This is a genomic window from Ensifer sp. GW823-FHT05D09, assembly GCF_058795755.1.
Genome location: NZ_JBXAIA010000001.1, coordinates 1 through 446438, shown reverse-complemented (window position 1 = coordinate 446438; position 446438 = coordinate 1). Strand labels below are relative to the sequence as shown.

Sequence of the window (446438 nt, the reverse complement as noted above, 5' to 3'; positions counted from 1 at the left end):
AGGTTGAAGAGTACCTGGCCCAAGAGTACGCTGTCGCCGCGCATCAACGGCAGTTCCGGCGCGATGCTGGTCTCGATCTCGCGGTCCGGAAAATACTTGCGCGCCCGATCAACGGCAGCGCGCACCGCATCGGCGACATCCACCCAATCGCGCTTGGCATTGACCGTGCCCGCTTCGATGCGGGTCATGTCGAGCAGATTGGCGACGAAACGGGTGAGCCGGCCACCCTCTTCCTCGATCGATTGCAAGAGGTCGTCGCGGCTTTCCGGCGGCATGCGGTCGCCGAGCTGGCGCAGGCTGGTGACCGCGCCGGTGATGGTGGCAAGCGGCGTGCGCAGATCGTGCGAGATCGACGACAGAAGGGCGGCGCGAAACCGCTCGCCTTCCAGCTTGGCGGCGTGATCCAGGCTCTCGCGCGACAGGCGCGCCCGGTCGATCGCGATCGCCGTCTGGTCGAGGATGGCAGCGAGCGCCCGCTCCTCGTTGATCTCCAGCGGCTTGCCGGCCTGCGCGAAACCGCAGACGCCAACGACGCCGTGCGGGCTCGTCAGCGGCCGGAAATGGAACGGGCTGTTCGGTAGCGTACCGGTGCCGTTTCCGGCCGCCTCCTTCTTGTCCATGGCCCAACGTGCGGCCATGGTGTCGGTGACATCAAGCTCGGTATCTGGCGGCCAGGCGGCCTTCAGGCGCAGGTCTCCCTCCTCCGGCAGCAGCACCGCGACATTGCGCTTCAGCGTCGTCTGCATCTGGGTGACTGCTGCCCAGAGCACATCGTCGACATTGGCTGTGCCCGAGAGCTTGCGAGAGAAATCATAGAGCGCCTGCGTTGCCGCTGCTCGGCGCCGGGCGGATTTTGCCTGTTCGCGCACCCGGGAGGCGAGGCTGCCGGCAAGGGCTGCGGCAACCAGGAAAATGAACAGCGCGAAGACTTCGTGCGGCTCCGCCACGGTGAAGGTGCCGACCGGGTTGATGAAGAAGAAGTTGTAGGCAAGCACCGAAAGAAGGGCTGCCGCGATTGCCGAGACGTGGCCGGCATAGGTTGCCGATGCCAGCACCGCCAGGAGGAACAGCAGCGAAATGTTCGGCAGGATAATGAAACGCTCGATGAGCACGCCGAGCGCTGTTGCCGCTGCCACGGTGGCGGCGGCAATGGCAAGTGCCCGCCCAAAACCCTCGGGCATTTTCCGTTTGCCGGTGACGTTTCGCTTCGCGCGCGGCTGTTCCTTGTCGGTCACGAGATGAATGCCGACACCGGTGATGCGCTCGGCCAGTGCATCGGGAAGCGATTGCCGGAAGAGACGCATCGGGAAAGGCTGGCGCTTCGTGCCGATGACGATCTGCGTCGCGTGCTCACGGCGCGCAAGCTTGAGGATCTCTTCGACGAAATCGTTGCCGACGATGCGGCGGGTCTCCGCACCGAGCTGTTCGGCAAGACGGAAGGTCTCGTCGAGCCTTTTCGCCGCCTCGCCGTCGCCGCTTTCACGGTCGGCCCGCTCGATGAAGACGACGATCCAGGGTGCGTTCAGCCCGGAAGCCAGGCGGCTGGCAGTGCGCACCACCTTTTCCGACAGCGGATCGGGGCCGATGCAGACCAACAGGCGCTCGCCGCTGGCCCAAGGCCCTTCGATGGCGTTCTGCTTGAGATAGTCGACCATCTGGTCATCGACCCGGTCGGCGGTGCGCCTGAGCGCCAGCTCGCGCAGCGCCGTCAGATTGCCGAGGCGGAAGAAGCGCTCGGTGGCGCGCTTGGCGCTGTCGGGTAGGTAGACCTTACCTTGGTTCAGCCGTTCGATGAGTTCGGCCGGCGGCAGATCGACCAGCAACACGTCGTCGGCACGGCTGAGAACCGTGTCGGGTACGCGCTCGCGCACCGCAACACCGGTGATCTGGGCGACGACATCGGACAGGCTTTCCAGATGCTGGATGTTGAGCGCCGTCCAGACGTCGATGCCGGCGGCAATCAGCTCTTCCACATCCTGAAAGCGCTTGGGATGGCGGCTGGCCTCCGGATTGCTATGCGCCAGTTCGTCGACGACGATGATCTTCGGGCGGCGGGCGAGCGCAGCGTCGAGGTCGAATTCAGAAAGCACGCGGCCGCGATGGTTCACATCGCGGCGCGGCAGTATCTCCAGTCCTTCGACGAGCGCAGCGGTCTCGCCGCGCCCATGGGTCTCCACCAGACCGATAACGATGTCGACGCCGTCGGACTTCAGCCGACGCGCGCGCGTCAGCATGGTATAGGTCTTGCCCACGCCTGGGGCTGCGCCGAGGAAAACCGTCAGCTTTCCCCTTCGCCCCTGCCCGGCCAGCGCCAGCAGGGCATCCGGGTCGGGGCGGCTTTTCGATTCGCGATCGGTTTCAGGCATTCAAGATCTCTGGTGGCATCTCAGGCTTCGCACTCAGCTTCTCCGGGCATCCAGAGCAAGGTTGAGTTCTAGCACATTGATGCGCGGCTCGCCTATGATCCCGAACAGACGACCTTCCGTTGCCTGTTCCACCAACGTCGCCACATCGGCTTCCGCGACGCCGCGCGCCTTGGCAACACGCGACACCTGCTCGCGGGCGAAGGTCGGCGAAATATGCGGATCGAGGCCGGAGCCCGACGCCGTGCCGCCATCGGCGGCAATCTCGCCTGTTACACCGCTGGCGCGCAGCTTCTCGACATCGGCGGCCACCCGCTCCTTCAGCTTGGCCGAGGTCGGGCCGAGGTTGGAGCCGGTCGAGCCGGCGGCATTGTAGGGTTCGGGCCCAGTCGCGGAGGGGCGCGGCCAAAAATATTTGTCGGCGGCGAAATTCTGCCCGATCAGATCGGAGCCGACGACGGTGCCGTCGATGCGGATCAGGCTGCCATTGGCCTGCGCCGGCATCAAGGCCTGGGCGACGCCGGTGATGGCGAAGGGATAGGCAAGGCCGGTGATCGCGGTCAACAGCAGGGCCATGACGATTGCGGGGCGAAGTTGGTTCAACATGATTACACCAGATTGAGAGCGGAGACGACGACGTCGACGAGCTTGATGCCGGCAAAGGGCAGGATCAGGCCGCCGAGGCCGTAGACCAGCAGGTTGCGGCGCAGGAGTGCTGCGGCACCCACAGGGCGGTACTTGACGCCCTTCAGCGCCAGCGGGATGAGCGCGACAATGATCAAGGCGTTGAAGATCACCGCCGACAGGATCGCCGACTGAGGCGATGTCAGGCCCATGATGTTGAGGGCCGCCAGCGCCGGATAGGTGGTGATGAACAGCGCCGGGATGATGGCGAAGTATTTCGCCACGTCGTTGGCGATCGAGAAGGTCGTCAGCGAGCCGCGCGTCATCAGCAGTTGCTTGCCGATCTCGACGATCTCGATCAGCTTCGTCGGGCTCGAATCGAGGTCGACCATGTTGGCCGCCTCGCGCGCCGCCTGCGTGCCGGTCTGCATCGCCACCCCGACATCGGCCTGGGCAAGCGCCGGCGCGTCATTGGTGCCGTCGCCGCACATGGCGATCAGGCGACCGCCCTGCTGCTCCTTGCGGATGTAACCGAGCTTGTCTTCCGGTGTCGCTTCGGCGAGGAAGTCGTCGACGCCGGCTTCCGACGCGATCGCCGCTGCTGTGACCGGGTTGTCGCCGGTCACCATGACGGTGCGGATGCCCATGTCGCGAAGGGCTGCGAAACGCTCCTTGATGCCGGGTTTGACCACGTCCTTGAGGTGGATGACGCCGAGCAGGCGGTTACCGTCGGCAACGGCCAGCGGCGTGCCGCCGGTGCGCGCAACCTGATCGACGGCACGACGGAATTCGGCCGGCACATTCTCGTCGCGAACGCCTGCAAACTTCAGGATCGAATCGACAGCCCCCTTGCGCAATCGGCGGCCGGCGAAGTCGACGCCCGACAGGCGCGTTTCGGCCGCAAAGGGCACGACAGCATCGATTGCCAATGTCCCTGACTGAACGGAGCCGCCACCGACGGCCAGAGCCACGACCTCACGGTTCGCCTGCTTACCAGAAACGGGCAGAGTGACAGATGGCGTCTGGCGGCCAAATTCACCGGTTGCCAACGCAGCAATCGAGCGGCCTTCCGGCGTCTCGTCGGCGAGGCTTGCGAGCAGCGCCGCATCGGCAAGCTCGGCATCCGTGACGCCCGGGACCGGCATGAAATTGGCGGCCATGCGGTTGCCGAAGGTGATGGTGCCGGTCTTGTCGAGCAGCAGCGTGTCGACGTCACCGGCCGCCTCAACGGCGCGGCCTGATGTGGCGATGACGTTGAAGCGCACCAGCCGGTCCATGCCCGCAATGCCGATGGCCGACAGGAGGCCGCCGATGGTGGTCGGGATCAGGGTGACGAGCAGGGCCGAAAGAACCGTGACCGACAGCACCGTGCCGGAATATCCTGCCAGGCCCCAAAGCGTCACGACGGCAACGAGGAAGACCAGCGTCAGGCCGGACAGCAGGATCGACAGCGCGATCTCGTTCGGGGTTTTCTGGCGCTGCGCGCCTTCGATGAGCGCGATCATGCGGTCGACGAAGGTGTCGCCCGGCGCTGTGCCGATGCGCACCTTGATCCAGTCGGACAGCATCTGGGTGCCGCCGGTGACGGCAGAGCGGTCGCCACCGGATTCACGGATCACAGGTGCGGATTCACCGGTGATCGCACTTTCGTTGACCGAGGCGACGCCCTCGACGACGTCGCCGTCGCCGGGGATCAATTCGCCGGCTTCGACGAGCACGAGGTCGCCGACCTTCAGCGATGTGGCGGCGATGGTCTGGGTTTCACGACCTTCCGCCGTGACCAGCTTGCGGGCCATCAACTCGGACTTGGTGCGACGCAGGCTGTCGGCCTGCGCCTTGCCGCGCCCTTCGGCGACGGCCTCGGCGAAGGTGGCAAACAGCACCGTGAACCACAGCCAGGCGGCAATTTGCCCTGAGAACAGCGGGCTTCCGGTCCCGGTCGCCAGATCGCGGATGAAGAAGACCGTGACCATGGCGGCCACCACCTCGGTGACGAAGATCACCGGATTGCGGATGAGCTGGCGCGGGTCGAGCTTGGTGAATGCGGCCTTGAAGGCCGGCAGGATAATCGCCGGATCGAGTAAGCTCGGGGCGACGGGTTTCGAAGACATGGTCTGTTCCTTCAGAAGGTCTGGCCCGAGAGCATTGCGAATTGCTCGACGATGGGACCGAGCGCGAGGGCCGGGAAATATTGCAAGCCCCCGAGGATGAGGATGATGCCGATGAGCAGGCCAACGAAGAGCGGCGTGTGCGTCGGGAAGGTTCCCGTGGAAGCTGGAACGCGGGTCTTGGCGGCGATCGAGCCGGCAATCGCCAGAACCGGGATCGCATAGGCGAAGCGGCCCAGCAGCATCGCAAAGCCGAGCGTGGTGTTGTACCAGGGCGTGTTGGCCGAGAGGCCGCCGAAGGCGGAGCCGTTGTTGCCGGTGGCCGAGGTGTAGGCGTAAAGGATCTCCGACAGACCATGCGGACCTGACGTGCCGATACTGGCGACGGCCGAGGGCATGACAGCCGAGATCGCGGTGAAGCCGAGGATCGAGGCCGGCAGGATGAGGATCGCCAGCATAGCGTATTTCATCTCGCGCCCCTCGATCTTCTTGCCGAGCAGTTCGGGCGTGCGCCCGACCATCAGGCCGGCGACGAAGACGGCGAGGATCGCGAAGACGACCATGCCGTAAAGGCCGGAGCCGACACCGCCTGGCAGCACTTCGCCAAGCTGGATCAGGAGCATTGGAACGAGACCGCCGATGCCAGTGAAGGAGCCGTGCATGCCGTTGACCGCACCGGTCGAAATGCCCGTGGTAACGCCGGCATAGGCTGCCGACATCGCCTGTCCGAAGCGGACTTCCTTGCCTTCCATATTGCCGAGCGAGGCTTCGAGGCCGAGACCGTGCAGGATCGGGTTGCCGTAGCTTTCCGCCCAGTAGATGACGCCGATGCCGGCGATCAGAAGGGTCGCCATGGCGGCGATGAAGGCCCAGCCCTGGCGGCGGTCACCGACCATCTGGCCGAAGGTGTAGACCAATGCCGAGGTGATCGACAGCATTGCGAAGATCGACAGGTAGTTGCTGAGCGCACTCGGATTTTCGAACGGATGCGCCGCATTGGCGTTGAAGAATCCGCCGCCATTGGTGCCGAGCTGCTTGATCGCCTCCTGGCTTGCGACCGGGCCGAGCGCGATCGTCTGCTGTACGCCCTCGAGCGTGGTGGCGCTGACGGAACCATTGAAGGTTTGCGGCATGCCCATCGCCACGAAGGCGAGTGCAACGACGACGGCCAGCGGCAGGAGGACGTAGAGCGTCGAACGGGTCAGATCGACCCAGAAATTGCCGAGCGTCGCCGCACCGGAACGGGCAAAGGCACGGGTCACGGCAAGCGCGATGGCAATGCCGGTCGCTGCAGAGACGAAGTTCTGCACCGTGAGGCCAGCCATCTGGCTGAAATGGCTCATGGTGGTCTCGCCGCCATAGGACTGCCAGTTGGTGTTGGTCAGGAAGCTGACCGCCGTGTTGAAGGCGAGGTCCGCCGGCACGTCGGCAAAGCCTTGAGGGTTCACCGGCAGGGAACCCTGGAAGCGCAGGATGGCGTAGAGAAGCACGAATCCAGCGGCGCTGAAGGCGAGCATCGACAGCGTATAGGCGAGCCAGCCTTGCTCCTTCTTCGCATCAACGCCGGCCGCCAGATAGAGCCCGCGCTCGACGGGTCCAAGCACCGGAGAGAGGAAGTTGCGCTCGCCGGCGAAAACCCGGGCCATGTAGAGGCCAAGCGGCTTGATCGCAAGCAAGACGGCGAGAAAGAGGAGGCCGATCTGCAGCCACCCGATAATAGACATGAGGAATTCTCCACGAAAGACGACCGGACGGTACGAAGTCTCGACCCCGTACAAAGCCTCGACCGGGGTACGAAGTCTCGACCCGGGTACGAGTTTCGACCTGGGGTCAGAACCGTTCCGGCCGAACGAGAGTCACGATGAGATAGACCGCCAGTGCGGCCGCGACGGAGATGCCAACGAAGGCTTCGAACATCGATGCCTCCTAGAGCCGGCTGAGCGTGCGCGCATAGAGCGCAAACACGACAAGGCCGCCGATGCCGGCGGCGAGAAAAAGTAGATCGGACATGTGCATTCTCCGGGACTGATTATGGCCGGATGATGCACCCTCGGCGGGTCAATTATCGATTGGGATGGTTTTGCGCGGGCATAAGGAAAAGATAAGGACACTGCCGCCGCCCAAAGGCGGCTGGCAGATCGGCACCATCAGCCCTTGATGATCGGGCTGACCGTCGGTGCGGCTTCGCTGGTCACTTCGCGCATCCACTCGCGCCAGATGGCAACAAGCAGCGCCATCAGCACCGGGCCGACGAACAGGCCGAGAAAGCCCATAGTCTTCACCCCGCCGACAAGGCCGAAAAAGGTCGGCAGGAAGGGCAGCTTGATCGGGCCGCCGACGAGGCGCGGACGCAAGGTCTTGTCGACGATGAAGAGTTCCGTCGTGCCCCAGGCAAACAGCGCGATGCCGTGAACCGGCGAACCGCTGGCAACGAGATAGACGGAAACCAGCGTGAAGCAGAGCGGCGCACCGCCGGGGATCAGCGCCATCAGGCCGGTGATGATGCCGAGCGTGACCGGTGAGGGAACGCCCGCCAACCAATAGGCGACGCCAAGCACGATGCCCTCGCCGATGGCGATGATGCCCATGCCTGTTACCGTCGAGCTGATCGTCAGCGGCACCACGCGCGACAGCCGCTCCCAGCGCATCGGGAAGATGCGCTCGCCAAGATGGTCGAGCTGCTTGGAGAAGGAATGTCCGTCGCGATAGACGAAGAACAGCGTGATCAGCATGAAGAGCAGTGTCAGGAAGGCGTGAAACGCCGAAGCGCCGATGACCAGCACGCCGCGATAGATGTTGCCGATGTTGGAACCGCTGACGAGCTGAACCAGTTCGCCGAGCGCACCGGGATGGCCGACATATTTCACCCATTGTTCGCCGAGCCAGACGCCGGCAACCGGGATCGTCGTCAGCCAGACGGGCACGCCCGCGCCGTTGGCATTGGTTTCAACGGCCCAGACCAGCCAGTCGCGCACTTCGTCGACCGCGTAGACGGCAGCAACCGAGATCGGCACGACGATGAAGGCCACGACGCTGATGATGGCTATGGTCGCTGCGAACGTGCGATTGCCGCCGACAGCAGCCAGCAGGCGGCGATAGATCGGCCAGCTGGCAAAGCCGATGACGACGGCGGCCAGAACCGGAACGACGAAACCGTTGAAGAAATAGACGCCGGCGAGAAGCACGAAGACGAGCATCCAGCGCGCCGCCGTGATCGGTCCAACAAGTGCGGAGCGCGACGTCGCCGGATACCCGAAGAGCCGCGGCTCTGCGGGAAGGTTTTCTCGTTCGCGATTGCCCAGTTGCACCAACATTCCTCCGTCTTCAAACGACTTTACAGCAAACCCGAGGCCTTGCCAGCCTTCGGCTGCCCCATGCCCCCGGTTTACGGTAGTTTCAGGGCCACGACCGAGGCTAGCGGCGGGACATGACAGAAAAATTTAGCGGCGCGCAAGCTCCAAGGCCTTATTTGATCGCGGCGGTCATTCTGCCGCACGCATCGTGGCGCGCTTGATCGTCTCGGCGCGGTCGACGAAAACCGAGGCGAGGAAGATGCCGAAACCGGCAACGCCCATGACGCCGCCGACGAGGCCAGTCGAGGTCCAGCCGTAGCCTGCGGCAATCGACCAGCCGCCAAGCCAAGCGCCAAGCGCATTGGCAAGGTTGAAGGCCGAATGGCTGAGCGCTGCGGCAAGCGTCTGCGCCTCGCCCGACACGTCCATCAACCGGGTCTGCACACCCGGCACGACGGCAAAGCCGCCGCCGATGAAGAGCACGTTGACGATGGCGATCCACGGGTTGCCCATGGTGAAATAGAACAGCACATAGGCGAAGATGTTGAAGGCGAGCGCGATGCCGATCGCCGGCAGCAGCGCCCAGTCGGCAAGCCGCGAACCGACGATGTTGCCGAGGATCATGCCGGCGCCGAACACTGACAGCATGATCGGCACATTGGCGACGGAAACGCCTGCGACTTCTGTCAGTGCAGGGGCGATGTAGCTGAAGACGGCGAACATGCCGCCGCAGCCGATCGCGCAGATGCCGAGCATCAGCCAGACCTGCAATTTGCCCAAGGCGCCGAGTTCACGCAGCGGCGTGGCCTGCGGATTGCCCTTGTCGCGCGGCACGTAAGACCAGGTCAGCGCAATGGTCAGAAGGCTGATGGCGCCGACGATGGCAAAGGCCGAGCGCCAGCCGAGCGCCTGACCGAACCAGGCGACCAGCGGCGTTCCGAACAGGGTGGCGATCGTCAGGCCCATCATCACCCGCCCGACGGCCCTCGCCCGCTGGTTGGGTGCGGCAAGCCCGGCGGCGACCAGCGCCGCCACGCCGAAATAAGCGCCGTGCGGAAGACCGGCAAAGAAGCGCGCGGCAACCAGCGTGTAGAAATCCGGCGCGATGGCACTGGCGAAGTTGCCGATCGCAAACAGAAGCATCAGCACGAGAAGCACCCGGAAACGCGAAAACCGCGCCGCAAGCACAGCAATCAGCGGCGCGCCAACGACCACACCGAGCGCATAGGCACTGATCACGGCGCCGGCCTTCGGCACCGAAACGCCGACGTCATCGGCCACCTGCGGCAGCAGGCCCATGATGGCGAATTCTCCGGTGCCGATCCCGAACCCACCGACGGCGAGCGCAATCTCGGCAACGGAAATGCGGCTCCGGCGAGGATCGACGGCGGAAGAATAGGCTTCGTCACACATGAGCAATACCTGTGTCGCCCGCTCTCTGGGAGCGGAACAAATCTGTGGGTGCTGGCAGCAGATATCGGATGGAGTCCGATGGGGGTATGCTGCAATGCAATACAGGCTTTGACCCCTGATAGCAAAGGCTTTGCGGCACTCATCATACTTTTTCGTGCGCGCGAAGCAGGCCGGTTAACCGTTAGCTGAGTTGACGTTTACGTCAAAGTTATATAATTCCGAATCTCGGCTTGAAGAGGTGTCGCAAAAGCATCATCTTCATCGGCAAGAGAAGACCGGGAGGGTTTCTTCTCTGGCCGCAAGCAAGGCCAGCCTGTGGCGACCAGAGGGAGAGAGGTCATGGCGGAACTCAACACGCAACCAACAGGCACCAGCCCAGAGAAAATCTGGCTGAAGTCCTATCCGCCGGGTATCGCTGCCGAGATCGGCCCACTGCCCTACAGATCGATCGGCGATTTCTTCGACCATGCCGTCGCGCGCTATTCGCGCCGCTTCGCCTTTACCTGCATGGGCAAGTCGCTGACCTTCTCCGAACTCAATTCCGAATCCGCCAAGATCGGCGCCTGGCTGCAGGCCCGTGGGCTGTCGAAGGGCGACCGCGTCGCGGTGATGATGCCGAACATCCTGCAAAACCCCGTCATCGTCTACGGTATCCTCAGGGCAGGCTTCACGGTCGTCAACGTCAACCCGCTCTACACGCCGCGCGAGCTGGAGCATCAACTCGTCGATTCCGGCGCCAAGGCGATCTTCGTTCTCGAAAACTTCGCCCATACCGTCCAGCAGGTTGCGGCCAAGACCAGCGTCAAGCATGTGGTGGTCGCCACGATGGGCGACATGCTCGGCTTCAAGGGCGTGATCGTCAATCTGGTCGTGCGCCGGGTGAAGAAGCTGGTGCCCGCCTGGTCGATCCCCGGCCATCACTCCTTCAGGTCCGTGCTCGCCGAAGGCGGTCGTCGGAAGCTGACCAAGCCCAATGTCGCTCCTGGTGACGTCGCTTTCCTGCAATATACCGGCGGCACCACAGGCGTTTCCAAGGGCGCGACGCTCACCCATTCCAACCTGTTGTCGAACATGGCGCAGATGGAAATCTGGTTCGACACGGCGTTCCGTTCGCGCCCGCGTCCCGACAATCTCGTCTTCATGTGCGCGCTGCCGCTCTATCATATCTTCGCGCTGACGGTGAACTCGCTGATGGGCCTTGCCACCGGCGGCAACAACATCCTGATCCCCAACCCGCGCGATATTCCAGGCTTCGTCGCGGAACTCGGCAAGTACAAGACCAACATCTTCCCGGGGCTCAACACGCTGTTCAACGCGCTGATGAACAACGCCGAATTCCAGAAGCTCGATTTCTCGTCGCTGATGCTGACCTTCGGTGGCGGCATGGCGATCCAGAGACCTGTTGCCGAACGTTGGCAGAAGATGACGGGATGCCCGATCGCCGAAGGTTACGGCCTTTCCGAGACATCGCCGGTCGCCACCGCCAACCTTCTCGACTCGACCGAATTTACCGGCACGATCGGCTATCCGATCCCCTCGACCGAGATCGAGATCCGCGACGACCAGGGCAACACCTTGCCGATCGGGGACGTCGGCGAAATCTGCATTCGCGGACCGCAGGTCATGGCCGGTTACTGGCAGCGCCCGGACGAGACCGCCAAGGCGATCTCGCCTGACGGCTTCTTCCGCTCCGGCGATATCGGCTTCATCAACGCCGTCGGCCTCGTCAAGATCGTCGACCGGAAGAAGGACATGATCCTGGTTTCGGGCTTCAACGTCTTCCCGAACGAGGTCGAGGAAGTGGCGATGACGCACCCCGGCATTCTCGAATGCGCGGCAATCGGCATTGCCGACGAACATTCGGGAGAGGCGGTCAAGCTGTTCGTGGTCCGCAAGGATCCGGCCCTGACCGAAGAGGACGTCAAGAAGCACTGCGCAGCCAATCTCACCAACTACAAGCGGCCGCGCTTCGTCGAGTTCCGCACCGAGTTGCCGAAAACCAATGTCGGCAAGATCCTGCGCAAGGACCTCCGGGGCTAAGGGCCGCCCCGACTTAAAACGATTTAAAAAATCCTGAAAACCGCCACTCCGGCGGTTTTGCGGGCTTGATTCGGACAATGCAAAGCGAATAGCTACGCAGGCGAATGTCCGACACAAGGAGCCCCGCGATGAAAGCGCTTGTCGATCAACTCAAAGCAACCGCCGCGCAGACCAATGCGACCGATATCCGCGCCGCCTTCGCGAGCGATGCCGAACGCTTCTCGCGCTTCAGCACCTCACTCGACGATCTGCTGCTCGACTATTCGAAATGCGCGGTGAACGAACAGGTACTCGACGGCCTCGAAGCGCTGGCGAAAGCCGCCAAGGTCGAAGAGAAGCGCGACGCGATGTTCCGAGGCGATATCATCAACATCACCGAAGAGCGCGCTGTGCTTCACACGGCGCTGCGCAACCGCGGCAATCACCCTGTGCTCGTCGACGGCAAGGACGTGATGCCCGACGTCAACGGCGTGCTCGAAACCATGGGCGCATTTGCCGACGGCATCCGTTCCGGCGCGCTCAAGGGGGCGACCGGCAAGAAGATTACTGACGTCGTCAATATCGGCATCGGCGGCTCCGACCTCGGACCTGTCATGGCGACGCTGGCGCTCGCACCCTTCCATGACGGCCCGCGCCTGCATTTCGTTTCCAACATCGATGGCGCGCATATCGCCGACACGCTGAAGCTCGTTGAACCGGAAACGACGCTCTTCATCATCGCCTCCAAGACGTTTACGACCATCGAAACGATGACCAATGCGGCAACGGCCCGCGCCTTCATCGCCGACAAGCTCGGCGAAGCAGCCGTCGGCCATCACTTCGCTGCCGTCTCGACGGCACTCGACAAGGTCGCGGCCTTCGGCATCGACCAGGCGCGCGTCTTCGGCTTCTGGGACTGGGTCGGTGGCCGCTATTCGATCTGGTCGGCGATCGGCCTGCCGCTGATGATTGCCATCGGCAAGGAGAATTTCGGCCGCTTCCTCGATGGCGGCCAAGCCATCGACGAGCATTTCCGCACCGCGCCGATCCGTGAGAACCTGCCGATGCTGCTCGGCCTCCTCGGCTTCTACAACCGCAACGTCCTCGGCTACCCCTCGCGCGCGATCCTGCCTTACGACCAGCGCCTGTCGCGCTTTCCGGCCTACCTGCAGCAGCTCGACATGGAATCGAACGGCAAGGCCGTCACGCTCGACAGCAAGCCGGTCGAATTTTCGACCGGCCCGGTCGTCTGGGGTGAGCCCGGCACCAATGGCCAGCACGCCTTCTACCAGCTGATCCACCAGGGCACGGATGTCATCCCGGCCGAGTTCATGATCGCCGCCAACGGTCACGAGAAGACCCTGCGCCACCAGCACGAGCTGCTGATCGCCAATTGCCTTGCGCAGTCCGAAGCCCTGATGAAGGGCCGCACGCTTGCCGAGGCGAAGGGGCAGCTGACCTCCAAGGGCATGGCGGACGCCAAGGCGGATAAGATTGCGCCGCATCGCGTCTTCGCCGGCAACCGCCCGTCGCTGACGCTGGTCTACGACCAGCTCGATCCCTTCGCGCTCGGTCGGCTGATCGCCCTTTACGAACACCGCGTCTTCGTCGAAGGCGCGCTGTTCAACATCAACTCCTTCGATCAGTGGGGCGTGGAGCTCGGCAAGGAACTGGCAACGGGTCTTCTGCCGGTGGTCGAAGGCAAGGTAAGTGCCGAAGGGCACGATTCGTCGACCGCGGGTCTCGTCGCCGTGCTGCTGAAGGCGGCACGCTGAAAAACCACGGCCAGGGTGCGCTCGGCGTAACCTGGCCGCCTAGGCCGCGCAGGTCGGCAATGCCCTGATACCGGCTTTGTGGAGCGTATCCATCAGATCCAGACCCGAGACGAGCTGGAAATAGCTTTCTTCGGCACGCGTGCGGATCCAGGCATCGACACTCACCTTCTGGCCAACGGGAAAGGCACCAGTCCAGCAACCGCCGGAAAAACCTACCGACAGGCTGCCGCGTCCCTTTTCCTCATTGCCTTTCGTCGCCGCGATCCTCTCCTGCATATCGCGCAGGCGCTCCGCATCGGCTGACGTCAAGGTCAGGACATAGAGCGTCTGGCCCTTCTGCATCCGCTCGGTAAGCGCTGGCGGACCCGCATTGCCGGACTGGATTTGCAGCGCAAAACGGCGTGCGTCGAGAGGAGCCCCATCCGCCTTCCACGAAATCCCGAGCGTCGCGTCACCCCGCCTGAGCGAAAGTGCTTCCGGCACCAAAAGTGCGACGCGCAGCTCTGCCGGATCGGATGTGAGCGGGTCGACATCAGAGAGTTTTTCAAACGCGCCGACATTGAGCGCCGCGCAGGCGGCAAGGACGTTGAGCGACAGGAAAAGGCATGGATTCATCAAAAAACGGAAAGTCATAGCCGCACCAAAATCACAATTGACGCGAATTAATTATCGTTTTACAATAAAAAAACAAGTGAGCCGATAAGGAATTTTTTAATGACCGGATCCCCCGAGAGATTGCGCAAGCTCAGCCGCATCATGAAACTGATGGTCGTTCTGTGCGGCGCTTTGTTCTGTTCGGCCGTCGTCTACGGGCACTGGCAGATCTTCTTCGATAGGGCCGGCTTCGAACAGGGCGTTCGCGATGTCATTTTCCCGAAGGTTACGGCCATCACGCTCTCCTATCGTGCGATCGCGACCGTCATGTTTCTCACCGCCTTGAACAATGCGCTTGCTATCGCTGGGCTCGCCTTTGCCTGGCAGTTGTTCGATGGTTTCGAGCGCGGTGAAATTCTCTCCAGCCGCAATGGGGTGCTCTTGAAACGGATCGGCATCATCACGATCATCGGCTCATTGTGCATGATCATCAGCAACGCAATCGGTATCATGGCCGTCACCTACGACAATCCAGCCGCGACCGGGCACTCCGTCTTCATCGACATCAATGGCGGAACGGTGATCATCATGCTGATGGCCGGATTGCTCCTTGTGCTGGGCCACGTCATGGTCATCGCATCAGGGATCGAAGCCGAGAACAGGAGCTTCGTCTAGAGTATGCCGATTGTCGTGAACCTCGACGTCATGCTGGCGAAACGCAAGGTGCGCTCGCGCGACCTGGCGGAGCAGGTCGGCATCACCGAGCAGAACATATCCCTTTTGAAATCCGGCAAGGTCAAGGGCGTGCGCTTCGACACGTTGGAGAAGATCTGCGCCGTTCTTGAGTGCCAGCCCGGCGACATTCTCGAATATCGCCCCGAAGAAAAGGATTGAGGTAAGTGCGGGCTCTTCTCAGAGCCCGATTTCGTGTTTCCAAGGCGGATTGGCGCCGGCGCGCGAAACGGTGACGGCGGCCGCCTTGGCGCCGAGAGCCAGGGCGTCGCGGACGGCGCTTTCGGAGAGATTGGCGACGGCATCCTTGGTCAGGAGGCCGCTCAGCTTCAGCGAGGCGAGCACGCCGGCATCGAAGGTATCGCCGGCACCGACGGTGTCGACGACCGTGACGCGCTCGCCGGCGACTTCGACCTTGTGGCGCGTCGTGTAACCGACGGCGCCGTCGGCGCCCTTGGTGATCAAAACCAGCTTCGGACCGCGCGTCAGCCATTCGGCAGCGAGATCGTCATGGCTGCCGCCCATGCCGAACCAGTCGAGATCCTCGTCGGAGAACTTGATGATGTCGGACATCGCCGCCATGCGGTTCATCCGGGCAAGATGGGCTTCCCGGTCCTTGATGAAACCCGGCCGGATGTTCGGATCGAAGGAAATCACCCGCTTTTCGTGTTCCCGCGTCATCAGCGCCTCGTAGGTCGAGCCGCAGGGCTCGGGGATCAGGCTGATCGCGCCGAAATGCAGCGCCTCGCAAAAGTCGCCGAGTGCGGGCAGATGATCTCTAGTGATCATGCGCCCGGCGGTGTTCTCGTCGAAGAAGGCATAGGTGGCATGACCGTTGACGAGCTTGACGAAAGCAAGCGTCGTGTGCAGCGACAGGGTCGCGCAGGGGCCGAAGTCGACATTCGCCGCCTTCAGCGTTTCGCGCAGGATATCGCCGAACATGTCGTCGGAAAGGCCGGTAAAGAAGCCGGTGGAAATGCCGAGCCGGCCGAGCGCGATTGCCGTGTTGAAAATCGCCCCGCCGGCATAAGGTGCGAACGCACTCTCGCCCGCGCCCGTATCCCGCGGCAGCATGTCGATCAGCGCTTCACCACAACATACGATCATCGGCTCTTCCTCCACGGTAGAATTTCAGTCTAAAAAACAGAACATCTGGAATTGTGAGGCCCCGGCATGACAGGGGCCTCACCAGACTTTATGCCAGAGCGCTGACGCCGCCGTTGCGGCCCGACCAGGCCAGCGGGTCATTCAGGAAGGCCTCGACTTCGCCCAGGGTCTTGTCGTCGAAAAGCGCCTGCTCGCGGGCAACAGCCAGCACGTTGCGCCATGTGGCGATCCAGTGCAGGTCGACGCCCTTGCTCTTCATCTCGCCGACAGCTTCCGGGAAGATGTCGTAGTAGAAGAGCGCGATGCCGTGGTCGACGATGCCACCGGCCGCACGGATGGCGTCGATGAACTTGAACATCGAGCCGCCTGCCGTCGTCAGGTCCTCGATGACGAGAACGCGGGCGCCTTCCGGCATGTGACCTTCGATCTGGGCGTTGCGGCCGTGGCCCTTCGGCGCCTTGCGCACATAGATCATCGGCAGGCCCAGGCGTTCGGCCAGCATGGCGGCAAAGGGAATGCCCGCCGTCTCGCCACCAGCCACGACATCGAACTGCTCGAAGCCCGCCTCGCGCAGAATCGATGCGGCAGCAAAATCCATCACCGCCGAGCGGATGCGCGGATAGGAAATCAGCTTGCGGCAGTCGATATAGACGGGGCTCGCCATGCCGGACGACAGCTTGTAGGGCTTGTCGGCGCTGAAATGCACCGCCTTGATCTCCCAGAGCATCTTTGCGACCAGCTCGGCCATCACGCCCTTGTCGGTGAACGCGTTGGAAAACATCAAACTCTCCTTCAAATACTTCAGGTGATCAGACGACGGCCCAGTGCAGCGGGAACATCGGATCAAAAACGGTGACGGGACCGGCGCCGGTCTCGATCTTGGCGGGATAGCTGACGGCGTCCGCCTGCTTCCTGAGGGTAATCGTCTCGTCATTGGCAGGCAGGCCGTACCAGGCCGGGCCGTTCAGCGAAGCGAAGGCTTCGAGTTTGTCGAGTGCTGCTTCCTCCTCGAACACATGGGCAAGGCAGCTCATGGTGTTTATCGAGGTGTAGATACCGGCGCAGCCGCAGGCGCATTCCTTCAGCGGATCCACATGCGGCGCCGAGTCGGTGCCGAGGAAGAAGCGGGCATCGCCCGAGGTCGCTGCCGCGCGCAAAGCCAGGCGATGGTTTTCGCGCTTGGCGACCGGCAGGCAGTAGTAATGCGGCTTGATGCCGCCGACCAGAATGGCGTTGCGGTTGATGATCAGGTGATGGGTGGTAATCGAGCCGGCGAGGTTGGCCTTCGACGCCTTGATGTAGTCGATCCCATCCTTGGTGGTGACGTGCTCCATCGTCACTTTCAGTTCCGGCAGGCGCGTACGCAACGGGTCGAGTACCGTTTCGATGAACACCGCCTCGCGGTCGAAGATGTCGACGTCCGATGCCGTGACTTCGCCATGGACGCAGAGCGGCAGGCCGATCTTCGCCATGCGCTCCAGCACCGGCATAGCCTCGTCGATGTTGCGAACGCCGCTGTGCGAATTGGTCGTGGCGCCTGCCGGGTAAAGCTTGACTGCCTTGACGAGGCCGCTCTTGTGGCCGGCCTCGACATCGTCGGGGTTGGTCCCCGCCGTGAGGTAAAGGGTCATCAACGGCTCGAAGCGGTCGCCGGCCGGAATGGCGGCGACGATCCGCTCGCGATAGGCCGCGGCATCGGCCGATGTGATGACCGGCGGCACGAGATTGGGCATGATGATCGCGCGGGCGAAATGGCGGCTGGTATCGGCAATGACACCTTTCAGCATGTCGCCGTCGCGCAGGTGAAGGTGCCAATCATCCGGCCGGCGGATAACGAGGTCTTGCATGGTCAGCGTTCTCCTAACTCAGAGCAGGATGGCGGAAACCGCTTGCGCTCTTCCTCATCAAGCCCTCGTGCTCGCGCCCGATCCGCGCGCGCGGCTTTGCGAGCCGGCAGGTGCGGGTGGGGGGCGGTTACTCATGTGGTGAAACCGCGTCTCGATATCACCAATGCGCCCGCAAACACAATCGGCAATCCGGACATCGCTCAGAAATCCGCAAGCACGAGATCGGCCGGCCGCTGATGACCGACAACGCGATGGGCGTTCGGGATGTCGTTGCCGAGTGCCTTCCGGCGCGCCGCTTCCTCGTCATAGCCATGATCCCGCCAGCGCTTCAGCAAGCGCCGCTCGAGTTCCTCGATGCCGGGATTGATGAAAATGGAGACGTCGAAGGCGCCGTCGAGTTTCGTCCATGGCGCCTCGTCGAGCAGCAGATAATTGCCCTCGACGAGAATGAGGCGGGTATCGGCCGCCACCACCCGGGCCGAGGCGATCGCCAGTTCGCGCGAGCGGTCGAAGACCGGCACCAACACCTCGCCGTCATTGGCCCTGACGGCCGCAATCGTCGCCAGAAACGACCTGACGTCGAAGGTTTCGGGCGCGCCCTTGCGGGCAAGCAGGCCCTTCTCTTCCAGCACGGCATTGTCCATGTGAAAGCCGTCCATCGGCAGCACTGTCGCCTTTTCTCCCGCAGCCACCAGCGCTTCGGCAAGCGCATCGGACAAGGTCGATTTTCCGGCACCGGGCGGGCCGGCGATCGCCACGATGAAACGGGCAGCACCTGCCGCCCGTTCCAGAAGCTGGTCAACCAACGGCGCAACTGTCATGCGGCGAGCGCCTCGCGCGGTGGCTCCTTAGCGCCAGTCATGAAGGCGACAGCATCCGACATCGAATGCTCCTTCGGATTGATGACGCAGAGGCGTTTGCCAAGCCTGTGGATGTGGATGCGGTCGGCGACCTCGAACACATGCGGCATGTTGTGCGAGATCAGCACGATCGGCAGGCCGCGCGAGCGCACGTCGAGGATCAGTTCCAGCACGCGCCGGCTTTCCTTGACGCCGAGCGCTGCCGTCGGCTCGTCCATGATCACCACCTTGGAGCCGAAGGCCGCAGCACGCGCCACGGCCACGCCCTGGCGCTGGCCGCCCGAGAGGGTTTCCACCGCCTGGTTGATGTTCTGGATCGTCATCAGGCCAAGCTCGGAGAGCTTTGCCCGCGCCCGCTTCTCCATCTCCGCCCGGTCGAGCGTGCGGAACAGCTTACCCATGATGCCGGGTTTGCGGATCTCGCGACCGAGGAACATGTTGTCGGCGATCGACAGCGCCGGCGATAGCGCCAGGTTCTGGTAAACCGTTTCGATGCCGGCGGAGCGCGCCTCCATCGGTGAGCGGAAGTTGATCAGCTGGCCTTCGAGCCGGATCTCGCCCTCATCGGGCGTGATGGCGCCCGAGATCGCTTTGATCATCGAGGACTTGCCGGCGCCGTTGTCGCCGATGACGGCAAGAATTTCGCCCGGGTAGAGGTCGAAATCGGCATGGTCGAGAGCCGTAACCCGGCCATAGCGCTTGACCAGGCCGCGTGCGGTGAGAAGGGGTTCCTGAGCCATCAGCCTGCTACCTTTCTGATCCACTGGTCGATTGCAACGGCGGTAATGATCAAGACGCCGGTCAAGAAGACTTTCCATTGCGGATCGGCGCCCAGCATGTTGAGGCCCATCGAGACCACGCCGACGATCATCGCGCCGATCAGGGTTCCAAGGATCGACCCACGTCCGCCGAAGAGCGAGATGCCGCCGATCACGGCCGCGGTGATGGCCTGCAAATTGTAGTCGGTGACCGCTGCCGACGGCGAGATCGAGCCGTTGCGGCCGATCGAGACCCAGGCGGCAAGTGCTGCAATCAGGCCGGCGAGCGTATAGGCGCTGAGCAGCACGCGACTGGTGCGGATACCGGAAAGCTTGGCCGCTTCCGGGTCGTCGCCGACCGCATAGAGATGCCGCCCCCAAGCGGTGTGATTGAGCGCGTACCAGAGGCCGAGAACCAGGACGACCATCATGACCACGCCGAGGGTGAAGACGGCGGAGCCGATCTTGAAGCTGACGCCGAAGACGTGAAGCATCTGGGTGACAGCCGTCACGTCGGCCTCGCGGATCGTCGCATTGGCCGAATAGATGAAGTTCGTCGCCATGATGATGTACCAGGTGCCGAGCGTCACGATGAACGGCGGAAGCTTGACCCTGGAAACGAGGAAACCGTTGAGGAAGCCGCAGGCACCGCCAACGAGGAATCCGAGAAAGATCGCGATCGGCGCCGGAAGGCCGTAGGTCACGGCGCTGTTGCCCATGATGACAGCGGAAAGCACCATGATCACGCCGATCGAAAGGTCGATGCCGGCCGTCAGGATGACCAATGTCTGCGCAGCCCCAAGGATGCCGACAATGGCGATCTGCTGCAAAATCAGCGTCAGCGTATAGGACGAGAAGAACTTTCCGCCGATCGCCAGACCGAAGATTAGGATCGCTGCAACGAGCACGATGAACGGCACGGCCGCCGGCGTCGAATGCAGGAAATGCTGGATCCTCTGGATCGGCGTCTTGTCATGCGTGTCGAACGACGCGACCTGCGTCGAACTGTTGACCAGGACTTTTTCGAATTCCTGGGATGGCTGTGCGGCTGCGTTGGGCTCGCCCATGGACCTTCCTCCGGTGAACCCCACTCCCAAGGGGTTGCGATGCAATCTGGTGCACAGCCCGCCCACCAGTGGCGGGCATCAGCACTCACTCTAGAGCACCCTGTCTTCAAGTGGAATCACGTGAGGGCAGAAAGGTGCTCCAGAACTAAAGTGCAAGAGCGTCCTTTGTGCGTTCATAGGAACGCACGGCGCTCTAGAAGCTGCGCGGTTTTCGCCGCCTTGTCAAAGACATCGGCGCTTATGCGAAGGGCGGCCGGGGCCGCCCTTCCGTTGTTCAGCCATGCGTTCTAAGAGTTGAGGCGATTAGCCCCAGCACTTGTCCGTGCCGACCTTGGTGTCGATCGATTCGACGCCGGCAGCCGGCTTGTCGGTGACCAGCGAAACGCCGGTGTCGAAGAAGTCCTTGCCTTCGGTCGGCTTCGGCTTTTCGCCGGTGTCGGCAAACTTCTTGATCGCCTCGATGCCAAGCGCTGCCATCATCAGCGGATACTGCTGCGAGGTCGCGCCGATGACGCCTTCTGCGACCGACCTGACGCCGGGGCAACCGCCGTCGACCGACACGATCAGCACGTCCTTCTCCTTGCCGACGGCTTTCAGCGCCTGATAGGCGCCGACGGCTGCCGGCTCGTTGATGGTGTGGATCACGTTGATATCAGGGTCTTTCTGCAGAAGGTTTTCCATCGCCTTACGGCCACCTTCTTCGTTGCCGTTGGTGACGTCGTGGCCGACGATGCGGGCATCGTCTTCATCGCCGATCTTGGCCGGGTCCTTCGGGTCGATGCCGAAGCCGATCATGAAGCCCTGGTCGCGCAGGACGTCGACGGTCGGCTGCGACGGCGTCAGATCGAGGAAGCCGACCTTGGCGGTCTTGGCGCCCTCGCCCATCGTGGCGGCGGCCCACTGGCCGATCAGCTTGCCGGCAAGCAGGTTGTCGGTGGCGAAGGTCGCGTCGGCAGCGGTTGCCGGATCAAGCGGCGTGTCGAGCGCGATGACCAGAAGACCGGCTTCCTGCGCCTTCTTCACCTGATCGACGATCGCCTTGGTGTCGGAAGCGGCGATCAGGATACCCTTGGCGCCATCGGCGATGCAGGATTCGATTGCAGCCACCTGGCTGTCATGGTCGCCGTCGATCTTGCCGGCGTAGGACTTCAGCGTGACGCCGAGTTCCTGGGCCTTGGCGGCAGCGCCTTCCTTCATCTTGACGAAGAAGGGATTGGTATCTGTCTTGGTAATCAGGCAGGCGCTGACATCGGCGGCCTGTGCCGGGGCGGCGAAAACGACGCCGAGCGACAGCACGCCGAACGCGGCGGAGAGAACAGTCTTCTTCATGTAATCCTCCCAAGGATGAAAAACGCGCCGGCGGACCGGCAGGGGCCTCGCCGCCGCAGCATTTCTCCTCCGCTGCAACAGGCGCTTCCGGATCAAAAACAAACACTAAATTTCGAGGGTGTCAATAAATAAATCAAATTGAATTATTATTTCGATGTGTCATTCTTGGGATAACGCCGGTCCGGAGCCATCCGGGCCGACACGCAAATTGACAGGCCCGCCCAGAGCGGAAACAACAGACCCGCGCCAAGCGGGCACTAATGCCAACGGGAGGAGACGGTGGCATGTCATTGACAGACGGCCCCGACAGGGGACCGATGCAACCTGAAGTGATCGACCCCAGCGGCGGGGCGAACCAGACACGCGTGCGCGCCTATAACGAACGGCTGGTGATGTCGCTGGTGCGTCGTCACGGCGAGCTCTCGAAGGCAGACATCGCCCGGCGCTCCGGCCTTTCGGCGCAGACGGTCTCCGTAATCATGCGCGCCCTCGAAAGCGATGGCTTGCTGGTGCGCGGCGAACCGGTGCGCGGCCGCGTCGGCCAGCCCTCGACGCCGATGCGGCTCAACCCGGATGCGGTTTTCTCCTTCGGCGTGAAGATCGGCCGGCGCAGTGCGGACCTGGTGCTGATGGATTTCGTCGGCAACATCCGCCTGCACCTGCACCAGATCCACGCCTATCCCCTGCCCGGCGACCTCGTCGACTTCATCATCGGCGGCATCGAGAAGCTCGAGCAGCAACTGAGGCCGGACGAGCGCAAGCGGATCGCCGGCATCGGCATCGCCACACCTTTCGAGCTCTGGAACTGGGCGGAAGAAGTGGGCGCACCGCGGGAACAGATGAACCGGTGGCGCGATATCGACCTGCAGGCGATCGTTGCGCAACGCACCCGTCACCCGGTGTTTCTGCAGAATGACGGAACCAGCGCCTGCGGCGCCGAACTCGCCTTCGGCGTCGGCGCCAGCTATCCCGACTTCGTCTATTTCTACATCGGCTCGTTCATCGGCGGCGGCGTCGTCATCAATTCCGCGCTGTTTTCCGGCCGGACAGGCGCCGCCGGTGCCGTCGGTCCGCTGCCGGTGTCGGGCAAAGACGGCAAGACCGTCCAGCTCCTGAAGATCGCTTCGGTGTTCGTGCTCGAAAACCTCTTGCGCGATCGCGGCATCGACCCAAAGCCGCTCTGGTACTCCGCCGACGACTGGATCGATTTCGGCGAACCGCTGACCGTGTGGATCGACGACAGCGCCGCGGCCCTTGCCCAGGCCGTCGTCTCCGCCGTCTCGATCGTCGATTTCTCCGCCGTCGTCATCGACGGCGGTTTCCCGCCCTGGGTGCGCGCGCGATTGCTGACCGCGACGCGCAAGGCTCTGCACGAGCTCGATCTTCAGGGCGTGACCATTCCCGAACTGGTCGAGGGTTTGGTCGGCAGCCATGCGCGCGCCATCGGCGGCGCCAGCCTGCCGTTGTTCTCCCGCTACCTGCTCGACACCAATGTCCTCTTCAAGGAGCTCAGCTGATGCTGAAAGGCATAGACCCGATCCTCAGCCCCGAATTGCTGGCGACGCTTCGAGCCATGGGCCACGGCGACGAGATCGCGCTGGTCGATGGCAATTATCCCGGCCAGGAACATGCCCGCCGGCTGGTTCGGCTGGACGGCCACGGGCTGATCCCGGTGCTCGACGCCATTTTGAGCGTCATGCCGATCGACGATTTCGTGCCGGCCGCGATTTTCCGTGCCACGGTCAAGCACGACCGGGACGCGCTCGATCCGGTGCACCGGGAGATCATCGATTGCTGCGGCAAGCATGAACCCGCACGAACGGTTGTTCCCCTGCTCGGCCCCGAATTCTATCCCCGGGTGCAGGCAGCTCACACGGTGGTGCAGACCAGCGAGCCGCGGCTTTACGGCAATGTCATCCTGCGCAAGGGCGTGATCTATCCGTAACTTCGCAAGACGAACAAAAAACCCGCCGGCGGAACCGGCGGGTTTTTTGTTTGAAGTCTGAAATGTCTCAGGCGCGACGTGCGTCGATCGACAGTGCGCCCGGGCCGAAGGCTGCAAGCACCAGGAAACCACCGGCGACCGAGATGTTCTTCATCATCATCAGGCCGTTGAAGACGGTCAGCAGACCGTTTGCTTCCGGGGGGAAGGTCGGGATGTTGATCGCACCGCTGTGGAAGACGAAAGCGGTGACAAGCGTGAACGCCGCCAGCAGGTAAGCCGCGATCTTGGTCTGGAAGCCGACAAGAACGGCGAGACCCGCAACCAATTCGAAGATACCGGCGAGATAGGCGAGCACTGTCGGCGCAGGCCAGCCGGCATTGGCGATCATTCCGGCGGTGCCGGCGGGATCTGTCAGTTTGCCGAAACCGGCGGTGATGAACATGATCGAAAGAAGAATGCGCCCGATGAGGACGACGACATTCTGAGACATGCGAGGCTCCTGTGAGAAACGAGTGTTGGCAGCAGAAGTATCAGCATTTTCAAATTCATCTAGCCGCACGACCGGCGACAGATCGTTCACAACCTAGAGACAACCGGGAATTATCGTCAACCGACATTTGCGTCGCGCTACGATCTGTGCAGTCCTTTTCGCCGCCAGGGACACTGGTCAGGCCCGGAACGTTCTTTTCTGTTGCAAGGACGGGTCGTGTGGGCGAAGAATTTCAGGCGCGGCAGGGGACGCCGCTCGGGGGCATCTCATGAACGAAATCAACAGGAGCCCGGCCTTCTGGCGCTCATTCGCGATCTTCGAAGGGTTCGACAAGAAGTCCATCGAGGATCTTGCCGAGATCGCCACCTATCGCAAGTGGCCGGCGGGCACGGTGATCTTCCAGCGCGGCGACGAAGGCAACTATATGATCGTTGTCGTATCGGGCCGCATCAAGCTGTCGCTGATCACGCCTCAGGGCCGCGAACTGATGCTGCGCCAGCACGAAGCCGGAGCGATCTTCGGCGAGATGGCGGTGCTCGACGGCCAGACGCGGTCGGCCGATGCCACGGCGCAAACGGCTGCGGAAGGCTATGTGATCGGCAAGAAGGCGTTTCTCGACATGGTGACCACCCGGCCGGCCGCAGCCGAATCCGTCGTCCGCTTTCTCTGCGCCCAGCTGCGCGACACCACCGAGCGGCTGGAAACCATCGCGCTCTACGACCTCAATGCCCGCGTCGCCCGGTTCTTCCTGGCCACGCTCCGGCAGATCCACGGCAACGAACTTCCCGAAAGCGCCAACCTCAGGCTGACCATGAGCCAGACGGATATCGCCGGCGTGCTTGGCGCCAGCCGGCCCAAGGTCAACCGGGCCATCCTGTGGCTCGAGGAAAGCGGCGCGATCAAACGGATGGATGGCATCATCGCCTGCAAGGTCGGCAAGCTCTTGAGCATCGCCGATCCGGAAGAGGATTAGGCGACATGACCGCTCAATCTCGCCGGCGCTTTCGCTTCACACCGCTCGCCGGCGGGATCCTGACGAGCCTGGTCGTCGCACTGGCACTCTATTTCTATGCGGAACCGGTATTCGAAACGCAGCGGGAACTGTTCTTCGACAGCCTCACCCAATGGGTGCCCTCACCCCAGTCGCCTGACATCGTCGTCGTCGACATTGACCGCGCAGCCTATCAAAGCAGGCCGGGCGGCGATTGGGACAGGGCGGCAACGGCCGAGCTTCTGTCCGCACTGTCCGACGCCGGCGCCAAGGTCGTCGCCGTCGACTTCGTCTTCAGTTCCGATTGCGCGGCAGACTTGCCGGGCCACGGGCCGCTTTCGCAAGCGCTTTCGAAGGTACCCGTCGTCCTCGGCTTTCTCATTGCCGACACGCTGCAGGAGCGCCCGCGCCCCGTTCCGCCACTGGCGTTGAGCCGCCCTTTCGCAGCCCCCGAACTCTGGTTCCTTGACGGCGCGGAGACCTCCTGTCCCGGCTTCATGGACCGTGCCAAGGCGGCCGCCGCATCGTTTCTGGTCGGCGATGAAGACGCCCGCATCCGGCGAGTGCAAGCGTTCGCAGTCCTGGGCGAGGAAGCCTTTCCAACGCTTGGCATCGAAGCGACCCGGCTGATGGTCGGCGCCGGAACGCCGATCCTGGGCGGCGACCCGGCCTGGCTGCGCCTCGACCATCAAGTGGTGACACTCGACGATACCGGTAGCCTGCGCTTCGTGGCGAGCGATCCCGAGAGGATTGCCGCGCGGACGATTTCCGCGGCCGACATCCTGGCAAGGACGGCAGGCAAGGACAGGCTTTCGGGAAAACTCGTCTTTGTCGGCAGCAGCCTGCCCAATCTCGGCGGCCTCAGGCCCAGCGCCTCGATGCCCCTCGAGCCCTCGGTGCAGATCCACGCCGATATTGCCAACGCCATCGCCACCGGCTTCATTCCACGGCGCGACGCACGGCTCCCCGTCATCGAAGCCCTGTTCTCGCTTGCCGCCGGAATTGCATCCGCCTACGGCGCGGCAAGGCTCAGACCGATGACCTCGGCAGCGCTCGGCATCATCGCGGTTGCCGCGGTCGTCGCGGCAACGATGGCCATCTACCGGACCAGCGGCTGGCTGGTGGATGCCGTCAGCATTTCCGCCGCACTTGCCGCGGTGCTGGCGGTGACGAGCACGCTGCAATTTGCCCATATTCGGCGGGCGGAGGCGACGGCGCGGGAGAAATTCTCGCAATATCTGCCGCAATCCGTCGTCGCGCGCTACATCGACAATCCGGGTGCTGCGCGGGTTGCGGGCGAGGAACGGGCGGTGACAGCGCTCTTCACCGACATCGAGAGCTTTTCGACGCTGTCGCAGAAGCTCGGTCCGCGCGACCTGATCGCCTTGCTCGACATCTATTTCACCGAGGTCAACGGACTGGTGGCGCACTATGGCGGCATGGTCGACAAGGTGGTCGGCGATGCCGTGCACGCCTTCTTCAACGCGCCGGAGGATCTCGCCGATCATGTCGACAAGGCGATCGAATGCGCCAAGGCGATCCACGCGCTGACCGAGGAAATGCGGCGGCGGCCGCAGTTTGCCATGAGGGATTTCGGCCGCACGCGCATCGGCATCGAGACAGGCCAGGCGGTCGTTGGCGAAGTCGGCGCCGGTGGCAAGCTCGACTACACCGCCCATGGAGACGCCATCAACCTTGCGGCGCGACTGCAGGAGGCCAACAAGTTTCTGGGCACGGCCATCTGCGTCGGCCCGGCGGCCGCGGCGCAAAGCAAGCAGCACCTTCGCTCGCTCGGCAGCCATGAGATCCGCGGCTTTGCCCCGATGGAGCTCTTCACCGTCGCCGATCCCGAACAGGTCTAGCGTGCCAGTCGCCGCGCAAGGGGCAGGAAATCTGACGGAAGACAGAGGGCAGATTTAGAGCGTCGTGGCGTTGCCGCCTCGCCGCATTCCGCTTGCGGTGCCTGACGAACTGCTACAGCCCGACGCTGGCATAGGCTTCGCGGATCCGCGCCTGTCCCCAGTTGACCGGGGCGCTGGGCGCGTCGCCTCGCTGTTTGAACTCGACGCCCTGCCCGGCGGCGACAATCTGCGTGACACCGCCCGCCGCAACCGCGACGCTGCCGTGCTCGACGAAAACGGCAAAGGCGACCTTGCTCGGGCCGCAGAAGAACTTGGTGCCGCGAACGCCGATCATGCCGAAGGCGGTCCTGACGGCAACATCGACCTTGGGCAGCCCCTCGGGGCGATCGAACACCATTCGGCCGGTGCCGAGTTCCAGTGTCCCGCCCTGGCCGGCGATAAAACGATCGATCAGCAGATCGGTCTCAGCACCCAGCAGAACGCGGGTGTCGGCACCCAGCGCCAGAGTGGCGAAACTCTCGGCCTGCGTGCGGACATGGTCGTTGTCGAAAAGCTGTGCTCCGACGGCCAGAGCGTCTTCCTGCTCTGCCTGCCGGCGACGAACATCGCCACGGATTTCCGTCGCGTTGCCGATCACGGGGCTCGCCCTCGTCGTTGCGACGCCGCCGCCCAAGGCGGCCAGCAACAGGCCGCCAACCACGACGCGCCTCTTCACCAGCACCTGCCGCATCGGCTCCCGGTCCTTCATGGTCCACCTTCCTTTTCGATGTGGTCGTGCCTTCGAGCGTCAGACTATCCCAGAGGATATCCCCGATATCAGGGGAAACAAGCCGCAGCCGTTTGGTGGTCTGCCCGACAGTGTCCGTCATTTCGCCAGAGCCCTCACAATCCGGCTGTTCCCGCCGGAACAGGCAGGTGGAACCCGTCGCGCTAGTTTCACCTCACGAGACGGGAGAGCATCATGGAAAACCAGCGCAAAACAGGCATTCGCATCGTCAACGCCGTGCTTCTTGCCATTGTCAGCGTCGTGGCACTGGCAGCGATCGCGCTCCCCTCTGCGCGTGCGGCCGATCTCTCGGCCGCCGACATCTGCGACCGTGAAGCGGGCAGCATCTTCGACCTGCAGCGCAATCAGGCCTACCCGGCCGTTGCCACCGAAGACCTGAAGATCGGTATCGCCCTTTCGGCCTGCCGCGAGGCCTATAACCAGCATGCCGGTGGCCGCACCGCGTTCCAGCTGGCGCGCGTTCTCGACAAGGCCGGTCAGAAGACCCAGTCGCACCATATTCTCGGCGAAGCGGCAGACCATGGTCATGCGCTGGCCATGACCAACTATGCGGTGCTTGTCGGCGAACAGGGCGATACCAAAACCGAATTCGCGCTCAACCAGAAGGCCGCGGCTGCCGGCAACATCCTGGCCGCCTACAATCTCGGCGTCGCCTATCGCGACGGCATGGGCACCGCGGCAAACGGCAGACTTGCGATCGAATGGTTCGAGCGGGCGACACTTGCAGGCGATGGCGTCGCGGCGTTCAACCTCGCGGTGATCCTGGATGAAGGCAAGCTGGTACCAGAAGACAATACCAAGGCGGCCCGGTTCTATCGTCTCGCCGTCGAGCGCGGCAATGTCGACGCCATGGTCAACCTCGGCCTGATGCTGGAAACCGGCGAAGGTGTTGTAAGGGATCTGCCCGCAGCCCGCGCCGTCTTCCGCAAGGCGGCAGCCGAAGGCGACGCCTATGCGGAGCGCAAGGTCGCCGAACTGAGTGGCGCCAGCGATTTCGAGACGGCCATGCTCGACAAGACGAGCCGCATCAAGTGATGTTTGCGGGGCGACCTGCAAGGGTCGGCCCGCAAAGCCTACTGCCCGCAAGCGCTCTTGGGTGCCTCCCCCTGAAAATCCTGCCTCGCCTACGAAAATGCGCGAATTTTGCGGGTCCGTATCGCGCTATGTCGGCCGGCTGGCGAGCAAATGCTCTCCGTTCAGCGGCCATCGGCCAGCGATGAGCGTCCAGCAAATCCGACCCAAAGATGCAGCTTGACGGCCAGCCGGGCGCACGACAGCTTGGACGGGAAGACACCCCCGCCCCTGGAAATGCGATGACGAAGCTGATTATCTTTACCGATCTGCACATGGTGCCAGAAGGCACGACCATCATCGGCATCGACCCCTATCAACGACTGGCCAACGGTATCGCCCATGTGAACCGCTACCATGGGGATGCCGATCGGGTGATCTTCACCGGCGACCTCGCCCACCACGGCGATCGTGTTTCCTACGAGCGATTGAAGACCCTTGTCGATCAATTGGGCCCACCCGCGGCGATCATGGTCGGCAACCACGACCGGCGCGATGTGTTCCTGGACGTCTTTACCGACGCTGTGACGGACGACGATGGCTTCGTGCAACAGGTGATCGACTTTGACGACTGCCGGGCGATCCTGCTCGACACGCTGTTTGCGCCGCCCTACGACTACCCCAACAGCCATGCCGGCCTGTTGTGCCAGAAGCGCCTTGCCTGGCTCGACCGGCAATTGGCTGATGCCGGCGACAGGCCAGTGCTGATCTTCATGCATCATCCGCCACATGCGACCGGCTTTACCGGCATGGACATGATCCGCCTGGTCAACGAGGTGGAATTCTATGCGCTGGCGAAGAAGCACGGCAACGTGCGCCACATCTTCGCCGGCCACGTGCATCGCACGATCGGTGGCTCTTGCCGCGGCATACCCTTCTCCGTTTTCAAGAGCCCTGTGCACCAGCAGCCGATGCCGTTCGATGCGCCGGATCCCTCGCTCTCGGTCGATGAACCCGCCGCGTACGGCATTGCCGTGGTGACGAGGGACGGCGTGCTGGTTCACACCGAAGATTATGAAATCGCCTGCAGGGACGCCGCCATCGCCTGAGGGGCATTTCGGCCAGCCGGCCTTCATGCTAGGTTGGCCCATGACCCAATTGACCGCGACCGATGAAACCCTCGACTGTCAGAGCTGCGGCGCCTGTTGCGCCTATTCCTCCGACTGGCCGCGTTTCTCGATGGAGACGGATGAGGAACTCGATCTGATACCGGAGGAATATGTCGCCGCCGATCTCGGCGGCATGCGCTGCGAGGACGACCGTTGCACAGCGCTCGGCGGCAAGCTCGGCGTTCACGTCGCCTGCAAGATCTACGCGGTGAGGCCGATCGTCTGTCGCACCTGCATGCCCGGTGACGACGAGTGTCTGATGGCGCGTGAACGGCACTTCGGGAAAGCCGCCTAAGACTTCGTATCATCCGGCACCCGAGCGGACATTCCGCATTCCCATCGGTTTTGGGACACGCGACTAGTGAAACATTCCGAGATTCACGAAATTTGCCGGATGGATGTTCGGCGAAACGACGCGTATTTTCTGCCCACGATACCCAGGGCGCATTGCGCCTTGTCACCGCCTTCCAAAGGACAGCGTTCGATGAGCCAGAACCAGCTTCACAAATCCAGCCCAAAGGCCGATCAGGCCCCGGCACCCTTTGCCGATTTCGCGCCGCCGATCCGTGCGCAGAGCACGCTGCGCCAGGCGATTACCGCCGCCTATCGCCGTCCTGAAACCGAAGCCCTGCCATCGCTCGTCGAGGCCGCGACGCTTCCGGTCGAGACACAGAAGGCGGCCGCACGGACGGCCCGCAAGCTGATCGAAGCGCTGCGCGCAAAGCACAAGGGTTCCGGCGTCGAAGGTCTGGTGCACGAATACTCGCTGTCGAGCCAGGAAGGCGTGGCGCTGATGTGCCTGGCCGAAGCGCTTCTGCGCATTCCCGACAAAGCAACGCGCGACGCGCTGATCCGTGACAAGATCGCCGACGGCGACTGGAAGTCGCATCTGGGCGGCGGTCGCTCGCTGTTCGTCAACGCCGCAACCTGGGGTCTCGTCGTCACCGGCAAGCTGACGTCGACCGTCAACGACCGTAGCCTTTCGGCAGCCCTTACGCGCCTGATCGCTCGCTGCGGCGAACCGGTGATCCGCCGCGGCGTCGACATGGCGATGCGCATGATGGGCGAACAGTTCGTCACCGGCGAAACCATCGACGAGGCGCTGCGTCGCTCGCGCGCGCTCGAGCAGAAGGGCTTCCGCTACTCCTACGACATGCTGGGCGAGGCCGCGACCACGGCCGAAGACGCCGAGCGCTATTACAAGGACTACGAAACGGCGATCCACGCCATCGGCAAAGCTTCGGCCGGACGCGGCATCTATGAGGGCCCCGGCATCTCCATCAAGCTTTCGGCGCTGCATCCGCGCTATGTGCGCGCGCAATCCGCCCGCGTCATGGAAGAGCTGCTGCCGAAGGTGAAGGCGCTCGCCGTCATCGCCAAGAAATATGACATCGGCCTCAACATCGACGCCGAGGAAGCCGACCGGCTGGAGCTCTCGCTCGACCTGCTCGAAGAGCTTTGCCTCGACAAGGACCTTAGCGGCTGGGAAGGCATGGGCTTCGTGGTCCAGGCCTATGGCAAGCGCTGCCCCTTCGTGCTCGACTTCATCATCGACCTTGCCCGCCGTTCGGGTCGCCGCGTCATGGTTCGCCTGGTCAAGGGCGCCTATTGGGACGCCGAGATCAAGCGCGCCCAGCTCGACGGCCTGGAAGACTTCCCGGTCTACACCCGCAAGATCTACACCGACGTTTCCTACATCGCCTGCGCCCGCAAGCTGCTGGCGGCAACGGACGTGATCTTCCCGCAGTTTGCCACCCACAACGCCCAGTCGCTCGCCACCATCTACGAATTGGCCGGCAAGGACTTCCAGGTCGGCAAATACGAGTTCCAGTGCCTGCATGGCATGGGCGAGCCGCTCTATGACGAAGTCGTCGGCAAGAACAATCTCGACCGGCCGTGCCGCATCTATGCGCCTGTCGGCACCCACGAGACGCTGCTTGCCTATCTGGTGCGCCGCCTGCTCGAAAACGGCGCCAACTCCTCCTTCGTCAACCGCATCGCCGACCCGAAGGTCTCGATCGACGAACTGGTCGCTGATCCCGTCGATATCGTGCGCGCCATGCCGGTCGTCGGCGCGACGCATGCGCAGATCGCCCTGCCCGTCGGTCTCTTCGGCGACGCCCGCCCGAACTCCAGCGGACTCGACCTTTCCAACGAGACCTCGCTCGCTTCGCTGAGCGAAGCGCTGAAGGCCAGCGCTGCCATCGACTGGCGCGCCGAACCGCTGCTGGCAACAGGCCCCGCATCTGGCGAGACCCGTCCGGTTCTCAACCCGGGCGACCACCGCGATACCGTCGGCACTGTTACCGAGACATCGGAAGCAGACGCCCGGCAGGCTGCGACCTATGCCTCGAAGACAGCTGCAAGCTGGTCGGCGGTTTCGCCGGCAGACCGTGCGGCCATGCTCGTACGGGCGGCCGACATCATGCAGGCCCGCATGCCGACGCTGCTCGGCCTGATCGTGCGCGAAGCCGGCAAGTCGCTGCCGAACGCCATTGCCGAAGTGCGCGAAGCGATCGACTTCCTGCGCTACTATGCCGAACAGACCCGCCGCACGCTCGGCCCGGCCCACAAGGCGCTTGGGCCCATCGTCTGCATCAGCCCCTGGAACTTCCCGCTGGCGATTTTTGCCGGGCAGATTGCAGCAGCCCTCGTCGCCGGCAACCCGGTGCTGGCAAAGCCGGCCGAGGAAACGCCGCTGATCGCCGCCGAAGGCGTGCGTATCCTGCACGAAGCCGGCATTCCCGCCGACGCGCTGCAGCTGCTGCCCGGCGACGGCCGCATCGGCGCAGCCCTGGTTGCAGCTCCTGAAATCGCCGGCGTGATGTTCACCGGCTCGACCGAAGTCGCACGCCTGATCCAGGCGCAGCTTGCCGACCGTCTGTCGCCGTCGGGCCGGCCGATCCCGCTGATCGCCGAAACCGGTGGCCAGAATGCCATGATCGTCGACAGCTCGGCGCTCGCCGAGCAGGTCGTCGGCGACGTGATCGCCTCGGCCTTCGACAGCGCCGGCCAGCGTTGCTCGGCCCTGCGCGTGCTGTGCCTGCAGGAAGATGTCGCCGACCGCATTCTGGCAATGCTGAAGGGCGCGCTGCACGAACTGAAGATCGGCCGCACGGACAAGCTTTCCGTCGACGTCGGCCCTGTCATCACCGCAGAAGCCCAAGGGATCATCGAAAAGCACATCGAGACGATGCGCGGCATGGGCCGCAAGGTCGAGCAGATCGGCCTCGCATCCGAAACCGACCTCGGTACCTTCGTGCCGCCGACAATCGTCGAGCTCGAAAAGCTTGCCGACCTCAAGCGCGAAGTCTTCGGCCCGGTCCTGCACGTCATCCGCTACCGCCGCGACGATCTCGACCGGTTGATCGACGATATCAACGCGACCGGCTACGGCCTGACCTTCGGCCTGCACACCCGCCTCGACGAAACCATTGCCCACGTTACGTCGCGGGTGAAGGCCGGCAACCTCTACGTCAACCGCAACGTCATCGGCGCCGTGGTCGGCGTGCAGCCCTTCGGCGGCCGTGGCCTTTCCGGCACCGGCCCGAAGGCCGGCGGCCCGCTCTACCTCGGCCGCCTGGTTGCGACCGCCCCGGTGCCGCCGCAGCATAGCTCGGTGCACACCGATCCGGCACTGCTCGACTTTGCCAAGTGGCTCGACGGCAAGGGCGCCAAGGCCGAAGCGGAAGCTGCCCGCACCGCCGGCAGCAACTCGGCCCTCGGCCTTATCTCCGAGCTTCCGGGGCCGGTTGGCGAGCGCAACCTCTATGCGCTTCATCCGCGCGGCCGCGTGCTTTTGGTGCCGGCGACCGAAACCGGCCTCTATCGCCAGCTCGGCGCGGCGCTTGCGACCGGCAACACCGTCGTTATCGACGCGGCTTCCGGCTTGCAGTCTTCACTGAAGGGCCTGCCGGCCAGTGTTTCCACCCGGCTGTCCTGGTCGAAGGAGTGGTCTGCCGATGGTCCATTCGCCGGGGCACTGGTCGAAGGCGACGGCGAGCGCGTCCGTCAGGTCAGCAAGGTGATTGCCGGCCTGCCGGGTCCGCTGGTCCTGGTCCAGGCTGCCTCAACCAACGAGATCGTCCGCAACCCCGACGCCTATTGCCTCAACTGGCTGCTCGAAGAGGTCTCCACCTCGATCAACACGGCCGCTGCCGGCGGCAACGCCAGCCTGATGGCGATCGGCTGATCAAAACCGGGTCCACGAGACAAGACTGCCTCTCCCGAACGCGGGAGAGGCGATGAAGGGGCTGGGGTCAACCCGGTGGCGATGGCCCTCCCCTCTCCTCCTCATCTCTGTGCTTGTCACAGAGATCCAGCTGCGCCGTGTCGGCGGCGCGAAAGAACCTTTCAACGCGACACCGCAAACCGAATCTTCTCACGGCGCAGACGCGCCGTGACTGGATTCCTGTGACAAGCACAGCAATGAGGGCTGGTGAGGCTGATGTGCATGCCTGCGTCCGGTTGAAGCCGAACCACGGTGGCGCCAATCCGCACAATCCGTTATCAGCGTTATCCAAACGGAAGCAGCGGATGTTCACCCTCAAGCGCACGGAAACCTCGACGCAGGAAATCAAGAAGAGCCGGTTTGTGGCAATCTGCGCCCCCGTGCCCGACGAGCAGGCGGCAAAGGCTTTCCTCGCTCAGCATTCCGACCCGATGGCCAATCATAATTGCTGGGCCTGGCGCATCGGCCAGGCGTACCGCTTCAACGACGACGGCGAGCCGAGCGGCACCGCAGGCAAGCCGATCCTCGCGGCAATCGACGGTCAGGCACTCGATCACGTCGTTGTCGTGGTCACCCGCTGGTTCGGCGGTATCCTGCTTGGCAGCGGCGGCCTGATCCGCGCCTATGGCGGCACCGCTGCGCTCTGCCTGCGGGCAGCCGAGAAGATCGAGATGATCGAGACGATGCGCGCCACCATTGCCTGCGACTTTGGCGATCTGGCGCTGATCAAGGCGCGCCTGCTCGCCCGCGACGTGACGCTCGCCGGCGAAAGCTTCACCGACAGGGGGCCGGTGATGACGGTCGATATGCGCAAGGACGAGGCGGACGACATTCTAGCCATGGTCACCGATCTCAGCCGCGGCCGTGCCGTGATCTCGACCGACGATTGAGCGGCTTCCCTTCATCCGCGAAATCATCATAAAAACGACCGACAAACTCGATAATATTCAATCCCGTAACGGGTTCGCCAAGGAGATGATCAGCATGAAAACGAGAGTTCTGGGCAAGACAGGTGCGACGATTTCTGAAATCGGCTTCGGCGCCTGGCAGATCGGCGGCTCCTGGGGCGATGTCAGCGAAGCGGACGGCAAGCGCGCGCTGAACGCGGCCCTCGACAGCGGCGTCACCTTCGTCGATACCGCCGACGTCTATGGCGACGGCCGCTCCGAAAAGATCATCGCCGCCGTCCTGAAGGAACGTGGCGGCGAAAAGCCGTTCGTCGCCACCAAGGCAGGGCGCCGGTTGAACCCGCACGCGACAGAAGGCTACACCGGCGCCAACATCGAGGCGTTCATCGACCGCAGCTTGAGCAATCTCGGTGTCGAGACGCTGGATCTCGTGCAGCTCCACTGCCCGCCGACCGAGGTCTACTACCGTCCGGATCTGTTCGGCGCGCTCGACCAGCTGATCACCAAGGGCAAGATCCGCCACTATGGTGTCTCGGTCGAGAAGGTCGAGGAAGCGCTGAAGGCGATCGAGTATCCGGGTGTCGCCACCGTCCAGATCATCTACAACATCTTCCGCCAGCGGCCTCAGGACCTGTTCTTCGCCGAGGCGAAGAAGAAGAAGAATGTCGGTGTCATCGTCCGCGTGCCGCTCGCCTCCGGGCTGCTGTCGGGCAAGATCAGCCGTGACACGGACTTTGCCGCCGACGATCACCGCAACTTCAACCGCCACGGCGAAGCCTTCGACGTCGGCGAGACCTTTGCCGGCGTGCCCTTTGACGCGGCACTGGACGCCGTCGAGCAGTTGCGCCCGCTGGTGCCCGCAGGCGTGCCGATGGCACAGTTCGCGCTACGCTGGATCCTGGAGCAGGAGGCGGTCTCCGTCGTCATCCCCGGCGCCCGCAACGAGGCGCAGGCACAGTCCAATGCGGCTGCAAGCGCACTGCCTGCCATCGACGAGAAAACCAAGGCCGCCATCGCTGCGCTTTACGAGCGGCAGGTCAAGGTTCATGTTCATCATCGCTGGTAGAATGCACCGCGGCCGCCAATGGGCATGACCGGCGGCAATTGACACGGCCGTGGCGGGCACACAGACGCGCCAGGGCGAAAGTAGGGACCATGACCGACCCTTTCACGCTGCAACGCTTCGTCGACGCCCAGAGCCGCATTTACGCGGCGGCGCTCGACGAACTGCGGCGCGGCCGCAAGGAGACACACTGGATGTGGTTCGTCTTCCCCCAGCTTGCCGGCCTCGGACACTCGCCCATGGCCCAACGCTATTCCATTTCAGGCCTTCCGGAGGCTCGCGCCTACCTCGCCCAGTCGATCCTCGGGCCAAGGCTCATCGATTGCACCGAGACCGTCAACGGCATTACCGGGCGTTCAGCACTCGACATCTTCTCCAGCCCTGACGACATGAAGTTTCGCTCGTCGATGACCCTGTTTTCGAAGGCCTCAGCCGCCGGCAGCGTCTTCGATCAGGCACTTGAGCTTTACTTCGCGGGGGAAATGGATCGGCGGACGCTCGACTTGCTCGGCCAGCCTTCGGCATGAGTGCGTACAAGCGCAACGGGCTTCGGGCCCGCGCATCCCGTCAGACGCCGTGTGCGGCGCTCGCCAGGAAGAACAGGATCACGAAAGCGCAGACAGATAGCCCGGCAACAATCACCAGCAGCTCTTTCATCATGTAACGATACATCGGGCACCTCCTTTCCATTCCGCCGTCGCACGACAAACCCAATGCGCGACGGGTACGGCAACGCTCCACCCGCTGCATGATTTTTTCTTCCAATCGAAACCGATCTGAAGACTCACGCAGCCGCGATGCGTCACCCTCTATATGGGAATCGCACGCGGCGGTTTTGACACGCCGACTTCAAAAAATTGTGAGGTCGCTTCCCTTTTCCGGTCGCTGCAAGCGCCTCCGGATCGTATCCGCCCGCCCTTTGCTTAGGCGCGACGCAATCGACTTTTATAAATCACATTATACTAATATATATAGGATTGTCACAGGCGTTTTTGCCCGCCGGCCGAAAGACGTATCGCGCTCAAGTGGACTAGCTTGGAGAGGTAAACGGAATGGAATGTTGGCAGAACCCCGGGCGCAAACGCGCCGCCACCGCACCTTGCGGTGCTATCACTTGAACTGCTAAGTTATTGAGAAGAATGGCGCACCCGAAGAGATTCGAACTCCTGACCCCCAGATTCGTAGTCTGGTGCTCTATCCAGCTGAGCTACGGGTGCGTCTCGAAGCGGCGAACCGCTTGCGTGAGCGGTTCTCTAAAGAGTCCTTTCGGGGATTGCAAGCGCCGTTCGGCAAAAAAGTTTCATTTTTACGACGGCGAGGTTTCAAGCTGTGGATTTTCACGGCGAAATCGGCGCGCGATCTCACCCGCAAACCCCTTCAATGGCGGGCTTTGGAGCGAAATGCGTCGAGTGGAACCGGGCGATCCGGCAGTTCGATGCGAAACAGCGTTCCCGGCGTCGGCTTTTCCACAAGGGCGATGGTGCCACCATGGGCGAGCACCAATTCGCGGGCAATCGCCAGCCCGAGACCCGTGCCGCCGGAGCGCGCCGAGCCGCGAAAAGCGGCAAAAAGGTTCTCGCGGGCCTTTGGCGGCATACCCGGGCCGGTATCATCGACGGAAATGGTGACGACGCTGCCCATGCGCATCGCCGAAACACTGATCACACGCGGCCGACCATCCTCGGCCTCGTGATTCGTTAGCGCCTGGACGGCGTTGCGGCAGATATTGTGCACCACGCGGAACAATTGCTCGCTGTCGGCATCGACCTCGAGGTCGTCCTGCACCTGGATCTGGAACTCGATGCCGGATTGCGGGTCGATCGAAAGCAGCTCGGCGACATCGGAGACCAGCGGCTTCAAGGCGACGAAGCGGCGATGCGGCTCGGCCTCGGTGGTGCGCCCGTAGGAGAGCACTTCGCGGGTATAGCCGACGGCGCGGTCGATCGCCCGCAGCAGTGTCGGCGCAAAGCGCTTGACGACGGGATCGTCGACATCGGCGAGACGGTCGGAGATCAGCTGCGCCGACGACAGGATGTTGCGCATGTCGTGGTTGATCTTCGACACGGCGAGACCGAGTTCAGCGAGGCTCTTCTGTTGCTTCAGCGTCTTCTGCAGCTCGCGCTGCATGCTGGCCAGATGCTGGCCGGCCACCGCCAGTTCGTCACGTCCCTCCGGCGGAACGAGCACGCGCGCCGGATTGGACGGGTCGTCTGAGAATTCCTGCATGCTCGCCGTCATCCGGCGGATCGGCACGATCAGCATCCGGTTGATGGCAAGAAAGATCAAGGTCGCCGTGATCAGCGAGATGATGATCGACAGGAAGAAGACATTGCGGGAATAGACCAGCATCGCCTTGTGCAGGCTGGCATCCGCCATGACGAGCTCGATCACCGCGTCGCTTTCGCCGAGCGGCCCGTAGACGCGCACCACGCGGTTGCCGCCGAACAGGAGCGTATCGAAGGCATCGTGGATTGCCGCAAAGGCGGTAAAATTGGCCGTGTCGTATTCGCCGTCGATCTCCGATGGCATGTCAGCGGCGGCGATCATCCGCGAGGCGTCCTTGCGGCGAATGACGATTGCCTTGGTCCCCGTCGCCATCAACGTGTCGTCCTGGACGTTGCGCGGCAGCTCGACATTCTGCAGGCCGTCGACGACGACGGCGGCGGCGGCAACCGTGTTCAGCCGATCCTGAAGCCAGCGAATGCGCATGTTGGCAACCGAGGGCACGAAGATGAGCACCTCCGCCAGCATGACGAAAACGATCGTCAAAAGCAGCAGCTTGCCCGAGAGCCCACGGAAGAAACCCGCGGCAGCCCGCGGCGCTTCCCTCCCCGTCGTCGGCTGCGGCTCTTCGCTCATCGTTCCGAAAATTCCCTGTCCGTCAGCCGAAAACCCGCAAGGCCCTGATGGCGGACCGCACGACGGCATTCTTCGCCAGGGGCGCATAATAGGAGATGACCGCCTGTTTTCCAATCTCGGAAAGGGTCGGATAGGGTGCGACATAGCCGCGGATCTGCTTGAGCGTCATGGCATTCGCGACCGCAAGCGACCACATGTTGATCAACTCTCCCGCGCCGGGGGCGGCAATGCCGACGCCGAGGATGCGTCCACGGCGGCCGACGATAATCTTGATCAGGCCGGCTTCGGCCCCGTCTGTGCGGGCGCGATCGCTCAGGGCGAGGTCGGTCCTGATGATCCCGACGGCGCCGAATTCCTCCCGCGCCTTGGTCTCGCTCCATCCGACCTCGGCGATCTCAGGATCGGCGTAGGTGACCTTCGGTACGATCGCGCGGTCTTCCCGCGCCGGCAATCGGAACAGCATCTGCTGCAGCACGAGCCGAGCATGGTAGCTCGCCACATGGGTGAACTGCAGCCCGCCGGCAGCATCGCCGATCGCATAGACGCGGCGATTGCTGGTGCGAAGGTTCGACCCGACCTCTATGCCCTTGGCGTCGTGGTCTATACCGGCTGCAGACAAGCCGAGCGATGCATGGTTCGGGCGACGGCCTGCGGCGAGCAGGAGATCGCTGCCTTCGACCTGGAAAGCGCCAGTGCCATTCTCGCATCGCAGAACGATCCGCCCGCCGCTTTGCACGGCCTCCAGGATCGTCGTTGCCTCGTGCAGGACCACGCCTTCGCTGCGAAGCGCGGCAATCGCGATCGCGGCCAGTTCCGGATCGGCACCCGATAGCGCCCGTCGGCTTTCGATCACGGTGACTTCGGCACCGAGGCGGCGATAGGCCTGCGCCATCTCGATGCCAACGGGACCTGCACCGACAACGATCAGATGAGCCGGCAACCGGGTCAGATCGAACAGCGTTTCGTTGGTCAGGAACGCCACTTTGTCGAGGCCCGGAACATCAGGGATCGCGGGAGACGAACCGGTCGCGATCACGAACCGCCGGGCGCGGATGAGGTGGTCGCCCGCTGCAACGGTGTTTTCATCGACGAATCGGGCGGAGGATTGCAGCACTTCGACGCCGAGGCCGGTAAAGCGCTCGACGCTGTCGTGCGGGGCGATGCTGGCGATGACCTCGTGGATGCGAGCATGAAGGTGTTCATAGTCGACGACGGGCTCGCTTGCCGTCAGGCCGAACCGGCCGGCCATGCGGATCGCCTGGGCGTGCCTGGCAGCGGCAATCAGCGTCTTCGACGGCACGCACCCGTGGTTCAGGCAATCGCCGCCCATCATGCCCCGCTCGATCAGGACCACCGGAACGCCGAAGGCGGCGGCACCAGCCGCCACGGAAAGTCCGGCGGCACCGCCACCGATCACGCAGATATCCGGATTGATGACCTTCGCCACGCCAGCCCCATGCCCTTCAAACAGCCTTGCGGCGCGACCATACCCGCTTGAAGGCGAGTGGCAATGCCGCAATGAGCGCAAGCGCCACGAGCGCCAGGGTCAGCTTCGGCGTTGCAAAATCCGACAGGGACAGCTCGCGACCGGCGGCGGCCGAGCGCGCGATCACCTCATCGAGCCCACCGCCGAGCCAGGCATAGGCGAAGGTGGCGGGGATGATGCCGATCAAGGTCGCCATGGCGAACGTCCGCAATCTCACCTCGAAGAACGCCGGCGCAATATTGACGATGAAGAAGGGAAAGATCGGCGCCAGCCGCAGCACGAGAAGGTAGACAAACGCATTGCGGCAGAACCCGTCGGCAAAGCGTGCGAGGAATGGCCCGGCTCGTCGGCGCAAGAGATCGCCGAACATGCTGCGTGCCGCCACAAACAGGAGGCAGGAGCCGAGCGTCGCGGCGGCCACGGCAAGGAGCCCGCCGCCGGCACAGCCGAAGAGAAAGCCGGCAAAGATCGTCAGGACCGAAGCAGCCGGGATCGAAAACACGACGATCGCGATGTAGACGAGGAAAAACAGACCGGCCGCCTGGGCAGGATAGGCTTCGACATAGAGACGCAACGCCTCGCGGTGATGGACGAGTGCGCCCAGCGACAAATAGCGCTGCAGACCGAACGCGTAGGCGGCAAAACCGCCGGCGACGAGAAGCATCAACAGTACCAGTCGCCACGCAATCCTGCCACGGTCCTCGGACGTACCCTCGTCAAGCGCCTGTGGTGGCGTTGGAGGAGTATCCCCGGCTCTGTTGGTGGCGCTTCGGTACATGTGATTTCGTTTCTTGGAAAACTCTGTCCTTGCAGTATCGGCAATCCGCGCCGGCGACCAATAACGAATGGTCGCGTCGCAAAACGTCAGCGTGAACGGGCCGGCAAGACAACTCACGTTGCCGTGAGACGAAAGCTGTTGCGTCAACGGCAGTACCAGGATCGCTGTTTATCCACGAAAAACGCCCGCGGAGGCGTCAACCGTCCGCGGGCGTCGATGGCTGCGATCCGTCAAACCGGACGGATCAGAATTCTTCCCAGTTGTCCCTGGCGACAGCGGCCGAGGATCCGCCGCTGAAGGCGCGGGCGACGTTGCCCATCATCCGACGTGCGGGCGATTCCACCGGACGGCTGGTTTCCCGCGCCGGTGCGATCGTGCGCGCGGCCTGGTTCCCGTCGAGCTTGAAGTAGGCGATCAGGCTCGCCAGGTTGTTGGCCTCCGCCGACAGCTTGTGGGTCGCGGCATTGGCCTCTTCCACCATGGCGGCGTTCTGCTGGGTGACCTGGTCCATCTGGTTGACGGCGGTGCTGACTTCGCCAAGGCCGGTCGACTGTTCGCGCGCGGCCGTGGCGATCGAGTGGATATGGTCGTTGATCTTGAGGACGCGCTCCTCGATCTCGCCAAGCGCCGAGCCGGTCTCCTGCACCAGCCGGACGCCGGTTGCGACTTCCGAGCCGGACTTCGAGATCAGAGCCTTGATGTCCTTGGCCGCACTTGCCGCACGCTGGGCAAGCTCACGGACTTCCTGGGCGACGACGGCAAAGCCCTTGCCGGCATCACCGGCACGCGCTGCTTCCACGCCAGCGTTCAGCGCCAGCAGGTTGGTCTGGAAGGCGATCTCGTCGATGACGTTGGTGATCTGACCGATCTCGCTCGATGCCTGCTCGATGCGGCCCATGGCCTCGACCGCATTGCGCACGACGGCGGCGGATTCGGCAGCGCTCTCCTTGGCTTCGTTGACCATCACGGTCGCTTCCTGCGCCCGCTCGGTCGAACTGCGCACTGCCACGGTGATCTCGTCGAGTGCCGCCGAGGTCTCTTCAAGGGCCGCCGCCTGCTGTTCGGTGCGCTTCGACAGGTCATCGGCGGCAGAGCGAAGCTCGGACGAGTTGCCGTTGATCGAGTCCGTGGTGACACGCACTTCGCGCAGCGTCTTCTGCAGCGTCGACAGCGTCTCGTTGACGTTCTTCTGCAGTTCGGCAAAGGCGCCCTGGAACTGGCCGTTCATGCTCTGGGTCAGGTCGCCGCCGGCAAGGCTGGCGATGACGCGGCGCGTTTCGGCGATGCCGGCATCGACGCTGCCGACGAGCTCGTTGACGCTCGACGCAAAGCGGTTGAGATCGTCGTTCTCGTAGTCCTTGCCGATCCGCTTGGTGAAGTCACCGGCGGCGGCGGCCGAGACGACGACGCCAATGCTGGTCTGCAGGTCGGCGCTCTTTTCGCGCAGCGCCGCTTCCTGGGCGTTGAGATCGCGAACGGCAAGGCCGTTCTGCTTGAAGATCTGCACGGCCGCAGCCATTTCGCCGATTTCGTCCTTGCGGTCGGCAAAGGGCACGTCGGCGGAGAGGTCGCCACCGGCGAGCTGCTTCATCTTGCCCGTCAGGTCGAGGATCGGCCGGCTCAGATGGTTGGTGCCGATATAGAAGGCGGTGCCGATACCGACGGCAAGCCCGAGCCCGGCGATGCCGAGAATGATGACGATGACAGAACGCTCGAACGAGGCGATGTCGGCCTGGACGGTCTGAAGCGTTGCGAGGTTCGCTTCGACGACGGCGTCGATCTCGGCCTGGAAGGCCTTGCGGTTGGCGCGGTTGGCGTCGTTGTTGCCCTGTTCGTTGGCCGCCTGCGGCGAAACTTCCTGGCTAAGACGCGCGGTTTCGACGCGGAACGCCTTGAATTCCTCGGCGCGCTTGGTCAGCGCATCGAACGAGCCGAGCTTGTCGGCCGGCACGAGCGGGCGCCATTCCTTGAACAGCACATCGATCTTTTCGAGATTCTTCAGAATGCCCTCGGCAAAGGGCTTTGCCTTTTCGGTGGTCGGCGCTGCGTAAATTCCGCGCGCTTCCATCACGACGCCGGTTACCAGTCGATTGAGGTGCTCGCCGTTGAAGGCACGCTCTGAGGCGTTCTGATACTGATGGAACCGGCTGTTGTATTGAGAAACGACCAACAGTGACATGCCGGTCACCGCGATCGCCAGGAGGCTCATGACCCCAACGATCAGATTGATCTTACCGCGTATTTTCATCCCTGCCTCCACGACACCGCGAGACTTGCCCGGTTATCGGAAGGTCGCGGCTATTGCACCGCGGCCACGCTAAAACATCCATGGTTAATAAAGATCATCGTGGACAGCAGGCATTCTAGGGAGGGCGTGTTAGCTCTCTGTTTACCAACGTGAGATAGCGCGCCGCGGTGCATGCGCGCGAAATCGAGGTCGCGCCGACACCGGGCTATGATCACTTTTGCCTGTTGGACGGGCCCGCGCGATTGACTTTCCGGGAAAATTGCCTTTATAAGCCGCCCACGTCCGGCCAAGCCTGCCTGCCCGACAGGCGGAGCTATGTCCTGAACGTAAACGCTCCTTGCTACATGCAAACCCAAGAAGGGCCGCACACCGCGGTATTAAATAAATGAAGCGTACTTACCAACCGTCCAAGCTTGTTCGCAAGCGCCGTCACGGCTTCCGCGCACGCATGTCCACCGCTGGTGGCCAGAAGGTCCTCGCAGCCCGCCGGGCTCGTGGCCGCAAGCGTCTTTCGGCTTAAGCCGAAGTTGCCCGAAACCAGTGTCCGGGCACATGACGTCAGATAAAGACAAAACGACTGTCGGGCGGCTGAAAAGCCGTCCGCAGTTTTTGGCCGTTCGGGCAGGAGAAAGCCGTAGAGGCCCGCTGTTTCTCCTCGAAGTGCTCGACCGCAACGATCCGGAGGGCGAAGCCCGCGTCGGCTTCACCGTCACCAAGAAACACGGCAATGCCGTCGAGCGAAACCGGATGCGCCGACGCCTGAAAGAGGCGGTGCGGCTTTCCGCCGGGTTTGCAATGAAACCCGGACACGACTATGTGATTGTCGCCCGACGCGATCTCCTGAATGCCCCCTTCGACGCCTTGACCCGGGGGCTTGGCGAGCGCATCGAAAACAAGCCGAAACAGAAGCGGCCGCCGGCCGGTTCCAGGAAACAATGATGGAAAAAAACCGCAACTATTTCGTGGCGATTGGCCTGTCCGTGCTGATCCTCGTCGCCTGGCAGTTCCTTTACGTCAATCCGAAGATTGAAAAGGAACGCATCGCTGCGGAAGCGCTGCAGGCCCAACAGGCTCAGCAGGCCCAATCGCAGCCGAGTACAACGGCGCAACAGCCGGCGACCGGACAGGCCCTGCCTGGTGGCACAGTTCCCGGCACCGGCGAAAACCGCGACCAGGCGCTGGCAAAGTCGGCCCGCGTTGCGATCGACACGCCTGCGGTTTCCGGTTCCATCAACCTGACTGGCGCGCGCTTCGACGATCTCAAGCTCAAGGCCTACCACGAGACCGTCAGCAAGCAGAGCCCGATCATCACCCTGTTCAGCCCGGCCGAGACCACCGACGGTTACTTCACCGAAATCGGTTATGTCGGCGACGCGGCAAGCGGCAGCGTGCCCGGTCCGCAGACCGTCTGGACGCTTTCGGGCGGCGACAAGCTGACGCCCGCAACGCCGGTGACGCTCACCTACACCAACGAGAAGGGCATCACCTTCAACCGCACGATCTCGATCGACGACCGCTACATGTTCCAGGTGGTCGACAGCATCAAGAATGCTACGGCTGAACCTGTATCGCTGTCGTCCTACGGCCGCGTGACGCGCTTCAACAAGCCGACGACACCGAGCGTCTACGTTCTGCATGAAGGCTTCATCGGCTACATCGGCGAGCATGGCCTGCAGGAAGTCGGCTATTCCAAGATCGAGGACGACAAGGCGATCGAGCCCGGCAAGGCGACCGGCGGCTGGCTCGGCATCACCGACAAATATTGGGCCGCAGCGGTCATTCCGCCGCAGGCAACCCCTTTCGAGACCCGCTTCTCGCACTTCACCGACGGTCGCGCCCGCTTCCAGAGCGACTACAAGAGCGACGCAATCACCATTGCCCCCGGCCAGTCCTCGGAACTCAAGAACCTCGTTTTTGCCGGCGCCAAGGAAGTTCCCGTCGTCGACAATTATGAGGCCGCCTATTCGATCCCCAACTTCGACAAGCTGATCGACTGGGGTTGGTTCTACTTCATCACCAAGCCGATGTTCAAAATGATGGATTACTTCTATCGTTTGATCGGCAATTTCGGCATCGCCATCCTGATCACGACGATCGTGGTCAAGCTCCTGTTCTTCCCGCTCGCCAATAAGCAGTACGCTTCGATGGCGAACATGAAGAAGGTTCAGCCGAAGATGGAAGAGCTGAAGAAGAAGTTCGGCGACGACCGCATGGGCCTGCAGCAGGCAATGATGCAGCTCTACAAGGAAGAGAAGATCAATCCGCTTGCAGGCTGCTGGCCGATCCTGATCCAGATTCCGGTGTTCTTCGCGCTCTACAAGGTGATCTACATCACCATCGAAATGCGCCACGCACCGTTCTTCGGCTGGATCCACGACCTCTCCGCGCCGGACCCGACGACGATCTTCAACCTCTTCGGCCTCTTGCCGTTCGACGCACCGTCGTTCCTGCACCTCGGCGTCTGGCCGATCATCATGGGCATCACCATGTTCGTGCAGATGCGCATGAACCCGACACCGCCCGATCCGACCCAGGCGATGCTGTTCACCTGGATGCCCGTGGTCTTCACCTTCATGCTGGCCTCCTTCCCGGCCGGTCTGGTCATCTACTGGGCCTGGAACAACACGCTTTCGGTGGCGCAGCAGTCGATCATCATGAAGCGCCAGGGCGTGAAGATCGAGCTGTTCGACAATCTGAAGAACCTGTTCTCGAAGAAACCCAAGCCGGCGGAATAACGCCGGCAGACAGAGCGCTTGCAAGGCCCCGGATCGAAAGGTCCGGGGCTTTTTCGTTGGTACTTATCCCTGTTTGCGACGAGCCTTTGTCGCGGATACCTGAGCCTGCGCGCACATCGTGCTTTATTCTCCGACCATCGCCATCCGGATCCTGACGATGTCGCAGTCGACCCTCCGCCCAGCGACGACGCCAGTGCAAAGCCGTACAGGCGGCGTTTTGCTCGTGCTCGGCTCAGCCATTGTCTGGAGCTTCGGCGGCACGCTGGCGCGGTTCCTCGATATCACCGACGGCTGGACGATTGTCTTCTGGCGCTCGACCTTCGCGGCCCTTTTCCTGGTTGGCTTCATGCTGGTGCGCGATGGCGCCGCCAACATGGCGCGGCTGTTTCGCGAGATGGGCTGGCCGGGCATTGCGGTCGGTTGCTGTTTTGCGATCGCCTCGACCAGCTTCATACTGGCGCTCGCCTACACCACGGTCGCCAACATCGTGCTCATCCAGGCCGGCGTACCGCTGATCGCAGCCCTCATCGGCTGGCTGCTTTTCCGCGAACGTATTTCGACCACCACCTGGGCGGCAATCGCCGCGGTGATCGCCGGCGTCGTCGTGATGGTATCGGATTCGATTGGCGGCGGCGTCTCGCCGGTCGGCAATGCACTGGCGCTGCTGATTGCCTTCGCCTTTGCCTCGGCCACTGTGATCACCCGCCGCTACGCCCATGTCCGCATGGCACCGGCCGCTTGCTTCGGCACCATCGTCGCTGGCACAATTGCGGCGACGCAGGCTTCCGGCTTTGCCGTCACCACGATCGACCTTGCCATCCTTGTAGCCTTCGGCGCTCTCAACTTCGGCCTTGGCCTAGCACTGTTCGTCACTGGCGCACGGCTCATCCCCTCGGCGCTTGCCGCCCTGCTCGGCACGCTCGAAACCGTGCTGGCACCGCTCTGGGTCGCCGCGATCCACGGCGAGATCCCGCGCACCAACACCATCGTCGGCGGACTGATCGTCCTTGCGGCCCTCCTGGTTTACCTGACGGTTGAGCTCCTGCGCGAGCAAATCCGGCCCGTTCGGTAGCCGCAGCCCGCCGAAAGCTTGACATCGCCGGCCAAAACCGTGAAGCCAAGTCCAATCTCGACGAAGGAACCGACATCGATGGCCGACACAAAGACAAAAGACGACAAGCCGCTGTTCGGCCGGCCGTGGATTTTCATTCGCGGCGTCCCGGCGATGAAGTTCCTGCCGCCGGAAGGCCCGACCGAAATCGCCTTTGCCGGCCGTTCCAATGTCGGCAAGTCGTCGCTGATCAATGCGCTGGTCGGCCAGAAGGGTTTGGCGCGTACCTCCAACACCCCCGGACGCACCCAGGAACTCAACTACTTCGTGCCGGATGGCTTTTCCGGCGAGGCGGGTGACTTGCCGCCGATGGCGCTGGTGGACATGCCCGGCTACGGCTATGCCCAGGCGCCGAAGGAACAGGTGGATGCCTGGACCAAGCTGGTGTTCGACTACCTGCGCGGTCGCGCGACGCTGAAGCGCGTCTATGTGCTGATCGATTCCCGCCACGGCATCAAGAAGAACGACGAGGACGTGCTGTCACTGCTCGACAAGGCGGCTGTGTCCTACCAGATCATCCTGACCAAGACGGACAAGATCAAGGCCGCCGGCGTGCCGCGGCTAATTGCCGAAACGCTCGAGAAGATCAAGAAGCATCCTGCCGCCTTTCCCGAGGTTCTCTCCACCTCGTCAGAAAAGGGTGAGGGCATCGACGAGCTGCGCGCGACGATCGAGCTCGCACTTTCGCGCTGATAGCGGAAACCTCCGACAAGTCTTTGATCTCCGTCACTACCCTGACATGCAAACCGCTCTATCTCTGCCGTGCGGTCGCGCGTTTCCTTGCGCGATGGCGTCAAGGATAGGAGAGACACATGTCCGATTTGATCGTTGTGGGATTCGATACGCCTGACGAAGCCGACAAGGTTCTCGTCAAGCTCGCCGGCCTCAAGAAGGAATATCTGATCGACCTCGAGGACGCCGTCGTCGTCGTGCGCGACGCGGAAGGCAAGGTTCACCTGAAACAGAGCCTCAACCTGACCGCGATCGGGGCGACATCCGGCCTCCTGTCCGGCTCGATATGGGGCGGGCTCGTCGGGCTCTTGTTCCTCAATCCGCTCGCCGGCTTTGCCATCGGCGGCGCGCTTGGCGCCGGCGCCGGCGCGCTCTCCGGCTCGCTCACCGACTATGGCATCGACGATGACTTCATCAAATCGCTCGGCAACACCATTCCGAACAACTCGTCGGCGCTGTTCATCCTGGTGCGCAAGGTCCAACCGGAAAAGGTTCTCGCGGAATTCTCGGGCCTGCGCGGCCGTGTGCTGAAAACATCGTTGTCGCCCGAGCAGGAGCAGAAGCTCCAGGCGGCTCTCTCCGACGCCCAGACGCCTTCGCCGCAAGCCGGAACGTTCTGAGGCGCTTCGGCCGTGTGATCTTTCCTGCGGGCGACAGTAGTAACCCGCAGGAACAGCCCGCTAGGCGCTTGCCGGCACGAATGTCAGCGCGAAACCATTGATGCAATGGCGCATGCCTGTCGGCGGCGGGCCATCGTCGAAGACGTGACCGAGATGCCCGCCGCAGCGATGGCAGTGACATTCCGTGCGTGTCATGAACAGCGACTTGTCTTCGCGAGTTGCCACGCCACCGGGCAGGGATTGCCAAAAACTCGGCCAACCGGTGCCGCTGTCATACTTGGCTTCGGATGAGTAGACCGGGAGCGCGCAACCGGCGCATTGAAATATGCCCTTGCGCTTCTCGTTATTGTGCGCGCTGGTAAACGGCCGCTCGGTGTCCTCGTGGCGCAGGATCCGGTACTGCTCGTCGGTCAGGATTGCCCGCCATTCGGCGTCGGTCTTGGTGACCGCGAAGGTTTCGCCAGAGGCCGCACGCGCCGGTAGCGGAAACCCTTTCGCCGCCGCGATCGCGATCACGCTCAGCGTTCCGCCGAAAATCAGAAAGTTCCGCCGGTTCACAATCGAACCCTCCGTTTCATGCCCCTGACGCTGCCGTGTCGAAGATAACCATCGTCCGGTCAGGCGGCAAAACAAGACCGATCAAAGCGCCGTGATGGCGCCCAGTTGAAAAGGCCACCGATCGCAAGCGATCGGTGGCAGGAGCGCCGGTGCCACGGATGAGACCACCGGCGACGGATCGCCTGCGAATGTCTGCCGCGGCGATCCGGAGGAAGAGAGACCTCAGCCCTTGGGCAGGAGCACCTTGTCAATCACATGGATCACGCCATTCGACTGCTTGACGTCGGCGATGGTGACCGTGGCCGTACCGCCCGCCTCGTCGGTGAGCGTGATCTTGCCGCCGTCATCCTTGGCCTTGAGAACGCAACCGCCGACCGTCTTGACATCGTGTTCGCCGCCATCGTCCTTGACCATCTTGGCGATGGCCGAAGACATCGCGTCGGCGGAGACGACATGGCAGGTGAGCACCTTCGCCAGCTTGTCCTTGTTTTCCGGCTTCAAGAGCGTGTCGACCGTGCCGGCAGGCAGGGCGTCGAAAGCCTCGTTCGTCGGCGCAAAGACCGTGAACGGGCCCTTGCCCTCAAGGGTTTCGACCAGTCCGGCGGCCTTGACCGCGGCGACCAGGGTCGTGTGATCCTTCGAGTTGACAGCGTTTTCGACGATATTCTTGTCCGCATACATCGCAGCGCCACCGACCATCGGGTTCTCGGCCTGGGCGATTGCAGCACTTGCCGTCAGTATGGCGATCGTAGCGAACGAACGGAGTCCAGAGGTGAACATCGTAGTCTTCCTTCCTGTTGAACCTGTCAGGGAGGCGACGAACAAGCCGCCTCGTTGAAACTGCCATTCCCTCCTCGGGAACATGACAAGCAACGGAAGCCTTCGAAAAAGAGTTTCAGGAATTTTTCAGATTGCCGGTCGTCCGGGCGAAAACGCGTCCTGATCGCGGCACAGGCGCACGAAGAACAGCACGTGCTCAGTCAGAGGTCGCGCGCCTTGCCGAGCGCGATGATCGGCCCGGTGGCCGAACCAGTCGGCGAGCCGCCAAGCGGCTCGATGCTGACGGCAAGGACCGAGCCGCGCGAGAACTTCTCGCGCATCGCCGGGGCGATGATGATTTCGCCCTCGCCGGTCTGAGGCAGAACGCCAAGCGAAAGGGCCGGGTTGTCGCCGTTGATAAGCCAGAGCTCCAGCGATTTCTCCTCGGCCTGTCGCGTAGCAACGGGCGTCACCCGGAGGTGGCCCGTATCCCGATCGAAACGGGCAACGAGATCGACAGAGATGCCTTTGCCGGCCATCTCGGCGACAAGCGGACGGCCGCCCGATGGCAGCGCAAACAATCCGGCCAGCGAGGCGCCCAGGATGCCGGCAACAGCCAGCGAAGCGAGTGCCAGCCCGCGCCAGAGCGCCAGCGATTGCCAGATACTTGGGCGCACCGGGGCCCCGACCGGCGATCCGGTTTCGAACAGCCGGCGCTCGATCGCGGCAAAGGCCCGGGCGGGCGGCGCGACGGGATCATAGGCTTCGTCGAAGGTCGACAGGTTGTTCTGCCAGCGCGTGACCATGGCGGCAAAGTTGCGGTCGGAGGCAAGGCGAGCCTCGACCTTGCGGCGGTCGTCGGCGGACAGCACGCCCAGCACATATTCCCCGGCGATCACCTCGTCGCGGCGGAAGTCTCCCTTGTCTGGGGTGGACGCTGTCATCGCTCCATGCACTCTCTCAACTTCAACAGGCTGCGCCTCAGCCAGGTTCGCATCGTGTTCAGCGGCACAGCATACACTTCGGCCAGCTCCTGATAACTCAGACCTTCGACATAGGCGCGCCGCACGGCATTTGCCCTGTCGGACTCGAGCTCCTCCATGCACGCATCGATCCGCCTGCCCTCCGCTCTCACCACTGCCGATTTTTCCGGATCGGCAGCAGGATCAGCCAAATCATAGGCTTCGTCAATCGCGTTGGCGATGGGTTTGCGTGCCCGGATCAGGTCGATGGCGCGGTTGCGCGCAATCGCTGCCAACCAGGACATCGGCGTTGACTGGCCCGGAGAAAAACGGTCGGCATGCTGCCATATTCTGACGTAGACTTCCTGCAGCGTTTCTTCCGCTTCACCTCTGTCTCTCAGGATACGCAGACAAATGGCGAAAAGTTTCGGGCTGGTCAGCCGGTAAAGCTCGGCAAAGGCCGCGCGATCCCTGAGCGAAACACGGCCGAGCAGTCTGGAAATTTCCTCGTCGATCATTGCCTACCCGACCCGATGCATTCTTGAGACAGGACATAGGGCACAAATCGCCATCCGCCAGCGTGCATCGTCATTGCTGTTTTATGTTGCTCCCCGATCATTCCATCGACGGGAAACATGCGTTAAACAGCAGCCGGTATTTTTCGAGGGTCCGCCATGTCCGCCAATGAAAGTGAAATCCAGGCACGCCTGCTCACCCAGGCCCTGCCCTACATGCAGCGCTACGAGAACAAGACGATCGTCGTCAAATATGGCGGCCATGCCATGGGCAATGCCGAGCTCGGCCGCGCCTTTGCCAGCGACATCGCGCTGTTGAAGCAGTCGGGCGTCAACCCGATCGTCGTGCACGGCGGCGGCCCGCAGATCGGCGCCATGCTGACCAAGATGGGCATCGAATCGAAGTTCGAAGGCGGCCTGCGCGTCACCGACGAGAAGACCGTCGAGATCGTCGAGATGGTTCTCGCCGGCTCGATCAACAAGGAGATCGTCGCCCTCATCAACCAGACCGGCGAATGGGCGATCGGCCTTTGCGGCAAGGACGGCAACATGGTCTTCGCCGAAAAGGCGCGCAAGACCATCAAGGACCCGGATAGCAACATCGAACGTGTGCTCGATCTGGGCTTCGTCGGCGAAGTGGTCGAGGTCGACCGCACGCTGATCGATCTGCTGGCCCGCTCGGAAATGATCCCGGTGATCGCCCCGGTGGCGCCCGGCCGCGACGGACACACCTACAATATCAACGCCGACACCTTTGCCGGTGCGATCGCCGGCGCGCTCAACGCCACGCGCCTGCTGTTCCTAACCGACGTTCCCGGCGTGCTCGACAAGGACGGAAAGCTGATCAAGGAACTTTCGGTGGCGCAGGCGCGCGCCCTGATCGCCGACGGCACCATTTCCGGCGGCATGATCCCCAAGGTCGAGACCTGCATCGAAGCCATCAAGGCCGGCGTCCAGGGCGTCGTCATCCTCAACGGCAAGACGGCCCATTCGGTGCTGCTCGAAATCTTCACCGAGCGCGGCGCCGGCACGCTGATCGTTCCCTGATCGGCGCGACCCAGGACGTATGAAAAAGCGGGACACGACCTTCGGGCCGTGTCCCGCTTTCATTTTTCGCCTGGCTCAGGCCTGATAGACGGCCTGAGCGTCCTGTTTCAACTTTTCCATCATCGCCCGATAGGGGAACGGCCCGTAGCTGACACGGGCGACGCCGGCGCCCGCCAGCGTCTTCAGATCCGGTGCGCCGGGCCGCATCATCACATTGACCGGCAGGCTCGAGGCGGCACAGACCTTGGCGATCAGGTCCGCGTCGACCAGCCACGGCACGAAGAAGCCGTTGGCGCCCGCTTCGGCAAAGGCCCTTCCACGCGCAATCGCCTCATCGACGAGGCCGGCGTGCTCAGCCGCATCGCTTGCCTGCAGAAACAGGTCGGTGCGGGCATTGATGAAGAACGGCACGCCGCGGCGGTCCGCCATTTCGCGGATCGCACGGATGCGGGCCGCCTGCTTCTCGATCGCATGCACGCCTGACCTGCCGACCACCTGATCCTCGAAATTGATGCCGATGGCGCCGGCGTCGATCAGCCGCGAGACATTGGCCGCCCCCGTTTCCGGATCGTCGGAATAGGCACCCTCGAAATCCACCGTCACCGGCAGTTCCGTCGAGCCGACGATCAGCCGGGCTATATCGGTCAGCAGCGCCAGCGGCACCTTCTCGCCATCGCCGAAGCCATGGGCGGCGGCAATCGACCAGCTGCCGGTCGCAAGCGCCCTCGCTCCGGCCTCGGCGACCGCCTTGGCGCTGCCGGCGTCCCAGATGTTGTAGAGCACCACCGGCTCGCCCTTTTTATGCAGGGCGGCAAAGGCGAGCGCCTTTTCATTCTGGTTCATTGCGTTTCCTCCACGAACGGGCTGACAGGTTTCGCTTTCGCCTCGTGCCGCAACAGCCACTGTTTCCGCCAGAGCCCACCGCCGTAACCCGTGAGCGAACCGTCTGCGCCAAGGCAGCGGTGGCAGGGTATGACGATGGCGATCCGGTTGGATCCGTTGGCACTGGCCACGGCACGCGCGGACTGGATCGTAGCGACCTCGCGGGCAATGTCACCATAGGACCGCGTCCCACCGGCGGGAATTTTGACAAGCTTCTCCCAGACGTTGCGCTCGAAAGGCGTACCGCCGGGCGCAAGCGGCGTTTGGAATGCGCCCATATCGCCCGCAAAATAGGCCTTCAACTCGCCTTCAATCCTTTCGATCGGCGCCGTCCTGCCGGGGACAATCGCCGAGCGTGTCGCGCGCTTCAGCGCCGCGAGTTCAGTCGGCAATGCTTTGCGATCGTGGAACTCGAGCAGATGCAGATGTGTGGCGTCGCCGATCGCGACCATGGGGCCGATCGGCGTCTCGAGCCAATCGAAGGAGAGCAGCTCCCGCCCGAAAGCGGCGGCCGGCGCGTCGCCAAGCAATCGCTGGAAGGCGGCACGAAAGCCGCTCGGCGATTCGTAGCCGGCTTCGAGCTGGGCGTCGATCACGCGCCCTCCGTCGGCGAGTTGGCGGGCAGCAAGCCCCAGGCGGCGATACCGCGCCAGATCGAGAAAGGTGATGCCGAGATTGCGTTTGAACGCCCGTCGGACAGTCGACGGATCGAGCCCGCGTCGCACGATATCATCCTCGCTCCAGCGCCGCTCAGGTGCTGCCTCCAGCGCCTGCAGCAGCTCTTGCACCAGCGGATCCTTGGCGCCGAAGGTGGCGAGCGGCCGGCAGCGCTGGCAGGGACGGAACCCCGTCTCCAGGCAGGTGCCGATCGAGCCCACGAAAATGGTGTTTTCCCGCTTCGGCTTGCGGGCTGGGCAGGACAGGCGGCAGAAGACGCCTGTTGTCTTGACGCAGACGAAGGCTGAACCTTCGTACTCGGTGCTTCGCGCCATCAGGGCGTCGTAGAGCGTTTCATCTGAAGGAAGATCGAACAACATGGCGTGGTTCTACCACGACCGCAGGGCGAAGAGACGCCGGTTTTCGGGCGTCTATTTTTTCAGATCAGCACGTTGTCAGATCAGGACGAGCGTCACCACGCCGAGCACGATCAGCAGGCACCCGAGAAGTTCGAGACGATTGATCCACTCGCGGAAGATGAAGAAGGACGAGGCGAATGTGAATAGCATCTCGACCTGCGCCACCACCTTGACGATCGCCGCCTGCTGCAAGGTCATCGCCATGAACCAGCCGAACGAGGCGGAGGCGCCGACGAAGCCGACGACGAAGGCCGGCTTCCAGGCGGCGGCGATGAGCTTCAGTTCGCCCGGCTCGCGCACCACGATCCAGATGAGCATGACAATCGTCTGCAGCAGGATGACGAAGCCGAGCGTGAAACTCGCCTGCATCATGTAATCGGGCGCCGGCAGGCTGGGCGCCAGCGCCAGAGAAGCCGAACGATAGGCGACGGCCGAAAGCCCGAAGAACGTTCCCGAGAGAAGGCCGATGCCGGCGGTGCGGCTGAAAACCGACGTGACCAGCGAGCGTGGGCTGAGTGTTGTGCGCGCGACCGAGATCAGCATCACGCCGACGACCGAGATGGCGATCGCCACCAGCGTGCCCTGGCTCGCATGCTCTCCGAGGAAGATGAGGCCAAAGAGAGCGGCCTGTGCCGGCTCGGTGCGCGAATAGGCGGTGCCGACCGCAAAGTTGCGGAAGGAGAACAGATGGACGAGCAGGAAGGTCGCCGCGATCTGCGCAAGCCCGCCGATCACCGCCCAGAGGAAGAAGGTGCCGTTCGGCACCGACAGCGGACGGCCCACCACCTGCCAGAGCACGAAGAGATAAAGAAGCGCAAAAGGCAGACCGAAACCGAAGCGCACGAAGGTCGCGCCGGTCGTGCCCATCACGCCCTTCAGGTGTTTCTGCATGGCGGAGCGGACATTCTGAAGGAAGGCCGCAGCGACGGTGATGAGTACCCAGGTTTCCATGGCTGCGAGCTAGCATGCCGATCCTGAGATTGCCAAGAACTCCGTACAGCCAAGGCGAATTATACCAGCGCAGGTCGATATCAGTCCGGCTTTTCCTGAACGTCCGCCAGTTCGCCGGCCCGCCGGAGGACGAGCGGCGGGCCTTCTTCTTCGAAGACCTTCACGCTCTGGTCGTAGGTCGGCGCGATCGTGCCGAGCAGGCGATCCCAGAAGGAGAAATAGTTGCCGTAGTTGTACCGGAAGCTGGAATGATGCTGGTCATGGAACGTGGTGCACAACAGGGGCGACGGATAGCGCGCCGTCGACGCGGCGAAATACTCAAAGCCGCAGTGACCGATCATGCCGTTGAAATGTTCGAACAATCGGTGCCCGATGAGGATTGCCGGCGGGAACGGAACGATGAAAACGATGACGGCCGAATAACTCTGCAAGAGGAAGTTGTCGATGACATCTTCCGAATAGGTGCTCCAGATCGTTGGCGCGACGCTTTTGTGATGAAGGGCGTGCAGCGGGAAGAGCCACCTGGTGTGCAGCAGGCGATGCATGAAATAGAACCAGGTATCGTAGAGGAACATGCAGAGCACGAAGAGCGGTACCGCTGCCCACCAGCGCAGCGCCCAGGGCGCCGGCGCCCAGCCTTTCTGCTGCACGTAGAGGCCGATGGTCAGCGGCAGGCAGGCGCTGAACATCGACGCCAGGCTCTGGCGGATCTCCGCCTTGCGGCGCCTGTCGGAGCCGCGTCCCTTCTGGATCTTGCGCTCCGGATTGCGCGCGTTGAACCAGCTCAGACCGTAGCCTAAAGCGAAATAGGTGACGACGGTCGTTGCGTAAAACCCGAACAGAAACAGCAGATAGAACACTTCGTCCGACATGTGCATCTGCCGTCCCGCGTGAAGAACCGCCCCGCACGAAAGATGCCATGCCGTTTTGGCAATTCAAAGTGGAAATGTTTTCACCTGAAGGACAACCCGTGCCGCGACTTTGCATTTTGTCGTTTGCCGCCCATCACCGCCATGTCATAAGGCAGTCATGAAAAAGCTCGACCGCCTGCCGACCCACGACGATTTCTCCCATGTCACCGACTGGGTGTTCGACCTGGACAACACGCTCTATCCGCACCACGTCAATCTGTTCTCGCAGATCGACCGCAACATGACGGCCTATGTTGCCGCGCTTTTGTCGCTGGAGCCGGCGGATGCGAAGAAGTTGCAGAAGGACTATTACCGCGATCACGGCACGACGCTCAAAGGCCTGATGATCCACCACGGGATCGACCCGAACGAGTTCCTCGAAAAGGCCCACGCGATCGACTACAGCATCGTGCCACCGGACCCGACGCTGGGCGACGCCATCAAGGCGCTGCCGGGACGCAAGTTCATCTTCACCAACGGCAGCGTCGCGCATGCGGAGATGACCGCGCAGGCGCTCGGCATCCTCGATCACTTCAACGATATCTTCGATATCGTCGCTGCCGATTTCGTGCCGAAGCCGGCGGGCGAAACCTATGACAAGTTCATGAGCCTGCACCGGGTCGACACCCGCAACGCGGCGATGTTCGAGGACCTGCCGCGCAACCTGCTCGTCCCCAAGACGCTGGGAATGAAGACGGTTCTCTTGGTGCCGCGCAACTTCGAATACGAGTTCGCCGAATCCTGGGAGCAGTCCAACGACCAGGACGAGCAGATCGACTACGTCACCGAGGATCTCGCCGGCTTCCTCAAGCGCGTGATCGCCGACCTCTGACGCCGACACAATTTGGCCAGGGAAAAACCCGTTTCCCGCCAAAGACTTAAATTACCAAAGTTTAACTGGTGCGCATCGTCCAGCTGCCTATCATTCGCTCAGGGATACCCCTAGCGAAAGGAAGCATAATGCGTAACAGAGCCCTGATCCTTGGTGTGACCGCCCTTGCCATAGCCGTCACGGGAGTGGCTGCGCCGTCATTCGCCGCCAGAGACAAGATGACGCCCGAACAGCGCGCCGAGCGCATGATCAAGCGACTGGACACCAACAGTGATTCCAAGGTTTCACTCGATGAGTTTCAGGCGCGCATGACCACGAACTTCAAGACTTTCGACACCAATGGCGATGGCCAGATCAGCGCCGACGAGATGAAGGCGAAGCGCCAGGCGTTCCGCGACGCCCGCCAGGCGTGGCACGAAGCCAAGGGCAAGGACGGCAAGGAGCGCGACGCAGCCCTTGCCCAACTTAGGGAAGCCCGGCCCGCGATGGTGCCCGGCATGCGGCCGAAGGCCTTCAAGCGCGTCGATACCGACGGCAACGGCTCTCTAAGCGCTGCCGAGGTCGCAAGTGCTTCCGAGAAGATGTTCAAGCGTCGCGACAAGAATGGCGATGGAGTCATCGACGCGGCCGACTTCAGCAAGAAGGTCTAAGCCAGCAAAATCAAACCCGGATGACGACACTCTCCCTCCCCCCGGTGGAGCGTGTCGTCTGCGTGGCGCCTCCCCCTGGCATCGGACACGATCGCAAGGGGGAGGCGTGAATTTCAGATCCCGATACGACAACGCCGCGCGCCAGATATGGCGCGCGGCGTTGTCTATCCGCCAAACGAGCATTGCACCCGAACAAGCAGAGCTCTCTAGCGCCTGCCGTTTGCCATCGGCACGGTTTTGGAATCGACGGTCTGATAGAAGCTGGAGATGATCTCCCAGGCTTCATCGGCGGTATCGACGAAGCGCAGCAGGTCAACATCGTTCGGTGCGATCGTGCCGAATTCGGCGAGCGCCTCGAAATTGATGATGGTGCGCCAGAATTTCTCGCCGAAGAGGATCAGCGGGACCAGAGCCATACGTCCGGTCTGCATCAGCGTCATTGTCTCGAACAACTCGTCGAGCGTTCCGAATCCGCCCGGGAAGACCACCACTGCCTTTGCGCGCAGCAGGAAATGCATCTTGCGGATCGCGAAATAGTGGAAGTTGAACGACAGCTCCGGCGTCACGAAGCGGTTCGGCGCCTGCTCGTGCGGCAAGACGATGTTGAGACCGATCGACGGAGCACCGACATCGTCGGCGCCACGGTTGCCCGCCTCCATCACACCCGGCCCGCCGCCGGTGACGACCACGTACTCCTTGTGGTGCAGCTTGGCTGAATGCTCCGAGCAAAGCCGCGCGAACTTGCGCGCCTCGTCGTAGTAGACCGAGGCTGCCTCGAGGTTCTTGCGCTGCGTTTCGTTCTTGGCCGCCCAGGCGTCACCGCCGGGCTCGGGGATGCGGGCGCCACCGAACATCACGACGGTCGAGTTGATGCCGTGTTCCTCCAGCATCATTTCGGTCTTCAAGAGTTCGAGCTGCAAACGCACCGGGCGCAGCTCCTCGCGGCAAAGAAAATCATCGTCGATATAGGCGAGGCGATAGGCTGGCGAAGCCGATTGGGGCGTCAGCGGAACCGTCTGCGCCCGTTGCCGGCTCTGCGAGCTATCCGCCAGCGGATCCCAAACCCCATCCTTACGGCGCAGGTTGCGCTTCTTCATGCGTGCCATGCTATCGTCTTTCCCGTCGCGTTCCGGACAATCGGCATCTCGGGCGGACGCGTCCTATCCTGTTTCATCGGTCATGAATGCCCCTGATGCCGGAGTCGTCCGAGCTTGCCAAGCCCTGCCGGGACGGTCGCGCCGAAAAGCGGTTCAACTTTTCCGGAACGGCCTCGGGCGCCACGTGGCTCCAGCCGGCTAGGAACACCCTTAGCCGCAGATCGTGTTGCTGCTTAATTTTGTCCTTAAATCGATTCCGATTTGCGGAATTATGCAGTAGAGCTTTGCCAGGATAACCGCCGAACTTTAAGGAATTCCGATGACGAACCACGACCTGACCTCCCTGTCGCAGACGATCGACACCGCTTTTGACGACCGCGATTCCGTCAACACGGGAACGCGCGGCGCGGTGCGCGATGCCGTGGAGACGGCACTGAACCTGCTCGACAGCGGCAAAGTGCGGGTGGCAGAGCGCGGCGCCGACGGAAATTGGACCGTCAATCAATGGCTGAAGAAGGCGGTGCTGCTCTCCTTCCGTCTCAACCCGATGGAGATCGTGCGGGGCGGCCCGGGAGAATCCGTCTGGTGGGACAAGGTCGCCTCCAAGTTCGACGGCTGGAGCGTCAACGAATTCGAAAAGGCCGGCTTCCGCGCCGTGCCGAACTGCGTCGTGCGCCGCTCGGCCTATATCGCCCCGAACGCGATCCTGATGCCGTCCTTTGTCAACCTCGGCGCCTATGTCGGTGAAGGCACGATGGTCGATACCTGGGCAACGGTCGGTTCCTGCGCCCAGATCGGCAAGCACGTGCATCTCTCCGGCGGCGTCGGCATCGGCGGCGTGCTGGAACCGATGCAGGCTGGTCCGACTATCATCGAGGACAACTGCTTCATCGGTGCCCGCTCCGAGGTCGTGGAAGGCTGCATCGTGCGCGAAGGCTCGGTTCTCGGCATGGGCGTCTTCATCGGCAAGTCGACGAAGATCGTCGACCGCGCCACCGGCGAAGTGACCTATGGCGAAGTGCCGCCCTACTCCGTCGTCGTCGCCGGCTCGATGCCGTCGGGCTCGACCATGGGCAATGGCCAGCCGGCCCCGAACCTTTACTGCGCCGTCATCGTCAAGCGCGTCGACGAGAAGACCCGCTCCAAGACCGGCATCAACGAACTGCTTCGAGACTGATCAGATGACACCGGAGGGGCGGCAGCCGAACATGATCTGGCTGTTCTTCAGCCCCTCCGGCCGCATCACCCGCCTGCCCTTTTTCCTGTCTTGGCTCTTCTGGCTTCTGATCGGCGGTTTTGTCGTCGCGCAGATGTTCGCCAACGAAAATCACAACACAGCGCTGGCCCTCTGGACGCTGGCGCTGATCGTGTCCGGCCTCGCTTCCACGCTGTCGATCGCCATGCTGGCCATCAAGCGGCTGCACGACATCGGTTATCCCGGACCGCTCGCGCTTTGCCTGTTCATCCCGGTGTTGAGCCCCGTCGTTTTCATCGCGCTCTGCCTCTGGCCGGGCGTCAACGGGCCGAACGAATTCGGTCGGCGCAGCGACGAACCCGGCGCCTGAGCGGCGCACTGTACATTTAAGGCCCGAACGGGTATGTAGCGCGCCATGAACAGGCCGGCGACAAGATGCTGGCCGCGGCAATCGGCGCCTGATGACGACCTGATCCAAGGTCTTGTTCGTTTACCGGCGCGAAAACCGAAATCCGAAAGACGAGAGATGACAGAATTCGAAGGGATCGCGCCTGCGATCGCCGAGGCGTTGGCAAAACGCGGTTACAACGAGTTGACGCCGGTTCAAAAGGCGATGCGCGATCCCGAGCTTGCGGGCAAGGATGCGCTGGTATCGGCCCAGACCGGCTCCGGCAAGACCGTCGCCTTCGGCCTGGCGCTGGCCCCGACCCTGCTCGGCAACGAGCGTCGCTTCAGCGCCCCCGGCGCGCCGCTGGCGCTGGTGATCGCACCGACGCGCGAACTGGCGCTGCAGGTCAAGCGCGAACTCGAATGGCTCTATGAACAGACCGGCGCGACGATCACGTCGTGCGTCGGCGGCATGGACATGCGCACCGAGAAGCGCGCGCTGGAGCGCGGCGCCCACATCGTCGTCGGCACCCCCGGCCGCCTTTGTGACCACATCCGCCGCAACTCGCTCGACATCTCGTCGCTCAGCGCCGTCGTGCTCGACGAGGCCGACGAGATGCTTGACCTCGGCTTCCGCGAAGACCTCGAATTCATCCTCGAGGAATCGCCGGACGATCGCCGCACCCTGATGTTCTCGGCAACCGTGCCGCGCTCGATCGCTACGCTTGCCAAGAACTATCAGCGCGACGCCGTTCGCATCAGCACTGCTTCGGAACAGAAGCAGCACGTCGACATCGAATACCGCGCGCTGACCGTCGCATCGAACGACCGCGAAAACGCGATCATCAACGTCCTGCGCTACTATGAAGCCAAGAACGCGATCGTCTTCTGCTCGACCCGTGCAGCAGTCAACCATCTGACCGCCCGCTTCAACAACCGCGGCTTCTCGGTCGTGGCGCTGTCGGGCGAGCTCAGCCAGAACGAACGCACCCATGCGCTGCAGGCCATGCGCGACGGTCGCGCCCGCGTCTGCATCGCCACCGACGTTGCCGCCCGCGGCATCGACCTGCCCGGCCTGGAGCTGGTCATCCACGCCGACCTGCCGACCAATCCGGATACGCTCCTGCACCGCAGCGGCCGCACCGGCCGTGCCGGCCAGAAGGGCGTCAGCGCCCTGATCGTGCCGGTGAGCCAGCGCCGCAAGGCCGAGCGCCTGCTCGAAAACGCCCGCATCACCGCCAACTGGGCCCGTCCGCCGTCGGCCGACGAAGTCAGCCGCCGCGACGACGAGCGCCTGCTTGCCGACACCAGCTTTGCCGAGCCGATCCGCGAAGACGAAGAAGAAATCGTGCGCGCCCTGATCGAGCTTCATGGTGCCGAACAGATGGCTGCCGCCTTCGTGCGCCAGTTCCGCTCGGGTCGCTCCGCGCCTGAAGATCTGATCGAGGTTGCCGTCGGCGACAGCCGCGCCAAGCCGCGCCGCGACGAGAAGTCCGCGCCGCGCGAAGACTATGACGCGCCGCGCGCCGACTTCAGCGACGGCAGCTGGTTTTCGCTCTCGGTCGGCCGCAAGCAGAGCGCCGAGCCGCGCTGGCTGATCCCGATGCTGTGCCGTCACGGCAAGCTGACCAAGCGCGACATCGGCGCGATCCGCATGCAGCAGGACGAAACCTTCGTCGAGATGACGGCCGACGGCGCCGAGCGCTTCCTGTCGTCGATCGGCAAGGAAGGCATGCTGGAGAAGGGTATCCGGGTTAAGACGCTTCCCGGCGCGCCTGATATGTCGCAACAGCGCCAGGAGAAGCCGAGCTTCTCGAAGGACAAGCCGAACTTCTCCAAGGACAAGCCCGCCTATTCCAAGGACAAGCCGGCCTTTGCCAAGAAGCGCCCCTATTCCGACGATGCGGCGCGCAGCGACGGCGACTTCAAGCCGAAGCGCAAGTTCGACAAGAAGCCGGCCTACGCCGCCGCCCCGGCCCACACCGACGACAAGCCGCCGGAAAACCGCGAGGCCTGGACCAAGAAGAAGCCCAAGCCGAACGCCGGCAAGGACGGCGGCTTCAAGCCGAAGCCCAAGGGCAACAACGCCAAGAACCGCCAGAGCTAAGTTCGGTCCAGGCACACCGCCATAACCAATCAAAAAGCGCCGCGATCCGATCGCGGCGCTTTTTCGTCTCGGCTATCGAGGCTGACCGCGTCAGGCTTCGAGGAAGCGAAGGCCGGCGACGGCGACGATGATCATGGCGATGCAGGTGATCCGCATCCAGGAGACGGGGTCGCCGAACAGCACGATGCCGAGCACGGTGATGCCGACCGAGCCTATGCCGGTCCAGGCGGCATAGGCGGTGCCGGCCGGCAGGTCGCGCATGGCGATCGTCAGCAGGTAGACGCTGCCGAGGGCCGCGGCGATGCCGATGACGCTCGGCACCAGTTTCGTCCAGCCCTCCGCATATTTGAGCGCCAGGCCCATGATGATTTCAATCAGGCTCGCCGCTATCAGGATGATCCATGCCATTGCCGTCTCCATCGAAATTTCCATCTGGAGACCAATCTGGTAGGATAGGCACCGAAGAGCAATTACGCACCTTTTGGTAACTATGAAAATGTCGACAGACCTGCCGCAAGCACACGCTGCCTCCGTTCCTGACGTCTTCGACCCGACCTGCTCGTCTCGCCACGCTCTGGAGCTGATCGCCGGTAAGTGGCAGATGTTGATCATCTCGGCGCTCGAAGAAGGGCCGATGCGCAACGCCGCACTGATGCGCCGCCTCGGCGACATCTCGCAGAAGATGTTGACCCAGACGCTGAAGGAGCTGGAACGCAACGGCCTCGTCATGCGCGAGGACAAGAAGACCGTGCCACCGCACGTGGAATATAGCCTGAGCCCTGTCGGCCGTTCGCTCAGCGAAACCCTGCTGGTGCTTGATCGCTGGGCCGAGACGCATTTCGGCACGCTCGATGCGGCGCGTGAACGTTATGACGCGGAACGCGCCAAATAGGTCTATTCGCCGTCGAGCTGCGACTGGGCGATGACTTTCACCACCCAGTCGGCAAAGACGCGCAGCCGGCTGCTCAGGTGTCGGTTGGGCGGGTAGACCAGATAGATCGGCATCGAATCGATTTGCCAGTCGGTCAGAACCGGCCGCATGGCGCCGCTCTGCAGATCGTCGCGCACCATGAAGCGGGGCGCCTGGATGACGCCGAGGCCGGCGCGGGCGGCGGCAAGATAGGTGGTCGATTCGTTGGCGGCAACCGCATAACGGCCGTGAACCTCGATCTCCTCGGCGCCGCGCTTGAAATAGAACGGCATCTGCTGACCGGTCTGCGGGCGAAAATAGCCGACGACATAACAATTCTTCGAAAGGTCGGACGGATGTTGCGGCGTCGAGCAGCGGTCGAGATAGTCGGGCGCCGCACAGGCGATGAAGCTCATGTCGGTGATGCGACGGGCAATCAGCGACTGGTCGGTCAGGGTGCCGACGCGAATGGCGCAGTCGACATTCTCGGCAACGTAATCGACAGTGCGGTCCGAGACGCCGAGGTCGATCTGGATGTCGGGATAACGCTTGTGGAATTCCGGCAGGGCCGGGATGACGATGAGGTTGGCGATGGCGCTGGCCATCTCCACGCGCAGCCGCCCTTTCGGCAAGGTCTGGGCGCTCGACAGGCTGCCGTCGAGCTCGTCGAGATCGGTGACGAGCCGGGCGGCGCGTTCATAATAAAGCGCGCCATCCGGCGTGACGAGAACCCGACGGGTCGTTCGGTTGAGCAATTTGGTGCGCAGATGCGCTTCCAACCCCTGGATCAAATTGGTGACGGTTGCCTTGGGCATATTGAGCGATGCGGAAGCCCGTGTGAAATTGCCGGTTTCGACAACGCGGAGAAACGCGCGCATGGCCGTGAGCTGGTCCATTTTCAATAGCCGTGATTGTTCGAGATAATGAATAGTGTAGTCGGATTGAACTGACTATTCCAGACAGAAGACAATGTTATTCTCCCATCATGGCGGGTTGTCGCCTCATGTGGGATGACCCCGTGGCAAAGGCAAGAGAGATGGGTGAACGCTTTAAACTGGAGACGATGCAGACGGGCCAAGGCGCGTGCCCGGCGCGTGTCTATAGTGGCGAAACGCTGCTCAATCCACCGCCGGTCGTTCTGCACCTGCATGGCGGCTCCTTCGTCGGCAGTTCGATCGCCGCCGGCGAGCGCGTCGCCAAGGCGCTTGCGGCGGCTGGCGCCGTCGTTATCTCGCCGGAATATTCCTCGGCCTGCCTCAATCCCTTTCCGGCAGCACTCGACGTCACCTATTCGATGCTGTCCTCGATGCGGGCGCGTTGCCCGCAATTCGCGCACAAGAAGTCGATGCTGTTCATCGCCGGCGAAGAAGCCGGCGGCAACATTGCCGCCGGCGTGGCGCTGATGGCCCGCGACCAGTTCCTGACCGACCTCAAGGGGCAAATCCTGCTGTCGCCGATGCTCGACCCTTGCCTGGCGACCGCGTCATTTCGCAAATACTGTCCCGAGACCTCGGTGCAATCGATCGCCGACGGCTGGCAACGCTATCTCGGCGAATGCGGTGGCTTCACGCACCCTTACGCTGCGCCCGCGCACTGTACGCGGCTCGCCGGTCTGGTGCCCGCTTTGATCCTGACCAGCGAGGAATGCCCGATGCGCGACGAGACCGCGGCCTATGCGGAGCGCCTGCGCCAGGCGGGTGTGAGCGTTCAATCCCAAATTCTTCCCGGCCGGGCCGGGTGGATACCGCAAAATACCGTGAACGCCGAAACCTGGGCCGCCCAGGAAGAAACGATTACCGGCATTTTTTCCCGCTTCTTTCAACAGGCAGGGGCAAAGCCGGCGGAAATGACGATGCGTTAGCAACGGACGACAGGGCCGCCGGCCCTCCCCTTCGCTGACGACAGCAGCAAAAGCGCCGGCTCCCAACCGGCAAGGAGAGAAAAATGACATCGACAGTGACCCGCCGGGCCCTCTGGGGCGCCGGCCTGAGCATCCTATTGTCTACCGCTGGCGCAGCCGCCGTTCTTCTTGGCCTGCCGCAGCATTTCGAGGCGGACGCCGCAACTGAAACGGCAGCGGCCCCGCCGCCGGCCGTACCGGTTTCGGTCGCCAAGGCCCAATCGCGCCGCATCACCACCTGGGAGGATTTTTCCGGGCGGCTTGAAGCGATCGAACGCGTCGAGATCCGCCCCCGCGTCGGCGGCGCCATTCTGGAAAGCCACTTCCGCGAGGGCGCCCTGGTGAAGAAGGGCGACCTGCTGCTGACCATCGATCCCGAGCCCTACGCGGCGGCCGTCGACCGCGCCGCAGCCCAAGTCTCGGCGGCTGAAGCCCGCGTCGCCCTTGCCAAGACCGAACTTGACCGCGGGCGCAAGCTCGTCACCACCAGCGCGATCCCGCAGAGCGGCGTCGACCAGCGCCTCAGCGCCTTCGACGAGGCGCAGGCAAGCGTGCGCTCGGCCAAGGCGGCGTTGCGCACGGCCGAACTTGACCTCCAGTACACCGAGGTCAGGGCACCGATCTCCGGCCGCGTCGGTCGGCTGGAAGTGACCGCCGGCAACCTCGTTGCCGCCGGCTCCGCCTCGCCAGTCCTGACGACGCTTGTTTCGGTCGACCCGATCTATGCAAGCTTCAGCGCCAGTGAAGAAGTGGTGACGACCGCACTCGCCCGGCTCCAGGCCTCGGCCGGCGGCAACGCCATCGAGCGCATCCCGGTGCAGGTCGGCACCGCTGCCGACGAGGGCACGCCGATCTCGGGCCATATCCAGCTCATCAACAACGAGGTGGACGCGGCAACCGGCACGATCCGCGTTCGCGCAGCACTCGAGAATGCCGACGGGCGTCTGATCCCCGGCCAGTTCGTCCGCATCCGCATCGGCGAACCGGAGCCCGAGGAAAAGCTTGTCATCAGCGATCGCGCCATCGGCTCCGACCAGGACAAGAAGTTCGTCTTTGTCGTCGGCGCCGACAACAAGGTCGAGTACCGCCAGGTGATACTCGGCCCGAACTCCGACGGGCTGCGTATCGTCGAAAGTGGCCTGAAGACCGGCGAAAACATCGTCGTCAACGGCCTGCAGCGGGTGCGCCCGGGCGTGCTCGTGGCACCGCAGCAGGTGGAAGAAACGACGGCGTCGATCGCCACCAAGTAGGACATGACGGCATCCGCCTCGGCTATGGCCGACGCGGATCTGGCCGCCCAGACATCACTCTGCAAACCCGGCGCGTGGCGAGAGGTCTTGCCGCGACCGCTGGAGGTTTGCCTGAACTCGTCCCAAGGGGGATACGTCAATGAATTTCTCACGCTTCTTCGTCGACCGCCCGGTCTTCGCGGGCGTTCTTTCGGTCCTGATTTTCGTGGGCGGCCTGCTCGGCATGACCGGCCTGCCGATTTCCGAATATCCCGAAGTCGTTCCGCCGCAGATCGTCGTGCGGGCGCAATATCCCGGTGCCAACCCGGCTGTCATCGCCGAAACCGTAGCAACTCCGCTCGAAGAACAGATCAACGGCGTCGAAGGCATGCTCTACATGCAGAGCCAGGCGACGGCCGACGGCCTGATGACGCTCACCGTCACCTTCGAGCTCGGCACCGACCCGGACCAGGCGCAACAGCTGATCCAGAACCGCGTTTCGCAGGCCGAGCCGCGACTGCCGGAGGAAGTGCGCCGTCTCGGCGTTACCACCGTCAAGAGCTCACCGGACCTGACGCTGGTGGTGCATCTGCTCTCGCCCAACGGCCAGTACGACATCAACTACCTGCGCAATTACGGCGTTCTCAACGTCAAGGACCGGCTTGCCCGGATCGACGGCGTCGGCCAGGTGCAGATCTTCGGTGGTGGCGACTATTCGATGCGCGTCTGGATCGACCCGCAGAAGGCGGCCGAACGCGGCCTGGCGGCGAGCGACATCGCCAACGCCATCCGGGCGCAGAACGTCCAGGCGGCTGCCGGCGTCATTGGCGCCTCTCCTTCGGTTCCCGGCCTCGACCTCCAGCTTTCCGTCAACGCACAAGGGCGCCTGCAGACGCCTGAGGACTTTGCCAACATCGTCGTCAAGTCGGGCACCGGCGGCGAGGTGACGCGCCTCGGCGATGTCGCCCGTGTCGAAATGGGTGCTGCCGACTACTCGCTGCGCTCGTTGCTCGACAACAAGGCCGCTGTCGGCATGGGCGTCTTCCAGGCGCCGGGCTCGAACGCGATCCAGATTTCGGAAAACGTCCACAAGGCGATGGCCGAGCTGAAGCTAACCATGCCGGAAGGCGTCGACTATGAGATCGTCTACGACACCACCCAGTTCGTACGCGCCTCGATCGAGTCGGTCATCCATACCCTGCTCGAAGCGATCGCTCTCGTCGTCATCGTCGTCATCGTCTTCCTGCAGACCTGGCGCGCCTCGATCATCCCGCTCGTCGCCGTTCCCGTCTCGATCGTCGGCACCTTCGCGGTGATGTACGTGTTCGGCTTCTCGATCAATGCGCTCAGCCTCTTCGGCCTGGTGCTGGCGATCGGCATCGTCGTCGACGACGCCATCGTCGTGGTCGAAAACGTCGAGCGCAACATTGAGCAGGGCCTTTCGCCTGTTCAAGCGACCTACCGCGCGATGCAGGAAGTGTCCGGGCCGATCATCGCGATCGCACTGGTGCTCGTCGCCGTGTTCGTGCCGCTGGCCTTCATCACCGGCCTGACCGGGCAGTTCTATCGCCAGTTCGCGCTGACCATCGCCATTTCGACGGTGATCTCCGCCATCAACTCGCTGACGCTCTCGCCGGCGCTCGCGGCCCTCCTGCTGCGGGATCACCACGCTCCGAAGGATTGGCTGACCCGCGCCATGGACAAGGTGTTCGGCTGGTTCTTCCGCGGCTTCAACCGCTTCTTCGGTCGGAGCTCCGAGGCCTATGGCCGCGGCGTCGGCCGCATCCTGTCGCGCAAGTCGCTGATCATGGTCGTCTACGTCCTGCTGCTCGGCGTCACATTCGTGCTGTTCCGTGCTGTTCCCGGCGGCTTCGTGCCGGCGCAGGACAAGCAATACCTGATCGGTTTTGCGCAATTGCCTGACGCAGCCACGCTCGACCGCTCGGAAGACGTCATCCGCCGCATGAGCGATATCGCCCTCAAGCATCCCGGCGTCGAAAACGCCATCGCCTTCCCGGGTCTCTCGATCAACGGTTTCACCAACTCGTCGAACTCCGGCATCGTCTTCGTGGCGCTGAAGCCGTTCGAGGAGCGCAAGACGCCTGAGCTTTCCGGCGGAGCGATCGCCATGCAGCTGAACCAGGAGTTCGGCGCGATCCAGGATGCCTTTATCGCCATGTTCCCGCCACCGCCCGTCCAGGGTCTCGGCACCACCGGCGGCTTCAAGCTCCAGATCGAGGACAAGAACGGTCTTGGCTACCAGGCTCTCGACGAGGCGACCAAGGCGTTCCTCGCAAAGGCCTACCAGACGCCCGAGCTGGCTGGGATCTACTCGAGCTTCCAGATCAACGTGCCGCAGCTCTATGCCGATCTTGACCGCGTCAAGGCGCGCCAGCTTGGCGTCGAGGTAACCGATGTGTTCGAGACGCTGCAGATCTATCTGGGCTCGCTCTACGTCAACGACTTCAATGCCTTTGGCCGCACCTACAGCGTTCGCGTCCAGGCCGATGCCAACTATCGCAGCCACGCCGACGACATCGGCAAACTGAAGGTGCGGTCGCAGTCGGGCGAGATGATCCCGCTGTCGGCGCTCCTGAAGGTCGAGCAGACGGTCGGCGCCGAGCGGGCGATCCGCTACAACGGCTTCCTGTCGGCCGACATCAACGGCGGCCCGGCACCGGGCTTCTCCTCGGGCCAGGCCCAGGCGGCAATCGAGAAGATCGCTGCCGAAACCCTGCCGCCCGGCATCGCGTTCGAGTGGACGGACCTCACCTACCAGCAGATCCTTGCCGGCAATTCGGGCATGCTCGTCTTCCCGCTGGCGCTGCTCCTGGTCTATCTGGTGCTTGCCGCCCAGTATGAGAGCCTGACGCTGCCGATCGCGATCATCCTGATCGTGCCGATGGGCATCATGGCGGCCCTTGCCGGCGTCTGGCTGACGGGAGGCGACAACAACGTCTTCACCCAGATCGGCCTGATCGTGCTCGTCGGGCTATCGGCCAAGAACGCCATCCTGATCGTCGAGTTCGCCCGCGAACTGGAACTGTCGGGCAGCACCGCAGTCCAGGCGGCGATCGAGGCGAGCCGGTTGCGTCTGCGGCCGATCCTGATGACCTCGATGGCCTTCATCATGGGTGTCGTGCCCCTGGTGATCTCCACCGGCGCCGGTGCTGAAATGCGCTCGGCCATGGGTGTCGCGGTCTTTGCCGGTATGATCGGTGTCACCGCCTTCGGGATCTTCATGACCCCGGTGTTCTACGTGCTGATCCGCAAGCTTACCGGCGAGCGGCCCTTGAAGCACGCCGGCGCCCATATCGAAGCACCGCATCTGGCACCCGCAGAATAGGACCTTCGACCTTCCACGGTTCATGCGGGCCGGCCCCATCCCGGCCCGCTGACGCTGCGGCGCTGCATCTCCGCCCCCGATGCAGCGCCGCGTTGCATCCTGCGTGACAGCCGCGCAACGATCGGATAAACCAGCAGCCTCAATCCCATTGGCCTTAGCGCCACGCAGACGGCATATCGCTACATGACCTCGACCGATCCGATCGCCAATCTCGCTACCCTCATCCGTTGCCCCTCCGTTACCCCCGCCGAAGGCGGCGCGCTCTCAGCGCTCGAAGCCATGCTGGCGCCGCTCGGCTTTGCCGTCGACCGCGTCATGGCGACGGAGGCCGGCACACCCGATATCGAGAACCTCTATGCCCGGCTCGGCGATGATGGCCCGCACCTGATGTTTGCCGGCCATACCGACGTGGTGCCGGTGGGCGACGAAAATGCCTGGACCCACGGTCCGTTCTCGGCCGACATCGCCGGCGGCGAAATGTATGGCCGCGGCGCCGTCGACATGAAGGGCGGCATCGCCTGCTTCGTCGCAGCCGTCGCCCGCCACATCGAAAAGCACGGGCCCCCGAAGGGCTCGATCTCCTTCCTCATCACCGGCGACGAGGAAGGCCCTGCTATCAACGGCACGACGAAACTTCTCGACTGGGCGGCCGCCAAGGGCGAACGCTGGGATGCCTGCCTGGTCGGCGAGCCGACCAACCCGGATCGTCTCGGCGACATGATCAAGATCGGCCGGCGCGGCTCCCTTTCCGGACGGATCACCGTCAACGGCGTTCAGGGTCACGCGGCCTATCCGCATCTCGCCGACAGCCCGGTGCGCGGCATCCTGCAGTTGACCCAGGCGCTGATGGACCCGCCCTTCGACAACGGCACGGAAAACTTCCAGCCGTCGAACCTGGAAGTGACGACGATCGACGTCGGCAACGGAGCCGTCAACGTCATCCCGGCAAAGGCGAGTGCGGCCTTCAACATCCGCTTCAACGACACCTGGACCGCCGACAGCCTGATGGCGGAGATCATCGCCCGGCTCGACCGTGCGGCGGCCGACGGCGCATTGCGACCGGGTCGCGATCCGGTCCGCTACGAGCTCACCTGGAACGAACGGCCGAGCCACGTTTTCCTGACGCGCAACAATGCGCTGATCTCATCTCTGTCGGGCGCCGTCGAAACGGTCACCGGCCAGCAGCCGAAGCTTTCGACCACTGGCGGCACCTCGGACGCGCGGTTCATCAAGGACTATTGCCCCGTCGTCGAATTCGGCCTCGTCGGCCAGACCATGCACATGGTCGACGAGCGCGTCGCCGTCGCCGATCTCGAAACGCTGACGCAAATCTACGAAACCTTCATCTTCAGCTGGTTCGGCCATGCCGCTGCTTGAGGAGGTTCTCGCCTATATCAAGGGGCTCTGGCTGCTGATCCAGGGCAATGGCGAAGGGTTCCGCTGGCTCGATTTCAGCGAGAGCGGCCTCTGGCGCTCATTTGCGGCGATGCTCTGGTGCCTGCCGGCGATCGCCGTCACCTGGGCGTCCTGGCGGCTTTATTACCTCTCTGCGATGCCGTCGGGAACCACGGTCGGCTTCAGCTTCGTCTTCAAGCTTCTGGTCGTCGATCTCGTCAGCTGGCTGCTGCCACTGGTGCTGATTTTCATGCTGGCCCGCCCGCTCGGTTTTACCACCGCTGTCGTGCCGATCATTGTCACCACCAACTGGCTGTCCGTACCGCTATCCTACGCGATGGCGGTGCCGGCGGCGATCCGCCTCGTCATTCCCGGCAGCGAGGGGCTGACCAGCCTGATCTGGCTGGTGCTGCTCTTCGTCAGCATCGGTGTGCTCTTCCGGCTGATGCGCATCATCACCGGAAACCAGACCCTGCTGGCCACGGCACTGACGGCACTCTTCCTGCTGCCGTCGATGATGATGGGTGAATTTCTGCAGCGGTTTTTCGGCCTGATCCCGAGCTGACAAACAGCACGCCAACCTCGACGTCCGCGCGCCGTTTGCGCGCGCCGGTCTCTTTCTCAGTAGTCGACCTGCATGAAATAAAGCCCGTCAGGCGGCGCCACCGGGCCGCAGGCCTTCCGGTCGCGCGCCTCAAGCGCCGCCTGCAGGTCGTCCGGCGTCCATTTTCCCTCACCCACCAGCTTCAGCGAGCCGGCAAAGGAGCGGATCTGATTGTGCAGGAAGCTTTGCGCGGTCGCGCGAATTTCGATCAGCTCGCCGGAGCGGGTCACGTCCAGCCGGTCAAGCGTGCGCATCGGACTTGTCGCCTGACAATGGACCGAGCGGAAGGTGGTGAAGTCGTGATGGCCGACAAGCCGCTGCGCGCCCTCATGCATCGCCTCGTGATCGAGCGGCTTCGTCACCCACCAGGCGCGTTTTGCCTCCAGCGCCAGCCGCGACGGCCGGCAGATGATGCGGTAGAGGTAGTGGCGGCGCAGCGCCGAAAACCGCGCGTCGAAGGCGTCCGTCACCTCCTGGGCATCGAGGATCGAGACACCCTCGCCGGCCATGCCGAGATGGGCGTTCAGCGCATTGCGCAGCGTGTGCGGTTTCCACTGGCGCGTCAGGTCCGCATGCGCCACCTGGCCAACGGCATGCACGCCGGAATCGGTGCGCCCGGCACCGCGGATCGAGACGGTTTCACCGGTCAGGGACAGGATCGCCTTTTCGATCGCGCCCTGGACGGAGGCGCCGTTATCCTGCCGCTGCCAGCCGACATAATCAGAGCCGTCATACTCGACGGTCAGCCGAAAACGCGGCATCAGCCGACCCTCGTGCCGGCGACGACGGGTGTGCCGCGCAGGAAGTCGGCGAGATCAAGCGCCTTGCCGCCGGCCCGCTGCAGCCGCGTCGGCCGCACGGCCCCTTCGCCGCAGGCAATGGTCAGGCTGTCGTCGATAACGGTGCCGGCGGGCCCTTCGCCCGCCACACGCTCGGAATTCAGAACCTTGACGCGCTCCGGCTTGCCGGCGATCCCCAGCTCGAACCAGGCGCCCGGAAAGGGCGACAGACCGCGAATGTGGTCGTGCACTTGGCGTGCGCTCTTGCTGAAATCGATGCGGGTCTCGGCCTTGCTGATCTTTTGGGCGTAGACAACACCTTCTTCCGCCTGCTCGGTCAGCGGCAGATCGTCGGCCTCAAGCTTGCCGATCGCCTCCTTCATCAAGGTGGCGCCGACCTGCATCAGCTTGTCGTGCAACTCGCCCGCGGTCATCGCCTCACCGATCTGCACGGCCTTGGTGAGCGCGACCGGACCGGTATCGAGCCCCTTGTCCATCTTCATCACCATCATGCCGGTCTCATGGTCTCCGGCCATGATGGCGCGCTGGATCGGAGCCGCACCGCGCCAGCGCGGAAGCAGGGAGGCGTGGCCATTGTAGCAGCCGAGCCGCGTTCCGGTCAGGATCGCTTCGGGCAGGAGCAGGCCATAGGCAACGACGACGGCGACATCCGCATCGAACTCGCGGAAGGTCTGGCGGTCGGCCTCGTCCTTGAAATTGACAGGCGTCAGTACGGGAATGCCGAGCAGTTCGGCTGCCTGGTGTACGGGCGACTTCTGCAGATCGAGCCCGCGGCGGCCGCCGGGCCTGGGAGGCTGGGTATAGACGGCGACGATCTCGTGACCGGCGCCGGCAAGTGCTGCTAGCGTCGGCACGGAAAATTCCGGCGTTCCCATGAAGATGATGCGAAGCGACAAGGCGCGTACTCCGACCGTTTGAAATCAGGTCCCTTCAAACGGGTTTACGCGCCTCAAATCAAGCCCTTCAATGACAAAGCGCTGCTGCAGCGCTTTGCTCGAGGATCAGATCGCCTTGGCGCCGCGGGTCTTTGCGGCCTTGGTGAACCGGCGGATCACCATGTCGCGCTTGAGCTTGGAGATGTGGTCGATGAACAGCACGCCGTTCAGATGATCGATCTCGTGCTGCAGGCAGGTCGCAAGCAGGCCATCGGCCTTGACGATCTGTTCCTTGCCGTCACGATCAAGATGCTTGACGGTCACCTCGGCCGGACGCTCGACTTCTGCGTAGTAGTCCGGAATGGAGAGGCAGCCTTCCTCATAGACCGAATACTCGTCGGACGAAGCGACAATCTCGGGGTTGATGAAGACGTGCGGGGTCTTCTCGTCGCCTTCCTTGGAGACGTCGAGCACCAGCATGCGCTTTGCCACGCCGATCTGGATGGCAGCAAGGCCGATGCCGGGGGCGTCATACATGGTCTCGAGCATGTCGTCGGCCAGGCGACGGATGTCGGCGTCGATGGTTTCGATCGGGGTCGAGACCTGACGCAGGACAGGATCGGGGAGGATGATGAGTGGCTTGATCGTCATATCGCTCCCATAACCGATCTTTCCTTGCCGGTGCAAGAAAATTGGCGCGCACTCTTGAGTGCTCAGTGCGAATGCCCGGATCTCGTTAACCGCTCGGCGCAAATGTTCTTGTTTTGATCTGGTCTTCAAAAGAGAATCTGTTAGGCTCGCCGCATGGAACCTGCGCCCATTTCTTTCGATCAGCCCGTCTTTCTCGTCGGCACCGTGCCGGTCACCGTCGTTCACTTCGGCATGCTTTTGGCCGTGCTGGCCGTCGGCTTCGTGCTGATGTCCGTTTCGCGGCGGCGTCGGGCAGGTGACGACGAGCGTCACGAACAGATGGCCATGCTTCTGGCGGCACAAGCGGAAATGCAGGGTCGCATTGCCGCCATGGCCGACGTTTTCGGCACCCGCCAGGCGGAACTAAACCAGACGCTGAGCCAGCGCATCGACGGCATGACCCACAGGATCGGCACCTCGATCAGCGAGCAGACCAAGGCAACGCACGAAAACCTGCGGCGATTGCAGGAGCGGCTTGCCGTCATCGACACCGCCCAGAACAACATCCAGTCGCTGGCGAAGGACATGGCCGGGCTGCAGGCGATCCTTACGAACAAGCAGACGCGCGGCGCCTTCGGCCAGTCACGCATGGAAACGATCGTCGCCGACGGCCTGCCGATGGGGGCCTTTGCCTTCCAGACGACGCTTTCCAACGGTGCCCGCCCGGATTGCACCATCCGCATGCCCAACGACCAGCCGCCGCTGGTGATCGACGCGAAATTTCCGCTCGAAGCCTGGAACGGCATGCGCGACGCGGCCACCCCGGAGCGGCGCCAGCAGATGGTGCAGCTCTTCCGCCGCGACATGGAGGTGCATGTCCGCGATATCGCCAGCAAATACCTGATCCCCGGTGAGACGCAGGAGACGGCTTTCCTCTTCGTTCCCTCCGAATCGATCTTCGCCGAGATCCACGAGCACTTCGAAGCGATCGTCCAGAAAGCGCACCGGCAGCGCATCGTCATCGTCTCGCCATCGCTGCTGCTGTTGTCGATCCAGGTTATCCAGTCGATCCTGCGGGACGCCCGCATGCGCGAGCAGGCGCATCTCATCCAGGGCGAGGTCGCGCGACTGATGGAGGACCTGACGCGCCTCGATGAACGGGTTCGCAAATTGCAGGGCCACTTTGCCATGAGCCAGAAGGATGTCGAGGAGATCCTGATCTCTTCGGGCAAGCTTGCGCGCCGCGGTGCCAAGATCGAGGCGCTGGAGCTTCAGGCCGATGGCGCCGGTCGGCCGGACGACGAACCACGTCATGCGGTCGACAATCGCGTCGGGCAATTGCGCCTCAGGGTGGTTGACGAGGACTGACGGTCTCGGGCACTCTCCGGCCAAAATCAGCAAATCGACGGGACATCTTCACATGATCACTGTTTTTGGGTCTATCAACATGGACCTGATCGCCACGACCGCGCGCCTGCCGAAGCCGGGTGAAACCGTTGCCGGCTCGGGCTTTTCGACAGCGGCCGGCGGCAAGGGCGCTAACCAGGCGCTGGCCGCCCGCCGCGCCGGCGCCATCGTCCACATGGCCGGCGCCGTCGGCTCGGACAGCTTTGCCGATGGCGCGCTCGAACTGCTGAAGGAAGCTGGCGCCGACCTGTCGTTGACCAAAACGGTGGACGAGCCGACAGGCACGGCCCACATTCTCGTCGGCGGTGACGGCGAGAATGTCATCGTCGTCGTCGCCAGCGCCAACGCGACCGTCAACGAAGCCGATGCCGTTGCCGCCGTCGACGGCATGCACGCTGGCGACACCTTGATGCTGCAGCTGGAAATCCCGGCCGCATCGGTGGAAAAGGCGCTCGCCGAGGCACGACGCAAAGGCATTCGCTCGGTCATCAACATCGCGCCCCTAACCCCGGAAGCGGCCCGCCTCGGTCGACTGGCCGATATCGTCATCGCCAACGAAACGGAGTTCGAACTTCTGGCCGGCAAGACCGGCATCGGAAGCACTGAACGGGAAGAGGCGATGAAGACGCTGCACGCCGAAACCGGTCACACCGTTATTGTCACGCTGGGTGCCGAAGGCGTCGTCGCCGTGCACGAGGGCGAGGTCCATCGCGCCCGTGGCCTGAAGATCGATCCGGTCGACACCGTCGGCGCCGGCGACACGTTCTGCGGTTATCTCGCCGCAAGCCTCGACGAGAAGCTCGCCTTTCCCGACGCGCTCCGTCGTGCCGCCGTTGCCGGATCGCTCGCCTGCCTCAAGCGTGGCGCCCAGCCCTCGATCCCGCTTGCCTCCGAGGTGGAACCGCGCATCTGAGGACGCCACTTCCATCTTGACGTGCGGCGCGATCACTCGCCGACCGCACGTCAAGCGTCCGTTTCCCCAAAGCATGGCGCAAAAGTGTGCCGCGGTTTTGCGATAACGACAGGCGCAGAAACAAGAACATAAAGCGCGCCAAGCGTATCTGAAAGATCGCGACGCGCTTTAGTGGACCCGGTCAAGAATGGTTGCGCAGTCTTGGCCGACTTGAATTACCACGCGTCGTGAGGAAACTGTTTCGCACGACGCATGCACACTGTCTCTATCGAGCGGAGCGCCCGTGCATAATGCGCGATCCGCAGCACCAGAAGCGCTTGAAACCACCGCATTATCGGCCTTTGCGCAATCCGGACAGCCTATGTCGCGGAGGCGAAACTCTGGACGCAGATTCTCCATGAGCGGGGCATGAATTAGCCATCGCGTTGGCCCTATCTTAAGATTTGCTCGTCTATTCAAGACCCTGAGAAAGCCATTTCCCCTGGGGAATGGGCAGCCTCCAATATGCCGGTCGGCATCTGGCGCTCCATGATGGAGTTTCACCCACATTGTGAAATGCGTTCGCCGCAGGTTTGCGCCTGCGGACCTCCCAGCACGTGAGGATTTCATGTTCAAGTTCCAAGCCAAATCGCTGGCGACCAAGCTGATCGCGGTGACAGGCGGCACGATCGCGCTCGTGTTGCTCGCCTCGAACTTCGTTCTCATCTCCCAGACACAGGACCGCGTCGAAACGCTGGTGCTCGATCAGGCAAGCGGCGAGGCAAAAGCCATTGCCTCTGATATCGCCGGCGGCATCGGCGAGCTTGCAAGCGCGTCGCGTTCGATGGCCGGCATTCTTGGCCGCGCCCATGCGGAAAAATCGATGGAACGCGCCGGTGTGATCAACATCCTCAGGGCCAATGTCGAGCAGAACCCCTTTGCCTTCGGCAGCTGGTTTGCCGAAGAGCCCAAGGCCTTCGACGGCCGCAAGGAGGAAATCGCCGACAACAAGGAGCTGGGCGCCAACAAGGAAGGCATCTTCGCTCCCTATTGGTCGAAAAATCGCAACAACGAGATCCAGTTCTCGACCTTCGGCGCGGACTACAATGCGGAATGGTACAGCCTTGCGGCAAAGAGCGGCAAGGGCGCGATCACGCCGCCCTACACCGCGCAGGACACTGACGTGCCCACCGCGATGAGCTCGATCGCTTACCCCGTCATGTCCAACGGCAAGCTGATCGGCGTCTCCGGCGTCGACATTTCGCTTGCATCGCTGGCCGACGGCCTTTCCAAGCTGAAGCCGTTTGATACCGGCCGCGTCTACCTGCTTTCTGAATCCGGCAAGTGGCTGGTGGCCCCGATTCCGGACCTGCTGCTCAAGGAATATGACGGCGAAGGCAACGAGATCGTCAAGAAGGCGCTGGCCTCCGGCGCGTCGGGCGTCATCAAGAACCTGTCCTATGACGGCAACGAACCGTTCGATCGCGTCGTCTATCCCTTTGCCCTATCCGGCGTGAACACCAGCTGGATCGTGCTCGTCGACGTACCGCGCAGCGCGATCAACGCTCCGGTCCGCGACCAGACCTACATGATGATCATCGGCGGCCTCGTCGTCCTCGCCGCTGTGCTTTTCGGCCTTTACTTCGCTGTCCGTGGCTTCGTTCAGAAGCCGCTTGCAGTCCTCGTCAAGGATGTCCGCAACCTCAGCAACGGCGACTACGGCAATTCGATCACCGGCCAGGACCGCTCCGACGAGACCGGTCAGGTCGCAAAGGCGCTCGAAGGCTTCCGCCACCAGCTGGCCGATACCAAGCGTCTTGAGGGCGAAGCCCGCCACGAACGTGAGCAGGCCGAGCATGAGCGCAGCCGTTCCGAGACGGAGCGAGCCTCGTCCAGCGCCCTTCAGCGCGACATCGTCGCCCGCCTCGGCAAGGGTCTGTCCCACCTCTCCTCCGGCGATCTCGCCTTCCGCATCACCGACGAATTCCCCGGTGAATATGCCCAGCTGAAGCGCGACTTCAACGCGACGATGGATAGCCTCGAAGAGACGATCCGCACCGTCAACCACTCGGTCGTCAACATCGGCAACGGCACCAGCGAGATCAGCAGTGCCGCCAACGACCTGTCGCACCGCACCGAACAGCAGGCGGCAAGCCTCGAAGAGACGGCAGCAGCCCTCGACGAGCTGACCTCGCAGGTCAACGCCAGCGCCGAAAACGCCAAGGTCGCCGCAAAGTCGGTGGACGTCGCCAGCAGCGATGCCGGGCAGTCCGGCGAAGTCGTGCAGAAGGCGATCGCCGCGATGAAGGGCATCGAGCAGTCGTCGCACGAGGTCAGCCGCATCATCGGCGTCATCGACGAGATCGCCTTCCAGACCAACCTGCTGGCGCTCAACGCCGGCGTCGAAGCAGCCCGCGCCGGCGATGCCGGCAAGGGTTTTGCCGTCGTCGCCCAGGAAGTCCGCGAACTGGCTCAGCGCTCGGCAAACGCCGCCAAGGAGATCAAGACGCTGATCAACACCTCGGCCGGCCAGGTGCGCGAAGGCGTTGACCTCGTCGGTCGTGCCGGTGGAGCGCTTGAAAAGATCGCCGAACAGGTGGTGCAGATCAACGGCCTGATCCGCCAGATCTCGAGCTCTGCTTCCGAGCAGGCCGTCGGCCTCAAGGAAATCAACTCGGCCGTCAACCAGATGGACCAGGTGACCCAGCAGAACGCCGCCATGGTGGAAGAAACCACCGCCGCCGGCATGGCACTGAACGAAGAAGCACGCGCGCTCAGCACGCTGGTCGCCCGCTTCCGCGTTGCACAACGCTCGGGAACCACGGCACAGCCGAGCTCGGCGGAGATGCTGCGTGGCACGGCCGAGCGCATGCGCACGGCGGAACGCCCGGCACCGGCTCCTGCCCCTGCCCCTGCCCGCGAAGCCCGTCCGACCTCAAGCCCGGCGCGTGCCGGCTACACACCATCGACACAGCGCGTGCTGACACAGACCTCCGGCGCCAATGCGCTCGCCCAGGACAATTGGGAAGAGTTCTGATCCAGACCCATGAAATGCAAACGGCGCCTCTCGGGGCGCCGTTTTCATTTGTAGTCCTGGCTTGCAACGATCAGATGCGTGCCAGTCGCTCCGTCAACAGATCGAAGAAGCCCTGGTCATCGATGTGGCGCATGACCTTGGCATTGTGTTTGCGGCCCGTCACCTGCCACCAGTCGACCACGGTCATGCCCGTCGTCAGCGGCGACTGAACCTCGATCTCGACATTGCAGTCACGCCCGGTGAAAAGCTCCGGCCTCAGGAGATAAGCGATCACGGTCGGGTCGTGCAGCGGGCCGCCATCGGTGCCGTATTTCTCGATATCGAACCGCTCGAAGAACTCCAGCATCTCGGCCATGGCGAAGGCCGGTGCGCTACCAATCTCGCGGATCTTTGCCACGCGCGCCTTGTGCGTCAGCACGCGGTGGGTCACGTCGAGCGGCATCATGACGATCGGAATGCCCGACCGGAAGACGATGTCGGCGGCTTCCGGGTCGACATAGATGTTGAATTCGGCCGCCGGCGTGATGTTGCCACCCTCAAAGAAGCCACCGCCCATCATCACCAGTTCGCGCACCTTCGGCGCGATGTCGGGCGCCTTCTGAAGCGCGAGCGCGACGTTGGTCAGCGGACCGAGCGTGCAGAGCGTGACCGTACCCGGCGCCTCGGCACGCAGCGTCTCGATGATGAAATCGACGCCATGCTGCGCCTCGAGCGCCATCGTCGGCTCGTCGAGCGCAGGGCCGTCGAGGCCGGTCTTGCCGTGCACGTGTTCGGCAGTCACCAGCGGCCGGGCGATCGGCCGGTCGGCACCGGAAAAGACCTTGACCTCGGTCCTGTTGCACAGTTCGCAGATGATGCGGGCATTGCGCGCCGTCATTGCCAGGGGAACATTGCCGGCTACGGTCGTGATCCCCAGGAGGTCGATCTCTTCCGGACTGCCGAAAGCGAGCATGATGGCGGCGGCATCGTCCTGCCCGGGATCAGTGTCTATGATTATTTTTCTCGGCACAGGCACGCTTGTGTTCCTCCTTGGGATTCTCGCGCTGCGGACTATGATTTGCGTGCACGCCGGAGGCAAGCGGCTTGCGCTCATTGCGCACAGCTACCATATTAAGGGAAGGATGCTGCTTGGCAGGTCCGGTTAATGGTCGCTTGATCTTACAAGGACTTGGGAATGAGCCGAATTACGCCTTTCACGAGCCCACTGCTGCTGGGTTTCGACACGATGGAAAAGACCCTCGAGCGTATTGCCAAGGGAAATGACGGGTATCCCCCCTACAATATCGAACGCATCCGCGGCGACGATTCGGTCGACGCGCCAGAGCGTTTGCGCATTACCCTTGCTGTCGCCGGTTTTTCCGAAGACGATCTCGACGTCACAACCGAAGAAAACCAACTCGTCATTCGTGGCCGCCAGGTCGATACCGGCGATCGCGAATACCTGCACCGCGGCATTGCCGCCCGGCAGTTTCAACGCACATTCGTGCTTGCCGACGGCATGAAGGTTCTCGGCGCCGAATTGCGCAACGGCCTGCTTTCGGTCGATCTCGTTCGTCCGGAACCGGTGCGTATGGTAAAGAAAATTAACATTTCAGTCCCAGAGTAGGATAACCGGCGGGATTTTCCCCTGGCCGGCGACCACGGAGTACCACCATGGGACTGAAAGCCATCACCTCGTCATTGTCCATGAACGACCTCGCACATCTCGGCGAGGGCGAAGTCGGCTATATCAGAAAGATGCGGTCGGAAGAGGTTTCCCGTTGCTTCCCGGAAGCACCGGAAATGGGACCGGGCATCGATCTGTGGGCCCTGTTCGGTGCCGACGGCACACCGATCCTTTTGACCGACAACCGCTCCAGCACCTTCTACAAGGCGGCTGAGGACGAATTGCGGACTGTCAGCCTGCATTGACCGTCAACCGCGGCGACGCTTCGCCATGGGAATGCAAAAGCGCCGCGCGTCAGGTCTGACGCGCAACGGACGCTTTCAGGTTGCGGCATGATTTCTGAGAGAAGCCGTCGCTTACACGCGGCGGAACGTCAGATAGGCGGAACTCCGCCCTTCCCTGCGTGCCTTGGCCTCGTAGCGCGTGCTCGGCCAGCCATCGAACGGCGTCAACCAGTCCGAAGCCTGCTCCGCCGTCCATTCGAAGGCGGCATGGTCGCGGCAATGCAGCAGCGTCCAGTTGACGTAGGTATCGATATCGGACGCAAAGCAGAAGTGACCGCCCGGCTTCAACACGCGGGCGAAGCGGTCGAGATTGACGGCTGAGACGAAACGCCGCTTCCAGTGTTTGCGCTTGGGCCATGGATCCGGATAGAGCAGGTCGATCTGGTCGACACAGGCCTCCGGCATCCAGTCCAGCACCTGCGTGGCGTCGTCATTGTAGAGACGAATGTTGGAGACACCCTTCTCCTCGATCTGCCCGATCAACTTCGCCATGGAATTGACGAAAGGCTCGACACCGATGAAACCGGTCGAGGGGTTTTCCGCCGCACGGTGGATGAGATGCTCGCCGCCGCCAAAGCCGATCTCCAACCGAATGCGATCGATCGGCTCGGGAAAGAGCGACTTCATGTCCTGCGGCGCGGCCGCACCGAGATCGAGCTTCAGTTTCGGCAGGATGGTTTCGAGATGGGCCGCCTGGCGCTCGCGCAAGGGCTTGCCCTTGCGGCGTCCGAAGAAGGCTTCCGTAGCGCGGCTGCGGCGCGGTTCAGTCATGACAATCTTCCTTCAACGAGCAAGGCGGACACCCCTTTCGGGGGCATCCGCCTTTCAGCTTTAGCGGCCGGACGTTCTGTGTCCGGCAAATGTCGAAGCGTCAAGCCCCGATGGCTTCCTTGAGCGGCTTGACCAGATCAAGCTTCTCCCAGGAGAACGAGCCGTCACGGCCGGCCTTGCGCCCAAAGTGGCCATAGGCCGCAGTCTTGGCGTAGATCGGCTTGTTGAGATCGAGGTGGCGACGGATGCCGGTCGGCGACAGATCCATCGTCTTGCGGATCGCATCTTCCACCTGGTCCTCGGAGACCTTGCCAGTGCCGTGCAGGTCGACATAGACCGAGAGCGGCTGGGCAACGCCGATGGCGTAGGACAGCTGGATCGTGCAGCGATCGGAAAGACCGGCAGCAACGACGTTCTTGGCAAGATAGCGGGCTGCATAGGCAGCCGAACGGTCGACCTTGGTCGTGTCCTTGCCCGAGAAGGCGCCGCCGCCATGCGGAGCGGCACCACCATAGGTGTCGACGATGATCTTGCGGCCGGTCAGGCCGGCGTCACCATCCGGGCCGCCGATGACGAACTTGCCGGTCGGGTTGATGTACCAGGTGCAATCGGCGGCGATCTTCAGATCGTCGAGCGCTTCGCGGATGTAGGGCTCGACGACCGCACGAACCTTGGCCGAATCCCAGCTCTCGTCGAGATGCTGGGTGGACAGAACGATCGAGACGACTTCCGCCGGCTTGCCGTCGACGTAGCGGACGGTGACCTGGCTCTTGGCATCAGGGCCAAGCTTTGCGACTTCGCCGTCGCCCTTCTTGCGGGCTGCGGCGAGCAGATGCAGGATGCGGTGCGAATAATACAGCGGCGCCGGCATCAGTTCCGAGGTTTCGCGGCAGGCGTAACCGAACATGATGCCCTGGTCGCCGGCACCTTCTTCGCCCTGCTTGTCAGACGCGTTGTCGACGCCTTGAGCAATATGTGCGGACTGGAAGTGGAGGAGAACGTCGATTTTCGCCGTCTTCCAGTGGAAACCGTCCTGCTCGTAGCCGATGTCGCGGATCGCCTTGCGTGCGGCAGACTTGAACTTCGAGGGGTTGATGACGTCGTTGCCGTTCTTGTCCTTCTTCAGAAGGCTCGGCGGCAGACGGACTTCGCCGGCGATCACGACGCGGTTCGTCGTTGCCAGCGTTTCGCAGGCAATGCGTACGCCCCAGGGATCGACACCGGTCTTGGCAGCTTCACGGTAGACCAGATCGACGATCTCGTCGGAGATACGGTCACATACTTTGTCCGGATGGCCTTCGGCCACGGATTCACTCGTGAACAGGTAGTTTGAACGCATGCGGGAATTCCCCTCAAGAAGATAAAGCGCTGGCATCGTGTTAGTGGTTTTACGCCCGAAAAACAAGCGAACAACGACATAAATATATCTTTATATCGACAACGGCGCCAATCACTTCGAATATCAGAGGGAAACGGCGGGCAAGAAAAAAGCGGCACTAATGGCCGCTTTGTTTTCCAATTCCGATGGGTTTTGGGACTATTCGCTCTCTGCTTCCGCAGCCAGCGCCTTGACGAGATCGACGAGCTTGCGACGCACCTTGGGATCGGTGATCTTGACGAAAGCACGATTGAGCTGAAGCCCTTCCGAGGAAGAGAGGAAGTCGACGACGTAGTTCGAGCTCGAGGCTTCGGCCAGGCCGGAAGCGCTGGTGTTTTCACCGGGAGCATCTTCGAAGAAGAAGGAAACAGGGACATTCAGGATGCCGGAAATGTTCTGCAACCGGCTGGCACCAACGCGGTTCGTGCCTTTTTCATACTTCTGGATCTGCTGAAACGTGATGCCCAGGCTTTCGCCCAGCTTTTCCTGGCTCATGCCAAGCATCGTGCGGCGAAGACGAATCCGGCTACCGACGTGGATGTCGATCGGGTTCGGCTTCTTCTTGTTTTCCATCATATCTGCGTTCCTAAACACGCTGTTTCAATCATCCACGGACTGACATGAGGACACCGCACACCGCTGCAACCGCAACGGTGAAGACAAAAGTGTCGCCACAGCATAAACCGATGGTGCGGACCACTATGCAATTTTAGGGGTTTTAGGTCAATTCTTCCTAATATTAAAACTAACACGCGAGAAGACTGCAACCAACAGGAGGAAGATTGCGCACAACCCGAAAATTCGGCTACGTATGACCTCATTCGTGGGCGTAGGAAGCCTTCCCGGCAGAATTGTGTCGACCACTCCCCTATAATTGTAGGCTAATCCTACCACTAAAACCCCACGTGCATCAACAATTGCTGATATACCATTATTGGCTGCACGGATAAGGGGTATTCCTGATTCCACTGCACGCAACTGTGCCTGATGGAAGTGCTGGCGCGGGCCCGGCGTGTCGCCGAACCAGGCGTCATTGGTGATGTTGAGCAGTGCGTCGGCGCCGCGCGCATCCGCGCCGATCTCACCGGGGAAGATCGCCTCGTAGCAGATGAGCGGGTAGAAGGTGCGCCCACCCGGCAGGGTCAACAGGGAGCGGGTCTTGGAGGCCGAGAAGCCGCCCGGCATGGCGGCTGCAACCGAGCTTAAGCCCCAGGATGTCAGCAGATCTTCGAACGGAAGGTATTCGCCAAAGGGAACGAGGTGCACCTTGTCGGCGGCGCCGATGATCTGACCACGCCCGTCGATGACGTAGATCGAGTTGTAATAGCGTGGCGGCAGGCCGGCGCCTGCGTCTTCCGCGCGCACCGCGCCGGCAATGAGGATCTGCTGGTCATCGAGGACTTCGGCAATGCGTGCGAGCGCATCGGGGCTGTCGGTGAGGACGAACGGGATCGAGGTTTCCGGCCAGACGACGATGTCGGGCTTCCTGGCGCCGCCTTCGGCGGGCACTGCGGTCAAGGCGAGATGTTCCTCGAAGATCGCGCCGCGCTCGCTATCATCGAGCTTCTTTGCCTGATCGATCACCGGCTGGACGAGACGAACGGCAAGCGGCTGGTCCGGCCCGGCCGGCGCCGGCAGCGCAAGCCGATAAAATCCGAAGCCGATATGGGCGGCACAGAGTGCGACGGCAAGGCTGAGACCAATCCGGCCGCCCTTGCCCGTCCCGGCAAGGGCCGGGGCCGCGAAGACGAATACCGCCAGCATGTTGATGGTCGCGAGGCTGACCACGCTGGCCGACTGCATCATCAATGGCATCGGCATCGCCGCATAGCCGATGGCGTTCCAGGGAAAGCCGGTAAAGATGAATGAGCGCAACCATTCGGCCAGGCCGAAGCCCAATGCCAACGCCGCGATCCTCCCCACGCCATCCGACCACAGGATGCGGGCAATCAGGGTTGCGAGTGCGTAGAACACGGCAAGGCAGGCCGGAAGGCCGACCACCGCGAGCGGCAGCGCCCAGGCGAAGCTGTCCGCCTCCACCAGCAGCGCGTTCCCAAGCCACCACAGCCCTCCGAGGAAGTAGCCGAAGCCGAAGGCCCAGCCGATCGACATTGCCGGCCAAAGCCGGCGGATCAAACCGCCATCCGGGTGACCGGTCGCGCCGTCGAGCAGCCAGACCAGGATCGGAAAGGACAGAAAAGCGGCAGCAAAGATGCCGAACGGCGGCTGTGTCAGAACAGCCAGCAGCCCCGCGACAAATGCCAGAAATAGCCGGGGCGCGCCCGACAGAAGCATGATCCTGCCAGCCAGTCTTTCCATGCAGCCTCCTGTTGGCGCAGGCCGCAGAACACGGACGCTACGCGGGAAGAACAACCGAATCAGTTGCCGGCAGTGTTCCAAAAAAGTGGCTGCTTGTCCCCTTTGCAGCACCAGGCTTCGAATTTGATGCGCAAACGGGACATCACCGGTCGATGACCGGTTGCCGTTCCCAGCGAAGTTCGAGATCGAGAGCTTCGCGGGGAATGCAGTTTGTGAAGAAGGCTATTGTTCGCTGGCCGAGGCTTGCTGCGGCTCGGTGCCGTTGCCGCGATTGGCGGACAGCTGCTCCTGAGACAACTCGCCTTCGGGGCGCACCACGCGGCGACGGGCCGGCGGACGCTTGCGCATGATGCGCACGCGCTTGACGCGTCGAGGATCGGCATCAAGGATCTGGAACTCGAAGCCCGGCAGTGCCTGCACCACCTCGCCCCGGACCGGAATGCGCCCAAGCGACGCGAAGATCAGGCCGCCGAGCGTATCGACATCTTCAAGCTGTTCGCGCACGTCGAAATCGGAGCCGATCGCCTCGGCGATCTCCTCCAGTTCGACGCGGGCATCGGCGACGAAGATATCCTCGGAGGTCTTGGCGAACATGACCTCGTCATCGTCGTGCTCGTCCTCGATGTCGCCGACGACCATCTCGACGATGTCTTCGAGCGAAACGAGACCATCAGTGCCGCCATATTCGTCGATGACGAGCGCCATCTGGATACGGGCGGCCTGCATGCGCTGCATCAGGTCCGACGCCAGCATCGACGGCGGCACGAACAGGAGCTGGCGGATAATGCCTGCCTCTTCCAGAGACTTGCCAAGATCGACGCGCGACAGATCGAAGGTCGCCTTCGGCGATCGCGGCGCCTTCTCGGCGGAAGCCGACGCAGCAACGGTCTGCGCCTTGCCGTTGCGACGGCGGTTGCGGGCCTGCTTGGTCACATAGGCGAGCAGGTCGCGAATATGCACCATGCCGCGCGGATCATCGAGGCCTTCATTGTAGACCGGCATGCGCGAGCGGCCGGACTCCTCGAAGATCACCATCAGCTCGCCGATGGTGATGCTCTGGTCGACGGCCTCAATATCGGCACGCGGAACCATCACGTCTTCGACGCGCACTTCGCGGAAGCGCAGGATGTTGTTGAGCATCGCCCGCTCTTCGGGCGAAAATGCCGTGTTGCTGTCGGCATCCGTCAGCAGTGCGTCGGCGAGGTCCTCGCGGAGGCTCGAAGGATTGGCGCCACGCAAAATGCGCGCGGCCCGGCTCCAGAAGGACGATGTGGATTTGGTGCCCTCTTGTCGAGTGGCGGTGCTACTACTGCCCGCCTCCGCCTCTCCGGAGGCATCGGCCTCCTCGGTCGCCATTGCGACGGGCTGTGTTTTAAAGTCGCTCATTGGTCCAAACTGTTAATCCGGGGATCGGTCCCCGTAGGGATCAGATAAGCCAAGACGCGCTAAAATGCGAGTCTCCAGGCTTTCCATTCTTTCGGCTTCATCATCTACCATATGATCATAACCGAAAAGATGCAGGAATCCATGCACGAGAAGATGCGTCAGATGCGCGTCGAAGGTTTTTTCAAGATCCGCCGCTTCGCGCTCCAGCGTCTCGCGTGCCACGATGATGTCGCCGAGCATCGGTCCCGGCATCTTGCCGGGCGTTACCGGGAACGCCGGAAAGGATAGAACATTGGTCGGCTTGTCCTGGCTGCGCCACTCCGCATTGATCGTGCGAATGGAGGCGTCGTCGGTGAAAACCAGCGACAACTCGGGCTGCATCTTCGGGAATGGCTGGCCTTCTTCCGCCTTCAGGAAGGCGGCCGCGGCCTCAAGCACCGGCGACGAAAAAGCGAGAAGCGTGTCTTCGTCGGGCCAATTGCCCTCTTCGACGCTGATCTGGATATCCAATGCACTCATGATTGCGACGACCGCTATCGGCGGTCGCCCTGCTCGCTTTCATCGTGCACGGCCGTCTGGGCTTCGTAGGCCCTGACGATACGTGCGACCATCGGGTGGCGCACGACGTCGACGTCCTTGAAACGGATTTCCGAAACGCCTTCGACGCCGCGCAGGATCTGCAGGGCCTCGACCAGGCCCGACTTGACGCCGCGCGGCAGGTCAACCTGGCTTGGGTCACCCGTCACGATCATCCGGCCGTTTTCGCCGAGACGGGTCAGGAACATCTTCATCTGCATCGATGTCGTGTTCTGCGCCTCGTCAAGGATGACGGCGGCATTTCCGAGCGTGCGACCGCGCATGAAGGCAAGCGGCGCGATTTCGATGACGCCCGCCGTGATGGCACGCTCCACCTTGTCGCCCGGCATCATGTCGTAGAGCGCATCGTATAGCGGCCTGAGATAAGGATCGACCTTCTCTTTCATGTCGCCCGGCAGGAAGCCGAGGCGCTCGCCGGCTTCGACGGCCGGACGGGAGAGCACGATGCGGTCGACGGCGCCACGCTCAAGCAACTGGGCCGCGTGGGCAACCGCAAGGTAGGTCTTGCCGGTACCGGCCGGACCGACGCCGAAGACGAGCTCGGAGCGCTCCAGCGCGCGGATATAGGCATCCTGCGTCGGTGTGCGGGCAACGATCGTCTTCTTGCGCGTTGAAATCTGCGCCATCGTCAATTTGGCTTTTTTCTCCATGGTCGGCAATTGTAGCTGATCATCGGCAGCGACCGCCATCCGGATCGCACCCTCCACATCCGACGTATCGATCGATCCGCCGCTCTGCAACCGTCCGTAGAGAAAATCGAGTGCGCGACGGGCCTGATTGGTGGCCACGACATCGCCTGAGATCGCAACGGAATTGCCGCGTGGATGCGCTTCGATCCGGAGCCGCTCCTCCAGGAGCTTCAGGTTCTGGTCGAACTGCCCGAAGAGTTCGCTGGCGAACCGGTTGTTCTCAAATGTGAGCACGAAGTGATTGGCGTCTGTCGCAGTTGTTTTCGACTGGCGCGATGATGAAGAGATCAGTTCGTGTCCGTTCAAGCGGTTCAGGCTCCTGTTTTCGGTCCTTACCCGATCATCTCGGCAAACAGACTGTTGGATCCTGCCTTGATGATTCGCACCTTGATAATGTCACCGATTTGCGATGCTTTTGCATCAACATTCACAGGCTGCAGCCACGGCGAACGACCGACGAGCTGCCCGGGCATGCGGCCCGGCTTCTCCAAAAGCAGATCGATTTCGCGCCCGACACAGGATTCGGCGAAGGCGCGTTGCTGCGAAATCAGCAAAGCCTGCAATCTTTCCAGACGCTTGGCTTTGACGTCCTCCGGAACCTGATCGTCAAGGTCGGCACCCGGCGTGCCCGGACGGGTCGAATATTTGAACGAAAATGCCTGTGCATAACCCACGGCTTCAATGAGCCGGATCGTGTCTTCGAAGTCCTCGTCGGTCTCGCCGGGGAAGCCGACGATGAAATCGCCCGACAGGGCAAGGTCGGGCTGCACCGCGCGGATGCGCTCGATGAGCGCCAGATACTCGGCTGCCGTATGCCGCCGGTTCATCGCCTTGAGGATGCGGTCGGAGCCCGCCTGCACCGGCAGGTGCAGATAGGGCATCAGCTTCGGCATCGAGCGATGCGCCTCGATCAGGCTGTCGTCCATATCGCGCGGATGGCTGGTCGTATAACGCAGCCGTGCCAACCCCTCGATGTCGCCAAGACACTGCAGGAGATCACCCAGGCCCCACTCGCGACCATCAGGGCCGAGACCATGCCAGGCGTTGACGTTCTGGCCGAGCAGCGTGATTTCGCGCACACCGGCCTCGACCAGCTTCTGTGCCTCGGACAGGATCTGGGCGACGGGGCGGGAAACCTCCGAGCCGCGCGTATAGGGAACGACGCAGAAGGTGCAGAACTTGTCGCAACCTTCCTGCACCGTCAGAAACGCCGTGACGCCGCGCGCCCGGGTCCTGGCCTTGTCGGGTGCCGGCAGATGCTCGAACTTGTCTTCGACCGCGTAATCGGTCTGGACGACGCGCTCGCCGTTGCGGGCGCGCTTCAATGCTTCCGGCAGGCGGTGGTAGGTGGTCGGGCCGATGACGAGGTCGACGGCCGGCGCGCGGCGCAGGATCTCGTTGCCCTCGGCCTGCGCGACGCAGCCGGCGACGCCGATCACCATCTCCCGGCCTTCGAGCGCCTTTGCCTTTTTCAGATCACGCAGGCGGCCAAGCTCGGAATAGACTTTTTCTGCCGCCTTCTCGCGGATGTGACAGGTGTTGAGCAGGACGAAGTCGGCATCCTCGAGCACATCCGTCGAGATATAGCCGTCACGCGTCAACGCATCCGACATGCGGTCGCTATCGTAGACGTTCATCTGACAGCCGTAGGTCTTGACGAAAACCTTGCGGGCCGGCGTGCGTTCGTCGCCCGCTGCGGGCGTCGTCAGAAGAGCTGTTTCCTGGGTCATGCCGGTTCTTTAGTGCAAAGCGGGCCGGAATTGAAGTATTTTCGCTGCCCGGCTTTCGCGTCGCTCGCGGCGTCAGGCCCGCCCGCGCAGGCGATCCGATAGCATCGAGCGGATGCGCTGCTCGATGACGCGGCTGACTTCCTTGCGGTTGGTGTGATGGTCGTAGTCCACGGCCTCACCGAAATCGACATCCACCTCGATCGCGCCTTCGCGCAGGATGCCGAGCAGATGGGGCGCAAGACCGGTATCGCCCGGCCAGGCGGCGATCGGCCGGTTGAAGCGTCCCATCGGCATTCCGTGGATGCCGGTGTAGGAGATCGCCACCGGCTGGACGTGAACTAGGCCGGTCGGCGAATGCGGTACGGCAGAGGCGGCAGCGCCGAACAGCGACGTCTTGATCTCAAGCAGGCGGTTGCCGTCCGAGGTCGTGCCTTCCGGGAAGAGCACGACGATCTCGCCGCTGGCCAGCCGCTGACCGATCTCGCTCACCTGTTTTCCCGTTGCACGCTTCTGTTCCCGCACGACAAAGATCGAAGCCTGCAACCGTGCGAGAACGCCGAAGACCGGCCATTCTTTGACCTCGGACTTGGCGACGAAGACGACATCGGCCACTGAGGACAAAACCAGGATATCCTTCCACGAGGCGTGGTTGGCGCACAGAAGCAGGGGTCGGCGGCGGTCCGGTATGCCATGGACTCGCACCTTGATGCCGAGCAGGTAGCAGGCCATGCGGTGCCAATAGCGCGGCAACAGGCGGCGTGGCTTCAGGTCCAGCCACAGGCAGACGATCTGCAGCGGTATCAGCACGAGCGAGGCCAGCGCCAGCACCAGCGCGAACAGGGCGATGCGCAGCCAATTGATCATCGAAAAGGATTTCCTGCGCCGTTCACGCACCACTCCGCATGGTTGTGCGAAGGTTTGGCTCATCCGATACGTGCCAAACCAGTCGGCTTCGCACTAGCGAAGATCGAGCCGCATGACAAGCGCGGCGGTGCGCTGTCCTGCCTTGTCCTGATAATAGGCACGGCGTTCGCCGACCTTGAGGAAGCCGAGCTTACGGTAAAGCCCGATCGCGGCCTGATTGGTCTCGTCCACCTCGAGGAAGAGCGTGTCCGATCCCTTGACGGAGGCTTCGCGCATCGCCGCCTGCATCAGCCGCCAGCCGAGACCGGAGCGGGCATAACGGGGATCGACGCCGATCGTCAGGATTTCGGCCTCGCCGGCAACAGCGCGCGACAGCACGAAACCGCCAAAGGCGGGCCGCAACGAACCGTTGGTCTGGCGGGCGACGAAACCGAACACCGTGTCCTGGACCAGCAGGGCATGGATTTCACCATCGCTCCAGGGAGAGGCGAAGCGCTGGCGATGCAGACCGGCGGCGGCGATCAGATCAGGCTCCTCCAGCGGGAAGATGTCGAACTCGGCACGGCGCGTGAAGTAGTCGGTTAAGCTCATCGGGGTCTAGGCTCGGGTCACAGCGAAGCCCGCTTGCGGCTTGGCGTCGGGCCCCCGAAGATATAGCGGCTTCGGCTTGGCCGAGGCTGGATCTGCGCCGGCTCCAAGCCGCGCGACCACTGCAATATCGACAAGATCGGCGGTCTTGACCGGTGTCACGGAGGTCAGGAGTTCGGCGCCCGAACCGGCAACGCCCCCCTCAAAACCGGCAAAGCGGTCGCGGGCGGTCATGACGGCGAGCGCTTCCGGCTCCGTGACGGCCTGGCCTGCCGCATCGAACGCCTGGACATAGACTTCGTCGCGCTTGGCGTCGATGGCGATCAGCACCGCTTTGCCCGGCGCCGCGGCGCGGGCTTCCTCCGCAAGAACGTGAAGTGAGGAAATGCCGACTGCCGGTTTGCCAAGCGCAAGCGCCAGACCGCGCGCGGTCGCGACCCCGACACGAATGCCGGTAAACGATCCCGGGCCGATGGTAACGGCGATGCGATCGATATCGCCAATCGGGCGATCGGCGCTGGCGAGGGCCTCGTCGACGAACTCCATCAGCCGTTCGGCATGGCCACGGCCGATATCGGCCCCGGATTGTCCGAGAATGGCGTCAGAGCCACTGTCATAGATGGCAGCGGAACAGCCGGACCCGGAGGTGTCGATGGCAAGGACGATCATTTCAGTTGCAGCAGTTCCAGACGCACCCTGCCGCGACGCCCCATGGCATCGCGGTCACGCTTACTCGACAAACAGACCGGCCACGGCCCCGAAGGGCGCAGCAGTTCGCCATCGCGATATCAGACGGCTTCGACCGCTTCCACCTCGGGAACGAAGTGACGCAGCAGATTCTGCACGCCATGCTTCAAGGTCGCCGTCGACGACGGGCAGCCCGAGCAGGCACCCTTCATGTTCAGGAACACCGTGCCGTCCTTGAAGCCGCGGAAGGTGATATCGCCACCGTCCTGCGCAACGGCCGGGCGAACACGGGTTTCGAGCAATTCCTTGATGGTGGCGACAATAGTCTCGTCGCCGGGCTCGAAGAATTCGTCTTCCTCATCCAGTTGCTCGGCACGGCCGGCACCGGCCATGATCGGCGCGCCGGACATGAAGTGCTCCATGATCGAGCCGAGGATGGCGGGCTTCAGGTGCTGCCACTCCTGCCCGTCCTTGCTGACGGTGATGAAGTCGTAGCCGAAATAGACGCCGCTGACGCCGGGGATCGAGAACAGCCGGGCAGCAAGCGGCGAGCCGGCGCGGGCTTCTTCCTCGTCGCGGAACTCGGCAGTGCCGTTTTCCAGCACGACCTTGCCCGGCAGGAACTTGAGCGTGGCCGGGTTCGGCGTGGCTTCGGTCTGGATGAACATGTTTTTCTCCGTCTCGCCGGGATAGGGCATCAACCGGCTCTTTAGAATAGTTCAAAAGAATATATGATCTTCGTTCCGCCCCCGCAAGGGCGCAAAGGGACGCAGCTCAGCTGAGCGCGTCGATTTCCTCGTCGGTCAGAAGATCCGGGATGACCGTCACCGGGATAGGGAAGGCTGCCGCCTTGCCGGCGATGGACGACACCAGCGGACCGGGACCTTCCTTTGCCGAGCCTGCGGCCAGAACCAGAATGGCGATGTCGCGATCCTCTTCGATGGCCGAGTGGATCTGCTCGGTCGCCGCCCCTTCGCGAATGACGATTTCCGGTTCTATCCCGATGCGCTCGCGCACGGCCTGCGCCACCTTGGCAAGGGTGGCTTCCGCTTCTTCGCGTGCTTCGGCGCGCATGATTTCCTCGACCCCCAGCCATTGCTGGAAGTCGCCGTCGGCGATGATGTAGAGCAGGACGAGACCGCCATTGGAATTCTTGGCGCGCATGCCAGCATAGTGCACGGCGCGGCCGCATTCCGGGGTATCGTCGATCACCGCCATGAATTTGCGGCGGTGACCTTCAAGTCGTGAGAGTCGGGTCGAGACCATGCGGCGAACATTACATTCCAGATTATCCGCCGCAAGGTCTCATTTTCGCCTTTTACTGCAGAAAGCCGATGATATCGCGAACCTCGGTCATCGTCTTTTCCGCACGCGCCCGCGCCCGCTCGCCACCGTTGCGAAGGATGGCGTCGATATGGGCGGTGTCGCCCATCAGGCGGCGCATCTCGCCGGTGATCGGTGCGAGAACCTCGACCGCCAGGTCGACCAGAGCCGGCTTGAACACCGAAAACTGCTGGCCGCCGAATTCGCCCAGCACCTGTTCCTTGGTCTTGTCGGAAAGGGCTGCGTAGATGCCGACGAGGTTGTCCGCCTCTGGACGTCCCTTCAGGCCGTCGAGCTCGCTCGGTAACGCGTCCGGATCGGTCTTGGCCTTGCGGATCTTCTTGGAGATGGTTTCGGCATCGTCCATCAGGTTGATGCGTGAAAGATCCGACGGATCGGACTTCGACATCTTCTTGGTGCCGTCGCGCAGTGACATCACGCGGGGCGTAGCACCGCCGATCAGCGGCTCGACCGGCGGGAAATAGGCATGAACGGGCTCTTCGCCAACGACCGTGTCGACGCCATAGCCGCGGGCGCGGATGTGCTCCATGAAGTCGATGTTGAACTTCTGGGCGATGTCGCGCGTCAGTTCGAGGTGCTGCTTCTGGTCATCGCCGACCGGAACGTGGGTGGCGCGATAGACCAGGATGTCGGCAGCCATCAGGCTCGGATAGGCAAGCAGGCCCAGCGAGGCGTTCTCGCGGTCCTTGCCGGCCTTGTCCTTGAACTGGGTCATCCGGTTCATCCAGCCGATGCGGGCGACGCAGTTGAAGATCCAGGCGAGTTCGGCGTGCTGCGGCACGGCCGACTGGTTGAAGACGATGTGCTTTTCCGGGTCGATGCCGGAAGCGATGAAGGCTGCGGCGATCGAGCGGATCTGCCCCTTCAGGTCCTCGTGCACGAGCTGGGCCGTGATCGAATGGAGGTCGACGACGCAATAGATGCAATCGTTGTTTTCTTGCAAAGCCACGAACTTGCGGATCGCGCCGAGATAATTGCCGAGATGGAGGTTGCCCGTCGGCTGTACACCGGAAAATACGAGCGGCTTGAATTCGTTCATGTCGTCCTCAATAGGCTGGTGGAGGGCCCCAGGGCTTGTCGCCCATGTAGCTAACGGCATGGCTTATGCACGTCGGACGGTGCGCAATCAAGTGGCCCAAATCCAAGCGGGCGATGCCGATTAAGATAGGCATCGCCGCTTCATTGCCGGATGGTTCAGGCGTCCGCGTCCGGGGTCGGTGCAGGGTCGGCCTTGGCCTTCGCCTTGCGCTTGATGTTGCGACGGATCATGCCGAGGTTGGCGCCGCCGATACCGAAGGCGATCGTGAAATAGATTACCATGGCGACGGCCACCAGGCCGCAGAGCGTGGTCGCACGCACGATCAGGGGCGCTGCCGACGACACTTCGTAAGCAAGCCATTGCAGGGCAAAGTGCAAGGCGACAGCCATGCCGGCGGCGGCGATGACGAGACGGGGAATGCGGGTTAGAAGCGGGATGTCGCGCCCCCAGTGGCCACGCCAGACGAGCATGCCGAACAGGAGCACAGCATTGACCCAGCCGGCAACGATTTCCGCCGTGGCGATACCGCTTGCCCCCAGCCGAGGAAACAAGGTCAGCGCCAGCGACACGTTCACCGCAACCGAAATACCGGCAAAGATCATCGGCGTGCGCGTGTCCTCGCGGGCGAAGAAGCCGGGGATGAAGGCCTTGATCAGCACAAAGGCCGGCAGGCCGAGGCCGTAGATAGCCAGGATATGGCCGACGACCACGGTCGACGACGCGTGAAACTCGCCGCGTTCGAACAGCAGCCGGACGATCGGCTCGGACATCACCAACAGGGCAGCTGCCGCCGGCAAGGTCAGGAACAGGGTGAACTCCACCGAACGGTTCTGCAGGTTCGACGCCTCGTTGAGGTTGCCGGAGCGCAGCGCCCGCGCCAGTTCCGGCAACAGCACGGTTGCGACCGCGATGCCGACGACGCCCAGCGGAAGCTGATAGATGCGGTCTGCATAGACGAGCGAGGAGACCGCGCCCGCCTGCGCCGAGGCAATGTTGGTGTTGATCAGCAGGTTGATCTGGGTGATGCCGCCGGTGATTGCGGCCGGCAACGCCAGCACCAGCAGCCGCCGGACATTGGCCGTCAGCCGCGGCCGGCGAAAGCCGATCTTGATGCCGGCATTGCGCACGGCGACCCAGACGATCGCCAGTTGCACGAGACCGGCGGCCATCACGCCCCAGGAGAGGCCATAGCCGACGGCAATCGGATCCTGGCCCACGTACCAGGCATAGCCCAGGATACCGATGAGGATGATGTTGAGGAACACCGGCGCGATCGCCGCGGCGAAATAGCGGTGCAGCGAATTCAGCATGCCGGCCATCATCGCGGCCAGCGACATGCAGGCGAGATAGGGGAACATGATCGTCGCGAAGATGACGGTGTTGCCGAGCTTTGCCGGATCGTTGGCGAAACCGGGCGCGATCAGGTTGCTGACGATGAAGGGCATCGTCAGTTCCATCGCGATCGTCAGGAACAACAGCACCGTGAAGAGGACGCCGAACACCTCTTCCGAGAAGCGCCGCGCGCCTTCCATGCCGTTCGCCTCGATCTCCTTGGCAAAGAGCGGCACGAAGGCGGAATTGAACGCGCCCTCGGCAAATAGCCGGCGGAAGGTGTTGGGCAGGCGGAAAGCGGTGTTGAAAGCATCGGCGACCGGGCCGGTGCCAAGGGCTGCCGCCATGAAGGTTTCGCGGATGAAGCCGAAGAGGCGGCTGCCGAGCGTGGCGCCGCCGACGGTTGCAAATTTCTTGACCAGACTCATGTTTCGGCTTTTGTCGTTCTTTGAGCGGAGGACGTGCCTGCAGCAGGCGCGATGATGCCGGACGGCATCCGGTCTCGGACCTCGTCGGCCTCGTCGGCCATGACGGCTTTCAGGCGGGCGGCGATGTTCATCTGGCGGTTTTCACTGGTGACCTTCTGGCCGACGAGATCGGTGATGTAGAAGGTGTCGATGACCTTCTCGCCGAAGGTGGTGATGTGCGCCGAGGCGATGTCGAGCGAAAGGTCCGAGAGCACGGCGGTGATCTCCGACAGCAGGCCGGGGCGGTCGAGGCACTCGACCTCGATGACCGTGAACTTGTTCGACAGCGTGTTGCTGATCGTCACCTCGGGGGTGACGGTGAAGGCCTTGTTGCGCTTCTTCACCTTGGTGCGGCTGGCGATCACCTCGGGCAGGCGCTTGCGGCCCGACAGGACGTCCTCGATCAGCTTGCCGATGCTGGCTGCGCGTCGCGTCTCGTCGCCGTCGACGGGAAACTCGCGGTTGACAAGGATGGTATCGAGCGCCCGGCCGTCGGATGTCGTGAAGATCTGCGCATCGACGATGTTGGCGCCGGCCGCCGCGCAGGCGCCGGCGATAACCGTCAAAAGCCGCGGATGGTCGGGCGAAAGCACGGTGATTTCGGTGATCGCGTGGAACTGGTGCGTGCGCACCATGGTCGACAGCGCCTTTCCGGCGGCGTCGGCCTCGCGGATGAAGCGGGCGTGGCGGATCTGGTCTTCAAGCGCCACCGTCAGCAGATAGGGCTGGTAGTGCAGCCGGACATAGGCTTCGCGCTCGCTTTCCTGCCAGTCGGTCAAGGCGTCGCTCAACATCGTTGCGGCATGGGCCGCACGCTCCTTGCGCGACAACTCGGAGAAGCCGCCCGAAAGCAGGAGTTCGGTTTCATAATAGAGCGTGCGGAGCAATTGCCCCTTCCAGCCGTTCCACACGCCCGGGCCGACGGCACGGATGTCGCAGACGGTGAGGATCAACAGCATCTTCAGCCGGTCGAGCGACTGCACCCGCTCGGCGAAATCGACGATGGTCTTGCGGTCGTTGAGGTCGCGGGTCTGGGCGACCATCGACATCGTCAGGTGCTCGTCGATCAGCCAGGCGACAAGCTCGGTCTGCTTCGGCGTCAGGCCGAAGCGCGGGCATAGGCGGCGCGCCACTTTGGCGCCGGCAACCGAATGATCCTCCGGCCGACCCTTGGCGATATCGTGCAGAAGCACGGCGACATAGAGCACCTCGCGCTCCTCGATCCCCGGCATCAGCTTGGCGACCAGCGGGTGCGCATCCTCCTCGATGCCGCGCTCGACCCGCGAGAGAACGTCGACTGCGCGCAGCAGATGCTCATCCACCGTGTAGTGATGATACATGTTGAACTGCATCATCGAGACGATCTTGCCGAAATCCGGAATGAAGCGGCCAAGCACACCCGCCTCGTTCATGCGGCGAAGGATCAGCTCCGGCTTGCGGCGCGAGGTCAGGATCGACAGGAACAGCCGGTTGGCTTCCTCGTTCTCGCGCAGCTGCGGCTTGATCAGGCCGAGCGAGCGCGTCACCTGGCGAAGGGCTGCCGGGTGGAACTCGAGATTGTTGATATCGGCGATGTGGAAGAAGCGCAGCAGATTGACCGGATCGCGCTTGAAGACGTCGGGGCTCGCCAGCGCGATGCGCCCGCCATCGTCAACGAAATCGAGCGTTCCGGCGATCTTGCGGCTGCGATGGGTGAAGCGGCCGATGATGCCGGACAGGCCCGGCGCGTCCTTTGCCTGCTGATCCTCAAGTGCTGCGCAGAAGATGCGGGTGAGGTCGCCGACGTCTTTCGCCACCAGGAAGTAGTGCTTCATGAAGCGCTCGACCGCTGAAAGGCCGGGATGGTCGTGATAGCCGAGTGCCTCGGCGATCTCGCGCTGGATGTCGAAGGACAGCCGCTCCTCGGACTTGCCGGTCAGGAAATGCATGTGGCAGCGCACCGCCCAGAGGAAGTCCTCGGCCTTCTGGAACAGCTTGTACTCGGTTCGGGAGAGAACGCCGAGCTTCACCAGGTCGGCCGAATCCTTGACCCGGTAGAAATACTTGGCGATCCAGAACAGCGTGTGCAGGTCCCGCAGCCCGCCCTTACCTTCCTTGACATTGGGCTCGACCAGGTAACGGGTGTCGCCGGCCTTGCGGTGGCGCTCGTCACGCTCGGCGAGCTTGGCGGCGATGAAATCCGGCCCGGTGTTGCGCACGATCTCATGGTCGAAGCGCGTTTCGAGCTCGGCCGCCAGCGTTTCCGACCCACAGATGTAGCGGGTTTCGAGGATCGCGGTGCGGATCGTCATGTCGGCGCGCGAGAGCCTGATGCAGTCCTCGATCGTGCGCGTGGCGTGACCGACCTTGAAGCCCAGATCCCACAGAATATAGAGCATGAACTCGATGGCGGGCTCTGCCCAGACCGCTTTCTTCATCGGCAGCAGGAAGAGCAGGTCGATGTCGGAGCCCGGCGCCAGCGTACCGCGACCGTAGCCGCCGACGGCAGCAACCGCGATGCGGCTTGCCGGCGGCGCATTGGCCGCGTCAAAGATTTCGTTCAGCACGAAATCATGCAGCACCGTGATCAGCTGGTCCTGCAGCCACGAAATGCGTTCGGCACAAAGAATGCCGCCGCCGTCGCCGGCAAACAGTTCGCGCGCCTTGGCGCGGCCTGCAACATTTGCCTGCTTGAAGGCGGCAAGCAATGCCTGGCGCATTGGCTCGCGCTGCTCGGCATGGGCCGATGCGATGAAGTCGCATTTCGCCCGAAGCGCTGCGACATCGAGAATTTCGGGAAAGGAAGTTTCGTGTCTGCCCATGAAGTGCCGAGGGGCGTCCTGTCCGACTGGTTGCGTGATCCGCTGTTTGAACAGCGTTCCTGCATGCTCCCATCCGATCAAGGCCGAACCGGGACCGTGCAGCGTTTCGAATTACTACCGGCTGATCGCCACGCCCTTTCAAGGCGCGCGGCGCTGTATAGCCTTTTTCATCGGCCCATGCACAGCAAAAACAGCGCGCCCGTCACCGGGCACTCAGTTCCTTCTTCAGCGCGTAGAGCGCATCCAGCGCTTCGCGCGGCGTCATATCGTCCGGGTTGAGCGCCTTCAGCGCCTCGTCAACCCTGGAGTTGCCGGCGGGCTTGGCCTCTTCGCGGCGGATCGCCACCTGGAACAGCGGCAGATCGTCGATCAGCTGGCTTGCCGGGTTCTTGCGATCGGCGTCTTCGAGCTTGGCGAGCACGTCCTTGGCCCGGGAGACCACCGAGGCTGGCAGCCCGGCGAGACGGGCGACCTGGATACCATAGGAGCGGTCGGCCGCACCCGGCCCGACCTCATGCAGGAAGATCACGTCGCCGTGCCATTCCTTGACGCGCATGGTGGCATTAGACAGTCGGCCCAGCTTTTCCGACAGCACGGTCAGCTCATGGAAGTGGGTCGCAAACAGGCCGCGGCAGCGGTTGGCCTCGTGCAGGTGCTCGACCGAGGCCCAGGCGATCGACAGGCCATCGAAGGTGGCGGTGCCGCGGCCGATCTCGTCGAGGATAACAAGCGAGCGATCGGTCGCCTGGTTGAGGATCGCCGCCGTCTCGACCATCTCGACCATGAAGGTCGAGCGGCCGCGGGCAAGATCGTCGGAGGCGCCGACGCGCGAGAACAGCCGGTCGACGATGCCGATATGGGCGCTTGCGGCAGGCACGAAGGTGCCCATCTGCGCCATGATCGCGATCAGCGCATTCTGCCTGAGGAACGTCGACTTACCGCCCATGTTCGGGCCCGTCAGCAGCCAGATCGCCCCGCCCTCTTCGCCAGATGGCGGCGACAGGTCGCAGCCGTTGGCGACGAAGGCGCTGGCTGCCTGGCGCTTCAACGCCTGCTCGACGACGGGGTGGCGGCCGCCCTCGATGGCGAACATGCGCGTGTGGTCTACGACCGGGCGGGCATAGTTCTGTTCTTCCGCAAGGATCGCCAGGCCGGCCGACACATCGACGGTCGCAAGCGCCAGCGACGCCGCCTTGATGACCTCGGCCGCCGAAACGACATCAGTCGTCATCGCCTCGAAGGCGGCAAGCTCGATCGACAGCGCCCGATCGGCGGCATTAGCGATCTTGCTCTCAAGCTCGGCAAGGGCGGTGGTGGTAAAGCGCATGGCATTCGCCATGGTCTGGCGATGGATGAAACGGGCGCGGCCCTCGTCCGTGTCGGTCATCGAGCCGGCATTGCCCGCCGTCACCTCGATGAAGTAGCCAAGCACATTGTTGTGCTTGATCTTCAGCGACTTGATGCCGGTCTCTTCGGAATATTGCAGCTGCAGCCCGGCGATGACGCGGCGGGACTGGTCGCGCAGCCCCCGCACTTCGTCGAGGTCGGCATTTGCCCCCTCGCGCAGGAAGCCGCCATCGCGCTTGAGGAGCGGCAGCTCGTCGGCCAGCATCGCATCGAGGTGGTCGAGGACGGACGACGGCAAGGCGTCGATCGCTGCGCGCGCCTCAACGAGTTCCTCGGAAAGATTGCCCGAGGCCATCAGCCCCGAGATCGATGCCGCCGCCCGGAGACCGGCCTGGATGGCGCCGAGATCGCGCGGACCGCCGCGGCCGAGCGCGAGCCTCGACAGCGCGCGTGGCATATCGGGCGCGCGCCGCAGTTGATCCCTGAGGTCGCCCGCAAAGGACGGCTGGCCGGCCAGGATCTCGATTGAATCGAGCCGCTGGTTGATGCGATCGGGATCCGTCAACGGCGACATCAACCGCTCGGCCAAGAGCCGCGCGCCGCCGCTCGTCACCGTCCGGTCGAGCGCCTTCAGCAGCGTGCCTTCGCGGGCGCCCGACAAAGTCTTGACCAGTTCGAGGTTGGCGCGCGTCGCCGGGTCGATGAACAGCGTCGAGGCCGCGCTCTCGCGCTCGGGCGTGCCGAGGGCGGGACGTTCGGCAAGCTGGGTCTTTTCGACATAGGAGATGGCAGCGGATGCGGCCGCCATTTCGGCGCGCGAGAAGCTGCCGAAACCATCGAGCGTCTTGACGCCGAAATAGCGGGCGATGCGGCCCTCGGCCGTGGCGCTGTCGAACAGCACGGCCGGCTGCGGCACCGCCACCCGGCCGAGCACGTCGAACACGGCACGCAGTTCCGGATCGTGGAAGACGGTGTCGGCGAGGATCAGTTCACGCGGCTCGATGCGCAGGATATCGGCGAGCAGCCGGCTCTCGGCCGTTTCGGCAAGCCGGAAGACCCCGGTCGAGATATCGATCCAGGCGAGCGCATAGGCCGGCTCCGAGCTGCTCTTGATGCGCGCGAGCGCCATCAGATAGTTGGTCTCGGATGGCGAAAGCAGCTTTTCCTCGGTGATCGTTCCCGGCGTCACCAACCGGACGACGTCGCGGCGCACGACGGATTTGCCGCCGCGCTTCTTGGCTTCGGCCGGATCCTCGACCTGCTCGCAGACGGCGACGCGGAAGCCCAGGCCGATCAGTTTCTGCAGGTAATCGTCGGCGGCATGCACCGGCACGCCGCACATCGGGATTTCCTGCCCCATATGCTGGCCGCGCTTCGTCAGTGTGATACCGAGCGCCCGCGATGCCTCGACGGCGTCCTGGAAGAACAGCTCGTAGAAGTCGCCCATGCGGTAGAACAGCAGCGAATCCGGGTTATTCGCCTTGATCTCGATGAACTGCTCCATCATCGGCGTGGCCGTGGAGCGGCTCTCCTCGGTCGCCAGTTCAGCTGCAGAAAACACCTCGCCGGAGCGGCTCGATTGGTCTGTCACGAAATTCATGATTGTCCCGAAAAAAGAGATGGCACACTATCGCCAAGCAATTATAGACGACAACCATAAAGAGGCGGCCCGACAGGGTCGCCCACAGGAGGATAGAGGAAACATGCCGGCCAACGACAAGACCGATCGCACAATGACGAGCGTCACCGCGCAGGAAGCGCTCGATTTTCACTCGCAGGGTCGCCCCGGAAAGCTGGAGATTTCCCCTACCAAGGCCATGGCCACGCAGCGCGACCTGTCGCTTGCCTATTCGCCCGGCGTTGCCGTGCCGGTCAAGGCAATCGCCGCGGACCCCTCCACCGCCTACGATTACACCACGCGCGGCAACATGGTCGCGGTCATCTCCAACGGCACGGCCATTCTCGGCCTCGGTAATCTCGGGGCACTCGCCTCCAAGCCGGTCATGGAAGGCAAGGCGGTACTGTTCAAGCGCTTCGCCGACGTCGATTCCATCGACCTTGAGGTCGATACAGAAAACGTCGACGAGTTCATCAACTGCGTGCGCTTCCTCGGCCCCTCCTTCGGCGGCATCAACCTCGAGGACATCAAGGCGCCGGACTGTTTCATCATCGAGCAGAAGCTGCGCGAGGTCATGGACATTCCGGTGTTCCACGACGACCAGCATGGCACCGCCATCATTGCCGCGGCCGGCCTCATCAACGCGCTGGCCTTGACCGGTCGCGACTTCAAGACCACCAAGCTCGTCTGCAACGGTGCGGGTGCGGCGGCGATCGCCTGCATCGAACTCATCAAGGCGATGGGCTTCAACCCGGAAAACGTCATCCTCTGCGACACCAAGGGCGTGATCTTCCAGGGCCGCACCGAAGGCATGAACCAGTGGAAGTCGGCGCACGCGGTCAAGACCGACCGCCGCACGCTTGCCGAGGCGATCGAGGGCGCCGACGTGGTCTTCGGCCTTTCCGCCAAGGGCGCGCTTTCCGAAGACATGGTCCGCTCGATGGCGCCGCGGCCGATCATCTTCGCCATGGCCAACCCGGATCCGGAAATCACGCCCGAGGAAGTCGCGCGCATCCGTGACGACGCGATCGTCGCGACCGGCCGTTCGGACTATCCGAACCAGGTCAACAACGTGCTCGGTTTCCCCTACATCTTCCGCGGCGCGCTCGATGTGCGCGCCTCGACGATCAACGACGCCATGAAGATCGCGGCCGCCGAGGCGCTGGCAAGCCTTGCCAAGGAAGATGTGCCTGACGATGTGGCAGCCGCCTACCAGGGCAACCGCCCGCGCTTCGGCGCGCAGTACATCATCCCGGTTCCCTTCGACCCGAGGCTGATCTCGGCGATCCCGATGGCCGTCGCCAAGGCCGCGATGGAAAGCGGCGTCGCCCGCAAGCCGATCACCGATCTCGAAGCCTATGGCCGACAGCTCTCCGCCCGCCGCGACCCGATCGCCTCGACGCTGCAGCGGATCTACGAGCGCGTCCGTCGCCAGCCGAAGCGCATCGTCTTTGCCGAAGGCGAAGAGGTGCAGGTCATGCGTTCGGCGATCGCCTATGCCAACCAGCAGCTCGGCACGGCGATCCTGCTCGGCCGCGAGGACCGCATGCGCGAGACGGCGGAGCGCGAGGGCATTGATCTCGACCGCCCCGGGATCCAGATCGTCAATGCCCGGGTCTCCAAGCGGGTCGGCGCTTACACCGACTATCTTTACGCCCGGCTGCAGCGAAAGGGTTACCTCTTCCGTGATGCCCAGCGGTTGATCAACAACGACCGCAACCACTTTGCCGCCTGCATGGTCGCGCTCGGCGATGCCGACGGCATGGTGACGGGCATCACCCGCAACTATTCGACGGCGCTGGAAGACGTGCGCCGCTGCATCGATCCGAAGCCGGGCCATCGGGTCATCGGCGTGTCGATCGCGCTCTGCCGTGGCCGCACCGTGCTGGTCGCAGACACGGCGGTACACGACATGCCGTCGTCGGAGGAGCTCGCCGATATCGCCGAGGAAGCAGCTGGTCTTGCCAAGCGCCTCGGCTACATACCGCGCGTCGCGATGCTCGCCTACTCGACCTTCGGCCACCCGTCCGGCGAACGCTCGGAACGGGTGCGCGAGGCGGTCAACATTCTCGACAAGCGCCGCGTCGACTTCGAATATGACGGCGAGATGGCCGCCGACGTGGCACTCAATCCGAAGGTGATGGAACAGTACCCCTTCTGCCGCCTTTCGGGCACGGCCAACGTGCTCGTCATGCCGGCGTTCCACTCCGCCTCGATCTCGACCAAGATGCTGCAGGAACTCGGCGGCTCGACCGTCATCGGGCCACTGCTGGTCGGCTTCGACAAATCGGTGCAGATCGTTTCGATGTCGGCGAAGGATTCCGACATCGTCAACATGGCAGCAATCGCGGCCTACAACGCCGGAATGTGACATCGGCGCACAATGTCCGATTTCGAGACACACCCTGTCCATCGATGGAGCAGGGTGTGTCGAGCCAACACAGAAACAACATAGACCTGCGCACAAAAGAAGAGCTCGACACCCTTGGGAAAGGGGTCGAGCTCAATACATAATGGAAGACTTACTTCCTATGCGATGAAATAATGTGGAGATAGAGCAAAATACACGCCAATCTCATTTGAAGCTGACGGCTCTCTCCGTTGATCTTTCTACTATTTCGTCATAAAACTAAAATTCTTCTTGACAAGACTATCGTCTCTTTCGAGGCCGAAAGTCAAATCGATCCTTAATATCTGGTTAATTGCGTCGGACGCCTGTCAGGATACCGAAGTCGCGAACCGCCCGGCATCCGCACCGTAATAATTGAGGTAGCGGCCGGAGATGTTGCTGATCGGCAAAACGATCAGCACGTCGGTGGTGCGGAATGCATGGTCGACCACGGCGCCATCGCCGACCATCGCGCCAAGGCGCATGTAACCCTTGATCAGCGGCGGCAAGGCGGCCAGCGCCTTCTTTGGATTGATGGCCTCGACCGGCATCATGTCCATCGTCCGGTGCAATTCGGGCCTCGCGGAGACGGCCCACTCGTCGCGCGTACGGATGTTGTGGTGAAGGAAGGAGAGCGCCAGCGCATGCTCGGCCGGAACGGTGCCCGGGAACGACCCGCAGCCGAACATCGCATCGACGCCGTATCTGAGCGCGTAGGCCCAATTGCCCTGCCACAGCAGCTCCACCGTGCGCTTCGTGCGGTATTCCGGCAGCACGCAGGAGCGGCCGAGCTCCATGAAGCGCTTGTTGGAGTGGCGCGAGACAAGGGCTCCGACATCGAACTCCGACGCGGAGTAGAAGCCGCCCGCCCGCTCGGCCACATCCTGGCGCAGCAGACGGTAGGTGCCGACGATCTGGTCTTCCGGATCGCCCTCGATCGCCGTGTCGAGCACAAGCAGGTGGTCGCAGATCGCGTCCCAGCTATCGACGTCGCGCTTGCGACGATCGAGGTCGGGCCCGACCTGCGCCTTCATCTCGTCGACGAAAACCTTGTAGCGCACAGCCTGTGCCGCATCGATCTCCGATGCGTTGCGCGCAAGCCGGGTCTCCAGGTTGGCTATTCGTCCGAGAACGTCGGTCGTCGGGGCGGTCATTGTCTTGCCGACGCAAGCCTGAGAAGTGTCTACCACGCTCGTCGAATCCAGAAGCTCGATCGTCATCCGCGTCATCCCGAATCAATCATATCTGCCGGGCTTAGACCACGTTTCTGCAACAACATAGTGACATGAAAACGGCGCACAACCCCTGCCGGGACGGTGATACCGTTACGACTTCAGCGGTTACCGTATCCCGAGAAGGCGGCTTATTTCCGCCATCAGCCGCTGCGGATCCGCGGGCTTGGGCATGACGACATCGGCACCGGCCACAATCAGCCTGTCCCTCACCTCCGGCCGCACGTCGGATGTGAGCACGACCACCGGAAGACGCCGCCCCGGCCCCATGGCCTCGTTCTCGCGCAGGCGCTTGACCATCGAAAACCCGTCACCGCCCGGCATGTTCAGATCGGTGACGACAAGCTCCGGCATCGCCTGGGCCGGATCGCCGGTGCCGGAAAGGATCTGATCGACAGCGCCAAAATCAGTCGCCAACCGAACCGTCAGTCCGGCGCGCTCCAGTACGGTGCGCACGATCAGCGCATTGACCGGATCGTCCTCTGCCAAAAGGATGCCGCGCGGGCTCTGTTTGGAGGGCGCAATCGTCGGCTCCTCCCGCAGGATCGGCCGGTTGTCGTTGATGGCGTCGCGTTTTTCGATGCCTTTCAGCCTCCCGAGCAGCACTTCGACCAATGACTTCTCGCGCAAGGGGCGGATCAGCCAGGCCTCATAGCCATCCATCTGGTCGACCGGATGGTTGTTGCGCTCCTCCGGATTGATCAGATAGGTCCGGCGCACGTCGAGGCGCGCCACCGCCGGCTGCAGGGCGAGAAGCTGCTTGAACTGACCGGCGTGGCGGTGATCGACGATGATGTCGGTCAACGCAGCGCCGCCGGCAAGGACGTCCGAGATGACATTCTGCGCGGCCGCCAGCGTGGTTGCCCGATGGCAACGTCCGCCGAGGGTGGCGATGGTGGAGGACAATGCAGCGGATGCCGGGCCATCCGGTGCCATCACAAGCACATGCGATCGGGCGAGCCTGATGCGCCGCTCCGGCGTGACACGCTCGACTTCGGCGAGCGGCAGGCGGATCTCAAAGCGGCTACCGCGCCCCGGCGCGCTCGACGCCGTCAGGCTGCCGCCGCAGGCTTGCATGATCCGGCGCGAGATCGCCAGCCCAAGCCCCGTGCCCTTGGCGCGCTGCTCATCGCTGCCGGCCTGCTCGAACTCTTCGAAGATACGCTTCAATTCGTCGCCCGACATGCCCGGGCCGGTGTCATCGATGAGGATGCGCACACAATCCTCGACAATATCGGCGCTGACGAAGACGCCGCCGATCTCCGTGAACTTCACCGCATTGCCGACGACATTGAACAGGACCTGACGCAGGCGGGCCGCATCGAACTCCATCAGCACCGGCACATCGGCGCTCACGGTTGCGCCGATCTCGATACCCTTTTCATGGGCGCGATTGGAGAGCATTTCGACGACGCTCTCGATGACGCCGCGCGGATCCTGCCGCGAAGGGCGGAACTGGAAACGTCCGGCCGAAAGCGACGAGAAATCGATCAGGTCCTCGACAAGCTGCACCAGCGCATGGCCGGACTGCTGCATGCCGGCCAGATAGTTCTTTTGCTCGCTCGACAGGCGGGTCTGGCCGAGCAAGTGGCTCATGCCGAGGATACCGGACAGTGGCGTGCGGATTTCGTGGCTGACGGTTGCGAGCAATCGCGACTTCGCCTGGCTTGCCTCTTCGGCGCGTCGCCTTGCGTCTTCGCGTTCGCGCGCGGCGCGTGCCTCCTGCGTCACGTCGCGTGCGATGCTGTGGCGCATCAACCTTCCGCTGCCCGGATCCCTTGCAATGACATCGTGCCAATCGTAGAGGCGCAGCCCTTCAGGTGCCGCGATCCGCACGAGATAGTGGTTGGGTTCGATCTTCGGCTCAAAACTGAGGCCAATGGCAGCGCAGGTCAGCCCTCTTGCATCGTCAACTCCGCAGGCGCGATGAAAAGCGGCATTGGCATGGACGATCTTGCCGTCCATGCCACGCATGATCGCCAGGTCTCCGAGCGCATCGTGGATGGTCGAAAGCAGCGCCGAGGTTTCATGGCGATCCCAGTCGCCGTCCTGCCTGGCTTCCGCACCCGTCCTGTCGCTGTCGACAGCCCTGATGCCATCGGCAATCAACAACAGCACACCTGCAAGGCCGGCTGCCGCAACCGCTGCGGAAAACAGATAGAGACCGGCGGCGATACCGATCGCCAGCACGAGACCGGACGCGATGACACCGAGAGATGCCAGCGAAACACGGCGCAGGGAGTAAGCGGTTGCACCGTCCCTGGATATCGCTCCGGAGCCATCCGCCATGGTGCCAGCAGCCATCGCATCGCTGGATCGGGCTTGCGCACCGAAACCGGATTCGATCTGCTCCAACAATCGTGACGGCTCGCTCATGCCCCTTGGCTAACACGGCAAGCGTTCCGAATGGCTTCAGCGCATCGATAAAATCTTAAGCGTTGGCCTTTTTCGCCTGCAGCAACTCGTCGAGAATGATCGCGCCGGCGCCAATGGTGATGAAACTATCGGCCAGGTTGAAGACGGCGAAGGACCATGTCTGCGTGTAAAACAGGATGTAGTCGATGACGTAGCCGAAGATCAGCCGGTCGACGAGGTTGCCCAGCGCACCGGCAATGATCAGGGCATAGCCGAAATGCGCAAAGAACCGGTCCTTCGGCGTGCGCCGCCACAGCCACAAAACGAAGGCGACGACGGTGAGGCGCATGCCGACGATGAACCAGCCTTCCATGCCCGACAACATCGAGAAGGCGACGCCGTAGTTGTAGGTACGGTAGAGCGCCAGCATCGGGATGACGGGAACCGCTTCATTGAACGGCAGATAGGCCTCGACCAGATACTTGATCAGCTGGTCGGCGGCGAGCGCCAGGGCGATGAAGACCGCGATCGGCAGCGGCCTCGAAAACAGGACCTGCTTTTCACTCATGCGCCGGCATCCAGCGCCAGCAGGTGACGTCGCGCCTCAAACAGCATGATGCCGGTGGCGATGGCGAGATTGAGGGAATCGGCACGACCGGCCTGCGGAATGCGGGCAAGCGCGCCTGCCTCGCGGGCAAGCTCTTCGGGTAGGCCCGCCTGTTCGTTGCCCATCAGGAGCACCACAGGCTTCGACTTGTAGTCGATCGTGCGGTAGTCGACCGAACCGGCAAGATGCGTCGCCACGACCTTCGCGCCGGCCTGCTTCTGCCATTTGACGAAGTCGTCGGCGCTGGCGCGCACGACCGGCATGGCGAAGACCGAACCCATGGTCGCGCGCACGGTTTCGAGCGAGAAAGGATCCGTCGTTTCCCCGATGAGAATGATGCCGGAGGCGCCGGCCGCATCGGCCGTGCGGATAATCGTGCCGAGATTGCCGGGATCACGAACGCGGTCGAGCGCCACATAGGTCTCGCCGAGCTCGGGGCGGATCTCCTTCAGCGCCCGGTAGCGCTGCTCGAAGATGCCGACGACCATCTGCGGATTGTCGCGCCGGGTGATCGTCGACAGCACCTTCTCGCTGACTTCGAGCACGAGGCCGCCGCGGGCGAAGGTCTTTGCCGCCACCTGCTCCACATGCGGCTTGCCCTTGGCCGCCTTGGCGTAGATCAGCGTCTTGATCTTCCAGCCGAGATCGAGTGCATCGATCACCAGCTTCAAGCCCTCGGCCATGAAGGACCGCGTCTCGTCGCGGTGCTTCTTCTGCGCAAGCAGCTTGATGTCCTTGATGATCGGATTGGTGAGGCTGGTAACTTCCTTCACCTGTCCGACCCGGCCTGCGCCGTGTTCGCTTCTGTCATTGCTCATTACGGCACCCAGCGGCTGAAGAGAGATGTCGAAAGCGCCCGTCCCGGCTCGCGGCCGTCGAGCCCGCCTTCGCGGATGATGAGTTCGCCCGATTCGACCCGGCCACCACGGCCGCGCATCGTCTCGCGCATCAGTTCATGGATCGAGTAGAAGCTGGCGCGGATCGAATAGGCGGTCAGCACAAGGCCGCGGGCCTCGGGCGACAGGATTTCGCGGCAGATGTCGAGCATCGCCGCCAGGTGGTCGAACAGTTGCCAGACTTCGCCGTTCGGACCGCGCCCGAATTTTGGCGGATCGGTCAGGATGATATCGTAGCGGCTGCCGCGCCGTTCCTCGCGCTGGATGAACTTCATCGCGTCGTCGCAGATCCAGCGGATCGGTAGCTTTTCCGCGCGCGCCAGCGCCTGGTTTTCCCGGGCCCAGCCGATCGCCTTCTTCGATGCGTCAACATGGGTCACCTCGGCACCGGCCTTGGCAGCGATCAGCGAGGCAACCCCGGTGTAGCCGAAGAGGTTGAGGACTTTCAGGGGGCGGCGGGACGCCTCCACCTGATCCTTCACCCAGCTCCAGTGCGCCAGCTGCTCTGGAAACACGCCGACATGGCGGAAGGAGGTGAACCGGCCATGGAAGTCGGTGCCCAGAAGCTGCATCGGCCAGGTCTCGCCAAGAACCGAGCCCGGAAACCGCCAGCGGCCCATGCCGTCCTCGTCGGTATCGCCGGTGAAGATCGCGTCGGCGTTTTCCCACACGCTATCGGGCAGGGTTCGCGGCCAGAGCGCCTGCGCCTCGGGGCGCACGATCCGATAGGGTCCGTACTGTTCGAGCTTTTCGCCGGCGCCGCTGTCGATCAGATGATAACCGGAAACGCCCGAAGTCTCGAGAATGAGCGGCACATGTTCGCCCGGCTTGTCGCCGGAGCGGCGTGGGATGACCCGGACCGGAGCCTCGTTTTCGGCCTGTGCTCTCGGCGGCCTGTCGCGTGGCTCTGCGGCTTTCGCCGTCGCCTGGACGGCGGCACGCTCTTTGAACTCGCCTGACTTGGCAAAAGGTGGACGCTTCTTGTCAAGGCGGCCACCACCACGCGCCTCGGCTCCGCGGCCCTTCGCCGTCGTCACGGAGGCATTCTTCGACCGCCGGTCCTTTTCCTTCACGCTGAGATCCCTGGGCTTTGTTTTGTCACGAGGCGCTACCCTCCCGAATATCGGATGCAATCGGGCCGGCACCATGAGGTATGCCGCCGCACCCCGGATTTCGAGGCGAGGCGTATTCTGTTGGTGCAAATAGCACCGCTCATGCTCTTGGCAAAGCCGTTTCCGATTTGCCAAGATCAACGCGGGAGCGAGAGTTGCATCAATCCATCGGTCGAAATCGAATTCAGGACAGGATTGCAAGGCGAATTCAGAGAATTACATGAACCTTCGCGCGCCCTTCTGGCCGCGTGGCACCGTCAATGGGAGGAATGCGCATGGACATGACCGGCGAAGAACGCATCTCGGCACCGCGTGATGCCGTTTGGCGGGGCCTCAACGACCCGGATATCCTGAAGCGATGCATCCCCGGCTGTCAGTCGATCGAGATGAAATCGCCGACCGAGCTTTCGGCCGTGGTCAAGATCAAGATCGGTCCGGTCTCGGCCTCCTTTACCGGCGACGTCATTCTGTCGAACCTCAACCCGCCGGAAAGCTACACCATCTCCGGCGAAGGCAAGGGCGGCATTGCCGGTTTTGCCAAGGGCGGCGCGGATGTGACGCTCGTCGACGACGGTGCGGAGACGCTCCTGCGCTACGACGTCAAGGCGCAGATCGGCGGCAAGCTGGCACAGCTCGGCTCCCGGCTGATCGACTCGACCGCCAAGAAGCTGGCGCAGCAGTTCTTTACGGATTTCAGCGCCGCTGTCGGTGGGCCTGCGGAAGCGGTCTAAGGGGCGACGCCCTCGCCTTCAGTTCTGCGGGGCAGCGAGAGTTGCCTGCGTGGCGAGCTTCTCCGCCTGGCTGCGGTGCTTTTCAGCTTCGCGGTGCCATTTCAGCGCCTCGGTCGCCTCATTGCGCGCGCGCCGGCGATATTTGCCCTGGCTGAACCAGGTGGCGGCAGCCCCGAGGATCAGACCGACGACAACAGCAAGAAACAGGAAAACGAAGAAGGGCGCACTCACCGACAGCACGCTGTCTTCGGGCCGGAACGGATTGAGGGCCAACGTGACGCTCTGACGATTGGCGACGCTGAGCACGATCAGGATGACACCGACCGGGACGAGGAAAACGATGTTGATCAGTTTCTTGAGCATTCGGCGCTCCCGTTTTCCGGATCACCGCACAGGCCTTAGCGGCGAAGACGACAATCCGGATTCATGACGATCGGGCAGGACGATCAGTCTTCTTCGTCGTTCATGCCCGGGTTCAGCCGCTCGCGCAGCTCCTTGCCGGTCTTGAAGAACGGCACCCACTTTTCCTCGACGAAAACGGAGTCGCCGGTGCGTGGATTGCGGCCGGAGCGCGACGGCCGGTTCTTGACCGAGAAAGCACCGAAACCGCGCAGTTCGACACGGTTTCCGGCAGCCAGCGCGTCGGTGATCTCATCGAGCACCGCGTTGACGATGTTTTCGACGTCGCGGTGGTAGAGATGCGGATTGCGAGCTGCAACAATCTGCACCAGTTCTGACTTGATCACTGTCGCCCCCTTAAATTCTTGTTTGTTTTGCTTTTTCGGTCTGCATTGTGATTGCCGCAAGAAAATGACCGGCGCTCATCGGGCGCGGACGGCCACGTTACGGATCAGGCTGGGCATATGCTGCCATCCTCATTGAGCATCAACCTGCCAAACCGAAACAAGACCGTCAAGAAACAACTTGTCACCCCCGATTTTTTCGAGGCCTTTCATCGCCGGAAAAGCGTCATATCCCAACATCTTGACCCACTCGGAGACGGCCGATCCGAGGCCGAACGGCAGGGTCTGTCGCGGCTCTTCCCAATCAACCACGGCAAGGTCCTTCGACACCTTCTTGTCGGCCAGGAAGGCGCGGATTTCGTCGTCACCGCCAAGCTTGTCGACAAGCTTGAGGCCGAGCGCCTGTCGGCCGGTGAAAATCCGTCCGTCGGCAAGCAGGAGCGCCTCGTCGCGCGACAGCTTGCGGCGGTCTGCAACGAGGTCGACGAACCAGCCATAGCTGTCGTCGATCATTGCCTGGATCATCGCCTTGGCTTCGTCGCTCGGTGGATGGAAAGGCGAAGGCTCGGCCTTCAGCGGCTTCGACTTGATCGATTCCAGCGAGACGCCAAGCTTGTCCATCAGCTCCTTGACCTGGGGATACTGGAAGATGACGCCGATCGAGCCGGTGATCGAGCTTTCGCCGGCAACGATCGTATCGCCAGCAAGCGCGATCATGTAGCCGGCGGAGGCAGCCAGCGTGCGGATGTCGGAGACGACAGGCTTCTTGGCGGCGACCTTGCGGATCGCCTTGTAGATGACCTCGCCGCCATAGGTGGTGCCGCCGGGCGACGATATGGTCACCACCAGCGCCTTGACGGAATCATTTTTCTCGATCCGCTGGAGCCGCTCCAGCAATTCGCGATCGTCCTGGATCAGGCCAGAAATCGTCACGCGGGCGACATGATCGCGGGCGCGTCCCGCGCTGTCGGCCCAGCCCGACCAGGAAAGCGTCACCAGAGCCACAACGGCAAGCAGGCCGGCGACGATCCAGCGCCAGAAGCTCAGCTTCCTGCGCAGGCTGCGGCGATCGGCAATGGCAAGTTCATCCATGTGGGTTTCTCCCGAATTGTTGGCCCAGCTTCTGTCCGTTTTCGATCGGGCATGTTATCTGCACGGCAAGTGGCATACTCAATAGACGCGGTCGGTCACGGTTAAAAGCCGTGCCCGCCGTTTTCCTGTCTTCACGAAGTTTTTTGCGGCAGCATTGTACCGCAACAAAAAATATCCATATTTGCGACGACTTACACGAATGTATGTAAAAGGCGGCTCTCGCGAGAACGCTGAAAAGCAACGGAACCAACAGGTCTTCACATGTTAGATCATGCGCCAGCCCCCGGCTTCTTTGCCGACACGGGTGCGAGCTCGTCGGACGCCTACGCGCTCGCCGCGCGGCATTCGGCGCGCGTCAGGCGCCTGAAGATCATCCTGCCCGTGGTGGCCGGCATCATCGCCGCGATCTTTGCGGTCATTTCCTTCGTGCGCGCCTTCATGCCGGTCGATCTGCAACTCGATAGCGCAACGATCGAGGACGGCAAGATCGTCATGCAGAACCCTGCCATTGCCGGGCGCAACAAACAGGGCATCAGCTATTCGATGAAGGCGCAGCGCGCGCTGCAGGATATCGCCAATCCCGATATCATCACGCTGCAGACGATCCATGCCGAAATGCCTGTCAACGAAACGCTGATCGCCACGGTGGACGCGACCAACGGCATCTACGATCGCGGCGCCAATACGCTCGATATGAACGCCCCGTTCACGATTACCATGAATAATGGCGTCAACGCCGACTTCCAGTCGGCCTATCTGGACATCAATGCCGGCGAAATGGAAACGAAACAACCGATTGCGATCAGCATGAAGGGCGGTTCGATCATTGCGCAGCGGCTGCGAATGACGGATAAGGGACGCATAGTAACATTTGAGGGCATGGTGAGGGTCAATCTCGAACCCACTTCCATCCGCAAGAACACGAATTAGGATCTGGTGCATCCATGTCGGTACCCGCTACTTTTTTCAGGATTTCAGCCAGCCTGGCCGTTGCCGGCATCGGCGCATTGATGATTGTTTCGGGCGCTTCAGCCCAGGCCACATCGAGCAAGATGAAGGGCCTCGAACTGTCGAACGACAAGCCGATCCAGATCGAAAGCGACAAGCTTGAGATCAAGGATCCGGAAAGCAAGGCGATCTTCACCGGCAACGTCAAGGTCGTACAGGGCACCACGACGCTGCAGGCCGGCAGCATGACGGTCTTCTACAAGTCCGGTGGCGGCTCGGTTTCGAGCGGCGACGCCGACATCGACCGCATCGAGGTCAGCCAGCGCGTCTTCCTGAGCTCCGGCACGCAGCAGGCGACCGCCGACAGCGGCGAGTTCGACATGACCAAGCAGACCTTCGTCCTGAAGGGCGACAAGGTCGTGCTGTCGGAAGGCAAGAATGTGTTCGTCGGTTGCCAGTTGAATGTGCAGATGAACACGGGCGAAGCGCAGCTCGACGCCTGTGGTGGTCGGGTGCAGATCCAGCTCGACCCGAAGTCGCAGAAAAAGAACTGACGTAGATCCGCTCGTGCAACTCCCCTTCCTTCACAAGCGCAAGCGCGTCCGCAAGCCGTCGGCTGCAACGCCTGCCGTGGCCGGCCATGCGGTCGACAAGGCGCGTTACGACGGCACGCTGATCGCCCGTGGCCTGACCAAGGCCTATCGCGAGCGGCGCGTTGTCAACGGCGTGTCGCTGGTCGTTCGCCGCGGCGAAGCCGTCGGCCTGCTCGGCCCCAACGGCGCCGGCAAGACCACCTGCTTCTACATGATCACCGGCCTGGTGCCGGTCGACGAGGGCTCGATCGAGATCAACGGCAACGACGTCACGACGATGCCGATGTATCGCCGCGCCCGCCTCGGCGTCGGCTACCTGCCGCAGGAGGCCTCGATCTTCCGCGGGCTGACGGTGGAGGACAACATTCGCGCCGTGCTCGAAGTGCACGACAAGAACCTCGAGCGGCGCGAGAGCAAGCTCAACGACCTGCTCGGCGAATTCAACATCACGCACCTGCGCAAGTCGCCGGCAATCGCCCTTTCCGGCGGCGAGCGGCGACGTCTCGAAATCGCCCGTGCGCTGGCGACCGACCCGACCTTCATGCTGCTCGACGAGCCGTTTGCCGGCGTCGATCCGATTTCGGTTGCCGACATCCAGGCACTGGTGCGCCATCTGACGTCGCGCGGCATCGGGGTGCTGATCACCGACCACAACGTGCGCGAGACGCTGGGCCTTATCGACCGGGCCTATATCATCCATGCCGGCGAAGTGCTGACCCACGGCCGCGCGAACGATATCGTCACGAATCCGGATGTGCGCCGGCTCTATCTCGGCGATAATTTCAGCCTTTGACGTGATCCGTGGGCGAATCCGATATCTCGGCCACGGTCGCGCTTGACCAAACCCCTCCAATAAGCAATTTTTGGGCCAAATGAAAAACCGGACCGTCCAATGACGCGTCCGGTGGAGATTTCGTCGGGAGTTTCAGGTCCGCATGGCATTGTCGGCCAGCCTTCATCTGCGCCAGTCCCAGTCGCTGGTCATGACCCCGCAGCTGATGCAATCGATTCAGCTGCTGCAGATGACGCATCTGGAACTCAACCAGTTCATCGCGCAGGAAGTCGAGAAGAACCCGTTGCTCGAGCTTCAGGGCAATGACGACGACTTCGGCGGCAGTTCCGAACACGGCAGCCGCGAAGAGCCGACATCCGGATCCGGCGACGATTTCGGTGGAGCGGAGGAAGCGCCCGGCCAGCGAGACCTCTACGACAACGCCATGGCAACCGGGGGCGAGCGGCTCAACGAACAGCTCGACGCGGATTTCGGCAACATCTACCAGGACGACACAGCGCCACAACGCGCCGACGCGCCGGAACTGCTCGGCCAATGGAAGTCGATGCCCGGCAGCGGCGAAGGCGGCGACTACGATTTCGACGACTTCGTCGCCAGTCGCAAAAGTCTGCGCGAGACGCTGCTGGAGCAACTGCCCTTTGCGCTCTCCGCCGCATCCGATCGGCTGATCGCCCAGCACTTGATCGACCAGCTCGACGAGGCAGGCTATCTCCAGGCCGACCTCGGCGAGGTCACCGAACGCCTCGGCGCTGATGATGCCGACGTGATGCGCGTCCTCCTTACCCTGCAGCAGTTCGACCCGCCAGGCGTGTTTGCGCGCACGCTCAGCGAATGTCTCGCCATCCAGCTGCGCCTTCGCGATCGCCTCGATCCGGCGATGGAGGCTCTCGTCGCCAACCTGGAGCTTCTGGCGCGGCGCGACTTCGCTAGTCTCAAGAAAATCTGCGGCGTCGACGAAGAAGACCTGATCGACATGCTGGCCGAGATCCGCAAACTCGACCCGAAGCCGGGAACGAGCTTCGAGACCAGCGTCAGCGAAGCAATCGTTCCCGATATCGTTGTGCGCGCAGCACCTGATGGAACCTGGCTCATAGAGCTTAATCCGGACGCCCTGCCGAGGGTCCTCGTCAATCAGGCCTATTTCACGTCAGTGTCACGCGGCACCGAAAAGAACAGTGCCGACCAGGCCTTTCTCAACGAGTGCCTGCAGACCGCCAACTGGCTCACCCGCAGTCTCGATCAACGCGCCAAGACGATCATGAAGGTCGCCACCGAGATCGTTCGTCAGCAGGACGCGTTCCTGGTCCACGGCGTCGGGCATCTGCGGCCCTTGAACCTGAAAACCGTCGCGGACGCTATCAAGATGCACGAGTCGACGGTCAGCCGCGTCACCTCGAACAAGTACATGCTGACGCCGCGCGGGCTGTTCGAACTGAAATACTTCTTCACCGTCTCGATCAGCTCGGCCGAGGGCGGCGACAGCCATTCGGCCGAGACCGTGCGCCATCGCATCCGCACGATGATCCATGAGGAAAGAGCCGACGCCGTGCTGTCCGACGACGATATCGTCGACAGCCTCAAGCAAGCCGGCATCGATATCGCGCGCCGTACGGTTGCGAAATACCGCGAGGCGATGAACATCCCCTCCTCCGTCCAGCGACGCCGGGAAAAGCGGGCGATGGCCAAGGTGTCGGGCTTCTGAACCCATCAAAAGAGCCGCCTTTAAGTTAAGGCGCGTTAACTTTTTTGCGACCTTCGATTGACTCTCCGCGACGCAGGGGATATGAGCCCGCCGCAATTGCCGAGGACACGGTCTTCCTCGAGCGGCCGGTACGACCGGCAGGTGCGACACAGAGGCTTCCGCAAGCGTGAAAGGCTTGGATGACGGGGGCGCTTGGAATAGACTGGCTGCGCAAATCACGAAATAGAGAGGAAACTCCATGAGTGTGCGTGTATCCGGTAAACAAATGGAAATCGGCGATTCGTTCCGCGCCCGCATTGGCGACCAGATCGAGCAGGCCGTTACCAAATATTTCGACGGAGGATATTCAAGCCAGGTCACTGTGGAAAAGTCTGGGCCGCGATTTAGCGCCGACTGCAAGCTTCATCTCGATACGGGCGTGGTTATGCAGGCGAGCGGACAGGCGAACGACCCTCAGGCTGCCTTTGACGCAGCGTCGGAGCGCATCGAAAAGCGCCTTCGTCGCTACAAGCGCAAGCTCAAGGACCACCACAACGGTAATGGTCAAGGTACCGAGGTGGCTTACACAGTGATGGACTCGGTGCCGTTCGAGGATGATGAAGTCCCCGAGGATTACGCACCGACGATCGTTGCCGAGAGTTCGAAACAATTGAGGACGATGTCTGTCGCGAGCGCTGTGATGGCGCTCGACATGACGGACGAGCCTGTCCTGATGTTCCGGACGCCCGGCAAGGCAGAGTTGAATATCGTCTACAGACGCAACGACGGAAACATTGGCTGGATTGACGCTGCCAATATCAAGGGATGAGTGGAAAAGGGGAGCGCCGGTGTGCCGGCGTTCCCTCCACTTCAATCAGCGGACAGGCCGGAAAATACGACTTTTCTGTGCATGGGACCCGCCAAGACAAAGATGGTTAGAGCCATTGCGACGCATTTGTGATGATGTTGTCCGGCTCTAACCGGCGAACGAGGACAAAAGAATGGCATTGGCAGGTCTACTGCACCAAAATGCGATCATCCCGGCCATGAGGGCCAACTCGAAAAAACAGCTCCTTCAGGAATTGGCGGCAAAAGCGGCAAAGATCACCGGGCTCCCAGAGCGCGAAATCTTCGATGTCATCCTGCAGCGCGAACGGCTCGGCTCCACCGGGGTCGGCAACGGCATCGCCATTCCGCACGGCAAGCTGAACAACCTGCCGTCGATCATCGGAATCTTTGCCCGGTTGGACACGCCGGTGGATTTCGAAGCCCTCGACGACCAGCCTGTCGACCTCGTCTTCCTGCTGCTTGCGCCCGAAGGCGCCGGCGCCGACCATCTCAAGGCACTCTCGCGCATCGCCCGAGTGCTGCGTGACCACGATATGGTGGCAAAGATCCGCTCAAGCGATTCCGCCAACGCGATCTACACGCTGCTCAACGAGGACACGACCTCGCACGCCGCCTGAGCAACCGCCGCACCTGCGGTCAGTAAATCTGGCCGTCAGTAAATCTGCCGGCGGTTCAGATGATCTATGAAAATCCGAAACAGGGCGCCCTGGCTCGAAATACCGAGCCGGCGGTAAATGTTCTTGCGGTGAATGCGGACGGTTCCTTCGGCGATGTTCATCGTCTTGCCGATCGACAGGTTGCTATGCCCCCGCAGGATCAGCCGCACGATGTTGCGCTGCTGCCGGGTCAGGCGGTCGGCACAGAGGCTGTCGAACGCGGTCTCGATCGCGTCGTCGTCCCGAGGTGCCGCCGCGACGACTTCACTCTGCTGGCGCCAGTTCGACCGCACGGCCTCCCTGACGATCGGCTCGTAGATCCTCAGGCTCGCCAGCTCGGCGTCGGTGAACGGCGCGGCGCCGCGACCGCGCATCAGCGAATACGTCGCCTGGACCTGGTCATCGAGCGGAATGACGAAGCCGATCTCCTCGACCAGAACGCCGCTTTCCATCGAGATGCAGGGATGCACTTCGGCCGAACTTGAAAAATCCGAATGGAAGAACTGGTCCGGCGCCAGCTCGCGCATGCGCCACAGCCCCGGTGGCTGACCGCCGCTACAGGCGACATAGAACGGGTCGAGCAAATAGGCGCCGCCGAGATAGGCGGAAAGCGCGCTGGCGGACACCTTCGCCGTATAACCGTCATGCAGCACGATCGGCCTTTTGTCATAGGGATAGGCGAAGGCGACCGAGAGGTCGAAACTTGCCACCGAGCGCAGCATGCGGTCGAGCGCGCCGCCGAAATCCTGCGTTCCGATCAATCCGATCAGGGCCGAAATATCGGCCGATTCCCGAGCCAGCATGCGCGTCGAACTCTCCCCTGCCCGCGTATCCCCCATGGGATATCGACAGCCCCTGCTTCGTCAACAATAATCCATCCCATGAGGACCGAGATCGCCGCATCAGACCGTGTGGCGCTTGAGCGCAAGGGGGATGCGATGGCAGGCCGGCTTTCTGGAAAAGTGGCGTTGATCAGTGGTGGGGCCGGAGGCTGCGGGCTTGCCGCCTCCGAACTCTTCGCCCGTGAAGGTGCGAAGGTCGGCATCGTCGACCTGCCGCGCAGCAAAGGCGAAGAGGTGGCCGCCGCCATCCGTGCGAACGGCGGCGAGGCGATCTTTGCGCCGGCGGATGTCTCGGTCTCGGCAGAGGTCAGTTCCGCCGTCAAGGCGGTCGAGGCGGCCTTCGGCGCGATCACCGTTCTCTTCAATCACGCCGGCATCCTGGCAGTCGGCCCCTTCCTCGAAACGGAAGAGGACGAGTGGGACCGGCTGATGGCCGTCAACGTGCGCAGCATGTTCCTGATGACCAAGGCGGTGCTGCCGGGCATGCTCGCCGCAGGCGGCGGCAGCATCGTGTGCACCTCGTCGATCTCGGCGGTTGCCGCAACGCCGATGGAGGTTCTCTACGATACGACCAAAGGCGCCTGCCACATGTTTGCCCGCGCCATCGCCGTCGAATTCCGCGACCGCGGCATCCGCTGCAACGCGGTCTGCCCCGGCTTCATCGCCACCGATCACGGCAAGCGCGAACTGGTCGGTCTCAGCAAATACGGCGTCGACGTGTCGGAGGCAGCGATCGCCGCCCAGCAGGGCCGCATGTGCGACCCGAAGGAAGTGGCGAACGCCGCACTGTTTCTTGCCAGCGACGAGGCGAGCTTCGTCAACGGCACGCATCTGTTCGTCGACAATTGCTTCACAGCGGTCTGAGGGGAGGAAAAGACATGCTTCAATCAGGTGGCCACTGGCGCAACTGGGTCGGAAATCAATCATGCATCGTGCGCCAGCGCGGCGCGCCGGAGAGCGAGGCGGCGCTCGCCGAGATGGTCCGCGAGGCAACGTCGCAGGGGCTCAACGTCCGCTGCGCCGGCTCCGGTCATTCCTTTACGCCGGTGGCATTGACCAGCGGGCTGCATCTGACGCTCTCGAACATGCAGGGCGTCGTCAATATCGACCAGGCGCGCAAACGTGTCGCCGTCAAGGCCGGCACGACCATCAACCAGCTCGGCAAGGTGCTGAAGTCGAACGGTCTCTCGCTCATCAACCAGGGTGACATCGACAGCCAAGCCTTGGCGGGCGCGCTCACCACCGGCACCCATGGCACCGGGGCCACGCTCGGCAACATGGCCTCGCAGATCGTCGGCATGCGGCTCGTGCAGCCGGATGGCAGCGTTCTCGTCGTGGACGAGACCACGCCCGACCTCCTGGAGGCGGCGCGTGTTTCGATCGGCATGCTCGGCGTCATCTCCGAGATCACGCTGCAGGCGATGGACAGCTACAACCTGCATGAAAAGCTCTGGCGCTGCACCTTCGACGAGATGATCGAGCAGCACGACGAACTCGCCGCCAGGCACCGGCACTTCGGCTTCTTCTGGTGCCCGGTGCCTGAAAGCCGGCATTGCTATTGCCTGCCCGATACCGCGTCGGTGTCGACGACGGACAAGACCTCTGATGTCTGCGAGATGAAGGTGATCGACATCACCGACCGGCCGCCGATGGAGGAGGGCTTCGAGAAGATCGCCTATTCCTCGGAGATCTATCCGATCGAATACGTTCCGAATTTCCACGAGCTGGAATATGCGGTGCCCGTCGCCCACGGCAAGGATGCCGTCAAAGCCGTGCGCAAGCTGATGCTGGAAAAGCATCCGACCTGCATCTACCCGATCGAGTATCGCTTCACGGCCGGCGACACCGGCTGGATCAGCCCGTTCTACGAGCAGGATTCGATCACGCTATCGGTCTCGGGCGAACCGGGCACGGATTACTGGGAGTACTTGAAGGATGTCGACACGATCCTGCGCCAGTACGGATCGCGACCGCATTGGGGCAAGCTGCATTTCCTCGGCGCCGACGACGTGACAGCGCTCTATCCGCGCGCCGGCGACTTCCGAGCCTTGCGGGCAAAAATCGACCCGGAGGGGCGCTTCCTCAACGACCACCTGCAGCAGCTGTTTGGCTGATACCGGCCTGCACCGCCGGGACTGCCAAAAACGAAAACGCCGCGCGTCCTAAGGGACGCGCGGCGTTGAAACATATCAGACTGCAGCTCAGGCCGCCGGGCTGTCGCCCTCTGTCGCGGCGGCCTTCGGGCCACCCTTGGACACGCCGACCATGGCCGGACGCAGGACGCGGTCGCCGATGGTGTAGCCGGCCTGGACGACCTGCAGCACCGTGTTGTTCGGCACATCGGCGTTCGGGATTTCGAACATGGCCTGGTGGAAGTTCGGATCGAACTTCTGGCCTTCCGGCTCCAGCTTCTTCACGCCGTGGCGCTCGAGCGCCGACAGCATGGCGCGCTCGGTCATCTCGACGCCTTCGATCAGAGCGTTGAGGCCGGTTTCGCCGGCTTCCTTGGCTTCCGCCGGGATGGCATCGAGCGCCCGGCGCAGATTGTCGGAGACGGCCAGCATGTCGCGGGCAAAGCCTGCGACCGAATAGGACTTGGCATCCTTGACGTCGCGCTCTGTGCGGCGACGCAGGTTGTCCATCTCGGCGGCGAGCCGCAGATACTTGTCGCGCAGGTCGTTGTTCTCGGCCCTGGCAAGTTCCAGCGGATCGGGTTCGGCAACCGGCGCTGCTTCCACAACCTCGGGCGTAGCGTTGTCTGCCTCGGCGTTGGCGGCAGCTTCGTGTCCGTGCTTGTTTGTTTCGTCGGTCATGACGTTCTCCGGTGTATCGTCTGTCGTGTCTTTCGCATTTTCACACCCGCGCGCAACGATGGCCGCATGGCGAGAAAATGCCCAGTGACTGGATTTGATGCCGATATCGAGGTTTAGGGCCGAAAAATCAAGGGTTCAATGCTGTCTGCGGCCAAAAGCGCTCGTTCAGCGCGAAAGCCGCGACATCAGCTGCGCGGTATAGTCGACCATCGGCACGATGCGCGAATAGTTGAGCCGCGTCGGACCGATGACGCCGACGGCGCCGACGATCCGATCCTCACTGTCGCGATAGGGCGCAACGATCAGCGAAGAACCGGACAATGAAAACAACTTGTTCTCCGAACCGATGAAGATCCTCACTCCCGGCCCGCTTTCGGCGAGATCGAGCAATTCGATCAGGCTGTCCTTCTTTTCCAGGTCGTCGAACAGCATGCGCAGGCGGTCGATATCCTCGGTTCCCTCCAGACCCTCGAGCAGGTTCGCCCGGCCGCGCACGATCAGCCGTGCCGGCTTTTCATCGCCCTCGCTGCCTGACCAGATCGCCAGCCCGCGCTCGACCAGATCCTGCGACAGCGCATCCAATTCGCTGCGCACGGTCTGCTTGACCGTTTCAAGCTGCGAGCGCACCTCGCCGATCGTCTGGCCGGCGAGATGGGCGTTGAGGAAATTCGCGGCCTCCGTCAGCTGTGAGCTCGTCACGCCGGCAGGAAGCTCGATGATGCGGTTTTCGACCTGGTCGTGCTCGCCGACGAGCACGGCGAGCGCCTTGGTCGGCGCCAACCGGATGAACTCGACATGTTTGAGAACGGGATCGTTCTTGGCGGTGATGACGAGGCCGGCGCCGCGTGACATGCCGGACAACATCTGGCTCGCCTCTGCCAGCAGCGTATCGACCGGCTGGGTATGGTCGCTGCGCCGCACGTGGCGGTCGATCGAGGCACGATCCTCGGCCGAGAGATTGCCGACTTGCATGAAGGCATCGACGAAGAAGCGCAGGCCCGTCTGCGTCGGCAGGCGACCGGCGCTGACATGCGGCGAATAGATGAGCCCGAGATCTTCGAGATCGCTCATCACATTGCGCACGGAAGCCGGCGACAGCGACATCGGCAGCAACCGCGAAAGGTTGCGGGAGCCGAGCGGTTCGCCGTTGTTCAAATAGGTTTCGACGATGCGACGGAAGATTTCACCGGAACGCTCGTCCAGCGCCGCCGCGATATCGGTCACTCCGGGATTGCGCAGTACCATGTCGCTCCATGTTCGCAGGCCAATCCTGCCGCCGGAAATATAGTGATCCCCGCGGCCGATAGCAAAAGGGAAAAATCGCCCCGGTCGCCTAGTATCCACCGGTTCCCTTTACCTCTGCCATGCTCTAGAAGGCTCACCAGATACGATAGGAGTTTGATGATGCGGCCATCCGGCAGAAAAATCGACCAAATGCGCAAGGTTTCGTTCGAGCGCAATTTCTCCAAGCACGCGGAAGGCTCCTGTCTGGTGCGGTTCGGCGACACGCACGTCTTGTGCACTGCCAGCCTTGAGGAAAAGGTTCCGGCCTGGCTGCGCAATGGCGGCAAGGGCTGGGTGACGGCCGAGTACGGCATGCTGCCGCGCGCCACCGGCGAGCGCATGCGCCGTGAAGCCTCGAGCGGCAAACAGAGCGGTCGCACCCAGGAGATCCAGCGCCTGATTGGCCGGTCGCTACGCGCCGTCGTCGATCTGCCGGCGCTCGGCGAACGCCAGATCTCGATCGACTGCGACGTCATCCAGGCTGATGGCGGCACGCGCACGGCCTCGATCACCGGCGCCTGGGTGGCTCTGCACGACTGCCTGAAATGGATGGAAGCCCGCAACATGGTGAAGGTGGAGAAGGTCCTGAAGGACCACGTCGCCGCCATTTCCTGTGGTATCTTCGCCAACCAGTCGATCATCGACCTCGACTATCTCGAAGACTCCGCTGCCGAGACCGACGCGAATTTCGTGATGACCGGAACCGGCGGCATCGTCGAAATCCAGGGAACGGCCGAGGGCAAGCCCTTCTCGGAAGAGGAATTCGCAGGCCTGCTCGGACTTGCAAAGACCGGCATTGCCGAACTGGTCGCGCTGCAGAAGCAGGCGATATCAGGCTGACAAAAGGGACGGAAACGATGGCCCCGGCGCTGGAAGGCATTCTCGAGACAGCGCTCTACGCGCCGGACCTCGATGGCGCCGAGGCCTTCTACGGCGGTGTGCTCGGGCTGCAAAAGATCACGCGCGCCGGCAATCGGCATGTGTTCTTCCGTTGCGGCCCGGGCGTTCTGCTGGTTTTCAATCCGACGGAGACGATCAAGCCGCCCTCGCCGGATGCCGCCCTGCAGGTGCCGCCGCACGGGACCACCGGCCAGGGCCATATGTGCTTCCGCGTCGCACGAGAGGCGCTCGACGCATGGAAGTCCAGGCTGGAAACGGCGGGCGTCGCGATCGAGGCCGATGTTGCCTGGCCGAACGGTGCGCGGTCCTTCTATTTTCGCGATCCGGCCGGCAACAGCCTCGAATGCGCGGAACCGGGCCTCTGGTCCATCGAATGAAACGTGGCCCCTGCGCCCGCATCTTTTAAGAGAAGACACATCATGCGCACACTGGATGACAAGACGCTCATCGTCGCCAGCCACAACGCCGGCAAGATCCGCGAAATCCGAGACCTGATCGGCCCGCTCGGCTTCGAGGCCAAGTCTGCCGCCGACCTCAACTTCGTCGAACCCGATGAAACCGGTACCACTTTCGAAGAAAACGCGACGATCAAGGCGCTTGCCTCGGCCAAGGCCTCGGGCCTGCCGGCGCTTTCGGACGATTCTGGCCTGGCGATCGACGCGCTTGACGGTGCGCCCGGCGTCTACACCGCCAACTGGGCCGAGCGCGAAGACGGTAGCCGCGATTTCGCCATGGCGATGCAGAAGGTCGAGGACGCTCTCCAGGACAAGGGTGCCAGCGCGCACGACAAACGCACCGCCCGTTTCGTCTCGGTGCTCTGCCTTGCCTGGCCGGACGGCCATGTCGAACTGTTCCGCGGCGAGGTCGAGGGCCACGTCGTGTGGCCGCCGCGCGGCGACCAGGGCTTTGGCTACGACCCGGTCTTCCAGCCGAAGGGTTACGACACCACATTCGGCGAGATGAGCGCTGACGAGAAACACGGGTGGAAGCCGGGTGACGCGCAGGCCTTGTCGCACCGTGCCCGCGCGTTCAAGATCTTCGCAGAAACCTGCCTTGGAGCGTGACGCGGAAACGTGTATGCGGGTTTCCGCTGCCGCCCCGGCTCCAGTTTATGAGAACCAAACTTGTCGATGATCCCAGGTCGATCGACCCAACGTCATCGAGATCGACCGCATGAGAGACGCGACAATGCACACGGCCACGCTATCGGCGATCGGTGACGGCATGGATCCCGGCTTCGGGATCTATGTGCACTGGCCGTTCTGCGCGGCCAAATGCCCCTATTGCGACTTCAACAGCCATGTGCGCCACCAGCCGATCGACCAGCCGCGCTTCGTCGCCGCCTTCCTCAAGGAGATGGCGGAGGCGCGCGAGCTTTCAGGTCCGCGCACCGTCACCAGCATCTTTATGGGCGGTGGCACGCCGTCGCTGATGGATCCTGCCACGGTCGATGCGATCCTTTCGGGCATCGCGCGCGAATGGCATGTGCCCGATGGTATCGAGATCACCATGGAGGCCAACCCTTCGAGCGTCGAGGCGACGCGCTTCCACGGCTACCGCGCCGCCGGCGTCAACCGCGTTTCGCTCGGCGTCCAGGCCCTGAACGACCGGGACCTCAAGTTTCTCGGGCGGCTGCACAATGTCGAGGACGCGCTGAAGGCGATCCGGCTGGCGCGCGAGATCTTCCCGCGCATGTCCTTCGACCTGATCTATGCCCGCCCCAACCAGACCGTCGAGGAATGGGAGCGCGAGCTCAAGGAGGCCGTCTCCTACGCGGTCGACCATCTGTCGCTCTATCAGCTGACGATCGAAGAGGGCACACCCTTCTACGGCCTGCACAAGGCCGGCAAGCTGATCGTTCCGGACGGCGAGCAATCGGCGGTTCTGTACGAGGCGACGCAGGATATCACCGCGTCGATCGGCATGCCGGCTTACGAGGTCTCCAACCACGCTCGTCCCGGTGCCGAAAGCCGGCACAACCTGACCTACTGGCGCTATGGCGATTATGCCGGCATCGGCCCCGGTGCCCATGGCCGCCTCAGCGTCGGCGGCGCGAAGGTGGCAACGGCCACGGAACGCAAGCCGGAGGAATGGCTGCGGCTGGTCGAAACCTATGGCCACGGCATGGTCGAGCGCGAAGTCCTCGATCTTGAGGCACAGTCGGACGAATTGCTGCTGATGGGGCTGCGGCTCAAGGAAGGCGTCGATCTCGCCCGCTGGCAGTCACTGTCCGGCCGCGATCCCGATCCGGACCGCGAACAGTTCCTCATCGATCATGGCTTCATCGAGCGGCTCGGCAATTCGCGGCTGAGATGCACCCCCTCCGGCATGCTGATCCTCGACGCCGTCGTCGCCGACCTTGCCTGCTGAAGTCTTGCAGGCGCGCGGGCGCCCGGCCTGCAACGGTCCAACGGGTTACAATTAATCGTGCGTCTCGCCGGAAAGCGGCGTCGCCCGCATCGATGGTCTTTCTTCGAAGCCATCGAACCAATCGGCCAGCCTTTTGCGGTCACGGAACGATGGCAGGTGGCGGAAGGCCATCCAGGACAAGGTGGTCGCGAGCGCGATGTGGCCGATATCGAGAGGCGCGTCGACATCGAGCGTCTGCTCCAGCCAGTCATAGGTCTGTTCGACCTTTTCGGTGTAGCCGTCGGCCAAGGCCGGGTAGCGCAGACCTTCCGGGCGCCGATCCGTTTCCCAGCGCAACCCGATGCCTGCCTGCGCCAGGCCTTGCGCGACGGCCTGCAGTCTCAAGGCGCGCCAGCGTGGCTCGCCGACTTCGGGGATCAGCCTGTGGCCATCATGCAGCGTATCGAAATAGGCGCAGATGATGTCGGAATCGAAGATCGCCTCCTCATTGGGGCGTAGGAGAACCGGCACCTTGCCGAGCGGGTTTTCCGCATGGACCTGCTCGTTGCGCAGCGTCGGGCTCGTCTCGTGATGGATCACCTGCAATTGCTCGGCAATGCCGACCTCGTGGGCGAAGACGAGCGCCTTGCGGGCGAAGGGGGAATGGGTCTGGTAGTAGAGGATCATGATGCCTCGCGAGCGTTGGGAAATTGGCGGTCCCGCGAAGATGTATTGCATCCACCAAGAGAAAGGCGCTCTGTTTCAGAGCGCCTTTCGCAAGTTTGTTTCGTCCCTCAGGATTTGAACGGATCGCCCTTCTCGGCATTAAGCGCGATGCCCTTGGCCACGAGCCGCGCCACCTGAGCCTGGTCGACCTCGCCCAGCGCCTTCACCTTGATAAAGGCCATGTCGCCCTTGCCGCCGCCCTTGGCCAGACGCGGATCGAGGTCAAGCATGTCGGCACCGCGCCAGAAGCCTAGCGTTACGTAGTCCTTGGCCGCCTTGATCAGGCAGACCGGGCCACCGGCCTCATAGATCGGATGCCCCCATTTCACGCTTTCCTTCGTGCCGCCGGCGGCGAGGATGGCGCCGTGCAGCGCCTTGGCCACGTCCGCGGACGTACCGGAAAGGCCGGCGATGTAGTCGTTGACCGTTTTGCTCATCGTCGATTCCCCCTTAAGCCTGCGTCTCGGTCTTGAACGGGATCAGCGCGCGCACCCGACGATCTCTCAGCCACAGACCGGCCCAGGCGATGACGCCGAGATAGAAGCCGAACAGCAGGTGGGTGAAGAGAGGGCTGTCGGCACGCAGATGTGTCGCCATGGCGCCACCGAGATAACCAGTGAGCAGGATGGCGCCAAGCACCGATGTCCTCGGGGTCGCATAGAGCAGAGCGCACAGGAGCGTGAGCACGCCGAGCAGCCGGGCAAGACCAACGTCAGCGGGATAACCGAGGACCGACAAAGTCTCGGTCACTACATCCAGCGGCACGAGCTTGATCGCACCGTCGAATGCAAGGAATGCAATCACCAGACCGCTCAGCACGCGGCCGAGAATTACCATTTTTCCGGCCCGAGCCGGCATCACAAGCGCAGTGTTCATTCGGGGAGGACTCCTCATTTCCCGTTATCACAAATCGTTTTCAGTCTGTCTTCTTCACCGGCCCGACGATACCCCAGCGGATGCCGAAGGGATCGCGCAGCTGGCCGTAGAGATCGCCCCAGAAGGCGACGGCAAGCGGCATCGTTACCTCGGCGCCGGCGGCCACTGCCCGGTCCCACCAGAATTGCGCGTCCTCGACCACCAGATGCAGCACGACACCCTGCGGCTCGGCATAGGGCATGCCATGTTCCGGGAACGGGTCGTTGAGCATCAAGGCACCGTTGTTGATCGTCAGGTGGCAGTGCACGAGCCGCTTGCCGTCTTCGGCGAGCATGCGTCCGCCATCGGTCGCGGCAAAGGCGCGTGTGTAGAAATCGGCGGTCGCGGCCGCATCCTCGACGCAGAGATAGGCGATCGGGCCCGGCATCGGCGGCGATGCCGGCGCTTGCCAGTCGACTGACGAGGCCGGGTTGAGATCGACGGCCGCCTTGAGGCTGCCATCCATGTAGAACGGCACGGACTCGTGCTGATGGGCGATCTTCCAGCCGGCAGCCAGGCGCTTCAAACCGAGGGTCTGGCGAAACCAGACCGATATCTTGCCCGCATCGATCTTCTCGCCAGAGAGCTCGGTCAGCATCGAGACGAAAGCGACGTCGCTGCCGGCCGAGATATCGAGATCCTCGAAACGATAGCCCAACGGCCCACGCCAGGAGGCAAACCACTGCTGAAGCCCGGCCTCGCCGGCATCGATGGTCTTCAGCGGCGGCGCCAGCGAAAAGAGCACGCAGTCGGGCGTGCCATGCGCGATAACGCGTTTGGCATCTTTCACGCGCAGGGCATCCGCCCAATCGTCGATCACCGCACGGATTTCGGCGACGGCAGCACTCTTGTTGTCGATCACGGACATGGTGGGTCTCCTTTCCCTATGCTGATGGCGTGAGGGCCGCAGCTTCACGCGGCGGATTTCAAAGTTGCCTGGCTGCCCTTTCGAGCTGGGTGGCGCATTGGCCCCAGCCCTGGTGAAAGCCCATCTTTTCGTGCGCATCGCGATCCTCGACGGACCAATGGCGGACACGCGCCGTGTAGCGGGTCTGGGCGCCGACATCCTCGAAGGTGATGGTCACCACCATGAACGGTTTGTCGGAGGGTGCCCACGCGCCGGTGAAGGCGTCGGTGAAGACCAGTTTTTCGTTCGGCACCACTTCGAGATAGACCCCGAGGTTGGGATAGTCCTCGCCCTCGGGCGAGCGCATGACGATGCGGTTGGCGCCGCCGGCGCGCACGTCGAGTTTTGCCTCCGGCGTCGTCCAGGGTGACGGTGCGAACCACTTCTTCATGAGTTCGGCATCGGTCCAGCAGCGGTAGACGAGTTCACGCGGCGCATCGATCAGGCGGGTGATGACCAGTTCGCGGTCGTCGGCGGCTTTGATTTCAGTGACAATGGTCATTTTAGCAACTCCGTCAGCGGGTTCATTCCAAGGACGAAGTTGCAGCGACGGTTCCGACAACTGCCGACAGGATTTTTATCTTTTTTCTTTTGCGAGGTCTTTGTCGCACTCATCCTTGCACAGATGATCGAGTTGCATGCGGATGTGGGAGGCTTCTGCGGCGTTGGTGGCAAGGGCGATCGCACGGTCGAAGGCGACGCGCGCCTCGCGGACCCGGCCTGCCTGTTTCAGCAGCGCCCCCTTCAACCCATGGAAGTAGAAATAGCTTGCGAGTTTTTCGCCAAGTGGCTCGATCAATGCGAGGGCTGCCTCCGGCCCATCCCGCTTCGACACCGCAACCGCGCGGTTGAGCGTGATCACCGGTGACGGCTGCAACCGTTCCAGCGCCTGGTAGAGCAGGTCGATCTCTTCCCAGTCGGTTTCCTCAGGGCGCGTCGCCCGCGCGTGCAGGGCGGCGATCGCCGCCTGAATCTGGTAGGGACCGGGCTGGCGATGGCGCACAGCCTTGTCGATCATCGCCAGCGCCTCGGTGATCAGCGGCTTCTTCCAGAGGCTGCGATCCTGATCGTCGAGCAGGATGATGCCGCCATCAGCATCGAAGCGCGCACGCGAGCGTGAATGCTGCAGGAGGAGCAGCGCCGTCAGCCCCATCATTTCAGGCTCGGAGGGGAACAGCCGCAACAGCAGCCGCGCGAGCCGGATCGCTTCCTCGCAAAGATCGGCCGAGACGCTGTCCGGCCCGTTCATCGCCGAATAGCCCTCGTTGAAGACTAGGTAGATCATCGTTGCGACGGCCGCCAGCCGCTCCGAGCGATCGGCCGCATCAGGCGTTTCGAATTCGATGCCGGCGGCAGCGACGCGGGCCTTTGCCCGGGTGATGCGCTGCTCCATCGCCGCCTCGCCAACGAGGAAGGCGCGGGCAATCTGCTTGACCGTAAGGCCGGAGACGATGCGCAGCGCCAGCGCGATCTGCTGCGTTGCCGGCAGAACCGGATTGCTGCAGACAAACAGGAGCTTGAGGATATCGTCGCGATAGTGCGAGCCGTCCAGCCGGTCGGCCAGATCGCTCTCCTGATCTTCGAGATCCGACAGCAATTCCTCCGGTGGCAGCGCGGTCTCGCGCGACTGACGACGGACCTTGTCGATGCCGCTATTGCGTCCGACGAAGATCAGCCAGGCGGCCGGATCGCGCGGCGGGCCGCTTTTCGGCCACGCCTTCAATGCCCGGATACAGGCCTCCTGAAATGCTTCCTCGGCCGTATCGAGATTGCGAAAATAGCGCAGAAGCGCGCCCATTGCCTGCGGCCGAGCGGAAACAAGTGCGAGGTCGATCCAGGTCGTGTCTGTCATGCGGGAAGCTCACTTGGCTTGTAGATGGCAAGGGGACGAATTTCATAGGAGCCGGTTGCAGGATTGGCAGCACTCAGTTCGCGGGCGAAGTCGAGCGCTTCGTCGAGCGACGCGCAATCGACCACATAGAAGCCGAGCAGCTGCTCCTTCGTTTCGGCGAACGGACCGTCGATCACGACGGTTTCGCTGGGGCTATGACGCAGGGTTGTTGCTGCCGTGGTCGGCAGCAAGCGGGCCACCGGCCCGAGCTTGCCGGCATCGCCATACTTGCGCTGGACGGCGGCAAGGTCGCGCATGACCTTGTCGTCCTCTTCCTTCGACCAGTTGGCGGTCACGTCTTCCTGGTTGTAGCAAAACACGGCGTAAAGCATTGGAACTCTCCTGCTCCTGATACAAGGACGATCTGAAGAAGAGATAGTCGACAGCGTCGACAAAAAAAATACCCGCAACCGCGGGTTCAGACACGAAGATCGCGGCGCGTGCCTGCGCACCGCCGCGACCATCAGCAAAAGCAGTCGATTTCAGATATTTTCACCGCAGGCGAGATCAGGGTCGACCGGTGTCTTGCGGCGGAAACGCCGCAACAGACGGCCATCGATGGCGGCAAGGCCGGCTGCGATTAACGCCATGCCGAAAAAGTGCTTGGGCTCAAGGCTCTCGCCCAGAAACAGGGCACCGAGCAGAATGGCGCTGACCGGGATCAGGAACGTCACCAGCATCAGGTTGGTCACACCAGCCGTTTCGAGGATGCGGAAAAACAGCACATAGGCAAGCGCCGTCGAGATCAGGGCGATGCCGACGATTGCACCCCACACCTCAAGGCCCGGCGCGGTCAACGCCCAGGGACGATCGACGAGCAGCGCGATCGGCACCAGCATGAGGCTCGACGCACTGACCTGCCCGGTCGCGGTGACGATGGGGGCCACACCCATGTGCTTGAAACGGCGGGCAAAAACGCCGGCAAAGGCATAGGAAAGCGCAGCGCCCAGCACGGCGAATTGTGCCAGCACGTTGGAGCCAAGGCCACCGAGCGCTGCCGGGCCGATCATCACGGCCACACCGAGAAAACCGACGAGCACGCCGGTGAGCTTGTTGGCAGTCAGTTTTTCGTCGTCGGTCAGCAGATGGGCGACGACGACGCCGAAGAGCGGCGTGGTGGCGTTGAGGATCGAAGCAAGGCCGCTGGCGATATGGGTCTGTCCCCAGACGATCAGCGAAAACGGGATCAGATTGTTGAGCAGGCCCATGCCGAAGAAGGCAAGCCAGATGCGCGGGTCGCCCGGCATCCTGCGACCCGTGAAGCGCAGGAAGATGAGGAGCGCCGCCGCCGCAAGGACGACCCGCAGCGCAACTATGGTAAACGGCGGCAGCGCCTTGACGGCGACGCCGACGAAGAAAAACGAGCCGCCCCACAAGAGGGACAGGGCGATCAGCATGGCCCATTCACCGGGTCCCATCACCTTTGCATTCGCCGGTCCAGACATCTTCGCATCCCTTCCATGATTTATTTTCTCACTCGCGCCTCCATGATCCCGTCATTGATCATGGAATTTACATGAATATTGTCAGTATGTTATGATTTATTCAAACGAGCATTCCTCTCTATATGATTGAGTTTGGCTAAATCATCATGACCTCACTTCCACCCCTCGCGGCCCTCAGGGCCTTCGAAGCCGCCGCCCGGCATCTGAGCGTCACTCTGGCCGCGCGCGAGCTTAGCGTCACGCCCGGCGCCGTCAGCCTTCAGGTGCGCGAGCTGGAACAGGCGCTGGGCGTGACGCTGTTTGAGCGGCGACCGCGACAACTGGCCCTGACCGAGGATGGCAGTACGTATTTTTCGACACTGCGCCGCGCTTTCCGGATGATGCGGGAGGCGACCGAGGAACTGACGGCACGAAATCGTATGCCGGTGCTGACGGTGAGCTGCACGCCAACATTTGCCGCCCAATGGCTGGTGCCGCGCATCTGCGATTTCGAGCAACTTCTCAACGGCATCGATGTACGCATCAGCGCGTCAAACCGGCTGACCGACTTCGTATCCGATGGCGTCGATATCGCCATCCGTCATGGCTTCGGTCGCTACGAGGGCCTGGCGAGTGAGCGGCTGATCGACGACGAGTTGGTGCCGGTGGTCAATGCGGCGCTCGCCCGCAAGCGGCCGCTCGCCACGCCAACAGACCTGTCGGCCCATGTGCTGCTGCATGATGTCCAGAGGCTGGATTGGCAGCTGTGGCTTGAGGCGGTCGGCGCCGAAGGCGTCGAGACGACGCGTGGCCCGGTGTTCGTCAACAGCAACGGCGCCATCGAAGCGGCGAGAGCCGGCGATGGCGTCGCTCTCGTGCGACTGTCGCTGGTCTCGCGCGAGCTTGCCGAGGGCGTGCTGGTCGCACCCTTTCCGATCGGGATTGCAACAGACCTCGCCTATCACCTGGTCTACCCGCCATCGGCGCTCGATCGGCCGGCGGTCGCCGCGTTCCGCGCGTGGATCGTCGAGCAGGCGCGGGGCGCCTGAAACTGCAAAAGCCCGGTTTCCCGGGCTTTTGTCTCAATTCGAAAGCGCGTCTAACGCCTATTCGTTGATCAGGCGCTTCAGAAGCTCGATCTCGTGGCTGAGCTTGGTGTCACCGGAGATCAGCTCTTCGATCTTGCGCACGGCATGCAGAACGGTGGTGTGATCGCGACCACCGAAGCGACGACCGATTTCCGGGAAGGAGCGCGGTGTCAGCGTCTTCGACAGATACATGGCGATCTGGCGCGGCTTGACGATGACGCGGGTGCGGCGGTTCGAAACCAGCTCCTGGCGCGAAACATTGTAGTGCTTGGCAACGACGCGCTGGATGTCTTCGATGCGGACGCGGCGCGGCTCGCCGGCGTTGACGAGATGCCCGAGCAGTTCATCGACCCGTTCGATCGACAGCTGCGGCTCGAACGAGCGGCGGAAAAGCAACTGGTTGAAGGCGCCTTCCAGCTCGCGACCGCTGGCCGTGACGTTACGGGCAACATGGCTCAGGATGTCGCCGGGAATATCCAGCGAGGTATCGTCCTGGCGGGCGCAGTCGAGACGGCGCTTCAGCATTTCGAGGCGCATGTCGTAGTCGGGGCCGTCCATCTCGATGGCGACACCGCCCTGCAGGCGCGAACGAACGCGGCTATCGAGCGATTCCAGCTCCCAAGGGGCGCGGTCGGCGGCAACGACGACCTGCTTGGCGGAGTCGAGCAGCATGTTGAGAAGATGGCAGAATTCGTGCTGGATCGACTTACCCTGCAGGAACTGCATGTCGTCGATGACAAGAAGATCAATGTTGCGCAGCGATTCCTTCAGCGACAGCGCGTCGTTGTCGCGGATCGCGGTGGCAAAGCGCCACATGAAGTATTCGGCTGTCAGATAGACGACGCGCGGAGCGCGGGCGCTCTGCAGTGCCTGGATGGCGATCGCCTGCAGAAGGTGGGTCTTGCCGAGGCCGACGCTCGAATGAATGAACAGCGGGTTGAAGCGCACGGCACCGGCGCCGGCTTCCGCGATCGTGCGGGCGGCTGCAAGCGCAACGCGGTTGGAAGAGCCTTCCACGAAGCTGTCAAAGGTGTAGCGCTGATCGAGCGGCGAGCCGAAAAGCGGCGCCTGGGTCGGCCGTTGCACGCTGGCAACCGTCGCGGCCGCGACCGAAGCGACGGACTGGGCCGAAGTCGGACGGCGTGCCGGTGTTGCCGGGGTCGTTTCCGTCGCCTGCGGCAGCGCTTCTTCCTGCGAAACCGGGCGAGCGCCACGGGTGGCGGTGCGCACCAAGATCTCCACCTTCAGGATTTCACCGTCTTCCTGCTGGAAGATCTGGGTGATGAGATCGAGATAACGGTTGTTGATCCAGGATTTCAGGAATGTCGTGGGAACCGAAAGGCGCACGACGCTCTTGGACGTCGAATGGAGCTTCAGACGCCCAAACCAGCTGGCGAAGACATCGGGACCGACCTGGGCTTTCAAACGCGCACTCACCCGCTCGAACAGTGCGTCATGCCTCATGTCGTGCTTATCCCCCGCCGCCTGAGATAGATTGCTTCCGGCCTGAAACGCGTCGCCGTCCTTTTGAAACGCGCCCGCCGCCGTCGCCAAATTCATCTGCATTTTGCCGCCTTCCGATTATGTTCAGACGCCGTCATCTCTGCCGGCCCCATCTCTTATGTCCGGCACCCACAGCTTCCTCATGGAGGTCATGCCGCTTCGCCGAACGTCACAGTCGCAATCCAACCGGGCTCCTCATCTCCCGACCGGTTGCGCGCTACGCGCACCTGCCAGACCTTATCGGCCGGCTGATGTCCCCTCGCGCCTCAATGTCAACAAATCCCCCGGTCCGCCCTGGACCGTGCCGGATCCTCCTCCTCGTCAACAACTGTCTCGCACCCTCGTACGAAGCGGACAGTCGAGCGCCGGATTCTGCCTCGCGTCAGGCACCGCTTGCACCTGACTTTGAGGCGCGGCGCCACCGGCAACCAGAAGTCGAAAGGTCCTCGTCCGGAATGGTTGGTCCATCCGGTTTTTCGTCCTCGACATGTCTGATTGAACGACGTGGAGCCGCCCTGATACAGGGAACAGAAAGCCTGAAACCATCTCGTTGAAATGGCCTCCGCACTTCCCTTTACAGATATGGTCCGTGTCCCCTGTGGAGGGCATTTAGGCAGGATCGATGGGCAAGATCAATCGCGATTTTTACGCAACCTTAAGCGCTGCCCGTTGACTCTCATCCCGCCATTTGCTTGCCGCAATCCGAGTCCGGGAAGAATCGCTGTTGAATCAAGGGTTTTGATTTTCAGCTCTTTGATTAGCTGGCGAAAAAGAAAAAAAATAAAAATTCTCTTGACTCATCATGGGCCCAGAAGACCCCCAGTCAGAGACACCCTTTTGCCAAGGACCTCTCGTAAGCATCTGAAATGACTATAGAAATTCTGTCATCACATTGACACGAGAAACACTGCGCAGGTTAACCATCGCTGTGACAGATGTATGAATCGAGAAAGCCCGGCGCAAGGGCCGGGCTCTCAATTAACAGATTTTTATTAGCCGGATTAGGCCGAAAGCGCCTTCACGCGCTGTGCAAGGCGCGAAACCTTACGCGAAGCGGTGTTGGAATGCAGCACACCCTTGGTGGCAGCACGCATCAGCTCGGGCTGAGCGGCCTTCAGAGCGGCGGCTGCGACGGCCTGATCGCCGGTTGCGATCGCTTCTTCGACCTTGCGGACGAAGTTACGGACGCGCGAACGACGGGCTTTGTTCACTGCAGTGCGGCGTGCGATCTTGCGGGTCGCCTTTTTCGCCGAAGTTGTATTGGCCATTGATGCCTCTCTTCGAAAACTGACATGAACTCCGCCCTCGCCGTGCCGGGTCACTGCGACCTGTCATCAAAGCAATTCGGGAGCATTATCGGAAAGCCCAGATTTGGCGTTCCAAACTGAGGGCGGCATATAACGAGAAACAGCCGCCCCGTCAACGCGCAATTTGGAGAAAACTGCGCGTCGGCCCCTGATCTACCTGTGTTTGAACTCCGCCTTGCGCTTGGCGGCAAAGGCGGCCATGCCTTCCTTCTGGTCTTGCGTCGCAAACAGCGAATGGAAAAGCCGGCGTTCAAACCGCAGGCCTTCGGCCAGCGTGACCTCCAGCGAGCGATTGACGGCCTCCTTGGCCATCATCACCGCCGGGAGCGAGAACGACGCGATCTTCTCGGCAGCAGCCAGCGCTTCCTCCATCAATTTTTCCGGTGCCACCACACGCGAAACGAGTCCTGCGCGTTCCGCCTCGGTCGCGTCCATCATCCGTCCGGTCAGGACCAGATCCATGGCCTTGGCCTTGCCGACGGCCCGGGTGAGGCGCTGCGATCCGCCCATGCCGGGGATGACGCCCAGCGTGATTTCCGGCTGACCGAATTTTGCGGTCTCGGAGGCAATGATGATGTCGCACATCATCGCCAGCTCGCACCCGCCGCCAAGCGCATAGCCGGAGACGGCAGCAATGACCGGCTTGCGGGCGGCGGCCACCTGGTCCCAGCCGCCGATGAAATCGCCAAGATAGCTGTCGACGAAATCGAGCGTCTGCATCTCCTTGATGTCGGCGCCGGCGGCAAAGGCCTTTTCGGAACCGGTGAGGACGACGGCGCCGATCTCCTTGTCGGCATCGAATGCCTTCAGCACCGCGGCGAGCTCGCGCATCACGGTCGAGTTCAGTGCATTCAGTGCCTGCGGGCGATTGAGCGTGACCAGGCCCACGCGTCCGCGCGTCTCGACCAGCAGCGTCTCGTAACTCATTCTCGTCTCCTCCGAATTCGTGTCAGCGGCAGGGTCCGGCAGGACCCCTCCTGTTCATTTCTGGCAGCGCGGGCAATGGAACGTCGAGCGTCCCGCCTGCACGATGCGGGCGACCGTACCGCCGCAACCGGGCGTGCGGCAAGCCTCCCCTTCCCGGTCGTAGACCGAAAAGGAATGTTGGAAATAGCCGAGCGATCCGTCGGCCTGAATGTGATCCTTGAGCGAGGAACCGCCCGCCGCGATGGCATCGGCAATGACCTCGCGGATCGCAACGGTCAGGTCCTGCAGTGCCGAGCCGGCCTTGCCTTGTCCGTCGACGAGCGCGCCGGCCGGCTTCAGCGGCGACAGGCCAGACCGCCAGAGCGCCTCGCACACATAGATGTTGCCGAGGCCGGCAATGTTCTTCTGGTCGAGCAGGGCCGCCTTCAGGGGCTGTGCCTTGCCGGCAAAACGCCCGGCGAGATAGGCGGCGTCGAGCGCGTTGCCGGTCGGCTCCTCGCCGAGCCCGCGAAGGAAGGCATGGGCCGAGACCGTCTCGCGGCGGGCCAGATCCATGAAGCCGAAACGGCGCGGGTCATTGTAGATGACGCGGGCCGGGCCGGCTGAACCTTCCAGATGGAAGATCACGTGATCGTGTTTCTCGTCCTTTCCACGCGGGTGGTGAAATTCGCCCGGTGTTTCCGGCAGCGCCCCTTGCTCAATCCGGAACGAGCCTGACATGCCGAGATGGGCGATGATGACGTCGCCGGCTTCCAGATCGATCATCAGGTACTTTGCCCGGCGCGACAGCGAGACGATGCGCTGGCCGCCGACAATCGAGGAAAAATCGACGGGAAAAGGAAACCGCAGATCCGGCCGGCGCAGTTCCGCATTGACGAGGAGCGCGCCTTCCATGGTCGGCGCCAGGCCTCGTTTCACCGTTTCGACCTCCGGCAGTTCCGGCATCCGTCGTCTCCTTTTTTCTTAACCACCATAAGCCCGGCGGTTGGCATTTCCTTGGCGGTCCACTTATCCTATAGGGGTGCGCTATGCCGCAGCCATGGCCCCGCCCCCGAGATAGCGCGGGCCGGGCGATTTCGCTATGGTGCCGGCAAAATTGGTTCAGGTGGAGTTTTTCGTATGACGGATCAGCGGGTATCGGCCAATGGCGGCATGGAAACCTCCTTCGGTTTCCGCAACGTCGGTACGGGCGAAAAGCAGCCGCTCGTCAATGACGTCTTCCATAAGGTCGCCAAGCGCTACGACATCATGAACGACGTGATGTCGGCCGGGCTGCACCGCGCCTGGAAGGATGCGATGATTGCCGCGCTCAACCCGCCGCGCCGCGAGGGCTATCGCACGCTCGACGTTGCCGGCGGCACCGGCGACATCGCCTTCCGCATCATCGAAGCCTCCGACCGCAAGGCGCATTCGACGGTCCTCGACATCAACGGCTCGATGCTTGCCGTCGGTGCCGAGCGGGCGGAGAAGAAGAAGCTTTCGGCCAATCTCGATTTCGTCGAGGCCAATGCCGAGGAACTGCCGTTCGAGGCGAATTCCTTCGACGCCTACACGATCGCCTTCGGCATCCGCAACGTGCCTCGCATCGATGTCGCGCTCAAGGAAGCCTATCGGGTGCTGAAGCGTGGCGGGCGGCTGCTTGTGCTCGAATTTTCCGAAGTGGAGATGCCGCTTCTCGACCGGATCTACGATGCCTGGTCGTTCAACGCGATCCCGAAGTTCGGCAAGCTGATCACCGGCGACGAGGCGCCCTATCAGTATCTGGTGGAATCGATCCGCAAGTTCCCGAACCAGCGCGATTTTGCCGCCATGATCAAGGAGGCCGGCTTCTCCCGTGTCTCCTTCACCAACTACACCGGCGGCATCGCAGCGCTGCATTCCGGCTGGAAAATCTGATCTTATGAGCACTGCAGGAGCATATGTCCGCCTCGCGCGGATCGGCTGGGTTCTCGTGCGCGAAGGTGTCGTCTCGGCGGTCCCGGCAGAACATCTGCCGCCCTTTGCCCGTTTCGCCCAGAAGGCAGCCGGACTTCTTGCCCGTCGCAAGGTGCCCGGCGAGGAGCGCAGCGACCGGCTGTCGCGCGCCGTTGCCCGCCTCGGCCCGTCTTATGTGAAGATCGGCCAGTTCCTGGCGACCCGTCCCGATGTCGTCGGCGCGGAATTTGCAGCCGACCTGTCGCTGCTGCAGGACCAGATGGCGACCTTCCCGCAAAGCGAAGCGAAAGCCGCAATCGAGGGATCGCTCGGTCGCAAGGTCGAGGACCTCTATGCCGAATTCTCCGAACCGATGGCAGCGGCTTCGATCGCCCAGGTGCACCCATCCATCGTGATGCGTGACGGCCAACCGCACAAGGTTGCCGTCAAGGTCATCCGTCCCGGCATCCGTCAACGCTTCGCCTCCGACATCGAGGCGATGTATCTCGTCAGTCATATGCAGGAACGTTTCCTGCCCCATACGCGGCGCCTGAAGCCGGTCGAAGTCACCAAGACATTGGAGCAGACGACCAAGATCGAAATGGATCTTCGGCTGGAAGCGGCAGCGCTTTCCGAACTCGGCGAGAACACCAAGGAGGATTCCGGCTTTCGCGTGCCGAAGGTCGATTGGGAACGCACCGGCCGCGATGTCGTCACCATGGAATGGATCGACGGCGTCAAGATGTCGGATATCGAAGGGCTTAAGGCGGCAGGCCACGACCTCGACGCGCTCGCCGATACGCTGATCCAGTCGTTCCTGCGCCACACGCTGCGCGATGGCTTCTTCCATGCCGACATGCACCAGGGCAACCTGTTCGTCGACGACGCAGGCCATATCGTCGCCGTCGACATGGGCATCGTCGGCCGTCTCGGCAAGAAGGAGCGCCGGTTCCTTGCCGAAATCCTGTTCGGCTTCATCACTCGCGATTACCAGCGCGTCGCCGACGTGCATTTCGAGGCGGGCTACGTGCCGTCGCATCACGATGCGGCCAGCTTCGCCCAGGCGATCCGCGCCATCGGCGAACCGATCCACGGCCAACCGGCCGAAACCATCTCGATGGCGAAGCTGCTGACCCTCCTCTTCGAAGTCACCGAACTTTTCGACATGCAGACACGGCCGGAACTGGTCATGCTGCAGAAGACCATGGTCGTCGTCGAGGGCGTCGCACGCACGCTCAACCCGCGCTTCAACATGTGGAAGGCTTCCGAACCCGTCGTCGGCAAGTGGATCCGCGACAATCTCGGACCGAAGCGGATCGTCACCGACCTGCGCGACGGCCTGCATGCGGCCCTTCGGCTGGCCGAAGCGGCCCCCGAAATCGCCGCGCGCACGGAAAAGTTCTCGAGCGACATCATGGCCATGAGCGAAAATGGCCTGCGTTTCGATGCAGAGACGGCGCATGCCATCGGGAAGGCCGAGGCGCGCCACACGCGGTCCGGCCGGATTGCCCTGTGGTTGATTGCCGCCACGCTCGTCTATATCGCCTGGCAGGTGACCTGATGGACATCAGGTGACCTGATCGACATCAGGTGACCTGATCGACAACCGCAAGCGGGTCGCTCGACCGGCTTGCAATTCCCCTGCCTCTTGTTATCGTTGCGGCATGGACAATCGTTCGATGATCGCAATGGTGCTTTGCACGCACGCCCAGGGGTGTGCGGGAGACCATTTGCGTTAAGCGGACTGTCCCCCGACCAACCCTGCCGAGGCGAGCGGGGTGTGGTCCTGTTTCCTCGGAACCTTGAAGGCAGAGGAAACAATGACCGAAGGACACCCCTCCCCGACACTTAGTATTCGAGCGGCGCGTATCGTCGACTGGGAAGCGATCGCCGCCCTGATGAGCCAGCCGGGCATCCGCTCCGGCACGCTGAGACTGCCCTATTCGACACCGGAGCAGACACGCAAGTGGCTGGAGGGCCTGTCGGAGGACAACACGGTAATCGTCGCCGAGCGCGACGACCGGATCGTCGGTATGGCCGGTTTGCACCGCAACAAGGGACGCCGGTATCACTCCGCGATGCTCGGCATCAGCGTCGACGACAACCATCGCGGCGAGGGCATCGGTAAGGCGCTGCTGACGGCTCTGATCGATGCCGCCGACAACTGGCTCGGCATCAGCCGCATCGAGCTCACCGTCTTTACCGACAACGAGGCGGCAATCGCGCTCTATCGCAAGGCCGGCTTCGAACACGAAGGCACGCATCGGGCCTATGCGCTGCGCAACGGCGTGCTTGCCGACGTCATCGCCATGGCGCGCATTCGTGCCTGACCGCGCCCGGACGGTGCGCCGGAGAGCTGGAGGCCGGCAGCACGTTGCGTTCTGCCGGCCTCCAGCAACCCATGTTCCATTCGGAACTGCGCATATTCTGAGCCCATGCGATCGTCCTCTCATGGATGAAGGGAGTTCATCCCGACCTCTGGAGGAGAGACCATCATGCGCAGGATTATCATCGCAGCCGCCGTCGCAATCACCGCAGTCATCTCCTTTGCCGCGCCATCACAGGCTGGCGGCGTGACCATCGGCTTCAGCAACGGCACCTACGGCCACGGCTGGAGCGGCCAGATTGGCTATGTCGATGGCTATTACAGCGGTGACTATTACGAGTACCGGCCCTACTGCTTCATCAAGAAGGTCAGGCGCTACGATCATTACGGCAACGTCTATTACGAGCGCATCCGCGTCTGCCGCTGACGGCGGCCAAGGGCGAGGGGCACGTAGCCCGGTCGGTTTTCGGCCGGGCTTTTTGACGTCTGGTCCTCGCCCTCTCAGATCCGAATTGCTCGCTCCGCCTCCTACCCCATTGACGCCGCGTTGCTGCCGGGCTCCAAAAGCAACAACACAAATCGCATGGGAAGGAAGACAGCCATGGACCTCGGCATCACAGGCAAGAAGGCGCTGGTGCTCGGCGGCAGCAAGGGGCTCGGACGCGGCATTGCCGAAGCGCTCGCCGCCGAAGGCGTTGTCGTGGCACTGACCGGCCGCGACGCCGGATCCGCCGAAAAGGCCGCAGCCGAGATCAGCCCGACCGCTCGCGGTTTTGCGCTCGATCTCTCCAAGCCGGAGAGCCTCGACGGGCTGCTCGATCGGCTCTCCGCCGATTTCGGCGCGATCGACATTCTCGTCCTCAATGGCGGCGGACCGCCGCCATCGCTTGCATCCGCGATCGAGCCGGACTTCTGGCGGACGCAGTTCGAGACCATGGTGCTCGCCGGCATGCGCATCACCGGCCGGGTCCTGCCCGGGATGCGGGAGCGCGGTTTTGGCCGCATCATTGCTGTCGCCTCGACCAGTATCCGCGAACCGATCCCGGGGCTGACCGCGTCCAACGCGCTTCGAAGTGCCGTTGCCGGCTGGCTGAAGACATTGGCCGGCGAAGTCGCCGCCGACGGCGTCACCGTCAACATGCTGTTGCCGGGGCGGCTTGCGACCGACCGCACCTTGAGCTTCGACCGCATGGACGCCGAGAGCGAAGGGCTCGACATTGCCACGGTTGCCGCACGCAGCCAGGCCGACATTCCGATTGGCCGCTACGGCACGCCGGCGGAATTCGGCGCCGCCGCCGCGTTTCTGGCGGGGCGGCCGGCAGCCTACGTCACCGGCGTGGCGCTCCCGGTCGACGGCGGCCTCAGCCGATCGATGCTCTGAATAGACGCACTTCTCGTCGGGGTTGCCACTCAAGCGCCTTGCCGGGACGGATGGCCTTCACCGCAATTTGATGCCGGTCTCAGGGGATATGCAGTAATTCTTCAGCCGGGCGACGTTTGCCCGACTGAAGACACGACTGCCATAGGACTGGAATGACAACGATGAAATCACCATCGACCGGGTGGCTGCTCGGGGCTTCTCTCTTCGCCTCGACCTTCCTTCCCGCCTCTGCCGGAGCTGCCATGCTTGAAAAGGAAATGATTGCCGCGGCGCAAGCTGGCAATGCTGCCGAACTCAATGATCTGATCAAGCGCGGAGCGACACTGGAGGCGCGCGATGCAAGCGGCGCCACCGCCTTGCTCGTTGCAACGCACGAAAACCGCGTCGATGCGGCGCGCGCCCTCATCGAAGCCGGCGCGGATGTCAACGCGAAGGACAATATTCAGGACAGCCCCTATCTCTATGCCGGCGCGCGCGGCCATCTCGAAATCCTCAAGCTGACGCTTGAGAACGGCGCCGACCTGAAAAGCACCAACCGCTACGGCGGCACCGCGCTGATCCCGGCCGCCGAACGCGGTCACGTCGAAACCGTCAGGACGCTGATCGAGGCGGGCGTCGATGTCGACCACGTCAACCGGCTCGGCTGGACGGCACTGATCGAAGCGATCATCCTCGGCACCGGCGGCGAAAAACACACGCAGATCGTACGGCTGCTGATCAACGCCGGCGCAAACGTCAATCTGGCCGATGGCGAGGGCGTGAGCCCGCTCAGCCATGCCCGCCAGCGTGGCTATGGCAACATGGAAAAACTGCTCGTCGCTGCTGGCGCCAAATGAAATCCGGAGGGGATATGGATCAGGAAAAGCGCTTTCTCCGCGAGGCCATCGCCCTTGCCCGCGCCAACATCGAAAAAGGCGGCCGACCGTTCGGCGCAGTTGCCGTCCGCAACGGCGAGGTGATCGCCGAAGGCGTCAACCGGATGCTTGAGACCGGGGATCCGACATCGCATGCGGAGTTGAATGCCCTTCGCGCGGCGGCCCAGCGCCTCGGCTCTCCCCGCCTTGACGGAGTCGCTATCTATGCCAGCGGGCAGCCCTGCCCGATGTGCCTTGCGGCCATGCGCATGGCCGGCATTACCGAGATCGCCTACGCCCATTCCAATGCCGACGCCGAGCCCTATGGCCTCTCGACGGCGGCCATCTATGCCGAACTGGCAAAGCCCTTGGGCGAGCAGGCCATGCGCTTCCGCCATAATCCTGTCGACGACGCCGAGGTAGTGCCGCTCTATGCGCAATGGCAACAACGGATGAAGAACGACTAAGCGTGCCGGGAGCTGGCATACGCGCGCCATCCCCGGACAGCCTGCCGCGACCACGATCCGACAGATCATCATTGCCTCTCGCGCGGCGGACCGGCGGGTCAACAACGCAGTGGGTACCGGCATCCACGCGCGGCGACCGCTGATTGCACCACAATCAACCTCTTGTCGCGCACACGCGACGGGTGTAATCGCGCAAACGAGATCTCTGCCTGCCGCCGGCGTTCGTCACCGAACATCGGCGGTCGCAAGCCTGCGAGTGTCTGTGATGAATGCCTATTCCGAACGTGCCGGTCGCCTGATTGCACTGCTCCTCATCGCCGGCTCCGGCGTGGTGACGATTGCCAAGGGCATGAGCCTGACGTTCCTCGCGATCCGCCTGCAGAAGGATTTCGGGCTCAGCCCGGCCGGCATCGGCGCCTTGATCGGCGCGGGTCCGCTCCTTGGTGCCATCGTCAGCCCCTTTGCCGGCACGCTGTCGGACCGCATCGGCCGAAAGGGCATGCTGACTGCGGCACTTTGCATGGCCGGATTGGCGCTCGCCGGGCTCGGACTGGCGCAGTCGATCGCTGCCTTCGCGCTGGCGCACATCGTCTCAGCCGTCGCCGCCGCCGTCTATGAGCCGGTGTCGCGCGCCTTGATGAGCGACGCCGCGCCGGCCCATCTACGCCTGCGGGTGTTTTCCTGGCGCTACCTCGCCATCAACGCCGGCTGGGCCATCGGGCCGCTGATCGGCGTCTGGATCGGGGCTGCCTATGCGACGCTGTTCGTCATTGCCGGTTTGATGCATGCCGCTTTCGGTCTCGTGCTGTTCTTCAGCGTTCCCGACGCAAGCAACAGGCCGGTGGCAGAGACCGGGACGGCTTCCCCGGCCACCGCTGGCTGGCGTGGGCTCGTCGCCGCCTTGCGCGACCGCCGCCTGGTCTTCTTCGTCATCGGCGGCACCCTGCTCCTGGCCGTGCATGGTCAGTGGTCGGTGACGTTGTCGCAATATCTGAACACCGGTTTCGAAGATGGCGTCACGCTCTTCGCGCTGCTGGTGTCGACCAACGCCGCGACCGTGCTGATCGCCAGCACGCCTGCCCGCTTCGTTATCGAGCGAATTGGCGCGCTGCCGGCGCTCTCGCTCGGTTGCCTGCTGTTCCTGCTGGGCGAAATCGGCTTTGCGGCCTCGTCCGGGATGGAAATGCTCATCGCCTCGATGATCCTCTTCACCATCGGCGAGGTGCTGGTCGTGCCCTCCGAATACGTGCTGGTCGATGGCATTTCGAATGCCGGCAATCGCGGCACCTATTTCGGCGCGCATTCGCTGTCTTCGCTCGGCAATTTTCTTGGCCCGCTTATCGGCGGCCTGGCGCTTGGCGCGATCGGCGGCGCCGGCATGTTCCTGTTGTTCGCGTTGCTTTCGGCGGCAAGCGCGCTCCTGTTTGCGATCGGCCATTCCATGCCGCCGCCACGTCCGCAAGCCGCACGTCCCGGCACCGTCGATGGCGGCGCCATGGGCGGGGATCTCCTGCGGCTGGGTCAACTTGCGTAAGACGAGGCCGGCTCCCGCGGCCTGACACGCCTCCGTCCGGACTCGCCGATCAACGGAGCCTCCGTTCGCCGGCGGATACCTCACACCATGACCGCAAGAGAGCGCTCCTGTCGCTTTCGCTTGCTCACGCCAAACGCTAACATCCCGCCACTTAAGTGATCATCGTCACCATTTCGTCACCGGCACCGCCTAAGCACCGCGTCGAAACAGGAGTGAATACAAGATCATGACCACCGCCACCGAACAAACCGTCCTCAAGCGATCGATCGCTGCAACCATTGTCGTCGGTGCGACAGGCGTGCTCTTCGGCCTTTTGTCCGGATCGGTGTCGATCGTGTTCGACGGGGTGTTTTCCGCTGTCGACGCCGCCATGACGCTGCTGGCGCTCGGTGTGACGCGACTGATCCCGAGGGAAAGCAGCCGCTTCCAGATGGGGTTCTGGCATATCGAGCCGATGGTGCTGCTGCTCAATGCCGGGCTGCTGGCTACGCTTTCCTTCTACGCGCTGATCAACGCGGTCGACTCGCTGCTGACAGGCGGGCGCGAACTCGCCTTCGACTGGGCGATCGCCTATGCCGCCGTCGTCGTCGTCATCTGCATCGTGATGTTTTTCTACGGCCGGCGCGCCAACCGCACGATCGGCTCGGAATTCCTGGCGCTCGACGTGCGCGCCTGGGCGATGTCAGGCACGATCACCGCGGCCCTGCTGGTCGCCTTCGTCGTCGCCGCGATGCTGAAGGGCACCGCCTATGAAAGCTGGACGCCCTATGCCGACCCGGCGATCCTGGTGGTTCTGACGCTGTGCCTGATCCCGCTGCCGCTGAGAACGGTCTATGCCGCACTGAAGGAAATCTTCCTCGTGGCGCCGGCCGAGCTGGACGAAAAAGTGCGTGAGGCCGCCCGCGGCGCTGCCAGCCGCCACGGCTTTGCCGACTACCGCACCTATGTCGCCAAGGTCGGCCGCGCCCGGCTGATCGAGATCTATCTGATCGGATCGGCCGACACCAAAGTGGAGACGCTTGCGAGCCTCGATGCGATCCGCGCCGAGATCGGCATGGAGATCGGCGAGGCCGGGCGCGACCGCTGGCTGACGATCGCGTTTACCGGTGACGTGAAGTGGGCTCAGTAGCCGAGCCTAGACCGTCCACCTCTAGCGGGCAACGGTGCGGCGGCCCTCCGACACTCCGAATAGATCGACCCGACGCGTAATGCCGATCGCCTCCAGGAACGCCTCGTCGTGGCTGACGACGATAAGTGCGCCGTCGTAAGCCTGCAGCCCCGCCTCCACCGTCTCGATGGAATCGATATCGAGATGGTTGGTCGGCTCGTCGAGGATCAGGAGCGGTGGCGGGCGCTCGCCACCAAGCACGCAGGCAAGTCCCGCCCGCAGCATCTGGCCGCCGCTGAGGCTGGAGACGCGCTGCAAGGCAGCGTCGGCGCGGAACATGAAGCGCGCGAGCGCCGCGCGGCAGGCATTTTCGCCCGCCCCGGGATTGAGCCGACGAAAATTGTCGCGGATCGAGATCTCCGGATCGAGCACGCTCACCTGCTGATCGAGCATGGCAAAGTCCGTCAGGATCCTGACATGACCCGACCACGGTGCAAGCGTGCCCGATATCAGCGACAGCAACGTCGTCTTGCCCGAACCGTTGCGCCCGGTGATCGCCACCCGCTCGGGCCCTGATATCGTCAGGGAAAGATCGGCGAGCACCGGGTGGTTGGCGACATAGCCGGCGCTGACATCGTCAACCTGCAGGACGACGCGGCCGGGCGGCAGTCCGGTCGAAGGGAGCCGCACCGAAAACGGCTGCAGGATCTCGATGCGGTCGCGGGCCGTTGCGAGATCGCCGAGCGCCTGGTCGCGCCGGCGTTCGGCAAGGCGCGCATTGTCGCCGCCGGTCTTCTCGCTGCGCTCCTTCCGAGCATCGAGCAACAGCAGCGGTTCATCGCCCTTGGCGCGCTTCCGACGGCCGGCGCCGTCCTTGCGGGCCTTGCGCTCCGAGATCTCCTGCGTCTTGCGGTCGACCTCGGCAAGGCGTCGTTCGGCATCGGCAAGATCGTGCCGGGCAGAGGCGAGTTCGATCGCCTTTCGCTCACGATAGAGGCTCCAGTTCCCGCCATAGCTGGTGGCGCCAAGAGACGTGAGCTCGACGATCGTATCCATCCTGTCGAGCAGTTCGCGATCATGACTGACGACGACGGCGCCGCCGCGCCAGTTGGCCATCAACTCGATCACCACCTCGCGGCCGGCGCGATCCAGGTTGTTGGTGGGTTCGTCGAGTAGAATGAAATCGGGATCGGCAAAAACCAGTGCGGCAAGCTTTGCCCGTGTCAGCTGCCCGCCCGAGAACGATGTCAGCGGTGTACGTGCTTCTGCCGCAAGACCGAGGCGCGCCAGAGCGGTTTCCAGCCGAGCCTCGAGCGTCCAGTCGGCAATCGACAGCTCGTCGATGCTGGCGGTGCCGTTCTCTGCGCGGCCGAGAAGTGCCAGTGCGTCGGAAATACCGAAGAGGTCGGCAACGGTTTCATGCTCGGCGACCTGCACCGTCTGGCGCAGAATGCCGAGGCTGCCATCGACGGAGATGGTACCGGCTGGCGGCTGGAGCGATCCGGCAATCAACTTCAAAAGCGTGCTCTTGCCGACGCCATTGCGTCCGACAAGGCCGGAGCGGCCCGGCCCGAAGGTCAGGTTCAGATCGGAAAAGAGGCTGCGGCCGTCAGGCGTGGACCAAGAGAGGTGGGAGAGAGAAATCGAAACAGGCATGGATACGGATGTCCCTGATGGCAAAAGGAGTGGGTTTTGCTGTCAGGTGGAAATCCATCGATGCGTGTATCCTGTGGCAATTTCTATCGGCGCAAAGATAGCACCGATCGTGGCTTCTTCAAGGCCAGCCGTTCGGCGTCGGCCGATTGGAGAGGGAGCCGAAAAAACGGCGTGGACCGCACGCATGCGTAAGCAACCGGTCACAGGTCGTCTGCGCCGCCTCTTGAGCAACTACCATGCAAGGCCGTTCAGCGTGATCAGCGCGACCACCAGCAGGGACAGAACGAGCGAGATCTTGATGGCCGCGAGTGCGTAGTCGTAGCGGCGAATATGCGTGGCGAAGGTATGAAGCATCGCATTCTCCCTGGCGTCGAAATGCCCGACGGCCGTTGCAGCCGGGGCCACGCGATCGCCTGCGTGTCGCTTTGTAAGTGCTCTGATGCTGGCCGCGCTCGGGTCTGAAGTGGCGGTTGGGCGGCACTTCGACGATTGAGGACCTCGGATCCGCAGGCCAGCAGCTATTGGACGGAGGGCAACCAAGTCTTGATAACGGTCCGGTGCAAGTCCATGAGCCCGGCAAGGATTGCCTCGCCTTCTTCATGGTCGAGCGCGGAGTATCGCACCTGGACAGCATCCCGAAAAACATCGGCAACCATCGGGAATTCCCTGGGAAGGATCGGTCGCCCGCGAAATCCGTCGATGGGATACATCACGCGATCTCCTGTTGGGGCGAAAGCGCTACGATCTCTCAGCCATCGACGCCCGTTCGATCGGTCGATGATGACTGCACTATGCGCCTTCGACGGCGCGATACCAAGGGATATTCGCCGTTTGAAGCCGTCTGGCCACGCGGCGCCATCAGGCTCCCGTGATCGACTGGCACCGTGCACCGATTGCCGGATGGTTTGCCCGTGCGTTCGCCGTGCCCTGCCGCGGCGACTGCCATCGCGGCGTTCCGTCAGGCACATTGCGCCCGATGAAACGCTCAAGTAGGGTCGCCGCCAACCACATTCTTCTTCGGCAAACCTGCTGGAAGGATGCTGTCGAACAACATGGCTGGACCGGCGCAAAGCGCCGGTGAAGAAGGCGGCTGGAAGGCCGGGACGCGATGACACTGTCGGGCAAACGCATTCTCCTGATCATCTCCGGCGGCATTGCGGCCTATAAGAGCCTGGATCTGATCCGCCGCCTGCGCGAGCGCGGCGCCAGCGTCCGTCCGGTCATGACGGCGGGTGCGCAGCAGTTCGTCACACCGCTTGCCGTCGGCGCACTCTCGGCCTCACACGTCTACGTCGACCTGTTTTCGCGCGAGGACGAGCAGGATGTCGGTCATATCCGGTTGGCGCGGGAATGCGATCTCATCGTCGTCGCGCCCGCCACCGCCGATCTGATAGCGAAGATGGCGAATGGCCATGCCAACGATCTTGCCTCGACCATTCTGCTGGCGACCGATCGTCCGGTGCTGGTTGCTCCGGCGATGAACCCGAAGATGTGGGCTCATCCGGCCACCCGGCGCAACCGCGCGACGCTTGGCGCGGACGGCATCCGTTTCATCGGCCCGGAAGCCGGCGAAATGGCGGAAAGCGGCGAAGCCGGCGAAGGCCGGATGAGCGAGCCTCTGGCGATCGTCGCTGCCGTCGAGACCCTGCTTTCGGGTGGCGCGAAGCCGCTTGCCGGCCGCAAGGCGATCGTGACCTCCGGGCCGACGCATGAGCCGATCGACCCGGTGCGCTACATCGCCAACCGTTCCTCGGGCAAGCAGGGCCACGCCATTGCCGCCGCCCTTGCCAGGCTCGGTGCTGACGTGACACTGGTCTCCGGTCCGGTGACCATCCCCGACCCGTCGGGGGTCAAGGTGATCCATGTGGAGCGCGCCGAGGAAATGCGTGATGCGGTGCTTGCCGCCCTTCCCGCCGATATCGCGGTGATGGTGGCGGCCGTTGCCGACTGGCGGGTGGCCAGTGCCGCCGGCAACAAGATCAAGAAGAAGCCCGGCGAGGCTCCGCCGCCGCTCGAGCTCACAGAGAACCCGGATATCCTTAAGACCGTCGGCCATCATGCCGACAGGCCGAAGCTGGTCGTCGGATTTGCCGCCGAGACGGAGAACGTCGCCGACAACGGCCGCTCCAAGCTCGAGCGCAAGGGCGCCGACTATATCCTCGCCAACGACGTCTCGCCGGCAACCGGCATCATGGGTGGCGATCGCAACCGGGTGAAGCTGATCTCGGCTGCCGGCAACGACGACTGGCCCGACATGGACAAGGACGCGGTCGCCGAGAAGCTGGCGGCGCTGATTGCCGTTGAGCTGGAGCGAAAAGAACGGGGCTGATTGGGCACCTTAACCCCCTCAACCATCTTTACAGAAAGCCTCCTCACCCTAACCCTCTCCCCGCCAGCGGGGCGAGGGGACGTGCCCTGCCCGGGAAAAGCGTTGGCAGTCGATCGATGGGTTCGGTGAGAGTGCGGCATATCCCTTCTCCCCGCCTGCGGGGAGAAGGTCGCGGTAGCGGGATGAGGGGGCAGCGATGGCGTCGCGAACCATGCGGACGCCTTCACCCGCCAGACAGGATAATGTCTCAGGCCGAGCGATACTTCCGCACCGGCGTCCCCTGCGTCGAAAACAGCCGCACATCGACGCCGTTTTCGCCGACGATCACGGCGGTGCCATCGGGGATTTCGACCCAGGCGCTGTCATCGTCGTTGAGCGGTTCGGAGACGAGGCAGTAGCCGCCGCTCGGCCCCATCGGGGCTGCATAGAGCGTCGGCGCCTTCCAGTCGGAGGCGTAGCGCACGGCGTAGAGATCGTGGCCGTCGGAGAAGGCGGCGGTAAAGCGCACCAGCACCTGCCGCTCCAGATGCGACGCCAGTTGCTCGATGAAGGCCAGTGCCTCGGCGATCGCGCCAAGCGGATCGTGGTCGAGCCCGAACTGCATGGCGAGCAGAAACAACAACTCCGAATCCGTCGTGCCGGTGCGGGCCGAATAGAGGTCGTTGTCGAGCATGCTCTCCATCGGCCGGCGCAGATGCTCGAAGTCGCCGATCTGGCCGTTGTGCATGAACGACCAGCGACCGAAGACGAAAGGATGACAGTTGTCGCGGCGCGTGCCGCCGCCGGTTGCGGCGCGCACATGGGCCAGAAACAGCGGCGAGCGGATCTGGCGGGCGATGCTTTTCAGATTGCAGTCGGACCAGGCGGGAAGAATGTCGCGGTAACGCCCGGGTTCCGGATGGTCGCCATACCAGGCGACGCCAAAGCCGTCGCCGTTGGTCGCCGTTTTCGCCCGTGTGGCGCAATGGGACTGCTCGATCAGCGAGTGCGCCGGAGAAGTCACCAGTTCCTCGAGATAGAGCGGCTCCCCGCGATAGGCTGCCCAGCGGCACATGCTGACATCACTCCGGTTTCGCCCGCTCATACGGATGCGATTCGTTAACCATGGGGGATGTTCCGACGAAACATGGTAAAAATGCGTTAACAAATTCATCTGGGCGCTGACGAGCGCATCTTAGGCGAACGGGTCGCGCCGTTTTGATCGAAACATGGGGCAATAGCCTTCGATCGTGTCCAAACGCATTTTCGAACAAATATTCCATATTGACAAATCATGCACATTTCATTTCATTCTGAGCCGCGACACAGGTCGCTGGCCCCGGAGGAATGGCATGAGCAGCAAGAAAAAACTGGGCGTCGGCCTGATCGGCACGGGCTTCATGGGCAAGGCGCATGCGCTCGGCTTCACCATCGCCGCGCGGGTGTTCGACCTGCCGTTCGAACTGGACCTGGTGTCGGTCGCCGATGTGACCACCGAGAGCGCTGAGAACGCCCGGCAACGCCTCGGCTTCCGCAAGGCGACGGCCGACTGGCGTGAGCTGCTGACGGATCCCGACATCGATATCGTCGACATCACCACGCCGAACCTCCTGCACAAGGAGATGGCACTGGCGGCGATTGCCCACGGCAAGCATGTCTATTGCGAAAAGCCGCTGGCACCGACGGTCGCCGATTGCGCCGAAATGGTCGCAGCCGCCGAGAAGGCCGGCGTCGTCACCCAGGTCGGCTTCAACTACCTGAAGAACCCGCTGATCTTCCTTGCCAAGGACATCATCGAAAGCGGCGAGATCGGCGAGATCCGCTCGATGCGCGGCGTCCATGCCGAGGACTTCATGGCGGACGCCTCCGTGCCGTGGGGCTGGCGGCTCAACCCTGCCAGCGGCGGCGGCGCGCTTGCCGATATCGGCAGCCACATCATCGCCTCCATGCGCCACCTCGTCGGGCCGATCCGCTCGGTGCTGGCCGAAACCATCATCCAGATCCCCGAGCGCCCGGTCTCTGCCGGTGCCACCGAGATGCGCGCCGTCGAGGTCGACGACATCACCCGCGCTTTCGTGCGCTTCGAGAGCGGCGCGACCGGCAGCTTCGAGGCAAACTGGATCGCCACCGGCCGCAAGATGCAGCACGATTTCGAGATCTATGGCTCCAAGGGCAGCATCGTCTTTACCCAGGAACGGCTGAACGAGATCCGCCTCTACAAGACTGGCGACGATATCCGCACCCGCGGCTTCCGCACCATCTGGGCCGGCCCAGAGCATCCGCCTTATGGCGCCTTCTGCGTCGCCCCCGGCCACCAGATCGGCTTCAACGATCTGAAGGCGATCGAGGTCAACGAGTTTCTGGAGGCGATCGCCAACGGAAAATCGCCATCGACCGATTTCCGCGAAGGATACGAAGTCCAGAAGGTGCTGTCGGCGACCTACCAGTCTGCCAAGACCAATGAATGGGTGCAGATCGGCTGAGAAAGCCAAAATGGAAAAGGCGACAAAAAATGGAACGCCTGTTCTATCCCAATGGTCACCAATCGATTAGTGTGAGGGCATAACGCAACACGGGTCACACTGGAGACGGACAAGAATGGCAACGCCTGAAACGACGACGGAGGTCCCGCAGGATTTCGAGGCGCTGAAGACGGTCATTCTGGAGCGAAAGGCGCAGCTGCCGAAACGATTGAAGCAGGTGGCCGCCTATTCGCTCGACAATCCCGACGAGATCGCCTTCGGCACGGCCGCGAGCATCGCTACCTCGGCCGACGTCCAGCCGTCGACCCTGGTGCGCTTCGCCCAGCACTTCGGCTTCGAAGGCTTCTCCAGCCTGCAGCAGATCTTCCGTGCCCGGTTGCGCGAGCGCACGCCCGGCTACGAAGACCGGCTGAAGGCGCTCAGCGAAAACGAGCACAGCAAGCTCGAGAGCGGCTCGATCTTCAACGGTTTCGTCGCCGCCGCCCACCGCTCGCTCGACAATATCGCGACCTCCGTCGACCCGGAGGCCTTCGAGCGCGCAGTCGATATCCTCGCCAAGGCCGAGACAGTCTACCTGATCGCCAAGCGCCGCTCCTATCCGATCTCCAGCTACATGGCCTATGCCTTCGGCAAGCTGAAGGTGAAGTACCAGCTGGTCGGCACGGCCGCCGGCATCGACGACGACATGCTGGCGATGGCCGGCAAGAACGATGCAGCATTTGCCGTCAGCTTTTCCCCTTATGCCTCCGAAAGCGCCGCCCAGGCGCGTCTGCTTGCCGAGCGCAAGGTGCCGGTCGTGTCGCTTACCGATTCTGCATTCTCGCCGCTCGCCGAATCCTCGAAAGTCTGGTTCGAGCTGGTCGAGGCCGACCATGCCGGTTTCCGCTCGCTGTCCGCCAGCATGGCCTTCGCCATGGCGCTGACGGTGGCCATCGCCGAGAAGCGCCACCGCCTGCAGGAAGAGGCGAGGACGGAATAGAACGGATAGAATGAAAATTCTATATTGACGAAACGCCGGAATTTATGTTTCATACCTGCATCACCCACAGAACGAGAATGGTCGGGGCCGCAAAGGCGTCCGCGGGGAGGAAGCAGTGAGCCAGAACGTTTCGTCACAGGGAGCAAAGCCGCTCGACCTCATCACCATAGGCCGGGCCTCGGTCGACCTTTACGGTCAGCAGATCGGCACCCGGCTCGAGGACGTTTCGAGCTTTGCCAAATCGGTCGGCGGCTGCCCCTGCAACATCTCCGTCGGCACGGCGCGCCTCGGGCTGAAGTCGGCGCTGCTCACCCGCGTCGGCGACGAACAGATGGGTCGCTTCATCCGGGAGCAGCTGACGCGCGAAGGTGTGGAGACCCGCGGCATCGTCACTGATCCTGAGCGCCTGACGGCGCTTGCGATCCTCGCCGTCGAGAACGACAAGTCCTTCCCGCTGCTGTTCTACCGCGACAACTGCGCCGATAATGCGCTGTGCGAAGACGACGTTTCCGAAGAGTTCATCCGCTCGGCACGGGCGATCCTCGTTTCTGGCACCCATTTTTCAAAGCCCAATACCGATGCGGCGCAGCGCAAGGCGATGCGTATCGCCAAGGAAACCGGCGCGAAGATCGTCTTCGACATCGATTACCGCCCGAACCTCTGGGGCCTTGCCGGCCATGACGCCGGCGAAAGCCGGTACATCGCCTCTGACCGCGTCTCGGCACATCTGAAGACAGTTCTTGCCGATTGCGACCTGATTGTCGGCACCGAGGAAGAGGTGCTGATCGCATCGGGCGAAAGCGACCTGCTGCAGGCGCTGAAGACCATCCGTTCGCTGTCCAAGGCGACGATCGTGCTCAAGCGCGGTCCGATGGGCTGCATCGTTTATGACGGTCCGATCTCCGACGACCTTGAAGACGGCATCATTGGCAAAGGCTTCCCGATCGAGGTCTACAACGTGCTCGGCGCCGGCGACGCCTTCATGTCCGGCTTCCTGCGCGGCTGGCTTAAGAACGAACCGCACGCGACCTCGGCCACCTGGGCGAATGCCTGCGGCGCCTTTGCCGTTTCCCGCCTGCTCTGCGCGCCGGAGATCCCGACCTGGACCGAACTGCAATTCTTCCTGGAGAAGGGCAGCACGGAACGGGCGCTGCGCAAGGACGAGGCGATCAACCACGTTCACTGGGCGACGACCCGCCGCCGCGAGATTCCGCTGTTGATGGCGCTGGCGATCGACCATCGCAGCCAGCTGGAAGACGCAGCCGCCGGCAATCCGGAATTGCTTGCCCGCATCCCCGCCTTCAAGGTTCTGGCGGTCAAGGCTGCCGCGCAAGTTGCCGCCGGGCGCTCCGGCTTCGGCATGCTGATCGACGACAAATACGGCCGCGACGCGCTTTATGCCGCCGGCGCCCACCGCGACTTCTGGATCGGCAAACCGATCGAGCTTCCGGGCTCGCGGCCGCTGCAGTTCGAATTCAGCCAGGATCTCGGCAGCCGCCTGATCGACTGGCCGGTCGACCACTGCATCAAGGTGTTGTCCTTCTACCACCCGGACGATCCGGCCGAGATGAAGGCGACGCAGGTTGCCAAGCTCCGCTCGGCCTTCGAGGCGGCACGCAAGGTCGGCCGCGAAATCCTGATCGAGATCATTGCCGGCAAGCACGGCAAGCTCGACGACCAGACCATTCCGCGTGCCCTTAACGAACTCTACGATGCCGGCCTCAAGCCCGACTGGTGGAAGCTCGAGCCACAGGCAAGCCGTGGCGCCTGGGCCGCGATCGATGCGGTGATCGAACAGCGCGACCCGCTCTGCCGCGGCGTAGTATTGCTCGGCCTCGAAGCGCCCTATGAGGCGCTGAAGGATGGCTTTGCGGCGGCCCGCACCTCGAAGACGGTGAAGGGTTTTGCCGTCGGACGCACCATCTTTGCCGATGCCAGCAAGGCCTGGCTCGGCGGCACGATGACCGACGAACAGGCGGTCGCCGAGATGGCGGGAAAATTCAAGGCGCTTGTCGATCTCTGGCTGCAGCTGGGTGAAACAAAGGCGGCATAGGATCGGGGCTGGTTCTCGTACCGGCCCCAGTCCAGGCAACGATACAGTGGGCGAAACGGGATGATTTCGCCACGAGGAGGAAACAGAGTATGAGCCAGAAGACCGTGCGCCTGACCATGGCACAGGCCGTGGCGCGGTTCCTGACCCGCCAGATGACCGTCATCGACGGCAACAAGGTGCCGATCTTCGGCGGCGTCTTCGCCATCTTCGGCCACGGCAATGTCGCCGGCGTCGGCGAGGCGTTGCACGGCATCAAGGACACGCTGCCGACCTACCGCGCCCAGAACGAACAGGGCATGGCCAATGCGGCGATCGCCTTTGCCAAGGCGAGCTTCCGTCGCCGCTTCATGGCCTGCACCACCTCGATCGGCCCCGGCGCGCTCAACATGGTGACCTCGGCGGCGCTTGCCCATGTCAACCGCCTGCCGGTCCTGTTCCTGCCCGGCGATGTCTTTGCCAACCGCCGGCCCGATCCGGTGCTGCAGCAGGTGGAAGGGTTTGCCGACGGCACGATCTCGGCCAATGACTGCTTCCGTCCGGTCTCGCGCTATTTCGACCGCATCACCCGGCCGGAGCAGATCATCCCGGCGCTGCGCCGCGCCATGCAGGTGCTGACGGATCCGGCCGATTGCGGCCCGGTGACGCTCTCGCTCTGCCAGGACGTGCAGGCTGAAGCCTATGACTATCCGGAAGCCTTCTTCGACGAAAAAATCTGGTCGTCGCGCCGCATCGAGCCCGATGCCGACGAGCTGGCAGCGGCGATTGCGGCGCTGAAGGCGGCGAAGAGCCCGGTCATCATCGCCGGCGGTGGCGTGCTCTATTCGGAAGCCAGCAAGGCGCTGGCCGCTTTTGCGGAAAAGCACAGCATTCCCGTCGTCGAGACCCAGGCCGGCAAGTCCTCGCTGCCGCACAGCCACCCGCTCAACATGGGTTCCGTCGGCGTCACCGGCACGTCAGCCTCCAACCAGTTGGCGGAGGCGGCCGACGTCGTGCTCGCCGTCGGCTCGCGGCTGCAGGATTTTACCACCGGCTCCTGGGCGCTGTTCAAGAACGAGGGCCTGAAGATTGTCGGCCTCAATGTCCAGCCGTTCGATGCCGCCAAGCATGAAGGGCTGCCGCTGGTGGCCGACGCACGCATCGGCCTCGAGCGAATTTCCGCCGGGCTCGGCAACCACAAGGTCGACGCCGCCTGGACCGACAAGGCCAGGGCCGGAAAGACCGAGTGGCTGAAAGCCGCCGACAAGGCAACGGCGACGACCAATGCGGCACTGCCATCGGACGCGCAGGTGATCGGCGCGGTCCAGCGCGCCCGCGGCGGCGACGATACCGTGCTCGTCTGCGCGGCGGGGGGCCTGCCCGGCGAGTTGCACAAACTCTGGCAGGCGGAAACGCCTGGGGGTTACCACATGGAATACGGCTTCTCGACCATGGGTTATGAAGTCGCCGGCGGCCTCGGCGCCAAGCTCGCCCGGCCCGACAGCGACGTCATCGTCATGGTCGGTGACGGCAGCTACATGATGCTGAACTCCGAGATCGCCTCGTCGATCATGCTCGGCGCCAAGATCACCATCGTGCTGCTCGATAATGCCGGCTACGGCTGCATCAACCGGCTGCAGATGGCAACCGGCGGCGCCAACTTCAACAACCTCTTGGCCGACACGCACCATGTCGAACTGCCGCAGATCGATTTCGCCGCCCATGCCGGCGCGATGGGTGCGTTGACTCGCAAGGTCGGCTCGATCTCGGAGCTGGAATCGGCACTGAAGGAAACGGCAGGCGAAGCTCGCACCACTGTTATCGTCATCGACACCGACCCGCTTGTTACCACCGACGCAGGCGGCCACTGGTGGGACGTGGCGGTTCCCGAGGTATCGGACCGCGCCCAGGTCAACGAAGCCCGCAAGGGTTACGAAAAGGCCCTCGCTTCCCAGCGCTTCGGCTGAGAGCACGCAATGCGGCGCCTGCGGTCCCTCGCAGGCGCTTTTCAACGTTTATGCCCCTCACCCCGCCCTCGGTTTGCGAACGGGCCGGAGGATTTCGAAGGGCACGGCATATCCCTTCTCCCCGCAAGCGGGGAGAAGGTGGCGGCAGCCGGATGAGGGGCGAAGTTGCCCTTCCCCTACGCCATCAACGAGACATGACTAACCATCCGCCCCAGGCGGACACTGCTATAGGAAACGACTGACATGATCCGCTACGGAACCAACCCGATCGCCTGGAGCAACGACGACGATCATTCGATCGGCGCGCATCTGACGCTCGAGGATTGCCTCACCGATTGCCAGAAGATCGGCTTCGACGGCATCGAGAAGGGCCACAAAATGCCTTCCGACCCGGAAGCGCTGAAGGCAAAGCTCGCCGCCTACGATCTGGTCTTCGTCTCCGGCTGGCACTCGACCAACCTGCTCACCCATGACGTCGAAACCGAGAAGAAGGCGATCCAGCCGCATCTCGACTTGCTCAAGCACAACGGCTGCAAGGTGGCGATCGTCTGCGAGACCTCGAACGCCATCCATGGCGACGACACGAAGTCGGTCGTGGGCGACAAGCCGGTGCTGGCGGCCGACCAGTGGAAGAAGTTCGGCGCCGACCTCGAGGCGATCGCGCAATATTGCGCCGACCAGGGCATCGATCTCGTCTACCATCACCACATGGGCACGATCGTCCAGACCGGCGAGGAAATCGACCTCTTGATGCAGAACACCGGTCCGGCGACCAAGCTCCTGCTCGACACCGGCCATGCCTGGTTTGGCGGTTCCGACCCGGCCGAGGTCGCGAGGAAGTACATGCACCGCGTCCGCCACATCCATTGCAAGAACGTCCGCACCGCCGTGCGCAAGATCGTCGAAGGCGAAGGCCTCTCCTTCCTCGAGGGTGTGCGCCGCGGCGTCTTCACCGTTCCCGGCGACAGCGAAGGCGGCGTCGATTTCGCTCCCGTCCTGAAAATCGCCGCCGAACACAATTACGATGGCTGGCTGGTGATCGAGGCCGAGCAGGATTCGGCCGTGCGCAATCCCTTCGAATACCAGTCGCTGGGACTGAAGTCGCTGAAGGCATTTGCCAAGAAAGCCGGGTTGGACAAGTAAACTTTCGGCCTCCGGGTTTGATGGGACGAGTGCCCCTCATCCGGCTGCCGCCACCTTCTCCCCGCAAGCGGGGAGAAGGGATGTGCCGCCAGCTCTCTGCCCATTCAAGACGTGAGGTGGAGAGCGTGCGGCAAATTCCAGAGTTCCCTCTCCCTGCCTGCGGGGAGAGGGTCAGGGTGAGGGGCAGGCCACACAATCGGCGCGCTCCATAAAATGAATCAGGAGACCGTCACATGTCCAAGCTGCTCGTCAAACCGAAGGCTAAGTCCGGCCTGATGCAGAACGTCACGCCGGAAAGCGCCGGCTGGACCTATGTCGGCTTCGCGCTCAACCGGCTGAAGCCGAGCGAGACGGCTGACGGCGAGGCCGGCGACAAGGAGATCTGCCTCGTGCTGGTCACCGGCAAGGCGAAGATTTCGGTCGATGGCGAGGACTTCGGCGAGCTTGGCGAGCGCATGACACCCTTCGAGGGACAGCCCTATGCCGTCTACGTGCCGAAGGGCAGCCGCTGGCAGGTGGCGGCGACGACCGATCTCGATCTCGCGATCTGCTCGGCCCCCGGCGGCGACGGTTTCAAGGCCAAGGTGATCAGGCCGGGCACGCACCCACAGATGACCCGCGGCAAAGGCACAAACACCCGCTATGTCACCAACATCATGCCCGAGGACGACAGCTCCGCCCAGTCGCTGCTAGTGGTCGAAGTGATCACGCCGGGCGGACACACCTCCTCCTACCCGCCGCACAAGCACGATCAGGACGATCTGCCGGCCGAGAGCTATCTGGAAGAGACCTACTACCACCGCCTGAACCCGCCGCAGGGTTTTGCCATGCAGCGCGTCTATACCGACGACCGCTCGTTGGACGAGACCATGGCGGTGGAAGACGGCGACGTGACGCTGGTACCGCGGGGATATCACCCGGTTGCCGCCGTACACGGTTACGACGTCTACTATCTCAACGTCATGGCCGGGCCGAAGCGGGTGTGGAAATTCCACAACGCCCGCGAACACGAGTGGCTGTTTACCGGCGTTTAGAGCGTTTCATCTTTAAACGGAAGCGATTCTGTTGGCTCAAAACGGCCGTTCCACACGAAGGATGGCGCAGAGCGATGCGGACCCATCGGTCAAGTCATCCGACACAGTGGACGGCCGTTTTCAGCCAACCCGAAGGGCCGGATGAATTTCGGCCATTACCGGCGGCGTCCGTCTCGACCGCAGCTTCTGCTGCGTTCTTCACCATCCGACTTGGTTCTGGCCGAAATTCCTTCCGGCAGAATGCTTCCGTTTAAAGATGAAGCGCTCTAGGCCGATCGCCTCCGGCGCAAGCACGATGGACGGGCGCGCGTCTCCGTCCTAGGTTATGGCCTTTCAGGGAGGCTGTGCCATGCGGATCGACGGACAATGCCATTGCGGCTTCGTGACCTATGAGGCGGACATCGATCCGGACGATGTCGCGATCTGCCACTGCACCGATTGCCAGCAGCTGACGGGAACGGCCTACCGCGTGAGTGCGGGGACAGCGCGCGAAAATTTCCGGCTCACCGGTGGCGAGCCGAAGCTTTACGTCAAGACCGCGGAAAACGGCCGCAAGCGCCTGCAGTTCTTCTGCCCGAACTGCGGTTCGCCGGTCTACACCACCGGCACGGATGAGGACGCCGAAGAGGTCGGCATTCGCCTCGGCACGATCAATCAGCGCCGCGACCTTGCTCCCAAATCACAGATCTGGCGTTCTTCCGCCCTGCCCTGGATCCACAGCGTCGGCACGTTGCCCGGTCACGACCGGGACTGATCGACGTCAGGCGATCGCTATCTTGGCCTTCAGATGCGCCCACGCCCGGCCGATCACCTCGGGCGCCGGGGTCGCCGTCATCCGCGACGGACGGGCGTCCGGATTGGCGGCCAGGTAGGTCTTCACGAGATGGTAGCCGATCGAGTAGCCGGCCCAGCGCGGCAGCGGGCTACCTTGTCCGCTCCAGCCGAAAAACCAGGCGCCGTGGTTGTAGCCGTCAGCCCACAGCTCCAGTTCGGCCCGCTCGATAAGCCCCAACCAGTCTTGCGCGGGAATAGCGTGGTTCCACGGATTGCCGTCGCCACCGTTGATTTCCGCGTCGAAGGCGTCGGCCAGGCCTTCGGTGACGATTACCTCTCCCAGCCTGAGACCATAGCCGCAAGTCGCGTGGCGGAAGGAATGGTGAAGTTCATGTGTAAGTGTCTTTCGGAATTCGCCTCTTACGAGGCTGGTCTCGAAGTTGGGGTTATCCGGATCCAGCGTGACCGTGACGAGCCCACGGCGGTAGCAGGCGCCCGACAAACCAAGCTCCGGAATCGTTTCCCCCGGCCGGCGCTCGACGAGGACATCGACGGGTGCGGACCTGTCGGATGCTGAAACGCTGCCGCCGACACGCTCAGCCGTCGTCCGCACGTCGTCGAGAATCGTCTCGCGCCAGGGTGCAAGGGATCCATCGGCTTCGAGGAAGTGAAGGCGCAGGTCCAGCATTCGGCAATTCTCCGGTCGTCATCGTCTTTCGACGGCGAAATTTACCCATGCGGACGCCGATTGCAACGCCGCAAGGGCGAAAGCACCAGCCCCGGCCGGTGCCTTTCGTCGCGCCGCCCGGCGGGTCCGTCCGGCAGTTTTGGCCGATCCCCATGGCCGGAAAGCCGCGGTCGTTGTAAGAGAGAGATAGAAACATCCGACGGGCCGCCGGTGCCCGAACAGGCGAGGCGATGACAAAAGGCAGGTTCACGATACTGCGTTGCCGCATTGCCGGCGTCGAGGCCGTCGCTGCCTCGTCGGGGCACGTGTTTGCACGCCACACCCATGAGCAATTCGGCATCGGCCTCATCCACCAGGGCGCTCAGAAATCGCTGAGCGGCCGCGGCGTGGTCGAAGCGGGTGCGGGCGACATGATCACGGTCAACCCCGGCGAGGTCCATGACGGCATGCCGATCGGCGATGTCGGTCGGTCGTGGCGGATGCTCTATTTCGACCCTGCCGTGATCGGCAACGCGATGGAGGACATCAGCCAGGGCCGGACGCGGATTGCGGAGTTCACCGCCCCCGCCTTCCATGATGTGCGGACGTCGAGACACTTTCAGACCCTCTTCAGCGCGATCACCGCGCCCGGTGGCGATCGAGGCGAGATGCTCGACGAGGAGTGCACGCTTTTGCTGCTGGCCGACGTGATGCACGAGCGGGACGGGCAAAGCCATGGCGGGCACGTGCCGTCGGCGGTCGCCAGGGCGCAGAGCCTAATCGACGACGATCCGGCCGTCCCGGTCACCCTGACCGATCTTGCACAGGCAGCGGGCCTCAGCCGGTTTCAGGTGGTGCGCGGATTTTCGAAAAGCTTCGGGTTGACGCCGCATGCCTATCTCGTGCAGCGCCGGATCGATCTGACGCGGCGGCTGATCGCCAGCGGCATGCCGCTGGCCGAGGCCGCGGCGGAAGGCGGCTTTGCCGACCAGAGCCACATGACGCGGATCTTCGTGCGCAAATACGGCATCTCGCCCGGCGCCTACGCCGGTTCCTTCCACTGAGCCAAGGCCGTGCCTTGAACTCTCGTTTTCGTGCGGGTCGTTGATGCAGACCCGCCGAACATTTCCGCACAAACGGCATCGCCGCCTGCAATTCCGTTCAAGACCGAAAGACCTGGATGAGGTCTCTTGCGCACCAACGCAGGAGTGGCCGCATGTCGGAAAAATTTCAAGGATATCTCTATCTTTCGCTGGCGATGATCATGGTCGGCAGCACAGTGATCGCCAGCAAGCTGATCGCTTCCGGCCTGCCGCCCTTTGTTGCCACGGCCTTACGCTTTGCTGTCGCCTTTCCGCTGTTCCTCGCCCTGATGCGCCTGACACGGACGCCCTGGCCAAGGCTTGAACGGCGCGAGTGGTTGATCCTCTTCCTGCAGGCAGGCGCCGGCAGCGTCGGCTATACGACGCTTCTGATTGCCGGATTGCGCTGCAGTTCGGCGACGGATGCCGGCGTCGTCATCGGCACGCTTCCGGTCGTCTCCGCCGCGATCGCCATCCTGCTTCTCGGCGAACGGCCCAGCCGGTCGACCCTGATCGCGATCGGGTTGGCGGCAGCGGGCGTTCTGACGATCGTGCTTCGGCCCGGCGAAGGCACATCCCATTCTGCCCTCGGCATCACGCTCGTCCTTGGCGCGGTGGTTTGCGAAGGGCTGTTCATCCTGATCAACAAGCGTATCCGAACGCCGATCGCGCCTCTCGCCCTTTCAACCATCATGGCCGGCATGGGCGTCGGCGTGGCGATCGTCCCCGCTCTCTTCGAGGTTCCTTCGATGCAGGGCGTCGCGGAGCAATCGCTGGCAGCCGTGCTTTATTATGCCCTGGTGCCCACGGTCGCCGGCTTCATCCTCTGGTACGCGGGTTCCGCCAGGGTCAGCGGAACGGAAGCCTCGGTCTTTACCGCTCTCGCGCCCGTCTCCGCCGTCTTGCTGGCCTTCGTTCTTCTCGGCGAACCCGTCAGTATCAACCAGCTCGCCGGCATCGGCTGCGTGCTTGTCGCCGTCCTCAGCCTTGCCATGCCGCATCTCCGGTCCAAGACTGCAGGTCAGGCCCAGATCTGACGCCATTCTCATCCCATTCTTTCGAGGCACCCCATGCATTTCCAGCATTCAGACAGCATCTGGCGTGATTTTCCCGAGCTTGCGGCGGGAGCACTTCACGTCGAAGGTATCAGCAGCGACGTCTCGGTCGCCGACGCCGTTGCGCGGTTTCAAGCGATCGCCAGGACCGTCCTTGCAACGCGTGCGGAAGGCGAACTCGCGGAAATTCAGGCCTGGCGCCGGACGTTTTCCAGGATGGACTTGAAGCCGACGCAGTATCGCTGCGCATCGGAAGCCCTGCTGCGCCGGTTCCGGAAAGAGGGCGACCTGCCGTCGATCCATCCGCTGATCGACCTTTGCAACGCCGTGTCGCTGGCCTTTGCCATTCCCATCGCCGTCTTCGATCTTTCGCGCATCGTCGGCGATCTCGAAGTGACCCGTGCGAAAGGGGACGAGGTCTACGCCACCTTCTCCGGCGAGACGGAGCACCCTGAACCGAATGAAGTGATCTTTCGCGACGCGGCGGGATGCGCCCATGCGCGCCGGTGGACCAACCGGCAAAGCGGCCATTCGGCGATCCGCCCGCAGACCACGTCAGCCCTCATCGTCGCAGAAGCGCTTCATGAAACCGCGGCTGCGGATATGGCCGAGCTTGTTGCGGCCCTCGAGGAGGCCATCGGCGCCACCTGGCACACTCGCCCGACGTCGGCGCAGCTCAGCCGAAGCGCACCGCGCTTTGCCCTTGCGTCCCGCGGGCAGGCAGCGCGCAGCGAAAGTGTTTGACGCAGGGCCAGGCGGACATACCATCGCGGCTTCGCGGCAAGAGGCAGCGTGCACGTCGACATCGGGCGCGAGAGCGCGGCTCACCGGATATGCCACAGGGTTACGCCCTTGGATCAAGGCTGATCTGAAGGTTTATGCCAACAAGAGGCGACAATGACAGAAGGCATGCGTTCGAAATTCAGCCTGGCGCGGCGGATGCTGTTTGACAATGGCGGGCTCGAGGAGATCTTTCGCCACGTGCGCAACCTGGTGGTCGCGACGCTGGTGATCGCCGCCGGCATGCATGCGGTCGAGAACGGTCGCAGCCTCGATATCAAGGGGCTGCCGAACACCGCCGTGGCGGGTTACATCGTCTCCACCATCGGCGTCGTCCTGTTTCTGCTCAATCTGGCGGATGGCCTGCACAGGCTGTCGAAGGTGCGTCGGCATCTGGCGCTGCAGATCCTGCTGTTGGCGATCTATGCCTTCGTCACCCTCCGGGTGACACAGCTGGTGCTGGCTCTGCGCATGTCGACCCTCGAGGGGCCACTCCCTGAACGGCTGGGGGGCAGCCGGCGGATGCCGCCGGCTGATATCGCTGTCGATCACGCCGCCTTGGCGACGTGGTACTCCTTGATCGCGACCATCTTGATCGCCGGATAGCGCTCGGCCTCGTAACGCAGCGAGAAGCTGTCCTGCGCCAGGAACACCGGGTCGCCGTCGAGGTCGCGGGCGATATCGCCGCGGCGCGCGGTGACGAACTTGTCGAGTTCGGCGGGCTGGTCGGACGAGATCCAGCGGCAGACGGAGAAGCGCGACATTTCGAACGACACCGGCAGGCCGTATTCTCCCTGCAGGCGCTCCTTCAGAACGTCGAGCTGCAGCGCGCCCACGACGCCGACGATCGCCGGCGAGCCGTCTTCCGGCGAGAACAGCTGAACGACGCCCTCTTCGGCCATCTGCTGCAGCGCTTCCTTCAGCTTCTTCGCCTTCATCGCATCTTCGAGCCGCACGCGGCGCAGAATTTCCGGCGAGAAGTTCGGCACGCCCTGGAAGACCAGATGTTCACCTTCCGTCAGCGTATCGCCGATGCGCAAGGTGCCGTGGTTCGGAATGCCGACAACGTCGCCGGCATAGGCCGTATCGGCCAGCTGGCGCTGCGAAGCGAAGAAGAACTGCGGGGCGCTCAGGCCCAGCTGCTTGCCGGTGCGCGCCAGACGCGCCTTCATGCCACGCTCGAGCTTGCCGGAGCAGACACGGGCAAAGGCGATGCGGTCGCGGTGGTTCGGGTCCATGTTCGCCTGGATCTTGAAGACGAAGGCGGTCATCTTGTCGTCGGTCGCATGTACGGTACGCGTATCGGCGACCTGGTCGCGCGGCGGCGGGGCGATCTCGCCAAGCGCATTGATCAGGTCGCGCACACCGTAGTTGCGGAGCGCCGAGCCGAAGAATACCGGCGTCAGGTGGCCTTCGAGGAAGGCCTTCTTGTCGAACGGCTTGCATGCCTCGATCGCCAGCGACGTCTCTTCGATGAAGGCCTCGCGTTCGTTTTCCGGCAGGCGGTGGGCGACCATCTCGGGACCGTTGACCCGGGTCAGCACTTCCTGCGTATCGGCGCCGCGCACGGTGTTGTCGGCAAGGTGATAGGAACCGCAAAAGGTCTTGGAGCGACCGATCGGCCAGGTCACCGGCGCGCAGTCGAGCGCCAGCTTCTCTTCGACCTCGTCGAGAATCTCGAAGGGGTCGCGGCTCTCGCGGTCCATCTTGTTGACGAAGGTGATGATCGGGATGTCGCGCATGCGGCAGACTTCGAACAGCTTCAGCGTCCGCGGCTCGATACCCTTGGCGGCGTCGATGACCATGACCGCGGCATCGACCGCCGTCAGCGTGCGGTAGGTGTCATCGGCAAAGTCTTCGTGACCGGGCGTGTCGAGGATGTTGAAGACATTGCCGCCATATTCGAAGGTCATCACCGAGGTGACGACCGAGATGCCGCGCTCGCGCTCGATCTTCATCCAGTCCGAACGGGTCTGGATGCGATCCTTCTTGGCCTTGACTTCGCCGGCGAGCTGAATGGCGCCGCCGAACAGCAGCAGCTTTTCGGTGAGGGTGGTCTTACCCGCGTCGGGGTGGGCGATGATCGCAAATGTGCGGCGGCGGGATACCGCCTCGGCGAGACTTTCGGCCATATCGTAGAATCCTGTGAGTTGCGGCGTCTTTACAGGCTCGGCCCTCATTATGCAATTGACCGGTGCTGCGAGCGCCCGGCTTATGGATCAATGACCATGCACACGCCCCAGACAAAACCCGCCCTCACCCTCATTCGCCTGCCGCATGCCGAGGCATTGGACCTGCCGGCCTATGAGACCGAGGGTGCAGCCGGCATGGATTTGCGCGCCGCAGTTGGCGCAAACGAGCCGATGACGCTTGCACCGGGAAAACGGGCGCTGGTGCCGACCGGCTTCATCTTCGAGATCCCGGCGGGCTATGAGGCGCAGATCCGCCCGCGCTCCGGCCTTGCCTTCAAGAACGGCATCACCTGCCTCAACACGCCGGGCACGATCGACAGCGATTATCGCGGCGAGGTGAAGGTGCTGCTCGTCAATCTCGGTGACGCGGATTTCGTCATCGAGCGCGGCATGCGCATCGCGCAGATGGTGATTGCGCCGGTGACCCAGGTGAGCGTGCGCGAGGCCGACAGCGCCAGCGAGACGACACGCGGCGCCGGTGGCTTCGGCTCGACCGGCGTCTGAAGCACTTCCAGGAAAAGCGCGAAGCGGTTTTCCGTCCGCAATTGTATAATCTGAAAACCCCAATCAGATAAGCGGCGGCAAGCGCCGCTTCACCGGCGTCGACTTGACGATCGACGTGTTGGTCTGCGCCTTCTCGGCGATGCGATCAAGCAGCGTGTCCAGCTCCGCCATATCCCGCACGAACAGCTTGGCGATGAAACAGTCGTCGCCGGTGACCTTGTCGCATTCGACGACCTGCGGCGTCTCCTGGATCAGTTTCTCGACGATATGCAGCATGCCCGGCATCGGCCGGACGCGGATGATCGCCTGCAGGGGATAGCCGAGCTTCACAGGATTGAGGGCGATGGTGAAACCGTCGAGCACGCCGCGCTCCTCCAGCTTGCGCAGGCGCTCGGCGGCACTGGGCGAGGACAGGCCCGCCTCCTGCGCCAGCTCCTTCAGCGACACGCGCGCATTTGCGGCCAGGATATCCAGAATGCGGCGATCAAGTTCATCCAGCATCGGCAAACCTCATAAGCCAAAACATCGAAACCGTCTTCGATGTTTAGGTAAAATAACCTAAATGCCTGCGATCTTCCATATAAACTGCTGATGATGCCGATTAATCTTGGGCCATCAATCGAGGAGTGATCGCCATGGGCGCAGACATCAAAAGAGGCAGTGCCGAAATGACGGCGGCGATGCTGATATCGGGCACGATCGGCTGGTTCGTGCTGATGTCAGGTCAGCCGGTGACCAGCGTCGTCTTCTGGCGTTGCGTTTTCGGCGCGGTGACGCTGGTGGCGATCGCGGCCATGCTCGGCCTCCTCGACCGGCGCCATTTCACCCGGCGGGTCGTGCTGCTGTCGATTGCCGGCGGCATCGCCATCGTCGTCAACTGGCTGTTGCTGTTTGCCGCCTATTCGCATGCGTCGATCTCGATCGCGACGATGGTCTACAACACCCAGCCGTTCATGCTTCTCGGGCTCGGCGCCCTGTTCCTCGGCGAAAAGATCACCGCGACCAAGGTCTTCTGGCTGTCGATCTCCTTTGCCGGCATGCTGGCGATCATCTCGGCCAAGCCCGGCGGCGGCTTTGCGCCGGAGGATTACCTTGTTGGCATCGCACTTTCGATCGGTGCTGCCTTCTTCTACGCGATCGCGGCCTTGCTCACCAAGCTGCTCAAGGGAACGCCGCCGCACCTGATAGCCCTGATCCAGGTGGTGACCGGCACGCTGATGCTGGCACCGATGGCCCTTGCCGCCCCCACCCCTTCCGGTGCCGAGCAATGGTCGATCCTGATTGCCGTCGGCGTCATCCATACCGGCATCATGTACGTGCTGCTCTATGGCGCCATTCAGAGGTTGCCGACGCACATGACCGGGGCCTTGTCCTTCATCTACCCGATCGCCGCCATCGTCGTCGATCGTCTCGCCTTCGGTCATGCGCTGCAGCCGATCCAGATCCTCGGATCGATCGCCATCCTGCTGGCTGCTGCCGGCATGAATCTCGGCTGGAAACTTCGGATCGCCTCCCCTATCAAGCGCAGACGCGAAGGGAGAACCGCATGATCACCTGCTATCTGAAATACGTTATCGACCCCTACAAGCTGGCCGAGTTCGAGCACTACGCCAAACTCTGGATACCGCTCGTCAACCGGCTTGGTGGCACCCACCACGGCTACTTCATGCCGCACGAGGGCGCCAACAACATCGCGCTGGCGCTCTTCACCTTCCCCAGCCTCGCCGAATACGAGATCTATCGCGAGAAGATGGCCAAGGATCCGGAATGCCTGGAGGCCTTCGCCTACGGCGAAAAGACACGCTGCATCGTCAGCTACGAACGCAGCTTCATGCGGCCGATGTTCGAATAAGGGAGACCCTGGCCGAGGCCCGTCAGCGGCGCGCCTCGGCGGCCATGCTGACGGCGAAGCCGAACAGAGCCGTGCCCATCGCCCAGCGCTGTACCACCATGAACAGCGGGCGACCGGCCAGGAAGGCGGCGATCGAGCTTGCGGCAAGCGCGATCATCGCATTGACCGTGACGCTGGTGGCAATCTGGATCGAGCCGAAGATCATCGACTGCGCGAGCACGTTGCCCGCCTCCGGGCGGATGAACTGCGGCAGAAGCGAGAGATAGAGGACGGCGACTTTCGGGTTCAGAAGGCTCGTCAGAAACCCCATCAGGAACAGCTTGCGCGGGCCGTCCTTCGGCAGGTTCTTGACCTGGAACGGCGAGCGCCCGCCGGGCCGGACCGCCTGCCAGGCGAGATAGACGAGATAGGCGGCACCGGCCAGCCGCAGGGCGTCATAGGCGAAAGGCACGGCTAGGAGCAGCGCGGTGATGCCGAGAGCCGCGGAGATCATGTAGACGACAAAGCCGAGCGCGACGCCGCCAAGCGAGATCAGGCCCGCGGCCGGCCCCTGGCTGATCGAGCGAGAGATCAGGTAGATCATGTTCGGCCCTGGAGTCAGCACCATGCCGAGGGCAATAAGGGCAAAGCCGATGAGGTTCTGGAGCTCGGGCATGAGGGCGCCTTCATTGAGTGTCTGCCAAAGCTCTACGCATCCGCAGAGCCCGGACAATGCCGGACTTGTCACCCGATCAATTTTGTCGCGAAATTGCCGCCCGCCCGCCAATCCCGATTTCCATTTTCGACGCTCTGCGCTAAAAAGCGGCGTCGCCACCCATGAGGAACGATCATGACGCTTGCAGCCCTGCTTGCCTATAGTGGCGCTCTGTTCATCGCGGCCATCATTCCCGGCCCCGGCGTGACCGCGCTCGTCGCACGGGCGCTCGGCTCCGGCTTTCGCGAGACCTTCTTCATGGGACTCGGCCTGATCGTCGGCGACATGGTTTACCTGACCGCCGTGGTGCTCGGCCTGGCGCTGATCGCGCAGACCTTCACCACCGCCTTCCTGATCGTCAAGTTCGCCGGCGTTCTCTACCTCGGCTACATCGCCTGGAAGCTCTGGACATCAGGCCTGTTGCCACAGGACATCAAGGCGAAGACGTCCAAGAGCATGTCGATATCGTTCCTTTCCGGTCTGCTCGTCACGCTCGGCAATCCGAAGACCATGCTGTTTTATGTGGCGCTGGTTCCAACGCTGATCGACATCGCCGTGATCGGGCCGCGCGAATACGGGCTGTTGCTGATCGCGACCTTCCTTGTGCTGCTGACAGTGCTTCTGCCCTATATCCTGCTTGCTGCCCGGGCGCGCACGTTGCTCAAGCAGCCGAAGGCGTTGCAGGCGCTGAACCGGGTTGCGGCAGGCGTGCTTGCCGGCACTGCGGCCTATATCGCCACCCGCGCTGCCTGAAAAAACATTCCCTTGAAAGCACTTACGCCGGTGTTTTTTCCTTCGGCGGATCGCCCCGTCGCGGTTACCGTTCTGGAATAGAACGAGCATTGTCCCTATTGTCACAACCAAACAGATCGAACCCAAGGGAGAAACTCAATGTCTGACACGCGCAAGCCCGGCCGCGGCCGCGTCTATTCCTCGATCACGGAAACGATCGGCGACACTCCCATCGTGCGGCTCGACAAGCTTGCCAAGGAAAAGGGCGTGAAAGCCAACCTTCTCGCCAAGCTCGAATTCTTCAACCCGATCGCTTCGGTCAAGGACCGCATCGGCGTCGCCATGATCGAGAGCCTGGAAGCGCAGGGCAAGATCGTACCCGGTCGCACCACGCTGGTGGAGCCGACCTCGGGCAATACCGGTATCGCGCTTGCCTTCGTCGCCGCCGCCAAGGGCTACAAGCTGATCCTGACCATGCCGGAAACCATGTCGGTCGAGCGCCGCAAGATGCTGGCGCTGCTTGGCGCCGAACTCGTGCTGACCGAGGGCGCCAAGGGCATGAAGGGGGCGATTGCCAAGGCGCAGGAACTGGTCGAGACGCTGCCGGATGCCATCATCCCGCAGCAGTTCGAAAACCCGGCCAACCCGGAAATCCACCGCAAGACGACGGCTGAGGAAATCTGGAACGACACCGACGGCGCAGTCGACATTTTCGTCTCCGGCATCGGCACCGGCGGCACCATCACCGGCGCCGGCCAGGTGTTGAAGGCGCGCAAGCCGTCGATCAAGGTGATTGCCGTCGAGCCCGAGGAATCGCCTGTGCTTTCGGGCGGCAACCCCGGCCCGCACAAGATCCAGGGCATCGGCGCCGGCTTTGCGCCCGCGATCCTCGACACCGGCATCTATGACGAAGTCGTCACCGTCAACAGCGGCGAAGCCGTCGAGATCGCGCGGCTCGTCGCCAGGCTCGAAGGCGTGCCAGTCGGCATCTCCTCGGGTGCTGCGCTCACCGCGGCCATCGAGATCGGCCAACGCGAGGAAAACGCCGGCAAAAACATCGTCGTCATCATTCCGTCCTTTGCGGAACGGTATCTTTCGACAGTGCTTTTCGACGGTCTGGGCGCGTAAGCGTTTTGCTATAGGTGATGCACGAAAGGGCGCTGTGGCGCCCTTTTTGTTGCTCGGCGATGCTTTTCAGGCGGCGGCATGAAAGCAAGGACGCCGACTGCCGCACCTGCGGTAACAGACACCGCACCCGACCATAGCTTTACGCCGCCGCCTGCAGACGCTCGCCGGCGATGCGGTAGGAAATCGCCTCGGCAAGATGAACGCGACCGACCGTCGCCGCCCCGTCGAGATCCGCAAGCGTGCGCGCGACCTTCAGCACGCGATGATAACCGCGCGCGGAAAACTTCAGCTTCTCGGCCGCGTCCCGCAGCAATTGCAGCCCCGACGCATCGGGCTCGGCAATGCGCTCGATCATCGCCGTCGAGCAACGGGCGTTGCTTGTGGATTCGCGACTGCCGAGCGCGGCGAAGCGATCGAGCTGCAGCTCGCGGGCGCGGGCCACACGTCGCGCCACGACCGAACTCGCCTCTGCCGCCATCGGCCGGATCAGGTCGGCGGCACTGACGGCCGGCACGTCGATGCGAAGATCGATCCGGTCCATCAGCGGGCCGGAGATGCGCGCCTGGTAATCGCTCATGCAGCGCGGTCCGCGGGCGCAACTGCGGCCGGGTTCACCCGCCATGCCGCACCGGCATGGGTTCATCGCCGCCACCAGCTGGATTGCGGCGGGATAGCTGACCCGGTGGTTGGCACGGGCAATGATGCATTCGGCCGTTTCCAGCGGCTGGCGCAACGCGTCGAGAACCTGCGGCGTGAACTCCGGAAACTCGTCAAGAAACAGCACGCCGTTGTGGGCGAGCGACGCCTCGCCGGGTTTGGCGCGCAAGCCGCCACCGATCATGGCCGCCATGGTGGCGGAATGATGCGGGGTGCGGAACGGCCGCCGGTCGGATAGCTTGCCGCCCGGAAGTTGCCCGGCGATCGAGTGGATCATCGAGACTTCGAGCAGTTCGGCCGGGGTCAACGGCGGCAGGATCGACGGCAGGCGCGAAGCCAGCATCGATTTGCCCGAGCCCGGTGGGCCGATCATCAAGAGATTGTGGTTGCCGGCTGCCGCCACTTCGAGCGCGCGCTTGGCACTCTCCTGCCCCTTGATATCGGCAAGATCGGGCAGATCCGCGGCACCGGCGCGGATGGCCGGCTCGGGCCGGGAAAGCACCTGCGTTCCCCGGAAATGATTGGCGACGGCGATCAGGCTGCGGGGTGCCAGAATATCGATGTCGGCGCCGGCCCAGGCCGCCTCCGGTCCGCTTTCGGCCGGGCAGATCAATCCCTTGCCGAGCGCATTGGCGCCGATTGCCGCTGGCAGCGCGCCGGCGACAGCGGCGACCGTGCCGTCGAGATTAAGCTCGCCGATCACCACATAGCCGGCAAGCGCATCGCCGGGGATGGCGCCGAGTGCCGCCATCAGGCCAAGCGCGATCGCCAGATCGAAGTGGCTGCCTTCCTTCGGCAAGTCCGCGGGCGCGAGATTGACGGTGACTTTCTTTGCCGGCAGCGCCAGACCAGATGCATGAAGGGCTGCCTGCACCCGCTCGCGGCTTTCGGCGATAGCCTTGTCTGGCAGACCGACGATCTGCATGCCGACCCGTCCGGGCGCGACCATCACCTGAACGTCGACCGGCACGCCTTCTATTCCCTGGAATGCAATCGTACTGACACGCGCAACCATCACCGCCTCTTTCAACGGGGCGGCCCGCCGTGCCGCCGCAACCCTTTTGGTTGCAGCGGAAAATCTTGCACGGAACACGTACAAAAACAAGAACAATAATAGAACATTGCATTCACCGAACGTCACCCGCTTCGGGTGGCGGGGTACGACCGGAAGGCCGAATGAACGGTCGAGGCACCGCCCTTGCTGTGCGATCCCTCAGGTCCGCTTAGAGCACGGTGCTGTTTCGTCCATGTCGCTATCGCAAACCGCGCTGTTGCGCGCCAAGCGTCAGGCGCGCTTGCGCTCGATCGCATCCCAAAGCAGGCTGGAAACATCGGCGCCGCCGAACTTCTTGACTTCGCGGATGCCGGTCGGCGACGTCACGTTGATCTCGGTCATGTAGTCGCCGATGACGTCGATACCGACGAAGAGGAAGCCGCGCTCCTTCAGCGCCGGGGCGATGCGGGCGCAGATTTCTTTTTCGCGCGCCGTCAGTTCGGTCGGCTCGGGCCGGCCACCGGCGTGCATGTTGGAGCGGGCGTCGTGTTCCGCCGGCACGCGGTTGATCGCTCCCACCGGCTCGCCGTCGACGAGCAGGATGCGCTTGTCGCCCTTGCGCACCGCCGGCAGATACTCCTGCGCGATGAAGGGTTCGCGGAACATCTGGCCGAACATTTCGAGCAGCGACGACATGTTGCGATCGTCACGCGCCGAGTGGAACACGCCGGCGCCGCCATTGCCGTAGAGCGGTTTCAGGATGATGTCGCCCATCTCCTCGCGGAAACGCGCGATCTCGGCCGCGTCGCGGGTGATCAACGTCTTCGGCATCAGGTCGGCGAATTCGGTGACGAAGATCTTTTCCGGCGAATTGCGCACCCAGGCCGGGTCGTTGACGACAAGCGTCTTCGGATGCAGGCGCTCGAGCAGGTGGGTCGAGGTGATGTAGGCCATGTCGAAGGGCGGATCCTGCCGCAGCATGATCACGTCCATTGTCGAAAGGTCGAGCCGCTCGGGCTCGCCGAGCGTGAAGTGGTCGCCTTTGACGTCGCGAAGCGTCATCTGCTGCGTCGTCGCGAAAACCTTGCCGTCGCGCAGCGACAGCTTCTCGGGGGTATAGTGGAAGAGCCGGTAGCCGCGGGCCTGTGCCTCGAGGCTCATCGCGAAGGTGGAATCGCCCGCGATATTGATGCCCGAAACATGGTCCATCTGGACCCCGACATTGACGATTTTCGCCATCTTCCCGTCCCCGTTGGATCACGATGACATTGGATCAGTTCGTCCAAGATCGCGATCGAATCTAATACGTTAGAGCGGGGTCGTGCAGAAGGTCGCACACCCTTTTCATCGCCCCGCTCCAAAAGAGCCCGCAACATGTAGAATGCGGACCCGCCTTAGGCAAGGCTACTCGAAGCCCTCGACGACGCAGGTGATGAGATCATGATCAGACAGCGGGCGGCCGTTTGCGTCGAGCGAGGAAATGATCCGGCTTTCGCCGATCTTCAGGCCCCGTGACAGAAACCAGTCGAGCTTCATCGCCCGCTCCGGCCAGCGTGTGATCAGGCTGGGGCGGGTGGTCATCTGATCGATCGGTCCGCCATGGCGGGTGAAGCCGCGCGCCGCACTCATGGCAAACAGCCCTTCGGCCTCGAAATCGCCGCCGGCATGGTTGCCAGTGTTGAGATCGCCGCCGATCAGGACCGGCATGTCGGGGAAGGCTTCATCGAGCGCATCGATGAGTTCATTGACCTGCCGCTCGCGGTAGGGCGCCGTTGTGGCGCTTTCGAGATGGGTGGAGACTGCAACGAAGGGGCCGGCTTCGGTCTCGATCACCGCACCGACGGCAAAACGTTCGCCGACACGCGGCTGGTCGCCGCCATCCATGAACCAGGGCCGCTCGCCCCAGAGACGGAGCATGAACAGTCGCGCGAGCGGCACCGCGGCCATCAGTGCGTTGCCGTGAAAGCCCTTCGCGTTAAAATCGTCCTTGCAGAATTCCAGTTCCGTATCGGAACCGAGGCCAAGCTCGATGAACTCGACACCATAGGCATATTGCATCTGAAGGATGGCGGCGACTTCTGCCGTCGGGTGGCGCTGGCCGGTGCGGGCCATGCCGTTGTCCATTTCCGAAAGCAGAACGACCGGCGCTGCGGTTGCCGCCAGATGGGCCGCACTCTCCGGCGCAAACAGGCAGCGTTCCAGGTTCCAGGCAGCAACGGTGAACGGGTAGGACAGCGGTTCACGCGACGATGGTTCGCCGCCGATTTCGATGCTGCTCATCTCGGGCAACGTCGCCAGCACGGCGTCGTGGGCCGCGATCGAGCGCTCGATCGCCGTGAAACCGGCGCGGGTTTCCTGCGACGGCACGGCAAGGATGCTGACGGTCTTTTCGATCACAATGCCGGCTCCAGGCTGAGGGGACGTGCGCTTTCGCCCATATTGGCGAACGACGCGCCGCGCTCCAGTCGCTTGCCATTGTCGGGCGAAAAGAAATGCAGGCGGTCTGTCGCGATGGTCACGGCGAGATCGCCGGAGAGCGGGATTTCGGGAGAAAGCGCCACCGTCAGCGCCTGATCCTCGAGGGTGCCGTGGACGAGGCGTTGTGCGCCCAGCTCCTCGACATAGTCGACCTGGAACAGCATCGCATCTTCGCCGACACCGGCGAGCCTCAGATCTTCCGCGCGCAGGCCGACGGTAACCGGCCCTTCGACCGGGGCACGATCGCCAAGCTCGATCTGGTAGGCGCCGATATGCAGGCTTGCGCCTTTGATATTGCCCTTGATCAGGTTCATGGCCGGCGAGCCGATGAAGCTCGCAACGAAGGTCGAGGCCGGGCGATGATAGACATCGAGCGGACGGCCGATCTGCTCGATCCGGCCGCCGTTCAGCACCACGAGCCGGTCGGCAAGCGTCATCGCCTCCAGCTGGTCATGGGTGACGTAGAGCGACGTGGTGCCGAGGCGCTTCTGCAGCCGCTTGATTTCGCCGCGCATGGAGACCCGCAGCTTGGCATCGAGGTTCGACAGGGGTTCGTCGAAGAGGAAGGCGGCCGGCTTGCGCACGATCGCGCGGCCCATGGCCACACGCTGGCGCTGGCCACCGGAAAGGGCGCGCGGCTTGCGGTCGAGATAGGGCTCGATCTCCAGCATGCGCGCAGCTTCCGCGACGCGAGCGTCGATCTCAGCCTTCGGCGTCTTGCGGTTCTTCAGGCCGTAGGCAAGGTTCTGGTATACGGTCATATGCGGATAGAGCGCATAATTCTGGAAGACCATGGCGATATCACGCTCGGCCGGGTCGACCTCGTTGATGACGCGCGAGCCGATTTTCACCGTGCCCTTCGAGATCCCCTCAAGCCCCGCGACCATGCGCAGGAGCGTGGACTTGCCGCAGCCGGATGGACCGACCAGCACGATGAATTCGCCGTCCTCGATATCGATCGAGACGGACTTCACCGCCTCGACGTTGCCGGTATAGATCTTCGAGACCTCGGCTATGGTGATGGCCGCCATGGCTGCCTCCGTTGGTAAAATTGCGTTGGAGCGCGCGGCGGGGACAATCCCGCCTCCGCGCTGTCTACTTGTCGCTTTCCGTCAGGCCCTTGATGAACCAGCGCTGGAAGATCACCACGATCAGGACCGGCGGCAGCATGGCGAGGATCGCCAGCGCAAAGGCCTCGTTGTAATCGGGGATGTTGGAGCCGACCCAGACGAGCAGGATCTGCTTGATGCCGCGCACCAGCGTGAAGAAGCCTTCGTCGGTGGTCATCAATGTCGGCCAGAGATACTGGTTCCAGCCATAGACGAACATGATGATGAAGATCGCCGCCATCATCGTGCGCGACAGCGGCACCAGCACGTCGATGAAGAACTTGAACGGCCCGGCGCCATCGATGCGCGCCGCCTCGAGCAGCTCATCCGGCACCGACTTAAAGAACTGCCGGAAGTAGAAGGTGCCCGTCGCCGACGCCAGCAGCGGCACGATCAGGCCGGTATAGGTGTTGGTCAGCTTCAGCGTGTTCATCACTTCATAGGACGGAAGAATGCGCACTTCGAGCGGCAGCAGCAGCGTCGTGAAGATGATCCAGAAGAAGAAGGTGCCGAGCCGGAAGCGGAAATAGACGATCGCATAGGCGGCCAGCATCGACAGGATGATCTTGCCGAGCGCGAAGCCCAAGCCGAGGATCATCGAGTTCATCATCATGTTGAGACCGGTGATCTTGCCGGTAAAGCCGCCCTTGCGCGTCAAGACGGTCTCATAGGTCTCGACGAAATGGCCGCCCCAGGTGAGGCTGAGGCCGTTGCGGTGGATATCGGCCGCCTCGTGTGTCGAGGTCATGAAGGCGACCACGACAGGCGCCACCATGATGAAGACGCCGAAGAGCAGGATGACGTGGTCGAAAAACTTGGTGCGATACATCGGCCCCGCCTCAATTGTAGTGCACGCGCCGCTCGATGAAGCGGAACTGGAAGATGGTGAGAACGAAGACGATGAGCATCAGGATGACCGACTGGGCCGAGGAGCCACCAAGGTCGTTGCCGCGGAAACCATCCATGTAGACCTTGTAGACAAGGGTGATCGGATTGTTTGCTGCCTTGTCCTTCACCATCACGTCGATGACGCCGAAGGTGTCGAACAGCGCATAGGTGACGTTGATGATCAGAAGGAAGAAGGCGGTCGGTGCGAGCAGCGGCAGGATCACCGTCCAGAAGCGGCGAAAGCCCGAGCGGCAATCCATCGCCGCGGCCTCGCGCACCGCCACCGGGATGCCCTGCAGGCCGGAGAGGAAGAAGATGAAATTGTAGGGGATCTGCTTCCAGACCGAGACGACGATCATCGCGAAGGCAGTATCGGAATAGTTGAGGCCGACCTTGATGTCCCAGCCGAACCATCGAGCAAGTTCGACGATCGGGCCGATATGCTGGTCGAAGAACATCATGCCGATCAGGCCGGCAACCGGCGGCGCGATCGCATAGACCCAGATGAGCAGCGTCTTGTAGCTGGCATTGCCGCGGATGACGCCATCCGCCTTGACGGCCAGCAGCAGGCCGATCGACAGCGCGAAGAAGGTGACGAGCGCGGTGAAGATCGCCGTGAAGCGCGCGATACCCAGATACTCGCCGGATTTCAGCACGTCGGTGTAGTTCGCCATGCCGACGAAGGTCGAGCCGAAGCCGAAGGGGTCTTCCAGATAGAAGGACGACTGGATCGCCTGAATCGACGGCCAATAGAAAAATACGAAGATGATCGCCAGTTGCGGCGCCAGGAAGAGGTAGGGCAGGTAGGGCGAAGAGAATTGCACGCGCTTGGCCGCTTCATCGCCGCCCTTCGCCTTGCCGCCGAACAGCCGGAGGGCGCCTGAGCGACGCCCATCCGTTGCAGTCCCTCCCCGCGTCGCGGGGAGGCGTTCCGTTCCAGTTGTCATCGAGATCAGCCGGCCGTCTTGGCGAAGCGGGCGAGCAGGTCGTTGCCTTCCTTCTCGATGGTGTCGAAGGCGTCCTTGACGGTGGTTTCACCGGAGAAGATGCGGCCGTATTCGCGCTCCATGATCTCGCGAATCTGCGGGTAGAAGCCGAGGCGGTAGCCCTTCGACCAGTCACCAGCCGGCAGCATCAGCTGCTTGATGCCGACTTCCGCAACCGGCTTTTCCTTGTAGTAGCCGTCCTTCTGGGCAAGTTCGTAGGCTGCCTTGGTGATGGCCACGTAGCCGGTAGCCTTGTGGTAGAAGTACTGGATTTCAGGCGAGGTCAGGAACTGGAAGAAGTCGGCAACGCACTTGTTTTCCTCGTCGGTCTTGCCCGACATCGCAAACAGGGCAGCACCACCGATGAAGGAGTTGGTGCCGGCACCTTCGATGGCGTTCCAATAGGGCAGGAACGTTGCCGAGAACGGCATCTGCGCCGTCTTCTGCAGGCCACCGAACGAACCGGACGAGCCGATCCAGAATGCAGCCTTGCCTTCTTCGAAGACCTTCTGGTTGTCGTTCCAGCCGGCGCCGTAGAAGGCGAAGTAGCCTTCGTCCTTCCAGGCCTTGAGCTTGTCGAACATCATGATGAGGTTCGGATCAGTGACCTTCAACGTGGTGTCGACGACGCTGTCGTAGCCGTTGTTGTTGGTGGCGAACTGGATGTTGTTGCGCGAGAAGAAGTTCTCGGTGAACTGCCAGGTCAGCTGCGACTGAACGAGCGGGATGTAGCCGGCAGCCTTCAGCTTGGGTGCAGCGGCCTCGAACTCTTCCCAGGTCTTCGGGGCTTCGACGCCGGCCTTCTTCAGGGCTTCGTCGTTGACGTACATGATCGGCGCCGAGGAGTTGAACGGCATGCCGACGAACTTGCCTTCGCTGTCAGCGTAGAAGTAGCGCACGCCATCAATGAAGGCGTTGCGGTCGAAGGTGTGGCCTGCCTTGATGATCAGGTCTTCGGCAGGAACGACGGCGCCCTTGGCGTTGATGATGGTCGCGGCGCCCGCGTCGAAAACCTGCAGGATGTTGGGCTGTTCGCCCGAGCGGAATGCGGCGATGCCGGAAGCCAGCGCTTCCTCATAGGTACCCTTCGAAACCGGCGTCAGCGCGCAGGCGCTCTGGGCTTCGTTGAACTTCTGCGAGATCTCGTTGATGACTTCGCCGTTGCGGCCGGCCATGCCGTGCCACCAGGTAATATCGGTTGCGGCAAGCGACGAGGTTGCCGAAAAAGCAAGGGTGAAAGCTGCGAGCGAAATTTTCTTGAACATGACTGGTCCTCTCCACCGGATTGCGGATGGCAGTGGACTAGTGGCCTTCCATGACAGGCCGGTAACGCTTTTATGTCGGGACGATTACAAATTCGCGAATTTGTTCCAAGACGGGATGCAGGCGGAACACCGCAATCATTTTCCCTCGTCTCGCGCCGATTTAAAAGGCGTCGGGCAGATGTTGCGGCCAGCGCCAGGGTGTCACCGTGATGATGTCGTAACGCACGGAAAGCCTGGCGAAATCGGGCTGGCGCGCGAGCCAGAGGTCGCTGGCGGCGCGAATGCGGTGCTGCGCTGTTGCGGTGACGGCAAAAACACCGTCGTCAGCCGAGCGGCGGGCCTTGACCTCGACGCAGGCAATGAGATCGCCCCGCCTGGCGATGATATCGATTTCGCCGAGCCTGGTGCGATGGCGCATGGCGACGATGCGATAGCCCTTGACGATCAGGCAAAGGGCCGCGCGATACTCGGCGAACCGACCGCGCCTCTGAGCCTGAAGCTTGCGTCGATCGGGGCCGTCAGTCGCCATCGCGGTCCTTCAGTTCCAGCAACCGGTCGTAAAGCTCCTTGCGCGGAAGGCCCGTCTGTTTGGCGGCTTCGGTCGCCGCCTTGCCGGTCGACATGTCGGCGATCAGCCGCACGAGCAGCGCGTCGACGTCGGCGGCCTCCGGCTCCGGCGGCGCGTCCGGCGGGCCGATGACGAACACGATCTCGCCCTTGACCGCGCCGGCGTCTTCATAGAACGCCTTGAGCTCACCCAGCGTACCGCGGCGGAACTCTTCAAAGGTCTTTGTCAGTTCGCGGCAGACCGTCGCCCTTCTGTTTTCGCCGAGCACGGCAGCGGCGGCCGTTACCGTGGCCGCGATCCGGTGTGGCGATTCGAAGAACATCAGCGTCGCCGGCACCGTCGCCAGCTCCTGCAGCCGATCGCGCTTGGCCTTGTCCTTTGTCGGCAGGAAGCCGGCAAAGAGAAAGGCATCGTTCGGCAGACCGGAACCGACGAGGGCTGCAAGCGGCGCCGAGGCGCCGGGGATTGGCACAACGCGGTGGCCGGCCTCGATGGCCAGTTGCGCCAGCCTATAGCCGGGATCGGAGACCAGTGGCGTTCCGGCATCGGAGACCAGCGCCACCGACCTGCCTTCGCCAAGAGCTGCCAGCAACCGCGGGCCGACCTCGTCGGCGTTGTGCTCATGGTAGGCATAGGGCCGATTGACGATGCCGTAGCGGTCGAGCAGCACGCGGGTCACGCGCGTGTCCTCGCAGGCGAGCACGTCAGCGCCCGCAAGCGTTTCCAACGCACGCAAGGTAATGTCGCCCAAATTGCCGATCGGCGTCGCCACGAGATAAAGTGCAACATCGAGCGGGCGCGCAGGAATGGTGGCATTGTGCAGGCGGTAGCCGCGCTGCTTCTGCCCGTCCGTAGCGTCCGACGTCTTGTGTTTTTCCAACTGCAGCTTCCTGATGACTGTGCCGGCTGACCGGTTTTAGCCTTTATGAGTGAGCCGACATGGCAGGGCAAGGGCGGCAAGCACCCGGCGCGCGCGTCATCTGGGGACAGCGCCCGTCAAACCCCTTGCTTTTCAGGCGATGTTTCTGCCATTTTGCCGGTCCACATCCTTCCGGTCGGTCGGCCGGGACACTCGCAGTTGACGCTGCGGCGGGAGCCTCGCCCGCCGAGCAACGGTTGAAAGCGGTAGCATCCCATGCGCATTACTCTCGAGCGGTCCAATCTTCTGAAGTCGCTGAACCACGTTCACCGCGTGGTCGAACGGCGAAATACGATCCCGATCCTCTCGAACGTCCTGTTGCGCTCCGACGGTGCCAGCCTCGAAATGAAGGCGACCGACCTCGACCTCGAGATCACCGAGGCGACACCGGCCCAGGTCGAACAGGCCGGCGCCACCACCGTTCCCGCGCATCTGCTCTACGATATCGTGCGCAAGCTGCCCGATGGCTCGGAAGTCCTGCTGGCGACCAACGCCGAGGGCACGGCGATGACGGTCCAGTCCGGCCGGTCGAAATTCTCGCTGCAGTGCCTGCCGCAATCCGACTTCCCCGACCTGACGGCCGGCAGCTTCTCCCATACCTTCCGCCTCAAGGCGACAGACCTGAAGATGCTGATCGACCGGACGCAGTTCGCGATCTCGACCGAGGAAACCCGCTACTATCTCAACGGCATCTTCGTGCACACGGTCGAGAGCAAGGGCGACCTGAAGCTGCGCGCCGTGGCGACAGACGGTCACCGCCTTGCGCGCGCCGACGTCGAGGCGCCGTCCGGCTCCGAGGGCATGCCCGGCATCATCATTCCGCGCAAGACCGTCAGCGAGCTGCAGAAGCTGCTCGACAATCCCGATATCGTCGTGACGGTCGAAGTCTCGGACGCAAAGATCCGCCTGACGATCGGCTCGATCGTGATGACCTCAAAGCTGATCGACGGCACTTTCCCGGATTACCAGCGCGTCATCCCGGCCAACAACGATAAGGAACTGCGCGTCGACTGCCAGTCCTTCGCCCAGGCCGTCGACCGCGTTTCGACGATTTCCTCCGAACGCGGACGCGCCGTGAAGCTGGCGCTGACAGACGGCCAGATGACACTGACGGTCAACAACCCGGATTCGGGCAGTGCGACCGAAGAACTGCCTGTGGGCTACGAGCACGATCCGCTCGAAATCGGCTTCAACGCCAAGTACCTGCTCGACATCACCTCGCAGCTGACCGGAACCGACGCCATCTTCATGCTCGCAGACCCGGGCTCGCCGACGCTGGTGCGCGATCTGGCGGCCGAAGATGCGCTCTACGTATTGATGCCGATGCGGGTTTAGTCGCCCGTGCCGCGATGAAGACTGCAACCCGTCACGCCCCGCGTGGCGGGTTTTTTGTTGGCGTGGATATTCGTGCGTTGTTGATAAGACGACGCTTTCAGGCGTAGACAGACTTGTTTTTGCCGCAGATGGGATCACATTATATTCGCAATGTCCGTGCCCCGCTCGAATCAGCGAGACCGGACGATCCGTATGAGAGGACGACGGTTTTGAGGGGTTCAATGAATTTGCGCGTGAAGGTGAAGGAACGGCTTGGCCGGAAATTCGACGAGGAGATCCGTTTCTTCAAGGGGTGGATGAGCAATGCGAAGGCGGTCGGGGCCATCCTGCCGACGTCTTCCGTCACGGCACGCCGCATGGCGAGCGTCATCAACCCCCATTCCGGGCTTCCGGTTCTTGAACTTGGGCCCGGCACCGGCGTCATCACCAAGGCGATCCTGGAGCGCGGCATCGCACCCGAAGATCTGGTTTCCGTCGAGTACTCCACCGACTTCTACCAGCAGCTGAAGGCGAACTACGCCAACGTCAACTTCATCAACGGCGACGCGTTCGATCTGAAGCAGACGCTTGGGGCGATGAAGGACCGAACCTTCGACAGCGTCATCTCCGCCGTGCCGCTGCTCAATTTCCCGATGTACCGTCGCGTCGAGCTGATCGAGGATCTCCTGTCGCGCATCCCGGTCGGTCGTCCGGTCGTGCAGATTTCCTACGGTCCGCTATCGCCGGTCGTTGCAATGCCCGATCGCTACAGTATCCAGCATCTCGACTTCGTCGTGCGCAACATTCCGCCGGCGCAGCTCTGGGTCTATCGCAAGGCGCACTGACGGAGCACGACCTTGTTCGGCCTCTACATCACGCACCCGCAGGTGCAGATCGATCCGGCAGTGCCCGTGCCGAAATGGGGACTGTCGGAGATCGGACGTGCGCGAGCGGAGATAACGACGCGGCAGCCCTGGGTTCGCTCGCTCGGGCGGATCGTGTCGAGCGACGAGACCAAGGCGATCGAGACGGCGAACCTTTTGGCCGGCGCTGCCGGCATCGCCGTCGAAATCGACGAGACGATGGGCGAGAACGATCGCTCGGCCACCGGCTTCCTACCGCCTCCCGAATTCGAGAAGGCGGCAGACTGGTTCTTTGCCAACCCCAGCGAAAGCTTTAACGGCTGGGAACGCGCCATCGACGCGCAGGCCCGCATCTCGGCTGCCGTCTTCCGCATCCTTGATGAACACGATCCGGGCATTCCCATCGCTTTCGTCGGCCATGGCGGCGTCGGGACGCTGTTGAAGTGCAAGCTGGGCGCTACCGCCATCAGCCGGAGCGCCGACCAGAAGGGCGGCGGCGGCGGCAATCTCTTCGCATTCCGCCTTGCGGATCGTGCCCTCGCATGCGACTGGACCCCGATGGAATTCTGGCAGGGGTGACCGCGACATGACCGAGACCGCACGCGACCGACTGATCGTCGGCCTGGATCTTCCGACAATCGCAGAGGCCGAAAAGATCGTCACCACGCTCGGTGACGACGTGGCCTTCTACAAGATCGGCTACCAGCTGGTGTTTGCCGGCGGCCTCGAGTTCGCCCGCGATCTGGCCGCAGGCGGCAAGAAGGTCTTCCTCGACATGAAGCTGCTCGACATCGACAACACGGTGGCCAAGGGCGTCGAGAACATCGCCAAGATGGGCATGTCGATGCTCACTCTGCATGCCTATCCCAAGGCGATGAAGGCGGCCGTCGAAGCGGCCAGGGGATCGGACCTCTGCCTGCTTGGCGTTACGGTGCTCACCTCGATGGACGAGCAGGACGTGATCGATGCGGGCTACGAATACGACCCGCACACGCTGGTCCTGCGCCGGGCCGAACAGGCGCGCATCGCCGGCATGGGCGGCATCGTCTGCTCGGCCGAGGAATCCTCCGCCGTTCGCAAGATCATCGGCCCCGACATGGCGCTGGTGACCCCGGGCATTCGTCCGGCCGGCAGCGACAAGGGCGACCAGAAACGCGTCATGACGCCGGCAGATGCCCTGAAGGCCGGATCGAGCCACCTGGTGGTTGCGCGCCCAATCGTCGCAGCAGCAGACCCGCTCGCCGCCGCCCGCGGCATTCTCGACGAAATGACAGGCGCGCTTTCGCGCTGATCATGGCACCCTCTTGCAACAGGTCGGCGATCAACGTCATGCATCGTCGACCACTGCAACCGTTGCGCTTGACCTTGATCGGAATTTGCCGGAAGTAACACTCCCGTCTGCTTTTGATGCCTGAAGACGAGGAGTTCAGCATGGCAAAGGGATACTGGATCGCGCGGGTCGATGTGCGGGACCCGGAACGCTATAAGGACTATGTGGCGGCCGCAAAGCCTGCCTTTGAGAAATACGGCGCCAATTTTCTGGCGCGCGGCGGTCAGTTCGAACGCCTTGAAGGTGGGGTTCGCGCCCGAAACGTCGTCATCGAGTTTCCATCGCTGCAGGCCGCCGTCGACTGTTACAATTCGCCCGAGTACCAGATTGCCGCGGCGATCCGCCAAGAGGTGGCCGACGCCGAGATGGTGGTCGTCGAGGGCGTCTGACGCGCCGAACGCTGCCAAGCGGATGCAACGCCGCCGCCGGGAGGATTGGCCTTCACCTCTCGCGGCTGTTGGGCTATGTAGCAGACAATTCTTCCAAATGAGATCAGGAGTGCGTTTCCCATGACCTTGTCCAACCTTCCGCCGCTGGTGACGATTTTCGGCGGATCCGGGTTCGTCGGCCGTCATGTCGTGCGCGCGCTTGCCAAGCGCGGCTATCGCATCCGGGTCGCCGTGCGCCGTCCCGATCTTGCCGGTCACCTGCAGCCGCTCGGCAATGTCGGACAGATCTCCTTCGTCCAGGCCAATCTGCGCTATCGCAAGTCGGTCGACCGCGCTGTCGAAGGTTCCGATCACGTCATCAACTGCGTCGGCGTGCTGTTCGAGAGCGGCCGCAACACCTTCGACGCCGTGCAGGATTTCGGCGCTCGCGCGGTTGCGGAAGCCGCCCGCAATGTCGGCGCGAAGCTCACGCACATCTCGGCGATCGGCGCCGATGCCAAGTCGGAATCGAGCTATGCCCGCACCAAGGGCCGCGCCGAAGCCGCCATCCGCGAAACGCTGCCGGATGCCATCATCCTGCGCCCGTCGATCGTCTTCGGACCGGAAGACGGCTTCTTCAACAAGTTTGCCCAGATGGCCCGGTTCGCACCGGCCCTGCCGCTGATCGGCGGCGGCAACACCAAGTTCCAGCCTGTCTATGTCACCGACGTCGCCGAAACGGTCGCCCGCTCCGTCGACGGCACGCTGTCGGCTGGCACGACCTACGAACTCGGCGGACCGGACGTTCTCACCTTCCGCGAATGTCTCGAGATCATGCTGCAGACGATCGACCGCAAGCGCCCGCTGGTCTCGGTGCCCTTCGGCATCGCCTCGCTGATGGGCAGCGTCGCGTCGATGATCCCCTTCATCACGCCGCCGATCACACCCGACCAGGTGGTGTTGCTGAAATCCGACAATATCGTCTCGGCCAAGGCCGAATCCGAAGGCCGCACACTTCGTGGCATCGGCATTACGCCGACGATGCTGGAATCGATCCTGTCGACCTATCTCGTGCGCTATCGCCCGCAGGGCCAGTACACGCGCAGCGGCCGCGCCGCCTGATCGACCAGCCTCGTTAGGCATTTTCAAACGCCGTCGGCCCTGCCGGCGGCGTTTTTCGTTGTGGCATCAGGGCAACAGCGTTGCAGTTCTGCCGCACTCGTAAAAGCGAATGGCATTTACCGCAGATTCAACATGTCCTGATATTGATCAAGACATATCCAACGCATAAAAACCGCCCCGCGCCCCGATCGCAAGGTACGTCTCGGCGGCAACAGCATCACTCTCGAAAGGCATAGCGTCCATGGGCAAGTCGATCGCAATCTTTTTTGCGTGTGCGGCACTGATCATTCTGGCTGGCTCATTCATCGCGCCGAATACGGTCGCGAGCAGCCGCAAGGGATGCACGCCGGCCTATGGCGTCGACCCGTGCACCACGGCGTCGATCGACCTTTCCGGCAAGTAAGCCGGCGCCCACAGGGCGATAGACTTTAAAGTTTTTGGCGGGGGCCAGGGACCGCGTGCGTTTCATCTGAAACGCACGCGGTTTTGTTTTGGCTGCAGCATGGCCCATGAAGTCGGCGCCGATCAAAGGCATCATGCAGGGCTTTGCGCGCCTCAGCAGACGCGCAAAGCGGAAGACTCAGCCGAGCATCCAGAGGCCGATGAGGCCGGCCGTGCCGACGATGATGCGCCAGATGGCAAACGGCGTGAAACCGCGGCGCGAGACGAAGTCGAGCAGCGAGCGCACGACGAAGATGCCGGCAACGAACGCCGCGATGAAACCGACCGCGATGACGGTGAAATCGTCGAACGACAGCGCATCACGGTTTTTGTAGAGATCGAGCGTAAAGGCGCCGAGCATGGTCGGCATGGCCAGGAAGAACGAAAATTCCGCCGCCGACCGCTTGTCCGTGCCCATCAGCAGCGCACCGGCGATGGTCGCGCCCGAGCGCGACGTCCCGGGAATCATTGCCAGGCACTGGAACAGGCCGATCTTGAGTGCCAAGGATGGCGGGTAGTCCATGACATCGGTGTAGCGCGGCGTCAGCGGCAGGCGATCGATCGCCAGCAGGATGAAACCGCCGACGATGAGCACGAGGCAGATCAGCACGGGCGTTTCGAACAGCACGGTCTTGATGAAGTCATGGGCAATCGCGCCGATGACGGCCGCCGGCAGGAAGGCAAGCAGCACCGACACGACAAAACGGCGGGCCTTGACGCTCGTCGGCAACGCCAGCGCGATCGACAGAAGCCTCTGGAAATAGACGAGCAGGATCGCCAGGATGGCGCCGAGCTGTATCAGAACAGCGAAGGTGTTGCCCGGCGACCGGAAGCCGAGGAAATGCCCGGCAAGGAGCACATGCGCCGTCGAAGACACCGGAATGAACTCCGTGAGCCCCTCGATGAGGCCGAGGACGAGCGCGCTGATGATCGATTGATCCGCCATATATAAGAATTTCCTGACAAGTTTTGGAGTGGGAGGAAAAGGCTGATTCGCTTGTGTTTGCCACCACAAGTTCCTATAGCTTTTTCTGATGAGCCGTGGCCAGACGCATGCGCCGCCACGCTGACGTCCCCTGAAAAAAGACCATAAGAAGCCAGATCATCGATGCCGACACTGTACCATCACCCCATGTCATCCGCTTCGCGGTTCGTGCGCCTGATCCTTTCGGAATACGGCTACCAGACGGAATTGACCGAGGAACAGCCGTGGGAAAACCGGCGGGACTTTCTGACGCTCAACCCGGCGGGCACGTTACCGGTCTATGTTGACGACAGTATGAGGGCGCTCTGTGGCGCCACGATCATCTCGGAATATCTCGACGAGACGAACGGCATCATGAAACGAGATCGGAGGCTCCTGGCCGAGGACCCGTTCCAGCGCGCCGAGATCCGCAGGCTCGCCGAATGGTTCCTGCACAAGATGGAAGCCGACGTGACGCGGCCGCTGGTGCGCGAACGGATCTACAAGCTGCAGATGACGCCGGATCAGGGCGGCGGCGCGCCGGATAGCAAGGTGCTGCGCACCTCGCGCGCCAACATCCGCCAGCACATGAAATACCTGTCGTGGCTTGCCGGCTCGCGCCCGTGGCTTGCCGGCGACCGGATTTCCTATGCCGACCTTGCCGCCGCGGCGACGGTTTCGGTGCTCGACTATCTCGGCGAGATCGACTGGTCGGACGCGCCCACCGCCAAGGAATGGTACGTGCGGCTGAAGTCCCGCCCCTCGTTCCGCCCGCTCCTGTCCGAGCGCGTGCGCGGCGTCACCCCGGTTCCGCACTATGCGGATCTCGACTTCTGAGGATAATGCCGTGCCCGGCAGTGCCGCCAAGGCTGAAAACCAGGAGCGACGGCGGCAGAAGCTGACGGACTTCCTGAAGGCCGAGGCGGCCGACAAGGGTTTTGACGTCTGTCGCATAACCCGGCCCGATGCCATACCGGAAGCGCCGGCGCGGCTTGCCGATTTCCTCGACGAGGGTTTTCACGGGACGATGGAGTGGCTCGCCGAAACGGCGGAGCGCCGCTCCGACCCGCGAACCCTTTGGAGCGACGTGCGCTCGGTCGTGATGTTCGGCATGAATTACGGCCCCGAGGAAGACCCGCGCGGCATCCTCGACCAGCCGGATCGCGGCGCGATCTCGGTCTATGCCCAGAACCGCGACTATCACGACATCATGAAGGGCCGGCTGAAGGAGGTCGCGACGCGTTTTGCCGCGCGCGCCGGCGAGGACGTGAAGGTGTTCGTCGACACGGCCCCAGTCATGGAAAAGCCGCTTGCCGAGAAGGCCGGCCTCGGCTGGCAGGGCAAGCACACCAATCTCGTCAGCCGCGAGTTCGGCTCCTGGCTGTTTCTCGGCAGCCTGTTCACCACGGCGGACCTTGCCTTCGACACGGCCGAGCGCGACCATTGCGGCTCCTGTCGCGCCTGTGTCGATGCCTGCCCCACCGCCGCCTTCCCGGCCCCCTATCGGATCGACGCGCGCCGCTGCATTTCCTACCTGACGATCGAGCACAAGGGGCCGATCGATCCGGCGCTGCGTCCGCTGATCGGCAATCGCATCTATGGCTGCGACGACTGTCTCGCCGCCTGCCCCTGGAACAAGTTCGCGCGAACGGCATCCGAGATGAAACTGAAGGCGCGAGACGACCTGAAGGCGCCGTCGCTCGATTTTCTCCTGACCCTCGACGACCCGACGTTCAGAACCTTCTTCTCCGGCTCGCCGGTCAAGCGCATTGGTCGCGACCGCTTCGTCAGAAATGTCTTGATCGCAGCAGGCAATTCCGGCGATGAGAGCCTGGTGGAAGCCTGCAAGACGCTGACCGGCGATACCTCGCCGGTGGTGCGGGCAATGGCGGTATGGGCTCTGTCACGGTTGATTTCACCTGGCGCGCTTGCTGCCCATGAGAGGCAGTGCGGTGCGGAGAGCGACGAGGAAGTGCTGTCCGAATGGCAAATGGCAGGAGTGAGCCGATGCATGTCCTAGTTCTTGGTGCCGGCTATTCCGGTATGGCGATCGCCCGCGCATTGGCCGGCAAGGCCGACAGCGTCACTGGTACGACCCGCAGCGCGGAAAAGGCCGCGAAGCTGGAAAAGGCTGGCATCCGCCCGATCGTCTTTGACGGCGACACGGTCTCAGACGAACTGGCAGCCGCCTTGCGGCAGACGACCCATCTGATCCAGTCGATCGCGCCCGGCCGCGACGGCGATCCGATGTTCCGCGCCGGCAGCCAAGACCTCGCCACGCTTGCCCCTGCCCTTCAGTGGATCGGCTATCTCTCCACGGTCGGCGTCTATGGCGACCATGGCGGCGCGTGGGTGACGGAAGACATGCTGTCGAAGCCTGTCTCGGCACGCTCCGTCGAGCGGGTCGAGGCGGAAGACGCCTGGCTCGCCTTTGGCGCAAGGAACGACATCCCCGTCGCGGTGCTCAGGCTTTCCGGCATCTACGGTCCAGGTCGCAACGCCTTCTGCAATCTTGCCAATGGCACGGCCCGCCGGCTGATCAAGCCCGGCCAGGTGTTCAATCGCATTCGCGTGGAAGATATCGGCGCTGCCACATCCTACCTCTCGCAGAGGCTTCAGGGCGGGATCTTCAACATCACCGACAACGAACCGGCGCCGCCTCAGGACATCGTTGCCGAGGCAGCGCGGCTGATGGGGGTCGAGCCGCCGCCGGAGATGCCGTTCGAAACTGCCGAGCTTTCACCGATGGCGCGCTCCTTCTATGGCGAGAACAAGCGCGTCTCGAATGCACGCATGCGGGAAACCGGCTTCGAATTCGCCTACCCCGACTATCGCGTCTCGCTTGCGCAAATGTGGCAGACGGACAGCTGGCGCGGCCAGTGAACAATTGCTGCGCGAAAGGGTCAACATATCCCTTTCGCAATGGAACATTGCCGATTGCACGAACGTTAGTAATGGCAATCTCACGGCGGGCTCAATTGTGACCCCCGTGAGATATTCATTCTATACTTTGTGAATTATGCGCAACCTTAGCGATAGTAGCGCGTTTTGAACCATTCGGATTCCCGGCGAATCGTTCAAATCGAAATTTTTAATGATTTTTATCGCGAGGCCGAGATCTCGGCGCACGTGCGTGCCGGCAATGATGTTCAACCGCTGATTCCAAAGAACTTCCGGGCATCATTTAAACTATTTCAAACAATCTTCGATTTTTAATTTTCGTCCTTTTTCAATAAATCCTAATAGAACGTAAATGGTTGAAGCACGTTTTCGCCATTTTTCGCCCCAATTACCGATCCTTGAAAGAATTAACCAAGAGCCTCTGCCCAAGGGCTCTAACCAAGGGTCGCCAGTTTGACGCCAGCGAAAATCAAGACTGTTGCCGCGGCAGCGCTGTTCACCGCCGGGATCGGCCTCGTTTCCGTTTCCGACAGCCAGGCAGCAGGCGCCGGCTGCGGTGGCGCCTCATGGTATGCGCTGACCTCCAAGACGGCTTCCGGCGAACGCATGAACGCCGCCCGCCTCACCGCCGCCCATCGCAGTCTGAAATTCGGCACCAAGGTGCAGGTCACCAACAAGCGCAACGGCAAGAGTGTCATCGTTCGCATCAACGATCGTGGGCCGTTCATCCGTGGCCGTGTGATCGATCTTTCCAAGGCAGCCGCCTCGCAGATCGGCATGATCAGCTCCGGCCACGCCAGCATCTGTTATCGAGTCGTCAATTCCTGATCACGGACTTCCGTCCGGCATCCGATCCGGGCGGTTCTGCTTTGATAAGTACTGTTCCCCGCGCTTATAACAACCAGCACTGATATTAATCCCGGCCAGCGTCTTGCTCTTCGATGCCATCGCCGCTACCACGGCGAAAAAGGAGTAGATCGAAGATGCGATTGGGCGGCAGGCTCGCTGGAGCCATTGAGGTTCTTGAGGATATCGAAAAGCGGAAGCGCCCGGTCGCCGACGCACTCAAGGACTGGGGCCTTTCCCATCGGTTCGCCGGCTCCGGCGATCGATCTGCGATCGGCAACATCGTCTATGACGCGCTTCGTATGAAGCTCTCCCACGCCTATCTGATGGACAGCGACAGCGCTGCGGCTCTCGGCCATGCGGTGATGTATCGACAATGGGGCTTTTCGCCCGAGAAGCTGGCCGCCGAACTCGACGGCGACAAGTTCGCGCCCGAGATGCCGTCTGCCGACATGGCGCAGGCTTTCGCCACCCGTCATCTCGAGGACGCTGCGCCTCACATCCAGGGCGACATTCCCGAATGGGTGCAAGCCTCCTTCGAGGAAAATTTTTCCGACGACTGGCTCGACGAGGCCAAGGCGCTTGCCGGCCGCCCGACGCTCGACCTGCGCGCCAATACGCTGAAGGCAACGCGCGCCAAGGTGCTGAAGGCGCTGGAGCGCAGCGGCGCGGAAGCTGCGACGATCGCACGCAACGGCATCCGTATTCCCGCCGGCGAAGGCGCCTCGCGCCTACCCAACGTCACTGCCGAGCTTTCCTTCCAGAAAGGCTGGTTCGAGGTTCAGGACGAGGGATCGCAGATCGTCGCCGACCTTGCCTTCCCACAGGAAGGCGAGCAGGTGCTCGACTATTGTGCCGGCGGCGGCGGCAAGACACTCGCGATGTCGGCAGCCATGAACAACAAGGGCCAGGTGCACGCCTACGACACCGACCGCAAGCGTCTCGCACCGATCATCGAGCGGCTGAAGCGCGCGGGAACGCGCAATGTCCAGGTGCACGAATCCACCGAGAGCCTGGCGCCGCTTGCCGGCCGTTTCGACCGGGTTCTCGTCGATGCACCCTGTACCGGCACCGGAACCTGGCGCCGTCGCCCCGACACCAAGTGGCGGCTCAACCAGAAGAACCTCGAAGAGCGCATCGCCCAGCAGGAAGAGGCGCTGGCAAGTGCGGCGCAGTTCGTGCGGCCAGGCGGACACCTGATCTACGTCACCTGCTCGGTCCTTCCCGAAGAGAACGAGGCGCAGGTCTACGGCTTCTGCGAGGACAATCCGGAATTCGAGATCCTGTCGGCCGCCGACATCTGGGCCGGGCTTTTCGGCACCGACAAGCCGCAGCCGTGGTCTGCCGACATGAAGACGGTGACGCTGACGCCGGCCTCGACCGGCACCGACGGCTTCTTCTTCTGCCTGATGCAGCGCAAGGGTTGATGGCTTTTGACAACAGTCAAAACACGCACATCAGATTGAAAACGTTCTAAACTATACACTTTGACACCAGTTTACTTTTGGTTCATGACAATCGGGCTCCGGCGGGTCGGCGGGGGATTTCTGACGACCCTTGCCGAGCGATGACGCCGTCCCGCGGTGTCCGTTCCGGTCCCGCCGGGAAAAGAACAGGAGAGGGTCATGACCAAGAATTTCATCCGCGCCGCGGCGCTGGCGCTCATGACGGCAACGTCGACGCTGGCCCTGCAGCCGGCACAGGCCGCCACCGATGCCGCCGCCGTCGTCAAGCACTACACCGTCGTTGCGCATGCCAAGTTCGAAGATGCGCTGATCACGGCTGAGGCGCTCGACAAGGCGATCGACGCGCTGATCGCGACCCCGAGCGAAGCGACGCTGAAGGCGGCGCGCGAAGCCTGGCTCAAGGCCCGCAACCCCTACCAGGAAACGGAAGTCTACCGCTTCGGCAACGCCATCGTTGACGAGTGGGAAGGCAAGGTCAACGCCTGGCCGCTGGACGAAGGCCTGATCGACTACGTCGATCCGAGCTACGGCAGCGAAAGCGACGAGAACGGCCTGTTCACCGCCAACGTGATCGCCAACAAGACGATCAAGATCGATGGCAAGGACGTCGATGCCACCAACATCACGCCGGAATTGCTGGCAGGCACCCTCCAGGAAGCCGGCGGCATCGAGGCGAACGTCGCCACGGGCTATCATGCGATCGAATTCCTGCTCTGGGGTCAGGACACGAACGGCACCAAGGCTGGCGCCGGCAACCGCCCCTACACCGATTACGACACCAAGGCCTGCACCGGCGGCAATTGCGATCGCCGTGCCGCCTATCTGAAGGCCGCCTCGGAACTGCTCGTCGCCGACCTCAAGGAAATGGTCGCCAACTGGACGCCGGATGGAGCTGCGACCAAGGCCGTCGAAGCCGACCCGAAGGCTGGGCTTACCGCCATCCTGACCGGCATGGGATCGCTCTCCTATGGCGAGCTTGCCGGTGAACGCATGAAGCTCGGCCTGCTCTTGCACGATCCGGAAGAAGAGCACGACTGCTTCTCCGACAACACCCACAACTCGCACCTGCATGACGCGATCGGCATCCAGTCGGCCTATACCGGCGACTATACCCGCGTCGACGGCACCAAGCTGACCGGCGCCTCGCTTTCCGAACTGGTTGCCGCCAAGGATGCGGCTCTCGACAAGGAAATGACCAAGGATCTGGCCACCACCGTCGAGAAGATGCAGGCGATGGCCAAGCGCGCCGAAACCGTCGAGGCCTACGACCAGATGATCGGCGAAGGCAATACCGAGGGTAATGCCACCGTCCAGGCTGCGATCGACGGCCTCATCGCCCAGGCCAAGACTGTGCAGCGCGTCATCGCTTCGCTCGATCTTGGAACAATTGAGCTTGAAGGTTCCGACAGCTTGGATAATCCTAACGCTGTGTTCCAATGAGTTGAAAAGGCGGGCCGCGTCGCAACAACGCGGCCCGATCCTCAGTCGATGAATGCACGGACTGTCCAATCCCTGTCGCGACAGCTCGCAGCGCTGCTCTGCCTGCTTGCAACATCCGTTGCAGCGTCCGACGACGCCTCCAACCTGCCACGGACGCGCGACGACCTTTCCGAATCCGACCGCAGCCGTATCGAAACCATCGTCCGGCCAACGACCGACTTCTCCAAAGCCGAACGATACGAAGCAATGTCCGGTGGCGCCGGCACCTCGATCGCCCCCGTCGACCAGGACAGCTTCACGCTGTTTTCCGCCAATCTTCCCTTCTCGGACGAGGAAGCCTTCAAGCTCGGCGATGCGCTCTTCGAGAAACTCTGGGTGTCATCGCCCTCCTCGACCCAGGCGTCGGATGGATTGGGGCCGCTCTACAACGCCCGGGCCTGTGAAAGCTGTCATCCGCGCGATGGGCGGGGCCGTCCGCCGGAGGGCTCGCCTGACGGCACATCGATGCTCTACCGTCTGGCGCGCGCGCCAAGCAATGAGCGCGAGCGCGAGATGGTGGCCAACTACGATCTGCCGAACTTTCCCGATCCCGTCTATGGTGGTCAGCTGCAGGATAGCGCCGTTCCAGGGCTTGCTGCGGAAGGTCAGATGAAAATGACCTACTCGGAGCTGCCGGTAACATTGGCCGACGGCGAACTCGTCTTCCTGCGCAAGCCAACCTACACGGTGACTGAGCTCGGTTATGGCGATCTCGACCCGACAACGACGCTCTCTCCTCGCGTGGCACCACAGATGATCGGTCTCGGGCTGATCGAAGCCATTCACGAGGCCGACATCCTGGCAGGCGCCGATCCCGACGATCGTGACGGCGACGGCATCAGCGGACGTGCGGCGCTTGCCCGCGACGGCGACACCGGCAACATCATGCTCGGCCGTTTCGGCTGGAAGGCGCAAAACCCGACGATACGGCAGCAGACAGCGGATGCCTTCGCGTCCGACATCGGCCTGTCGACGCCGGACGCCGACCGTAGCCACGGTGACTGCACCCAGGCGCAGACCGCCTGCCTTGCCATGCCCACTGGCGTGCAAGCACGCCTTGGCACGGTCGAGGCGCCTGATCCGGTGCTTGGTCTCGTGACTTTCTACACCGCCAACCTCGCCGTTCCTGCTCGCCGCCAGGCGAGCTTTCCCAAGACTTTGCGCGGCAAGCAGGTTTTCTACGACATCGGCTGCACCGCCTGCCATACGCCGAAATTCGTGACGCGCCGAGATGCCGGTCACAAGGCCCAGGCGTTTCAACTGATCTGGCCCTATTCCGATTTCCTGTTGCACGACATGGGCGAAGGCCTTGCCGATGGCCAGGCCGTGGGCAGCGCAAGCGGCAGCGAGTGGCGCACGCCGCCGCTCTGGGGCGTCGGCCTGACGAAAACTGTCAGCAGTCATACTTATCTGCTTCACGACGGGCGCGCCCGTAATTTTACGGAAGCCATCCTCTGGCACGGCGGCGAAGGGCAGGCTGCCCGCGACGCCTTCGCCCGCCTACCCACGCGCGACCGCCGTGACCTCATCGCATTCCTGGAGTCCCTTTGATGTCCCCCATGCCCTCGCTTGCCTTCGGCCTTGCGCTGACCGCCCTATCCCTGCCCGCCATGGCGCAGGAAGGAAGTGCGCTGTCGCCGCGCGTCGTCAACGAGGCTGCCGTGCCGGCCGTGATGGCGAAGGCGGTCGACGACTTCATCATTCCCGGCTACCGCAACCTGTCGGACAAGACCGCGGCGCTGACGAAGGCATCGGCAACCCTTTGTGAAACGCCGTCGATGGCGTCGAGGGAGAATGCGAAAGCCGCATTTTCCGAACTGGTAGAGGCCTGGTCCACGGTCGAAATCATCCGCCTTGGCCCGGCACTCGAGCAGAACCGTTTCGAGCGCTTTCTGTTCTACCCCGACCGCAAGAGTACGGGCCTGAAGCAGGTTCAGGCCATTCTTGCCAAGAAGGACGAGACGGCGACCGACGTTGCATCGCTCAAGGGCAAGAGCGTCGCGGCGCAAGGGCTGGGCGCACTGGAATATGTGCTCTACGGCAACGGCTCCGAGGTCTTGGCAAGCAAGGAAGGCGACTTCCGCTGCCGTTACGGCGTGGCGATCGCGCAGAACCTCAACATGATTGCCAACGAGTTCCTGGCGGAATGGCAAAAGCCCGACGGCATCCAGGCGGCCTGGAAGAAGCCCGGCCCAGGAAACCCTGAGTTTCGCGACAGCAAGGAAGCGGCAACCGAGCTGCTCGGCATTTTCGTGCACGGCGTAGAGATGGTGAAAGACCAGCGGCTGAAGCCGTTTTATGCCGGAACGGTCGACGGCGCGTCGGACAAGGGTCATCCGAAGTCGGCGATCTACTGGCGGTCGCAAAACACCATGCCCTCGATCGCCGCCAACTTCGCCGGCCTCAAGACCCTGTTCGACGTGGCCGACATGGAAAGCCTGCTGCCCGAGGACAGTCGTTCTGTCGCCGGGTCGGCGGACTTCGTCTTCAAGTCGGTGATCGGCATCTCGCAGACCATCGACGGTCCGATCGCTGATGCGATTGCCGACGACAAGAGCCGCGCCAAGCTCGATTTTCTGACCCTCAACACCGCCGATCTGCTCGGCCGGCTGAACAGGGATTTCGGCGGCGCCATCGGCCTTGGCGCCGGCTTCTCCTTTGCCGACGGCGACTGAGAAGGCAGCGTTGGACCGACTGCATGTTCGCTTAAATCGTCTTCGACCAAAGGCCAAAAAGATGCGGCGATTCAACGTGCCGCAGCGGCCGTTCCGCGCCTGAAAAGACGCACGGCTCTGGAGGTGTTGACAATACCCCCGTTTGGGCGCAAAGCGCTCCCCGTGTCCGCTCTCGCGGGCACGTTTCACCACAAGGATCAACTTGCAATGAACCCCGACAGTCGAAGTCGAGCCTTCATGCTCACGACCGTTCGGTCCTGATTGATCAGGGCTTCAAGGCGGTCGGATGACTCGCCCTATGGAGCCCAATATGCTGCGCATTTACAAAAGCCAGAACAGCCACCTCGTGCTCGTCGATATGCTCGACGGCCTCGCCTCGCCGTCTCAGGTCATCTGGTACGATCTGCTCAACCCGTCCGTGGAAGAGACCCGGCTGGTCCAGGGCCAGCTCGGCATCGAGATCCCGACCCGTGACGAAATGCAGGAAATCGAGCTGTCCGACCGGCTCTACCAGGAAGACGGCGCCCAGTTCATGACCATGACGGCGGTCGCCAAGCTCGACAGCGATTATCCGGTCAAGGTTCCCGTGACCTTCATCGTCAAGGGCGCGACGCTCGTGACCGTGCGCCACGCCGATCCGAAGCCGTTCCAGACCTATGCCAACCGGTTGCAGAAAGCCAACGGCCAGGCTTGCGAGTCGGGCGAACTGGTGATGCTGGGCCTTCTCGAAGCGATGATCGACCGTACCGCCGACGCGCTGGAGCGGGCCGGCAGCGAGGTCGACGGCATTTCGCGTGACGTGTTCCGCAAGACCAATGCCAGCGCCACCAAGAAAACGCGCGACCTGCAGTCGCTGATCGAGCAGATCGGCCAAAAGGGCGACCTGTTGACGATCGTGCGCGAAAGCCTCGTCAGCATCGGTCGCCTGGTTGCCTATCACGTCGCGCTCGAAGGCATCGGTCCGCGCAAGGCGGCAAAGGAAAGCCGGCAGCGGATCAAGCTGATCCAGCGGGATGCGACCTCGCTCGGCGACCACGCGCTGTTCCTGTCGAACAAGATCAACTTCCTGCTCGACGCGACCCTCGGCCTGATCAATCTGGAGCAGAACCAGATCATCAAGATCTTTTCGGTCGCCGCGGTCGTGTTCCTGCCGCCGACGCTGGTTGCCTCGATTTACGGCATGAACTTCGAGATCATGCCCGAGCTGCAATGGCGGTTCGGATACCCTTACGCCCTGGCGCTGATGGTGCTTTCGGCGATCGTGCCCTTCCTCTACTTCAAGCGGCGGGGCTGGCTCTGAACGCGTAATCTGCTACATCGTAGCGATAAGGACCGGCGGCGGAATTGCGCTGCCGGTCCGGTAAAATGGCAGGCGGGAATGGCATGGGCGCCACCACGGGTCTGATCGACCGACGCAACTTCATCAAGATGGCCGGCGCCGCCTGGGTGGCGACGCTTGGAGCTCGCGGCGCCTTTGCCCTTGAGCGCACCGACGCCATCTTCGCTTCCGCCTTCATGGCCCCGGACGGACGCTACGGCGTTGCCACGCTGACCGAGACCGGCGCGATCGTAGAGCGCACGGTGCTTCCGGCACGTGCCCACGGCATGACCCATTCGGCCGCCAGCAAGCGGATGGTGGCCTTCGCGCGCCGGCCCGGCACCTATGCGATGATCCTTTCGACCGACGGCAGCGCCGAACCGGTGGTCATTGCCGCCGCTGAAAGCCGGCACTTCTATGGCCATGGCTGCTTTTCCGCCGATGGCCGGCTGCTCTACGCCACCGAAAACGACTTTGCCGCCAACCGCGGCATGATCGGCATCTACGACGGCACCCGTGCCTTTGCCCGCATCGGCGAATTCCCGACCTACGGCATCGGCCCGCACGACATGACGCTGTCCGCCGATGGCCGGATGCTCGCCATCGCCAATGGCGGCATTGAGACCCATCCGGACTTCGGCCGGACCAAGCTCAATCTCGACCACATGGAGCCGAGCCTGACCTTGGTCGATACCGTGACCGGCGCTCTGATCCAGAAGCACACACTGCCTGCCGATCTCAGCCGGCTTTCCACCCGCCATGTCGATATCGGCCCGAACGGCGAGATCTGGTTTGCCTGCCAGTATGAGGGCGCGCGCGATGACCTGCCGCCGCTTGTCGGCCACTTCTCCCACGGCGAAGATCTTGCCTTCGTGTCGCTGCCCGAAAGCACGACCGCGGCGCTTGCCAATTATGTCGGCGCCATCGCCGTGAACCGGAACGAGGGCTTGATCGGCCTCACCTCGCCCAAGGGCGGCATTGCCGTGACGCTCGACGCGCGCACCGGCGTGGTGCTGAAGCAACAGCGCGTGACCGACGCCGCTGGTGTCGCCGCCGCCGATCACGGTTTTGCCGTTTCGTCCTATGACGGCCGCTTCAGGGACCATGAAAACCCCGTCGCCTGGGACCAGCATATCGTCCGGCTCGCTCGGTCCTGACCGCAGGCGTCAGGCCGAAAAGCGGTCTTCACCGGCGAGCTTCGCCAGGTTGTCCCATCGATAGGCGGTCTGGTCGTGGTTCTCGCCGCCGAGGCTCACCTGGCCATGGCCAACCGCGACGGCGCCCAGGCGCTCGTAGAATGCCCGGTTCGGATTGCTCGAAAGCACCCAGGCAAACAGCGACGCCGCCCGCATCTCCCGGCAGTGGGCTGCAACACTGCGCACCAGTGCCGAGCCGATGCCCGCCTGTTGAAACTCCTTCAAGACATAAAGCGCATAGAGTTCGCGATCGAACCGCGGCGGCATCGAGCGGGCCTTGCCGTAGTTGGCAAAGCCGATCACCCTGTTGGTGCTCATGTCGACCGCAGCCAGATGGAAGACGTCGGCAACGCGCATGCGCCGTGCATGACGCAGCGCCTGTTCCTCTATGCTCATGGCGTCGAGGAAGGCGTCGGAAATCAGCCCACGAAACGTCGATCGCCAGGTTTCGACGATGACGGAGGCGATCATCATGACGTCATCCGGTCCGGCCGGACGGATGTCGATGCGGCGGAAGCTTTTCATGGCAGAGATATAGGGAGCGCCTCGCCGCTTCGAAACGGCAGTCGATGCTGGAAAGCGCCGAAAGGCGCTCTATCTGTCGACGCATGAACAGAACCCTCGTCTACGCAGTCTTCATCGCGGCCGTCCTCGGCCTCGGGCTCCTCATCGGCTACAACAACATCCCCGGCGAATGGTACCAGGCGCTGGCAAAGCCGGCCTTCAATCCGCCCAACTGGATCTTCGCCCCCGTCTGGTCGATCCTCTACGTGATCATCGGCTTTGTCGGCGCCCGGCTGTTTCTCGACCATCGCCGCTCCGCCGCAATGCGATTGTGGCTGGCGCAGATGATCCTCAACTTCCTGTGGTCGCCGCTGTTCTTCGGCCTGCAGGACGTCTCCTCGGCGCTGATCGTCATCATCGCGCTGTTGATCGCCGTTGCCGGCGTCATCGTCGCAAGCTGGAACAGGGACCGCGTTTCGGCCCTGTTGTTCCTGCCCTATCTCGCCTGGGTGGCGTTTGCGACGGTGCTCAACGGCTCGATTTTCCTCATGAATTGAGCTTGTCGCACTGGTGCGGCCATGCCACTGTCCGTCGATCTGGAAGGCAAAGGGCCTTCCTCGACAACCAGGGCCGTAAAGACTGATGGACGACAGCGATCCCCCCGATTTCCGCAAGCGCATCCGGGAGAGCTTCGCGCGGCAGGCGGCGATGGAAACGATCGGCGCCGAACTGACGCTGGTCGAGCAGGGCACGGTCGAGATCGAACTGCCCTTCGACGACAAGCTGACGCAACAGCACGGCTTCCTGCATGCGGGCGTGATCTCCGCGGCGCTCGATGCGGCCGGCACCTATGCCGCCTACTCCGTCATCGACCCGGATGCCTCGATCCTGACGATCGAATTCAAGGTCAATCTTTTGTCGCCGGGACGCGGCGAACGCTTCCTTTTTCGCGGCGAAGTCACCAAGCCGGGCACGACGATCATCGTCTCCGACGGGCGCGGCTACGCAATCCGCTCGGACGGGCCGGCCAAGCTGATCGCCTCGATGACCGGAACGATGATGGTGATCCGCGGCCGCGAGGATATCGAAGGATGAGTTTTGCAATGAAGGATGTCGCCGGCCGCAAGGTTCTCTATGTCATGGCTGTCGATGCCGAATATGGCCCGCATCTGAGTGCCCGGTTCGCGCCGCTGATGACCGGCGTAGGCCCGGTCGAAGCCGCCGTGACGCTGACGAAGACGCTTTCCGGTCTTGCCGCCAAAGATGACCTTCCCGATCTTGTCGTCTCGCTCGGCTCGGCAGGTGCGGCCAGGCTCGAGCAGACCGAGGTCTATCAGGCGGTATCGGTCGGCTATCGCGACATGGACGCGTCGGCGCTCGGTTTCGAGAAGGGGGCGACGCCGTTTCTCGATCTTCCGGCCGTCGTGTCGCTGCCGCTGCGCATCCCAGGCGTCAAGGAAGCGAGGCTCTCGACCGGTGCCAACATCGTCTCCGGCATCGCCTATGACGGCATCGACGCCGACATGGTGGAGATGGAGACCTATGCGGTGCTGCGCGCCTGCCAGTCCTTCGATGTGCCGCTGATTGCGCTTCGCGGCATTTCCGACGGCAAGGCCGAGCTCAAGCATGTGAGCGACTGGACGGAGTATTTGCACGTCATCGACGAGAAGCTCGCCGGCGTCATCGACAGGCTCGAAGCGGCGATCGGCACCGGAGAGATCCGGCTCTGAAAGCCCGGGATTGTCGGGGTGCAATTGAATCGTTGCGCAGAAGACGGGCTTTGATTAAAGGCTCGCCATGATCAAGCTTGTTTGAAGGCCCGACATGACCCAGACAGCCCATCCCGACACCGTTCTTATCGTCGACTTCGGCAGCCAGGTGACGCAGCTCATCGCCAGGCGCGTGCGCGAATCCGGTGTTTATTGCGAAATCGTGCCGTTCCAGTCGGCGGAAGAAGGCTTTCAGCGGCTGAAGCCGAAGGCCATCATCCTCTCCGGCAGCCCGGCCTCCACCCTCGATATCGGCTCGCCGCGCGCGCCGCAGGTGATCTTCGATTCCGGCCTGCCGGTGTTCGGCATCTGCTACGGCCAGCAGACCATCTGCGCCCAGCTCGGCGGCAAGGTCGAGAGCGGCCACCACCGCGAATTCGGCCGTGCCTTCCTCGAAGTCGAAAAGGACTGTGCGCTGTTCGATGGCGTCTGGTCGCTCGGCTCGCGCCATCAGGTGTGGATGTCGCATGGCGACCGCGTCACGGCGATCCCGGAAGGCTTCGAAGTCGTTGCCACCTCGGCCAACGCACCGTTCGCCTTCATCGCCGACGAGAAGCGCAAGTACTACGCGGTGCAGTTCCACCCGGAAGTGGTTCACACGCCCGACGGCGCCAAGCTGATCGCCAATTTCGTGCACAAGATCGCCGGCATCAAGGGCGACTGGTCGATGTCGGCCTACCGTGCCAAGGCGGTGGACGCGATCCGCAAACAGGTCGGCGACAAGAAGGTCATCTGCGCGCTTTCGGGCGGCGTCGACAGCTCGGTCGCGGCTCTCCTGATTCACGAGGCGGTCGGCGACCAGCTGACCTGCATCCTCGTCGACCACGGCCTGATGCGCAAGGACGAGGCGAAGAACGTCGTCGCCATGTTCGAGGAGCACTATAACCTGCACCTGCTGCACGTCGACGCTTCCGACCGCTTCATCGGCGAACTGGAAGGCCAGAGCGACCCGGAGACCAAGCGCAAGATCATCGGCCGCCTGTTCATTGAGGTGTTCGAGGAAGAGGCAAAGAAGCTCGGCGGCGCGGATTTCCTCGCCCAGGGCACGCTCTACCCCGACGTCATCGAAAGCGTCTCCTTCACCGGCGGCCCGTCGGTGACGATCAAGTCGCACCACAATGTCGGCGGCCTGCCGGAACGCATGAACATGCAACTGGTCGAACCGCTGCGCGAACTGTTCAAGGACGAGGTCCGGGTGCTTGGCCGTGAACTCGGTCTGCCCGACAGCTTCATCGGCCGCCATCCCTTCCCGGGTCCGGGCCTTGCCATCCGCTGCCCGGGTGGCATCAGCCGCGAGAAGCTCGAGATCCTGCGCGAAGCGGATGCGATCTATCTCGACGAAATCCGCAAGGCTGGCCTCTACGACGCCATCTGGCAGGCCTTCGCCGTGCTGCTTCCGGTCCAGACCGTCGGCGTCATGGGCGACGGCCGCACCTACGAGTTCGTCTGCGCACTGCGCGCTGTCACCTCCGTCGACGGCATGACCGCCGACTTCTACCACTACGACATGGAATTCCTCGGCCGCGCGGCGACGCGCATCATCAACGAGGTCCGTGGCATCAACCGCGTGGTCTACGACGTCACGTCGAAGCCGCCCGGCACGATCGAGTGGGAGTGATCCGGTCATCTCGGTGCTGATGGACAAACTCTATAACGATGCAAGTCTTGTAGAGTTCTATGACATCGAGAACGGCTGGACCGCCGATAGCGAATATCTCAAGACCTTGGCTGCCGGCCGCACCTCGATCCTCGATCTCGGGTGCGGCACCGGCCTCCTGGCGGCGGCTCTTGCGCAAGAGGGCGTCACACAGGTCGTCGGCGTCGACCCGGCCGCAGCGATGCTCGATGTCGCAAGGCAGAGACCAGGCGGTGACCGCGTGCGTTGGGTCGAAGGCGACGGGCGAACCGTCCGCCTTGGAGAGACCTTCGACCTGGTGCTGCTCAGCGGCCACGCTTTCCAGGTCTTTCTCACCCGAGACGATCAGCTTGCAGCTCTGAAGACCATCGCCGCGCATCTCTCCCCGCAAGGACATTTCATCTTCGACAGCCGAAATCCTGTGGTCGAGGAATGGAAGGAATGGACACCGGCCTTGTCCGAGCGAGCGATCGTCCATCCTGATCTGGGCGACGTGCTCGCCTGGAACGACGTCCGGCATGACCCCGATACCGGCGTCGTGGAATACGATACGTTCTACCGGGTCGCCGCCGACGGACGCACCTTCTCGGCGCAGTCGAAAATCGCCTTCCCGTCATACGAAGACCTTCTCTCGATGACGGAGGAAGCGGGCCTCGTCGTCGAACAATGGCTTGGTGGCTGGGATGGCAGGCCGTTCGAGGCAACGACACCGGAGATCATTCCCATCGGTCGCCGGCGTTAGCCGAACCCTTCCACAACGCCCGTCAGCGTCAGCCAAGTCCCATCTGGGTCAGCATTTGCGTGGGTGCGCCCCTCCGTGGCGCGCCGGACCGGCTAACCAGAGATCGGGCGTGGCGACAGCGCCGCACGCAGGAGCCGCATGAGCAGCCTGGTGTCGTCGCCAGCGCCGGGCTCCGCGCCGCGCATTTCCTTGATGCCGCTCATCGCCGCGAGAATTATGCCGGCAAGATTGGCGGGCTCGGTATCAACCGCGCCCAGGTTGATTTCCCCCTTGTCCGCAGCTTCGCGCAAAGCCAGCGATATCAGGTCGAGGAAGCGTTGCCGCGTCTCCAGCGTAATATCGGCAGCCAGCGCCATATTGATCTCGAACAGTTCCCTTGCATCCGCACTGGCGCCGAGAGGAACGATCAGCCCCCTTTGAAAAGTCGTGACCGCCGCTTCGATGCGGTCGAAAACGCTGACCTGCGCTTTCAACGCCACCTCGACCTCGGTCATCGTTTGCCTGTGCGCGCGGGCGGAACCGGCCCGAAACACGTCCTCCTTGCTGCTGAAGCTGAGATAGAGCGAGGCCCGCGAAATCCCGGCAGCGCGCGCGATGTCGGCCATCGTCGTCTTGCGAAAGCCATAGCGTACGAACACCGGCAATGCGGCATCTAGGATCAGCATCGTTTTTGGATCGGTCGATATCATTGAGACACATTGACACTTTGGGTCCAAGGTGTCAAAGAGACACTTAGACACATTAGGTCCATTTGTCCAATTCAAAAAAGCCGCCATTCCGGCATGGCCAGAAGGAGCCTCGATGCGCATTGCCGAAACAGAAGGCCGAGAGGACACCGTGCTGGTCACGGGCATCGGCGGATTTCTCGCGGGCCATCTGGCCCTGCAATTGCTCAAGCGCGGCTATCGGGTTCGAGGCAGCCTGCGGAACATGGGAAAGTGCGAGGCCATCCGAAACCAGCTTGGCGCGCATGCGCCGGGCGAAGTGCAGCAGCTTGGCTTCGTCCAAGCCGATCTGGATTCAGAAGAGGGTTGGCGTGAGGCCGTCGAAGGGTGCCGCTATGTCATTCACACGGCATCGCCGTTTCCGCCGGGCTTTCCTGAAAATGAGCAGGCGCTGATCGAGACGGCGCGCGAAGGCGCGCTACGTGTCCTCGCGGCCGCACACCGGGCCCGTGTCGAGCGGGTCGTTCTGACATCGTCCGTTGCCGCCACCAATCACGGCGACGGGCATGCGCCCTTTACCGAAGACAACTGGACCGATCCGGATAGCCCGCGGGCGACACCCTACTACAAGTCAAAAACCCTGACCGAGCGCGCCGCCTGGACATTCGCGCACGAGACCGGCATCGATCTCGCCGTCATCAATCCGAGCGTGATCCTCGGTCCGCTGCTCGGGCACGATTTCGGGACATCCGTCGGATTGATCCATCATCTGATGACGGGCCGTTTCGAAGGTATCCCCCGCTTCGGCTTTTCGGTCGTGGACGCACGCGACGTTGCCGATGCTCATATCGCGGCGATGACCAACCCCGCCGCCGGCGGCCAGCGCTTCATTGTCGGCGGCCGATTTTTCTGGCTGAAGGAATTGGTCGCCCTGCTGGCGCGCGCCTTTCCCGAGCATGCCGCACGGCTGCCGGTCGGAGAAGTTCCCGACGAGATCATTCGCGCGATGGCTGCGACCGATCCCAACGCCCGCACGATCGTTCACGAGCTTAACCGCGACCTCAGCGTCGATGCGTCGAAGGCCAGGCGCATGCTGAACTGGCGCCCACGCCCGGAGGAGGAATGCATCTGCGCCAGCGCGCAAAGCCTCATCGCCCTGGGGCTGGTGCCCGCCGTTTCGATCGGCGCATAGGATCGCCCCTTGGCGGCAGGATTGACGATATTGGGGAGATCAGTGATCTCCCATCCCTTGAGACGGAGACGACCCATGACGCAAGCAGAAGCCGACATCACACGACAGGCGCATGACGCCGAGACCCTGCGGGAGACGGAGCGGGCCCGGCTGCGCGCCCTGGTCAGCGCCGATGTCGCGCTGGCGCGCCAGTTTCACGCTGACGACTTCCAGCTGATAACGCCGATCGGCCTATCGCTTTCAAGAGACGCGTATCTGGGAGCGATTGCGGCCGGCCGGATCAAATACCTCTCGTGGCAGCCGACCGAGATGGCCGTACGCCTCTATGAACAGTCTGCAGTCATCCACTATCGCGCCCAGCTCGAAGTCGTGTTTGACGGGCACACCGTCCCGCGCAGCGACTACTGGCACACCGATGCATACGAATATCGTGACGGCAGGTGGATGGTGGTGTGGTCGCAGGCGACCGCAATCCGCTAGCGTTCAGCGCGGCAAGCGCCTTGTCCGTTTGCGGAGCGATCGTCGAAGAATGCATAGGGGGGCGGCCCGCGGCCTGCTCCTTTTTTCGTTGCCGATATCGGCCTGGCACTTAGGGACCGCCGCGACGACAACATATCAAAAACAATAGTATTGACTAATCAATCAGCGCGCACTAATGATTCTATCATGATTGAAGCTGCACCCGTTACCGCCATCATGCGCGCCCTTGCCGATCCGACCCGGCGCGCCGTGTTCGAGCGCATCGCCGATGCCGACGAGATCACCGTGGTCGAGCTGACGCGCGGCAGCGGCGTGACGCAAGGCGCCATTTCGCAGCACCTCAAATCGTTGAAGCAAGCGGGCCTCGTCACCGAGCGCCCCGAGGGCCGCAACGTCTACTACCGCGCCCAGCCGGAGGGCCTCGAGCCGCTGGTCGACTGGATGAGCCATTACGGCGTCTTCTGGCGCGAACGGTTTGCAAATCTGCGCACTCTCTTGAAGGAGATCGATCCATGAACGAAATCGCGTTGCAGCCCGAAACGCAGGACATCGCGGTCGACGAGGTCTTCCCTCACAGCCCGGAGACGATCTGGAAGACGCTGACGAGCGGCGCCTTGATGAGCCGCTGGATGATGGTCCCGACAGGTTTCGAAGCGGTCGAAGGCAACCGTTTCACCTTCCAGACCACAGCGGCCGGCGAATGGGATGGCGTCATCCACTGCAAGGTGTTGGAGGTCCGACCCAATGAGCGCTTCGTTTACGCCTGGAAAGGCGGACACGAGGGCAACATCGGCTATGGCTCCCGCCTCGAAACGGTCGTCACCTGGACGCTTTCGAAGGTCGACGGCGGCACTCGCCTCAGGCTCGTCCATTCCGGCTTCGTGACGCCACGCAACGACACGGCTTTCAAGAACATGAGCCAGGGCTGGACGAAAGTTCTTTCGAAGATCGGCGCCGTCACCGACGAACAGAGCTGATCGCGTCGCGCAGACTGCGCGCCGTTTGCAGGCCGGACCAGCAGGACGTCGGATCGTCGCACGCACCGAGCGGCGGCTATCCCGCGCGTGCACCGATATCGGGGCCGGGCCTGCCCCAAACATTCTGAAGCAGTGGAAGAGAACGGCCAGCGTCGCCGATCGCTGCAGCACGCCTTGGCTTTACGCACCCGACCCAGGAGGAATGAGATGAGCAAGACCTATATCGGTGGATGTGCCTGCGGCGCGATCCGCTACGAAATCTCCGGAGAACCGATTTTCTCGAACGACTGCCAGTGTCGCGACTGCCAGCAGGAGAGCGGCACCGGGCACGGATCACACCTGAGCTTCAGGCGGGACGGCGTGAAGCTCGAAGGCGAGGCAGCGCACTGGGACATGGTCGCCGATAGTGGCAACGTGAAGACGCGGGCCTTTTGTCCCACCTGCGGTTCGCCTGTTTACATGACCTTTGCCGCGATGCCCGACGTCTTCACCGTGCGCGCAGCGAGCCTCGACGATCCGAGCCGCTACAAGCCCGACGCGGTCACCTACGGATCACGCGGCTATCCCTGGGATCACCTCGACCCGGCGCTGCCGAAGTTCGACACGATGCCGCCGAGGTAGCGGTGTCCGCCATCACGGCGGATCTCAACCAGCGCGCTGTTTGGCGTTCGGGACTACCGAACAGTAAGTCCGCCTTCTGGCGGCTAGTTCGAACAGCGCGCGACTGTCATGTTCTCTCCATCGAAACGCCATTCGGCAGACGCCGACAAACAGGAGAGACCCATGCTTCGTTCCTTCGTCACCGCTGCCACTATCGCCTTTGCCGTCCCGGCACTGGCGGACATCAAGCCCTATCCCCCGATCTTTACGACGGAGGACATCGCCACCAACGGCACGACCCTTCACGTGCGTGTCGGCGGCTCGGGCCCAACGGTCGTGCTCTTGCATGGCTACGGCGAGACTGGCGACATGTGGGTTCCGCTTGCCGCCGAGCTTGCCCGCGATCACCGCGTCATCGTGCCCGACCTCAGGGGCATGGGGCTCTCGCAAAAGCCGGCCACCGGCTATGACAAGAAAACAGAAGCGCAGGATATTGCCGGCGTGCTCGACGCATTGAAGGTCGACAAGGCCGATGTGGTGGCGCACGACATCGGCAACATGGTCGGCTACGCCTTTGCCGCACAGTATCCCGGGCGAACGACGAGGCTGGTACTGATGGACGCGCCGCTGCCCGGCGTCGGCCCCTGGGACGAAATCCTGAAAAGCCCGCTGCTCTGGCATTTCCGTTTCGGCGGGCCTGACATGGAACGCCTCGTTGCCGGTCGCGAGCGCATCTACCTCGATCGTTTCTGGAACGAATTCTCCGCAGACCCGAAAAAGTGGAACGAGGCATCGCGTGAGCACTATGCCAAGCTCTATGCCCAGCCGGGCGCAATGCGGGCTGGTTTTGCCCAGTTCGCCGCCTTCGACCAGGACGTCATCGACAACCAGGGCTTCCTGAAATTGGGCAAGCTCGGCATGCCGGTGCTGGCGATCGGTGGCGAGAAATCCTTCGGCCCGACCATGGCGGTCGTTGCCCGCGCGGCCGCAGATAATGTTACCGAGGTGGTCATCCCCGCATCCGGCCATTGGCTGATGGAGGAACAACCCGAGGCGACGGTGAAGGCGATCCGCAGCTTTCTCGATAAAGAATGATCGAGCACCTTATGTGAGCCCGACATTGGCGTGACCGGCGCAAGAGCTTTGTGCCGGCCCTGCTGCGCATTGCGTCCGGTATGCTGCCAGTCGGCCCGCTCGGTTCGGCCTTACGTTGGTGCAATGAAAGGCTGGCTGATCGCCTGGAACACGGGGAGTGCCTCCAACTTTTCGGCATGCGCTCGCAGGGCAGGATAGTTGGAAATCGCGATCAGCTCAGGGTGGACTTCGCACAGGAAACGCAGGACCACCGCCACGGCGATATCCGCATGACCGATATGCTCCCCGAACCAGAATTCCTGAGTTCCCTCCGCACGCCCCGCCTCCAGGACGGCAAGCGTCGCTTCGATCTGGCGGCGGCAGCGATCGACCCAGAGAGCGGAGACTTCGCTGTGCAGGCGTTTTTCATAGAACAGGCTGACGGCCTTGTCGCCGACCCCGCTGGCGAACGCCGCGATCCTTAGCGCCCGATGGCGTGATGGCTCGGACCTTGGAAACATCACGTGGCCAACGGGAACAAGGCCGTCGAGATAGTCGATGATGATGTGGCTGTCGACCAGCGCGGTTCCGTCGTCCAGCACCAGGGTCGGCACGCGCGTCAGCGGGTTGTAGGCGCGCAGCCTGTCCGCATCACCGAAGGAGGACCAAGGGCGATGCTCGAATTCCATGCCGTAAAGCGTGAGCGCGATGCCGACGCGGCGAACGAAGGGGGAGTCGTATTGGCCGATCAGGATCATCTGCGAACTCCCTCTTGTGCGAACGAGACCAGAAGACACCCGTCGCACGGCAAAAGTCAAAGCCTCGCTCCGCCCGCTGGCGCTGTGTGCTCCCCGTTTCTAGCCACTTGCGAAGCCTATCGGGAATGCCGATAAGCCATCGACACGAGACAAGCGGGGGGAGACTATGGACATCTCGGAAATCATCATCGCCGGCGACACCGCGGGCATCGAATGGCGCCTGCCGGTCTTCCGCTTCAAGGGCAAGAGCCCGGACGCACCGAAGACCTATATCCAGGCGGCACTGCACGCCAACGAATTGCCCGGAACGGCGGCCGCGCATTTCCTCCTGCAGATGCTCGCCGAGGCGCAGAAGAACGGCGCCATTCTCGGGGATATCACCGTGGTGCCGCAGGCAAACCCCATCGGCACGGCGCAATCGCATTTCGGCGAGCTGCAGGGCCGGTTCGATCTCGGCTCGCGCACCAATTTCAACCGCGATTTTCCGCTGATCGCACTTGGCGAGCGTGACAGCCTTCTGTCCGACCTTGATCGCCATTCGGCGACGGACCGCCTGAAGCGGCAATTGCTGCACATGGCGCTCGGCGCCGAACTGATGCTCGATCTGCACTGCGACGACGAAGCGCTGCAATACGCCTATATCGACGACGCCTTCTGGCCGGAAGCCGCAGACCTCGCGGCAGCGCTCGACATGGAAGCGGTGTTTCTTTCCGACGGCGAAAGCTCGGCCTTCGAAGAGGCCGTGGCCTACGCCTGGAAATACGAGACGGCGGGTCAGAAGAAGACCAGCCTGCCCGGGCGGCTTTCGGTCACGGTGGAGCTTCGCGGCACGCGCGATGTCTATCCCGATATGGCACGCAAGGACGCCGAAGGTCTGTTGCGCTTCCTCGTCGCGCGCGGCGTGGTCGCAGGCGATAAGGCTGCACTTCCCGCCTTCGGCGGCATGGTTGCGCCGCTCGACAATATCGAGATGATCCGCGCACCGGAATCGGGCGCCATTCTCTTCCACCGCGACATCGGCGACAAGGTGAAGGCCGGCGATCTGCTGGTGACGATCCTCAATCGCCCCGGCCAGCCAGACGGCGCAATCGAAGTCCGCGCGCCGCAGGACGGACTGATCGTTACCCGGGTATCGACACGCCACGCCCGCCGCCGCTCGGACCTGATGAAGATCGCCTGCGCAACAGCTTCCAGCGCCGCACGCAAGCCTGGACCGCTGGAAGCCTGACCCCCCCGTGTCTTTGGTCCGGAACGCCCTCAGGGCGTTCCGGATTTCAGGGTGCCATCGTCGCGGACATCTTCGGGCTATCGAGCAGGATTGTCGAGCGCAGCGTCTTGATCTCGCCGATCTGCTCGAACTCGCTCCAAAGCAGGCGCTTGTAGTCGGCGACATCGCGCACGGCGATCTTCAAGAGGAAGTCGAAATCGCCGGCCACCGTGTGGCACTCCACCACCTCGGGCATGCGCGATACCAGCTCGATGAAACGCTGCCCGACCTTGCTGGCCGTCCGCTCCAGCGTCACCTCGAGAAAGGCCTGGAAGCCGACGCCCGCTGCCTTCGGATCGACCACGACAGTTTGCCGGATAACGCCTGCCGAATAGAGCCGCGCCAGACGGCGTGAAAGCGGCGCCGGCGACAGCCCGACCCGCGCGGCAAGCTCGTTGTTGCTTCGCGATGCATCCTCGACAAGCAGCCGGATGATCCGTCTGTCGATCGCATCGAGTTCGGTGGCTCCGCGCTCCGCCATCAGACAACCCTCTCCTGCATTTTCCGCGATCTGCGCAAATCGGCAAAAGAAATGCATCGATCTACGCAATTCGATCTATGCGAATATTGTCCCTGTGGCAAATACGTCGTCGATTTTGCGCGGTGGTTGCCTTAATGAAGAGGCCAGTCGGGCGGCAGGAGGGCGGCCACCGGCACGACCTTTCTCGACCGCTCATCGCTACTCTGTCACTGCCAAGGGGGAATTCCGGCATGTTCGACGCTCTGACCCGCCAACCCGACGATCCGTTGCTGGCCCTGATCGGGCTCTACCGCAAGGACGAGCGCCCCGGAAAGGTCGATCTCGGCGTCGGCGTCTACCGCGACGAGACCGGCCACACGCCGATCTTCCGCGCGGTCAAGGAAGCGGAGAAGCGCCTGCACGAAACACAGGACAGCAAGGCCTATGTCGGCCCCGAGGGCGATCTCGTTTTCGTCGATCATCTCTGGACGCTGGTTGGCGGCGACACGATCAATCGCAGCCATCTTGCCGGCGTGCAGACGCCCGGCGGCTCCGGCGCACTCAGACTTGCCGCCGACCTGATCCGCCAGATGGGCGGCAAGCGCATCTGGATCGGCCTGCCGAGCTGGATGAACCATGCCAGCATCTTCAAGGCTGCGGGCCTTGAGACAGCCGGCTATCCATTCTTCGACGTGCCGACGCAGTCCGTTCTCTTCGACACCATGATGAGCGCGCTGCAGGGTGCTTCGGCCGGCGACGCGGTACTGCTGCATGCCGGCTGCCACAACCCGACCGGCGGCGTCATCACCGAGGCGCAATGGCTGGAGATCGCGGCCGTCGTCGCCGAGCGCGGCCTGCTGCCGCTGGTCGACCTTGCCTATCAGGGTTTTGGCCGCGGCCTCGAGGAAGATGTTGTCGGTCTTCGCCATCTCATCGGCATCGTTCCGGAAACGCTGATCGCCGTCTCCTGCTCGAAGTCGTTCGGGCTCTACCGCGAACGCACCGGCGCGATCTTTGCAGTCACCACCTCATCCTCGTCGGCCGACACGGTTCGCTCCAACCTCGCCGGTCTCGCCCGCACCAGCTATTCGATGCCGCCGGACCATGGTGCTGCGATCGTGCGCACCATCCTGTCGGACGCGGATCTGGCGCGCGACTGGAAAGAAGAGCTTGAAACCATGCGCCTGCGCATATCCGGCATCCGCCAGTCGCTGGCGGAGGGCCTGCGCGACCGCTGGCAGGCGCTTGGCGCCATCGCAGCCCAAGAGGGCATGTTCTCGCTGCTGCCGCTGGCTGAGGCGAATGTCATGCGGCTTCGCAGCGAACACGGCATCTACATGCCGGGCTCCGGCCGCATCAACATTGCCGGACTGAAGACCGCCGAAGTCGGTGACGTCATCGGCAAGCTCAAGAACCTCTAAGGACCGGCAGCCAGGATGAAGACCGAGCGCATGATCGATACAACCGAAGTCCCCACGGAACGTCACCGCCTCTATGAGGACGCGCTGGCGATCCTGACGGGCACGCTGATCATGTCGCTCGGCGTCATCATCTACAGCAAGGCGATGCTCTTGACCGGCAGCACCTCCGGCCTCGCACTTTTGTTGCAGTATGCGACGGGCGCACAGTTCTGGCTGGTGTTCTCGCTGATCAACCTGCCGTTCTACGTGCTGGCGATCAAACGGCTCGGCTGGATGTTTGCGCTGCGCACTTTCCTTGCCGTCACCCTGGTGGCGCTGTTTTCGAAGTTGACGGCGGGATGGGTGGAGTTCGCCAGGCTCGACCCAATCTACGCGACCATCGTCGGTGGCGGGCTGATGGGAACCGGGCTGCTAATCCTCTTTCGCCATCGCACCGGGCTCGGCGGCATCAACATTCTGGCGATCTATCTGCAGGAGAAGTTCGGCATCCGCGCCGGCTATTTCCAGCTGGCCGTGGACCTCGCGATCCTGGCTGCGGCCTTCTTCGTGCTGCCGCCGGCGAACCTCGTTCTGTCCGTGGTGGGTGCTGCCGTCGTCAACATGACGCTGGCCATCAACCACAAGCCGGGTCGCTATGCCGGCGTGACCTGAGACAACGTCTTCCCTCTGTTGACGAGGGAGGCTATCACTCCCGCCACGAATTGCCCGCAAGGCAGGAAAGGCATGGGAATGACGGTCACGATCTACGGCATCAAGAACTGCGACACGATGAAGAAGGCACGCACCTGGCTCGACGGCCAGGGCATCGCCTATCGCTTCCACGACTACAAGGCCGAGGGCATCGACCGCGACCATCTCGATCGCTGGTGCGAGCAGGCTGGATGGGAAATCGTGCTCAACCGCGCCGGCACCACCTTCCGCAACCTGCCGGACGCCGACAAGCAGAACCTCGATGCCGACAAGGCCATCGCGCTGATGCTGGCCCAGCCGTCGATGATCAAGCGCCCGGTGCTTGAGGCCAACGGCAACCTGATGATCGGCTTCAAGCCCGACCTCTACGAAGCCCTGTTCGACAAGGCGAACGCCTGACGCCCGGAGCCGCACGATGTCCAAGACCACCCGCGCGACGCAGATGCTGGCCAAGGCCGGTGTTGCCTTCAGCGTCCACACCTACGACTACGACCCGAATGCCGAGCGCGTCGGCCTGCAGGCGGCGGAAGCATTGGGCGAGGATCCGAGCCGGGTGCTGAAGACGCTGATGGCCGAGGTCGACGGCAAGCCGGTCTGCTGCGTCGTGCCGTCCGATCGTGAGGTCAGCATGAAGAGGCTGGCCGCAGCCTTCGGGGGCAAATCGGCGGCGATGATGAAGCCGGCCGATGCCGAACGGCTGACCGGATATCATGTCGGCGGCATCAGCCCGTTCGGGCAGAAAAAGCTGGTGCCGACAGCGATCGAAGAGGCCGCCCTTTCCGAAACGCAGGTCTATATCAATGGCGGCCAGCGCGGGCTGCAGGTGCGGCTTGCGCCTGCCGACGCGCGGGATGTTCTGAAGGCAGCGGCAGTGCCGCTGATTGCCTGAAACACGCCATCAAAACATCACGGATGCCGGCTAGACCTCAATTCCTCGAGGTTTTTGAAAGCCCGTCCATGCTATCAGGATTGATCTGGCGCCCGAAGCGCTTTGCCCGTCGCCTCGTCCTTGCGGTGGCGGTCGCCGCCGCAGTCAGCGTGCTTTATCTCATGGCATTGCAATGGACGGGCAACTTCCACACCCTGGTTGCGGGCGAGGTCTACCGATCGGCCCAGCCGAGTTCGCGTTCGATTGCCGCCTATTCCAAGGCCTACGGCATCCGCACCATTCTCAACCTGCGCGGCGAGAGCGATGCCCGCTGGTACCGCGACGAAGCGGCAGCCGCCCAGCGCAACGGCATCCGTCTCATCAATTTCCCGATGTCCTCGTCATCGGCCATCAGCCTGAAGCAAACAGAAGCGCTGATGGCGATCCTGCGCGATGCGCCGAAGCCGCTCCTGATCCATTGCAAGGCCGGCGCCGACCGGACCGGCCTGGTGTCGACGATCTACCTGCAGCAGATTGCCGGCGTCGATGAAGAGACGGCCGAATGGCAGCTCTCGCCGATCTACGGCCATGTGGCCCTGCCCTACTTTTCCCCGACCTTCGCCATGGACGAGACCTGGGAAGCGCTGGAGAAATCCTTCGGGCTCGACAGCTAGCGTTTCAGCGCAATTTACCGAGCAGCCGCGCCAGTTCTTTCGCTTCATCTGCGCTCAGTTTCGCGCCCAGATGGGTCTCGATCGAGCCGGAATAGACCTGCCACATGCGCTTGCGCATGGCGCGCCCCTCGTCTGTGACGACCACCCAGAGCCCGCGGCCGTCAGCATCAAATGTCTCGCGAAGGACAAGCCCTCCCCGCTCAAGCCGGTCGATCAGGCGCGAGAGGTTATATTGGGCAAGCAGGGTGCGGGACTCGATTTCGAAAGGGCGCAGCTTGCCGCCGTCCGCCTGTACCAGTTCCCAGAGCACGTCGTACCAGCCAAGCGGCGGTAGGCCAGCCTTCTTGAAGTCGGCTTCGATCGCCTGGAGCACGCGCCGCTGCGCGCGCATGAGGCCGATCCAGGCCTGGGTGACAGCCCGTGTCGGATGCGGCTCCGTATTCTCGGAAAAATCGTTCATAGATGCAATTACATCGATCTTGAAATCGTTGGCAAGTCTGCATACATGCAATTGCATCTATATAGATCCAACCCTGGAGATCGCCTGTGACAAGCACCCTCACCTTGGTCAGCCATCATCTCTGCCCCTATGTCCAGCGGGCTGCAATCGCGCTTGCGGAAAAGAACGTCGCCTTCGATCGCGTCAATATCGATCTCGCGGCCAAGCCCGACTGGTTCCTGAACATCTCGCCGCTCGGCAAGGTGCCGCTGCTGCAGATCCCGCAGACGTCGGGCGACGCCGTGCTGTTTGAAAGCTCGGTGATCTGCGAATATCTCGAGGAAACGCAGACCGGTGTCCCGCTGCATCCGACTGACGCGCTCGAACGGGCGCGCCACCGCGGCTGGATGGAATACGGCTCGTCGATCCTCTCGGACCTCTGGGGCTTCGAGACCACCGGGGATGCGGACATCTTCGAGCAGAAGCGACAGGCGGTCGCGGCAAAATTCGCGACAGTCGAAGCCGTGCTCGGCGACGGCCCCTATTTCGCCGGCCATGGCTTCTCGCTGGTCGATGCGGTCTTTGCACCGATCTTCCGTTACTTCGACCTTTTCGACACGCTGGTCGAGCACAGGATTTTCGACGGCCTTACCCGTGTGTCCGCCTGGCGGCGGACCCTGGCGGAACGTCCGAGCGTCAAGGCTGCCGTGGCATCGGACTACGGCGAGCGGCTGATGACGTTCCTGAAACAGCACGACGCCTATCTGCTGCGCGCGTAACAGAGCGCGTGCTCGCACTTCTTTTTCGCTACGCGCCGTCCTATGACGGATGCAAACCTGGCGAAGGAGAAGCCGGCCATGCCTAATATGACGTCAACCCTGTCGATACTGCAGCCCTATCCCGGCATTTTCGCCTATTACGACGGCCGGATTGCCGGGACCCGGCTGCACTCGGAGGGACCGAACTGGCTGGACGACGGCGCCTATGCGCTCGGCGTCGCGTCCTATGCCATCGTCGATGGCGGCGAAGCGCTCGTCTACGACACCCACATCTCGCTGCCACACGCTGAAGCGATCCGGACCCATCTCGAAAGCCTCGGCGTCACCTCGATCCGGGTGGTTCTCAGCCATTGGCACAAGGACCACGTAGCCGGAAACGCCGTCTTTGCCGATTGCGAGATCATCGCACTGGCGTTGACGGGAGTACGGCTTACCGAGAACCGCGAAAAAATCGAAACGGCGACGCCGCCGATCCACCCCCTCGTCATGCCCACCCGCCTGTTCGAAGGAAGGCTCGACCTGAAAGTCGGGCAGCGGACGGTGGAACTGCACCACTTCGCCATTCACAGCGCCGACGGCAATGTGCTCTGGCTGCCTGAGGAAAAGCTGCTGCTGGCCGGCGACACGGTCGAAGACTGCGCCACCTTCATCGCCGAAGCCGAGCATGTCGCCACCCATATCGCCGAGCTGAAGCGCCTGCGTGGCTTGCCGATCGCCCACATCCTGCCGAGCCATGGCGACCGCGACCGCATCTCGGCCGGCGGTTACGACGGCACGCTGATCGATGCGAACCGAAGCTACCTTGAACGCTTGGAGAAGGCGGCAGCGGAGGGAGCGCAGATCGGCTCGCTCAAGGACTTTGTCGCCGACGAGATCGCTGCCGGTTCGATCCTCTATTTCGCGCCCTATGAAGACGTCCACGACAGCAATGTCGCCAGAATGCGAGCCGCAGCCAAGGCCAACTGAGGTTTGCAACCGTCAGCCTTCATTTTCGCCGCAAACAGCACTAAGTCTTGTGCGTCCGATTTCATAACGACAGGCAGATCATGACCTATCCCGCCAACACCCCCACCCCGATCGATCCGGTCAAACTCGACAAGCTCGCGGAAGTCGCCATCAAGGTCGGCCTGCAGTTGCAGAAGGGCCAGGACCTGGTGATGACGGCGCCGATCGCCGCCATGCCGCTGGTGCGCGACATCACCAAGCACGCCTACAAGGCCGGCGCCGGGCTGGTGACGACCTTCTACTCCGACGAGGAGACGACGCTGGCGCGTTACGAACATGCGCCCGACGAAAGCTTCGACCGGGCGAGCGACTGGCTCTATGAAGGCATGGCCAAGGCCTTTGCCGGCGGTGCGGCGCGCCTCGCCATTTCCGGCGACAACCCGATGATGCTGTCCGCCCAGGACCCGAGCAAAGTCGCCCGCGCCAACAAGGCCAATTCCATTGCCTACAAACCGGCGCTGGAAAAGATCTCGAACTTCGACATCAACTGGAACATCGTCTCCTACCCGAACCCCTCCTGGGCCCGGCTGGTGTTCCCGAACGACCCCGAGCCGATCGCGGTGGAGAAGCTCGCAAACGCCATATTCGCCGCCTCGCGCGTCGATCTCGATGATCCGGTCGCCGCCTGGAACGCGCACAACGCCAACCTGGCGCGCCGCTCGGCCTGGCTGAACGGCGAACGCTTCGCCTCGCTGCATTTCACCGGGCCCGGCACCGATCTGGTCGTCGGCCTGGCCGATGGCCATCTCTGGTGCGGCGGCGCCTCGGAAGCGAAAAACGGCGTCATCTGCAATCCGAACATCCCGACGGAAGAGGTGTTCACCACGCCGCATGCGCTGCGCGTCGAAGGCCATGTCTCCTCGACCAAACCGCTGTCGCACCAGGGCACGCTGATCGACAACATCCAGGTCCGCTTCGAGGGCGGACGCATCGTTGAGGCCAAGGCCTCGCGCGGCGAGGAAGTGCTGAACAAGGTGCTCGATACCGACGAAGGCGCGCGCCGGCTCGGCGAAGTGGCGCTGGTGCCTCATTCCTCGCCAATCTCGGCAAGCGGCATCCTGTTCTACAACACGCTGTTCGACGAAAATGCCTCGTGCCACATCGCGCTCGGGCAGTGCTACTCAGGCTGCTTCGTCGACGATACCAGCCTGACCCCAGAGCAGATCCGCGCCCAGGGCGGCAATTCGAGCCTGATCCATATCGACTGGATGATCGGCTCGGGCCAGGTGGATATTGACGGCGTGCGCGCCGACGGCAGCCGCGTCCCCGTCATGCGCCAGGGCGAGTGGGCTTGACGCGACTTGGCGTCATCGGTGGCGGCGGCTGGCTGGGCAAGGCCCTGTTGCTGGCCGCCCTTGCCGATGGGGTGATTGCCGGGGAGGCGTTGACCGTCTCCTCGCGCAGCGGCTCTGTGGCAGGGTTCGATCCCTGGCCGGGTGTCCGCCAGACGAACAGCAATCCTGAACTTGCCGCCAATGCAGATGTGGTAGTGCTGTCCGTGCGCCCGCAGGATCTTGACGCCATCGCGCTCGACCTCTCCGGCAAGCTGGTCATCTCGGTGATGGCGATGGTTTCGCTTGACGACCTTGCCACCCGCTTCAAGGCTCGCCGCATCATCCGGGCAATGCCAAACGCTGCCGCCGAAAAGCGGCTCTCCTTCACGCCTTGGCTTGCCAGCCCCGATGTGACGGATGCGGATTGCGCATTTGCCGATCGGTTCTTCAATGCATCCGGTCAAGCGCAGAGGATCACGACGGAAGCGGAGCTCGACTATTTTACGGCGTTGACCGGCTCCGGCCCGGCCTTTCTCGCCGCCTTTGCCGATGCCATGATCTCCGACGCCGTGACGAAAGGCATAGAGCATGGCATTGCCGAGCGCGCCGTGCGCCAGCTTTTCCTTGGCGGCAGCGTGCTGATGGCTGGCAGCGAGCAGACGCCCGCCGAAATCGTACAAACGTTCCTCGACTACGCCGGTACGACTGCCGCCGGGCTTGAGGCCATGGCCGCGGCGGATATCCGTACGCCGATCGCACGCGGTCTGGCGGCCGCCGCGGCGAAGGCGGCGGCCGGCACGCGAAGGCAATAGGTCGGCCGTCGTTTTCTGAAGCGCTCGCTCTGCGTTGCGGCCGCATACTTCTCGACTTTCCGAACGAGCCCGCCCCGTGGCAGGCTCGGCCTTTCATGCACGGGCAGGCCGAACCCGGGGCGCCAATTGCGCTCGCTGGCTCAGCCAGACGCTGATGAGCACGACCAGAATGCCAAGCGCCTGGACCGGGGTCAGCCGCTCATCGAGAACGCCCCAGCCGAGCAGGATGGCGACAACAGGGCTAAGGAAGCCGAGCGGCGCGACGGCCGAGGGCTCGAGGCGCGACAGCCCCCGGAACCAGAGAAGGTAAGTGAAGGCGGCGCCAACAAGGCCGAGATAGGCAAGGCCGGCAACGTTTGCGGCTGTCAGGCTCGGCAAGGTCGGTTCGAAGAACAGGGCGACCGGGACCAGCAACAGTCCTCCGGCGGCGAGTTGCCAGGCGGTGAAGGTCAACGGCGGCACCGGTGGCGCCCAGTGGCGGCTCAACACCGTGCCGAAGGCCATGGACACGGCGCCGGCAAGACCGGCCAGCACGCCAAGCGGATCGAGCGTGGCTCCGGGCGTCAGCACCAGCAGGCCGACGCCGACAATGCCGGCAAGGCCGGCGACGATGCTGAGCATCCTGATCGGCGACCCCAGAAAGACGCGCGACAGGAGAATGACGATCAGCGGCTGGATCGCGCCGACGGTCGCTGCCACGCCACCCGGTAACCGATAGGCGGACACGAACAGCATCGCCCAGAAAAACGAGAAATTGAGCGCACCGAGCAGGAATGTGCGCGGCCACCAGATGCCTGAGGGCAGCCGGCGAACGATGAGCAGCAGCAACAGCCCCGCCGGCAGGGCGCGCAACATGGCGACCGTCAAGGGATAGCCCGGCGGCAGCAATTCGGTCGTAACCAGATAGGTGCTGCCCCAGATGGCGGGTGCCAGCGCGGTCAAAGCGAGGTCGAGGTTGCGGGTCGCGATCATATCTTTATCTCAAGAATCTCTATATCAAGATAAATTGACGATAACAGAGTTTCTCTCTACGTCAAGATACTCTATAGCTGGCACTGAAGTAGCGGAGGGTTTGTTATGGATCGTGTCGACAGGATATTGGCGCAATGGCACCGGGAACGGCCTGATCTCGACGTGTCTGCCATGGGGCTTCTCGGCCGCCTCGGACGATTGTCGACCCATATCGGCCGGGAGATCGAGAAGACCTTTTCCGAACGCGGTCTCTCCTCGTCGAGCTTCGACGTGCTCGCGACGCTGCGCCGCTCAGGCCCACCCTTCAGGCTTTCCCCCGGCGACCTCCTGGCGACCACCATGGTCAGCTCCGGCACGATGACAAATCGTATCGACCAGCTGGAGAAAGCAGGCCTGGTAGAGCGGCTCGACAATCCCGATGACCGGCGCGGCGTGATCATCGCCTTGACCGAGGAAGGGCTGAAACGCGTCGACGAGGCCGCGACTGCCCATGTGTCCAACCAGCACCGGGTCGTTGCCGAGCTGTCGCCCGAGGAGCGGGCGAACCTGGACGCGCTGCTGCGCAAGTATCTCGCGGCTTTCGAATAGTGGGGCGAATAGACCGGGCGAACAGACCGGCTCAGATCCTTGCCGCCAGTCGGCGCACGCGCGCCAGATGCGCCTTGCGCTTCTCGTCGGTTGCCCGGTCCATGTCGTGCAGGCTGAGCATGCGGAAATCGAGACCCTTGGCGCAGAAGGCGGCGATGCCGCGCTTCAACAGCCGCCGCACGGGATTGCCCATATAGAGATGCACCACCCACCAGGGCGATCCGGTCGTCGTCAACGCCCAGAATAGCTTGATGTTCTTAAGCCGCGGGATGATGCGGCCGCCGGCCGGATCGTTGTCGAAAGCGACGCCCGGCACGAAGACGCGATCGAAGAAGCCTTTCAGGATCGCCGGGAAATTGAACCACCATTGCGGAAAGACCAGAACGATCCCATCGGCTGCCTGTAGCCGCGCGATCAGCCCGGCCGTCAGGCTGGCGTCGTAGTTCTCAGTGAAATAGCTGTCGCGCTCCGCCTTGCTCAGCCTCGGATCGAAATCCTCGCGATAAAGATCGAGCAGATCGACGGAATGGCCACCGCCGACAAGCACCTCATGCGCTTGCCGGGCAACGCTTGCGGCAAAGCTGTCTTCGAGCGGGTGGGCAAGCACGAGCAGAATGCGCATCCATTGTTTCCCATGGCATAGAGCTGGCATCGAAATGATCGCAGAACAAATGCTGTGAAAAATCAGCTCGTTGCAACCATATTCGCTCCACTTGCAAAGAACTGTGCTTCTCCAGGACAGGAAACCCGACGCCAGCAAGGCAACGGCTTTCCGGGCGTCTGCGGATCCGGGAAAATCCGCCCAGTCAGGCAGACCGGTCGGTGCGTGACGCCCGTGCTTCCAGCGCAAGCGCCTCGAAAACGGTTGGCGAACGTCGCGACACCCAGGCAGACATCAGTTGCGCGACGTTCTCTTCAACGGGCCGTCCCGAAGAAAGCTCAAGGTCGTAGCGCTGCCCCTCGTGGATCCGATGAAAATCGTCTGCGGCACTGCCGATCGGCCTGTCCGCGCGCAGCGTTTCCCGCCGGACGAGCTCCTCGAGCTCGCAGTGAAGTCCGACGAAGAAGACATCGAAAGGCTCGAGCATCAACGCCAGGTCAGACGCCCAGCCGGGCTCCTCGAGAATATGCTCCAGCAGGAGATTGTTGCCGGCCGAGGCATAGGCGACCAAAGAGCGGTGGAACCCATCGAAGAAACGGGCCCGGTATTCCTTCCAGCGAAAGTCGCCGCGCCGGAACCGTTCCATCGGCACCATGCCCGAGTCACGAAGATGATCGATCGAAACATGCCAGAACGGTTCGTTGAGCTGCGCCTGGACCGCACGCGCCAGCGTGGATTTTCCGCTGCTGGAAGCGCCGTGAATGAAGATGATCCTGGCTCGTTCGACCATGTCTGATGTCCGTTCCGCTGAATGCCGCTGTCGGTCGGGGTATGCCGTTTCCGCAACAGGCAGATGAAGGCAGGCACACCCAAGCGGATCGGCGCGCAACGGACCGCATTTGCGACCGTATGGCGTTACGCTCCGCTAGAACAGGTTGCCCTGTTTCGGCGGATCGCCGCCGGGATTGCCGGGTTTCGGCTGCTTCTTCCTGGTGGCCGCCTGCGCCGGTGGCTCACCGCCTTCACCGGCGATCGCCGAAACGCTGCCGTCGGCAAATTCCAGCGACAGCGCCATTCCCGGCGTAACGGCAGCAGCCTGGCGAACCGGACCACCCTCCCCGTCGCGCACCAGCGCAAAACCGCGTTGCAGGACATTGCGATAGGACAGCGACTGCAGGATGCGGTCCTGCGCGGCGATGACGCCCGTCAACCGGCGGATATCCGTGCGGATTGCTGCGTCGGAGCGGGCTGCAAGACCGGCGACACGATCGGTCGAACGATGGATCTGGGCGAGCAGGCGCGAGGGTAGTCCGCGCAGCGCGGCATCCGCCGCCGACACGCGCGACTGCCCCCGGTGCACCTGCCGTTCGACGACCCGGTCCGCACGGCTCATCGCATCGTTGATCCGCTGCCGACGATCGCCGAGCCTTGCCTTGAGCAGATCCGGCCTGAGTTCGGCGGAAGCGCGCTCGAACAGCCGGCGCTTGTTTACGGTGTTCATCATCAGGCCGCGCCCGAGGCCGAGAGCGGCCTCGTCGAAACGGCGGCGCGGCAGTGCCAGCAGTTGGTCGAGCGACGGCAGCGCCCGGGCAAGCGATCGCACCGCCTGACGGCGGTTTTCCATCTGCCTGACCATGCCGGCTTTCAACCGCGCCGAAAGGCCGGAAACCTCAGCTTCAAGATCGGCCTTGACCGGAACGGCCATTTCCGCTGCCCCCGTCGGGGTCGGTGCCCGCTGGTCGGCGGCATAGTCGATCAGCGTCCAGTCGGTCTCGTGGCCGACGGCCGAGATCAGCGGGATGACGGACGCGGCTGCCGCCCGCACGACCGCCTCGTCGTTGAAACCCCAGAGGTCTTCGAGACTGCCACCGCCGCGCGCGACGATCAGGACATCCGGCCGGGCGATCGGCCCGCCGGGTTCGCATTCGTTGAAGCCGCGAATGGCCGCCGCCACTTCGTCTCCAGATCCTTCGCCCTGGACCCTGACGGGCCACACGACCACGTGCACAGGGAAGCGGTCGGCGATGCGGTGGAGGATATCGCGAATGACGGCGCCGGTCGGCGAGGTCACCACGCCGATCACCCTGGGCATATAGGGCAGCGGTCGTTTGCGCGCCGCGTCGAACAGGCCTTCGGCGCCAAGCTTGCGCTTGCGCTCTTCGAGCAGTGCCATCAGCGCGCCGGCGCCTGCCGGCTCCAGCGTCTCGATGACGATCTGGTATTTCGAAGACCCAGGGAAGGTCGTGACCTTGCCGGTGGCGATCACTTCCATGCCCTCTTCCGGGCGGAAACGCAGGCGCGAGAACGTGCCCTTCCAGATCACCGCATCGATGCGCGCCCGGTCGTCCTTGAGCGCGAAATAGGCGTGCCCCGAGGAGTGCGGCCCGCGATAGCCCGAGATTTCGCCGCGCACGCGGACCTGATCGAAGGCCTGCTCGACCGTGCGCTTGATCGAGCCGGAAAGCTCGGAGACCGAGTATTCGGCGAGATTGCTCGGAGAATCGTTGTCGAAGATGGAGCTCATCGCACCAGTTTGCCGCCAGCGCCTGCCGAAGGCCAGCCTTTGGCGCCACGCTCAACAGACCTTTTGCCATTTCAAGCGCGCTTGAAGCGGACATGGCTAGAGTTGGCCGCGTCGGTTAAACGAAATTTAGCGCCGTTGCGGCAGGATGATCGGCATCCTTCCAGAAACGGAATTCCATGATCGTCATCGCCGCCTTCGTTCTTGGCATTGCCACCTGCTGCCTGCGGTCGGCGCCGGTCTGCGTGCTCATTGCCGTGGCGTTGGCTGCTGCGGGCGCACTGTCCGGCTCGATCGCCGGAACCGACAATTGGCTGGAGATTGCGGCGGCGATTGGCGGCTACAACATGGGTGTCGCGCTCGCATTGTGCGGCGCCATCGCCGTCGGATTGTCACACGACCGCTAGGCCCGTTCAGCCCTTTCTTTCGAAGAAGTTTTTCGTTTCGTCGTCAGCGGGAAAGAAGGATTCGATCAGCACACCTTCCACCAGGGCGTCCTGCGTCGAGCCGAAGGTCTGGAGCGTGGTGATGAAGCTCAAGGTCACCGGCCCGACCCGCAACTCGACCGGCAAGACCGGCAGACGGTCGGTATCCGGATAGTTTTCGACCGCACGCTTGACGGCGGGATCGGCCGCAAGCCTCTCGAGCCGCTTGCCAAGACGGCTCCTTGGCCCCTGTAGCCAGGCTTCGGTGCGCACGCGCTGGACCAGGTCGGCCGCGGCCGCCTCCCAATTGACGACGAGGGAGCGGACATTCTCCGAGGAAAGAAAGGCATCGAGAAAGTTCTGGCCGGGGTTGAACGGGACATCGGCCGAAACGGCGAGCGCCGCCAACGCCGGGTTGACGATCAGCAGCGTGTATTCGTGATCGAGCACCAGGCCCGGATAGGGATCGTGGCGCGCCAGGATCAGCCGGATGGCATTGGCAACGGCCGGCGGCATGGCATCGAGGCCCGAAGCAGGACGGGTCGTCATGCGCGGACGGAAGCCGGCAGCGGAAAACAGTGTGCCCTGGTCGCGCGCGGGAATGTCGAGCACCGAGGCCAGCCGCAGGATCATGCCTTCCGACGGCTTCGAGCGGCCGGTCTCGAGGAAGGAGAGGTGTCGCGTCGAGATGCCGGCGGCGACCGCGAGGTCGAGCTGGCTCATGCGGCGATGCCCGCGCCATTCCTTCAGGTGATTGCCGAATTCCATCGATCCCGATCTCCGTTGCGCCGGCAGATTGGCGCAGACGCCAGGGAAAATCCATTACGTCCTGGGCAATGGAAACAATTATGCCGAGGCAATGCATGCACACACCCGGCGTAAGGAACGCATTACCCCTGAGGTAATTGGTTTCATGATCCTGCGGCAGCAAACTCCTGGCATCTACAACCAATGGAGCCTGATATGTTGACCCTTTCCAACCGCAGCCTGCTCAACAAGACCTTCATCGCCGACGGCGCATTTTCGCTCCTCGTCGGCGCGATCCTAATCGTCGACGCGGCACCGCTCGCCGTCTTGATCAGCCCGGCCGCCACACCCTTGATGATGAAGCTGCTCGGCGTCGGACTGTTTGCCTGGGGCATTTTCCATCTCGCCGCCGCCCGCAACGGCGGGCCTGTATCGACTGCCGCCCGTGTCAGCATCGGCGGCGACATCCTGTGGCAGGTAGCAAGCCTCGCGCTGCTGGCGACCGCCTACGGTTCGCTCACCGCCATTGGCGTCGGGCTTGTGATCATCGGCATTATCGGGGTCGCCGACTTCCTGTTCTTCAAGCTGAAGGGTTTTTCGAGGGAGCGTGCGGCACTTGCGTGAAGCCGCGGGGACAAAAGCCCGCTGACAAATGCGCGCTGGGTGAAACGGATCGCAAGCAGATCACCTTCTCCGTCATGCTCGGGCTTGCTCCGAGCATCCAGTACCCTCAAGCCGCACACCATGGGGAAGGCTGGATCCTCGGGTCAAGCCCGAGGATGACTGGAGACAGGTCGGAAGGCGCAATCACATTGTCATTCTTGCAAGGCCCCCGACGCAAGCCGGCGGCAATTGCAGCTCCCTGGGGACTTCAACAGCCCGGGAAGAGCTGCGAAAGCGCTCTTCTATTCGCTCTGACACAAGTCCCGATAGAAAGCTGCCTCACAGTCCGCCTGAAAACGCGTTTTGCCTGATCAGATCTTCTCCCAGCCGTCCTTGTCGCTGGCGCGGTAGATGGCATCGATGAGCTTCTGGTTAAGCCTGGAGTTTTCGAGCGTCACAACTTCCTCCTGCTCCCCCTTGGCGGCGCGCGCAAACGCTTCGGCCTGCAGCTTGTACTGGCGCGCATCCTGGAAGCGGAAGAGCTGGGACTGGGCGTGGTTCTGATTGGTCAGTTCCACTTCCTCACGACCGTAGCGGTCGGCATTGAACGGCGACTTCACCTCGATGAAGCCCTTGTCGCCGTGGAAGACCATGACCTGGCGGGCGGCAAGCTGGGTGGAGATATAGAAGCTCAGTTCGAAATCGCCGAAATCGGCGCGCACGCTCGAATAGATGTCGGTGCCGAATTCCGGATCGCGGTCGGTGCTCGCCTGCACGCGCACCGGCTCCTTGCCCGTGACGAAACGGGTGGTGATCGTCGGGTAGACGCCGATATCCGGCAAGCCGCCGCCGCCGAGCGCCGGGATGTTGCGCATGTTGCCGGGGTCGCGGTTGAAATAGGTGAAGGCACCCTGCACATGCCGCAGCCGGCCGATCGCCCCTTCTTCGAGCAGCGAGCGGACCTTGCGCCAGACGGGGCTGTAGGTGACCATGAAGGCCTCGGCGATCAGCACCTTGTTGCGGTCACGCGCGGCAATCAGCTGATCGATCTCGGACGCCCGAAGTGCGATCGGCTTTTCGCAGAGCACATGCTTGCCGGCATTGGCGGCCTTGATCGTCCATTCCACATGCTGAGACGTTGGCAGCGGGATATAGACCGCATCGATCGTGTCGGAGGCGAGCATCTCCTCATAGGAGCCGAAGGCATGCGGCGCGGAAAAGCGGTCGGCCATGGCGCGCGCCTTTGAAAGGTCGCGACTGGCAACTGCCGAAACGACGCAGTTCTCGGCGTCCTGGATGGCGGGCACGACGAGATCGCGGCCGATCTTGGCCGTAGACAGAATTCCGAAACGAAACATGGCGGGGCTCCCTGATTAAGCGCCGGAGATTAGCGGCGAGGTACGTACCTATCAAGCGGCGACACGCGATAAAAAAGACCGGCGGCAGGTGACAAACTTCGTTCGCTTGCCTTATGTTCCTGCCGGCAATCCTCCCGATCGCGCACTTGCTTTCATCCAGTCCAATGGAGCGAAACCATGGAAAAACGCAGACTTGGCCGCACCGACCTCGCAATCGCGCCGCTCGTCTTCGGCGGCAATGTCTTCGGCTGGACGGCGGACGAAAAGACGTCCTTCGCCCTGCTCGATGCCTTCTTCGATGCCGGCCTCAATGCCATCGACACCGCCGACGTCTACTCCTCCTGGGCGCCAGGAAACCAGGGCGGCGAATCCGAGACGATCATCGGAAAATGGCTGAAACAGTCCGGTCATAGCCGCGACAAGGCCGTCATCGTCACCAAGGTCGGCTCCGAGCTTGGGCCGGAGCGCAAGGGGTTGTCGCGCCGCTGGATTCTGCAGGCGGTCGAAGATTCGCTGAAGCGGCTGCAGACGGATTACATCGACCTTTACCTGTCGCACTGGCCCGATCCCGAAACCCCTTACGAAGAAACGCTTGCCGCCTACGACCAGCTGCTGTCTGACGGCAAGGTGCGCGCGATCGGCGCTTCGAACCTCAACTCGCTCCAACTGCGCGAAGCGCTGGATGTCGCAGCCAGTGGCGGCCTGCCGCGTTATGCGGTGCTGCAGCCGGAATACAATCTCTACGACCGCGACAGCTTCGACGGGCCGGTGCGCGATCTGTGCGTCAGCGAAGAAATCGGCGTCATCAGCTATTTCGGTCTGGCGCGCGGGTTCCTCTCGGGCAAGTACCGCACCCATAAGGATCTGGAGGGCTCAGCGCGCGGCTCCGGCGTCGAGAAATATCTCGATGGCCGCGGCATGCGCATTCTCGGCGTTCTCGACGAACTTGCGGAGGAAACCCGAGCGACGCAGGCGGAGATCGCACTCGCCTGGGTCCGAAATCGCAAGGGCATCACCGCCCCCATCGCCAGCGCCACCAATCTCTACCAGTTGGCGAGCCTCATCCGCTCGGCGGAGCTGACATTGAGCGATGAGGCCATGCGCAAGCTCAACGACGTCAGCGAATAGCAGGGGCAAGACGAAGGCCATGGCATTGAGCATACGGGCGGCGACAGCCGGCGATGAAGCGCACTGGCGCGGCCTGTGGGCCGGCTATGTCGCCTTCTCGGGCACCGAACTCGCCGAGGATATCATCGGCCTGACCTGGAGCCGGCTGATCGATCCCGCAGCGCCGCTTTTTGCCCGGCTGGCCATTCTCGATGGCGAACCGGTCGGCTTTGCCATCTGCCAGGAACAGCTGGCAACCTTCTTCCGGCGCCCTGTCTGCTACATCGAGGATCTCTATGTCGATCCTTCGGCACGCGGAAAGGGCGTCGCCCGCGCGATGATCGACGATCTGATCGTGCTCTGCCAGGCGTCGGACTGGGACCGGCTCTACTGGTACACGGAACGGGACAATGCGGTGGCACGCCGCCTCTATGACCGCTATTCGGCAACCGACGAACACGTGCGCTACAAGCTGAATTTCGGCACGTTCGGCTGACGCCCCCTATCCGGCATACTTGAAGAAGTCGATGAAGGCGCGAAGAGCCGGGCGCATCTGCCGCCGGCTGGGATAGTAGAGAAACGGGCCGGCATAGGGCGCGCACCACTCCTCGAGCACGCGGATCAGCCGTCCTTCGGCGATCGCCGTTTCCACCCGCGCGAGGAAGAGATAGGCAAGCCCTGCCCCACCGATCGCCGCCTTGATGATCGGCCTGTCTTCACCGAGGATCAACGGCCCCTCCACTGCGACCGTCAGCTCTTCGCCCTCTCTCTCGAACTCCCAGCGATAGAGCGTGCCGTTGGAAAAGCGTCGCCGGATGCAGCGATGGGCGGCGAGATCGCGCGGGTGCGAGGGCCTGCCGAAACGCGCGAAGTAATCGGGCGAGGCGACCACAGCACTTTCGAGCTCCGGGCCGACCTTGACGGCGATCATGTCGACTTCGAGGCTTTCACCCAGCCGAATACCGGCGTCGTACCCCTCCTCGACGATATCGGTGAAGCCGTCTTCATTGGCGATTTCCAGCACGATGTCCGGGTAGCGATCGAGGAATTCGCCGAGCCGAGGCGCCAGGATGAGATCGGCGGCAAACCGCGGCGCGGTGATGCGCAGATTACCGGCAGGCCGGTCACGCGTATCGGCCACGGCCTCCAGCGCGTGGGCGATCTCGTCAAGCGCCGGCGCGAGCCGCTCCAGGAGCCGTCGCCCTTCCTCGGTCGGCGCGACGCTGCGGGTGGTGCGCGCCAGAAGCCGAACACCAAGGCTTGTCTCAAGACTGCCGACAGCATGACTGACCGCCGAAGGCGCGATCGCAAGCTCGCGGGCGGCACCACGAAAGCTGCCATGGGCGGCAACGGCGGCAAGGACTGCTAGTTGAGAAAGCTGGGTTCTGTTCATTGATCTAAATTATAGAACAGCCCGTGAGAATTGACAGGGATATTCACGCGCACGCTACGGTCTTACTCTTTCACTGTCGTCACGGCCACGCGGCACGCAGAAGCAGCACCGCTCAAATCCTGCTGGCAAGCCGCTGACGAATGACGGGCGCTCCATGCCACGCGTTTGCGGGCCACCTCAGCTCGCCTGCATGGCCGCCTTCACCCCGAAAGGACACCACATGAAGACCCGCAAACTCGGGAATGAACTGACCGTCTCCGCCGTCGGCCTCGGCTGCATGGGCATGAGCTTTGCCTATGGCGGTGCCGATGAGGCGGAATCGATCCGCACGCTGCAGCGCGCCGTCGACCTCGGCGTCACCTTCTTCGACACGGCCGAAGTCTATGGCCCCTATGAGAATGAAAAGCTTGTCGGCAAGGCGCTCAAACCCTTGCGCGACCAGGTGACGATCGCCACCAAATTCGGCTTCCGCATCGAGCCGGGCAAGCCGGCGGCAGAGGCAATCAAGGGCATCGACGGACGTCCGGAAAACGCCAGGGCCGTGGCCGATGCCTCGCTGAAAAGACTGGGGATCGATGTGATCGATCTCTACTACCAGCACCGCGTCGACCCCGCCGTTCCGATCGAGGAAACGGTTGGCGCGATGGCCGATCTGGTGCGCCAGGGCAAGGTGCGCACACTCGGCCTTTCCGAGGCAAGCGCCGAAACGATCCGCCGCGCCCACAAGGTGCACCCGATCGCAGCGGTTCAGAGCGAATATTCGCTCTGGTCGCGTGACCCGGAGGAGGACGTGCTTGCGGCCTGCCGCGAGCTCGGCATCGGCTTTGTGCCCTACAGTCCGCTCGGGCGCGGCATGCTGACGGGCACGATCCGCAAGGCGGACGATCTGGCCGCCGACGATTTCCGCCGCTCACTGCCGCGATTCCAGGCGGAGAACCTCGGCACCAATGCCGCCCTCGTCGATACCCTGGAGACGCTCGCGCGCGAAAAAGGCGTGACGGCGGCGCAACTGGCGCTCGCCTGGGTGATCAACCAGGGCGACTTCATCGTGCCCATTCCCGGCGCCAGAAAGCTCAACCACCTGGAACAGAATGCGGCGGCGGCCGATATCGTTCTCACCGTCGACGAACGCGCCCGGTTGGGCGATGCGCTGTCGCCGGCGCTCGTTGCCGGCAAGCGCTACAACGAGGCGTCGCTGGCGCTCACCAATCGTTGAACGCCCAGGCCCCGCCTCCTTGCCGAGGCGGGGCATATCCCCATCGAATTTTGAGCCGGGCGCACTACCTCTTCCGTCGTGACCAATAATTGCGGAGGAGCGGGAATGTCCGACGAGCAGGCGATCAGCGCGGTGGTGCATCTCTATGTCGACGGCATGGCCTTTGCCAACGAGGGTGCGTTGCGCAAGGCGTTTCACCCTGATGCGGCGATCATCGGCAACTACAGAGGCGCGCTCGAATGGATGACGCGCGACGGCTTCATCAAAGCGGTTCTGGATCAGGGAGGCGCGCCGCCCGGGACCCAGCCGGAAATGGATGTGGAGATGACCGACATTGCCGGCGACGCGGCGACGGTCAAGGTGATCGACAGCTTTGCCGGCGAGCGCTTTTCTGACTATCTGTCGCTGGTCAAGATCGACGGACGCTGGGTCATCGTCAACAAGATCTACCATCTTCACGGCTGATGACGAGACCGAGCCGAGACTTGCATCCGATGCGGCGATCGACCCACGCCGCATACAAAAGGCCGCTGCGAGCAGCGGCCTTTGCTGTGATTATGACTTGAACGGCCTTCAGGCGCGCAACACGCCGCCGGTCGTCTTGGTAACGTTGGCGACGATCTTGGCCGTCAAGGCTTCGAAATCCTCGTCGGTCAGCGTGCGCTCGATCGGCTGGATCGTCACTTCGATGGCGATCGACTTCTTGCCCTCGCCGAGCGATGCCCCCTCGAACACGTCGAAGACGCTGACGCCGGCGACCAGCTTGCGATCGGCGCCGGAGGCCGCGCGCAGGATCGCGCCTGCCTCTACGCCCTTGTCGACGACGAAGGCGAAGTCGCGCTTGACGGCCTGCAGCGAAGAAAGATCGAGGGCCGGCTTGGTGCGGGTCGCCTTCTTCTTCGGTTCCGGCATGGCGTCGACATAGATCTCGAAGCCGCAGAGCGCGCCGGAAACGTCGAGCGCCTCGAGCGTCTTCGGATGGAATTCGCCGAAGGAGCCGAGCACAATCTTCGGGCCGAGCTTGATCGTGCCGGAGCGGCCGGGGTGATACCAGGCCGGACCACCGGCTTCGAACTGGACATTGCCCATCGGCACGCCGCAGGCTTCGAGCACCGCGATCGCGTCAGCCTTGGCGTCGAAGACGTCAACCGGCTTGCCGCCACCCTTTGCCGCATTCGACCAGAGACGACCGGCGCCGGTGAGCGATGCGGTGCCGCGGCGCACGCCGCCGGCAACGCGGCGCTGCTGGTCCGGGCCGTCACCCTCGTAGGTGCCGGAGACTTCGAAGAGCGCGACGTCGCCAAAACCCTTGTCGGCGTTGCGCTGGGCCGCCGACAGCAGGCCCGGCAACAGCGATGGGCGCATGTCGGACATATCAGCGGCAATCGGGTTGGCAAGCTTGAGCGCCAGCGAACCGCCGCCGAAGAGCCTCGCCTGATCCTCAGAAATGAACGACCAGGTGACGGCCTCCAGCATGCCGCGGCTTGCAAGCGCGCGCTTGGCAAGGCGGGTGCGGATCTGCAGCGTCGTCAGGATCTTGCCGTTGACGGTGCCATGGCTTGGCAGGGGTGCGGCGACGATGTTGTCGACGCCGTGGATGCGCATCACCTCTTCGACGAGATCGGCCTTGCCGTCGACGTCAGGACGCCACGACGGCACCGAGACCTTGACGCGCTCGCCCGAACCCTCGACGCCGAAGCCGAGCTTCGTCAGGATCGCGACGCTCTCCTCGGACGACACCTCAAGGCCGGTCAGGCGCTTGACCTCGGACATCGGAAAGTCGACGATCTTCGCGGTGTAGCCCGCATAGCCGACGACTTCGGCCTTGGCCGGCTTGCCGCCGCAAAGCTCGACGACCAGTTCGGTGGTGCGCTCAAGACCGGGCACCATGTATTCCGGGTCGACGCCACGCTCGAAGCGGTAGCGCGCATCGGTGATGATGCCGAGCGTGCGGCCTGATTTGGCGATGTTCATCGGATCCCACAGCGCCGACTCGATCAGGACGTCGGTGGTGTTCTCATCGCAGCCGGAGTGTTCGCCGCCCATGATGCCGCCGATCGACTCGATGCCCTTTTCGTCTGAGATGACGACGTTGTTCGGGCCGAGCTTGTATTCGCGCTGGTCGAGCGCAAGCACGGTTTCGCCGTCCCTGGCGCGGCGGACCGTCAGGTTACCCTCAACCTTTGCGGCGTCGAAGACGTGCATTGGCCGACCCTGATCGAAGGTCATGTAGTTGGTGATATCGACCAGCGCGTTGATCGGACGAAGTCCGATCGACAGCAGTCGCTGCTGCATCCACTTCGGAGACGGTCCGTTCTTGACGCCGCGCACCAGGCGCAAGCCGAAGCCGGGGCAAAGATGACGGTCGTCGCCAAGGTCGATCGTCAGCTTGGTCGTCGTTTCACCTTCGACCGCAAAGGATGGCGTCGCACGGCTCTTCAAACGGCCGAGGCCGGAAGCTGCGAGGTCGCGGGCGATGCCGTAGACGCTGGTGCAGTCCGGACGGTTCGGCGTCAGGTTGATCTCGATCATCGGATCGTCAAGGCCGGCGTAAGTCGCATAGCTCGTGCCGACGGGCGCATCGTCCGGAAGGTCGATGATGCCGTTGTGGTCGTCGGAGATTTCAAGCTCCTTTTCCGAGCACATCATGCCGTGGCTTTCGACACCGCGAATGTTACCGACGGAGAGCGTGACGTCGATGCCCGGAACGTATGTGCCGGCGGCCGCGAAGGCGCCGACGAGGCCGGCGCGCGCGTTGGGTGCGCCGCAGACGACCTGGATCGGAGCGCCCGAGCCGGTGTCGACCTTCAGCACCCTCAGCTTGTCGGCATTCGGATGCTGCTCGGCGGAAACGACCTTGGCGATGACGAATGGCTTGAAGGCGGCCTTGTCGTCGACGTCCTCGACCTCGAGCCCGATCATCGTCAGGCGCGCGCAGATCTCTTCCAGCGAAGCTTCGGTTTCAAGGTGGTCCTTGAGCCAGGAAAGCGTGAATTTCATGATTTCACCTGTGTCCTAATTTTGCGCGATCAGGCCGAAAGGCCGCCAAACAACGTCGGCATGTCGAGCGGGCGGAAGCCGTAATGGTTCATCCAGCGGACGTCGGCGTTGAAGAAGTCACGCAGGTCCGGCATGCCGTATTTCAGCATGGCGATGCGATCGAGGCCCATGCCCCAGGCAAAACCCTGGTACTCGTCCGGATCGAGACCGCCGGAGCGCAGCACGTTCGGGTGCACCATGCCGCAGCCGAGGATTTCCATCCAGTCGGTGCCCTCGCCGAACTTGACGATCGGGCCGGAGCGGTCGCACTGGATGTCCACTTCGAAGGACGGTTCGGTGAACGGGAAGAACGACGGGCGGAAGCGCATCGTCACCTGGTCGACCTCGAAGAAGGCCTTGCAGAACTCTTCCAGCACCCAGCGCATGTTGGCGACGTTTGCCGACTTGTCGACAACAAGGCCTTCGACCTGATGGAACATCGGCGAGTGGGTGGCGTCGGAATCCTGGCGATAGGTCTTGCCGGGGATGATGATGCGGATCGGCGGGTCCTGCGCCTCCATCGTGCGGATCTGCACCGGCGAGGTGTGCGTGCGCAGCACCTTGCGCTCGCCCTTCTCGTCTTCATTGAAGAAGAAGGTGTCGTGCATCTCGCGGGCCGGGTGGCCTTCGGGGAAGTTCAGCGCCGTGAAGTTGTAATAGTCGGTCTCGATATCCGGACCTTCGGCGATCGAGAAGCCCATGTCGCCGAAGATCGCGGTGATCTCGTCGACGATCTGGCTGATCGGATGGATGCGGCCGCGCTCGGCCGGTGACGAGCGCACCGGCAGGCTGATATCGACGGTTTCGCGGGCAAGGCGCTCGGCAATCGCCTGGTCCTTCAGCGCCGACTTGCGGGCGGTGATCGCGTCTGCAACCGTGGTCTTCAGCGCATTGATCTGGGCGCCGCGCGTCTGGCGTTCTTCCGGCGTCATCGTCCCGAGCGTCTTCAGGAGCTCGGAGATCGAGCCCTTCTTGCCGAGCGCGCCAACGCGCACCGCTTCGATCGATCCTTCGTCGCCGGCGGCATCGATGTCCGCCAGCAGTGTCCGTTCCAGTGTTTCCAGTTCGCTCATTCTGTCCTGCCTCGATGCGGGAATGGGTTCGGTTCTAATACCAAGTCTCGATGATAGAAACCTATAGGACAGGCTCGATCGGGTTTTCTGGCCAGGAGAGGTACGCGGAGCGATGCTGATGCATCGGTCAAGGACCTTGACGCCGCCAGAAAGCCCGAGAAGCCTGCCGAAGGTGGTCCATGGTTGACCTCCGGCGTCGTTGCGGTGCTTGCCCGATGCGTCAGCATCGCGCTGCGCACCGCGCCTAGCCAGAGGTCAGCCATGGTCCATCCTATAGGTTCCTATCATCGAGACTTGGTATCAATCGGTTGTTGTCTTCAGGATTGTGATTGCGTCGCGCCTGCCAGGTAGTCCGTGGCCGCCACAAAGCGCACGAGATCCTGGCCGTTCTGGATACGCAGGAGGAAGCGCGCCAGCGGAAGCAGTCGCGTGAAAAATGGCATGATCTGCGAGAGAGCGACGGCTGTCTCGGCCGGAGCGGCAAGTTTCCAGGCGGCAAAGGCCCGATCCGGCGTTTCGGCCTTCAGCGCGCGGCTTGCGATCTGCAGGAACAACAGCCAGACGTCGCGCGCCTGAGCGGTGGCAAGCGGCATGACCGCCGCTGGCTCCTCCTCGAAATCGAGGAAGCAGAACTCGCCGTCGTCGATGATGAAATCGCGGGGATGCGGGCGGCCATGGCAAAGCCCTGCAGCATGCAGACGGCCGAGCTCGGCGGCGCAGCGCACCAGGAGCGCGTCGTGCCCGTCGGCATCCGTGTCGCGCAATGCGCCCATTTGTTTGCTGACTGGAAGGCCCAGATGAGAAAGCACCAGCGCCGTCGTGCCGCGATAGAGGATTTGCGGCGTCTTGAAGCCGGCGGCGGAGAAAGCGTTGATCTGCCGGACCTCGCGGTCGAGCATGCCCTGCGGATCGAGAATGGGCGCCGGGCGAAGAATGGTAACGCCGGTCAGACGCGAGGCAAGCCACTGCAGGCGTTGGCCGATACGGGCACCGAGGCGCTGGTAACGCTTGATCCAGACCGCACGTTTCTTGAGCTGGCAGTGCTCGACACGGGACGATCCGCCGGCAAGTGCTGCCAGCAGAGCCGCCATGTCGTCGTCGTCAAGCTGCGGAACCGCAAGCGGCCCTCTTCGATCGTCGTGCACTTTCGTCTCGCAAAATAAGAAAAACCCGCGCTAGCCCTGCCAGCGCGGGTTTCCCAACAAAATTCAAGAACGGTTTTGGGAAAACGCTGGCTTAACGAACAGCGCTTTCAAACTCGTTGGTCGTACCGGCTTCCTTGAGGTAGGCAAGCGCCTTCTTGGAAGCTTCGACGAGGGCGCCGAATGCTGCCGGCTCATGGATAGCCATGTCGGACAGAACCTTGCGGTCGACTTCGATGCCAGCCTTGTTCAGGCCGTCGATGAAGCGGCCGTAGGTCAGGCCGAATTCGCGGACGGCAGCGTTGATGCGCTGGATCCAGAGAGCGCGGAAGTTGCGCTTGTTGACCTTGCGGTCGCGGTAAGCGAACTGCTTGGAACGATCAACCGCAGCCTTTGCAGCGCGGATGGTGTTCTTGCGGCGGCCGTAGAAGCCCTTGGCTGCCTTGAGTGTCTTCTTGTGCTTGGCGTGAGCGGTTACGCCGCGTTTTACACGTGCCATGTCATGATCTCCTTAACGTGTCCAAAATGCCTGAAAGTCTTAGAGACCGTTGGGCAGGTAGTTCTTGATGACCTTCTTGCCATCGGGCTCCGCGAGAACCATGGTTCCACGTGCGTCGCGGATGAACTTGTTGGAACGCTTGATCATGCCGTGGCGCTTGCCAGCAGCAGCTGCACGAACCTTGCCGGTAGCGGTGATCTTGAACCGCTTCTTGGCAGACGATTTCGTCTTCATCTTGGGCATTTTGCTACTCCATTTTCTTAAGAATTCGAAACGGACAGACGAGGTCCATTTCCAGCGTTAAGAACGGCCACGGCATGCCCTGCCGGACCGTTCGGACGGGGGCTTATACCCGGACATCCCCAAAAGCGCAACTGCGGAATCGAAGAAGCGCTGCAGAAGCGACAGGCCGCATCAAACCGGATCGCGCGGACGCTTGCGCCGGCCCACCGTTTCAAAGGTCAGGACCGCCTCCAGCCCGCCGAGCGGCGACTGCCCGAGCGTCAGCGTCGCGCCATAGGCATCGGCGATATCCGCGCTGATGGCAAGGCCGAGCCCGGTGCCGGGCACCTGGCCAGCCTCGCCATCCAAGACGCGGCCGCCCCGCTGCATCACCCTCTCGCGATCGCCGTCGGCGATGCCGGGTCCGTCGTCGCCGACGACGATGTGCAATCGATCGTCGTTGCGCGCGGCAGAAACGCGGATGCGCGAGCGCGCCCATTTGGCGGCATTGTCGAGCAGGTTGCCAAGGCATTCCGCCAGATCGGCCGGATCCATATCGAGAGACAGGCCAGGATCGATCGTCACGTCCCAGGCTATGCCACGCTCGGCGGTGACCGGCCGCAACACGCTGACGAGCTTGCCCGCCATGCTGGCGACCGATGTGGTCGCCATACGCTCGACGCCCATGCGGGCGGCCTGCAGTTGCCGGTCGGCACGTTGGCGCACCAGATCGACCTGCTGCAAGGCCAGCCGGCGTTCGTTGTCGGGCAGGCTTTCGGCAAGCTGGGCAAGCACGGTCAACGGCGTCTTCAGGCCATGGGCGAGATCGCTGGCGCGAGCGCGGGCGCGCTCGACGGCCTGCTCGCGCTCGGCCAGCAGCAGGTTGATCTCGTTGACAACGGGTCCGACCTCGCTGGGGCCGGCCGAACCGAAGTCCTTTTCACCGCCGGCACGCACGAGCGCTGCCCGCTCACGCAGTTTTCGCAGCGGCGCCAGACCGAGTGCGCCCTGCAGGAAGGCTGCGCCGGCAAGCACGGCGGCGGTCGCAAGCAGCATCAGCCGCATCCGCCCGTGAAATGACTCGAGCGCATCGTCGAGCTCCTGGCGACCAAATCCGGCCTGAACGGAAAAGCGTTCGGCGTCGGGGCCATCGCCGAGAGCCAGCGTCTGGGTATGAACAAGCATCGGCGCGCCGTCAGGACCTTCGAGTTCCACAAAGTCTTTGTAATGACCGGCGGAGGGGGTCTTGGTATCGATGACGGTATCCCAAAGGGAACGAGATCGGATCGGCGTGCCCGCTTTCGGCGTGAGCTGCCAGTAACGACCGCCGGCCGGCAGCGAAAAGCGTGGATCCGCCGGCTCGCGCGGCAGAGCGAGTTCGCCGTCCCTGACGACCACCTGGGCGGCAATCGTATCGACGGTTGTGATCATTTCCGCGCGATAGCGGCCGACGACATAATCGGTAAAAAGGCGAGAAAGCGAGAACCAGACCACCAGCAGCACCACGCCGACGGCAATCAGCGCGCCGATCGCCAGTCGCAGCCGAAGCGAACGGATCATCTGCCGTCGTCCGGCAGCAGGTAACCGAAGCCGCGCCGGGTCTCGATCGCCGAACTCTCGGTCTTCTTGCGCAGCCGCGCAATCATCGCCTCGACAGCATTCTTGGCCGCGTCGTCCTCTCGACCCTGCACGTGACTTGCCAGTTCGAGCTGCGTCAAAACCTGGCCCTTGCGCTCCATGAACAGCGCGATCATGCGGTACTCGAGCGGGCTCAACTCCAGAACCTGACCGTCGAACGTGACCCGGCGCGTCGTTTCATCAAGGGTGAAGCGTCCGGCGGAGCGCACGGATTGCAGTCGCGGACCGGCGCGTCTGAGCAGCGCGCGCAACCTCGCAACCAGTTCTTCGGCCCGAAACGGCTTCGGCAGGTAGTCGTCGGCCCCGGCGTCGAAACCGTCGACCCGCTCCATCCAGGAGCCGCGCGCCGTCAGCACCAGCACCGGCGTTTCCAGCCCTGCCTTGCGCCAGCGCTTGAGGATCGACAGGCCGTCCATGCCCGGCAGGCCCAGATCGAGAATGATCGCGGCATAGGTGCCGTTTTCACCCTGCTCCCACACGTCGGGACCGTTGGCCAGCGTATCGACGCCGTAACCTTCGGCCTCCAGCTTCGTCACCACATGGGTGGCGATGTTGCGATCGTCCTCCGCCAGAAGAATGCGCATTCTGTCCTCAGAATCCGAATATGTTCATGAATTTTCCCGTGCGCGCATTGATACGCAGATTTCGGATGGTGCCCTGCCGGTCGCGCGTGCGCAGCCGGTAGACTTCGCCATTGTTTCTCAGATCCACAGCGATGACTGCGCCGTATTTGTCCTCGTCGACGAGCCGCAGCACATCTTTCAACGCCAGGATGCGCCCCTTCTCGACGCCGTCGCGAGCCCGTTCCTGATCGCTGCGCCGGCCGCGGCCGGAGTTGTCGTCATCGTCATCGTCATCGTGACCGCCGCCAGGCCCGCTGTTGTCGTCGTCATCGCCGCCGCCGCGACCGCTGCGGTCGTCGTCGGAATCATCGCCGCCGTGGCCGCTGGACCCGCTCGACCCGCTACCGCCGCTGCTGCCACTGCTGCCGCTGCCGCTGCCGCTGCTGTCGTCATCATCGCGACCGTCCTTGGCAAAGGCGGAAATGCCTGCCACCTGCGGCGCAAGCGACAGCAGCAACGAGCAGCAGGCCATCGCAATCAGATTTCGTCGCGTCATCGGCATGGTTTCGTCCAGTTCCACATTTTCAAACCTTTGCGAAAAACGCCGCGTCCTTCGCGACATCGTCCGGCGGCCCGCATTCCGAAGGCGCATTCCCCCAATGCGCTTGTAAAATCCCCTCGCTCGTCTGGCCTCAGACTGATCCCCTGCGCTGCCGAGCGCAAGAGGCCAGATGCGTGGGCAAGACATGGAAAAGCGCATGACCCCCTGCGTCGGTTCCGGCGCAGGGGGTCATGCGTTCCTTGGGCCAATCCGCTGGGCGGGCGTTAAGCGGAAGGAGCCCATCATTCCGGTGCACTACGGGGGCGGATGCACCGGACATTCGTTGTTCAGATCAGCGAGCCGAAGCCGGCACGATCGAAACGCTGGTAATGGGACCCGGATTGCGGCGGGCATCGCCACCATGCGGCTTGACCGTCACCACGCGCTGACCGTGTTCGAACTCGACTTCCACCTCAAGCGCACGGCCGAGATTGTCGACTGCAACCAATGAGCCGTCGCGCAGTCCGCGCAGGCTGTCCTCGGAAACGCTGAGTGTGACTTCGTCACGGTCATTGCGGTCATTGTCGCGATCATCGTCCGCATCATCGTCATTGGCATTGTCATGGCCGTGGCGACCGCGATGATCGTTGTCATCATCGTTGTCGTTGTCGTTGTCATCATGATCGCTGCCGCGGCCGCTGTTGCCGCCGTGATCGTCCCGATCGTCGTGGCTGCGATCTTCGCTGCTGCGGTCATCGCCGCCACGATCATCACTGCCGCCACGACCGCTGTTGTCGTCGTCGCCGCTGGCAAGTGCGGACATGGCAAATGGATGCGCCGGACCGGTGGCCACCAGCGAGAACCCGACAGGCGCCGAGACGAGGCCGCAAACGCCCATGGTGGACACAAGCAAAGCTTTTCGAAGCGTGACGTACATGATTTTCGTCCTTCTCCTGAATTCGATGACGCCAGATTGCCATGCCGCCGCTGACAGCTCGCTGAGGCCGGTTGTCAGCATTCTGTCAGCGAGGCGCAGAGAATGACGCCACTGGAGATCGTTTGGGACATCGGGATGCGCTCAAACGCAAAAAGCCGCCCCAAGGGCGGCTTCCTACCTGATACGGTGCTCGGACGATGCGTCCGACAGCGGCGGTCAACGCGGAGCGAGGACCATCATCATCTGGCGGCCTTCGAGCTTCGGCTCGGCTTCGACCTTGGCGATCGTCTGGGTGTCGTCCTTGACCTGAAGCAGGAGCTTCATGCCGAGTTCCTGGTGCGCCATTTCGCGACCGCGGAACTTCAGGGTCACCTTGACCTTGTCGCCTTCTTCGAAGAAACGATTCATCGCCCGCATCTTCACTTCATAGTCATGCGTGTCGATGTTGGGACGCATCTTGATCTCTTTGATCTCGACGATCTTCTGCTTCTTGCGCGCTTCGGCCGCCTTCTTCTGGTTGGCGTATTTCAGCTTGCCGAGATCGAGGATCTTGCACACCGGCGGTTCGGAGTTCGGTGCGATCTCAACCAGATCAAGACCGGCCTCTTCCGCCATGCGGAGCGCCTGGTCGATCGGGACGGCACCGATATTCTGGCCTTCGGCATCGATAAGCTGAACCCGGGGTACCCGGATTTCCTTGTTTGAGCGCGGTCCCTCCTTGACGGGGGCGTCCGTTTTGAACGGTCTGCGAATGGTCGTACTCTCCTCGAGCTGTTTCCGAAATGCGGTTCAATTAATAGTCGGCGCGGCCTTGGCCGAAATGCTTCAATCTGCCGCCGACGGCAATGTGTGAATTGCGACGCGAGAGTCAATAGCATGGCTTGCAGGGAAAATCACCACCTGTCGAAGCCAAGACGAATCTGTTTTAGAAAGAAATTCGCCGCCAATCCGGGCATTTGGAGAGAATTGCGATGCAAACGACGACAGCCGAAACCGAAACGACCTTCATCGAGGTTGGCAAGGATGCCGCCCGTCGCCGCATCGCCATGCGGATTCTGCGTGCGCAAAAGCCTTCCGAAAGGCCGGCTCTCGTGTGGCTCGGCGGTTACCGCTCCGACATGACGGGCACGAAGGCCGTCGCGGTGGAACACCTGGCGAGAGACCGCGCAACCGACTGCATCCGCTTCGACTATTCCGGCCATGGCGCCTCCGGCGGCGCCTTTAAGGACGGAACGATCTCGCGTTGGCTGGAAGAGAGCCTTGCCGTGGTCGAACACGCGGCGCCCAAGCAACGCCTGATCCTGATCGGCTCGTCGATGGGCGGCTGGATCGCCCTCAGGCTGATCCAGGAACTGCGCCTGCGCGGAATGGGCGAGCGTGTCGCCGGGCTGGTGCTGATCGCCCCCGCCCCCGACTTTACCGCCGACCTCATCGAACCGAACCTGACCGAGACAGAGCAGCGCTCGCTTGAAGAGCGCGGCTATTTCGAGGAACGGTCCGAATACAGCCCCGAGCCCAACATCTATACGCGCGCCCTGATCGAGGATGGCCGCGACAACCGCGTGCTCGTCGGCACGATCACCACCGGCTGCCCGGTTCACATCCTCCAGGGCATGCGCGACCCCGACGTCCCCCACACGCACGCGCTGAAACTGATGGAGCATCTGCCCGCAGACGACGTCGTCATGACGCTGATCCGCGACGGCGACCATCGTCTTTCGCGCGAGGAAGACATTGCTAAAATGAAGCAGGCAATCGGCAACATGCTGCCTTCGGTTTAAGCCGCAAGGACGGCGCGCGACACCCCTTCTACCCCCGATTTTCGGCTCCATGCGCTGCAGATCCCTTGCGGTGCAGGGCTTTGCGCTGCTTTCCGGCAACGACTTTAACCATAAAGTCCAATGCCCGAATCAGTAGATTGACTCTCCGACCCCAACGCTATTAACTCTTTATTAACGATTAGAGCAGCGTGAGGCGGAAGACCTAAACAAGCTGCCCGCAACTCAGGATTGCGCGAATACGTCCGAACATGAGAGTTCGGCATACCGCGTTACGCAGGGGACATGAATGGCGTCTTGGACTGGAGTTAAGGGAAGTATCGCGGCGTTTTGCGCACTTTTCATTTCAGCGAACACGGCAATTCCCGCACAGGCGGGATCCACTCCTTGGATGCAGACTGGCTCGGTTACGTCGCAGCCGATCGGACATTACGAGTTCTGCCAGAAGCACAAGGGCGAATGCAACGTCAAGTCGAAGGCGACCGTGGCACCGCGCGTCACCGAACGCGGCTGGGCGACGATCCGTCAGGTCAACGCCCAGGTGAACCGGGAGATCACACCGGTCACCGATCAGGAGCTCTTCGGCAGGGATGAAGTCTGGGCTTACCCGCAGGACGCCGGCGATTGCGAGGACTTTGTCCTCGAAAAGCGCAAGCGCCTGATGCGCAAGGGCTTTTCCGCAGGCGAGCTGCTGATTACCGTCGTTCGCAAACCCGACGGCGAAGGCCACGCGGTTCTGACGGTGCGCACTGCCCAGGGCGACTTCGTGCTCGACAATCTCGAAAACGGCGTGAAGCTCTGGACCCAGACGCCCTACCGCTATCTCAAGCGCCAGGCTTCGTTCAACAGCGGTCGCTGGGTGACCATCGACAACGGCGCGGAACTGGTCGTCGGCTCGGTCGGCAACTGATAGCGCAGCAATAGAGTTTCATGAAAGGGCCGGTCGAACCGGCCCTTCTTCGTTTCAAACGTACGCCTGATCAGGCATTGCCGATCAGGATGCCCGCGGCCAGCACCAGCCCGCCGCCCAGCACAACCTGGAATGCGGCGCGCAGAAACGGCGTTTCCATATAGCGGTTCTGAATGAACGCGATCGCCCAAAGCTCGAAGAAGACAACGACTGCCGCCGTGATGGTCGCCGTCCAGAAATGCGGAATGAGGTAGGGCAGCGCGTGCCCGAGACCACCGAGCGCCGTCATGATGCCCGAAGCAAGGCCGCGCTTGATCGGCGAACCGCGTCCGGAGAGCTTGCCATCGTCATGGGCCGCTTCAGTGAAGCCCATGGAAATCCCCGCACCGACGGAGGCGGACAGGCCGACGAGAAAGGTCTGCCAGGTATCCTGAGTGGCAAAAGCCGCCGCGAAGATCGGCGCCAGCGTCGATACCGAGCCGTCCATCAGCCCCGCCAGCCCCGGCTGAACGTAAGTCAGGATGAACTGCCGGCGGGCGGTCTGATCCTCCTCCTCGCGCACATCGTTCGGCGTGTGCTTTTCGCCCAGCCTTCGGGCAAGCGATTCATGCGATTTTTCCGCGATGGCGAGATCGCCCAGCAGCTTGCGTGTCGCCGCATCCTGGGTGCGCGCTGCCGCTTCGACATAGAAACGGTGCGCCGTCTCCTCCATCGCCTCGGCTTCCGCGCGCGCCTTTTCGATCGGCATTTCTCCGATCAGCCAGTCGGGCTTGCGATCGGGAAAGTCGCGAACATGCTCGCGGCGGATAAGCGGTATGCGGTTGCCGAAACGCTGCACATGCATGTCGATCAGCCATTGCCGATGATGGCTCTCTTCCTCGGCCATCTCCTCGAACACTTTTGCCGAGTGCGGATATTTTTCTCTGAGCGCATCGGCGTAGGCGAGATAGATGCGGCCATCATCCTCCTCGGAGGAAATCGCCAGCGCCAGGATTTCCTGTTCGTTGAGGGAGAGAAACGGACGTTTGGAGCGGGAGAAGAGACGGGAGAACATCGACGAAAAACCCTCTTTAGAATTATTCTAAAATAGAAACCCCGAGAATGTGCGTCAAGGCCAAAGCCATGCAATCACGCGACAATCACTCGACAGAGTGTCGCGGCTCGGCCACCATATACGTGCATGCGAATCCCTCTCCCGTCGCTGGAGCAATCGCCTCCATGAAGACCATCTACCCGCTTTCCGAAAGCAAGGATACGTTTCTGGACCGGCTTGGCGCCCGCATGGCCGCCAGGCTGCAGACGCAGACGCTTGGCTATGAACCCTACACGCCATCCGACCAGGAAACGCTGGCACGCACGCTGCGCCCGGGCGACGTCCTGTTGATCGAGGGCAACCAGAAGGTTTCCGCTGCGATCAAGTATCTGACCCAGTCGACCTGGTCGCACGCGGCGTTTTTTGCCGGCGACCAGATGCCGTTGACGCTGGACCAGGCAACCCTGCCGATCATCGAAAGGCCACAGCTGATCGAAGTGAACATCGGCGAAGGCTGTGTCGCCGTGCCTTTGAAGAAATATGCGTCGTTCAACACCCGCATCTGCCGACCGGTGGCGCTGACGCCCGACGACCGGTCGGCGCTGGTCGGCTTCATGATCTCCCGGCTCGGCATGAAGTACGACCTGAAGAACATTCTCGACATGCTGCGCTATTTCATGCCGGCACCGCCGGTGCCGGTGCGCTGGCGACGACGCCTGCTGGCGCTCGGCTCCGGCGATCCGACGCGGGCGATCTGCTCGACGCTGATTGCCGAAGCCTTCGAGCAGATACGATACCCGATCTTGCCGGAGGTTACGCGCGCACCAGGGCGGGCATCGGCAACCTCCACCTATTCACGCGAAGAAATCCTGCATATCCGCCATTACTCGCTCTACACGCCGCGCGACTTCGACCTCTCGCCGTTCTTCTCGATCGTCAAGCCGACCCTCGAATTCGGCTTCGACTACAAGCGACTGCGCTGGAACGGAGACTGACCGGCAGAAAAGCCGGTCAGATGTTGAGGTCGAGCGCCTGCTCGCGTTCTATGAAGTCGCGCTGGCGGTCGGTGATGTAATCGCGCACGATCGGCGCCGCGTCGCGCGACCGCGACAGCTGCATGTGGAAGACGAGTTGGCTTCCGGTGCGAAACATCATCTCGGCGCTGATCAGATAGAACTCCCACATGCGGGCAAAGCGCTCGTCATACATCGCGATCACCTTGTCGCGGTTGGCATCGAAGCGTGCGCCCCAATGCGCCAGCGTCGTTGCATAATGCACACGCAGGAATTCGAGATCGCTGACCCAGAGGCTGTTGCGCTCGACGACGTCGAAGACCTCGGAAAGTGCGGGCGAATAGGCCCCTGGGAAAATGTACTTGCGCAACCAGGCGCTTGCCATGCCCGGCGGGCTCATGTGGCCGATCGAATGCAGCACCGCCACGCCGTCATCCCGCATCAGCGCATTGAGCTTCTTGAAGAACTCATCGTAGTGATGCACGCCGACGTGCTCGAACATGCCGACCGAAACGATACGGTCGAACGGTCCCACGACATCCCTGTAGTCCTTGAGTTCGAAGCGAACCCGGTCGGCAAGCCCTGCGGCCTTGGCCCTCTCAGTCGCCAGCGCCTGTTGCTCCTTAGAAAGGGTCACACCCAGCACCTCGACGTTTTCGAGTTTCGCCAGATACATCGCCAGATCGCCCCAACCACAACCGATGTCGAGCACCTTCATGCCCGGCTCCAGGCAAAGCTTGGAGGCGAGCAGCCTGAGCTTGTTGCGCTGGGCTTTCTCCAGGCTTTCATCGGGCTCGCGAAAATAGGCGCAGGAATAGAGCATGTTCTCGTCGAGGAACAACTTGTAGAAGTCGTTGCCCAGATCGTAGTGATGCGCGACATTCTGCTGCGCCTTGCCCTTCGGATTGGCCTGCTGGCGCTTGCGGAAGCGCATCTTCACCGCGCGCAGAACCTTCTGGATCGGGTAGGAGCCGAGCGACAGCCGGTTGATCGAAAACAGCGTCAGGAAATCCTTGAGCGTCGAGCCTTCCTCGAAGCGCATGGTGCCGTCCATGTAGGCCTCGCCGGCCGCAAGCTCGGCATTGAAGACGAGGCTACGATAGAGCTTCTTGTCGGTGAGCCGCATCGTTACGTGGGGTCCGGGCTCGCCGGAGAAAATGTGCCTCTTGCCATCGGCGTCGATCACCGTCAGGCGACCCTTGCGAATGAACGACTTCATCATGTGCGACAATGGAAACATGCGGACCCTCTCGTGACAGAAACGTCGGTGCGCCGGCATCCTAGCACCCGTTTTTCGAAATGCTCCCCCTAAATTTGTGGTTGCTTATCGAGCCTTTGGCACGGCCTGCAGGTCACGGCGCGCGCCGACGCGCACGGAACGCCGTGGCCGCGCAAAGGGTTCTGCCCCCTGGGATGTCAACGACCAAGGAAAAGGTCTGTCGAAGAAACGACGACGGGGACGGCAGGTTCTACCTGCCGTCCCCGTTTCATGCGATCGTTCGATCGTGCCGGTCTTCAGACCGTGTCAGTCCTTGGCGCGCTCGACATAGGAGCCGTCTTCGGTCGCGATGACGACGCGGGTGCCGGCCTGGATATGCGGCGGCACGAGCGTGCGAACGCCGTTCGAAAGAACCGCCGGCTTGTAGGACGACGATGCCGTCTGGCCCTTGACGACCGGCTCGGTCTCGGTGATTTCGAGCGTCACGTGACGCGGCAGGTCGATGGCGATCGCCAGGCCTTCGTGGATCGAAAGAATGCAGGCCATGCCTTCCTGCAGGTAGGCCTTGAGGTCGCCGATGTCGTCGGTGGTCATGACCAGCTGGTCGTAGCTTTCCGGGTTCATGAAGTGGAAGCCTTCGCCATCTTCATAAAGGAAGGTGTGCTCGCGGTCTTCGACGAAGGCGCGCTCGACCTGCTCGGTCGTGCGGTAGCGCTCGGAGACCTTCACGCCGTCGGAAATGCGGCGCATGTCGACCTGGGTGACCGGCGTGCCCTTGCCCGGATGGAAGTTCTGCGCGGTAAGAACGACATAGAGCTTGCCGTCAACGTCGAGAACGTTGCCCTTGCGGACAGATGAAGCGATGACCTTGACCATTAGTCTTCCTTGTAACAGAGGTATGCGCGACACGGCGCGCCGGGAAAGCCGGCCCCGAAAGACGCGAAAATATGATATCGCGCCGCCACTACCCTAATTTCGTGCAAATAGCCAGCCTGCGCCGGCATTGGCGCGAAGAAAGCCCTGGGGCGCGAAGAAAGCCTGGACCGAACGACCATGTCGCATGCCTCACCCTGGTGGACGCCTGATGTCCATGCCGACCGGCGTCCGTTTCTTCTCGGGCGCAACCGGATCCAGTCGGCTTTGCGCCGGTTCTTCGACGCGCGCGACTTCATCGAAGTCGACACCGCGACGCTGCAGATTTCACCCGGCAACGAGGCTCACCTGCACGCCTTTGCCACCGAGGCGCTCAACCATGACGACTCGGCCCATCCGCTCTATCTGCACACGTCGCCCGAGTTTGCCTGCAAGAAGCTGGTCGCCGCCGGCGAGAAACGCATCGCCTGCTTTGCCCATGTCTACCGCAACCGCGAACGCGGTCCGTTGCACCATCCTGAGTTCACCATGCTCGAATGGTATCGGGCCGGCGAGACCTACGAGACGCTGATGCGTGACTGTGCCGAGATCCTGGCGCTCGCGGCGGAGACGACGGGCACGCACCAGTTCACCTTCCAGGGCCGCACCTCAGACCCCTTCGCCGCGCCGGAACGGCTGGCGGTGGCTGAAGCCTTCGCGCGTTTTGCTGGCATCGACCTGCTCGCCTCGATCGCGCCCGATGGCGGAACCGACCGCGAGATGCTCGCCGCCGCCATGAGATCGGCGGGCCTGCGGGTTGCCGCCGACGACACCTGGGCGGATCTCTTCAGCCGCGTGCTTGTCGAAAAGGTCGAACCGCATCTCGGCTTCGGCCGCGCCACGATCCTCGATGAATACCCCGTTGCAGAAGCAGCCCTTGCCCGGCCGACCGCGCGCGACCGCCGTGTCGCCGAACGCTTCGAGCTCTATGCCTGCGGTGTCGAACTCGCCAATGCCTTCGGTGAACTGACCGATGCTTCCGAGCAGCGCCGCCGTTTCGAGATGGAAATGGCGGAAAAGTCCCGCGTTTATGGCGAAACCTACCCGCTCGACGAGGACTTTCTGGCAGCGCTCGCCATTATGCCCGAAGCCAGCGGCATCGCGCTCGGCTTCGACCGCCTGGTCATGCTGGCGACCGGTGCGACGCGCATCGACCAGGTGCTCTGGGCGCCGGTGGCGGAGACGGCATCATGAACGTCCACCGCCCGATCAAGACGGCCGGAGAACTCGTCGACGCCGGCCTTGTCGAACCGTCGCAGCACGGCGCCGTTTCGCGTGTGGCCGAGCGCTATGCCGTGGCCATCAGCCCGGCGATCGCAAAACTCATCGACCGCAACGACCCGAACGACCCGATCGCCCGCCAGTTCGTGCCGGATGCCGCCGAGCTGACGCTGTTGCCCGAGGAGCGCGAGGATCCGATCGGCGACAAACCGCATAGCCCCGTTGCCGGCATCGTCCACCGCTATCCCGATCGCGTGCTCTTGAAGGCGGTGCATGTCTGCCCGGTCTATTGCCGCTTCTGCTTCCGCCGCGAAATGGTCGGCCCGCAGGGACTGGGCACGCTGTCGCCGGCCGAACTCGACGCGGCGATCGCCTATATCACTGAGCATGAGGAGATCTGGGAGGTCATCCTCACCGGCGGCGATCCGCTGGTGCTGTCGCCGCGCCGTCTTGCCGAAATCATGGAACGGCTGAAGCCGATCGATCATGTCAAGATCGTCCGCTTTCATACGCGCGTGCCAGTGGTCGAGCCCGAGCGCATCAATGCCGATCTTGTCGCGGCGCTGAAGGCGTGTGGCAAGGCGACCTATGTGGCGCTGCACGCCAACCATCCGCGTGAACTGACGCCGGAAGCGCGCGACGCCTCGGCCCGGCTGATCGATGCCGGCATCGTCATGGTCAGCCAGTCGGTGCTTCTGAAAGGCGTCAACGACGATGCGGACGTGCTGGCCAGCCTGATGCGCGCCTTCGTCGAAACCCGGATCAAGCCCTATTATCTGCATCACCCGGACCTTGCGCCCGGCACCAGCCACTTCCGGCTGTCGATCGAGGAAGGCCAGGCCCTTGTCGCGTCGCTGCGCGGCCGGGTCTCCGGCCTTTGCCAGCCGGCCTATATCCTCGACATTCCCGGCGGTCACGGCAAGGCAGTGATCAGTGCCGCGTCGATCGCGGCGGACGGCGGCGGCTGCTACACCGTTACCGACTTCCGCGGCAACGAGCACACCTACCCGCCAAAGATCTGAGAAAATTTTCAAGCCGACGTCACAGCTGCGCGATGCCAATCGTCAGACGGTCATGAGCAACGATCGCGGCCATCGGCCGTTTGAACCGTAACCAAGGCGCTGAGATGGGTGGCATGAACAGTATCGATATCTTTGAAGCGGCGCGTCCGCGCCTTCTCGGACTTGCCTACCGCATCCTCGGGTCACGCGCGGACGCGGAAGACGCGGTGCAGGACACGTTCGTCAAGTGGCAGGAAGCCGATCAAAAGGCGATCGAAACGCCGGGCGCCTGGCTGACGACGGCCTGCACCCGCCGCTGCCTCGACCTTTTGAAGGCGGCGCACCGCAAGCGCGTCGATTATGTCGGGGCCTGGTTGCCGGAGCCGATCCACACGGCAAGCGAAGACAATGCCGAGGAAAAGCTGGCGCTCACCTCGTCGCTCACCACCGCTTTCCTCCTGATGCTGGAGCGGCTGACGCCGAAGGAGCGGGCTGCCTATCTGCTGCACGAGATCTTCGGGCAACCCTATGAGGAGGTTGCCGAAACGCTTGACATGCAGGAGGCAGCAGCGCGCAAGCTGGTGTCGCGCGCCAAGAGCAATATCGGGGTGGAAAAGAGCCGTCACCAGACGCCGCGCGAACGCCAGGACGAATTGCTGTCAGCTTTTCACGCGGCGATCCACGGCGGCAACATTGCCGGCCTTTCGAGCCTGCTCTCCGCCGACGTGCGCCTGACGGCCGACGGCGGCGGCAAGGTGGCGACCGTGCTCGGCGTGCTCGCTGGCAAGGAGACCGTGGTTGCCTTCATCGCTGACCGGCTCACCGAATACTGGGCGCACTACGTCTGGGAAATCGCTGAGATCAACGGCGGCCGCGGCATAGTGCTCCGGGGCGAGACCGAAAATGATATCGCCGCCAGCGTTTCCTTCGGCTATGACGGCGATGGAAACGTCAACGATATCTTCATCGTTCGCAATCCGGACAAGCTCACCCATCTCGGTGACGCTGCGGTCCATTGACTTAGAACATTTCCAGGGAAAAGCGCGAGGCGGTCTTCCGCCGGGACATGCGTGGCAACAAACGAGCGGCTCCCCGGCCCTGTTCAAGGCGGGAGCGTTCTCTTGCGACCGAAGGGTCATGTCGACGGGCGCGGACAGATGCGCCGCAGTCGACATGCACCGTCGTGACGCACAGGAAAGGCGCAGACATATGCTCGACAAGACACCTGAAACCACCGAGAAGGCCGAGAGCGGCTGGCTCGCGCTGCTGTCTGGCGAAAACGCCATCCATTCCATCGTTTTGAGTGGCGGCGTAGCGCTGCATGCCCTCAACATCTATGTCGTCACCACCATCATGCCGTCGATCGTGCGCGAGATCGGCGGGCTCGAATATTATGCCTGGAGCACCACAGTCTTCGTCGCTGCCTCCATCCTTGGCGCGGCGCTCTCGGCCCGGCTGCTTGCCGCCGTCGGCGCCGGATCGGCCTATGCGATCGGCGCGCTTGTCTTCGGGCTCGGCACGCTGCTCTGTGCCTCCGCCCCCGATATGCTGTTGCTGCTCGGCGGCCGGGCAATCCAGGGCTTTGGCGGCGGCCTGCTCTACGCGCTTGCCTATGGCGTTATCCGCCTGGTGTTTGCTCCTGTTCTCTGGACCCGCGCCATCGGCCTGATCTCGGCGACCTGGGGCACGGCAACGCTGATTGGCCCGGCCGTCGGCGGCATGTTTGCGGAGTTTGCCACCTGGCGCGCGGCCTTCTGGTCGCTGCTGCCGCTGACCGCACTTCTGGCGGCGCTGGCCTTCTGGACATTGCCGCGCAACGCCTCGTCCGAAGGCAGCCGCAGCCCGCTGCCGGTGCTGCAGCTCCTGCTTCTCATCGGCATTGTCCTTGCGCTGTCGATCGCCAGCACACTGTCGACATCGGCCGAACAGCTTGCTTCCGTCGGCGCGGCCGTCGTGATGTTCGCCGTGCTTCTCTTCGCCGAACGCCGGGCCGTCGGCAAGCTCCTGCCGACCGGCAGCTTCACCATAACCGCCCCACTGGCAGCCCTTTATGCGACGATCACGCTTCTGATGATCGGCATGCAGCCGGAGATCTACGTGCCTTATCTGCTGCAGGAACTGCATGGGCTGTCGCCACTTGTAGCCGGCTACATCGCCGCGCTGATGTCGATCGGCTGGACCGCCGGATCGATGACGAGCGCGCACTGGCATGGCGACAGGGCGCAGCGCACGATTTTCGCCGGACCAGGCTTCGGCTTTGCCGGCCTGGCGCTGATCGCCGTGTTCATGCCGATGACCGGTTTCGGCTTCGCCACCATCGCAATACCGCTGTCCATCGGCATCATGGCGGTCGGCTTCGGCATGGGCTTCGCCTGGCCGCATATCGTCACGGCCGTCTACGAGCTGGCGCCCAAGGGCGAAGAGGAGAAGGCATCGAGCTCGATCACCACCGTGCAGCTTTTCGCCGCTGCCCTCGGTGCCGCGCTTGCCGGCCTGACCGCCAACCTGGCGGGTATCGAGGCAAGCAGCGCCGAAGGCATCGCGCGCGCGACGCAGTGGCTCTTCTGGCTGTTTGCACTGGCGCCGGCGCTGGCGATGCTGACGGCGAGGCGCGTCCGCCGGGCGCGAGCGGCAAGAGCCGCTGACGCGTAAGACGCAGATCTGCGCCATCGCCTCCTCGGCCGCCTGCCCTGCATAAACCCTTAAATTGAATCGGATTCGGGGATAAAATATGCGGCAGGCTTGAAGCGCTGCGACGTCCTCTACGGGTCCTATCGGACACGCGGCACTTTAGGGCATTTCCGGTGTAAACGGATTCATAGTAACGCCCTATCGCTTTGTTTCTACGCATTTTCTGACGGAGAACCGCTTCGCACTTTTCCTGGAAATGCTCTAATGGAGGAAACGATGGATGCCGACGGGATCGGCCTGAGCGGTGCTCGGGAAACGCTGCTGATCACTCTGCAGGCAAAGGCCGCCGAAAGCGCGCTGCCCGATTCGTTGCTCGGCGACCGGTTCGCCGCCGATGCCATGCGGCGGCTCGGGCAGACGGCACCACATCTCGACGTCGGCCACGACATGACGATCGGCATCGCCATGCGCGCCTATCTGGTCGACCAATGGACGCAATCCTTCATCACCCGGCACCCGGATGCCACCGTCCTCCATCTCGGCTGCGGCCTCGACAGCCGAGTTTTCCGCATCGACCCGGCGCCCGAGGTGCGGTGGTTCGACATCGATTTCCCTGATGTGATTGCCTTGCGCCGCCGGCTCTATCGGGATCGGGCCAACACCACATTGATCGGATCATCGGTGACGGAGGCGGGATGGCTTGCGACCATACCGGATGACAGGCCAACAATCGTCGTCGCCGAAGGCCTCCTGCCCTATCTGGCGGCAGACGACGTCTACGGCCTGCTCCGGCGTCTTGTCGATCATTTGCCCGCTGGCGAGATCGTCTTCGACGGATACAGCCATCTCGGCCTGCATTTGCTGCGCTTCAATCCGGCCATCCGCGCCACGGGTGCCGCGCTTTCCTGGGGTATCGACGATCCCCGCATGCTGGAGCGCCAGGTGCCGGGTCTCAGCCTTTTGGAAGAGGTCACGGCCTACGATCCGGGCCAGATCGACAGGATGTCGGCCGCAGCCCGCATCGCCGTCCACGTCTTCAGCATGGTTCCTACCCTGCACCGGATGGGGCGGCTCTTGCGCTACCGCTTCTGAAGCCACTGCCGCTGAGTTACCCGAAAAGAAGAAGGGCCGCACCGGTTGCGGCGCGACCCTTCGATATCAGCGATCGATGCGATCCTATCAGCCCTGCTTGATCGGCGCGATCGAGATTTCGACGCGGCGGTTCTGCGCCCGGCCGGCTTCAGTGCTGTTGGAGGCGACCGGCCGTTGCGGGCCGAAGCCCATGGTGGCCATGCGGCGCTGGTCGACGCCCTGGCTTGCCAGATAGTTGGCAACGGACGCGGCGCGGCGCTCGGAGAGGCCCTGGTTGTGCGAGGCGCTGCCGGTGGAATCGGTATGGCCGTCGACGTCGATCAAGGTTCTGTTGAACTTGCGCAGCACGATCGCCACGGAGTTCAGCGTGTCGTAGAAGGCCGGGATCACCTGGTCGCGGTCGGTGGCAAACGTGATGTTCGACGGCATGTTCAGGATGATGCGGTCGCCGGCGCGGGTGACCGAAACACCGGTACCCTGCAGCTGGGCGCGCAGTTCCGATTCCTGGCTGTCCATGTAGTTGCCGACGAGGCCGCCGCCGAGCGCGCCGATGCCGGCACCGACGAGCGCTGCATCGCGCCGCCCTGCAGCACTGCCGCCAACGAGAAGGCCGGTCGCCGCACCGAGGCCCGCGCCGATCAGCGCGCCACCGGCCGTGTTCGACATCTTCTGCTCACCCGTATAGGGATCGGTGGTCGTGCATCCCGAGAGATAGATGGCCGCAACAGCCAATATGGCGCATTTCTTGATCATAGAATCAATGGTCCCTATTCGTGCTCTAAAGTGCTTCATACTAGCGATTGCGGCAGGAAGATGAAGAGGCGTCCCACTGATGCCATGGTTTGACGACAAATGGCCCATCGGTCGCAATCCAAGTCACGATGCGGCCCGATACTAACCGATCCTTCACGCGCCCTTGATAGCAAGGGCGTTCTGGAAAAATCGAGGCGGACGATCTGATGGCAATCGAATTTGGCGACACGCAACGCAGTCTCAGCGACACGCTGAACGGCATGATCGGCTCGATCCGCGGCAATACGATCACGCTTCGCGACCTGATGACCGGGATCGGCGAACAGGGCTTCCTGCTGTTGTGCGCGCTGTTGACGCTGCCGTTCCTGCTGCCGGTTTCCATTCCCGGCGTCAGCACCGTCTTCGGCGCGGCCATCATCCTGATCTCGATTTCGATCACCCTCAACCGCCTGCCCTGGATGCCGCAGCGCATCCTCGACCGGCAGATCGAGACGGAAAAGCTGGTGCCGACCTTGCAGAAGGGTGCCGCCCTCGTCTCCAAGCTCGACCGTTTCGTCAGGCCGCGCTTCGGCTTCCTGACGCAAGGGGCGCTGATGAACCGCTTCAACGGCCTGATGATCATGGCCGGTGGGGTGCTTTTGATGTTTCCGCTCGGCCTCATCCCGCTGTCGAACACGCTGCCGGGCATCGCCATCCTGCTTTTGTCGCTCGGCATCATCCAGCGCGACGGGCTGATGGTCGCCGGCGGTTATCTGTTCCTGATTGCCACGACGATCTACTTCACCGTTCTCGCCTACATGGCCTTTGCGGCCGGCCAGGGCCTGTCCACCTTCTTCGTTTCCTGAGGCCCGCCAATCCGCACGCGAGCCTGACGCGTCACCATCGACGCGTCGGTTGCCGGTCCGACCAGTTGACCGGCGCAGCAGGACGTCATGCTGATGCCGTCTGGAAACTCTTGTAGCTGGCTGAATCGGTCTCGACGCCGAGCTTTTCCATCAGAGCCGCACGATCGATACCAAGGCTCCTATCGAACGCGCCAATCGCTGCCGCGACCTTCGGCGCAAACTCTTCGCTTGCAAATTCGATCATGGTGCAGAAGTTGAACTTTCCCGGGCCGGCATGCTGCTCAAGGAACAGATCCTTGACGTAGCCTTCCTGGCTGCGGATGACCGCAAGCGTCTTTTCCACCAGGTCCACGAAATCGGCTCGCGCCGACGCAGGGACGACGAATTTGTTGATGCGATAGAGTGGCGCGATGACGTCAGCCTGTGTGCTGCTGCTCATGAAATTCTCCCTTACGTGTCTCTTCAAGGCCCACCGGCGACCATTCGGCAGCGGGCAGAAACATGCCTACGACCTCAAGCAAAGTTGAGGTCAACAGGGAGCCGGGAAAAATCTTCATTACCGCCTGACGGCCGGAGGAGATCAGGAGGCAATGCCCTTGAGCACATTGGCAACGTTGAGCCCGATTTCCGGCACGCCATAACCGCCCTCCATACAGACGACAACAGGCAGGGCGGCCTTCTTCAACCGCTCGCCCATGAGAAGATAGTCCTCCGACTTCAGCTTGAATGTCGAAATCGGATCGCGCTCGAAGGTGTCTACACCGAGCGAGACCACCAGCGCTTCGGCGCCGAAGGCTTCGATGCGGTGAAGCGCATCGTCCATCGCGGCCGACCAGGCGGCGAATTCGGTGCCGCGCGGCAGCGGGTAGTTCTTCGTGGAGCCGAGCCCTTCGCCTGCCCCCTCCTCGTCGGCGAAGCCGAGAAAATAAGGGAAGGCGTCGACGGGATCGCCATGCAGGGAGGCGAAGTAGACGTCGCCACGCTCGTAGAAAATGTCCTGAGTGCCGTTTCCGTGATGGAAATCGACATCGAGCACGCCCACCCTGGCGGCACCGAGATCGCGCAGACGCTCAGCGGCGCAGGCGGCATTGTTGATGAACGAATAGCCACCGTAGAGATCGATCGCCGCGTGATGGCCGGGCGGACGACAAAGCGCGAAGGCTGCTTTTGCGCCACCATTGATGTGCTCGGCCGCCGAAAGCGCGCAATCCATCGCCGCTCGCGCGGCCGCATAGGTGCCTTCGGTGATCGACGTTTCCGCGGCAAAGGCGTAGTAGCCAAGCGCGCCGTCGATATCCCTGGGCGGGTGCTGGCGCATGCGGCGGGCAGGAAAGCTGGTCGGGATCGCCTCGCCGCGATAGCCGTCGGCGACCCAGCGCGACCAGGCGGTTTCGAGGAATTCGAGATAGTCGGCCGCGTGCAGCTTGCCGGCCGTTTCCAACCCATGGCGAGCCGGCGCGACAACGTCACGGAAGCCCGCTTCCTTCACCGCCGCGAGGATCCATTCGGCCCGAAACGGCGCTTCGAACGGCGACACGAGCTCTCCGCCGAACAGTTCGGTCCTGGCGTCACGGAGCTTATGGTTCTCGGAAAAGAAAACGCGCATGGCAATGTCCCGGTTGAGTTGGCGAAGCAAAGAAGCGTCATCAACCTAGCCCAGGGTCCGGGCCGCTGGCTACCGCCGCGGACGCCCCTCATCCGGCCTGCCGGCCACCTTCTCCCCGCACGCGGGGCGAAGGAGACATGCGGCAGCCTCCCGTTCACCCTCTCCCCGCAAGCGGGGAGAGGGTCGGGATGAGGGGCGCATGCAAAAAAAGAGCAACAATCCCTAAGCCGCGATGCGCTTGTAGAAGAGCGTCGTGGCGCAAAGGCCGCCTTCCGGCCACATCGCATAATCGGGGATGACGCCGACGCGCTCCCATCCAAGTCGCGGATAGATCGCTTCGGCTTCGCTGCCGGTTGCCGTGTCAAGCACCAGCAGCGTCTTGCCGCGCCGAGCTGCTTCCTGCTCGACGGCCTGCATCAACAGCCGGGCGACGCCCTTGCCGCGGGCGGCGCGATGGACGAGCAGCTTCTTCAGGTCGCCGCGATGCGGCTGGTTGGGCATCTGCGCGACACCGACCTGGACGGTCCCGACGATCCGCCCTTCGTCTTCGGCGACCATCAACAGCGTTTCCTCGGCGGCGACCGCATCGGCAACGCCCTGCCAGTAGGCGAGCGCTGCCTGCGGCGGATAGGGCTGCATGAAGCCGACGGATGCGCCACCCTCAACGCAATCGGACAGCACTTCGGCAAGCGCCGGCATGGCGGAACGGGCCTCGATTTCCTCGAGGAGACGGATTTTGATGTCAGGCATGGTCAGGTCCTGGTTCGGCTGAGGATAACGGCATAGTGAGCCGGCTCATTATGAGGATTGTGAAAGACGTGGGCCTGTTCGAGCCCCATGAACAGGCAGTCGCCTGCCTCGAGCACGCAGAGCCCCGATTCCATCGTCAGTTCGAGCCGGCCGGAGAAAAGCCAGAGATGCTGGGTGATGCCGCGGTCGGCCGGTTGCCGCTCGAACACGACGCGCGCGCCCGGAGGAAACTCGACCTCGACGATATCGACCGGCGAGCCGACACCCTCGGGCGAGACCGAGCGGCGCAGATAGCCGGATTCCGGATCCCGCCAAAGTCTTTGATCGGCGCGCCGCGCAACCGGCGAAGCCTGCTCGACCTCAAAGGCGAAGAGCGCCGAGAGCGTGGTCGAGAGTGCGCTGCAGAGCTTAGCCAGCAATTGCGCCGTCGGGCTGACCTCGCCGCGCTCGATGCGCGAGATCATCGCCCGGCTGACGCCCGACCGCGTCGCCAGATCGTCGAGCGTCAGGTTCTGTTCGATGCGCAGCGAACGGACGCGGTCGCCGATGGCCTGTTCGAGTGGGTCGCTCATGTTTTCCATTATTTGAGATTGCATTTCTCATATATTAGAGTCAAGACCATAACCATCTGAAAATAGAGGCGGCAGATGCCGCTTTGGCGACATTGCGACGAGGCGATTTCGGCTAAGGTCGGCAACGAGTATCCGAAGCGAAAAGACGTTCCACCTCAATAATTTAGACGCCCCTCATGCAACAAACCGTTGCGCCTTACGAAACGGATCGGCACGACATGGACAAGCAACCCTCCTCGCTGACCTCGATCGCCAGCATCGTGACGTCGATGACATCCGTGGCGATCGGCAACGGCATGATGCTCGCCTATGTGCCTTTCATGCTCACCCGATCCGATGCGCCGGAATGGGTTCCGGGCGCCGCCGTCACCATGATTGCCTTTGGTGGTCTTGTCGGCTGCGTCATCGCTGGGCCGATGATCCGCCGCGTCGGGCATGCCCGGGCGTTCTCCTGCTCGATGGCGCTCGTCATCCTTTCAGCGCTGACCATCAGCCTCGGCATGCACCCGATCCTCTGGGTGCTCGCCCGCGGCCTCTACGGCGCTGCCGGCAACACCAATTTCATCATCAGCCAGAGCTGGCTCAACCATGCCAGCGACAATCGTTGGCGCGGCAGGGCAATGGCGATGTTCTACATGGCCTATGTGATCGGGCTCGGCACCGGCGCCTGGCTGTTCGGGCAGATCCCCGCCGACGGCAACCTGCCGCCGCTCATCACCATCTTCTTCACCGCTCTTGCCATCTTGCCGATCGGCCTCACCCGCCTGCCGACGCCGCCGGCACCCGCCAAGGTCAGCATCGACATTCCGATGGTCTGGCGCGCTTCTCCCGTCGCCTTCATCGGTGTGCTGGCCGCCGGTGGTCTTTCGATGGTGGTGCAGGGCTTCACGCCGATCTACGCGGCGGCCAACCAGGTGAGCCAGGGCGACGTCGCCAACCTGATGTTCGTGATGCAGCTCGGGCTGATCGCCATCCAGTATCCGATGGGCACGCTGTCGGACCGGGTCGACCGCCGGCTGGTGCTGATCGCCACCTGCCTCATCATCGTTATCGCCGGCTTCTTCGCGCTTTCCGCAACCTTCGGCAATCTCCTCTTGCTGATGGTGGTCTTCGCGCTCTTTGCCGGTGCCGTCGAGACCGTCTATTCCATCGCCAACGCCCATGCCAACGACCGCACCGATCCGGCAGATTTCGTACCGCTGGCAAGCACCATGCTTGTCGCCTGGTCGGTGGCCGCAACCCTGGTGCCAATGCTGGTGACGGTGCTGACGCCGGTGTTCGGGCCACGTACCTTCATCTATGCCGCCATGGCCGTTGCTGCCCTCTACGCGCTGTTCGTGCTTGCCCGCCTGAGGAAACGCGACGAGGTGCCGGCGGGCGAGCGCGAGACCTTCGAACTGAAGAGCGCGCAGATCCCGAATGCCGGTGCGCTGATCGACGCCGAGGCGAGAGCCGAATAACCGCGCGCGCCCTGCGATTTATAGTGAACGAAGCCTTCATTTCCCGCTTTGCGCGGCTTGAAGGCACTGCTATATGCGGCCCATGAGCACAACATCTTCCAAGACGCCCCTGTCGCATATCCGTAACTTCTCGATCGTGGCCCATATCGACCACGGCAAATCGACGCTGGCTGACCGACTGATCCAGTCGACGGGCGGCCTTGCCGAGCGGGAAATGTCCGAGCAGGTGCTCGACAGCATGGATATCGAGCGCGAGCGCGGCATCACCATCAAGGCCCAGACCGTGCGTCTGCACTACAAGGCCAATGACGGCGAGACCTACGTGCTAAACCTGATCGACACGCCCGGCCACGTCGACTTCGCCTATGAAGTCTCGCGTTCGCTGTCGGCCTGCGAAGGTTCGCTGCTGGTCGTCGACGCGTCCCAGGGCGTGGAAGCCCAGACGCTCGCCAACGTCTACCAGGCGATCGACAACAACCACGAGCTCGTTACCGTGCTCAACAAGATCGACCTTCCCGCCGCCGAACCGGAGCGGATCAAGGAACAGATCGAGGAAGTGATCGGCATCGACGCGTCCGACGCCGTGCTGATCTCGGCAAAGACCGGCCTCGGCATTCCTGACGTCCTCGAAGCGATCGTCACCAAGCTGCCGGCGCCAAAGAGCGAGGGCGGCGATGCGGCTCCCCTGAAGGCGCTCTTGGTCGACAGCTGGTATGACACCTATCTCGGCGTCATGGTTCTCGTGCGCATCATCGACGGCACGCTGAAGAAGGGCATGACCATCCGCATGATGGGCACGGATGCCAAGTATTCCGTCGAACGCATCGGCGTGCTGACGCCGAAGATGGTGGCGATGGATGCGCTTGGCCCCGGCGAGATCGGCTTCATCACCGCCTCGATCAAGGAAGTGGCCGACACCCGCGTCGGCGACACCATCACCGAAGACAAGCGCCCGACCGCCAAGGCCCTGCCGGGCTTCAAGCCGGCGCAGCCGGTGGTGTTCTGCGGCCTGTTCCCGGTCGATGCCGCCGACTTCGAGGACCTGCGCTCGGCCATGGGCAAGCTGCGCCTCAACGACGCGTCGTTCTCGTTCGAAATGGAATCGTCCGCCGCTCTCGGCTTCGGCTTCCGCTGTGGCTTCCTCGGCCTGCTGCACCTCGAAATCATCCAGGAACGCCTGGAGCGCGAGTTCGACCTCGACCTGATCGCGACGGCGCCTTCGGTCGTCTACAAGCTGTTCATGACCGACGGCACCGAGCGCGAGCTGCATAACCCGGCCGACATGCCCGACGTCGTCAAGATCGCCGAGATCCACGAGCCGTGGATCCGCGCGACGATCCTGACGCCCGACGACTATCTCGGCGGCATCCTGAAGCTCTGCCAGGACCGGCGCGGCATCCAGATCGAGCTGACTTACGTTGGCACCCGCGCGATGCTGACCTACGACCTGCCGCTCAACGAAGTCGTGTTCGACTTCTACGACCGGCTGAAGTCGATCTCCAAGGGCTACGCCTCGTTCGACTACCAGATCACCGACCACAAGGAAGGCAACCTGGTGAAGATGTCGATCCTCGTCAACGGCGAGCCGGTCGACGCGCTGTCGATGATGGTGCACCGGATGGCAGCTGAAAAGCGTGGTCGTGAAATGTGCGAGAAGCTCAAGGAGCTGATCCCGAAGCACATGTTCAAGATCCCGATCCAGGCGGCCATCGGCGGCAACGTCATTGCCCGCGAAACCATCTCAGCGCTCCGCAAGGACGTGACGGCCAAGTGCTACGGCGGCGACGCCACCCGCAAGCGCAAGCTTTTGGAAAAGCAGAAGGCCGGCAAGAAGCGCATGCGCCAGTTCGGCAAGGTGGAGATCCCGCAGGAAGCCTTCATCGCTGCGCTCAAGATGGGCGACGAGTAGCGGTTCGACTGCCGCTCCATCAACGTAGAGAACGGGCGACCTGAGGGTCGCCCGTTCTGTTTGATCCATGCATCGGCCAAGGGTGGGAACGCGTGAGCTAAACACGCACAAGCGGAAGCGGAAACGCTCGCCTCAGGTTTCGGTCAACAAGTACCGTTTGGAAACCCGATCCACCAGTCGGCCGCTTTTCAGCGGCACCGCCTTGTCGACCTTGTATTCGACGAAGCCCATCTTGCCGTAGTAGGCGAGGCCGCCGACATTGTCGGCGCGGATGGTGGCGTTGATCGCCGTCAGACCCAGCGCACGGGCATTGTCTTTCGTCGCGGCAAAGAGTGCCGTGCCGGCGCCGCGCACCTTGGCGTCGGGTCGGGAGAACGTGCCGATATCGGCCCAGCCCTCCGGCAATGCGTCATAGCGCTCGAGCACCTGGAACGCGCAGGGGCGGCCATCCGTATCCTCGGCGACGAAGCAGCTGACGAAGCCCGGGCCGGCGAGATAATGCGCGGTGAAGCTTTCTGATGTGAACGGCGTTTCGTTGGCGGTGGTGCCGCCGATCCGGATGATCTCGTTGAGGAAGCTGCAGAGCTCCGGCACGTCGACAGGGGTTGCCGGGCGCACCTTGATCGTTGCCATCTCGTCGACCACTAAAAATCTCCTTGTTGACTTATCGCTTGCCGGATGGCGGAAGAAGCCGCGCCGGGTTGCCGACGACGGTCGCACCGGCCGCCACGTCTCTCGTGACCACAGATCCGGCCCCGACGATGGCGCCGTCGCCGATGGTTACACCCCCGAGGATGATCGCGCCGCCGCCGATCCAGACGTCCTTGCCGATCACGACCGGCCTCGCGATCTCGATGCCGCGGCTTCGAAGCGGCACGTCCTTGTGATGCTCGGCACAATAGACTTGCACGCCTGGACCGAGCATCGAGCCTTCGCCGATCGAAATGCGACCACTGTCGAGCATGGTGCAGCCGGCATTGAGATAGACGCGGGCCCCAAGTGAAATGTTGATGCCGTAGGAGCAGTGAAACGGCACCTCGATGAAGACGTCGCCGGCAACGCTTGAAAGCAGCGCGCGCAGCGCCGGCGCGATCGCGCCCCGTCGGTCAGGAGCCATAGTGTTGTGCTGGTGCACGGCGTCACGCGCCCGCTGGCGCAGCTGCTCGAGCTCCGGATCGAGGCAGCAATACCATTCGCCCGCCGCCATCTTGTCGCGCTCGCCGACGCTCACGTCTTTGCCTTTGCCTCGGCTGCTTCCCGCCGCGCCAGGCTGTCGGCCGGCCACAGCGTCTTCATGTCGTAGTAGATCTCAAAGGCCGGGGCCCCACCTTGGAGCGACAGCCAGGAGACCTTCGAACGGGTGAAGATATGGGCATCCGGCGGGAAATCCGATGGGCGATCGAGGCTTGCGATGCGCAGGAAGGCGAGCCAGCCGCGCCGACCGTAATCGCTCCAGAGCGCCGTCTGGCATTCGGCGCAGCGATAGACGTCGTGCGGGCGGCCGCTCTCGGTCGACAGGGTCACGACGACGGGGTCGCCGGCCGTCAGCTCGATGTTCTCCCGTTCGATGACGCCGTTGACGACAAAGGCGCTTCCGACCTGGCGCTGGCAATCGGTGCAATGGCAGCAATTGACGAACATTGGCAGCTGTTTCAGCCGATAGCGGATACGCCCGCAGAAGCAGCCGCCGCCAATCCCCTCGTCCATCAGCAGGCCTCCTCCAGCACCTCGTTGCTCGGCGCCGCGACAGAGGCATCGTCGCGCCTGATGGTGGCGACCCAGGCGCGCGCCAAGGCGAGGCCCGCTGCATTGGCCTTCTCGCCATGCCTCCTTGCATGGGCGGGATACTGCGCCAGCCAGGTCGGATCGAGGCGATTGATGGTCTGCGGGAACGAACGGTTCCAGTCTTCGACAAGATCCGTATCGGCCTCGAAGTGGAACTGCGTTCCATAGGCCGCACGCCCGACGCGAAATGCCTGATGCCGCGTTACGTCGTTTTCGGCAAGGTGCACGGCCTCTTCCGGAAGCGTGAAGGTATCGCCGTGCCACTGGAAGATCGGGAAGCTTTCGCCGACGGATGCCAGCACCGGATCGCTCTGCCCTTCGGTGCGCACCCGCACCTCGTGCCAGCCGAATTCCTTGGCTTCACCGAGCAGGTTTTTCGCACCATAGGCACGCGCGAGCAGCTGGCTGCCGAGGCAGATGCCGAGCACGGAACGTTCGCTGTCGCCGAACCGGCGCATCAGAGCCGCGAGCTGCGGCAGGTAGGGGAAAGCCGCGTCGTCAAGCGCGCTCTGCTCGCCGCCCAGCACCACCAGCGCATCGAAACCATCGGGTGTTTCCGGAACCGGGTCGCCGGCATAGGCGCGACGAACCTCGATCTCCGCCTTGACCTCGCGAAGCGCCGTGCCGACCTGGCCGAGCTCGGTCTTCGCCATGTTTTCCACCACCAGTACCCGCATCAGAACCTTCCCTTCGCCGTCTCGGCTGAAGATTGAACACGACAGGCGTCTCGGTTCAAGAGGCGAGAAAGCACGCATGCGCATTGCCAGGCAATCGGGCACGAAGCATCCGGGTCTTGACTTCCGCGTCAAACTTTCCGACCTTCCCGGCATCATGATGCTCGCGATTTCTTCTCTTCGCTGCTTCCGGGTGTGCCCGATCGCAGGAACCTGACCCCAGCCCGGATGCTTGCGCTCTCCGGGTCAGGGGAGCCTTTCGCGTCGGCAAATGAGAACGCCCGTTCCCAGGCCGCGATCCGAGCGCCGAGTTTTTCCCGATAGAATTATCCTAGAACAGCAACGACGGCGCTCATGGCCCGTCGCAGAAAATGTCAGGTATCATCATGGCGACCACCGCCCGCAACAAGCTTCCCGCAATCATCATCAATGCCGAGGACCACAAGCGCCTGACGGCGCTTGCCTCTTCCGCGCTCGATCGCATTCCCGAAGTCGCCGAGGCGCTCCTGACGGAGCTCGAGCGGGCGCGCATTGCCCCGCCAGCAAAGCTCCCGGCCGACAGCGTGCAGATGGGGTCCACCGTCGCCTTCGAGGCCGACAATGGTTTTGCCAAGCAGGTGACGCTGGTTTATCCCGGCGAAGCCGATATCGAGGCCGGACGCATTTCGGTGCTGACGCCGATCGGCGCAGCCTTGATCGGGCTCTCGGTCGGCCAGTCGATCGATTGGCACGACCGCTCCGGCAAGGTGCACCGGATGACCATCCGCAACGTGACCGCCGCCGAGAAGGCCTAAACGCGTTGCTTCAACCGCGGGGTGGCGAAAATCCTCGCGGCGGCCGATGGGGAAGTTTGAGGATGCGCATCCCTTCCCCAAAAACGAGTCGAGGAGGCCGGTGGTCAAACCGCCCTCCCCGCATTTCACGAGGCAGAAGCCTGTCAGAACTGCTTGCCGAGTTTGGCGTCGACGGACTGGCTGTTGGCGCCGCGAATGGCAAAGAAGAACAGGATCGCTGCCCAGAGAATCGACTTCTCGGCACCGCCGAGGCCTTCTCCCTGCACGATGCCGTGGAAGTAGACGGTAACGAGCAGCACGATCGTGGCGGCGAAAGCGGCCGGGCGGGTGAAAAGGCCGATGGCGATCAGAATGCCGCCGAAGAACTCGGTCGCGGCAAGCAACGGCGACCAGAAGACGCCGGGATAAAAGCCGAGGCTTTCGACCATGCCGACGGCGCCGAAGGGATTGACGATCTTGCCGTAACCGTGAGTTACGAGCAGCACGCCGCAAAGAACGCGCAGCAGCGTTTCAGCAAAGGTGTCGAGCGGCAGATAGATCTTTTCCAGTGCCGGCAAGATTGCACGGGGACGGGAAGTCGAAACGGTGGCATCAGTCATGGTTAAGTCCTCTTGGAGGTGGCTGCGACAATATGTGCAATGCAGCAATGTCTCGCCGGGCGCCTTTCCCTTTGCAAGGGTGCCATCGATAAAAACATGACTAGTTCAGTTGACAAATATGTGAGAGGCGCGTGACCACAAGCTGCTGTCCGTCGTCGCGTCTGCGCAACAGACGGCCATTTTCGCCAAAGGACGCGGTAACGCCCGAAATTTACAGCCTATTTTTCTGCGCAGACAGGTTCCTGTCTTGCGGCGTTATGCAGTATGTTGCCGCGCACAAACCACCCGGGAAGCACAGATGGATGAGAAACCGCGGATAACCATTCTCTATTGCACGCAGTGCAACTGGCTTTTGCGCGCCGGCTGGATGGCGCAGGAGCTGCTGCAGACCTTCGGCCAATCGCTGGGCGAAGTGGCGCTCATTCCCGGCACCGGCGGCAATTTCGAAATCCGCGTCAATGACGAACTGATCTGGGAGCGCAAGCGCGACGGCGGCTTCCCAGGACCCAAGGAACTGAAGCAGCGCATCCGCGACATCATCGAGCCGGAGCGCGATCTCGGCCATACGGACAGGAGCTGATCCTGGATTTCGGCATTCTTGCTGGCGTTTTTTCGGCAGCCTTCCTCTCAGCGACACTTCTGTTCGGCATGTCGGAGGCGGCGATCGTCGCTGCGGCGCTTCATGGTGAAACGAGCCGTTTCGCCCTTTTCGTTGCGGCCACGGCCGGCAATGTGCTCGGCGCTGTCGTCAACTTCGTGCTTGGGCGGTTTTTGATCCGCTTCGAGGGGCGACGCTGGTTCCCGATTTCGCCCGCAGCGCGACAGAAGGCGGAGACGCTGTTTGCGCGCTATGGCCAGCCGGTGCTGCTGCTCTCCTGGCTGCCCATTGTCGGCGATCCGCTGACGCTCGTCGCCGGGTTGCTGCGCATGCCTTTCGCGCTGTTCCTGGTGTTCGTGGCGATCGGCAAGGCAGCGCGTTACGGCGTCGTTCTCTGGCTGACACCCTGACGCTTCAGCTGTGTGCGAAAATATCGGTCTCGTCCCAGCCGAGCAGGTCGAGCTTGCAGCGGGTCGGAAGGAAGGCGAAGCAGGCATCCGCGTGCTCCATGCGGCCATCACGCAAGAGCCGCGCCGTCAGTTTTTCGCGCAGCGCATGCAGGTACAGCACGTCGGATGCGGCATATTCGAGCTGTGCCGGCGACAGGACCGCCGCCCCCCAGTCGGAGGACTGCTGCTGCTTGGAAATGTCGACGTCGAGCATTTCCTTGAGATTGTCCTTCAATCCGTGGCGGTCCGAATAGGTACGGGTCAGGCGGGAGGCGATCTTGGTGCAGAACACCGGCGTCGTCGTCACGCCGAAGGTGTGGAACAGCACGGCGATATCGAAACGGCCGAAATGAAAGATCTTCTGGCGCGCCGGGTCTTCGAGCATGGCGACGAGGTTCGGCGCCTCTTTTTGGCCGGCGGCAATCCGGATCACGTCGGCCGTGCCGTCTCCCGGTGAAAGCTGGACGACGCAGAGCCGGTCACGGCGGGGGACAAGGCCAAGCGTTTCGGTGTCGATGGCAATCGCGCCTCTGTAGCGAGCGGCATCGGCTGCGGAAATATCGCCTTCGTGAAACCGTATTGCATTCGCCATCGAAAATCCCCAGATGAAACGGAAGTGGTGTCGCCTATAGCGCAAGTTGGGTTCTGGCGAAACCGTGTCATGGCACCTCCCTGCGGGTGCTGTCTTCGAAAGCTCGCATTGATGACATCCCGACGCCCTGCCCTCGCTCTTTCAGTCCTCACCGTCGCTTTTGGCCTCTTCACCATGCCGGCGCTGGCACAGAACTATACGGATCTGCCGGGCGTGCGCCCTATGGATCCTCTGAACGACAACGGCGACAAGGTGGTGTGCGAACAGTCGCTCATCGACCGCGACTATCCGTTCGAATCGAGTTCACGCGGCGGACCGCGATACGACACGATCTACAATTGCCGCCGCGGCGACGGTCCGGTGTTCCAGGGTACCGATCTGCCACCGTCGCTCTACCGGCAGAAGCGCGGGCTCGGCTACTGAAGCAACGTAGCCGCCTTCAATGAAGCCGCTTGAAGGAGAGATGCTCCGGGCCATTCCGGCTCGCGCTTGGCAAGGCGTGGATTTGTTCCTAGAAATTTGAAAGAGGAAACGCGGGGGCCATGCCTTCGCCGAGGAGGAACAATGCTCGACACCAACCGGCCGCTTGCCATCAGCGCGCCCGCGCCCCGCACGCTCGACCTGATCTTCACGGACGACGCCCTCAAGCAGTTGCACGCGCGCTACCGCATCGTCGAAGTCGACCCCGAAGATATCGCCGGCCTCGGCGACGAAGTGCTGTCACAGGCACGCTACATCATCGGCCAGCCGCCGCTCGATCACGATACGCTGCGGCGGATGCCGAAGCTGCGCGCCATTCTCAATGTCGAGAGCAACCTGATCAACAACATGCCCTACGAGGTGCTGTTCGAACGCGGTATTCACGTGGTCACGACCGGCCAGGTGTTTGCCGAGCCGGTGGCAGAACTGGGGCTCGCCATGGCCCTCAACATCGCGCGCGGCATCGTTGAGGCCGATGTCGCCTTTCGCGACGGCCGGGAGCTTTGGGGCGGAGACGGCAATCGCTCGGCGCGGCTCTTGTCCGGCGCGGACATCGGCATCATCGGCTTCGGGGACCTGGGCAAGGCGCTGAACCGGGTGCTTTCAGGCTTCCGCGCGAAAATCCGCGTCTTCGATCCCTGGATGCCAGCCTCGATCCTCAGGGAAAATGGCGTCGAGCCGGCGGCGCTCGAAACCGTGCTGACGGAAAGTGATTTCGTCTTCGTCGTCGCCTCGGTCACCAGCGAAAACGAAGGTTTTCTCGGCGCAAGGGCTTTTGCCAGCATGCGTCCAGGTGCGGCCTTCATCCTGCTCAGCCGTGCCGGCGTCGTCGATTTCGACGCACTGATGTCGGCCGTCGAAAGCGGACACATCGTTGCGGCCAGCGACGTGTTTCCGCAAGAGCCGCTGCCGCTCGACCACAAGGTACGCCGCCTGCCCGGCTTCCTGCGCTCGGCACACCGGGCGGGCGCGCTCGACAGCGCCTTCAAGAAGATGGGCGACATGGTACTGGAAGACATGGACCTGATGGACCGAGATCTGCCGCCGATGCGCTGCAAGCGCGCCGAGCGCGAAACGGTGGCGCGGATGCGCTCCAAGCCGGTGACCGTCAACTGAGCCACCGTTTTTCACGGGTGGATTTCGGCGGGTTCGTTCCTCCCGCCGATTAACGTGTTTTATGGGAATTGCATATAGAGTTCAACGTAACGGCGACATGTGCGTCATCGGCACACGCAAAAGGCGCCGGAACAGTACAAACCGTAGGGTAGAGCGAAACCAGAGGCCCGGAATGGCAGACAAGGCGCCCGACGCTCGACAAAGCAGAACAGGCGATGGCTGGAACAGTTCGCTGCGGTCACTGTTCAGCCTGGTTATGGTCGCCATGCTGATCGCCGTTTCCACGATCCTCGTCGGACTTGACTATAACCGCTCGCGCAATGCCGCGATCGCGGATGCAGAGGCCAATATGCATGGCTTCATGAGCCGGTTGGTCGACCGGCTGGGCGTTCTCTCAGGTGATACCTCCGCACTCGTCAGCCTCGTCTCATCGGTTGCCAACTCCTTCCTCGTGCCGCCACCGGAGCGGATGAACGACAAGGTGGCGGTCCTGCGCGAGGGCATTACCCGTTCGCCACATATCGACGGTGTCTATGTCGGCTACCCCGACGGCGCCTTCTTTCAGATGGTCGACCTCAAGCAGGTCGCATGGCGCGTGGCACTCGATGCGCCGCGCGGCGCGGCCATTGCCGTGCGCTCGATGGAAAAGGATGCAAGCGGCAATCCCCTCCAACGGGTGCTCTTCCTGGACAAGGACGGTACGCAATTCTCCGAACGGCTTGTGCCGCCCTCAGGCTTCGACCCACGAACCAGGCCCTGGTATCGAGCGGCCGTAAACGGAAAGGCTGCGGTTTCGATCGGCCCCTACGAAAGTGCCACGACCGAAACGCTTGAAATGACGATCTCGCAGGCCCATCGCGGCAATCCGCAGATCGTCATTGGCGCCGACGTCGTCCTCGATACGATCACCGACTTCCTCGCCCGCGAGCGGCTGACGGCGGGCTCGGTCTCTTTCATTCTCGATGCCGTCGGTAAACCGATCATCCATTCCGACCGGGTGATGATGCGACGCATCATGGCGGCAAAGGATAAGGATGGGCCGATCGTTCAGGCTGAGAGCGACCCCCTGATCAAGAGCATCCGTCTCAATCCGCCAGCGCCCGGCAAGGCCGACTTCGTCGAAGTCGGAGACCGAACCTATCTCGTCATGGTGACGCCGCTCGAATCCGCGCTGCTTCTCTCCGGCAACCGCGCCGTGGTGGCCGCACCGCTCGACGAGCTCATGGCCGACGCCAACAGGACGCTGGTCCAGGGACTGACCATATCCGGCGCCGTCGTCGCGCTTGCCGTGCTGTCGTCGCTCGTGCTTGCGCACCTGATCACCAAATCGCTCAACCAGCTGACCGCCAGCGCCAACCGGCTGCAGGACCTGGACTTCACCACGCCAATCGACGTGTCGTCGCATGTCAGCGAGATCTCCACCCTCGGCGGCGCGATGAACCGCGCGCGCGACGCGATCTTCACCTTCGCGCTCTACGTCCCGAGGGAACTGGTGCGCAAGGGCATCGAATCCGGTCAGTTCAGTGGCCGCGCGGCCTGGCGCCAGGAGGTGACGGCGCTTTTCACCGACATCTACGACTTCACCACCTTGAGCGAGCAGCACGCGCCGGAAGAGGTGGTGGCGATGCTTTCGGAGTATTTCGACATTTTCAGCGAGGTGGTCGATGCCCATGACGGCACGATCATCCAGTTCCTCGGCGATTCGGTCTTTGCCATGTGGAACGCGCCCGCCGCTGACGAACGCCATGCGGAAAATGCCTGTCGTTGCGCACTGGCGGTCGAGGCACGGCTGCAGGTGTTCAACGACGCGCAACGCAAGAAGGGATTGCCCGAATTCCGCACCCGCTTCGGTATTCACACCGGCACCGCCGTCGTCGGCAGCGTCGGCGCGAAGGAGCGGCTGCAATACACGGCTATGGGCGACACGGTGAACGTCGCCTCGCGGCTCGAAGGCATGAACAAGAACTACGGCACGACAATCATGGCAAGCGATGCCGTCGTCGCCCAGGCATCCGATGCGATCACCTTCCGGCCTCTCGGCACTGCGCAGGCCAAGGGGCGCGCCACGGCGCTGGAAATCTACGAGGTGGTCAGCGCGCGCCCGGTTGTCGAGGCAACGCCGCAGCAAGCGCCCTCCTGACGGGCTGGACTGCTCGCTCGGTCAAAACTTCGCACCATCTCTCCCGCGCATGACCCAACGGATTCCGGCGGCAACAGCAATGGCAAGCAGCGGCCACACCGCCCAGAACACTCCCCGCCAGGACAGGACATTGATTGCGACGAGCGTCAGACCAACGATCGCGAGCGTGCCAATCACCCGGTCGATCCTGTTGTTTGCCCGCACCCATTCCAGGGCAGCGACGACCGCAAGTCCCAGAAGTGGCCAGGTCGCCCAGAACACACCGCGCCAGCTCAACAGATTGAGCGCGACGAGGCCGGCTCCGATCACGGCCAGCGCGCCCAGAAGCTTGCCGGTCAGGCTCATCGGTCTGGCGGTGGTTTCGACAGGTACCAGTGCGGGCTGAACGGGACGCTCGACCGGCCGCCCCCATTCGCCCCCAGGGTCCGATCCGGCCGCGGCGTCATCGGCCGCGCCGATGCGCACCGCGTAGCTCGGCACGCCGCCGTCGATGTTCTTGACCTCGAGCTGGCCCAAGAATTCGAAGCCGACGGCAACCTTGTTGCGCACCTGGTCGTAGACTGTATTGGAAATCACGATGCCGCCGGCGGGGGCGGAGGCCTGCAGGCGCGCGGCCACGTTGACGCCATCGCCGTAGATGTCGTCATCCTCGGTGATCACGTCTCCGAGGTTGATGCCGATACGAAAAAGCATCGGCGCGCTGTCTGCGCTTTTCGCGTTGTATCCGGCAAGCTCGCTCTGGACGTCGATCGCCGCACGCAAAGCCTCGACGACACTCGGGAAATCGGCGATCAGCCCATCGCCCCAGGTATTGATGACCCGGCCGCCATGCGCCTCGATCAGGCGTGTCATGGCATCCCGGTACCGCTTGAGAGTGGCAAGCGTACCCTCCTCGTCCGCACGCATCAGGCGGGAGTAGTCCTGGACGTCAGCGGAGAAGATGGTCGTCAGCTTGCGACGCGTTTCAGCCATCACGGTTGATCCTCGCTTGAAATCCGCCGCCGCAGCGGATCATGAGATAGTAGTGAGCCTGACATGGATCGCAAGATGCGCCGCCACAAGGGCCCTCCTGAAGGATGAACGACCCACGACCGCGCAAGAACACCAGATGCTTCGAAACGGCGCCTGTGGCGCGATGGCAAGCCCGCAAACCCGATGCAGCAACGCAGCCTCGACTGCGCCGCTTCGCGCGCACGAAACAGGCCATTTTTCATCAGGGAAACTGGTGGTGATGCCGTCGGGGCAGGCCAAAAGCCAGAAACGAAAAAACCCCGGCAAGCCGGGGTTTTTCAAACCAAAACAAATGTTTGGTTAAAGGAATGGTGCCCAGAAGAGGACTCGAACCTCCACACCCTTTCGAGTACCAGCACCTGAAGCTGGCGCGTCTACCAATTCCGCCATCTGGGCGACGAGCGGGGGTGTAAAAGGCCCGAGCCGAAGTGTCAACAGGCATTTTGAAGTTTTCGTGTCAGGACGCAAAAAAGTCAGTTTGGCGTCGCTTTTGCCCAGGACCTGATTGTGGAAAGTCCTTGAGCAAGCAGCTCGTCCGCCTCTGCCGCCGTTTCGGCTTCGACATAGCAGCGCATCTCCGGTGCGTTTCCGGATGGGCGGAAGTGGATGGCGCGACCATCGGCGAGGGTCACGCGCAGGCCGTCGATGTCGCTGACCGCGGCCGGACGACCGATCGGAGCGAGGAACGCGCCGAGATTTTCTGCCCCACCCCGCAGATGCGCCATAAGGCGTGCACTGGTTTCCACCGGGAAGTTTTCCAGCCGGTCACTGAGCGCGACCGGAAGGCGATAGGACGCCGCCAGCGCCGAGAGGGTCATCCGACTCTCGGCCGCGCGTGCAAGCAGCGCAAGGATCGGCAGGAAGCTGTCGCGGGTGGGCAGGGCCTTGAGGACGCCATTGCCAACCGAGAAATCACTCGCCGTCAGCGTACCGCCGTTCGCCTCGAAGCCGGCGACCTTCATCACACCCTCGCGGATCGCTTGCGCCATTGCGGCAATCACATAGGGCGAGCCGACGCGAGTGCGGATGACCGAAAGGCCTTCGGCTCGTTCGAGGCCGGAATTGGAGGTGACCGGCGTCACGGCCACCTGCGCGCCGAGGAACTCGCAGGCGACAAGACCCAAGAGGTCGCCGCGCAGCGGTGCGCCTTTCTCGTCGGCCACCAGCGGTCGGTCGCCATCGCCATCGGCCGAGACGATCGCATCCAGGCCATGTTCCGACGCCCAGGCGGCAAGCCTGGAAAGCGTTTCAGACGAAACGGCCTCGGTATCGACAGGCACGAAATCCTCGGAACGGCCCAAGGCCACCGTCTCAGCACCATAAAACGAGAGCACATCGACCAGGAGGTCGCGGGCGACGGTGCTGTGTTGATAGACGCCGATGCGCAGACCGGCAAGCGAGCCCGGCGGCAACAGATCCCGGTTGCGCTGAAGGAACTGCTCTGCGGCCGACGACGCATGGTCCTCTCCCACACCTGCCAAAGGCACGGCCTCGCCGACGATCGCATCGGCAAGAGCGCTGATCGCCAGTTCGTCGTTCTTGTCGATTTCACCGTCCGGCCGGTAAAACTTGATGCCGTTGCGGTCGGCGGGAATATGCGAACCGGTGATCATCAGGCCCGCGGCCTTGTGGACAAGACCATAGAGGGCCAGTGCCGGGGTCGGCACAGTACCGCAGTCGAAGACGCGAAACCCTTCGCTCTTCAGAGCGTCGGTGCATACGGCCGCGATTTCGGGGCTGGAATCGCGAAAATCGCGGGCAATCAGGATCGGATCCCCCGCCTTCGCCTGCCCGGAGGCGATCAGGTGCCGCGCGAAGGCCTTCGCATAGCGTGCAGACGGCTCGCCCGTCAGCTCTTCCGACAGGCCGCGCAGGCCGCTGGTACCGAACTTCAATTGCATCTCATGCTCCGTAAACGCTGACGACCGGCAATAGGCAAGAATAACAGTGACATGGCAAACGTTCCGGCGCACCCTATATCCGAAGACAGACGGAGTAAAAATCCGGCGGATGGCCAAACGGATCCGCACGGTTTCGCCATGAATAAACCAAGAAAAAGACACGTAATGTGAAGCAGGGACACAACCTGAAAGCAACCCTTTCGGAAAGTGAGGAAAGCATGACGGGATTTCGGAATTTCGTTATCGGCTGCGCCCTGGCCGCCGCCTCTCTGGCGACCCCGGCCGGACCCGCCCGGGCTATGCCGCTGCAAGCAAGCGACGTTCAGATCAAGGTGCAAGGCGACGTCCAGAACGCACAATACTATCCGTACAGGCGATACGGAGGCGTCATGTATCCCAACGGCTGGGGCCGCGGCGGCTGGGGTGGCGGCTGGGGCGGCGGATGGGGACCTGGCTACTACGGCGGTGGATGGAACTCCTACTACCGGCCGGGCTTCAGCCTCTATTTCGGGCAGAGCTACGGCGGCTACTACAACAACTACCCCCGCTACTACGATGACTACTATCCACGCCGCTACTATCGGGAGCGCTACTACTATCGCGACAACTATGTTCGCCGCGGCTACAGCGCCCATGTGAACTGGTGCCTGTCGCGCTATCGCTCCTACAATCCGGCAACCAACCGGTTCCTTACCTACAGCGGCGTCTATCGCGCCTGCTACTCGCCCTATCGATAGCTCACGCCCTGGCGGCGCAGCGACCGCGTTGCGCCGCTTCCCCCCGATCCGGCATAGTGGCCGATTTCTTGGCCGATATCTGGGCCGATATCTGGGCCGATATCTGGGAATGACAGGTTAAGCTGCAATTAACCTCGCCATCTTACCGTTTCATAACGTTCGCAACTTTTGCCGGAATGAAACGATGCTGCTGCCCACCCAGCAATCCAGCGCCACCGCAACGACCAATCTGGTCGGTTCGATCCTGAAGGATATCGAGAAGCGTCAGGCGGAAGAGGAAGAGAAGGCCAAGGGCACCAAGGACGACAAGATCCTGAAGGCTCAGGTCAAATCGGACGACGCCCAGAAAGCGGCCAACACCAAGATCAACGATCACTTCTTCAATCAGGCTGGAAACGATGCCAACAGCAACCGGATGGTGCTCATCCGAGAAGTCGGCGCGTTCTTCGATCTGAAGCGTGAGGACTTCAAGTCCGATTTCGCCTTCGGCAGCGCCTTGGAAAAGATCGTCGAAAACCTGCCGACGGATATGCTTCGCGACATCGAGAAGCAGCTGGGACTGACGAATATCGACATCTCGCTGACCGAGCTCGTCGATGCGATCAAGGATCCGCAGGGTAGCCAGGGCAAGAAGCTGCAGGACGCGCTCGACAGCAAGGGCACCCAAAAGGCCGGCCACAGCAGCGACGCGGCCAAGGCGATCCAACGCCTTGCGGATGCGGCGGAGGTGAAGTCGCTGGATGAGCTGCAGCTGGACAGTCTGACGAGCGATCCGACGCGCGTTGCCGACGCGGAGACCCTGGCCGAGCAGCAGAAGGAACTGCAAGCGCTCGAGGCCAAAGACAATCTGGAAGACGTGCGTGACGCCCGCGAGGCCGAAGCCGAGCGCCCGCTGCCAGTCCGGATCGACGAGATCGGCCTCTACAGTCTCGCCAGCCAGGCGCTGTTCGCCGCCTGATCACTTTCGACGGACAATCCCCAATCTCGCCATCACCGCCTTGGGGATGCCGTAGCGCCGCACCGCATCGCGACTGTCGCGCAGGCCGCAGATCTCGCGCTGGATAAAAAACGCCCAGACGGCGTCAGCCGCATCGTCGAGCAACCGCTCGCGCAATTCCGGCGGGGTTTCCTTCCCCTCGCATGCCTGCAAGGCGGCGATCGCCTTTTCGACCTTGAGGCCGTGCCGCCCGAGCGCGTCGGCGCGCTCCGATAACAGTTCGTATTCGAGAGCGCTGATGGCGCCGGAAGCGAAATGGGATGGGCTGAGCGATTTTGGAGGGCGAACAGTCATCCGAAACTCCATGGCATGGACTTGGGATAGCGCCGCGCGCCGACCAGGGTGCACGATGGCGACGGCAGTGTCCGATCTTGCCGCCAGATCGGTCCCGATGCAAAGGGATCGTGCACGACCCTGGCTGGCGGCGATGGCCTCTACAAGGCTTCCCAAGGGCATGGGCCGCCTCGTCGCATGGTTAAGATTTTATAAACTTATCTCACCTAACGTCGAAGCATCATGCCGATTCCCGTATCCGCAGCCAAGCTGCGGCAAGTCTGGCCGGTTGGCCGAGACGCGCATGAGGCGCCAGCCCGAATAGAACAGCCAATCTCTACGGCGGATATCGAATTGGTCCGTCGAAACGCATGGAATCTGGATGCCGCCTGCCGACGGTGGCGCTTCAACCCGAGGGTCAAGCGAGAGGGAGACCAGAATGCTGACACCCATTCTCACGGTCAGAACCGCGACCGGGCCAGCCGAAGAGGCGAGCACGCGGCCCCAGCAGCCGTCAGTCCCCCTTACGTCCGCACAACGGGGCGAAGCGATACAGAAGATCCTCGATGCGCTGACCCGGCATCTGGCCGGCCGCGAGATCCTTTCCAAGGACGCCCTCGTGCGGCTGATGGAGGACCTCGCCCGCATTCTCAAGTTTCCGCCGCTGCCGCAGGAGGGCGGACGCGACTTCGTGCGTCGACTCGTCACTTTTCTCGAATCCATGCCGATGCCGGAACGCGTGGCGCTTGAGCGGCAGCTGGGCGGGCGCAACCTGGCGCTGCGGGTCGGTATCCTCGCTGATCTGCCGGCCATCCGAAACGGCGCAGCATCGCCGTCCACGGGCGCTGCGTTGCCCAGCCTCCGCAACCCGCCTTTGCAGCCGGCCATTCCGCTGCATCTGGCCACCGCCCGGAGCCCGGTCGCAAGCGAGGTCGCGTTGCTGCAGTCCGTGCTGAAGAAGACCTTTGGGGTCGGCAGCGAGAATGACGCGTCGGGCCTGGTGACCGAGGAGGCGGAGGCGAGGCTGCCTGCCGAGGGCGAGGCAACGGCACGGCGACAGACCGTGCCGGAGCGATCGGAGCCGAGAACAATACCCGGCCGACCGCCATCACTGGACGGCCCGGAGATCGAATCCCTGACCGCCACCATCAATGGAGAGACCGATCCCGACGTCGTCGATCCGGAGGCCGGCGCCGACAAGGCTCGGCTCGGTGAAGAGGAAAATGCGCCATTGCAGCCTTCCGCCGCAGTTGAAGATGGCGATTTGCCGCTAAAGGTCAGGGAAGCGGAGGCACGCAATGGCGCTGCGCGGACGGATGCCGGCAGCGAGGCGGGTCACGCCGACGAAGACCAGGAGCCGGACGGCACCTATCGCCCACACCCCGATGGCGAGGACCATCTGCAGAACGACAGGGCAGCGACACGCAGCGACCAGAGCCGCACGGATCGTGCGCTTTCCGACGCGTTGAAGGTGATCGTGCGCGACGCGCTGGGTCTGCCCGGAGAACCTGCAGGTGCAGATGCGCCCGAAACGATCCCATCCGAATTCGAAAGCGCCGAAGCAAAGGCAGCGGCTAGCCTCCCAGAGGCGGAGGGCGCAGAGACGGGTCGCCCAAACCCGCTGCGACCACGCGACGCGACTGCAGGCGCCGAGCTTGCCGCTCTGAGCGTTGCGGACGACGATACGGAGCAATCAGGCCCCGCGGGTGCCACGGCCACCCAGCGCCCCCAGAAGGCGGTTGAAGACCAGGCAATGCAGCAGGCAATCGCGCGGCTGATCGAGAACGGCCTGCCGCGCGAAGCGATCCCGTTTGCGATGATTCCCTATCCGATCGCAGTTGAGGACGTGAGGAACGAGGCGGAAAAGAGCGAACGGGAAGAAGGCAGAGGCGACGGCGAGAGCGCACAGGACGACGGCGAGGCAACGCAGGACGAAGCCACGCGGGACGGGCAGCGGACGGAAGACGGCGGAAGCGAAACGGGCGACGAACAGACCGATGAGCCCGATGTCTACGAGCTCTATCGCAAGCTCGGCGGTCTCGGCTGACCCTTACATTGAACGTTCAGAGCGCCGTGCGCCCGAAAGAACACAACGGCGACGCTCCAGCAATTTAATCACCTGAAGTCGGATGCGCTCGACCGGATCAATTGCAAGGACAATGCGCTGCGTGCAGCCATGCTGCAGCCGAGCGAAATACACCCAAACAAAAGCCCGCGGAGATCGCTCTCCGCGGGCCTTTTGTTTCAGACGTCAGGCAACGATTACTCGTTGGTCTGGCGGTTCTTCAGAGCGGCACCGAGAATGTCGCCGAGCGAAGCGCCCGAGTCGGACGAACCGAACTGAGCAACGGCTTCCTTCTCTTCCGCGATTTCCAGAGCCTTGATCGACAGCTGGATCTTGCGGTCCTTCTTGGAGAAGTTGGTGACGCGAGCGTCGACAACCTGGCCAACCGAGAAGCGCTCCGGACGCTGTTCGTCGCGGTCACGCGACAGATCGGCGCGGCGGATGAACGCGGTGATGTCCTCGTGGCTGACGAGCTTCACTTCGATACCACCGTCGTTGACGGCGATGATCTCGGCCGAAACGACAGCATTCTTGCGCAGTTCGCCGGAAGCGGCGGCATCGCCGACAGCATCCTTGCCGAGCTGCTTGATACCGAGCGAGATGCGCTCCTTGTCGACGTCGACGTCGAGAACAACGGCGCGAACGACGTCGCCCTTGTTGAACTCTTCGATGACCTGCTCACCCGGACGGTTCCAGTCGAGGTCGGAAAGGTGCACCATGCCGTCAACGTCGCCGTCGAGGCCGATGAACAGGCCGAATTCGGTCTTGTTCTTGACTTCGCCTTCAACTTCCGTGCCAGCCGGATGGCTGTGCGCGAATGCCTGCCACGGGTTCTCGAGCGTCTGCTTGAGGCCGAGCGAGATGCGACGCTTGGTCGGGTCGACTTCGAGAACGACAACGTCGACTTCCTGGCTCGTGGACAGGATCTTGCCGGGGTGTACGTTCTTCTTGGTCCAGGACATTTCGGAGATGTGGATCAGGCCTTCGATGCCCGGCTCCAGCTCGACGAACGCACCGTAGTCGGTGATGTTCGTGACGGTACCGGAGATCTTCTTGCCGACCGGATACTTCGCACCGATGCCGTCCCACGGATCCGACTCGAGCTGCTTCATGCCGAGCGAGATGCGGTGGGTTTCCTGGTTGATGCGGATGATCTGAACCTTGACCTGCTGGCCGATGTTCAGGATCTCCGACGGATGGTTCACGCGACGCCATGCCATGTCGGTGACATGGAGCAGGCCGTCGATGCCGCCGAGGTCGACGAACGCACCGTAATCGGTGATGTTCTTGACGACGCCTTCGACAACCTGGCCTTCTTCAAGGTTCTGAACGATTTCAGAACGCTGCTCGGCACGGGATTCTTCCAGAACGGTACGACGCGAAACGACGATGTTGCCGCGACGCTTGTCCATCTTGAGGATTTCGAAGGGCTGCGGGTTGTGCATCAGCGGGGTCACGTCGCGGATCGGACGGATGTCGACCTGCGAGCGCGGAAGGAAGGCAACGGCGCCGTCGAGATCGACGGTGAAGCCACCCTTGACCTGGTTGAAGATGATGCCTTCGACGCGTTCGCCGGCTTCGAACTTCACTTCCAGGCGCATCCAGCTTTCTTCGCGGCGAGCCTTTTCGCGCGAAAGAACAGCTTCGCCGAGCGCGTTTTCGATGCGCTCAACGTAGACTTCGACTTCGTCGCCGACCTTGAGCGAGCCGTCCTTGGCCTTCGCGCCGAATTCCTTCAGAGCGATGCGGCCTTCGACCTTCAGGCCGACGTCGACAACGGCGACGTCCTTTTCGATGGCCGTGACGATGCCCTTGGCAACATAGCCTTCGGCCAGATCGGTCTTCGCGAAGGATTCTTCGAGAAGCGCTGCGAAATCATCACGGGTTGGGTTGGTAGCAGACATGAAATCTCCTGCATGCATCTCAAATGGAGACACACATGCGCCGGGGGTTGGTGTTGAAAAGGCCTGAACCCAGTCCGTCCCATCAAAGGGACAATCCGGCGCGTGGACGGGATTTCAGGCTTATGCAAGAAGAGCGATCCTGACAGCGTCGGGGATAGGCTCTTCTTCAGATCTTCTTGATCAGGGCCGCATCGATCAGAGATTTCGCGGCCTGAAACGCCGCCTCTATACTCATTTCAGACGTATCAAGCAAGTGCGCGTCATCGGCGGGGCGCAAAGGACTGTCGGCGCGACCCATGTCGCGCTCGTCGCGCTTCTTCACGTCGTCGAAGATCGCCGCATAATCGGCGACGGCGCCATTGCCGACGATCTCGTCAAAGCGGCGTTTCGCCCGCACTTCCGGCGACGCAGTGACATAGAGTTTGACCGCCGCATCGGGGCAGACGACGGTGCCGATGTCGCGGCCATCGAGCACGGTGCCCGGCTCCTTCTTCGAAAACGCCCGTTGCGCCTCGACCAGTGCGCGGCGCACGGCCGGCATGACGGCAATCTTCGACGCCGCTTCGCCAATCGCATGCGCCGACAGGATGGAGCGATCGAGGCCGGAAAGCTCGACCTCGCGCGCCATGCGCTCGGCCACCGCTTCGTCGTCGAGCGGCAGGCCGGCATCGAGCAGGGCTTTCGCGGTCGCGCGGTAGGTCAGCCCGGTATCGAGATGGTGGAAGCCGTATTCTTCGGCGATCTGGCGCGAGAGCGTGCCCTTGCCTGCCGCAGCGGGTCCGTCGATGGCGATGGTGATCATGGTTGGTCCTGCAATCGATAATCTCATTGAGCCAGATAGATCAAAACCGACATGGAATCCACGCGTCAACAACGCGCCTTTACAATCGCCGCTCTAAACGCCGCTGGATTGCGCGGACCCGGAACTCTACTCGATCGTAGCACCCAATCCCGCCATCAGTTCCATGAAACCGGGAAAGCTGGTGGCGATCATCGTCGCGTCGTCGACGGTGACCGGATGTTCGGATGCGAGCCCCATGACGAGAAAGCTCATGGCGACGCGATGGTCGAGGCGGGTCGCAACGGCAGCCCCGGCGGCATTGCCGAGGCCCTTGCCACCGGGGCGACCGTGGACGACGAGGGAGGCTGGCCCTTCGTCGCAATCGACGCCGTTGAGCTTCAGTCCCGATAGGACCGCGGCAAGGCGGTCGGATTCCTTCATGCGCAGTTCTTCAAGACCACGCATCACCGTGTGCCCCTCGGCAAACGCCGCCGCAACGGCAAGCACCTGGTACTCGTCGATCATCGAGGGGGCGCGGTCTTCCGGCACGGTGATGCCCTTCAACGCGGAAGAACGGACGCGCAGATCGGCCACGTCCTCGCCGCCCTGGATCCGCGCATTCAGCACATCGATCTTCCCGCCCATCTCCTGCAGTGTCACGATAAGTCCGGCGCGGGTGGGGTTCATCAGCACATTGAGAAGGGTGACGTCGGAACCCGGAACCAGCAACGCTGCCACTAATGGAAAGGCAGCGGAGGACGGATCGCCGGGAATGTCGATGTCCTGACCGGTCAGCCTGCCCTGCCCTTCGAGCCGAATGATGCGTTCGCCTTCAGCACCCACGTCGACTGTCAGGTTGGCACCAAAGGCCTGCAGCATTCTTTCCGTATGATCGCCGGTCGGTACCGGCTCGATCAACGTGGTGATGCCGGGCGCGTTCAGGCCTGCGAGCAGCACGGCGGATTTCACCTCGGCCGAGGCTATCGGTAAGCGGTAGCTCACCGGGTTTGCCGTCTTCGGCCCGCGCAGCGTCATCGGCAACCGGCCTCCTTCGCCCGACGTCACCTGAACGCCCATCTGGCGCAAGGGATCGAGCACACAGTCCATCGGCCGCCTGGATAGCGCGGCATCGCCGACGAAGGTCGTCGCGAAATCATAAACGCCGACGAGCCCCATGATCAGGTGGCAGCCGGTACCGGCATTGCCGAAATCGAGCGGCGCTTCGGGCGCGAGCAGCGCACCGTTGCCGACACCGTCGACGATCCATGTGCCGCCCTCCTTGCGCACCGTGGCGCCGAGGACCTGCATCGCCCTTGCAGTGTTGAAGATATCCTCGCCTTCGAGCAGGCCGCCAATGCGCGTCCGGCCGGCCGCAAGCCCGCCGAGCATCAGGACGCGATGGGACATCGACTTGTCGCCGGGGATACGCACCGCTCCACGGAGTGCCCCGGATCTGCGCGCAACGGCAGGCATTGCGATCACGCCAGCGGACATACAAACCTTCCTTGAACATGCGGCCGCTCGCCCGGAACGCGACCCGCGAAACGGCAACGGAGCGCGACCATCTTCCGCTCCCGCTGCCTAACACAATGCAATTGCGCGATCATCATCCCGGACGAAGAAAAAGCAGGCGGCGCAGGGCTTTCGAGTTTTATCTTTGACAGATGCGGCCAAGATGATTATGGGGACCGGCTAATCATCATAGGCTTGATATCCTTTCCACCCGCCGGCTTTCCGGCAAGCGCCGGCTCGGCCGGCCATTCAAGAGGCTTTGACTGTGGCAAAAGCGGAACTCGGAACAAAGCGCATTGACCCGGAAACGGGGCGCAAATTCTACGATCTGAACCGTGATCCGATCGTTTCCCCCTACACCGGCAAGTCCTACCCGCTGTCCTTCTTCGAAGAAACCTCGGTTGCCAAGGTGCTCGAGAAGGAAGAGGAAGAGGAGGTCGCTGAAGTCGACACCGAGAACACGGAAGTCGAACTCGTATCGCTCGAGGAAGCTGACGACGAAGCAGCCGGCGGCGACGAGATTCCGGATCTGGGCGACGACGAAGTGGAGATCGACGGCGACGACGACGACGATACCTTCCTGCAGACCGACGACGAAGACGATGACGACGACATGAGCGACCTCATCGGCGTGTCCGACGACGACGACGACGTCTAAGGGTTTAGAATGATACGCGAATGCCTCCCGTCCACAGCCCTTTGGCGCGGACGGGGGGAAATCGGGCCGGTCCAGAAATTATTTCCACCGGCCTAACATTTTCGGCTTGCTATCCGCGAAAAGCAGAAGTAATAAGCCGCCACTCGCCGGGCACAACAGCCCGACAAGTTTCCCGGAACCGGCCTCGCCGGACCCGATATGGGGCTATAGCTCAGCTGGGAGAGCGCTTGCATGGCATGCAAGAGGTCAGCGGTTCGATCCCGCTTAGCTCCACCAAATCTTCCAATGATCTATTTTCTTCGTTCAGATCAACGCCTTACAGCGACTTCTCATTTTCATTCTGACCAACGATCCAAAGGCAGGTCTCGGTTTCGGTTCCGTACATATTTCAGATTGCGACGACACGTTGAACCTCAACCCGACTCAATCCATAAATGTGGTGCTTTCAAACTTTGGCTCCCTCATCGATGGACGTTAGATGGCTGACACTCTTCCATACCTCCCTACACCGGGTTCAATCCGCACCGCGCTTGAACGCATACGTGATGCGGCCACGCCTGATCGAGTAACAACTGACTTCATTCAAACAAAGCTTGCCATCAAAGGTGGGACAGGTGCCAGCATAGCCGCCTTTCTTAAGAAGATCGGCTTGGTGAATTCTGACGCCAGTCCGACCGATCTCTATAAGAAATTTCGCAACACTCAGACTTCGGGCGCGTCAATCGCAGAAGCAATTCGTATTGGCTATCGGGAGCTGTTTGATATCAACGAGTATTGCTACGCGCTCAGCGACAAAGACTTGCTGTCGCTAGTGTGCCAAGCGACTGGGTCTGCTGCTGACAGCCGAACGGCAGAACTAACTGTAGCGACGTTCAAGAACCTCAAAGCATTTGCCGACTTCGATGCAAAGTCCAAGGCGGTCGATACTATGCCCGAAGAGGTGGTCTCGCCTGCTATGCCTGCCTATCGAGCACCCACGAACAACCAAGACAGCCTCGGACTAAACCTCTCTTACACCATCAATCTCAACCTGCCCGCCACGTCAGATCAGGCCGTATTCAACGCGATCTTTCGCAGCTTGAGGGAGCATCTGCTGAATGGCGAGTAGGGCGCTGGTGGAGAAGATCAAATCCTTTGGCATGACAAACCAGATGATTGCCGAGGATATCAGCGCCATCGAACGGCGGTATAACATCGAACTGGGCCATATTCGCGGACAGAGCGAGACCGTGGAGAGCGACTACTATCCTCAGCTCGACGCAGCAGTGCGGGCCGAAGGCGCTATGATGGCTCGCCATTATGAGGTTTTTTACTCGCTGGAACGCTCGATTAGGGCATTGGTCCGAGACACACTCGTAACCGACACCCAGAGCGAGGACTGGTGGAACTCCTCAAAGATACCGCAAGCTATCAAGGACGAGGTTACCAAGCGCATCCAAAAGGAACTTGATGCTGGCGTCAGCAGGCGCTCTCAAGATGCCCTGGACTACACAACGTTTGGCGAGTTGTACGATATAATCAATTCCCACTGGTCGCTATTTGGCTCGCTCTTCAATAGCAGGAAGGGCCTTGAGAAAGTCATTGCCAGCCTAAATGCGCTCCGCAATCCTATCGCGCACTGCTGCCCGTTAGCCGAAGACGAGGAACTTCGCTTGCGGATTACCGTCCGTGATTGGTTTCGGTTGATGGAGAAGTAGCCGCTGAAATCATGCTGGGGGGTCGAAAACACATAATCAGGGTAGAAGAAACACACGCGGGAGAATTAGGACAGAGCCAGACCTGAGACACGTTTGGCCAGTCGAGCCAGTGTAGACCGTGAGCAGCCCGTGCCAGCAACAATAGTGTTCCGGCTCATGCCACTCTCAAGCATCTTGACGATGCCTGCATTCCGCTCCTCGTCTTTAGGGCGACCCTTATAGGCCCCATCGACTTTGGCCTTAGCAATGCCTTGAGCCTGCCGCCTTCTGAGGTTGGCAGGTCGAGTGCAGCCACCTTCACCCTGCGAGCCTGTATCTCGGCCTTACGGCCGTCACCATATTTGGGCCAATCGTCTGCGCCGTCCGGCCGATATATTCCCTTGCGCTTTTTTTCTGCTACCAACGGGGAAAACCGAACCGGTCGCTTGGTGAACCGGATTGAATTCACGTGCCGGGGGATCAGATGAGTTTTACCGAAACGACCAGAACGTCGTGGTTTGCGCGCCTCAAGAACGGTGTCGTCGGCATCTTCATCGGGCTCATCCTGGTCTTCGGCATGATCTGGCTGCTGGCCTGGAACGAGGGCCGTTCGGTCAAGACGTATCGGGCGCTCGTCGAGGGCGCCGGTGCGGTTGTCGATGTCGACAGCGGTGCCGTCGAGGCTGGCAACGAGGGCAAGCTGGTCCACATCGCCGGACGGATCGACCCTGTCGGGACGCCCACCGATAGCCTGCTGGAAGTGTCTGCGAATGGGGCTGCGGGTCTGCGCCGCTCGGTCGAGATGTACCAATGGGTCGAGGAAAAGAAGAGCGAGACGCGCAAGACGCTCGGCGGCGGCGAGGAAACGGTCACCACCTATTCCTACGCCAAGGAGTGGCGCAGCGACCGCGCTGATTCGGCCGATTTCCGTGACGGCAACGGGCACCAGAACCCGGAAATGCCGCTTTCGAGCGAGCGCTTCACGGTCGAGCGCGCGATGCTCGGCGCGTTTTCGGTCGACGGCAGGGCCGTAGCCGACCTCGGTCGCGACAGCCCGGTGAAGATGGCGGACGCCGATCTGCAGCGCGTGGCCGATGCGCTCGACACCAACCGCCCTGTCAAGACCGACGGCCAGACGATCTTCGTCTCCGCTGACCGCCAGAACCCAGCCGTCGGCGATCTGCGCATCGGCTTTACCCGCGAAGACACGGAAACCGCGAGCTTCGTCGCGGCGCAGAAAGGCGGCAGCCTCGCCCCCTATCGCACATCGAACGGCCGCGACCTGTTCCTGAGTTCGGCCGGCATTGCCAGCGCCGCCGAGATGTTCGACGCAGCCCAGAGCGAGAACACGCTGATTACCTGGCTGGTTCGCGTGGGCGGACTGATCGGCCTGTTCATCGGCTTCACGCTGATGCTGTCGCTGTTTTCCATCATCGCCGACGTCATTCCGGTCCTTGGTTCAGTGGTCGCATTTGGCACTGGCATCATCGCGGCGATCCTGACGCTCATCATCGGCCCCCTGGTCATCGCCATCGCCTGGTTTGCCTATCGCCCGCTGCTGTCGCTGGCGATCGTCGCCGTCGGCGCGCTCGTTGCCTTCGGCATCGGCTATCTTCGTGCCGGCAAGGCGAAACCGCTCGCCGCTAGCGTGACGGCCTGACGAATGGGTTGGGCGGTGGACGCCCGACCCCATGCCTTTGCGAAATATTAAGGGATCGCAGGGAAGAACACGGGCCTGATGTTTCTGCTTTCCAAGATCTTCTGGCTCGTTGCGCAGCCCCTTTCCCTGGCGTTTTTTGCTGCCCTTGCCGGCCTCATCATGACGACGGCGGGGCTCAGGCGTATAGGCGTCGCCTTCGGCCTTTTCGGCGCGCTCGTGCTCTTCATCAGCCTGTTCACGACGACGGGATCCTATTTCCTCCAGATGCTCGAGGACCGCTTCCCTCGGCCGGCTGAGCCACCCGTAGCCCTCTCCTGCATCATCGTGCTCGGCGGCGCCTTCGAGAACGAAGTGATGGCAAGCCGTGGCGGCATCGAGTTCAACCAGGCGGCCGACCGCTTCATCGAGACGGCCATGCTGGCCAAGCGCTACCCGGAGGCGCGCATCCTTGTGTCCGGCGGCGATGGCTCATTCAGCGGCGCGTATGACGGCGATGCCAAGGCATCGGACGCCTTCTTTGCCGCCTTCGGCATCGGTCCCGATCGGCTGATCCGCGAGGAGCAGTCGAGAACGACATTCGAAAATGCACGCAACACGCATGGGCTGCTTGAAGCAAACGGCCTTGCCAACTGCGCGCTGGTGACGTCGGCCTTCCATATGCCACGCTCGGTCGGGCTTTTCCACAAGCTCGGGCTCAAGGTCACGCCCTGGCCAACGGACTACCGCACTAGCGGCATGGTCAAACCAGGCTTGGACTTTACCCAGCCATCTCTCAATGCCCAGCTGACAACGACAGCGGTGCGCGAATGGATCGGACTGGCGGCCTACTATTTCGGCGGTCGCACGGACAGCCTGCTTCCCGGCGTCTCACCGCCCAACGCGTCACCCCGTTGACGCGACGGCCCCGGATGCTCCAGCTTGCGATGCGACAGACTTCCGCGATGCGCCTTTCAACGGAGCGGCCATGACGATCCTCGAAATCCTCGATTATGCCGGCGTCGCCGTCTTCGCGGCCACAGGCGCGCTCTCGGCTTCGCGCAAACAGCTCGACATCATCGGTTATCTCTTCCTTGCCTCGGTCACCGGCATCGGCGGTGGAACGATGCGCGACGTCATCCTTGGCGCAACGCCGGTGTTCTGGGTGCTCAAGCCGAACTACCTGCTCGTCTGCGCCTCGGTCAGCGTCGTCCTGTTCTTCACGGCGCACCTGTTCTATTCGCGTTACCGCGTACTGGTCTGGCTCGATGCCATCGGCATGTCGGCCTATTGCGTCATGGGCGCGGCAAAGGGGTTGGCGGCAACAGGCTCGCCCGCGGTCGCCCTTGTCACCGGCATGCTGACGGCGACCTTCGGCGGCGTCCTTCGCGACCTGCTGGTAGGTGAGCCCTCGGTGCTGCTGCGCCCGGAAGTCTATGTGACGGCTGCCCTGATCGGCTCCGGCGTCTTTGTCGTCGCCACCATGATCGGACTGCCGCTGGTGGCCACCTCGGCGCTTGGCGTGATGTCAGCCTTCACCATACGCGCCGGCGCGCTCAAATACGGTTGGACGCTGCCGATCGGCAAGGCAAGCCCCGGCCGCGACCCCGACGATGTGATGTAGGAAGAAACGCTTTACGCGCGTTCGCGCTTGCGGCGGAGCCGGATGACCACGTCGACATGGGCAATCTCCATGCCTTCGGGCGGTTCCGGCAGGTTGCCGATCTCGATATTGCTGACCGGGATATCGAGAACTTCGTTCTGACCTTCGACGAAGAAATGGTGGTGATCGGAAACGTTGGTGTCGAAGTAGGTCTTGGCACTTTCCACCGCGAGCACGCGGATCATGCCGGCCTCGGTGAACTGGTGCAGCGTGTTGTAGACAGTTGCCAGCGAAACCGGCACTCCGGCGACGACAGCCTCCTCATGCAGCTCTTCCACGGTCAGGTGACGGTCGCCCTTGGCGAAGATCAGATCGGCAAGCGCGACGCGCTGACGCGTCGGGCGCAGGCCCGAGCTGCGCAATCTCTCTTCCGAACTCACTTCGGTTGCCTTCGTCATCAAGGAGCGTTCCATGGATCCCGTAAAATTTACAATACTTTCGTTGCGATATAACTTTTGCGCGCTGTTCTTTCAATAGATTCTAAGGTGCAGAAAGGCTGGAATGCCTGAAAAACCGGCCTATTTCGGCAAAGGCTGGTATTTAACTCTGGTCGGGCCCACATTGATCCTGTAAGCGACGGCAGAACGATATCGCCACCGGAATGGGCGTAGCCGGCGTCGGAAACATCGAAAACGGCCATTGATGCGCTTCATTTCACAGCGAACTTGCTCTAAAGCAGGTCTGACAACACTTTATGTTACTCGGGGAAACAACCATTGATGACGACCAGACAATCAAGCTTCAGCTATGAGGAAATCCTGACCTGCGGCCGAGGTGAACTGTTTGGCCCCGGCAACGCGCAGCTGCCGCTGCCGCCCATGCTCATGGTTCACCGCATCACGGAAATCTCCGAAACGGGCGGCGCCTTCGACAAGGGTTTCATCCGCGCTGAATACGACGTCAGCCCTGATGACTGGTATTTCCCCTGCCACTTCCAGGGCAACCCGATCATGCCCGGCTGCCTCGGCCTCGACGGCATGTGGCAGCTGACCGGCTTCTTCCTCGGCTGGCTCGGCGAGCCCGGTCGCGGCATGGCGCTTTCGACAGGCGAAGTGAAGTTCAAGGGCATGGTTCGTCCGCACACCAAGCTGCTCCAGTACGGTATCGACTTCAAGCGCGTCATGCGCGGCCGCCTCGTGCTCGGCACTGCCGACGGCTGGCTGAAGGCCGACGGCGAGACCATCTACCAGGCAACCGACCTGCGTGTCGGTCTGTCGAAGGAAAAGACCGAATAATCCGCGGGTTCTCCGCACCGAATGAGATAAAGAAAAGGTCATCACCATGAGACGGGTTGTTGTCACGGGCCTCGGGATCGTTTCCTCGATCGGAAACAATGCCGACGAAGTCACGGCATCGCTGCGCGACGCCAAATCGGGCATCACGTTTTCTCCCGATTTTGCCGAAAACGGCTTCAAGTGCCAGGTCTGGGGCGCACCGACGCTCGATCCGACCGATCTCGTCGACCGGCGCGCCATGCGCTTCCTGTCGCAGGGCGGCGCCTGGAACCACGTGGCGATGAAGCAGGCGATTGCCGATTCCGGCCTCGAGGAAGCGATGATCTCGCGCAACGAGCGCACCGGCATCATCATGGGCTCGGGTGGTCCGTCCACTCGCACCATCGTGGAAGCGTCGGATATTACCCGCAAGAACAACAGCCCCAAGCGCATCGGCCCGTTCGCCGTGCCGAAGGCGATGTCGTCGACGGCGTCTGCCACGCTTGCGACCTGGTTCCAGATCCACGGCGTCAACTACTCGATCTCTTCGGCCTGCTCGACTTCGGCACATTGCATCGGCAATGCCGCGGAGATGATCCAGTGGGGCAAGCAGGACGTGATGTTCGCCGGCGGCCACGAGGATCTGGACTGGACGATGTCCAACCTGTTCGACGCCATGGGCGCGATGTCGTCGAAGTACAACGACACGCCCTCGACCGCCTCGCGCGCCTATGACGCCAGCCGTGACGGCTTCGTCATTGCCGGCGGCGCCGGCGTGCTGGTGCTTGAAGAGCTGGAACATGCCAAGGCGCGCGGCGCCAAGATCTATGCCGAAATCGTCGGCTACGGCGCGACATCAGACGGCTACGACATGGTCGCCCCGTCTGGCGAAGGCGCGATCCGCTGCATGCGTCAGGCGCTGTCGACCGTAAAGGGCGACGTCGACTACATCAACACGCATGGCACATCGACCCCGGTTGGCGACAGCAAGGAAATCGGCGCCATTCGCGAAGTGTTCGGCTCCAAGATCCCGCACATCCAGTCGACGAAGTCGCTGACAGGCCACTCGCTGGGTGCAGCCGGTGTCCAGGAATCGATCTACGGTCTCCTGATGATGCAGGCCGGCTTTATCGGCGAAAGCGCCCATATCACCGAACTCGACCCGGAATTTGACGGTGTGCCGATCGTGCGCAAGCGCATCGACAACGCCAAGATCGATACGGTTCTTTCCAACTCGTTCGGCTTCGGCGGAACCAACGCAACGCTCGTCTTCCAGCGCCACAACGGATAACACCATGACGGGACTGATGAACGGTAAGCGTGGCCTCATCATGGGTGTGGCCAACAACCACTCCATTGCCTGGGGCATCTCCAAGGCGCTGGCAGCGCAAGGTGCGGAACTGGCCTTCACCTACCAGGGTGAAGCGCTCGGCAAGCGCGTGAAGCCGCTGGCGGCCGAAGTCGGTTCCGACTTCCTGCTGCCTTGCGACGTCGAGGATATTGCGTCGGTCGATACGGTGATCGCGGCCATCAAGGAGCGCTGGGGCAAGCTCGACTTCATCGTTCATGCCATCGGCTTTTCCGACAAGAACGAGTTGAAGGGCCTTTACGCCGACACCAGCCGCGACAATTTCAGCCGCACCATGGTGATCTCCTGCTTCTCCTTCACGGAGATCGCCAAGCGGGCCGCCGAACTGATGAACGACGGCGGCTCGATGCTGACGCTGACCTATGGCGGCTCGGTGCGGGTGATGCCGAACTACAACGTCATGGGCGTCGCCAAGGCTGCACTCGAAGCCTCCGTGCGTTACCTGGCGGCCGACTACGGCGTGCGCGGCATCCGCGTCAACGCGATTTCGGCCGGCCCGATCCGTACGCTTGCAGGTGCCGGCATTTCCGACGCCCGCGCCATGCTGTCCTGGCAGCAGAAGAATTCGCCGCTTCGCCGCACGGTCACGATCGACGATGTCGGCAGCTCGGCGCTCTACCTGCTTTCCGACCTGTCGCGCGGCGTCACCGGCGAAATCCACTATGTGGACTCCGGCTACAACATCACGTCCATGCCGGCACTCGACGCGCTCAGGACCGCCGACGCCGAGTAAACCCGGCCACGGCCGATCGGCAGCCAAGCTCATGCAAAAGCCCCGGTGAGGTTCTCTCCGGGGCTTTTTGTTGGCGTGTTTTCCAGTTTCGTTGGTCCCTGCGCCGGGCGCCCGCGACTATTCCAGATCCATCGTGGTGAAGACCCGGCAATTGTCAGGCGCAGGCGTGGCACGGCAAATCTCCGCATCGACCAGTTGGCCGACGGGCAGCTGGCCCGTCAACAGCAGCTCCAAGGACAATTGATAGGGGTGCAGTCTGCCGGCCGCGTTGCGCAGGCGTTCGGCCAGGGACTGGTAGCGCACGCCCATTTCACCGTAGTAGGCCACAAGTTTGCGGGTCTCAGCCTCGTTTGCGGCCAGCATCGGAATGTCTTCGACGATCGTCCCTTCTCCCGCCAGCCGTCGAACCCCGGACGCAAGGACGAGCGTACAGGCCTGCGAGCAGGCTCCAGCCGAAACAACCTTGCCGATATAGGCGGCCCCCTTCCGGTCGTTTGCGGTACAGTTTTGCTGATCGCGCTGACATCCGAAGAAAACGGTCGTGCCCACCGCCACGTTCAGCTGTTTCTTGCGGATGAGGCGACCGAGTGCCATCGCAGCCTCCATGTCGCCACCGGGAGAGCGAAGGACCAAAGGCAGCTTGCGGCCGGCGAGCGTCTTCAAGGTTGCCTTCAGGAGAGCCGGCGTCTTCGCACCGATGGTGCCTGCGGCGGAGATCCATTCCGGACATGTCGGCTCGCAACCGGCCTGGTTGGAGCGCACGACGACAAACCGCATCTCCTGTTCGGCCGCCATTGCCGGCCGCCCCGTCAGCAGGCTTGCAGCGAGCAGGCAAATCAGCAGCACGGCCCGTCGAAGGCGGGGCGTGGCTGCGCCGACGGGAGATTTCCATATTCGCATTGCGGTCTCCAACCCAAATCCCCCACCGCATGCTTCCTTTAATCGTAGCCAGTTAAAGGACGAAAACATGCAGGAAATGAAAGTGCTACAGCGACCTTTGGACGTCTGACAGGACGCGCGCCGCTGTCATCTAACGCTTCAGGTCAGACATGACGAAAACCCGGCAATGAGCGGAGGCGGGCACTGTCTTGCAGACCCCGGCGGCCGTCAGCAGTTCGACTCCGCCCAGCTGCGTGATCAACTTCATTTCCATCATCGCCACCGGCTCGATCTTGCGCATGTCGTTGGCGAACGTGATCTTCATCTGATCGATGACCGCACGCCCGACATCCATTTCCGCAAGGTAGGCCGCCAGTTCGCGCTCCATCGCCTTGCTCATCTCATAGGTCGTGCGGGTGCCGACATTCTTTCGGCTGACGACCTTCTTGCTGGTGACTTTCTTCTTGCCGTTCACGATCCGGTATTTCTCCTGGTACCGCGTCAGGACCTGCGTGTGGACCGTGGTGATCTGGTGAACCCCGAGATATGCCCACTGGCCGACCACGCGCCGGACGCCGCCGGCCAGCATCAGCGGACAGGCCGAGTTGCAGTAGGCTCCGCCCGAATAGGCAGTCCCGATGTAGCGGGCGCCCTTGCCATCGTTGTCGCGGCAATCCTTCTGCTGCGGCTGACAGCCGACGAAGCGGGTCTTGCCGACCGCCACTTCAAGCTTTCGCGCGCGGATGAGCCGCCCGAGCACCATGGCCGCATCGACATTGCCACCGGGCGAGGTCACCACGATCGGCAGGCGGCGGTCGCCGATGGACTTGAGCAGCTTCTTCAAGCGCGCCGGAGTTCCGCCAACGATCGCTCCCTCGGCCGATATCCACTCCGGACACGTCGGCTCGCACCCCGGCTGATTGCTGCGCACCAAGAAAAACTGCATGTCATCGCCGCCAGGCGGCGCTGCCCGCACTGTTGCGGCCGAGGCCATGAGCCCGACCATCAGACAGAGAATGACCAGGGAATGCCTGAAGACGTTGCTTAAGAATGCCATGCCGAGCAAAGAAGTGTCCCTCATCCCGACTGTTTCAGCGCCAATCAGAACGCCATGCTGTCGCCGGATCCCAGTGTCGCAGCCCCGGCCATCGCCAGACTGAAGAAAATGTCCAACCTTCAAAATCCAGGCAGCAAGTGCGCGTATCGAAACGAGGGCTTCCGCCGCCAACGATCATTGGGATCGAACGTCTGGAGGCGAAACGAAAAGACAGGTTGCATTGCCGTAGAATAAAACTAACGATAGCACGGCCGGAAAATCCAAGGCAATACGCATATAGGATAGAGAGGACGTTCCTGCCTATGGAACCGACGAAGCAATCGGGCGACTGCGCTCCGAAGCCGCGCCCGGAGCATCGATGTCCAGTCCCGGCCAGATGCTGCAAGCGCCCATTCTTCCGGTGGCGCATCATGCCACACGGCCGACCGACCGGCCTGCGTGCCTTGCCACTGGCGGTCAGGTTCAGGTCAAAAGGAAAAGAAAAAGCAGGATGACAATGATCGCGAGCACGACCAATCCGGTGTGCGTGCGTCGCGCCGGATCCAACGGCAGACGGTAGAGGCTCTTCAGGAAGGACAGGGGCACTTCGGAGGTGGCCCCATGACCCTCGGCATGCTTGATGTCCTTGGCGATGACCTCTGCCGCATCCTCGGTCAAAGGCGGCCTGTTCGCGCCCCACGTCATGGCACCCATCCTCCGACGAGAAAGATCGACGGTAGCCATGGTGAGCCCGATCACGGGGGATGGCAACAGGCAATCTTCTGCCTTGGCATCCACCGGCCGGCGGGCGTGCCAAAAACGAAAGAGCCGGGCGATAAACCCGGCTCTTTGCTCAATCTCGATTGTGGCTCAGCGCTTGCCCCAGAGAACCTTGAAGCGGGCGTTGCGGCAGGTCTCGCCATATTCCTTGAAGGTCTCGGCAAAGGTCTGCTCGTACTGCAGGCCGCGATTGGCAACCAGCATGACCTTGCCGCCCTGCTTCAGCGCCTTGTGCGCTGCCTTGATGATCGCCACGCCCAGTGACGGCTCGGCGGCATGACCCTCGTGGAACGGCGGGTTCATGACGATGAGGTCGTATTTGTCGCGCGGTTCTTCGCTCGTCAGGTCGAACCAGTAGAAACGCGCCGGCATGCGTGACGCGTTTGCCATCATGTTGACGCGGGCGGCCTCCAGCGCATCGTGATCGGCCTCGAACAGGTCGATGCCCTTGGTGCCCGGCGACGCCTCGGCAAGCTTGACCGCGAGATAGCCCCAGCCAGCGCCGAAATCGGCGGCATGGCCGTTGAAGTCGCGCGGCAGGCGCGAGGCCAGAAGCTCCGAACCGGCATCGATGCGATCGTGCGAGAACATCCCGGGAGACGCCTCGAACAGGCCGTCGACACGGACCGGCACCTTGGCAAGCTTCTGCACGGCATCGGTGACATCTTCGGGCCGGGTAAACCAGAAGGCGACGCCGTGATACTTCGGCAGGTGATCGCCATCCCATTCGAACTTGGCGATGCGCTTCCTCAACGACTGGATGCCATCTTCCTTGCCGCCGGCGATGACGATGAGCGCGCCGTCGCGGGTGCGCTTCAGCGCCTCGGCGATGCGATCCTCGTTCTCGCCCTTGTGCTTGCCGCACAGGATCAGGGCTACGTCATAGTCCTCGCCGGTGACGACAGGCGCCACATCGGCACGCTGGGCCTCAAGCGCGCGGTAGAGCGGCCTCAGCGGCTGGACGGCGGCGATCGACGCTCCGAAGCCCTCAGGCAGCCTGTAGCCCGCCTCTGCGCCGAGGAAGAGCACACGCTCGCCCTCGCCCGGCGGGTCGATAATCCCGGTTTCGAACGGGTGGAACAGGGTCTTCAATGCATCTCGGCTCATCGGTTTCTTCCGTCGATCTCGTACAAGAAAAGGGCGCGGAGCGATCCGCTCCGCGCCCCGAATGCGTTCGGGCAGAGACCGCTTATTCAGCGGCTTCGCCGTCACCCTTCTTTTCTGCAGCAACTTCCTTGCCGGTCGCCTGGTCGACAACCTTCATGGAAAGGCGAACCTTGCCACGCTCGTCGAAGCCCATCAGCTTGACCCAGACCTTGTCGCCTTCCTTGACGACGTCGGTAGTCTTGGCAACGCGCTCGGAGGCGAGCTGCGAGATGTGGACGAGGCCGTCGCGGGCGCCGAAGAAGTTGACGAAGGCGCCGAAGTCGGCGGTCTTGACAACAGTACCCTCGTACACCTGGCCGACTTCCGGCTCGGCAACGATCGAGTGGATCCACTTGCGGGCCGCTTCGATTTCCTTGCCCGACGAAGAGGCGATCTTCACGGTGCCATCGTCTTCGATGTTGATCTTGGCGCCGGTCTTTTCGACGATTTCGCGGATGACCTTGCCGCCCGAACCGATGACTTCACGGATCTTATCGACCGGGATGTTCATGACTTCGATGCGCGGTGCGAATTCGCCGAGCTGGCCGCGGCTTTCCGAGATGGCCTTGGCCATTTCGCCGAGGATGTGGAGACGGCCGCCCTTGGCCTGGTTGAGCGCGATGCCCATGATCTCTTCGGTGATGCCCTCGATCTTGATGTCCATCTGGAGCGAGGTGATGCCGGCGTCGGTGCCTGCAACCTTGAAGTCCATGTCGCCGAGGTGGTCTTCGTCGCCGAGGATGTCGGAGAGAACAGCGAAGCGCTCATCTTCCTTGATCAGGCCCATGGCGATACCGGCAACCGGCTTTGCGAGCGGAACGCCAGCGTCCATGAGAGCGAGCGAGGTGCCGCAGACCGTCGCCATCGACGAGGAGCCGTTGGACTCGGTGATCTCGGAAACGACGCGCAGCGTGTAGGGGAACTGCTCGGCTTCCGGCAGCATCGGGCGGATAGCACGCCATGCGAGCTTGCCGTGACCGATTTCGCGGCGGCCCGGGGAGCCCATGCGACCGGTTTCACCGACCGAGTAGGGCGGGAAGTTGTAGTGCAGCATGAAGCGTTCTTTGTACATGCCGGTCAGGCTGTCGACGTACTGTTCGTCTTCGCCGGTGCCGAGCGTGGCAACGACGATCGCCTGCGTTTCACCGCGGGTGAAGAGCGCCGAACCGTGCGTGCGCGGCAGAAGGCCGACTTCCGAGACGATCGGACGAACGGTTTCCAGATCGCGGCCGTCGATACGGCTCTTGGTGTCGAGGATGTTCCAACGAACGATCTTGGCCTGCAGGTGCTTGAAGACGGCGCCGATGACTTCGGCAGTGTGCTTCGGCTCTGCGCCTTCCGGGAAGAAGTGTGCCTTCACCTTCGCCTTGACGGCGTCGACGGCAGCGTAGCGGGCAGCCTTCTCGGTGATCTTGTAGGCATCGCGCAGTTCGGCTTCGGCCATGCCGAGCATTTCGGCTTCGAGCGCGGAATGATCTTCCGGCTGGAAGTCGCGCGGCTCCTTGGCAGCAACTTCAGCGAGCTTGATGATGGCGTCGATGACGGGCTGGAAGCCCTTCTGGCCGAACACGACGGCGCCGAGCATGATCTCTTCGCCCAGTTCCTTGGCTTCCGACTCGACCATCAGCACGGCTTCCTGCGTGCCGGCGACGACGAGGTCGAGGGTCGATTCGTCCATCTCGTCGAGATGCGGGTTGAGGACGTACTGGCCGTTGATGTAGCCGACGCGCGCGCCGCCGATCGGGCCCATGAACGGAACGCCGGACAGCGTCAGCGCAGCGGAAGCTGCAACCATCGACAGGATGTCGGGATTGTTTTCGAGGTCATGCTGCATGACCGTGACGACGACCTGGGTGTCGTTCTTGTAGCCATCGGGGAAGAGCGGGCGGATCGGGCGGTCGATCAGGCGCGAAACCAGCGTTTCGTTTTCGCTCGGACGACCTTCGCGCTTGAAGTAGCCACCCGGGATCTTGCCGGCGGCATAGGTCTTTTCCTGGTAGTTGACGGTCAGCGGGAAGAAGTCCTGGCCCGGCTTCGGCGCCTTGGCCGAAACGACGGTGGCGAGAACGACGGTTTCGCCGTAGGTGGCGAGAACGGCGCCGTCAGCCTGACGGGCGACCTTGCCGGTTTCGAGCTTGAGCGGACGCCCAGCCCATTCGATTTCAACCTTATGGGTATCGAACATGTTCTGTCCTTCGTGTGCGGCAGACCTTTCCGCGGCTGTTGCAGCGCGGGTGGTCGGTAAACCGCCTGGTATGGCGCATCACGGGCAAGACAACGGGAGGCTTCAAAAGAGACCGGCCGCTTTCCGCTGTGCAAAACCTGGCTGCCCCGCAGCGGGTTCTGCAAGCAGGCGCCGAAGCATCCTGCAATCCTGCCCCATGACGGGCCATCGGTTGATCCGCGGATCCGGCCCATCCGGCCCGCTGGATACCTCTCCATTTCCGCGCCTAGTGCGCTTGCGGAGAGTTCATTTCTCGAGCGCTCTGCGCCCATAATAAAAAAGGCCGGCGGACCGCATGCGATCCGCCGGGCAAGTCGCTTAGCGACGGATGCCGAGGGCACCAATCAGCTTGGTGTAGCGCGCTTCGTCTTTCTTCTTCAGATAGTCGAGGAGCGAACGACGGCTGGAAACCATCGCGAGAAGACCACGGCGGGAATGGTTATCCTTCTTGTGGCCCTTGAAGTGTTCGGTCAGGTTGTTGATCCGTTCCGTCAGGATAGCAACCTGGACTTCCGGAGAACCGGTGTCGCCTTCAACGGTTGCGTATTCCTTGATGAGCTGAGCCTTACGCTCTGCAGCAATCGACATCGGATGATCCTTTCGATTTCGAGGATTTAGGGACGCCTTCAGCCGGGATGTCGTCCAGCTGCGGCCGTGAATGCAATGGGCATGCGCCTTTTGCTGGCGTGCCTATAACCGAATTGGATGAAAAAGGAAAGGGTCATGAAAATGGCCCTTCAGCAATGGTGGAGCGCCTCTCAATTCCCCGACGGCCGCGGGCGCATCGGTGCCGACTTCAGCTGGTCGCCGTCAACCGGAACACAGTCGAGATAGGCGGCAAACACCCAGCCAAGTTCTCCCTCGTCGCTTGAAACGAGCGCCCAACGCTTGCCGGCGTGCCGGCGTTCACCGATGCGGCGAACCTTGCTGCCATTGGCCAGCGACATGACAACCCGGCCGTTCGGCTCCGTGCGGACGTTCAGCGGCGTTCCGGTCGGATCGGCAACCACGCAAGCGACATACTGGCCCGCTGCAGGCGCCACCGCCATCAGGCTCAACGCGACCGACAGAATGCCAAATTGACGTTTGCGAACCTGCATTGCCGCCCCTTTCAAAACGCCCCTCAAAACCGAATGGCTTCAAGGTTCCGCATCATCTCCGTCGCCGTCCTTCGCATGCCTCGGAATATTGATCCGCCACTCGATGCCATCCGGGTGCATGATCCGTTCGAGTTCGGCCTTCAGTGCCATGCCGAGCATGCGCTCCAGCACCAGCGTTCCAAAACCCTTGCGGCGCGGCGTCGTCGGCGCCTCGATGTCTGCCCCTTCCTCGCGCCAGCGGATGGCAATACCCTCGTCGGACAGCGCCCAGGAGAGCTTGACCACGCCGGTGGTATTGGCTAGCGCACCATACTTCGTGGCGTTCGTCGCCAGCTCATGCAGCGCCATGCCGAGCGTCTGCGCGCTCTCCGTGTCCAGCCTTAAGGGCGGACCCGACAGGACCACGCGCTTGGGATCATCGGGCGTGAACGGCTGCAGCTGATTCTGGGCAAGCTCGCGGAAATCAACGCCCTGCGCGGCATTGGCAATCATCAGATCGGTGGACCGGGCAAGGCCGGCGATGCGCTTGCGGAAGGATTCGGCGAAATCGGCGACGCTTTCGGCGGAGTGCACCGACTGGTTCAGCATCGACTGGATCACCGTAAGCTGGTTCTTCGAGCGGTGGGCAACCTCGCGCATGAGGAAGCGGATTTCGCCCTCGGCCTTGGTGCGCGACGCAGCCGCCTTGGCAAGCGCTGCGGATACAGTCTGGACTTCGGTGATCATGTGAGGACGTGGCTCGATGCGCTCGCCGGCGCCGAGGCGGCGCGCATCCTGGGCGACGAGCTTGACGCCTTGCGACAGGAGCCTTGCGATGGCCAGCGATCCCGCAATGGCGATGCCGGCAAAGATGATGCCGCCGAGCGACAGCCAGAGAAACGACCACGTGGCCGGCCCATCGACCGTGGCGCGGGGCGCCCAGGCGATGATCCGCCAGCCGGTCAGGACGGAAAACTCCGTCGCTACCCGATAGGCCGTACCATTCTCGGTGATGTTGCGCACGCCGATGCTGATCGCCGGCACCTTGTCGAGGAAGAACGGTTCACCCGCCTTGACCGCGGCGTCGGAGGAGATGATGACCTTGCCGTTGCCGTCAACCAGGGCGGCGTTCCAACCGGGCGACAGCGTTTCCCGGTTGACGGCCTTGGCCATGCTCTCGGCGTTCTGCGTCAAAGTCAGCAGATAATCTTCGCCGGTTGGAAGCTTCGCCGGCAAATAAACATTGAAGACCCATTTTCCGGCCGTCTGGCCGAAGAAGACATTGGAGACCAGCGGTGCGCCATTGTTGGTGAAGGCACGCTCGACGGATTCCGGATCGGACCCCTTGCCGAGCGGCGTGCCGAAGGGCACCCGGGTGTTCATGAGCTGCTCGTGCTTGCGGTCGATGACGAGCAGGTAGGAGCCGGTCTCGGCAAGCGCTGTCGAGGCCCTGCGGTAGAAGGCCTCCATGTTGCCGCCCTCCACCGCCGGTGCGGTCGAGAGCACTTTCAGCGTCGTCAGCATGCCCTCGACATCGCGCTCGACGATGCGGGTCACCGATCCGGTCGAAGCCTGCAGCAGCGCGGTGATCACCTGCTCCTGCGCATCAACGCTGCGCTTCAGCACAACGAGCGAAAAGATGAAGGCGGGAACGATGGCGATCAGCAGCAGCGATGTCAGATAGAAGCGGAAAGGCCGCGTCATACGGTGGCGGACGAAATCAAGAGCTGTCGCCAGGCGACCGACGGCAGTCTTTCTTCCCTCTTGCGAAACCTGCGCCAAATGCACCGCCTCTCAACTCCAGCGTCGCGCGTCGAATATAGCGCGCAAAGGCCACCGCAACACCTTAAAACTGCGTCATGATCGTGACACCAGATCGAAAGCGATCTGGACAATCATGCAGCAATCGCGACCGCCGAACGGCGGTCGAGACGGGCGACAAGGACCCGTTTGCGAAGGCGAAACGGCGCCGGTTCGAAGCAGCCGCCCGAGCTTTGGCGGGATCATGCGTCAGCAATGAGGCAAACGCAAATGCCGGGGAACGAAGAAATCAGCCGACGGCAAAGACGCGCTTGGGACGGAACTCGCCCTCGGCGATTTCGCCGATGGCAATCAGCTTTCCGCGGGTTGTCGCATATGCCTCGGGCGTCGCCAGCGGCGCGTCGCGGCCGCGCAGGATGATGGGGTTGCCCATCTTCAGCCGGTGCGCCTGGTCATCGCTGACGGCGATATGCGGCAGGCTGGAGAGCGCTTCGCCGGTTTCGATGACGAAGGCGTCGAGGGCTGCCAGGCGCTCCTCTTCGTTCTCGATCTTTTCGAGCGCCACCAGATCGGCAAGCGGCACCATGTCGTCCTCGCCGAACGGCGCCACGAAGGTGCGCCGCAGCGAAGCGATGTGGCCGAAACAGCCGAGATCGCGGCCCATGTCGCGGGCAAGCGAACGGACATAGGTGCCCTTGCCGCACTCGATCTCGAACTGGGCGAGATTGGGCGTGGCACCAAGCAGGGTCAGGCGGAACACTTCGACTTCACGCGCCGGGATATCGACGGTTTCGCCTTCGCGGGCGAGATCGTAGGCGCGCTCGCCGTCGATCTTGATCGCCGAGAACTGTGGCGGCACCTGGCTGATGACGCCGGTGTAGTTCGGCAGCAGCGCGCGGATCGCCTCTTCCGTCGGGCGGTCGGCCGAAGAATGGGTCACTTGCCCTTCGAGATCGTCGGTCGAGCGTTCCTCGCCCCAGGCAACGGTGAATTCGTAGATCTTGCGGCCGTCCATGACGTAAGGGACGGTCTTGGTCGCGTCGCCAAGGGCGATCGGCAGCATGCCGGAGGCCAACGGATCGAGCGTCCCGGCATGGCCGGCCTTCTGCGCCTTGAACAGCCACTTGATCTTGGAAACGGCTTCGGTCGAGCCGAAATCGAGCGGCTTGTCGAGGATCAGCCAGCCGGAAATCGGGCGGCCCTTGGGTTTGCGCGGTTTGGACATGAACTCTTCTATTCTTCGTCGTCGGTATTCGGATCGAGATCGCGGCTGACTTCCGGTGAGCGAAGGAGGGCGTCGATCTTCTTGTAGTTGTCGAAGCTCGTATCGTCGCGGAAGCGAACCTCCGGCATGTACTTCAACTGGCGCAGCTGCGGGCCGAGACGGCCGCGGATGTACTTGGCGTGTTTATTCAGCGCTTCGATGACCTCGGCATGGTCGGAAACGCCGAGCGGCGTCACGAAGGCGGTGGCGATCTTCAGATCGGGCGACATGCGGACTTCGGAAATCGCGATCAGCGTCTTCTCGATCACAGGGTCGCGGACGTCGCCGCGCTGCAGAACCTGCGTGATCGCGGCGCGCACCTGTTCAGCGATGCGCAGCATGCGCTGATTAGGGGCAGAGGATGTGGCTCTGGTCATTGGTCAATACCTCAAAAAAATGCGAGCGCCGAAGGATAACCCGGCGCCCGCACAATTTCTAATCGGACGGATCTTACAGCGTCCGCGTGATGTGTTCGACGCGGAAGCACTCGATCGTGTCGCCGGCGCGGATGTCTTCGTAGTTCTCGAACGCCATACCGCATTCCTGACCGACGTTGACTTCCGAGACTTCGTCCTTGAAGCGCTTGAGCGTCTTGAGCTTGCCTTCGTGGATGACGACGTTGTCGCGAACCAGACGGACACCGACGCCACGCTCGACCTTGCCTTCGGTGACGCGGCAACCCGCGACCTTGCCGACCTTGGTGATGTTGAACACCTCCATGATCTCGGCGTTGCCGAGGAAGGTTTCGCGACGCTCGGGCGAAAGCAGGCCGGACATCGCCGCCTTAACGTCATCCACCAGATCGTAGATGATGTTGTAGTAGCGGATTTCGATGCCTGCACGCTCGGCTGCCGAACGGGCCTGGTTGTTGGCGCGAACGTTGAAGCCGATGATGGCGGCGTTCGAAGCTTCTGCGAGCGAGATATCCGACTCGGTGATACCGCCGGCACCCGAATGCACGATGCGCGCACGCACTTCGTCGGTTCCGAGCTTGTCCAGCGCACCGGCGATCGCTTCGATCGAGCCCTGCACGTCACCCTTGATGACCAGCGGGAACTCCTTGAGACCAGAGGTCTGGAGCTGGGTCATCATCTGTTCCAGCGAACCGCGCGAACCGGACTGGCGGGCAACCGCCTTGTCGCGGGCGAGCCGCAGACGGTATTCCGAGATCTCGCGAGCGCGGCTTTCGTTTTCGACGACGGCGAACTTGTCGCCCGCTGCCGGAGTGCCCGACAGGCCGAGAACTTCGACCGGCATGGACGGCCCCGCTTCCTTGACGTGTTCACCCTTGTCGTTGACCAGAGCGCGCACACGGCCCCACTGGTCGCCGGCAACGATGATCTGGCCCGGACGCAGCGTGCCCTTCTGGACGAGCACGGTCGCTACCGCACCGCGGCCACGGTCGAGCTCGGCTTCAACCACGGTGCCTTCGGCCGTCCGGTTCGGATTGGCCTTGAGGTCGAGGATTTCGGCCTGAAGCAGGATCGCTTCGAGCAGCTTGTCGAGGTTGGTGCCGGCCTTCGCCGAGACTTCGACGTCGAGAACTTCACCGCCCATGGATTCGACGAAGACTTCGTGCTGCAGAAGTTCGGTGCGAACCTTCTGGGCATTGGCCGTCGGCTTGTCGATCTTGTTGATCGCCACGATGATCGGAACACCAGCCGCCTTGGCGTGGTTGATGGATTCGATCGTCTGCGGCATCACGCTGTCGTCGGCCGCAACCACCAGGATGGCAATATCGGTCGCCTGGGCACCGCGGGCACGCATGGCGGTGAACGCCGCGTGGCCGGGGGTGTCGATGAAGGTGATCTTGTGACCGTTCTGCTCGACCTGGTAGGCGCCGATGTGCTGGGTGATGCCACCCGCTTCGCCGGCAACGACGTTGGCATGACGGATGGCGTCGAGCAGCGAGGTCTTGCCGTGGTCGACGTGACCCATGATCGTGACGATCGGCGGACGCGATTCCAGCTCTTCGTCGACGTCGGAGACGTTGAAGATGCCTTCTTCGACGTCGGACTCGGAGACGCGCTTGACGGTGTGGCCGAATTCGCCGGCGATGAGTTCTGCCAGGTCGGCGTCGATCAGATCGCCGGGCTTCATCATCTGGCCTTCCTTCATCAGGTACTTGATGACGTCAACGGCCCGTTCGGACATGCGCTGCGACAGTTCCTGAATGGTGATGGTTTCCGGCAGAACGACTTCGCGCGAAATCTTCTCACGGGTCTCCTGCATCTGGCTGCGCTTGAACTTTTCCTGGCGGCGACGCATCGCCGACAGCGAACGGGCGCGCTGGCCGGCATCCTCGTCGGAAGCGGTCGTCAGCGTGAGCTTGCCCTGGCGGCGACCATCGTCACCCTTCGGGCGCGTGACCGGCTTTGCCGGCTCCGGACGCACGACCTTGCCACGAACCGGACCTGCGCCTGGACGTGGGCTGCTACGGTCGTCATCCTTTTCGTTGTCGACCTTGCGGCCGCGCAGAGCACCGGCCGGTGCCGGCGTCGGAACTCCAGCTGCCGGCGCGGCAGCGGGCCTTCCGGCCTGCGGACGGTTGTCGGGGCGACGCTCGGGGGAAGCCGGTGCGCGAGCAGCCACGGGGCGCTCTTCGACAACCTCTTCGGCCTTTGCTTCGGGCTCGACAGCCGGGCGGGCCGCTTCTTCTGCGGCGCGGCGTGCGGCTTCTTCCTTCTCCTGCAGGAGACGGGCTTCTTCCTCACGCTTGCGGCGCGCTTCGTTCTCGGCGCGAATGACCGCTTCTTCCGCTTCGCGGATCTGCGCTTCGGCCAGAGCACGGCGGCGCGCATCGATCTCACCGGCGGAAAGCTGGTTCAGAACGACGCCGACGCGCGGACGGTTCGCCTGGTTGGCTTCCTGGCGGGTCTGATGCTGCTGCGGCTGCGGCGCCGGACGGCCCGAAGGCTGCGGCTGGGCCGGACGCTGCTGCTCGGCCGGCCGGGCAGCGGGAGCCGCGGCCACCGGCGTGATCGGTCGCTCGTCCTTGGGGCGATGGAAGGGGCGCTTCTTGGTTTCGACCACGACCGCCTTGGTGCGGCCACGGCCCATGTCCTGACGCACGGTCCCCTGCGAAACCCCGGAGGGCTTCAGGGTCAGCGTCTTCTTGCCTGCTGCGCTGCCTGTCTTGTCGTCGTTGTTGTCGGTCATTCCGTTCCGTTCCTAGCGATCAGGGCCGGATGCGTATCACCTGACCCTGTCTTCCAAATTGTCTCAAACAATGTACGCGATGCCGGATTTTGCCGGTGACGCGGGTCATTGCTGTGGCTTGCCAGCGCCGCCTTCGGCCCGGACCGGGACGGATCCACGGTACTTTTCGAGCATGATTGCGCGCTTCACTACACCCTCACCCGCCTGCCCTGCAAGCGTTGCGGCATGGATAAAAGCATTACTTCCCAAAAGGCCCTCCATTTCCGCCGCCGAAAAGGGGCGGAACGCGGGTATTTCCGTTTCATCTTCAACCACAAAGCTCATTGCCTTGCGGGCCTGGTCAATCTTGCGGACGCCGTCGGCGGCCGCATCGCTCGCGTGAAAGACGGCGAGCGCCGCCAATCCACGAACGGCCTGCTCCGTCTTCGTTGCGCCGGAGATGAACTGGGCCGCCTTGCGCGCCATGTTCATCATGCCGGCAAGCTGCTCGACGAGCAGCCTGTCCACGTCGTCGGCCAACGTCGCATCGACCTTGACGTCGGCCTTCAAGGCACGGGCGAAGAGCTTCTTCGCCATGGCCTTTTCAACCAGCGCCCGCTCCGCCTTGATCCAGCAGCCGCGCCCCGGAAGCTGACGCTTCAGATCGGGAACGATGCGGCCGTCGGGTCCGGCGACGAAGCGGATCAGATCGTCGGGCGAGCCACTCTCGCGCGTGACGATGCAAGTCCGGGTGCTGCCGCTCTTGTCCTTCGGACCGTTGTCCGAAGGCAGAGCGTCAGCGTCAGTCGATGCGGTGGTCGCCATCAGGCGTCCTGTTCCGCGCCTTCGGCAACCTCGATCGCCTCTTCTTCTTCCTGTTCGACGGCAAGATCGTCTTCCGTGATCCAGCCGGCAGCAAGACGTGCCTGAACGATCATGGCTTCAGCATCGGCGCGCGAAACCTCGAACTTCGAGAACGTACCCTCGAAGCGCTTGGTCTCGCCATCCTTGCGTTCGCTCCAGCCGACCAGGTCGTCGGCGGCGCAACCGGCAAAGTCCTCGATGGTCTTGATGCCTTCCTCGCCGAGCGCGACCAGCATCGGGCTGGTCAGGCCATTGATCGTGCGCAGTTCGTCGGCAACGCCGAGTTCCTTGCGCTTGGCATCCATCTCGGCTTCAAGCCTGTCCAGGAACTCGCGGGCGCGGGTCTGGATCTCGGTGGCCGTTTCGTCGTCGAAGCCGTCGATCGAAGCGATTTCGTCGAGATCGACAAAGGCAAGCTCCTCGACGGCGGCAAAGCCTTCGGAAGCCAGAACCTGGCCGACCATTTCGTCGACGTCGAGCGAATCCATGAACAGGTTGGTGCGCTCGTTGAATTCCTTCTGACGGCGTTCGCTTTCTTCCTGCTCGGTGAGGATGTCGATATCCCAGCCGGTCAGCTGCGACGCGAGGCGAACGTTCTGGCCGCGGCGGCCGATGGCGAGCGACAGCTGCTCGTCCGGAACCACGACTTCGATGCGCTCTGCGTCTTCATCGAGAACGACCTTGGCGACTTCCGCCGGCTGCAGCGCGTTGACGATGAACGATGCCGGGTCCTGCGACCACGGAATGATATCGATCTTTTCGCCCTGCAACTCGCCGACGACGGCCTGAACGCGCGAACCGCGCATACCGACGCAGGCGCCGACCGGATCGATCGAGCTATCGTTCGAGATCACGGCGATCTTGGCGCGCGAACCCGGGTCACGGGCAACCGACTTGATCTGGATGATGCCGTCGTAGATTTCAGGCACTTCCATGGTGAAGAGCTTGACCATGAACTGCGGATGCGTGCGCGACAGGAAGATCTGCGGGCCGCGCTGTTCACGCCGGACGTCGTAGACGAAGGCACGAACGCGGTCGCCGTAACGCATGTTCTCGCGCGGGATCATCTCGTCGCGACGGATGATGCCTTCGCCACGGCCGAGATCGACGATGACGTTGCCGTATTCGACGCGCTTGACGGTGCCGTTGACGATCTCGCCGACGCGATCCTTGAATTCGTCGAACTGGCGGTCACGTTCGGCTTCGCGAACCTTCTGCACGATGACCTGCTTGGCCGACTGGGCAGCGATACGGCCGAAATCCATCGGCGGCAGCGGGTCGGCAATGAAGTCGCCGAGCTTGGCGTCCGGGTTGCGGTCGCGCGCCAGTTCGAGCGGGATCTGGGTGGAATAGTCTTCCGCCTTCTCGACCACTTCCAGGAGACGCTGCAGGCGAATTTCACCGGTCTTGGAATTGATGTCGGCGCGGATGTTGGATTCCGAACCATAGCGGGAGCGCGCGGCCTTCTGGATCGCATCGGCCATCGCGGCCAGAACGATCTCGCGGTCGATCACCTTTTCGCGTGCCACTGCATCTGCGATCTGCAGAAGCTCGAGCCGGTTAGCACTGACTGCCATCTCATGTCTCCGTCTGGTTGCAGGGGGCCTCAAGCACCGCCCCGGCTTTTATTCTTCGATAGGTGAATCTTCGTCTTCGAAATTCTCGTTCGCGGCACGCGCTGCCTTCGCCTTCTTGTCGGCTGTCAGGGCGTCGCGGATCAGATCGTCGGTCAGGATCAACCGCGCCTCCGCAAGCGTGGTGAACGGAATGGTGACCGTCACTTCCTCGCCATAGGCAGGCTGATCGCGCTCGATCTGGAAACCATCCGCATCCACGGACACGATCTTACCACGGAAACGCTTGCGGCCCTCGACCAGCACCGAGGTTTCGCATTTCAGGAGGTGACCCTGCCAGCGGAAGAAATCCGACTTGCGAACCATCGGGCGATCGATGCCGGGCGACGACACTTCCAGATGATACGCCTTGTCGACCGGATCTTCCACATCGAGAACCGGGGAAATGGCCATCGAGATCGCTTCGCAATCTTCGACGGTCATGGTGCCGTCGTTGCGCTCGGCCATGATCTGCAGCGTCATGCCGTTCTGGCCGGACATGCGCACGCGCACCAGGCGATAGCCCATCGGTATCAGCACCGGTTCGATGATGTCGGCAATGCGCTGATCGAGACCGGTTTCGGTGATCAGGCGGGGTTCAAGTTCATTTTCAGCGGTTGTCGGATCGGACAAACGATGTCTCCTCATGGGACCGGGTAATAAAAAAGAGCGGGTCCTGACGGGCCCACTCTTCATCTACCGATCAAGAATTTGAGGCCCATATACGCCTCGTTGCCGCAAATTGCAAGGTGTTCGACCGTTAGCGGTCCAAGGCGCCCTATCGGTGCGGGCGGCAGGCAATCGATGCGACGGCAAGTTTCAGCGGCTGGCACTTCGGTCTTCGAGGTTTATAACAGGCAACGAACCGCTTCGATATCGCAATCAAAAGACACGAGAGAGAAGACGAGGTGCCCACCCGTATTTCGCCACTTGCCCCCTTCAAGCACGACATCTTTCGCACCATCTGGATCGCAAGCCTCGCCTCCAACTTCGGCGGCCTGATCCAGACGGTCGGCGCCGCCTGGCTGATGACGTCGATTTCCTCATCGGCCAACATGGTCGCGCTGGTGCAGGCCTCGACCTCGCTTCCCATCATGATGTTCTCGCTGGTCTCCGGTGCGCTCGCCGACAATTTCGACCGGCGGCGGATCATGCTTGTGGCCCAGTGTTTCATGCTGACGGTGTCGGCGCTTCTGACCGTCTGCGCCTATCTCGGCATCATCACGCCCTGGCTGCTTCTGCTCTTCACATTTCTGATCGGCTGCGGCACCGCGCTCAACAACCCGTCCTGGCAGGCCTCGGTCGGCGACATGGTTCCGCGCGACGACCTGCCGGCGGCCGTCGCCCTCAACAGCATGGGCTTCAACATCACCCGCAGCGTCGGCCCGGCCATCGGCGGCGTGATCGTCGCGACCGCGGGTGCGGCGGCCGCCTTTGCCGCCAACACGCTCAGCTATTTCGCCATCCTCTTTGCGCTGGTGCGCTGGCGACGCGAAGTGACCATGAGCCCGCTGCCGCGCGAAACGCTCGGCAGGGCGATCACGGCGGGCCTGCGCTATGTCGTGATGTCGCCCAATATCGGCAAGGTGCTGGTGCGCGGCTTCCTGTTCGGCCTGTCGGCAAGCGCCATTCTGGCGCTGCTGCCGCTGGTGGCGCGCGATCTCGTCAAGGGCGGTCCGCTGACCTACGGCCTGATGCTCGGCGCCTTTGGCCTTGGCGCGATCGGCGGGGCGTTGCTGAGCGCAAGATTGCGCGAAATGATGTCGAGCGAGGCGATCGTGCGCCTGGCCTTCGGCGGCTTTGCCGTGAGTACTCTCGTCATCGCCTTCAGCGCCTATGCGTGGCTGAGCTGTCTCATGCTGCTGGCCTCAGGAGCATCCTGGGTGCTGGCGCTGTCGCTGTTCAACACCACCGTTCAGCTTTCGGCCCCACGCTGGGTGGTCGGCCGGGCGCTGTCGCTCTACCAGACCATGACCTTTGGCGGTATTGCCGGCGGCAGCTGGCTCTGGGGCACGACGGCCGAACTCCATGGCGCCACCAACGCGCTTTTCGTCTCCTGTCTCTTGATGCTGGCGGGCGCGGCCGTCGGCCTGCGCCTGCCCTTGCCGGAGTTCAAGTCGCTCAACCTCGATCCGCTCAACCGCTTCAACGAGCCGCTGCTCGAACTGGACCTGAAACCCCGCAGCGGACCGATCGTCATCATGATCGATTACGAGATCGACGATGCCGACATTCCCGAGTTCCTGGAGACCATGGCAGAGCGGCGGCGCATCCGCATCCGCGACGGTGCCGGCCACTGGGCGCTGATGCGGGATCTCGAAATCCCGACGACCTGGACGGAAACCTATCATGTGCCGACCTGGGTGGAGTATGTGCGCCACAACCAGCGGCGCACCCAGGCCGACGCCTCGGTCGGAGAGAAGCTGACCGCGTTACATCGGGGTGCTGCACCGCCACGGGTGCACCGGATGATCGAGCGCCAGACGATCGTTCCGACCCATTACGAGCGCTACAAGCGCCAAGTCGACGTCGACATGCACTGACCGACTGCGCCCGGTCGAGGGCGCAGTCCCATCCAATCGAAGCCGAACGGCCCGGACTGCTCGCCGCTGTCGGAGAGTGCCGGCTTACCGAAGCTTCGCCTTCAGCGAGGCATCGGGAAAGCAGGTCGGCGCCAGACCGTTCTTGGCCTGCCAGTCGCCGAGCGAGCGGCGGGTCTTGTAGCCGGCAAGACCGTCGGCCTTGCCGACGTCGTAGCCCTTGGCGACCAGCGCCTTCTGCATCGACAGTACATCCGAGCGCAGCATGTTGCCGACATCGCCCCAGGTGCCGCGGAACGCACCACCGCCTGAGCCGATGCGGTCGGCCAAATTGCCGATGAACAGCGCATAGAGGTCGGAGTTGTTGTACTCCTTGAGCACGTAGAAATTCGGCGTGACGATGAACTCGGGCCCGTGGGTGCCGGCCGGAACCAGCATCATCGAGGGCGCGGAAAGCTCATGCGAGGGAAACGCCTTGCCGGAAATGCGGGTGATGCCCTTGGCCGCCCAGTCGGACATCGGCCGGGCGAGATCGGGCCCTTCCTGCGCGCAGGAAACGCCAGCCGGGATCGACACTTCGAAGCCCCAGTCGCGGCCGCGCTGCCAGCCCTTCTTGACGAGGTAGTTGGCGATCGAGGCCAGGCTGTCTGGAACCGAATTCCAGATGTCGCGGCGACCGTCGCCGTCGAAATCGACGGCATATTGCAGGAAGCTCGACGGCATGAACTGCGGCTGCCCCATGGCGCCGGCCCAGGAGCCACGCATCGATGCCTCCTCGACGTCGCCGCTTTCCAGAATGTGCAAGGCGGCGATCAGCTCGCGGCGGAACAGGTCCGGCCGGGTCGACATGAAGGCCTTCGTCGCCAGCACGTCGACGACGGGATAGGGGATCTTGGCGCGGCCGAAGCCGGATTCGCGACCCCAGATCGCCAGGACCACCGATGCCGGCACGCCATAGGTCTTCTCGATCCGCTTCAAGGTGGAGGCGTGAGTGGAGGCAAGGCTGCGCCCGGTTGCCGCCAGTCCCTGCAGACGTTTTTCCGAGAAGTAGCTGCCGGGCGAGGAAAACTCCGCCTGGCTCTGCTTCTGCTCCTTGGGCTTGGGAAAACCGGGAGGTGCTAGGTCTGGCAGGTCCCAGTTGAGCTTCACGTCGGCGAATGCCGCCTTGAAGGAGCGTGCCGAAACCCCAGACTTTTCGGCTTCCGGCCAGAGATCGCGCTGAAGCCACTGGCGAAACTGGCTCTCGACATCAGCCTTGGAGGCCGCCTGGGCCAAGCCCGCGAGAACGCAGAACAGCAAGGTCGACAGTGATAGAAATCTCAGCATCCGGTTCCCTATCGGTTGGATCGCGGGCGGTCGGGGCGAAGACCCCGCACGTTCATGGCGTCAGATCGAGGTGCGGGCACGAAGGGCGGCAGCCAGCGTACCCTCGTCGAGATAGTCGAGCTCGCCGCCAACCGGCACGCCATGGGCAAGCCGGGTGATCTTCACCGCCATGCCCTCGAGCTGGTCGGTGATGTAGTGGGCGGTGGTCTGGCCTTCCACGGTGGCGTTGACGGCGATGATCAGCTCGCGCACACCGCCATTGGCCACGCGCTGCACCAGCCCCTTGATGTTGAGATCATCGGGACCGACGCCATCGAGCGGCGACAGCGTGCCGCCGAGCACGTGATAGGCAGCGTTCATGGCTGCGGCACGCTCCAGCGCCCAGAGATCGGCGACATCCTCGACAACGATGATCACCGTGTGGTCGCGGCGTTCGTCGGCGCACACCGTGCAGGGGTCGATCGTATCGACATTGCCGCAGCACGAGCAGATGCGCACCTTGCGATGGGCCTCGCCCATGGCTTCCGCCAGCGGCCCGAGCAGCTGGTCCTTCTTCTTGACCAGATGCAGTGCCGCGCGCCGCGCCGAACGCGGCCCCAGCCCCGGCACCTTTGCCAGAAGCTGGATCAGTTTTTCGATTTCGGGACCGGTGACTCGCTTTGCCATGCGGCGCTTTTAGCCCATATCGTCGACAAACGGAATCGCCTTGCCGGAATATGACGCAGCCTCCGGCCGCGATAGCACAGGGGCCGAAAGATGCGTCGAAGCAGAACTCAACGGGTGGCGATGACGACGGCCGCCCCGGCGATGGTTCCCGCACTAGCGCGGTTGGCGATGCGAACGGCGCGCTTGCTCTTCAGCAGCTTTCGGGCATTGGCAGCCATCGTCACCCAGCCGAGATCGACCACGACCAGAACCACCAGCATGGTCGCAACCAGCTGCATCCAGCCGATCAAGGTCACTGAGCGCAGATCGATGATCGACGGCAGCAGCGCGACGTAGAACATCATCACCTTGGGATTGCCGAGCGTGACCGTCAGGCCGGCGAAGAACAGCTTGGAGGCGGAGCGCGACCGCGGCAGGCTGTCGCCGGGCATATCCGGTTCGGCCGTCCACATCTTCCAGGCGAGATAGAGAAGGTAGGCGACGCCGAGCCATTTGATGGCGACAAACAGCAGATGGAAGCTTTCGGCAATCGCTGCGAGACCCGCCACCGCAAACGACAGCCAGATGGCCTCGCCGATCCAGAGCGCCACGAGGAAGGGCAGCACGTCGCGCGCGCCCTTCGAGAGCACACGTGCGACAAGCGCTGCGACACTCGGCCCGGGCGATCCGGCCGCAACCAGCAAGGCGCCGGCAAAGATAAGCAGGGACGTCATGGTCATGCGCGATCCTCCTCGGGAGGCGGCAATTTACCATGCTTTGCAGCCGGCGCCAGTCCGGGCCGACGCGAAGTGCCAGACACCAATGCGCCATGCGGACGAGCCGCCGGCACATTGCAAAGCACATGGATCGCGAGATGCGACAGACGCTCACCGATACCGGTGAGCGTCGGTCGCCATCCAACGCCAGACGAAGAAGGCGATCAGAACGGCAGCTTCATGCCGGGCGGGATCGGCAGGCCGGCCGTGAGTTCGCGGGTCTTTTCGGCCTGCACTGCCTCGGCCTTGTCCTTGGCGTCCTTGTGTGCTGCGACGATCAGGTCTTCAAGAATCTCGACGTCGTCTTCCTTGAAAAGCGACGGATCGATCTTCAGGCTCTTCAGGGTGCCCTTGCCATCGAGACGGACGGTGACGAGACCGCCGCCGGAGGTGCCGTCGACTTCGAGCGCGGCGATTTCCGCCTGCATCTTCTCCATCTTGGCCTGCATTTCCTTGACCTTGCCCATCATCCCCATGATGTCGCGCATCGTCGTCTCCTGTTCTCTAGAAATTTCCGGTCGTTCGTCCGACGGACTATTCGATATCGTCGCCGGGGACGATATCGCCATCGGCAGATTCGGCTGTGGCCGGAGCAACGCTCTCGGCCTCCTCTTCCTCGACGGCGCGGATGCGCACGTCGGTGATCTTGGCGCCCGGAAAACGGGCGAGGATGGCCGCCACATCAGGATCCTGGCGCGCGTCGCTGACGCGCTTCTCCTGGGCCCGTTGCTCGGCTTCGATCAGGGTCGGCTCGCCGGGCTCGCGGCTGTAGCTGACGATCCAGTGAATGCCGGTCCACTCCTTGAGCTTGACGGCGAGTTCGCCGAGCAAGGTCTTGGGCGCATCATCGGTCACATTGACATCGAGACGCCCGGGCTCGATGCGAACCAGCCGCACGAAGCCGCGCACCAGCGTCTTCAGCTTGATGTCCTTGTTCTTGCCGCAGAGGTCGGCGATGTCGCTGACCGAATTGACCGGCACGGAGGCTTGCGCCTTGGCGACAGGCGCGATGGCGGGCCGCTCTTCGATTTGTCCGACGCTGATCGGTTGAGGGCTGACATCGGGAACCGCGCGCAGCATCGTCGCGCCATTGCCGGTCGGTCGTCCCATCGATGCCGGCTGGATGGCCTGTGCCTGCACGGGTGCACCGACTGACGCCTGCATGCCGCCGCCATTGCCGCCACCTGGGGCCGGACGGGCACCGCCGCCATCGCTGCCCGACAGTTCGAGCACACGTCTTGCCGCGTCTTCCGGCGAGGGAAGATGGGCCGCATGGGCAAGCCGGATCAGCACCATTTCGGCCGCACCCGCCGGGCGCGACGAGCTCTCGGCCTCGGGAATGCCCTTCAACAGCATCTGCCAGATGCGCGACAGCGTGCTGACGGCGACACTGCCGGCAAAGTCCGCGCCGCGCGTCCGCTCGATCTCGCTCAGGGACTGATCGCTGGCGGCATCCGGCACGTATTTCAGCCGGGTGACGAGATGGGTGAAATCGGCAAGATCGGTCAGCACCACCGTCGGGTTGGCGCCCGCCTCGTATTGGGCCGTGAACTCGCCAAGCGCTGCGGCAACATCGCCCCGGACGATATGATCGAACAGATCGACGATCCGGGCGCGATCGGCAAGACCGAGCATCGAGCGGACGGTCTCGACCTCGACGGAACCGCCGCCGTGGGCGATCGCCTGGTCAAGCAGCGACAGGCCGTCGCGCGCCGAGCCTTCGGCCGCACGCGCCACCATTGCCAGCGCTTCCGGGTCAAAGGAAACGCCTTCCTTGCCGAGAATGGTCGAAAACAGGCCGACGAGGTCGGAGCCGCTGATGCGCCTGAGGTCAAAACGCTGACAGCGCGACAGGACCGTGATCGGCACCTTGCGGATTTCGGTGGTGGCGAAGATGAACTTCACATGCTCCGGCGGCTCTTCCAGCGTCTTCAAGAGGCCGTTGAATGCCTGCGTCGACAGCATGTGCACTTCGTCGATGATATAGACCTTGTAGCGCGCCGAAACCGGGCGGTAGCGCACCTGCTCGATGATCTCGCGGATATCGTCGATACCGGTATGCGACGCGGCGTCCATCTCGATGACGTCGACATGGCGCCCGTCCATGATCGCCTGGCAGTGCTCGCCGGGCACGCGCAGGTCGATGGTCGGTCGATCGATGTCGGGCGTCTTGTAGTTGAGCGCACGGGCGAGAATGCGGGCGGTGGTGGTCTTGCCCACCCCGCGTACGCCGGTCAGCATATAGGCTTGCGCGATACGGCCGGTTTCGAACGCGTTGGTCAGCGTGCGCACCATCGGCTCCTGGCCGACCATCAGATCGGAGAAATCCTTGGGGCGATACTTGCGCGCCAGAACGCGGTAGGCGGCTGGTTTCTGTTCGGATGAAATGGACGTTTCGTCGCTCATCGACCCTGCCGCTTAATGAATTCGTGTCCCGACAGGACGGATTTACGGGACCGCGCGTCGCATGGGATGCGCCTGGTCACCGCAACAGCGTGTGGTGCTGCCTGATTGCTGAGAGCGGTTTCGATCTCAGCAATCAGGCAGGTGGGAGGCTGGCACGATGACCCGTGCCGGGGCTCGTTAGGGCTGCTTCCTTCCGGACCTGACCCGGTTGGCGAGTGGCTCGTCCACCACCAACCTCCCGGCTCCCATATCGGCAATATCGCAAGCAAATGCAAGCCAAGCCATCAAAAAACTGATATCGATATGCAAAACAAGGCGAATCCGCTCACGGCCCAAGGAGACCTTCTTGACGACATTCACCCTTGACGAGCGGCTTGAACGCGATGGCATCCCGATCGCCTCGATCGGCCTCTGCCAAATGCGCCTGATGAACGATCGCCGCTGGCCCTGGCTGGTGCTCATTCCCCAACGCGGGGGTATCTCCGAGATTTTCGATCTGTCGCCGCTCGACCAGACGATGCTGACATTCGAGACCAACATGGTGGCAACCGCCTTGAAAAAAGTCACCGGTGCCGAGAAGATCAATGTCGGTGCGCTCGGCAATATCGTCCGGCAGCTCCATGTGCATATCATCGCCCGCAGCGACGGCGACCCGAACTGGCCCGGCCCCGTCTGGGGCTTCGGCAAGTCGGAGCCCTGGGGCGAGAAAGACCACCAGGCATTTGCAGCCCGCATTCTGGAAAATCTCTGAACATGACGAAATCGATCTTTGACCTTCGAAGCCCCCATCCGGAGCCGAGCACCCTCGTCGCCTTTTCCGAGAACCACCTGGATCGCCAGTCGGAGCACCGCGCCGACGATTGCATCGAAGTTGCGCTCAAGCATCCTGGCGCCCATTTCCTCGCATTTTCCGGACCCAAGCTGATCGTCAAGCACGACGAGAAGATCATCGATCCGCTGTTTGCCCCCTATGAGCTCGAGGGGCTGGATCCGGTGCTCGACGAGACCATTTTGCTCGGCTACCTGCCAAACGGCGAGCCGCGGCTGGCCGTGCCGACGGGCTTGACCGAGGACAATGTCGCCGAGCCGTTCAAGATCGCCGACGGGCGCACACTCTATCGTCAGCAGATGCTGCCGGAAGAGCTTCTCGGCCAGTTCGCTCAAGGCTCGAGCCTGATCACCTGGAACGCCAACAACCGCTTCTGCGGCCGTTGTGCCGGACCGATGGAGGGCAAATCAGGCGGTTATCGCCGGATCTGCACCGCCTGCGGTCACATGGTCTTCCCGCGCACCGACCCCGTCGTCATCATGATGACCATCGATCTGGATCGCGACCTCTGCCTGCTCGGCCGCAGCCCGCACTTCACCGCAGGCATGTATTCGTGCCTCGCCGGCTTCGTCGAGCCGGGCGAGACCATCGAAAATGCCGTGCGCCGCGAAACCCACGAGGAATCCGGCATCCATGTCGGCCGCGTGCGCTACCATGCCTCGCAGCCCTGGCCGATGCCGCACACGCTGATGATCGGCTGCTATGCCGAAGCGAAATCCACAGTGATCAAGCGCGACGAGCAGGAACTCGAAGACGTTCGCTGGTTCACGCGCGACGAGACGGCGGCGATGCTGGAGCGCACGACGGGTGTCGCCGACACCGGCAACGAGCATATCCCGCCGCCGAAGGGCGCCATCGCCCACCGGCTGATGCGCGACTGGCTGGCCTGGGGCGAGCACGGCTGAGCACAGACCGGCCGATACGAGGAGACTTGCCTTGTCCCGCTCCGAACGGCTGCTCGACCTGCTGCAGGTTCTCAGACGCTACCGTCAGCCCGTCAGCGGCCGGCGGCTGGCGGAGGAAACCGGCGTCAGCCTCAGGACGCTCTACCGCGATATCGCCAGCCTGCAGGCCCAGGGCGCCGATATCGAGGGCGAGCCGGGGCTCGGCTATGTCCTCAAACCCGGTTTCATGCTGCCGCCGATGATGTTCTCGCAGGAGGAGATCGAAGCCTTGGTGCTTGGCTCACGCTGGGTGGCAAAACGCGCAGACACCCATCTGGCGACGGCAGCCGGCGATGCGCTCGCCAAGATCGCGGCGGTTCTGCCGGCAGATCTTCGTGAAGAACTCGATGCCTCGACGCTGCTTGTCGGGCCAGTCGCGCCCGTCGCCGATCGCATCGACGTTTCGCTGTTGCGCAAGGCGATACGCCACGAGCGCAAGCTCGATCTCAGCTATATCGATACGGATGGCGGCGAGACGCGTCGCACCGTCTGGCCGTTTGCGCTCGGCTTCTTCGAGAATGTCCGGGTGCTGGTTGCATGGTGCGAGCTACGCCAGGGGTTCCGGCACTTCCGGACCGACCGAATCCGGCAGGCCGACATCAGCGAGACGCGCTATGGGCGACGGCGGCAGGTGTTGCTTCGGGAATGGCGGGAGACCCAGAACATCGGCCCGCCCGAAGGCAGGCGTGTCGGTTCGGCCTGAGGCATTTCGAGCGAAATGCTTGGAGCGCATCTTCCATCGACAAGACGCGCAACGAAGACGGCAATCAATGCTGACAGAAACTGGCAGCGGTGCACGCTAATCTGCAACTCCCGAAAAGGAGACAGATCATGGCCAAGGCAAATCTCATAATTCTCTATGTCGCCGATCCGCTGGCAAGCGTCGGCTTTTACAGCAAGCTGCTCGACAAGGAGCCACTCGTCTCCTACCCGACCTTTTCGTCGTTCGAACTGCAGGACGGCTTCGTCCTCGGGCTTTGGGCGCAGGACACGGTGACGCCGGAGCCATCAGAGATGGGCAACCGTTGCGAACTGGCATTCATGGTGAAAGACGAAGAGGCGGTGCGAGCGCATTATGAAAAGTGGAAAGGTGCTGGCCTGACGATTGCGCAGGAGCTGACGAAGATGGATTTTGGACCGACCTTCGTGGCGCTTGACCCGGATGGACACCGCCTGCGCGTGTGTCTCTTTGATGACTAGATCAAGGGTTTGCGCGTATCCCGCCAGCTTGGGTGGCGGGATACGGCGAATGGTGCTGATTAGCGGCCGTAAACGGCGGCCTGGATCTGCGAACGGGAGATACCGATATCGCTCAGGGCGTGGTCATCCAGCGAATTCAGCTCGCGGATCGCACGGCGCATTTTTGCATATTCAACGATCTTCTGACGGATCTTCATTTTTAACACTCCATATGTGAACGAGCGTCAAATAGGCATTTGCACATTATTTAGGTACCGCCGCGATTGCAGACTAGGCATGCACCAGACGCGTAGCCGGTTAACCAACCGGTAAGCCTTATCTGCAATCGCGCTTCGGGCACACTTAGAGCACGCCCCGCATCGGGTGTGCCTTGTAGGTGCCGAGAATGCGCACCTTCTCGGAGAAGAAGCGCAGCTCGTCCATGGCGTGACGGACGCCGACATCATCCGGGTGGCCCTCGATATCCGCATAGAATTGCGTGGCGACAAACTTGCCGCCGAGCTGGTAGCTCTCGAGCTTCGTCATGTTGATGCCGTTGGTGGCAAAACCGCCCATCGCCTTGTAGAGGGCGGCCGGAATGTTGCGCACGTTGAACACGAAGGTGGTGATGATCAGTTCATCGTCGGCGCTGCGGGCGAGCCGCTCTTCCTCGCGCGACAGCACGACGAAGCGCGTCACGTTGCTTTCCGTGTCCTCGACATTCTCGGCGACGATCTCGAGCCCGTAGAGATCGGCAGCAAGCCGCGGCGCGAGTGCCGCCATCGAGCGGTCGCCCTGTTCCGATACCAGCTTGGCAGCCCCTGCCGTATCGCCGGCAACCACCGGCTTCCAGCCATTGGCGCGCACGATCTTGCGGCACTGGCCGAGCGCATGAATGTGGCTGTGAACCGTGCGGATCTCGTCGCGCGTCACGCCCGGCAGCACCATCAGCTGGAAGCGGATCGGCATGAAGTATTCGCCGACGATATGAAGACGCGATTCGGGCAGCAGGTGGTGAATGTCGGCAACGCGGCCGGCAATGGTGTTTTCGATCGGGATCATCGCCAGATCCGCCTCGCCGTTCTCCACTGCGACGAAGGCATCTTCGAACGTCTGGCAGGGAAGCGGCTCCATCGACGGAAACATGTCGCGGCAGGCCATGTCGGAGTTGGCGCCGTAATCGCCCTGGAAGGAGATCCTGTTGGTCTTCGTGGTCACACTGTCTTCCTTCTCAGGCTTTTTCGGAAAGGATGCGGCGGGCTTTTTCCAGCTCGACCGGCGTATCGACGCCGAGCGGAACCGTATCGACGATTTCGACATCGATGCGCATGCCGGCCTCGAGCGCCCGGAGCTGCTCGAGCGATTCGCGCTTTTCCAGCGTCGACGGCTTCAGAGCGACGAAGTTTTCGAGCGCCTGGCGCCGGTAAGCGTAAAGGCCGATGTGGTGGTAGAGCGGCCCCTCGCCGTAGGGCGCGGTGGCGCGGGTAAAATAGAGAGCGCGCAGGCGCGTGGCCGACAACGGCGAACCGACGATCTTGACGATGTTGGGGCTCTTCTTCTCTTCCTCATCGGTGATTGCCACCGTGAGAGTGGCGATATCGGTCGAGGCATTGTCGACGAGCGGCTTTAGCGAGGCGCGGATCGGAGCGGACTCGATCGTCGGTAGATCGCCCTGGACGTTGATGACGAATTCCGCCTCACGGTGCGGATCGGCCTTCGTCAGCGCCTCGTAGATACGGTCTGAACCGGACTGGTGGTCGATCCGCGTCATGATCGCTTCGAAACCGGCATCGCGCACGACATCGAACACAGTCTGGTCGTCAACGGCCACGACGACGCGTCCGACATCGGCTTCCGCCGCACGCTTGGCAACCTGGACGATCATCGGCAGGCCGCAGATATCGGCGAGCGGTTTGCCCGGCAGACGGGTGGAGGCCATGCGTGCCGGAATGAGCACGATGGCTTTGCCTGAATTTTCGCGTTTCATGATGTGGCCTTCAAGAACCCCGCCGAAGGTGTCAAAAAGTCTCAGTTCGGGGTCCATAATCTCTGTTGCAACGCAGAGCCAAAAGACATAGGTTCCGCGCGATTTCAAGATGGGCCGGGTTTTTGTTTACGCCGGTGGCAAAGGGAGCGTTTGCAGATGAACTCATATGTGAACATGGGCGTGGGTGCCTTTCTGGGTACGGTTTTCGTTCTGATGTCCGTATCCATTGCTTCGGAAGGCATTTTCCATTCCGAGGCTCCCGAGAAGGAAGGCTTCGCGATCGTTGCCGAAGAAGGCACGGCGGATGCTGGTGCGGGCGCCCAGGAAGAGGCTGAAGTCGATATCAAGCCCTTGCTCCTCAAGGCAGACGTTGCAGCCGGCGAAACCGTGTTCAAGAAATGCGCAAGCTGTCACACCGTGGATAAGGGAGGGGCCAACAAGGTCGGCCCCAACCTGTGGGGTCTCGTCAACCGCCCGATCGCCTCGCATGAAGGCTTCAGCTACTCGGCTGGCATGAAGACCTTCTCCGAAGGCGGCAAGGTCGTTTGGGATTACGACCACCTCAGCTTCTTCATCGAAGCACCGAAGAAGCACGTTCCGGGCACCGCCATGGGCTTTGCCGGCGTCAAGAAGCCTGACGAACGCGCCAACCTGATCGCCTACCTGCGCGAACATGCCGACGCTCCGGCCGCTCTCCCGGATGCAGCCGCCTCTGCGGAAGCAGCTCCCGCTGCGGCCACCGAAGGCGCCGCCGAGAAGCCGGCCGAAGCGCCTGCAGCGGAAGCCAAGCCGGCTGAAGGCCAGGCTGCTCCGGAAGGCCAGCCCGCACCGGCCCAATAAGCCAGAGCGTGCAATCGATCTGATTTCGAGAAGCCCGGCCATCGCGCCGGGCTTTTTGCTGTCTTGCGCCCGGGCGACCGGCTCTACATCAGGAGGTAGGCCCACGCCGAAACGCTGACCACACCAAGCGCCGTCGTCAGCGTGATGGTCGATGACGCCAGTGCGTGACCGACGTTGAAATGGTTGGCGATCAGCCAGGCATTGACGCCGGTCGGCACTGCGGAAGTGAGGACAAGTGCCGTCGTCCAGTCATCGTTGAGGCCGAGCAGGTGACAGGCAGCAAAGACGACACCCGGCAGGACCACGAGCTTCAAGACGCTCGTCACCGTCGCCAGACCGAGATTGCCGACAAGACCATACTTGTCGAGCGCCATGCCGATCGACACGAGTGCGGCCGGCGCGGCAACGGCGGCAAGCTGATCGACAACACTCTTGACCGGTCCGCCCAGCGGCTGGCCGACAAGGTGGACGGCGGCGCCACAGGCAAGGCCGATGACCAGCGGATTGCGCGCCAGGTTGCGGGCAACACCCCCCAAAAGCGTCAGCGGGCTTTGCCCCGGCTTGCCGCTGACCTTGCGCTCGGCGCGCTCCATCAGCACCGTGCCGGCGATCATCATGACAGGCAGATGAACGGAGAGCAGGATGGAGAGCGCCACGATCCCCTCCTCGCCGACGATGCGCGACACCAGCGGCAGGCCGATGAAGACGGTGTTGGCGAAGGCCGAGGAAACACCGGCGAGCACCCCCATGCGGGCATCGCGGCCAAAGACGAGCGTCGCTGCGAGATGGCCGATGGTCCAGGTGACGGCGACGCCGGAGAAATAGGCGACCCAGAGCGGCCAGGGCGAGCCGTCCTTGAAATCCGCCTCGGCGATCGTTCGAAACAGAAGAACGGGCACCGCGACCCGGAAAACGAAATCGCCGAGCGCATCGCCGACGGTCGGCTTCAGGTAGCCAAACCGGACGATCAACCAGCCTGTGAGGATCAGGATGAAGACGGGCAGAACGTTCAGAAAAATATCGGACATGCGTCAACCTTGGGAACGGTTCGACAGGAATAGACCCGTTCGCGTCACCCCCGCAAGGTTGCGCGACCCGTTGCGTGCATCGGTCGAGGCCGCAGATCCGGGGCAAGAAGACCGGAACATTCCCTTGTCCGGGGCGTTCCCGAACAGCACCGGGATAAAGCCAATGCCAACAGAGAAGCCCATTTACTCCCACCAGGACGACGATCCTCATCTGAAGGATGACGATCTGGCGGGCAAGGTCCTGCGCTTCATCCGCTACGCCACCTTCATCGATATCACCGATATGGACGTGTTTGCGCTCGGCGAAATGATCGTGCTGTCGGGTCAGGTTCAGAGCGAGTCCGACGTGGCTTGCGCCGGTGACGCCGCAAGGTCGGTTATCGGTGTGACGACCGTCGAGAACCGGCTGACGGTGAAACCGGGCCAACACCCATAACGCCAGCGCGAGGCGACACATCAGCAGAGTATCGCGGTTTGAGGTGATTTCGCTCAGGGCGGATAGCATGCTTTGGAATCAACGTGCTGGAGCGTGCCTCGTGCATTCTTCTGGATGCAAGGCGCCGTCGTGATCATGGTCACGAGACAGCAAGTGGTTGTCGTTTGCTGCCTTGGCTGGTAAACGGGTCACGCATAAACCAACGCGCGCAGAATTTCTTTGGAGACCGGAATGGGGACCACCGAGTCAGCAACCAGGTAAGCCGCAACAACACTTCAATCGTTGTTGCGGCGTCTGTCCGGTCATTTCACACCACCGATACCAAGGCAGAGCGCCGCCGAATGTCATTCATTTGAGCGGATGTTCCATCGTGCCCAACCATATATCACCAACCTGGACCTATTTGGTGCCGGCAGCGTTGCTGCTGATGGCACCCTTCGACATCCTCGCCTCGCTGGCGATGGATATCTATCTTCCCATAGTGCCTGCCATGCCCGGCATTCTTGGCACCACCCCGGCAATCATCCAGCTGAGCCTGAGCCTCTACATGATCGTTCTCGGCGTCGGCCAAATCGTCTTCGGGCCGGTTTCCGACCGCATCGGACGGCGTCCGGTACTGATCGGCGGGGCGCTGCTGTTTGCGGCGGCCTCGCTGCTAATGGCCACGACCGCGTCGGCGCCGGCCTTCCTCGCGCTGCGCCTCCTTCAGGCGATCGGCGCATCGGCGGCCCTTGTCGCCACCTTTGCGACGGTCCGCGACGTCTATGCGGAGCGGCCGGAGGGCGTGACCATCTACGGGCTCTTCAGCGCGATGCTCGCCTTCGTCCCGGCGTTCGGGCCGATTGCCGGCGCGCTTCTGGCCAGCCACCTCGGCTGGAGAGCGATCTTCGTCACGCTTGGCGTTCTCGCGATCGTCGCGACGGTGAACGCCATGCTGCGATGGCACGAAACACGACCTGTCGGCGCCGAAAGCCAAAGGCGGGCCTTCGGCCCGATCCTCACGAACGGGACGTTCTGGACCTATACGCTCGGCTTCAGCGCGGCGATGGGCTCGTTCTTCGTGTTCTTCTCGACGGCGCCGCGCGTGCTCATCGATCGGGCGGGTTACTCTGAACTCGGCTTCAGCCTGGTCTTTGCAACGGTAGCGGTGGTGATGATCGTGACCACCCGCTTCGCCAAACGCTTCGTGGCGCTCTGGGGCATCGCCGGCAGTCTTGCCCGCGGGATGGGGCTGCTCATTCTCGGCGCGGCGCTGCTCGTCACCGGCGAGAGCGTGGGCGCGCCGTCGTTCTGGAGCTTCGTGCCTCCAATGTGGGTCATTGCCGTCGGCATCGTCTTCACCGGCTCGGTCACCGCAAATGGAGCGCTGCAGGCCTTCGGCCACGTGGCAGGAACGGCAGTCGCGCTCTACTTCTGCATCCAAAGCCTGATCGTCGGGGTGCTCGGCACTGTGGCCGTGGTGCTGCTCGGGGGCGATAGTGCATTTCCATTAGCCGGCTATTCGTCAATCATGGCGATCGGCACGCTGATCGCTCTCGGCCGTTTGACACGGCGACGGGCGGCGGAAGCCTGATCCCTTGAAACCGCCACAGGGCGTTCCGGCCATGTCGCAAAGCCCTGCGGCACTCCCTCCTCCGCCCGCACCCGATGACGTAAAAGCGGGCGCCAGTGAGAGACAAGCACATCGGCCAAGAATGCCTCTTGACCTCGCCCCAGGGGCGAGCCCCACAGTCGGATCCATGAGCGATTCTTATCTTCTTGCCGGTCGTTTCGGAGCGGCCACGCGACTGTCGCCGAAGGCGCTGCGGCTCTATGCCGAGCAGGGCATCCTCGTGCCTGCCTATACCGATCCGGCGACGGGCTACCGCTACTATGCGCCCGAGCAGGCAGCACGGGCGCGGCTGATCGCGCGCCTGCGCAGACTTGGCCTTCCGATAGCGCGCATTGCCCAATTGATCGAGCTCGATGCGGACAGCCGGCTTGTCGAATTGCGGTCCTGGCTCGAAGCCCAAGGCGAGCGACTGGTTGAGCAGACCGAGCTTGTCGATGCCATAGCACGCCAGAGCGATGGCCGCGACGCCGGGATGGTCTCGAAGGTTGCGATGCGCGAGGTTGGGGCCTGCAAGCTGATTTCCTGCCAGCGGCAACTCACTATCGAGGCGCTCGATGGGTTCATGGCAAGAGCCGAGGCGAATATTCGAAGATACCTCCGCGACTGCGGGGTCGCCGACGGCGGTGCCATGACCGTGCATTTCCACGAGACCGTCAGCCGAGACAGCGAAGGACTGGTGGAGGTCGCCATTGCCTATGAAGGCAGCGTCGAGCCTGCCGAAGACCTGCGCATCCGCTTTCAGGCGAAACGGCGCGAGGTCTTTCTGCCGGTAGCGCCGACTTGTGAGAACTTCCCGCAGATCTTGCGCGTCTACGACGCCATCGAGAGCTGGCTCGACGCGCGAAGCGACGTCCATTGCATCGGCAGCCCCTACGAAATCTACCCCGGAAGCCAGGGCGCCGCCTTCGATGTCGCCTACCCCATCACCTGACTTTACAGACGACCAACAGGACAGACGATCATGATGCATTTTGCCTATACGGGCTCCGGTCCCTATTGTTACGCCAACTCGTTTGCCATGATGTTCGGCGCACAGGCGCCCTCCACCGCAGTGATCGAATTTGCCACCGGCAGCCCGTTCGGCATGCAGCTCATCGGCGGCACCCTGCCTTTCTTCGACCCCTATGGCTGGGATCCGGAAGCCGGATTCGACGGTGCGCTTGCGGCCCTCGGCTGGACATCCACCCTGAGCAAGGGTGGCGACGCGGACGATGCGCTTTCCCGCCTGCGCGCAGCCCTCAAGGATGGACCAGTGTGGATTGGCCCGGTCGAGATGGGGCATCTGCGCCACCAGCCGGGAATGAGCGGACCGATCGATGCCGACCACTACGTCGTGGTGCTCGAGATGGACGAGGACAGCGTGCTGATGCACGATCCGCAGGGTCACCCCTATGCGCGCCTGCCGCTTGCCAACTTCATGGCCGCATGGCGCGCCGACACGTTGAGCTACGGTGATGCCTACACGATGCGGACCGACTTTGTCCGTGTCGCCGAGATGTCGGATATCGAAACCATACGGGCGTCGGTCCCAGCCGCCATCCACTGGTTGTCGATGGAAACGGACCGGCCCGTTCCCCAGAGAACCCTTGGCAATGCCGAAGCCGCCGAAATGCTCGCCGATCGCATCGAGACCGCTTGCGACAAGGGACTGAGGGCGCACATGATCCACTTCGCCGTCCGCGTCGGCGCGCGCCGCTCAGCCGACGCCGCCGCCTGCCTTGCACGGGCCGGTTACCACCAGGCCGCACGCATCGCCGACGACCAGGCCCGGCTCATCGGCGCGCTGCAGCATCCATTGGTGGCACGAAAGGACGCCGATGCGGCCGCCAGCTTGCGGGCCCTAGCCCCGACCTATGACCGGCTGAAGGTGGCGCTGGAGCACGGCGGCTAAGGCATTTCCAAGACTGTGCAGAGTGGATCTCCGGCCAGATGCGCCCCGAGACAACGACGCTGGGTGTCTTCGCTTTGCGTCTTTGCTGCTCGTTGCGCAGTGTTGCTGAAGGATATCGGCGTCATCGACTGTAGCAAACCGCACGAATGATATCAGGCTTTGCGACACGCCGGATCAGGTGCCCTGCGGGCGGGTTTCGCCCAGGCAGGGCCAACTACAGGAGCGAGCCAGCGTCAAGCGAGCAGCTCGGAAAAGCTGCCAGCCCGCTCCGCATTCTGCCCGTGGAGCGGTTCGTAGTGAAGCCCGACCACACCGTTCGCATAGGTGTCCGTGCCCATCAGTTGCAGATCATAGCGTTGCGGAAGCCCGGAAAACCAGGCGACGCCCGGGGACGTAACGGGGTAGACAAAGAAGTGGAAGGTGTCGACGAGACCAAGGCCAATAACAGTCCGCGCCAGGCTCGCACCGCCCGAGAGGTGGATATCCCCGCCCGGCTGCGCCTTCAACTGAAGGAGATAGGCGACAAGCGCATCGTCATCGGCGACAACAACCTGATCGACATTGTTCCATTTGGTCAGCATCTCGGACCCCGAGCGCGAAAAGACCAGCTTGCGATAGTCGTTCATCCGGCGCGCCATCTTGCGATTGGTTTCGGTTCCGACGTCTTCCGAAAGGGCACCCGGCCAATAAGCTGCCATCTCTTCGTAGGTCACGCGGCCGACGAGCACGGTGTCGTAGGTGGCATAGAGCCGATCGATCGCCCGGTACTGGTCTTCGCCGACGGTGCCCATCCAGGCGAGCGGATCGTCGAGGCGTCCATTGAGCGTCGTCATCATCTGCAGGACAATCTTGCGCATACCCGCCTCCCCTATTGGACCTTGCCCTCGACGAGGCCGGCGAGCTGCCCGATCACCGTGCCCCAGCCGTCGTAAAAGCCCATTTCCTCGTGCATGGTCCGGTCGGCATTGCTCCTGTGCATGACGTGGGCGGCATAGTCCGTGCCGTCTGCATGATCCTTGAGCGTGATGATGGCCGTCATGAAAGGGTTCTCGGCGGGGCGCCATCCCGCGACCAGCGAATTGGTGAAGACGATGCGCTCGTGATCGTCGACTGCGAGGAAGCATGCATCCAGATGCGGGGTGAATGCGCCGCCGCCTTCGCTGATCCGGGTGACGAAGGCGCCGCCCGGCCGAAGATCCATATCCACCACCCGGCATCTGGCCGGCGCCGGCACCCACCATTGCTCGAAGCGCGCGGGATCGGTCCAGGCATTCCAGATCACCGAACGCGGCGCCTTGATCAGGCGCGCTATCGTCAAGTCGAGATCGGGATCGGGAGATCGGATCATGTCATTTCTCCTTGTTTTGCGCTGCCATCACGAACTGTTCGAGCCGGTCGGTGCGACCTTCCCAAAGGAGGCGCTGCGCCGACATCCACGCTTCGATGGCCGCGAACCGGTTCTTGTCGATGGTGCAGGTGCGCACCCGGCCCTGCTTCTCCGTGCGGATCAAGCCGCTGCCTTCGAGGAAATGGATGTGTTTCATGAACGACGGCAGCGCCATGTCGAAAGGCCCTGCCAGATCGCTGATGCTGGCCGGGCCGCTGCCGAGCCTTGCGAGCACGGCACGGCGCGTCGGGTCTGCCAGCGCCTGAAAAATCCCGTCGAGCGGATCCGAATACTGTTCCATAAGGCTAAGTATCACGATCAAATACTTAGCGCAATGGATAAGTATCCTCCCCCATAATCAGCTCGAAGAGTGAAGCAGCGCCCCCACTGCCAGGGCGGACATCGCGCCCTCAAAGGGACACAGCCAGCTGCCCCGCCTTATGGGACACTGTGTTCCATCTGTGCCCCTCCGGCTTGCCATCGATCGCGTTTCTCGAAAGCGATGCTTCGGCAAGCGGAGCGGGCTGGTGTCACTGAGGGGCAGTGAAGACAGTGCGGATTTTTCCTCAGAGGTTACCGCCGACCTCGACGACCACCTCACCAGCCCCTTCCGCATGCTGGCTGCAACGGCGCTGCCGCCATCGAGATCCGTGGCTGTCGGATCAGTGTTTCGAAGCTTGGCGAAAGGCATCACCTTCGGCCTCGGCTGCGGCTTTCAGTGCATCGGGATCGACGCCCATCATGCGCAGGGCGCGCGCGGCGACGCCTTCACGAAGATCCACAACCCTTGCCACCACATCGGCACCGAGCAACGGTCGGTGGCTTGCGCGGTCGGCAGCCAATGCCTGCATGACATTGTCGCCCGAGGGCGCTGCCGCATAGGTTCCACCGTTGCGCGGCAACGGTTCCTGCCCCTGCGCAAGCTGCTCGGAAAGCCGGGGATCGAGACCCAGAGGACGAAGCGCCTCGGCGTATTGGCGCGCAATGGCTTGCGGCAGATCGGACGCGTCGGCCCCCACCCGCGCAAATGCCCCGCGCGCCGTGCCATCCGGAAGATCGAGAGCAGACAACAGAAAGTGCTCGGCACCCGGCTCGCGCTGCTGGTCTTGCAAGGCATGATATTCGGCACCTTCGCAAAGTGCCTTGATCGTGCCTATGTCGTTGAAACGCTGCTTGATACGGCTAAACATGGAGATATCCTATCACTCGTTGCCTGTGACGAGATCCGACAAGCGCTTGTGCGCGGCCTGTTTGGAGATGCCGAGACCTTGCGCAATCCTCGCCCATGACCATCCCTTTCCCAACGCCGATGCGACGGCCTGGCGCTCCAGGCTATCTGCCAGCCGCCTGAGAGCGACAACGGTGGCAAGCGTTTCTGCTGGATCGTCGGAGAGCTGAAAGGCGTCGGGATCAATCATGCCGTCAACATTAGTTGACGACAGGTGAAGCGTCAACCAATGTTGACGACGTCTGACGAGCATCTTCCCGCGGACGCAGCCTCGCTCCGTTACACGCACAAACACGCAGACGGTTGCGGGCAACTCCGTATCGCTGCCGATGCCGGCGACGATCTAATCGAGACAGGGCGATTGTGGATTTGCCGAACAACGACCTCATCGTCGATTGCATAGGAGAATAGCCGATTGCCGACACGCGGGAAGGATTCGAACCCTGGTCCGGGTTCAGAAATATCGAGCGTGGCTCTTCAAGGGTCAGAAGAGTGTCGTACGCGACGCCTTGAAACACGCCTCGTGGCCCACAGGTTGAAGATGGGTATGGGACGGCATCCGTATCGACCTTCAGCAGGCCCCCATCCTAAACGCCGAGCTTCGTCAGGCAAGGTGTCCGCATCGCGACCACCGAAAGCATTACATATTACTAATGGACGCACACGCGGACAGGTAGTACGATTTCAAAAGGTAGACTGCGCACAACTTTCACGACGTACTAGCCGACTTCTGTGGCATTGGGGGCTACATGGCGGACGTGGAAAAGGGGATTGAAGGTGAGGGAACCTTCGACCCCACAAGCGACGAGATCTTGGAGCAATTGGACCGTATCCGGCGTAGCCCGGAATTCGGCGTGCCCGAACGTGCGCGCAATTTCTTGGCATATGTCGTTCATGAGGCGCTGGCAGGTCGAGCGGAACGGATCAAGGCATATTCGATTGCAACCACGGTATTTGGCCGGAACACATCGTTCAACGCGCAGTTCGATCCGGTCGTAAGGATTGAGGCGGGGCGCGTTCGTCGCGCCCTTGAGCGTTATTACCTTGTTTGCGGGATCGAGGACCCCGTGCTGATTACCATACCCAAAGGCGGCTACGCGCCCAGCTTCAGTCGGCACGCAATCGCCAATGCGAACTCGACGAACGCCGCTCCCCGCTCCGCCCAGAGCCCGGCAGTACCTCATGTCTCCAAACACGCCACGATCAACTTGATCATCGCCGCGTTGCTGGGGTGTCTTGCTGGTTTCGCCATGGCAACGCTTTGGTCTCTGCGCGCGGGCGCCGACGCGCCCCAACCGATACAACCAACGCTGGTCGTCGGAACGTTTGAAGATCTGACCGCGGTCGGGAACTCCGCGATGATTACGCGCGGTCTCGGGGACGAGGTCGTTCGCAACATCGCAAAGTTCAAGGAAATCACCGTCATCGCCAGCGAACGCCCTGATGGCGCGGCAACAGATGCCCCATCCACCTTTGCGCTGGAAGGGAGGGTGCGGATAGAAGGCCAGCAACTGAGGCTGAGCGTGCGGGTACTGCGCCAATCCGACGGAGCCGTCATTTGGGCCGAAAGCTACGATGAAAGCTTGTTGGTTGAGAAGATCATCAGGCTCCAGGAAAAGGCGGCCGCATCGGTAGCAACAGCCATCGCGCAGCCATACGGCATCCTGTTCCAGGCCAATGCCAAGCAGTTGACCAACTCGGCTCCGGACAATTGGGACGCCTATGCCTGCACGCTCGCCTATTACGGCTATCGCAGTGACCTGAATTCGCAGACGCACCAGTCAGTCCAGAGTTGCCTTGAACAGGCGACAAGGCATTACCCGAATTACTCGACCGCATGGGCGCTCCTGTCGCTCACATATCTGGACGAAATGCGATTTCGGTATCGCGCGAGCCGCACCCCGACCGTCTCGCTGGATCTCGCCTCGCAAGCGGCAGCACGTGCGGTCGAACTCGATCCGCAGAATGTAAGGGGCCTCCAGGCGCAAATGCTTGTGCTGTTCTTTCGCGGCCACCTGGACGCCGCACTCGCCGTCGGCGCCCGGGCGGCCGCGCTCAACCCCAACGATACTGAACTGGTGGGTGAATACGGCTTCCGGCTGGCGCTATCTGGCCAATGGGATCAAGGCTGCGCGCTGATTTCCAAGACGCTGTCGCTGAACCCGGGACCAGTTGGATATTTCGAGGCGGCAATGGCCGTGTGTCGTTACATGAAGGATGACTATGTCGCGGCCGAACGCTGGGTGCATATGGCCGACCTGCAGGCCAATCCAATCTACCATGTGATCCTCTTGGCGATTCTCGGGAAGTTGAGAAAAATGGAAGAAGCTGCTCGCGAGCGCCAGTGGCTTGAGACACACGCACCTTCCTACCTGACGAACATAAGACACCAAGTCGCCCTTCGAATCAGACGGCACGAGGACCAAAACCATATCCTTGACGGTCTGCGGCAGGCAGGGGTTTCGATCCCGGCGGACCTGGAGGCGGATTCGGGTCGAGCGCCTGTCCCAAGGTAGGATCGTCGAGACCTGACCTGAAAATGGCGTCACCCTTCCGACGGGGAGCCGGGCATGGCTTGGCGCGTACCTGATGTATCGTCGCGTAACATACCTTTCAAACTCAAAGCTCCACCGTAATATGGCAGTAACGCGAAAGCTCTCGGTTCTGGAGGGGGCCATGGAAACGCAATCCAGGGGCGGCCTGAACAATGACGGCCTGCAAGCGGCTTTGAGGCGTTTCCCGGACAAGCCGCTCAGGATCAGACAACTCATGTTGGGCAGCGAAAGCTTCAGGGGGCTTTGCGAAGATTTGGCGCTGGCCGAGGGAGCTTTGGAAAAGATCGATACGTTCGAGGCGGATGTTCGCGAAGAGCGCCGCCGCGAGTTCGAAGAACTGATCGTCAGCCTCGCCGACGAATTGAAGCAGTTTCTGACCTAGCCGCTCCGGAGGCGTTAACGATCGATGCCTGGCGCGTGCTCAATCCGGCGTGTGCTGGCGGTTCGGTGAAGAGTGGTAGGCATCGCGGCCGGCCATTTGCCGAATCATGCTGTATCCGGCGACAAGCATTTCAAACAGGAAGGCGAGCAGTGCGCCGATGAGACCCGCCACAGCCGCGCCGAAAAACCAGAACAGCAACTGGTCGCGGACGTGCTCGCGAATGGCACCCGCCAGCAATCCTATCACTGAAATACACGTGCAAACACCGGACAATGACGCGAGAATAACTGCAATTTCCAAGGCCAAGGTACGTCGCCGCAGATGGGCCAACTGGATCTGTCGTGAACGGATTTCCCCCTCGCGACTTGCAACGATGTCGACGACTTCGTTCACACGATCGGAGATGCGAGCCAGTCGCGCGACGAAAACATTGAGAAACCCGCCCGTGCCCGCAAGCAGGAACACCGGTGTCAGCGCAGTTTCTATCGCCTCGACGACGGTTGTGACGTTGGGGTCCACCAGTGGCTCCGATAAACAGTTGGTCCGCGAACGACGCGCGATGCATCATCGGCAGCCTAAAGTATGTCGCGCAAAAGTGCGCCGCGGTTTTGCGATAACGACATACGCAAAGACAAGAGCTTAAAGCGCGCCAAGCGAATCTGAAAGATCGCGACGCGCTTTAGTCGCAGAACGATCTCAATCGGTCCCTATCGAGGATCTCGATCCCCCTTGGGCCAACCAGCCTGATCGCATTGCTGCACTTCAATCTCGTGACTGCCCGGGACACGGATTCAATCGTCAAACCAAGGTAGTCGGCGATATCAGCCCGCGGCATCGGCAGATCGAACCTGCGCTTGTCCTGCGTGCGCTCTGATATTTCCAGGAGAAACGCAGCAACCCTCTCATGCGAACTCTGTCGACTTATGACCAGCTGATGTTCTCGGGCGGACCACAGAGCGTCCAGCACGGCGGGCAACAAGGCCGGGCACTGATCTGCCGCGAGATTTGCACACAGTATCCCTGTCGGCCCTATGGCTTCCGCGGTGAACTGCCGCCGGCGCCCCTGTTCAATTCCGAACCACTCGCCCGCGAGGTGGAAGGCAATAATCTGTCGCCTGCCGCAGGCAAGCACCCTATAGAGGCTCACCGCACCGAATGCGACGCGATAGGTCCAATCACACTTCTCTCCGTCTGCGTAGATGGTCTGGCCGTTGGCGAATATCGCGATTCGAGATGCCTGCTGCTGGTCTGTTCGCCTGGTAACTGCAATTCCGGTAGTCATGTGACCTCAACACGGTTGGGTGTGATCTCGAAATGCCGCTTCGAAAATTTCACATCGCAACTGCCTTTCTGGCAGCCAGAGGTTTCTTCGGTTTAATCGATTGTCTCGTTGGCGATGATAGTACAGCCGCAGTCCCGCGAGGTGTAAGATACGCGAACATACCAAGTGTCCCCTGTTCGTTACCTCGCGCCACCTTGCGCCAGCGAAAGAAGCCATTTCCGTTTGATTGCGATCAACGAAAGAAAGGCGGATTGGCGTTATTATCGAAACCGTCTGACAACGAAGAGATGGCCGATGGTTATCATGTCGCTCGCTGAGTGGCGGGAGCCACACCTGTTTGAGCGGGGACTTTGAGCGCCGTACGCCCTGACGTGTCCGCGCGCCTCGGATGCAGAGTTTGTTCGCAGTGCATTTCATCGTTTCTTTGCCTGACTAAAGGAGTGGGAAGTCATGGACAGATCTGAGGACGACGAAGCCCTGCTGGAATCAGCGGCAAAAGGAACGAAGAAGAACAAGGGACGGAAGGACGGGCGCAAGCGATATGAAAAGGAGATGGCCCGTCTTCAAGTGGAACTCGCGCACCTTCAGGCTTGGGTGAAGAAGGCGGGTGCACGGATCGTCATCATCTTCGAGGGCCGCGACGCAGCCGGCAAGGGCGGGACCATCAAGCGCATAACCGAACGTGTCAGTCCGCGCGTTTTCCGGGTCGTTGCCCTGCCGGCGCCGACCGACCGCGAAAAGTCACAGATGTACATGCAGCGCTATATCGCTCATATGCCGGCAGCCGGCGAAATCGTCATTTTCGACCGTAGCTGGTACAACCGCCCCGGCGTTGAGCGCGTCATGGGCTATTGTTCGGACAAGCAGGCGCGACGCTTTCTTGAACTTACTCCCCGGTTCGAGGCTGCCATCGTTGAAAGCGGCGTCACGCTTCTAAAGTATTTCCTGACTGTCAGCGAGGACGAACAGGAGCGACGGTTCCGCCAGCGCATTGATGACCCGCTGCGCCAATGGAAGCTGAGCCCGATGGATCTCGAATCCTATCGTCGGTGGTGGGACTACACGCGTGCCTACGACGAGATGATCCGAATAACCGACAGTCAGCACGCGCCCTGGTGGATCGTGCCATCGGACGACAAGAAAAGGGCGAGGATCAACTGCATCAGCCACCTTCTCAAATCCATACCTTACGAGCGCGTGAAATATCAGGCGCCGGCTCTCGGCAAGAGGCAGAAGCGCCCTGACGACTATGTGGAGCCGAACGTTCCGAGAAACTTGGTTCCAGACGTTTTCTGACAAGGCTGCGACCGCACCCGTTCAGTGCGGTCGTCCCGGGTCATCTGGGGCGATCGGCACGCACCCAGACGATCAGCAAGTCGTAGAAGACACTGAGGACGATAGGACCGAGGAAAAGGCCGATCAAACCATAGGAAATCGTGCCGCCGACGACCCCCAGCAAGATGACGAGCGTGGGTGTCGACAGCCCCTTCGCCACGAGGATCGGTTTCATGACATTGTCGATGATGACGAGAGGCAGCAACGCCAGGGTCAGGGCAATCGCGGTGCCGAAGGTAAAATGCCAGAACGCCCAGATCACCACCGGCAGTATGACGAGCAGTGGCCCGATCTGAACGATGCAGGCCACCAGAACCGCAAACGCGATCGCACCTGGTGCCGGCACCCCAAAAAGACCGAGAACGAGCGCGCAAAGGATGGCCTGCAGCAACGCAATCCCGAGGACGCCACGCGCAACGTTGCGAATGGTCGCGGCGGCAAGCCGGACGAAGCCGATACCGCGCTCACCACCAATGCGATCTGCAAACGTCTGGAAATGTTCCGACAGTCGCTGGGCAGATCCGAAAAGAAACCCAGCGACAAGAACGGAAAAGACGAAGCCAACAAGGTCTGCTCCAAAGCGCGCCAGTTTTGCCAGAAACGAGGTGCCGGCTTGGAGCAGGTATGGCTCGAACCGGATCAGGGCGGCCTTGATGTTGCTGGCAGCCAACAGCCATGCTTCGTAGACACGTTCACCCACGACAGGCCAGTTCTTTACAGCCTCCGGCGGAACGGGAACAAACGAAGTGCCGGCAGACAATCGCGTCAATAGGGTGTGGGAAAGCTCGACGAAGCTGACAGCAATCCCTGCAAGCGGTCCGACGATCAACACCAGGCAAGCAAGGGTCAGAACGAACGCAGCAAGCTTTCGCCTGTTGCCAAGCCATCTGCATATCCGTTGATAGGCGGGATTAAGTGCGACCGCCAAGACGGCCGCCCACAGAATGATGATGGCAAACGGCGCTATCAAGGTCAGGGATAGATAGGCGAAAAGACCGACAACAGCCAACCGGGCAAAGATGGTGACGCGGGCCTCTATCGACATGCCGTCCGATCCCGGCGCCCGCCCATCGCCGTCCTCAGTCGGTCGATCATTCATGCCGCCTCTCCACTCCGTGCAAGGGACAACAGCCAGCTGCGTCCAGATGTGCAGTGATCATGTGTGGCCTATCCTACACGACCGGGGAATTCGCCCTAGTATAATACGAGAACCTACCTCAACGCCGCGCCAGTCAGCGTTCGTGTGGGTCGAATTGTGTCGAGATCTCCCTGGTACGGATTGACTGCGATCAATGCCTCGAACTGCGAAGCGAGTATTCTGAGACATGTCCTCCGTCGCTTCCTACATACCCCTGATTTCCGGTCTCTCAGGCTATAGGGCCGCGTGGCTCAAGAGCGATGTGTCCGCCGGCCTTGCGATCGCAGCGGTCGGCCTGCCAAGTGCCATCGCCTATCCGGCTCTGGCGGGTTTGCCCGCGGAAACGGGCCTCTATGCCAGCATCGCACCTCTCGTGGCTTACGCCCTTTTCGGGCCGTCTCGCAAACTGATCGTCGGCCCGGACGCAGGGACGATGACGGTGCTCGCTGCCGTGCTCACGACGCTCTTTGCCGATCCTGGCCTCACGGCAAGCAGGACGACCGTCGCGGCCCTGCTGGCCATGATCGTCGGCGGGCTTTGTCTTGCAGCGCGTCTGGCACGGCTCGGCATTCTCGCCACTTTTCTGTCGCGGCCGATCCTCACCGGCTTTTTCGCGGGGATATCGCTTTCCATCCTGGTCAGTCAGATCGGGCGCGTGACGGGTTTGAAGATCGCATCGGACGGCCTGATCGGACCCATCTTCGAACTGCTCGGCAAACTCGACGCCATCCATCTGCCGTCTCTTGCACTTGCCGTCTCGGCCTTCGCCCTACTGCAGGCCGCACGCATATTCCGATCGCCGATCCCAGGCCCGATCATCGTCGTCGTGCTTGCCACCGCACTCTCGGCGATGTTCGACTTCGAGGCGCTCGGCATTGCCGTCGTCGGCGACATACCCGGCAGTATGCCGCCGCTTGCCATCCCGTCCTTGGCCGGAATTTCCTTGCAGCCGCTGCTGCTCGGCGCAGCGGCGATCTTCCTTGTCAGCTTCGGATCCGGGATCATTGCCGCCAGAAGCTTTTCGGCGCAGACGGGTGAGCGCGTCGATCCCAATCGTGAACTGTCCGGGTTCGGCGCGGCGAACATTGCGGCCGGCCTGTTTGGTGCATTTCCCGTCACTGCTTCGGACTCGCGAACTGCCGTGAACTTGCTGGTGGGAGGCAAATCCCAGATTGCCGGCCTCGTTGCGGCCGCGGGCCTGTTGGCTACCATTGTCTTTCTCGGCGACTCGCTGCGGATCCTACCGATCCCGGCGCTCGGAGCCATTCTTGCCGCAACGGCGCTCAGCCTCATCGACATAGATGCTCTCAAACAAACGTGGCGCATCAGCAGAATGGAGTTCGCTTTCGCTCTCATCGCGATGTGGGGGCCGATCGGCCTCGGCGTGCTCAACGGTGTTGTCATCGCGATCGCGGCAACCTTGGTCTATCTCTTGCAGAAAAGCATGTTTCCGCGATACGCGATCCTTGGGCGGATCCCGGGCCGCGACGGTTTTTTCAAGCTTCACCGCGCTCCCGACGCGCTCGCCGTCGAGGGACTGACAGTCTGCATGATCCAGGGCAGCCTGCTCTTCTTCAATACCGACTACATCGCCGAAAAGCTGCGCGCTCTTGTGGACGATCTGCCCGAGGATACCCGCTGGTTCGTGATCGACGCGAGCGCGATTCCGCAGATCGACAGTAGCGCAGCGATCATGCTGCAAGAGGTCCGAGCCTATATGGCCGACCGCGGAATTGCGCTCGGTCTTGCCGAGCTGCACACCGATGCCCTGGAGATGCTTGAGCGATCGGGCCTGGTCGAGGAAATCGGCAGGCCGATGATCTTCGAGAGCATCGAAGATTGCTATCACGCGTTTTCTCGCGATCGCCCGCTATCCCGATAAGTGTCAGGGTGCGACAGACAAGATTGCGTCTAAGCGGCAGTGCGCACCGCCGCTTCGCTGTCCTCCGCCTGGCTGGCTATTTGATATCGTCGGGCGCCCAGTTCAGGAAGAATCCAACATCTCCAGGGACCCCACCTGGGAAGTTGATGATCATCGCCTTCAATTTATAGCCCTGGGGTTTGCCGAACTGCTGGTAGCGCTCGAAGAACTCCTTGGCCTTGCCTTGAAGCGTTTGGGGCCAGTCCTTGTCAGCGCTATTGATGGCACGACCACGATCCGAGCAGAGGTCCGAAGGGAAGCTGTAGACCAGCGCCTCCAACTTTCCGTCACGCACGGCATTTGTGACCAGCCGACGCACGACAGCGATTTCCTCAGGCGTTACGTGATCATGAAGGAACTCGTCGGTGAACTTGGAGAGCTTCTGCTCCTCAATTGACCGCAGCTTGCGCTCCTTGTCCATTTCATCCATTTCGCGTTGCAGCATCTGCATGCGCAGATCCTTGGCACTGATCGGCGCCGCGTTGGGATCGATCTCTTTCTTTTCCATGTTTTTGGCTCCATTTCCTGACTTGAGACGAAATTCAACCTTCGGGATCATCGAAGGACCGACACGGCTATGCCGCCTCACCCTGCCTAGCGAAGCCTCAGCCCGGTCGGCCCGCTTCAAGGGCCAGACCGCGGTTCGAACAAAGCGGGTTCCCGGTTATCTCCGGCCCGAGCCAAGGCGGCATCGAAGGCTCATCGTCGGGGTCCGCAAGCTCGATTTCCGCTGTCACCAGCCCGAGATATGCGCCGGTAAAGACGTCGATTTCCCAGTATGCGCCTTGGAACTCAATTTCGTATCGCGTTTTCTCGATCACGCCCAAAGCATGCGTAAGCATCTCTTCGGCCTCCCCATAAGGGATCGGATATTCGAACTATTCCCGTGTTACTTTTCCTTCAGCGCGTTGAACGTGTCCACATAACCGCGCCCGACCGCACGAACGCACATCGCCCACCTAAGAAGTCGAAACGAACGAATGCGCGATGAGCGGGCGGCATGGCCGGCAGCTGCCGCCGGCATGGCTTCAGAACTTGATCCTGGCTCCTCCAAGAACAGCGAAGCTATCCTGGAGATTTGCAGTCTCCTGCTCCAGGGAGTACGTCCGGGCACCGAGGTAGAGTTCGGTCTGCAGATAGTCGAGATTCTGGACCACCTGCGCCCCGTAGGAATCGCTCTTGCTACCCCGTCCCGCAATGTCCTTGCCGAAATAGGCATCAACCGAAAACGCCGTCTTGCCGACCTCGAAAATATCAGCCTGATAACCGACCTTCACATAACCATAGTGCCCATCGACCGTTTCCTTGTCGGAAAGGGCCGCCGCAAGGGTGAGGCTGAGACCGGTATCCAGATGCAGGACGGAAACGGACGCGTCGTAGATCGAGTTGCCGTCCCCCGGCCTGGAAAAGGCAATTGCAGCACCGACCTTGAAGGCATCGTAGGTCTCGTCGTATCGAACTGCCATATCCCACACCGTGACGTCGGTTGTTTCCGGCACGACCTGCGTGCCGACAGACGTCGCAAAGCTGAAGCCACCAAACGAAGGGGTGTCGTAGCGGACGCGCAGCTTGCGGCTGAGGCCGTCAAAGTTGGTGAACGCATCCTTGACGTGGACCGTCGAGAGCGTGCCGTCATCGTTGCGGAAGAACGGCCCACCGGCCATATCCGAGACAAGCGAATAGCCGACCACGGTGGTCCCGGACAGATCGACCTCGGCGGTCGCATCCGACGCCATACTGCCCTGACCAAACCAGAATTTGCCGTAGTCCTTCGAGTCGAGGTAAATTTCCGCCTTGCGCAGCAGGTCGGTTCCCCAATCGAAGTGATCCTCGTTCAGCTGGTTCACGTTGGTCGTCGAGTAGGGGTTCCATTCCCATTCGAGATTGGCACCGAATGACCAGCCCTTTTCCATGAGGCTGTAGATCCGGAATCCCGCGCGCGAGGACGAGTTGCCGTTGTCGACCGGAAAATAATTGTTCGTTTGTCCGCCGTCATCGTAGATCAGCAGGCCCTTGTTGATCTGGCCGTAGAATTCGAAGTAGGCATTGTCGTCGCCCAGCCGCAGCTTGGGGATCCAATGTTCCGGCGCCTTGCTGGTCTCCGTGGGCTGCGCTGCCGGCTTTGCCGGCTCTTGCGCCGCCACGGTCCCCGCGGTTGTCAGTGCAACGATGAGAAGTGCGGGCGGAACAATGTATAAGGTCTGTCGCATCAAAGGCACCTTTCAGATCATTGGTGGGTAGCATTGTCGATTCGCAGCCAGTATTTTCCTTTTTACTGTTTAAGTCTGTTGCGAAATCTAGCCGTGCAGAAGCGTTGCCCCGATCGATGAGCCTGCGGTTTTTCATCACGCAACAATACCGACGATCACAGTTCCCCACGTCGTGAGCAGGATATGGCCGATAGGGACCGCAGGCGTGTAGCCAAGGACGGCAACGGTGCTGCCGGATCTATCCTGAACGGCCGCCATCCCGGCTGTCATCGTCTGCGCCCCGGCGAGCCCGCCCAGCAGCAGGATCGGGTTCATCCCAAGCACGTAGCGCCCGAAGTAAAGGCCCACGATCATTGGAGCCATGGTGACGATCATGCCGCCGAACAGAAGCCCGATGCCCGCCTCGGCGATTGCCGAGGCAAACACAGGTCCGGCATGAAGACCGGTCATCGCAACGAAGGCGGCCAGTCCAAGCGACGTCATGAGCGAGACTGCGGCGTCCGGTATCCGGCCAAAGAGCGGGAAGCGGGTGCGCAGGTGACCCACGACCAAACCGGCGAGCAGCGTGCCCACGCTGGTGCTCAGCGAGATCCGCATGTCGCCGATCGGAAACGTGACGAGAACGCCGACGAGCCCGCCAAGGAAAATCGCGAGCCCTAGCACCAGGAAATCTGTCGCCGCCGGCGGGGCGACCACGACGCCAACGCGCTCGACGGAGCTCGACACGACGGCCTCCGGGCCCACCAGGCGCAGGATATCGCCGCGTTCGACCGTGATCCCCGGCGCAATGGGAATATCCTGGCCCCCACGCGTGAGGGAGCGCAGATAAAGGCTGCGGGTCCAGCTTTCCTTGGCGAGATCGGCGATGCTTCGCCCCTTGAGGTCGGGGCTTGTCAGCAGCACGTCGCAGATCGATACCGGGACATCGAGCAGTTCACGATCTTCGATCTCTTCGGCGCGCGGCCCAAGCACACTGACCAGTGCCTCTCTCGTCCCGGAGACAGCCACAATGTCACCGGGCTTGATCACCACATCCGGGGCCGCCTCGATGATCGTGCCGCCCCGACGCAGGCGCTGAATGAAAAGCCTGTGTTCGGGAAATGCCGCCTCGGCGGTGGCGATCGACTGCCCGGCAACCGGTGCGCCATCCGCGATCTGATAAGCGCGAATCTCGAACCTGTGCCAGGCGGACGAGACACCAGCCGCCTTGCGGGTAATGCCATACTCCTTCTCCAGCTTCAGCGCCTCGGCAACGAGATCGATGCCAAGCAGCCGGGGGCCTATGACGCTGCAGAAAAGAATGACGCCAACCGCACCGAAGACGTAGCAGACAGCGTCAGCCACGGCGATGTGCGCCACGAACCGCGTGCGATCCGCCTCGGCCAGCGGCAGCGCATTGATCGCTTCCGTTGCGGTACCCATCGCCGGGCTTTCGGTGAGGGAACCGGACAGGAGGCCTGCTGCAAAGCCCGGATCCAGGCCCAGGAATTTGGCAACGACGACAGCCGTGAGCAGGCCGGTGACACAAACGACGACGGCAAGCAGGACGGGTTTCATGCCGTCCCGCTTCAGTGCCTGCAGGAATTGTGGCCCGACCGAGTAGCCGATGCCGAAGAGGAACAGGAGGAACAGGAACGATTTCGCCATGCCGGCAATCGGGACATCCGCGAACTGTCCGATCAGGATGCCCGCAAACAGCGAGCCGGTCACCGGCCCGAGGCTGAAGCCACTGACCTTGAGGCCACCGATCAGATATCCGATGCTGATCGCAAGGAATACCGCAAGCTCGGGATATTTGATCAGAAATTGCTCGACCCAAATCATGTCCAGACTGGTCCCCCCTCGCCCAGATCAAAGGCTATGTTGCGTTCGCTCCCACCGCCAACGCTCCTGCAAAACCTAGACGACGGAGCGAACCTTCGCGACGAACGCCGCCTCGGTCGCCCCGCCTCCCTGAATCGACTACGTGCGCCAGTCCAAAGGAAGCGCAGGCATCACCATGCGTATAACCACGTCGAAGCGATCGAGCGCCGCCCGCATCCTGGCGCTACTTTGCCTTTGACGGACGCTTCGCCTTGGCGGCGACGGCGTCGGGCTTCACCAGCTTCAGTCCGCGCGCCTTCTCGTAACCATGGATCTCTTTCACATCGAGCTTGCGCATGAAGTCGATCGTCTCCTGCGTCAGCACCTGGCCCGGCACCATGATCGGAAATCCGGGCGGATAAGGAATGACGAAGTTGGCCGAGACCATTTCCGGCCCCTGCTTCAGCCTCTTGTCGCATTCGGCGCCGATAAGAGGCACGTACTCGCACACGGACGCGTCATAGGCGTGGAAGAAGGCGGCGCGCATATCGCCCTCCGGCGTCGTGCGGCCTGCATCGCTGCGGTACACCTCGTGGAAGTGACTGAAGTTGGGAAGGTCAGGCACGTCGGTCATCAACGACTTGACCCGCGCGGCGAAGGACGCCCGCTCTTCTTCCCCGCCGTCGGCCAGGCGCTTCTCGATACCGTGGCAGATCTCGACCAGCACACGGATCAGATGCGCGATATCGCTGCGGGTGTTGTTGATGTTGGACTGCAGCAGCACGCTGTTGCGCGAAGTCTTGTTCAGCTGGATATCGTACTCGTTCGCCAGCAGCCCCTTGAACTGCGTTCCGTCGAAACCGGCCGTGCCGCACACCAGCGTCATGCGCGTGGGATCGAGATAGAACTCGTCCTCCTTCATCGCCTTGACGGCGGTTGCCCAGGTGGAACCAGGTGCCAGGTAATCCTTGAAGCCTGACTGCCGATATTCGGCAGGGATCATCTGATCGGCGCCAAGGACGTGGAAGTATTTCGAGATCAGCGGATGCTCGTTGATTGCGCGGCGGATCTTCAGCGCAATCTCGATCGCATTCATCACCAGACCGTAACCGTCGAGCTCCATCTGCCGGCGCGCGACGTCGAGGCTGGCGATCAGCTGCTGGTTCGGGCTGGTCGAGGCATGGGTGAAAACCGCCTCGTGGAACTGCGCCTCGACAGTGTGGAAATCGACATCCTTGACCAGCAGCATCGAGCCCTGCCGGATTGCAGACATGGATTTGTGCGTGGAGTTGGTCTGGTAGACCCGCAGACGGACAAGACGCGGATCGGGGATCAGACGTGCGGCGAGCAGGGCTTTGTCCGAAGGATCCTTGCCGAGATCGGCGCGCTGCTTTTCATAGGCCTCGACCGAGGCCGGATCGCGCAGCCAGTCCTCGATGTCGGCCGCCGCCCCCATAGCCGTGCGCGGACGCAGGAAGGGGGAAAACCGGGCAAATCCGGACCAAGCCTCGTCCCAGAGAAAGATCAGGTCAGGTTTGATGGCGAGGCATTCCTCCATGACCCGCCGGACATTGTACATATGGCCGTCGAATGTGCAGTTGGTGAGGTCGAGCAGTTTCAAGCGGTCGAGGCGGCCTTCGGCTCTCAGCGCCAGCAACGCGCGCTTGATGGTGGCAAGCGGCACGGCGCCATACATCGAATACTCCGTCATCGGGAACGCTTCGACGTAATAGGGTTGGGCGCCCGTCAGCACCATGCCGTAGTGGTGCGACTTGTGGCAGTTGCGGTCGACCACCGCGATGTCGCCTGGCGCCAGAAGCGCCTGCACGGCCATCTTGTTGGAGGTGGACGTACCATTGGTGACGAAGAAGACGTGGTCGGCGCCGAAGGCACGGGCCGCCAACTCCTGGGAGCGCTTGATGGTGCCGGTTGGCTCCAACAGGCTGTCGAGACCGCCTGTGGTCGCACTGCTTTCCGCCAGGAACAGGTTGAGGCCATAGAATTCCCCCATGTCGCGGATCCAGTCCGACTTGAAGACGGATTTGCCGCGGGCAATCGGCAGGGCATGGAATGTGCCGATCGGCCGCCGCGCATATTTCTTCAGATTGTCGAAGAAGGGGGTTTCGTAGCGCGCCTGCACGCCTTCGAGGATGGCGAGGTGCAGTTCCAGCGGCTCCTCAACCGCGTAGAACACGCGCCTGACGGCATCGGCCGTCGGGTCGCCGGCAATCTTTTCGACCTGGCGGTCAGACAGAAGATAGACGTCGAGTTCCGGCCGGATCTGCTTCAAGCCGCGCGCCAGGCGCAGCGCCGACATATCCGGACCCTCGGCCTCCCCAAGCGGATCGAGCACCGAGCGAAGCACCGGCGCGTCGTGGCGCGAGCGGTAGGGAAATCCCTCGGCGAGAACGACGGCTATGATATCGGGGTTCAACGCGGCCGCGCAGAAGGCATCCTCGAACGAGCCCACCAGAACAGGCTCGTAGATGAAACCATCCTCCGGCCGGCGCAGCCTGCGGATCTCCGCTGCGAAAGCATCCCATCGGGCGGCCGGCTGGCTGTTGACGTAGAGGACTTCGAAATAGGGCCGACGACCGCCGGGCTCACCGGTTCCGGGCGGCATGATATCGACCACTTCGGTCGCCGACATCTCGTCGTGGACGTCCCACTCGCCTGGGCGCCCACGGTAGGAATGGGTAAGCAGTCCGTTGGAGATGCGCCGCGCAAGTTTTGCCGCCCCGCCGGCATCGTTGGTGGCGATGCGTTCTGCCATCGCCGACAGCAATCGCCCACCCGGATAGGCGTGGTACTCCTCCGCCGGCGCCACAGCTGCAATCGCCCTCTCCAGTGCTGCCCGTTCGCCGCGGTTGGCGGCCCAGGCATCGGCCAGCGTCGTGATTTCTCGCCAATTATCGGCGCGCGCCGAATGGATGAGCAGAAACTGATCTACATGTGCGGTCTCGTCTGGCATGACGTGCTCCCAACTCTGTTTCGAATGGGCTGCCCGCTGCCACCGGTCCGAGGTCCTCTTTCAGCGGCAGCTACAATTCTGGTCGCAATACGCGATTGATGCACTTTGAAAATCGGACCTTGTGCTGCCGGTCCGCGCTTCGAAAGATGGTGTGGAACGGCCGGAACAGGCCGCTCGAGCGTTGCGAAACAACACGGACAGGAGCAACGCTCTATCTCTTTGTTTTTACGCACTTCGTGACGAAGAGCTGCTTCGCAATTTTCCGGGGAACGCCCTAGGTCATCATCATCACAAGCACCATGCCCCAGATCGTCAGCAGGGTGTTGCCGACGGCATAGGTCACGGTGTAGCCGAGCCCGGGGATCTGGCTCTTGGCCCGATCATTGATCATGCCAAGAGAGGCTGTCGTCGTGCGCGCGCCCGAGCAGCACCCCAGGAGAATGGCGGGGTGGAACCGGAACACATATTTCCCGACATACATCGCCAGCACCAACGGCACGGTCGTTGCGAATATGCCCCAAAGGAACAGGCTGAAACCAAGCTGCTGCAAGCCGGCAACAAAGCCTGGGCCCGACGAAATGCCGACCACGGCGATGAAGACATTGAGGCCGACGGAATTCATGAACCAGACCGTCGATGTCGGTATGCGCCCGAACTTCGGCCGAACGGAGCGCAGCCAGCCGAAAAACAGCCCGGAGATCAGCGCGCCCCCTGAGGTGGAGAGCGTAAACGGCACATCCCCGACCTTATAGACCAGCGCACCGATCAGGGCACCGATGGCAATCGCAGCCCCGATGAAGGCGACGTCGGCAACGTCGGTCGCCCGGTCGGCCACGCCCAAAGCCTTGGCGGCAGCCGCGGTATCCTGCGTCCGCCCGACGATCGTCAGGATATCGCCGCGGTGGATCTGCGTGTTCGGCAGGATCGGAATTTCCGTCGCCGTGGCACCCCGGGCGATCCGGCGCAGGAACACGCCACGAGACGTTGGCCATTGCGCCAGTTCCGCCAGCGTCTTGCCGTTCGCTTCCTTGGTCGTGACAAGGACATCGACCCCTTCGACCGGCACGGCCAGCAATTCGCGGTCGTCCACTTCCTCGGCCGCGTGCCCGATCAGGCTGACCAGCACTTCACGCCGGCCGGCCACGGCAACGACGTCGCCCGCCTGGATCACCGTGTTTGCCGTCGCATCCTCGATCTTTCCGCCGCGGCGAATACGTTCAATGAAGATCCGCTGCTCCGGGATCATGGATTCGGCTTCATGCGCCGTCTTGCCGACGACCGGCCCGCCCTCGCGCACGCGGTAGGCACGCAACTCGTAATGGTGCCAGGCGGTCCCGGCCCCGCCCACTTCCTTCTTGCCGCCCTGCTCCGCCTCGTAGCGTTTGCATTCCGCCTCCAGATCGATACCCATCAGCGCCGGACCAATCAGGGCCAGCACGATCGCCGATCCGATCGTGCCGAAAATATAGGTGACGGCATAGGCGACCGGCATCGCATCCAGCAGACGCTTGGTTTCTTCCGGTGCCAGACCAAGACGATTGATGGCGTCCGTCCCCAGCCCCATGGAGGCGGAGATGGTCTGCGAGCCGGCGTAAAGTCCCAGTGCCGAACCGACATCATAGCCGGCTATCTTGGCGGCGATATAGGGAGCCCCAAGGCAGAAGACGCAGACGACCGCGGCGAACAACGCCTGCGGCAGGCCATCCTTGGCAATGCCACGCACGAATTGCGGCCCGACGCCGTAGCCGATCGCAAACAGAAACATCAGAAAGAACGTGGCCTTGAGCGGGGGCGATATGGTGATACCGAGCTGCCCGATGATGACGGCCGCAATCAGCGTCGCTGTGACCGCGCCAAGGCCCAAGCCTTTGTACGTGAACGACCCGAAGTAGTATCCGAGCGCCAATGAGAGAAATATTGCAATTTCAGGATAAGTGCGAAGCGTGCTTACGAACCAGTCAACCATAGAGCTTCCCCCAAATACTCGGAAATCGGGAACCAAATCTGACTAAATGCTCATCGCTATTTTGGCGAGAATACACCCTTCTTCACTCGTTTCAAGGAGCTATTTGGAATAAAATAATACTATATCTGAAGTTTTAACTGGGACCATGGAGCGCACGAGATTAGTGTATTGTTGTGTTATTCTCAGGCCCTTGAAGTACGTTCGCTGCGCTATCGCTTCCCCAGCCGGATAGGCAGACGCATTCTCTCGTTGCAGCAGCGTTCCATGCGATGCAGTCCGAAAACAAGAAGACCGAAAGCAAAAACCTGATGTCAGGCACTTTGAGCAAGGTCAGGTGGTTGCGGCACCCTCAGCGGGCTGTGACGGCGCTGCCGCGTTGCTATCCTGATGGTGACGGATCCCGGCGCGGGTGTTGGAAAACATGCGGTTCGGTCCAAGCTGGTCGGCAAAGCCCGAAGCCCTGATGTAGGCGAGCACATCCGGGTTGAGGCCCGCGAGCCAGAGCTGGATGTTCTCCCGCGCAAGGCTCCGCTCGCCGTCGATGATCATTTGAAGCGCCGAGTATTCGATGTCGACGACGCGGCTGAGGTCCAGCATCAGGACACGCGGCTTCTGCTCACTGGCAAGCGCGCGAATACGGTCGCCGACCTGCTGGGCGTTGACGAAGAACAGCCGTCCCTCCGGGCGCAGGATCAGCATGCCTTCGAATGTTTCATCGTCCGGATGCTCGGTCGAAAGCGGCCGCAGGAGGTCCTCGCCGCGTTTACGGCCAACGACGTGGACACGTGGGTTGGCTGCCTGGCCGGAGAGACCGACGAGCGAAAGGGTAATGGCAACGAGGATGCCCTGGAGCGTGCCGAACAGGAGCACGCCGAGGAAGGCGGCAAGCGCCCAGCGAAACTCCATACGGCGGACCTTGCGGATCGAGGCAAATTCGGCAGGCCTTATGAGACCAACGGAGTAGACGATGACGATTGCCGCGAGCACGGCCTGCGGCAAAAGGCCGAGTAGTGGCGCAAGAAAGAGCATCGTCGCCGCGGCGGCCGCCGCCGTGACCAACGAGGCCTTCTGCGTGCGCCCGCCGACAGCGCGCACCACCGCCGTCTGCGATGTCCCGCCGCCCGCCGGCATCGCGCCAAAGAGCCCGCCAGCGAGATTGGCAGCGCCGGTCGCCACGAGTTCGCGGTTTGGCAGGATCGGCGGCTCGCCGGCGACCGCAAAAGCCCGGCCCGCGGCGATCGTCTCGGTGAAGCTCATCAGTGCGATGCCGCATGCGCCGGGAACAAGTTGGAGGATCAGGTCGACATCCGGCAGCACCAGGGACGGCAGGGCCTGGGGAATGTGCCCCACTGTCGCAACACCTGCGGAGCCAAGGCCCGCCAACCACGAAACGGCTATGCCCGCCGCGACGATGGCAAGGGGAGCAGGGGAATGTGGCCAGCGGCGTTCCAGGAGCAGCAGGAGCACCAGTGCCGTAGCGCCAACCGTGAGTGTGACAAGCGACGTTTCGGGCAAATGGTGGATGAGGTTCAGGATATCCCGGAAGAACCCCTCCTTGGTAAAATGCAGCCCGAACAGTTTGGGCACCTGGTCGAGCACAATGACCAGGCCGATCCCGGCCTTGAAACCCGTCAGGACCGGCGACGAAATGAAGTTTGCCACGAACCCCAGACGCAGGGCTGACGCAGCGATCAGCAGCAGGCCTGTCAGCGCCGTCAGTGTCGCGGTTGCCGTGAGCAGTTTATCCGGCTCACCGCCAGGCACGACGAGCGCGAGCTGGCTTGCGGTCAGGATCGCGAGGGTGGTCGTCGAGCTGACGCTAAGCACGCGCGAGGTGCCGAGGAGCGCGTAGACGATCATCGGTACGAAGGCGGTGTAGAGCCCGACGCTGACTGGAAGGCCGGCAACGGTCGCATAGGCCATTGCCTTCGGCAGCACCACTGCCGCTGCCGTCAGGCCCGCGATCATATCCGGGCGCAGCGAGCCGGGCGTTGACTGGACGGATTGCTGGGCATGCGATAGCTGGACCATGAGTTTGCCTTCATTCGGCTATGTGCCAGTTCGTCGTAAGTACTTACCCCAACGTACAGTATCACCCGTCGCGCCGCAGATCCGTCAGAGACGACAGTCTGAACCCTGTCGTCACCTTCCAGGGTACACCGAGCCCGGTCCGGAAATCGACACCCTCCACGCGTTCGGAGAAAGTTGGGCTGCTGTCATCGGCAGCGCGCTTCGAAGCGGCGCCCATAGCGGTCACGATAGATGCAACAGCCTTCCCCCTCACGGGAACGACCCATCAGGTTGCCCATGATGCCACCGGCCACGGCACCAACAGCCGCATCACCCCAGCTATCACGCACAACTCCGGCGACGATTGCGCCGGTTCCTGCACCGATTGCAGTCCCTCGCTCTGTTTGAGTGCAGGACGCGAGGGTAGCAATCATTCCGACGTAATGACAAGCTTTCTCGTGCTGACACATCTTTGCTCGACACCAATCTGGGCATCTTGCTGCTTTGCACCCTCGGCGTCTGGCTTGATATCGATAGGATTGCTTTACGGTGCCCATCGCACTTGGGGCCAGGGGCTCCAGACCTATCGAAAGACAGCATCCTCAACCACGATGCGCAGCCGATCAGCCGCCACGACAATCCGGCCATAGCCACCGCGAGATGGCCGCATGTAGCTTCCGTACAGAGAAGCATCTAGCTTCAACGCAAAGTGATGCGCCAGATGATTAGCGGCAAAGACGAAGCCCAGAAAAACAACATCTTACATGAAGAAATGGCGGACAGAGAGGGATTCGAACCCTCGATACGCTTTCACGTATACACGCGTTCCAGGCGTGCGCCTTCAACCACTCGGCCACCTGTCCATCCGTCAACAGCCGATGGTCATGCGGCTGGATGGGAAGGGCCGCGGCCCTTCGTGTCATCCGGCGCGAACCGGCGGACGGGCGGGATATATACCGATGATTTGCGTGGGATCAACTGCTTTCTGACAGATTGTTGACATCTTGTATAACTTGGCAGTCGGCGGTTGCCATTGCGCTGGTCGCCGACCGGGCCTATCTCTTGCGGCAGAGTTGTTCGGCGCCTCCCTTTTGAGGCCGCCTGGACGCTGCGCCATATCGGATTGCAACGCTCGCCCACCTCGTCGGCTTTGCCCCCTGAAAGCCGAGCCGGTGCCGAAAGGCGGGGGCTTCCTCGGTCTGGCGTGATAACGTTTGGAGAATAAGGGATCGATGCGCTTCGTGCTGAGACTGGCGAGTTTTGTGGTGCTGCTTGGGGCCGTCCTTGCCGGTGCGGTTGATGCCATCCAGTCCGTTGCCGCATCCGAGTTGGTGACGACGTCGCTCGGTGACGATCTCGAAGTCCTCGGTGCCGACACCGCCAGCTGGGTGCAGTTCGCGCAACGCACAGATACCGGACCAACCTTCTGGCATTCGATGCTGCACTGGCTGTTGACGCAGCCGGCCTTTGCAGTGCTTGCCCTTCTCGCCCTCCTGCTTTGGATGGCCGGATACAAAAAGCGACCGGCCGCCGGCCGCTTCGCTGCCTGATCATCGCGGAGCGCAGCCACCCGCGTCGACGACATGGAGTTTCCACGATGTTCCTGATCGACATGTTCAACAAGAAGACCATCCTGCCAGACGCCGAGACGGCGCTGCGCGGGCGCGAGGACGCCATGGCGACCGCCGTCAATCATTTTGTCTCGGGACACCCGCTGAAAGGCCCCTACCCCGAAGGCACAGAGAAGATCCTGCTCGGCATGGGTTGCTTCTGGGGCGCCGAGCGGCTCTTGTGGAACATCCCTGGCGTTTACGTCACTGCGGCCGGTTATTCCGGCGGGCTGACGCCGAACCCAACCTATCAGGAAACCACCACGGGGCTGACCGGCCACACCGAAGTGGTTCTGGTCGTCTACGACCCGAAGGTGGTTGCCCTGTCGCGCCTGCTCAAGACCTTCTTCGAGCAGCACGACCCGACCCAGGGCATGCGCCAGGGCAACGACATCGGCACGACCTATCGCTCCGCCATCTATGTCTACGACGATGCCCAGCTGAAAGCGGCGAAGGACGCACGCGACGCCTTCCAGGCGGCGCTGAAAATGTCCGGCCATACCGGCAAGATTACCACCGAGATCGAAATGGCCGGCCCGTTGTACTTTGCCGAGGATTACCACCAGCAGTATCTGGCGAAGAACCCTGATGGTTATTGCGGCCTGCGCGGCACCGGCGTCAGCTGCCCGATCGGCGGCTAAGGCGCATCACGATCCCCCGGATACGCTTGCTGCGCTTCCGCTTTCATTTGGGCGGGTTGCCGTCGCAAGACAGCCGCTTACTTTTGCGCGAGCTGCGTTGAGCTTTTAAACCGGGCGCACGGCGCACGGCGTCACCCCTCGAACCCTAAAAGGTCAAGGGAACCGGCATTTTAACGATGCCTGTGAATGCCGGTCGACATTTTTACCATCTGAAAAATTTTGAGTGTTTTTTTGCCGCGACCGTGCAAGGATGCCGCCACCCTAGCCCCCGCGAGAGGGGTGGGTTCCGCAGACAGGCTCCATTCGGGGCCCGCGGGAGGACCCGATAAAGATCAATAGCGACAACAGGGCTGCACGATGAAAAAAACAATTCTCGGTCTCTTTGCCTTTTCCATGATGTCCGCGACGGCTCTGGCCGCCGACATCAAGCCGGCCATCATTTACGATCTGGGCGGCAAGTTCGACAAATCGTTCAACGAAGCGGCCTTTAACGGCGCCGAAAAATTCAAGACTGAATCGGGCGTCGAATACCGCGAGTTCGAAATCGCCAACGACGCACAGCGCGAGCAGGCGCTCCGCCGCTTCGCCAGCGACGGCAACAACCCGATCGTCATGGCCGGCTTCAACTGGGCCGCCCCGCTCGAAAAGATCGCCGCCGAATATCCCGACACCAAGTTCGCGATCATCGACATGGTGCTCGACAAGCCGAACGTGAAGTCGATCGTGTTCAAGGAACAAGAAGGCTCCTACCTCGTCGGCGTGCTCGCCGGTCTCGCTTCGAAGTCGAAGACCGTCAGCTTCATCGGCGGCATGGACGTTCCGCTCATCCACAAGTTCGCCTGCGGCTATGTCGGCGGCGCCAAGTCGACCGGCGCTGACGTCAAGGTTCTCGAAGCCTACACCGGCACGACGCCTGATGCCTGGAACGACCCGGTCAAGGGCGGCGAAATCGCCAAGTCGCAGATGGACCAGGGTTCGGACGTGGTCTACCACGCAGCCGGCGGCACCGGCGTCGGCGTCCTGCAGGCAGCGGCTGACGCTGGCAAGCTCGGCATCGGCGTCGACTCCAACCAGAACGGCCTGCAGCCGGGTAAGGTTCTGACCTCGATGCTGAAGCGCGTCGACGTCGCCGTCTACGAAGCCTTCACGGCTGCCAAGAACGACAAGTTCGAGTTCGGCATCTCCAACCTCGGCCTCAAGGAAGATGGCGTCGGCTACGCGCTCGACGACAACAACAAGGCCCTGATCACCCCGGAAATGCTCGACGCGGTCGAAAAGGTGAAGGCCGAAATCATCGCCGGCAAGGTCCAGGTTCACGACTACATGAGCGACGAAGCCTGCCCCTACTAAGGGCTTCCGCCTGATATGAAGAAAGCCGCCGTTCGCAGGAACGGCGGCCTTTTTTGTTTTCTACCCTTGGTCAATTGCGATGAGATTGCGGCTCAGTAGTGCGGCGGTCGGGTGATCGGCGGCGCGTCGAGCGATTGCTCCTCGAGGCTGAGAAAGCGTTCCGTCAGCCGGTCGAGCTTGGCCCGCGTCTGCTCGACGACCTTCCATTGCTCGGCGAGCTGATCGGAAAGCTCCTCGATCGTCTTGGCCTGGTGGGCCACCGTCTCTTCGAGACGGGTGATCCGGTCTTCGGCATGGTTCATTACAGCTGCTCCGTCCGGTCTCCGCCACCTGGGCGCACGACATCATGTGGATTTGCCGGCAGATTGGCCAGCGAATGTGCGCTGTCAAGCAGATTGCGCCTCAGGCCCCGGCCGCAGATCCACGCGCGAGCGAAAATCCCGGGTCGCTTGCCGACAGCCTCTTGTGGAGATGCACCATCATGCCGGCGGCAAAAAGCGGCGTCAGCAGGTTGAGCAGCGGCACGGCAAGGAAGGCGGCAAGGATCAGCCCGGCCAGAAACACCGTCGAGCGGTGCTTCGCGCGGAAGAGCCTGGCCTCGGCCGGCGACCGGTAGCGCATGGCGGCAAATTCGAAGAACTCCCGCCCGAGCAGGTATCCGTTGACGAGGAAGAAGGCGATCAGGTTGACGCCGGGCACGAGCAGCAGAAACAGTGCCAGTATGTTGCCGAGAATGACGACGCCAAGGAACTTGGCGGAGCCGGCAATCGCCTCGCCAAGCGGCAGGGGCCTGCCCGCCGGCTCGTTCGGATAGTCGCGCGCTTCCACCACTTCGGCGACATCATCGAGGAACAGGCCGGCGATCAGCGCCGTCACCGGAGCCAGAAGCAGGGCCAGCGCCAGTGCCAGTCCGAGGCTCGCGAAGATGCCGAGCACGAAGGTGAGCCAGCCGGCCCATGCGGGCGTACCGGGCATCAAGGCATCGAGCCAGGGCAAAGCCAGCCATATGAAGAGTTCGCGCAGGCAGAACCAGAGTGCTGCGAGCGCGAGAAGCGTCAGGCCGAGCACTTTCCAGAATACCGAGCGGGTTTCCGGCGCAAAGAGATTGGCGAGGGAAAGTCGCGCCGCGTCCAAAATCATCCGCATGTCTCCAGTGTCGGGCAGGTTCGATGAGGCATGTAGGCAGAAGCTGTCGCATCGACAAGGCAGGACAATCGGCATCGCCTTCATTCGGTAAAATTCCTGCGGCGAAGACGGGCGAGCCATGGCAAACGCCATCGGGAGCGATATGGTAAGTGATGTAGACGATAACAGCCGGCGCAAGAAACGCGCCCAAGCGATTGCAACACGCATTCAATCAGCGGCCTGACAGGTCGACAGAATAGACGAACGCCACCGATGGCAGGCGGACAAGGGGAGACTATGACCAGACAGAAAACGCTCGCCGGGCTTTCGGTCCTCGTCCAGGACGGCAAACTCGACCCGGTCACGCTTGCCGAGGAAACGCTTGCCGGCATCGAAGCACATGGCGACCAGGCGATCTTCGTCGGCCTCACCCGCGAGCGCGCACTGAAGGAAGCGGCGGCCGCCTCCAGCCGGATCCGGGCCGGCCGTTCGCTCGGCCTGCTCGACGGTCTTCCCGTCGCCTGGAAGGACCTCTTCGACGTCAAGGACAGCGTGACCACCGCCGGCTCGGCGGTTCTACGCGACACTCCGCCCGCCGGCAGCGACGCCGCAGTGGTCGCAGCTGTTGCCGGTTCCGGCATGGTCAGCGTCGGAAGAACCAATATGAGCGAGTTCGCCTTTTCCGGCCTCGGCATCAATCCGCACTACGGCACGCCGCACAATCCGGCGTCGACCGATGTCGAGCGCATTCCGGGCGGCTCCTCGTCGGGATCGGCGGCGGCAGTCGCGGCCGGCCTCGTGCCGGCGGCAATCGGCACCGACACCGGCGGGTCCGTGCGCATCCCGGCGGCAATGACCGGCATCGTCGGCTACAAGGCGACACGCGGCCGCTATTCGATGAAGGGTGTGTTTCCGCTCGCCGAAAGCCTCGATTCGCTTGGGCCTCTCTGCCATACGGTGCAGGATGCGGTCTGGCTCGACGCCGCCATGCATGGATTGACCGCACCGGTGGTGCGCCGCGGTGAGATCACCGGCCTCTCGATCGTCATCCCCGAAACCATCGTCTTCGACGAGGCCGAGAGCGAAGTCGTCGAAGCCTTCGAGGATGCGATCAAACGGCTGGAAAAGGCCGGAGCCACGGTCACGCGCCGCCCCTTCCCGACGTTCAAGGCAGTGTTCGATCTGATGGCACGCCACGGCGCTCTCGTCACCGCCGAGGCTTACGCGCTGCACCGGGAGCGCCTGGCCGGTCCCGAGGCCGAACGCATCGATCCGCGCGTCGTCGCCCGTACACGGCTCGGCGAGAAGATCACCATGCCCGACTACATCGCGCTTCTCGATGCCCGCGACCAGCTGATCCACGAAACGGTCGAAAGCCTGAAGCCGGGCGAACTGATCGTCCACCCGACATTGCCACACGTCGCGCCGCCGGTGGCGCCGCTGCTCGCCGACGACGAGCTGTTCTTCAAGACCAATGCCAGGACGCTGCGCAACACGCTCATCGGCAATTTCCTCGATTTTTGCGGCATCTCGATCCCCTGCGGCACCGGTGCCGGGGAAATGCCCGTCGGGCTGCAGCTGGCGGCGCCGCATCATCACGACGACCGGCTGCTGTCGATCGCCCTTGCCGCCGAGGCCGTGATCCGGGGAGAAGCATGATCGTCTGTTTCGATATCGGCGGATCGGCGATCAAGGGCGCGATCGTGCATTCGCGCGACCGGATCTTTCCGCTGCCGCGCCGCACGACCCCTCTCAGCAATTTTCGCCAATTCGTCCAGGTGCTCGAATCGGTGCTCGACGAGGCCGGTGGCCATCCGGAATGCGTGGCGATCTCGATCACCGGCGTCATCGACCCGGAGACGCGCCGGATCAAATGCGCCAACATCCCCTGCATCGACGGCCGCGAGCTGGTGGCCGAGCTCGAACGCGAGCTGCATCTCCCGGTCAAGATCGCCAATGATGCCGACTGTTTCGCGCTTGCAGAAGCTGGCGCTGGCGCCGGGCGCGGACATCGCATCGTCTTCGGGGCCATCCTCGGCACCGGCGTCGGCGGCGGGCTGGTGGTCGGCGGCGAGTTGATCAACGCCGATGGCGGCTTTGCCGGCGAATGGGGTCACGGGCCCGCATTGGCGGCGGAAGCGGGAGACCCACCGATCGCCATTCCGGCCTATGCCTGTGGTTGCGGACAGCGGCGCTGCGTCGATACCGTCGGCGGCGCGCGCGGGCTCGAACGCCTGCACGACACCATTCACGGCAAGACGCTGTCGAGCCACGAGATCATCGAGGCATGGCTGAAAGGCGACGCGGAGGCAAAACGGACCGTCGAAGTGCTTGTCGATCTCGTCAGTTCGCCGCTCGCCGTGGTCATCAATACGACGGGCGCGACCATCGTGCCGGTCGGCGGCGGGCTTTCCAATGTCGAGCCGTTGTTGGAGGAGATCGACAAGGCGGTTCGTAGCCGGATTCTGCGCCAGTTCAAACGGCCGCTGGTCGTGCGCGGCGAATGTCAGGTCGAGCCCGGGCTGATCGGCGCCGCTTTGCTTGGCCTTGGAGGAGAAAAAGCATGAGCGTGACTGGACTTGAGGTTTGCGTCGACGACGCCGACGGGCTTGCAGCGGCGGTGGAAGGCGGAGCGGACCGCATCGAGCTCTGCGCAGCGCTCTCCGTCGGCGGGCTGACGCCGACGGCCGGGCTGATGGCGCTCGCCGGTCCGCCCCGGGTGCCCGTCTATGTGATGATCCGACCGCGGCCGGGCGACTTCGTCTTCGGTGCCGGCGATCTCGACATGATGCGTCGCGATATCGATGCGGTGCGCGATGCCGGGCTTGCCGGTGTCGTGCTTGGCGCTTCGCTCGCCGATGGCCAGCTGGATGCTACGATGCTGCGAAAGCTGACGGGTCACGCCGCGGGCCTTGGCCTCACGCTGCACCGCGCCTTCGACCTGGTGCCAGATTTCAAGGATGCGATCGAAATGGCAGTCGAACTCGGCTTCGAGCGGATCCTGACATCCGGCGGCGCCAGAAGCGCGCCGCAGGCGATCGAAAAGCTTGCGGAGCTTGTGGCGCTCGCCGCCGGGCGTCTTTCGATCATGCCGGGCTCGGGCGTGACGCTTGAGACCGTAGACGCGCTGCTTGAAAACCTGTCGGTCAGCGAAGTGCATTCGTCTTGCTCGATCCGTGAGCCGGCTCACGATCCACGACTGGTCAGCATGGGATTTGTGGCCGAAGATCGGCGTCGCACGGACGTGGCAACCGTTCGGGCGATGAAGGCGCGCCTTTCGGCGCAGTAGGCCACATCCGCTCCGGCCCTTTCGCCGCTCTTTCGGTCCGCGCCAAAGAAAAAGCCCGACGACCATCTCTGATCGTCGGGCCACAGGTTTTGCCTGTCGATGCGATCAGGCGGCGTAGACTTTCTCGCCGCCGATCCAGGTCGATCCCATGGCCAGCTCCGGCGTCAGCAGCACGAAGTCGGCGTCCGCGCCGGGCAGCAGGCGGCCCTTGTGCGAGGAGAGGCCCATGGCGTCGGCAGGATAGGCCGATGCCATGCGCAGCGCCTCCTCGAGCGGAAGCCCAAGCCTCTCGTGCACGAAACGCACCGACGACAGCATGTCGATATCGGCGCCGGCAAGCGTGCCGTCTGCAAGCGTCAACCGGCCGCCGTGACGCAGGATCTCGCGGCCGTTAAGCTCGAAGCTCGTCATATCCGTTCCGATCGGCGACATCGCGTCGGTGACCAGGAAGATCTGGCCGGGACCCATCTTGGCGCGCAGCGCCACACCCATCGAGGCTGGATCGACATGGTAGCCGTCGGCGATCAGGCCGGCATGCAAGGTTCCGATCGCAAGCGCTGCGCCGACGATGCCGGGCTCGCGATGACCGAGGCCGCTCATGGCGTTGAAGAGATGCGTCACCGTCTTCGCCCCCGCCTTGGCGTAGGAGACCGCGGCCTCATAGCCGACATCCGTATGGCCGAGGCTGACGACGGCGCCGGCATCGGCGAGCGCGCGTACCTGTTCCTTCGTGGCGTTCTCCGGCGCGACGGTGACCATGAGCACACCGAGCGCCCTGGCACAGTCGACCATCTCCGCGAGGTCGGCATCATCCATCGGGCGGATCAGCGCCGGATCATGCGCGCCCTTGCGAGCGACCGAGAGATGCGGGCCTTCCAGATGCAGGCCGAGAAAGCCCGGCACGCCAGCCGCCTTCGCCTGGAGGCCGGCTGCGATCGTTGCCGAGCGCACTTCGCGCGTATCGGTGATCAGCGTCGGCAACAGCGCCGTGGTGCCGAATGTCGCATGGGCCGAACAGATCTGGCGAATGCCGTCCAGCGTCGGCTGCGCGTTGAGCAGTGCGCCACCGCCGCCATTGACCTGCAGATCGATGAAGCCGGGCACCAGCAGCAGACCGTGCGTGTCGATGACGGTGGCATCCGCCGGCACATCACCGGCAGCCACGATGGCCTTGACGCGGCCGGCCTCGATCAGGAGGGCGGCGCCATCGTGCCATTCGATTCCATCGAACAGGCGGGCGCCGATGATTGCCTTCTTCTCGGTCATCTCGTCTCCGTTACCTTCTTGAGGCTGGCCGGTGCATCGGGGTTGAGGCCGCGCGAGCGCGACCAGGCTTCGACGAAGCCGTAGAACGGCAGGATCAGCGTCAGCGCGTCGGTGATCGGGTGTCCCGTCTCGACGAACGGCAGGCGCTTTGCCTTGCCGGCGCGGCTCGACGTCACATGCACCACGGCGCCCTTCTCGGCCATGCCGTCGGCGATCTCGGCGACGGAGCCTTCGGCCGCATCGCGCGCTGCAAGCGTCAGCACCGGGAACTTGGCGCCGACAAGCGCGACCGGCCCGTGCAACACTTCGGCTGCCGAATAGGCTTCGGCGTGCATGCCGGAGGTTTCCTTGAACTTCAGCGCTGCTTCGCTGGCGATCGCCAGTGCCGGACCGCGGCCGAGCACGTAGAGCGATTCCGCCTCGCCGAGGTCGGCGGCAAACTCGTGCCAGTCAAGCTTCACCGCCTTGGCGAACTGATTCGGCAGATCGGCCACGGCGCGCTGCAACGCAGCGTCTCCGGTCCATTCGCCCAGTACGGCAAGGCCGGCGACGATGGAGTTGACATAGGACTTGGTCGCGGCAACGGCGATTTCCGGGCCGGCGAGAATGTCGAGCGGATGGGTGCAGGCCTTCGAGATCGGCGAGGGCAGAGTGTTGGTGAGCGCGATCGATACGGCACCGGCATCGGTTGCCGCCTGCGCCATCGCGACGATGTCGGGGCTCTTGCCCGATTGCGAAATGGCAATCGCCGCAGCGCCACCGAGCTTGAGCTTGGCACCATAGATCGAGGCGAGCGACGGCCCGAGCGAGGCGACCGGGCGACCGGCCTGCAGCTCGATCGCATATTTCAGGAACAGCGCCGCATGGTCCGAGGAGCCGCGCGCGATCGTCACCAGGAAGGCCGGGTCCTTGGCGCGGAGCGCTGCGCCGGCCTGCTTCAAGGCTTCGGACGAACGGTCGAGAAGACGGGCTGCCGCTTCGGGGATCTCGTCGATTTCTCGGCGCATGTTGGTCTGCATAGTCAATTCCTTTCTTGGCGGTTCCGTCGGTCAGGATTCCGACAGGGTCAGTTCCGCGACAAAATCATAGGCGTCGCCCCGGTAGAGCGAGCGGGTGAATTCGACGACACGTCCCGATGCGAGATAGGAGACGCGTTCGATGGAAAGGCCGGCAGAGCCCACGGCGACGCCGAGCATGGAGGCATCCGGATCCTTGATGTTGCAGGCGGAGATGCGCTGCACGGCTCGGACCGGACGCGAGCGGGTCTTGTCGAGCGCAGTATAGAGCGACGACGTGACGGACTGCGGATCCGGCAAGAACTCGGCCGAGATGCTTGCGCGCTCAATCGCCAGCGGCATGTCGTCGGCGATACGCAGACGCCCGAGCCTTGCCACCAGTGCATCGGCCGGCAGGCCCAACGCCATCATCTCGTCCGGGGATGGATGATACAGGCCGCGCTCGAGCCAGCGCGCATGGGTGTTCAAGCCACGGCGCGCCATGTCCTCGGTAAAAGAGGTCAGCCGCGACAGCGATTGCTGCACCTTGGACACCGGCTTGACGACGAAGGTGCCGGAACCGTGGCGGCGTACCAGCAAGCCGTCGCGCACGAGATCGTCGACCGCCTTACGCACGGTAACGCGGCTGATATTGGCGTAGTCTGCCAGATCGCGCTCCGGCGGCAGGGCGTCGCCATGATTGAGCTTGCCCGACTGGATCGCGTCTTCGAGGGATTGGCGCAGCTTGAGATAGAGCGGGCCGGAGCCGCCCGCCTGCAGGCCTTCGAGCGGCAGAATGGCGGCGAGATGGTCGGTCATGCGCCAACCTCCTTGCGGGAGCCGAAGCGCTGTGCGGCGAGCGCCACGGCGCCGGTAAGGGCGTCGGCCTCGGCTTCGACGAAAAGCGGCTGGTGGCGCTCTGCAAGCCATGGACGGTAGAGCGGCGCGAGACCGCCGAGCAGGCAGAGCTTCCTCCCTCCCCGAGCGACAACGACGTCGAGCGCTTCGTCGACCGTGATTGCCGCCGTCTTCAACAGGCGCACGGCGACCGGATCGCCTAGCTGCGCCGCTTCGAACACACGCGGGGCATAACGGCCGAACTCGCCTGGCTTTGCCAGGCGTGCGAAATCGACGACATTGCTCGGATCGTTTCTGAACTCGGCCATGACGCTATCCGTCACCGGCGAAGCCTCGTGAATGCCGTCAAAGGCGAGCAGGCTTTCCTGCAAGAGGGCATGGCCGATGCGTGCACCGCTGCCATGGTCGCCGATCGTGAAGCCCCAGCCGCCGACATAGCTGATCGCGTCGCCCTGGCGCAGGATATAGATGCTGCCGGTGCCCAGAATGGCAACGGCGCCGTCCTCGTCGCCGAGCGCGCCCTGCAGGGCGATCAAGCCATCCGATTCGATGTCGGCCGCGGCAAACGGCAGGCGGCGTTTCACATAGTGCACCGCATCGCCGACGTTATGTCCGGCGACACCGACAAGCGCCCGCGCCTGCGCTATACCAGCGGGATCAAGGCCGGCTTCTTCGAACGCAGCGCGCGCGGCGCCGGCGATATTGGCGAGCGCCGTTTCGGGATCCGTCAGGATATTGGCGGCACCAGCCTTGCCGCGGCCAAGAATACGGCCATCCCCCGCAGCCACAGCTGCCCGGCAGCTTGTTCCGCCGCCATCGATTCCAATCAGGTAGTTTGGCATGAGCACCTCCGCCCGTTGAAGATACCAAAAAAATACCAATAACCAAGTCCGAATTGGTCTCGACATGCGATTTTGAAATAACGCACTGAATAACAATGGATAATTTCAGCGATTGCTTTTTTCTGGCTTCAAAATGTAAATTCTCCTAGACAATTGGTATTTTTTTGGCATTAATTCGCCCAGAGGAGACACAACCTATGCCTTCAGTGAAGACCGAGGAGCGTCACGACAATGCCAAAGGCCTGGATGTCATGCATCCAGCCCTCGCGCTTCGGCTGCTCGCATCCGGGCAGCAGGCGGCAGCAAAGGTCGTAGACGCTGCGATCGAGCAGATTTCCACTGCTGCGTCCCTGGCCGCAGAAGCGCTTGGTGCCGGACACAGGCTCGCCTATGCCGGCGCCGGCAGCTCGGGCCTGATGGCCATGGCCGATGCGCTGGAACTCCCCGGCACCTATGGTATCCCGCACGACCAGATCGTCATTCTGCTTGCAGGCGGCGCCGCCAGCCTCAGCGACCTTGCCGGCGGTTACGAAGACGACATGGATCTGGCGCGCGAAGACGTACGCAAGGCTGGCATCGCTGCGGGCGACTGTCTGGTCTCGGTGTCGGCCAGCGGTTCGACACCCTATGCGCTCGCCGCAGCCGACGAGGCGCGCAAGCTCGGCGCCAAGGTGATCGCCGTCGCCAACAATCCGGGTGCGGCCCTCTTCAAGGACGCTGATGTCGCCATCCTGCTGCAGACGCCGCCGGAAGTCGTTTCCGGCTCGACGCGCATGGGTGCGGGCACGGCGCAGAAGATCGCCTTCAACATGTTCTCGACCCTGGTCGGCATCCATCTCGGCCACGTGCTCGATGGCCACATGGTCAATCTGCGCGCCGACAACATCAAGCTGCATGGCCGGGCGGTGCGCATCGTCACCGACATTACCGGCGTCAGCGCGCCTGAGGCCGGGCGGCTGATCAATGCCGCATCCGGTTCGGTCAAGATCGCCATCCTGCTCGCCTCGGGCGCGAAGGACGTTGCAGCCGCCGAGGCGGCGCTCAACCAGACCAAACAGAATCTGCGCCGGGCGATCGACATCGTCTCGGCCTGACAAAAACCTGGGATTCAAACCGCGCCAGAACGGCGCATATAAGAGGGAGAAGCTAAATGACCCGTACGACACTCAAGGGCCTGCTGCTCGCGTCGAGCATTCTCGGCTCGGCCGGCCTGGCGCACGCCGAGGACGTGACGCTGACGATCGAAAGCTGGCGCAACGACGACCTGGCGATCTGGCAGGAAAAGCTGATCCCGGCGTTTGAAGCCAAGCATCCGGGCATCAAGGTCAAGTTCGCTCCGACCGCGCCCACCGAATACAACGCGGCGCTGAACGCCAAGCTCGACGCCGGCTCGGCTGGCGACCTCATCACCTGCCGCCCGTTCGACGCCTCGCTCGAACTCTACAACAAGAAGCACCTGGCCGACCTGACAGCGCTTCCGGGCATGGAGAACTTCTCGCCGGTCGCCAAGTCCGCCTGGACGACGGACGATGGCTCGGCCACCTTCTGCGTGCCGATGGCCTCGGTCATCCACGGCTTCATCTACAACAAGGACGCCTTCGACCAGCTCGGCATCCAGATCCCGACGACGGAAGCCGAATTCTTCGCGGCTCTCGACAAGATCAAGGCCGACGGCAACTACATCCCGATGGCGATGGGCACCAAGGACCTCTGGGAAGCCGCGACCATGGGCTACCAGAACATCGGCCCGACCTACTGGAAGGGTGAAGAAGGCCGCGCCAAGCTGATCAAGGGCGAAGAAAAGCTGACCGACGCTGCCTGGGTCGAGCCCTACAAGGTTCTGGCCAAGTGGAAGGACTATCTCGGCGACGGTTTCGAAGCCCAGACCTACCCGGATAGTCAGAACCTGTTCACGCTCGGCCGCGCTGCGATCTACCCGGCCGGCTCGTGGGAAATCGGCCTGTTCAACACCCAGGCCCAGTTCAAGATGGGCGCCTTCCCGCCTCCGGTTAAGAACGCCGGCGACGCTTGCTACATCTCCGACCACAACGACATCGGCGTCGGCCTCAATGCCAAGAGCGCGCACGCCGAAGAAGCCAAGAAGCTCCTGACCTGGATCTCGTCGCCGGAATTCGCTGACATCTATGCCAACTCGCTGCCGGGCTTCTTCAGCCTGAACTCGACGGCCGTGAAGATGGCCGATCCGCTCGCCCAGGAATTCGTTTCCTGGCGCGAAAAGTGCAAGCCGACGATCCGCTCGACCTACCAGATCCTGTCGCGCGGCACGCCGAACCTCGAAAACGAGACCTGGGTCGAATCTGCAAACGTCATCAACGGCACGGATACGCCTGAGGTGGCTGCAGAAAAGCTGCAGAAGGGTCTCGACGGCTGGTACAAGCCGGCAAAGTAAGCGCAACTGGTTCCCTCCCTTCACGGGGAGGGTCGGCCCTACGGCGCCAAGCGTCTGTCAAGATGCGCTACCGTCGCCGTAGCACTATGAATTGCTGCATGTTCTCATCCTCGGATCCGCGGGACCCGAGGAAAGGTGCAGCAAGGGCCGGGCGGGAGGGCATTGCCCAAGAAGGCACTCCCCCAGCCGCAGCGTCACCGACCTCCCCGTGATGGGGAGGTCCCCGACGCAGTCGTTTGCAAAAGAACGCGATAGCCTTAACCTTCGTCATGAGCCCGGATCGGGGCAGGCGTTATGCGGCAAGACCGGCCGCGTGGCGTCGACACGCATCATGATCCCTGAGGGAACCGGTCGAACAAGCGGGTACGATCCATGAGCAACGCCACTTCACTGCAAGAGGGACAGCCGACCGTGAGACGGCCGAAACGCTGGCACATCCTCGTCTTTCTGCTGCCGGCCCTGCTGGTCTACTCCGCGGTCATGATCCTGCCGCTGATCGAGACGCTGCGCCTTTCCCTGTTCAACACGGTCGACGGCCAGCCGACCTTCGTTGGTCTGGCGAATTTCCAGGTATTGTTCGGCGAAGAACGCTGGGCACATGATTTCTGGAACGCGCTGAAGAACAACGTCATCTTCTTCATCATTCACATGTGCGTGCAGAACCCGATCGGCGTAGCGCTCGCAGCCATGCTGTCGATCCCGAAGCTGCGTTTCGTGACCTTCTACCGCACGGCGATCTTCCTGCCGACGCTGCTCTCCTTCGTTATCGTCGGCTTCATCTGGAAGCTGATCCTGTCGCCGATCTGGGGCGTGGCCCCCTGGATGCTCGATCTCGTCGGCCTGAAGTCGATGTTCGCCCCCTGGCTCGGCAAGCCCGGCTCGGCGCTCATCGCCGTGTCGCTGATCTCGGTCTGGCAATATGTCGGCATCCCGATGATGCTGATCTATGCCGCGCTGCTCAATATTCCCGATGAAGTGATCGAGGCCGCCGAATGCGACGGCGTCACCGGCTGGAGCCAGTTCTGGAAGATCAAGCTGCCGCTGATCCTGCCGGCCATCGGCATCATCTCGATCCTGACCTTCGTCGGCAACTTCAACGCCTTCGACCTGGTCTACACCGTGCAGGGCGCACTTGCCGGTCCTGATGGTTCGACCGACATTCTCGGCACGCTGCTCTACCGGACCTTCTTCGGCTTCCAGCTGCAGCTCGGCGACCGCTCGATGGGTGCGACGATCGCGACGGTGATGTTCCTGATCATCCTTGCCGGCGTGTCGCTCTACCTCTTCGTCATCCAGCGCCGCATGCGCCGCTATCAGTTCTAAGGGAGGCCGAGATGCAAGCACGCCACTCCATTTTCCGCACCGGCTTCGTCCACGCAGCATTGATCGCCTATACGCTGATCTCGCTGTTTCCGGTGTTCCTGACGTTCATCAACTCGTTCAAGGATCGCAACGCCATCTTCCGGGCGCCGTTGTCGGTTCCAACACCGCAGACCTTCAGCCTGATCGGCTACCAGACAGTGCTCGGCCAGGGCGACTTCGCCACCTACTTCCAGAACAGTTTCATCGTCACGGTCGTTTCGATCGCGCTGGTACTGCTGTTCGGTGCCATGGCCGCCTTTGCCCTCTCCGAGTATCGTTTCCGCGGCAACACGCTGATGGGGCTCTATCTCGCGATCGGCATCATGATCCCGATCCGGCTCGGCACCGTCGCCATCCTTCAGGGCATGGTCGCGGCCAACCTCGTCAACACGCTGACGGCGCTGATCCTCGTCTATACCGCGCAAGGCCTGCCGCTTGCGGTGTTCATCCTGTCGGAATTCATGCGCACGGTTTCCGATGACCTGAAGAACGCCGGTCGCATCGACGGGCTGTCGGAATACTCGATCTTCTTCCGCCTCGTCCTGCCGCTGATCCGGCCGGCAATGGCGACCGTTGCCGTGTTCACGATGATCCCGATCTGGAACGATCTGTGGTTCCCGCTGATCCTGGCGCCGGCGGAAGCGACCAAGACGGTCACGCTCGGCTCGCAGATCTTTATCGGTCAATTCGTCACCAACTGGAATGCGGTGCTTGCGGCCCTGTCGCTCGCCATTCTTCCGGTTCTCGTCCTCTATGTCATTTTCTCGCGGCAGCTGATCCGCGGCATCACCGCAGGAGCAGTCAAGTGAGTTCAGAAATGAAACCGGTTCGGGTCCTCGTCGCAGGCCTGGGCAACATGGGGCGCAGCCATGCGCTTGCCTACCACAACAATCCCGGCTTCGAGATCGTCGGCCTGGTCAATCGCTCCAAGGTCGAGCTTCCGGAAGAGCTTCGCGGTTACGAAATCCATCCGGATTTCAACAGGGCGCTCGCAGACCTGAAGCCGGAACTCTGCTCGGTCTGCACCTATTCCGACAGCCATGCCGACTATGCGGTCGCCGCCTTCGAAGCCGGCTGCGACGTGTTCGTGGAGAAGCCGCTGGCAACGACGGTCGCCGACGCCGAGCGCGTCGTTGCGGCGGCCAAGAAGCATGGCCGCAAGCTGATCATCGGCTATATCCTGCGCCATCATCCCTCGTGGATCCGGCTGATTGCCGAAGCCCGCAAGCTAGGCGGTCCCTATGTCTTCCGCATGAACCTGAACCAGCAGTCGAGCGGCCCGACCTGGGAAACCCACAAGTCGCTGATGCAGACGACCCCGCCGATCGTCGACTGCGGCGTGCATTACGTCGACGTCATGTGCCAGATCACCGATGCCAAGCCGGTGGAAGTGCGCGGCATGGGCCTGCGTCTGTCCGACGAAATCGCTGAGGACATGTACAATTACGGCCACCTGCAGGTTATCTTCGAAGACGGTTCGGCCGGCTGGTATGAAGCCGGTTGGGGCCCGATGATCTCCGAGACCGCCTTCTTCGTGAAGGACGTGATGTCGCCGAAGGGCTCGGTGTCGATCGTCATGGATCCGAATGCCAAGTCCGACGATATCGACACCCACACCAAGACCTCGGTCATTCGCGTGCACAATGCCGAGACCGGTCCGGGCGGCCGGTTCCTGAAACCGGACGAAGACCTGACCATGGACGGCGAACCGGGCCATCAGGAACTGTGCGATCGTGAGCAGGCCTATGTGCTGAAGGCCATCCGCGAAGATATCAATCTCGACCGCCACATGAACGACGCCGTCCAGTCGCTGCGCATCTGCCTTGCGGCGGATGAGAGCGTGCGTAGCGGCCAGCCGGTCAAACTTTAAGAGGGGCAATCAGGTGGGATCACTTCAACTCAAATCCATCCGCAAGGCCTATGGCAGCCATGAGGTTCTCAAGGGCATCGATCTCGAGGTAAAAGACGGCGAGTTCGTCATCTTCGTCGGCCCTTCTGGCTGCGGCAAGTCGACCTTGCTGCGCACCATCGCCGGCCTCGAGGACGCGACCTCCGGCAGCGTCCAGATCGACGGCGTCGAGGTCGGGCATGTGGCGCCGGCCAAACGCGGCATCGCCATGGTCTTCCAGTCCTATGCGCTCTATCCGCACCTGACGGTGAAGGACAATATGGGCCTCGGCCTGAAGCAGGCTGGCAAGCCGAAGGCGGAGATCGAGGACAAGGTCGGCAAGGCGGCGAGCATGCTGTCGCTCGACCCCTATCTCGCAAGGCGCCCGGCCGAGCTTTCCGGCGGCCAGCGCCAGCGCGTCGCTATCGGCCGCGCCATCGTGCGCGAACCGAAGCTGTTCCTCTTCGACGAGCCGCTGTCGAACCTCGACGCCGCGCTACGCGTCAACACCCGGCTCGAGATCGCCCGGCTGCACCGCAGCCTCAAGGCAACGATGATCTACGTGACCCACGATCAGGTCGAGGCGATGACGCTTGCCGACAAGATCGTGGTGCTGAATGCCGGCCAGATCGAGCAGATCGGCTCGCCGATGGATCTCTACAATCGACCGGCCAACGTCTTTGTCGCCGGCTTCATCGGTTCACCGCAGATGAACTTCATCGATGGCGCCCGGCTCGGCGACAAGAACGCCAAGACGATCGGCATCCGCCCGGAACATCTCGGCCTGTCGCGCGAGAGCGGCGACTGGAAGGGCAAGGTCGTCCATGTCGAGCATCTGGGTGCCGACACGATTGTCTATATCGAGTCCGAACAGGTCGGCCTGATCACCGTCCGGCTTTTCGGCGAACACCGCTACGCCCCCGACGACATCGTCTATGCGACGCCGATGGTCGGCAGCATGCACCGCTTCGGTGCCGACGACCGCGTTCTGGCCTGAGACGACAAGTCCGGCGAAATAGCCGGATCACAGCTTGGTGATATCAAGCCGCCGTGGCGCCGAAAGCGCTGCGGCGGCTGATTTTTTTCGTCGATTCAACGCGCTGCATCACGGTGTTGCACTGCGGCGCAAATTAACATACATTTGTGTTTGTATATTAGCGTTCCGGTATTTTCCGTTCCCGATGCCGGTCTTGCTTCCCTTCACTTCCGGACCGCGCAGCCCTGCGACCCACGCTGGCTGCGCACGGTCACCGAATATGGACATCGCTATGCGCATGAACCGACCGACACTGGCCGCCGCCTTGGCAACCGTGATTTTGCTTTCCGGCTGCCAGAAACAAGAAGAACAGGCCGCTCCCGCCTTCCCGCCATCGGCTGTCGCCGTCTTCACGACCGCGTCGGAGACGCTGCCGATCACCAACGAACTGCCGGGCCGCATCACAGCGACACGCGTCGCCGAGGTTCGTCCGCGCGTATCCGGCATCGTCGTCGAACGCGTCTTCCAGCAGGGCACCAAGGTGAAGGAAGGCGACGTGCTCTACCGCATCGACCCGGCTCCCTTCCAGGTGCAGGTCGAGAAGGCCGAGGCGACGCTGCGCCGCGCCGAGGCCGTGCGCCTCCAGGCCGAGCAGAAAGCCGCCCGCCAGGAAGCGTTGAAGAAGGCCAACGTCGTTGCCGCCCAGCAGTTCGACGATGCATCCGCCCTGCTCGCTGCAGCGGCTGCCGACGTCGCCATCGCGCAGGCCGGCCTCGCTGCTGCCAAGCTCGACCTGCAATATGCCAACGTGACGGCACCGATCAGCGGCCAGATCGGCCGCGCGCTGATCACCGAGGGTGCTCTGGTCAGCGCCAACAGCTCGGAAAACCTCGCCACGATCCAGCAGCTCGATCCGCTTTATGCCGACTTTACCCAGTCGGCGACCGACCTCATCCGCCTGCGCAAGGCGCTCGAGGACGGCAAGATGCTGAGCGGCGAGCAGGAAGCCGAGGTTCAGCTGATCCTCGACGACGGCACGCCCTACGAACACAAGGGCAAGCTCCTGTTCTCGGAGGCCGCGGTCGATGCGACGACCGGCCAGGTGACGCTGCGCGGCGAGTTCCCCAATCCCGAGGGTGACCTGTTGCCCGGCATGTACGTTCGCGTGCTTGTCCAGCAGGGTGTCGAGAAGGACGCGATCACCGTGCCGCAGCAGGCCGTCCAGCGCAACGTTGCCGGCCAGTCGCAGGTCTATGTCGTCACCGCCGACAAGAAGGTCGAGTTCCGCAACGTCACGCTTGGACGCACCGTCGGAACCCGCTGGCAGGTAACGGCAGGTCTGAAGCCCGGCGAAAAGGTCATCGTCGAAGGCTTCCAGAAGATCGGCCCCGGTGCGCCGGTCGAGCCAACCGATTGGGACCCGAACGCCAAGCCCGCGGCCGAAGCAGCGCAGACGACCGCGGCGGCCGAAGAAAAGCCCGCTGAAGCCACAAAGTGAGTGCTGATTAATGCCCAGTTTTTTCATCGACAGGCCGATTTTTGCCTGGGTGGTGGCGATCTTCATCATGATCGCCGGCATCATTGCGATACCGCTTCTGCCGGTATCGCAATATCCTGATGTCGCACCGCCACAGATCTCCATCAACACGAGCTATCCCGGCGCGTCGTCGCAGGACACCTATCAGAGCGTTACCCGGCTGATCGAAAACGAGCTGAACGGCGTCGAAGGCCTGCTCTATTTCGAATCGACCTCCAGCGCTTCCGGCTCGGTCGACATCAGTGCCACCTTTGCACCGGGTACAGACCCGGGACAGGCGGCCGTCGACATCCAGAACCGCGTGCGCCGCGTCGAACCGCGCCTGCCCGATTCGGTCAAGCGCCAGGGCGTGCAGGTCGATGAAGCCGGCTCCGGCTTCCTGATGATCGTCGCGCTTACCTCGACCGACGGCTCGATGGATGCCATCGGTCTCGGCGACTATCTCAGCCGCAACGTTTTGAACGAAGTGCAGCGTGTGCCCGGCGTCGGCCGTGCGCAGCTGTTTGCGACCGAACGTTCGATGCGCATCTGGCTCGACCCCGACAAGATGCTCGGCCTCAACCTGACGGCCGCCGACGTGACGAATGCCATCCAGGCACAGAACGCCCAGATCGCATCCGGCTCGATCGGCGCGCAGCCGAACCCGATCACGCAGCAGATCAGTGCTCCTGTCGTCGTCAAGGGCCAGCTGTCGAGTGCCGAGGAATTCGGAGCGATCGTGCTTCGCGCCAATCCGGACGGCTCCTCCGTCCGCCTGCGCGATGTCGCACGCGTCGAAATCGGCGGCGAAAGCTATGCGTTCTCGACCCGCCTCAACGGAAAGCCGTCCGCGGCCATCGCCGTGCAGCTGTCGCCGAGCGGCAACGCCATGTCGACGTCTGCGGCGATCAAGGAGCGCATGGAAGAACTGTCGAAGTTCTTCCCCCAGGGCCTCGAATATTCGGTGCCTTACGACACCTCGCCGTTCGTTGCCGTTTCCATCGAGAAGGTGCTTTCGACGCTGGTCGAAGCGGTCGCGCTCGTCTTCATCGTGATGTTCCTGTTCCTGCAGAACATCCGCTACACCATCATCCCGACGCTCGTCGTGCCGGTCGCCCTGCTCGGCACCTGCGCGGTGATGCTGGCAATGGGCTTCTCGATCAACGTTCTGACCATGTTCGGCATGGTGCTGGCGATCGGCATCCTCGTCGACGATGCGATCATCGTCGTCGAGAACGTCGAACGCATCATGTCCGAAGAGGGGCTGACGCCGAAGGACGCCACCCGCAAGGCGATGAAGCAGATCACCGGCGCCGTCATCGGTATCACGCTGGTTCTGGCCTCGGTGTTCATTCCGATGGCCTTCTTCCCGGGCGCCGTCGGTGTGATCTATCGCCAGTTCTCGCTGACGATGGTCGTGTCGATCCTGTTCTCGGCGCTGCTCGCGCTGTCGCTGACACCGGCGCTGTGCGCCAGCTTCCTGAAGCAGGTTCCCAAGGGCCACCACCACGCCAAGCGCGGCTTCTTCGGCTGGTTCAACCGCTCGTTCGACAAGACCTCGCATGGCTATAGCGGCATCGTGAAGCATATGGTCCACCGGACCGGCCGCTACATGATCGTCTACCTTGCGGTTCTGGCCGGTCTCGGCTGGCTGTTCATGAAGCTGCCGTCGTCGTTCCTACCGGACGAAGACCAGGGCTTCGTGATCGTCATGATGCAGCTCCCTTCTGAGGCGACGGGCAACCGTACGACCGAGGTGGTGGAGCAGGCCGAAAAAATCTTCGGCCAGGAGCCGGCTGTCGAACGCATCATTGCGATCAACGGCTTCTCCTTCTTCGGCACCGGACAGAACGCAGCGCTCGCCTTCGTGACGCTGAAGGACTGGAAGGAACGCGATGCCGACAATGCCGCCCAGTCGATCGCCATGCGGGCGACGATGGCGATGAGCCAGATCAAGGATGCGATCAGCTTTGCGCTGTCGCCGCCGGCGATCCAGGGCCTCGGCACCACGGGCGGCTTCTCCTTCCGTCTGCAGGATCGCGGCGGTCTCGGCGAAGCGGCGCTCTCGCAGGCCCGCGACCAGCTTCTCGGCCTTGCGGCTGAGAGCAAGATCGTCACCGGCGTTCGCTTCGAAGGCATGCCCGATGCGGCTCAGGTCAGCGTGACCATCGACCGCGAAAAGGCCAATACCTTCGGCGTGACGTTTGCCGACATCAACTCGACGATCTCGACCAACCTCGGCTCGTCCTATGTCAACGACTTCCCGAATGCCGGCCGCATGCAGCGTGTGACGGTGCAGGCGGACGAAGGTCAGCGCATGCAGACGGCGGATCTGTTGAACCTCAACGTCCGCAACGCCAATGGGGGCATGGTTCCGCTCTCGGCCTTTGCGACGGTGGAGTGGGTCAAGGCATCGACCCAGACGATCGGCTACAACGGCTACCCGTCGGTGCGCATCAGCGGCGAAGCGGCCCATGGCTATTCGTCCGGTGACGCGATCGCCGAGATGCAACGGCTTGCCGGGCAGTTGCCGGCGGGCTTCGGCTACGAATGGACCGGCCAGTCCCTGCAGGAAATCCAGTCCGGTACCCAGGCGCCTCTGCTGATCGCGCTGTCGTGCCTGCTCGTCTTCCTGTGCCTGGCCGCGCTCTATGAGAGCTGGTCGATCCCGGTTGCGGTCATCATGGTGGTTCCGCTTGGGGTCATCGGCTCGGTTCTGGCCGTGACGATGCGCGACATGCCGAACGACGTGTACTTCAAGGTCGGCCTGATCGCGATCATCGGGTTGTCGGCGAAGAACGCCATCCTGATCATCGAGTTTGCCAAGGAGCTGCGCGAGCAGGGCAAGTCGCTGATCGATGCGACGCTGGAGGCAGCGCACCTGCGCTTCCGCCCGATCCTGATGACGTCGCTTGCCTTTACGCTCGGCGTTCTGCCGCTGGCGATCGCCACGGGCGCAAGCTCGGGCAGCCAGCGCGCCATCGGCACCGGCGTGATGGGTGGCATGATCTCGGCAACGGTGCTGGCGATCTTCTTCGTTCCGGTGTTCTTCGTGTTCGTCACGAAGCTGTTCGGACGCAAGAAGGCCGAAGCCACACCGGCTGCAGCCGAGACCCCTACACCCGCCGAGTAACACGACAATCGACGGCCCGCCTTCTCGGCGGGCCGTTCTGCAAGGAGGAATGAATGCGCCGAACGAAAGCCGATGCGGAGGCAACCCGGCAGAAGATCCTGAGTGCTGCCGAACGTGTGTTCTACGCAAAGGGTGTGTCGAACACGACGCTGGAGGAAGTGGCCAAGGAAGCGGGCGTGACCCGCGGCGCCATCTACTGGCACTTTTCCAACAAGACCGATCTTTTCCTGGCCCTGCATGACGCAGTCCCCCTGCCCCAGGAAGACATGATCGCTCAGGAGATCGAGGCCGAGACCGCCGATACGCTGGCAATCGTCGAGGATGCGATGGGTGCCTGGATCGATATTCTGGCTGCTGATGAGCAACGCCAGCGCATCCTCACCATCATGCTGCGCACCAACTACGACGGCGACATGAGCGAGGTCCTGACGCGTCACAGGGAACTCGACGAACATCACAATTCCCTGCTCGAGCTGGCATTCGCCCGTGCCCTTGCCAGCGGCTACATGCGCGACAGCTGGACGCCGACATCGGCGACCCGCACGCTTCATTGGATGATGCTGGGCCTCTGCACGCAGTGGCTGCTCTTCGGCCGCAGCTTTGACATCGTCGCGGAAGGTCGTGATGGGTTGAGGCGACTGTTTTCCAGTTTCCGCACCCCTAGCGCCGCCCGCATCCCGCAGACCCCCGTTAGCTGAACACGACCGTCTTGTGACCGTTGAGCATGACGCGCCGCTCCAGGTGCAGCTTGACCGCACGCGCCAGCACACGGCTTTCGATGTCGCGGCCGCTGGCGACGAAATCGTCTGCCGTCAAAGCGTGGCTGACACGCTCGGTCTCCTGCTCGATGATCGGGCCCTCGTCGAGATCCGGGGTGACGTAATGGGCCGTAGCGCCGATCAGCTTGACGCCGCGCTCATGGGCCTGGTGATAGGGTTTTGCCCCCTTGAAGGACGGCAGGAACGAGTGGTGGATGTTGATCGCCTTGCCATAAAGACGCTTCGACAAGGTGTCGGAGAAGACCTGCATGTAACGCGCCAGGATCACCAAGTCCGCGCCCGTCTCCTGCACGAGATGCAGTAGCTTCTCCTCCTGCTCCGCCTTGTTGGCCTTCGACACCGGCCAATGGTGATAGGGCACTGCTTCGAGGTCCGCCGTCCGCCGACTGTCCTCGTGGTTGGAAACGATGGCGACGACTTCGGCGTTCAGCCAGCCGACGCGGATCTGGTAGAGCAGGTGCAACAGCGCGTGGTCGAACTTCGACACCAGGATGACGATCCTCGGCTTGTGCGTCGGCTCCGTCAGCGTGGTGCGCATCTGGAACCGGTCGATAGCCGGCCGCAGCGCCCGCTCGACATCGTCCCGAACCATGCCATCGGGTGCCTGGAAGGCGATGCGCATGAAGAAGCTGTTGGTGTGCCGATCCCAGAACTGGCTGCTTTCGGCAATGTTGGCGCCAAGGCCGGCCAACTCCGTCGTCACCGCGGCAACGATGCCCGGCTTGTCGTCGCAGGACAGCACAAGGATGAATGTATTGGCGGCCATGGTCCCTCCGATCGGCGGCTCTGCCGGGCGCGCTGGCGCCCTTCCCGATTGCTGCCTAGGGGGCGACGAGCAAAGCCGCAACGGCTGACGTGGCAGGCGGATGCGCTTTCTCTCATCGTGATATCGGGACAGACAAAAGGCGGCCGTGGTGGCCGCCTTCTGCAAGAATACCCGCAGCTGTCGTTGCAAGCTTTCTGATGGATTCCCTCAGAAAAGCCTCAGTGTGCCTCGTCCCAGTTCATCGCGGCGCGGGCGTCGACCTTGAGCGGCACGCGCATGTCGAGCGCCGGCATCGCGGCGTTCTCCATCACCGAGACGACGATCGGAATGGTGCGCTCGACCTCGGCATCCTCGACCTCGAAGATCAGTTCGTCATGCACCTGCAGCAGCATGCGGGCGGAAAGCTTCGCCTCGGCGAGCGCCGGCTCGATCTTGACCATGGCGCGGCGGATGATGTCGGCCGCAGAGCCCTGGATCGGCGCGTTGATCGACGCACGCTCGTTGAAGGCGCGATGCGAGGGGATCGACGAGCGGATGTCGGGATAGTGCGCGCGCCGGCCGAAGATCGTCTCGACATAGCCGTGCTCGCGGGCAAAGGCCTTGGTGTTTTCCATGTAGTCGCGAATGCCGGGGAAGCGCTCGAAGTACTTCTTGATGTAATCGCTCGCTTCCGACCGCTCGATCGACAACTGGTTGGCAAGACCGAAGGCGGAGATGCCGTAGATGATGCCGAAGTTGATGGCTTTCGCCCGCCGACGGATTTCGCTCGGCATGCCCTCGACCGGAACGCCGAACATCTCCGAGGCGGTCATCGCATGGATGTCGACGCCATCGGCAAAGGCCTGGCGCAGCTGCGGGATGTCAGCGACATGGGCCAGCACGCGCAGCTCAATCTGGCTGTAGTCGGCCGAAACCAGCTTGTGGCCGGGCGTCGCAATGAAGGCTGTGCGGATCTTGCGGCCTTCGGCGGTGCGCACCGGGATGTTCTGCAGGTTCGGGTCGGACGAGGACAGCCGTCCCGTGGTCGTCGCCGCCAGCGCATAGGAGGTGTGGACGCGCTTGGTTTCCGGATGAACGAAGCCCGGCAGCGCGTCGGTATAGGTCGACTTCAGCTTGGTCATCTGGCGCCAGTCGACGATCTTGCGCGGCAACTCGTGGCCTTCAGCCGCGAGATCTTCCAGCACCTGCGCCGAGGTCGACCATTGGCCGGTCTTGGTCTTCGACCCGCCCGGCAGCCCCATCTTGCCGAACAGGATATCGCCGAGCTGCTTGGGCGAGCCGACGGTAAAGGTTTCGCCGGCCAGCTTGTAGATCTCGTCTTCGAGGGCTGCAGCGCCTTGCGCCAGCTCGCCGGAGAGGCGCGACAGAATCTGGCGGTCGATGGTGATGCCGCGCTCTTCCATATTCGCCAGAACCGGCACGAGCGGCCGCTCCAGCCGTTCATAGACGCGCACCAGCCCCTTGGCGCTAAGCCGCGGCTTCAGCACATGCCAGAGCCGCAACGTGACGTCGGCATCCTCGGCGGCATAGGCGGTGGCGCGGTCGATATCGACATAGTCGAAGGTCACCGACGACTTGCCGCTGCCGGTCATGTCCTTGTAGGCGATCGGCTTGTGGCCGAGCCAGCGCTCCGACAGCGCGTCCATCCCGTGCGTACCGTTGCCGGCATCCACGACATAGGACATCAGCATGGTGTCGTCGAAGCCCTTCACGGTAATGCCGTGCCGCTTCATGATGAGGTAATCGTATTTCAGGTTCTGCGCGACCTTCAGCACCGACGGATCTTCAAGCAAGACCTTGAGCCGGCTCAGGGCCTCACGCACCGGGATCTGGTTTTCCGCATGGCCGCCGCCGAGAAGATCACCGACGCCGGTCTTGTGGATCAACGGCACGTAGGCCGCGCGGATCACCGTTCCCGCGGGATCCTTGGCATAGTCGGCAAGCGCCAGCGAGAAGCCGACAAGCTCGGCCTGCATGGCGTCGAGCGACGTCGTTTCGGTATCGAAGGCGACGAGGCCCGCTTCCCTGGCGTCGGCAATCCAGGCATCGAGCGTCGGCAGATCGCGGATCGCGACGTAACGCGTGTGGTCGATGGCGGCATTGGCAAAAAGGGCTGCGCGCGACTGCGCCAACGCCTCGGGCGTCGCCTCGCCGGTTTCGCCCGTGGAGACGACGTCGCCCTTGGCCGCAGGTGCGGCATCTGCGGCGCGTGCAGGCGCCGGTGCAGCCGAAGCCTTGTCGAGATCCGGCCCGCGCGCATCCGCGCCCCACTCGACCGGCACCGTGGCCGGCTCGACAGCATCGGCGTCCGTGCCGGTGGCAGCGGCGACGCGACGAGTGAGCGTGGTAAATTCCATCGCCTTCAGGAAGGCGACGAGACGCGGTCCATCCTGCGGTTCGAGCTGAAAGTCTTCGAGCGGGACGTCGAGCGGCGTGTCGGTGCGCAGCGTCACCAGCTGGCGGGACAGGCGGGCGAGGTCAGCATTGGCGATGATGTTTTCGCGGCGCTTGGCCTGCTTGATCTCGCCGGCGCGCGCAAGCAGCGTATCGAGATCGCCGTATTCTTCCAGCAACTGCGCTGCGGTCTTCGGACCGATGCCGGGAATGCCGGGCACGTTGTCGGTGGAATCGCCGGTCATCGCCTGAAGGTCGATCATCTTTTCCGGCGGCACACCCCATTTCTCGATCACTTCCGGGATCGAGATCTGCTTGTCCTTCATGCTGTCGTACATCGACACGTTCGGCGTCACGAGCTGCATCAGGTCCTTGTCGGAGGAGATAATGGTGACGCTGGCGCCCGCCTTTTCGGCAAGGCGGGTATAGGTGGCGATCAGGTCGTCGGCCTCGAAGCCTTCCTTCTCGATGCAGGGCAGGTTGAAGGCACGCGTGGCGTGACGGATCAGCCCGAATTGCGGGATGAGATCCTCCGGCGGCGCCGAGCGATTGGCCTTGTAGAGATCGTAGAGTTCGTTGCGGAACGTCTTCGAGGAATAGTCGAAAATGACGGCGAAATGCGTCGGCGTCACGCCGACCGACGTATCGCGCGCATCGGTGAGCAACTTCCACAGCATGTTGCAGAAACCGGACACCGCGTTGACCGGAAGGCCATCGGATTTGCGGTTGAGCGGCGGGATGGCGTGGAACGCCCGGAAGATGAATCCGGAGCCGTCGACGAGGAAGAGGTGATCACCGTTTTTCATCGGCAATGGATAGCGCGGGGTGAGCCAAACGTCCATTGCGGTTTTCCGCGCTCGCGACATTCTCACCCCATTGTTGCGAGCGATCGGGCCGCGTTCGACACCGTCCACCCCTTGCACGAACCATCTGTCGCTTCGGTCGCCCTTCCGGCCGGACACGGACCGATCTACAGGCTTGCGTATTGGGCATGCGGCGCCTATCTCTGGCTGCGACAAGGCAGCAGCGCACAACGGTGCGCTGCGTGGTGGTCGTGGCAAGGATGACGATGGCGGTCACGCGTCCTGTTCGGTTTCGGCGCGCCGCGGAAAAGCCTTTGGATGCGGCCCCAAGCTTCACGGAAACGTTACGCATTTGTAATGCGCGATTCCTCGGCCCAATCCTTGAAAAGCCACATTTGACTCCTCAAATCTTACTCAACGGCACCGAGTGATGCCGTCTTCTGGTGATTGGCCTGTCCCCCGCCCGCACCAGATGAGGACAAAGGCCTTATCCCCCTCTCCGGGCCTTTGTCCCGTTTTCAGAGAACCGCCACGGCGCCGCCTCCGCGCCGTGGCGGTTTCTCGTTGTTCGGGTCAAATCGTTGTGAGACAAGGCTTTCTCAAGTCCATCGCCTGCTTTGTAACTTGTCTTCGCGACGCATCGGGCGTACCCATTGGCGTATGGCCTTCAATCGTATGGAATCTGCGACCTACCTGGCCAGCCTGCTGGCCAAAAGTTTCTCGCGTGCCCTTCAGGAGCGCGGCCAGAAGCTCGGCTTCGCGCCCGGCCAATTCCCCGTCCTCCTGGAATTATGGGCCGAGGAAGGCCTGACGCAGAAGCAACTTCTCGACAGGCTCGACATCGAACAGGCGACCATGGCCAATACGCTGGCGCGGATGGAGCGCGACGGGCTCATAGTCAGGCGCAAACACCCGCAGGATAAACGCTCGCAACAGATCTTCCTGACGCAGAGGGCGAGGGAAATCGAGGCAGCGGCCAAGGAGGCGGCACTTGCGGCCGATCAGTCCTTGCTATCAGGCCTCAGGCAATTCGAACGGGAACTCATGCTCGAATACATGCGCATGGCGCTTGCCCATGCCCCGCGCGATGGCGGCACCGCGTAACAGCGACACGCCCCTCTGATCGATCCATCAATAAATTTGGCTTAAACCCGCCCGCCCGAGGCTCTAAACAACCAGAGCGGGTTCGTTCGGACACGCCAAAGTCGCTGCCGCCCGTTGAACGGCTGCGTGATTTCGCCCACGAAATCGATTCCGATTCGCGACATCATGCAGTAGGTTCCGGCAAAACTTGAAGCAAGGATATGCATGATGGCAGATATCACCCCCATTCTCGAGCGCGCAGACGCCAACCTGCCGAAGAGCCTGGACAGGCTTTTCGACCTCGTGCGCATCAAGTCGATCTCGACCGATCCGGCCTTCAAGGCCGATTGCCGCAAGGCCGCCGAATGGCTGGTCGCGGAACTGAACGGCCTCGGCTTCACCGCCTCGGTCCGCGACACCCCCGGACATCCGATGGTGGTCGCCCATCACGCCGGCGCAACCGCCGATGCGCCGCATGTGCTGTTCTACGGACATTATGACGTGCAGCCGGTCGATCCCTTGAACCTGTGGGATACCGATCCGTTCGAACCCGGCCTCAAGGAGCTTGAGCCCGGCCGCAAGGTCATCACCGGCCGCGGCACGGCCGACGACAAGGGTCAGCTGCTGACCTTCGTCGAGGCAGCCCGCGCCTACAAGGATGTCCACGGTTCGCTGCCCTGCCGCGTCACCATCCTGTTCGAAGGGGAGGAAGAGTCCGGCTCGCCGTCGCTGAAACCCTTCCTCGAAGCCAATGCGGCCGAACTCAAAGCCGACTATGCACTTGTCTGCGACACCAGCATGTGGGACCGGGACACGCCGGCAATCTCGGCCGGCCTGCGCGGTCTCGTCGGCGAGGAAGTCGTCATCAAGGCGGCCGACCGCGACCTGCACTCGGGCTACTTCGGTGGCGCTGCTGCCAACCCGATCCGGATCCTGACCGGTATCCTCGCCGGGCTTCACGACGACGACAGCCGGGTGACGCTCGAAGGCTTTTACGAAGGCGTCGAGGAAACGCCGGCCCAGATCAAGGCCGGATGGGAGACGCTCGGCCAGACGGCCGAAAAGTTCCTCGGCGAAATCGGCCTATCGATCCCTTCGGGTGAAAAGAACCGCTCGGTTCTCGAACTGACCTGGGCGCGCCCGACGGCCGAGATCAACGGTATTATCGGCGGCTACACCGGCGAAGGCTTCAAGACTGTGATCGCCGCCGAGGCTTCCGCCAAGGTTTCGTTCCGCCTTGTCGGCAACCAGAACCCGGAAAAGATCCGCGAGGCCTTCCGCGCCTATGTGCGCTCCAAGGTGCCGGCGGATTGCACGGTCGAATTCCATGCCCATGGCGGTTCGCCGGCGATCCAGCTGCCTTACGATTCGAGCCTGCTCAACACGGCGAAGCTTGCCCTGTCCGACGAGTGGCCGAAGCCGGCCGTGGTCATCGGCATGGGTGGCTCGATCCCGATCGTCGGCGACTTCCAGAAGATGCTCGGCATGGAATCGCTGCTCGTCGGCTTCGGCCTTTCGGACGACCGCATCCATTCGCCGAACGAAAAGTATGAGCTGCAGTCCTATCACAAGGGCATTCGCTCCTGGATCCGCATCCTGAATGCGCTTGCGGCCTGATGTTACAGCGCCGCGCGCCAAACATGGCGCGCTATGGACGCTGTAATACCATGAATTTGCTGCATAATTTCTCCTTGAATCGATTCTGACTTAAGGAATTTTGCAGCAACGACGTCGTGGCGGGTCAGCCCGCCACGACGGTCACGCCACTTTGGAGATCATCTCGACAAAGTCGGCAATCAACGCGGCAAACACGCCGCTGCCGGTAACCATCACGCCGATGAAGAACACACGCGTCGCCTGCTCGTAGACCTTCGGCTGCAGCGAGCGCAGATGGAGGAAGTCCCACAGCGCACGCATCTGCAGGAGGATGCCGATCGCCAAGAGGATGACGGCGGGAAGATCGCCCATGTTCCACGGCAGCGGATTGGCCGCCCACTGGGTGAGAAATCCCAGCGAAAACGACAGCACCACGCCGACGACCGTCACGGTTCCGTTGCGAAAGACCGCTTCGATCAGTTTTTCCTCGTCGTTCTGCATCCGACCGCCTCCGCTTTACCGTGTCGTCTTCGCGATTTCTTGACCAAACTCCCGCCTCTGCCGGGGCATCGATCCTTGACCTCACCGGCCTCAGGTGCTTCCCTTTTGCAAAACAAATCAGAATGGGAAATTGGATCATTGGCAAGTGTAAGGACCGAGACGTCGCGTTCTGGGCGCGAAACTGTGACGAGCTGGAGCCACGATGGTGGCTGCTTTCATGAACAGATGCGTCCCGAGATAGTGGCGGCGCCGTCGACAGAGCCTTCGGCCAAGCATGTTGCAGCGATCGCGACCCCGCTATGAGCAGGCTGCGCGCGTACTTCTGGCCCGTCGTCGGGCTGGCAGCGATCATCTTTTCGGTGCATGCACTCTATCACGAACTGAGCGGTCTCTCGCTGGACGATTTCCTTGCCAGCTTCACGGCGATTTCCCTGAAAAGCTGGCTTCTGGCGATCGGCGCCACACTGGTCGCCTATGCCGCCCTTGCCGGCTACGACAAGCTGGCGCTCGATCATCTCGGCCACCGCATCTCGCTGTGGTTCATCACGGTCTGCTCGTTCACCACCTATGCGCTCTCGCACAATCTCGGCGCATCCGTCTTTTCCGGCGCTGTCGTGCGCTACCGGGCCTACCGATCGAAGGGGCTGACGCCGGGAGAAGTCGGCGTCCTCGTCGCCTTCTGCTCGTTCACCTTCGCGCTCGGAACCCTGATGCTGTCGGCGATCGTGCTTCTGGTGAAACCGGAAATCATCGAACGGTTTGCCGAATTCCTGCCGGTCGAAATGTCGTTGACGACAGGCGTGCTGATCCTGATCGTCATCACGCTCTATGTCGTCGGCAGCCTCGTCGGCTTCCCGTCGATCCGCACGCGCTGGTTCCAGCTGCATTATCCGAAACCCGCCATCGTCTTGCGGCAGCTGGTGATCGCGCCGGTCGAGCTGATCGGTGCGGCCGGAATCATCTATTTCGCCCTGCCGGAAGCGGGCAATCCGGGTTTCATCGTCATTCTGGGGATTTTTCTGGCATCGTTCTCGGCAGCCCTGCTTTCGCACGCGCCGGGCGGGCTTGGCGTGCTGGAGCTGGTCTTCATCGCCGCCCTTCCGGAAATGGACCCGGCCGACGTGCTGGCGGCCCTTGCGATCTTCCGGATTCTCTACCTGGTCATACCGTTCATCATGGCGCTTGCCGTTATCCTGGTGTTCGAACGCTCGCGGTTCCTTGCCGAGCGGCGCGGCCCGGTTCAGTAAGGCCGGGACGAAGGGCCGTCACGGTGCCTTGCACACGGCCGGAAGGGCCGCTTCGAGCGGTCCCTTCACTTCCTTCAGCCGTGCAGCTTCGATCTGATAGGGCGTGAACGGCGGCACCTGCAGCGACGGATTGATGATCCGCGTCACGTAGCAGCCGGCGAAGAACCGCACGCGTGAGCGTTTCTCGATCGATTTCACTGCAACCGGCACCGCTGAGTAGATGCTTCCGGCGCCCGCCTCGGTCTTCACCTTGCCGAGCTTCACTTCGACCGAAACGGTCCGCTCGTAGCCGCGCGTGAAAGCCTTGTACCCGCCGACGGGTTTCGTGTCGCCGAAATAGCCGTAGGCGCGCGCGTATTCCTTGCGATTGATGGCGTTGTAGAGCGATCGAACGACAGCGGCGCCATCAGAGCGATCGTCGACATAGGCGACACTATCCTGCGCCAGAGCTTCGGAATTCACGGTGGTAAGCGTGGAAAAGGCCAGCACAGCGGCGGACGGAAACTTCACGGCATTCCTCCTCATCGGCTTTCGGGGCAGCCAGGCGAGCACAACATCAAGGCGAAGCCATAGCAGGATTCGCGAAAACATCGATATCGCCGATCAGGCCGGCGGCAGGCCTGCCTTGCGGCGGGCAACGACGCGCTCGCGCCAGACGGTGAAGATGCCGGCCGCCACCACAAGCACCGAGCCGGCAATCATGTTGGTGGTCAGTGTCTCGCCGAAAATGCTGACACCCATGACCGACGCGAAGACCAGTTGCAGGTAAGTCAGCGGCTGGACGGCGACCGCGTCCAGCACGTCATAGGCGCGGATGAGGAAATAGTGGCTCGAGGTCCCGGTCAAACACAGGAGCAGCATCCAGCCCCAGTCCGGTGGCGACAGCGTCGTCCAGAAGAACGGACCGACAAGGCTGATCGCCAGGGCGCCGACAATGCCGGTATAGAAAAAACTCGTCATGGCCTGATCGTCGCGGCTGACCAGACGGGTGACGATGACATAGAGGGCAAAGACAAGGGCTGCCGCCAAGGGCAACAGGAATGCCGTCTCGAACAGGCCCTCGGCCGGTTTCAGGATCAGGAGAACGCCGATAAGCCCGACCGAGATCGCCAGCCACCGGCGCCAGCCGACACGCTCACCCAGGAGCGGCATCGACAGGAGGGCAACAAACAAGGGCGTCGCCGCGAGGATTGCCTGCGAATGCGCCAGCCCCACCAGCGTGAACGAGGTGATCACCATGACGATCTGCAGCGGCAACAGCAGCCCGCGCAGCACCTGCAGCAGCGGTCTTCTGGTCGCGGCCGTCACCTTGAGCCCGCCTGTTGCCCGGGTGGCGAGCACGACTGCAAACAGGGCAAAGGCCCAATAGCGGATCATTGCCACAAAGACAGGGGGATAGAGGCTGCCCAGATGTTTGGAGATGCCGTCCTGGATCGCAAAGATGACGATTGCCAGTAGCGCGTAGATATAGCCGTTTGCCTTGGAGCCCATGTCCGCGCCGATACACCCGCAAGCCTCGCAGGACCAGTCTAATCTGCGCCGAAGGTGAGTTGACTTCGTCAGGCAGGAGAGAGGCCCAGACATGAAAAGAGCCCCGCGCGGGAGGAGGTGCACGGGGCTCTCAAACTTGACCGGTGACTGGGAGGAGGAGTGCCACCGATCCGCATCGGGCGCCGCGGGAGGAGGTGCAGCGCTTCGATAAGTCGTATAATAATCATGCGCCGCAATATTTTCAAGGGCAATTTGCTGCATCGCACAATTTTAGTCCCTAACCGCATAGATAGACACCTGACGGTTGATTTCGAGAGCGAAGTTGAAGGCTATCGGCTGATCGATAGTCCGCAAGCATTCTGCAATCGCCCCCCACGCGCTTCGGCGATGTCATGGCACTACCTGGCCCGGCCTCCCGCCGGAACAAAATCGTGATTTCGAGCAGATCGCTTTGCGCGTTAGATTTGACCGGTGAGCGAGAAGGAGAAGATCATGAGGACGCTTCTAGTGACCGTAGCCGCCATCGGCCTGTCGACCTCCGCGGCATTTGCCGAATGCGCCTATCACACCAAGACCAATGCAGCGATCGACACGGAAACGACGACAGCCAGCATATCGACGGAAAGCGAGCCGGCATCCGAAGAAATGGTAGTCCTGAAAAAGACCGATCGCCTGGTGCAGGACGAAAAGACTGCTGAATAGTCCGGCATCGACACACCCCGTACCGGATCTTCATGTCTGCTGCTGCGGTCGCCATAGCGTCGGCGGTCGCCTATGTCACGCGCGCCAAGGAATGCGCTCGTCCAATGGATTCGTGTCCGCGCAAAGGCGCGGGCCTCGAGGGACCGCAGGAGCCGCTATATGGGGCGTGGTACGACTGGTCTTTGATGCCTGTTTCCAGGCGCCTCGCCCGCCCGAACGGCCCGCGGTTCTCCGGCGGGAGACATGATGCGAACGAAGCGGCAACGCTGTGCGACACCAAATCCGGCAAGCTGTTGAAGAGCATGCATATTTTACGATCCGGTTTTTAACCCCCCCTTAAATTGCCGCATTTAAAGTTCACCGCATCGCCGTGGCGGGTCGATCGATCAACTTTCCCCGCCCTTGAGATTGCGTTTGCCGCTGGGGCAAAACGACTGGGCGCCCGCGATGCGGCATGAGGGGTAAATCCAAACAGCATGGCAGCAAGCGGCAAGTCAGGACAACGGATCGAGCCCTCGTTCGGCGCAAGCACCGACGACGATGATGACGATTTTCGCATCGAGGCCAGCGATCGCGTAACCGGCGGCGGCCGCAAACCGGCCCGTGGAAAATCGGCTCCCGCGCAGAAGAAGAAGGCGAAGCGCAGCAAGCGTGGCGGATCGCGACGCGGCTCCGGCAATGGCGGCGGGTTCATCGGCCTGGTGCGCACGCTGTTTTACTGGTGCATCGTGCTCGGCATCTGGGGTGCGATGGGCGTCGGCGGCCTGGTGCTCTATTACGGCGCGCGCATGCCGAGCGCCGAAAGCTGGTCGATCCCCGAGCGGCCGCCCAACGTCAAGATTCTTTCCGTCAATGGCGACATCATCGCCAATCGCGGCACCACCGGCGGCGAAGCTTTGTCGCTCGAAAACATGTCGCCCTACATTCCCCAGGCAGTTATCGCCATCGAGGACCGCCGGTTCTATTCGCATTTCGGCGTCGATCCGCTGGGCCTGGCACGCGCCATGCTGACCAATGTCACCACCGGCCGGATGGTCCAGGGCGGCTCGACGCTGACCCAGCAGCTTGCCAAGAACCTGTTCCTGTCGCCGGAGCGCACGCTTGAACGCAAGGTGCAGGAAGTACTGCTCGCCTTCTGGCTGGAACAGAAATATTCCAAGGACCAGATCCTGGCGATGTATCTCAACCGGGTGTTCTTCGGCTCGAACGCCTATGGCGTCGAAGCGGCGTCGCGACGCTATTTCAACAAGTCGGCGCGCGACGTGAACCTCGGCGAGGCGGCCTTGCTCGCCGGCCTGCTGAAAGCGCCTTCGCGCCTGTCGCCGGCCCGCGATCCGAAGGCGGCGGAAGAGCGCGCCCAGGTCGTTCTCGGCGCCATGCGCGAGGAAGGCTTCGTCACCGACAGCGAAATCAAGACGGCGATGTCGCAGACGCCGACCAAGGCCAAGAGCTACTGGTCGGGCGCCGAGCACTATGTCGCCGACATGGTGATGGATCAGCTTCCCGGCATGATCGGCGAGATCAAGGAAGACCTGGTCATCGACACAACGATCGACCTCAACCTCGAAAAGAAGGCCGAGGAGGCGATCAGCGCCACGCTTGACGCCGACGGCAAGAAGCTCGATGCCTCGCAGGCAGCCCTCGTGTCGATCGACGGCACCGGCGCCATTCGCGCGCTCGTCGGCGGCAAGGATTATGCCGAAAGCCAGTTCGACCGCGCCTCCAAGGCCAAGCGCCAGCCCGGCTCCGCCTTCAAGCCCTTCGTCTACGCGGCAGCACTTGAGATCGGTCGCACACCGATGTCGATCCGCAACGACGGCCCGGTCCGGATCGGCAACTGGACGCCTGAAAATTACGACCAGAAGTACCGCGGCGAGGTCACGCTCGCCGACGCACTTGCCAATTCGCTGAACACCATCGCCGCGCAGCTGGTGATGGAGGTCGGTCCGCAAAATGTGGTGAAGGTCGCGCACCGCCTCGGCATCGATTCCGAGATGCAGGCCAATGCCTCGATCGCGCTCGGAACCTCGGAGGTCAGCCTCGTCGAGCTGACGTCTGCCTATGCCCCGTTCATGAACGGCGGCTTCAAGGCGACGCCGCATGTCATCCGCCGGATTTCCAAGGCCGACGGCACGGTGCTTTACGAAAATACCTACGACAACCCGCCGCGGGTGCTCGACCCGGCCATCGTCAGCGAAATGAACCAGATGATGGTGCGGGTGCTGACCAACGGCACCGGCAAGAAGGCCCAGCTGAAGGGCTGGGAAGCGGCCGGCAAGACCGGCACCACGCAATCCTTCCGCGACGCGCTTTTCGTCGGCTATACCTCGAACCTGACCACCGGCGTCTGGTTCGGCAATGACGACGGCAAGTCGATGAAGAAGGTCACCGGCGGCGGCCTGCCCGCCAAGGCCTGGCACGACTACATGCTGGCCGCGCACGAGGGGCTTTCGCCCTCGCCGCTGTTCGGCACCACCGGGGTGCAGCCGGTCTTCGACGACGGCGGCACACCGCCGGCCGCGACGGGCGACATTCTTTCAGGCGATCCGAACGCCTTTCCAGCACCGCCTGTCGGCGTCGACGGTTCGATGGCCGTCCAGCAGACCCGCCCCTTGCCCGAAGGCAACGGCGGTATGGTACCGCCGGCCGATGTCGGCGAGACCACCGGCGCCACCAAGCGCACGACACTTTTCGATATCCTGACAGGCGGTTGAGGCGGCGCAAACGGCGCCGTCCCGCCGCTTTGGGGCCGTCCCGGCCCTCGGCGAAACGCCGATTGTCCGCCGCACGCCAATCGCAGGCTTGCTTTTGCCCCCAATCGCCCCGCAGAATGCCTTGCAGTCCGAAACGCCGGTCCTTATATACGCCGCATCGGCGCAGCCAACGCTGCGAAGAAATCCAAAGACCATCCCGTTAGGGGCTGTCTCACGAATGCCTGACCGGGTTCCGACAGTCCGCTGCAAGGAGAGAACGACATGGCTAAAGTTATTGGTATTGACTTGGGAACGACCAACTCCTGCGTCGCCGTCATGGACGGAAAAGATGCGAAGGTCATTGAAAATGCCGAGGGTGCGCGCACGACCCCCTCGATGGTGGCATTCAGCGAAGACGGCGAACGTCTCGTTGGTCAGCCGGCCAAGCGCCAGGCGGTCACCAACCCGGAAAACACGCTTTTTGCGATCAAGCGCCTGATCGGCCGGACCTTCCAGGATCCGACCACGCAAAAAGACAAGGACATGGTGCCTTACAAGATCACCAAGGCCGACAATGGCGACGCCTGGGTCGAAGCGCACGGCACGAACTACTCGCCGTCGCAGATCTCCGCCATGATCCTTCAGAAGATGAAGGAAACGGCTGAATCCTACCTCGGTGAAAAGGTCGAGAAGGCCGTCATCACCGTCCCGGCCTACTTCAACGACGCTCAGCGCCAGGCAACCAAGGATGCCGGCAAGATCGCCGGTCTCGAAGTGCTGCGCATCATCAACGAGCCGACTGCTGCAGCGCTTGCCTACGGCCTCGACAAGAAGGACGGCAAGACGATCGCCGTTTATGACCTTGGCGGCGGCACGTTCGATATCTCGGTTCTCGAAATCGGCGACGGCGTCTTCGAAGTGAAGTCGACCAACGGCGACACCTTCCTCGGCGGTGAAGACTTCGACATGCGTCTGGTCCAGTACCTCGCCGGCGAGTTCAAGAAGGAACAGGGCATCGACCTGAAGAACGACAAGCTCGCTCTTCAGCGCCTGAAGGAAGCTGCCGAAAAGGCCAAGATCGAGCTGTCCTCGTCGCAGCAGACCGAAATCAACCTGCCGTTCATCACGGCGGACGCGTCCGGTCCCAAGCACCTGACGATGAAGCTGACCCGCGCCAAGTTCGAAGCGCTTGTCGACGACCTGATCCAGCGCACCGTTGCGCCGTGCAAGGCCGCCCTCAAGGATGCCGGCGTCTCGGCTGCCGAGATCGACGAAGTCGTTCTCGTCGGCGGCATGAGCCGCATGCCGAAGGTGCAGGAAACCGTCAAGCAGCTGTTCGGCAAGGAGCCGCACAAGGGCGTGAACCCGGATGAAGTCGTGGCCATGGGCGCTGCGATCCAGGCCGGCGTTCTGCAGGGCGACGTCAAGGACGTTCTCCTTCTCGACGTGACCCCGCTGTCGCTCGGCATCGAAACGCTCGGTGGCGTCTTCACCCGCCTGATCGAACGCAACACGACGATCCCGACCAAGAAGTCGCAGACCTTCTCGACCGCCGACGACAACCAGTCGGCCGTGACGATCCGCGTCTCCCAGGGCGAGCGCGAAATGGCAGCCGACAACAAGCTGCTCGGCCAGTTCGACCTCGTCGGCATTCCGCCGGCACCGCGCGGCATGCCGCAGATCGAAGTGACCTTCGACATCGACGCCAACGGCATCGTCCAGGTCTCGGCCAAGGACAAGGGTACGGGCAAGGAACACCAGATCCGCATCCAGGCATCCGGTGGCCTGTCCGACGCCGACATCGAGAAGATGGTCAAGGACGCCGAAGCCAATGCCGAAACCGACAAGAAGCGCCGCGAAGGCGTGGAAGCGAAGAACCAGGCAGAAAGCCTGATCCATTCTTCGGAAAAGTCGCTGAAGGACTATGGCGACAAGGTTTCGGAAACCGACCGCAACGCGATCTCCGACGCGATTGCCGCGCTGAAGACCGCCGTCGAGGCTTCCGAGCCTGACGCCGAAGACATCAAGGCCAAGACCAACACGCTGATGGAAGTCTCCATGAAGCTCGGTCAGGCGATCTATGAGGCCCAGCAGACGGACGCCGCCCATGCGGACGCCGCCGCTGACGCCGCCCGCGACGGCGATGTCGTCGATGCGGACTACGAAGAAGTCAACGACGAAGACGACCGCAAGCGTTCGGCCTAAGTCGCTCTCTGCTAGAGACGAAAAAGCCCGGGGTGACCCGGGCTTTTTTGTTGCTCTTTGTACCCCCGCAGGCTCGCGTCGAACGGTTTTTTCACGGGCGGGCGACACTGGACCCACGCCTCTGAGACGGCCGCCATGGGACAACGTCGTGGGCTGGAATGGCAACGAGCGGCGCCAGCGAGGCGCAAGACCGGCAGAAACGTCATTTTTCCGACAAAAAACCGCATCTGCAGCTCGATGGGCTATGGTATCGCGCTTCAAGGTTTACTAAATCCTGTGGCAAGGTAACCAGGCAGCCGCCGGGCCCCCGCGCTGGCACGCCTTGTCAACAGGACAATCTTTGAAGAATGAAACGTGATCTTTACGAAACGCTTGGCGTTGCCAAGACCGCGGATGAGAAGGAGCTGAAGAGCGCCTTCCGCAAACTGGCGATGAAGTATCATCCGGACAAGAACCCCGGCGACGCCGCCTCGGAAAAGACCTTCAAGGAAATCAACGAAGCCTACGAGACGCTCAAGGACCCGCAGAAGCGCGCGGCCTATGATCGCTATGGCCACGCAGCCTTCGAGCAGGGCGGCATGGGCAACGGCTTCGGCGGTGGTGCCGGCGGTGCCGGCGGGTTCTCCGACATCTTCGAAGACATCTTCGGCGAGATGATGGGTGGCGGACGCCAGCGGCGTTCATCGGGTGGCCGCGAGCGCGGCGCCGATCTGCGCTACAACATGGAAATCTCGCTGGAAGAGGCCTATTCCGGCAAGACCGCGCAGATCCGGGTCCCGACCTCGATCACCTGCGACGTCTGCACCGGCTCCGGCGCCAAGCCCGGCACCAGCCCGAAAACCTGCGGCACCTGTCAGGGCTCCGGCCGTGTGCGCGCCGCTCAAGGGTTCTTCTCGATCGAACGCACCTGCCCGACCTGCGGCGGCCGCGGCCAGACGATCACCGATCCCTGCACCAAGTGCCACGGCCATGGCCGCGTCACCGAAGAGCGCACGCTCTCCGTCAACATCCCGGCCGGCATCGAAGACGGCACCCGCATTCGCCTCTCCGGCGAAGGGGAAGCAGGTGTGCGTGGCGGGCCGGCGGGTGACCTCTACATCTTCCTCTCGGTCAAGCCGCATGAGTTCTACCAGCGCGATGGCGCCGATCTCTATTGCAGCGTGCCGATCTCCATGACGACGGCAGCCCTCGGCGGCAAGTTCGACGTCACCACGCTCGACGGCACCAAGTCGCGCGTGACGGTGCCGGAAGGCACCCAGGCCGGCAAGCAGTTCCGCCTGAAGGGCAAGGGCATGCCGGTGCTGCGCTCCAGCCAGACCGGCGATCTCTACATCCAGATGCAGATCGAAACCCCGCAGAAGCTGACCAAGCGCCAGCGCGAGCTGCTGCAGGAATTCGAGCAGATCTCGTCGAAGGACAACAACCCGGAATCCGCCGGCTTCTTTGCCCGGATGAAGGACTTCTTCGACACGCTGAGCGACTGACGCTCAGCGGCTGCCTCTAAAGATCACGTCATGGCCGCGAGCTGCCACAGCCCGGCCATGACGATCAGGGCGCCTGCGATGCGCGACAACAGCCGGCCGCCCGGCACGATCTTTTCGGCAAGGACGAAAATGGCGATCGCCGCGATCCACAGGACGTTCATCACCCCGCCGATGAACAAGAGCGCCATCAGCGCCCAGCAGCAACCGACACAATAAAGACCGTGCAGCAGACCGAGCCGGCAGGCACCGCCGGCATCGCGGCGAAAGCCGCCATGGTTCTGGATGAACAGGAACGGTGCCTGGCACTGCCTCAGGCAGGCGTCCTTCAGCGGCGTCCATTGAAAAAGCCCGACCGAAATCAGGATGACAGCGCTCAGACCGCGGCTGGCGCTCGCCAGCATCGGCGTCAGCAGCAGCGCTTCCTCCAGCAGCCATTGCCCTGATGTTGCGAGGGCGGCAAACAGAGTCCAGGCGGTAAGATAGCCGCCGGCAAAGAAGCCGGTGGCGGCAAATGGCTTGTTGTCGCGCGCCGCCTGCCGCCCGACACGGGCATAGAGCAGGATCATCGGCGCCGCCGAAGGCGTCATCATGCCGATCATCATCACCGCCCACATGACGAAGGCATAGCCGAATGTCGAAGCACTCCACGGGCGGAGGGTCGTATCACCCATCGACGCGATGGCATCCACCGTCATGTCCATGTCCATGATGCTCATGCCATCGCCCGAGGCGGGCATGACGGCCATGCTATCCATTCCCACTGCCAACCAGAGGATATAGAGCCAGGTAATCCCGGTTAGGGCCAGCAGCGAGAACGCGACGATCACCCGGTCGCGCCTGAGAAGCGTTTCGAGCGGGGTGTCGGCCATAACAGTCAGTGCACCACGCCGCTTTCAGTCAGATGCATGCTGGCAAAATGGGCGTGCGAATCCGGGATCGACAGCGCCAACGGCCCTTTGGTATCGGCCCAGCCGCGCCCGACTTCGCAGATATCGTATTCGAAGCCCTGCGGCAGGTTGATGCGCGCCTGATGCGGGCTCCCCGTCACCGGGTTCAGAATCGGCTCGCCGCGCGCGACGATCCAGCCGGGAACGTTCAACCGTGCTGTGCGGGCGCTCACGTCGACATCGAAATCGATTTCGGCAAAGACCGGGTCGTGAAAGGTTTCAAATGTGGTGGCAAACACCTGGAAGAAGGTCGCTCCCGGCTCGGTATCCTGGCCGCTCATGATGCGCAGCAACGACTCCCGTTGCGCCGGAGTGGCGCGGATATCGACGATCGGTACGACCGCCCCTTTGCCCTCGTGAATTGCGCCCGGCCAGGCCGCGATCAGTCCGCATCGCAAGCCGTCGAGCCGCGTTTCGCCGTGATGGCCGGTCTCGATCTCGATCCCGCCGACGGCGCAGCAATTGCCGTGGGTCGGCAGCGCGTTGAACTGGCAGGGGCAGCCATAGGCGCAATTGCAGTGAATGAATTCCCGGCCCTTTATGGTCCATCTGACACTCGACATCGTCTCCTCCCGGATCTGATCGGTGTGGAATTGCCTCATTCTCTTCCAATGCACGACGATTTATTAGAACGAAAAAATATACTCTTCTCGGCGACCGATGCCAACGCCGGAGGCGGCGCGGTCGCGGCCGGGACGGATTTCGCCGCCGCCCGGCGCCGAACGGCGGCGGCAAGCAATATCAGAGCGTGGCCATGCCACCGTCGATGATCAGCTCGGCACCGACGGTAAACGCGGCCTCGTCGGAGGCGAGGAAGACGACTGCCTTGGCGATCTCGCTTGCGTCGCCGAAACGGCCGAGTGGGATCTGTGCGGCGATCGATGCGACAATCTCCTTGTTTTCCGCCGGCGTCGCGCCGTGGCCATCATGCAACGGCGTCCTGATCGGGCCGGGGCTGACGGCATTGACGCGAATGCCGCGGCCGATCAGTTCACCGGAAAGGGTCTTGGCAAGCGAAAGCAATGCGGCCTTGCTGAGCGCATAGACGCTGGAGGTCGGCATGCCGATGTGCGCATTGATCGAGGTGTTGAGCACGATCGAGGCCGGCTTCGAAAAGAACGGCAACAGCGCCTGGATCAGGAAGAACGGACCTTTGACATTGATATCGAGCGACCGGTCGAAGCTGGCTTCATCCCAATTTTCGATCGGCTGCAGCTTGGCGATGCCGGCATTGACGAAGAGGATATCGAGATGGCCGAAGGCGGCCCTGACCTGCTCCGCAACAGCGGCCTGGCTGGCAGCGTTTCCGGCATCGGCCTCGATGACAAGAGCGCCTTCGCCGAGCACTTTGCGTGCCTCGGTGATGTTCTTCGGGTTGGTGCCGGTCACGGCGACGCGTGCGCCTTCGGCGATGAACTGCCGCGCCGTCTCGAGGCCGATGCCGCTGGTGCCACCGGTGATGAGCGCGGTCTTGTTCTGCAAGCGTGTCATGATGGATTTCCTTTTGTTGCGTTGGGTTCGGACCGATCGTCTTTGCATCGACCGCTGTCCTTCGATGCCGATAGATATGGCCGAAGATTTCCGTTCGGATTAGTCTGCCAATGATGGAACTCGAATTCGGGAAAACCGAACGATGCTGAAAATCGAAGGAATCGCCGCCTTTGTCGCGGTTGCGGAAGCCGGTTCGATCAGCGAGGCGGCGCGCCGGCTGAGGTTGTCGAAATCGGTGATCAGTGAACGAGTTTCCGACCTGGAACGCAGCCTGAACGCAACGCTCCTGCATCGCACCACGCGCAAGCTGACGCTGACCGAGGACGGCATCGCTTTTCGCGAGCGTGCCGTACGGATCGTCAGCGAGGTTCAGGCCGCCGCCAGCGATCTGGCCGAGCGCAGGGGAACACTGACGGGACCGCTCCGGATCGCCGCGCCCGTCAGCTTCGGGCATCTGCATCTCGGACCGGCGCTTTATCCGTTTCTGGCGGCACATCCCGAGATCGAACTGACGCTCGATCTCGACGACCGTCGGGTCGACGTCGCCTCGGAGGGCTTTGACGCGATCGTTCGTCACGGGGTCATCGCCGATTCACGGCTGATCGTGTGGAAACTTGCCAACAGCCGGCGCCTGCTGGTCGCCTCGCCCGAATACCTCGGCCGCCACGGCACGCCGGCCTCGCTGGCCGAACTCAACGACCATCGCGGCATCTTCTACACCAACCGCGGCGCCTCCGACTGGCGGTTCGAAGGGCCGGGCGGCTCGACCGTCATCCGCGCCCGAATGGCGCTCCGGATCAACAACGGCGACATGATCCACGATGCCGCCGTTGCCGGGCTCGGCATCGCGCTATTGCCGGCCTTCCTCTGCGGCCCCGCCGTGCGCGATGGCCGTTTGCGCGAGATCGATATCGGGTTTCTCCCCGAACCGGAGTTCATCTACATGGCCCACCCCGAGGGTCGGCGATCCTCGGCGAAACTAAAGGCAATCGCCGAGCACCTGAAAAAGGCTTTTGGCGATCCACCGCACTGGGATCCATAAGCCACCGGGCATTTCAGGCGCAACAGCTCGGCCCCGGCCCCACAGTCTGCGATACCTCGACCAAGTCTTGACCAGGTCTCGACTATCGAGGGTTGGTATGCGCCGAATGTGTCTTGCAACCGAAAATGGGATGCTTATCTCCCCTCCATGCGGCACCTCCTCCTTCTGGATCACCATCATGACGCTCGGCACAACCGCCCAGGCAGCCCCTCTCTCCGCAACCGATAACGAAATCCTGGAAATACTGACCACGCGTATCGACGAGCAGAAACAGTCGGTCGGCATCGTCGTCGGCATTATCGATGCGGCCGGACAACGGGTCGTCGCGCACGGCCGACTGGAGAAGGACCACCCGCGCCCGCTCGATGGCAACACCGTGTTCGAGATCGGCTCGGTGACCAAGGTCTTCACTGCACTCGCGCTTGCCGACATGGCCGAACGCGGCGGTGTCCAGCTCGACACACCGGTTTCGCAGCTGCTGCCGGAAAGCGTTGTCCTCAGGCAGGCAGCCGATGGCAAGCCGATCACGCTTGAACATCTGGCGATGCACATGTCCGGCCTGCCGCGATTGCCGGACAATCTGATGCCGGCCGACGATAACGATCCCTATGCCGACTATGGCGTCGCCAAGCTTTACGCCTTCCTTTCCAGTCACCAGCCGACCCGGCAACCCGGCGGTGAGCACGCGTATTCCAACCTCGGTTATGGCCTGCTTGGCCATGTGCTCGCGTTACAGTCGGGCCAGTCCTACGAGGCGCTCGTCAGGGAGCGCATCGCAATTCCGCTCGGCATGGCCGATACCGCGATCACCGCGCGTCCCGAATGGGAGGGGCGGCGCGCAACAGGGCACGATGCTGGCCTGGAGCCGACAAGCGATTGGGATCTCGGCGCGCTGCCAGGGGCAGGCGCACTGCGCTCGACCACCAACGATCTTCTGACCTTCCTGCAGGCGGCGATGGGCAAGAAGCCCTCATCCCTTGCGCCTGCGTTTGCCACGATGATTGCGACGCGGAAGCCGCTTGGCGACGGCAGCGAAGAGCAGGCACTCGGCTGGGTTATCTCCGGCGCCGGCGAAAGGCAGGTCGTCTGGCACAATGGCGGCACCGGCGGCTACCGATCGTTCGTCGGCTTCCGACCGTCGACCGGCGTCGGCGTCGTGGTCCTGTCGAACACCTCGACGGAAGTCGGCGTCGACGACATCGGCGTGCATCTGCTCGATCGCGAGAGGTCGCTCGCACCCGCCCCGGTTCAGCGGGTCGCCATCGCCGCCGACCCGGCAACCTACGACGCCTATGTCGGCACCTATCGGCTGTCGCCCGGTTTCGATCTGACGGTTTTTCGGGATGGCAACCGGTTGTTTGCGCAGGCAACGGGCCAGGGACCGATCGAAATTTTCGCCGAGGCGGAACATCGCTTCTTTGCAAGGTCGGTCGATGCGCAGATGACCTTCGAGGTCCCAGCGGGCGCGCGCGCCGCAAGCCTGACGCTGCATCAAAATGGCCAGGATAGCCCGGCCGCGCGCGTCGGGGACTGACGCGTCTCGAATTCAGAGGGGGCCGCCCCCGGCAATGTGCCGGAGGCGGATGAACTCACAGGAACAGGGCGACTGCGAAGTAGGTGAGCGCCGAGATAGCCGCAGCGGCCGGCATGGTCACGAACCAGGCGATGACAATGTTGCCGGCAAGGCCCCACCGCACCGCAGACACGCGCTTGGCGGCACCCACGCCGATGATGGCACCGGTGATGGTGTGGGTGGTCGATACCGGAATGCCGAGCCAGGTGGCGGCAAACAGCGTGATGGCACCGCCGGTTTCCGCGCAGAAGCCCTGCATCGGATTGAGCTTGGTGATCTTCGAACCCATCGTGTGCACGATGCGCCAACCGCCGAACAGCGTGCCGAGAGCGATTGCCGCCTGGCAGGTGATTACCACCCAGAACGGCACGTAGAACTCCGAACCGAGATAGCCCTGAGAGAACAGGAGCACGGCGATGATGCCCATGGTCTTCTGCGCGTCGTTGCCGCCATGGCCGAGCGAATAGAGCGAGGCCGAGATGAACTGCATCACCCGGAACTTGCGGTCGACGGCAAACGGCGTCTGGCGCACGAATATCCAGGACACGATGAGGATCAACAGGAGCGCCAGGAAGAAGCCGATCATCGGCGACATGAAGATGGCGCCAACGGTCTTGAGGAGGCCGGTCCAGACGATGGCGTCACCGCCGGTGCGCGCCAGGCCAGCACCGACGAGACCGCCGATCAGCGCATGCGAGGAGCTCGACGGGATGCCGAAGATCCAGGTCGCTATGTTCCAGAAGATCGCGCCCATCAGCGCCGCGAAGATCACCAGCGGCGTAACGATGCTGGGATCGATGATGCCCTTTCCGAGCGTCTCGGCCACGTGCAGGCCGAAAAACAGGAAGGCGATGAAATTGAAGAACGCCGCCCAAAGGACCGCGTATTGCGGCCGCAGCACCCGGGTCGAAACGATCGTCGCGATCGAGTTGGCGGCGTCATGCAGCCCGTTGAGAAAGTCGAAGAACAGCGCAATCGCGATCAGCGCGACAAGCAGCGGCAGGGCGAGCGTCGCGTCCATCAGACGTTCTCGATCACGATGCCGCTGACCTCGTTGGCAACATCCTCGAAGCGGTCGACGACCTTTTCGAGTTCGCCATAGATCTCGCTGCCAATGATGTAGGCCATCGCGTTGTTGGCGCCGTGGCGGCGGAATAGATCCTTCAGGCCCTGATCGTGCAACTCGTCGGACCGGCCTTCGATGCGCGTTATCTCTTCGGCAATTGCAATGAGCCGGCCATGGTTGGTGCCGATGCGATCGAGCAGCGGAATGGCCTCAGCGATCAGATGCGCCGCCTGAACGACGATGGCGCCCATTTCCTGCATGCCCGGATCGAAGGTCTTCTGTTCGAACAGCCGGATCGTCTTGACCGTCTTGTGCATCATGTCGATGGCATCGTCCATCGACTGGATGAGGTCCTTGATGTCGCCGCGATCGAACGGCGTGATGAAGGAGCGGCGGACGGCCAGAAGCACGTCGCGGGTGATGTTGTCAGCCTCGTCCTCGAGCGCGACGATGCGGTCACAATGTTTTTCGAGGTCGCTACCACCGGCCAGAAGCTTTTCGAGCGCTTCGGCGGCACCGACGACGGTGCGCGAATGGTGAGCGAAGAGATCAAAGAAGCGGTCTTCGCGGGGAAGGAGTTTGCGGAACCAAGCCAGCATCACACATATATCCGTTCGTGGATTGTCATGCGGCTGTCATATTGTACGCAGGCCATCAAGAAAAGCGCTGAAACACTGGGATTGCAAGGCTTTCCCCGCCGTTATCGCGCATTTTTCGCTGCAAATGGCCGAGGCTGCCTTTCGCCTTGCCTTGGCGGCCGCTTTCGTCCTACTGCATGATTTCCTATATCGGCATCGATTTAGGTCGAGAATTATGCAGTGCGCTGAAAGTGTTGGAGCGTCCTTGCGCGTCCTTTCCGGCGCGCTGTTACTGGCGCCGAAGTCGAATCCGGACCCGAAATGCCACAGAAGGTCTTTCTCAATCGTCTGAAGCTGAGCGAGTTCCGCAATTACACGGCGCTGTCGCTTTCGCTCGACCAGCGGCATATCGTGCTGACCGGCGAGAACGGCGCCGGCAAAACCAATCTGATGGAAGCGGTGTCGTTTCTATCGCCCGGCCGCGGTCTTCGGCGCGCGGCCTATGCCGATGTCGCCCGCGTCGGCGCCAGCGACGGCTTCTCGGTCTTCGCCGAAGTTGTCGGCATGGAAGGTCCGGTCGAGATCGGCACCGGAACCGCCGGCACCAACGAAGGACAATCGCGACGGCTGCGGCTGAACGGCACGGCGGCGAGCACGGTCGATGAACTGACCGACCATTTGCGCGTGCTTTGGCTGACGCCGGCCATGGACGGCCTCTTCACCGGCCCCTCGGCCGACCGCCGCCGCTTCCTTGACCGGCTGGTGCTTTCGCTCGATCCCGAACATGGCAGGCGCGCCAGCGAATTCGACCGCGCCATGCGCAGCCGCAATCGGCTCCTCAGCGAATTTCGTCCTGATCCGGCCTGGCTCACTGCCATCGAAAAGGAAATGGCCGGGCTCGGCGTGTCGATGGCGCTGGCCCGACAGGAAATGCTGGGCCTGCTGACGGCGCTGGTTGAAAGAAATACCGGCGACAGCGTCTTTCCGTCCGCGCGTCTGGCGCTCTCTGGCTTCTTCGACAATGAGAGCCACAGGCCGGCCTTCGACCTTGAAGAGCAATATCTGACCATGCTGCGCGAGGGCCGGCCGCGCGATGCGGCCGCCGGCCGGACGCTGGACGGACCCCACCGCAGCGACCTGTTGATCCGTCACCGCGAAAAGGACATGGAGGCCGAGCGCTGCTCGACCGGCGAGCAGAAGGCGCTGCTCGTCGGCCTGGTGCTCGCCCATGCACGCCTTGTCGGCGACATGACCGGCCACGCCCCGATCCTGCTGCTCGACGAGATCGCCGCGCATCTCGACATGGGCCGCCGCGCCGCCCTTTTCGATCTCGTCGACGGGCTTGGCGGCCAGGCCTTCATGACCGGAACGGACCGTGCGATGTTCGATGCGCTCGGCGAGCGCGGCCGGTTCCTGACCGTGGAACATGGGAGCGTTTCGGGATGATGGAGCCGATGATGGAAAGTGTGCGCTCATGACCAACACCAGCCTCGACCCATCGGAAATCGCGCGCTATGCGCGCCACATCATCCTGCCGGAACTCGGCGGTGCAGGGCAGCAGAAGCTGAAAGCCGCGCGCGTTCTCGTCATCGGTGCCGGCGGCCTCGGCGCTCCCGTGCTGAAATATCTGGCTGCCGCCGGCGTCGGCACACTCGGCATCGTCGACGACGACGTGGTGTCCTTGTCGAACCTGCAACGGCAGGTGATCCACCGCACCGCCGACATCGGCCTGCCAAAAGTCGACAGCGCCGCTACGGCAATCGGCGCACTCAATCCGCATGTGGCGGTCGAGCCGCATCCCTTTCGCCTTGCCCCCGACAACGCCGAGGCACTGTTTGTCCAATACGACCTGGTGATCGACGGCTCGGACAATTTCGACACGCGCTATCTCGCCGCCGATACGGCGGCAAGCACCGGCATTCCGCTCGTCACCGGCGCGGTCGGTCGCTTCGACGGGTCGCTGACGGTGCTGATGCCCTATCGCACCGGCAAGGATGGCGCGCCCAACCCGTCCTACCGCGACCTCTTTCCTGAGCCGCCTCCGCCAGGCGTGGTACCGTCTTGCGCCGAGGCCGGCATCATCGGCGCGTTGACCGGCGTCATCGGAACATTGCAGGCTATGGAAGCCATCAAGGTGATCGCCGGCATCGGCGAGCCGCTCGTCGGCCGACTGTTGATGTATGATGCGCTCTCGGCGCAGTTCAGCACCATCCGTTATCGCAGGCGCGGGACCGACAAGGCGGACTGATGCAGATCATCGAAATCGACGCGACCTTCGATCGCTACTGGGAATTACTGGATCTGATCCTGAAAGCTTTTGCCTACATGGATGGGCGGATCGACCCGCCGTCGTCAGCCCATGCGCTGACGGTCGCAGGTTTGAAGCAGAAAGCTTCGGCAGAAATCGGATTGATCGCCCTCGATGGACCGGAACTGGCGGGCTGCATCTTCTGCAAGCCGGAGACCGATTGCCTCTACGTCGGCAAGCTTGCAGTCGCTGAGGGTTATCGGGGTCAGGGCGTTGGCCGGCTGTTGCTGGCAAAGGCCGAAGACACGGCACGCAGTCGCAACCTATCCGCCCTGAGACTGCAGACGCGGATCGAACTCACCGAAAACCACCGGACGTTTGCGGCCTGGGGCTTTGTCGAAACCGGCAGGACAGCGCATCCGGGCTTTGCCCGCCCCACCACCATCGAAATGCGCAAGACACTCTGATCAGTCGCGACCGGGCAGCACCCGGTCCGGCGGCCGATGACCGTCGAAGAAGGTGCGGATGTTGATCACCACCTTGTCGCCCATGTCGATACGGCCCTCGAGCGTCGCCGAACTCATATGCGGCAAAAGCACGACCTTGCCTTCGCCAGCAAGCTTGATGAGCTTGGGATTGACCGCAGGCTCGTTCTCGAAAACGTCGAGCCCGGCCCCGGCGATCTTGCCTTCGCGCAGGCACTTGATCAGCGCCGTCTCGTCGATGATGCCGCCGCGGGCGGTGTTGACGATGTAGCTTTCCGGGCGCATCAGCGCCAGGCGGCGGGCAGAAAGAAGATGATAGGTCGCCGGCGTCGAGGGGCAATTGACCGAGACGATGTCGACGCGGGCAAGCATCTGATCGAGGCTGTCCCAATAGGTCGCCTCCAGCATCTCCTCGGTCTCGGCTTTGACCCGGTGACGGTTGTGATAGTGGATCGACAGACCGAAGGCCTTGGCACGACGGGCGACGGCGGTGCCGATGCGGCCCATTCCGACGATACCGATGCGTTTGCCGGCAATGCGGCGGCCAAGCATCCAGGTCGGCGACCAGCCGGCCCACTCGCCCTTGCGATCGGTCAGGATCTGCGCACCTTCCGCAAGCCGGCGCGGCACCGCCAGGATCAGTGCCATCGCCATGTCGGCGGTATCCTCGGTCAGGACGTTCGGCGTGTTGGTGACCGTGATGCCCTTTCGCGCGGCGGCATCGACGTCGATGTTGTCGACGCCGTTGGAGAAGCTCGCGATCAGCTTCAATTGGGGGCCTGCCTGCTCGATCAGGGCCGCGTCGATCCGGTCGGTCACGGTCGGCACGAGCACGTCGGCGCGCTTCACCGCCGCCACAAGCTCCGGCTGACTGCGGGGCGTATCGTCGATGTTGAGCTCGGCGTCGAACAGCTCGCGCATGCGGGTTTCGACGATGTCCGGCAGTTTCCGGGTGATGTAGACCTTGGGCTTCTTCTTGCTTGTCATTGCTGCGATGGGCCTCGTTGACGGGTCCTTAACCAAGTTGGGCGATACTTTCTCCCTGTAGCCGCAATTTCTACCAGACCCGGTCGGGAAGACAAACAAAACTCGCTGCGTCGTCCCCGCGATTTACGCCCCGGCCAAGCGCCCTGGGTGAACTGCGCCTGCAAGTTGCCACGGAAAATGAGCTTCGTCATGCGTCACGTCATTTCCAAACTCTCGTTCGCGTTGATCGCCGCCTTCGTCGGCGCGGTCATTACGACTTCGGGCGCCCATGCCCAGGCCGCCAAGGGAGCCAGCGGGTTGCCGCTGCCGCGATTCGTCAGCCTCAAGGCCAAGAGCGTCAATCTGCGCATCGGCCCGAGCGTCGACTATGCGGTGGCGTTCCGTTACCTCAGGCCGGGCGTGCCGGTGGAAATCATTCAGGAATACGATAACTGGCGCCGCATCCGCGACGCCGATGGCACCGAAGGCTGGGTGAATCAGGCGCTTCTGTCGGGCGACCGCACCGCCGTCACCGCGCCATGGATGCGCGGCAAGGGCGAAGGCGTGTTCGTCAACCTGCGGCGCGAGCCCCAGAGCACCGCGGCGATCGTCGCCCGCATGGAGCCCGGCGTGGTCATCCGCGTGGGTGAATGCAACGGTGACTGGTGCCACATCGAAACCCAGGGCGTCGACGGCTGGATCGTCCAGAGCGAGATCTGGGGCGCCTATCCGGGCGAAGCCTTCAAGTAAAGGCTACACCCTCTTTTCGTTTAGAGAGAAAACCCGGCTCGCCTCAGGCGAGCTCGGCCTGCTTGGCGGCAGCAGCGAGCGAGACCATCGGCCGCGGACCGATCTGGCCGATGACGATACCGGCTGCGAGATTGCCGAGCTTGCTGCAATCCTCGATAGACCGACCGGTCGTATATCCGTGGAGAAAGCCGGCTGCGTAAAGATCGCCGGCCCCTGTCGTGTCAACGACCTGCGCAAGCGGCGTCGCACCGACGCGGATGCGTTCTGCGCCGCGCACGACGACGGAGCCTTCCTCGCTCAAGGTCACGGCTGCAAGCTTGCAGTCCTTCGACAGCTTTTCCAGCGCCAGGTCGAAATCCTCTGTCTCGTAAAGTGCGAGCGCTTCCTGCTTGTTGGCAAAGACGATGTCGACGGTGCCGGAGCGCATCAGCTCGAGAAACTCGTCGCGATAGCGGTGAACGCAGAAACTGTCCGACAGGGTCATCGCGGTTTCGCGACCGTTTTCATGGGCGATCTTGGCGGCCTCGCGGATCGCATCTTTGGCGCGGGGCGGATCCCAGAGGTAGCCCTCGAAATAGGTGACCTTGGATTGCGCGACGACGTCGGCTTCCACGTCCTCCGGGCCAAGCTCGACGCAGGCGCCGAGATAGGTGTTCATCGAGCGCTCACCATCCTCGGTCACGAAGATCATCGAGCGCGCCGTCGGCGGCACGGTTTCGAGCGGCCTAGTCTGGAAGTAGACGCCCTGGGCGCGAATGTCGTGCGCGAAGATCTCGCCGAGCTGGTCGTTGGTCGTCTTGCCGAAATAGGCGGCACGGCCGCCAAGGCTGGCGACGCCGGCCGCCGTGTTGCCGGCGCTGCCGCCGGAAGCTTCTACGGCTGGGCCCATGCGCGAGTACAACAGCTCCGCCCGGTCAGCATCGATGAGGTTCATCGCGCCCTTGATGATGCCGTTTTCGCTCAGAAAGCCGTCATCGCAGCGCGCAATGATATCCACGATCGCATTGCCGATCGTCAGCACGTCGTATTTTGTCATGAACTCCGTCCAGTTTCCCTAATGGCCGGTGTTCGTTAATAGCGGTTTTCCAGCCATTTGGAAGACAAAACACGCGCGCACCGCGATCATTCCGCCGGAAGTGCGCTGACGTCATAGGCGGCAGCAAACTCGACACTCGGCGGAATCGGCTTGATGATGTCGATCAGGACGCCGTTCGGATCGGTGGTGATGAAATGGCGCTGACCGAAATCCTCATCGCGGATGGCCAGCAGGATCGGCAGACCAGCCGCGCGGCAGTCGGCATAAACGGCATCCGCATCCTCGACCTCGAAGTTGAGAAGCAATCCACCAACAGGCTTGCGAGCTTGTTCCGGAATGGTCTCATGACGATAGTCGAGGATGGCGAGCGCCACCGTCTCGGATTCGGAAGATTGCAGATGCACGTACCAATCGCTGGTGAACAGTGCCTTGAAGCGAAAATTGTCGACGTAGAAGGCCGCGGTTGCCGCAACGTCTGACGTCATGATGACGGGATAGTAGCTCGTCGATTTCATGGCTTTTCCTCGGGTTCGTATTATCATACAGTCTGCATGTATTTATCGAATTAACATACAGGCTGAATGTATGCAAATGGAATCGCCACGCCGCACCAACCGCGAACGCTCCGACACGACCCGCGCTGCCATCCTCGACGCGGCCCACGGACTGTTCGTCGCGCGCGGTTATGCGGAGACGTCGACTCCGGACATCGTGGCGGCCGCCGGCCTGACGCGCGGGGCGCTCTACCACCATTTCGAAGATAAGAGGGCGCTGTTTCGCGCGGTTGCCGAGCGCGAAGCCGGTGCCGTGGCGGCGCAGATCGAGCAGGCGACCGTCGATGACCTGACGTCGCGCGATGCGCTGATAGCGGGCGCAAGAGCCTTCTTCGACGCGATGGCAGAACCCGGTCGAATCCGCATCCTGCTGCTCGACGGGCCGGCCGTGCTCGGCACGCGCGAGATGGCCGCGATCGATGCAGCCAATGCCCAGAGGACGCTGGAAGACGGTTTGGCGGAAGCGATGGCGCCGAAGGTCATTGACCGGGACGCATTGGCTGCAACAGCAACTCTTCTGTCGGCGGCTTTTGATCGTGCGGCATTGGAGATTGCCGAAGGCGCTCCGACGGACCTCTACGTTGAAGCGATCAGTCAGCTCATCGACGGACTGATTTCCACCTGAGCCCGCCTCCGGCCGAAATCAGCCAGCCACCGGAAGAACCTGCTGCGGCAACTCGACCAGCGGCGCCGGAATGTCGCAGGTCTTCTCCGGCGACTTGCAGATATCGGCAATGACGCAGCGCTCGCATTCCGGCTTGCGCGCCTTGCAGCAATAACGGCCATGCAGGATCAGCCAGTGATGCGCGTGGTAGAGATATTCGTCGGGAATGATACGCGAGAGCTTCGCTTCAACCTCGTCCGGGGTCTTGCCCGGCGCCAGACAGAGCCGGTTGGCTATACGCAGGATATGGGTGTCGACGGCGATCGTCGCCTGGCCGAAGGCCATGGACAGCACGACATTGGCGGTCTTGCGTCCGACGCCCGGCAACGTCACCAGTTCCTCGCGCGTGCGCGGCACCTCGCCGCCGAAATCTGTGATCAGCTTTTCGCTGAGCGCGATGACGTTCCTCGCCTTGTTGCGGAAAAGCCCGATGGTCTTGATGTAATCGCGGACTTTCTCCTCGCCCAGCGCCAGCATCTTTTCCGGCGTGTCGGCAATGGCGAAGAGCGCGCGCGTCGCCCGGTTGACGCCGGCGTCCGTCGCCTGTGCCGACAGGGCGACGGCCACCACCAGGGTGAAAGGATTGACGTGTTCCAGCTCCCCCTTCGGCTCCGGCCGCTGGATTGAAAAGCGCCGGAAAATCTCCGCGATTTCCTCGCGACTGTAGACGCCCGTCGTTCGCGGAGCGGGGCGTTTCGACGCCGGCTTCTTTTTCGCGGGCGTGCCCGGCAATTTCGGCTTCACGTTTTTCATGATGCATCTATAGTCAATGGTCATGACTGATGGCAACGACGAGACGGCTGCCGGCGAAGAGCCGGTGTTCAGCGCCGAATTGACCCCCTACCGCTCGCTCGGCTTCAAGGGGTTCAAGGTGTTTTTTCTGATCGCCGGGTTGCTCAGCCTGGTGCATGCAGTCGTATTCATGGTGATCGGCGCCTGGCCGATCGTGTTCTTCTTCGGGTTGGATTTCGCGCTGCTGTTCGGCGCCTTCTGGCTGAACTACCGCTCGGCACGCGCCCGAGAAGAGGTGCGCGTTTCGCGAACCGACGTTTCAGTGCGCAAATTCACGCCATCAGGCCGGATGACAGAGCATCGTTTCAACCCGTTCTGGGCGCGCTTCAACATCGCGCGGCACCAGGAGATCGGCATCGTCTCGATGAGCGTCAGCGACGGCGGGAACCGGACCGATGTCGGCTCCTTCCTCAACCGCGACGACCGGGAAACCTTCGCCACCGCGTTTTCCGGGGCACTTGCAACCGTGCGCCGCCGCTGACGGAACCCGATCAAGTTTCGGGTGGCAACGGCACCGGCGCCATGATTACCTGTGTCACGACAGGAGATGACCGATGAACATAGCGACAACCCTCCCGACCGATATCACGCCCGGCGGCACCGATTACGACACGGTGAGAAGCGTGATCGAAATGCTCACCGAAGAGTATCGCGAACAGCCTTCACTCGACGCGATCGCCCAGAGGCTGAAGCAATCGCCGACGCAGTTGCAGAAGGTCTTTACGCGCTGGGCCGGGCTTTCCCCGAAGGCCTTTCTGCAGGCGGTCACGCTCGACCATGCCAAGCGGCTGTTGCGCCAGGAGGACATGCCGCTCTTGGAGACCAGCATCGAGGTCGGACTATCAGGCCCGAGCCGGTTGCACGACCTGTTCGTCACCCATGAGGCAATGTCGCCGGGTGAGTGGAAGGCCCGCGGCGCCGGCCTTGTCATCCGCTACGGCTATCACCCTTCCCCCTTTGGCACCGCGCTGGTGATGATCACCGACCGCGGCCTGGCCGGCCTTGCCTTTGCCGATGGCGGCGGTGAGCAGGAGAGTTTCGAGGACATGGCGCGTCGCTGGCCGAACGCCGCTTACGTCGAGGACAGCGCGGCGACGGCGCAATATGCCGCTCGCATTTTCGATCCGGAACGCTGGTGCGACGACCAGCCCTTGCGGATCTTCCTGATCGGCACCGACTTCCAGATCCGGGTCTGGCAGGCGCTCTTGAAGATCCCGCTTGGCCGCGCCACGACCTATTCGACGATCGCCGGAGAGATCGGTCAGCCGACCGCCTCGCGCGCCGTCGGAGCGGCTGTCGGCGCCAACCCGATCTCCTTCGTCGTTCCCTGCCACCGGGCGGTCGGCAAGAGCGGCGCTCTCACCGGCTATCACTGGGGGCTGACACGCAAGCGTGCCATCCTCGGCTGGGAGGCCGGCAAGGCTTGAAAACGAAAAAGGGGCGCGATGCGCCCCTTTTGCTTGTTGATGCATGCTCGGCTCAATGCGCGGCCGACATGTCGCCCAACACTTCCTTGGAAGCGACCGTCGAATTGGCGTTGAGCATGTAGACCATCGGCACGCCAGTCGCGAGATTGAGCTTCAGGATTTCTTCCTTGGTCAAACGGTCGAGAACCATGACCAGCGAACGCAGCGAGTTGCCGTGCGCAGCGACGAGAACCTTCTCGCCGGCCAGCACGCGCGGCAGGATTTCCGTCAGGTAATAGGGCCATACGCGGGCGCCGGTGTCGCGCAGGCTTTCGCCGCCCGGCGGCGGAATGTCGTAGGAACGGCGCCAGATATGCACCTGCTCTTCGCCCCATTTTTCGCGAGCATCATCCTTGTTGAGACCGGAGAGGTCGCCATAGTCGCGCTCGTTCAGAGCCTGATCGCGGATAGTTTCGAGCGATGGCTGGCCAACGGCATCGAGCACGAACTGGCAGGTACGCTGAGCGCGGATCAGCGACGATGTAAAGGCGATGTCGAACTTGATGCCGTAGTCGGCGAGCGCCTGGCCGCCGGCCTTGGCTTCTTCGACGCCAAGCTCGGTCAGGTCAGGATCACGCCAGCCGGTGAACAGGTTCTTCAGGTTCCAGTCGCTCTGGCCATGCCGGACGAGGACGAGGGTGCCGCTCATATGATTTCCCCTTGAGATGATAGAGATGGTGTCAGTCGAGCCCGAGAACATCGAGCATGGAGTAGAAGCCGGGTTTCTGGTCCCGCGCCCAGAGCGCTGCAGTCACCGCACCGCGTGCGAAGATCGAGCGGTCGGTGGCGCTGTGGGACAAGGTCACTTGCTCCCCTTCGCCGGCGAGAATGACCGAATGTTCGCCGATCACCGAGCCACCGCGCAGCGTCGCAAACCCGATCGTGCCCTGCGGGCGGGCGCCGGTGTGACCGTCGCGCACGCGCACGGAATTTTCAGAAAGGGCAATGCTGCGCCCCTTCGCCGCCGCTTCACCGAGGAGCAGCGCTGTACCGGAGGGGGCGTCCACCTTGTGCTTGTGGTGCATCTCGAGGATCTCGATGTCCCAGCCAGCCGAACCAAGGGCACGCGCCGCCTTCTCCGTGAGCACGCCGAGAAGGTTGACGCCGAGGCTCATATTGCCCGATTTGACGATGCGGGCATGACGCGCGGCGGCACGGATCTTCGCGACGTCGTCCGCGCCACAGCCGGTGGTGCCGATGACATGCACGATACGTGCCTGCGCGGCCAGGCCGGCAAATTCGACGGTGCCGGCAGGCGAAGTGAAATCGAGAACGCCTTCGGCTTCGACGAAGGCTTCGAGCGGCTTGTCGGTGACCGAGACGCCGATCGATCCGAGACCGGCGATTTCGCCGGCGTCGCGGCCGATGAAGGGCGAGCCTGGACGCTCCACCGCCGCATGCAAGCGGACGCCATCCATGCCATTGATCATACGGATCAGCGTCTGGCCCATGCGACCGGCCGCGCCGACGACCACAAGCTTCATGTCCGTTGTGCTCATCGGCGATTTTCCTTCCTGCTCACGTTTAGATTTCAGCGTCGACCGACGCCTGTGGGACCTTGCCCTGGAGATTGTGCAGGCGCGCGTACAGCCCGTCCTGGCGGCGCGACAGGTCCTCGTGCGTGCCTTTCTCGACAACAAGGCCATCCTTCATGACGATGATCTTGTCGGCATTGACGACCGTTGAAAGCCGGTGGGCGATGACGATCACCGTGCGTCCGCGCATCGCCTCGTCGAGCGCCTTCTGTACGGCCGCCTCAGACTCGGTATCCAGCGCCGAAGTCGCCTCGTCGAGCAGCAGGATCGGCGCATTGCGCACGAGCGCGCGGGCGATCGACAGCCGCTGCCTCTGACCGCCGGACATCGTGACCCCGTTCTCGCCGACCGCGGTGTCATAACCCTGCGGTTGGGTGAGAATGAAATCATGCGCATAGGCGAGACGCGCGGCTTCTTCGATTTCCGCATCGGTCGCATCCGGACGACCGTAACGGATGTTGTCGCGGATCGAGCCTTCGAAAAGGTAAGGCTGCTGCGAGACATAGGCGATGCCGTTACGCAACGACTGCTTGGTCACATCGGCTATGTCCTGTCCGTCGATCAGGATCTGGCCGGAGGCCGGATCGTAGAACCGTGGAACGAGGCTGATGACCGTCGACTTTCCGGCCCCGGACGGACCGACGAGAGCGGTGGTCTTGCCGCCTTCGGCGACGAAGCTGACACCCTTCAGGATTTCATCACCATTGGCGTAGCGGAAACGCACATCGCGCAGCTCGACGGTCGCGCCATCAAAGGTAAGCTGCTTTGCACCCGGCTTGTCGCGCTGATGCGGAACGGTATCGAGAATCTCGTAGACCATGCGGGCATTGACCGCGGCGCGCTCCAGCGACACCTGAAGGCGGGCCAGCCGTCGCGCCGGGTCATAAGCCATCAACAGAGCGACGACAAAAGCGAAGAAGGCACCTGGCGGAACATCGTTGTAGATTGCCCGGAATGCGGAATAGGCAAGCACGCTGGAGATGGCCAGGCCCGCAAAAGTTTCGGTCATCGGCGCCGTGCGTTCGCTCAGGCGAGCAATCCGGTTGGCGCGATTTTCAGCGCGATCGACGATCGCGTCGACCTTGCTGCGCAGTTCACCTTCCATCGTGAAGGCCTTGACGATGGAAATCCCCTGGATCGTCTCCTGCATCGCACCAAGGACACGGCTGTTGACATCGATGGCTTCGCGGGTCGCAGAGCGCAGCCGCTTGGAAACATACCGCAGGCCCAGAAGCAAAGGCGGCGCCGTCACAAAGACGATGATCGACAGCAACCAGTCCTTGACGAACATCACGCCGATCAGGCCGATCAGGGTCAACAGATCGCGGGCGATCGACGTCACCGTCAGATTGAGCACGTCGCGGATGCCGCTGACGTTCTGGCTGATCTGGGCCGCAAGCTGTGCCGACCGTTGCTCGCTGAAATAGCCGACGCTGAGCGCCATCAGATGCGCGTAGAGCCGCTTCTGGTACCTTGCGACGATATTGTTGCCGATCTTCGACAACGCGACGGCCTGGCCGTAGGTGGCAAAGCCGCGCAGCACGAAAGCGCCAAAGATCGAACCGCAGACCAGCAGCACGATGCTCGCGTTCTTGTTGGCAAAGGCCTCATTGATCACGGTCTCCATGATCGAGGCGGTAAAGCCGGTCGTCGCAGCGACGACGGCCAGGCAGCCAATGGCAAAGACATAGCCGCGGATGTGATCGCGACCGTTTTCTGCAATGACCCGCTTCAGGATTCCGGTGATGGTTTCGGAATCGACTGTATGCTGTTTTTTATCTTTCGCGCTCAAAAAGCCTGTCTTCCCTGAGCCTGTGCGGTGCGTCGGACGCCGACGCTACCTTTCCCGGGCTCTATAGTGGTTTGATGCGACTTTGGCGAGTCTTTGCGCGATCCGGCCGCTTCAGCTTCTCCAGCGCCGTCCCTCTGTTGCAACACCGAAGTCTCTCGGCGTGCGCGCGAAAGCCGCCAAACCGGAAAGTGCCGCCATCGGATGGATGACCGCGAAGGTCGGAATTGTCTTCATCAGAGCGGAGTGCGGCGCCTTGTCTTCGAAGGCGGCGCGGAATTCCGGTTTTTGCAGCGCCGGCAAGATCTTCTGCGAAATGCCTCCGGCCAGGAACACGCCGCCGCGGGCCATGAAGATCAGCGCCATGTCGCCGGCCACCCGCCCGAGATAGGTCGAGAACAGCGATATGGTCTCGACGGCAGCAGCGTCGTTGCCGGACAACGCGCTTGTCGTGACCTCGGCCGGATCCTTCATCACCGGCTCTTCACCATTGACCGCGCAAACAGCGCGATAGAGGTTCATGATACCGCGACCGCAGAGGATCTGCTCGCCGGCCATGCGCCCTTCGATCGGCTCCAGGAAAGGCCAGATCTGAAAGTCGCGCTCCGTGCGCGGACCGATATCGACGTGGCCGCCTTCGCCCGGAACCGGAAACCAGGTGTGTTGTGCACAGACCAGACCGCCCACCCCGAGCCCGGTACCTGGGCCGAGAACGACGCGAGAGGTCAGAGGGCGGACGCTGCCACCGCCGATCTGCACCAGATCTTCAGCCGCCGGAGCAGCAACGGCCAGCGCCTGCGCCTCGAAATCGTTGATGATCAGCACGTCCTCAAGGCCAAGGCTTTCGAGCATGTCCTTCGGGCGTAACACCCAGCCGGCATTGGTCAGCGGGATTTCATCGCCCTTGATCGGACCGGCGACCGCAAGGATTGCCGAACGCGGCTGGACGGAGGTCTTGTCGAGGATGCTCTTCTGCAGCGCTTCTTCGATCGTCTCGAAATCGCCTGTCTTGATCGGCTGCAGCTGCTTCGGCTCGGCAAAGGCGTCGAGCAGCAAGGCAAAGCGCGCATTTGTGCCGCCGATATCGCCGATCAGGATCGGAAAGGAAAAGCTGTTGTCACTCGCACCGGGCATCGCACTGTCCATCCTGATCGTCGCCGTGAGGTTTCGAAAAAATTCTCTATCAGTTGTGGTTGAAGTCGATCAACTGCTCGGCTGTGGCGCGATTGAGCGCCATCGGGATGTCATAGACGATCGCAAGTCGCATCAGCGCCTTGACGTCGACATCATGCGGCATCGCCGTCAGCGGATCGACGAAGAAGATCAGCAGCTGGACATCGCCGGTCGCGATCATCGCGCCGATCTGCTGATCGCCGCCGAGCGGGCCACTTTTCAGCCGCGTGACATCGAGACCAGGGCAAACATCGAGAACGCGGCCACCGGTCGTCCCGGTGGCGACGATCTTCCACTGCGCAAAGACCGCTTCGTTTGCCTTGGCAAAGGCGGCAAGATCGTCCTTCTTCTGATCGTGCGCGATCAGGGCCACGCATTTCCGATCCGCCATGCCATCTCCCCGCCATCAAATTTAAATCGATTTGATCGCCGTATACATGAGCGTAACAGGATTGAAAAGCCGCAAGCCAAGACGCCTATTGCAGCGTCGGACGCGGCACCGGCACCGGCACGTCAGATGGCGGCAAATCGCTTGCGGCATTGCCGATCACCTGCTCGATGCCTTGCTCTGCGGGTGCCGGTGAGGCAGCGCGATAGGCCACTCCAAAGGTCACATCCTGCTCAGAGGCCGGCGCTGGGCCGTTCAGCACCAACGTGCACGCCTTCGGCAGGTCGGCCATGGTTGTCAGGCGGGGCTTCACCGGCTTTTCGCCCGGCTTTTTCTTCGGCTTCGCCCAGGGCTCATCAGTAAACCACCAGGCAAGCGACTTGTCGCAGCCATCGCCGGCCGGCACCGCCGCCTGGTCCTTGCAGGTCGACGACCCCTCGGGGCATTTGATGCGGATGTGGAAATGATAGTCGTGGCCATAGATCGGCCTGACCTTGCCGAGCGCCGAGCGGTCGCCGTTCCAAGTGTCGCAGAGCTTCTTTTTGATAGCCGGATTGACGAAGACCCGCTCGACCTGAGGGTAGCTTGCCGCCAGCATGATCAACCGCGCATGCGACGGCGTCCAGATCGACGGATCGACGGTCAGAAACTTGTTCTTCTGCAGCATCGATGTCGCGGAAATGTCCTCGCGCTCGCGGCCCGTCAGGGTCCTTTGCGGCATCGGCGTCAGCCAGATATCGGCATCGAGGCCGATCTGGTGCGAAGCGTGACCGGACAGCATGGGGCCGCCGCGCGGCTGCGAGATATCGCCGAGCAGCAGACCGGGCCAGCCGACCTTTTCGGCAGCATCATGGGAGAATTGTTCGATCAGCGCGATCATCTGCGGATGGCCCCAGCGACGGTTGCGCGACAGCCGCATGGCCTGCCAGGTCGGGCCATCCGTCGGGATCGCCACGCCGCCGGCAAGGCAACCCTTGGCATAGAAACCGTAGGACGAGGGCGCCATCTGCGCCGGCAGTGATTTGGCGCCAAACAGCGCCTTGGCCGGCGTGTCGTCTGCGCTGGCAACATCGGCGATCAAGACGCTCGTTCCGAGCAAGAGCGCCAGAAGCGCCGAGCCACAGCGTCGTATTGCAGCAACCATGTCCAATTCCGTTCCGTTCATTCCCCAAGGGCGAACCGCACCGGCAATGGGTGCGAGATGCCCGATATCCCCTGATCCTAAGGTGCCGCCTTTGCCTCAGCCTTGCGGATCACCGGGATGTGACGCAAAAATTTCGCCTGATTTGCGGCGGCGCCTGTCATTTGGCCCGATTTCGCCTATTCTCTCGCAAAAGAACGTTGAAATATAAGGGGTACCGGCTGGATGCCAATTTTCTGCAGGACCGTGAAACCTGGCCTGGCGGCCACGCTTCTGACAACACTTCTTCTCCTTTCCCCTGCAGCGAATGCGCAAGAACAGCCGCCCGTCTGGCGCCATGGCACATCTTCGATCGGCAAGCTCAAATACGCTGATGGCTTTGCCCGCTTCGATTACGTCAATCCGGATGCACCGAAAGGCGGCGAACTGCGGCTGTCGGAAAACGGCACGTTCGATACTTTCAACACTATCCTTTCCAAGGGCGAGGCAGCGACCGGCGTTGCGTCGCTGGTTTTCGATACGCTGCTGAAATCCGCCGAAGACGAAATCACCACGTCCTACGGCCTGCTTGCCGAGGGCGTCTCCTATCCCGACGACATCTCATCAGCCACGTTTCGCCTGCGCGCGGAGGCCAAGTGGGCGGACGGCACGCCGGTGACGCCTGAAGACGTCATCTTCTCCCTCAACATGGTGAAGGAACACAACCCGCTTCTGTCCAACTATTATCGCCACGTGGTTGCTGCGGAAAAGACAGGCGACCGCGACGTCACCTTCCGCTTCGACGAGAAGAACAATCACGAGCTTCCGAATATTCTCGGCCAGCTCTCCATCGTTCCAAAGCACTGGTGGGAAGGGCAGGACGAAAAGGGCAACAAGCGCGATATCTCGCGAACGACGCTGGAACCCGTGATGGGCTCGGGGCCCTACAAGATCGCCTCGTTCCAGCCGGGTGGCTCGATCCGCTTCGAACTCAGGGACGACTATTGGGGCAAGAACCTCAATGTGAATGTCGGCCAGTACAATTTTCGCACGATCAACTATGCGTTTTTCAGCGACAGAAATGTGGAGTTCGAAGCCTTTCGCTCCGGCAACGTCGATTTCTACCGAGATCAGAGCGCCAGCCATTGGGCACAGGCCTATGACTTTCCCGCCATGAAGGACGGCCGCGTCATCCGCGAGGAGATCGAGAATCCGCTGCGCGCAATGGGCGTCATGCAAGCCTTCGTGCCGAACATGCGCCGCGACAAGTTCAAGGATCAGCGGGTGCGCGAGGCGCTGAACTACGCCTTCGACTTCGAGGATCTCAACCGCAATCTCGCCTATAACGCCTATCAGCGCGTCGACAGCTATTTCTGGGGCAGCGAACTTGCGTCCTCCAAACTTCCCGAAGGTCGCGAGAAGGCGATCTTGGAGGAGCTGAAGGACAAGGTTCCGCCCGAAGTCTTCACCACGCCCTATACCAACCCCATCAATGGCGACCCGCAGAAGGTGCGCACCAACTTGCGCAAAGCGCTCGACCTGTTCAAGGAGGCGGGCTACGAGCTCAAGGGGAACCGCCTGGTCAACACCAAGACCGGCGAACCCTTCGCTTTCGAGCTGCTTCTCGCCAATCCGTCCTACGAGCGCACGGTCACGCCGTTCATCAACAGTGCCAAGAAAATCGGCATCGACGCCCGCATCCGCACCGTCGACGATTCGCAATACACCAATCGCGTCAGAAGCTTCGACTATGACATGATCTACGGCATCTGGGGCCAGACACTGGTGCCCGGCAACGAACAGATCGACTACTGGGGTTCAAGCTCGGTCAACCAGACTGGATCGAGAAACTATGCGGGCATTGCCGATCCGGCGATCGACGAGCTGATCCGCAGGATCATCTTCGCGCCCAACCGCGAAGAGCTGGTTGCGACGACCCGGGCGCTCGACCGCGTCCTGCTCGCCCATCACTACGTCGTGCCGCTGTTCTACTCCAAGGCAATTCGCGTCGCCTACTGGAACCACCTCGCCCACCTTAAGGAGCTGCCCTATTACGGCACCGGTTTCCCGGACGCCTGGTGGTCGAAAAACGCCACGGCCAAATGAAGCCCTTGCACTCGGAAGCCGTCTCGATTCCAAATGCAGAAAAACGAATCACTGAAAATGAATATAGGCCCCGCTTGGGCCTGACAGCCGCAAGGAGACGTGAGGATTGAAACACCATAGGGCGCACGCCGACGCTTCGCGGGTCCGGGCCACCGGCAACACGTCGATCGAGAGGCTGGCCTGATGGGTGCCTATATCCTGCGGCGCCTGCTTTTGATGATCCCGACGATCATCGGCATCATGGCGATTTCCTTTACCGTCATCCAGTTTGCGCCCGGTGGGCCGGTCGAACAGGTGATCTCCGACCTGACGAACGCCGGCGGCTCCGACCGCTTGAGCGGCAGCAGCGGCGACCTGATGCAGGCCGGCGGCGACCAGGGCGGCCAGTATCGCGGCGCCCAGGGGCTCGACCCGGAATTCATCGCCAAGCTCGAAAAGCAGTTCGGTTTCGACAAGCCGCCGCTCGAACGCTTCGGCACGATGATGTGGAACTATATCCGCTTCGATTTCGGCGAGAGCTTCTTCCGCAACACTTCGGTGATCGACCTCATCAAGGAGAAGATGCCGGTCTCGATCTCGCTCGGCCTCTGGATCCTCCTGTTCTCCTACGCGATCTCGATCCCGCTCGGCATCAAGAAGGCGGTGTCCGACGGCTCGACCTTCGACATCTGGACTTCCGGCATCATCATCGTCGGCTATGCGGTTCCGAGCTTCCTGTTCGGCATCCTCCTGATCGTCGTCTTTGCCGGCGGTTCGTTCCTCGACTGGTTCCCGCTGCGCGGCATCGTCTCGGACAATTTCTGGGACCTGCCCTGGTGGCAGAAGATCCTCGACTACTTCTGGCACATGACGTTGCCGCTGATCACGCTTCTGCTCTCGGCCTTTGCGACGACGACGCTGCTGACCAAGAATTCGTTCATCGACGAGATCAAGAAACAATATGTCACGACGGCGCGCGCCAAGGGCCTGACCGATCGCCAGGTGCTCTACGGCCACGTTTTCCGCAACGCCATGCTGATCATCATCGCCGGCTTCCCGAGCGCCTTCATCTCGGCGTTCTTCACCGGTTCGCTTTTGATCGAATACATCTTCTCGCTCGATGGCCTCGGCCGGCTCGGCTATGATTCCGTCGTCAAGCGCGACTACCCGATCGTCTTTGCGACGCTGTTCATCTTCTCGCTGATGGGGCTGCTCGTCAGCCTGCTCTCCGACCTGATCTACACCTGGGTCGATCCGCGCATCGACTTCGAGCGGAGGGACGTGTGATGAGCACCGTTACCACCGCCCCCACACAGCTTGCAGCCCCGCCACGCGGTTTCCTTTCACCAGTGAACCAACGGCGATGGCAGAATTTCAAGGCGAACCGGCGCGGCTACTGGTCGCTCTGGATTTTCCTTCTGCTGTTCGTGCTCAGCCTGTTTGCCGAGTTCATCGCCAACGACCGGCCGATCATCGCCTCCTACAAGGGGGAGATTCTATTTCCTGCCGTGGTGGATTATCCGGAAGAGAAGTTCGGCGGCTTCCTGGCCGAGACCGACTTCCGCTCGGATTTCATCCGCGACGAGATCGAGGCCAACGGCTGGATGGTCTGGCCGCCGATCCGCTACTCCTACCAAACGGTCAACTCGAACATTCCGCACTCGGCACCGACAAAGCCCTTCTGGCTTATGAGCAAGGACGAGCGTTGCTCGGCCTATCCGGAAGGTTCGACCGACCGCAACTGTATCGCCGGTAACCTAAATTGGCTCGGCACCGACGACCAGGCGCGCGACGTGACGGCGCGCATGATCTACGGCTTCCGCATCTCGGTGCTGTTCGGCCTGGTGCTCACCATCGCCTCGGCGGTCATCGGCGTGACGGCCGGCGCGGTGCAGGGCTATTTCGGCGGTTGGACCGACCTTTTGATGCAGCGTTTCATCGAGATCTGGTCATCGATGCCGGTGCTCTACATTCTCCTGATCATCGCAGCGATCCTGCCGCCCGGCTTCTTCATCCTGCTCGGCATCATGCTGCTCTTTTCCTGGGTCGGCTTCGTCGGCGTCGTGCGCGCCGAGTTCCTGCGGGCACGCAACTTCGAATATGTGAATGCGGCGCGTGCACTTGGCGTCGGCAACGGCACGATCATGTACCGGCACCTGCTGCCGAATGCGATGGTGGCGACGCTCACCTTCCTGCCGTTCATTCTGTCAGGCTCGATCACCACGCTGACCTCGCTCGACTTCCTCGGCTTCGGCATGCCGCCGGGCTCGCCGTCCCTTGGAGAAATGATCGCCCAGGGCAAATCCAACCTGCAGGCTCCCTGGCTCGGGCTAACGGCCTTCTGCGTGATGTCGGTGATGCTGTCGCTGCTGATCTTCGTCGGCGAAGCGACCCGCGATGCCTTCGATCCGAGAAAGACATTCCGGTGAGCGCGACGATGACCGATCCCATTCTTTCCGTCCGTGATCTGTCGGTCGCCTTCCACCAAGGCGGCAACACCTCGATTGCGGTCGACAGCATTTCCTTCGACATCAAGCGCGGCGAAACGGTTGCGCTTGTCGGCGAGTCCGGCTCCGGCAAGTCCGTGTCCGCCAACTCGATCCTGAAGCTTTTGCCCTACCCTTCGGCAAGCCATCCGGGCGGTGAAATCCGCTTCAACGGCAAGGACCTTCTGAAGGCCAACGATGCGGAACTGCGCCAGGTGCGCGGCAACGACATCACGATGATCTTCCAGGAGCCGATGACGTCGCTCAATCCGCTGCACCCGATCGAGCGGCAGATCGGCGAGATCCTCGAGCTGCACCAGGGGCTCGAAGGTGCTGCTGCGCGTACGCGCATTCTCGAACTGTTGAACCAGGTCGGCATTCGCGAACCGGAGAAGCGGCTCGGAGCATACCCGCACGAATTGTCCGGCGGCCAGCGCCAGCGTGTGATGATCGCCATGGCGCTTGCCAACCGGCCGGAGCTGCTGATCGCCGACGAGCCAACGACGGCGCTCGATGTGACCGTGCAGGCGCAGATCCTCGAACTTCTCAAGAAGCTCAAGGACGAACACGGCATGTCGATGCTGTTCATCACCCATGACCTCGGCATCGTGCGCAAGATCGCCGATCGCGTCTGTGTGATGACCAAGGGCAAGATCGTCGAGACCGGACCGACCGCCGAGATCTTCGCCAATCCGCAGCATGCCTATACCCGCCATCTGCTCGCTTCCGAGCCGCGGGGCAACCCGCCTCCTTCCGACGCCTCGAAGCCGATCGTCATGGAAGCGGATGACGTGAAGGTGTGGTTTCCGATCAAGGCCGGCTTCCTGCGCAAGGTCGTCGATCATGTGAAGGCGGTCGACGGTATCGATCTCAAATTGCGCGCCGGCCAGACGCTTGGCGTCGTCGGCGAATCGGGCTCGGGCAAGACGACGCTCGGCCTGGCGCTGACGCGGCTGATCTCGTCCAAGGGGCGCATCGCCTTCGTCGGCAAGGACATCAATGCCTATAGTTTCCGCGAGATGCGGCCGCTTCGAAACCGGATGCAGGTGGTGTTCCAGGACCCCTACGGTTCGCTGAGCCCGCGCATGTCTGTTGCCGACATTATCGCCGAAGGACTGAAAATCCACGAGCGGACATTGTCGGACGACGAGCGCGATGCCCGCGTTGCTGCGGCACTGGAGGAAGTGGGTCTCGATGCCGCCACCCGCTGGCGCTATCCGCACGAATTCTCCGGCGGCCAGCGCCAACGCGTCGCGATTGCGCGTGCGATGGTGCTGAAACCGAAGTTCGTGATGTTGGACGAACCGACGTCGGCGCTCGACATGAGCGTTCAGGCGCAGGTGGTCGATCTCCTGCGCGACCTGCAGCACAAGCACGACCTCGCCTATCTCTTCATCAGCCATGACCTCAAGGTGGTGCGGGCGCTGGCCAACGAGATGATCGTCATGCGCATGGGCAAGGTCGTCGAACAGGGCCCGGCGGAGCGCATCTTCAATGCGCCGCAGGAAGATTACACCAAGGCCCTGATGGCCGCCGCCTTCAACCTCGAAGCCGTCAACCTCACCGCCATCCGCCAGTAGAGTTCCCGCCATGCCCGCAAAAAGCCCTGTCATCGTCGATCTGAAATTCATCCCGGAAGAAGTGGAAACAGCGCTCAAAGGTGCTTTTCCGGATCGGGAAGTGATCAACCGCGCCGACGCCGTCCATGACAATCGTGACCTCTCGGGTGTCGACTACGCCGTGGTCTGGAAATCCGCCCCCGACCTCTTCGACAGGGCGCCCGATCTCAAGGTGGTTTTCTCCGGCGGCGCCGGCGTCGACCATGTGCTGACGTTGCCGGGGCTGCCGGAGGTGCCGCTTGTTCGTTTCGTCGATCGCAGCCTGACGACCCGCATGAGCGAATGGGTGGTGATGCAATGCCTGATGCATCTGCGTCAGCACCGGACCTATGAAGCGCTTGCGGCAAAGCGCGAGTGGCGCGATCTATCGCAGCCGGAAGCGGCGGATGTGACCGTCGGCATCATGGGAATGGGCGTGCTTGGCCAGGATGCGGCCCGCAAGCTTTCCGTCATGGGCTTCAAGGTCGTCGGTTGGTCGCGCGGCAAGAAGGCCGTCGACGGCATCGAGACCTATGGCGGCGACGAACTGGATGCCTTCCTGGCGCGTACCGATTTCCTGGTCGGCCTGCTGCCGCTAACGCCTGAGACCCAAGGCATCTTCAACGCCGGGCTTTTTGCCAAGCTGAGCCGCAATGGCCCCTTTGGCGCCCCCGTCTTCATCAATGGCGGCCGCGGCGGCAGCCAGAACGAAGCCGATATCCTGAGTTCACTCGATGCTGGCATTCTCCACGCGGCCTCCCTCGACGTCTTCGAGCAGGAGCCGCTTTCGACGGACAGTCGGTTCTGGCAGATGCCGAACGTCTATGTGACGCCGCATGTCGCCGCGTCCTCCGACGTCAAGGCACTGTTCCGCCACGTCGAACAGCAGATCGCCCGCCTCGAAAGCGGGCAGCCGCTGCAGCACGTCGTCGACAAGTTAGCCGGCTACTGAGTCGTTGAATCGTCAAGGACGGCGATAGCCCGTCGGCTGTTCGTAGAGCCAGCCGATGCGCTCGATCGAGGCTTCCAGACCTTCGCGCGCAACGGTCATCGTATGGCCATTGGCGTGGATCAGCGTCTCGTCGTCTTCCATCAACGCGACATGTCCCTTCCAGAAGACGAGGTCGCCGCGCTTCAGCTCTTCGCGGGAGATCGGCGTGCCGAGGCCGGCCGCCTGCATGTCCGAATCGCGCGGCGCCAGCTTGCCGACCATCATCATCGACAGCTGGACGAGACCGGAACAATCGATGCCGAAACCGGAGCGGCCGCCCCAGAGATAGGGCGTTTCGACAAAACGGGCGGCAACTGAGACATAGTCGCCTTCGACAACCTTGCCGACCTCGATGCAATGGTTGGCAACCACGGCCTGGCCGCCATCAAGCAGGAAATAGCGGGTGCCGCGCGTCTCGCGCTCGTCGATGACGGTCAGTCGGCTCCCCATCGACAGCGGGTAGACGGTCGGAAAACGCAGGTCATGCCCGGAATAGACAAAGGTGCGCGGTGCCGAGACGACATGCGTCGGGCTCTTGACCACCGGCGCCAGGCAATATTCCGGAAGGTACCCGACATAGCCGTCGAGATCAGCTTTCACCCAGCACCAGCTCTCATTGGTATCGAGCACGCGAACCGATTCGCCGAGCAGCAGCTCGGTATCGGTCCCGCAGGCAAGATCGGGCTTTGCCCGAAGCGGCGTCACCGGCACGGAGACGCGCGCGACGCTTCCCTCGACGTAGCGCTCGGCATCGACGACGCCGCGAAGGCGGCTTTCGGCGAGGTCGGCTCGATAGGCATTCAGGCGGCGATCGGGAAGTGTCGACATGTCAACTCACTTAGGCTGTTTGCGGCCCTGATCAATGATCAGATCGCCGAACTTTTCAAGATAAAGAGCACCGTCAACTGTCCTTTTGATGACGACATTGCGTCGATCGCGATCATCACGGACGCGATCGACAAGCCCGAGCGCGCCCATGGTATCGAGCGCGCGTGTGATGACCGGCTTGGTGACGCCGAGCGTTGCGGCAAGGCCGCGAACGGTGTGGGGCGGTGGCACGAGATAGATCTGCAGCAAGATCGCCATCTGGCGCAGCGTCAGATCGCGACCGTCGACACGCACCTGTTCCAGCGAAACCGTGTGCCAGAGCCCAAGGGCCTGGGAAGGCGTAAGCTCGACCGGCAATGGCAACTCCTGCGCAGCCGCATGCCTCTTCGGCTGAAGTGTCATGCAGACGATTACGGCGACAGCAGCCTGTGCGCTGTAAGCAAAGCGCTGTCCCGCCCCAACATAGACACGGACCGTTACGCAAGCGTTTCTTTTTGAAGCGACCGACGCAGGGACAGCGCCGGTCGTCTTGATCTAAGCCTTACTTGGCCATCTGCCCGATATGCTGGTAGAGCGCGCGAATGGCCTGGGCCTCGCCGCCAATAGGCGAATGCGGCCGTTCGGACTGCGCCCATCCGAAGATATCGAAATGCACCCAGCTCTTGGTGTTGGTGACAAAGCGCTTGAGGAAGAGTGCTGCGGTGATCGAGCCTGCCATGCCGCCGGAAGGCGCGTTCGTCAGGTCGGCGATGCGCGCCGAGACATCCTTGTCGTACCCCATGTGCAAGGGCATGCGCCACATCGGATCGTCAACGCTGAGGCTCGCTTCCGTCAAGTCGTGCGCCAGCTCAGCGTCGTCGGTGAAGAACGGCGGCAGGTCGGGGCCGAGCGCAACGCGGGCGGCACCGGTGAGCGTTGCCATATCGACGAGAAGATCGTTCTTTTCCTCATCGGCATAGGCGAGCGCATCGGCAAGAATGAGCCGGCCTTCGGCGTCGGTGTTGTCGATCTGCACCGTCAGGCCCTTGCGGCTGCGATAGATATCGCCGGGGCGGAAGGCATTGGCCGAGATCGAGTTCTCGACGACAGGAATGATGACGCGCAGGTCGACCTTGAGCTTTGCGTCCATGATCATCAGCGCGAGGCCCATGACGTTGGCGGCACCGCCCATGTCCTTCTTCATCAGCAGCATGGAGGACGCGGGCTTGATGTCGAGGCCGCCGGTGTCGAAGCAGACGCCCTTGCCGACCAGCGTTACCTTCTTGTGGCCCTTCTTGCCCCAGCGCAGCTCAAGGAGGCGGGGTGCTTCGGCGCTGGCCCGGCCGACGGTGTGCACGAGCGGGAAGTTCTGCGTCAGCAACGCCTCGCCCGATATCACCGAGACATCGGCCTTGTAATGCGTCGCAAGCGCGCGGAATGCCCCTTCCAGCGCTTCCGGTCCCATGTCGTTGGTCGGCGTGTTGATGAGGTCGCGGGCAAGAAAGACGCCGGCGAGCTGGCGCTTGATGTCGGTCGCATCGGCATCGCTCGGAATCAACAAGGTCGGCGGCTCGCCCTTTGCCGACTTGTAGCGCTCGAAACGATAGGAGCCGAGGCCATAGCCGAGCGCCAGGCGGTTGGCTGTCAGCGGTGCGGTTTCGATATGCCATTTTCCGGCCGGCAGAGCGCGCGCGAGCTTGCCGGTCAGGAACGGCGCCTCGGACGGGTTGCTGCCCAGACCGAAGAGCGCGCCGCCGAGATGGCCATCCGAAGACGGGATCAGCAGCACGGCGCCCGATTCGGCCTTGAAGCCGGCCTTGCGCGCCCAATCAAGCGCGATCGGATCGATGGCTCCCGTTTCGATATGCGCCGGCGTGACCGCGAAGATCGGCAGCGTCTTGCCGGCGCTGGTGTTGAACGGCGACGGCCGCTCGATGAACTGATAGGGGGCCATGGAAGTCCTCGGCTGACAGAGATGGATTCGCGCAATTAACGCTCTGTTAGGGTTAACAGATTATTGCTGGAGTGAAAGTTGCGCCGATGTTGTTTGGAGTTCTGGTGCGCGAATGCATGCTGGGGACACCGCCGATGGCAAAACACAACACGATCTCATCCCGAAATGTCACCCGTCTCATACAAGGCGCCGCGATTGCGATCGTCGCCCTGTCTGTCGCCGGTTGCGCCAACCAGCCGAAGAAGGAACTGACGACCGGTTCGATCTCGCGTACGTCGAAGCCCGTCCAATCAATGACCGCATCGGAGCTGTCGCAGGCGGCCGAAAGCATCGGCCAAGCCTATGAGAAGAACCCGAGGGATCGCGAGGCGGGGCTGAATTACGCCAACCTCCTGCGTATGACCGGACGCAACGAACAGGCACTCGCCGTCATGCAGCAGGTCGCGATCAACCATCCGCAGGACCGCGAAGTTCTTGGCGCCTACGGCAAGGCGCAAGCAGCCGCAGGCCAGCTGGAACAGGCGTTGAACACGATCAGCCGCGCCCAGACACCGGACCGGCCGGACTGGAAGCTGAAATCGGCAGAAGGCGCAATCCTCGACCAGCTCGGCCGATCGCAGGAGGCACGCCTGCGCTACCGCGAGGCGCTAGAACTCAAGCCGAACGAGCCGTCGGTGCTTTCCAACCTCGGCATGTCCTATCTTCTGACCAAGGACCTGCGCACGGCCGAAACCTATTTGAAATCGGCAGCGGGCCAACCGGGCGCCGACAGCAGCGTGCGGCAGAACCTGGCACTCGCCGTGGGCCTGCAGGGACGCTTTCAAGAGGCCGAAACGATCGCCCGCCAGGAACTGTCGGGCGATCAGGCCGAGGCAAATGTGACGTATCTGCGCTCGATGCTGTCACAGCAGGGCGCATGGAAAGAGCTTGCCAAGGCGGACGACGCGAACACAAACTGAACTTTGCCAGCTGGCAACCGCCATATCGTCGGCTGACGCACTCAAAGTGCCCTCTGGCGCGCTGCACCTGCCCGCCGTTCCCTTGCGTTACCTTTGACCCGGGATGTCAGAATTTGTCGGCGACCTGGATGCCGGCCGGACCGAGGATGACGGCGACGAGAACCGGCAGGAAGAACAGGATCATCGGCACGGTGAGCTTCGGCGGCAATGCGGCCGCCTTCTTTTCCGCTGCATTCATGCGTTGGTCACGGCTTTCCTGTGCCAACACGCGCAGCGCCTGGGCGATCGGCGTTCCGTAGCGATCCGCCTGGATCAGTGCCTGCACCACCGATTTGACGTCATCTAGCCCGGTGCGCTGTCCAAGGTTCTCAAGCGCGATACGGCGTTCGGGCAGGAACGAAAGCTCGGCCGTCGTCAGCACCAGTTCTTCTGCCAAGGCCGGCGACTGGGAGGCGATCTCGTCGGCGACGCGTCGCATGCCGAGCTCCATCGACACACCGGATTCAACGCAGATCAAGAGGAGATCAAGCGCATCGGGCCAGGCGCGACGGATGGAGTGCTGTCGCTTGGCGATGGCATTGGCGACAAAGATGTTCGGCGCATAGAAACCGAGATAGGCGAATCCGATGGCGAATGCGAACCGCATCATGAAAGGTTTCTCGGCGAAATTGCCGAGCACAAAGATGTAGACGACCGCGACAACCAGAAACAGGAACGGAAGGCAGAACCGCGCGAAAAGGAACGTATTGAGCGCATTCTGCGAGCGATAGCCGGCAGTCTTGAGGCGGTTGACGGTATTGTCGTCGACAAGGGCCTTGCGCAGGTTCAACCGCTCGACGACCTGGCGAACGGACGTGTTGTTCTGCCCGCGCAGACTGGCCTTACCATTCGAGACCTCCGTGGCGAGGCGGGCGCGTTCCCGCGCGCGTATCTGCTCCCGCTCGGTGGCCACTGATTTCATCCGCTTGCCGAGATCTCCACGCTCGAAGAATGGCACCACCAGCGAATAGAAGGTCGCCAGCACCGCAAACGAGACGAGAACAGCAAGGATGATGTTGGGATCCGTGAGCGTCTTGACCAATCCTTCGCCCATAATTGTACCTCAGATGTCGAAGTTGATCATATTGCGCATCATCAGGATGCCGATGCTCATCCAGACGAGACCCGCACCGATAATCAGATGCCCGCGCTGATCGGTGAACAGGATCATCATGTAGTCAGGCGATGTCAGATAGACGAGGGTCGACACGATGAACGGCAAGGCACCGATGATCCAGGCCGAAGCCTTGGCTTCCATCGACAGAGCATTGACCTTGGCCTTCATCTTCTTGCGCTCGCGCAGGACCTTCGACAGGTTGCCAAGCGCTTCGGACAGGTTACCGCCGGCTTGAGCCTGAATGCCGATCACGATCGCAAAGAAATTGACCTCCGACAGCGGCATGTGATTGATCATGCGGGCGCAGGCTTCGGTGACACTCAGCCCGACCTGCTGCGATTCCACCACCCTGCGAAATTCGCTCTTTACCGGTTCCTGCCCATCATTGGCGATGAGGCGGAGCGCGTCGTTTAAAGGCAGGCCGGATTTGATCGACCGAACCATGACGTCGAGCGCGTTCGGGAACTCTTCAAGAAACTTCTTGCAACGGCGCTTGATCAGGAAGTTGACCAGCCAACGCGGTAAGCCTGCGGCGACAATCAGGCCTATACCCGCAGCAATGGCCAGACCGGCCCCCAGGATCAACACGACAAAAGCTGCGAAAAGCCCGAACAATCCGCTGAAAACATAAAACTTCGCCAACGAGATAGACAGATTTGCCTGCGAGAGCCGCGCCTTCATCGAGGGCGCGGCTCTCGCCGACTTTTCCTGCTGCTTCTTCTCGAGCTCCTTGAGCGAATCCTGGACCGACTTGCGCCGCTTCGACATCTCGTTGACGCGATCGCGGGCGGCCTTGACCTTGACCCGATCGGTTTCGGCCGCGCTCACTCTGCGCACACGACCTTCCGTCTTCTTCTCGCTTTCGATACGCGAATACAGCACCCCATAGGCCAGCGCCGCCGCCGATATCGCGACCAGGGCAGCCAAGGCGAGGACGGGAAGGCCTATGCCGAACATCGCGGATCCTAGCCCTTGTCCATGGCGTCGAGCGTCGCCGCCAGGCGCTTGTCTTCGTTGAAGTAGCGGGCGCGATCCCAAAAATGCGGACGCCCGATGCCGGTCGAGACGTGGCGGCCGATAATGCGGCCGTTGGCATCTTCGCCTTCGATTTCGTAACGCATCAGGTCCTGCGTGATGATGACGTCGCCTTCCATGCCGACCACTTCCGTGATGTGGGTGATACGGCGCGAGCCATCGCGCAGGCGCGCAGCCTGGATGATGACGTCGATGGATCCGGATATGATCTCGCGGACAGTCTTGGCCGGCAGCGTGAAGCCACCCATCGCGATCATCGATTCCATGCGGGCGAGGCATTCGCGCGGCGTGTTGGCGTGGATCGTTCCCATCGAGCCGTCATGGCCGGTGTTCATCGCCTGCAGAAGGTCGAACACTTCCGGTCCGCGCACTTCGCCGACGATGATGCGTTCGGGTCGCATGCGCAGGCAGTTCTTGATGAGATCCCGCATGGTGATCTCACCCTCGCCTTCGATATTCGGCGGCCGGGTTTCGAGACGAACCACATGCGGCTGCTGCAATTGCAGTTCGGCCGTGTCTTCGCAGGTGATCACCCGTTCGTCGAGATCGATGAAGCCGGTCAAGCAGTTGAGGAGCGTCGTCTTGCCCGAGCCGGTACCACCGGAAATGACGATGTTGCAGCGGACGCGGCCGATGATCTGAAGAAGGACGGACCCCTCGGGCGTGATCGCGCCGAATTTCACCAGCTGATCGAGCTTCAGCTTGTCCTTCTTGAATTTGCGGATGGTCAGCGCGGTGCCGTCGATGGCGAGCGGCGGGGCGATGACGTTGACACGCGAACCGTCGGGAAGACGCGCATCGCAGATGGGACTGGATTCGTCGACGCGCCGCCCCACTTGCCCGACGATCCGCTGGCAGATCGACAGAAGCTGGGCATTGTCGCGGAATCGAACTTCAGATTCGATGGTCTTGCCGGCGACTTCGATGAAGGTCTGGCCGGCGCCATTGACCATGATATCGGCGATGTCGTCGCGCGCTAGCAGCGGTTCCAACGGTCCATAGCCAAGCACGTCGTTGCAGATATCGTCGAGCAGCTCTTCCTGCTCGGAGATCGACATCGCGAAATTCTTGATCGTGATGATGTCGTTGACGATATCGCGAATTTCCTCGCGAGCGCTTTCCGTATCGAGCTTGGCCAGCTGCGACAGGTCGATCGTATCGATCAGAGCCGAGAAGACCTGCGATTTGGTATCGTAGTAGTCCTCGGTGCGCGCGGGTCGCTTTCTTTGTGCCGGAGCTGGAGATTGTGGGCGCGCGGCGGACGTTTGCGGGTCGGCAAGCACCGGCACCGCGGCGCGCTCGATCACCGCCGATTGCGTGATCGGGACGATCGGCGGCATCGCGGCACCTGTGGTGCCGCCCTTGCCGAAGCCTTCGTTTCCGCGTTTGCCGAACATGTTCCTGATCCGCCCGTTCTGTGCGCCGTCTATTTTCTGCCGAGCGCCGCAAGCATCTTGCCGAGACCGCCGCGCCGCGCCTTCTTCATCGACGCGCGGCCGGTGAGCAGGTGTGCAAGCTGGGAGAAGGTTTCGGCTGCTGCCGACTTCTTGTCGATCTCCGCAATCATGCGGCCGCTGTTCGATGCATTGCCAAACAGGACGGCATCGAACGGAATGATGGCTGCCGCTTCGATTTCCAGCGATTCGCAGAATTCGTTCACCGCGATCTCCGGACGTTTCGGCATGCCCACCTGGTTCAAGACGAGATGGGGTTGCTTGTCGTTCGGCCGAAGCTTCTTCAAGGCATCGAGCAGGTTCTTCGTGTTGCGAAGGCTTGCGAGATCCGGCACCGCGGTAATGACGATTTCGTCGGCTTCGCCCAGCACCGAGCGCGTCCAATCCGTCCACATATGCGGGATGTCGAGCACCGAAACCGGCGCGCTGCGTTGCAAGATCTCAAGGATCGGATGAAAGGCGCCGCCCTCGAAGTCATAGGCACGATCCAGCATCGACGGCGCCGCAAGCAGCGAAAGATGGTCGGAGCATTTGGTCAGAAGCCGATCGAGAAAGACTTCGTCGAGCCGCTCAGGCGCGAAAACCGCCTCCGATATGCCCTGCGGCGGGTCCTGGTCGAAATCGATGTTGGCCGTGCCGTAAGGCAGGTCGAGATCGGCAAGGATGGTCTCCGTCGAAAAGAGGTTCGAAATTCCCCAGGCGCAATTGTGCGCGATGGCAGACGAACCGCTGCCGCCCTTGGCGCCGATAAACGCCAGGCTGCGTCCCAATGGCTCGGCGTCGGGATCAACGAAGATCGATGCGACCGCGGACAGAACGTCCGGCATTGCCACGGGCGCGACCATGTACTCCGAAATACCGTTGCGGATGAGCTCGCGATAAAGCCCGATATCGTTGTATTTGCCGACGAGGATCACCTTGGTGCTCGGATCGCAGACCGCAGCCAGCGGCGCAAGTTCGCTCAGCAGGAACCGGGGATCGGCCGATGTTTCCAGAATGATCAGGTTCGGCGTCGACACGCTCGCAAACATGTTGGCCGCGGCATCGATGCCGCCGTTGTTGATGCGCAAGCTGACCTTCGCCATACGGCGATCCTGGCCGCAACGCTCCATCAGCCGCTGCATCGCCTCGGTTTCGCAAAACGCGTGGATCGAGATGCGCGGCAGCGGGCGGACCTGCTCGAGGTCACCCGGCTGCACGGTATCGAAGGCGAGGTCGCCGGCCGCGGCGCCCGTTTCGATCCTGTACTCAATGGTGCTCATCTGATGATCCCAACGATATCAATTGAAGACGATGACGGGTCCGTCACTCTTTTCGGTTCCGCGCCAGTCCTTGATGACCTGACCACGCTGCTCCGCATCGATCGGCGACATCTGACGCGGGCCGAGCAGATCGGTCGGATTGGCGATCTGCGCCGCCAGATTGGATTGCGATGCGCAGCCGAAATTATAGTAGTTGCGGTTCTGGATCGTATTGAGCGCAACGTCCTCGGGCCATTCACCACAGGGGGACGTCTGGGCGGTGATCGCCACATAGCTAATGCGAACAGGTGCAGCGTCACCCATCGGACCGGCCTCGTAGCCCGCCTCGATCAATCGCTTGGCCGGGACACCGGCGGCAACGAGAACGCTGCGGATCTCCTTGCGCATGGCCTGCGCTGCGTGGCTGTTTGCCGAGCCGCGCGGCAGCATGATCTGGACAACACCGGTCGACAAATTGCGATAGTCGGCCGCAAAGCCGCTGATGACGTCGCGCGTGCCCTGCGTCAACCGGCGATCGCCGGAGGCGATCGGGATATCGATCGTACGCTCACCTTCGGCAAGCACGATCGGGTGGCGGGTGCGGTAGTCATCCGGGATGGAGCCCGTTGCAAGATTGTCCTTGGTGCCGCAGCCGGCAAGCAGCCCCGCGGCAACGACGAGGATTGCAACATGCCGCAAATGACGGGCGGGCATTCCGGATCTGTTGAGGGGCATGGCACTCGGCCTTTCAGAATTCTCGTGGAAGCTGCTTCGCGTTTGCATGACCCAGCCTATTTGTAGATGAAGCCAACGTTGCCGTGGTAGCGGCCAGCCGGAGCGGATGCTTCCGGGCGCCCGTAGATCCGGTTCACGCGACCAAGGAAGAAGCTCTCCCAATCATTGGCTGCATTGAAATTGTCGTCGGGCCTGGAGATCGCGCTTCTGGCCACTGGCCGCACGAGATAGGGCGTCGCGATGATGACGAGTTCGGTCTCGTTGCGGACGAAATCCTTGCTGCGGAAGAGCGTTCCGAGGACCGGGATCTTCGAGGCGCCCGGCACGCCGGACATCGCCTGACGGATGTTGTCCTGCACCAAACCGGCGATGACGATCGAACCACCAGAAGGAAGCTCGACGCTGGTCGATGCCTCGCGCTTGCGAATGCCGAGGAAGGTGTTGCCGGGGATGGCGTTGGAGCCGTTGCCGGTAACGACACTGCCTTCGTAGGTCGGCTCCGACACTTCGGTCTCGACCTGCAGGCTGATCCTGCCAGGACCGAGAACGACAGGCTTGAAGTTCAGGCGAATGCCGTATTCGACGTCGTTGACCTCGCGTTTGACCTTACTCAGGCCGGTGGTGGGGTCCCTTTCGACCTCTTGCATGCCGGGCAGCCGAAACTCGCCGCCAACGTAGAATTTCGCCTCTTGGCCCGAAATCGCGGTCAAGCTCGGCTCGGCAAGCGTGCGCATCACGCCTGCCTGCTCCATCGCATTGATGTAGCTTGCTATCGTCGTTCCACCAATCGAGCCCTTGATGAGTGCGTTTGCGCCGAGCCCGATGGCGTCTCCGAGGTTGGCGGGGTTGCGGAATCCGATGCTGCTGTCGCCATCGGAGACGCTGCCGTTGAAGCCGAGTTGCTTGAGGACCTGGCGGCTGACCTCGGCAACCGTAACTTTCAGCGTGACCTGATCATCGCCATCGATGGTCAGCAGGTTGACGATCTGCGAGACCTGCCGATCCTCAGCAAAGATATCGGCATCACCATTGTTGCCCTGCGCGGTAATGTTGCGTGTGGTCGCTTCACCGCCCTGGAGGAAGGCCTTGGCGAGGTCGACGGCGCGTGTCGAATCGAGCGGCGTGCGCACGGTGCCTGTCAGGACGATGTTGTCGGAGATGATTTCGACATTGATGTCGGCATCGGGAATGAAACGGCGCAGGTTTGACTGCAGGTTGGCGATGTCGCGCTCGACCTCGACGTCAAGACTGACGATCTCTTCGCCGTTCGGCCCGAATACGAAAATGTTGGTCTGCCCCACGGATTTACCAAAGAGATAAATCCGTCTGGATGTGCGCGTAACGGCATCGGCGAGGGATGGGTCAGCAACGAGAATATCGTGGGCATCGGAAGGTAGATCGACGACAACGGCCTTGTTCAGCCCAAGGCTGACCTTCTTCTTCGCCCCCGGCCCGCTTTCGACGATCCTGACGACCGAGGAGGCAGCCGCATGGGCGGACGGGAGCGTTGGCAGCGCGATGCCCGAAAATGTCAGGCAAAACGACAGGCCCGCAGCAACAGACGCCCGAAACTTATTTCCGATCCGCTTCACCTTGTGCTCCACTCGATCGCTCATTGTTGCTGGCCCTGACTTGAACCGTCGCCCTTGACGATGGAGCCAGACTTGATGACCTGAATGCTGGGTTGGCCATCACCGCTCAAAAGATAATCCGCTGCGTTCGTATCGGGCTCCTGAGCATCCGCGACGCTGCGAAGGGCGAGCGAGATACGCTCGGCCATCTGCTGGGCGACGGTCATGACCTTTGATTGATCAGGGGTCAGCTCCAGGGTCGCCGTGGTGCCGACCACGGATTTGGAGCCATCGTCCTTCTCCTCGACCTGCTGGTCGATCGCCAGAACGCGGACGTTGCTGAGCACCGTTTCCGTCAGGAAAACATCGTTGTCCGACTTGCGGACCATGATGACGTCGACCCGGTCGTTCGGCAGGATGAAACCGCCGGCGCCTGTCGCAACGGTAATTTCCGTAGCAACCGCGCGCTTGCCGGCAGGCAGGAGCGACGACATGATTCGACTTGAGGAGTCGGCAACCTTCTCGTTGCGCACCGGCTCACCATTGAATATCGGCAGCCGAACGACGGCGCCGGTCAGGTCTTCAATCGCCGATGGGCGGTTTTCTTCGGTGATGAGGCCATCGACGATGCCGTCCTTGGGCCAGGCCATCCAATGGACGGCGTCTCCGCCGAGGCGAGACCCGACAGGTAAGCTCTTGCTGGCTACGAGGACATTGACAGTCGGAGCCCGCTCAATGACGGGCTCGGCCGTTAGCCGGGCAGGACCGCGGGTCAGCTTCATCGCCAACAACCCGGCCATCGCCGCCGACGCGACGGCCACCGTCAGTATGATGATGCGAACCGGTTTCATGATCGTTTCTGTGCCCCGCAGATATGCCGGGATCAGATTGATCAGGAATTGGTGTAATTATAGTTAACGACCCATCTACGGGTATGGTTAACAGTCTCCTTCCGAGCAGCTTTCCGCACCCATCAACGCTAGAGGCCAAACTGCGCGAGAGCCATTCGATACAAGGGCGAGGCCGGAATGGCCAGGAATGCGCCGGCAGCAATCGCGATTGCATAGGGAATTTTCTTTGCGGTCAGCAAAAGACCAGGGATTGGAATGCCGGCGGCAAGCAACACATGCTGGCTGGACCGCAACATCACAATGAGCACAGTCAAGACGCCGCCCATAAGCGAGACATACAGAAGGAACGCCAGAAGAGAGCCGTTCAGCCCATACCAAAGAGCGCAGGCGCTCAATAGTTTTGCGTCACCGCCCCCCATGACACCGGAGGCAAAAAGGCAAAAGCACAAAAGGAAGACCAGCAGACCGGCAGCCACATCGAAACCGATGTCAACGAAACCGGAGCCGGCGGCGACGTTCGCGAGGACCGCGCCAACAGCAAGAAGCAGCGACAGACGATTCGGTATCGTCATCGTCATCAGATCTGAGGCAGCGGCCCAAATCAGACACAGCGGAAAGATTGCAAGGAAGGCCAACAAGAGCATTTATCGAAATCCACTCCGCGAGCGAGACTTAGAGCGCCGTGCGTTCGGAAGAACGCACCAGGGAGCTCCAGCACTTTGATTCCTGAGCATCTTATCCGCCTTCAGCGATTCGTCTTAAAGGCGGGATGTTCCTGAACATATCTGCCAAGGTAACAAAAAGCCGCCAACAAGGGCGGCTTTCTGCTTTTCATTCCGTGAGGCTTAAGGTTGCCTTACGGCGCGGTCTGCGAACCGGTCACCTGATCGGCGAGGAACGTAAACTGGCCGTCGAGAACGTTGCCCAGCTGGGTCGCGCCACCGATTAGCGCAACGGAGATGAGGGCAGCAATGAGGCCGTATTCGATTGCAGTTGCGCCAGACTCGTCCTTCATCAGACGGGCAAAAATCTTCTTCATGATGATTCTCCTACTTCGCGATTGTTGTTCAGCACGTCCGCCAACTGTTGCCGTTGATCGGATGAGCCCAACCTATGCCCGCCGGATTGCTACCGACTTAAGGAAGGCGGTTACTAAAAGATGAACGTCGCATCGCTGATTTTTGGGTAAACGAACGGCAAACATTTCCAGGCCGGGCGAGATGCTTGTACCTTAATGCTTCATTCACCAAGACGCGCGAGGATGCGGCAATGTCACCTCAAGGACGCCCCATGTCTGTGCCCTCCACGACCGCCCAAGCCAGCTTATCTCTTCTCGTGCTCGTCGGGCTTTTTGCGGTGTCTCCAACCCGGCCCGCCCTTGCCCAGGATGACATCATGCGCGTCTACATGGATCACGCGCGCGTCCTCAAGCTTGATCGCCCCGTAAGCAAAGTGATCATCGGCAACGCTGATGTTGCCGACGCAACGGTCGCCGACGCAAAGACCATCGTCGTCACAGGCCGCAATTTCGGCACGACGAACCTTGTGATCCTGGACCAGGATGGCAATGCGATTGTCGACGAGCGCATTCTCGTCTCTATCGACGAGGGCAATACCGTGCGTGTCTACAAGCAGACTTCACGTACCGTGCTGTCGTGCACCCCGAACTGTGAGCGGCATGCCGAACGCAAAACGACCGGCGCCACCAATTAGAATCAGGTAAAAAACGCCGGCGATCATTAAAATGCCGATGATCATCGAGAACGAAATATCAAGAGTTACCCCTTATTTCTCACCCATCAAACGTAACATGATGGGACGACGAGATGTTGGCCGAACAGGAAGTTCAAGGCTCTAGGCAATCTTCGAGATCAAATCGCGGTCCGCTGCGGCGTCTGTTTGGGAATAGAAGTGGCGCGGCGTCGATCGAGTTCGCGATTCTGGCGATCCCGTTCCTTGTGGTCACTTTTGCCTGCTTCGAGACATTCTTTGCCTTTGCGGGCGAGCGCCTCCTGGCCAACGCGACGGAGGTGATGGCGCGCAAAGTTCGCACTGGCGAGATCACCTTCGCCAGAGGCAAGCCCACCGACATGACGGAAAAACAGTTCCGTCAGGCGTTCTGCGCCGAGATCTCGGTGATGCTGACGTGCACCGGCAACGAAGTGAACATTCCGAGCAGGTTGCTTATCGATGTCAAGAGCACGACCGACCTGGCTCAACTGCCAGTCGATATACCGCGAATGGCCAAATCCAACGACATCAATACCGGGAACTTCTCCTTCGCACCGGGAGGACCGGGCACATACAACGTGTTGCGCGCGTACTACCGATGGAGCGTGATCACGGACCTTGTCCGTCCTTTCGTGACCAATCTGCGCCCCGCCGGTGCGAGCATGCCACGAGACTATCTCATGGTCGCGACCGCGACTTTCCGCAACGAAAACGAATGAGGGCGTCCGTGACCTCTCTTACGAAGAAGACAATCGCCTTGTTTGCCCGTACTCGCGGCGCGATTACGTTGCTCGCAAAAGACCGCAGCGGTTTCGGCGCGATCGAATTCGCCATGGTGATCCCAATGTTGATCGTCGCCTATATCGGGGCGTTCGAAGTTACCCTGGGGTTCTCGGTGAAGAACAAGGTCGAACGGGCCGCAAGCTCGGTGGCGGATATGGTGGCGCAACAGTCAGAGGTTAACAAAACCTATCTCGGCAACATGTCGAGTGTCGCCAAGAGCATCCTCGCACCCTACCAGAATTCCGGATACACCCTGAAGATAACCGGAATCAAAGTCGACGCCGCCAACAAAGGCACTGTGATCTGGTCGCGCGATCAGAGTGGCGCGATACCCTACCCCGCAAACTCTGCGACAACTGTACCGGCGCAGTTCGCCACCACCGAAGCCTTCGTCGTTCGCACCGAACTCGTCGTTCCGCACGAACTTCTGCTCTTTGCCGAGGGCCTGGGGTCCAGCACACTCAAGACGATCAACCTGTCCAAGACGGCCTATTTCCGTTCGCGCCAGGCGGAAATCATAAAGTGCCCCGACTGCTGATCGCAGCATAACCGAACCCAATTGCAATGCGACTTCGCCGGCGCTATTCCTTCGGGATTGCGCTGGCGGCATCTGCTTCCGCGCTCGTTGCAGCACCGGACCGCGCGCTCCGCTCGCGCTCCGGCTTACCGGATCGTTCATGGCGCGCGCGTTTCTCTTTGTCCTCGATTCTTTCGGCATAGGCGGTGCGCCGGATGCCGAAACCTATGGCGACCTCGGCGCGGACACGCTTGGCCACATCGCCGAATTCTGCGCGACCGGAGCGGCAGATCGCGCAGGCTTGCGCGAAGGGCCGCTCAATCTTCCCAACATGTCGGCACTCGGGCTCATGCACGCGGCGAAATTGGCAACGGGGCGGGTGCCGGTGGGCATGCCGGTGCCAGGCCGGGTCTACGGCGCCTACGGCGCTGCGAGCGAAGTCTCGCGCGGCAAGGATACGCCCTCAGGCCATTGGGAGATTGCAGGTACGCCTGTCATGTTCGACTGGGGCTATTTCCCGGCCGAAGGCGACGCGTTTCCCGCCGAGCTGGTCGAGGCGATCTGCCGCGAGGGCAACATCCCCGGCATTCTCGGCAATTGCCACGCCTCCGGTACGGATATCATCGCCCGCCTCGGCGAGGAGCATATGCGCACGGGCAAACCGATCTGCTACACCTCCTCCGACAGCGTCTTTCAGATTGCCGCACACGAGCACACTTTCGGGCTGGAGCGACTGCTGGAGTTCTGCCAAGTCGTTCGCCGCCTCGTCGACGACCACAATATCGGCCGCGTCATCGCCCGCCCCTTCATCGGGCAAAGCCCACAGACCTTTGTTCGAACCGGCAACCGGCGCGACTACTCGGTTCTGCCGCCGGAGCCGACGGTTCTCGACCGGCTGGCGCACGCCGGCCGCACGGTGCACGCGATCGGCAAGATCGGCGATATCTTCGCGCACCAGGGCGTGACGAAGCTGACCAAGGCCGACGGCAACATGGCGCTGTTCGATGCGAGCCTTGCCGCAATCGATGAGGCCGAGGATGGCGACCTCGTCTTCACCAACTTCGTTGATTTCGACATGCTTTTCGGCCACCGCCGCGATGTCGCCGGTTATGCAGCAGCCCTCGAAGCCTTCGACGCACGGCTGCCCGATCTCGACCGGCGGCTGAAGCCCGGCGATATCGTCATCCTGACCGCCGATCACGGCTGCGACCCGACCTGGCGCGGAACGGACCATACACGCGAGCGCGTGCCGGTGCTGATGTTCGGGCCGGCGGTGCGCAGCCGTTCGCTCGGGATTGCCAACACCTTTGCACATATCGGCGAAACGGTCGCCAGACATCTCGGGATCGCACCGGGCCTACATGGGAGAAGCCTCATTTGACCGCACATCTGAAGAAGGCGGAACTGCACTGCCACATCGAGGGCGCGACGCCGCCGGAACTGGCGCTGTTGCAGGCGGAGAAGTACGGGCTCGATACCAGCGAGATCATCGCCGACCGCGCCTATGTCTGGGCGGACTTCACCAGCTTCGTGAAATGCTACGACGCAGTCGCCTCGCTGTTTCGCACGCAGGAGGACTATGCGCTTCTTGCTGAAACGTATCTCACGGAACTGGCGGAAGTCGGAACGATCTACAGCGAGATCATCGTTTCGCCGGATCACGGCAACACGATCGGGCTTGGCGCCGACGCCTATCTTGAGGGCCTGGCCGCTGGTATGGAGGCGGCGAAGGCAAAGACCGGGATCGAATCCCGCATGTTGATCACCGGCATCCGCCATCTCGGTCCGGAATCGGTCGTCAGAACGGCCGAGTTTGCCGCCAAAAGAGAGCACGCTCTGGTCACCGGCTTCAATCTGGCAGGCGAGGAACGCATGCACAGCGTCGCCGATTTTGCCCGGGCCTTCGATATCGCCCGCGATGCCGGCCTTGGCCTGACGATCCACGCAGGCGAGCTGTCCGGCGCCTTCAGCGTGCGCGATGCGCTCGACCATGTCAGGCCGTCGCGCATCAGCCACGGCGTGCGCGCGATCGAGGATGCGGATCTCGTCAAGAGGATCGCCGATGAGCGTGTCGTTCTGGAAGTCTGCCCCGGATCCAACATCTCGTTGCAGGTCTTCCCGGATTTCGGCTCCCATCCCTTGCCGGCCCTGCACGAGGCCGGCGTTCGGGTGACCCTCAATTCCGACGACCCGCCCTTCTTCCACACCTCGCTTGCCCAGGAATACGACATCGCCTCGGCGGTGATGGGGTTCAACGACGACGACATCAACGGCATGACCAGGACTGCGATCGAGGCGGCTTTCGTCGACGAGGCGACACGCCAGAGATTGCTGGCGCTTGTCTGATCCAAGCCCGCGCCGGGCCAAGATGGATGGCGCGGCTGGGGATGAACACAACGAGCCGCCCAACGCCCTTGCGGCCGCGGAGCAATCCATGGAAAAAGGGCGGATACAGAAACTTCCGGGAAGGTGGCCATGGACGGCGTAACAGTGATCGATCATCCGCTTGTGCAACACAAGCTGACCATCATGCGCAAGAAGGAAACCTCGACCGCGGGTTTCCGGCGACTGCTTCGGGAAATCTCGACGCTGCTCTGCTACGAGGTAACGCGCGATCTGGAATTGACGATGGAGCGCATCGAGACGCCGATGCAGGAGATCGACGCGCCGGTGCTGGAAGGCAAGAAGCTTGTCTTCGCTTCGATCCTGCGCGCTGGCAACGGCCTGCTGGAAGGCATGCTCGAACTGGTGCCGTCGGCCCGCGTCTCGCATATCGGCGTCTATCGCGACCACGATACATTGGAAGCGGTGGAATACTTCTTCAAGGCGCCTGAAAGCCTGTCCGAGCGGCTGATCATCGTCGTCGATCCGATGCTTGCGACCGGCAACTCCTCGATCGCGGCGATCGACAAACTGAAGGAACGCGGCGCGAAGAACCTGCGCTTCCTCTGCCTGCTCGCAGCGCCCGAAGGTATCCGCAACTTCCAGGCCGCGCACCCGGATGTGCCGATCTTCACTGCATCGATCGACAGCCACCTGAACGAACTCGGCTACATCATGCCCGGGCTCGGCGATGCCGGTGACCGCATGTACGGAACGAAGTAATTTTCCGTTTCTTAACCAGAGCGAAGAATTGACCAAAAACCGCCGGCAAACCGGCGGTTTTTTTGTGCCCTATTAGCCCTTCCCCTGTTCTACTGAACGCTCGATCGGGACGCATGTGTGCGGCCCAAAGCACGGGAGGCCAGGCCATTGTTCGGACGTCTGCTGACATTTGCCGGCGGCATCGCGGTTGCGGCCCTGGTCATTCCAGACCTTGCGAGTTCCTATCTCTCAAGCCCCAAGCCCGCCGATACAGGCAGGACCGCAGCAAGCGGCGCCGTTCCGGCAACGACTGCAAAATATGCAGCTGGAAAAGACGTGGTGCTTGAAGCCGACCGCTCGGGCCATTTCTTCGGCGCCTTCCGCATCAACGGCCGCACCGAGCGCGGCATGGTCGATACCGGCGCCAGCACGATCGCGATCAATGTCTCGACCGCGCGCAGGCTCGGCCTTTCACCGGCGACACTGACATTCGACGTTCGGGTTGGAACAGCCAATGGTGAGGTCGGCGCGGCACGGGCGAAACTGAACAGGGTAGAAATCGGCGGCATATCCCTGCGGGACGTCGACGCCTTCGTGCTGCCGGACAAGTCGCTTTCCGGAATGCTCGTGGGCATGAGCTTCCTCAGCCGGCTATCATCCTATCGCGTCGAAGACGGCGCTCTGCACCTGGTCAGGTGATCCTTGAAAGGACCGGCGCACACGTCTCCGGCTGGATGTCGGCGATCACGTAGAGTGACCGGATCTCTTGGCGCGCCCGCACCGCCGCATTCTCGTCCGCAGCATGGACGAACGCGAAGGGCTCCCCTTTGGCGATCGGCGTTCCCAGAGGCTTCAACGCGGAGAAGCCAACGCGATGATCGATCTGGTCGCTCGGATGTGTCCGCCCGCCGCCCAGAGCAATAACGCTCATCCCGAGATCGCGAGTCCGGCAGGACTGCAAAAAGCCGTCGCTTTCGGCTTCCACTGGCAGGATGACCGGCGCCGGCACGAGGTATTGTCCCGGCCGATCGACGAAATCCGCGGGACCGCCGAGCGCATGCACCATCCCAGCGAAACGCTCGATCGCCGCACCGTTTGCAAGCGCCGCGCGGGCTAGTGCCTCGCCGGCTGTCGGATCGACTGCAGCACCGGCTGCAACAAGCATTTCGGCGGCAAAGGCCATCACGACAGTTTCGAGACGAGTGCCACGCTTGTCGCCCTTGAGAAAGGCAAGGCAGTTCCAGATCTCGAGTGCGTTGCCGGCCGCATCGGCCAGAGGTTCATTCATGTCCGTAAGCAATGCCGACGTGCGCACGCCGGCGCCATTGGCGACATCGACCAGCGATCGGGCCAGCACCTCGGCCTCGCCGGCATCGCTCATGAACGAGCCATTGCCGACCTTGACGTCGAGCACCAGCGACTGCAGGCCGGCGGCAAGCTTCTTGGACAGGATCGAAGCCGTAATCAGCGGAACGGAATCGACGGTCGCGGTGACGTCACGGATGGCGTAGAGCCGCTTGTCGGCGGGCGCCAGATTGGCGGTCTGGCCGATGATGGCGCAGCCGACCTCGTCGACCGTCTTGCGGAACAGTGCCGCCGACGGCTGGATATCATAGCCGGGTATGGATTCGAGCTTGTCGAGCGTGCCGCCGGTGTGACCCAATCCCCGCCCGGAGATCATCGGAACGGCCAGGCCGCATGCGGCAACGATCGGGGCGAGCATCAGTGAGACGTTGTCGCCGACACCACCGGTGGAATGCTTGTCGACGATGGGGCGGCCGATGCTGCTCCAGTCGAGCGTTTCACCGGAATCGCGCATGGCCAGTGTCAGCGCCACCGTCTCGTCGCGGCTCATGCCTGAAAACCAGATGGCCATGGCGAAGGCCGCAACCTGGCCCTCCGAAATCGAGCCATCGGAGAGACCGCGGACGAAGCGTGCAATGTCTGCCGCTTCGAGGCTCCCGCCATTTCGCTTGCGACGGATGATCTCCTGGGGAAGCATGGTCAGTTGGCCGCCGCTTCGGTGGAAATCATTTCCTTGAGAATCGCGGCGAGCCGCTTGCCGCCGACGGGGGCCATGTCCTTGGTTTCATGATGGCTGAGTTCGCCACCGGTCATGCCCGCGCCGAAATTGGTGATCACCGAGGCTGCCGCGACCTTCAGGCCCATGAAGCGCGCAAGGATCACTTCCGGCACGGTCGACATGCCGACGGCATCGGCTCCGAGCACGCGCGCCATGCGAATTTCCGCCGGCGTTTCGAAGCTCGGCCCGGAAAACCACATGTAAACGCCGTCCTGCAAGGGTATCGCCAACCGCTCGGCTGCGGCCCGCATGCGGTCGCCGAGTGCGGCATCATAGGCACTGGTCATGCCGACGAAGCGATCGTCGCTTTCGACGCCGATCAGCGGATTGAAGCCGGAAAAGTTGATATGGTCCGAAATCCGCATCACCGATCCGGGCGGCAGATCGTCCCTGAGCGAGCCCGCGGAATTGGTCAGCACCAGGTTTTCGACGCCGAGGTCCTTCAGGGTTTGGAGCGGCACGCGCATCGCGTTGGCGTCACCGCTCTCGTAATAATGCACCCGGCCGGACAGCATCACGACGGGAACGTCGCCAAGCAAGCCTGCGACGAGTTCGCCGGCATGGCCAGAAACGCTGCTGACGGGAAAACCGGGAATATCCGCGTAGGAAATGCGGATCGCGCCGCCGACCGCTTCGACAAGTGTGCCAAGTCCTGACCCGAGGACAATGCCATAGCGTGGAGACAGGCCACCGAGCCTGTCCCGCAGAAATTCCGCAGCGCTGTTCATCCGAGGATCTCGGTCTCGAAGCTGTGCGGCAGCAGATCCGACAGAGCCAGCGTCTTCTTCACGCCCGTCTCGTCGCAGAGATAGATCCGGGTACTGGCGCCGGAGAATTCCGCAAGCCGCTGCCGGCAGCCGCCGCAAGGCGGGCAGAGCGCCAGCTTCTCGGCAATCACGGCAACTTCCATGATCTTGCGCTGGCCGGCCATGACCATGTGGCTGATGGCAGTGGTCTCGGCACACCATCCCTCCGGGAAGGAGAGGTTCTCGATGTTTGCGCCGGTATAGATCTGGCCGTCTTCAGCACGGATCGCGGCACCAACAGGAAACTTGGAATAAGGCGCATGCGCCTTGGCCATCGCCTCGCGGGCGGCCTCGAAGAGCTCGTTTTCCATGGTCTTACCGCTCCTTCACATAGGGGACACCGCCGGCTTTCGGCGGGATGGCCTTGCCGATGAAGCCGGCAAGCAAGATGACGGTGAGAATATAGGGCAGTGCCTGCATCAGCTGCACCGGCACCTGGCCGATCAGCGGCAGGGGATTGCCCTGCAGACGGATCGCAAATGCATCGAGGAAGCCGAAGAGCAGGCAGGCAAGCATGATGTTGAACGGCCGCCACTTGGCGAAGATCAAGGCTGCAAGAGCGATATAGCCCTTACCGGCCGTCATACCCTTGACGAAGCCGGCGGTCATCGCCAGCGACAGGTAGGCGCCGGCAAAGCCACACAGGATGCCGCAGCAGATGACGGCGCGATACCGCATCCAGATCACCGAAATGCCGGCTGTGTCGACGGCACCCGGGTTTTCGCCGACGGCGCGCAGCCTGAGGCCGAAGCGGGTGCGGTAAAGGATCCACCAGCTGAGCGGCACCATGGCGAAGGCCAGATAGGTCAGGATGAAATGGCCGGACAGCAGGTCGGCATAGATCGGTCCGATGAAGGGAACCTCGCGAATGGTGTCCGCGAAGGGGAAATTGATCGTCTGGAACCGGGCGCCTTCGGCCAGCGCCGGCGTGCGCCCACCCTGACGGAACCAGGCTTCGCCCAAGATGACGGTGGAACCGGCGACGATGAAGTTGATGGCGACGCCGGAAACGATCTGGTTGCCGCGCTGGGTGATCGATGCGTAACCATGAACCAGCGACAGGGCCACCGAGATGAGGATGGCGGCAAGCAGCCCCAGCCAGACGGATTGGGTGATGGCGGCGACCGCGCCAGCGGCAAAGGCCGCACCCAGCATTTTGCCCTCAAGGCCGATATCGAAGATACCGGCACGCTCGGTGAAGAGCCCGGCGAGGGCGGCAAAGATCAGCGGTACGGAGACGCGGATGGTGGACTCAAGGAGCACCACGATGACGTGGAAGAAATCCATGGCTCAAGCTCCCTTGGTCTGGGCAACGACCGCGGCGCGCCGGCTGGAGGTGGAAAACAGCCGGGTGATCGCCGGCCGGAACATGTTTTCAAGGGCGCCCGCAAACAGAATGACGAGGCCCTGAATGATGACGATCATGTCGCGCGAGATCGACGGCATTTCGAACGAGATCTCGGCGCCACCCTGATAGAGCACACCGAAGAGAACGGCCGCAGGGATGATGCCGGCGGGATGCGAACGGCCCATGAGGGCAACCGCGATGCCGACGAAGCCTGCACCCTGGACGAAATCGAGCTGCATGCGGCCCTGCTCACCCATGATGGGGTTGAGCGCCATCATGCCGGCAAGCGCGCCTGAGATCATCATGGTAATGACGGTGATGCGGCTCTCGCTCATGCCGGCATAACGGGCGGCCGACGGGCTGTGGCCCATGGTGCGCATCTCATAGCCGAGCTTGGTGCGCCAGATCAAAAGCCAGACGCCAAAGGCGGCGATCAGCGCCAGCAGGAACGACACGTTGAACGGCGCGGTTCCGATATCGAGCCCGAAGATCGACAGCAGCCAGTCAAGCTTGGGAAGCTGGCCGCCTTCCGCAAAGGTGCGGGTTTGTGGCGACATCGAGCCGAGCGGTTTCAACACCCGGGTCAGGAGATAGACCATCAGGCTCGACGCGATGAAGTTGAACATGATGGTGGTGATGACGATATGGCTGCCGCGCTTGGCCTGCAGCCAGCCCGGCAGGAACGCCCAGGCAGCGCCGAACAGGGCCGAACCGATAATCGCCAGCGGGAAAACCACGAACCACGGCATCGTCTGGTCGAGCCAGAGGCACGCGAGCGCGACGCCGATACCGCCGACATAGGCCTGACCTTCGCCGCCGATGTTGAAAAGCCCGGCATGGAAGGCGACTGCGACCGCAAGGCCGGTGAAGATAAAGGTCGTGGCGTAATAGAGCGTGAAGCCGATGTATTCGCCGCGGCCGAAGGCACCGTTGATCAGATGGTAGGCGGCTTCGAGCGGGTTTTCGCCGACGAGCAGAACCACGAGACCGGCAACTAGAAACGCGACGGCGAGATTGACCAGCGGGACGAGGCCGTATTCGATCCAGCCCGGAAGCTTTGCATAGGGATTGCTCATTCTGCGGCCTCCTTGCGGCCTTCGACGCCGGCCATCAACAGGCCCAGCTCGCCCTCGGTCGCATCGGGATCGCGCTCGCCGACGACACGGCCGGCAAACATGACCAGGATACGGTCCGACAGGGCGCGGATTTCATCGAGTTCGACGGAGACGAGCAGGACAGCCTTGCCCTGGTCGCGCATCTCGATGATCCGTTTGTGGATGAATTCAATGGCGCCGACGTCGACGCCGCGGGTCGGCTGGCCGATGATCAGCACATCCGGGCTCCGCTCCATCTCGCGGGCAAGAACGATCTTCTGCTGATTGCCGCCGGAGAAATTGGCGGTCTTCAGCCGGGCGTTCGGCGGGCGGATGTCGTATTCGGCGATCCGCTGTTCGGCATCCTTGCGGATGGCATCGACGTTCAGAAAGACGCCGTTAAGGTAACGCTTGTCGTGGTGATAGCCGAGGATGGCGTTTTCGCATTCCTCGAATTTCAAAACGAGCCCGACATGATGCCGGTCTTCCGGCACGTGAGCGAGACCGCGGTCGCGCAGGTCCTTGGGATCGACATGGCCGGTGACGTTGATCGGCTTGCCGTTCAGGTGGACTTCGCCGGAAACCGCGCGGCGGATACCGGAAATCGCCTCCAGCAGTTCCGACTGGCCATTGCCGGCAACGCCGGCAATGCCGACGATTTCGCCAGCCCGGAGATTGAAGGAGACATTATCGACCATGGTGACGCCGCGGCCGTCCTTGACGGTCAGACCGTTGACGGAGAGCTTGACGTCGCCGGGCTTGGCCTCACCCTTCTCCACCCGCAGCAGCACGCGGCGGCCGACCATCAGTTCGGCGAGTTCCTCGACCGAGGTCTCCGCTGTCTTTCGCGTCGCCACCATCTCGCCACGCCGCATCACCGACACTTCGTCGGTAATCGCCATGATTTCCCTGAGCTTATGGGTGATGAGAATGATGGTCTTGCCCTGGCTCTTCAGCTGTTCGAGAACGCGGAAGAGATGGTCAGCCTCGGCCGGCGTCAACACGCCGGTAGGCTCGTCCAGGATCAGGATATCGGCGCGGCGATAGAGCGCCTTCAGGATCTCGACGCGCTGCTGCAGACCGACCGGCAATTCCTCGATGACCGCATCCGGATTGACCTCCAGCGCATATTCGCGCTCAAGCCGCTTCAGCTCTTCCCGCGCCTTGGCGATGCCCTTGTTGAGGATCTGGCTTTCTTCCGCGCCGAGCATGATGTTTTCGAGAACCGTAAAGTTCTCGACCAGCATGAAGTGCTGGTGCACCATGCCGATGCCGGCGGCGATCGCGGCGTTCGGGTCGCGGATCGTCACCTGCTTGCCATCCACGTGGATCTCGCCACTGTCGGCCTGATAGAAGCCGTAGAGGATCGACATCAGGGTCGATTTACCCGCACCGTTTTCACCGATGACGCCGTGGATCGTACCCTTGCGGACCTTCAGATTGATATTCTTGTTGGCGTGAACCGGACCGAAGCTCTTGTCGATCCCACGCAGTTCGATGGCAATACTGTCCATATTGGCCTTGCGATCCCCAAACTGGCCCGCTTCGGTCTTCTTCCCAGAAACCGTGCCGGCGATTTTTTTACCATTTGGTATAGGTTTATCATCGATTTGCCGGCGCGGAAGCCCTCAAAACGAGATCTCCTTATACTCTCACCGGATCGCTGATGAGAGTCCAGCGTGAATATACACAGGCTGATCAGGCCTGCCCGCAACAAAAAACCGGCGGCAATCAATGCCGCCGGTTTCATTTTAGGTGGTTGCTTCAGGCTGCTTTGACCGGCCGCAACAGCCGGAGCGCATTCATGGTCACCAGCACAGTCGCGCCGGTGTCGGCAAGGATGGCCGGCCATAGGCCGGTAATGCCAATGATGGTCGTGACGAGGAAAACGGCCTTCAAGCCGAGCGCAATAGTGATATTCTGGAATATGTTTCGCATTGTAGAGCGGGAAAGCCGGACCATCGCCGCGACATCGCCGACCCTGCCATGCAGCACCGCCGCATCCGCCGTCTCCAGGGCCACGTCCGTGCCGCCGCCCATGGCGATGCCGACATCGGCCGCAGCCAGCGCCGGTGCATCGTTGATGCCGTCGCCGATCTTGGCGACATTGAAGCCGGATTTCTTCAGTTCGCCAACGATGCGCTGCTTGTCCTCGGGCAACAGTTCAGCGCGCACTTCCATGCCGAATTGCCGGCCGATCGCCTCCGCCGTGCGGCGATTGTCGCCGGTCAGCATGACGACATGGATGCCGGCGTCGGTCAGCGCCTTCACGCCGGCGGCGGCATCGGGACGCGGTTCATCGCGCATGGCGATTGCACCGACGATCGCGTTGTCGGCAATCAGCACCGAAACCGTCTTGCCCTCGTCGTTGAGTGCCGCAATGCGCGCGTTCTGCTCCGGTGACATCGGCACGCGATCGTTTGCAGCCTGCGGCGACCCGAGGAACACGTCGGCCGTGCCGACTACACCCTCAAGGCCCTTGCCGCCGATCGCCTTTACCGTCGCTATGCCTGGGATCGGCAACGTCAACTCTCCAGCACGCTGCAGGATCGCTCGTGCCAATGGATGGCTCGATCCTTGCTCGAGCGCTGCGGCAAGGCCCATCACTTCGTTTTCGGCGCGGCCGAAGCCGACGACATCCGTGACACGGGGCTTGCCTTCCGTCAGCGTGCCGGTCTTGTCGAAGGCCGCAGCGGTGATCTTGCCGACATTTTCCAGTACGGCGCCGCCCTTCAAAAGCAGGCCGCGGCGCGCACCGGCCGAAAGGCTGGCGGCGATCGCTGCCGGCGTCGAGATCACCAGGGCGCAGGGGCAACCGATCAACAGGATCGCCAGCCCCTTGTAGATCCATTCACTCCAGACGCCGCCACCCAGAAGCGGCGGCAGGATCGCGACGAGTGCTGCGACGACGACGACGCCGGGCGTATAGTAGCGCGAGAAACGATCGATGAAGCGTTCGGTCGGCGCCTTGCTTTCCTGCGCCTCCTCGACGAGCCGTACGATGCGGGCAATAGTATTGTCCGAGGCGGCAGCCGTCACGCGGACGCGCAGGGCGCCGTCGCCATTGACCGTTCCGGCAACGAGTGCGTCGTCGACAGCCTTGTGCACCGGCGTGCTTTCGCCGGTGACTGGTGCTTCGTCGACGGCGCTTTCGCCCGAGAGGATGATGCCATCGGCCGGAACACGGTCGCCGGGGCGCACGAGGATGACGGCGCCGACGTGAAGACTTTCGGCCGGCACTTCATCGACGCGGCCGTTGCGCTCGAGATAGGCCGACTTGGGCACCAGTGCCGTCAGCGATTGGATGCTCGCCCGCGCCTTGCCTGCGGCCACGCCTTCGAGCAGTTCGCCGACGAGAAAGAGCAAGACGACCATGGCCGCTTCTTCCGTCGCGCCGATGAAGACGGCTCCCACGGCGGCAATCGTCATCAACATCTCGATCGAGAACGGCGTGCCCGAGGTTGCGGCAGCGAAGGCGCGCCGCGCGATCGGCAGCAGACCGACCAGCATGGCAAGCGTGAAGATCCAGGGCTCGGTGGCCGGAACAAGGTGACCGAGGCCGTAGGCGGCGGCCAACGCCACACCGCAGGCAATCGTCAGCCGGCCTTTGCCCGATCGCCACCAGGGACCGGTCGTTGGGCCATGATCGTGTGCATGGGAATTTAGCGGCTGTGACACAGATGGCCGGGCAGCGTTGTGGCTGTTGCCATGATCATGCGTGTGATGGCCGGCGTGCGCGTGCTTGCCGCCGTCATTCCCATGCCCATGGCAATGGTCGTGGTCGTGGTCGTGGTCGTGGTCGTGGTCGTGGTCGTGAGAATGGTCGCCCGAGCAAGTGTGTGCGGCAACAATGGCCGGCTTCTGGTGGCCGGTCATCGGATGCAGCCGGTAACCGAGTTTTCCGACCTTGCTGACGATGTCAGCCGCAAGCGCGCCGTCGTCGGCGTGCTTGACCGACATCGTACCCGCGGCAACGGAAACCGAGACATCCTCGACACCCGGCATACGCCGGACGGCGGTGTCGATCTTCGAGGCGCAGGACGCACAATCCATGCCCTCGACCCGATAGCGGTTTTCACGAATATTGCCTGCCATGACGTGCTCCTTGCATATCTTGCCGCAAGGCTACGACCTCTAGCGACTAGAGCTGCAAGCCGGAATTGTGCGTCACCGTGAAGTTTTTTCGAAGGCGGCCACAAGGTCGGTTCGAGCTTCGCTTGGCTGGCTTTGTCGATGGCTCGAGAACGCCAAAAGCCCGCCGGTTTTCACCTAGCGGGCTTTTGTTTGATTTGGTTGCGGGGGCAGGATTTGAACCTGCGGCCTTCAGGTTATGAGCCTGACGAGCTACCGGGCTGCTCCACCCCGCGCCATCCGGGTTTTGCCGAAGGCAAAATCCCGTTTAATCCGGTCCGAGTTTTGCGAAGCAAAATCTCGTTGTTTGTCTCTGCCGAGCAAATTGCGAAGCGATTTGTCTCGTGTAAGGGACGCACTGCAAAGCGCAAATCCCGTTGTGTGTCTCGATTTTACCTAAGCAAAAA

434 protein-coding genes, 5 tRNA genes and 1 other RNA gene (1 of these 440 running past the window's edge) are annotated in these 446438 nt (G+C 62.6%); 214 read left to right on the top strand and 226 right to left on the bottom strand.

What is annotated here, in order from left to right:
* The 7 genes from AC1Q80_RS02200 to AC1Q80_RS02170 all read right to left on the bottom strand — a co-directional run.
* Positions 1-2366 carry the 5' portion of a DUF4118 domain-containing protein gene (locus AC1Q80_RS02200; RefSeq protein ID WP_173418891.1) on the bottom strand. The gene continues 331 nt to the left of window position 1, outside the view, so only the first 2366 of its 2697 coding nucleotides appear in the window; its start codon is at positions 2364-2366; its stop codon lies beyond the left edge, outside the window.
* Positions 2367-2399: 33 nt separating this feature from the next.
* Positions 2400-2969: a potassium-transporting ATPase subunit KdpC gene (gene kdpC, locus AC1Q80_RS02195; protein WP_492359522.1), complete on the bottom strand. Its 570-nt coding sequence runs from the start codon at positions 2967-2969 to the stop codon at positions 2400-2402.
* A 2-nt stretch (positions 2970-2971) separates the two neighbouring features.
* A complete protein-coding gene (gene kdpB / locus AC1Q80_RS02190; protein WP_492359521.1) occupies positions 2972-5098 on the bottom strand; it encodes a potassium-transporting ATPase subunit KdpB in 2127 nt (708 codons plus the stop codon).
* 11 nt (positions 5099-5109) lie between these two features.
* On the bottom strand, positions 5110-6819 hold the full coding sequence (gene kdpA, locus AC1Q80_RS02185) for a potassium-transporting ATPase subunit KdpA (protein WP_173418888.1): 1710 nt from the start codon (positions 6817-6819) through the stop codon (positions 5110-5112).
* Positions 6820-6925: 106 nt separating this feature from the next.
* Positions 6926-7012: a K(+)-transporting ATPase subunit F gene (gene kdpF, locus AC1Q80_RS02180; protein WP_173420947.1), complete on the bottom strand. Its 87-nt coding sequence runs from the start codon at positions 7010-7012 to the stop codon at positions 6926-6928.
* Positions 7013-7242: 230 nt separating this feature from the next.
* Positions 7243-8403 carry an AI-2E family transporter gene (locus tag AC1Q80_RS02175; RefSeq protein ID WP_209788537.1) on the bottom strand — a complete coding sequence of 387 codons (1161 nt, stop codon included), beginning with the start codon at positions 8401-8403 and terminating at the stop codon, positions 7243-7245.
* Between the two features lie 174 nt (positions 8404-8577).
* A complete protein-coding gene (locus tag AC1Q80_RS02170; RefSeq protein ID WP_492359520.1) occupies positions 8578-9801 on the bottom strand; it encodes an MFS transporter in 1224 nt (407 codons plus the stop codon).
* Positions 9802-10140: 339 nt separating this feature from the next.
* On the opposite strand from AC1Q80_RS02170, the gene AC1Q80_RS02165 reads away from it, so the two are divergent.
* Positions 10141-11841, top strand: a complete 1701-nt coding sequence (locus tag AC1Q80_RS02165; RefSeq protein ID WP_492359519.1) for a long-chain fatty acid--CoA ligase — start codon at positions 10141-10143, stop codon at positions 11839-11841.
* Positions 11842-11969: 128 nt separating this feature from the next.
* A complete protein-coding gene (pgi, locus tag AC1Q80_RS02160; RefSeq protein ID WP_492359518.1) occupies positions 11970-13595 on the top strand; it encodes a glucose-6-phosphate isomerase in 1626 nt (541 codons plus the stop codon).
* 39 nt (positions 13596-13634) lie between these two features.
* Here the strand turns inward: pgi and AC1Q80_RS02155 are convergent, their stop codons facing one another.
* Positions 13635-14210, bottom strand: coding sequence for a hypothetical protein (locus tag AC1Q80_RS02155; protein WP_492359517.1), 576 nt, complete (start codon positions 14208-14210; stop codon positions 13635-13637).
* A 99-nt stretch (positions 14211-14309) separates the two neighbouring features.
* On the opposite strand from AC1Q80_RS02155, the gene AC1Q80_RS02150 reads away from it, so the two are divergent.
* Both AC1Q80_RS02150 and AC1Q80_RS02145 read left to right on the top strand, forming a co-directional pair.
* Positions 14310-14864, top strand: a complete 555-nt coding sequence (locus AC1Q80_RS02150; protein ID WP_492359516.1) for a DUF2975 domain-containing protein — start codon at positions 14310-14312, stop codon at positions 14862-14864.
* 3 nt (positions 14865-14867) lie between these two features.
* Positions 14868-15083 carry a helix-turn-helix domain-containing protein gene (locus tag AC1Q80_RS02145; RefSeq protein ID WP_492359515.1) on the top strand — a complete coding sequence of 72 codons (216 nt, stop codon included), beginning with the start codon at positions 14868-14870 and terminating at the stop codon, positions 15081-15083.
* An 18-nt stretch (positions 15084-15101) separates the two neighbouring features.
* Here the strand turns inward: AC1Q80_RS02145 and AC1Q80_RS02140 are convergent, their stop codons facing one another.
* The 7 genes from AC1Q80_RS02140 to AC1Q80_RS02110 all read right to left on the bottom strand — a co-directional run bounded on the left by AC1Q80_RS02140 (position 15102) and on the right by AC1Q80_RS02110 (position 21889).
* On the bottom strand, positions 15102-16028 hold the full coding sequence (locus AC1Q80_RS02140; RefSeq protein ID WP_492359514.1) for a carbohydrate kinase family protein: 927 nt from the start codon (positions 16026-16028) through the stop codon (positions 15102-15104).
* 88 nt (positions 16029-16116) lie between these two features.
* Complete coding sequence (locus tag AC1Q80_RS02135; protein WP_492359513.1) at positions 16117-16809, bottom strand: orotate phosphoribosyltransferase; 693 nt, start codon at positions 16807-16809, stop codon at positions 16117-16119.
* Positions 16810-16837: 28 nt separating this feature from the next.
* On the bottom strand, positions 16838-17875 hold the full coding sequence (pyrC, locus tag AC1Q80_RS02130; RefSeq protein WP_492359512.1) for a dihydroorotase: 1038 nt from the start codon (positions 17873-17875) through the stop codon (positions 16838-16840).
* Positions 17876-18075: 200 nt separating this feature from the next.
* Positions 18076-18696 carry a nucleoside triphosphate hydrolase gene (locus AC1Q80_RS02125; RefSeq protein WP_492359511.1) on the bottom strand — a complete coding sequence of 207 codons (621 nt, stop codon included), beginning with the start codon at positions 18694-18696 and terminating at the stop codon, positions 18076-18078.
* Positions 18693-19475: an ATP-binding cassette domain-containing protein gene (locus tag AC1Q80_RS02120; protein WP_492359510.1), complete on the bottom strand. Its 783-nt coding sequence runs from the start codon at positions 19473-19475 to the stop codon at positions 18693-18695. The genes AC1Q80_RS02125 and AC1Q80_RS02120 overlap by 4 nt, the downstream gene beginning before the upstream one ends.
* Positions 19475-20560 carry an ABC transporter permease gene (locus AC1Q80_RS02115; protein ID WP_173418877.1) on the bottom strand — a complete coding sequence of 362 codons (1086 nt, stop codon included), beginning with the start codon at positions 20558-20560 and terminating at the stop codon, positions 19475-19477. The genes AC1Q80_RS02120 and AC1Q80_RS02115 overlap by 1 nt, the downstream gene beginning before the upstream one ends.
* A 303-nt stretch (positions 20561-20863) precedes the next feature.
* Positions 20864-21889 carry a sugar ABC transporter substrate-binding protein gene (locus AC1Q80_RS02110; RefSeq protein WP_492359509.1) on the bottom strand — a complete coding sequence of 342 codons (1026 nt, stop codon included), beginning with the start codon at positions 21887-21889 and terminating at the stop codon, positions 20864-20866.
* 284 nt (positions 21890-22173) lie between these two features.
* Between AC1Q80_RS02110 and AC1Q80_RS02105 the strand changes: the two genes are divergently transcribed.
* Together AC1Q80_RS02105 and AC1Q80_RS02100 are read left to right on the top strand one after the other, a co-directional pair.
* The gene (locus AC1Q80_RS02105; RefSeq protein WP_492359508.1) at positions 22174-23406 is read left to right on the top strand and encodes an ROK family transcriptional regulator; all 1233 of its coding nucleotides are present in this window, start codon (positions 22174-22176) and stop codon (positions 23404-23406) included.
* Positions 23406-23834 (top strand): RbsD/FucU family protein, encoded by a 429-nt coding sequence (locus tag AC1Q80_RS02100; RefSeq protein ID WP_209787757.1) that lies wholly within the window; start codon positions 23406-23408, stop codon positions 23832-23834. The genes AC1Q80_RS02105 and AC1Q80_RS02100 overlap by 1 nt, the downstream gene beginning before the upstream one ends.
* A 67-nt stretch (positions 23835-23901) precedes the next feature.
* Here the strand turns inward: AC1Q80_RS02100 and AC1Q80_RS02095 are convergent, their stop codons facing one another.
* On the bottom strand, positions 23902-24393 hold the full coding sequence (locus AC1Q80_RS02095; RefSeq protein ID WP_345791033.1) for a DoxX family protein: 492 nt from the start codon (positions 24391-24393) through the stop codon (positions 23902-23904).
* A 199-nt stretch (positions 24394-24592) separates the two neighbouring features.
* Between AC1Q80_RS02095 and AC1Q80_RS02090 the strand changes: the two genes are divergently transcribed.
* Both AC1Q80_RS02090 and AC1Q80_RS02085 read left to right on the top strand, forming a co-directional pair.
* Positions 24593-25297 (top strand): Crp/Fnr family transcriptional regulator, encoded by a 705-nt coding sequence (locus tag AC1Q80_RS02090; protein ID WP_173418872.1) that lies wholly within the window; start codon positions 24593-24595, stop codon positions 25295-25297.
* Between the two features lie 5 nt (positions 25298-25302).
* Complete coding sequence (locus AC1Q80_RS02085) at positions 25303-27177, top strand: CHASE2 domain-containing protein (RefSeq protein ID WP_492359507.1); 1875 nt, start codon at positions 25303-25305, stop codon at positions 27175-27177.
* A 112-nt stretch (positions 27178-27289) separates the two neighbouring features.
* On the opposite strand, the gene AC1Q80_RS02080 is transcribed toward AC1Q80_RS02085, so the two are convergent.
* Positions 27290-27907, bottom strand: coding sequence for a FecR family protein (locus tag AC1Q80_RS02080; RefSeq protein WP_492359848.1), 618 nt, complete (start codon positions 27905-27907; stop codon positions 27290-27292).
* A gap of 231 nt (positions 27908-28138) precedes the next feature.
* On the opposite strand from AC1Q80_RS02080, the gene AC1Q80_RS02075 reads away from it, so the two are divergent.
* The 7 genes from AC1Q80_RS02075 (at position 28139) to AC1Q80_RS02045 (ending at position 36873) form a co-directional block, all read left to right on the top strand.
* Positions 28139-28999, top strand: coding sequence for a tetratricopeptide repeat protein (locus AC1Q80_RS02075; protein ID WP_173418870.1), 861 nt, complete (start codon positions 28139-28141; stop codon positions 28997-28999).
* A 278-nt stretch (positions 29000-29277) separates the two neighbouring features.
* On the top strand, positions 29278-30084 hold the full coding sequence (gene spdA / locus AC1Q80_RS02070) for a 2', 3'cyclic nucleotide phosphodiesterase SpdA (protein ID WP_173418869.1): 807 nt from the start codon (positions 29278-29280) through the stop codon (positions 30082-30084).
* Positions 30085-30124: 40 nt separating this feature from the next.
* Complete coding sequence (locus tag AC1Q80_RS02065) at positions 30125-30439, top strand: YkgJ family cysteine cluster protein (protein ID WP_173418868.1); 315 nt, start codon at positions 30125-30127, stop codon at positions 30437-30439.
* Between the two features lie 189 nt (positions 30440-30628).
* Positions 30629-34336 carry a trifunctional transcriptional regulator/proline dehydrogenase/L-glutamate gamma-semialdehyde dehydrogenase gene (gene putA / locus AC1Q80_RS02060; protein ID WP_492359506.1) on the top strand — a complete coding sequence of 1236 codons (3708 nt, stop codon included), beginning with the start codon at positions 30629-30631 and terminating at the stop codon, positions 34334-34336.
* A gap of 344 nt (positions 34337-34680) precedes the next feature.
* Positions 34681-35265 (top strand): IMPACT family protein, encoded by a 585-nt coding sequence (locus tag AC1Q80_RS02055; RefSeq protein WP_492359505.1) that lies wholly within the window; start codon positions 34681-34683, stop codon positions 35263-35265.
* A gap of 94 nt (positions 35266-35359) precedes the next feature.
* Complete coding sequence (locus AC1Q80_RS02050) at positions 35360-36349, top strand: aldo/keto reductase (protein ID WP_492359504.1); 990 nt, start codon at positions 35360-35362, stop codon at positions 36347-36349.
* 89 nt (positions 36350-36438) lie between these two features.
* A complete protein-coding gene (locus AC1Q80_RS02045) occupies positions 36439-36873 on the top strand; it encodes a DUF1810 domain-containing protein (RefSeq protein ID WP_492359503.1) in 435 nt (144 codons plus the stop codon).
* A gap of 613 nt (positions 36874-37486) precedes the next feature.
* Here AC1Q80_RS02045 and AC1Q80_RS02040 read toward each other — a convergent pair.
* The 5 genes from AC1Q80_RS02040 to AC1Q80_RS02020 form a co-directional block, all read right to left on the bottom strand.
* Positions 37487-37563 (bottom strand) — tRNA-Arg (locus AC1Q80_RS02040).
* 160 nt (positions 37564-37723) lie between these two features.
* On the bottom strand, positions 37724-39205 hold the full coding sequence (locus AC1Q80_RS02035) for a sensor histidine kinase (RefSeq protein ID WP_492359502.1): 1482 nt from the start codon (positions 39203-39205) through the stop codon (positions 37724-37726).
* A gap of 22 nt (positions 39206-39227) precedes the next feature.
* A complete protein-coding gene (locus AC1Q80_RS02030; protein WP_492359501.1) occupies positions 39228-40652 on the bottom strand; it encodes a dihydrolipoyl dehydrogenase family protein in 1425 nt (474 codons plus the stop codon).
* Between the two features lie 16 nt (positions 40653-40668).
* Positions 40669-41469 carry a TVP38/TMEM64 family protein gene (locus tag AC1Q80_RS02025; RefSeq protein ID WP_492359500.1) on the bottom strand — a complete coding sequence of 267 codons (801 nt, stop codon included), beginning with the start codon at positions 41467-41469 and terminating at the stop codon, positions 40669-40671.
* A 244-nt stretch (positions 41470-41713) separates the two neighbouring features.
* Positions 41714-43717: a methyl-accepting chemotaxis protein gene (locus tag AC1Q80_RS02020; protein WP_173418860.1), complete on the bottom strand. Its 2004-nt coding sequence runs from the start codon at positions 43715-43717 to the stop codon at positions 41714-41716.
* Between the two features lie 385 nt (positions 43718-44102).
* Here AC1Q80_RS02020 and rpmH point away from each other — a divergent pair, with 385 nt between their 5' ends.
* From rpmH to AC1Q80_RS01990, 6 genes are all read left to right on the top strand, one after another.
* Entirely contained in the window at positions 44103-44237 is a 135-nt protein-coding gene (gene rpmH / locus AC1Q80_RS02015; RefSeq protein ID WP_077502936.1) for a 50S ribosomal protein L34, read from the top strand.
* 20 nt (positions 44238-44257) lie between these two features.
* On the top strand, positions 44258-44656 hold the full coding sequence (gene rnpA / locus AC1Q80_RS02010) for a ribonuclease P protein component (protein WP_025425750.1): 399 nt from the start codon (positions 44258-44260) through the stop codon (positions 44654-44656).
* A complete protein-coding gene (yidC, locus tag AC1Q80_RS02005) occupies positions 44656-46452 on the top strand; it encodes a membrane protein insertase YidC (protein ID WP_492359847.1) in 1797 nt (598 codons plus the stop codon). The genes rnpA and yidC overlap by 1 nt, the downstream gene beginning before the upstream one ends.
* Before the next feature lie 157 nt (positions 46453-46609).
* Positions 46610-47524: a DMT family transporter gene (locus AC1Q80_RS02000; RefSeq protein WP_492359499.1), complete on the top strand. Its 915-nt coding sequence runs from the start codon at positions 46610-46612 to the stop codon at positions 47522-47524.
* Positions 47525-47602: 78 nt separating this feature from the next.
* Entirely contained in the window at positions 47603-48256 is a 654-nt protein-coding gene (yihA, locus tag AC1Q80_RS01995; protein ID WP_173418857.1) for a ribosome biogenesis GTP-binding protein YihA/YsxC, read from the top strand.
* 119 nt (positions 48257-48375) lie between these two features.
* On the top strand, positions 48376-48915 hold the full coding sequence (locus AC1Q80_RS01990) for a DUF1269 domain-containing protein (protein ID WP_173418856.1): 540 nt from the start codon (positions 48376-48378) through the stop codon (positions 48913-48915).
* Between the two features lie 60 nt (positions 48916-48975).
* On the opposite strand, the gene msrB is transcribed toward AC1Q80_RS01990, so the two are convergent.
* The 4 genes from msrB to AC1Q80_RS01970 form a co-directional block, all read right to left on the bottom strand.
* Positions 48976-49476 (bottom strand): peptide-methionine (R)-S-oxide reductase MsrB, encoded by a 501-nt coding sequence (gene msrB / locus AC1Q80_RS01985; protein WP_492359846.1) that lies wholly within the window; start codon positions 49474-49476, stop codon positions 48976-48978.
* Positions 49477-49695: 219 nt separating this feature from the next.
* Positions 49696-50253 (bottom strand): fasciclin domain-containing protein, encoded by a 558-nt coding sequence (locus AC1Q80_RS01980; RefSeq protein WP_173418855.1) that lies wholly within the window; start codon positions 50251-50253, stop codon positions 49696-49698.
* 200 nt (positions 50254-50453) lie between these two features.
* The gene (locus AC1Q80_RS01975) at positions 50454-51176 is read right to left on the bottom strand and encodes an anti-sigma factor (RefSeq protein ID WP_173418854.1); all 723 of its coding nucleotides are present in this window, start codon (positions 51174-51176) and stop codon (positions 50454-50456) included.
* Positions 51173-51712: a sigma-70 family RNA polymerase sigma factor gene (locus AC1Q80_RS01970; protein WP_492359498.1), complete on the bottom strand. Its 540-nt coding sequence runs from the start codon at positions 51710-51712 to the stop codon at positions 51173-51175. The genes AC1Q80_RS01975 and AC1Q80_RS01970 overlap by 4 nt, the downstream gene beginning before the upstream one ends.
* A gap of 156 nt (positions 51713-51868) precedes the next feature.
* Between AC1Q80_RS01970 and argB the strand changes: the two genes are divergently transcribed.
* Positions 51869-52756, top strand: coding sequence for an acetylglutamate kinase (gene argB / locus AC1Q80_RS01965; protein WP_077502945.1), 888 nt, complete (start codon positions 51869-51871; stop codon positions 52754-52756).
* Positions 52757-52831: 75 nt separating this feature from the next.
* On the opposite strand, the gene AC1Q80_RS01960 is transcribed toward argB, so the two are convergent.
* The 4 genes from AC1Q80_RS01960 to AC1Q80_RS01945 all read right to left on the bottom strand — a co-directional run bounded on the left by AC1Q80_RS01960 (position 52832) and on the right by AC1Q80_RS01945 (position 56537).
* Positions 52832-53599 (bottom strand): isocitrate lyase/PEP mutase family protein, encoded by a 768-nt coding sequence (locus AC1Q80_RS01960; protein ID WP_492359497.1) that lies wholly within the window; start codon positions 53597-53599, stop codon positions 52832-52834.
* Positions 53596-54675, bottom strand: coding sequence for a bifunctional transcriptional activator/DNA repair enzyme AdaA (locus AC1Q80_RS01955; RefSeq protein WP_492359496.1), 1080 nt, complete (start codon positions 54673-54675; stop codon positions 53596-53598). Before AC1Q80_RS01955 ends, AC1Q80_RS01960 begins: the two co-directional genes overlap by 4 nt.
* A 75-nt stretch (positions 54676-54750) precedes the next feature.
* Complete coding sequence (locus AC1Q80_RS01950) at positions 54751-55665, bottom strand: EamA family transporter (RefSeq protein ID WP_492359495.1); 915 nt, start codon at positions 55663-55665, stop codon at positions 54751-54753.
* An 80-nt stretch (positions 55666-55745) separates the two neighbouring features.
* A complete protein-coding gene (locus tag AC1Q80_RS01945) occupies positions 55746-56537 on the bottom strand; it encodes a sterol desaturase family protein (RefSeq protein ID WP_492359494.1) in 792 nt (263 codons plus the stop codon).
* 157 nt (positions 56538-56694) lie between these two features.
* Between AC1Q80_RS01945 and AC1Q80_RS01940 the strand changes: the two genes are divergently transcribed.
* Together AC1Q80_RS01940 and AC1Q80_RS01935 are read left to right on the top strand one after the other, a co-directional pair.
* Positions 56695-57408, top strand: coding sequence for a pyrimidine 5'-nucleotidase (locus AC1Q80_RS01940; protein WP_492359493.1), 714 nt, complete (start codon positions 56695-56697; stop codon positions 57406-57408).
* A gap of 128 nt (positions 57409-57536) precedes the next feature.
* Entirely contained in the window at positions 57537-58058 is a 522-nt protein-coding gene (locus AC1Q80_RS01935; protein WP_492359492.1) for an EF-hand domain-containing protein, read from the top strand.
* Between the two features lie 206 nt (positions 58059-58264).
* Here the strand turns inward: AC1Q80_RS01935 and AC1Q80_RS01930 are convergent, their stop codons facing one another.
* On the bottom strand, positions 58265-59164 hold the full coding sequence (locus AC1Q80_RS01930) for an LOG family protein (RefSeq protein ID WP_173418846.1): 900 nt from the start codon (positions 59162-59164) through the stop codon (positions 58265-58267).
* Between the two features lie 310 nt (positions 59165-59474).
* Here AC1Q80_RS01930 and dapD point away from each other — a divergent pair, with 310 nt between their 5' ends.
* From dapD to AC1Q80_RS01915, 3 genes are all read left to right on the top strand, one after another.
* A complete protein-coding gene (gene dapD / locus AC1Q80_RS01925) occupies positions 59475-60332 on the top strand; it encodes a 2,3,4,5-tetrahydropyridine-2,6-dicarboxylate N-succinyltransferase (protein WP_173418845.1) in 858 nt (285 codons plus the stop codon).
* 4 nt (positions 60333-60336) lie between these two features.
* A complete protein-coding gene (locus AC1Q80_RS01920; protein WP_173418844.1) occupies positions 60337-60720 on the top strand; it encodes a DUF805 domain-containing protein in 384 nt (127 codons plus the stop codon).
* Between the two features lie 156 nt (positions 60721-60876).
* Positions 60877-62844: a DEAD/DEAH box helicase gene (locus AC1Q80_RS01915; protein ID WP_492359491.1), complete on the top strand. Its 1968-nt coding sequence runs from the start codon at positions 60877-60879 to the stop codon at positions 62842-62844.
* Between the two features lie 90 nt (positions 62845-62934).
* Here AC1Q80_RS01915 and AC1Q80_RS01910 read toward each other — a convergent pair whose 3' ends face one another.
* Positions 62935-63252 carry a DMT family transporter gene (locus tag AC1Q80_RS01910; protein ID WP_053248943.1) on the bottom strand — a complete coding sequence of 106 codons (318 nt, stop codon included), beginning with the start codon at positions 63250-63252 and terminating at the stop codon, positions 62935-62937.
* Between the two features lie 88 nt (positions 63253-63340).
* Between AC1Q80_RS01910 and AC1Q80_RS01905 the strand changes: the two genes are divergently transcribed.
* Positions 63341-63736 carry a winged helix-turn-helix transcriptional regulator gene (locus AC1Q80_RS01905; RefSeq protein WP_173418841.1) on the top strand — a complete coding sequence of 132 codons (396 nt, stop codon included), beginning with the start codon at positions 63341-63343 and terminating at the stop codon, positions 63734-63736.
* Positions 63737-63738: 2 nt separating this feature from the next.
* Here AC1Q80_RS01905 and AC1Q80_RS01900 read toward each other — a convergent pair whose 3' ends face one another.
* Positions 63739-64650, bottom strand: a complete 912-nt coding sequence (locus tag AC1Q80_RS01900) for a LysR family transcriptional regulator (RefSeq protein WP_492359490.1) — start codon at positions 64648-64650, stop codon at positions 63739-63741.
* Positions 64651-64790: 140 nt separating this feature from the next.
* Between AC1Q80_RS01900 and AC1Q80_RS01895 the strand changes: the two genes are divergently transcribed.
* The 5 genes from AC1Q80_RS01895 (at position 64791) to AC1Q80_RS01875 (ending at position 72189) form a co-directional block, all read left to right on the top strand.
* Positions 64791-65615: an alpha/beta hydrolase gene (locus AC1Q80_RS01895; RefSeq protein ID WP_492359845.1), complete on the top strand. Its 825-nt coding sequence runs from the start codon at positions 64791-64793 to the stop codon at positions 65613-65615.
* Between the two features lie 83 nt (positions 65616-65698).
* Positions 65699-66904: an efflux RND transporter periplasmic adaptor subunit gene (locus AC1Q80_RS01890; RefSeq protein WP_173418839.1), complete on the top strand. Its 1206-nt coding sequence runs from the start codon at positions 65699-65701 to the stop codon at positions 66902-66904.
* Positions 66905-67043: 139 nt separating this feature from the next.
* Positions 67044-70229: an efflux RND transporter permease subunit gene (locus AC1Q80_RS01885; RefSeq protein ID WP_492359489.1), complete on the top strand. Its 3186-nt coding sequence runs from the start codon at positions 67044-67046 to the stop codon at positions 70227-70229.
* A 183-nt stretch (positions 70230-70412) separates the two neighbouring features.
* Entirely contained in the window at positions 70413-71606 is a 1194-nt protein-coding gene (gene dapE / locus AC1Q80_RS01880) for a succinyl-diaminopimelate desuccinylase (protein WP_492359488.1), read from the top strand.
* The gene (locus AC1Q80_RS01875; protein ID WP_492359487.1) at positions 71593-72189 is read left to right on the top strand and encodes a hypothetical protein; all 597 of its coding nucleotides are present in this window, start codon (positions 71593-71595) and stop codon (positions 72187-72189) included. The genes dapE and AC1Q80_RS01875 overlap by 14 nt, the downstream gene beginning before the upstream one ends.
* A gap of 56 nt (positions 72190-72245) precedes the next feature.
* Here AC1Q80_RS01875 and truA read toward each other — a convergent pair whose 3' ends face one another.
* The 3 genes from truA to def all read right to left on the bottom strand — a co-directional run bounded on the left by truA (position 72246) and on the right by def (position 74554).
* Positions 72246-72989 carry a tRNA pseudouridine(38-40) synthase TruA gene (truA, locus tag AC1Q80_RS01870; protein ID WP_492359486.1) on the bottom strand — a complete coding sequence of 248 codons (744 nt, stop codon included), beginning with the start codon at positions 72987-72989 and terminating at the stop codon, positions 72246-72248.
* Positions 72989-73924, bottom strand: a complete 936-nt coding sequence (gene fmt / locus AC1Q80_RS01865; protein ID WP_492359485.1) for a methionyl-tRNA formyltransferase — start codon at positions 73922-73924, stop codon at positions 72989-72991. Before fmt ends, truA begins: the two co-directional genes overlap by 1 nt.
* Positions 73925-74029: 105 nt before the next feature.
* Positions 74030-74554, bottom strand: a complete 525-nt coding sequence (def, locus tag AC1Q80_RS01860; RefSeq protein ID WP_173418833.1) for a peptide deformylase — start codon at positions 74552-74554, stop codon at positions 74030-74032.
* A 153-nt stretch (positions 74555-74707) separates the two neighbouring features.
* On the opposite strand from def, the gene AC1Q80_RS01855 reads away from it, so the two are divergent.
* From AC1Q80_RS01855 to AC1Q80_RS01845, 3 genes are all read left to right on the top strand, one after another.
* Entirely contained in the window at positions 74708-75901 is a 1194-nt protein-coding gene (locus tag AC1Q80_RS01855) for a DNA recombination protein RmuC (protein ID WP_492359484.1), read from the top strand.
* Between the two features lie 52 nt (positions 75902-75953).
* Positions 75954-76853 carry a ribokinase gene (locus AC1Q80_RS01850; RefSeq protein WP_492359483.1) on the top strand — a complete coding sequence of 300 codons (900 nt, stop codon included), beginning with the start codon at positions 75954-75956 and terminating at the stop codon, positions 76851-76853.
* Between the two features lie 607 nt (positions 76854-77460).
* Entirely contained in the window at positions 77461-79869 is a 2409-nt protein-coding gene (locus tag AC1Q80_RS01845) for a methyl-accepting chemotaxis protein (RefSeq protein ID WP_492359482.1), read from the top strand.
* Positions 79870-79939: 70 nt separating this feature from the next.
* Here AC1Q80_RS01845 and AC1Q80_RS01840 read toward each other — a convergent pair whose 3' ends face one another.
* Positions 79940-80884 carry a nucleoside hydrolase gene (locus tag AC1Q80_RS01840; RefSeq protein ID WP_492359481.1) on the bottom strand — a complete coding sequence of 315 codons (945 nt, stop codon included), beginning with the start codon at positions 80882-80884 and terminating at the stop codon, positions 79940-79942.
* Positions 80885-81043: 159 nt separating this feature from the next.
* Here AC1Q80_RS01840 and AC1Q80_RS01835 point away from each other — a divergent pair, with 159 nt between their 5' ends.
* Together AC1Q80_RS01835 and AC1Q80_RS01830 are read left to right on the top strand one after the other, a co-directional pair.
* Positions 81044-81475, top strand: a complete 432-nt coding sequence (locus AC1Q80_RS01835; RefSeq protein ID WP_077502970.1) for an Hsp20 family protein — start codon at positions 81044-81046, stop codon at positions 81473-81475.
* A 47-nt stretch (positions 81476-81522) separates the two neighbouring features.
* Positions 81523-81780, top strand: a complete 258-nt coding sequence (locus AC1Q80_RS01830) for a BQ00720 family protein (protein ID WP_053248868.1) — start codon at positions 81523-81525, stop codon at positions 81778-81780.
* Between the two features lie 111 nt (positions 81781-81891).
* On the opposite strand, the gene trmB is transcribed toward AC1Q80_RS01830, so the two are convergent.
* The 17 genes from trmB to mutS form a co-directional block, all read right to left on the bottom strand.
* Entirely contained in the window at positions 81892-82590 is a 699-nt protein-coding gene (gene trmB / locus AC1Q80_RS01825; protein ID WP_492359480.1) for a tRNA (guanosine(46)-N7)-methyltransferase TrmB, read from the bottom strand.
* A gap of 100 nt (positions 82591-82690) precedes the next feature.
* Positions 82691-83929 (bottom strand): methionine adenosyltransferase, encoded by a 1239-nt coding sequence (metK, locus tag AC1Q80_RS01820; RefSeq protein WP_173418827.1) that lies wholly within the window; start codon positions 83927-83929, stop codon positions 82691-82693.
* A 198-nt stretch (positions 83930-84127) separates the two neighbouring features.
* Positions 84128-84544, bottom strand: coding sequence for a helix-turn-helix domain-containing protein (locus tag AC1Q80_RS01815; RefSeq protein WP_077502973.1), 417 nt, complete (start codon positions 84542-84544; stop codon positions 84128-84130).
* Between the two features lie 147 nt (positions 84545-84691).
* A complete protein-coding gene (lnt, locus tag AC1Q80_RS01810; protein WP_492359844.1) occupies positions 84692-86287 on the bottom strand; it encodes an apolipoprotein N-acyltransferase in 1596 nt (531 codons plus the stop codon).
* Between the two features lie 222 nt (positions 86288-86509).
* Positions 86510-87673 (bottom strand): hemolysin family protein, encoded by a 1164-nt coding sequence (locus AC1Q80_RS01805; protein WP_173418825.1) that lies wholly within the window; start codon positions 87671-87673, stop codon positions 86510-86512.
* Positions 87674-87685: 12 nt separating this feature from the next.
* Positions 87686-88192 carry an rRNA maturation RNase YbeY gene (ybeY, locus tag AC1Q80_RS01800; RefSeq protein ID WP_209787856.1) on the bottom strand — a complete coding sequence of 169 codons (507 nt, stop codon included), beginning with the start codon at positions 88190-88192 and terminating at the stop codon, positions 87686-87688.
* Positions 88193-88206: 14 nt separating this feature from the next.
* Positions 88207-89265: a PhoH family protein gene (locus AC1Q80_RS01795; protein WP_173418823.1), complete on the bottom strand. Its 1059-nt coding sequence runs from the start codon at positions 89263-89265 to the stop codon at positions 88207-88209.
* A gap of 26 nt (positions 89266-89291) precedes the next feature.
* Positions 89292-90689 (bottom strand): tRNA (N6-isopentenyl adenosine(37)-C2)-methylthiotransferase MiaB, encoded by a 1398-nt coding sequence (gene miaB / locus AC1Q80_RS01790; RefSeq protein WP_492359479.1) that lies wholly within the window; start codon positions 90687-90689, stop codon positions 89292-89294.
* Positions 90690-90761: 72 nt separating this feature from the next.
* Positions 90762-91553: a lyso-ornithine lipid O-acyltransferase gene (gene olsA / locus AC1Q80_RS01785; RefSeq protein WP_492359478.1), complete on the bottom strand. Its 792-nt coding sequence runs from the start codon at positions 91551-91553 to the stop codon at positions 90762-90764.
* 93 nt (positions 91554-91646) lie between these two features.
* The gene (locus AC1Q80_RS01780) at positions 91647-92144 is read right to left on the bottom strand and encodes a GNAT family N-acetyltransferase (RefSeq protein WP_492359477.1); all 498 of its coding nucleotides are present in this window, start codon (positions 92142-92144) and stop codon (positions 91647-91649) included.
* Positions 92145-92150: 6 nt separating this feature from the next.
* Entirely contained in the window at positions 92151-92810 is a 660-nt protein-coding gene (tsaB, locus tag AC1Q80_RS01775) for a tRNA (adenosine(37)-N6)-threonylcarbamoyltransferase complex dimerization subunit type 1 TsaB (RefSeq protein WP_173418819.1), read from the bottom strand.
* 119 nt (positions 92811-92929) lie between these two features.
* On the bottom strand, positions 92930-93496 hold the full coding sequence (locus AC1Q80_RS01770) for a NifU family protein (RefSeq protein ID WP_077502982.1): 567 nt from the start codon (positions 93494-93496) through the stop codon (positions 92930-92932).
* Between the two features lie 106 nt (positions 93497-93602).
* Positions 93603-94094: a universal stress protein gene (locus tag AC1Q80_RS01765; protein WP_077502983.1), complete on the bottom strand. Its 492-nt coding sequence runs from the start codon at positions 94092-94094 to the stop codon at positions 93603-93605.
* 52 nt (positions 94095-94146) lie between these two features.
* Positions 94147-95211, bottom strand: a complete 1065-nt coding sequence (gene trpS, locus AC1Q80_RS01760; protein WP_173418818.1) for a tryptophan--tRNA ligase — start codon at positions 95209-95211, stop codon at positions 94147-94149.
* A 155-nt stretch (positions 95212-95366) separates the two neighbouring features.
* Positions 95367-96971: a murein biosynthesis integral membrane protein MurJ gene (murJ, locus tag AC1Q80_RS01755; protein ID WP_492359476.1), complete on the bottom strand. Its 1605-nt coding sequence runs from the start codon at positions 96969-96971 to the stop codon at positions 95367-95369.
* Entirely contained in the window at positions 96968-99811 is a 2844-nt protein-coding gene (locus tag AC1Q80_RS01750; protein WP_492359475.1) for a [protein-PII] uridylyltransferase, read from the bottom strand. Before AC1Q80_RS01750 ends, murJ begins: the two co-directional genes overlap by 4 nt.
* A gap of 202 nt (positions 99812-100013) precedes the next feature.
* A complete protein-coding gene (gene mutS / locus AC1Q80_RS01745; RefSeq protein ID WP_492359474.1) occupies positions 100014-102758 on the bottom strand; it encodes a DNA mismatch repair protein MutS in 2745 nt (914 codons plus the stop codon).
* Positions 102759-102861: 103 nt separating this feature from the next.
* Here mutS and AC1Q80_RS01740 point away from each other — a divergent pair, with 103 nt between their 5' ends.
* Positions 102862-105147 (top strand): NADP-dependent malic enzyme, encoded by a 2286-nt coding sequence (locus AC1Q80_RS01740; protein ID WP_209787876.1) that lies wholly within the window; start codon positions 102862-102864, stop codon positions 105145-105147.
* Positions 105148-105494: 347 nt separating this feature from the next.
* Here AC1Q80_RS01740 and olsB read toward each other — a convergent pair whose 3' ends face one another.
* From olsB to AC1Q80_RS01715, 5 genes are all read right to left on the bottom strand, one after another.
* Positions 105495-106385 carry a l-ornithine N(alpha)-acyltransferase gene (gene olsB / locus AC1Q80_RS01735; RefSeq protein ID WP_173418813.1) on the bottom strand — a complete coding sequence of 297 codons (891 nt, stop codon included), beginning with the start codon at positions 106383-106385 and terminating at the stop codon, positions 105495-105497.
* Positions 106386-106505: 120 nt separating this feature from the next.
* A complete protein-coding gene (locus tag AC1Q80_RS01730; RefSeq protein ID WP_492359473.1) occupies positions 106506-108773 on the bottom strand; it encodes a hybrid sensor histidine kinase/response regulator in 2268 nt (755 codons plus the stop codon).
* Positions 108774-108828: 55 nt separating this feature from the next.
* Positions 108829-109320, bottom strand: coding sequence for a signal peptidase II (gene lspA / locus AC1Q80_RS01725; protein WP_492359472.1), 492 nt, complete (start codon positions 109318-109320; stop codon positions 108829-108831).
* Complete coding sequence (locus AC1Q80_RS01720; protein WP_492359471.1) at positions 109317-110177, bottom strand: TrmH family RNA methyltransferase; 861 nt, start codon at positions 110175-110177, stop codon at positions 109317-109319. Before AC1Q80_RS01720 ends, lspA begins: the two co-directional genes overlap by 4 nt.
* A complete protein-coding gene (locus tag AC1Q80_RS01715) occupies positions 110177-111328 on the bottom strand; it encodes a class I SAM-dependent methyltransferase (RefSeq protein WP_492359470.1) in 1152 nt (383 codons plus the stop codon). Before AC1Q80_RS01715 ends, AC1Q80_RS01720 begins: the two co-directional genes overlap by 1 nt.
* A gap of 314 nt (positions 111329-111642) precedes the next feature.
* Between AC1Q80_RS01715 and AC1Q80_RS01710 the strand changes: the two genes are divergently transcribed.
* Positions 111643-112098 carry an SRPBCC family protein gene (locus AC1Q80_RS01710; RefSeq protein ID WP_209787890.1) on the top strand — a complete coding sequence of 152 codons (456 nt, stop codon included), beginning with the start codon at positions 111643-111645 and terminating at the stop codon, positions 112096-112098.
* A gap of 18 nt (positions 112099-112116) precedes the next feature.
* Here the strand turns inward: AC1Q80_RS01710 and AC1Q80_RS01705 are convergent, their stop codons facing one another.
* The 3 genes from AC1Q80_RS01705 to sppA form a co-directional block, all read right to left on the bottom strand.
* Positions 112117-112461, bottom strand: coding sequence for a DUF1049 domain-containing protein (locus AC1Q80_RS01705; protein ID WP_173418807.1), 345 nt, complete (start codon positions 112459-112461; stop codon positions 112117-112119).
* Positions 112462-112544: 83 nt separating this feature from the next.
* Positions 112545-112844, bottom strand: coding sequence for an integration host factor subunit beta (locus AC1Q80_RS01700; RefSeq protein WP_077502995.1), 300 nt, complete (start codon positions 112842-112844; stop codon positions 112545-112547).
* A gap of 129 nt (positions 112845-112973) precedes the next feature.
* On the bottom strand, positions 112974-113933 hold the full coding sequence (gene sppA / locus AC1Q80_RS01695; protein WP_173418806.1) for a signal peptide peptidase SppA: 960 nt from the start codon (positions 113931-113933) through the stop codon (positions 112974-112976).
* 261 nt (positions 113934-114194) lie between these two features.
* On the opposite strand from sppA, the gene lptC reads away from it, so the two are divergent.
* The 6 genes from lptC to ptsN all read left to right on the top strand — a co-directional run bounded on the left by lptC (position 114195) and on the right by ptsN (position 119414).
* Positions 114195-114863, top strand: a complete 669-nt coding sequence (gene lptC, locus AC1Q80_RS01690) for an LPS export ABC transporter periplasmic protein LptC (RefSeq protein WP_173418805.1) — start codon at positions 114195-114197, stop codon at positions 114861-114863.
* 14 nt (positions 114864-114877) lie between these two features.
* A complete protein-coding gene (locus tag AC1Q80_RS01685) occupies positions 114878-115435 on the top strand; it encodes an LptA/OstA family protein (RefSeq protein WP_077502998.1) in 558 nt (185 codons plus the stop codon).
* Between the two features lie 13 nt (positions 115436-115448).
* The gene (lptB, locus tag AC1Q80_RS01680; RefSeq protein ID WP_173418804.1) at positions 115449-116267 is read left to right on the top strand and encodes an LPS export ABC transporter ATP-binding protein; all 819 of its coding nucleotides are present in this window, start codon (positions 115449-115451) and stop codon (positions 116265-116267) included.
* Positions 116268-116409: 142 nt separating this feature from the next.
* Positions 116410-117969 carry an RNA polymerase factor sigma-54 gene (gene rpoN, locus AC1Q80_RS01675; protein WP_173418803.1) on the top strand — a complete coding sequence of 520 codons (1560 nt, stop codon included), beginning with the start codon at positions 116410-116412 and terminating at the stop codon, positions 117967-117969.
* A 238-nt stretch (positions 117970-118207) separates the two neighbouring features.
* Positions 118208-118777: a ribosome hibernation-promoting factor, HPF/YfiA family gene (hpf, locus tag AC1Q80_RS01670; protein ID WP_077503001.1), complete on the top strand. Its 570-nt coding sequence runs from the start codon at positions 118208-118210 to the stop codon at positions 118775-118777.
* Positions 118778-118949: 172 nt separating this feature from the next.
* Positions 118950-119414: a PTS IIA-like nitrogen regulatory protein PtsN gene (gene ptsN / locus AC1Q80_RS01665; RefSeq protein ID WP_077503002.1), complete on the top strand. Its 465-nt coding sequence runs from the start codon at positions 118950-118952 to the stop codon at positions 119412-119414.
* A gap of 35 nt (positions 119415-119449) precedes the next feature.
* Here the strand turns inward: ptsN and AC1Q80_RS01660 are convergent, their stop codons facing one another.
* Entirely contained in the window at positions 119450-120256 is an 807-nt protein-coding gene (locus tag AC1Q80_RS01660) for a response regulator transcription factor (protein ID WP_173418802.1), read from the bottom strand.
* A 135-nt stretch (positions 120257-120391) separates the two neighbouring features.
* Between AC1Q80_RS01660 and AC1Q80_RS01655 the strand changes: the two genes are divergently transcribed.
* Positions 120392-121159, top strand: coding sequence for an SDR family NAD(P)-dependent oxidoreductase (locus tag AC1Q80_RS01655; RefSeq protein ID WP_115421080.1), 768 nt, complete (start codon positions 120392-120394; stop codon positions 121157-121159).
* 14 nt (positions 121160-121173) lie between these two features.
* Entirely contained in the window at positions 121174-122409 is a 1236-nt protein-coding gene (locus AC1Q80_RS01650) for a D-arabinono-1,4-lactone oxidase (protein WP_492359469.1), read from the top strand.
* An 87-nt stretch (positions 122410-122496) separates the two neighbouring features.
* Here the strand turns inward: AC1Q80_RS01650 and grpE are convergent, their stop codons facing one another.
* Both grpE and hrcA read right to left on the bottom strand, forming a co-directional pair.
* The gene (gene grpE, locus AC1Q80_RS01645) at positions 122497-123108 is read right to left on the bottom strand and encodes a nucleotide exchange factor GrpE (protein ID WP_492359468.1); all 612 of its coding nucleotides are present in this window, start codon (positions 123106-123108) and stop codon (positions 122497-122499) included.
* A 165-nt stretch (positions 123109-123273) separates the two neighbouring features.
* Entirely contained in the window at positions 123274-124353 is a 1080-nt protein-coding gene (hrcA, locus tag AC1Q80_RS01640) for a heat-inducible transcriptional repressor HrcA (RefSeq protein ID WP_173418798.1), read from the bottom strand.
* A 159-nt stretch (positions 124354-124512) separates the two neighbouring features.
* On the opposite strand from hrcA, the gene rph reads away from it, so the two are divergent.
* The 4 genes from rph to hemW all read left to right on the top strand — a co-directional run bounded on the left by rph (position 124513) and on the right by hemW (position 127662).
* Positions 124513-125232: a ribonuclease PH gene (gene rph / locus AC1Q80_RS01635; protein WP_173418797.1), complete on the top strand. Its 720-nt coding sequence runs from the start codon at positions 124513-124515 to the stop codon at positions 125230-125232.
* Positions 125233-125249: 17 nt separating this feature from the next.
* Positions 125250-125669, top strand: coding sequence for a VOC family protein (locus AC1Q80_RS01630; RefSeq protein WP_209787907.1), 420 nt, complete (start codon positions 125250-125252; stop codon positions 125667-125669).
* 42 nt (positions 125670-125711) lie between these two features.
* Positions 125712-126356 carry an RdgB/HAM1 family non-canonical purine NTP pyrophosphatase gene (gene rdgB, locus AC1Q80_RS01625; RefSeq protein ID WP_173418795.1) on the top strand — a complete coding sequence of 215 codons (645 nt, stop codon included), beginning with the start codon at positions 125712-125714 and terminating at the stop codon, positions 126354-126356.
* 124 nt (positions 126357-126480) lie between these two features.
* Entirely contained in the window at positions 126481-127662 is a 1182-nt protein-coding gene (gene hemW, locus AC1Q80_RS01620; RefSeq protein WP_209788540.1) for a radical SAM family heme chaperone HemW, read from the top strand.
* A 51-nt stretch (positions 127663-127713) separates the two neighbouring features.
* Here hemW and AC1Q80_RS01615 read toward each other — a convergent pair whose 3' ends face one another.
* The 8 genes from AC1Q80_RS01615 to AC1Q80_RS01580 form a co-directional block, all read right to left on the bottom strand.
* On the bottom strand, positions 127714-128328 hold the full coding sequence (locus AC1Q80_RS01615) for a glutathione S-transferase family protein (RefSeq protein WP_492359467.1): 615 nt from the start codon (positions 128326-128328) through the stop codon (positions 127714-127716).
* Positions 128329-128435: 107 nt separating this feature from the next.
* The gene (locus AC1Q80_RS01610; RefSeq protein WP_173418793.1) at positions 128436-128804 is read right to left on the bottom strand and encodes a DUF1801 domain-containing protein; all 369 of its coding nucleotides are present in this window, start codon (positions 128802-128804) and stop codon (positions 128436-128438) included.
* 13 nt (positions 128805-128817) lie between these two features.
* Positions 128818-129243, bottom strand: coding sequence for a DoxX family protein (locus tag AC1Q80_RS01605; protein ID WP_492359466.1), 426 nt, complete (start codon positions 129241-129243; stop codon positions 128818-128820).
* A gap of 40 nt (positions 129244-129283) precedes the next feature.
* Positions 129284-130150, bottom strand: coding sequence for a nuclear transport factor 2 family protein (locus AC1Q80_RS01600; protein WP_209787917.1), 867 nt, complete (start codon positions 130148-130150; stop codon positions 129284-129286).
* 58 nt (positions 130151-130208) lie between these two features.
* Entirely contained in the window at positions 130209-130691 is a 483-nt protein-coding gene (locus AC1Q80_RS01595) for an SRPBCC family protein (protein ID WP_209787919.1), read from the bottom strand.
* A gap of 75 nt (positions 130692-130766) precedes the next feature.
* Positions 130767-132041 carry an RNA polymerase sigma factor gene (locus AC1Q80_RS01590; protein WP_492359465.1) on the bottom strand — a complete coding sequence of 425 codons (1275 nt, stop codon included), beginning with the start codon at positions 132039-132041 and terminating at the stop codon, positions 130767-130769.
* Positions 132038-132412, bottom strand: a complete 375-nt coding sequence (locus tag AC1Q80_RS01585; protein WP_173418789.1) for a YciI family protein — start codon at positions 132410-132412, stop codon at positions 132038-132040. The genes AC1Q80_RS01590 and AC1Q80_RS01585 overlap by 4 nt, the downstream gene beginning before the upstream one ends.
* Before the next feature lie 150 nt (positions 132413-132562).
* Positions 132563-133525: a DMT family transporter gene (locus AC1Q80_RS01580; protein ID WP_492359464.1), complete on the bottom strand. Its 963-nt coding sequence runs from the start codon at positions 133523-133525 to the stop codon at positions 132563-132565.
* A 143-nt stretch (positions 133526-133668) separates the two neighbouring features.
* On the opposite strand from AC1Q80_RS01580, the gene gcvA reads away from it, so the two are divergent.
* Positions 133669-134553: a transcriptional regulator GcvA gene (gcvA, locus tag AC1Q80_RS01575; RefSeq protein ID WP_173420939.1), complete on the top strand. Its 885-nt coding sequence runs from the start codon at positions 133669-133671 to the stop codon at positions 134551-134553.
* Positions 134554-134610: 57 nt separating this feature from the next.
* On the opposite strand, the gene dnaA is transcribed toward gcvA, so the two are convergent.
* From dnaA to mutM, 4 genes are all read right to left on the bottom strand, one after another.
* Positions 134611-136158 carry a chromosomal replication initiator protein DnaA gene (gene dnaA / locus AC1Q80_RS01570; protein ID WP_492359463.1) on the bottom strand — a complete coding sequence of 516 codons (1548 nt, stop codon included), beginning with the start codon at positions 136156-136158 and terminating at the stop codon, positions 134611-134613.
* Positions 136159-137096: 938 nt separating this feature from the next.
* Complete coding sequence (gene rpsT / locus AC1Q80_RS01565) at positions 137097-137363, bottom strand: 30S ribosomal protein S20 (protein ID WP_053248916.1); 267 nt, start codon at positions 137361-137363, stop codon at positions 137097-137099.
* Positions 137364-137555: 192 nt separating this feature from the next.
* Positions 137556-138329 carry an enoyl-CoA hydratase gene (locus AC1Q80_RS01560; RefSeq protein WP_209787925.1) on the bottom strand — a complete coding sequence of 258 codons (774 nt, stop codon included), beginning with the start codon at positions 138327-138329 and terminating at the stop codon, positions 137556-137558.
* 54 nt (positions 138330-138383) lie between these two features.
* Positions 138384-139274, bottom strand: coding sequence for a bifunctional DNA-formamidopyrimidine glycosylase/DNA-(apurinic or apyrimidinic site) lyase (gene mutM / locus AC1Q80_RS01555; RefSeq protein WP_173418786.1), 891 nt, complete (start codon positions 139272-139274; stop codon positions 138384-138386).
* A 174-nt stretch (positions 139275-139448) separates the two neighbouring features.
* Here mutM and ubiE point away from each other — a divergent pair, with 174 nt between their 5' ends.
* From ubiE to AC1Q80_RS01510, 9 genes are all read left to right on the top strand, one after another.
* The gene (ubiE, locus tag AC1Q80_RS01550) at positions 139449-140225 is read left to right on the top strand and encodes a bifunctional demethylmenaquinone methyltransferase/2-methoxy-6-polyprenyl-1,4-benzoquinol methylase UbiE (protein WP_173418785.1); all 777 of its coding nucleotides are present in this window, start codon (positions 139449-139451) and stop codon (positions 140223-140225) included.
* A gap of 4 nt (positions 140226-140229) precedes the next feature.
* Positions 140230-141804, top strand: coding sequence for a 2-polyprenylphenol 6-hydroxylase (gene ubiB, locus AC1Q80_RS01545; protein ID WP_492359462.1), 1575 nt, complete (start codon positions 140230-140232; stop codon positions 141802-141804).
* A 259-nt stretch (positions 141805-142063) separates the two neighbouring features.
* Entirely contained in the window at positions 142064-142573 is a 510-nt protein-coding gene (locus AC1Q80_RS01540) for a GNAT family N-acetyltransferase (protein WP_492359461.1), read from the top strand.
* Between the two features lie 165 nt (positions 142574-142738).
* Positions 142739-142996: a hypothetical protein gene (locus AC1Q80_RS01535; RefSeq protein ID WP_492359460.1), complete on the top strand. Its 258-nt coding sequence runs from the start codon at positions 142739-142741 to the stop codon at positions 142994-142996.
* A 174-nt stretch (positions 142997-143170) separates the two neighbouring features.
* On the top strand, positions 143171-143950 hold the full coding sequence (locus AC1Q80_RS01530; RefSeq protein ID WP_492359459.1) for an SDR family oxidoreductase: 780 nt from the start codon (positions 143171-143173) through the stop codon (positions 143948-143950).
* A gap of 242 nt (positions 143951-144192) precedes the next feature.
* The gene (locus tag AC1Q80_RS01525; RefSeq protein WP_492359843.1) at positions 144193-144786 is read left to right on the top strand and encodes an ankyrin repeat domain-containing protein; all 594 of its coding nucleotides are present in this window, start codon (positions 144193-144195) and stop codon (positions 144784-144786) included.
* Between the two features lie 14 nt (positions 144787-144800).
* Positions 144801-145271 (top strand): nucleoside deaminase, encoded by a 471-nt coding sequence (locus tag AC1Q80_RS01520; protein WP_492359458.1) that lies wholly within the window; start codon positions 144801-144803, stop codon positions 145269-145271.
* 265 nt (positions 145272-145536) lie between these two features.
* Positions 145537-146805, top strand: a complete 1269-nt coding sequence (locus AC1Q80_RS01515) for an MFS transporter (RefSeq protein ID WP_492359457.1) — start codon at positions 145537-145539, stop codon at positions 146803-146805.
* A 226-nt stretch (positions 146806-147031) separates the two neighbouring features.
* Positions 147032-147934 (top strand): cation diffusion facilitator family transporter, encoded by a 903-nt coding sequence (locus AC1Q80_RS01510; RefSeq protein ID WP_492359456.1) that lies wholly within the window; start codon positions 147032-147034, stop codon positions 147932-147934.
* A 21-nt stretch (positions 147935-147955) separates the two neighbouring features.
* Here AC1Q80_RS01510 and AC1Q80_RS01505 read toward each other — a convergent pair whose 3' ends face one another.
* Together AC1Q80_RS01505 and AC1Q80_RS01500 are read right to left on the bottom strand one after the other, a co-directional pair.
* Positions 147956-149569, bottom strand: a complete 1614-nt coding sequence (locus tag AC1Q80_RS01505) for an ABC-F family ATP-binding cassette domain-containing protein (protein ID WP_492359455.1) — start codon at positions 149567-149569, stop codon at positions 147956-147958.
* A 231-nt stretch (positions 149570-149800) separates the two neighbouring features.
* Positions 149801-149923: a hypothetical protein gene (locus AC1Q80_RS01500; protein ID WP_268833697.1), complete on the bottom strand. Its 123-nt coding sequence runs from the start codon at positions 149921-149923 to the stop codon at positions 149801-149803.
* A gap of 754 nt (positions 149924-150677) precedes the next feature.
* Between AC1Q80_RS01500 and coaBC the strand changes: the two genes are divergently transcribed.
* The gene (coaBC, locus tag AC1Q80_RS01495; protein ID WP_492359454.1) at positions 150678-151898 is read left to right on the top strand and encodes a bifunctional phosphopantothenoylcysteine decarboxylase/phosphopantothenate--cysteine ligase CoaBC; all 1221 of its coding nucleotides are present in this window, start codon (positions 150678-150680) and stop codon (positions 151896-151898) included.
* A gap of 247 nt (positions 151899-152145) precedes the next feature.
* On the opposite strand, the gene AC1Q80_RS01490 is transcribed toward coaBC, so the two are convergent.
* Positions 152146-152952 carry a class II glutamine amidotransferase gene (locus AC1Q80_RS01490; RefSeq protein WP_173418774.1) on the bottom strand — a complete coding sequence of 269 codons (807 nt, stop codon included), beginning with the start codon at positions 152950-152952 and terminating at the stop codon, positions 152146-152148.
* Positions 152953-153229: 277 nt separating this feature from the next.
* Between AC1Q80_RS01490 and AC1Q80_RS01485 the strand changes: the two genes are divergently transcribed.
* The 7 genes from AC1Q80_RS01485 (at position 153230) to AC1Q80_RS01455 (ending at position 162266) form a co-directional block, all read left to right on the top strand.
* Positions 153230-154360 carry a Gfo/Idh/MocA family protein gene (locus tag AC1Q80_RS01485; RefSeq protein ID WP_492359453.1) on the top strand — a complete coding sequence of 377 codons (1131 nt, stop codon included), beginning with the start codon at positions 153230-153232 and terminating at the stop codon, positions 154358-154360.
* 115 nt (positions 154361-154475) lie between these two features.
* Entirely contained in the window at positions 154476-155339 is an 864-nt protein-coding gene (locus AC1Q80_RS01480) for a MurR/RpiR family transcriptional regulator (protein ID WP_173418772.1), read from the top strand.
* Between the two features lie 115 nt (positions 155340-155454).
* Positions 155455-157392 carry a bifunctional 5-dehydro-2-deoxygluconokinase/5-dehydro-2-deoxyphosphogluconate aldolase gene (locus tag AC1Q80_RS01475; protein ID WP_173418771.1) on the top strand — a complete coding sequence of 646 codons (1938 nt, stop codon included), beginning with the start codon at positions 155455-155457 and terminating at the stop codon, positions 157390-157392.
* A gap of 89 nt (positions 157393-157481) precedes the next feature.
* Positions 157482-159335, top strand: coding sequence for a 3D-(3,5/4)-trihydroxycyclohexane-1,2-dione acylhydrolase (decyclizing) (gene iolD / locus AC1Q80_RS01470; RefSeq protein WP_492359452.1), 1854 nt, complete (start codon positions 157482-157484; stop codon positions 159333-159335).
* A gap of 243 nt (positions 159336-159578) precedes the next feature.
* The gene (gene iolE / locus AC1Q80_RS01465) at positions 159579-160478 is read left to right on the top strand and encodes a myo-inosose-2 dehydratase (RefSeq protein WP_492359451.1); all 900 of its coding nucleotides are present in this window, start codon (positions 159579-159581) and stop codon (positions 160476-160478) included.
* A gap of 233 nt (positions 160479-160711) precedes the next feature.
* On the top strand, positions 160712-161512 hold the full coding sequence (gene iolB, locus AC1Q80_RS01460) for a 5-deoxy-glucuronate isomerase (protein ID WP_492359450.1): 801 nt from the start codon (positions 160712-160714) through the stop codon (positions 161510-161512).
* 349 nt (positions 161513-161861) lie between these two features.
* Positions 161862-162266, top strand: a complete 405-nt coding sequence (locus tag AC1Q80_RS01455; RefSeq protein WP_173418767.1) for a GFA family protein — start codon at positions 161862-161864, stop codon at positions 162264-162266.
* Positions 162267-162272: 6 nt separating this feature from the next.
* Here the strand turns inward: AC1Q80_RS01455 and AC1Q80_RS01450 are convergent, their stop codons facing one another.
* Positions 162273-162974: a DUF2268 domain-containing putative Zn-dependent protease gene (locus AC1Q80_RS01450; RefSeq protein WP_492359449.1), complete on the bottom strand. Its 702-nt coding sequence runs from the start codon at positions 162972-162974 to the stop codon at positions 162273-162275.
* Between the two features lie 230 nt (positions 162975-163204).
* Here AC1Q80_RS01450 and AC1Q80_RS01445 point away from each other — a divergent pair, with 230 nt between their 5' ends.
* From AC1Q80_RS01445 to AC1Q80_RS01430, 4 genes are all read left to right on the top strand, one after another.
* A complete protein-coding gene (locus AC1Q80_RS01445) occupies positions 163205-164017 on the top strand; it encodes an AraC family transcriptional regulator (RefSeq protein WP_492359448.1) in 813 nt (270 codons plus the stop codon).
* Between the two features lie 152 nt (positions 164018-164169).
* Positions 164170-165072, top strand: coding sequence for a DMT family transporter (locus AC1Q80_RS01440; RefSeq protein WP_492359447.1), 903 nt, complete (start codon positions 164170-164172; stop codon positions 165070-165072).
* Between the two features lie 33 nt (positions 165073-165105).
* The gene (locus AC1Q80_RS01435) at positions 165106-165834 is read left to right on the top strand and encodes a B3/B4 domain-containing protein (RefSeq protein ID WP_492359446.1); all 729 of its coding nucleotides are present in this window, start codon (positions 165106-165108) and stop codon (positions 165832-165834) included.
* A 153-nt stretch (positions 165835-165987) separates the two neighbouring features.
* Complete coding sequence (locus tag AC1Q80_RS01430) at positions 165988-166476, top strand: hypothetical protein (protein ID WP_492359445.1); 489 nt, start codon at positions 165988-165990, stop codon at positions 166474-166476.
* On the opposite strand, the gene AC1Q80_RS01425 is transcribed toward AC1Q80_RS01430, so the two are convergent.
* On the bottom strand, positions 166419-168002 hold the full coding sequence (locus AC1Q80_RS01425) for a peptide chain release factor 3 (protein WP_173418761.1): 1584 nt from the start codon (positions 168000-168002) through the stop codon (positions 166419-166421). The two genes, AC1Q80_RS01430 and AC1Q80_RS01425, sit on opposite strands and share 58 nt — an antisense overlap.
* Positions 168003-168098: 96 nt before the next feature.
* Here AC1Q80_RS01425 and dut point away from each other — a divergent pair, with 96 nt between their 5' ends.
* A complete protein-coding gene (gene dut, locus AC1Q80_RS01420) occupies positions 168099-168566 on the top strand; it encodes a dUTP diphosphatase (protein ID WP_492359444.1) in 468 nt (155 codons plus the stop codon).
* A 63-nt stretch (positions 168567-168629) separates the two neighbouring features.
* Here the strand turns inward: dut and AC1Q80_RS01415 are convergent, their stop codons facing one another.
* The gene (locus AC1Q80_RS01415) at positions 168630-169067 is read right to left on the bottom strand and encodes an Lrp/AsnC family transcriptional regulator (RefSeq protein ID WP_209787981.1); all 438 of its coding nucleotides are present in this window, start codon (positions 169065-169067) and stop codon (positions 168630-168632) included.
* Positions 169068-169201: 134 nt separating this feature from the next.
* On the opposite strand from AC1Q80_RS01415, the gene AC1Q80_RS01410 reads away from it, so the two are divergent.
* Both AC1Q80_RS01410 and AC1Q80_RS01405 read left to right on the top strand, forming a co-directional pair.
* Positions 169202-170116: a DMT family transporter gene (locus AC1Q80_RS01410; protein ID WP_492359443.1), complete on the top strand. Its 915-nt coding sequence runs from the start codon at positions 169202-169204 to the stop codon at positions 170114-170116.
* Positions 170113-170418: an NIPSNAP family protein gene (locus AC1Q80_RS01405; protein WP_173418757.1), complete on the top strand. Its 306-nt coding sequence runs from the start codon at positions 170113-170115 to the stop codon at positions 170416-170418. Before AC1Q80_RS01410 ends, AC1Q80_RS01405 begins: the two co-directional genes overlap by 4 nt.
* Before the next feature lie 22 nt (positions 170419-170440).
* Here the strand turns inward: AC1Q80_RS01405 and AC1Q80_RS01400 are convergent, their stop codons facing one another.
* Positions 170441-171073, bottom strand: a complete 633-nt coding sequence (locus tag AC1Q80_RS01400; RefSeq protein WP_209787986.1) for a LysE family translocator — start codon at positions 171071-171073, stop codon at positions 170441-170443.
* 174 nt (positions 171074-171247) lie between these two features.
* Between AC1Q80_RS01400 and AC1Q80_RS01395 the strand changes: the two genes are divergently transcribed.
* Together AC1Q80_RS01395 and cysK are read left to right on the top strand one after the other, a co-directional pair.
* A complete protein-coding gene (locus AC1Q80_RS01395) occupies positions 171248-171865 on the top strand; it encodes a LysE family translocator (RefSeq protein WP_173418755.1) in 618 nt (205 codons plus the stop codon).
* 138 nt (positions 171866-172003) lie between these two features.
* A complete protein-coding gene (gene cysK / locus AC1Q80_RS01390) occupies positions 172004-172972 on the top strand; it encodes a cysteine synthase A (protein ID WP_173418754.1) in 969 nt (322 codons plus the stop codon).
* A 139-nt stretch (positions 172973-173111) separates the two neighbouring features.
* On the opposite strand, the gene AC1Q80_RS01385 is transcribed toward cysK, so the two are convergent.
* The 9 genes from AC1Q80_RS01385 to rsmI all read right to left on the bottom strand — a co-directional run bounded on the left by AC1Q80_RS01385 (position 173112) and on the right by rsmI (position 182797).
* Positions 173112-174644 carry a YifB family Mg chelatase-like AAA ATPase gene (locus tag AC1Q80_RS01385; RefSeq protein ID WP_492359442.1) on the bottom strand — a complete coding sequence of 511 codons (1533 nt, stop codon included), beginning with the start codon at positions 174642-174644 and terminating at the stop codon, positions 173112-173114.
* Positions 174645-174914: 270 nt separating this feature from the next.
* Positions 174915-175862 (bottom strand): glutathione synthase, encoded by a 948-nt coding sequence (gene gshB, locus AC1Q80_RS01380; RefSeq protein WP_173418752.1) that lies wholly within the window; start codon positions 175860-175862, stop codon positions 174915-174917.
* Between the two features lie 165 nt (positions 175863-176027).
* Positions 176028-177020: an endonuclease/exonuclease/phosphatase family protein gene (locus tag AC1Q80_RS01375; RefSeq protein ID WP_173418751.1), complete on the bottom strand. Its 993-nt coding sequence runs from the start codon at positions 177018-177020 to the stop codon at positions 176028-176030.
* Complete coding sequence (locus AC1Q80_RS01370; protein ID WP_492359441.1) at positions 177017-178132, bottom strand: sn-glycerol-3-phosphate import ATP-binding protein UgpC; 1116 nt, start codon at positions 178130-178132, stop codon at positions 177017-177019. The genes AC1Q80_RS01375 and AC1Q80_RS01370 overlap by 4 nt, the downstream gene beginning before the upstream one ends.
* A gap of 64 nt (positions 178133-178196) precedes the next feature.
* Entirely contained in the window at positions 178197-179039 is an 843-nt protein-coding gene (gene ugpE, locus AC1Q80_RS01365; RefSeq protein ID WP_492359440.1) for a sn-glycerol-3-phosphate ABC transporter permease UgpE, read from the bottom strand.
* Positions 179040-179049: 10 nt separating this feature from the next.
* The gene (locus AC1Q80_RS01360) at positions 179050-180045 is read right to left on the bottom strand and encodes an ABC transporter permease subunit (protein WP_234902759.1); all 996 of its coding nucleotides are present in this window, start codon (positions 180043-180045) and stop codon (positions 179050-179052) included.
* Between the two features lie 5 nt (positions 180046-180050).
* Positions 180051-181349, bottom strand: coding sequence for an extracellular solute-binding protein (locus tag AC1Q80_RS01355; protein WP_173418748.1), 1299 nt, complete (start codon positions 181347-181349; stop codon positions 180051-180053).
* Between the two features lie 160 nt (positions 181350-181509).
* The gene (locus AC1Q80_RS01350; protein ID WP_492359439.1) at positions 181510-181878 is read right to left on the bottom strand and encodes a YraN family protein; all 369 of its coding nucleotides are present in this window, start codon (positions 181876-181878) and stop codon (positions 181510-181512) included.
* The gene (gene rsmI / locus AC1Q80_RS01345) at positions 181868-182797 is read right to left on the bottom strand and encodes a 16S rRNA (cytidine(1402)-2'-O)-methyltransferase (protein ID WP_492359438.1); all 930 of its coding nucleotides are present in this window, start codon (positions 182795-182797) and stop codon (positions 181868-181870) included. The genes AC1Q80_RS01350 and rsmI overlap by 11 nt, the downstream gene beginning before the upstream one ends.
* Before the next feature lie 255 nt (positions 182798-183052).
* Here rsmI and dnaN point away from each other — a divergent pair, with 255 nt between their 5' ends.
* The 7 genes from dnaN to AC1Q80_RS01310 all read left to right on the top strand — a co-directional run bounded on the left by dnaN (position 183053) and on the right by AC1Q80_RS01310 (position 188236).
* On the top strand, positions 183053-184171 hold the full coding sequence (gene dnaN / locus AC1Q80_RS01340) for a DNA polymerase III subunit beta (protein WP_173418745.1): 1119 nt from the start codon (positions 183053-183055) through the stop codon (positions 184169-184171).
* A 221-nt stretch (positions 184172-184392) separates the two neighbouring features.
* The gene (gene pmtA, locus AC1Q80_RS01335; RefSeq protein WP_173418744.1) at positions 184393-184995 is read left to right on the top strand and encodes a phospholipid N-methyltransferase PmtA; all 603 of its coding nucleotides are present in this window, start codon (positions 184393-184395) and stop codon (positions 184993-184995) included.
* A 12-nt stretch (positions 184996-185007) separates the two neighbouring features.
* Entirely contained in the window at positions 185008-185592 is a 585-nt protein-coding gene (locus AC1Q80_RS01330) for a histidine phosphatase family protein (RefSeq protein ID WP_492359437.1), read from the top strand.
* 7 nt (positions 185593-185599) lie between these two features.
* Positions 185600-186304, top strand: a complete 705-nt coding sequence (pyrF, locus tag AC1Q80_RS01325) for an orotidine-5'-phosphate decarboxylase (protein WP_173418742.1) — start codon at positions 185600-185602, stop codon at positions 186302-186304.
* A 140-nt stretch (positions 186305-186444) separates the two neighbouring features.
* Positions 186445-186732 (top strand): DUF1330 domain-containing protein, encoded by a 288-nt coding sequence (locus tag AC1Q80_RS01320; protein WP_173418741.1) that lies wholly within the window; start codon positions 186445-186447, stop codon positions 186730-186732.
* 120 nt (positions 186733-186852) lie between these two features.
* Positions 186853-187833, top strand: coding sequence for a complex I NDUFA9 subunit family protein (locus AC1Q80_RS01315; protein WP_209788000.1), 981 nt, complete (start codon positions 186853-186855; stop codon positions 187831-187833).
* A gap of 241 nt (positions 187834-188074) precedes the next feature.
* Positions 188075-188236: a hypothetical protein gene (locus tag AC1Q80_RS01310; protein ID WP_173418739.1), complete on the top strand. Its 162-nt coding sequence runs from the start codon at positions 188075-188077 to the stop codon at positions 188234-188236.
* A gap of 177 nt (positions 188237-188413) precedes the next feature.
* Here the strand turns inward: AC1Q80_RS01310 and AC1Q80_RS01305 are convergent, their stop codons facing one another.
* Positions 188414-189220, bottom strand: a complete 807-nt coding sequence (locus AC1Q80_RS01305) for an undecaprenyl-diphosphate phosphatase (protein WP_173418738.1) — start codon at positions 189218-189220, stop codon at positions 188414-188416.
* 162 nt (positions 189221-189382) lie between these two features.
* Between AC1Q80_RS01305 and AC1Q80_RS01300 the strand changes: the two genes are divergently transcribed.
* From AC1Q80_RS01300 to AC1Q80_RS01255, 10 genes are all read left to right on the top strand, one after another.
* Positions 189383-190075 carry a glutathione S-transferase family protein gene (locus AC1Q80_RS01300; protein WP_492359436.1) on the top strand — a complete coding sequence of 231 codons (693 nt, stop codon included), beginning with the start codon at positions 189383-189385 and terminating at the stop codon, positions 190073-190075.
* 10 nt (positions 190076-190085) lie between these two features.
* Entirely contained in the window at positions 190086-191258 is a 1173-nt protein-coding gene (queG, locus tag AC1Q80_RS01295) for a tRNA epoxyqueuosine(34) reductase QueG (protein WP_492359435.1), read from the top strand.
* Positions 191246-192121 carry an SDR family oxidoreductase gene (locus AC1Q80_RS01290; protein ID WP_492359434.1) on the top strand — a complete coding sequence of 292 codons (876 nt, stop codon included), beginning with the start codon at positions 191246-191248 and terminating at the stop codon, positions 192119-192121. The genes queG and AC1Q80_RS01290 overlap by 13 nt, the downstream gene beginning before the upstream one ends.
* Before the next feature lie 471 nt (positions 192122-192592).
* Complete coding sequence (locus AC1Q80_RS01285) at positions 192593-192967, top strand: septal ring lytic transglycosylase RlpA family protein (RefSeq protein ID WP_077503071.1); 375 nt, start codon at positions 192593-192595, stop codon at positions 192965-192967.
* Positions 192968-193122: 155 nt separating this feature from the next.
* Complete coding sequence (locus tag AC1Q80_RS01280) at positions 193123-194412, top strand: RsmB/NOP family class I SAM-dependent RNA methyltransferase (RefSeq protein WP_492359433.1); 1290 nt, start codon at positions 193123-193125, stop codon at positions 194410-194412.
* Positions 194413-194610: 198 nt separating this feature from the next.
* Positions 194611-195891, top strand: coding sequence for an imelysin family protein (locus AC1Q80_RS01275; protein ID WP_492359432.1), 1281 nt, complete (start codon positions 194611-194613; stop codon positions 195889-195891).
* A 48-nt stretch (positions 195892-195939) separates the two neighbouring features.
* Positions 195940-197481 carry a di-heme oxidoreductase family protein gene (locus AC1Q80_RS01270; protein WP_492359431.1) on the top strand — a complete coding sequence of 514 codons (1542 nt, stop codon included), beginning with the start codon at positions 195940-195942 and terminating at the stop codon, positions 197479-197481.
* Entirely contained in the window at positions 197481-198605 is a 1125-nt protein-coding gene (locus AC1Q80_RS01265) for an imelysin family protein (protein ID WP_492359430.1), read from the top strand. Before AC1Q80_RS01270 ends, AC1Q80_RS01265 begins: the two co-directional genes overlap by 1 nt.
* A gap of 310 nt (positions 198606-198915) precedes the next feature.
* Positions 198916-199905, top strand: coding sequence for a magnesium transporter CorA family protein (locus AC1Q80_RS01260; RefSeq protein ID WP_173418730.1), 990 nt, complete (start codon positions 198916-198918; stop codon positions 199903-199905).
* An 83-nt stretch (positions 199906-199988) separates the two neighbouring features.
* Positions 199989-201080, top strand: a complete 1092-nt coding sequence (locus tag AC1Q80_RS01255; protein ID WP_492359429.1) for a DUF1513 domain-containing protein — start codon at positions 199989-199991, stop codon at positions 201078-201080.
* Between the two features lie 9 nt (positions 201081-201089).
* Here AC1Q80_RS01255 and AC1Q80_RS01250 read toward each other — a convergent pair whose 3' ends face one another.
* A complete protein-coding gene (locus AC1Q80_RS01250; protein WP_492359428.1) occupies positions 201090-201644 on the bottom strand; it encodes a GNAT family N-acetyltransferase in 555 nt (184 codons plus the stop codon).
* 83 nt (positions 201645-201727) lie between these two features.
* Here AC1Q80_RS01250 and AC1Q80_RS01245 point away from each other — a divergent pair, with 83 nt between their 5' ends.
* The 5 genes from AC1Q80_RS01245 to AC1Q80_RS01225 all read left to right on the top strand — a co-directional run bounded on the left by AC1Q80_RS01245 (position 201728) and on the right by AC1Q80_RS01225 (position 205770).
* A complete protein-coding gene (locus tag AC1Q80_RS01245) occupies positions 201728-202180 on the top strand; it encodes a TspO/MBR family protein (RefSeq protein ID WP_492359427.1) in 453 nt (150 codons plus the stop codon).
* 85 nt (positions 202181-202265) lie between these two features.
* Positions 202266-202718 (top strand): PaaI family thioesterase, encoded by a 453-nt coding sequence (locus AC1Q80_RS01240; protein WP_492359426.1) that lies wholly within the window; start codon positions 202266-202268, stop codon positions 202716-202718.
* Entirely contained in the window at positions 202715-203353 is a 639-nt protein-coding gene (locus AC1Q80_RS01235; protein ID WP_492359425.1) for a 5'-methylthioadenosine/S-adenosylhomocysteine nucleosidase, read from the top strand. Before AC1Q80_RS01240 ends, AC1Q80_RS01235 begins: the two co-directional genes overlap by 4 nt.
* A gap of 94 nt (positions 203354-203447) precedes the next feature.
* On the top strand, positions 203448-205010 hold the full coding sequence (gene guaA / locus AC1Q80_RS01230) for a glutamine-hydrolyzing GMP synthase (protein WP_492359424.1): 1563 nt from the start codon (positions 203448-203450) through the stop codon (positions 205008-205010).
* A 19-nt stretch (positions 205011-205029) separates the two neighbouring features.
* Complete coding sequence (locus AC1Q80_RS01225) at positions 205030-205770, top strand: class I SAM-dependent methyltransferase (RefSeq protein WP_492359423.1); 741 nt, start codon at positions 205030-205032, stop codon at positions 205768-205770.
* Between the two features lie 92 nt (positions 205771-205862).
* Here AC1Q80_RS01225 and AC1Q80_RS01220 read toward each other — a convergent pair whose 3' ends face one another.
* Complete coding sequence (locus AC1Q80_RS01220) at positions 205863-206435, bottom strand: TetR/AcrR family transcriptional regulator (RefSeq protein ID WP_492359842.1); 573 nt, start codon at positions 206433-206435, stop codon at positions 205863-205865.
* A gap of 136 nt (positions 206436-206571) precedes the next feature.
* Between AC1Q80_RS01220 and AC1Q80_RS01215 the strand changes: the two genes are divergently transcribed.
* The 6 genes from AC1Q80_RS01215 (at position 206572) to AC1Q80_RS01190 (ending at position 210779) form a co-directional block, all read left to right on the top strand.
* Complete coding sequence (locus tag AC1Q80_RS01215) at positions 206572-207627, top strand: SDR family oxidoreductase (RefSeq protein WP_492359422.1); 1056 nt, start codon at positions 206572-206574, stop codon at positions 207625-207627.
* Positions 207628-207702: 75 nt separating this feature from the next.
* Complete coding sequence (locus tag AC1Q80_RS01210) at positions 207703-208107, top strand: nuclear transport factor 2 family protein (protein WP_492359421.1); 405 nt, start codon at positions 207703-207705, stop codon at positions 208105-208107.
* A 186-nt stretch (positions 208108-208293) separates the two neighbouring features.
* Complete coding sequence (locus tag AC1Q80_RS01205; protein ID WP_173418719.1) at positions 208294-208623, top strand: ArsR/SmtB family transcription factor; 330 nt, start codon at positions 208294-208296, stop codon at positions 208621-208623.
* Complete coding sequence (locus tag AC1Q80_RS01200; RefSeq protein WP_492359420.1) at positions 208620-209084, top strand: SRPBCC family protein; 465 nt, start codon at positions 208620-208622, stop codon at positions 209082-209084. Before AC1Q80_RS01205 ends, AC1Q80_RS01200 begins: the two co-directional genes overlap by 4 nt.
* Positions 209085-209291: 207 nt before the next feature.
* Entirely contained in the window at positions 209292-209705 is a 414-nt protein-coding gene (locus AC1Q80_RS01195; protein WP_173418717.1) for a GFA family protein, read from the top strand.
* A gap of 162 nt (positions 209706-209867) precedes the next feature.
* The gene (locus tag AC1Q80_RS01190; RefSeq protein ID WP_492359419.1) at positions 209868-210779 is read left to right on the top strand and encodes an alpha/beta fold hydrolase; all 912 of its coding nucleotides are present in this window, start codon (positions 209868-209870) and stop codon (positions 210777-210779) included.
* Positions 210780-210889: 110 nt separating this feature from the next.
* Here AC1Q80_RS01190 and AC1Q80_RS01185 read toward each other — a convergent pair whose 3' ends face one another.
* Entirely contained in the window at positions 210890-211516 is a 627-nt protein-coding gene (locus tag AC1Q80_RS01185) for a glutathione S-transferase family protein (protein WP_492359418.1), read from the bottom strand.
* A gap of 166 nt (positions 211517-211682) precedes the next feature.
* Here AC1Q80_RS01185 and AC1Q80_RS01180 point away from each other — a divergent pair, with 166 nt between their 5' ends.
* Complete coding sequence (locus AC1Q80_RS01180; RefSeq protein WP_492359417.1) at positions 211683-212744, top strand: M14 family zinc carboxypeptidase; 1062 nt, start codon at positions 211683-211685, stop codon at positions 212742-212744.
* Positions 212745-212790: 46 nt separating this feature from the next.
* Here AC1Q80_RS01180 and AC1Q80_RS01175 read toward each other — a convergent pair whose 3' ends face one another.
* On the bottom strand, positions 212791-213264 hold the full coding sequence (locus tag AC1Q80_RS01175) for an Lrp/AsnC family transcriptional regulator (RefSeq protein ID WP_115418698.1): 474 nt from the start codon (positions 213262-213264) through the stop codon (positions 212791-212793).
* 230 nt (positions 213265-213494) lie between these two features.
* On the opposite strand from AC1Q80_RS01175, the gene tatA reads away from it, so the two are divergent.
* From tatA to AC1Q80_RS01150, 5 genes are all read left to right on the top strand, one after another.
* Positions 213495-214664, top strand: a complete 1170-nt coding sequence (tatA, locus tag AC1Q80_RS01170; protein WP_492359416.1) for a tyrosine aminotransferase — start codon at positions 213495-213497, stop codon at positions 214662-214664.
* A gap of 30 nt (positions 214665-214694) precedes the next feature.
* Positions 214695-215315 (top strand): YitT family protein, encoded by a 621-nt coding sequence (locus AC1Q80_RS01165; protein ID WP_209788070.1) that lies wholly within the window; start codon positions 214695-214697, stop codon positions 215313-215315.
* Between the two features lie 78 nt (positions 215316-215393).
* Positions 215394-215753 carry an ArsC family reductase gene (locus AC1Q80_RS01160; protein ID WP_209788073.1) on the top strand — a complete coding sequence of 120 codons (360 nt, stop codon included), beginning with the start codon at positions 215394-215396 and terminating at the stop codon, positions 215751-215753.
* A gap of 16 nt (positions 215754-215769) precedes the next feature.
* On the top strand, positions 215770-216243 hold the full coding sequence (gene ybaK / locus AC1Q80_RS01155; RefSeq protein ID WP_173418710.1) for a Cys-tRNA(Pro) deacylase: 474 nt from the start codon (positions 215770-215772) through the stop codon (positions 216241-216243).
* A 68-nt stretch (positions 216244-216311) separates the two neighbouring features.
* Positions 216312-216896: a dual specificity protein phosphatase family protein gene (locus AC1Q80_RS01150; protein ID WP_492359415.1), complete on the top strand. Its 585-nt coding sequence runs from the start codon at positions 216312-216314 to the stop codon at positions 216894-216896.
* 4 nt (positions 216897-216900) lie between these two features.
* Here AC1Q80_RS01150 and AC1Q80_RS01145 read toward each other — a convergent pair whose 3' ends face one another.
* The gene (locus AC1Q80_RS01145) at positions 216901-217356 is read right to left on the bottom strand and encodes a MarR family winged helix-turn-helix transcriptional regulator (RefSeq protein WP_492359414.1); all 456 of its coding nucleotides are present in this window, start codon (positions 217354-217356) and stop codon (positions 216901-216903) included.
* Positions 217357-217442: 86 nt separating this feature from the next.
* Here AC1Q80_RS01145 and AC1Q80_RS01140 point away from each other — a divergent pair, with 86 nt between their 5' ends.
* From AC1Q80_RS01140 to AC1Q80_RS01125, 4 genes are all read left to right on the top strand, one after another.
* Positions 217443-218114, top strand: coding sequence for a glutathione S-transferase family protein (locus AC1Q80_RS01140; RefSeq protein ID WP_492359413.1), 672 nt, complete (start codon positions 217443-217445; stop codon positions 218112-218114).
* Between the two features lie 78 nt (positions 218115-218192).
* On the top strand, positions 218193-219080 hold the full coding sequence (locus AC1Q80_RS01135) for an MBL fold metallo-hydrolase (protein WP_492359412.1): 888 nt from the start codon (positions 218193-218195) through the stop codon (positions 219078-219080).
* Between the two features lie 80 nt (positions 219081-219160).
* On the top strand, positions 219161-220414 hold the full coding sequence (locus AC1Q80_RS01130) for an aminopeptidase (protein ID WP_492359411.1): 1254 nt from the start codon (positions 219161-219163) through the stop codon (positions 220412-220414).
* Positions 220411-221205 carry a pyrroline-5-carboxylate reductase family protein gene (locus AC1Q80_RS01125; protein ID WP_492359410.1) on the top strand — a complete coding sequence of 265 codons (795 nt, stop codon included), beginning with the start codon at positions 220411-220413 and terminating at the stop codon, positions 221203-221205. Before AC1Q80_RS01130 ends, AC1Q80_RS01125 begins: the two co-directional genes overlap by 4 nt.
* A 93-nt stretch (positions 221206-221298) precedes the next feature.
* Here AC1Q80_RS01125 and AC1Q80_RS01120 read toward each other — a convergent pair whose 3' ends face one another.
* The gene (locus AC1Q80_RS01120) at positions 221299-222177 is read right to left on the bottom strand and encodes an EamA family transporter (protein WP_492359409.1); all 879 of its coding nucleotides are present in this window, start codon (positions 222175-222177) and stop codon (positions 221299-221301) included.
* 105 nt (positions 222178-222282) lie between these two features.
* On the opposite strand from AC1Q80_RS01120, the gene AC1Q80_RS01115 reads away from it, so the two are divergent.
* Positions 222283-222765, top strand: coding sequence for a MarR family winged helix-turn-helix transcriptional regulator (locus AC1Q80_RS01115; RefSeq protein ID WP_173418703.1), 483 nt, complete (start codon positions 222283-222285; stop codon positions 222763-222765).
* A gap of 31 nt (positions 222766-222796) precedes the next feature.
* On the opposite strand, the gene AC1Q80_RS01110 is transcribed toward AC1Q80_RS01115, so the two are convergent.
* From AC1Q80_RS01110 to xseA, 3 genes are all read right to left on the bottom strand, one after another.
* A complete protein-coding gene (locus tag AC1Q80_RS01110; protein ID WP_173418702.1) occupies positions 222797-223387 on the bottom strand; it encodes an NAD(P)H-dependent oxidoreductase in 591 nt (196 codons plus the stop codon).
* A 184-nt stretch (positions 223388-223571) separates the two neighbouring features.
* Complete coding sequence (locus tag AC1Q80_RS01105; protein WP_492359408.1) at positions 223572-224156, bottom strand: chloramphenicol phosphotransferase CPT family protein; 585 nt, start codon at positions 224154-224156, stop codon at positions 223572-223574.
* Between the two features lie 135 nt (positions 224157-224291).
* Positions 224292-225890, bottom strand: a complete 1599-nt coding sequence (xseA, locus tag AC1Q80_RS01100) for an exodeoxyribonuclease VII large subunit (protein WP_492359407.1) — start codon at positions 225888-225890, stop codon at positions 224292-224294.
* A 176-nt stretch (positions 225891-226066) separates the two neighbouring features.
* On the opposite strand from xseA, the gene AC1Q80_RS01095 reads away from it, so the two are divergent.
* Positions 226067-226294, top strand: coding sequence for a hypothetical protein (locus AC1Q80_RS01095; RefSeq protein WP_173418699.1), 228 nt, complete (start codon positions 226067-226069; stop codon positions 226292-226294).
* Positions 226295-226300: 6 nt separating this feature from the next.
* Here the strand turns inward: AC1Q80_RS01095 and AC1Q80_RS01090 are convergent, their stop codons facing one another.
* On the bottom strand, positions 226301-227080 hold the full coding sequence (locus AC1Q80_RS01090; RefSeq protein WP_492359406.1) for an MmyB family transcriptional regulator: 780 nt from the start codon (positions 227078-227080) through the stop codon (positions 226301-226303).
* A gap of 195 nt (positions 227081-227275) precedes the next feature.
* Here AC1Q80_RS01090 and AC1Q80_RS01085 point away from each other — a divergent pair, with 195 nt between their 5' ends.
* On the top strand, positions 227276-227683 hold the full coding sequence (locus AC1Q80_RS01085) for a hypothetical protein (RefSeq protein WP_492359405.1): 408 nt from the start codon (positions 227276-227278) through the stop codon (positions 227681-227683).
* A 350-nt stretch (positions 227684-228033) separates the two neighbouring features.
* On the opposite strand, the gene AC1Q80_RS01080 is transcribed toward AC1Q80_RS01085, so the two are convergent.
* Positions 228034-229020, bottom strand: a complete 987-nt coding sequence (locus AC1Q80_RS01080; RefSeq protein WP_492359404.1) for a Gfo/Idh/MocA family protein — start codon at positions 229018-229020, stop codon at positions 228034-228036.
* A 177-nt stretch (positions 229021-229197) separates the two neighbouring features.
* Here AC1Q80_RS01080 and AC1Q80_RS01075 point away from each other — a divergent pair, with 177 nt between their 5' ends.
* Together AC1Q80_RS01075 and AC1Q80_RS01070 are read left to right on the top strand one after the other, a co-directional pair.
* Positions 229198-230148, top strand: a complete 951-nt coding sequence (locus tag AC1Q80_RS01075) for an aldo/keto reductase (RefSeq protein WP_492359403.1) — start codon at positions 229198-229200, stop codon at positions 230146-230148.
* Positions 230149-230167: 19 nt separating this feature from the next.
* A complete protein-coding gene (locus AC1Q80_RS01070; RefSeq protein WP_492359402.1) occupies positions 230168-230623 on the top strand; it encodes a GNAT family N-acetyltransferase in 456 nt (151 codons plus the stop codon).
* A 6-nt stretch (positions 230624-230629) separates the two neighbouring features.
* Here AC1Q80_RS01070 and AC1Q80_RS01065 read toward each other — a convergent pair whose 3' ends face one another.
* A complete protein-coding gene (locus AC1Q80_RS01065; protein ID WP_492359401.1) occupies positions 230630-231520 on the bottom strand; it encodes a LysR family transcriptional regulator in 891 nt (296 codons plus the stop codon).
* Between the two features lie 220 nt (positions 231521-231740).
* Between AC1Q80_RS01065 and AC1Q80_RS01060 the strand changes: the two genes are divergently transcribed.
* Together AC1Q80_RS01060 and AC1Q80_RS01055 are read left to right on the top strand one after the other, a co-directional pair.
* Positions 231741-232736, top strand: coding sequence for an aldo/keto reductase (locus tag AC1Q80_RS01060; RefSeq protein ID WP_492359400.1), 996 nt, complete (start codon positions 231741-231743; stop codon positions 232734-232736).
* A 105-nt stretch (positions 232737-232841) separates the two neighbouring features.
* Positions 232842-233201 (top strand): nuclear transport factor 2 family protein, encoded by a 360-nt coding sequence (locus AC1Q80_RS01055; RefSeq protein ID WP_173418691.1) that lies wholly within the window; start codon positions 232842-232844, stop codon positions 233199-233201.
* 108 nt (positions 233202-233309) lie between these two features.
* Here AC1Q80_RS01055 and pheT read toward each other — a convergent pair whose 3' ends face one another.
* From pheT to infC, 10 genes are all read right to left on the bottom strand, one after another.
* Positions 233310-235736, bottom strand: a complete 2427-nt coding sequence (gene pheT, locus AC1Q80_RS01050) for a phenylalanine--tRNA ligase subunit beta (RefSeq protein WP_492359399.1) — start codon at positions 235734-235736, stop codon at positions 233310-233312.
* A gap of 29 nt (positions 235737-235765) precedes the next feature.
* Entirely contained in the window at positions 235766-236848 is a 1083-nt protein-coding gene (gene pheS / locus AC1Q80_RS01045; protein ID WP_173418689.1) for a phenylalanine--tRNA ligase subunit alpha, read from the bottom strand.
* A 317-nt stretch (positions 236849-237165) separates the two neighbouring features.
* On the bottom strand, positions 237166-237993 hold the full coding sequence (locus AC1Q80_RS01040) for a BUD32 family EKC/KEOPS complex subunit (RefSeq protein ID WP_173418688.1): 828 nt from the start codon (positions 237991-237993) through the stop codon (positions 237166-237168).
* A gap of 91 nt (positions 237994-238084) precedes the next feature.
* Complete coding sequence (gene rplT / locus AC1Q80_RS01035; protein ID WP_025425551.1) at positions 238085-238489, bottom strand: 50S ribosomal protein L20; 405 nt, start codon at positions 238487-238489, stop codon at positions 238085-238087.
* Positions 238490-238528: 39 nt separating this feature from the next.
* Complete coding sequence (rpmI, locus tag AC1Q80_RS01030) at positions 238529-238732, bottom strand: 50S ribosomal protein L35 (RefSeq protein WP_025425550.1); 204 nt, start codon at positions 238730-238732, stop codon at positions 238529-238531.
* A gap of 171 nt (positions 238733-238903) precedes the next feature.
* A complete protein-coding gene (locus tag AC1Q80_RS01025; RefSeq protein WP_492359398.1) occupies positions 238904-240271 on the bottom strand; it encodes a sensor histidine kinase in 1368 nt (455 codons plus the stop codon).
* Positions 240268-240933, bottom strand: a complete 666-nt coding sequence (locus tag AC1Q80_RS01020) for a response regulator transcription factor (RefSeq protein ID WP_173418686.1) — start codon at positions 240931-240933, stop codon at positions 240268-240270. Before AC1Q80_RS01020 ends, AC1Q80_RS01025 begins: the two co-directional genes overlap by 4 nt.
* A gap of 7 nt (positions 240934-240940) precedes the next feature.
* Complete coding sequence (locus tag AC1Q80_RS01015; protein WP_492359397.1) at positions 240941-241672, bottom strand: PepSY domain-containing protein; 732 nt, start codon at positions 241670-241672, stop codon at positions 240941-240943.
* 133 nt (positions 241673-241805) lie between these two features.
* Positions 241806-242390 carry a hypothetical protein gene (locus AC1Q80_RS01010; RefSeq protein WP_173418685.1) on the bottom strand — a complete coding sequence of 195 codons (585 nt, stop codon included), beginning with the start codon at positions 242388-242390 and terminating at the stop codon, positions 241806-241808.
* 216 nt (positions 242391-242606) lie between these two features.
* Entirely contained in the window at positions 242607-243143 is a 537-nt protein-coding gene (gene infC, locus AC1Q80_RS01005) for a translation initiation factor IF-3 (protein WP_077503129.1), read from the bottom strand.
* 218 nt (positions 243144-243361) lie between these two features.
* On the opposite strand from infC, the gene AC1Q80_RS01000 reads away from it, so the two are divergent.
* On the top strand, positions 243362-244171 hold the full coding sequence (locus tag AC1Q80_RS01000; RefSeq protein ID WP_173418684.1) for an alpha/beta hydrolase: 810 nt from the start codon (positions 243362-243364) through the stop codon (positions 244169-244171).
* 286 nt (positions 244172-244457) lie between these two features.
* Complete coding sequence (locus tag AC1Q80_RS00995; protein WP_173418683.1) at positions 244458-245078, top strand: transglutaminase-like cysteine peptidase; 621 nt, start codon at positions 244458-244460, stop codon at positions 245076-245078.
* A gap of 70 nt (positions 245079-245148) precedes the next feature.
* Here AC1Q80_RS00995 and mbfA read toward each other — a convergent pair whose 3' ends face one another.
* On the bottom strand, positions 245149-246132 hold the full coding sequence (gene mbfA / locus AC1Q80_RS00990; protein WP_173418682.1) for an iron exporter MbfA: 984 nt from the start codon (positions 246130-246132) through the stop codon (positions 245149-245151).
* A gap of 164 nt (positions 246133-246296) precedes the next feature.
* On the opposite strand from mbfA, the gene AC1Q80_RS00985 reads away from it, so the two are divergent.
* Positions 246297-247106 carry a C40 family peptidase gene (locus AC1Q80_RS00985; RefSeq protein ID WP_209788121.1) on the top strand — a complete coding sequence of 270 codons (810 nt, stop codon included), beginning with the start codon at positions 246297-246299 and terminating at the stop codon, positions 247104-247106.
* 16 nt (positions 247107-247122) lie between these two features.
* Here AC1Q80_RS00985 and AC1Q80_RS00980 read toward each other — a convergent pair whose 3' ends face one another.
* A complete protein-coding gene (locus AC1Q80_RS00980; RefSeq protein ID WP_492359396.1) occupies positions 247123-248364 on the bottom strand; it encodes a class I SAM-dependent methyltransferase in 1242 nt (413 codons plus the stop codon).
* A 285-nt stretch (positions 248365-248649) separates the two neighbouring features.
* Positions 248650-249219 carry an elongation factor P gene (gene efp, locus AC1Q80_RS00975; protein WP_065773805.1) on the bottom strand — a complete coding sequence of 190 codons (570 nt, stop codon included), beginning with the start codon at positions 249217-249219 and terminating at the stop codon, positions 248650-248652.
* A 177-nt stretch (positions 249220-249396) separates the two neighbouring features.
* Between efp and epmA the strand changes: the two genes are divergently transcribed.
* From epmA to AC1Q80_RS00950, 5 genes are all read left to right on the top strand, one after another.
* On the top strand, positions 249397-250449 hold the full coding sequence (epmA, locus tag AC1Q80_RS00970; protein ID WP_209788123.1) for an EF-P lysine aminoacylase EpmA: 1053 nt from the start codon (positions 249397-249399) through the stop codon (positions 250447-250449).
* Positions 250446-251498: a lysine-2,3-aminomutase-like protein gene (locus AC1Q80_RS00965; RefSeq protein WP_492359395.1), complete on the top strand. Its 1053-nt coding sequence runs from the start codon at positions 250446-250448 to the stop codon at positions 251496-251498. The genes epmA and AC1Q80_RS00965 overlap by 4 nt, the downstream gene beginning before the upstream one ends.
* Positions 251499-251611: 113 nt before the next feature.
* Positions 251612-252496, top strand: a complete 885-nt coding sequence (gene sigJ, locus AC1Q80_RS00960; protein WP_492359394.1) for an RNA polymerase sigma factor SigJ — start codon at positions 251612-251614, stop codon at positions 252494-252496.
* Positions 252497-252686: 190 nt separating this feature from the next.
* The gene (locus AC1Q80_RS00955) at positions 252687-254129 is read left to right on the top strand and encodes an MFS transporter (protein WP_492359393.1); all 1443 of its coding nucleotides are present in this window, start codon (positions 252687-252689) and stop codon (positions 254127-254129) included.
* 255 nt (positions 254130-254384) lie between these two features.
* Positions 254385-255200, top strand: coding sequence for a class I SAM-dependent methyltransferase (locus AC1Q80_RS00950; protein WP_492359841.1), 816 nt, complete (start codon positions 254385-254387; stop codon positions 255198-255200).
* A gap of 87 nt (positions 255201-255287) precedes the next feature.
* On the opposite strand, the gene AC1Q80_RS00945 is transcribed toward AC1Q80_RS00950, so the two are convergent.
* Positions 255288-255953: a YiaD family glycine zipper/OmpA-like lipoprotein gene (locus AC1Q80_RS00945; protein ID WP_209788135.1), complete on the bottom strand. Its 666-nt coding sequence runs from the start codon at positions 255951-255953 to the stop codon at positions 255288-255290.
* A gap of 206 nt (positions 255954-256159) precedes the next feature.
* On the opposite strand from AC1Q80_RS00945, the gene AC1Q80_RS00940 reads away from it, so the two are divergent.
* Positions 256160-256798 (top strand): exopolysaccharide biosynthesis protein, encoded by a 639-nt coding sequence (locus tag AC1Q80_RS00940; protein ID WP_176351205.1) that lies wholly within the window; start codon positions 256160-256162, stop codon positions 256796-256798.
* Between the two features lie 85 nt (positions 256799-256883).
* Here AC1Q80_RS00940 and AC1Q80_RS00935 read toward each other — a convergent pair whose 3' ends face one another.
* The 4 genes from AC1Q80_RS00935 to AC1Q80_RS00920 form a co-directional block, all read right to left on the bottom strand.
* Positions 256884-257237, bottom strand: a complete 354-nt coding sequence (locus tag AC1Q80_RS00935) for an antibiotic biosynthesis monooxygenase (protein WP_492359392.1) — start codon at positions 257235-257237, stop codon at positions 256884-256886.
* 141 nt (positions 257238-257378) lie between these two features.
* Positions 257379-258404: a histone deacetylase family protein gene (locus AC1Q80_RS00930; protein ID WP_492359391.1), complete on the bottom strand. Its 1026-nt coding sequence runs from the start codon at positions 258402-258404 to the stop codon at positions 257379-257381.
* Between the two features lie 222 nt (positions 258405-258626).
* Positions 258627-259154: a GNAT family N-acetyltransferase gene (locus AC1Q80_RS00925; RefSeq protein ID WP_173418671.1), complete on the bottom strand. Its 528-nt coding sequence runs from the start codon at positions 259152-259154 to the stop codon at positions 258627-258629.
* Positions 259155-259156: 2 nt separating this feature from the next.
* Positions 259157-259735 carry a helix-turn-helix domain-containing protein gene (locus tag AC1Q80_RS00920; RefSeq protein WP_492359840.1) on the bottom strand — a complete coding sequence of 193 codons (579 nt, stop codon included), beginning with the start codon at positions 259733-259735 and terminating at the stop codon, positions 259157-259159.
* A gap of 209 nt (positions 259736-259944) precedes the next feature.
* On the opposite strand from AC1Q80_RS00920, the gene AC1Q80_RS00915 reads away from it, so the two are divergent.
* Together AC1Q80_RS00915 and lepA are read left to right on the top strand one after the other, a co-directional pair.
* The gene (locus tag AC1Q80_RS00915; RefSeq protein ID WP_173418669.1) at positions 259945-261186 is read left to right on the top strand and encodes an MFS transporter; all 1242 of its coding nucleotides are present in this window, start codon (positions 259945-259947) and stop codon (positions 261184-261186) included.
* An 82-nt stretch (positions 261187-261268) separates the two neighbouring features.
* Entirely contained in the window at positions 261269-263095 is a 1827-nt protein-coding gene (gene lepA, locus AC1Q80_RS00910; RefSeq protein ID WP_427857525.1) for a translation elongation factor 4, read from the top strand.
* Between the two features lie 132 nt (positions 263096-263227).
* Here lepA and AC1Q80_RS00905 read toward each other — a convergent pair whose 3' ends face one another.
* The 4 genes from AC1Q80_RS00905 to AC1Q80_RS00890 are packed head-to-tail and all read right to left on the bottom strand — an operon-like array spanning position 263228 to position 265557.
* The gene (locus AC1Q80_RS00905) at positions 263228-263719 is read right to left on the bottom strand and encodes a GNAT family N-acetyltransferase (protein ID WP_492359839.1); all 492 of its coding nucleotides are present in this window, start codon (positions 263717-263719) and stop codon (positions 263228-263230) included.
* A gap of 40 nt (positions 263720-263759) precedes the next feature.
* Complete coding sequence (locus AC1Q80_RS00900; protein WP_492359838.1) at positions 263760-264302, bottom strand: sugar O-acetyltransferase; 543 nt, start codon at positions 264300-264302, stop codon at positions 263760-263762.
* 20 nt (positions 264303-264322) lie between these two features.
* Positions 264323-264802, bottom strand: a complete 480-nt coding sequence (locus AC1Q80_RS00895; protein WP_492359390.1) for a GFA family protein — start codon at positions 264800-264802, stop codon at positions 264323-264325.
* Positions 264802-265557: a type 1 glutamine amidotransferase gene (locus tag AC1Q80_RS00890; RefSeq protein ID WP_209788162.1), complete on the bottom strand. Its 756-nt coding sequence runs from the start codon at positions 265555-265557 to the stop codon at positions 264802-264804. The genes AC1Q80_RS00895 and AC1Q80_RS00890 overlap by 1 nt, the downstream gene beginning before the upstream one ends.
* Before the next feature lie 76 nt (positions 265558-265633).
* On the opposite strand from AC1Q80_RS00890, the gene AC1Q80_RS00885 reads away from it, so the two are divergent.
* Complete coding sequence (locus AC1Q80_RS00885; protein WP_492359389.1) at positions 265634-265771, top strand: hypothetical protein; 138 nt, start codon at positions 265634-265636, stop codon at positions 265769-265771.
* 169 nt (positions 265772-265940) lie between these two features.
* Complete coding sequence (gene rnk / locus AC1Q80_RS00880; RefSeq protein ID WP_173418664.1) at positions 265941-266348, top strand: nucleoside diphosphate kinase regulator; 408 nt, start codon at positions 265941-265943, stop codon at positions 266346-266348.
* A 143-nt stretch (positions 266349-266491) separates the two neighbouring features.
* Here the strand turns inward: rnk and AC1Q80_RS00875 are convergent, their stop codons facing one another.
* Positions 266492-266947: a DoxX family protein gene (locus AC1Q80_RS00875; RefSeq protein WP_173418663.1), complete on the bottom strand. Its 456-nt coding sequence runs from the start codon at positions 266945-266947 to the stop codon at positions 266492-266494.
* Between the two features lie 298 nt (positions 266948-267245).
* On the opposite strand from AC1Q80_RS00875, the gene AC1Q80_RS00870 reads away from it, so the two are divergent.
* Both AC1Q80_RS00870 and AC1Q80_RS00865 read left to right on the top strand, forming a co-directional pair.
* Entirely contained in the window at positions 267246-267527 is a 282-nt protein-coding gene (locus tag AC1Q80_RS00870) for an Rdx family protein (protein WP_025425523.1), read from the top strand.
* Positions 267528-267610: 83 nt separating this feature from the next.
* Complete coding sequence (locus tag AC1Q80_RS00865) at positions 267611-267955, top strand: YqaA family protein (protein WP_173420932.1); 345 nt, start codon at positions 267611-267613, stop codon at positions 267953-267955.
* A gap of 4 nt (positions 267956-267959) precedes the next feature.
* Here AC1Q80_RS00865 and AC1Q80_RS00860 read toward each other — a convergent pair whose 3' ends face one another.
* Positions 267960-268586, bottom strand: a complete 627-nt coding sequence (locus AC1Q80_RS00860; protein ID WP_176351193.1) for a ribonuclease D — start codon at positions 268584-268586, stop codon at positions 267960-267962.
* Between the two features lie 111 nt (positions 268587-268697).
* On the opposite strand from AC1Q80_RS00860, the gene AC1Q80_RS00855 reads away from it, so the two are divergent.
* The 3 genes from AC1Q80_RS00855 (at position 268698) to AC1Q80_RS00845 (ending at position 272322) form a co-directional block, all read left to right on the top strand.
* On the top strand, positions 268698-269009 hold the full coding sequence (locus AC1Q80_RS00855; protein ID WP_173418661.1) for a hypothetical protein: 312 nt from the start codon (positions 268698-268700) through the stop codon (positions 269007-269009).
* Between the two features lie 141 nt (positions 269010-269150).
* Positions 269151-270182, top strand: coding sequence for a hydroxyacid dehydrogenase (locus tag AC1Q80_RS00850; protein ID WP_209788165.1), 1032 nt, complete (start codon positions 269151-269153; stop codon positions 270180-270182).
* 172 nt (positions 270183-270354) lie between these two features.
* Entirely contained in the window at positions 270355-272322 is a 1968-nt protein-coding gene (locus AC1Q80_RS00845; RefSeq protein ID WP_209788168.1) for an adenylate/guanylate cyclase domain-containing protein, read from the top strand.
* 21 nt (positions 272323-272343) lie between these two features.
* Here AC1Q80_RS00845 and AC1Q80_RS00840 read toward each other — a convergent pair whose 3' ends face one another.
* The gene (locus AC1Q80_RS00840; protein ID WP_209788171.1) at positions 272344-273294 is read right to left on the bottom strand and encodes an adenylate/guanylate cyclase domain-containing protein; all 951 of its coding nucleotides are present in this window, start codon (positions 273292-273294) and stop codon (positions 272344-272346) included.
* 52 nt (positions 273295-273346) lie between these two features.
* Between AC1Q80_RS00840 and AC1Q80_RS00835 the strand changes: the two genes are divergently transcribed.
* Positions 273347-273637, top strand: a complete 291-nt coding sequence (locus AC1Q80_RS00835) for a hypothetical protein (protein WP_209788174.1) — start codon at positions 273347-273349, stop codon at positions 273635-273637.
* 5 nt (positions 273638-273642) lie between these two features.
* Here AC1Q80_RS00835 and AC1Q80_RS00830 read toward each other — a convergent pair.
* Positions 273643-273729: transfer RNA gene (locus tag AC1Q80_RS00830), tRNA-Leu, on the bottom strand.
* 77 nt (positions 273730-273806) lie between these two features.
* Entirely contained in the window at positions 273807-275234 is a 1428-nt protein-coding gene (locus AC1Q80_RS00825; protein WP_492359388.1) for a phosphomannomutase, read from the bottom strand.
* A 218-nt stretch (positions 275235-275452) separates the two neighbouring features.
* Here AC1Q80_RS00825 and AC1Q80_RS00820 point away from each other — a divergent pair, with 218 nt between their 5' ends.
* A complete protein-coding gene (locus tag AC1Q80_RS00820; RefSeq protein ID WP_492359387.1) occupies positions 275453-275971 on the top strand; it encodes a BA14K family protein in 519 nt (172 codons plus the stop codon).
* Between the two features lie 184 nt (positions 275972-276155).
* Positions 276156-276929: a hypothetical protein gene (locus AC1Q80_RS00815; RefSeq protein ID WP_209788184.1), complete on the top strand. Its 774-nt coding sequence runs from the start codon at positions 276156-276158 to the stop codon at positions 276927-276929.
* Here AC1Q80_RS00815 and AC1Q80_RS00810 read toward each other — a convergent pair whose 3' ends face one another.
* The gene (locus AC1Q80_RS00810) at positions 276930-277262 is read right to left on the bottom strand and encodes a DUF6665 family protein (protein WP_209788186.1); all 333 of its coding nucleotides are present in this window, start codon (positions 277260-277262) and stop codon (positions 276930-276932) included. It abuts the gene before it with no gap.
* 418 nt (positions 277263-277680) lie between these two features.
* On the opposite strand from AC1Q80_RS00810, the gene AC1Q80_RS00805 reads away from it, so the two are divergent.
* Positions 277681-279288 (top strand): hypothetical protein, encoded by a 1608-nt coding sequence (locus AC1Q80_RS00805; protein WP_492359386.1) that lies wholly within the window; start codon positions 277681-277683, stop codon positions 279286-279288.
* A 215-nt stretch (positions 279289-279503) separates the two neighbouring features.
* Here the strand turns inward: AC1Q80_RS00805 and rpsA are convergent, their stop codons facing one another.
* From rpsA to aroA, 3 genes are all read right to left on the bottom strand, one after another.
* Positions 279504-281210 carry a 30S ribosomal protein S1 gene (gene rpsA / locus AC1Q80_RS00800; RefSeq protein WP_077499319.1) on the bottom strand — a complete coding sequence of 569 codons (1707 nt, stop codon included), beginning with the start codon at positions 281208-281210 and terminating at the stop codon, positions 279504-279506.
* Between the two features lie 166 nt (positions 281211-281376).
* The gene (cmk, locus tag AC1Q80_RS00795) at positions 281377-282012 is read right to left on the bottom strand and encodes a (d)CMP kinase (RefSeq protein WP_492359385.1); all 636 of its coding nucleotides are present in this window, start codon (positions 282010-282012) and stop codon (positions 281377-281379) included.
* A 126-nt stretch (positions 282013-282138) separates the two neighbouring features.
* Positions 282139-283485, bottom strand: a complete 1347-nt coding sequence (gene aroA, locus AC1Q80_RS00790; RefSeq protein WP_492359384.1) for a 3-phosphoshikimate 1-carboxyvinyltransferase — start codon at positions 283483-283485, stop codon at positions 282139-282141.
* A 283-nt stretch (positions 283486-283768) separates the two neighbouring features.
* On the opposite strand from aroA, the gene AC1Q80_RS00785 reads away from it, so the two are divergent.
* The 4 genes from AC1Q80_RS00785 to AC1Q80_RS00770 all read left to right on the top strand — a co-directional run bounded on the left by AC1Q80_RS00785 (position 283769) and on the right by AC1Q80_RS00770 (position 285858).
* A complete protein-coding gene (locus tag AC1Q80_RS00785; RefSeq protein ID WP_173418649.1) occupies positions 283769-284161 on the top strand; it encodes a TIGR02300 family protein in 393 nt (130 codons plus the stop codon).
* Between the two features lie 200 nt (positions 284162-284361).
* A tRNA-Ala gene (locus AC1Q80_RS00780) sits at positions 284362-284437 on the top strand.
* A gap of 202 nt (positions 284438-284639) precedes the next feature.
* Positions 284640-285269 carry a DUF5343 domain-containing protein gene (locus AC1Q80_RS00775; RefSeq protein ID WP_492359383.1) on the top strand — a complete coding sequence of 210 codons (630 nt, stop codon included), beginning with the start codon at positions 284640-284642 and terminating at the stop codon, positions 285267-285269.
* A 7-nt stretch (positions 285270-285276) separates the two neighbouring features.
* On the top strand, positions 285277-285858 hold the full coding sequence (locus tag AC1Q80_RS00770) for a Swt1 family HEPN domain-containing protein (protein WP_492359382.1): 582 nt from the start codon (positions 285277-285279) through the stop codon (positions 285856-285858).
* A 65-nt stretch (positions 285859-285923) separates the two neighbouring features.
* Here the strand turns inward: AC1Q80_RS00770 and AC1Q80_RS00765 are convergent, their stop codons facing one another.
* A complete protein-coding gene (locus AC1Q80_RS00765; RefSeq protein WP_492359837.1) occupies positions 285924-286106 on the bottom strand; it encodes a helix-turn-helix domain-containing protein in 183 nt (60 codons plus the stop codon).
* Positions 286107-286321: 215 nt separating this feature from the next.
* Between AC1Q80_RS00765 and AC1Q80_RS00760 the strand changes: the two genes are divergently transcribed.
* The 3 genes from AC1Q80_RS00760 (at position 286322) to AC1Q80_RS00750 (ending at position 289097) form a co-directional block, all read left to right on the top strand.
* Positions 286322-287497, top strand: a complete 1176-nt coding sequence (locus tag AC1Q80_RS00760) for a TMEM43 family protein (RefSeq protein ID WP_492359381.1) — start codon at positions 286322-286324, stop codon at positions 287495-287497.
* Between the two features lie 78 nt (positions 287498-287575).
* Positions 287576-288391: a YdcF family protein gene (locus AC1Q80_RS00755; RefSeq protein ID WP_492359380.1), complete on the top strand. Its 816-nt coding sequence runs from the start codon at positions 287576-287578 to the stop codon at positions 288389-288391.
* A gap of 70 nt (positions 288392-288461) precedes the next feature.
* A complete protein-coding gene (locus AC1Q80_RS00750; protein WP_173418646.1) occupies positions 288462-289097 on the top strand; it encodes a trimeric intracellular cation channel family protein in 636 nt (211 codons plus the stop codon).
* An 11-nt stretch (positions 289098-289108) separates the two neighbouring features.
* On the opposite strand, the gene irrA is transcribed toward AC1Q80_RS00750, so the two are convergent.
* Positions 289109-289534 (bottom strand): iron response transcriptional regulator IrrA, encoded by a 426-nt coding sequence (gene irrA, locus AC1Q80_RS00745; protein WP_077499560.1) that lies wholly within the window; start codon positions 289532-289534, stop codon positions 289109-289111.
* 321 nt (positions 289535-289855) lie between these two features.
* On the opposite strand from irrA, the gene fabA reads away from it, so the two are divergent.
* From fabA to fabI, 3 genes are read left to right on the top strand one after another with little or no spacing between them, the layout of a single operon-like run.
* A complete protein-coding gene (fabA, locus tag AC1Q80_RS00740; RefSeq protein ID WP_077499331.1) occupies positions 289856-290371 on the top strand; it encodes a 3-hydroxyacyl-[acyl-carrier-protein] dehydratase FabA in 516 nt (171 codons plus the stop codon).
* 46 nt (positions 290372-290417) lie between these two features.
* Positions 290418-291641, top strand: coding sequence for a beta-ketoacyl-ACP synthase I (fabB, locus tag AC1Q80_RS00735; RefSeq protein ID WP_173418645.1), 1224 nt, complete (start codon positions 290418-290420; stop codon positions 291639-291641).
* 4 nt (positions 291642-291645) lie between these two features.
* Positions 291646-292452 carry an enoyl-ACP reductase FabI gene (fabI, locus tag AC1Q80_RS00730; protein ID WP_209788208.1) on the top strand — a complete coding sequence of 269 codons (807 nt, stop codon included), beginning with the start codon at positions 291646-291648 and terminating at the stop codon, positions 292450-292452.
* 117 nt (positions 292453-292569) lie between these two features.
* On the opposite strand, the gene AC1Q80_RS00725 is transcribed toward fabI, so the two are convergent.
* The 14 genes from AC1Q80_RS00725 to rimP all read right to left on the bottom strand — a co-directional run bounded on the left by AC1Q80_RS00725 (position 292570) and on the right by rimP (position 308869).
* Positions 292570-293352, bottom strand: coding sequence for a hypothetical protein (locus tag AC1Q80_RS00725; RefSeq protein ID WP_492359379.1), 783 nt, complete (start codon positions 293350-293352; stop codon positions 292570-292572).
* Positions 293353-293482: 130 nt separating this feature from the next.
* The gene (locus tag AC1Q80_RS00720; protein WP_492359378.1) at positions 293483-294277 is read right to left on the bottom strand and encodes a COG3904 family protein; all 795 of its coding nucleotides are present in this window, start codon (positions 294275-294277) and stop codon (positions 293483-293485) included.
* A gap of 573 nt (positions 294278-294850) precedes the next feature.
* A complete protein-coding gene (locus tag AC1Q80_RS00715; RefSeq protein WP_492359377.1) occupies positions 294851-295072 on the bottom strand; it encodes a hypothetical protein in 222 nt (73 codons plus the stop codon).
* Positions 295073-295237: 165 nt separating this feature from the next.
* On the bottom strand, positions 295238-296254 hold the full coding sequence (locus AC1Q80_RS00710) for a class I SAM-dependent methyltransferase (RefSeq protein WP_492359376.1): 1017 nt from the start codon (positions 296252-296254) through the stop codon (positions 295238-295240).
* Positions 296255-296336: 82 nt separating this feature from the next.
* Complete coding sequence (gene pnp, locus AC1Q80_RS00705) at positions 296337-298478, bottom strand: polyribonucleotide nucleotidyltransferase (protein ID WP_173418641.1); 2142 nt, start codon at positions 298476-298478, stop codon at positions 296337-296339.
* Between the two features lie 357 nt (positions 298479-298835).
* Positions 298836-299105 carry a 30S ribosomal protein S15 gene (gene rpsO, locus AC1Q80_RS00700; RefSeq protein ID WP_025425494.1) on the bottom strand — a complete coding sequence of 90 codons (270 nt, stop codon included), beginning with the start codon at positions 299103-299105 and terminating at the stop codon, positions 298836-298838.
* Positions 299106-299275: 170 nt separating this feature from the next.
* Positions 299276-299617 (bottom strand): SH3 domain-containing protein, encoded by a 342-nt coding sequence (locus AC1Q80_RS00695; protein WP_492359375.1) that lies wholly within the window; start codon positions 299615-299617, stop codon positions 299276-299278.
* Between the two features lie 39 nt (positions 299618-299656).
* Complete coding sequence (locus tag AC1Q80_RS00690; protein ID WP_492359374.1) at positions 299657-301378, bottom strand: sensor histidine kinase; 1722 nt, start codon at positions 301376-301378, stop codon at positions 299657-299659.
* A 268-nt stretch (positions 301379-301646) separates the two neighbouring features.
* Entirely contained in the window at positions 301647-302582 is a 936-nt protein-coding gene (truB, locus tag AC1Q80_RS00685; protein WP_209788221.1) for a tRNA pseudouridine(55) synthase TruB, read from the bottom strand.
* An 8-nt stretch (positions 302583-302590) separates the two neighbouring features.
* Complete coding sequence (gene rbfA / locus AC1Q80_RS00680; RefSeq protein WP_173418637.1) at positions 302591-302998, bottom strand: 30S ribosome-binding factor RbfA; 408 nt, start codon at positions 302996-302998, stop codon at positions 302591-302593.
* A gap of 73 nt (positions 302999-303071) precedes the next feature.
* A complete protein-coding gene (gene infB / locus AC1Q80_RS00675) occupies positions 303072-305780 on the bottom strand; it encodes a translation initiation factor IF-2 (protein WP_492359373.1) in 2709 nt (902 codons plus the stop codon).
* Between the two features lie 105 nt (positions 305781-305885).
* Complete coding sequence (locus AC1Q80_RS00670) at positions 305886-306584, bottom strand: RNA-binding protein (RefSeq protein WP_173418635.1); 699 nt, start codon at positions 306582-306584, stop codon at positions 305886-305888.
* Positions 306584-308200, bottom strand: coding sequence for a transcription termination factor NusA (gene nusA, locus AC1Q80_RS00665; RefSeq protein WP_173418634.1), 1617 nt, complete (start codon positions 308198-308200; stop codon positions 306584-306586). Before nusA ends, AC1Q80_RS00670 begins: the two co-directional genes overlap by 1 nt.
* A 48-nt stretch (positions 308201-308248) precedes the next feature.
* Positions 308249-308869 carry a ribosome maturation factor RimP gene (gene rimP, locus AC1Q80_RS00660; protein WP_492359372.1) on the bottom strand — a complete coding sequence of 207 codons (621 nt, stop codon included), beginning with the start codon at positions 308867-308869 and terminating at the stop codon, positions 308249-308251.
* Positions 308870-309144: 275 nt separating this feature from the next.
* On the opposite strand from rimP, the gene AC1Q80_RS00655 reads away from it, so the two are divergent.
* Positions 309145-310779: an MFS transporter gene (locus AC1Q80_RS00655; protein WP_492359371.1), complete on the top strand. Its 1635-nt coding sequence runs from the start codon at positions 309145-309147 to the stop codon at positions 310777-310779.
* 84 nt (positions 310780-310863) lie between these two features.
* On the opposite strand, the gene AC1Q80_RS00650 is transcribed toward AC1Q80_RS00655, so the two are convergent.
* From AC1Q80_RS00650 to ffs, 6 genes are all read right to left on the bottom strand, one after another.
* On the bottom strand, positions 310864-312102 hold the full coding sequence (locus tag AC1Q80_RS00650; protein ID WP_492359370.1) for a lytic murein transglycosylase: 1239 nt from the start codon (positions 312100-312102) through the stop codon (positions 310864-310866).
* A 60-nt stretch (positions 312103-312162) separates the two neighbouring features.
* The gene (gene recR / locus AC1Q80_RS00645; RefSeq protein WP_173418630.1) at positions 312163-312768 is read right to left on the bottom strand and encodes a recombination mediator RecR; all 606 of its coding nucleotides are present in this window, start codon (positions 312766-312768) and stop codon (positions 312163-312165) included.
* Between the two features lie 107 nt (positions 312769-312875).
* Positions 312876-313487, bottom strand: coding sequence for a LysE family translocator (locus AC1Q80_RS00640; protein WP_492359369.1), 612 nt, complete (start codon positions 313485-313487; stop codon positions 312876-312878).
* Positions 313488-313687: 200 nt separating this feature from the next.
* Entirely contained in the window at positions 313688-314011 is a 324-nt protein-coding gene (locus AC1Q80_RS00635; RefSeq protein WP_029742357.1) for a YbaB/EbfC family nucleoid-associated protein, read from the bottom strand.
* Positions 314012-314057: 46 nt separating this feature from the next.
* Entirely contained in the window at positions 314058-315929 is a 1872-nt protein-coding gene (locus AC1Q80_RS00630) for a DNA polymerase III subunit gamma/tau (RefSeq protein ID WP_173418628.1), read from the bottom strand.
* A gap of 141 nt (positions 315930-316070) precedes the next feature.
* Positions 316071-316168, bottom strand: an RNA gene (gene ffs, locus AC1Q80_RS00625) — signal recognition particle sRNA small type.
* A gap of 107 nt (positions 316169-316275) precedes the next feature.
* On the opposite strand from ffs, the gene AC1Q80_RS00620 reads away from it, so the two are divergent.
* From AC1Q80_RS00620 to AC1Q80_RS00605, 4 genes are all read left to right on the top strand, one after another.
* On the top strand, positions 316276-316680 hold the full coding sequence (locus tag AC1Q80_RS00620; RefSeq protein ID WP_176351162.1) for an HIT domain-containing protein: 405 nt from the start codon (positions 316276-316278) through the stop codon (positions 316678-316680).
* Between the two features lie 2 nt (positions 316681-316682).
* Positions 316683-317663 (top strand): NAD(+) diphosphatase, encoded by a 981-nt coding sequence (gene nudC / locus AC1Q80_RS00615; RefSeq protein ID WP_492359368.1) that lies wholly within the window; start codon positions 316683-316685, stop codon positions 317661-317663.
* 31 nt (positions 317664-317694) lie between these two features.
* Positions 317695-318405 carry a helix-turn-helix transcriptional regulator gene (locus tag AC1Q80_RS00610; protein ID WP_492359367.1) on the top strand — a complete coding sequence of 237 codons (711 nt, stop codon included), beginning with the start codon at positions 317695-317697 and terminating at the stop codon, positions 318403-318405.
* 128 nt (positions 318406-318533) lie between these two features.
* Positions 318534-318902 carry a VOC family protein gene (locus tag AC1Q80_RS00605; RefSeq protein ID WP_492359366.1) on the top strand — a complete coding sequence of 123 codons (369 nt, stop codon included), beginning with the start codon at positions 318534-318536 and terminating at the stop codon, positions 318900-318902.
* Positions 318903-318961: 59 nt separating this feature from the next.
* Here the strand turns inward: AC1Q80_RS00605 and AC1Q80_RS00600 are convergent, their stop codons facing one another.
* From AC1Q80_RS00600 to AC1Q80_RS00590, 3 genes are all read right to left on the bottom strand, one after another.
* Entirely contained in the window at positions 318962-319099 is a 138-nt protein-coding gene (locus tag AC1Q80_RS00600; RefSeq protein WP_065784874.1) for a DUF1127 domain-containing protein, read from the bottom strand.
* 145 nt (positions 319100-319244) lie between these two features.
* Positions 319245-320099: a prephenate dehydratase gene (locus AC1Q80_RS00595; protein ID WP_173418623.1), complete on the bottom strand. Its 855-nt coding sequence runs from the start codon at positions 320097-320099 to the stop codon at positions 319245-319247.
* Positions 320100-320112: 13 nt separating this feature from the next.
* Positions 320113-320868 carry a 3-deoxy-manno-octulosonate cytidylyltransferase gene (locus AC1Q80_RS00590; protein ID WP_173418622.1) on the bottom strand — a complete coding sequence of 252 codons (756 nt, stop codon included), beginning with the start codon at positions 320866-320868 and terminating at the stop codon, positions 320113-320115.
* A 156-nt stretch (positions 320869-321024) separates the two neighbouring features.
* Here AC1Q80_RS00590 and AC1Q80_RS00585 point away from each other — a divergent pair, with 156 nt between their 5' ends.
* Entirely contained in the window at positions 321025-321708 is a 684-nt protein-coding gene (locus AC1Q80_RS00585; RefSeq protein WP_173418621.1) for a c-type cytochrome, read from the top strand.
* Between the two features lie 83 nt (positions 321709-321791).
* Here the strand turns inward: AC1Q80_RS00585 and AC1Q80_RS00580 are convergent, their stop codons facing one another.
* Entirely contained in the window at positions 321792-322736 is a 945-nt protein-coding gene (locus tag AC1Q80_RS00580; protein ID WP_492359365.1) for an AEC family transporter, read from the bottom strand.
* 163 nt (positions 322737-322899) lie between these two features.
* On the opposite strand from AC1Q80_RS00580, the gene AC1Q80_RS00575 reads away from it, so the two are divergent.
* From AC1Q80_RS00575 to AC1Q80_RS00560, 4 genes are all read left to right on the top strand, one after another.
* The gene (locus tag AC1Q80_RS00575; protein ID WP_173418619.1) at positions 322900-323172 is read left to right on the top strand and encodes a BON domain-containing protein; all 273 of its coding nucleotides are present in this window, start codon (positions 322900-322902) and stop codon (positions 323170-323172) included.
* A 382-nt stretch (positions 323173-323554) separates the two neighbouring features.
* A complete protein-coding gene (gene cml, locus AC1Q80_RS00570; RefSeq protein ID WP_492359836.1) occupies positions 323555-324745 on the top strand; it encodes a CmlA/FloR family chloramphenicol efflux MFS transporter in 1191 nt (396 codons plus the stop codon).
* A gap of 166 nt (positions 324746-324911) precedes the next feature.
* Positions 324912-325715 carry a MerR family transcriptional regulator gene (locus tag AC1Q80_RS00565; RefSeq protein ID WP_492359364.1) on the top strand — a complete coding sequence of 268 codons (804 nt, stop codon included), beginning with the start codon at positions 324912-324914 and terminating at the stop codon, positions 325713-325715.
* Positions 325716-325745: 30 nt separating this feature from the next.
* Entirely contained in the window at positions 325746-326675 is a 930-nt protein-coding gene (locus AC1Q80_RS00560; protein WP_209788243.1) for a YobF C-terminal domain-containing protein, read from the top strand.
* Between the two features lie 233 nt (positions 326676-326908).
* Here AC1Q80_RS00560 and AC1Q80_RS00555 read toward each other — a convergent pair whose 3' ends face one another.
* The 5 genes from AC1Q80_RS00555 to AC1Q80_RS00535 all read right to left on the bottom strand — a co-directional run bounded on the left by AC1Q80_RS00555 (position 326909) and on the right by AC1Q80_RS00535 (position 329543).
* Positions 326909-327532, bottom strand: a complete 624-nt coding sequence (locus tag AC1Q80_RS00555) for a dihydrofolate reductase family protein (RefSeq protein WP_492359363.1) — start codon at positions 327530-327532, stop codon at positions 326909-326911.
* 11 nt (positions 327533-327543) lie between these two features.
* Entirely contained in the window at positions 327544-328023 is a 480-nt protein-coding gene (locus AC1Q80_RS00550; protein ID WP_209788247.1) for an SRPBCC family protein, read from the bottom strand.
* 1 nt (position 328024) lies between these two features.
* On the bottom strand, positions 328025-328363 hold the full coding sequence (locus AC1Q80_RS00545) for an ArsR/SmtB family transcription factor (protein WP_492359362.1): 339 nt from the start codon (positions 328361-328363) through the stop codon (positions 328025-328027).
* A gap of 361 nt (positions 328364-328724) precedes the next feature.
* Positions 328725-329252: a hypothetical protein gene (locus tag AC1Q80_RS00540; RefSeq protein ID WP_492359361.1), complete on the bottom strand. Its 528-nt coding sequence runs from the start codon at positions 329250-329252 to the stop codon at positions 328725-328727.
* Positions 329253-329264: 12 nt separating this feature from the next.
* Positions 329265-329543, bottom strand: a complete 279-nt coding sequence (locus AC1Q80_RS00535; RefSeq protein WP_492359360.1) for a hypothetical protein — start codon at positions 329541-329543, stop codon at positions 329265-329267.
* Positions 329544-330039: 496 nt separating this feature from the next.
* On the opposite strand from AC1Q80_RS00535, the gene AC1Q80_RS00530 reads away from it, so the two are divergent.
* Both AC1Q80_RS00530 and AC1Q80_RS00525 read left to right on the top strand, forming a co-directional pair.
* Positions 330040-331806, top strand: a complete 1767-nt coding sequence (locus tag AC1Q80_RS00530) for a hypothetical protein (protein ID WP_492359359.1) — start codon at positions 330040-330042, stop codon at positions 331804-331806.
* A 73-nt stretch (positions 331807-331879) separates the two neighbouring features.
* Positions 331880-332227 (top strand): hypothetical protein, encoded by a 348-nt coding sequence (locus AC1Q80_RS00525; protein WP_234902754.1) that lies wholly within the window; start codon positions 331880-331882, stop codon positions 332225-332227.
* A 39-nt stretch (positions 332228-332266) separates the two neighbouring features.
* Here the strand turns inward: AC1Q80_RS00525 and AC1Q80_RS00520 are convergent, their stop codons facing one another.
* Both AC1Q80_RS00520 and AC1Q80_RS00515 read right to left on the bottom strand, forming a co-directional pair.
* Positions 332267-332746 (bottom strand): DUF2721 domain-containing protein, encoded by a 480-nt coding sequence (locus tag AC1Q80_RS00520; protein ID WP_492359358.1) that lies wholly within the window; start codon positions 332744-332746, stop codon positions 332267-332269.
* A gap of 160 nt (positions 332747-332906) precedes the next feature.
* Positions 332907-333509 carry a helix-turn-helix domain-containing protein gene (locus AC1Q80_RS00515; RefSeq protein ID WP_492359357.1) on the bottom strand — a complete coding sequence of 201 codons (603 nt, stop codon included), beginning with the start codon at positions 333507-333509 and terminating at the stop codon, positions 332907-332909.
* 450 nt (positions 333510-333959) lie between these two features.
* On the opposite strand from AC1Q80_RS00515, the gene ppk2 reads away from it, so the two are divergent.
* A complete protein-coding gene (ppk2, locus tag AC1Q80_RS00510; RefSeq protein ID WP_173418610.1) occupies positions 333960-334805 on the top strand; it encodes a polyphosphate kinase 2 in 846 nt (281 codons plus the stop codon).
* A gap of 40 nt (positions 334806-334845) precedes the next feature.
* Here the strand turns inward: ppk2 and AC1Q80_RS00505 are convergent, their stop codons facing one another.
* Complete coding sequence (locus AC1Q80_RS00505; RefSeq protein ID WP_173418609.1) at positions 334846-335943, bottom strand: AI-2E family transporter; 1098 nt, start codon at positions 335941-335943, stop codon at positions 334846-334848.
* Between the two features lie 226 nt (positions 335944-336169).
* On the opposite strand from AC1Q80_RS00505, the gene AC1Q80_RS00500 reads away from it, so the two are divergent.
* Entirely contained in the window at positions 336170-337864 is a 1695-nt protein-coding gene (locus AC1Q80_RS00500; protein WP_492359356.1) for a SulP family inorganic anion transporter, read from the top strand.
* Between the two features lie 76 nt (positions 337865-337940).
* Here the strand turns inward: AC1Q80_RS00500 and AC1Q80_RS00495 are convergent, their stop codons facing one another.
* The 9 genes from AC1Q80_RS00495 to AC1Q80_RS00455 form a co-directional block, all read right to left on the bottom strand.
* On the bottom strand, positions 337941-338411 hold the full coding sequence (locus AC1Q80_RS00495; RefSeq protein WP_173418607.1) for a histidine kinase: 471 nt from the start codon (positions 338409-338411) through the stop codon (positions 337941-337943).
* 97 nt (positions 338412-338508) lie between these two features.
* Positions 338509-338730 (bottom strand): CYTH domain-containing protein, encoded by a 222-nt coding sequence (locus AC1Q80_RS00490; protein ID WP_492359355.1) that lies wholly within the window; start codon positions 338728-338730, stop codon positions 338509-338511.
* Positions 338731-338931: 201 nt separating this feature from the next.
* On the bottom strand, positions 338932-340113 hold the full coding sequence (locus AC1Q80_RS00485; RefSeq protein ID WP_173418604.1) for a porin: 1182 nt from the start codon (positions 340111-340113) through the stop codon (positions 338932-338934).
* A 135-nt stretch (positions 340114-340248) separates the two neighbouring features.
* Positions 340249-341937, bottom strand: a complete 1689-nt coding sequence (gene aspT / locus AC1Q80_RS00480) for an aspartate-alanine antiporter (protein ID WP_492359354.1) — start codon at positions 341935-341937, stop codon at positions 340249-340251.
* 223 nt (positions 341938-342160) lie between these two features.
* Positions 342161-344887: a decarboxylase gene (locus tag AC1Q80_RS00475; protein ID WP_492359353.1), complete on the bottom strand. Its 2727-nt coding sequence runs from the start codon at positions 344885-344887 to the stop codon at positions 342161-342163.
* A 274-nt stretch (positions 344888-345161) separates the two neighbouring features.
* Positions 345162-346853, bottom strand: a complete 1692-nt coding sequence (gene aspT, locus AC1Q80_RS00470; protein WP_173418601.1) for an aspartate-alanine antiporter — start codon at positions 346851-346853, stop codon at positions 345162-345164.
* Between the two features lie 330 nt (positions 346854-347183).
* Positions 347184-348884, bottom strand: a complete 1701-nt coding sequence (locus AC1Q80_RS00465) for a SulP family inorganic anion transporter (protein WP_492359352.1) — start codon at positions 348882-348884, stop codon at positions 347184-347186.
* Positions 348885-349069: 185 nt separating this feature from the next.
* Positions 349070-349297 carry a YMGG-like glycine zipper-containing protein gene (locus AC1Q80_RS00460; protein WP_412728338.1) on the bottom strand — a complete coding sequence of 76 codons (228 nt, stop codon included), beginning with the start codon at positions 349295-349297 and terminating at the stop codon, positions 349070-349072.
* A 339-nt stretch (positions 349298-349636) separates the two neighbouring features.
* A tRNA-Ser gene (locus AC1Q80_RS00455) sits at positions 349637-349726 on the bottom strand.
* Positions 349727-350095: 369 nt separating this feature from the next.
* On the opposite strand from AC1Q80_RS00455, the gene AC1Q80_RS00450 reads away from it, so the two are divergent.
* The 3 genes from AC1Q80_RS00450 to AC1Q80_RS00440 all read left to right on the top strand — a co-directional run bounded on the left by AC1Q80_RS00450 (position 350096) and on the right by AC1Q80_RS00440 (position 352464).
* Positions 350096-350413, top strand: coding sequence for a hypothetical protein (locus AC1Q80_RS00450; RefSeq protein WP_173418598.1), 318 nt, complete (start codon positions 350096-350098; stop codon positions 350411-350413).
* Positions 350414-350460: 47 nt separating this feature from the next.
* Positions 350461-351114 (top strand): peptide-methionine (S)-S-oxide reductase MsrA, encoded by a 654-nt coding sequence (gene msrA, locus AC1Q80_RS00445; protein WP_173418597.1) that lies wholly within the window; start codon positions 350461-350463, stop codon positions 351112-351114.
* A 357-nt stretch (positions 351115-351471) separates the two neighbouring features.
* Positions 351472-352464, top strand: coding sequence for a BMP family lipoprotein (locus tag AC1Q80_RS00440; RefSeq protein WP_112809329.1), 993 nt, complete (start codon positions 351472-351474; stop codon positions 352462-352464).
* 92 nt (positions 352465-352556) lie between these two features.
* Here AC1Q80_RS00440 and AC1Q80_RS00435 read toward each other — a convergent pair whose 3' ends face one another.
* Together AC1Q80_RS00435 and AC1Q80_RS00430 are read right to left on the bottom strand one after the other, a co-directional pair.
* Complete coding sequence (locus AC1Q80_RS00435) at positions 352557-352766, bottom strand: SlyX family protein (protein WP_173418596.1); 210 nt, start codon at positions 352764-352766, stop codon at positions 352557-352559.
* Positions 352767-352866: 100 nt separating this feature from the next.
* Positions 352867-353604: a sulfate transporter family protein gene (locus AC1Q80_RS00430; RefSeq protein WP_173418595.1), complete on the bottom strand. Its 738-nt coding sequence runs from the start codon at positions 353602-353604 to the stop codon at positions 352867-352869.
* Between the two features lie 282 nt (positions 353605-353886).
* Between AC1Q80_RS00430 and AC1Q80_RS00425 the strand changes: the two genes are divergently transcribed.
* From AC1Q80_RS00425 to AC1Q80_RS00415, 3 genes are read left to right on the top strand one after another with little or no spacing between them, the layout of a single operon-like run.
* A complete protein-coding gene (locus AC1Q80_RS00425; RefSeq protein WP_173418594.1) occupies positions 353887-355248 on the top strand; it encodes an amidase in 1362 nt (453 codons plus the stop codon).
* Positions 355245-356156 (top strand): ROK family protein, encoded by a 912-nt coding sequence (locus AC1Q80_RS00420; RefSeq protein WP_209788285.1) that lies wholly within the window; start codon positions 355245-355247, stop codon positions 356154-356156. Before AC1Q80_RS00425 ends, AC1Q80_RS00420 begins: the two co-directional genes overlap by 4 nt.
* Positions 356153-356878: a copper homeostasis protein CutC gene (locus AC1Q80_RS00415; RefSeq protein WP_209788288.1), complete on the top strand. Its 726-nt coding sequence runs from the start codon at positions 356153-356155 to the stop codon at positions 356876-356878. Before AC1Q80_RS00420 ends, AC1Q80_RS00415 begins: the two co-directional genes overlap by 4 nt.
* Positions 356879-356983: 105 nt before the next feature.
* On the opposite strand, the gene nagA is transcribed toward AC1Q80_RS00415, so the two are convergent.
* From nagA to AC1Q80_RS00395, 4 genes are read right to left on the bottom strand one after another with little or no spacing between them, the layout of a single operon-like run.
* A complete protein-coding gene (gene nagA, locus AC1Q80_RS00410) occupies positions 356984-358144 on the bottom strand; it encodes an N-acetylglucosamine-6-phosphate deacetylase (RefSeq protein ID WP_492359351.1) in 1161 nt (386 codons plus the stop codon).
* Positions 358141-359163, bottom strand: coding sequence for an SIS domain-containing protein (locus tag AC1Q80_RS00405; protein WP_173418590.1), 1023 nt, complete (start codon positions 359161-359163; stop codon positions 358141-358143). The genes nagA and AC1Q80_RS00405 overlap by 4 nt, the downstream gene beginning before the upstream one ends.
* A gap of 30 nt (positions 359164-359193) precedes the next feature.
* Complete coding sequence (locus AC1Q80_RS00400) at positions 359194-359958, bottom strand: GntR family transcriptional regulator (RefSeq protein ID WP_173418589.1); 765 nt, start codon at positions 359956-359958, stop codon at positions 359194-359196.
* Positions 359955-360839, bottom strand: coding sequence for a glucosamine kinase nucleotide-binding domain-containing protein (locus AC1Q80_RS00395; protein ID WP_492359350.1), 885 nt, complete (start codon positions 360837-360839; stop codon positions 359955-359957). Before AC1Q80_RS00395 ends, AC1Q80_RS00400 begins: the two co-directional genes overlap by 4 nt.
* A 197-nt stretch (positions 360840-361036) precedes the next feature.
* On the opposite strand from AC1Q80_RS00395, the gene AC1Q80_RS00390 reads away from it, so the two are divergent.
* The 9 genes from AC1Q80_RS00390 (at position 361037) to AC1Q80_RS00350 (ending at position 372822) form a co-directional block, all read left to right on the top strand.
* Entirely contained in the window at positions 361037-361933 is an 897-nt protein-coding gene (locus AC1Q80_RS00390) for an N-acetylmuramic acid 6-phosphate etherase (protein ID WP_173418587.1), read from the top strand.
* A gap of 56 nt (positions 361934-361989) precedes the next feature.
* Positions 361990-363249, top strand: a complete 1260-nt coding sequence (locus AC1Q80_RS00385; protein WP_173418586.1) for an ABC transporter substrate-binding protein — start codon at positions 361990-361992, stop codon at positions 363247-363249.
* Between the two features lie 372 nt (positions 363250-363621).
* The gene (locus tag AC1Q80_RS00380) at positions 363622-364572 is read left to right on the top strand and encodes a carbohydrate ABC transporter permease (protein ID WP_209788297.1); all 951 of its coding nucleotides are present in this window, start codon (positions 363622-363624) and stop codon (positions 364570-364572) included.
* 11 nt (positions 364573-364583) lie between these two features.
* A complete protein-coding gene (locus tag AC1Q80_RS00375; RefSeq protein WP_209788300.1) occupies positions 364584-365420 on the top strand; it encodes a carbohydrate ABC transporter permease in 837 nt (278 codons plus the stop codon).
* Positions 365417-366481, top strand: a complete 1065-nt coding sequence (locus AC1Q80_RS00370; RefSeq protein ID WP_492359349.1) for a Gfo/Idh/MocA family protein — start codon at positions 365417-365419, stop codon at positions 366479-366481. The genes AC1Q80_RS00375 and AC1Q80_RS00370 overlap by 4 nt, the downstream gene beginning before the upstream one ends.
* A gap of 13 nt (positions 366482-366494) precedes the next feature.
* Positions 366495-367496: an ABC transporter ATP-binding protein gene (locus AC1Q80_RS00365; protein WP_492359348.1), complete on the top strand. Its 1002-nt coding sequence runs from the start codon at positions 366495-366497 to the stop codon at positions 367494-367496.
* Positions 367497-367767: 271 nt separating this feature from the next.
* Entirely contained in the window at positions 367768-368973 is a 1206-nt protein-coding gene (locus AC1Q80_RS00360; RefSeq protein WP_486599030.1) for an efflux RND transporter periplasmic adaptor subunit, read from the top strand.
* A 10-nt stretch (positions 368974-368983) separates the two neighbouring features.
* Positions 368984-372124 (top strand): multidrug efflux RND transporter permease subunit, encoded by a 3141-nt coding sequence (locus AC1Q80_RS00355; protein ID WP_492359347.1) that lies wholly within the window; start codon positions 368984-368986, stop codon positions 372122-372124.
* 53 nt (positions 372125-372177) lie between these two features.
* Entirely contained in the window at positions 372178-372822 is a 645-nt protein-coding gene (locus AC1Q80_RS00350; protein ID WP_173418579.1) for a TetR family transcriptional regulator, read from the top strand.
* Here the strand turns inward: AC1Q80_RS00350 and purU are convergent.
* Both purU and polA read right to left on the bottom strand, forming a co-directional pair.
* Positions 372815-373669 (bottom strand): formyltetrahydrofolate deformylase, encoded by an 855-nt coding sequence (gene purU, locus AC1Q80_RS00345; RefSeq protein ID WP_492359346.1) that lies wholly within the window; start codon positions 373667-373669, stop codon positions 372815-372817. The two genes, AC1Q80_RS00350 and purU, sit on opposite strands and share 8 nt — an antisense overlap.
* Before the next feature lie 218 nt (positions 373670-373887).
* On the bottom strand, positions 373888-376869 hold the full coding sequence (gene polA, locus AC1Q80_RS00340) for a DNA polymerase I (protein ID WP_492359835.1): 2982 nt from the start codon (positions 376867-376869) through the stop codon (positions 373888-373890).
* A 657-nt stretch (positions 376870-377526) separates the two neighbouring features.
* On the opposite strand from polA, the gene AC1Q80_RS00335 reads away from it, so the two are divergent.
* Complete coding sequence (locus AC1Q80_RS00335; RefSeq protein WP_173418577.1) at positions 377527-377970, top strand: MarR family winged helix-turn-helix transcriptional regulator; 444 nt, start codon at positions 377527-377529, stop codon at positions 377968-377970.
* A gap of 204 nt (positions 377971-378174) precedes the next feature.
* On the top strand, positions 378175-379566 hold the full coding sequence (locus AC1Q80_RS00330) for a M20/M25/M40 family metallo-hydrolase (protein WP_492359345.1): 1392 nt from the start codon (positions 378175-378177) through the stop codon (positions 379564-379566).
* 141 nt (positions 379567-379707) lie between these two features.
* Here AC1Q80_RS00330 and AC1Q80_RS00325 read toward each other — a convergent pair whose 3' ends face one another.
* Positions 379708-380046, bottom strand: a complete 339-nt coding sequence (locus tag AC1Q80_RS00325) for a hypothetical protein (RefSeq protein WP_173418575.1) — start codon at positions 380044-380046, stop codon at positions 379708-379710.
* 299 nt (positions 380047-380345) lie between these two features.
* Here AC1Q80_RS00325 and AC1Q80_RS00320 point away from each other — a divergent pair, with 299 nt between their 5' ends.
* Positions 380346-381293, top strand: a complete 948-nt coding sequence (locus tag AC1Q80_RS00320; RefSeq protein WP_173418574.1) for a lysylphosphatidylglycerol synthase transmembrane domain-containing protein — start codon at positions 380346-380348, stop codon at positions 381291-381293.
* An 18-nt stretch (positions 381294-381311) separates the two neighbouring features.
* On the opposite strand, the gene AC1Q80_RS00315 is transcribed toward AC1Q80_RS00320, so the two are convergent.
* Both AC1Q80_RS00315 and AC1Q80_RS00310 read right to left on the bottom strand, forming a co-directional pair.
* On the bottom strand, positions 381312-381803 hold the full coding sequence (locus AC1Q80_RS00315; RefSeq protein ID WP_492359344.1) for a hypothetical protein: 492 nt from the start codon (positions 381801-381803) through the stop codon (positions 381312-381314).
* Positions 381804-381896: 93 nt separating this feature from the next.
* On the bottom strand, positions 381897-382784 hold the full coding sequence (locus tag AC1Q80_RS00310) for a DMT family transporter (RefSeq protein ID WP_492359343.1): 888 nt from the start codon (positions 382782-382784) through the stop codon (positions 381897-381899).
* A 492-nt stretch (positions 382785-383276) separates the two neighbouring features.
* Between AC1Q80_RS00310 and AC1Q80_RS00305 the strand changes: the two genes are divergently transcribed.
* The 4 genes from AC1Q80_RS00305 to dnaJ all read left to right on the top strand — a co-directional run bounded on the left by AC1Q80_RS00305 (position 383277) and on the right by dnaJ (position 389868).
* Complete coding sequence (locus AC1Q80_RS00305; protein WP_492359342.1) at positions 383277-383486, top strand: hypothetical protein; 210 nt, start codon at positions 383277-383279, stop codon at positions 383484-383486.
* 476 nt (positions 383487-383962) lie between these two features.
* Entirely contained in the window at positions 383963-386200 is a 2238-nt protein-coding gene (locus AC1Q80_RS00300) for a transglycosylase domain-containing protein (RefSeq protein WP_492359341.1), read from the top strand.
* A 261-nt stretch (positions 386201-386461) separates the two neighbouring features.
* On the top strand, positions 386462-388384 hold the full coding sequence (gene dnaK, locus AC1Q80_RS00295) for a molecular chaperone DnaK (RefSeq protein WP_077499453.1): 1923 nt from the start codon (positions 386462-386464) through the stop codon (positions 388382-388384).
* Between the two features lie 347 nt (positions 388385-388731).
* Positions 388732-389868 carry a molecular chaperone DnaJ gene (dnaJ, locus tag AC1Q80_RS00290; protein ID WP_077499455.1) on the top strand — a complete coding sequence of 379 codons (1137 nt, stop codon included), beginning with the start codon at positions 388732-388734 and terminating at the stop codon, positions 389866-389868.
* A gap of 23 nt (positions 389869-389891) precedes the next feature.
* Here the strand turns inward: dnaJ and AC1Q80_RS00285 are convergent, their stop codons facing one another.
* The 3 genes from AC1Q80_RS00285 to AC1Q80_RS00275 form a co-directional block, all read right to left on the bottom strand.
* Positions 389892-390737, bottom strand: coding sequence for a DUF2182 domain-containing protein (locus AC1Q80_RS00285; protein ID WP_492359340.1), 846 nt, complete (start codon positions 390735-390737; stop codon positions 389892-389894).
* A gap of 5 nt (positions 390738-390742) precedes the next feature.
* Positions 390743-391378 carry a DUF1326 domain-containing protein gene (locus AC1Q80_RS00280; protein WP_492359339.1) on the bottom strand — a complete coding sequence of 212 codons (636 nt, stop codon included), beginning with the start codon at positions 391376-391378 and terminating at the stop codon, positions 390743-390745.
* Between the two features lie 178 nt (positions 391379-391556).
* Positions 391557-392306: an SDR family oxidoreductase gene (locus tag AC1Q80_RS00275; protein ID WP_492359338.1), complete on the bottom strand. Its 750-nt coding sequence runs from the start codon at positions 392304-392306 to the stop codon at positions 391557-391559.
* Between the two features lie 142 nt (positions 392307-392448).
* On the opposite strand from AC1Q80_RS00275, the gene AC1Q80_RS00270 reads away from it, so the two are divergent.
* Together AC1Q80_RS00270 and AC1Q80_RS00265 are read left to right on the top strand one after the other, a co-directional pair.
* Positions 392449-393348 carry a LysR family transcriptional regulator gene (locus AC1Q80_RS00270; RefSeq protein ID WP_492359337.1) on the top strand — a complete coding sequence of 300 codons (900 nt, stop codon included), beginning with the start codon at positions 392449-392451 and terminating at the stop codon, positions 393346-393348.
* Between the two features lie 178 nt (positions 393349-393526).
* Positions 393527-394882 (top strand): serine hydrolase, encoded by a 1356-nt coding sequence (locus AC1Q80_RS00265; protein ID WP_492359336.1) that lies wholly within the window; start codon positions 393527-393529, stop codon positions 394880-394882.
* Positions 394883-394937: 55 nt separating this feature from the next.
* On the opposite strand, the gene AC1Q80_RS00260 is transcribed toward AC1Q80_RS00265, so the two are convergent.
* Both AC1Q80_RS00260 and AC1Q80_RS00255 read right to left on the bottom strand, forming a co-directional pair.
* On the bottom strand, positions 394938-395942 hold the full coding sequence (locus AC1Q80_RS00260; RefSeq protein ID WP_209788341.1) for an inorganic phosphate transporter: 1005 nt from the start codon (positions 395940-395942) through the stop codon (positions 394938-394940).
* The gene (locus AC1Q80_RS00255; RefSeq protein WP_173418564.1) at positions 395942-396586 is read right to left on the bottom strand and encodes a DUF47 domain-containing protein; all 645 of its coding nucleotides are present in this window, start codon (positions 396584-396586) and stop codon (positions 395942-395944) included. The genes AC1Q80_RS00260 and AC1Q80_RS00255 overlap by 1 nt, the downstream gene beginning before the upstream one ends.
* A gap of 300 nt (positions 396587-396886) precedes the next feature.
* Here AC1Q80_RS00255 and recF point away from each other — a divergent pair, with 300 nt between their 5' ends.
* Genes recF through AC1Q80_RS00240 form a run of 3 tightly spaced genes read left to right on the top strand, consistent with a single transcriptional unit; the run spans position 396887 to position 399280 of the window.
* Complete coding sequence (gene recF / locus AC1Q80_RS00250) at positions 396887-398011, top strand: DNA replication/repair protein RecF (protein WP_492359335.1); 1125 nt, start codon at positions 396887-396889, stop codon at positions 398009-398011.
* Positions 398012-398039: 28 nt separating this feature from the next.
* Entirely contained in the window at positions 398040-398813 is a 774-nt protein-coding gene (locus AC1Q80_RS00245; RefSeq protein WP_492359334.1) for a molybdopterin-synthase adenylyltransferase MoeB, read from the top strand.
* Positions 398813-399280: a GNAT family N-acetyltransferase gene (locus AC1Q80_RS00240; protein ID WP_492359333.1), complete on the top strand. Its 468-nt coding sequence runs from the start codon at positions 398813-398815 to the stop codon at positions 399278-399280. The genes AC1Q80_RS00245 and AC1Q80_RS00240 overlap by 1 nt, the downstream gene beginning before the upstream one ends.
* On the opposite strand, the gene AC1Q80_RS00235 is transcribed toward AC1Q80_RS00240, so the two are convergent.
* Positions 399281-400285, bottom strand: a complete 1005-nt coding sequence (locus tag AC1Q80_RS00235; RefSeq protein ID WP_053252511.1) for a 2-hydroxyacid dehydrogenase — start codon at positions 400283-400285, stop codon at positions 399281-399283. It abuts the gene before it with no gap.
* Positions 400286-400462: 177 nt separating this feature from the next.
* Between AC1Q80_RS00235 and AC1Q80_RS00230 the strand changes: the two genes are divergently transcribed.
* Positions 400463-401014 carry an SH3 domain-containing protein gene (locus tag AC1Q80_RS00230; protein WP_173418559.1) on the top strand — a complete coding sequence of 184 codons (552 nt, stop codon included), beginning with the start codon at positions 400463-400465 and terminating at the stop codon, positions 401012-401014.
* A 43-nt stretch (positions 401015-401057) separates the two neighbouring features.
* Here the strand turns inward: AC1Q80_RS00230 and AC1Q80_RS00225 are convergent, their stop codons facing one another.
* Together AC1Q80_RS00225 and AC1Q80_RS00220 are read right to left on the bottom strand one after the other, a co-directional pair.
* Positions 401058-402050, bottom strand: coding sequence for an adenosine kinase (locus AC1Q80_RS00225; protein ID WP_173418558.1), 993 nt, complete (start codon positions 402048-402050; stop codon positions 401058-401060).
* A gap of 86 nt (positions 402051-402136) precedes the next feature.
* Positions 402137-402565 carry a VOC family protein gene (locus AC1Q80_RS00220; RefSeq protein WP_492359332.1) on the bottom strand — a complete coding sequence of 143 codons (429 nt, stop codon included), beginning with the start codon at positions 402563-402565 and terminating at the stop codon, positions 402137-402139.
* A gap of 70 nt (positions 402566-402635) precedes the next feature.
* Between AC1Q80_RS00220 and AC1Q80_RS00215 the strand changes: the two genes are divergently transcribed.
* Positions 402636-403229 (top strand): TetR/AcrR family transcriptional regulator, encoded by a 594-nt coding sequence (locus AC1Q80_RS00215; RefSeq protein WP_492359331.1) that lies wholly within the window; start codon positions 402636-402638, stop codon positions 403227-403229.
* 18 nt (positions 403230-403247) lie between these two features.
* Here the strand turns inward: AC1Q80_RS00215 and nth are convergent, their stop codons facing one another.
* On the bottom strand, positions 403248-404021 hold the full coding sequence (nth, locus tag AC1Q80_RS00210; RefSeq protein WP_173418555.1) for an endonuclease III: 774 nt from the start codon (positions 404019-404021) through the stop codon (positions 403248-403250).
* A gap of 22 nt (positions 404022-404043) precedes the next feature.
* Here nth and AC1Q80_RS00205 point away from each other — a divergent pair, with 22 nt between their 5' ends.
* The gene (locus tag AC1Q80_RS00205) at positions 404044-404541 is read left to right on the top strand and encodes a DUF2244 domain-containing protein (RefSeq protein ID WP_173418554.1); all 498 of its coding nucleotides are present in this window, start codon (positions 404044-404046) and stop codon (positions 404539-404541) included.
* Positions 404542-404614: 73 nt separating this feature from the next.
* Entirely contained in the window at positions 404615-405487 is an 873-nt protein-coding gene (locus tag AC1Q80_RS00200) for a methylated-DNA--[protein]-cysteine S-methyltransferase (RefSeq protein WP_173418553.1), read from the top strand.
* A gap of 52 nt (positions 405488-405539) precedes the next feature.
* On the opposite strand, the gene AC1Q80_RS00195 is transcribed toward AC1Q80_RS00200, so the two are convergent.
* The 6 genes from AC1Q80_RS00195 to mepA all read right to left on the bottom strand — a co-directional run bounded on the left by AC1Q80_RS00195 (position 405540) and on the right by mepA (position 411555).
* Complete coding sequence (locus AC1Q80_RS00195) at positions 405540-406175, bottom strand: 2,3-bisphosphoglycerate-dependent phosphoglycerate mutase (protein ID WP_077499491.1); 636 nt, start codon at positions 406173-406175, stop codon at positions 405540-405542.
* Between the two features lie 31 nt (positions 406176-406206).
* The gene (gene dapB / locus AC1Q80_RS00190) at positions 406207-407025 is read right to left on the bottom strand and encodes a 4-hydroxy-tetrahydrodipicolinate reductase (RefSeq protein WP_492359330.1); all 819 of its coding nucleotides are present in this window, start codon (positions 407023-407025) and stop codon (positions 406207-406209) included.
* Positions 407026-407050: 25 nt separating this feature from the next.
* Positions 407051-408853 (bottom strand): ABC transporter ATP-binding protein, encoded by a 1803-nt coding sequence (locus AC1Q80_RS00185; RefSeq protein ID WP_492359329.1) that lies wholly within the window; start codon positions 408851-408853, stop codon positions 407051-407053.
* Positions 408854-408964: 111 nt separating this feature from the next.
* Entirely contained in the window at positions 408965-409984 is a 1020-nt protein-coding gene (locus AC1Q80_RS00180) for a glucokinase (RefSeq protein WP_492359328.1), read from the bottom strand.
* Between the two features lie 49 nt (positions 409985-410033).
* Positions 410034-410414, bottom strand: coding sequence for a methylglyoxal synthase (locus tag AC1Q80_RS00175; RefSeq protein ID WP_173418548.1), 381 nt, complete (start codon positions 410412-410414; stop codon positions 410034-410036).
* Positions 410415-410499: 85 nt separating this feature from the next.
* A complete protein-coding gene (gene mepA / locus AC1Q80_RS00170; RefSeq protein WP_492359327.1) occupies positions 410500-411555 on the bottom strand; it encodes a penicillin-insensitive murein endopeptidase in 1056 nt (351 codons plus the stop codon).
* 222 nt (positions 411556-411777) lie between these two features.
* Between mepA and AC1Q80_RS00165 the strand changes: the two genes are divergently transcribed.
* The 5 genes from AC1Q80_RS00165 (at position 411778) to AC1Q80_RS00145 (ending at position 418652) form a co-directional block, all read left to right on the top strand.
* Positions 411778-413637 (top strand): extracellular solute-binding protein, encoded by a 1860-nt coding sequence (locus AC1Q80_RS00165; RefSeq protein WP_492359326.1) that lies wholly within the window; start codon positions 411778-411780, stop codon positions 413635-413637.
* 183 nt (positions 413638-413820) lie between these two features.
* Entirely contained in the window at positions 413821-414903 is a 1083-nt protein-coding gene (locus AC1Q80_RS00160; RefSeq protein WP_112809375.1) for a microcin C ABC transporter permease YejB, read from the top strand.
* Positions 414903-416045: an ABC transporter permease gene (locus AC1Q80_RS00155; RefSeq protein WP_492359325.1), complete on the top strand. Its 1143-nt coding sequence runs from the start codon at positions 414903-414905 to the stop codon at positions 416043-416045. The genes AC1Q80_RS00160 and AC1Q80_RS00155 overlap by 1 nt, the downstream gene beginning before the upstream one ends.
* Positions 416046-416053: 8 nt before the next feature.
* Positions 416054-417682 (top strand): ABC transporter ATP-binding protein, encoded by a 1629-nt coding sequence (locus AC1Q80_RS00150; RefSeq protein ID WP_209788386.1) that lies wholly within the window; start codon positions 416054-416056, stop codon positions 417680-417682.
* 10 nt (positions 417683-417692) lie between these two features.
* A complete protein-coding gene (locus tag AC1Q80_RS00145) occupies positions 417693-418652 on the top strand; it encodes a 2-hydroxyacid dehydrogenase (RefSeq protein ID WP_492359324.1) in 960 nt (319 codons plus the stop codon).
* Positions 418653-418664: 12 nt separating this feature from the next.
* Here the strand turns inward: AC1Q80_RS00145 and AC1Q80_RS00140 are convergent, their stop codons facing one another.
* From AC1Q80_RS00140 to AC1Q80_RS00130, 3 genes are all read right to left on the bottom strand, one after another.
* Positions 418665-419519, bottom strand: a complete 855-nt coding sequence (locus AC1Q80_RS00140; protein ID WP_173418541.1) for a C40 family peptidase — start codon at positions 419517-419519, stop codon at positions 418665-418667.
* 6 nt (positions 419520-419525) lie between these two features.
* Positions 419526-419876: a MarR family transcriptional regulator gene (locus AC1Q80_RS00135; RefSeq protein ID WP_053252495.1), complete on the bottom strand. Its 351-nt coding sequence runs from the start codon at positions 419874-419876 to the stop codon at positions 419526-419528.
* A gap of 184 nt (positions 419877-420060) precedes the next feature.
* Positions 420061-421452 carry a leucyl aminopeptidase family protein gene (locus tag AC1Q80_RS00130; protein WP_209788392.1) on the bottom strand — a complete coding sequence of 464 codons (1392 nt, stop codon included), beginning with the start codon at positions 421450-421452 and terminating at the stop codon, positions 420061-420063.
* 134 nt (positions 421453-421586) lie between these two features.
* Between AC1Q80_RS00130 and AC1Q80_RS00125 the strand changes: the two genes are divergently transcribed.
* Positions 421587-422411: a tetratricopeptide repeat protein gene (locus AC1Q80_RS00125; RefSeq protein WP_492359323.1), complete on the top strand. Its 825-nt coding sequence runs from the start codon at positions 421587-421589 to the stop codon at positions 422409-422411.
* Between the two features lie 106 nt (positions 422412-422517).
* On the opposite strand, the gene AC1Q80_RS00120 is transcribed toward AC1Q80_RS00125, so the two are convergent.
* The 9 genes from AC1Q80_RS00120 to AC1Q80_RS00080 all read right to left on the bottom strand — a co-directional run bounded on the left by AC1Q80_RS00120 (position 422518) and on the right by AC1Q80_RS00080 (position 431493).
* Entirely contained in the window at positions 422518-423504 is a 987-nt protein-coding gene (locus AC1Q80_RS00120) for a type II secretion system F family protein (RefSeq protein ID WP_492359322.1), read from the bottom strand.
* A 9-nt stretch (positions 423505-423513) separates the two neighbouring features.
* Positions 423514-424524 (bottom strand): type II secretion system F family protein, encoded by a 1011-nt coding sequence (locus tag AC1Q80_RS00115; protein WP_173418537.1) that lies wholly within the window; start codon positions 424522-424524, stop codon positions 423514-423516.
* Between the two features lie 8 nt (positions 424525-424532).
* Positions 424533-425999 carry a TadA family conjugal transfer-associated ATPase gene (locus AC1Q80_RS00110; protein ID WP_492359321.1) on the bottom strand — a complete coding sequence of 489 codons (1467 nt, stop codon included), beginning with the start codon at positions 425997-425999 and terminating at the stop codon, positions 424533-424535.
* 29 nt (positions 426000-426028) lie between these two features.
* Complete coding sequence (locus AC1Q80_RS00105) at positions 426029-427318, bottom strand: CpaE/TadZ family protein (protein WP_173418535.1); 1290 nt, start codon at positions 427316-427318, stop codon at positions 426029-426031.
* Between the two features lie 18 nt (positions 427319-427336).
* On the bottom strand, positions 427337-428011 hold the full coding sequence (locus tag AC1Q80_RS00100; protein ID WP_412728328.1) for a CpaD family pilus assembly protein: 675 nt from the start codon (positions 428009-428011) through the stop codon (positions 427337-427339).
* A gap of 77 nt (positions 428012-428088) precedes the next feature.
* Positions 428089-429624 carry a type II and III secretion system protein family protein gene (locus AC1Q80_RS00095; RefSeq protein WP_173420925.1) on the bottom strand — a complete coding sequence of 512 codons (1536 nt, stop codon included), beginning with the start codon at positions 429622-429624 and terminating at the stop codon, positions 428089-428091.
* Between the two features lie 20 nt (positions 429625-429644).
* On the bottom strand, positions 429645-430454 hold the full coding sequence (gene cpaB, locus AC1Q80_RS00090; protein ID WP_173418533.1) for a Flp pilus assembly protein CpaB: 810 nt from the start codon (positions 430452-430454) through the stop codon (positions 429645-429647).
* 128 nt (positions 430455-430582) lie between these two features.
* On the bottom strand, positions 430583-431098 hold the full coding sequence (locus tag AC1Q80_RS00085; protein ID WP_492359320.1) for an A24 family peptidase: 516 nt from the start codon (positions 431096-431098) through the stop codon (positions 430583-430585).
* 212 nt (positions 431099-431310) lie between these two features.
* Positions 431311-431493 carry a Flp family type IVb pilin gene (locus AC1Q80_RS00080; RefSeq protein WP_173418531.1) on the bottom strand — a complete coding sequence of 61 codons (183 nt, stop codon included), beginning with the start codon at positions 431491-431493 and terminating at the stop codon, positions 431311-431313.
* A gap of 251 nt (positions 431494-431744) precedes the next feature.
* On the opposite strand from AC1Q80_RS00080, the gene AC1Q80_RS00075 reads away from it, so the two are divergent.
* From AC1Q80_RS00075 to AC1Q80_RS00045, 7 genes are all read left to right on the top strand, one after another.
* The gene (locus tag AC1Q80_RS00075; RefSeq protein WP_173420924.1) at positions 431745-432167 is read left to right on the top strand and encodes a pilus assembly protein N-terminal domain-containing protein; all 423 of its coding nucleotides are present in this window, start codon (positions 431745-431747) and stop codon (positions 432165-432167) included.
* Positions 432168-432280: 113 nt separating this feature from the next.
* Positions 432281-432904, top strand: coding sequence for a TadE/TadG family type IV pilus assembly protein (locus AC1Q80_RS00070; RefSeq protein ID WP_173418530.1), 624 nt, complete (start codon positions 432281-432283; stop codon positions 432902-432904).
* A complete protein-coding gene (locus AC1Q80_RS00065; RefSeq protein ID WP_173418529.1) occupies positions 432901-433506 on the top strand; it encodes a TadE/TadG family type IV pilus assembly protein in 606 nt (201 codons plus the stop codon). Before AC1Q80_RS00070 ends, AC1Q80_RS00065 begins: the two co-directional genes overlap by 4 nt.
* Before the next feature lie 139 nt (positions 433507-433645).
* Positions 433646-434866 (top strand): phosphopentomutase, encoded by a 1221-nt coding sequence (locus AC1Q80_RS00060; RefSeq protein ID WP_492359319.1) that lies wholly within the window; start codon positions 433646-433648, stop codon positions 434864-434866.
* On the top strand, positions 434863-435831 hold the full coding sequence (locus tag AC1Q80_RS00055; protein ID WP_492359318.1) for an adenosine deaminase: 969 nt from the start codon (positions 434863-434865) through the stop codon (positions 435829-435831). The genes AC1Q80_RS00060 and AC1Q80_RS00055 overlap by 4 nt, the downstream gene beginning before the upstream one ends.
* A gap of 129 nt (positions 435832-435960) precedes the next feature.
* Positions 435961-436590 (top strand): uracil phosphoribosyltransferase, encoded by a 630-nt coding sequence (upp, locus tag AC1Q80_RS00050; protein ID WP_077499538.1) that lies wholly within the window; start codon positions 435961-435963, stop codon positions 436588-436590.
* 147 nt (positions 436591-436737) lie between these two features.
* On the top strand, positions 436738-437268 hold the full coding sequence (locus AC1Q80_RS00045; protein WP_173418526.1) for a TIGR02281 family clan AA aspartic protease: 531 nt from the start codon (positions 436738-436740) through the stop codon (positions 437266-437268).
* On the opposite strand, the gene deoA is transcribed toward AC1Q80_RS00045, so the two are convergent.
* The 8 genes from deoA to AC1Q80_RS00005 all read right to left on the bottom strand — a co-directional run bounded on the left by deoA (position 437261) and on the right by AC1Q80_RS00005 (position 446267).
* On the bottom strand, positions 437261-438577 hold the full coding sequence (deoA, locus tag AC1Q80_RS00040) for a thymidine phosphorylase (protein WP_492359834.1): 1317 nt from the start codon (positions 438575-438577) through the stop codon (positions 437261-437263). The genes AC1Q80_RS00045 and deoA overlap by 8 nt on opposite strands.
* Complete coding sequence (locus tag AC1Q80_RS00035; RefSeq protein WP_492359317.1) at positions 438574-439380, bottom strand: purine-nucleoside phosphorylase; 807 nt, start codon at positions 439378-439380, stop codon at positions 438574-438576. Before AC1Q80_RS00035 ends, deoA begins: the two co-directional genes overlap by 4 nt.
* A complete protein-coding gene (locus AC1Q80_RS00030; RefSeq protein WP_077499546.1) occupies positions 439377-439769 on the bottom strand; it encodes a cytidine deaminase in 393 nt (130 codons plus the stop codon). Before AC1Q80_RS00030 ends, AC1Q80_RS00035 begins: the two co-directional genes overlap by 4 nt.
* 4 nt (positions 439770-439773) lie before the next feature.
* Positions 439774-440745 (bottom strand): ABC transporter permease, encoded by a 972-nt coding sequence (locus tag AC1Q80_RS00025; protein WP_077499548.1) that lies wholly within the window; start codon positions 440743-440745, stop codon positions 439774-439776.
* 3 nt (positions 440746-440748) lie between these two features.
* Positions 440749-441882, bottom strand: a complete 1134-nt coding sequence (locus AC1Q80_RS00020) for an ABC transporter permease (protein ID WP_492359316.1) — start codon at positions 441880-441882, stop codon at positions 440749-440751.
* Positions 441879-443414, bottom strand: coding sequence for an ABC transporter ATP-binding protein (locus AC1Q80_RS00015; RefSeq protein ID WP_492359315.1), 1536 nt, complete (start codon positions 443412-443414; stop codon positions 441879-441881). Before AC1Q80_RS00015 ends, AC1Q80_RS00020 begins: the two co-directional genes overlap by 4 nt.
* Before the next feature lie 250 nt (positions 443415-443664).
* Positions 443665-445995, bottom strand: coding sequence for a heavy metal translocating P-type ATPase (locus tag AC1Q80_RS00010; protein ID WP_492359314.1), 2331 nt, complete (start codon positions 445993-445995; stop codon positions 443665-443667).
* A 195-nt stretch (positions 445996-446190) separates the two neighbouring features.
* Positions 446191-446267 (bottom strand) — tRNA-Met (locus AC1Q80_RS00005).
* Positions 446268-446438 lie beyond the last annotated feature (171 nt).

What these genes read in the sequence shown, in the direction of transcription:
- kdpC (WP_492359522.1), bottom strand. Translation starts at nt 2,969, where the DNA reads ATGTTGAACCAACTTCGCCCCGCAATCGTCATGGCCCTGCTGTTGACC.
- kdpB (WP_492359521.1), bottom strand. Translation starts at nt 5,098, where the DNA reads ATGTCTTCGAAACCCGTCGCCCCGAGCTTACTCGATCCGGCGATTATC.
- kdpA (WP_173418888.1), bottom strand. Translation starts at nt 6,819, where the DNA reads ATGTCTATTATCGGGTGGCTGCAGATCGGCCTCCTCTTTCTCGCCGTC.
- kdpF (WP_173420947.1), bottom strand. Translation starts at nt 7,012, where the DNA reads ATGTTCGAAGCCTTCGTTGGCATCTCCGTCGCGGCCGCACTGGCGGTC.
- AC1Q80_RS02170 (WP_492359520.1), bottom strand. Translation starts at nt 9,801, where the DNA reads ATGTGTGACGAAGCCTATTCTTCCGCCGTCGATCCTCGCCGGAGCCGC.
- AC1Q80_RS02165 (WP_492359519.1), top strand. Translation starts at nt 10,141, where the DNA reads ATGGCGGAACTCAACACGCAACCAACAGGCACCAGCCCAGAGAAAATC.
- pgi (WP_492359518.1), top strand. Translation starts at nt 11,970, where the DNA reads ATGAAAGCGCTTGTCGATCAACTCAAAGCAACCGCCGCGCAGACCAAT.
- AC1Q80_RS02155 (WP_492359517.1), bottom strand. Translation starts at nt 14,210, where the DNA reads ATGAATCCATGCCTTTTCCTGTCGCTCAACGTCCTTGCCGCCTGCGCG.
- AC1Q80_RS02150 (WP_492359516.1), top strand. Translation starts at nt 14,310, where the DNA reads ATGACCGGATCCCCCGAGAGATTGCGCAAGCTCAGCCGCATCATGAAA.
- AC1Q80_RS02145 (WP_492359515.1), top strand. Translation starts at nt 14,868, where the DNA reads ATGCCGATTGTCGTGAACCTCGACGTCATGCTGGCGAAACGCAAGGTG.
- AC1Q80_RS02140 (WP_492359514.1), bottom strand. Translation starts at nt 16,028, where the DNA reads ATGATCGTATGTTGTGGTGAAGCGCTGATCGACATGCTGCCGCGGGAT.
- AC1Q80_RS02135 (WP_492359513.1), bottom strand. Translation starts at nt 16,809, where the DNA reads ATGTTTTCCAACGCGTTCACCGACAAGGGCGTGATGGCCGAGCTGGTC.
- pyrC (WP_492359512.1), bottom strand. Translation starts at nt 17,875, where the DNA reads ATGCAAGACCTCGTTATCCGCCGGCCGGATGATTGGCACCTTCACCTG.
- AC1Q80_RS02125 (WP_492359511.1), bottom strand. Translation starts at nt 18,696, where the DNA reads ATGACAGTTGCGCCGTTGGTTGACCAGCTTCTGGAACGGGCGGCAGGT.
- AC1Q80_RS02120 (WP_492359510.1), bottom strand. Translation starts at nt 19,475, where the DNA reads ATGGCTCAGGAACCCCTTCTCACCGCACGCGGCCTGGTCAAGCGCTAT.
- AC1Q80_RS02115 (WP_173418877.1), bottom strand. Translation starts at nt 20,560, where the DNA reads ATGGGCGAGCCCAACGCAGCCGCACAGCCATCCCAGGAATTCGAAAAA.
- AC1Q80_RS02110 (WP_492359509.1), bottom strand. Translation starts at nt 21,889, where the DNA reads ATGAAGAAGACTGTTCTCTCCGCCGCGTTCGGCGTGCTGTCGCTCGGC.
- AC1Q80_RS02105 (WP_492359508.1), top strand. Translation starts at nt 22,174, where the DNA reads ATGTCATTGACAGACGGCCCCGACAGGGGACCGATGCAACCTGAAGTG.
- AC1Q80_RS02100 (WP_209787757.1), top strand. Translation starts at nt 23,406, where the DNA reads ATGCTGAAAGGCATAGACCCGATCCTCAGCCCCGAATTGCTGGCGACG.
- AC1Q80_RS02090 (WP_173418872.1), top strand. Translation starts at nt 24,593, where the DNA reads ATGAACGAAATCAACAGGAGCCCGGCCTTCTGGCGCTCATTCGCGATC.
- AC1Q80_RS02085 (WP_492359507.1), top strand. Translation starts at nt 25,303, where the DNA reads ATGACCGCTCAATCTCGCCGGCGCTTTCGCTTCACACCGCTCGCCGGC.
- AC1Q80_RS02080 (WP_492359848.1), bottom strand. Translation starts at nt 27,907, where the DNA reads ATGCGGCAGGTGCTGGTGAAGAGGCGCGTCGTGGTTGGCGGCCTGTTG.
- AC1Q80_RS02075 (WP_173418870.1), top strand. Translation starts at nt 28,139, where the DNA reads ATGGAAAACCAGCGCAAAACAGGCATTCGCATCGTCAACGCCGTGCTT.
- spdA (WP_173418869.1), top strand. Translation starts at nt 29,278, where the DNA reads ATGACGAAGCTGATTATCTTTACCGATCTGCACATGGTGCCAGAAGGC.
- AC1Q80_RS02065 (WP_173418868.1), top strand. Translation starts at nt 30,125, where the DNA reads ATGACCCAATTGACCGCGACCGATGAAACCCTCGACTGTCAGAGCTGC.
- putA (WP_492359506.1), top strand. Translation starts at nt 30,629, where the DNA reads ATGAGCCAGAACCAGCTTCACAAATCCAGCCCAAAGGCCGATCAGGCC.
- AC1Q80_RS02055 (WP_492359505.1), top strand. Translation starts at nt 34,681, where the DNA reads ATGTTCACCCTCAAGCGCACGGAAACCTCGACGCAGGAAATCAAGAAG.
- AC1Q80_RS02050 (WP_492359504.1), top strand. Translation starts at nt 35,360, where the DNA reads ATGAAAACGAGAGTTCTGGGCAAGACAGGTGCGACGATTTCTGAAATC.
- AC1Q80_RS02045 (WP_492359503.1), top strand. Translation starts at nt 36,439, where the DNA reads ATGACCGACCCTTTCACGCTGCAACGCTTCGTCGACGCCCAGAGCCGC.
- AC1Q80_RS02035 (WP_492359502.1), bottom strand. Translation starts at nt 39,205, where the DNA reads ATGAGCGAAGAGCCGCAGCCGACGACGGGGAGGGAAGCGCCGCGGGCT.
- AC1Q80_RS02025 (WP_492359500.1), bottom strand. Translation starts at nt 41,469, where the DNA reads ATGTACCGAAGCGCCACCAACAGAGCCGGGGATACTCCTCCAACGCCA.
- AC1Q80_RS02020 (WP_173418860.1), bottom strand. Translation starts at nt 43,717, where the DNA reads ATGAAAATACGCGGTAAGATCAATCTGATCGTTGGGGTCATGAGCCTC.
- rpmH (WP_077502936.1), top strand. Translation starts at nt 44,103, where the DNA reads ATGAAGCGTACTTACCAACCGTCCAAGCTTGTTCGCAAGCGCCGTCAC.
- yidC (WP_492359847.1), top strand. Translation starts at nt 44,656, where the DNA reads ATGGAAAAAAACCGCAACTATTTCGTGGCGATTGGCCTGTCCGTGCTG.
- AC1Q80_RS02000 (WP_492359499.1), top strand. Translation starts at nt 46,610, where the DNA reads ATGTCGCAGTCGACCCTCCGCCCAGCGACGACGCCAGTGCAAAGCCGT.
- yihA (WP_173418857.1), top strand. Translation starts at nt 47,603, where the DNA reads ATGGCCGACACAAAGACAAAAGACGACAAGCCGCTGTTCGGCCGGCCG.
- AC1Q80_RS01990 (WP_173418856.1), top strand. Translation starts at nt 48,376, where the DNA reads ATGTCCGATTTGATCGTTGTGGGATTCGATACGCCTGACGAAGCCGAC.
- AC1Q80_RS01980 (WP_173418855.1), bottom strand. Translation starts at nt 50,253, where the DNA reads ATGTTCACCTCTGGACTCCGTTCGTTCGCTACGATCGCCATACTGACG.
- AC1Q80_RS01975 (WP_173418854.1), bottom strand. Translation starts at nt 51,176, where the DNA reads ATGACAGCGTCCACCCCAGACAAGGGAGACTTCCGCCGCGACGAGGTG.
- AC1Q80_RS01970 (WP_492359498.1), bottom strand. Translation starts at nt 51,712, where the DNA reads ATGATCGACGAGGAAATTTCCAGACTGCTCGGCCGTGTTTCGCTCAGG.
- argB (WP_077502945.1), top strand. Translation starts at nt 51,869, where the DNA reads ATGTCCGCCAATGAAAGTGAAATCCAGGCACGCCTGCTCACCCAGGCC.
- AC1Q80_RS01960 (WP_492359497.1), bottom strand. Translation starts at nt 53,599, where the DNA reads ATGAACCAGAATGAAAAGGCGCTCGCCTTTGCCGCCCTGCATAAAAAG.
- AC1Q80_RS01955 (WP_492359496.1), bottom strand. Translation starts at nt 54,675, where the DNA reads ATGTTGTTCGATCTTCCTTCAGATGAAACGCTCTACGACGCCCTGATG.
- AC1Q80_RS01950 (WP_492359495.1), bottom strand. Translation starts at nt 55,665, where the DNA reads ATGGAAACCTGGGTACTCATCACCGTCGCTGCGGCCTTCCTTCAGAAT.
- AC1Q80_RS01945 (WP_492359494.1), bottom strand. Translation starts at nt 56,537, where the DNA reads ATGTCGGACGAAGTGTTCTATCTGCTGTTTCTGTTCGGGTTTTACGCA.
- AC1Q80_RS01940 (WP_492359493.1), top strand. Translation starts at nt 56,695, where the DNA reads ATGAAAAAGCTCGACCGCCTGCCGACCCACGACGATTTCTCCCATGTC.
- AC1Q80_RS01935 (WP_492359492.1), top strand. Translation starts at nt 57,537, where the DNA reads ATGCGTAACAGAGCCCTGATCCTTGGTGTGACCGCCCTTGCCATAGCC.
- AC1Q80_RS01930 (WP_173418846.1), bottom strand. Translation starts at nt 59,164, where the DNA reads ATGGCACGCATGAAGAAGCGCAACCTGCGCCGTAAGGATGGGGTTTGG.
- dapD (WP_173418845.1), top strand. Translation starts at nt 59,475, where the DNA reads ATGACGAACCACGACCTGACCTCCCTGTCGCAGACGATCGACACCGCT.
- AC1Q80_RS01920 (WP_173418844.1), top strand. Translation starts at nt 60,337, where the DNA reads ATGACACCGGAGGGGCGGCAGCCGAACATGATCTGGCTGTTCTTCAGC.
- AC1Q80_RS01915 (WP_492359491.1), top strand. Translation starts at nt 60,877, where the DNA reads ATGACAGAATTCGAAGGGATCGCGCCTGCGATCGCCGAGGCGTTGGCA.
- AC1Q80_RS01910 (WP_053248943.1), bottom strand. Translation starts at nt 63,252, where the DNA reads ATGGCATGGATCATCCTGATAGCGGCGAGCCTGATTGAAATCATCATG.
- AC1Q80_RS01905 (WP_173418841.1), top strand. Translation starts at nt 63,341, where the DNA reads ATGTCGACAGACCTGCCGCAAGCACACGCTGCCTCCGTTCCTGACGTC.
- AC1Q80_RS01900 (WP_492359490.1), bottom strand. Translation starts at nt 64,650, where the DNA reads ATGGACCAGCTCACGGCCATGCGCGCGTTTCTCCGCGTTGTCGAAACC.
- AC1Q80_RS01895 (WP_492359845.1), top strand. Translation starts at nt 64,791, where the DNA reads ATGGGTGAACGCTTTAAACTGGAGACGATGCAGACGGGCCAAGGCGCG.
- AC1Q80_RS01890 (WP_173418839.1), top strand. Translation starts at nt 65,699, where the DNA reads ATGACATCGACAGTGACCCGCCGGGCCCTCTGGGGCGCCGGCCTGAGC.
- AC1Q80_RS01885 (WP_492359489.1), top strand. Translation starts at nt 67,044, where the DNA reads ATGAATTTCTCACGCTTCTTCGTCGACCGCCCGGTCTTCGCGGGCGTT.
- dapE (WP_492359488.1), top strand. Translation starts at nt 70,413, where the DNA reads ATGACCTCGACCGATCCGATCGCCAATCTCGCTACCCTCATCCGTTGC.
- AC1Q80_RS01875 (WP_492359487.1), top strand. Translation starts at nt 71,593, where the DNA reads ATGCCGCTGCTTGAGGAGGTTCTCGCCTATATCAAGGGGCTCTGGCTG.
- truA (WP_492359486.1), bottom strand. Translation starts at nt 72,989, where the DNA reads ATGCCGCGTTTTCGGCTGACCGTCGAGTATGACGGCTCTGATTATGTC.
- def (WP_173418833.1), bottom strand. Translation starts at nt 74,554, where the DNA reads ATGACGATCAAGCCACTCATCATCCTCCCCGATCCTGTCCTGCGTCAG.
- AC1Q80_RS01855 (WP_492359484.1), top strand. Translation starts at nt 74,708, where the DNA reads ATGGAACCTGCGCCCATTTCTTTCGATCAGCCCGTCTTTCTCGTCGGC.
- AC1Q80_RS01850 (WP_492359483.1), top strand. Translation starts at nt 75,954, where the DNA reads ATGATCACTGTTTTTGGGTCTATCAACATGGACCTGATCGCCACGACC.
- AC1Q80_RS01845 (WP_492359482.1), top strand. Translation starts at nt 77,461, where the DNA reads ATGTTCAAGTTCCAAGCCAAATCGCTGGCGACCAAGCTGATCGCGGTG.
- AC1Q80_RS01835 (WP_077502970.1), top strand. Translation starts at nt 81,044, where the DNA reads ATGAGCCGAATTACGCCTTTCACGAGCCCACTGCTGCTGGGTTTCGAC.
- AC1Q80_RS01830 (WP_053248868.1), top strand. Translation starts at nt 81,523, where the DNA reads ATGGGACTGAAAGCCATCACCTCGTCATTGTCCATGAACGACCTCGCA.
- trmB (WP_492359480.1), bottom strand. Translation starts at nt 82,590, where the DNA reads ATGACTGAACCGCGCCGCAGCCGCGCTACGGAAGCCTTCTTCGGACGC.
- metK (WP_173418827.1), bottom strand. Translation starts at nt 83,929, where the DNA reads ATGCGTTCAAACTACCTGTTCACGAGTGAATCCGTGGCCGAAGGCCAT.
- AC1Q80_RS01815 (WP_077502973.1), bottom strand. Translation starts at nt 84,544, where the DNA reads ATGATGGAAAACAAGAAGAAGCCGAACCCGATCGACATCCACGTCGGT.
- lnt (WP_492359844.1), bottom strand. Translation starts at nt 86,287, where the DNA reads ATGGAAAGACTGGCTGGCAGGATCATGCTTCTGTCGGGCGCGCCCCGG.
- AC1Q80_RS01805 (WP_173418825.1), bottom strand. Translation starts at nt 87,673, where the DNA reads ATGAGCGACTTTAAAACACAGCCCGTCGCAATGGCGACCGAGGAGGCC.
- ybeY (WP_209787856.1), bottom strand. Translation starts at nt 88,192, where the DNA reads ATGAGTGCATTGGATATCCAGATCAGCGTCGAAGAGGGCAATTGGCCC.
- miaB (WP_492359479.1), bottom strand. Translation starts at nt 90,689, where the DNA reads ATGACCCAGGAAACAGCTCTTCTGACGACGCCCGCAGCGGGCGACGAA.
- olsA (WP_492359478.1), bottom strand. Translation starts at nt 91,553, where the DNA reads ATGATCAATTGGCTGCGCATCGCCCTGTTCGCGCTGGTGCTGGCGCTG.
- AC1Q80_RS01780 (WP_492359477.1), bottom strand. Translation starts at nt 92,144, where the DNA reads ATGAGCTTAACCGACTACTTCACGCGCCGTGCCGAGTTCGACATCTTC.
- tsaB (WP_173418819.1), bottom strand. Translation starts at nt 92,810, where the DNA reads ATGATCGTCCTTGCCATCGACACCTCCGGGTCCGGCTGTTCCGCTGCC.
- AC1Q80_RS01770 (WP_077502982.1), bottom strand. Translation starts at nt 93,496, where the DNA reads ATGTTCATCCAGACCGAAGCCACGCCGAACCCGGCCACGCTCAAGTTC.
- AC1Q80_RS01765 (WP_077502983.1), bottom strand. Translation starts at nt 94,094, where the DNA reads ATGGTCTCGACCCGACTCTCACGACTTGAAGGTCACCGCCGCAAATTC.
- trpS (WP_173418818.1), bottom strand. Translation starts at nt 95,211, where the DNA reads ATGAACGAATTCAAGCCGCTCGTATTTTCCGGTGTACAGCCGACGGGC.
- murJ (WP_492359476.1), bottom strand. Translation starts at nt 96,971, where the DNA reads ATGAGTCTGGTCAAGAAATTTGCAACCGTCGGCGGCGCCACGCTCGGC.
- AC1Q80_RS01750 (WP_492359475.1), bottom strand. Translation starts at nt 99,811, where the DNA reads ATGGGCAGACACGAAACTTCCTTTCCCGAAATTCTCGATGTCGCAGCG.
- mutS (WP_492359474.1), bottom strand. Translation starts at nt 102,758, where the DNA reads ATGAATTTCGTGACAGACCAATCGAGCCGCTCCGGCGAGGTGTTTTCT.
- AC1Q80_RS01740 (WP_209787876.1), top strand. Translation starts at nt 102,862, where the DNA reads ATGCCGGCCAACGACAAGACCGATCGCACAATGACGAGCGTCACCGCG.
- olsB (WP_173418813.1), bottom strand. Translation starts at nt 106,385, where the DNA reads ATGACGATCGAGCTTCTGGATTCGACGAGCGTGGTAGACACTTCTCAG.
- AC1Q80_RS01730 (WP_492359473.1), bottom strand. Translation starts at nt 108,773, where the DNA reads ATGAGCGAGCCGTCACGATTGTTGGAGCAGATCGAATCCGGTTTCGGT.
- lspA (WP_492359472.1), bottom strand. Translation starts at nt 109,320, where the DNA reads ATGAGTGAAAAGCAGGTCCTGTTTTCGAGGCCGCTGCCGATCGCGGTC.
- AC1Q80_RS01720 (WP_492359471.1), bottom strand. Translation starts at nt 110,177, where the DNA reads ATGAGCAATGACAGAAGCGAACACGGCGCAGGCCGGGTCGGACAGGTG.
- AC1Q80_RS01710 (WP_209787890.1), top strand. Translation starts at nt 111,643, where the DNA reads ATGGACATGACCGGCGAAGAACGCATCTCGGCACCGCGTGATGCCGTT.
- AC1Q80_RS01705 (WP_173418807.1), bottom strand. Translation starts at nt 112,461, where the DNA reads ATGCTCAAGAAACTGATCAACATCGTTTTCCTCGTCCCGGTCGGTGTC.
- sppA (WP_173418806.1), bottom strand. Translation starts at nt 113,933, where the DNA reads ATGGATGAACTTGCCATTGCCGATCGCCGCAGCCTGCGCAGGAAGCTG.
- lptC (WP_173418805.1), top strand. Translation starts at nt 114,195, where the DNA reads ATGTTAGATCATGCGCCAGCCCCCGGCTTCTTTGCCGACACGGGTGCG.
- AC1Q80_RS01685 (WP_077502998.1), top strand. Translation starts at nt 114,878, where the DNA reads ATGTCGGTACCCGCTACTTTTTTCAGGATTTCAGCCAGCCTGGCCGTT.
- rpoN (WP_173418803.1), top strand. Translation starts at nt 116,410, where the DNA reads ATGGCATTGTCGGCCAGCCTTCATCTGCGCCAGTCCCAGTCGCTGGTC.
- hpf (WP_077503001.1), top strand. Translation starts at nt 118,208, where the DNA reads ATGAGTGTGCGTGTATCCGGTAAACAAATGGAAATCGGCGATTCGTTC.
- ptsN (WP_077503002.1), top strand. Translation starts at nt 118,950, where the DNA reads ATGGCATTGGCAGGTCTACTGCACCAAAATGCGATCATCCCGGCCATG.
- AC1Q80_RS01660 (WP_173418802.1), bottom strand. Translation starts at nt 120,256, where the DNA reads ATGCTGGCTCGGGAATCGGCCGATATTTCGGCCCTGATCGGATTGATC.
- AC1Q80_RS01655 (WP_115421080.1), top strand. Translation starts at nt 120,392, where the DNA reads ATGGCAGGCCGGCTTTCTGGAAAAGTGGCGTTGATCAGTGGTGGGGCC.
- AC1Q80_RS01650 (WP_492359469.1), top strand. Translation starts at nt 121,174, where the DNA reads ATGCTTCAATCAGGTGGCCACTGGCGCAACTGGGTCGGAAATCAATCA.
- grpE (WP_492359468.1), bottom strand. Translation starts at nt 123,108, where the DNA reads ATGACCGACGAAACAAACAAGCACGGACACGAAGCTGCCGCCAACGCC.
- hrcA (WP_173418798.1), bottom strand. Translation starts at nt 124,353, where the DNA reads ATGGTACTGCGCAATCCCGGAGTGACCGATATCGCGGCGGCGCTGGAC.
- rph (WP_173418797.1), top strand. Translation starts at nt 124,513, where the DNA reads ATGCGGCCATCCGGCAGAAAAATCGACCAAATGCGCAAGGTTTCGTTC.
- AC1Q80_RS01630 (WP_209787907.1), top strand. Translation starts at nt 125,250, where the DNA reads ATGGCCCCGGCGCTGGAAGGCATTCTCGAGACAGCGCTCTACGCGCCG.
- rdgB (WP_173418795.1), top strand. Translation starts at nt 125,712, where the DNA reads ATGCGCACACTGGATGACAAGACGCTCATCGTCGCCAGCCACAACGCC.
- hemW (WP_209788540.1), top strand. Translation starts at nt 126,481, where the DNA reads ATGCACACGGCCACGCTATCGGCGATCGGTGACGGCATGGATCCCGGC.
- AC1Q80_RS01615 (WP_492359467.1), bottom strand. Translation starts at nt 128,328, where the DNA reads ATGATCCTCTACTACCAGACCCATTCCCCCTTCGCCCGCAAGGCGCTC.
- AC1Q80_RS01610 (WP_173418793.1), bottom strand. Translation starts at nt 128,804, where the DNA reads ATGAGCAAAACGGTCAACGACTACATCGCCGGCCTTTCCGGTACGTCC.
- AC1Q80_RS01605 (WP_492359466.1), bottom strand. Translation starts at nt 129,243, where the DNA reads ATGAACACTGCGCTTGTGATGCCGGCTCGGGCCGGAAAAATGGTAATT.
- AC1Q80_RS01600 (WP_209787917.1), bottom strand. Translation starts at nt 130,150, where the DNA reads ATGTCCGTGATCGACAACAAGAGTGCTGCCGTCGCCGAAATCCGTGCG.
- AC1Q80_RS01595 (WP_209787919.1), bottom strand. Translation starts at nt 130,691, where the DNA reads ATGACCATTGTCACTGAAATCAAAGCCGCCGACGACCGCGAACTGGTC.
- AC1Q80_RS01590 (WP_492359465.1), bottom strand. Translation starts at nt 132,041, where the DNA reads ATGACAGACACGACCTGGATCGACCTCGCACTTGTTTCCGCTCGGCCG.
- AC1Q80_RS01585 (WP_173418789.1), bottom strand. Translation starts at nt 132,412, where the DNA reads ATGCTTTACGCCGTGTTTTGCTACAACCAGGAAGACGTGACCGCCAAC.
- AC1Q80_RS01580 (WP_492359464.1), bottom strand. Translation starts at nt 133,525, where the DNA reads ATGTCTGGACCGGCGAATGCAAAGGTGATGGGACCCGGTGAATGGGCC.
- dnaA (WP_492359463.1), bottom strand. Translation starts at nt 136,158, where the DNA reads ATGCAGATGAATTTGGCGACGGCGGCGGGCGCGTTTCAAAAGGACGGC.
- rpsT (WP_053248916.1), bottom strand. Translation starts at nt 137,363, where the DNA reads ATGGCCAATACAACTTCGGCGAAAAAGGCGACCCGCAAGATCGCACGC.
- AC1Q80_RS01560 (WP_209787925.1), bottom strand. Translation starts at nt 138,329, where the DNA reads ATGAGTTACGAGACGCTGCTGGTCGAGACGCGCGGACGCGTGGGCCTG.
- mutM (WP_173418786.1), bottom strand. Translation starts at nt 139,274, where the DNA reads ATGCCGGAACTGCCGGAGGTCGAAACGGTGAAACGAGGCCTGGCGCCG.
- ubiE (WP_173418785.1), top strand. Translation starts at nt 139,449, where the DNA reads ATGACGGATCAGCGGGTATCGGCCAATGGCGGCATGGAAACCTCCTTC.
- ubiB (WP_492359462.1), top strand. Translation starts at nt 140,230, where the DNA reads ATGAGCACTGCAGGAGCATATGTCCGCCTCGCGCGGATCGGCTGGGTT.
- AC1Q80_RS01540 (WP_492359461.1), top strand. Translation starts at nt 142,064, where the DNA reads ATGACCGAAGGACACCCCTCCCCGACACTTAGTATTCGAGCGGCGCGT.
- AC1Q80_RS01535 (WP_492359460.1), top strand. Translation starts at nt 142,739, where the DNA reads ATGCGCAGGATTATCATCGCAGCCGCCGTCGCAATCACCGCAGTCATC.
- AC1Q80_RS01530 (WP_492359459.1), top strand. Translation starts at nt 143,171, where the DNA reads ATGGACCTCGGCATCACAGGCAAGAAGGCGCTGGTGCTCGGCGGCAGC.
- AC1Q80_RS01525 (WP_492359843.1), top strand. Translation starts at nt 144,193, where the DNA reads ATGCTTGAAAAGGAAATGATTGCCGCGGCGCAAGCTGGCAATGCTGCC.
- AC1Q80_RS01520 (WP_492359458.1), top strand. Translation starts at nt 144,801, where the DNA reads ATGGATCAGGAAAAGCGCTTTCTCCGCGAGGCCATCGCCCTTGCCCGC.
- AC1Q80_RS01515 (WP_492359457.1), top strand. Translation starts at nt 145,537, where the DNA reads ATGAATGCCTATTCCGAACGTGCCGGTCGCCTGATTGCACTGCTCCTC.
- AC1Q80_RS01510 (WP_492359456.1), top strand. Translation starts at nt 147,032, where the DNA reads ATGACCACCGCCACCGAACAAACCGTCCTCAAGCGATCGATCGCTGCA.
- AC1Q80_RS01505 (WP_492359455.1), bottom strand. Translation starts at nt 149,569, where the DNA reads ATGCCTGTTTCGATTTCTCTCTCCCACCTCTCTTGGTCCACGCCTGAC.
- AC1Q80_RS01500 (WP_268833697.1), bottom strand. Translation starts at nt 149,923, where the DNA reads ATGCTTCATACCTTCGCCACGCATATTCGCCGCTACGACTACGCACTC.
- coaBC (WP_492359454.1), top strand. Translation starts at nt 150,678, where the DNA reads ATGACACTGTCGGGCAAACGCATTCTCCTGATCATCTCCGGCGGCATT.
- AC1Q80_RS01490 (WP_173418774.1), bottom strand. Translation starts at nt 152,952, where the DNA reads ATGTGCCGCTGGGCAGCCTATCGCGGGGAGCCGCTCTATCTCGAGGAA.
- AC1Q80_RS01485 (WP_492359453.1), top strand. Translation starts at nt 153,230, where the DNA reads ATGAGCAGCAAGAAAAAACTGGGCGTCGGCCTGATCGGCACGGGCTTC.
- AC1Q80_RS01480 (WP_173418772.1), top strand. Translation starts at nt 154,476, where the DNA reads ATGGCAACGCCTGAAACGACGACGGAGGTCCCGCAGGATTTCGAGGCG.
- iolD (WP_492359452.1), top strand. Translation starts at nt 157,482, where the DNA reads ATGAGCCAGAAGACCGTGCGCCTGACCATGGCACAGGCCGTGGCGCGG.
- iolE (WP_492359451.1), top strand. Translation starts at nt 159,579, where the DNA reads ATGATCCGCTACGGAACCAACCCGATCGCCTGGAGCAACGACGACGAT.
- iolB (WP_492359450.1), top strand. Translation starts at nt 160,712, where the DNA reads ATGTCCAAGCTGCTCGTCAAACCGAAGGCTAAGTCCGGCCTGATGCAG.
- AC1Q80_RS01455 (WP_173418767.1), top strand. Translation starts at nt 161,862, where the DNA reads ATGCGGATCGACGGACAATGCCATTGCGGCTTCGTGACCTATGAGGCG.
- AC1Q80_RS01450 (WP_492359449.1), bottom strand. Translation starts at nt 162,974, where the DNA reads ATGCTGGACCTGCGCCTTCACTTCCTCGAAGCCGATGGATCCCTTGCA.
- AC1Q80_RS01445 (WP_492359448.1), top strand. Translation starts at nt 163,205, where the DNA reads ATGACAAAAGGCAGGTTCACGATACTGCGTTGCCGCATTGCCGGCGTC.
- AC1Q80_RS01440 (WP_492359447.1), top strand. Translation starts at nt 164,170, where the DNA reads ATGTCGGAAAAATTTCAAGGATATCTCTATCTTTCGCTGGCGATGATC.
- AC1Q80_RS01435 (WP_492359446.1), top strand. Translation starts at nt 165,106, where the DNA reads ATGCATTTCCAGCATTCAGACAGCATCTGGCGTGATTTTCCCGAGCTT.
- AC1Q80_RS01430 (WP_492359445.1), top strand. Translation starts at nt 165,988, where the DNA reads ATGACAGAAGGCATGCGTTCGAAATTCAGCCTGGCGCGGCGGATGCTG.
- AC1Q80_RS01425 (WP_173418761.1), bottom strand. Translation starts at nt 168,002, where the DNA reads ATGGCCGAAAGTCTCGCCGAGGCGGTATCCCGCCGCCGCACATTTGCG.
- dut (WP_492359444.1), top strand. Translation starts at nt 168,099, where the DNA reads ATGCACACGCCCCAGACAAAACCCGCCCTCACCCTCATTCGCCTGCCG.
- AC1Q80_RS01415 (WP_209787981.1), bottom strand. Translation starts at nt 169,067, where the DNA reads ATGCTGGATGAACTTGATCGCCGCATTCTGGATATCCTGGCCGCAAAT.
- AC1Q80_RS01410 (WP_492359443.1), top strand. Translation starts at nt 169,202, where the DNA reads ATGGGCGCAGACATCAAAAGAGGCAGTGCCGAAATGACGGCGGCGATG.
- AC1Q80_RS01405 (WP_173418757.1), top strand. Translation starts at nt 170,113, where the DNA reads ATGATCACCTGCTATCTGAAATACGTTATCGACCCCTACAAGCTGGCC.
- AC1Q80_RS01400 (WP_209787986.1), bottom strand. Translation starts at nt 171,073, where the DNA reads ATGCCCGAGCTCCAGAACCTCATCGGCTTTGCCCTTATTGCCCTCGGC.
- AC1Q80_RS01395 (WP_173418755.1), top strand. Translation starts at nt 171,248, where the DNA reads ATGACGCTTGCAGCCCTGCTTGCCTATAGTGGCGCTCTGTTCATCGCG.
- cysK (WP_173418754.1), top strand. Translation starts at nt 172,004, where the DNA reads ATGTCTGACACGCGCAAGCCCGGCCGCGGCCGCGTCTATTCCTCGATC.
- AC1Q80_RS01385 (WP_492359442.1), bottom strand. Translation starts at nt 174,644, where the DNA reads ATGGTTGCGCGTGTCAGTACGATTGCATTCCAGGGAATAGAAGGCGTG.
- gshB (WP_173418752.1), bottom strand. Translation starts at nt 175,862, where the DNA reads ATGGCGAAAATCGTCAATGTCGGGGTCCAGATGGACCATGTTTCGGGC.
- AC1Q80_RS01370 (WP_492359441.1), bottom strand. Translation starts at nt 178,132, where the DNA reads ATGGCGGCCATCACCATAGCCGAGGTCTCGAAGATCTATACCGGCAAC.
- ugpE (WP_492359440.1), bottom strand. Translation starts at nt 179,039, where the DNA reads ATGTATCGCACCAAGTTTTTCGACCACGTCATCCTGCTCTTCGGCGTC.
- AC1Q80_RS01360 (WP_234902759.1), bottom strand. Translation starts at nt 180,045, where the DNA reads ATGACAACTGGAACGGAACGCCTCCCCGCGACGCGGGGAGGGACTGCA.
- AC1Q80_RS01355 (WP_173418748.1), bottom strand. Translation starts at nt 181,349, where the DNA reads ATGTTCAAGAAAATTTCGCTCGCAGCTTTCACCCTTGCTTTTTCGGCA.
- AC1Q80_RS01350 (WP_492359439.1), bottom strand. Translation starts at nt 181,878, where the DNA reads ATGGCGACTGACGGCCCCGATCGACGCAAGCTTCAGGCTCAGAGGCGC.
- dnaN (WP_173418745.1), top strand. Translation starts at nt 183,053, where the DNA reads ATGCGCATTACTCTCGAGCGGTCCAATCTTCTGAAGTCGCTGAACCAC.
- pmtA (WP_173418744.1), top strand. Translation starts at nt 184,393, where the DNA reads ATGAATTTGCGCGTGAAGGTGAAGGAACGGCTTGGCCGGAAATTCGAC.
- pyrF (WP_173418742.1), top strand. Translation starts at nt 185,600, where the DNA reads ATGACCGAGACCGCACGCGACCGACTGATCGTCGGCCTGGATCTTCCG.
- AC1Q80_RS01320 (WP_173418741.1), top strand. Translation starts at nt 186,445, where the DNA reads ATGGCAAAGGGATACTGGATCGCGCGGGTCGATGTGCGGGACCCGGAA.
- AC1Q80_RS01315 (WP_209788000.1), top strand. Translation starts at nt 186,853, where the DNA reads ATGACCTTGTCCAACCTTCCGCCGCTGGTGACGATTTTCGGCGGATCC.
- AC1Q80_RS01310 (WP_173418739.1), top strand. Translation starts at nt 188,075, where the DNA reads ATGGGCAAGTCGATCGCAATCTTTTTTGCGTGTGCGGCACTGATCATT.
- AC1Q80_RS01305 (WP_173418738.1), bottom strand. Translation starts at nt 189,220, where the DNA reads ATGGCGGATCAATCGATCATCAGCGCGCTCGTCCTCGGCCTCATCGAG.
- AC1Q80_RS01300 (WP_492359436.1), top strand. Translation starts at nt 189,383, where the DNA reads ATGCCGACACTGTACCATCACCCCATGTCATCCGCTTCGCGGTTCGTG.
- AC1Q80_RS01290 (WP_492359434.1), top strand. Translation starts at nt 191,246, where the DNA reads ATGCATGTCCTAGTTCTTGGTGCCGGCTATTCCGGTATGGCGATCGCC.
- AC1Q80_RS01280 (WP_492359433.1), top strand. Translation starts at nt 193,123, where the DNA reads ATGCGATTGGGCGGCAGGCTCGCTGGAGCCATTGAGGTTCTTGAGGAT.
- AC1Q80_RS01275 (WP_492359432.1), top strand. Translation starts at nt 194,611, where the DNA reads ATGACCAAGAATTTCATCCGCGCCGCGGCGCTGGCGCTCATGACGGCA.
- AC1Q80_RS01270 (WP_492359431.1), top strand. Translation starts at nt 195,940, where the DNA reads ATGAATGCACGGACTGTCCAATCCCTGTCGCGACAGCTCGCAGCGCTG.
- AC1Q80_RS01265 (WP_492359430.1), top strand. Translation starts at nt 197,481, where the DNA reads ATGTCCCCCATGCCCTCGCTTGCCTTCGGCCTTGCGCTGACCGCCCTA.
- AC1Q80_RS01260 (WP_173418730.1), top strand. Translation starts at nt 198,916, where the DNA reads ATGCTGCGCATTTACAAAAGCCAGAACAGCCACCTCGTGCTCGTCGAT.
- AC1Q80_RS01255 (WP_492359429.1), top strand. Translation starts at nt 199,989, where the DNA reads ATGGGCGCCACCACGGGTCTGATCGACCGACGCAACTTCATCAAGATG.
- AC1Q80_RS01250 (WP_492359428.1), bottom strand. Translation starts at nt 201,644, where the DNA reads ATGAAAAGCTTCCGCCGCATCGACATCCGTCCGGCCGGACCGGATGAC.
- AC1Q80_RS01245 (WP_492359427.1), top strand. Translation starts at nt 201,728, where the DNA reads ATGAACAGAACCCTCGTCTACGCAGTCTTCATCGCGGCCGTCCTCGGC.
- AC1Q80_RS01240 (WP_492359426.1), top strand. Translation starts at nt 202,266, where the DNA reads ATGGACGACAGCGATCCCCCCGATTTCCGCAAGCGCATCCGGGAGAGC.
- AC1Q80_RS01235 (WP_492359425.1), top strand. Translation starts at nt 202,715, where the DNA reads ATGAGTTTTGCAATGAAGGATGTCGCCGGCCGCAAGGTTCTCTATGTC.
- guaA (WP_492359424.1), top strand. Translation starts at nt 203,448, where the DNA reads ATGACCCAGACAGCCCATCCCGACACCGTTCTTATCGTCGACTTCGGC.
- AC1Q80_RS01225 (WP_492359423.1), top strand. Translation starts at nt 205,030, where the DNA reads ATGGACAAACTCTATAACGATGCAAGTCTTGTAGAGTTCTATGACATC.
- AC1Q80_RS01220 (WP_492359842.1), bottom strand. Translation starts at nt 206,435, where the DNA reads ATGCTGATCCTAGATGCCGCATTGCCGGTGTTCGTACGCTATGGCTTT.
- AC1Q80_RS01215 (WP_492359422.1), top strand. Translation starts at nt 206,572, where the DNA reads ATGCGCATTGCCGAAACAGAAGGCCGAGAGGACACCGTGCTGGTCACG.
- AC1Q80_RS01210 (WP_492359421.1), top strand. Translation starts at nt 207,703, where the DNA reads ATGACGCAAGCAGAAGCCGACATCACACGACAGGCGCATGACGCCGAG.
- AC1Q80_RS01205 (WP_173418719.1), top strand. Translation starts at nt 208,294, where the DNA reads ATGATTGAAGCTGCACCCGTTACCGCCATCATGCGCGCCCTTGCCGAT.
- AC1Q80_RS01200 (WP_492359420.1), top strand. Translation starts at nt 208,620, where the DNA reads ATGAACGAAATCGCGTTGCAGCCCGAAACGCAGGACATCGCGGTCGAC.
- AC1Q80_RS01195 (WP_173418717.1), top strand. Translation starts at nt 209,292, where the DNA reads ATGAGCAAGACCTATATCGGTGGATGTGCCTGCGGCGCGATCCGCTAC.
- AC1Q80_RS01190 (WP_492359419.1), top strand. Translation starts at nt 209,868, where the DNA reads ATGCTTCGTTCCTTCGTCACCGCTGCCACTATCGCCTTTGCCGTCCCG.
- AC1Q80_RS01185 (WP_492359418.1), bottom strand. Translation starts at nt 211,516, where the DNA reads ATGATCCTGATCGGCCAATACGACTCCCCCTTCGTTCGCCGCGTCGGC.
- AC1Q80_RS01180 (WP_492359417.1), top strand. Translation starts at nt 211,683, where the DNA reads ATGGACATCTCGGAAATCATCATCGCCGGCGACACCGCGGGCATCGAA.
- AC1Q80_RS01175 (WP_115418698.1), bottom strand. Translation starts at nt 213,264, where the DNA reads ATGGCGGAGCGCGGAGCCACCGAACTCGATGCGATCGACAGACGGATC.
- tatA (WP_492359416.1), top strand. Translation starts at nt 213,495, where the DNA reads ATGTTCGACGCTCTGACCCGCCAACCCGACGATCCGTTGCTGGCCCTG.
- AC1Q80_RS01165 (WP_209788070.1), top strand. Translation starts at nt 214,695, where the DNA reads ATGATCGATACAACCGAAGTCCCCACGGAACGTCACCGCCTCTATGAG.
- AC1Q80_RS01160 (WP_209788073.1), top strand. Translation starts at nt 215,394, where the DNA reads ATGACGGTCACGATCTACGGCATCAAGAACTGCGACACGATGAAGAAG.
- ybaK (WP_173418710.1), top strand. Translation starts at nt 215,770, where the DNA reads ATGTCCAAGACCACCCGCGCGACGCAGATGCTGGCCAAGGCCGGTGTT.
- AC1Q80_RS01150 (WP_492359415.1), top strand. Translation starts at nt 216,312, where the DNA reads ATGCTATCAGGATTGATCTGGCGCCCGAAGCGCTTTGCCCGTCGCCTC.
- AC1Q80_RS01145 (WP_492359414.1), bottom strand. Translation starts at nt 217,356, where the DNA reads ATGAACGATTTTTCCGAGAATACGGAGCCGCATCCGACACGGGCTGTC.
- AC1Q80_RS01135 (WP_492359412.1), top strand. Translation starts at nt 218,193, where the DNA reads ATGCCTAATATGACGTCAACCCTGTCGATACTGCAGCCCTATCCCGGC.
- AC1Q80_RS01130 (WP_492359411.1), top strand. Translation starts at nt 219,161, where the DNA reads ATGACCTATCCCGCCAACACCCCCACCCCGATCGATCCGGTCAAACTC.
- AC1Q80_RS01120 (WP_492359409.1), bottom strand. Translation starts at nt 222,177, where the DNA reads ATGATCGCGACCCGCAACCTCGACCTCGCTTTGACCGCGCTGGCACCC.
- AC1Q80_RS01115 (WP_173418703.1), top strand. Translation starts at nt 222,283, where the DNA reads ATGGATCGTGTCGACAGGATATTGGCGCAATGGCACCGGGAACGGCCT.
- AC1Q80_RS01110 (WP_173418702.1), bottom strand. Translation starts at nt 223,387, where the DNA reads ATGCGCATTCTGCTCGTGCTTGCCCACCCGCTCGAAGACAGCTTTGCC.
- AC1Q80_RS01105 (WP_492359408.1), bottom strand. Translation starts at nt 224,156, where the DNA reads ATGGTCGAACGAGCCAGGATCATCTTCATTCACGGCGCTTCCAGCAGC.
- xseA (WP_492359407.1), bottom strand. Translation starts at nt 225,890, where the DNA reads ATGAGCTCCATCTTCGACAACGATTCTCCGAGCAATCTCGCCGAATAC.
- AC1Q80_RS01095 (WP_173418699.1), top strand. Translation starts at nt 226,067, where the DNA reads ATGATCGTCATCGCCGCCTTCGTTCTTGGCATTGCCACCTGCTGCCTG.
- AC1Q80_RS01090 (WP_492359406.1), bottom strand. Translation starts at nt 227,080, where the DNA reads ATGGAATTCGGCAATCACCTGAAGGAATGGCGCGGGCATCGCCGCATG.
- AC1Q80_RS01085 (WP_492359405.1), top strand. Translation starts at nt 227,276, where the DNA reads ATGTTGACCCTTTCCAACCGCAGCCTGCTCAACAAGACCTTCATCGCC.
- AC1Q80_RS01080 (WP_492359404.1), bottom strand. Translation starts at nt 229,020, where the DNA reads ATGTTTCGTTTCGGAATTCTGTCTACGGCCAAGATCGGCCGCGATCTC.
- AC1Q80_RS01075 (WP_492359403.1), top strand. Translation starts at nt 229,198, where the DNA reads ATGGAAAAACGCAGACTTGGCCGCACCGACCTCGCAATCGCGCCGCTC.
- AC1Q80_RS01070 (WP_492359402.1), top strand. Translation starts at nt 230,168, where the DNA reads ATGGCATTGAGCATACGGGCGGCGACAGCCGGCGATGAAGCGCACTGG.
- AC1Q80_RS01065 (WP_492359401.1), bottom strand. Translation starts at nt 231,520, where the DNA reads ATGAACAGAACCCAGCTTTCTCAACTAGCAGTCCTTGCCGCCGTTGCC.
- AC1Q80_RS01060 (WP_492359400.1), top strand. Translation starts at nt 231,741, where the DNA reads ATGAAGACCCGCAAACTCGGGAATGAACTGACCGTCTCCGCCGTCGGC.
- AC1Q80_RS01055 (WP_173418691.1), top strand. Translation starts at nt 232,842, where the DNA reads ATGTCCGACGAGCAGGCGATCAGCGCGGTGGTGCATCTCTATGTCGAC.
- pheT (WP_492359399.1), bottom strand. Translation starts at nt 235,736, where the DNA reads ATGAAATTCACGCTTTCCTGGCTCAAGGACCACCTTGAAACCGAAGCT.
- pheS (WP_173418689.1), bottom strand. Translation starts at nt 236,848, where the DNA reads ATGAGCGAACTGGAAACACTGGAACGGACACTGCTGGCGGACATCGAT.
- rplT (WP_025425551.1), bottom strand. Translation starts at nt 238,489, where the DNA reads ATGGCACGTGTAAAACGCGGCGTAACCGCTCACGCCAAGCACAAGAAG.
- rpmI (WP_025425550.1), bottom strand. Translation starts at nt 238,732, where the DNA reads ATGCCCAAGATGAAGACGAAATCGTCTGCCAAGAAGCGGTTCAAGATC.
- AC1Q80_RS01025 (WP_492359398.1), bottom strand. Translation starts at nt 240,271, where the DNA reads ATGATCCGTTCGCTTCGGCTGCGACTGGCGATCGGCGCGCTGATTGCC.
- AC1Q80_RS01020 (WP_173418686.1), bottom strand. Translation starts at nt 240,933, where the DNA reads ATGCGCATTCTTCTGGCGGAGGACGATCGCAACATCGCCACCCATGTG.
- AC1Q80_RS01015 (WP_492359397.1), bottom strand. Translation starts at nt 241,672, where the DNA reads ATGCGCTTTTCCATGTCTTGCCCACGCATCTGGCCTCTTGCGCTCGGC.
- AC1Q80_RS01010 (WP_173418685.1), bottom strand. Translation starts at nt 242,390, where the DNA reads ATGTACGTCACGCTTCGAAAAGCTTTGCTTGTGTCCACCATGGGCGTT.
- AC1Q80_RS01000 (WP_173418684.1), top strand. Translation starts at nt 243,362, where the DNA reads ATGCAAACGACGACAGCCGAAACCGAAACGACCTTCATCGAGGTTGGC.
- AC1Q80_RS00995 (WP_173418683.1), top strand. Translation starts at nt 244,458, where the DNA reads ATGGCGTCTTGGACTGGAGTTAAGGGAAGTATCGCGGCGTTTTGCGCA.
- mbfA (WP_173418682.1), bottom strand. Translation starts at nt 246,132, where the DNA reads ATGTTCTCCCGTCTCTTCTCCCGCTCCAAACGTCCGTTTCTCTCCCTC.
- AC1Q80_RS00985 (WP_209788121.1), top strand. Translation starts at nt 246,297, where the DNA reads ATGAAGACCATCTACCCGCTTTCCGAAAGCAAGGATACGTTTCTGGAC.
- AC1Q80_RS00980 (WP_492359396.1), bottom strand. Translation starts at nt 248,364, where the DNA reads ATGTTTCCATTGTCGCACATGATGAAGTCGTTCATTCGCAAGGGTCGC.
- efp (WP_065773805.1), bottom strand. Translation starts at nt 249,219, where the DNA reads ATGGTCAAGGTCATCGCTTCATCTGTCCGCAAGGGCAACGTTCTCGAC.
- epmA (WP_209788123.1), top strand. Translation starts at nt 249,397, where the DNA reads ATGTCGCATGCCTCACCCTGGTGGACGCCTGATGTCCATGCCGACCGG.
- AC1Q80_RS00965 (WP_492359395.1), top strand. Translation starts at nt 250,446, where the DNA reads ATGAACGTCCACCGCCCGATCAAGACGGCCGGAGAACTCGTCGACGCC.
- sigJ (WP_492359394.1), top strand. Translation starts at nt 251,612, where the DNA reads ATGAACAGTATCGATATCTTTGAAGCGGCGCGTCCGCGCCTTCTCGGA.
- AC1Q80_RS00955 (WP_492359393.1), top strand. Translation starts at nt 252,687, where the DNA reads ATGCTCGACAAGACACCTGAAACCACCGAGAAGGCCGAGAGCGGCTGG.
- AC1Q80_RS00950 (WP_492359841.1), top strand. Translation starts at nt 254,385, where the DNA reads ATGGATGCCGACGGGATCGGCCTGAGCGGTGCTCGGGAAACGCTGCTG.
- AC1Q80_RS00945 (WP_209788135.1), bottom strand. Translation starts at nt 255,953, where the DNA reads ATGATCAAGAAATGCGCCATATTGGCTGTTGCGGCCATCTATCTCTCG.
- AC1Q80_RS00940 (WP_176351205.1), top strand. Translation starts at nt 256,160, where the DNA reads ATGGCAATCGAATTTGGCGACACGCAACGCAGTCTCAGCGACACGCTG.
- AC1Q80_RS00935 (WP_492359392.1), bottom strand. Translation starts at nt 257,237, where the DNA reads ATGAGCAGCAGCACACAGGCTGACGTCATCGCGCCACTCTATCGCATC.
- AC1Q80_RS00930 (WP_492359391.1), bottom strand. Translation starts at nt 258,404, where the DNA reads ATGCGCGTTTTCTTTTCCGAGAACCATAAGCTCCGTGACGCCAGGACC.
- AC1Q80_RS00925 (WP_173418671.1), bottom strand. Translation starts at nt 259,154, where the DNA reads ATGCCTGACATCAAAATCCGTCTCCTCGAGGAAATCGAGGCCCGTTCC.
- AC1Q80_RS00920 (WP_492359840.1), bottom strand. Translation starts at nt 259,735, where the DNA reads ATGGAAAACATGAGCGACCCACTCGAACAGGCCATCGGCGACCGCGTC.
- AC1Q80_RS00915 (WP_173418669.1), top strand. Translation starts at nt 259,945, where the DNA reads ATGGACAAGCAACCCTCCTCGCTGACCTCGATCGCCAGCATCGTGACG.
- lepA (WP_427857525.1), top strand. Translation starts at nt 261,269, where the DNA reads ATGAGCACAACATCTTCCAAGACGCCCCTGTCGCATATCCGTAACTTC.
- AC1Q80_RS00900 (WP_492359838.1), bottom strand. Translation starts at nt 264,302, where the DNA reads ATGGCGGCGGGCGAATGGTATTGCTGCCTCGATCCGGAGCTCGAGCAG.
- AC1Q80_RS00895 (WP_492359390.1), bottom strand. Translation starts at nt 264,802, where the DNA reads ATGGACGAGGGGATTGGCGGCGGCTGCTTCTGCGGGCGTATCCGCTAT.
- AC1Q80_RS00890 (WP_209788162.1), bottom strand. Translation starts at nt 265,557, where the DNA reads ATGCGGGTACTGGTGGTGGAAAACATGGCGAAGACCGAGCTCGGCCAG.
- AC1Q80_RS00885 (WP_492359389.1), top strand. Translation starts at nt 265,634, where the DNA reads ATGCGCATTGCCAGGCAATCGGGCACGAAGCATCCGGGTCTTGACTTC.
- rnk (WP_173418664.1), top strand. Translation starts at nt 265,941, where the DNA reads ATGGCGACCACCGCCCGCAACAAGCTTCCCGCAATCATCATCAATGCC.
- AC1Q80_RS00875 (WP_173418663.1), bottom strand. Translation starts at nt 266,947, where the DNA reads ATGACTGATGCCACCGTTTCGACTTCCCGTCCCCGTGCAATCTTGCCG.
- AC1Q80_RS00870 (WP_025425523.1), top strand. Translation starts at nt 267,246, where the DNA reads ATGGATGAGAAACCGCGGATAACCATTCTCTATTGCACGCAGTGCAAC.
- AC1Q80_RS00860 (WP_176351193.1), bottom strand. Translation starts at nt 268,586, where the DNA reads ATGGCGAATGCAATACGGTTTCACGAAGGCGATATTTCCGCAGCCGAT.
- AC1Q80_RS00855 (WP_173418661.1), top strand. Translation starts at nt 268,698, where the DNA reads ATGACATCCCGACGCCCTGCCCTCGCTCTTTCAGTCCTCACCGTCGCT.
- AC1Q80_RS00850 (WP_209788165.1), top strand. Translation starts at nt 269,151, where the DNA reads ATGCTCGACACCAACCGGCCGCTTGCCATCAGCGCGCCCGCGCCCCGC.
- AC1Q80_RS00845 (WP_209788168.1), top strand. Translation starts at nt 270,355, where the DNA reads ATGGCAGACAAGGCGCCCGACGCTCGACAAAGCAGAACAGGCGATGGC.
- AC1Q80_RS00840 (WP_209788171.1), bottom strand. Translation starts at nt 273,294, where the DNA reads ATGGCTGAAACGCGTCGCAAGCTGACGACCATCTTCTCCGCTGACGTC.
- AC1Q80_RS00825 (WP_492359388.1), bottom strand. Translation starts at nt 275,234, where the DNA reads ATGCAATTGAAGTTCGGTACCAGCGGCCTGCGCGGCCTGTCGGAAGAG.
- AC1Q80_RS00820 (WP_492359387.1), top strand. Translation starts at nt 275,453, where the DNA reads ATGACGGGATTTCGGAATTTCGTTATCGGCTGCGCCCTGGCCGCCGCC.
- AC1Q80_RS00815 (WP_209788184.1), top strand. Translation starts at nt 276,156, where the DNA reads ATGCTGCTGCCCACCCAGCAATCCAGCGCCACCGCAACGACCAATCTG.
- AC1Q80_RS00810 (WP_209788186.1), bottom strand. Translation starts at nt 277,262, where the DNA reads ATGACTGTTCGCCCTCCAAAATCGCTCAGCCCATCCCATTTCGCTTCC.
- AC1Q80_RS00805 (WP_492359386.1), top strand. Translation starts at nt 277,681, where the DNA reads ATGCTGACACCCATTCTCACGGTCAGAACCGCGACCGGGCCAGCCGAA.
- rpsA (WP_077499319.1), bottom strand. Translation starts at nt 281,210, where the DNA reads ATGTCTGCTACCAACCCAACCCGTGATGATTTCGCAGCGCTTCTCGAA.
- cmk (WP_492359385.1), bottom strand. Translation starts at nt 282,012, where the DNA reads ATGATCACCATCGCCATCGACGGACCCGCTGCGGCAGGCAAGGGCACG.
- aroA (WP_492359384.1), bottom strand. Translation starts at nt 283,485, where the DNA reads ATGTCCGCTGGCGTGATCGCAATGCCTGCCGTTGCGCGCAGATCCGGG.
- AC1Q80_RS00775 (WP_492359383.1), top strand. Translation starts at nt 284,640, where the DNA reads ATGGCTGACACTCTTCCATACCTCCCTACACCGGGTTCAATCCGCACC.
- AC1Q80_RS00760 (WP_492359381.1), top strand. Translation starts at nt 286,322, where the DNA reads ATGAGTTTTACCGAAACGACCAGAACGTCGTGGTTTGCGCGCCTCAAG.
- AC1Q80_RS00755 (WP_492359380.1), top strand. Translation starts at nt 287,576, where the DNA reads ATGTTTCTGCTTTCCAAGATCTTCTGGCTCGTTGCGCAGCCCCTTTCC.
- AC1Q80_RS00750 (WP_173418646.1), top strand. Translation starts at nt 288,462, where the DNA reads ATGACGATCCTCGAAATCCTCGATTATGCCGGCGTCGCCGTCTTCGCG.
- irrA (WP_077499560.1), bottom strand. Translation starts at nt 289,534, where the DNA reads ATGACGAAGGCAACCGAAGTGAGTTCGGAAGAGAGATTGCGCAGCTCG.
- fabA (WP_077499331.1), top strand. Translation starts at nt 289,856, where the DNA reads ATGACGACCAGACAATCAAGCTTCAGCTATGAGGAAATCCTGACCTGC.
- fabB (WP_173418645.1), top strand. Translation starts at nt 290,418, where the DNA reads ATGAGACGGGTTGTTGTCACGGGCCTCGGGATCGTTTCCTCGATCGGA.
- fabI (WP_209788208.1), top strand. Translation starts at nt 291,646, where the DNA reads ATGACGGGACTGATGAACGGTAAGCGTGGCCTCATCATGGGTGTGGCC.
- AC1Q80_RS00725 (WP_492359379.1), bottom strand. Translation starts at nt 293,352, where the DNA reads ATGCGAATATGGAAATCTCCCGTCGGCGCAGCCACGCCCCGCCTTCGA.
- AC1Q80_RS00720 (WP_492359378.1), bottom strand. Translation starts at nt 294,277, where the DNA reads ATGCAGTTTTTCTTGGTGCGCAGCAATCAGCCGGGGTGCGAGCCGACG.
- AC1Q80_RS00715 (WP_492359377.1), bottom strand. Translation starts at nt 295,072, where the DNA reads ATGACGTGGGGCGCGAACAGGCCGCCTTTGACCGAGGATGCGGCAGAG.
- AC1Q80_RS00710 (WP_492359376.1), bottom strand. Translation starts at nt 296,254, where the DNA reads ATGAGCCGAGATGCATTGAAGACCCTGTTCCACCCGTTCGAAACCGGG.
- pnp (WP_173418641.1), bottom strand. Translation starts at nt 298,478, where the DNA reads ATGTTCGATACCCATAAGGTTGAAATCGAATGGGCTGGGCGTCCGCTC.
- rpsO (WP_025425494.1), bottom strand. Translation starts at nt 299,105, where the DNA reads ATGTCGATTGCTGCAGAGCGTAAGGCTCAGCTCATCAAGGAATACGCA.
- AC1Q80_RS00695 (WP_492359375.1), bottom strand. Translation starts at nt 299,617, where the DNA reads ATGCAGGTTCGCAAACGTCAATTTGGCATTCTGTCGGTCGCGTTGAGC.
- truB (WP_209788221.1), bottom strand. Translation starts at nt 302,582, where the DNA reads ATGTCCAAACCGCGCAAACCCAAGGGCCGCCCGATTTCCGGCTGGCTG.
- rbfA (WP_173418637.1), bottom strand. Translation starts at nt 302,998, where the DNA reads ATGACCAGAGCCACATCCTCTGCCCCTAATCAGCGCATGCTGCGCATC.
- infB (WP_492359373.1), bottom strand. Translation starts at nt 305,780, where the DNA reads ATGACCGACAACAACGACGACAAGACAGGCAGCGCAGCAGGCAAGAAG.
- AC1Q80_RS00670 (WP_173418635.1), bottom strand. Translation starts at nt 306,584, where the DNA reads ATGGCGACCACCGCATCGACTGACGCTGACGCTCTGCCTTCGGACAAC.
- nusA (WP_173418634.1), bottom strand. Translation starts at nt 308,200, where the DNA reads ATGGCAGTCAGTGCTAACCGGCTCGAGCTTCTGCAGATCGCAGATGCA.
- AC1Q80_RS00650 (WP_492359370.1), bottom strand. Translation starts at nt 312,102, where the DNA reads ATGCTGAGATTTCTATCACTGTCGACCTTGCTGTTCTGCGTTCTCGCG.
- recR (WP_173418630.1), bottom strand. Translation starts at nt 312,768, where the DNA reads ATGGCAAAGCGAGTCACCGGTCCCGAAATCGAAAAACTGATCCAGCTT.
- AC1Q80_RS00640 (WP_492359369.1), bottom strand. Translation starts at nt 313,487, where the DNA reads ATGACCATGACGTCCCTGCTTATCTTTGCCGGCGCCTTGCTGGTTGCG.
- AC1Q80_RS00635 (WP_029742357.1), bottom strand. Translation starts at nt 314,011, where the DNA reads ATGCGCGACATCATGGGGATGATGGGCAAGGTCAAGGAAATGCAGGCC.
- AC1Q80_RS00630 (WP_173418628.1), bottom strand. Translation starts at nt 315,929, where the DNA reads ATGAGCGACGAAACGTCCATTTCATCCGAACAGAAACCAGCCGCCTAC.
- nudC (WP_492359368.1), top strand. Translation starts at nt 316,683, where the DNA reads ATGACGAAATCGATCTTTGACCTTCGAAGCCCCCATCCGGAGCCGAGC.
- AC1Q80_RS00605 (WP_492359366.1), top strand. Translation starts at nt 318,534, where the DNA reads ATGGCCAAGGCAAATCTCATAATTCTCTATGTCGCCGATCCGCTGGCA.
- AC1Q80_RS00600 (WP_065784874.1), bottom strand. Translation starts at nt 319,099, where the DNA reads ATGAAGATCCGTCAGAAGATCGTTGAATATGCAAAAATGCGCCGTGCG.
- AC1Q80_RS00590 (WP_173418622.1), bottom strand. Translation starts at nt 320,868, where the DNA reads ATGAAACGCGAAAATTCAGGCAAAGCCATCGTGCTCATTCCGGCACGC.
- AC1Q80_RS00585 (WP_173418621.1), top strand. Translation starts at nt 321,025, where the DNA reads ATGAACTCATATGTGAACATGGGCGTGGGTGCCTTTCTGGGTACGGTT.
- AC1Q80_RS00580 (WP_492359365.1), bottom strand. Translation starts at nt 322,736, where the DNA reads ATGTCCGATATTTTTCTGAACGTTCTGCCCGTCTTCATCCTGATCCTC.
- AC1Q80_RS00575 (WP_173418619.1), top strand. Translation starts at nt 322,900, where the DNA reads ATGCCAACAGAGAAGCCCATTTACTCCCACCAGGACGACGATCCTCAT.
- AC1Q80_RS00565 (WP_492359364.1), top strand. Translation starts at nt 324,912, where the DNA reads ATGAGCGATTCTTATCTTCTTGCCGGTCGTTTCGGAGCGGCCACGCGA.
- AC1Q80_RS00560 (WP_209788243.1), top strand. Translation starts at nt 325,746, where the DNA reads ATGATGCATTTTGCCTATACGGGCTCCGGTCCCTATTGTTACGCCAAC.
- AC1Q80_RS00555 (WP_492359363.1), bottom strand. Translation starts at nt 327,532, where the DNA reads ATGCGCAAGATTGTCCTGCAGATGATGACGACGCTCAATGGACGCCTC.
- AC1Q80_RS00550 (WP_209788247.1), bottom strand. Translation starts at nt 328,023, where the DNA reads ATGATCCGATCTCCCGATCCCGATCTCGACTTGACGATAGCGCGCCTG.
- AC1Q80_RS00545 (WP_492359362.1), bottom strand. Translation starts at nt 328,363, where the DNA reads ATGGAACAGTATTCGGATCCGCTCGACGGGATTTTTCAGGCGCTGGCA.
- AC1Q80_RS00540 (WP_492359361.1), bottom strand. Translation starts at nt 329,252, where the DNA reads ATGTTTAGCCGTATCAAGCAGCGTTTCAACGACATAGGCACGATCAAG.
- AC1Q80_RS00535 (WP_492359360.1), bottom strand. Translation starts at nt 329,543, where the DNA reads ATGCTCGTCAGACGTCGTCAACATTGGTTGACGCTTCACCTGTCGTCA.
- AC1Q80_RS00530 (WP_492359359.1), top strand. Translation starts at nt 330,040, where the DNA reads ATGGCGGACGTGGAAAAGGGGATTGAAGGTGAGGGAACCTTCGACCCC.
- AC1Q80_RS00525 (WP_234902754.1), top strand. Translation starts at nt 331,880, where the DNA reads ATGTATCGTCGCGTAACATACCTTTCAAACTCAAAGCTCCACCGTAAT.
- AC1Q80_RS00515 (WP_492359357.1), bottom strand. Translation starts at nt 333,509, where the DNA reads ATGACTACCGGAATTGCAGTTACCAGGCGAACAGACCAGCAGCAGGCA.
- ppk2 (WP_173418610.1), top strand. Translation starts at nt 333,960, where the DNA reads ATGGACAGATCTGAGGACGACGAAGCCCTGCTGGAATCAGCGGCAAAA.
- AC1Q80_RS00505 (WP_173418609.1), bottom strand. Translation starts at nt 335,943, where the DNA reads ATGAATGATCGACCGACTGAGGACGGCGATGGGCGGGCGCCGGGATCG.
- AC1Q80_RS00500 (WP_492359356.1), top strand. Translation starts at nt 336,170, where the DNA reads ATGTCCTCCGTCGCTTCCTACATACCCCTGATTTCCGGTCTCTCAGGC.
- AC1Q80_RS00495 (WP_173418607.1), bottom strand. Translation starts at nt 338,411, where the DNA reads ATGGAAAAGAAAGAGATCGATCCCAACGCGGCGCCGATCAGTGCCAAG.
- AC1Q80_RS00485 (WP_173418604.1), bottom strand. Translation starts at nt 340,113, where the DNA reads ATGCGACAGACCTTATACATTGTTCCGCCCGCACTTCTCATCGTTGCA.
- aspT (WP_492359354.1), bottom strand. Translation starts at nt 341,937, where the DNA reads ATGATTTGGGTCGAGCAATTTCTGATCAAATATCCCGAGCTTGCGGTA.
- AC1Q80_RS00475 (WP_492359353.1), bottom strand. Translation starts at nt 344,887, where the DNA reads ATGCCAGACGAGACCGCACATGTAGATCAGTTTCTGCTCATCCATTCG.
- aspT (WP_173418601.1), bottom strand. Translation starts at nt 346,853, where the DNA reads ATGGTTGACTGGTTCGTAAGCACGCTTCGCACTTATCCTGAAATTGCA.
- AC1Q80_RS00465 (WP_492359352.1), bottom strand. Translation starts at nt 348,884, where the DNA reads ATGGTCCAGCTATCGCATGCCCAGCAATCCGTCCAGTCAACGCCCGGC.
- AC1Q80_RS00460 (WP_412728338.1), bottom strand. Translation starts at nt 349,297, where the DNA reads ATGATTGCTACCCTCGCGTCCTGCACTCAAACAGAGCGAGGGACTGCA.
- AC1Q80_RS00450 (WP_173418598.1), top strand. Translation starts at nt 350,096, where the DNA reads ATGCGCTTCGTGCTGAGACTGGCGAGTTTTGTGGTGCTGCTTGGGGCC.
- msrA (WP_173418597.1), top strand. Translation starts at nt 350,461, where the DNA reads ATGTTCCTGATCGACATGTTCAACAAGAAGACCATCCTGCCAGACGCC.
- AC1Q80_RS00440 (WP_112809329.1), top strand. Translation starts at nt 351,472, where the DNA reads ATGAAAAAAACAATTCTCGGTCTCTTTGCCTTTTCCATGATGTCCGCG.
- AC1Q80_RS00435 (WP_173418596.1), bottom strand. Translation starts at nt 352,766, where the DNA reads ATGAACCATGCCGAAGACCGGATCACCCGTCTCGAAGAGACGGTGGCC.
- AC1Q80_RS00430 (WP_173418595.1), bottom strand. Translation starts at nt 353,604, where the DNA reads ATGATTTTGGACGCGGCGCGACTTTCCCTCGCCAATCTCTTTGCGCCG.
- AC1Q80_RS00425 (WP_173418594.1), top strand. Translation starts at nt 353,887, where the DNA reads ATGACCAGACAGAAAACGCTCGCCGGGCTTTCGGTCCTCGTCCAGGAC.
- AC1Q80_RS00420 (WP_209788285.1), top strand. Translation starts at nt 355,245, where the DNA reads ATGATCGTCTGTTTCGATATCGGCGGATCGGCGATCAAGGGCGCGATC.
- AC1Q80_RS00415 (WP_209788288.1), top strand. Translation starts at nt 356,153, where the DNA reads ATGAGCGTGACTGGACTTGAGGTTTGCGTCGACGACGCCGACGGGCTT.
- nagA (WP_492359351.1), bottom strand. Translation starts at nt 358,144, where the DNA reads ATGACCGAGAAGAAGGCAATCATCGGCGCCCGCCTGTTCGATGGAATC.
- AC1Q80_RS00405 (WP_173418590.1), bottom strand. Translation starts at nt 359,163, where the DNA reads ATGCAGACCAACATGCGCCGAGAAATCGACGAGATCCCCGAAGCGGCA.
- AC1Q80_RS00400 (WP_173418589.1), bottom strand. Translation starts at nt 359,958, where the DNA reads ATGACCGACCATCTCGCCGCCATTCTGCCGCTCGAAGGCCTGCAGGCG.
- AC1Q80_RS00395 (WP_492359350.1), bottom strand. Translation starts at nt 360,839, where the DNA reads ATGCCAAACTACCTGATTGGAATCGATGGCGGCGGAACAAGCTGCCGG.
- AC1Q80_RS00390 (WP_173418587.1), top strand. Translation starts at nt 361,037, where the DNA reads ATGCCTTCAGTGAAGACCGAGGAGCGTCACGACAATGCCAAAGGCCTG.
- AC1Q80_RS00385 (WP_173418586.1), top strand. Translation starts at nt 361,990, where the DNA reads ATGACCCGTACGACACTCAAGGGCCTGCTGCTCGCGTCGAGCATTCTC.
- AC1Q80_RS00380 (WP_209788297.1), top strand. Translation starts at nt 363,622, where the DNA reads ATGAGCAACGCCACTTCACTGCAAGAGGGACAGCCGACCGTGAGACGG.
- AC1Q80_RS00375 (WP_209788300.1), top strand. Translation starts at nt 364,584, where the DNA reads ATGCAAGCACGCCACTCCATTTTCCGCACCGGCTTCGTCCACGCAGCA.
- AC1Q80_RS00360 (WP_486599030.1), top strand. Translation starts at nt 367,768, where the DNA reads ATGCGCATGAACCGACCGACACTGGCCGCCGCCTTGGCAACCGTGATT.
- AC1Q80_RS00355 (WP_492359347.1), top strand. Translation starts at nt 368,984, where the DNA reads ATGCCCAGTTTTTTCATCGACAGGCCGATTTTTGCCTGGGTGGTGGCG.
- AC1Q80_RS00350 (WP_173418579.1), top strand. Translation starts at nt 372,178, where the DNA reads ATGCGCCGAACGAAAGCCGATGCGGAGGCAACCCGGCAGAAGATCCTG.
- purU (WP_492359346.1), bottom strand. Translation starts at nt 373,669, where the DNA reads ATGGCCGCCAATACATTCATCCTTGTGCTGTCCTGCGACGACAAGCCG.
- polA (WP_492359835.1), bottom strand. Translation starts at nt 376,869, where the DNA reads ATGAAAAACGGTGATCACCTCTTCCTCGTCGACGGCTCCGGATTCATC.
- AC1Q80_RS00335 (WP_173418577.1), top strand. Translation starts at nt 377,527, where the DNA reads ATGGCCTTCAATCGTATGGAATCTGCGACCTACCTGGCCAGCCTGCTG.
- AC1Q80_RS00330 (WP_492359345.1), top strand. Translation starts at nt 378,175, where the DNA reads ATGATGGCAGATATCACCCCCATTCTCGAGCGCGCAGACGCCAACCTG.
- AC1Q80_RS00325 (WP_173418575.1), bottom strand. Translation starts at nt 380,046, where the DNA reads ATGCAGAACGACGAGGAAAAACTGATCGAAGCGGTCTTTCGCAACGGA.
- AC1Q80_RS00320 (WP_173418574.1), top strand. Translation starts at nt 380,346, where the DNA reads ATGAGCAGGCTGCGCGCGTACTTCTGGCCCGTCGTCGGGCTGGCAGCG.
- AC1Q80_RS00310 (WP_492359343.1), bottom strand. Translation starts at nt 382,784, where the DNA reads ATGGGCTCCAAGGCAAACGGCTATATCTACGCGCTACTGGCAATCGTC.
- AC1Q80_RS00305 (WP_492359342.1), top strand. Translation starts at nt 383,277, where the DNA reads ATGAGGACGCTTCTAGTGACCGTAGCCGCCATCGGCCTGTCGACCTCC.
- AC1Q80_RS00300 (WP_492359341.1), top strand. Translation starts at nt 383,963, where the DNA reads ATGGCAGCAAGCGGCAAGTCAGGACAACGGATCGAGCCCTCGTTCGGC.
- dnaK (WP_077499453.1), top strand. Translation starts at nt 386,462, where the DNA reads ATGGCTAAAGTTATTGGTATTGACTTGGGAACGACCAACTCCTGCGTC.
- dnaJ (WP_077499455.1), top strand. Translation starts at nt 388,732, where the DNA reads ATGAAACGTGATCTTTACGAAACGCTTGGCGTTGCCAAGACCGCGGAT.
- AC1Q80_RS00285 (WP_492359340.1), bottom strand. Translation starts at nt 390,737, where the DNA reads ATGGCCGACACCCCGCTCGAAACGCTTCTCAGGCGCGACCGGGTGATC.
- AC1Q80_RS00280 (WP_492359339.1), bottom strand. Translation starts at nt 391,378, where the DNA reads ATGTCGAGTGTCAGATGGACCATAAAGGGCCGGGAATTCATTCACTGC.
- AC1Q80_RS00275 (WP_492359338.1), bottom strand. Translation starts at nt 392,306, where the DNA reads ATGACACGCTTGCAGAACAAGACCGCGCTCATCACCGGTGGCACCAGC.
- AC1Q80_RS00270 (WP_492359337.1), top strand. Translation starts at nt 392,449, where the DNA reads ATGCTGAAAATCGAAGGAATCGCCGCCTTTGTCGCGGTTGCGGAAGCC.
- AC1Q80_RS00265 (WP_492359336.1), top strand. Translation starts at nt 393,527, where the DNA reads ATGACGCTCGGCACAACCGCCCAGGCAGCCCCTCTCTCCGCAACCGAT.
- AC1Q80_RS00260 (WP_209788341.1), bottom strand. Translation starts at nt 395,942, where the DNA reads ATGGACGCGACGCTCGCCCTGCCGCTGCTTGTCGCGCTGATCGCGATT.
- AC1Q80_RS00255 (WP_173418564.1), bottom strand. Translation starts at nt 396,586, where the DNA reads ATGCTGGCTTGGTTCCGCAAACTCCTTCCCCGCGAAGACCGCTTCTTT.
- recF (WP_492359335.1), top strand. Translation starts at nt 396,887, where the DNA reads ATGCCACAGAAGGTCTTTCTCAATCGTCTGAAGCTGAGCGAGTTCCGC.
- AC1Q80_RS00245 (WP_492359334.1), top strand. Translation starts at nt 398,040, where the DNA reads ATGACCAACACCAGCCTCGACCCATCGGAAATCGCGCGCTATGCGCGC.
- AC1Q80_RS00240 (WP_492359333.1), top strand. Translation starts at nt 398,813, where the DNA reads ATGCAGATCATCGAAATCGACGCGACCTTCGATCGCTACTGGGAATTA.
- AC1Q80_RS00235 (WP_053252511.1), bottom strand. Translation starts at nt 400,285, where the DNA reads ATGACAAGCAAGAAGAAGCCCAAGGTCTACATCACCCGGAAACTGCCG.
- AC1Q80_RS00230 (WP_173418559.1), top strand. Translation starts at nt 400,463, where the DNA reads ATGAGCTTCGTCATGCGTCACGTCATTTCCAAACTCTCGTTCGCGTTG.
- AC1Q80_RS00225 (WP_173418558.1), bottom strand. Translation starts at nt 402,050, where the DNA reads ATGACAAAATACGACGTGCTGACGATCGGCAATGCGATCGTGGATATC.
- AC1Q80_RS00220 (WP_492359332.1), bottom strand. Translation starts at nt 402,565, where the DNA reads ATGAAATCGACGAGCTACTATCCCGTCATCATGACGTCAGACGTTGCG.
- AC1Q80_RS00215 (WP_492359331.1), top strand. Translation starts at nt 402,636, where the DNA reads ATGCAAATGGAATCGCCACGCCGCACCAACCGCGAACGCTCCGACACG.
- nth (WP_173418555.1), bottom strand. Translation starts at nt 404,021, where the DNA reads ATGAAAAACGTGAAGCCGAAATTGCCGGGCACGCCCGCGAAAAAGAAG.
- AC1Q80_RS00205 (WP_173418554.1), top strand. Translation starts at nt 404,044, where the DNA reads ATGACTGATGGCAACGACGAGACGGCTGCCGGCGAAGAGCCGGTGTTC.
- AC1Q80_RS00200 (WP_173418553.1), top strand. Translation starts at nt 404,615, where the DNA reads ATGAACATAGCGACAACCCTCCCGACCGATATCACGCCCGGCGGCACC.
- AC1Q80_RS00195 (WP_077499491.1), bottom strand. Translation starts at nt 406,175, where the DNA reads ATGAGCGGCACCCTCGTCCTCGTCCGGCATGGCCAGAGCGACTGGAAC.
- dapB (WP_492359330.1), bottom strand. Translation starts at nt 407,025, where the DNA reads ATGAGCACAACGGACATGAAGCTTGTGGTCGTCGGCGCGGCCGGTCGC.
- AC1Q80_RS00180 (WP_492359328.1), bottom strand. Translation starts at nt 409,984, where the DNA reads ATGCCCGGTGCGAGTGACAACAGCTTTTCCTTTCCGATCCTGATCGGC.
- AC1Q80_RS00175 (WP_173418548.1), bottom strand. Translation starts at nt 410,414, where the DNA reads ATGGCGGATCGGAAATGCGTGGCCCTGATCGCGCACGATCAGAAGAAG.
- mepA (WP_492359327.1), bottom strand. Translation starts at nt 411,555, where the DNA reads ATGGTTGCTGCAATACGACGCTGTGGCTCGGCGCTTCTGGCGCTCTTG.
- AC1Q80_RS00165 (WP_492359326.1), top strand. Translation starts at nt 411,778, where the DNA reads ATGCCAATTTTCTGCAGGACCGTGAAACCTGGCCTGGCGGCCACGCTT.
- AC1Q80_RS00160 (WP_112809375.1), top strand. Translation starts at nt 413,821, where the DNA reads ATGGGTGCCTATATCCTGCGGCGCCTGCTTTTGATGATCCCGACGATC.
- AC1Q80_RS00155 (WP_492359325.1), top strand. Translation starts at nt 414,903, where the DNA reads ATGAGCACCGTTACCACCGCCCCCACACAGCTTGCAGCCCCGCCACGC.
- AC1Q80_RS00150 (WP_209788386.1), top strand. Translation starts at nt 416,054, where the DNA reads ATGACCGATCCCATTCTTTCCGTCCGTGATCTGTCGGTCGCCTTCCAC.
- AC1Q80_RS00145 (WP_492359324.1), top strand. Translation starts at nt 417,693, where the DNA reads ATGCCCGCAAAAAGCCCTGTCATCGTCGATCTGAAATTCATCCCGGAA.
- AC1Q80_RS00140 (WP_173418541.1), bottom strand. Translation starts at nt 419,519, where the DNA reads ATGTCGACACTTCCCGATCGCCGCCTGAATGCCTATCGAGCCGACCTC.
- AC1Q80_RS00130 (WP_209788392.1), bottom strand. Translation starts at nt 421,452, where the DNA reads ATGGCCCCCTATCAGTTCATCGAGCGGCCGTCGCCGTTCAACACCAGC.
- AC1Q80_RS00125 (WP_492359323.1), top strand. Translation starts at nt 421,587, where the DNA reads ATGGCAAAACACAACACGATCTCATCCCGAAATGTCACCCGTCTCATA.
- AC1Q80_RS00120 (WP_492359322.1), bottom strand. Translation starts at nt 423,504, where the DNA reads ATGGGCGAAGGATTGGTCAAGACGCTCACGGATCCCAACATCATCCTT.
- AC1Q80_RS00115 (WP_173418537.1), bottom strand. Translation starts at nt 424,524, where the DNA reads ATGTTCGGCATAGGCCTTCCCGTCCTCGCCTTGGCTGCCCTGGTCGCG.
- AC1Q80_RS00110 (WP_492359321.1), bottom strand. Translation starts at nt 425,999, where the DNA reads ATGTTCGGCAAACGCGGAAACGAAGGCTTCGGCAAGGGCGGCACCACA.
- AC1Q80_RS00105 (WP_173418535.1), bottom strand. Translation starts at nt 427,318, where the DNA reads ATGAGCACCATTGAGTACAGGATCGAAACGGGCGCCGCGGCCGGCGAC.
- AC1Q80_RS00100 (WP_412728328.1), bottom strand. Translation starts at nt 428,011, where the DNA reads ATGCCCGCCCGTCATTTGCGGCATGTTGCAATCCTCGTCGTTGCCGCG.
- cpaB (WP_173418533.1), bottom strand. Translation starts at nt 430,454, where the DNA reads ATGAAACCGGTTCGCATCATCATACTGACGGTGGCCGTCGCGTCGGCG.
- AC1Q80_RS00085 (WP_492359320.1), bottom strand. Translation starts at nt 431,098, where the DNA reads ATGCTCTTGTTGGCCTTCCTTGCAATCTTTCCGCTGTGTCTGATTTGG.
- AC1Q80_RS00080 (WP_173418531.1), bottom strand. Translation starts at nt 431,493, where the DNA reads ATGAAGAAGATTTTTGCCCGTCTGATGAAGGACGAGTCTGGCGCAACT.
- AC1Q80_RS00075 (WP_173420924.1), top strand. Translation starts at nt 431,745, where the DNA reads ATGTCTGTGCCCTCCACGACCGCCCAAGCCAGCTTATCTCTTCTCGTG.
- AC1Q80_RS00070 (WP_173418530.1), top strand. Translation starts at nt 432,281, where the DNA reads ATGTTGGCCGAACAGGAAGTTCAAGGCTCTAGGCAATCTTCGAGATCA.
- AC1Q80_RS00065 (WP_173418529.1), top strand. Translation starts at nt 432,901, where the DNA reads ATGAGGGCGTCCGTGACCTCTCTTACGAAGAAGACAATCGCCTTGTTT.
- AC1Q80_RS00060 (WP_492359319.1), top strand. Translation starts at nt 433,646, where the DNA reads ATGGCGCGCGCGTTTCTCTTTGTCCTCGATTCTTTCGGCATAGGCGGT.
- upp (WP_077499538.1), top strand. Translation starts at nt 435,961, where the DNA reads ATGGACGGCGTAACAGTGATCGATCATCCGCTTGTGCAACACAAGCTG.
- AC1Q80_RS00035 (WP_492359317.1), bottom strand. Translation starts at nt 439,380, where the DNA reads ATGAACAGCGCTGCGGAATTTCTGCGGGACAGGCTCGGTGGCCTGTCT.
- AC1Q80_RS00030 (WP_077499546.1), bottom strand. Translation starts at nt 439,769, where the DNA reads ATGGAAAACGAGCTCTTCGAGGCCGCCCGCGAGGCGATGGCCAAGGCG.
- AC1Q80_RS00025 (WP_077499548.1), bottom strand. Translation starts at nt 440,745, where the DNA reads ATGGATTTCTTCCACGTCATCGTGGTGCTCCTTGAGTCCACCATCCGC.
- AC1Q80_RS00020 (WP_492359316.1), bottom strand. Translation starts at nt 441,882, where the DNA reads ATGAGCAATCCCTATGCAAAGCTTCCGGGCTGGATCGAATACGGCCTC.
- AC1Q80_RS00015 (WP_492359315.1), bottom strand. Translation starts at nt 443,414, where the DNA reads ATGGACAGTATTGCCATCGAACTGCGTGGGATCGACAAGAGCTTCGGT.
- AC1Q80_RS00010 (WP_492359314.1), bottom strand. Translation starts at nt 445,995, where the DNA reads ATGGCAGGCAATATTCGTGAAAACCGCTATCGGGTCGAGGGCATGGAT.